The organism is Mesorhizobium sp. ESP6-5, assembly GCF_020164695.1.
Classification (GTDB): Bacteria; Pseudomonadota; Alphaproteobacteria; order Rhizobiales; family Rhizobiaceae; genus Mesorhizobium; species Mesorhizobium australicum.
Genome location: NZ_JAIUGR010000003.1, coordinates 56526 through 492629, shown reverse-complemented (window position 1 = coordinate 492629; position 436104 = coordinate 56526). Strand labels below are relative to the sequence as shown.

The window sequence follows — 436104 nt, the reverse complement described above, 5'->3', positions numbered from 1 at the left end:
GGCGGGGGGGCCCCCCCCCCCCCCCCGCGACTTCAAACGGACCTAGTTTCAGGGCTTGATACGGATATGGACACGACGGCCCGACATAGCGAGACCGACGAGCGGCTTCCGGCCTCCGCTCCCCGCCTGGCGCTGTCCGGCATCTCCAAGAGCTTCCCCGGTGTCCGTGCCCTGCACAATGTCAGCCTGTCGCTCTATCCCGGCCAGGTGACCGCGCTGATCGGCGAGAACGGCGCCGGCAAGTCGACGCTGGTCAAGATCATGACCGGCATCTACCAGCCCGATGCCGGCACGATCAGCATCGACGGCCAGGCCGTCGCGCTGCCCAGCGCGCACGCCGCCTTCGCCCATGGCGTCACCGCCATCCATCAGGAAACCGTGCTGTTCGATGACCTCAGCGTCGCCGAAAACATCTTCCTCGGCCATGCGCCGCGCACGCGCTTCGGCACCATCGACTGGCGCACGATGCGCAAGAATGCGCGCGAAGTGCTCGACACCATGCATGCCGGTCATATCGATGCCGATGCGCGGCTCAGGGATCTCGGCATCGCCAACAAGCATCTCGTCGCCGTCGCGCGCGCCATGTCGATCGACTCCCAGATCGTCATCATGGACGAGCCGACCGCAGCCCTTTCGATGAAGGAGATCGAGGAACTTTTCCTTTTGATCGAATTCCTCAAGGAGCAGGGCAAGGCGATCCTGTTCATCAGCCACAAGTTCGACGAGATCTATCGCATTGCCGATCGCTACACGGTGTTCCGCGACGGCGAGATGGTCGGCGAAGGCCTGATCAGGGATGCCGGCCAGAGCCAGATCGTGCGCATGATGGTCGGCCGTTCGGTCGACCACATCTTTCCGCAGCGCAAGGCCGAGATCGGCGCGCCGGTGCTTTCCGTTTCCGGCCTGTCGCATCCGACCGAGTTCAGGGATATCGGGTTCGAACTGCACAAGGGCGAGATTCTCGGCTTCTATGGCCTGGTCGGCGCCGGGCGCAGCGAGGTAATGCAGGCGATTTCAGGCATTACCCGCATAAGCGCCGGCACGATCACGCTGGATGGCAAGGCGATCGCGCCGAAATCGGCCGCGGATTCGATCGAGGCCGGCATCGTCTACGTGCCGGAAGAACGCGGCAAGCAGGGCGTGGTTATCGGCCTGCCGATCTTCCAGAATGTTTCGCTGCCATCGCTCGACCGCACCTCCAAATCAGGCATGCTGCGGCTGGCGGAGGAGTTTTCGCTGGCCCGTTCCTACACGGAACGGCTCGACCTCAGGGCCTCCTCGCTCAGCCAGGATGTCGGCACGCTATCGGGCGGCAACCAGCAGAAGGTGGTCATCGCCAAATGGCTGGCGACCGCGCCCAAGGTGATCATCCTGGACGAGCCGACCAAGGGCATCGACATCGGCTCCAAGGCCGCCGTGCACAGCTTCATGGCCGAACTGGTGGCGCAGGGCCTGTCGGTGATCATGGTGTCGTCCGAACTGCCTGAAATTCTCGGCATGTCCGATCGCGTCGTCGTCATGCGCGAGGGCCTTGTCGCGGCGGTCTACGACAACAAGGGACTGGATGCCGAGACGCTGGTCAGGACAGCAGCAGGGATCGCGGCATGAAAGCTTTCCTCAAATACCGCGAAATCTGGCTGCTCGCGGCCATCGTCGCCTTGATCGGGCTGATCTCGACGCGCTTCCCCGCCTTTGCCGACCCCGGCAATCTGCGCCAGGTGTTCAACGACACCTCGATCCTGATGATCCTGGCGCTCGGCCAGATGGTCGTCATCCTGACGCGCTCGATCGACCTGTCGATGGCGTCGAACCTCTGTTTCACCGGAATGGTGGTGGCGATGCTGAACGCCGCGCACCCGGCGATCCCGATCCCGCTGCTGATCGTCATCGCGCTCGCAGTCGGGCTGGTGCTCGGCGCCATCAACGGCCTTTTGGTGTGGCGTCTGAACATCCCCTCGATCGTGGTGACGCTGGGCACGCTCACCATCTATCGCGGCGCCACTTTCGTCCTGTCCGGCGGCGCCTGGGTCAATGCCGACAGGATGAGTCCGGATTTCATCGGCTTCCAGCGCGCTGCTTTCCTCGGCATTCCGGTTCTGTCCTGGATCGCCATCCTGGTGATCGCGCTGTTCTTCGTGCTGATGACGCGCACCGCGCTCGGCCGCTCGATCTATGCCATCGGCGTCAATCCGACGGCGTCCGTCTATACCGGCATCGATGTCGGGCGGACCAAATTCATCGTCTTCTGCATCTCCGGCATGATCGGTGGCCTCTGCGGTTATCTCTGGATCTCGCGCTATGTGATCGCCTCGGTCGAGGTCGCCAACGGCTATGAGTTGAACATCATCGCCGCCTGCGTCATCGGGGGCATATCGATCGCCGGCGGCATCGGCTCGGTCGGCGGCGCCGTGCTCGGCGCGCTGTTCCTCGGCATCATCTCCAACGCTTTGCCGGTCATCAACATCTCGCCCTTCTGGCAGATGGCGATTTCGGGGAGCGCCATCATCCTGGCGGTCGTGCTCAACGCGCGCGGCGAACGCCAGCAAGGCCGCATCATCCTCAAGAAAGTGGAAGCGGTGACATGACCGACGTCCCCGCCCCGCGCCACATTCCCGACCGGCTCGACAAGCCGCTCTCTTCGGCGATCTTTTCCTGGGAAGCGCTGCTGGTCGTGGTGGCCATCGCCATCTTTGCCATCAACAGTTTCGCCTCACCCTATTTCCTCGATCCGTATTCGCTGTCCGATCTCACCTTCAATTTCACCGAGAAGGGCCTGATCGCGTTCGCCATGGCGCTGCTGATCATTTCGGGCGAGATCGACCTGTCGGTGGCCGCCATCATCGCGCTCGCCTCGACCATGATGGGCATGGCGGTGCAGGCCGGCGCCGGCACGCCAGTGCTTGTCCTGATCGGCATCGTCGTCGGGCTCGGCTGCGGCGCCTTCAACGGACTGCTGGTCACGCGCCTCGGCTTGCCTTCCATCGTCGTCACCATCGGCACGATGAGCCTGTTTCGCGGTATCGCCTTCATCACTCTCGGCGACCAGGCCTACAAGGGCTATCCCGAAAGCTTCGCCTTCTTCGGCCAGGGTTATGTCTGGTGGGTGGTGTCGTTCGAACTGGTGCTCTTCCTCATCGCCGCGGTGGTCTACTGGGTCCTGCTGCACCGCACGAGTTTCGGCCGCCGGGTCTTCGCGATCGGCAACAATCCGGTCGCGGCGCAGTTTTCCGGCGTGCGCGTCGGCCGCATAAAATTCATCCTGTTTTGCCTGACCGGCCTGATGTCGGGCATCGCCTCGGTGCTGATCACGTCGCGGCTCGGCTCGACGCGTCCGTCGATCGCACAGGGCTATGAGCTGGAGGTCATCACCATGGTGGTGCTCGGCGGCGTCAGCATCCTCGGCGGCGCCGGCAGCATCGTCGGCGTGGTGCTTGCCGCCCTGATCATGGGGCTGGTGACCTTCGGCCTCGGCCTGCTCAACGTGCCCGGCATCGTCATGTCGATCTTCATCGGCCTGCTGCTGATCACCGTCATCGCGCTGCCGATCGTCTGGCGGCGGCTGCGCGGGGGACGCCTGGCCTGATGCCCGAGAAATACGCATTCAAGATGATGCTCAAACCCGGCATGAAGGCCGAGTACAAAAAGCGCCACGATGAAATCTGGCCGTCGCTGGTCGCGTTGCTGAAGCAGGCCGGCATCTCCGACTACTCCATCCATCTCGACGAAGAGACGAACATCCTGTTCGGCGTGCTGTGGCGGCGCGATGGCCACGGCATGGACGATCTGCCTAAGCATCCGGTGATGCAGCGCTGGTGGGCTGAAATGGCCGACATCATGGAGACGAAACCGGATAACGAGCCGGTGGCGGTGCCGCTGGAAATGATGTTCCATATGGAATGAGCGCGGCCCGCCACATCGCCGTCATTGACATCGGCAAGACCAACGCCAAGGTGGCGCTGGTCGATCTCGCCACATTGAGCGAGGTGACGCTGCGCCGGGTGGCGAACGCGCCGGTGCGACAAGCGCCCTACCCGCGTCACGATGTCGACGCGCTATGGGCGTTCATCCTCGACAGCCTTGCCGACCTCAATCGCGAACAGCGCATCGACGCCGTTTCGATCACCACGCATGGCGCGACCGGCGTGCTGGTCGATGCCACGGGCGAGCTGGTGCTGCCTGTCCTCGATTATGAATACGATGGGCCCGATGAGCTCGCGGCCGACTATGACGCGATCCGCCCGCCCTTCTCCGAGACCGGCACGCCGCGCCTGCCGCTCGGCCTCAATCTCGGCGCGCAATTCTTCTGGCAGCAGCAAAGTTTCCCGACGGAGTTCGCCAGGGCCGCCGCGATGCTGATGTACCCGCAATACTGGTCGCTGCGCCTGACCGGTGTCGCCGTCAACGAGGTCACCTCGCTCGGCTGCCACACCGATTTGTGGAACCCCTGGACAGGGGATTTTTCGGCGCTGGTCGGCCGCCTGGGCTGGCGCGAGCTGATGGCTCCCGTACGGCCGGCCAAGGACCGACTTGGCTCGATCCTGCCCGCGCTTGCGGAGCGGACCGGGCTCGATCCACAAACCCCAGTCTTTTGCGGCCTGCACGATTCCAACGCCTCGCTGCTGCCGCATCTCCTGTCAGATGCGCCGCCCTTCTGCGTGGTCTCGACCGGCACCTGGGTGGTGTCGATGGCGGTCGGGGGCAAGACGGTGGCGCTCGATCCGGCAAGGGATACGCTGGTCAATGTCAATGCGCTCGGCGACCCCGTGCCCTCGGCGCGGTTCATGGGCGGCCGCGAATTCTCGCTGCTGACCGAAGGCTCGGCGCAGAGCTGGAGCGACAGCGATGTCACCGCGGTGCTGGCGCGCAAGACATTGCTTTTGCCTTCGATCCAGCAAGGCTCGGGGCCGTTTCCGCATCACACCGCCGCATGGCGCAAGGGCGAGGCGATCCCTCCCGGCCAACGCTTTGCCGCCATTTCCTTCTATCTGGCGCTGATGACGGCGACCTGCCTCGACCTCGTCGGCGGCGATGGCCCGACGACCGTCGAGGGGCCTTTCGCGCGCAATCAATTGTTCACGCGGATGCTTGCCGCGACCACTGGCCGCGCCGTCATCGCATCGGAAGCCGCGACCGGCACCAGCATCGGGGCCGCCCTGCTGGCATCCGACCAGCGCGCGGCGCATGGCAAAGGTCAAACACAGGAGCCGCCGGCCGATCCGGCCTGGGCGGAATATATCAGCGCATGGCGGGCGGCCGTCGAGGCTATTGGCTGATCAGAGAATCCGCTTGCCAAAGGCCGACATGACGAAGTTGACCGCGTCGCTACCGATCCTGGGCTCCAGATCGGTACTCAGGCCGGAGACATCCATCGACAGCAGCCCGCCGGAAAGCGCGATCGCCTCCATCGCCTGATGCGTCTCGCGCACGGTGAGGCCGCCGGAGCCAGCCGCCCAGCCGGCGAATTCGGTCGCCGTGGGCGAATAGCTGACATGAAACCCCTGCGTGCCCGAGGTGGCGATGCGGATTGCCTCGTGCATCAGGTCGCGCATGCCCATGGCGTCGATATCGGTCATCGTGAAGGCCGAGACGCGCGAATCCTTCAACACCCGCACTTCCGCCGGGTCGGCATGGCGCAGTCCGATGACGACGACGTTTTCCGGCGACAGCTGCGGCTGCAGCGCGCCCGGCTTGTGGTCGAGGCCAAGCGAGCGCGCGAGTACCGAGACTTCCGGCAAGTCGATGCCATCTTCGTCCTCCGGCATCAGCGCGGCGATGGAATCGATCCAGATCAGGCCGAAGGAGTGGGTCGCGCGGGCCGTTGCGGTCAGCGCCTTTTGCGCGATGCGACGATCGGCGCCGGCGGCGAACCGGATCAGGCCTGAGGGCGGCCGATCGATATCGGCCAGTTCGACGACGTCGAAATTCATCGCCTCCAGCCGGGCGCCGGTTGCTTCGCGCGCGAGGATGCGAGCCGCTTCCGCTTCGGCCGAGATCGACACCATCTTGCGGCCGGAGAAATCCGCGACATCGTGCATCGGTGCTTTTTCGACATATTCCGAGGTCATGGCCAGAAGCATGGCGCCGTAGCTCATGCGGAAGGCGACGCGGTCACCAACGGCGAGCGGCGGGTCGGCATCCTGCACATCGAGCAGCAGATGGTCACTGGAGGCGCCGAGCACCCTTATCCCCTTGGCGATCGGCGTCAGTCCCTCGACCAGCACATCCTCGCGGCCGATATTGGCGATGGCGCGCAGCCTGTCGCCTTCGTCGGGGAAGACCGGCTGGTTGCCGAAGGCGTCGTAGCCGGAGGTGCCGATCGGCCGCGACGGCTTGAGCTTGACCTCGATGACGTCGCTGGTCAGCCGGCAGGCATCGGGTTCGAGTTCCGCCCATGGCACATCGCGGAAGGTCTCGACACCGCCCTGCAGCATCGCCTCGCCGATGCGCAAATTGTTGATGCCGGCCGGCAATTTGCCTTCAAGCAGCAGCGGCAGGGATGACGACGCGCCGCCGGAGATGAACTCCAGTCTTTTCCCGGACAGGCGTTCGGTCTTGTAGGCATGAGCGACGAGCTGGCCGAGATTTTCCTCCGTCGGCATGATGGCGCCGAAGCAACCGAGATTGGTGCCGATGCCGGCGATGCGCACGCCCTTCATGTCGAGAATCCGCTCGACGGTGGGGATGAGGTCGTTCGGCCAGATGCCTTCGCGGAGGTCGCCGAGATCGATCATCAGCATGATGTTGTGGACCCGGCCCATACGCTCGGCGATGCGCGAGATCTCGCGGATGATCGTCAGCTCCGACTGCAGGCTGACGTCGACGGTGCGCACCACCTCCTCGACGCGCGCCATCGGCGGGCTGCGCAACAGCATAATTGGCGCGCTGATACCGCTGTCGCGCAGCCGGCGGATGTTTTCGAAACGCGACTCGGCGATCCCGGAGACGCCGCCGCGCAGCATGGCGCGCGCCACTTGCGGCATGCCGCAAGTGCCCTTGGTGACGCCGAAAACCTTGATGCCCGAAAGCGCGCAGCGGTCCACAACGGTGCGGGCGTTGCGCTCGATGCGGCCAAGGTCGATGGCGACTTGCGGTCCCGACATCCTATCCCCTGTAGACCAGGCCTTGCGGGTCGATCTCCGGCTTGCGGCCGGCGATGAGGTCGGCGAGAAATTTTCCCGAGCCGCACGCCATGGTCCAGCCGACATGGCCGTGGCCGGTGTCGAGGTAAAGGTTGCGGTATTTCGCCTGGCCGATGACCGGCACCGAGTTTGGCATCATCGGCCGCAAACCTGCCCATAGCTCGGCCTTCCTCTCGTCGAAAGCACCGGGGAACAGGTCCTTGCCGGTTCTGAACATGGTGGCGAAGTCGCTGGGCTTGTGGGTGCGGTCGAAGCCGGTGAATTCGGCGGTCGAAGCCAACCGCAATCGATTGCCGAGGCGCGAATAGGCCATCAGCTGATCCTCGTCGGCGCCGCCCATGGTCGGGCCTTTGCTCTCATCCTCCAGCGGAATCGTCGCGGTATAGCCCTTCACCGGATAGACCGGCAGGTCGATGCCGTAGCGCCGGCCGAGCAGGCCGCTCTCCGGCCCCATCGATATGACCACCGCATCGCCGGCGATCGGTCCGGACGAGGTCATCACGGCGCGCACCCGGTCGCCTTCGATGTCGAGGCCCTCGACCGTCGTCCCATAAAGGAATCTCACGCCGAGCTTTTCGGCGGCATAGGCAGCGAGGTTTTCCACGAACTGCCGGGAATCACCGGTCTGGTCGATCGGCGAGTAGACACCGCCGGCGATCTTTTCCTTCACCCCGGCAAGACCTGGTTCAAGCTCGACCAGCCGGTCGCGGCCGACGATCTCGATGGGCAGGCCATGCTCGGCCAGATAGCGGTAATTGTCGGTGCCGGTGTCGAGACTGTGCTGCGAGCGGAAGAAGTAGAGGATGCCCTTCTTGCGCTCGTCATAGTGGATGCCGGTATCGGCGGATATGGCGTTGATGCAGTCGCGCGAATAGAGCGCCAGCCGCAGCTTGACCTGGCTGTTTGCCCGCAGGCGGGCCACCGTGCACTGGCGCAGGAAGCGCAGGCTCCAGGCGAGGAAATAGGGATCGAAGCGCAGCCGCACCTTGATGCCGAGATCATGATTGTAGAGCCCGCGCAGGAACGTCTTGAGTGCCGCCGGCGAGGCCCAGGCGGTGGCGTCACCTGGAGACACCAGCCCGGCATTCGACTGGCTGGTGCCTCGCGCCGGCGCCGCATGACGCTCGATCACGGTGACCTCGTGACCGTCGGCGGCCAGATAGTAGGCTGCCGCCGTACCGACGACGCCGGCTCCAAGCACCGTTATCTTCATGCCATCCCCCAAAGCTCTTCGCGGCACCGCCTCCACACGTGTCGCGGATACTTGCATAGCGCGTCGCCGCGCGCCTTGCGAGCCCTGGGCTTGTGAGCCCCCGGGGAAAGCGCGCTCAGCCCCGCGCGGAGTTCTTGCTGGTCAGGATGCGTTCCCAGGCCAGCGCGTCGTTGACGATCTGGTCGAGATCGTCGCGCCGCGGGGTCCAGCCCAGTTCGGACCGGGCGAGATCGGAATTCGCAACCACCGCCGCGGCATCCCCGGGACGCCGGTCGCCCATCCTGACCTCGAAATCATGGCCGAAGGCGCGCCGCACGCTTTCGATCACCTCGAGCACCGAATAGCCATGGCTGTAGCCGCAATTGGCGACGAGGCTGGCGCCTCCGGCGCGCAGCCGCTGCAAAGCCAGGCGATGCGCGGCGGCCAGATCGCTGACGTGGATATAGTCGCGCATGCAGGTGCCGTCCGGCGTCGGATAGTCGGTACCGAAGACCTGCATGAAAGGTCGCTTGCCAAGCGCGGTCTCGCAGGCGACTTTGATCAGATGGGTGGCGCCCGGAGTGGACTGGCCCGTGCGGCCCTTCGGGTCGGCGCCGGCGACGTTGAAATAGCGCAGCGCCGTGTAGCGGATGTCGTGCGCAAGGCCGGCGTCGCGCAGCATCCACTCGCTCATCAGCTTGGACAGGCCATAGGGCGATTCCGGCGCCAGGCGGGCATCCTCGCGCACCGGCTCCAGCCCGGCGCCGCCATAGACGGCGGCTGTCGAGGAGAAGATGAAATTCGGCACGCCTTCGCGGACCGCGGTTTCGATCAGCGTGCGGGTCTTCGAGGTGTTGTTCTCGTAGTAGGCGAGCGGATCGGCTACCGATTCCGGCACCACGATCGAGCCGGCGAAATGGATGATGGCGTCGACATGATTGTCCTGGATGATCCCGCCGACCAATTCCTTATCGGCTACATCGCCGACAATCAGCTTTGCCTCCGGCGCCACTGCCCATTCGAAGCCTGTGGAAAGGCGGTCGAGAACGACCACGCTTTCGCCTGCATCCAGCAATTCCCAGACCATATGGCTGCCGATATAGCCGGCGCCGCCTGTCACCAAAACCGTCATCCCAAGTCCTCGCTTACCCAAGATTTATCGGAAACTGTCTCAACAACCGCCTTACTGGAAAGCCCGGCGCATGGCCATTAGAACGAGAGGTAACCGGCGTTCACTTGATGTGGCATCGTGCGGAAACAAAAGTGATCCACTGAGCGTGTCGTGAAGTGGAATAGGCCACGATCCGCCAACGTTAGGAACAGGTGCGGGGCGTGGCATTTTGACCAAAATGGCCCGGTGGACGGCCAAAAGGCCAATGATTATGATGCCGCGCAAAATTGGGAAGTCGACATGAACTATCAGCGGTTTTTCGAGGAAGCGATCGATCAGCTCCATGCCGAGCGTCGCTACCGCGTCTTCGCCGACCTGGAGCGCATCGCGGGCAAGTTTCCGCGCGCCATCTGGCGTTCCAATGGCCGCGCCGAGGAAATCACCGTCTGGTGCTCCAACGACTATCTCGGCATGGGCCAGCATCCTGACGTGATCGCCGCGTTCCAGAATGCGGCCGGCAAGATGGGTTCGGGCGCCGGTGGCACCCGCAACATTTCCGGCACGTCCAACCCGCTGGTCGAGCTCGAGCATGAGCTTGCCGACCTGCATGGCAAGGAGGCGGCACTCGTCTTCACCTCCGGTTTCGTCTCCAACGAGGCCTCGATCTCGACCATAGCGCGGCTTTTGCCCAATTGCCTGATCATCTCGGACGAGCTGAACCATGCCTCGATGATCGAAGGCGTGCGGCGCTCGGGCGCCGAGAAAAAGATCTTCCGCCACAATGACGTCGCGCATCTGGAAAGCCTGCTGCAGACCGCGGGGCGCGAACGCGCCAAGCTGATCGTCTTCGAAAGCGTCTATTCGATGGATGGCGACATCGCGCCGATCAAGGAGATCGTCGAACTTGCCGAACGCTACAACGCCATGACCTATATCGACGAGGTCCACGCCGTCGGCATGTACGGACCGCGCGGCGGCGGCATCACCGAGCGCGAAGGCCTGGCCGACCGCATCGACATCATCGAAGGCACGCTGGCCAAGGCGTTCGGCACGCTGGGCGGCTACATTGCCGGCACCAGCGCCGTCATCGACGCGGTGCGCTCCTACGCGCCGGGCTTCATCTTCACCACCGCGCTGCCGCCGGCGATCGCCGCGGCGGCCACCACCTCGATCCGTCACCTGAAGCGCTCGCAGGCCGAGCGCGACGCCCAGCAGCAGCAGGCGAGCCGAACCAAGCAGATCCTGTCGGCGGCCGGTCTGCCGGTGATGGAATCGCCGACACATATCGTGCCGGTGCTGGTTGGCGATCCTGAACTCTGCAAGATGGCGAGCGACCGCCTGCTCGGCGTCCACGGCATCTACATCCAGCCGATCAACTACCCGACGGTGCCACGCGGTACCGAACGGTTGCGTATCACGCCGACGCCGTTCCATTCCGATGCGCTGATCGCCGAACTGCAGGACGCGCTGGTCGAAACCTGGGACGCGCTCGGCATCCCCTACGGTTCGGCGGGACGGCCCTCAGTGACCAAGAGCGACCGCATCATTCCACTGCTGGTGCCCAAGTCGGGCGGCTGAAGTCAGGTGGCGGAAGCCGCCGCCGCTCAGACAGTCTTCATCCACCTTGCCAGCCGGTTTGCCGCATCCTCGAGCTGGTCGAGGCGGCGGTGGAAGCACAGCCGCAGGGACGCTTCGCCACCGGGCCCGAAGGCGGTGCCGGGCGCCAGGCCGACATTGGCCTTGTCGACGATTTCGAAAGCGGCTGCCCGCGAGTCCGTGATGCCGTCGACGGTGAAGAACAGGTAGAAGGCGCCCTGCGGGACGGTGAAGCGCGCCTTGCCGGTTTCGCCCAGAATGCCGCAGACCAGGTCGCGCGCTTGCCTCGCCCGCTCCACCTGTTCGGCGACGAAGGCATCGCCCTCGTCGAGCGCCGCGACCGCGCCGCGCTGCATGAACTGGGCGACGCCCGAGTTCGAATACTGGATCAGGTTCTCGAACACCTGCTGCAGGCTTGGATGCGTCTTGATCCAGCCGACGCGCCAGCCGGTCATCGCCCAGTTCTTGGAGAAACTGTTGACGAACAGGATGCGGTCTTCCGCCTCCGCGATGTCGAGGAAGGACGGCGCGCGGCCGTGACCATAGTGGAACAGCGAATAGATCTCGTCGGCGATGATCCACAGGCCCTTGGCGCGGGCAAGATCGAGGATCGCCCGCAAGGTCTCGTGGTCGGCGGTCCAGCCGGTCGGATTGGACGGCGTGTTGATGAACAACGCCTTCGTGCGCGGTGTGACCGCCGCTGCGATCTTCTCGACGTCGCATGACCAGCCATTTCCGGAATGGTCGAGCGTGACCGGCACCGGCACGGCACCCGCGATGGCGGCGGCGGCGTCGAAATTCGGCCAGGCTGGCGACAGGTAGATCACCTCGTCGCCGGCTCCCGCAAGCGCATCGAGCGCCAGCTGGATGGCATGCATGCCGGAGCCGGTAACGATGAATTGCTCCTCGGCGAAGGTCTTGGCGAAGTGCCTTGCGTAGTAGCGCGCCAGCGCCTGCCTGAGATCGGGAATGCCCCTCTGCCAGGTGTAGAACGTCTCACCGCCGGCCAATGCCTTCGACGCCGCATCGGTGATGAAGGACGGCGTCGGCAGGTCGCCCTCGCCGGCCCAAAGCGGGATCAGGCCTTCGCGCAACCTGCCATAGTTGACGACGGCGACGATACCGCTTTCGGGCGCGGCCAGGGCCTCGGGGCGCAGGGTCTGGATCAAGGTCATGGTCAGGTCCATTGTCTCGGGGGCGTTCGCAGGTGCTGTTTACCAGATGCGACAACAGAAAACCCCGGCCGCGAACGACCGGGGTTTTGGTCCAGAAGAACCTTATGCGTCTATCGCCTGGCCAGCAGATCGCGGATTTCGGTCAAAAGCTGCACATCGGCCGGCGGTGGCGCGGCGGCGGGGGCCGGCTTCTCGCGCTCCAACCTCTTACGCATATTGTTCACCGCCTTGACCATAAGGAAAATGATGAAGGCAAGGATAAGGAAGTTGAGGGCCACGGTGATGAAATTGCCATAGGCAAAGACAGCACCTTGCTTGCGCGCATCCACCAAGTTGGTAGCGGTCACATTGTGCGACAGGCCAATGAAATAGTTGGAAAAATCGACCCCTCCGAGCGCACCGATGAAGGGCATGATAATGTCGTTCACTAGGGAATCGACGATCTTGCCGAAGGCAGCGCCGATGATGACGCCGACGGCCAAGTCCATCACATTGCCCTTGGAAATGAATTCCTGGAATTCTTTCAGCATTCGACCCTCCTTATCATGGCGGGCCGCGCAGCCGTCCCATGCCGGAAGCACCGCCCCGGCGACACCATAACAAAAACCTCAAGTTGCAACATGGGCAAAAAGGAGAAAACAACCGGTTTCGCCTTACCCTGCGTTACCTCTTTGAAATCAGGTGCCCAAAGCCGTGATGGACTTGACGCCCAAGCTGTGATTGCGTCTGACCCGGCCAGGTGAAAATCGGCACAGGGAGGATCTTGCCGGCGTGCAGGGCTTGTTCATCGTCATCATCGCGATCGCCTATGTGACGCTGCTGTTCGCCATCGCCAGCCTGGGCGACCGCCGCTCGGCCTTGTCAGGGCCCAGCAGGGCGCGACCTTTCATCTATGCGCTCAGCCTTGCCATTTACTGCACGTCCTGGACCTTCTTCGGCTCGGTCGGCCTTTCCTCCGAACGAGGCCTCGAGTTCCTCGGCATCTATACCGGCCCGGTCCTGGTGTTCGTGTTCGGCTTCCCCTTGCTCAACCGCATCGTGCGGCTGGCCAAGACCGAGAAGATCACTTCGGTCGCCGACTTCCTCGGCGCCCGCTACGGCAAGAGCTTCACCGTGGCAGCCATCGCCACGCTGATCGCCACGATCGGCGCCGTGCCCTATATCGCGCTGCAATTGAAGGCGATCTCCGGCTCGGTCAGCCTGATGGTCGAGCATTATACGGGCTCGCCGCCGTCCTTCGATCCGTTCGTCAGCGACATCTCGCTGGTCGTCGCCATGCTGCTTGCGCTGTTCGCGGTCCTGTTCGGCACGCGCCACGCCGATGCCACCGAACACCAGGATGGGCTGGTGCTGGCGGTGGCGGTGGAGACCGTGGTCAAGCTCGCCGCCTTCCTGGCCATCGGCCTGATGGTCACCTTCCTGATCTTCGGCGGCCCCGGCGACATGTTCGACCGGCTGGCCGAGAATGGCCAGGTGCGGCAGGCAATGGGCTATTCGACATCGCTGGCCACCTGGCTGGTGCTGACGTGCCTGAGCGGCTTTGCCATCATCCTTCTGCCGCGGCAGTTCTACGTCACCATCGTCGAGAACCGCAGCGAGGCCGAACTGCGCACCGCGACCTGGGTGTTCCCGCTGTATCTCGTGGCGATCAACCTGTTCGTGCTGCCGATCGCCTTTGCCGGCCTGACGCTGGTCGGCGCGAGGACGAGCAGCGACCTTTACGTGCTGTCGCTGCCGCTGTTCAGCGGCCACGATTTCCTGGCCATGGCCGCCTTCATCGGCGGCTTGTCGGCGGCAACCGCCATGGTCATCGTGGAGAGCGTGGCGCTGTCGATCATGATCTCCAACGACCTGATCATCCCGCTGTTCGTGCGCCGGCTGTTGCGGACGACCACCTCCGAGAACGAGGATTGGTCGACGCTCATCCTCAATGTGCGGCGGGCGTCGATCTTCATCCTTTTGTTCATCGCCTTTCTCTATTATCGCGAGAGCACCAACAGCGCCCGGCTGTCCTCGATCGGCCTGATGTCCTTCGCGGCGATCGCGCAGTTCGCCCCTGCCCTGATCGGTGGGCTGATCTGGCGCGGCGCCAATGGCCGGGGTGCGGCACTCGGCATGGTCGCCGGCATCCTGGTCTGGGGCTATACGCTGCTGGTCCCGTCGCTCGTCGTGCCCGATACAGGCATCATCGTCCACGGACTGTTCGGCTTCGAGGCACTGCGGCCGCAGGCACTGTTCGGCACCGTCGCCGAGCCGCTGAACCACGGCGTGCTGTGGAGCCTTTCGGTCAACGCGCTGTTTTTCGTCTTCGGGTCACTGTCGCGCGCGTCGGTACCGCTGGAGCGCATCCAGGCATCGATCTTCGTGCCGCGCGAAGCCGGACCGATGCCGAGCCTGCGCCGCTTCCGCACCGCCATCACCGTCAATGACCTCAAGGATACGATCGCACGCTATCTCGGCGTCGAACGCACCGAGCGGTCGTTTCAATCCTTCGAGAAGAGCAACGGTACCTCGCTGCATGGCAACGAGCAGGCCAGCATGGACGTCATCCGCTTTTCCGAGCAGCTATTGGCCAGCGCCGTCGGCTCTTCCTCGGCACGGTTGATCCTGTCGCTGCTGTTCCGGCGCCACGACCGCGAATCCCGCGACGCCTTCCGCCTGCTCGACGACGCCACGGAAGCGCTGCAGCACAACCGCGACCTGCTGCAGATCGCGCTCGACCAGATGGAGCAAGGCATTACCGTCTTCGACCGCGATTTCCGGCTGATCTGCTGGAACCGCCAGTACCGGGCGCTGTTCGACCTGCCCGACGAGATGGGCCAGGTCGGCGTTTCGCTCGACCAGATCCTTCGCCATCTGGCCGAGCGCGGCGACATTCCCGCCGACCAGCGCGTGACGATGCTCAACCGGCTGACCAGCTTCGTCAGCCCCTGGCAGATGGAGCTGAAGACCAGCGGCCGCATCCTCGAACTGCGCTCCAACCCGATGCCTGACGGTGGCATCGTCGCCACCTATGCCGACATTTCCGGCCGCGTCGAACAGGATCTCGCGCTGAAAAGCGCCAATGAATCACTGGAGCAGCGCGTCAAGACCCGCACCATCGAACTGACTGGGGTCAACGAGGAATTGACCCGGGTCAACGAGGAACTGGCGCAGGCCCAGATGCTCGCCGAGGAGGCCAATCTCGGCAAGACGCGCTTCCTTGCCGCCGCCGGTCACGACATCCTGCAGCCCTTGAACGCCGCCCGGCTCTATTGCTCCTCGCTGATCGAGAAGGCCGGCAAGGGTCCGGCCGGCAAGGCGGCCATCAACATCGAATCCTCGCTGGAATCGGTCGAGACCATTCTCGGCGCCGTGCTCGACATTTCGCGCCTCGATGCCGGCGCCATGAAGCCGGACGATACCGCCTTCAACCTCGACGGCCTGCTCAGCCAGATCGGCAATGATTTTCGACCGATGGCCGCAGCAAAGAAGCTCGAGCTGACCATCATTGCGTCCTCATTGACCGTGATGACGGACCGCAACCTTTTGCGCCGCCTGATCCAGAACCTGGTTTCCAATGCCATCAAGTACACCCGCCAGGGCCGCATCCTGGTCGGCGTGCGGCGGCGCGGCGAACTGGCGGAAATCCAGATCATCGACACCGGCATTGGCATCGCCGGTGACAAGCTGAACACCGTCTTCCATGAGTTTACCCGACTGGACGAAGGCGCACGCGAAGCAGAAGGTCTTGGTCTTGGCCTGTCCATCGTCGACCGCATCGCCAGGGTGTTGCGGCTTGAGATCCGTATCTTCTCCAACCCGGGCAAGGGCACGCGCTTTTCCGTCATCCTGCCCGTGGCGGTCGCGCAGGTGCCGCGACGCGAGGTCGAGACCAGGGCGCCGGCCCGCGCGGCGGCTTCGCTCTCCGGCCTGCATGTGCTGTGCATCGACAATGACATCCGTATCCTCGAGGGCATGCGGCTGCTGCTCGAGGGCTGGGGCTGCAATGTCGCCACGGTGACCGGCTCGGAGGATCTGGAGAGGGCCGCGATCGACCGTCCGGACATCGTGCTTGCCGACTACCATCTCGACCGCGAAACCGGTCTCGATATCATTATCAGGCTGCGAGCCACTCACGGCGACGACCTGCCGGCCGTGCTGGTCACGGCCGACCGTTCCAACGAGGTACGAGCAGCCGCGGCAGGCCTGGACATCCCGATGATCAACAAGCCGTTGAAGCCGGCGGTGCTGCGTTCGATGATGGCCAGGTTCAGGCCGATGGTGCGGGCGGCGGAGTGACGTCCAAGCGCCTGAATCAGGCCTGGTGCTCCAGGGCTTCGAGATAGGCGCAGAACATGTCGGCGAGCGCATCGGAACAGGTCGATGCGGCGAGCCGAAGTTAAAAGTTCCGACCGAGCCAAGCAGCCGGCACTCAGCCCGCCGGCTGCAGCGGGTCGCTGCCTATCTTGGACAGCAGGATCACCGCCTGGGTGCGACTGTCGACGCCGAGCTTTTGCAATATGGCCGAGACATGCGCCTTGATCGTCGCCTCGGAGACGCCGAGTTCATACGCGATCTGCTTGTTGAGCAGGCCCTCGGCCAGCATGCCGAGCACCCGGGTCTGCTGCGGGGTCAACGTCTGCAATCGTTTGATCAGGTCCGATATTTCGGGATCGCGTTCGACGCCGAGATCGACGCCGACAGGTGCCGCGATATCGCCGGCAAGCACCGACTGCACGGCGCCGCGGATTTCCTCCATGCTGGCCGACTTGGAGATGAAACCGGAGGCGCCGAGATCGAGCGCACGCCGTATGGTCGCCGGGTCGTCATGCGCCGACACCACGACCAGCGGCACCGCAGGATGGATACCGCGCAACGAGATCAGGCCGGAGAGGCCGCTGGCGCCGGGCATCGACAGGTCGAGCAGCACCAGATCGACATCTTCATTGGCCACGACCAGCGCCTTGGCGCTTTCGAAATCACCGGCCTCATGGATGGCGGCGACATTGCCGATGCCGGCAAGCGCCTCGCGCAGCGCGCCGCGAAACAGCGGATGATCGTCGGCGATCACGAAAGAATAGCCTGACGGCAAATGTCCCTCCCCGAATCCCCGATTTACTGCTTTTTGCGGGATCAGTTGGACGATTATGAGGGGCTGCGCACTGTTTTCAAGCGGCAAAGCCAGCGCGCCGCGTTTTCCCTCGTCTATGGCGCTCAGGTCTTCTGCGAGTTGGGCCGGGCGCCGTCGCCGCTGTCCTTGTCCATATCCTTGACGATGCCCATGAAGCTCTTCAGGAAGCGCTCCATGTAGCTCATCGTCGTGTTGAAATCCTCCTCGCTCGGCAGTTTCGATTCGAGACGGGCGGAGAGCGAATTCTCCAGCTTGGTGACGCGCTCGTCCATCGCCTTCATCGAGGCCTGCAAGCGATCGACCTCGTCCTGGTAGGCGGCGCGTTCGTCGGCCGCCATCTTGCAGACGAGCTGGCCCGAACGCTCCTCGCAGATCGACATCGCGCCGGTCTGCGTATCCATGCGGATATAGCCGGTGGCCGACTTTTCCAGCCGGTAGCGGTCCGTTTCTTCCGAATAAGCTGAAGCCGCGACCAGCGAAACGAGCGCGGCGGGGATCAAAATGTGCTGCAGACGCATGTTGTCCTCCATGGCCAAGGCCTCAAATATCGCATGTTTGCGCCGGAAATGGGGAAGACCCTTGGCGTGGCCTTCCCCGCGCGACTGGTTCGGATTATAGCGCAACCATGTCACAGATTATCTACAAGATAACTCCGCAAGCGCCTTGGCGCGAGGCCGAAGCCAAAGGCCGCTTCGCCGGAGCGCCGATCGACACCGCCGACGGCTTCATCCATTTTTCGACGGCGGCGCAGGCCAGGGAAACCGCGGCAAAGCATTTCCAGGGCCAGACCGACCTTCTGCTGGTCGCCGTCGACGGAGCCCGCCTGGGTGATGCGCTGAAATACGAAATCTCGCGCGGCGGCGCGCTGTTTCCGCACCTCTACGGCGTGCTCGACCTGAAAGCGGTGCTCTGGGTCAAGCCGCTGCCGCTTGGGGCCGACGGTACCCACCAGTTCCCGGCCCTGGAGGGGCAATGAGCGTGCTCGACCGGATCGGCCAGAAACTGCTGTTCACCTTCGATCCGGAAACCGCGCATGGCCTGTCGATCGCGGCACTGCGCTGCGGCCTGCCGGGCGGCGCGCGGACGGTACGCGATACGAGGCTGAAGGTCAGCCTTTGCGGTCTCGATTTCCCGAACCCACTTGGCATGGCGGCTGGCTACGACAAGAACGCCGAAGTACCCGACGCGCTGCTTGGCCTCGGCTTTGGCTTTGCCGAAGTCGGCACGGTGACGCCGCTGCCGCAGGCCGGCAACCCGAAGCCACGCATCTTCCGGCTGACATCGGATGAAGCTGTCATCAACCGGCTGGGCTTCAACAATGAGGGCCATGCGGCCGCCGAAAAAAGGCTTGTGGCGCGCTTGGGGCGCGACGGCATCGTCGGCGTCAACATTGGTGCCAACAAGGACAGCGCCGACCGCGTCGGCGACTATGAGAGCGGCGTTTCCCGCTTTGCTCCTTATGCCAGCTATCTCACCGTCAACATTTCCTCGCCCAACACACCAGGCCTGCGCACCATGCAGGCGCGCGAGCAGCTCGGCGAATTATTGTCCCGCGTCATGGCCGCGCGCACTGCAGCGTCCGCGCAGCCGCCGATTTTCCTCAAGATCGCGCCGGATCTGGTGGAGGCCGAACTGGAGGGTATCGCCGCCGAGGTCATCGAAAAGCAGATCGACGGCATCATCGTTTCCAACACAACCATTTCCCGCCCGGCGCTGCGCAGCGACGATGCCGCGCGGGAGACAGGCGGGCTTTCGGGAAAGCCGCTATTCGAGCGCTCGACCATCGTGCTGGCCAGGATGCGCAAGCTGCTCGGGCCCGAAATGGCCGTCATCGGTGTCGGCGGTGTCAACGCAACGGAGACGGCGCTGGAGAAGATCCGCGCCGGCGCCGATCTCGTCCAGCTCTACACCGGCATGATCTATGGCGGACCGGCGCTGCCGGGCCGGATCGTCGCCGGGATGGTACGTTTTGCCGAGACGGAAAAACTCAGGTCGATGCGCGAGTTGCGCGACAGCCATCTCGACCGATGGGCGTCGAAGCCGCTCAGCTGAACGCGGTTTGCATCCGCAGCCGCAGAATTGCCAGCAGGCTCAATCCGCGCACCAGCAGAAAGACGTGCAGCGCCGCCCACAGGCCGTGATTGCCGAAGGCGGGCGCCAGCGTGATCAGCGCGGCGGCAAAGGCGAGGAATGACAAGAGCATCATGTTGCGCATGTCGCGCGACCAGGTGGCGCCGATGAAGACACCATCCATCTGGAAGGCAAGCACACCGCTCAGCGCGGTGAACGCGGCCCAAGGCAGGTAGGTGTCGGCCACGGCGCGGACCTCCTGCGACGTCGTTACGACGGCGATCAGGTTGGTGCCGGCGATGAGCAGCACCAGCGTCGCGGCACCGGCCAGACCAAGGCCCCAGAACAGGGTCAGCCGCACCGCCTGCCGGAAGGGCTGTTCGGCGCGCGCGCCGACGGCGCGGCCGGCGAGTTGTTCGGCGGCAGTGGCGAAACCGTCGAGGAAATAGCCGGCGACGAGAAAGAAGTTCATCAGCACCGCATTGGCGGCCAGCGTCACCGTGCCGAACTGCGCGCCCTGGCGGGTGAACAGCGCGAAGGCGGCGAGCAGCGAGAACGAGCGGATCATGATGTCGCGGTTGAGCGACAGCATGCGCAGGAAGGCGCCCATATCGAGCAGGCGCTGCCGAGGCAAGGGCGGGGTGGATCGGAACCGGCGAACCACGATCGCGAGACCAAGCAGCATGGCGAGGAATTCGCCGGTGACGGTTGCCCAGGCGACGCCGGAAACACCCCAGCCGAGCTCAAGGCCGAGCAGGAAGCACAGCGCGATGTTGGTGCCGTTCAGCACCAGTTGGAGGATCAAGCCGAGCCCGCCCTCGCCGCGCCCCAGCACGTAGCCGAGGATGGCGTAGTTGATCAGCGAGAACGGGGCGGCAAGCAGCCTGATCCTGATGTAGACACCCATCGCGTCGCTGACGCGTGGCCCGGCGTCCATGAACCACCGGCCGCCAACGGCGATGAGCGGTGAAAGCGCTGCCAGCACGACACCGGCAACGACCGCGATCAGCACGGCACGCCAGAACACCGCCTGTTCCTCCAGCGCGTCGCCACGCCCGAAGGCCTGGGCGACGAGACCGGTGGTGCCCGAACGCAGAAAATTGAAGGTGGTGAAGACGACGTCGAAAGCCAGCGCGCCGGCGGCCAGGCCGCCAAGCAAGGCGGCGTCACCGAACTGGCCGACAACAGCCGTGTCGACGAGGCCGAGCAGCGGCGTCGTGAGATAGGCGAGCGTCATCGGCACGGCGATGGCAAGCACCGACCGGTTGGTGACGGAAAATACTTTGGTGTCGGCTGGGATGGCGCCCTTGTCCAAAGGATTGCTGCCTTGCTGATTTGCGGCTTGATCGGGGAACCGATGTGCCCCATTTTCCGGCCACCGCGCAATCGCCCTTCCGCGGCGGCCAACCGAAATCCCGCTCTGGCGCGAAACCGTCCGACCAGTTCATGCCCCTGCAGATCGTCCACCATCCCGACTACGACGCCGGCTTCGCGACCAGCCATCGCTTTCCGATGAGCAAATATCCGCTGCTGATGGAGGCCCTGCGAGCACGCGGCCTAGCCGGAGCCGGGGCGCTCAATACAGCCGAACCCGCGCCTGCGTCGTGGCTTAAGCTCGCCCATGCGGCAGATTATGTCGAGCAGGTCATCGCTTGTTCAGTCCCTGAAAAAATCGAGCGAGAGATCGGCTTTCCGGTCGGCCCGCGCGTCTCGTTGCGCGCGCAGCTTGCCGCCGGTGGCACGGTGGCGGCGGCGCGGCTTGCCTTGCGTCAAGGCATTGCCTGCAACACCGCCGGCGGCAGCCATCATGCGCGGCGCGCGCAAGGCGCCGGCTTCTGCACCTTCAACGACGTCGCCGTCGCCTCGCTGGTGCTGCTTGAAGAGGGCGCGGCACACAGTATCCTGGTGGTCGATCTCGACGTGCACCAGGGCGACGGCACGGCGGATATTCTGGGCGACGAGCCACGCGCCTTTACCTTCTCCATGCATGGCGAGCGCAACTACCCCGTGCGCAAGATCGCCTCCGACCTCGACGTCGCCCTGCCCGACGGCACGGGCGACGCCGCCTATGTCGAAAGGCTCGATACCATCCTGCCGGAGCTGTCGGCCAAGGCGCGTTGGGACATCGTCTTCTACAATGCCGGCGTCGACGTCCATGCCGAGGACCGGCTCGGCAGGCTGTCGCTTTCCGACAAAGGCCTGCGCGCCCGCGACAAGATGGTCATCGGCCATTTCCGGGCGCTCGGCATTCCCGTCTGCGGTGTCATCGGCGGCGGCTATTCCACCGATGTGCCGGCACTTGCCGCGCGCCACGCCATCCTGTTCGAGGTCGCTTCGGACTATGCCTGAAGGTCACTTCCGGTAGTTGGCGATCCTGAGCAGGATGAAGGCTGGCACGACGATCGCGGCACCGAGCAGGATGTAGCCGAGGAAACGGTCGATGGCGTGGAAGCCGAGATTCCATAGATCAATGAAGAACTTCTGGATGCCGTAGAACACGTCCATCGGCGACCAACCGAAAGCGTTCATGACCAGGCCGACGAGAAAGGATACCACCAGCAGCTTCAGAATAATCCTGAGCGGCGAGTCGCCGAGAAAGCGCGTCAGTGCGGACAAGGCCGTCTCCCGATTGAGATGCCCCGACTCATGGGCACGGCGCAGAGATACGTGCTTGGCGGCCATCCATCAAGCCGCCAGGGGCCGGTGCGGGGGAATTGATAAGCCGCGGCAGATGTTGGGCGCCATCGGGAGGGCGCTCTGCCCTACTACAGCTGGTGAAAGCCGGATCCTGGCGGGCTCATGGCGCGGTGCCCGCATCCGCATGGAACTGCCGGTTCGTTCGTGACACGTGCCATCGGCGCCGCCAAAAGCGTGGCGGCCGCGCGACCCCGGCTTACCTGTTTTCTGTTTTCTAACCAATTGCCGCTATTGCCATTCCAAAGCGGGAGCCAGGCTTTGGTGGGAACGGGAAAAATCGGCGCGCACCGCGCACCCATGTTGTCGGTCGTCGTGCCTTGCTACAATGAGCGCGACGGCGTGGCGGAGCTTCATCGACGCGTCAGCGCGGCATGCCTTGAGCAAGGCCTCTCCTACGAGGTCGTGCTCGTCATCGATGGAGCGACCGACGGAACCCGTGAGGCCGCTTTCGAACTGGCCGAAAAAGACAACCATGTGGTCGCCATCGACCTTGCCCGCAACTACGGCCATCAGATCGCCTTGAGCGCCGGGCTGGAATTCTGCCGCGGCCAACGCATCCTCATTCTCGACGCCGACCTTCAGGATCCGCCCGAACTGCTTGGCGCGATGATGGCGAAGATGGATGAAGGCTTCGACGTGGTCTACGGCCAAAGGGTAAAACGGGAGGGCGAAAGCTGGTTCAAGCTGGCCTCCGCCTCGATGTTCTACCGCCTGCTCGGCCGGATGGTCGATGTCGAGATCGCGCCGGACTCCGGAGATTTCCGGCTGATGAGCCGGCGCGCGCTGGACCATCTGATCGCGATGCCCGAACGCTACAGGTTCATTCGCGGCATGGTGAGCTGGATCGGGCTGAGGCAGGCCGCCTTTCCCTATGAACGGCAGCGGCGCTTTGCCGGCGCAACGCACTACCCGCTGAAGAAGATGGTTCTTCTGGCGGTCGACGCTATGACCAGCTTTTCGATCGTGCCTTTGCGCTTCGCTTCGCTGCTGGGCATGATGTTCGGCCTGCTCGGCCTGGTCGTGCTTGGCTATACGCTGTTCGAATGGTCTATCGGCAATGTTCTGCCGGGCTGGACGAGCCTTGCCGCGATCATGCTTATCCTGGGCAGCGTCCAGCTTCTGGTGCTGGGCATTTTCGGCGAGTATCTCGGCCGCATGTACATGGAGACGAAGCGGCGACCGCTTTACTTCGTCAACGAAATCGTTTCACGAAGCCAGGCGGCGGCCGAGGACCAGGACCTGCCGGTCCACCGCCTCCAGGAAATAGTGAAACGGGCGGCGCGTCGTTGAGGTAGGGTCGACCGTGGGTAACGGGAACGCCATGGGCGGGATATGGTCGGCTGTTCCGGCCGGCTTTTCGCGGATGCTGCGGTTTGGCGCGGTCGGGCTGCTCAACACGGCGCTGGGCTATTGTCTTATCCTGGCCGGGCTGAAGCTGGGCCTTGGCGACATCGCCGCCAACATGACCGGCTATGCCGGCGGCCTTGTCCTTGGCTTCTTCCTCAACCGCCGCTGGACCTTCGGCCGCGCGGGCGGTTTTCGCTCCGGCACGGCCATGCGGTATGCGCTTGCCTTCGTTGTGGCTTATACCGCAAACCTGACGATAGTGGTCGCCGCCATGTCCGCCGGCATCGTCGAAAATCCGTTTGTCCACCTGGCGGGAAACTGCCTCTACTCGGTCCTCTTCTATCTCCGCTCGGCCCGTTTCGTCTTCGTCGGCGCGGCAAAGGACACTGTCTTGGTCGCGATCGACATGAAATCCCCTGGAGCGGCGACATGAACAAGGTCGAGGCAATCGTTCCGGTGTTCTCGCCGCTCGAGGACGCACAGCGCGCCAGGCTGATATTCTGCCTGATCGGCGCCGGTGTCATGGCGACGGTTCTGGCAACCTTTGCCAGCGCAACCCTGCAGGACCCCGACAGCTGGTGGCATGTCAAGGTGGGGCTGGATTTCCTGGCAAACGGAACGCTTCCGACCGTCGACACCTATTCCTACACCTTTGCCGGCCAACCGTGGATCGCCAAGGAATGGCTAGGGCAGGTTCTGCTGGCCCTTGCCTACAGCGCGGGTGGCTGGAACGGCGTGGTCACGCTGATCATCGGCACGATCTGTCTCGCGGTCTTCCTGTCGGGATGGTTCCTCAGCGCGCACCTGAAACCGGTCCTGGCCGTAGCGCTGGCATTCGTCGCGGCGTTCCTGATCAGCCCGATCTATACGGCGCGCCCGCACGTCTTCACCTTGCCGATCATCGTCGTCTGGACGACGATGCTGTTTCGTGCCGCGCAGGACGAGAAGGCGCCGCCGCTCTGGCTGCTCGGCCTGGTCGTATTGTGGGCGAACCTGCATGCCACGTTCACCCTGAGCTTCATCATCGCCGCCTTCGCCGGCCTCGATCTCCTGGCGCGCACCGGCCTGTCGAAACCCGCACTATTGGCGAAGTGGGTGGCGTTTGGCCTGCTCTGTCCGTTGGTCAGCCTGATACACCCTTATGGCGTGCAGGCCATCCTGGCCACGCTCACCGTCGCCTATGGCAATGAGGCGGTGCCGCTGATCCTGGAGTGGCGGCCGTTCAATGCCCAGGAACAGGTCCTCCAGGAAGCCGCGATACTGCTGGCCTTTTTCGGGCTTCTGACATCGAGGCTACGGATCGGCTGGGCCAAGGCGTTGTTCATCGTCTTCACCTTGCACGTCTACCTTTCGCATCTGCGGTTCGTCTATCTGTTCTTCCTGCTTGTTCCCCTGGTGGTCGCGGTCGAGGTCGCGCGCCAATATCCCGCCCTGTCCGCAGGCGCCTGGCTGAAAGAAGAGCGCGACGGACTGGAAAAATTCTTCGCCAGCCGGTTCCATCTGCTCTGCGGCGCGACGGCGGTGTCGCTGGTCGTTGCGATGCTTGCGCTCAACAATGCCTACCAGGTCGCGCCGAGCCCGAAGACATCAGCCGGCGGCGCCCTTGCGTTCGCCAGGGATCACCACCTCGCAGGCAATGTGCTGAATTCCTACAATTTCGGCGGCACACTGATTTTCCACGACATCAAGACCTATGTCGACGGCAGGACGGACCAACTGTTCCTGGGCGGGTTCACGAAAGCGGATGAGGCGACGGGGCAGACGGGCGGAAAACCACTGCTCGAGGCGCAGTTGAAGAAATACGCCATCGGCTGGGCACTGCTTACAGCCGCGGATACCCGCATCCCCTTCTTCGCCGAGTTGGGCTGGAAGCGGGCCTATGCCGATGACTATGCCGTGATCTACCTGCCGGCAACCTGATCGGGTGCTTCCAAACCGGCTTCGCCGGCGTTCAAGGCATGGCGTTCCGGCTTGACACTCATGTTGCAGTGCAGCAAAATCGTTTCGCAGAGGAGAGCCTGTGAACCCCACGCGTCACGATTTTTCGCACAACCAAGGCATCGTCGCATGAGCGGCGTGGCATGCTTCGCACGAGATCGGCGGGCCGCGAGCCACGGACTGTCCGAATGAACTACAGGCGCGACATTGACGGCCTGCGGGCCGTTGCCGTGCTGCCCGTGGTGCTCTTTCATTTTGGCGTGTCCGCCATCCCAGGGGGATTCACCGGCGTCGATATTTTCTTTGTCATATCGGGCTATCTGATCAGCGGCAGCTTGCTGGATGATCTCGAGCGCGGCCAGTTTTCGATCGGCCGCTTCTACTGGCGCCGCGCACGGCGCATCCTGCCGGCGCTGACCTTCGTCATCCTGCTTGCAAGCATCGCGGCATGGTTCATCCTCCTGCCGTCGGACCTGCACGAATTCAGCCTCAGCGTGATCGCTGCCTCGACCTTCTGGTCGAACATCTATTTCTGGAAGACGACGAACTATTTTTCGATCGACGCCGAACTGCGGCCGCTGCTGCACACATGGTCGCTTTCCGTCGAGGAACAGTACTACATCTTCGCGCCGATCCTGGTTTATCTGATCTACCGCTATGCCTCGAAGCGCTGGCTGACGATACTTCTGCCCATCACCATCGGCAGTTTTGCCCTGGCGGTGATGGCGACCACGCTGGCGCCGACCGCCGGCTTCTACCTGCTGCCGACACGCATCTGGGAACTGGCGCTGGGCGCCATGCTGATGCTGAAAAGGCCGCCGCCACTTGCCAGCCGGCCGGCGACGGAACTGATCGGCCTGGCCGGCTTTGCACTGCTCGGCTTCGGCTTCCTGACGATCTCGGAGAGCGACCCGTTTCCGGGCTATAACGCCCTGTTTCCCTGCGTCGGAACGGCCCTGCTGATCTATGCGGGCCAGAACCACGCGAACCGACCCGTGCCCCTCGCCACGCGTATGCTTCAGTTCGCCCCGATGGTCTGGATCGGCCTCATCTCCTATTCGCTCTACCTTGTTCACTGGCCGATCAACTCCTTCGTCCACTACCTCTCGCTGAAAGCCATCTCGGTGCCGATGATCGTCGCGATGACGGTAGCCAGCGTCGCCCTGGCCACCTTCTCGTGGAAATATGTCGAGCAGCCTTTCCGGCGGAAGCGGGCCTTCACCGCCCCGCCGCCGATCTTCGCCTTTTCGGCGACGGCCATCGCCCTGCTGTGCGTCGGCGGTCTGGCCGGTGTGCTGGGCAAGGGCTTTCCGCAGCGGTTCCCGGATTTCTCGACGCAACGGATCCTGGTGGGCGACTGGCGCAACGGTGTCTGCTTCAATGAGGGTGCGAGCCGGATCGAGGATTGGAACCTTGCCGACTGCACGCGCACGCACGGCTTTGCCACCAATGTGCTGCTGTGGGGCGATTCCTTCGCGGCTCACTACGTATCGGGCCTGGAAGCCAACGCGCAGAAAATCCAGGCCAACGTCGTCCAATATACCTATGCCGGCTGCCCACCCAACCTGAGCTATTTTTCCTATGCCCGGCCGGCCTGCACCCGCTTCAACGAACGGGCGCTGTCGATCATCCGCGATGCCAACATCCAGGCGGTGATCCTGAGCGGTCGATGGACCGACTACCAGGCCAGGGGCTTCGACGGCCTGCAGACGACGATCGACCGGCTGCGCGACATGGGTGTCAAGGTCTATGTCATCGGCCAGTCTCCGGAGTTCATCGCCGACGTCCAGAAGATCGCTTTCTTTGCAAAACACGAGGGCGCCGCGAATACATCCTGGCCGATGGCCATGGATCCCGACATCAACAAGCAGGTGCAACTCTTCGCCAACGGCGCGACCTTCATCGACCCGCTCACCTATCTGTGCGACGCCACCGGTTGCTCCTATGCGGATGCCGGCAGCAAGCAATTTCTCTATTTCGACTATGGCCATTTCTCTTCCGCCGGCGCGACGCTGGCCATCTCGAAATACTGGCCGAGCTTCGCCGCCGGCGGCGAAGTCGCAAAGGCCAGGGAACCAACGCCGACCGTCACCGGTGAGCTGGCGAAGCCCGCCTTGTGAGACCGGTTTGCGATTGCCCGAGGCCATGCCGTCATGATAACGAGGCTGCAGCGCGGGTATGATGTAATGGTAGCCTGTCAGCTTCCCAAGCTGAACGCGCGGGTTCGATTCCCGCTACCCGCTCCAGCTTGATGCGAAAAGCCGATTGCCTAGCCCGGCCCCTGTCCGATTGGCAGCACTATCGGGATTCGCCTAGGCCTGTCCGGTTAGCATCTGCTTCTTGAGGAGGAACCGGGCGAGATTGTTGATGTTCCGCGGCGCCACCTTCCTGGGCAGATGCGCCAGCAAGTCTTCCGATTTGACGTCGTTGCGGAACCGCTCCGCCCAATCTTCGGTGAGATCGTCCCGCTGCAGGCGTAAATTCGTTTCGAACTCTCCGTCCGGCATTTCAACCGACAACTGCCGGGCCACCGACGCAACGTACGGCCGAGGATCGTCCAACAAATCCTCATAAAAAAAGTGATCGTATGCCAGGTCGGCCAGCCGCAGGTAAGCTTCCCAGAAGGCATAGCTCTGCTCGATCAGGAAATAGGCCTGGCAGATGCCGGCGAAGTCGTATCGCGGAACCAGATCGGCGCCGTCCATCGTACTTTTCCAGTGCCCCGACGCCTTTGCCCGGCAATAGGAAATCGCCTGGCGAAGGCGGTCCCGCCGCTCCAACAGGACCAAGCCCATGGCATGGCGCCGGCTGCATTCAGCGAGGAAGTCAACTCCATATCTGGCCTGCGACCAGTGAAGATGCCGCGGAAACAGTTTCACGGCGAACGTGCCGTTTGCGGTTCCGCCGCGATCGATCACGGCGGACATCAGGTCATCGAAGGATTTCGGCTTGCACCCCAGATTGGCCGTATCGAGCCACTCGGCCGACTTGCCCAACAATCCCGTGCTGTTCGTGAGACTGCCAAGCCATTCGGAGCCGCTGCGGGCTTCGGTCAGTATGGCGACGCCCTTCATGCGTGCCGCTTCTCCGCGGCACGCATGATCTTGATTGCAGAATGCCGTTCTTCTTGGTGGTCCCTCGGCATGGTCAAAGCTCCGCTTTAAACAGGCTTCAACGGACAAAGGCTCATATGGTTCCGCCGATTCGGCGGCAGCTAGGCAAAAGTGCGAGTCCCAAACACGTTACAGTTGGGTAATCAACGCCGGACTTGAAGAGCCTGAACACAGGTGCCGGCCACCTGCGGTGGCCGGCTTATGCGTCAGCAAGAAGAGATTACAGCCATACGCGGAGCCAGACGCGCTCGCGCCAGCAGCGGGTACGGCGGCGGCCATGGCGCCAGTAGCTGCGGCAAACTCGTCTCCAGCCGCGGCGACGCCCGTGGCGACGACGCCAGTAGCCATCGTGGCCATGATGGCGGCGAAAATGCCAGTCGCGATGCGAGACCTGCTCTACCTCGACCGCTTCATCCCCTTCGAAGACAGCCGGATCCGGCTTGTCCAGTTCATCGAGAATTCCGTTTCCCTGGGGAACACCGGCTACCGCGCGGCCTGGTCCGGCCACGCTCGCAAACGCCGCTGCCCCCGCGAGGCCAAGCATTCCAGTAAGAAACAACCGACGTTCCATAAAAACCTCCCGAGTTGTTAATCGTCGACACCTCGTTTCCTCGCCCGCAACGGGCTCCAGCGCGCATGCCGAACGGTTTGAACGCGCGGCAGCGGTTCTCGTTCCATTACCCCACTTCGCGCAGGATGAAATCATGCAGCATTTTGGCAGCCGGCGACAGTACGCGATTCCTGACGGTGATCAGGCTGTAAGGCCTGACCTCGATGTCGAATTCGGTTTGGACGACATCGATGGCGCCGGCAAGCCCGTCCGGGTTCTGGATGAACTTCGCCACCTGCACCGAGACCGGCGCGATGGCATCGGATTGCGCGACCATGACCAGCGTGAGCAGCAGCGAACTGGTGTTCAAGATCCGGTCCGGCAGCGCGATGTTGCGGTTCAGGAAGTTGCTCTCCATCGCCTGACGCAAGGGCGAACCGCCCGACTGGAACACCCAGTCATAGGCAGCGGTGTCTTCCAGCCGCACCACATTGCCTCCGGCGAGCGGGTGGCCGCGGCGCACGATCAGGCAGGCCTTCTCGACGCCGATCACACGGGATTCGAACAGTCGTGGATTGAGGTCGTCGGGAATGCGGGCGATGATGAAGTCGTGGCGCGAGCCGATCAGCTCGCGGGCGAGCACGTTCGACGTCTCGACCTGCATGGTGATCTCGATGCGCGGATAGATGCGGCGGATTTCACGGATCGCCGGCACTGCCAATTCGATCGCCGGCGCGGTCACGGCGCCGAGGAACACCGAACCGCCCTTGCCGGCCTTGAGTTCGGCAATCTCGCGGTCGGCTTCGCGCATCTCGAGCAGGATCGAGCGGGCCCGCCTGGCAAGCGCCTGGCCATAGGGAGTGAGGGTCACTCCGCGCGGCAGCCGTTCGCACAGCTTCACGTCGAGCACCGCCTCCATCTCGGCAATCATGCGCGAAGCGGCCGGCTGGGAGATGTTCATGACCTGGGCCGCGGCGCTCACCCGTCCGTGATCGTCGAGGGCGGCGATCATGCGCATGTGGCGCAAGCTCAAACCACTGCGCAGGAGTGTCTCACCGTCTCCCGGGAGCTTCTCGTAACTTACTGGAATCGCATCGGGATCGCGCAATGCCGCCATGATCTCCAGCTTTCTCGCCGATTGCTTTCCGGATGCTAGATCATACCGGTTTCGATATAGCAACCACCAAAGATCGCATTTGACAGTTATGGCAAAGGGACCCACCCTTCGCGCGTTCCGGGACGCAAGGGTCGGTGGCGATCAAAATCGTATCGATTGAAACTGTGTCGCGGAGCCGATTGGGAGGATACCGGAGATCGATAATGCCGACAGCGGCGCGTTTGCGCTCCTGTCTGGCTGCGCGGCCCGCGAAGCCCCGAGGTGTCGCGTCCATCAACCAGGGAGAGTAATGTGAAGATTATCAAGACGCTGGCCGCCGTGGCGGCCCTTGGCATCGCTGCCATGACCTATCAGGCGCACGCGGCCGACAAGGGTCTTGTCGGCGTGCTGATGCCGACCAAGACCTCGCAACGCTGGATCAATGACGGCGACGCCGTCAAATCCCAGCTCGAGGCGCTCGGCTACACTGTCGACCTGCAATACGCGCAGGACGACATCCCCAACCAGCTCAGCCAGCTGGAAAACGAAATCACCAAGGGTCCGAAGGCGCTGATCATCGCCTCGATCGACGGCACCACGCTGTCGGATGCGCTGCAGAAGGCCAACGACGCGGGCGTCGTCGTCGTCGCTTATGACCGCCTGATCAAGAAGACCAAGAATGTCGACTATTACACCACCTTCGACAATTTCGGCGTCGGCGTGATCCAGGCAAATTCCCTGGTCAAGGGCCTCAAGGAGCGTTTCCCGAACACCAAGCCGTGGAACGTCGAACTGTTCGGCGGCTCGCCCGACGACAACAACGCCTTCTTCTTCTACAATGGCGCGATCTCCGTCCTGCAGCCGCTGATCGACGACGGCTCGATCAAGATCAAGTCCGGCCAGACCGGCATGGACAAGGTCGGCACGCTGCGCTGGCTCGCCGCTACCGCCCAGGCGCGCATGGACAACCTTCTGTCGGCCAACTACTCGGACGGCAGCCGCGTCGATGGCGTTCTGTCGCCTTATGACGGCCTGTCGCGCGGCATCACCGCCTCGCTGCGCGCTGTCGGTTACGGCACCGACGCACAGCCCTGGCCGATCGTGACCGGTCAGGACGCCGAGACCGCCTCGGTCAAGCTGATCATCTCGGGCGAGCAGTACTCGACCGTGTTCAAGGACACCCGCGAACTGGCCAAGGCCACGGTGCAGCTGGTCGACAAGGTGCTCTCCGGCGGCAAGCCGGAAGGCCTCGACGAAAAGACCTACAACAACGACGTCAAGGTGGTTCCCTCGATCCTGCTGACGCCGCATGAGGTCGACAAGTCGAACTACCAGGCCCTGGTCGTCGACTCCGGCTACATCAAGGCCGAAGACTTGAAGTAATCCCGGTTACAAAGACAGGGGTCCTGCGCGACGCAGGGCCCCTTTTCGTTCACAAGCGGCCCCGGTATTGTCTCTGCCGGCCTAGAGCCATTCCCGGAAAATTGCGCAGCGGTTTTCCGTCAGGAATCGCCTAAAAAAGAAAGTCTAGGAGGAGCTTGCCCTGATGACCTCGACGATTTTGGAGATGCGCGACATCACCAAGACGTTCCCCGGCGTGAAGGCGCTGTCGAACGTCAACCTCCACGTCGAGGAAGGCGAAATCCATGCCGTGGTCGGCGAGAACGGCGCCGGAAAATCGACACTGATGAAGGTGCTTTCGGGCGTCTATCCCTCCGGCACCTATGATGGCCAGATCATCTTTCAGGGCCAGGAATGCCAGTTCAAGGGCATCCATGACAGCGAACACAAGGGCATCGTCATCATCCACCAGGAGCTCGCGCTGGTGCCGATGCTGTCGATCGCCGAGAACATTTTCCTCGGCAACGAGCACGCCAGATACGGCGTCATCGACTGGGACGCCAACGAGGCGCGCACGGCCGAGCTTTTGAAAAAAGTCGGGCTCAAGGAAGACCCCAAGACGCTGATCACCCATATCGGCGTCGGCAAGCAGCAGCTGGTCGAGATCGCCAAGGCGCTGAGCAAGGAAGTGAAGCTGCTGATCCTCGACGAGCCGACAGCGTCGCTCAGCGAAAAGGACAGCCAGGCGCTGCTCGATCTATTGCTCGAGTTCAAGCGGCAGGGCATGACCTCGATCCTGATCTCCCATAAGCTCAACGAGGTGAACCGCGTCGCCGACAAGGTGACGGTGATCCGCGACGGGCGCACGATCGAGACATTGCCGAGGAAGGACATCAGCGAGGACCGCATCATCACCTCGATGGTCGGCCGATCCCTCGACGATCGTTACCCGCCGCGCGAACCTAGCATCGGCGACGTCATTTTCGAGGTCAAGGACTGGTCCGTCTACCACCCGATCCATGCCGAACGGCAAGTGATCAAGAGCATCGACCTCAAGGTGCGCAAGGGCGAAGTTGTCGGCATTGCGGGACTGATGGGCGCCGGTCGCACCGAATTCGCCATGAGCCTGTTCGGCCGCTCCTATGGCCGGCGCATCAGCGGCGAGGTGCTGCTCGACGGCAAGCCCGTGGACCTTTCCACAGTGGGCAAGGCCGTGCAGAACGGCATCGCCTATGTCACCGAGGACCGCAAGACCTATGGGCTGAACCTCATCGACCATATCAAGCACAATGTGACGCTGGCCAACCTTGGCGGCGTTTCCAGTGGCGGCGTCATCGACGATATGCGCGAAATGAGCGTCGCCAACGACTATCGCAAGAAGACCAATATCCGCGCATCCAGCGTCTATCAGCTGACCGGCAACCTCTCTGGCGGCAACCAGCAGAAGGTGGTGCTGTCGAAATGGCTGTTCGCCGACCCGGAAGTCCTGATCCTCGACGAGCCGACGCGCGGCATCGACGTCGGCGCCAAGTACGAAATCTATACAATCATCGCCCGCCTCGCCGCCGAGGGCAAAGCGATCATCGTCATCTCGTCTGAAATGCCGGAATTGCTCGGCATCACCGACAGAATCTATGTCATGAACGAAGGGCGCATCGTCGGCGAAATGGCGGCAAGCGACGCCAGCCAGGAAAAAATCATGCGCGCCATTGTTCGCGGAGAAGGAAAAGCATCATGAGCACAGACAGCGCTCCCGCACCCCAAAGCGGCACCGCCGAGGACGTCAAGCAGGGTCCTCGCGTCGCCGTCTCGGCGCTGACGACGAACCTGCGCGAATACGGCCTGATCATCGCGCTGATCGTCATCATGCTGTTCTTCCAGTACACGACGTCGGGAACGCTGTTCAAACCGGTCAACCTCAGCAACCTGGTGCAGCAGAACTCGTTCATCATCGTGATGGCGCTCGGCATGCTGCTGGTCATCGTCGCCGGCTATATCGATCTCAGCGTAGGATCGGTCGCCGGCTTCATCGGCGCGCTTGCCGCCATGATGATGGTCATCTGGCCGCTCGGCATATTCAGCAATCCGCTCGTTGTCTCGATCGTCTGCCTCATCGTCGGCGGGTTGATCGGTGGCGCGCAAGGGTACTGGATCGCCTATCACCGCATACCAAGCTTCATCGTGACGCTCGCCGGCATGCTGATCTTCCGCGGCATCTGCCAGGCGCTGCTTGGCGGCGGCTCCTCGGTCGGCCCGCTTCCCGACAGTTTCAAGGCGCTGAGTTCCGGTTTCATCCCCGATGTGATCGGCCCGCTGACCCTGATCCCGCCGACGGTGAACGCGGCCGGCAAGACCGTTTTGGGCAGTGGCCTGACGCTTCACATGACGACAGTCGTGCTGGGCCTAATCGCGGTGCTCGCCTACGCCTATTTCGGCTTCAGGACGCGACGCAAGCGCGAACTCCACGGTTATGAGGCCGAGCCTTTCACCCTGTTCGTCATCAAGACCCTGGTCGGCAGCGCGCTGGCGCTCTTCCTGGTCTTCCAGTTCGCGACCTATCGGGGCCTGCCGATCGTGCTCCTGGTGATGGGCGTGCTGATCTCGCTGTTCGTCTTCGTCACCAAGCGCATGACCATCGGCCGCCGCATCTACGCCATGGGAGGCAACGCCAAGGCGGCGCAACTGTCGGGCATCAACACCGAAAGGCTGACGCTCTGGGTGTTCGTCAATATGGGCGTTCTGTCGGCGCTCGGCGGGCTGATCATCGCCGCACGTCTCGGCCAGGCCGTGCCGGCCGCGGGCCTCGGCAGCGAGCTCGACGTGATCGCGGCCGTCTTCATCGGCGGCGCCTCGGCGATGGGCGGCGTCGGCCAGGTCATCGGCGCGGTGGTCGGCGGCTTCATCATGGGCGTGATGAACAACGGCATGTCCATCATGGGCGTCAATGTCGACTGGCAGCAGGTGGTCAAGGGCCTGGTGCTGCTCGGGGCCGTCATCTTCGACGTCTACAACAAGAACAAGGCTTGAGGGCTGGGGCGAGGACTAGGAGGCATACGGGTTCTAGATCGCGAAGCTGCCGGCAGCCCGTCGGCACCAAGAAGTCCGGGGAAGGACCAGGCTCGCGAACGCAATCCGGACGAAGCGTTTCAACCGTGGCGCGTTTCCGCGCCGCGCCGGTCAGGATTTGCCCATTGGCAGCCGGATACAGATAAATGAGAGAGGACTGATCATGCTGATCTCGCAGATTCTCGACGACGCCGAGACGATCCGTGTCGTTGCCCGCAGCGGCGGGAAGACCCGGATCATCAACGGGGCGCGCAGCGTCTATTCGCTGGCGATGGAGGCTGCCCGCACCGGCGTCGGCCTGGCCGCCCTGATCGAACGCAAGGGGCTTGGCGAGACGATCGATCTCGACGCCGCCTACAAGCGGGGGCGCCTGCTGTCGCCGATCAACCACCCCGACCCGGCGCATCTGCACTTGACCGGCACCGGGCTGACGCATCTGGGGTCGGCCGCGACGCGCGATTCCATGCACAAGAAGCTCAGCACCGACGGCGAGGAGCAACTCACCGATTCCATGAAGATGTTCCGCATGGGACTGGAAGGCGGCAAGCCCGCGAAAGGCCAGGTCGGCGTGCAGCCGGAATGGTTCTACAAGGGGAACGGCACCATGGCAGTCGCGCCTGGCGCGGCGCTCATGTCACCGGCCTTTGCCAAGGATGCCGGCGAGGAACCAGAGGTCGCCGGGATCTATGTCATCGGCGATGACGGGGCGCCATTCCGCGTCGGCTTCACCTTGTCGAACGAATTCTCGGACCATGTGACCGAGCGCGTCAACTATCTCTTCCTCGCCCATTCCAAGCTGCGCAATGCCTCCTTCGGCCCGGAGATCCTGATCGGAGACCTGCCTTCGGACATCCGCGGCACGTCGCGTATCCTGCGCGACGGCAAGGCATTGTGGGAAAAGCCCTTCCTGTCGGGTGAAACGAACATGTCCCACACCATCGCCAATCTCGAACACCACCACTTCAAATATTCGGCCTTCCGCCAGCCTGGCGACGTGCATGTGCATATGTTCGGCACCGCGACGCTATCCTTCGCCGACGGCATCAAGACGGAAGCCGGCGACGTGTTCGAGATCGAGGCCGGGGATTTCGGACTGCCGCTGCGCAACCCGCTCGAGATCGAGAAGCCGGTGAAGGTGTCGGTGAAGGCGCTTTGAAGCCATGAGCGCGTGATTCCCCTCTCGTGGGGAATGGCTGGCAAGCCAGAGCGGGGCACTGTCCCGCCGATCTAGCAATAGGTTTCAGTCACGTCCCTGCCGGGCATCTCTCCCACAAGAGCGAGGTCGGCAGCTTCGACCTTAGCGCACGGCGCGGAAATGCTTCGACAACTTCAGGCCCTGCGCCTGGTAGTTCGAGCCGAGATCGGTGCCGTAGAGCGCCTGCGGTCGCTTCAGCATATGCTCGTAGACCAGCCGGCCGACGATCTGGCCGTGGTCGAGGATGAACGGCACTTCGTGGCTGCGCACTTCGAGCACCGCCCGGCTGCCGGTGCCGCCGGCCGCCGAATGGCCGAAACCCGGATCGAAAAAGCCGGCATAGTGGACGCGAAACTCGCCGACCAGCGGATCGAACGGCGTCATCTCGGCGGCGTAGAGCGGCGGCACATGCACCGCCTCCTGGCTGACGAGGATGTAGAACTCGTCGGGATCGAGCACCAGTTCGCCGGCGCGGCTCTTGTGGATCGGCTCCCAGAAGTCGAGGACATCCTGCGCGGCGCGCTTGTCGACATCTACGAGGCCGGTGTGGTGCTTGCCGCGATAGCCGACCAACCCATCCTTGTCGCCATTGAGGTCGATCGACAGCGCGATGCCGCCGCCGGAAATGTTCGGCGGCTCCGTGGCGACCAGCATCTCGGCACGATGCAGCTCATGCAACTCGGCTTCCGAAAGCAGCGCGTTGCCGGTGCGAAAGCGGATTTGAGACAGGCGCGAACCCGTGCGCGCGATGATCGGAAAGGTGCGCGGGCTGACCTCGAGATAGAGCGGACCGTTGTAGCCGGCGGCGATCTTATCGAACTCATGGCCTCGATCGGTCATGACGCGGGTGAAGATGTCGAGCCGCCCGGTCGAGCTCTTCGGATTGGCCGAGGCCGAAATGTCAGCCGGCAGGGCCACACTTTCGAGCAGCGGCACAATATAGACGCAGCCGGTTTCGAGGACCGCGCCTTCGGTCAGACTGATCTCGTGCAGTTGCAGCCGATCGAGCTTTTCCGACACCTTGTGGTTGGGACCGGGCAGGAACGAGGCGCGAACCCGCCAGGCCTTTTCGCCCAATCTGAGATCAAGGCTCGCCGGCTGGATCTGGTCGGCATCAAGCGCGCGCGGCGACTTCAGCGCGCCGGACCGGAACAGCGCCGATATGTCCTGATCGGGAAGAATGCCTGTCTGCCGCAAAGTCTGGCTCCGCCCCAAGACTGGTCTCTTTCGTTTGCAGGTTCTTGTTTGTTGCAGGTTCTTGCCGCAAAACCGCGGGGCACTTCTGCGGAACCTGCCTTGGTACAAACGTCTTAATGAAGCCGGCAATTGACGCAAGCGTGGCGCGGGTCTAAAGGGTCGTTATCCCGTGGTGATTTGGCCGGTCGGCTTGCAGCCACGTTAAACAAGTCGCTAAAGGACCGTCGGGCCGCAAGGCCGTATGGACCGGTTGCGACTTTCGCGGCCGGTTTTTTTGTGTCTGGAACAAAGCGATGAGCACCAAGAAGCGCAACTGGAAACCTCAGACGGCACTCGTGCATGGCGGAACCCTGCGTTCCGGCTTCGGCGAAACCTCCGAGGCGATGTACCTGACCCAGGGCTATGTCTATCAGACGGCGCAGGCCGCCGAGGCCCGCTTCAAGGGCGAAGAGCCTGGTTTCATCTATTCGCGCTACGCCAACCCGACCGTCGACATGTTCGAAAAGCGCATGTGCGCGCTTGAAGGCGCCGAAGACGCGCGCGCCACGGCGTCGGGCATGGCGGCGGTGACGGCTGCCCTTCTGTGCAGCGTCAAGGCCGGCGACCACATCGTGGCCGCGCGCGCGCTGTTCGGCTCCTGCCGCTGGGTGGTCGAGACGCTGGCGCCGCGCTATGGCATCGAGGCGACCTTGGTCGACGGCACCGAGATCGCCAATTGGGAAAAGGCGGTCAGGCCGAACACCAAGCTGTTTTTCCTGGAAAGCCCGACCAACCCGACGCTCGAGGTCGTCGACATCGCCGCCGTCGCCTCGCTTGCCAATTCGATCGGCGCGCGGCTGGTCGTCGACAATGTCTTTGCCACGCCGCTGCAACAGAAGCCGTTGCAGCTTGGTGCGCACATCGTCGTCTACTCGGCCACGAAGCACATTGACGGCCAGGGCCGCTGCCTGGGCGGCGTCATCCTGTCGGACAAGAAGTGGATTGACGAGAACCTGCACGACTATTTCCGCCACACCGGTCCCAGCCTGTCGCCGTTCAACGCCTGGACGCTGCTGAAGGGCCTGGAAACCTTGCCGCTGCGCGTGCGCCAGCAGACCGAGAGCGCCGGCAGGATCGCCGACTTCCTGGCCGGGCAGCCGCAGATCGCCCGCGTCATCTATCCCGGCCGCGCCGACCACCCGCAGGCCGATATCGTCAAGAAGCAGATGTCGGGTGGCTCGACGCTGATCTGCCTCGACGTCAAGGGCGGCAAGCCGGCGGCCTTCGCCCTGCAGAACGCCCTCGACATCGTGCTGATCTCGAACAATCTGGGCGATGCCAAGAGCCTGATCACCCATCCGGCGACGACCACCCACAAGAACCTCAGCGACGAGGCCCGCGCCGAACTCGGCATCGGGCCCGGTACGCTCAGGCTGTCGGTCGGCCTGGAGGATACGGACGACCTGCTGGAAGATATCGCGCAAGCCTTGAAGGCCGCCAAATAGGTTTCGTCCAGGCAGCGTCGTCAGCAGCGATCAAGCGCTCGACGGCGTCTCCTCCAGTTCCGCCGTCTTGGTGCGGATGGTCATGGCGTTGCCGCGCCAGTCGACGGCGCCGCCGAGCCAGCCGCGCGCCCAGATGGCCGGGAGCATGACGTCCCGCGCGACCGTCGCCGCGATCATGCGCGTCGAGACGTGCCAACCCTTGGCCAGGGCCAGAGCGCATTCCGGAAGATAGAACGCCGCCAGCACGGCAATCGCGGTCGCCCAGAGACTAATGCCGGCGCTCGCCGCGGCAATCAGCGCAAGAACCAGCGGGACCGCCGCACCAGTCAGGATCTCGGGCGCGAAGAATAGCGGGAAAGTGACGCGGCGCAGGCGCGCCCAGCGGGCCTGGCGCGACCAGATCTCGCCAAACGTGCGCTGGCCGAGCGGCTGCTCGAAGGGGGCGGCAACGAGGTTGACACGCAGGCCGAGGCCGTTCACCAGCTTGGTTGCGGCGGCGTCCTCGGCGATCTCGGCGGCCAGCGCGCGTATGCCGCCATTGGCGTCCAGCATCGGCTTGTTCCACAGCATGCTCTTGCCCTGCGCGAAGCCGAGGCCGAGCGCCGCGCCGGCATACTGCCAGCGGGCCTGCAATGTGTTGAGGAAGGCGCATTCGACGTCGGCCCAGAAACCATCTGGCCTGGAGCCGATCGGCGTCGAGCAGATAAGGCCGGTACCGTGCTGCCACGCCGCCATCATGTGCTCGACATAGTCCCTCGGCATCAGAACGTTGGAATCGGCAAGAATGACCCAGTCGTGGCGCGCCGCTTCCCAGCCTTTGACGCAGTTGTTGAGCTTTGGATTGGCACTGACACGGTCGTCGCCGATCAACAGCCGGGCCGGCACCTGCGGAAACCGGGCAATCGCCCTGTTTATCAGTTTGACCACCGGGTCGTCGGCATGGGCGACGCAGAAGATCAGTTCGTAGCGTGGCCAGTCGAGCGCGAAGGCGCGTTCCAGCGTCTCATGTGTGAATGGCTCGACGCCGCGCGACGGGACGACAATCGACACCGCCGGCGATCTGCCCGCCGGCGGGGCAATCGTGGTGCGCCGTTTCAGCTGTGAAGCGGCAAGCAGGATGCTGGCAGCGTTCGAGAGGATGAGTGCGGCCGAAAGCGAGGCGGATATGAGAGTGAGTTCCATCGAGATCTGGTCACTCCGGAAGTCGGCCCGCGTCGCGGCCGTTTTCAACAGTTCGACAGAGGGCCGAGTCGCCCGGTTCGCGCACACCACCATTGTCGTGTGTCACTTAAATGACATTCTTTGCCGGCACCTGCGTTTCAATCCCAGGCGCGACAAGACGCGCACGTTGACCTGCTCACCGCGAGCGTCGAAAGTCGTCGGATTGTTTTGGAGCCGCTCATGTACCGCGCCGTGACGCGCAACATCGAAGTGCAGGTCAGGCCGTTCTATCTGGAGGATCGTTCAGATCCCCAGGAGAACCGCTACGTCTGGGGCTATCAGATAACGATCGACAACCAGTCTGACGAGTTCGTGCAGCTTCTGTCGCGCTATTGGCACATCACCGATGGTGCCGGCCGGGTCGAGGAGGTCCGCGGGCCGGGCGTTGTCGGCGACCAGCCGGAACTCAATCCCGGCGACAGCTATCAGTACACGTCCGGCTGCCCGCTCTCGACACCCTCCGGGATCATGGTCGGACGCTACACGATGCGCAACAAGCGCGGCGAGACGTTCGACATCGCCATCCCGGCCTTCTCGCTCGATCTGCCGGGGACAAGGCGCACGGTGAACTGAGGGCCGACGGTCGCGTCGCCCCTCATCCGCCCTTCGGGCACCTTCTCCCCGCAGAACGGAGAGAAGGAAAGGCTTTACTGAGCCGCAAACTCGGCTGGATCGAAGTCGTACTGCGTCGAGCAGAATTCGCAGGCGACATGGATGCCGCCATCCTCGGTGCTGTCCTTGATCTCCTGCGCGGAGAAGCCTTCGAGGATGCCACGGATCTTGTCGCGGGAGCATGAGCACTGATCGGCCACGGGAACGCCGCCGAAGACGCGCACGCCATGCTCATGGAACAGACGATACAGCAGCCGCTCGGCGCCGATGGTCGGGTCGATCAATTCGGTCGGCTCGATGGTGCCGAGCAAGGCCAGGAGTTCCTGCCAGGAATTATCGGCCGGATCGTGGACTTCCTCGCGCGGATCGCCGTCCCCACCCGGCAGGTCCGGAATGCGCATGCGCTCGGGCGATTGCGGCAGGAACTGCGCCAGGATGCCGCCGGCGCGCCATTGCTCGCGCGCGCCGCCGATCCCGGGCGTCAGCAGCTTGGCGACCGAGAGCCTGATGTCGGTCGGGATCTGTTCCGACTGACGGAAATAGGTGCGCGCCGCGTCTTCCAGCGTTTCGCCGTCGAGCTGGACGATGCCTTGGTAGCGCTGAGTATGGGCGCCCTGGTCGATGGTCAGCGCCAGCACGCCGCTGCCAAGCAGCGTCTGCTGGGACGTCTCGCCTGCCGCGACCAGTGCTTCGAGCCGATCCGCATCGAAGCGTGCATAGGCACGCAGTGCCGAGGGCGTGGAGAAGTCCGCGACCAGCATGTCGACAGGCCCGTCGGTACGGGTTTGCAGGATGAACTTGCCTTCGAATTTGAGCGAGGTGCCGAGCAGAACGGTCAGCACACAGGCTTCCGCTAGCAGGCGGGCGACCGGCTCGGGATAATCGTGGCGGCCAAGGATGGCGTCGAGCATCGGCCCAAGCTGGACCGTGCGGCCGCGCACGTCGAGCGGACCGACCTCGAAGGGAACGACGTGATCGTCGCCGGCGTAGCCGAACTCGCCGAGTTTGGGGTGATGTTCAGTCACTTGATGGCTTTCCAACATGACAAAGCTCCAGGGCGCGGCCATGCGGCCCTGGTGGGCACATGCGTCCAAACGCGCTTGATTTGCGTGATGCGGCGCAGATAGGCATCGCGCCGCCGCAGATCAAGCGCCTGGGCATTTCAGGCGCCTGGGCATTTCGGGCGCCCAAGACACTTCAAGCCCCAAGACACTTCAAGCACCAAGACACTTCAAGCACCGAGGCACCAGGCAAGCACTGCCTTCTGGGCATGGAGCCGGTTCTCGGCCTCGTCGAAGACCACCGAATGCGGCCCGTCGATGACCTCGTCGGTCACTTCCTCGCCGCGATGGGCCGGCAGGCAGTGCATGAACAATGCATCCGGCTTGGCCTTGGCCATCAGCGCCGCGTTGACCTGATAGGGCGAGAAGACATTGTGCCCGCGAGCACGGTGTTCCTGCCCCATCGACACCCAGCAATCGGTGACGATGCAGTCGGCCTGGTCGACGGCTTCCTCGGGCGAGCGGGTGAAATGCAGCTTGCCGCCATGCGCCTTGGACCAGTCGACATGCTTCTGCGCCGGTTCGCTGCCTTCGGGCACAGCGACGTTGAGATTGAAGCGGAACCGTGCCGAGGCCTCGAGCAGCGAGTGCAGCACATTGTTGCCGTCGCCGGTCCAGGCAATCGTCTTGCCGGCCACCGGACCGCGATGCTCCTCGAAGGTCATGATGTCGGCCATCAGCTGGCAGGGATGGGTGTCGTCGGTCAGCCCGTTGATCACCGGAACGGTGGCATTCTCGGTCAGCTCCAGCAGCCGCTCATGCGAAGTGGTGCGGATCATGATCGCATCGACGTAGCGCGACAGCACCTTGGCGGTGTCGGCGATTGTCTCGGAGCGGCCGAGCTGCATCTCGGTGCCGGTCAGCATGATGGTCTCGCCGCCGAGCTGGCGCATGCCGACGTCGAAAGAAACGCGCGTGCGCGTCGACGGCTTGTCGAAGATCATGGCCAGCACCTTGCCTTCGAGCGGCTTGCTCCGCTCGCCGGCCTTGAGACGCGCCTTTCGCGTCACCGCATCATCCAGCATGAAGCGCAAATCGCCTTCGGAAACGGTGGAAAGATCGGTGAAATGGCGAACTGACATCAGGAATGGTTCCGGATTACTTCGCGGCGGCGGAGGCGATCGCCTCCGACAGGCCCTTGGCGCCGGCGCGGATGCGGTTGAGCGCTTCGTGAATCTCGGCGTCGGTGACGGTGAGCGGTGGCAGCAGGCGAATGACGTTGTCGCCGGCCGGAACCGCCAGCAAATGCTGGTCGCGCAGCGCCATGTTCACCTTGCCGTTGGGCATCGCGCATTTGAGGCCGAGCATCAGCCCGGTGCCCCTGATATCCTCTACAATTTCGGGGAATTCGTCGGCTATCGAGGCTAGCCCCTGCTTCATCAGCAGCGCCTTGCGCTGGACATCCTCCAGGAAGCCGTCTTCCAGAACGACGTCAAGCACGGCGTTGCCGACCGCCATTGCCAGCGGATTGCCGCCGAATGTGGTGCCGTGCACGCCGGCGGTCATGCCGACGGCCGCCCCGTCGGTGGCAAGGCAGGCGCCCATCGGGAAGCCGCCGCCAATGCCCTTGGCGATTGCCATGATGTCGGGCGTCACCGCGGACCACTCATGCGCGAACAGCTTGCCGGTACGGCCAATGCCGCACTGGACCTCGTCGTATATCAACAACAGGCCGTGCTGTTCGCAGAGCTGCCGCAGCCGCTTGAGCGACTGTGTCGGTACTGGGCGGATACCGCCCTCGCCTTGCACCGGCTCGATCAGGATCGCGGCGGTCTCGGGCGTGATCGCCTTCTCGGCGGCGTCGATGTCGTCGAAGCCAACCTGGTCGAAGCCTTCGACCTTGGGTCCGAAGCCTTCGAGATATTTGTACTGGCCGCCTGCCGCGATGGTCGCCAGCGTGCGGCCATGGAAGGCGCCCTCGAAGGTGATGATGCGGAAGCGCTCGGGATGTCCCTTGACGAAGTGGTAGCGCCGCGCCGTCTTGATCGCGCATTCCAGCGCCTCGGCGCCGGAATTGGTGAAGAATACCTTGTCGGCGAAGGTGGCATCAGCCAGCCGCTCGCCAAGCCTGCTCTGCCCCGGAATCTCATAGAGATTGGAGACGTGCCAGAGTTTCGCCGCCTGTTCGGTGAGGGCCGCGACAAGATGCGGATGGCCGTGGCCAAGCGAGTTGACCGCGATGCCGCCGGCGAAATCGAGATATCGCTCGCCCTTGTCGGTAACCAGCCAAGTGCCTTCCCCATGGTCGAAGGCCAGGGGTGCGCGAGCAAAGGTCTCGTAAAGCGCCGAACCGCTCATTATATGCGTCTCCGGTACCGGAAAATCAAAAAAGCCGCCAAAGCGGCGGCCTTCTGCGGCTTATCGTGTTTTTCGGCCATGAAGTCAACGAAAACGTCGCGTAGTGGCGCGCGGCAAGCTCCCCGACGCAACGCCGGCTCATGAGCGACCGGGCAAGTTGGGGAAAACCGAAAAAACCGATTCGTGTTGCACTTGGGACTCTTGTCACCGAGTCAGCGCATAGAGTAGTTGTAGTCGAGAAATAACTAGATTTCGTGCGGCGGACCTAATCACCAGATATATGTGGTGTCTGCCCCAGCAGTGGTGCTGGGTCGGGAATGGATTCTGATTGCCGCACGCTTATGAGGAGCGCGGTCATGAACTGGACTGACGAGCGGGTAGAACTCTTGAGAAAACTGTGGTCGGAGGGTCTGAGCGCAAGCCAGATTGCTGCGCAGCTTGGAGGGGTCAGCCGCAATGCCGTCATCGGCAAGGTGCACCGGCTGAAGCTGTCGGGTCGCGGTCGCGCAACGGCGACGCCGGCACGCCAGAAGAAGGCGACGCAGGGATCGACCGTCCAGAAATCGGTGGCGCGCGCCGCAAGCACGGCACGCCACGTCACGACTTCGATCGGCGCGACGGCCCTTCAGACGCAATTCGACGCCGAACCGGTGGCGCGGCACTACATCCGTCCGGTCGAGAACGTCGTGGTGCCGATCTCACGGCATCTGCAGCTCGTCGAGCTGACCGAGCGCACCTGCAAATGGCCGAACGGCGATCCACTTTCGGAGGACTTCAATTTCTGCGGCAACGAAGCCGCTGAAACTGGTCCCTACTGTAAATACCATGCCCGCGTGGCGTTCCAGCCGGCGGCGGAGCGGCGGCGCAATCGCTGAGAGTGAGTAGTGAGTAGTGAGTAAATAAGCGCTCCCACAACCGACTACTCACTAATCACTACTCACTACTCACTACCGACTTCCTCACAGCCAGCCGTTCTTCCTGAAGCGCCAATACAGGAAGCAGCAGATCAGCGCGATGGTGGCCAGCACCATCGGATAGCCATATGCCATCTTCAGCTCCGGCATGTCGGTAAAGTTCATGCCGTAGATGCCGGCGAATGCGGTTGGCACCGCCAGGATGGCCGCCCATGAGGCGAGTTTCTTGGAGATCGCCGTTTCCTGGCTTTGACCGACCAGAAGACTGGCTTCGAAGGCAAAGGCCAGCACCTCGCGCAGACTGTCAATCTTCTCCTGGACAGTACGGATGTGGTCCGTCACGTCGCGGAACAGCGGGTGCATGGCCGAATGGATCTGCGGCAGGTCGGCGCTGGTCAGCCGGCGACAGACTTCCACCAAGGGCAATGCCGCGTTGCGCAGGCGTAGGAGGTCGCGGCGCAGCATGTAGAGGCGTTCGATATCGGGACCGGTCATCGGCTTCAACAGGACCTTGTCCTCGATCGCCTCGACCTCGTCCTCGATCTGCTCGAGCACGGGCATGTAATTGTCGACGATGAAGTCGAGAATGGCATAGAGGACGAAGTCCTCCCCCTTGGCCAGCGAGTGCGGGCAGCTTTCCCAGTGCTGCCGCACGGCGGCATAGGATGTCGAAGGACCGTGCCTGACGCTGACGATATAGCCTGAGCCGACAAACAGATGTGTCTCGCCGAAGGTGACGCGCCCGTCGATCAGCTGCGCCGTGCGGGCGACGATGAACAGCGCATCGCCATATTGCTCGATCTTTGGCCGCTGGTGCGGATGCTCGGCATCCTCGATCGCCAGTTCATGCAGATGAAACTGCGCCTTGACGCGCAGCAGGAGGTCGCGGTCGGGTTCAAGCAGCCCGATCCAGACGACATGTCCCGATTTCTTGGCCCATTCGCCGGCTTCCTCGATCGGAATATCGGCGATACGGCGCCCGGCGGTATAGACGCCGCAGGCGATGATGCCCGATGTCGGCGGCGAGGCCTTGAACTCCCGGACATATTCCATCGCAGCCTCCCGAAAGCGTTGCCTTCCCTGGGGAACCAGCAAGCTTATCTCGGGATAGTCTACCGCAATATGATCAAGCGTTCGAGAGGATGTGCGTTCACTTCACCGGCAGCGCCTCGGGGAGGCCGATCTTGTCGGTCTTGTCGCCTTTCGGCCGGTCGGCGGGCATCTGGTCGCCGGTGACGATGTAGTAGATGGTCTCGGCGATGTTGGTGGCGTGATCGCCGATCCGCTCGATATTCTTGGCGCAGAACAGCAGATGCGTACAGGGCGTGATGTTGCGCGGATCTTCCATCATGTAGGTCAGCAATTCGCGAAACAGCGACGTGTACATGGCATCGATCTGGTCGTCACGGTCGCGCACGAAGCCGATCTTGTCGACCGAGCGCGACGCATAGACGTCGAGGACTTCCTTCAGCTGGGTCAGCGCCAAATTGGCCAGAGCCTCCAGGCCGCGAAACAGGCTGGTCGGCTGCCGGCCGTCGGTAACGGCAACCACCCGCTTGGCGACGTTCTTGCCGAGGTCGCCGACGCGCTCGAGGTCGGCCGAAATGCGGATGGCGCCGACGATCTCGCGCAGGTCAGTCGCCATCGGCTGACGCCTGGCGATGATGATGATCGCCTTGTCGTCGATCTCACGCTGTCCCTCGTCCAGGACGGCGTCGTCGCGAATGACCTTCTGGGCCAGCCCCGGATCGGCATTGACCAGGGCGGCGACCGCCTGCTCGACCATACGCTCGGCATGGCCACCCATCGCGGCGATGCGCTTCGAAAGATATTTCAGTTCCTCGTCATAGGCACTGACAATGTGAACGGACTGCATGGATGAAATGCCTTCCCACGGGATCTTGTCTTTGAGTCGTTTCCTCGAATCCCCGCTGATACGCTAACGGGATGACAGAAAAAAGAAACGGCCCCGTGGAAAACTAGGGCAGTATCAGTGCGCCGGCAAATGGACCGAGAAGGCGGCGCCCTTGCCGACCTCGGACCTGATCGTCAGCCTGGCGTTGTGACGCGTCAGGATGTGCTTGACGATCGACAGGCCTAGCCCCGTGCCTTTCTGGGTCCGGCTGTTCTCGACATCGATACGATAGAAGCGCTCGGTGATACGCGGTATGTGCTCCTCGGGGATGCCGGGACCAAAATCCCTGATCGTGACGTCGATGCCAGGTTCGGAACCATCATCGCCGCGCGCGATCGACACCAAGACACGGCCGCCCGACTGGCCGTATTTGCAGGCATTTTCCAAAAGGTTCTCGAACACCTGGAACAGTTCATCGCGATCGCCCGGCACATTGAGAGGACCGGCTGCGAATTCGCGCTCGATGGCGACATTGTTTTCGCGGGCGAGCGGGCCGAGCGAATCGATGACGCTGTCGACGGTCTGGCGCAGATCGACTTCGGTTCCCTGCTTGAGATAGGGCTTCATCTCCAATCGCGACAGAGACAGGAGGTCGTCGATCAGGCGGGCCATGCGGCCGGTCTGGTTCTGCATGATCTGGAGGAACTGCTCGCGCGCCGCCGGATCGTTGCGGGCCGGTCCGCGCAGCGTTTCGATGAAGCCCGCGATCGAGGCCAGCGGGGTGCGCAATTCGTGGCTGGCATTGGCAATGAAATCGGCGCGCATGCGGTCGATACGCCGCGCCTCGCTCTGGTCCTTGAAAACCAGCACATAAAGATCGGTGCCATGCCCGACCGAGGATGCGCTGACCCGGTAGGCCCGTTCGACAGGCAGTTTCTCGGTGTAGTCGACGACATCCGAGGCGACAGTGCCCGACAGCACACTGTCCAGCAGCGCCTGCATTTCCGGCGCCCGGAATTTCAGCGGCAGCGATATGCCGGGCGCGATGCCGCCAAAGGCGGCAAAGGCGGCGGCGTTGGCGTGGACGATGGTGGCGGCGTGGTCGAAGATGATGAGCGGGTCGGCCACGGCGGCCGCCAGATATTCACCGGACAGGCGCTGCAAGCCAATCGCCTCGATCGCCGCGGCGTTCGCCGCGGAATGGCGGGCACCGGTGACCGGCAATATTGCCGCCGCTGGCAGCAGGAGCAGCGCCGGCACCAGCACGTAGGCGGAAAAGCCCGCGAAGCCAAAGGCGATCAGAACCGCCACGACACCGGCCGCAAGCAGCCAGCGGCTGTGCCACAGCCGAGCGGCCACAGCTTGCCCCGTGCTCTTCTGCTCTGCGCCCAGCTCGGTCATTCGCGCGCCCAGCCTCCACCGGTCAGACGGCGGCGAAAACTTCCGCTGGACCGCAAATCAAAAGTGCTACAGCCTCCTTTGCGCGTCCAAACGGAGGCGCGGCGCTGTAGTGGCTCCCAATAGCATGAGTCCAGACACTTAAAAGGGTTCGTCTGCATGAAAAAAGCCAACGACAATTCGGTCACTCCAACCTCAGGCCCGCTGAAAATCAGGATCGGCGGCAAGGAACGGGAGTTCGATATCGAGAATCCCGAGCTTCCGGACTGGGTCGAGGAGAACAAGCTGACCGCGGGCGGATATCCTTACGACAAGAAGATGAAGAGCGAGGAGTATGACGAGACGCTCGAGAAATTGCAGATAGAGCTCGTCAAGGCGCAGGCATGGCTGCAGGCGACCGGCAAGCGGATGATGGCGCTGTTCGAGGGTCGTGACGCGGCCGGCAAGGGCGGCACGATCTTCGTGCTGCGCCAGTATCTTAACCCACGCACGGCGCGCAACGTCGCGCTGACCAAGCCAACCCCGACGGAACTGGGGCAATGGTACTACCAGCGCTACGCCGACCATTTCCCGACAGCGGGCGAATTCGTCACCTTCGACCGCTCCTGGTACAATCGTGCCGGCGTCGAGCCGGTGATGGGTTTTTGCACCCCCGAACAGCACGAGAAGTTTCTCGACGAGACGCCGCATTTCGAGCGCATGATCGTCAATGACGGCATCTATTTCTTCAAATTCTGGCTGAACATCGGCCGGGAGACGCAGCTCGAGCGCTTTCACGATCGCCGCTACAGTCCGCTGAAGAGCTGGAAATTCTCGCCGATCGACATTGCGGGCATCACCAAGTGGGACGATTACACCAAGGCGCGCGACACCATGTTCGAGCGCACCCACAAGGAGTTCGCGCCATGGATCATCGTGCGGGCCAACGACAAGCGCCGCGCGCGGCTGGCGGTGATGCGCCGCATCCTGCTGTCGCTGCCCTATGAGGGGCGCGATCTCGACGCTATCGGCAAGGAAGACAAGAAGATCATCGGCGAAGGGCCGTCATTCCTGGGCAAGGAAAGTTGATATCTGCTATGCCGCATGACGGTCCACGCGGCATAGCATTCCGGGCGGTGGCTCAGGCAGCCAGCCTGGCGATCCGCTGCAACCGTCGCAACGTGGCGTCGTCCTGCAGCGCCTGCTGGAACAGCGATATCTCCTCATCGATGCGCTCGCAAAGCGCGGCGGTGTTCCCCTTGAGCAGGCCGCGTGTCTGCAGCAAAGCGGCAACCGGCTTTTTGGCGAGCTGCCTGGCTCGGCCAAGCGCCGCTTCCTCGACGCTGCCTTCCGCGACGATCTCGGCAACGAGGCCGAGCGCTCTGGCGTCTTCGGCAACAAGCGTGTCGCCGAGACAGAAGAAGCGGAAAGCACCGGCATAGCCGAGTTTCTGCGGCGCCAGGATGCTGGTTGCCGCGTCCGGCACCAGGCCGAAATCGACGAACGGCACCCGGAAGGTGCTTTTTTCAGATGCGATCACCATGTCGCAATGGAACAGGATGGTGCAGCCGACGCCGACGGCATCGCCGTCGACACAGGCCAGGATCGGCTTTGGAAACGTCGCCAGCATGCGGAACATGTCGGTGACGGCGGCGATCAGCTTCTGGTGCTTGGCGGCATCCAGGAATTCGGAAAAGTCACCACCAAGGCAGAAGCAGCCGGCCAGGCCGCGCAGCACGACAACCCGCACCTCGTCATTCTCGGCGGCTTCATGGAACGTCCTGGCAAGGCTCTCATAGGCCCTCCGGTCGAGCACCGGCCGGCCGTCGTTCGACGACACGGTGACGATCAGTGTGTGGTTGCGCAGTTCGGGTTGCGGGTGCGCGTTCATGAAGCCCTCCTTTGACCGAACATGTCGGGATATCCCCTGGCCAGGACGGGTGCATGATGATTGCGGCGCGAACGCACCACGTCCAGCGTGTGCTCGTTGAAGGTGAGCAGCGTCGCCACGACCTGCTGGTTGCCATAGGTGCGCTGATAACCGAGCGGCGTCGCCAGGAAGTGCAGTTGCAATGCGCGCAGCACCCACATCGGCTCGAACTCGATGATCACCTTGTCGACGCCGCGCTTCAGACCCCACTCGACGAAGCCGGCTATCAATTCCGTGCCGACGGTCGAGACGCCGCGCCGGCCATCGCGAAAACCCGGAGCCACCGCGTAGCGGGTCAACTCCCAGATGTTGGGACCCGCCGGCGGCGTTCCTTCGGAGAGATCGGTCAACACCTCGGTCAGCAAATGCGGCCGTGTGGTCGGCAACATCCTCTGATAGCCCGCGACTTCATTGCCCCTGATGACGATCTGATGCACCGCCTCGTCATGATCGAATTGGTCGACCTCAAATCCGTCGGGGCGCCGAAGGTCCTCCCATCCCATCTCCTCGACGAATATCCGGTAGCGCAGCCGATGGACGGCCTCCCAAAGGTCGGGACGTTCCATCAATTCCTTGGTCGTAAGACAAAAAAGCATTCCGTAGTCTCCTGTGGTTCAGGGGAAGATACGGCCGTGCTTCGATGCGAAAATTGCGTGATCACGTAGGCAAGAAGTTCTAGGCCTGCACGGCCGACCTAGCTAATGTAGCCGCGCCTTATCGCCTCGGCGACTGCCTGGACCCGGTTGACGGCACCGAGTTTGCTTTTGGCGTTAAGAAGATGTTTCTCCGAGGTGTGCTCGGAGATGCCGAGGATTTGGGAAATCTCCCATTCGGACTTGCCGACGGCAGCCCATTGCAGGCATTCGCGTTCGCGCGGCGTCAGCTCAATGTGATCGATCGTCGTGGTCGCCATGGTGTGGAGTTGCATGGCGCGGCCGACGGCATAGGTCGAGACCAGGGAGACCAGGCCGAACTCGGCCGCCGACAGTTCCACGGCCTCGCCCCCCAGCGACACCATGACGATTTCGCCGTCGAGCGTGATCAACGGAAAGGCCAGCCCGTCGCGCAACTTGAAGGCGCCGGCGTCGCCCATCACTTCGCCGCTGCTCTTGTCGATGCGGATGCCCTGGGCGGCTTCCCGCCACTGGAACGGCGCTTGCAGCTGTTTCATGTGACTGACGACGGGATCGTGATCGACATAGTTGCGCGTCACGTAGCGCTCGAGCCATTCGACCGGCCAGTCGCAGAGCAGCACATGCTGCTTCTGCTGGCCCGTCGGTGTGCCCGGCTGCGGAACGGTTCCGGCCATCAGCGCGGTCAGGCCGAACTCCGACGTTACGCCCAACAGTTTCTCGCAGACCGCGGCCGCCGTTGCGGCGTGCTGCAGTTGATCTATGTATTCCAGCGTTCGATCGAACTGACTCATCGCAACATCAACCCCATGTTGCCTCATGCATTAAGTCCATGGTCCGCGCCTTCCCGGCACTTCGCCACCGACCACGGATTGCAAAGCGCCCGCTTCCGGTTGTGGTTCTCGACCCTGGTATTCCCACCAGGGCAGCCACCGCTGTTTGCAAACCGACCGAACCATATCCTGAAATCGAAGCGTTGAAATCAAAAAGCATTGTGCCTGTATCGTTTTCGTACCAAAACCGGCACGAGCACGGGTGCGGCGGAGTTTTATCGTGGCGTTCCAATGGAGGTCCCATGTCCTGGCAGCGGCGCTCATCGCCGCATTGTCATGGGTTTCCGGCGCGGGCGCGGCGGAGCCGCAGGTGCCGGTGTTGTGGGATGCCAAGGAGCGGCTTCCCAAGCCCGACCTTTCGGCGCTGCCGCGGCTGCGGTTCCTGACGACCACGGATTTTCCCCCCTTCAATTTCCTCGACGGCGCGGGGAAGCTGTCCGGTTTCCACATCGACCTGGCGCGCGCCATCTGCGCGGAACTCGGCATCGTCGACAAATGCCAGATCCAGGCCTTGCCTTGGGCGGAGCTTCAAGGCGCGCTTGAGAGGGGCGAAGGTGAAGCTGTTATCGCCGGCATTGCCCCGACGTCACAGTCGCGCCAGACATACGCCTTCTCGCGCGCCTACCTGCAGTTCCCGGCGCGCTTCATCACCGCGAGGAACAAGGCGCTGGCGGAACCGCTCTTCGACAAATTGCACGGCAAGCGAGTCGGCGTGATATCGGGCTCGGCCCATGAACGCATGCTGCGCGATTATTTCGGCACGGTCCAGGTCGTCCCCTTCGACAAGCCGGAAGCCCTCTATGGCGACCTCAAGGCCGGCAAGATCGACGCGGCTTTCGGCGATGGCATGCGCTTCGCCTTCTGGCTCGGCGGCTCCGATGCCGCCGGCTGCTGCCGCTTTGCCGGCGGCCCCTACCTGGCGCCCGAATATCTGGGCACCGGCATGGCCATCGCCACGCGAGCGGACAATCCGGCGCTGGCCGCGGCCCTCGACTACGCTTTGCAAGAGATTTCGATGAAAGGCACCTTTGCCGAATTCTACCTGCGCTATTTCCCGGTCAGTTTCTTCTGATCATGTCCGGTCAGCTTTTCTGATCCGGCCGTAACCTCGTCAGGTCAGAGTTCGCAGCCGCGCCTTGGCCGCACGACCGATGGCCGCCACGGTCAGCGTGTCGAGATCGAGCTGACGACGGATCAACTGCAGCACCCGCACTTCCTCCAGCCGCATCTCCAGATCGACGGCGGCCACTTCGAAGGCCGCGGCATAGGCGGTGTCGCGCAACCGCTCCGGCAGCGCCTCCGAGACCTGGGTCAGGACACCTTCGAGCCCACCCTTCTCATGCAGCATCTTCTGGCAGGCTTGGGCCACGGCAACCAACCGGTCCTGCTTGAAATCCTCGAACACCGGCCACGAGCGAACAACCTCGCCGATCCTGGCCAGTTCGACATCGGTCATGTCCCGGTCGGAGGCCGAAGTGATGACCATCAGATAGATCAGGGCTTCGTGCGGGGTGGGCGACAGCATTCTTTACTCCTTGAACGGGCTTCGAAGGTAGGAAGGGGAGCCTGAGGCCGCAAGGAAAAAGCGCCCGACGCGTTGACGCTCCGGCCACGCACGCCTAGAGACCGGTTGAAAATGCACTTGCGGCTATTGCCGGGATACAATCTGGAAAACTGTGACATGGCGGGATCAAACATCATCGATCTCAATCCCGAACTGCTGACGGCCGCGGCCGAGAGCAAGGCATGGCCGTTCGAGGAAGCCAAAAAGATCATCGAACGCTACAAGGGCGCCGATTTCCCCGAAACGATCCTGTTCGAGACCGGCTATGGACCGTCGGGCCTGCCGCATATCGGCACGTTCGGCGAAGTGGCGCGCACCTCGATGGTGCGCCATGCGTTTCGCGTGCTGACGCAGGACAAGGTCGCGACCAAGCTGCTGTGCTTTTCCGACGACATGGACGGCATGCGCAAGATACCCGACAGCGTGCCGGACCGCGCTGCGCTCGAGCCATATCTGCACAAGCCGCTGTCATCGGTGCCCAACCCCTTCGGCGGCGACTATGCGAGCTTCGCCGACCATAACAATGCGATGCTCTGCCGCTTCCTCGACACGTTCGGCTTCGATTACGAATTCGCCAGTGCGACGCAGTACTACAAGTCAGGCCGTTTCGACGCGATGCTGTTGCGCGCCGCCGAACGCTACGACCAGATCATGGCGGTCATGCTGCCGACGCTCGGACCCGAGCGGCAGGCGACCTACAGCCCCTTCCTGCCGATCTCGCCAAAGAGTGGGCGCGTGCTTTACGTTCCCATGAAGCATGTCGACGCCAAGGCCGGCACCATCACCTTCGACGATGATGGCACCGAAACCACGCTGCCGGTCACCGGCGGCCGCGTGAAGCTGCAGTGGAAGCCGGATTTCGGCATGCGCTGGGCGGCACTCGGCGTCGATTTCGAGATGTTCGGCAAGGACCATCAGACCAATGCAGTGGTCTATGACCGCATCTGCAACATACTGGGCGGGCGGGCGCCGGAGCATTTCGTCTACGAACTGTTCCTCGATGAGAATGGCCAGAAGATCTCCAAGTCGAAAGGCAACGGCCTGACCATCGACGAATGGCTGACCTATGCGCCGACCGAGAGCCTGGGGCTCTACATGTACCAGCGGCCGCGGCAGGCCAAGAAACTCTATTTCGACGTCATCCCGCGGGCCGTGGACGAATATTACACCTTCCTCGCCGCCTATCCCCGCCAAGAGTGGAAGGAGCGGCTGGGCAACCCGGTCTGGCATATGCATGACGGCAATCCGCCCGCCATCGACATGCCAGTGCCGTTCTCGTTGCTGCTCAACCTTGTCAGCGCCTCCAATGCGCAGAACAAGGAGGTGCTGTGGGGCTTCATCTCGCGTCACGTCGCGGGTGTGACTCCGGCGACCCATCCCGAGCTGGACCGGCTGACGGGCTACGCGATCCGCTACTTCGACGATTTCGTGAAGCCGACGAAAACCTTTCGCCCGGCCGACGAGGTCGAGCGGGAAGCGCTGGTGGCTCTCGAAAAGGCACTTGGCGACTTGCCGGCGGGCGCCAGCGGCGAAGCGATCCAGAACGCTTCGCTCAACGTGGCGCGCAAGATCGAACGCTATCAGGATCATTCCAAGCAAAGTCCTGAAGGTGGCCCGGGTGTCTCAGGCGCCTTCTTCCAGATGATCTACCAGGTGCTGATCGGCCAGGAGCGTGGTCCACGCTTTGGATCATTCGCCGCCCTCTACGGCGTCGCCGAGACCCGCTCGCTCATTCAGAAGGCGCTGGCTGGTCAGCTGGCTTGAGGACGCCGCCCTCCTCTTGCAGGATCGAGTCCTCCTCCAGGATCGAGCCCGGCGCCTGAGGCGCTGGGGTGGGTGCGGCCGCCATCGCCGAGATGCCGGCAAGGTTCGGCGCCGACCCGAAAATGCCTTTCTTCGCGCCTTGTGCCTTGTCACCGGCCTCGACATAGGGTCCGCCCTTGGCGGCACGCGCCCAGCCGTTTTCGACCAGCCATTGACCGACATCCTGCTTGCCGATCCGGCATTCCGCCGCAATCCGGTCGCGTCCGCCTTCCGGCGGCACCGTGCAAACCACGGCGCGGCCGCGCAGAAAGGCGCGGAATGCCGTGCGCGCGCGGATGCCGCACGGCCAGGATTTCCCGTCGGTGGTGCAGGTCTCGTCCTGCCTGACGACATCGATGCCGGAAATCGCGACCGAATACCCCTTCGCCTCGATCAGGCCGGCGGCCGGAGCTACCGGCTGGAACAGCTTCGTGCCGTTCCAGTCGTCGGGCATTTTAGGTTTGGGCGGCACGGCGAGCGCCAGCTTGCTCAACGGCGCACGCGGCTCGACCCGCTCGAGTTCGCCGGTGGGCAGTTCCGGCGGCGCGACCACGTCCGGGTCGATCGCCCGCGAATGCACCGCCGGATTTGGTGGCTGCGCCGGTGCACGAACCGCTGAGGTGGACGGTTCCTCGGGCGTCGCATCCCTATCTGCCTCAGCGGTAGTGTCGGCGCCGGGATCGATCTGATCCACCGCAACAGTGCTTTCGCTGCCTTTCAGCGTGCGTCCGCCGGCAACGACCAGCGCCGCCATCGCCGGGATCATCAGAACCGCCAGGACAAGATGAGGAAGTCGCACCCGTTGCACCTATTGGCTTGCCCAGACGATCCGCGCCACCCACTCGACCTCGAGCATGGGGATGTCGCGGTCCGGATGCTCTGGATTGAGCGAGACCAGCGCGATCGACTTGACTGTCTGGCGCTCGAGCACCTTGGCCATCACCTCGCCCGATGTGGTCTTGACGACGACGCGGTCGCCCTTGCGGGTGGCCGCACCCGGCTCGACGATGAGGACGTCGCCATTGCGGTAGAGCGGCAGCATGGAATCGCCCTGCACCTGCAGCGCATAGGAACTTTCGGTCGATTGCGCCGGCAATTCGACGAGATCCCAGCCCTGCCCCGCCGGAAAGCCGGCATCGTCGAAGAAGCCGCCGGCGCCGGCCTGGGCGAAGCCGAGCAACGGCACCGCGCGCCGGCTGGCGGGCGATGCGCCACGGCCTTCGATCAGCCCGGTGAATTCGTCCAGCGAAGCGCCCGTCGCCTCGATGATCTTGGCCAGCGATTCGGTCGAAGGCCAGCGCGGCCGACCGTCCGAGGACAAGCGTTTGGATTTGTTGAAGGCGGTTGAATCAAGTCCCGCGCGCCTTGCCAGACCCGAAGCCGAAAGCGAATAGCGCTCGGCAAGAGCATCGATGGCAGCCCAGACTCGGTCGTGCGAGAGCATGACGTGCTCTCCTTCGAAACAGGAAAAAATGCCTCTTCCTGTCTAACGCGCAACGGCTGAGTTGTCCACCAGCGGGCTGGCGGATCACGAACAAAGCTGTGTGCCGCAACGACGGCACAGTGTCATGGCCGAAGCCGGCTATCCGGCCAATGCCGCCATCGCCCTCGGCAGGCCCTTCTGGAGCTCGTCGACGTTCATCACCGGGATGAGCTCGACGGTGGCATTGAAGGCAAAGAAGAACCGCTCGGCGACATAGGGCATGTCCGAACTGTCCTTTACCTCCAGGAAAAGGTAGGCCGTCCGCCAACCACCGTCAGCGGTAAAATAGGCAGCCTCCGGCTTGAGATCGGACAGGGTTTGCTCGATGACCTTGCCCATGCTGCCGTCCTTGATCGCCTTATTGCCTTCCTCAGCCGGGATGGAAACTCTCAGCATCATACGCATGATGATTACTCCTCCGCCAACATCATGTTAGCGATATCTAATGTATCATCCGCGCTTGGTTTGGCAAAGTCGATCGAACCCTGCTTGCCAACGGGTTGATCAGCCGGACGATTTGGCCAGGCCGCGCGGCCCCTGGTGCGATGTCATGAAGATGCGTTCGGCCTAGGTCTGTGGCCGCGGTTCACCGCACGGCCAAGTGCGGCGACAACCGCGTCAATGTCGAGGAAGCGGCGCGCCTTGCGGTCATAGTCAGTCGGCAGGCAGCGAAAGGCCAGCCGGCCTTCACCGCCCATCATGTAGGGGCCACGGCTTCGCGCCGTGGCCAGCATGCGCGCCCAGACATAACATGACGCTCTGTCAGGCTGCCTGCTTCACATCGCCCTTGGCATAGGGGTCGAAGCGTTCGTAGAAGGTCTCACCTTTCTCGGCCATGTCGAGGAGCAGCTTGGGCGCCTTGAACTCGGCCCCATACTTCTTCTGCAGCGCCTTGGCGATCTTGACGAATTGTTTGGCGCCGATGCCGTCGATGTAGGACAGCGCGCCGCCGGTGTAGGGCGCAAAGCCGAAGGCCAGGATCGAGCCGACATCGGCCTCGCGTGCATCGGTGACGATGCCCTCTTCCATCACGCGCGCCGCTTCGAGCGCGATGGTGACCAGCAGGCGCTGCTGCAGCTCCTCATAGTCGACCTTCTCGGCCGCGAGCTGCGGATAAAGGTCCTTGAGGCCGGGCCACAGCTTCTTCTTGGCCGGCTTGGCCGGATAGTCGTAAAAACCCTTGCCGTTCTTGCGGCCGAAACGGCCGTGATCGTCGACCATGGTGTTGATCAGCGCCATCTGCCTGGGGTCGACGGCCTTTTCGCCGAGATCCCTGATGGTCTGCTTCATGATCTTCTGGGCAAGGTCGATGGCCGTCTCATCGGTCAGCGCCAAGGGACCGACCGGCATGCCGGCGGCCTTGGCCGCATTCTCGATCATCGGCGCGGGCACGCCTTCGATCAGCATCTTGTAGGCTTCCGACATGTAACGCAGCACGCAGCGATTGACGTAGAAGCCGCGCGTGTCGTTGACGACGATCGGCGTCTTCTTGATGGCCCGCACGAAGTCGATCGCGGTGGCCAAGGCCTTGTCGCCGGTTTTCTTGCCAAGGATGATCTCGACCAGCATCATCTTGTCGACCGGCGAGAAGAAGTGGATGCCGATGAAATTCTTCGGCCGCGCCGAATTCCTGGCGAGGCCGGTGATCGGAATGGTCGAGGTGTTCGAGGCGAAGATCGCCGACGACTTCAACACGGCTTCCGCCTGTTCGGTGGCGGCCTTCTTCACGGCGGAATCCTCGAACACGGCTTCCACAACGAGATCGCAGCCGGCGAGGTCGGCATAGTCTGCCGTCGGCGTGATCAGAGACAAGAGCTTGTCCTTGTCCTCGGGCTTGGCGCGGCCCTTCTTGACCTGATCCGAGATCAGGCCGTCGGAATGCGCCTTGCCCTTTGCGGCCGCCTCCATGTCCCGGTCGAGCAGCACCACCGGAATGCCGGCCTTGGCGGTGACATAGGCGATGCCCGCGCCCATGAAGCCGGCGCCGAGGATGCCGATCTTCTTGAACTTGGTGTCCGGCACGCCGGCCGGGCGCCGTGCGCCCTTGTTCAATTCCTGCAGCGACACGAACAGCGAGCGGATCATCGCCGCCGCTTCCTTGGTCTGCATGATCTCGGTGAAATAGCGCTGCTCGATCCTGAGCGCCGTGTCGAAGGGCACCAGGAGGCCCTCATAGACGCATTTCAGGATCGCCGCGGCGGCCGGGTAATTGCCATGGGTCTCGCGGCGCAGGATGGCGATGGCCGGCGGCCACAGATTGGCACCGGCCGCCGAATAGACCGGCCCGCCGGGCAGCTTGAAACCCTTCTCGTCCCACGGCGCCACCGGCTTGAGGCCGTTCCTGATCATTGCCTTGCCGGTCTCGACCAGCTTGGCCGGTTCGGCGATCTCATGGATCAGGCCCATCGCCTTCGCCTTCTGGGGCGACAGGGTCTGGCCCGATGTCAGCATTTGCAGCGCCTGCTGCTGGTCGGTCAGCCGCGGCACACGCTGGGTGCCGCCGGCACCGGGGAAGATGCCGATCTTCACCTCGGGGAGTGCCATCCTGACCTTGTCGGAATCGGCCGCGACGCGGCCATGGCAAGCGAGCGACATTTCGAAGGCGCCGCCCATGCAGGTGCCGTTGATCGCCGAGACCCATGGCTTGCCGCAAGTTTCCAGCTTGCGGAACAGGCCGGTCATGATGCCGGCATTGTCGAACAGCGCCTTGGTCGCCTTTTCGACATCCTTGACCTTGTCGGTGGCGAAGGTGGTCAGCATCCTCTGCAACAGCGTGATGTCGGCACCGCCGGAGAAGGTGTCCTTGCCGGAGGTGATCACCGCGCCCTTGATGGCGGCGTCGCCGGCCACCTTGTCCACGATATCGTTCAGCTCGCGCATCACCTCTTCGGTGAAGACGTTCATCGAGCGGTCCGGGCTGTTCCAGGTGACCAAGGCGATGCCATCGGCGTCGATGTCGAGGGTGAAATTGGTGTAGCTCATCGTTCTCTCCCCGTCAGACGCGTTCGATGATGGTTGCAGTGCCCATGCCGGCGCCGATACAGAGCGTCACCAGCGCGGTGTTGAGGTCGCGCCGCTCGAGTTCGTCCAGCACGGTGCCGAGGATCATCGCGCCGGTGGCGCCGAGCGGGTGACCCATGGCGATAGCGCCGCCATTGACGTTGATCTTGTCGTGCGGAATTTCGAAAGCCTGCATGTAGCGCAGCACCACCGAGGCGAAGGCCTCGTTGAGCTCGAACAGGTCGATGTCGGACAGCTTCATCTTGGCGCGCTTCAACAGTTTCTCGGTGACGTCGACCGGGCCGGTCAGCATCAACACCGGCTCGGAGCCGATGTTGGCGAAGGTGCGGATGCGCGCGCGCGGCTTCAGGCCCATCGCCTTGCCGGCCTTCTTCGAGCCGAGCAGCACGGCGGCCGCGCCATCGACGATGCCGGACGAGTTGCCGGCGTGGTGGACGTGGTTGACCTCCTCGACCTCCGGATGCTTCTGCACCGCCACCGCGTCGAAGCCGCCCATTTCGCCAGGCATGACGAAGGACGGGTTGAGCGAGGCGAGCGACTGCATGTCGGTCGACGGCCGCATATGCTCGTCATGGTCGAGAATGGTGAGACCATTCTGGTCCTTGATCGGGATGACCGAGTTCTTGAAGCGGCCATCAGCCCAGGATCTTGCGGCGCGCTTCTGGCTCTCGACCGCGTAAGCGTCGACGTCGTCGCGCGAGAAGCCGTATTTGGTGGCGATCAGGTCGGCCGAAATGCCTTGCGGCACGAACCAGCCGGGCAGGCCGACCGAAGGATCCATGAACCAGGCGCCACCGGACATGCCCATGCCGACGCGCGACATGGATTCGACGCCGCCGGCGATGACGATTTCATCGGCGCCTTGCGCGATCTTGGCGGCGCCGAAATTGATGGCGTCCAAGCCGGAGGCGCAGAAGCGCGAGATCTGCATGCCGGGTGCCTTGGTGTCGTAGCCGGCCTCGAAGGCGGCGGCGCGTGGAATGACGGAACCCGCCTCGCCGACCGGGTCGACGCAGCCGAAGATGATGTCGTCGACGTTTGCAGTGTCCAGCCCGTTGCGATCGCGCAGGGCCTCGAGCGTCCTGGCGGCGAGCCGTACCGCCGGCACTTCGTGCAGCGATCCGTCCTTCTTGCCCTTGCCGCGCGGCGTGCGCACGGCGTCATAGACATAAGCTTCGGTCATTTTTCATGCTCCCTGGGGTTCGCTGAAAAGCTGCTCAGAGCGAGCGTCCGATCAGCAATTTCATGATCTCGTTGGTGCCGCCATAGATGCGCTGGACGCGAGCGTCGCGGAACATGCGGGCGATCGGATATTCATTCATGTAGCCATAGCCGCCATGCAATTGAAGGCATTCGTCGACGACTTTGCCCTGGAGGTCGGAGAGCCAGTACTTGGCCATCGAAGCGGTCACCGGATCGAGGCCGCCATTGATGTGGCGGGTGACGCAGTCATTGTAGAAGACGCGGCCGATGGTGGCCTCGGTCTTCAGCTCCGCCAGTTTGAACTGTGTGTTCTGGAAATCGATGATCGCCTTGCCGAAGGCCTTGCGCTCCTTGACGTAGTCGATGGTCAGCGCCAGCGCCCGTTCGATCATGGCGATCGCCCCGGTGCCGATCTGCAGCCGCTCCTGAGGCAATTGCTGCATCAGCTGGACGAAGCCCTGTCCCTCTTCATGGCCGAGCAGATTGGAGGTCGGTACACGCACGTCGTTGAAGAACAGCTCCGACGTGTCGTTGGCCTTCAGTCCGATCTTGTCGAGGTTGCGGCCGCGTTCGAACCCCTCGACCTCGTCGGTCTCGATGACCATCAGCGATGTGCCCTTGGCGCCCTTCTCCGGATCGGTCTTGGTGACGACGATGATGAAGTTCGCCAGCTGGCCGTTGGTGATGAAGGTTTTGGAGCCGTTGATCTTGTACTGGTTGCCGTCCTTCTCGGCACGGGTCTTGACACCCTGCAGGTCGGAACCGGCGCCGGGCTCGGTCATGGCAATGGCGCCGATCAGTTCGCCGGTGGCGAGCCTGGGCAACCATTTCTTCTTCTGCTCTTCCGAACCGTAATGGAGGATGTAGGGGGCGACGATCGAATTGTGCAGGCCGATGCCGAAACCGTCGACGCCGACATGGCCGATCGCCTCGATGATGGCGCTCTCATGCGCGAAGGTGCCGCCGGAGCCGCCATATTCCTCCGGCATGGACGCGCAGAGCAGGCCGGCGGAACCAGCCTTGAGCCAGCTTTCGCGGTCGACCATCTCGTTCTTCTCGAACTCGTCGTAGCGCGGCGCGATCTCCTCCGACATGAAGCGGGTAGCCATGTCGTAGAGCATGCCGACCTCGTCGGCCGCCCAGGCTGGTTTCGGCAAAGAGAGCACTTCGGCGGGATTTGTCGCCACGATTTCCTCCGCGTATCGACAGACAGAAAGGCTAGCGAGACGGAGTTTAGAACGCTTCCGCCGGCAGGGCCATCAGCGTATCGGCACCACTCGAAATACGGGCGAGGTGCGCCGAGGTCTCCGGCATGATCCGCTCCATGAAGAAGCGCGCCGTCACCACCTTGTTATCGTAGAAAGACTGGGAGCCGTTGGCATCAGTCTTGCCCTGTGCCGCCTTGGCCATCTGCGCCCACATGTAGCCCAGCGCGACGAGGCCGAAGAGATGCATGTAGTCGGTCGAGGCCGCACCGGCATTATCGGGCTTGGCCATGCCATTCTGCAGCAGCCACATGGTCGCCGCCTGCAAATCGTTGAGGCCCTTCTTCAGACCCTTGGTGAAGGGCGCCATCTTTTCGTGCGCGCGGTTTTCCTCGCAGAACTCGCCGACCTCCTTGAAGAAGGCCTGGATGGCTCGGCCGCCGTTCAAGCCGAGCTTGCGGCCGACGAGGTCGAGCGCCTGAATGCCGTTGGCGCCTTCATAGATCATGGCGATGCGGGCATCGCGCACGAACTGGCTCATGCCATGTTCTTCGATGTAGCCGTGACCGCCGAACACCTGCTGCGCCATGACGGCGTGATCAAAACCCTTGTCGGTCAGCACGCCCTTGACCACCGGCGTCATCAGGCCGGTGTAATCGTCGGCCGCCTGGCGATCCTTGTCGTCGGCGGAGCGGTGCGCGATATCGGACTTGATCGCGGTCCACAGCGCCAGTGCACGGCCGGCCTCGTTGAACGCCTTCATGGTCATCAGCGAGCGGCGGATGTCGGGATGAACGATGATCGGGTCGGCCTTGTCCGGCGCCTTCGGGCCCGACAGCGAGCGACCCTGCAACCGGTCCTTGGCATAGGCGGCGGCATTCTGGTAGGCGATCTCCGACAGCGACAGGCCCTGCAGGCCGACGCCGAGGCGGGCCTCGTTCATCATCGTGAACATCGCCTTGAGGCCGCCATTGGCCTCGCCCAGCAGCGTGCCTTCGGCCTCGTCATAATTCATGACGCAGGTCGAGTTGCCGTGGATGCCCATCTTCTCCTCGATCGAGCCGCAGGAGACAGTGTTTCTCGTCCCCGGATTGCCCGAGGCGTCGAGCTTCAGCTTGGGCACGATGAACAGCGAAATGCCCTTGACGCCCTCCGGCGCGCCTTCGATGCGGGCCAGCACCAGATGGACGATGTTGTCCGACATGTCGTGCTCGCCGGCCGAGATGAAGATTTTCTGGCCTGAAATCTTGTAGGTACCATCGCCGTTCGGCACCGCCTTGGTGCGCAGCAGGCCAAGATCGGTGCCGCAATGCGGCTCCGTCAGGTTCATGGTGCCGGTCCAGCTGCCCTCGACCATCCTGGGCAGCCAGGTCGCCTTCTGCTCGTCGGTGCCGTGGGTGATGATGGCGGCGATCGCGCCCTGGGTCAGACCCGGATACATCATCAGCGACATGTTGGCCGACACCATGTATTCAGCCACCGCCGTGTGCACGGCATAGGGCAGGCCCTGGCCGCCGAACTCGACGGGCGCCGCCAGGCCCATCCAGCCGCCTTCGCGATACTGGTCGAAGGCTTCCTTGAAGCCCCTGGGCGTGGTCACCGAGCCGTCGTCATGGCGCACGCAGCCCTCCATGTCGCCGACACGGTTGAGCGGATGCATGACGTTCTCGGCGAGCTTGGCCCCTTCGGCGAGAATTGCCTCCAGCACGTCAGGCGTTGCGTCGGCGAATCCCGGAAGGTTCGAATAGCGCTGATAGCCGAGCACCTCGTTGAGCACGAACAGCGTGTCCTGGACCGGGGCCCTGTAGATCGGCATGCTTTTCCTCCACCATGCGGATTGACCCCGAAATCGAGCCGTGCGCGGCAAGCGGGCCAATGTCGAAGCCGCAATAGCAAATATTGACGTTTGCGTAAACGTCAATATCTGCGCTGGGGCAAGATTTCCGCCACCACGGGCGCAATCGGCCAAGCGTCACGGCAATGCGCAAGCCAGCGCGAAGCAGGCAGGCCAGACAGCGAAAAGCCGCGCGGCATGGCCACGCGGCTTTATGGTGAAGGGTCCGACAGTATCGGAGGGCGGCTTAGCTCGCGACGCTCGCTTGCGGCGCCGAACGCTCGGCCAGCATCTGACGCACCGCCGACATCGAGCCGCCGAGTTCATTGATGGCGTCGTCGATCAGCGCCCGCTGCTTCTGCAGGCGAGCGAGCTGCTTTTCCGACTTATCCAGCGCCAGCCGCAACTGCTTGGTGTTGGAACCGGTCGGATCGTAGAGGTCCATCATCTGCTTGACGTCGCGCAGCGAGAACCCAACCTTGCGGCCGAGCAGGATCAGCTTCAGCCTCGCCTTGTCGCGGCGCGTATAGAGACGGGTCGAACCGTCGCGCTGGGGGTTGAGCAGGCCCTTGTCTTCATAGAAACGCAGCGTGCGCAGCGTCACGCCGTACTTCTTGGCCATCTCGCCGATGCGGGAGAGATCCTCGCCGGCTTCAACGGTTGCATTATTGGTATTGGCCGCGGTCTCGCCGGCCGAGATAAGCTTCATGGTCACTGGCTTCCCCGTCTGGTGGCGTCGCGGTCCCGGACCATGCGTCGCCTGACTGGAAGCGGGGGCGTGCTTCCGGCCGTGGTTTCGACAAACAAATCGCAAACAGCGCAGTTGATACGCCATTTACGTTTACGTCAATTCTATACCGGTAGCCGCCTCATGACGCAAGGGCGTTCTGAGAACGGTGCTTTATGCCGCACCGGAAGTCACGTCAGCCAACTTCCTTGGAACTTCTTAAGCTTGGTTAACGCGTTGTTTACCACGTTGGGCGAAATGTGCGCGTGTCGGCTACCCGTGGTTATCCTGTATCGAATTTTCACGGTTTTTCGGAGCGCGGGGAAACCCGGGAAGCTTGTCTTCCACCGTGGCATCGAAGCGCGGTCGCCTCGTTCCGGCAGGGACTTGGGGAGCTGGCCGCAAGCCGGCCAATCTGAAAGACGGACGCACCGATGAACAGCAAGCGGTCCTACCTCGATACACTCAATGCTGGCAGGCAGCGCAAGCCGCAGACCACGCTCGAGCAGCTGAACCGCTCCCTGGAGACGCTGGAACAGCGCCTGGGGCAGACGCGCGAGGACGCGACGGCACGACCCGCTCCTCGCCAATATGGCGCCGAACCGCGTTACCCCGCCTCCGACCCGCGCTATCCCGCTGCGCAGCCGACGGCCCAGCAGCGCTGGTATGAGGATCCGCAGCCGGCACCGCGTGCGCACAACCCGGCGCCCTCCCCTGCACCCTTCGACCAGAATTATCAGGCGATCGCGCGAGACATCGACCGCGTGCGCGGCCAGGAAGACAGCGTCGCCATGGTCGGCAAGATCGCCGGCGAACTGCGCGGCATGCGCGAGGAACTGCGCCACCAGGTGACTTCAGGGCTGCAGCGCGAATTCGACGCGCTGCGCAAGGACATCGACCGCGCCTTCCAGTCGAACGCCAAGTCCGGGACCTCGGGCAAGGGCAGCGCTGAACTCGGCGTGGAATTCGAGCGGCTCTCCGGCGCCATTAAATCGCTGTCGGAGAAGAGCGACGACAGGAGCGTCAACCTGCTGCGACTAGAACTCGAACAGGTCAAGGCCGCGCTCGACACGCTGGCGCGCGAGGAGAGCGTGCAGAAGGTCGACCGCCGCTGGGACGAGTTCGACCGCCGCTGGACGGCCTTCGAGGACCGCGTCGACGCCGACCAGCGCAAACGCTCCGACGACCCCGCCCTTGCCGCCTTGACCGACCGGCTGGAGCAGATCAGCGACGCCGTCAACAACCTGCCGGAATCGCTGTCCCTGCGCTCGCTGGAGGAGAAGGTCCGCACGCTGGCCGGGGCGGTCGACCATTTCGCCAGCCAGCAGGACAATCGCGGCGGCGGCACGCTGGCCATGATCGACGAGCGGCTGGACGAGATTTCCCGCGCCATCGTCGCCTCGACAGTCGCCGCACAGGCGAATTCAATCGACCACGAAGCCTTCGAGCGCATCGAGAAGCGGATCGACTCGCTCGCCCAGCAGATCGAGGAAGTGGCGCAGGACCGTCCCGCAAATGTCGTGATCGACCGGCTGAACACGCTGTCGAGCCGGGTCGACGACCTCGCCGGCCGCGCCAACCTGCCCGAGCAGGCGATGGAACGGCTCGCCAAGCAGATCGCGCTGATCGCCGACAAGATCGATCAGGCGCCGGCCATGCCCGACGCCGACTACATCTTCCACGGGCTGGAGCAGCGCTTCGACGTGCTGTCGGGCATGATGGAGCGGCGCCAGGGCGACGCCATCGAGCAGGGCAACATGCTGTTTCGCGATCTCGAGCGCCGGCTGGACGAGGTTGCCGACCGGCTGGACCAGCGCAGCATGCCGCAGGTCGACAGTGCCGGCATCATGGACGCCATCGACGCTCGCTTCACCGCACTGGCAAAGCGCATGGAGACACGCGCTCCCGATCCCGCCGGCGAGGCGGCGATCCGGGGCCTGGAAAGCCGGCTCGAAGATATTTCAAGCCGGCTGGACGCTTCGGCGGCCCAGGTGGCCGGCATCGATCCGGCGCTGATCCGCAGCCTGGAGGCGCAGGTCGCCGGCCTGTCGGCGCATCTTTCCAAACCCAGCACGCCGCTGCCGGACTTCGAGGACATCAGCCCTCGCCTCGACGAAATCGAAAAAGCGCTGGCCGGGACCCGCGATTCCATCCTCGGCGCGGCACGCGAGGCGGCCGAGAACGCGGTGCGCTCGCTGGCCGGAACGAGCACCAATACGGCCGCGGTATCCGGCCTCGCCCAGGATCTGAAGACCCTGGAGACGCTGACGCGGCGTTCCGACGAGCGCAATTCGCGGACCTTCGAGGCCATTCACGACACACTGCTCAAGATCGTCGACAGGCTGGGCTCGCTGGAAACCAGCGACCCGTCCGAGGCGGTAAGCGAGCTCCTGGACGCGGCCTCGATCGAACCCAGTGGCTGGCGTGGCTTGCAGCGGCCCAAGATGGCCGTGAACGCACCATCCATGACCATGGACGAGCTGCCGCTGACTGGCGACATGGCCGATCTAGACGCGCGTGCCGCGGCCATAGTGCGCACCGAGCCCGGCGAGCCCGCACTGCACGTTGGAACGGGCTTGTCTCCCCGGCCGGGCACGCGCTCGCCGGCGGAAGCCGCCGCCGCCGCCGCGATGGCCGCACTCGGTTCCGACACCACCGCCGGAAAGGACCAGCCGGCAGGCCGCAAATCGATGTTCGGCGGACTGGCGCGGGCCTTCAAGGGCAAGAAGGCGGCGGATGTTCCGCCGCTGGCCGGCTCGGCGCCGAGCGCCGACATCCCGAGTGTCGATCTCGACGAGCCGCTCGACCCGAAAGTGGCCAACCGCCCGCTGGAGCCGGGCTCCGGCGCGCCTGACCTCAATGCCATCATGAAGCGCGTGCGCGACGAGCGCGGACAACCGGCCAAGCTCGGCGACAGCGACGCGGCGAAATCGGATTTCATCGCCGCCGCCCGGCGCGCGGCGCAGGCGGCCGCGGCCGAGGCCGACGCCCTGAAGCGCCAGTCGACGATGAAAGGCCCGGTCAAGGCGCTCAGGATAGGCGACCTGCTCAAGGCGCGGCGCAAGCCGATCCTGATGGCGGCGGCAGCGATCATGCTGGCGCTTGCCGGCCTGCAGCTCGGCAAGGCGTTCCTTTCGGATCCCGCCCAGGTGGCAAGCAACGACGCATCCCCGATCGTCGCCCCGCAGCCGGTTCAGACGGCATCTCTCGATACCGCCAGCCAGCCGAAGACCGAAGTTCAGCCGACGGCGATGAACAGCGCGCCGGCCCGTCCGGCCAGGCAGGCCGAACAATCCGCGCCGGCCAGCAAGGACGATATGGCGGCGCGGACCGTCGTGGCCATGCCGTCTGATACGGACGCGATGCCGGACACAGCGCCCACGGCCGAGCCCGCTTCGCCGGTCACGTCGGCCATGGCTTCCGGCCCGAGCGCCCCCGACGCGATGGCTTCGGCCGCGCCGGTTGCTCCGATGACCGCTGCCCCAGCCATGACGGATCCGGCACCAGCCGCCGGCGCTACGCAGGCGACGGATGCCGATCTCCAAGCGGCCCCTGCCGCGCCAGTGGCGACCGAGGCGACGACCAACGACACGACTGGCGCCGTTGCGCCCATGGACAAGCCGGCGGCGACAGCCGCGATTAAGTTCGACATTCCGGCCGATGCCGGCCCGGTCGCCTTGCGTGACGCCGCCGCCGGTGGCGACGCCAAGGCGCTGTTCGAGGTCGGCTCGCGCTACGCCGAGTCGCGCGGCGTCAAGGAAGACATGCCGGCTGCCGCCAAATGGTACGAGAAATCGGCGGAACTCGGCTTCGCGCCGGCTGAATACCGCATCGGCAATTTCTACGAGAAGGGCATCGGCGTCGCGCGCGACATCAAGAAGTCGAAGACCTGGTACCAGCTCGCCGCCGCGCAGGGCAACGCCAGCGCCATGCACAATCTGGCGGTGCTGTTCGCCATGGCCGCCGACGGCGCAACCGACAATGAATCGGCCGCGCATTGGTTCCAGGCGGCCGCCGACCTCGGCGTCAAGGACAGCCAGTTCAATCTTGGCATCCTCGCCGCCAAGGGCGTCGGCATGAAGCAGAACCTGGAGGAATCCTACAAATGGTTCGCGCTCGTCGCCAAGACCGGCGACAAGGATGCCGCGGCCAAGCGCGACGAGATCGCCAACGCGCTGCGGCCCGAGCAGCTCGAGCGCGCGCGCGCGGCGACCGAATTGTGGAAGGCCAAGCCGCTCAACGCGGCGGCCAATTCGGTGGACATTCCCGAATCCTGGCAGGAAGGCACGCCGCAGACGACGGCCGGCATCGACATGAAGAAGGCGGTCAAGAACATCCAGCTCATCCTCAACAAGAACGGCTATGACGCCGGCGGCGCCGACGGCGTGATGGGCGGGAAGACCAAGAACGCGATCATCGCTTTCCAGACCGACAACAAGCTGCCAGCGACGGGCGCGGTCGACGAGAAGCTGGTCAAGGCATTGCTGGCGCGCAAATAACGGCAGAAGCGTCGTTTCCACGACGCCCTTGCCTTACATTTGCCTGTTAACTGATTGAGTTGTTTTTTGTTTCGGCGCGGTGACGGGGTTTGGTCCCGCTGCCGCGTCGGCGCAAGAGAAAATTGGCTTTTCGATGCGATAGTGCCCGCAGCGGCTTTATTCGCCGACAGGCAAACTGATCGAGACAGACGGGTGGGCATCTATCTCCCGATCGCGGAAATTTCCGTCAACGTCTTCGTGCTGCTGGCCATGGGCGCCGCGGTGGGCTTCCTGTCGGGCATGTTCGGGGTGGGCGGCGGCTTCCTGATCACGCCGCTCTTGATCTTCTACAACATCCCGCCGGCGATCGCGGTCGCCACCGGCGCCAACCAGGTTATTGCTTCTTCCGTCTCCGGCGTGTTGTCGCACATGAAGCGAGGGACGCTCGACTTCAAGCTCGGCAGCGTGCTTCTGGCCGGCGGCGTCGTCGGCTCAACCGGCGGCATCTATGTGTTCGGCTTCCTGCGCAGGCTCGGCCAGCTCGACCTGTTCATCTCGCTGCTCTACGTCGTGCTGCTCGGCACCGTCGGCGGGCTGATGCTGGTCGAGAGCATCAACGCCCTGCGCGCCACGCGCAGCGGCGCGGCACCGGTGCTGAAGAAATCCGGCCAGCACAACTGGATCCACCGCCTGCCGCTGAAGATGCGCTTCCGCGCGTCGAAACTGTTCGTCAGCGTCATTCCGGTGCTCGGGCTTGGCGCCGGCATCGGCTTCCTGTCGTCGATCATGGGTGTCGGCGGCGGCTTCATCATGGTGCCGGCGCTGATCTATCTCTTGAAAGTGCCGACCAATGTCGTCATCGGCACCTCGCTGTTCCAGATCATCTTCACCTCCGCCTATACGACGCTGGTTCACGCCACCACAAACCAGACCGTCGATGTGATGCTGGCATTCCTGTTAATGGCCGGCGGCGTGGCTGGGGCGCAATATGGCGCCAAGGCCGGCCAGCGGCTGCGCGGCGAGCAATTGAGGGCGCTCCTGGCGCTGCTGGTGCTGGCGGTGGCGATCCGGCTTGCCACCGATCTGTTCGTCACGCCGCCCAACCTTTATTCGCTGTCCGGCCTGGGCCTCAACTGATGAATGGCCTGAAAGCGCTCGCAGCCGTCGCTCTCCTGTCCCTGATCGCCGCCGCGCCGGCGAAGGCGCAGACGCCGCTGACGGAAGGCATCCAGATCGGCCTTTCCACCGACGCGGTGTCGATCACCGCCGGTTTTTCCGGCGCCGACCTGACCATCTTCGGTTCGCTGGAAAATCCCGACCCGCTGGTCGCACGCCAGGGCCGTTACGACGTCATCGTCGTGCTCGAAGGGCCGCCGAAACCGGTGGTCGTGCGCCGCAAGGACCGGGTGCTGGGCGTCTGGGTCAATTTGGATTCCGAGACCTTTGAGAACGTGCCGGTGTCCTATTCGGTCGCGACGACGCGGCCGCTGCAGGACATCACCGAACCCAACAGCTACAAGCAGCTGTCGCTCGGCGCCTCCAACCTCTACATGCAGCCCGCCGAAGCCGGAGACAGCCCGGCGACGATCGAGGAATTCACGGCCGCACTGCGCGAACGCAAGGCCGCCGCCGGCCTCTACAGCGAGAATGTCGGCGGCGTGCAATTCCTGTCGCAGAACCTGTTTCGCGCTACCGTCAGGCTGGCGCCTGATGTCTCGGTCGGCACGCACAAGGCGCGCGCATTCCTGTTCAAGAGCGGCCTATTCGTCAAGGAGAGTTCGGCGCAGCTCGAAATCCGCAAATCGGGCTTCGAACAATCGATCTTCCGCGTCGCCCACGACTATTCGTTCCTCTACGGCGTGTTCGCCGTATCGCTGGCCATGGTGACGGGCTGGCTCGGCCGGCTGGTGTTCCGCAAGGATTGATGCCGCGGGAAAAGAGGGTTCCCCTTTTCGCCGCCATGCGATAAACCGCCGCCTCCCAACCCAGGGGCAAACAAGCACATACCGTTCGCCAGGAGCGGTCCGGCATCCCGATGACAGCGGCGACGCGTCGCCGCTGTTTTGCCGCCATGAAACAATGACAGGAGGCTGCGATGCATCAGGCATTCGGCGGCATCGACTTCGGCACGTCCAATTCCACGGTGGGCGTCATCCGCAACGGCAAGGCGCGGCTGGTCCCGCTGGAGGGCGGGCAGCCCACTTTGCCAAGTGCCGTGTTCTTCAATTTCGAGGACGGCCATACTTATTTCGGCCGCCGCGCGATCGGCGACTATACCGACAGCATCGAAGGCCGCCTGATGCGCTCGTTGAAGAGCGTGCTCGGCAGTTCGCTCGCCCACGAGAAGACGCGGATCAAGGCACGCCAGATCGGCTTCATCGACATTATCGGCCTGTTCATCGGTCATCTGAGGACGCGGCTGGAAGAGGACGCCGGCGGCGTGGTGGAGAGCGTGGTGCTCGGCCGCCCGGTGCAGTTCGTCGATGACGACGCGCAAGCCGACGCGGAGGCGCAAGGCGAACTCGAGAAGGCTGCCCGTGCCCAAGGCTTCAAGCATATCGCTTTCCAGTTCGAGCCGATCGCGGCGGCGCTCGATTACGAGCAGAAGGTGACACGCGAGGAACTGGCGCTGATCATCGACATGGGCGGCGGCACGTCCGACTTCTCCATCGTGCGGGTCTCGCCGGAGCGCGCGCGATCGACCGATCGCAAGGACGACATCCTGGCCAGCCGCGGCATCCATATCGGCGGCACTGATTTCGACCGGCTGCTGAGCATCGCCCATGTCATGCCACAGCTCGGCTACCTCTCCGCGACCAAGGACGGCAAGCGCAATCTGCCGGCCAGCTACTTCATCGATCTCGCCACATGGCAGCGCATCAATCTGGTCTACACCGCCAAGGCGATGACGCATCTGCGCCAGATCCGCTACGAGGCCGCGCGCGCCGACCTGGTCGACCGCTTCATCCATATCGTCGAGCACCGCTACGGGCACGCGCTGGCGGCGCTGGTCGAGAAAGCCAAGATAGAGCTGACCGACATGTCATCGGCGGACGTGGCGGTGAAGCTGCCGGGCGCGGCGTTCGCCGCCGGGATCACACGCGACGGGCTGGAGGCCACGATCGCTCGGGACATCGAGCGGGTTACCGAAACGGTGGCGCAGACCATCCGCGACGCCGGGGTCAAGCCCTCCGACATCACCGCGGTGTTCCTGACCGGCGGATCGACGGCGATCCCGCTGGCAAGGCGGGAAATCCTGTCGCTGGTGCCGCGGGCTTCCGTCATAGAAGGCGATATGTTCGGATCGGTCGGACTCGGCCTGGCGCTCGATGCGCAGCGGAAGTTCGGCTGAACCTACCCCTACGTAGTCCCGTTCGCCTCCGCGGCCAGATGCGCCTTCAGCGCCATCTGGGCCAGGCTTGCCTGACGGTCGCGGTGGGTGATCATGGCGAAGTCGCGCTTCGGCAATTCAATCGGCACGGCTCTCAGGCTCCCCTCGGCGACCGCGCGCCCGACCACCAGCTCCGAAATGATGGTCGCGCCGGCACCCGCCTCGACAGCTTGGCGAACCGCCTCGTTGCTGGGCAGCACCAGGAATATCCTGAGGTCGGCAAGCGAAATCCCCTCGCGGCGCGCCAGATCCTCCAGCACCTCACGCGTGCCGGAGCCGCCCTCGCGGATTATCCAGCGCAGGCCGGTGATGTCAGGGCGGCCCGGCGCGGTTTCGGCGATCTCTGGATGGGAGCTGGCAACGACCAGCATCAACCGGTCGGTATCGACCTTGACGCGGCGCAATAAGTCGGACTCGGTGCGCCCTTCGACCAGGCCGAGATCGGCGGTTCCATCCAGCACGCTGGCCTCGACCTGCCTTGTGTTGCCGATGGTGACGCTCAGCCTGACGGCCGGATAGGCCTCGTGGAAAGAGGCCAGCCGGCGCGGCAGCCAGTAACTGGCGATGGTCAGGCTGGCGGCGATGGAGAGGCTGCCGGCGACCGTCTGCGAAACATGTTCCAGGACATTGCGCGCGGCGGCGGCCCGCTCCAGCACGGCCTTGGCCTCCGGCAGAAACCGATGGCCGGTCTGAGCCAGCTCGATGTTGCGGCCGACGCGGTTGAACAGATGGACACCATGCTGCTCTTCCAGAGCGCGAATGGCCGCCGACGCGGCCGATTGGGAAATGCCCAGAAGCTCCGCCGCCTTGGTCATGTGGCCGCGCTCTGCGACGGCGACGAAAATGCGCAACTGGTCGAGGGTCATGCCTGCATTAAGAACCAATATCGATCGAATTTACAAGAACAACTGATTAGACGGATCGATAGCTTTATTCTACTTTTCCTGCGGAATTTAGAAAAAATTAGCCTGCAGGTCGCAAAGAGCAAAATGATCGGGCGGTTCAGATCCCTGCTTGCGCATTGGAGCCGCGGTATAAGGCGACGGCTGGCCGGCGACCGCTACCATCCCGAAGAACATTATATGCGCGGCCCCGGGCCGAAGACGCGAGCCAAATCCGCTGACCGCGCGAGCACCACGGGATCATGATGCAAGGACCGCCGCGCGGCGCCAATTCAGCCCCCTCGCAACGCCCGCTTGCCGACACGCGGGCGCCCGATGAAGGCGACGGTGTCGACACCTCGCCTGATGTTTCCGACAGCATCGCCAAGACGACCTGCTACATGTGCGCCTGCCGCTGCGGCATCGACGTGCACATCAAAGACGGCAAGGTCCGCTACATCAACGGCAACAAGGATCATCCGGTCAATCGCGGCGTGATCTGCGGCAAGGGCAGCTCCGGCATCATGCAGCACTACAGCCCGGCCAGGCTGAAGAAGCCATTGCTGCGCACCGGGCCGCGCGGCTCGGGTGAGTTCCGCGAGATCGAGTGGGAGGAGGCCTTCTCGATCGCCACCGAGCGGCTGTCGAATATCCGCCGGACCGATCCTAAGAAACTCGCTTTCTTCACGGGCCGTGACCAATCACAATCTCTTACAGGGTGGTGGGCGAGCCAGTTCGGCACGCCGAACTTCGCCGCTCATGGCGGCTTCTGTTCGGTGAACATGGCGGCGGGCGGGCTCTACACGATCGGCGGCTCGTTCTGGGAGTTCGGCGAGCCCGATTGGGACAACACGAAATACTTCATGCTGTTCGGCGTTGCCGAGGACCATGATTCCAATCCGATCAAGATCGGACTGGGCAAGCTCAAGGCGCGCGGCGCCAAGGTGGTGTCGATCAATCCATGCCGGACCGGCTACAATGCGATCGCCGACGACTGGATCGGCATCCGGCCCGGCACGGACGGCCTGTTCGTGTTCGCGCTGATCCACGAGCTCTTGAAAGCCGGCCGCGTCGATCTCGATTATCTGCTCCGCTACACCAACGCGCGTGTCCTGGTTATCCAGGAGCCGGGCGCGGCCGATGACGGGCTGTTCATGCGCGACAGCGACGGCAATCCGCTGGCATGGGACAGAGTGGCGACGACCTCCGTCAACGCAGTCGATTCAAATGCCAAACCGGCACTGACCGGCAGCTTCACAGTCGACGGGCGCAGGTGCCTTCCCGTGTTCCAGCTGATCGCGGACCGCTACATGGACGTCAGCTATTCTCCCGATGCGGTCGCGGAGCGTTGCGGCATCCCGGCCGGAACGATCCGCCGGATCGCCGCCGAACTGGCCCATGTCGCCTTCGAGCAGGCGATCGAACTGCCGGTGGCATGGACCGATTGGGCCGGGCGCCGGCATCAGACGATAAAGGGACGGCCGGTTTCGATGCATGCCATGCGCGGCATCTCGGCCCATTCCAACGGCTTTCACACCTGTCGCGCCATCCACCTGCTGCAGGTTCTGCTGGGCACGGTGGATGTGCCGGGCGGCTTCCGCTTCAAGCCGCCCTATCCCAGGTCGGCGCCGCCAGGCCCGAAGCCCTGCGGCAAGGATGTCAGGCCGATGACGCCGCTCGACGGCATGCCGCTCGGTTTCGTCTGTGGACCCGACGATCTGCTGGTCGACGAAGCGGGCACGCCGCTACGCATCGACAAGGCCTATTCCTGGGATTCGCCGCTTGCGGCGCATGGGCTGATGCACACAGTCATCCGCAACGCCTGGGCCGGCGATCCCTACCCGATCGACACGCTGATGATGTACATGTCGAACATGGCCTGGAATTCCTCGATGAATACCGTCGAGACCATGGCCATGCTCACCGACCATGACGAAGCGGGCAACTACAAGATCCCCTTCATCATCTATTCCGATGCCTACTACTCCGAGACCGTGCCGTTCGCGGACCTGGTCCTGCCCGACACCACCTATCTCGAGCGTCATGACTGCATCAGCCTGCTCGACCGGCCGATCAGCCATGCCGATGGGCCGGGCGACGCCATTCGCCATCCGGTCGTCGAGCCCGACCGCGACGTCAGGCCCTTCCAGTCGGTGCTGATCGACCTCGGCGCGCGGCTTGGCCTGCCCGGCTTCGCCGATGACGAAAGCTCGCCGAAGTACCGCGACTATGCCGACTACATCGTCAATCATGAACGCACGCCCGGCATCGGCCCGCTCGCAGGCTGGCGCGGCAAGGACGAAAACTCGATCGGCAAGGGCGACGTCAACCCCAACCAGTTGCAACGCTACATCGACAATGGCGGGTTCTGGCACCACGATTTCACCGAGGACCAACGCTATTACAAGATGGCCAACCGCTCCTATCTCGACTTCGCGGTGCAACTGGGCTTTATCCCCAAGGCCGAGCCGATCGTCTTCCAGCTCTATTCCGAACCGATGCAGCGTTTTCGGCTGGCCGCGCGTGGTCATGGCCGGGTGGTGCCGCCCGAAAGCGAACGCAAGCGCGTCGAGACCTACATGGACCCGCTGCCGTTCTGGTACATGCCGTTCGAGGAAGCGTCCGTCGACCAGGAAGAATACCCGCTGCACGCGCTGACGCAGCGGCCCATGCACATGTACCATTCCTGGGGTTCGCAAAATGCGTGGTTGCGGCAGATCACCAGCCAGAACCGGCTGTTCGTGCATCAGCAAACCGCCGCCGGGCTCGGCCTTGGCGACGACGACTGGGTGTGGATCGAGAGCATCAACGGCAGGGTCAAGGGGCAGATCAAGCTGGTCGAAGGGGTCAACGAAAGCACGGTGTGGACCTGGAACGCGATCGGCAAGCGACGCGGCAGTTGGGGGCTGAAAGACGATGCCGCCGAAAGCAATCGCGGCTTCCTGCTCAACCACATCATTGGGGACCAGACCTTGGCCGACGCGCAGGGCAAGCGTTATTCGAATTCCGATCCGGTCACGGGACAGGCGGCGTGGTTCGATCTGCGCGTGCGCATCGTCAAATGCGCGGCGGAGGAGGCCGGCTTCACCGAGCCGCAATTCGAGCGTTTTCAACAGCCGCCGCATTTCGAACCCTCGCCCGACAAGCTCACTTTCGGCGCCGGGTTTCGGCAGGCAAGAGAGGCAACCGAATGACCTGTCTTCCAAATCCAGGCGGCAAGAAGCTCGGCCTCGTCATCGACCTCGACACCTGTGTCGGCTGCCAGGCCTGCGTCACCGCTTGCAAGGAATGGAACACCGGCGGCCACATGGCGCCGCTGACCGACATCGACCCCTATGGCGGCCATGTCGACGGGGTCTGGTTCAACCGCGTGCACAGTTACGAGCACATCACCGAGATGGGTGGGCGCACGGTCAACTTCCCGCGTTCCTGCCTGCATTGCGAGACGCCGGCCTGCGTCACCGTCTGCCCGACCGGCGCCTCCTACAAGCGCGCGTCGGACGGCATCGTGCTGATCGACGAGGACAAGTGCATCGGCTGCAAATTGTGCAGCTGGGCCTGCCCTTACGGCGCGCGCGAATTCGATGGCGATGTCGGGGTGATGAAGAAATGCACGCTCTGCGTCGACCGCATCTACAACGACAACCTGGCCGAGGGGGACCGCGTGCCGGCCTGCGTCGCCGCCTGCCCGACCAGCGCCCGGCATTTCGGCGACCTCGGCGATCCCCAATCCCCCGTTTCGCAACTGGCGGCGGAGCGCGGCGGTGTCGACCTGATGTCCGAACTCGGCTATCGCCCGACCAACAAATACCTGCCCCCGCGCGCTCACACGCAACGCGCCGCATCGGTGATCGCTCCCGCGCTGGAGCCGCTACGGGCCGAGGGCGGTTTCCTTGGCTGGGTCGACCGCATGCTTTCGAGCTGACCATCCATGCATCCGGCTTTTTCCGTCGTCTTCTTCACCACCGCCACGGGTGCCGGCTATGGGCTGCTCGCGCTGCTGGGCGTGCTCGGCCCGGCCGGCTTCGTCGCGCCCGATTTCTGGCCGGGCTTCGTCGGCATGGGGCTGGCGCTCGGCCTGATCGCCGCCGGCCTGTTGTCATCGACCGGCCATCTCGGCAGGCCCGAACGGGCCTGGCGGGCGTTCTCGCAATGGCGCAGCTCATGGCTGTCGCGCGAAGGCGTTGCCTCGGTCGCCACCTTCGTCCCGGCGGGACTGTTCGGCATCGGCTGGGTCCTTCTTGGCCGGGTCGATGGATGGGTCGCTGCTGCCGGACTTCTTGCCGCGATTGGCGCCATCGTCACCGTCTGCATGACCGGCATGATCTATGCCTCGCTGAAACCGATCGCCCAGTGGCACAGCCCCTATACCTTGCCCGGCTATCTCATCTACTCGGCGATGAGCGGCTGCGTGCTTGTGAATGCCCTGCTGCAAGGTCTTGCGCTCGGCTCGACTATTCTCCTTGCAGCTTCCGTGCTGCTCACCTTGCTTGGCTGGGGCTGGAAGCTCGCGACCTGGCGCCACAACGACCGGCTTGAAATCCCGACCAGTGCCAACACCGCGACGGGGCTGACCGGTGGGACGGTGCAGTCGCTGGAGTGGCCGCATACGGAAGAAAACTACCTGCTCAAGGAAATGGGCTTTCGCATCGCGCGCAAGCACAGCGCCAAGCTGCGCCGGATCACGCAGGCGCTGGCCTTCGGTTTGCCGATCCTGTTGCTGCTTGCCGCCTTCGCCTTGCCGTGGCCGCTCGCGGCGGCGCTATCGGCGCTGGCCGCGATCGCCCAGTTTGCCGGCATGCTGGTCGAACGCTGGCTGTTCTTCGCCGAAGCGAAGCACACGGTCATGCTCTATTATGGGCGATAGATATCAGCCTGGCCGCAGCATCGAGTGCGAGATGGCGAAGATGCGCTCGGTGCCGAGCATGTAGGCCATCAGCGACTCCAGGCGAAACAGCCCGGCATAGGCGCGGTCGAGCACGTTGAGCGAACCGGTATAGGCGCCGAAGGCCGGCATGATCATGCGGCCGCCATCGCCGGCAAAGCAGCGCCTGCGCACCGAGCGGCCTTGTTGCACGATACGGGCGCAGGGATGGAGGTGGCCCGATATTTCCCCCTCTACCCTCACCTTCGATGGCTCATGCCGGAACAGCAGCGAGCCTATGGCCAGTTCCCGCACGGTCTCGCCAGGCAGATCCGCCGGCGCTTCGGGGTCGTGATTGCCGGCGACCCAGAACCAGTCACGGCCTGCCATCTGCGCTTCCAGCCGTTCGCGAAAGCTCGAATGCATGCGCGCTGCGCCGCCACCGTCGTGGAAGGAGTCACCCAGGCTGATGACGATCGACGGCTGGTAGTCCGATATGACCGCCTGCAGCCTGAGCAGGGTCGCGCCAGTATCGTAGGGCGGGATGAGCGTGCCGCGCCTTGCCAGGGACGACCCCTTCTCCAGATGCAGGTCCGATACCGTCAGCAGCTTGAGCTCGGGGAAATACAGCACACCGCGCGGATCGCAGACCGCGCGCTCGCCCGCGATGCCGACGAGATCGGCCTCGGCGATCAGCGATGCGCGCGCCAGCGAGAAATTCATTCATCAACCATCCCGGGCCCCATGGCCTCTTCGACCAGTGTCGCCGCATCCATAAGCAGCGTTTCATCGGCCTCGCCGTTCACCGGCATCTTGCCGATCTCGAGCATGATCGGCACGGCAAGCGGCGATATCTGTTCGAGCGCCTTATGCATGATTCGACCCTGGATGCGCGAGAGCATGTCCGCAAGTCTGCTGACATCGAGCAGGCCGGTCGCCGCATCGGCACGCGTCGCCTGAAGCAGGATGTGGTCCGGCTCATGGCTGCGCAGCACGTCGTAGATCAGGTCGGTCGACACGGTGACCTGCCGGCCGCTCTTCTCTTGGCCGGGGTGGCGTTTTTCGATCAGGCCCGAGATCAGCGCGCAATTGCGGAAAGTGCGCTTGAGAAGCCAGCTGTCGGCCAGCCAGGCTTCGAGATCGTCGCCCAGCATGTCCTGATCGAACAGCGCGCTCAGTGAAGGTTTCCTGGCTTTGAACATCGCGCCCATGTCGCCCAGCGACCATATGGCCAAGGCATAATCAGTGGCGACAAAGCCGAGCGGCCTGACGCCCGCCCTGTCGAGGCGACGGGTGAGCAACATGCCAAGCGTCTGGTGCGCCAGCCTGCCCTCAAAGGGATAGGCGACCAGATAATGGCGATTGCCACGCGGAAAGGTCTCGATCAGCAAATCGTCGCGCTTGGGCAGCATGGATTTGTCCGACTGGAACCGCAGCCAGTCGGCCACCTGCTCCGGCAGCTTCTTCCAGCGCTGCGGATCGTCCAGCATGATGCGGACCTGCTCTGCGAGGTAGGTCGAGAGCGGGAACTTGCCGCCGCCATAATATGGCACCTTGGCGTCGCTGCCGGGCGCGTTCGACACGAAGCACTCATTCTCGCGGATGCCCTCGAAACGCAGCACCTTGCCGGCGAACATGAAAGTATCGCCATGCGTCAACGTTTCGAGGAAGGCCTCCTCGATCTTGCCGAGCACGCGGCCACCGTGCGACGCCGCGCCTTTGCTGCCGGCCTTGACGTAACGCACGTTGAGGGCGGGCACCTCGATGATGGTGCCGACATTGAGCCTGTATTGCTGGGCGACGCGCAGATTGGAGACGCGCCACAGTCCATCCTTGTTGAGGCGGATGCGGGCGTAACGCTCATAATTCTTTAGTGCATAGCCACCGGTGGCGACGAAATCGATGACACGGTCGAAGGTCGGCCGATCGAGGCCGGCATAGGGTGCCGCCGTTCGTACCTCCTCGTATAGGTCATCAGCGCGGAACGGTGCGCCGCAGGCGCAGCCGAGCACATGCTGGGCCAGCACGTCGAGCCCGCCATTGACCAGTGGCGGCGTATCCTGCGCGCCGAGATAATTGGCGTCGAGTGCGGCCCGGCACTCCAGCACCTCGAAACGGTTGGCGGGGATCAAAATCGCCTTGGACGGCTCATCCATGCGGTGGTTGGCACGGCCGATGCGCTGTGCCAACCGGCTGGCGCCCTTCGGAGCACCGACATGCACGACCAGATCGACATCGCCCCAGTCGATGCCGAGATCGAGCGTCGATGTGGCGACGATGGCGCGTAGCGCGTTCTCGCCCATTGCCTTCTCGACGCGCCGGCGCTGGGCGACGTCGAGCGAACCATGATGCAAGGCGATCGGCAACGTGTCCTCGTTGACGCGCCACAACTCCTGGAACAGCAGCTCCGCCTGGCTGCGTGTGTTGACGAACAGCAAGGTCGTCTTGTGGCGCTTGATCTCGCGGTAGATTTCCGGCGTGGCGTAGCGCGCCGAGTGCCCTGCCCACGGCACGCGCTCCTCGGAATCGAGGATCGAGATTTCGGGCTTGGCACCACCCGTCACAGTGATCAATTCCGCCATGTCACCCGGTGGGTTCTGGCTGACAAGCCAGCGCCGCAACTCGTCCGGCTCGGCCACCGTCGCCGACAGGCCGATCGTCTGCAGGCCAGGGACAAAGCTGCGCAACCGCGCGAGGCCGAGCGCCAAAAGATGGCCGCGTTTCGACGTCACCAGCGAATGCAATTCGTCGAGCACGACATAGCGCAGATCCTCGAAGAAGCGTCTCGCGTCGCCTGCCGCGATCAACAGCGCCAGTTGCTCCGGCGTGGTGAGCAGAATGTCGGGCGGCGCAAGCTTCTGGCGCTGGCGCTTGTGGGCGGGGGTGTCGCCGGTACGCGTTTCGATGGTGACGGGCAGACCGATCTCCGCGACCGGCTTGCCGAGATTGCGCTCGATGTCGACGGCCAGTGCCTTCAACGGCGAGATGTACAGCGTGTGGATGCCGCGCCGCGCCTGGCCTGGTTTTCGCTTCGGCCTGACGGCCAGTTCGGTCAGCGACGGCAGGAAGCCGGCCAGCGTCTTGCCGGCGCCGGTCGGCGCGATCAGCAGCACCGATTGCCCGGCCTGGGCCTTCGCCAGGAGCTCTATCTGATGCGCGCGTGGCGACCAGCCTTTCTCGCCGAACCATTTCAGGAATGGCTCGGGCAGGACGACTGCGGCATTCTGGCCGGCGAGGCGGGGCTCAACTGTCACGCGCCAGAGGTAGCGCGGCGACAGGCAATCGCCAAGCAGATTCGGAACAAAAGGGGATCGAAAAAGCCTTACGGGCGCCGGAACCCTGTAGGCCCGCCATAGAGATAGCCGATGCGGGCGATGGCTTCCTTCAGCCCTTCGCGCGACACAAGCATGGTGTGGCCGTTGGCGTGGATCATGGTTTCGGCGTCGGTCATGATGGCGACATGCCCTTTCCAGAACACCAGGTCACCACGTCGCAGCCCCGAAAAATCAGGGCCCGGCCCGAGCGGCTCGCCGATCGAGGCGGCCTGCATGTCGGAATCGCGCAGCACATTCTTGCCGGCCATGCGCATGGCCAGTTGCACCAGGCCGGAGCAATCGATGCCGAAGCCGGAAACACCGCCCCATAGATAGGGCGTGCCGAGAAATGTCTCGGCCACGGACACATAGTCGCCGGCCACTTCGCCGATCGGCTGCAAATGGCCAGCGATCACGGCTTTACCGGAGGGCAGCAACGCATAGTGCGTACCCCGTGTTTCAGCGGCACCCGTAACGGTTACGGTCGATCCCATGGACAATTGCCCGGCAATCGGAAAGCGCAGGTCCGGACCGGGATAAAGAAACGTGCGTGGCACCGAAACGATATGAGTGGACGCATGGTCGCGCCCGCCCAGCATGGCAGCGGCGACATAGCCGACATAGCCATCGCGTTCGCCCTGGACCCAGGCCCAGCCTTCGGTTTGCTCGAAGACGAGGACATCGTCGCCGAAGAGGAACTGCGTGTTGATGCCGGCGTCGGGCCGCGGCCCCTTGCGCAGATCGGCCACCGAGGCGGCAATCCGCGCAGGCCGGCCGGCGACGAAACGGTCGGCCGTCACCTCGCCCTTCAGCCGCGCATCGGCAAGATCGGAGCGAAAGGCGTGGAGGCGGGCGTCCCTGGCAGTCAAATCGTCAAATCCGGTCAAATGGAAATCGGTTACATCGGCAGTTCGTGGGCCTTGGCGATGATACCATCTCCGAAGCGCTCGACAAAGAGCGCGCCTTCGACGGTGCGCTTGATCAGGACGTTGCGCTTGTCGAGCTCGTCGCGATGGCGCGACACTAGTTTCAGCGCGCCCATCGTGTCGAGCGCGCGCGTGATGACCGGCTTGGTGACGTTGAGGCGGGCGGCGAGCCCGCGCACGGTGTGCGGCGGCGGATCGAGGTAGATGGTGAACAGGATCGCCGTCTGACGCATGGTGAGATCAGGCGCGTCCTCGCGCACCTGCGACAGCATCACTTGCTGCCACAGTCGCAGGGCCTGGCTCGGGCGCATCGCAATCGACATCGCGCCAGCATGACGGCAAATTGTTTCGGTTCCGTTTCAGTTCTCGAAATCGCCGACTCTGCTTGCGGCAATCAGCCATAGCGCGTCGAGATGATCCGCTCCAGCGCCCGGATGCCCTGCGCCTCACCGCCGGCCGGGCCATGCGGGCGATCGGCGGGGTTCCAGGCGAAGATGTCGAAATGCGCCCAGCTTGCCGTCTTCTCGACGAAGCGCTTGAGGAACAGCGCCGCGGTGATCGAACCGGCGAAACCATCTGATGTGACATTGTTGATGTCGGCTATCTTCGACGACAGTTTCGCGTCGTAAGGCCGCCATAGCGGCATGCGCCACAGCGGATCCTCGACCGCCAGCGACGCCGCCGCCAGCTCCGAGGCAAGCGCCTCGTCATCGGTGTAGAAGGGCGGCAGGTCGGGGCCAAGCGCAACGCGGGCGGCGCCGGTCAGCGTCGCCATGTCGATGAGAAGCTGCGGCTCCTCGTCGTCGGCCAGCGCCAGCGCGTCCCCCAGCACCAGCCTACCCTCGGCGTCCGTGTTGCCGATCTCGACCGTGATGCCCTTGCGGCTCGCCAGCACGTCTCCCGGGCGGAAAGCGTTGCTGGCGATCGAATTCTCGACCGCGGGGATCAGCACGCGCAGCCGCACATTGAGCCCGGCGGCCATGATCATCGAGGCCAGGCCCAGCACATTGGCGGCGCCACCCATGTCCTTCTTCATCAACAGCATGCCCGATGACGGCTTGATGTCGAGCCCGCCCGTGTCGAAGCAGACGCCCTTGCCGACCAGCGTCACCTTCGGCGCGCCCTGCCGCCCCCAGGTCATGTCGATCAGACGCGGGGCATCGGACGAAGCGCGGCCGACGGCATGGATCATCGGGAAGTTCTGTGCGAGCAGGTCGTCGCCCTTGATGACCGAGACTTCGGCCTTGTGAGCCCCAGCCAGGATCCGCACCGCCTTCTCCAGATCGTCCGGTCCCATATCGTTGGTCGGTGTGTTGACCAGGTCGCGCGTCAGGAAAACACCATCGACGACGCGGCGAACGCGCTGCGCATCGACACCGGCCGGCAGCTCGAAGCGCAGCGCCTTGCCCGGTTTCTTGCCGTAGCGGGCAAAGACATAACCGCCGAGCACGATTGCAAGAGCCGCCAATTCTGGCTCCGCGGGCATGGAGGCAAAATGCCAATCGCCCTCCGGCAAGGTTTTCGCCAGCGCACCGACGGCAAGCGCGCCCTCGCCCTCACCGAGGCCGAACATGGCGCCGCCAAGCGCTCCGTTCTCGCCTGGCAGGACCAGCGTCCTGCCAGCCTCGCCGGAAAAGCCGTTTGCCTTGGCCCATGCGACAATAGACGGCGACAGACCGGCTGCCTCCAGCCCATCCCTGGCGACCAGATGGATTGGCAGCGGGTTCTTCGGCTTGCTCTCGACCAGTTCAACGGACATCAGATGTTTCTCCTGCCGAGTTTGCGAGTCGGCGCGTCTTAACCCTCCGTTAGGGTTAACAGAATATTTCTGCTGGAGGGAAGATGGCCACGCAATGGCCACGCATGAATGGAGGCCCAGGTGCCGATGCCGACCAACCGCACGATAGACATCCGGGGAAAACGGCTCATTACCACGGCATTCATGCTAGCGCTCGCGGCGGGCGTTGCCGGTTGCGCGACCGACAAACTCACCACAGGCTCGATCGGACGCACCAGCGGCAAGCCGCTGGAAACGATGTCGGCGGGAGAATTGCACAACGCCACGGCCGCACTTGGCCAATCCTACGCGAGGAACCCCAACGACAAGCGGATAGCGACCAATTTCGCGGCGGCGCTGCAGATGGACGGCGATGCCGACCAGTCGCTTGCCGTGATGCGCAAGCTGGCGATCGCCTACCCCAAGGACCGCGAAGTTCTCGCCGCCTATGGCAAGGCATTGGCCGCCAATGGCCAGCTCGAGGCAGCGCTCGACGCCGTGCGCCGCGCACAAACGCCGGAATACCCCGACTGGAGGCTGGTGTCGGCGGAGGCGGCCATCCTCGATCAGGTCGGCCAGAAGGACGAAGCGCGCCAACTCTACCGCAAGGCGCTTGAACTCAAGCCGAACGAGCCATCGATCCTTTCCAATCTCGGCATGTCCTATGTGCTGGAAGGGGATCTGCGCACCGCCGAGACCTATATGCGCTCTGCCGCCCAGCAGCCGAATGCCGACAGCCGGGTGCGTCAGAACCTGGCGCTTGTTGTCGGGCTGCAAGGTCGCTTCGATGAAGCCGAGAAGATCGCCTCGCAAGAACTTTCCCCCGAACAGGCGCAGGCCAACGTCGCCTATCTCCGGCAGATGCTGGCCCAGCAGAACGCCTGGAGCCAGCTCAAGGATCAGGACAAGGCGAAAACGGCGAAAACCGCCACCAACTGATCGTCGCGCGCGGCGCCCGATCGCGCCAAACGAAAGAGCCGCGTGGCATTTTCCGCGCGGCTCTTTCGCTTTGGATTGTGCGGATTCGCCTACTGGGTGCCGTTGCTTTGCGACTGGCCGAAGATGCCGCGCTGGCTGACCTGGATGCCGGCAGGACCCAGGATGATGGCGAACAGCACCGGCAGGAAGAACAGGATCATCGGCACGGTGAGCTTGGGCGGCAGCGCGGCGGCCTTCTTCTCGGCCGCGTTCATGCGCATGTCGCGGCTTTCCGCGGCAAGCACACGCAGTGCGAGCGCCACTGGCGTGCCGTAGCGCTCGGCCTGGACGAGCGCCTGTGACACGGACCTGACCGATTCCAAGCCGGTACGGCTCGCAAGATTCTCGTAAGCCTGCTTACGTTCCTGCAGGTATGAGAGCTCGGCGTTGGTCAGGATGAATTCTTCCGCCAGGGCCACCGATTGCGCGCCGATCTCGTCGGCGACTTTGCGCAGGCCGGCTTCCACCGACATGCCGGATTCCACGCAGATCAGCATCAGGTCGAGCGCATCCGGCCACGCCAGCTGGATCGACTGCTTGCGCTTGGTCGCGCGGTTGTTGACGTAGAGGACCGGCGCATAGAAGCCGCCATAGGCAACGAGGATGCAGACGAAAAGCCGGATCACCAATGGCTTGTCGGGCAACCCTCCGAGCACGAAAATATAGAACAGACCCAGCGCGAAACCGACAAAAGGAAGCACCAGACGGAAGAACAGAAATCGCGTTAGCGGATTTTGCCCGCGAAAGCCGGCGACCTTCAGCTTTTGCAAGGTGGACTCGTCGGCCAACGCACGGCGCAGATCGAGCCGGTCGACAATGTTGCGCATACCGACCGACTGCTGCTCGCGCAGGCCCTTGCGGCGGCGATCGGCCTCGTTCGCAAGCCGCGCGCGCTGCTTGGCGCGAAGCTCGTCACGCTCCAGCGCGACCGACTTCATGCGCGCCTTGAGCTGGTTTCCGCCAAGGGCCGGCAGCAGCGTAAAAACGGTTGCGAACACGGCGACAGCGACCAGCATCGCAATCAGGAGGCTGGGATCCGTCAGTGATTTGATGACTTGTTCGGTCATGCCACGGCCCTAGACTTCAAAATTCATCATCTTGCGCATCACGAAGATGCCGATCGACATCCAGATGCCGGAAACACCGAGGATCAGATGGCCGACGCTGGTCGTGAACAGCGGCATCAGGTAGTTGGGACTGGAGAGATAGACGAGAAAGGCAACGATGAAAGGCAAGGCGCCGATGATGGCGGCGGATGCTTTCGCCTCCATCGACAGGGCCGCGACCTTGGCCTTCATCTTCTTGCGGTCGCGCAAGACGCGCGAAAGATTGCCTAGCGCTTCGGAGAGATTGCCACCGGCTTGCGACTGGATCTGGATGACGATGCCGAAGAAGCTCGCCTCGGTGCATGGCATGGTTTCGGGCATGCGCAAGGTGGCGTCGGGGATCGACAGGCCCATCTGCTGCGAATCGACGATGCGGCGAAACTCGGTCTTGACCGGTTCAGGGGATTCGTTGGCGATCAGGCGTATGGCATCGTTCAGCGGCAGGCCGGACTTGACCGCCCGCACGATGACGTCGAGCGCGTTTGGAAATTCGTTGAGGAATGACTTGACGCGCCGGCTACGACGAAAAGAAACGAACCAACGCGGCAGGCCAAGCGCTCCGGCGAGCAGCACACCGGGCAAGACAATCATCGGCGCACCGGCCACGAACGCGACCACCGTCAGCGCGAGACCGCAGATGGCCGAATAGATATAGAAACGTTCGATCGACACCTTCATCCCAGCCTGGCGAAGCTGCGCTTTCAGCGGCGGCTTCTTGACGGCGATGTCCTTGGATTTCTGCTTTTCGTCGAGATCCTTCAGTGAATCCTGCACCGATTTGCGGCGCTTGGCGGCGTCGGCCGCCCGGTCGCGGGTGGCCTTGACGACGGAACGGTCCGTCTCGGCGGCCTTGATCGTTTCCAGCCGCCTGCCGGCCTGTTTCTCGTTGCTGATCTGGTTGAACAGAAATACATAGGCGACCGCGCCGGCGCTGAAGCCGGCGAGTACGACAAACGCCAGTACGGTGCCGTCAATTCCAAACATCGACCAGAACCTTCACGCCTGTGAGTGCGTCAGTCAGCACGTTTCTCCATGGCCTCGAGCGCTATTGCGAGGCGCTGCTCTTCGCCGTAGTAGCGCGCGCGTTCCCAGAAATGCGGGCGGCCGATGCCGGTCGAGACGTGTTCTCCCAGCAGCCTGCCGTTGGCGTCCTCGCCCTTGATGTTGTAGAGGACGATATCCTGGGTGATGACGACGTCGCCCTCCATCCCGATCACTTCGGTGATATGGGTGATGCGGCGCGATCCATCGCGCAGGCGTGCCGCCTGGATGATGACGTCGATGGAGCCGACGACGATTTCGCGCACGGTTTTCTGCGGCAGCGAATAGCCGCCCATGGCGATCATGGATTCGATACGGTTCAGGCATTCGCGCGGGCTGTTGGAGTGGATCGTGCCCATCGAGCCGTCATGGCCCGTGTTCATCGCCTGAAGAAGGTCGAAGACCTCGGGTCCGCGCACTTCGCCGACGATGATGCGTTCAGGCCGCATGCGCAGGCAATTCTTGACCAGGTCGCGCATCGTCACCTCGCCCTCGCCCTCGAGATTGGGTGGACGCGTTTCCAGGCGCACGACATGCGGCTGCTGCAGCTGCAGTTCGGCCGAGTCCTCACAGGTGATGACGCGCTCGTCGCGGTCGATGTAGTTGGTCAGGCAGTTGAGCAATGTCGTCTTGCCGGAGCCGGTGCCGCCCGAGATGACGATGTTGCAACGGACACGGCCAATGATCTTGAGAACTTCTGCCCCTTGCGGAGAGATGGCGCCGAACTTGACCAGCTGATCGAGCGTCAGCTTGTCCTTCTTGAATTTGCGGATGGTGAGCGCGGTGCCATCGATAGCGAGCGGCGGCGCAATGACGTTGACGCGCGACCCGTCGGGAAGACGAGCGTCGCAGATCGGGCTGGATTCGTCGACGCGGCGGCCGACCTGGCTGACGATGCGCTGGCAGATGTTGAGAAGCTGCTGGTTATCGCGAAACCGAATGCCGGTCTGCTCGACCTTGCCGTTCACTTCGATGTAGACGTTCTTGGACCCGTTGACCATGATGTCGGCGATGTCGTCGCGCGCCAGCAACGGCTCGAGCGGCCCATAGCCAAGCACGTCATTGCAGATGTCCTCGAGCAGTTCTTCCTGCTCGGCGATCGACATCGCGAAGTTCTTGATCGCGATGATGTCGTTGACGATGTCGCGGATTTCCTCGCGCGCGCTTTCGGGGTCGAGCTTGGCGAGCTGCGACAGGTCGATCGTATCGATGAGAGCCGAGAACACCTGGCTCTTGGTGTCATAGTAGGTTTCGCTCTTTTCGCGGCCCCTCCTCGGTTCCGGCGCCATGGGTGGCGCTTCGACCGCGCGCCTGGCCGGCGGCGCGACAGGTGCGCTCGGCTGAGGCGTGGCCGCGGGCCGGGCAAGCACCGCGGTGTCGGCCGGACCCGCGGCGGCCGGCGCAATCGTAGCCGGTGCCGATGCCGGCTGGCGGAATTCCGGCGTGAACCGGTTGCCGTCGTCGTTGCCTCTTTTACCGAACATGACCGACTACCGACCCCATTGCGTCACTTCTTGTTGCGCGAGAGCTTGCCGAGCAGACTGCCCAGGCCAGCTTTCTTCTTCGCCCGGATTTCGCTGCGGCCCGTCAGCACATGGGCAATCTCGTTGATCGTGGCCACAACCGGATTCTTGGCATCCATCTCGCCCAGCATGCGCCCGTTGTTTGCGGCATTGCCGAACAGCAGGGGATCAAAGCCGATGACCGACATTGGTGTCAGGCCGAGCGGTTCGGCGAAATCGGATGCCGAGATCTCGGGCCGCTTGGGCACGCCGGCCTGGTTGATGATCAATTTCGGCGGCGGGTCGTTCGGACGAAGCCGCTTCAACATGTCGACCAGGTTCTTGGTGTTGCGCAGATTGGCCAGTTCCGGAGTCGCCGTGATGACGATCTCGTCAGCCTTGACCAGCGTGTTCTTGGCCCATCCCGTCCAGACATGAGGAACATCGAGCACAAGCAGCGGCACGCTGCGCTGCGCGGTATCGACAAGTTGCGCGAAGGCATCGGGATCGAAGTCGTAGACGCGTTCCAGCGTCGAGGGCGCCGCAAGCAGCGACAGGTGCTCGGCGCATTGGGTCAACAGCCGGTCGAGATAGACTTCGTCTATGCGCTCGGGCGAGAACACCGCCTCGGCAATGCCCTGGGCCGGATCCTGGTCGAAATTGATGTTGGCGGTGCCGAAGGCGAGATCGAGGTCGGCGACAACGACCTCGGATTTGAACAGCGAGGACATTGCCCAGGCGACGTTGTGGGCGATCGTGGAAGAGCCGACGCCACCCTTGGCGCCGACGAAGGCGACGGTGCGGCCGAGCGGTTCGGCATCCGGATCGACGAAGATCGACGACACGACGCTGACAACGTCGGCCATCGACACCGGCGCGATGACATATTCGGAGATGCCGGAACGGATGAGTTCGCGATAAAGGCCGACATCATTGTAGTGACCGATCACCACCACTTTCGAGGATGGATCGCAGTATTCCGAAAGCTGGGCGAGCTGCTCCAGCAATTGCTTGGGTTCGCTGCGCGATTCCAGCAGGATCAGGTTCGGTGTCGGCGCCGACTGGTAGAATTCGATTGCGGTGGCGACGCCGCCCATATGGACCTTGAGATGCGCCTTGGTCATGCGACGGTCCTCCCCGGCGCGCTGGACCGGATTGGCTACGCCCTCGGTCTCGCAGAATGCTTGGATCGAAATGCGCGGAACCGGCCGCAACGCCTGCATCGCGGCGACGTCCTGCGGCGAGGTATCGCCGCCCTCGACGGTGGCGTCATAGGCAAGGCTGCTCATGGTCATGCTCTTTCCGTGGCCTGTTCCTGGCGTCGCTTCTTTCCGAAGGCGGCTTAGTAAGTCACTTCCGAGTTGCCGAGGAATTCATCCGAAATGCCCCTGTCTTGGTAGACACCGATGGCTTTGCTGCGATTTGCCGCATCAATGGTGGTAGACTTGCGCGGCCCGAGAAGGTCGGCCGGATTGGCCATCTGGGCGGCCAGATTGTTCTGATAGGAGCAGCCGAAATCGGCGTAGTGCTTGTTTTCCGACGTTTCCACTAGGTCATCGGGCCAACGTCCGCATTTGTCGGTCTGTGCCCTCACCGCGATATAGGAGACGCGGACCGGGGCTGATGCCTCGCTCGATCCAGCCTGATAGGAGACCACGACGATCCGGTTGCGCTCGATACCGGCGGCGGCCGCGAGCCGGGCGAAATCACGGCCGGCCGCCGTGGCGGCAAGCTCGTTGGCGGATCCGCTTGGAACCTGGATCGTCAATGTCGGAGCGGCAGACTTGTCGTAGCCGTCGAGGAACCCCAGAAGCGTGTCGCGTTGCGCGCCGGTCATGCCACGGTCACCGGCGCCAACGGGAAGATCGATCTTCTGGTTCTTCTCCGCGATGACGATCGGATGATTGGTGCGATAGTCGTCGGGGATGGCGCCGACGGTAACGCTGTCGCGGTGGGCGCAACCGGCCAGGAGAGCCGTCAACGCTGCCGCGAGGATCGGAAGGACCCGCAGGCCTTTTCGAGAACGGCCGGAGCGCATTGCCATGGTCTTTGCCTTCAATACTGACTGAGACATGTCCGCTTTCCCGTTCACTTGTAGATGAAGCCGACAACGCCATGATAGCGGCCGTTGGGCCTGTCGGTCTGCATGGTGCCGTAGACGCGATTGACACGCCCAAGGAACATGCCGGCCCCGTCGCTTGGAGGGTTGAAATTGTCGTCCGGCTTGGCGAGTTCATTGCGCGCCACCGGCTTCACCAGATAGGGCGTAATGATGATGACGAGCTCGGTCTCGTTGCGCACGAAATCCCTGCTGCGGAAGAGCGCGCCGAGCACCGGGATCTTTGTCAGTCCAGGCAAGCCGTTGACGGCTTGCCTGACATCGTCGCGAACAAGGCCGGCGATCATCATGGAGCCGCCGGAGGGCAGTTCCACCGTCGTATCGGCAAGACGCTTGCGCAGAGACAGGACATTCGTGCCGGGACCTGTCACACCCGAGGACAGCGAAACGGACCCTTCGGTGGTCGGCTCGGAAACCGACGTTCTGACTTTCAGGCTGATGCGACCGGGAGACAGCACCACCGGCTGGAACTCCAGGCCGATGCCATATTCGATCTTGTCGATGGTATAGTTCTTCAGGCCAGTCTGGTTGTCGGTCGACACGTTCGCCGTGACGCCGCTCACCATGTTGTATTCACCGCCGACCTTGAAGGTTGCCTTCTCGCCGGATACGGCAGTCAAGGTGGGCTCGGCCAAGGTCTTCATGACCCCGGACTGCTCCATGGCATTGACATAGGCTTGCAGCCCCGAGGCGCCTATATTGAACCCCGAATTCGACAGCTGCTTACCGAGTCCGGTGAAATTGTCGCTAATCGCTCCATAGCTGATGCCGTTGCTGCCGCCACTGCCGACCATATTGACGCCGAGCTGCTTCATCACGGAACGGCTGACTTCGGCCACCGTCACCTTCAGCGTGACCTGATCATCTCCGATGATCTGCAGCAGATTGACGATCTGGCTGACGCGGCGCTCCTGGTCCGGATTGTTGATGTCGACACCGCTCTGGGCCGAGCCGCCAGCGGCGGTCTGCGAATATTGTCCCGTCGTCGCTTCACCGCCGGACACAAACATATTTGCCAGCTGTTCGGCACGCTTGGCATCCAAGGGGGTATCCACGGTGCCGGTCAGAACCACGTTGTCGTTGAGCAGTTCCACTTTGACGGCGGAGGTCGGAAGGAAGCGCTTGATATAGTCTTCCAGGCCGGCGACGTCGCGCTCGATGGCCAGGTCCAGGCTGGCGATCTGTTCGCCGTTCGGTCCAAAGACGAAGATGTTGGTTTCGCCGACCGACTTGCCAAAGAGATAGATACGCCTTGCGGTACGGGTCACGGCGTCGGCAACGGAGGGATTGGCGACAAGAATGTCATAGGCATCGCTCGGCAGGTCGATGACCACCGACTTGTTGAGGCCAAGCTTGACGCGCTGGGTGGCTGTCGTGGCCGACACCTGCGTGCTCTTCGCCTCGACGCCCTGCACATTCGCTCCGACGAGCAGCAGGCCGAATGCCATGGCTACGATTGCCGGCAGTTTAGCGCTTAGCCTCATTTCCTTGCCCCTACCTCGGAGACTTCGCCCGACTTGATCAGCCTCACCGTTCCCCTGCGACCATTGCCGGAAACGAGATAGTCGGCCTCGTCCACATTCTTTTCCTGGGTGTCCGTGATCGCCCGCAGCGCCAGCGTCAGGCGATCCGCCATCTGCTGGGCAACGGTGATGATCTCCGCCTGTTTGGGTGTCAGCTCCAGCGTGGCGGTCTGGCCTACCCTGGTCTTCTTGCCTTCCTCGTCTTCCTGGATGGTCTGATCGATTGCCAGGACGCGGATATTCTTCAGGATGGTCTCGGTGCTGAAGCCGGCCCCGGTGTTGGCATCGGCCCTGCGGGTCATGATGACGTCGACGAAATCGTTTGGAAGAATGAAGCCGCCGGCCGAGGTGTCGGCCGATATGGTCGTGGCGACCGCCCGCATGCCGGAAGGCAGGATGGACGACATGAAGCTTTGCCCCTCGCCGATCAGCTTGGAGCGCCGCACGGGCTCGCCCGCATACATCGGCACACGGGCAATCGACCCTTTCAGCTTCTCCAGGGCATCGGGAGCGGTGGCCTTGGTGATGAAATTCGCGTTGATGCCGTCAGCGGGCCAGGATTGCCAGGCGATGCTGTTCTGGAGCGCGTTGCCCATCGCGACATCACCCGAAAGCACGAGCACATCCTGCAGGGATACCGCCGGGGCCTGGGGGCCAGAATCGACGACGATCTGAGGCGGCGGAGCGACCATGTTTTTTGCGACATAGCCAGCACCGCCCGCCGCGGCCACCGCCACGCTCAGAATAATCAATCGGGATGCTGGCATCTGTCCGAACCCTCGCCCTTGGCAAACCACCTAGCCAAGCCGGACTTTGCAGCGGCAATCGTCAAAACAAGGTTAATGCAATGCTTACGATCGTGATTAATTTAAGGTTTACATAAATTGGATGGATCGCGCCGAGATGCGTGGAAATGCTGGGCCGCCGCTCCGCAAGACGGCTTGCAAGGCATGCCAGCCGACGAAAAATTGATGAATTCAGTTCGCCAGCCTTGCCAGCGCCCATACCATCATGGGGGAATCGGGGAAGGTCAGCAGTCCGCCCAGGCCGAGCGCGATCCCATAGGGAACACCGGCCGACTCTTCGGCGAAATGACGCAGGAATGGATTGCGGCCGGTGAAAACCGCCAGCGTCGACTTCCGGTAAAGCAGGATGGCGATTGTCAGAAGGCCGCCGATGAATGTCGAGACGACAAGATATTCGACGAGATGCACGTTGAGCCCCATCCACACGGCCGTGGCGGCCAGCAGTTTGGCGTCGCCGCCGCCCATGCCACCCAAGGCGAACAGGCCGAACGTCACGGCAAGGACGATGGCGCCGGCGGCGAAATGTCCGCCATAGGCTGCCCAGTCCATGCCCGTCAGCGGCGCCACCAGCGCGAAGACGACGACAAGCAGAACCGGCACGCGATTGGCGATCGTCATCGACAGCATGTCGGAGATCGCGGCAAACAGCATGCAGAACGGGAAGACGACGAAGATCAGGGCTTCAAGCATCGGGTTCATTCCGAATTCCATGCCTCAACATAGCCTGGTTCGACTAATTGATGAGGCAGGATTGAAAGGTCGAGGGACCGCCAGCGAAAAGGGCCACCAAGTGGCGGCCCCTTCCATAATGATCCAGGTGCTCTGCTAAAAGCCGATCAGCTGCCGCTGGGCGCGTTGGTCACCGCGGTGCTAATTGCGGTGAATTTAGTGTTCAGTGCATTGCCGAGCGCGCCTGCGCCGGTGATGATGGCGAGCGCGATGAGAGCGGCGATCAGACCATATTCGATGGCGGTCGCGCCGGATTCGTCTTTCACGAAACGTGCGATGAGATTAGACATTCGAGAGCTCCTACTCCACGTGTTACAGCACTTCCGTCAACTTCTGTGATGGTTGATCGGATGCTGCAAATCTAGGGAGAAGCTCTTTCGATCGGCTTAATAAACAGCCTTACCGATTCCTTTCCCGGCTAGAACATGTTGCGTGGTTAACTCCACACTAAGCGCTGGCTAATGTTCTGTTTTGCAGGTCGACGCCGCAAACGGCAAGGGCTTGGGCAGGCTTGCGACGCCTGCACGAGTCCGATGGTGCGCTCGGCCATGCCGACCGCCATATCCGGGCGCAACAAGTCAACTTAACCGTTGGTTCACCAATCTCGTTCATGTTCTGTTGAACAGTCCGCTTGCGTGGAGCGCCGTGATGGCCGTGCCGAGATCCTCAATTCTGATTGCCGTGCTTCTTGCCGCCAGCTTGACCGCGCCCGCCAGGGCCGGCGCCGGGATCGAGGTCACCATGAACCAGGCCAAGATCGTGAAATTGTCGCGCCCCGCCGATACGATCGTCGTGGGCAACCCGGCAATCGCCGACGCCTCCGTCCAGGATGCCTCGACGATCGTGCTCACCGGCAAGGGTTTCGGTGTCACCAATCTCGTCGTTCTCGACCCAGAGGGCAGCCCGATCGTCGACGCACAGGTTACCGTGGTCCGCCAGGCGGCCTCGTCGGTTCGCATTTACCGGCGCGCGGAGGTCCAGACCATGTCGTGCACGCCCTATTGCGAAAGCTCCTACAAGAGCGACGCGGAGAAATCGTCCGAAGCCGAGATGAGCGTCAGCAAATAAGCCATGCGGGCCGTGCCAGCGCCCAGGTTACTGCCTGGTTAAAGCGCCTGCGCCGAGTTTAACGATCATTCAAACCGGACCTCAATTGGTTTGCACTAATACACCTGTCAGCACCGTCCAGGATGGCAGGAACATCGCATGAGCAAGGAAATCGGCTCGACAGATCAACGCAAGATCGAGCGCGCCAGGCCTTTCCAGCGCTTCGTGCGCGACCGGCGCGGCGCCACGGCGCTGGAGTTCGCGCTGCTTGCGATGCCGTTCGCGCTTCTCGTCTTCGCCATCCTCGAAAGCTGCATCTCGTTTGCCAGCCAGGAGGTGATGGCCAACATTACAGACGATGTCGCGCGCCGGCTGCGCACCGGCCAGTTGAGGGCCGCTGACGTCGCCGGAGACAATTTGAAGAACATGATCTGCGGCAAGCTGGAAATCATCGTTTCGCAGGATTGCCCCAATCAGTTGAGCGTCGATCTTCGCCAGTACACGGCTTTCGCCGACGCGGCCCAGGCCGGCTTCAGGATTCAGGGCGGTAACATCCAGCTGACGAATAGCGGCGCCGATGTGCCCTTTACCGTCACGGCGGGTGCGGCGGAGTCAAGGAACATGCTGCGGGTTTTCTACAAATGGCCCATCATGACCAACCTGATGGCGCAGTCGATGGGCGGCAACAAAACGCTGCATTTCGCTTCGGTGACCTGGCAGAACGAGCCGTTCGACAATTGAGACAATCACCGAAGCAACAACAAGAAAAAAGGCAGTGAATATGATGCGTGCGGGGGCACATCAGGGAATTGCTGGGCTCTGGGGCAAATCAATGCTCTGGGGCAAATCAATCCGGTTCTGGTCCAATCGTCGTGGCGTCGCGGCGGTCGAGTTCGCGCTTATCGCGCCTATCCTGCTGGTCATGTATTTCATGACCATGGAGGCTTCGCAGGCCATCGAGACGAGCAAGAAGGTCAGCCGTGTCGGCAGCATGGTCGCCGATCTCGTCACACAACAGCCGACCATCGCCAAAGTGGACCTCGATGCCATCATGAAGATCGGCACCTTGACCCTTCAACCCTATAACCGCTCCGTGCCGGACATCACCATCACGGCCATACAGGTCACCACCGATGCCACGCCGCAGGTCCTGGTGGTGTGGTCGCGCAAGGTGGTCAACGGTGTGAACGGCGTCGGAGCTACCGCCGGCACCGCCACCACGGTTCCGGCAAGCCTCAGGGTCCCCGGAACCTTCCTCGTCCGCGTCGACAGCACCCTGGCCTATAAGCCGATCATCAGCTGGACGACCGACAGCCAACAGAAGCTCGGGTTTGTCGAGACGCTCGCCAAAGGCATGACGATGGGCGAAACCTATTATCTGCGTCCCCGCAGAAGCGTCACGATCCCTTGCAGCGATTGCTGAAAGACTTATTGCCGCCCATCGACCGATACCATCCGCACGATGGCCTCCGCCGCCGCATAGTCCTTGGGAGCCACGGGCATGAAGCCGCCAGCATGCTTCGGCTCCAGAAGGTCGTAGACATCCGGCGTCGTCGATTTGAGGTTGGTGAGGAACACGGTCAGCCGACGCTTGGCTTCCGGATCGAGGTCGCCGCGCACCGCATGGGGACCGTATCTCAGCAGACCCGACGTCCACACGACCTGAAGGGCCGACGCCGAAAGGCCTGATGCCTCGAGCCTTGCCTGGGTGCCCCCGGGCGGTCGCGGCTGACCGTCGGCCGCTGCCTTCACCCAGCCGAACATGGCGTCGGCCTCGCCGCCGACGAGCATGGTTTCGGCCGCCGACGCCGACGGGGCATGGACAAGGAACGGTGCGTCTTCGGCTATCCTGACGTGTTCGGCGGCCAAGCCCGCCAGCGGCAAAAGCGAACCGCCGACGCTGTCCGGCGGCGGCATGGCGATCCGGCGGGTCTCCATGTCAGCCAGGCCGGGCAATTTGCCGTCCCTGGTCAGCAGTACCGAGCGGATGCCGGCCGCACCGTCTGAATCGATCGGAGCTACGAGCGGCTCGACGCATTCGCAGCGTTGCAGCGCCGTGGCGTAGGCGGTCGCCGAATAGATGGCGTATTCGATCCGCGCATTGGCCTGTGCCTCGATCAGTGCCGCGTAATCGCGGGCAACGACGAATTCCACCTTCATGCCGAGCGCATCGGTAAAGGCTTGCGTCAGCACGGCCAGCCCCGGAACGGTATTGCCGGCGCCGGGTTCGGCGACGATACCGATGCGAAATGTGCCGATATCGTCGCGCCAGTCTGCCCACGCCGGTCCACAACAGAACGCACCGTTCACAGCCATGAGGGCAGTCCATGTCTTGAGCGCAGCCTTCATGACAGGACCGCCTTGCCTCTTGTTTCGTCCATGGGCGCCCAACTGGTCGCGACACCTGATCTTTGCGCCTTCCGAATTGCCAAGGCCGCCATGGAACCCTATGTCTTGAGGTCCACACTGGCAACAAATGACCCGATGGCGCGTGCATTCCTCTTTGTCCTGGATTCCTTCGGCATCGGCGGCGCGGCCGACGCAGAACGCTATGGCGACGCCGGTGCAAACACGCTGGCGCACATCGCCGAAGCTTGCGCGGAAGGGCGCGCCGATCGCGACGGGCTTCGTCAGGGACCACTGTTCGTCCCCCACATGGCATCGCTGGGACTTGGCAAGGCGGCCGAGACGGCGACAGGACTGGGTTTTGCTCATTTCGGGACGGACCTGCTCGCCAATGCCTTCCATGGCGCGGCGCAGGAGATTTCGAGCGGCAAGGACACGCCTTCCGGCCACTGGGAGATCGCAGGCCTGCCAGTACGCTTCGACTGGGGTTATTTCCCGGATACGGTTCCCGCCTTTCCGGCCGACCTGACCGAGGCGATCATCCGCGAGGGCAAGGTTTCAGGCATCCTCGGCAATTGCCATGCGCCAGGCACCGAGATCATCGAGCGGTTCGGCGAGGACCACATCCGCACGGGCAAGCCGATCTGCTACACGTCGGTCGATTCCGTCCTGCAGATCGCCGCGCATGAGATCCATTTCGGCCTGGAGCGGCTCTATGAATTGTGCCAGGTGGTGCGCCGGCTGGTTGACCCGCTGAGGATCGGACGGGTGATCGCGCGCCCCTTCGTCGGCGAGACGTCAGCCACCTTCGAACGAACCTACAACCGCCACGACTACGCCGTGCCGCCACCCGAAGCGACATTGCTCGACCGGCTGACGGCGCGCGGCAGCCGCGTCATCGCCGTCGGCAAGATCGGCGACATCTTCGCCCATCGCGGGATTTCGCAGGTGCGCAAGGCGGCGGGCAACATGGCCATGTTCGACCAGGCGCTGGGCGCCATGGACGAGGCCGGCGACGGTGACCTCGTGTTCGCCAATTTCGTCGATTTCGACACCGAATTCGGCCATCGCCGCGACGTCGCCGGTTATGCCGCCGCACTCGAGGCCTTCGACCGGCGTCTGCCGGAGGCGTTTGCGAAGCTGAAGCAGGGCGACCTTCTCATCCTGACCGCCGACCACGGCAACGATCCGACCTGGCGCGGCACCGATCATACGCGCGAACGCATTCCGGTCATCGGCACTGGACCCGGCCTCAAAGGCGGCGACATAGGGCTGAGGGCGACATTCGCCGATATCGGCGAGACGGTTGCCGAACATCTGCGGCTGGCGCGCGGCCGTAACGGCACGTCCTTCCACGCCACGATTCGCGGTCATGCCTGAATTGCCCGAAGTCGAGACAGTCCGGCGCGGCCTGCAGCCGGTCATGGAAGGTGCTCATCTGGCCAAGGTCGAGATGAGACGACCCGATCTGCGCTTCCCCTTTCCCGAACGGTTCTCGGAGCGGCTGACAGGCAGGACGGTCACGGCGCTTGGCCGGCGCGCCAAATATCTGACCATGCATATGCAAGGTGGTCCGGTTCTGATCTGCCACCTCGGCATGTCGGGCTCCTTTCGCATCGAGACCGGCGACGACGACGAGACACCGGGCGTGTTCCATCATGAGCGTTCGAAGAGCGCGGCACACGATCATGTCGTGTTCCATGTCGTTTCCGCGGCCGGCGCGCGCTCCCGGGTGATCTTCAACGACCCGCGCCGCTTCGGTTTCATGCTGTTTGCGGAAGAGCCGCCGGAGACGCATCCGATGCTGGGCGGGCTGGGTGTCGAGCCCACCGGCAATGCGCTGGACGGCGGTCTGCTTGCCTCGCTGCTGAAAGGCCGCAGAGCGCCGCTCAAGGCAGCGCTTCTCGACCAGAGGCTGATCGCCGGCTTGGGCAATATATACGTCTCGGAGGCGCTCTGGCGCGCAGGGCTGTCACCCCTGCGCGAGGCAGGCACCATCGCCAAGCCAGGCAAGAAGGCCAGGGAACAAAGCGAAGGCCTCGCCGAGGCAATCCGTTCGGTCGTCGCGGACGCCATCGCGGCCGGCGGGTCTTCACTGCGCGACTATGTGCACACCGATGGGTCGCTGGGCTATTTCCAGCATTCCTTCGCCGTGTACGACCGCGAGGGTGAGCCTTGCCCCAAGCCCGGCTGCCGCGGCCATGTCGAACGTATCGTGCAGAGCGGACGCTCGACCTTCTATTGCCGGACCTGTCAGAGGTAGGCTAGACCGCCGTCGAGCGAGGAGAAGCAGCCCATGGACTATGAGACGATCATCACCGAGACGCGTGGCAAGGTCGGGCTGATCACGCTGAACCGGCCAAAGGCGCTCAATGCGTTGAATTCCCGGATCCTTGCTGAACTCGTCTCGGCCGTGAACGGTTTCTGCGCCGATCCTGGCATCGGCGCCGTGGTTGTTACCGGTTCCGACAAGGCCTTCGCCGCCGGTGCCGACATCAAGGAAATGCAGGCGATCTCCTACGCCGATGCCTACATCCAGGACTTCTTCGTTGGCTGGGAAGAGTTCACGCGGGCACGAAAGCCGATCATCGCGGCGGTGGCCGGCTATGCCCTGGGAGGCGGCTGCGAACTCGCCATGATGTGCGACTTCATTATTGCCGCCGATACGGCCAAATTCGGCCAGCCCGAGATCACGCTCGGTGTCATTCCCGGCATGGGCGGGTCGCAACGCCTGACCCGGTTCGTCGGCAAATCGAAAGCAATGGACATGTGCCTGACGGGACGGATGATGGATGCCGCCGAGGCCGAACGTTCGGGCCTGGTGTCGCGGGTCGTTCCGGCCGCCGAGCTGGTCGAAGAGGCCGTCAAGGCGGCGGCCAAAATCGCGGATTTCTCGCTGCCATCGGTGATGATGGCCAAGGAAGCGGTGAACCGGGCCTATGAGACGACGCTTGCCGAGGGATTGCGCTTCGAACGCCGCCTGTTCCACTCGCTTTTCGCGCTCGAAGACCAGAAGGAAGGGATGGCGGCGTTCGCCGAAAAGCGGAAGCCGAATTTCACCAACCGGTAGGGCGTGGCGGGCCAGCGTCTGAAACCCGTGGCATCGGCAAAAAGAACGCCCGTCGGCGTTGACGCGCCGGAAAAGCTGAACTATAAGCCGCACCAACCGAGGCGGCCCCGTGGCTGCCCGTTTGTTTTTTGCGCCCTGCGGCACGCCGCGTGCGCCGACCAGATCAGAAGAGAGGCATCATGGCCAACACATCCTCGGCCAAAAAGGCAACGCGCAAGATCGCCCGCCGCGCAGCGATCAACAAGAACCGCCGCTCGCGCGTCCGCACCTACGTCCGCCAGGTCGAGGAGGCACTCGCCTCCGGCGACAAGGCCGCCGCACAGGCCGCCTTCAAGGCAGCCGAGCCGGAATTGATGCGCGCCGCAACCAAGGGCGTGATGCACAAGAACACAGCGTCCCGCAAGGTGTCGCGCCTCGCCCAGCGCCTCAAGGTGCTGTCGGCCTGACATCGCCTTTTCAGGACGATCTTCTTCGAACCCGGCCGATCGCGCCGGGTTTTTTCGTTTGCCGGCAAGTACTTAAAAAGAATAGCCGCAGACAGCCCCAAGTGCAGATTCCCCAGTGCGAAATGATTTGCCGGCACATACATGCCCGCTGATGACCGGCACGCTTGAAAAGCGCCGACTGAAAAAACTACGCTCCGCACAAATAGCTATTTTTTTTCAAGCGGTTAGCGACAGTCATCCACAGCTTGTCCACAACGCGCCGAAGAGACGGGAGGACAACTGGCTGTCAAGTGAATTATTTCAGAAAATTTCGCGCCGGCCCGGCTTTTTCATATTCGTCGGAAAAGGGTTTGAATCCCAATGGCTTTGTCAAAATATGCCGCTGCGGCATGGCGCTCCAACCTGCCCGAGGTAACCAGATTCCTTAAAAATCCGTTAGACGTGGCCTTGCCCTATCCACAGCGATTTCGGTAATGTCGATCTATCGAACGGGACGGGCCTCTGGCCCTAACCCAGCCTTACGCGGCCAGCTTAAATTGGCGGGATTTGCGACGTGGATCAAGTCCGCGAACGGGTATGGTTTGCTCTTTTTCGATACGGTAGGGGACTGGCGTAACTAGACATGGCAGGTAGGACGGCGCGCCGGCGCTCTTTCGCCGGACGGCGTTGTATTGCCCTGACATACCCAACGCGGACTGGCTTCCATGGGCCGGCACCGGTTCCCGTCGGATAGTGGGCGACGTTCATTGCCGGCGGCGGCAATGGGGATCGTAGCGAAGACACGGTCGCCGGAAAAGGATGCAGGAGGCGCATCCCCAGCGAAAAACAGGTACAGAAAGGCAAGGAACTCGATCATGCAGAGCGGCATCGAAAGGGAGCTTACGGGCGACCTCCCATTTCCTGGAACTTTGATCGGAGCAAACGAGATGGCGGTCTCCAGCGACGCGGAACAGAAGTTCGACCGGGTCAAGGCCCAGTTGAAGGCGCGCCTGGGAACCGAAGTCTATTCCAGCTGGTTTGGGCGCATGAAGGTCGCGGAAGCGTCCAAGGGCATTGTCCGCATCTCCGTGCCCACCGCATTCCTGCGCTCGTGGATCAACGGCCACTATCATGATCTCATTTCAGAGCTGTGGAAGCACGAGGATCCCGAGCTTCTCAAGATCGAAATCATCGTGCGCACCGCAACCCGTCAGGGGCGCGGCCAGCCCGAACCGGAATTGGCGCCGGCCCGCAAGATGACGCGGCAGACGCAGACGGCGCTGGCCGCCGGCACCGTCAGTCCAAGTAGGGTGGAGCGGTCTCCGATGCCGCGTCCGGGCGTGCCGGTCGAGAGCGAGTTCCGCCACAATGTCCTGGGATCACCGCTTGATCCGCGTTACACGTTCGGCTCCTTCATCGAGGGACCGTCGAACCGCGTTGCCTTCGCCGCCGCCAAGGCCGTGGCGGAATCGCAGTCGAGCGCGGTACGCTTCAACCCGCTTTTCCTGCATGCCACCGTCGGGCTCGGCAAGACGCACCTGCTGCAGGCCATCGCGGCGGAATCGCTGAAGCAGAACCCGAAGTCACGCGTCGTCTACCTCACCGCGGAGTATTTCATGTGGCGCTTCGCCACGGCGATCCGCGACAACAACGCACTGACGCTCAAGGAGCAGTTGCGCGACATCGATCTCTTGATCATCGATGACATGCAATTCCTGCAGGGCAAATCGATCCAGCATGAATTCTGTCATCTGATCAACATGCTGCTCGACAGCGCCAAGCAGGTCGTCGTTGCCGCCGACCGGCCACCGTCGGAGCTGGAATCGCTCGAACCGCGGGTCCGTTCGCGTCTCAATGGCGGCGTCGCGCTCGAAATGTCGGCGCCCGATTTCGCCATGCGGCTCGGCATGCTCAAACTGCGTCTGGCCACGGCAAGGATCGACGATGCATCGCTGGGTATTTCCGAAGAGATCCTCAACCACGTCGCCCGCACCGTGACCGGCAGCGGACGTGAACTGGAGGGCGCCTTCAACCAGCTCCTGTTTCGCCAGTCGTTCGAGCCGCAGATCACCATCGACCGCATCGACGAGATTCTCGGCCACATCTATCGCACGGGCGAGCCGAAGCGGGTCCGCATCGAGGACATCCAGCGCATCGTGGCGCGCCACTACAACGTTTCGAAGACGGAATTGCTGTCCAATCGGCGCACGCGCACCATCGTCAAGCCGCGACAGGTCGCCATGTATCTGTCGAAGGTGATGACGCCGCGCTCGCTGCCGGAAATCGGACGGCGCTTCGGTGGCCGCGATCACACGACGGTGCTGCACGCCGTGCGCAAGATCGAGGACCTTTCCGGCAATGACAACACGCTGGCGCAGGAACTGGAATTGCTGAGAAGGCTGATCAACGACCAGGCCTGACCGGCCAGAAAGCGCCCGCTTGCGGGGTTGGCCAGCTTTATCCCCAGAAAGCCCGCGCAACCGGCCCGAACCGGTGGCGCGGGCTTGCGTTCACTGGTTTTTTCCTGTCAGTTTGCGTAGATTCTGAAGCCTGTTCAGAGCTTTCGCGGGCCGCCGGCAGCCGGAGACCCGTTCATTCATTCAAGCGAGCCTGTTTCGTCATGCGTGTTATCCTGGAACGGTCTAATCTCCTGAAGTCGCTCAACCACGTGCACCGCGTGGTCGAACGGCGCAACACCATACCGATCCTGTCGAACGTGCTTCTCAGCGCGGACGGCGCCAGCCTCGAAATGAAGGCCACCGACCTCGACCTGGAGGTGACGGAAGCGACGCCCGCCAAGGTCGAGCGCGGCGGCGCGACGACGGTCCCCGCGCACCTGCTCTATGACATCGTGCGCAAGCTCTCCGACGGCGCCGAGGTAATGCTGAAGACGGATGAGGACGGCAACGCCATGACGGTGACGTCGGGCCGCTCGAGCTTCCGCCTGCAGTGCCTGCCGCAATCCGATTTTCCCGAGCTTTCGGCCGGATCCTTCTCGCACATCTTCCGCCTCGATGCGGTAGCGCTGAAGGGCCTGATCGAGAAGACGCAGTTCGCCATCTCCACCGAGGAGACACGCTACTATCTCAACGGCATCTACCTGCACACGCATGAAGTCGGCGGCAAGCTGAAGCTGCGCTCGGTGGCAACCGACGGCCATCGGCTGGCGCGCGCCGAGATTGACGCGCCGGCCGGCTCCGAGGGCATGCCGGGCATCATCATTCCGCGCAAAACAGTGAGCGAGTTGCAGAAACTGGTCGACGATCCGGATGTCGCCGTGACCACCGAACTGTCCGACACCAAAATCCGCTTCACCATCGGCAGCGTCGTCCTCACCTCGAAGCTGATCGACGGCACCTTCCCGGACTATCAGCGGGTCATTCCGACCGGCAACGACAAGAAGCTGATCCTCGACCGCCAAAGCTTCGCCGCCGCGGTCGACCGGGTCTCGACCATCTCTTCCGAACGCGGCCGCGCGGTGAAGCTCTCGATCAGCGAAGGCCAGGTGACGCTTGCGGTCAACAATCCGGATTCAGGCAGCGCCACGGAAGAACTGGCGGCCGACTATTCGGCCGACCCGATCGAGATCGGCTTCAACGCCAAATACCTGCTCGATGTCGCCGCGCAATTGACCGGCACGGAGGCCAAATTCATGTTGGCCGATGCCGGTTCGCCGACGCTGATCCACGACATGGCCGATGAGACCGCGCTTTACGTGCTGATGCCGATGCGGGTATAGCCGGCGCGGCGTCGCTGGCGATACGACTAGGCCTTGGTTGCGGCGACTTCTACAGGCGGATAGCGGTTGCCGGCACAAACCCACATAAGTAAGCTCACGCTTACCAATTTTCGCAACTATGCGACCCTTGCGATAGATGTCGCGCCGGGCGCCGTGGTCTTTTCCGGCGACAATGGTGCCGGTAAGACCAATCTCCTCGAAGCGATCTCCTTTTTGACACCGGGACGCGGCTTGCGCCGCGCAGCCTACGGGGATGTGGCCCGTGAGGGTGGCGATGGCGGTTTTGCCCTGCATGCACGGCTCGACGGACCTGAAGGCGAGGTCGAGATCGGTACAGGCATTTCCGGGGGCGACACCGCGGAGAGCGGCAGGCGGGTGCGTATAAATGGAGCCGCGGCGCGGGCCGAGGACATGCTGGAATGGCTGCGGGTCGTGTGGCTGACGCCGGCGATGGATTCGCTGTTCACCGGGCCAGCCGCGGATCGCCGGCGCTTTCTCGACCGGCTGGTGCTAGCGATCGATCCCGGCCATGGCCAGCGCGCACTCGATTACGAGAAGGCGATGCGAGGCCGTAACCGCTTGCTGACGGAAGGCTCGCGGGATGCCAGCTGGTTCGAGGCGATAGAGACGCAGATGGCCGAGACCGGCGTGGCGATAGCGGCCGCGCGCGCCGAGTTGGTGCGCCTGCTGGTGGCCATGATCGACAGGCTGCCCGACACCGGACCGTTTCCGCGGGCCGATATCGGCCTTTCGGGTGAATTGGAGGCCGAGATTGCCGGTGCGCCGGCGGTCGATGTCGAGGAGCGGTTCCGACGGGCGCTTGCCGATGGCCGCGACCGCGACCGCGCCGCCGGACGTACCCTCGAGGGCCCGCACCGCTCGGACCTCATGGTCCGGCACCGGCCCAAGGCAATGCCGGCCGAACTCTGCTCGACCGGCGAACAGAAGGCGTTGCTGGTCGGCATCGTGCTGTCGCATGCCCGGCTGACCGGCGAAATGTCCGGCCTGACGCCGATCCTGCTGCTCGACGAGATCGCGGCGCACCTCGATGGCGGCCGGCGCGCGGCACTGTTCTCGATCCTGGAAGACCTGAACTGCCAGGCTTTCATGACGGGTACCGATGCGGCGCTGTTTTCCAGCCTGCATGGCCGCGCTCAGTTCCTGACGGTCGACCATGGCACGGTTGGGCCAACCGAAGACCCCTGACAAGATTTTTCGGCCGCTATATGGTCCTGACATGACTACCGCCCTCACCGCCGACGAGATCGAACGCTATGCCCGCCACATCGTGCTGCCCGAGGTCGGCGGCGCTGGCCAGCAGAAGCTCAAGCAGGCGCGGGTGCTGGTGATCGGCGCTGGCGGGCTCGGGGCGCCGGTGCTTGAATATCTCGCCGCGGCCGGTGTCGGCACGCTCGGCATTGTCGACGACGACACTGTTTCGCTCTCCAACCTACAACGGCAGGTCATTCACGGCACCGATACGGTCGGCATGCTGAAAACCCAGAGCGCCGGCGCTGCGATCGCCCGCATCAATCCCAACATATCGGTCGAAACGCACACATTCCGGCTCACCGCGGAAAACGCCCCTGCCCTCGTCGCCAAGTACGATATCGTCGTCGACGGGTCCGACAATTTCGAGACGCGTTATGTGGTTGCCGATGCCTGCGCCAGCGAAGGGAAGCCGCTGGTGCATGCGGCCGTCGGACGTTTCGATGGCTCGGTCACCGTGTTGAAGCCTTTCGAGGACGGCAGGGACGGCAAGCCGAACCCGAGCTATCGGGATCTGTTTCCCGAAGCCCCGCCGCCGGGCCTGGTGCCGTCCTGTGCGGAGGCCGGAGTGCTCGGCGCGCTGACCGGCGTCGTCGGCACCCTGCAGGCAATGGAGGCGATCAAACTGGTCACCGGCATAGGCGAGCCGCTGATCGGCCGGCTGCTGCTTTACGATGCGCTCGCCGCCCGCTTCGAGACCATCCGCTACAAAAGACGCTGATCTTGGAACAACCCCCTGTTTCGATCACGCAAATCCCCGCCGATTTCGGCCGCTGGGGTGATGTGCTTGCCCTGATCATGCATGCCTTCGCCTTCATGGACGGCATCATCGACCCGCCGTCGTCGGCTCACCTGCTCACAGTCGAAGCACTGCGCGCCAAAGCCTTGCGGGAGACAGGCTTTCTGGCGCTCGACGGCGACAGGATCGTGGGCTGCGTTTTTGCTCTCGAAAAGGCCGAGGGTCTTTATGTCGGCAAGCTCGCCGTCGCCCCGGACCGGCAGGGGCAAGGCATTGGCCGGCGGCTGATGCAAGCGGCCGAAGATCTGGCCCGCAGCCGCGGCAAGGCCGACATCGAACTGGAGACGAGGATCGAACTGGCCGCAAATCATGCCGCCTTTGCCCGGCTCGGCTTTCGCGAAACCGAACGGACGGTGCATGAGGGCTATGACAGGCCGACGTCCATCACCATGCGCAAGACCATTTCGTAAGCTTCGGTTTATGAGAGCCGGCGCCTGGAAGGTTTTCAGGTCCTGAGCGGCAGCACGCGGTCCGGCGGGCGATGGCCATCGACGAAGGCGCGGATATTGATGATGACCTTCTCGCCCATGTCGATGCGGCCCTCGAGCGTGGCCGAGCCCATATGCGGCAGAAGCACGACCTTGTTCCTGGCGGCCAGCTTCAAGAGCTTGCTGTTCAGGGCCGGTTCGTGCTCGTAAACGTCCAGGCCGGCGCCGGCGATCTTGCCGTCCTGGATCAGCTTGACCAGCGCTTCTTCGTCGATGATGTCGCCGCGGGCAGTGTTGACGATATAGGCGGTGGGCTGCAGCAACGCGAGCCGCCGCGCCGACAGAAGATGAAAGGTAGCGGGTGTCGAGGGACAATTCACCGAGATGATGTCCATGCGGGCCAGCATCTGGTCGAGACTTTCCCAATAGGTCGCCTCCAGCCCATCCTCGACCGCCGGCAGCACACGATGCCGGTTGTGATAGTGAATGGACAGGCCGAAAGCCTTGGCTCGCCTGGCAACGGCGGTGCCGATGCGGCCCATGCCGACAATGCCGAGCCGCTTGCCCCAGATGCGCCGGCCAAGCATCCAGGTCGGCGACCAGCCGGCCCATTTCTTGTCGCCCGTGAGCACACTGGCGCCTTCCGCCAGCCGGCGCGGCACCGCCAGCATCAACGCCATGGTCATATCGGCGGTATCTTCGGTGAGCACGTTGGGCGTGTTGGTGACGGTGATGCCCCTCTTGGCCGCCGCCGCCACGTCGATCTTGTCGACGCCGTTGCCGAAATTGGCGATCAGCTTGAGATTGTCGCCGGCCTGGGCAATCAGTGCGGCGTCGATCTGGTCGGTCACGGTCGGCACCAGCACGTCGGCTTCCTTGACCGCGGCGACCAGTTCCGGCTGCGTCATCGGCCTGTCCTCGACGTTCAGCCTTGCGTCGAACAGCTCGCGCATGCGGGTCTCGACCGGGTCGGGCAGCTTTCGCGTGATGACCACGAGAGGCTTCTTTTTGCCTACCATTGTTTCCCTCGTTGAGACCTCTTTAACCAAGACAGGCGAAACTGAAAGCCGGTCGCGGTAGCCGATTTACCCATGTAACAAGCGGTGCCGCCGAAGACAAAGAAAAAGGGGTGCCGCAGCCATCGGGCCGGTGCCGAAAGGAACGAAAGTGTCTGGTTTCGCGTCGCTTCGCCTGGCCCTCAGCGCAGCATTTCTCGGCGCTCTTCTCTATTCTCCGCTTGCCGGCGCGCAAAGCGCGGCCGCTCCCGCCCAGAGCGCCATCACGCTCGGACCGAGCGGCCTGCCGCTGCCGCGATTCGTCAGCCTGAAATCCGGCCGCGTCAACTCGCGTGTCGGCCCCGGCGCCAACTATTCGGTCGACTGGATGTATATGAAGGCTGGCCTGCCCATGGAAATCATCCAGGAATTCGATACGTGGCGGCGCGTGCGCGACGCCGACGGCTCGGAAGGATGGATCAACCAGTCGCTGCTTTCGGGCCGACGTACCGCAATCGTCGCTCCCTGGCAGCGCGGCAAGGGCGGCCAGATCAACCTTCTCAAGAGCCCCGAAAAGGATGCCAGAGTGGTGGCGATCATAGAACCCGGCGTCATGGGCACGATCAAAGCCTGCGACGGCCAGTGGTGCGAGATGACCTTCGACGGCCACACCGGCTGGCTTGCCCAGTCGGTCGTCTGGGGCGCTTATCCGGGCGAGCGGGTCAAGGACTGAACGTTTCGCTTTTGCGCCCGATACGGCCGAGATGGGTATCCTGAAATCCTGTTGACAGCTTCAGGCCGTAGCCCAGCGCGCGGTCGATCGCGATATGCGCGATCCAGATCAGTGCGACGGCGTTGCCGACCGCACTGCCGGCGAGGTGCCCGGCAAGCAACACAAGCACCGGTACGATCAGAATGTGCAAGGCGTTGTAGGCAATGGCGCCGACGCGTGGGCCGCCGAGATAACCCAGCATCGACAGGTCCGGCGCCAGGATGAGCAACGCGAAGAGCCACCAGGAAACGCCTGTCGCGCCATAGAAGACGATCGCGGCAGCCGCCGCGACGGCCCATTCGAGCCGGACTATCCAATCGAGGAATTTCATCCCAGACCGCTTATTCCGGCCTTGCCGATCATTCCGGACGCTTGGGACGCAGCCTCACCACGATATCGACATTGGCGATCTCCATGCCTTCGGGTGGCTCCGGCAGATTGGTGACGGTTACCGGGCCGTTGGCGATGTCGAAAATCCTGTTTTCGCCTTCGATGTAGAAATGGTGGTGGTCGGAGGTGTTGGTGTCGAAGTAGGTCTTGGAACCTTCGACGGCGAGAATGCGCAGCAGCCCCGCCTGGGTAAACTGGTGAAGCGCGTTGTAGACGGTGGCCAGCGATACCGGCACGCCGGCGGCCTGCGCCTCCTCATGCAGTTCCTCAGCCGACAAATGGCGGTCGCCCTTGGCGAAAAGCAGGTCGGCCAGCGCAATGCGCTGACGGGTCGGCCTCAGGCCGGCTTCACGTACCCGCTTGTCCACAGCGACATTTTCCTTCCGGCAGCCCCGGTCCATCTGGTCTTCCAAGCTCGCAGTCCCGCTTCAAGACACGCCCAGAATGGCAAAAAAATGAATGTCTGCCGGAACCGGACCCCTGTTGACATATATTCTGTCGCCCGAATGCGATCAATAGCGCGCATTGACCCGGGCAGACTGGCGGGTTAAGCGCAAACGCCGGTTTCCGGCCTGAAACAGATTGTGTTAGGACACCAACGACAAGGGCGCGCTACCGCCCGGACGATATGGGGACGAAATTGATGGCGGGTTCGAAATCCAGCTACGACTACGAAGAATTGCTGGCCTGCGCTCGTGGCGAGCTGTTCGGAGAGGGCAATGCCCAGTTGCCCTACCCGCCGATGCTGATGTTCGACCGTATCACCGAGGTCAGCGAGACCGGCGGCGCCTTCGACAAGGGTTTCATTCGCGCGGAATTCGATATCAATCCCGACCTGTGGTTCTTTGCCTGCCATTTCATCGGCAATCCGATCATGCCGGGCTGTCTGGGCCTTGACGCCCTGTGGCAATTGACCGGCTTCTATCTCGGCTGGCTTGGTGAACCCGGCAAGGGAATGGCGCTGTCGACCGGAGAGGTCAAGTTCAAGGGCATGGTCACGCCATCGGTCAAGAAGGTCGAGTACGGCGTTGATTTCAAGCGTGTGATGCGCGGCCGGCTGGTGCTCGGCATCGCCGATGGCTGGATGAAGGCGGATGGCGAGCCCATATATGCGGCGACGGACCTGAAGGTCGGTCTGTCCAAGCAGTCGGCGGTCGCTTGACCGCAGCCCTGGCCCGCGCATTGGCCAGCATCCCTGGAAGGAGTTGCGAATGAGACGTGTCGTAGTCACAGGCCTCGGCATCGTGTCGTCGATCGGCAACAATGCCAACGAGGTGCAGACCTCGCTGCATGACGCCAGATCCGGCATCAGCTTTTCCGACTCCTTTGCCGAACATGGCTTCCGGTGCCAGGTCTGGGGCGCGCCGACGCTCGATCCTTCGGCGATGATCGACCGCCGCGCGATGCGATTCCTGAGCCAGGGCGCGGCGTGGAATCACGTCGCCATGGACCAGGCGATCGCGGATGCCGGCCTCGACGAGAGCGACATCACCAACGAGCGCACCGGCATCGTCATGGGTTCGGGCGGCCCCTCCACGCGCACCATCGTCGAGGCGGCCGAAACCACGCTCAAGAACGGCAGCCCCAAGCGCATCGGTCCCTTCGCGGTGCCGAAGGCGATGTCGTCGACGGCCTCGGCAACCTTGGCCACATGGTTCAAGATCCATGGCGTCAACTATTCGATCTCCTCGGCCTGCTCGACCTCGGCGCATTGCATCGGCAATGGCTACGAGCTGATCCAGTGGGGCAAGCAGGACATGGTCTTTGCCGGCGGCCACGAGGATCTTGACTGGACGATGTCGGACTTGTTCGACGCCATGGGCGCCATGTCGTCGAAGTTCAACGACAGGGCCTCGACCGCATCGCGCGCCTATGACGCCAATCGCGACGGCTTCGTCATAGCCGGCGGCGCCGGCGTGCTGGTGCTGGAAGAGCTGGAGCACGCCAAGGCGCGCGGCGCCAAGATCTATGCCGAGATCGTCGGCTACGGAGCCACTTCGGACGGTTTCGACATGGTTGCGCCCTCGGGCGAAGGCGCGGTCCGCTGCATGCGCCAGGCGCTGGCGACGGTTTCCACGCCGGTCGACTACATCAACACGCACGGCACCTCGACGCCGGTCGGCGATTCCAAGGAAATGGGCGCAATCCGTGAAGTGTTCGGCGAGAAGATGCCGTTCATCACGTCGACGAAGTCGCTGACCGGCCATTCTCTGGGCGCGGCGGGCGTGCAGGAATCCATCTATTCGATCCTGATGATGCAAGGCGGCTTCATCGGCGAAAGCGCCCATATCGAGACGCTCGATCCGGAATTCGAGGGCATGCCGATCGTACGCAAGCGCATCGACAACGCAGGGATCGACACCGTTCTGTCGAACTCCTTCGGTTTCGGCGGCACCAACGCGACGCTCGTTTTCCAGCGCTACTCCGCATAAGGCCAAGTTTTTCATATAAGGATTGGCGGCCATGGACGGACTGATGAAGGGCAAGCGCGGGCTTGTCATGGGTGTTGCCAACGATCATTCGATCGCCTGGGGCATTGCCAGGAAATTGTCCGAACAGGGGGCGGAACTGGCCTTCACCTACCAGGGCGAGGCTTTTGGCCGCCGGGTCAAGCCGCTCGCCGACAAGCTCGGCGCTTCGCTGGTCGTTCCCTGCGACGTCGAGGACAGCGCTTCGGTCGCCGCCACGTTCGAGACGCTTGGCAAGGCGTGGGGCGGACTGGACTTCGTCGTCCATGCCATCGGCTTTTCCGACAAGAACGAGTTGAAAGGCCTCTATGCCGATACCAGCCGGGACAATTTCGTCCGCACCATGGTGATCTCCTGCTATTCCTTCACCGAGGTGGCGCGCAATGCCGCGCCCCTGATGACCGCCGGCGGCTCGATGATCACGCTGACCTATGCCGGCTCGGTCCGCGTCATGCCGAACTATAATGTCATGGGCGTCGCCAAGGCCGGCCTGGAGGCCAGCGTGCGCTATCTCGCCAACGACTACGGTCCGCGCGGCATCCGGGTCAACGGCATCTCGGCCGGTCCGGTGCGTACACTGGCCGGCGCCGGCATTTCGGACGCCCGCCACATGTTCTCCTACCAGCAACGAAACTCGCCGCTGCGCCGGACGGTGACGATCGACGAGGTCGGCGGCTCCGCGCTGTATCTCCTGTCCGACCTTGCTTCCGGCGTCACAGGCGAAATCCACTATGTCGATTCCGGCTACCATATCGTGTCGATGCCGACCCTCGACGAGTTGAAGCAGACGGATGGCGGCCGCGACTGACGGCGGCCCCGGTCACGCGGGTCTTTTGCCAGTAAAGAAAATAATCCTCTCCAGTAAAATTGGATTCATTCGCGGAAACTCATTTTAAGAAGTTTTCCGCTATAAAGCTTCCCATCTGGGGACCTTTTCATGCCTGCCGCCATCAACCCGAAGCGAACACCCGTGTTCCGACTGCTCACGATAGCAAGTTCGGGCATTGGCAGTTTCGTCATCGGAATCTGGGGGCTGAAGCACGGTCTCGGCGACGGATTTGCCGGCATTTCGGCTGATATGATGGTGTCGATCATGGCCGCGCTTTGTGCGCTGGCCGCATCGGTGGCGGCAATGTCCTTCTTTGCTGGTGTCGATGAATCAGCGGATTTCGTCTTCAACGAAACCCATTTCGACAAGCTGACCGGACTGCTGGCCCGCCCGGCGATGGTCGGCAAGATCGCCGAGGCGGCATGCGCGACAAGCCGCACCGGGGAACCGATGTTCCTGATCGACATCGACATCGACCGGTTCAAGCAGATCAACGATGCAATCGGCTACACTCACGGTGACGAACTGATCCGCGCCTTCACCAAGCGGCTGCGCGACTGCGTGCCGGCGCGCGCACTGATCGGGCGGATCGGGGCCGGCGAGTTCGCGGTGCTGCTTCCCGATCACCAGATCCAGGGGACCCTGGAAAGCATGGTCGAGAGGCTCATCGACGAGATGATGGAGCCGTATGAACTCAGCACCCACCAGCAATCGGTGAGCCTGTCGGTGGGCATCGTGGCGATGCCCAAGGATGGGATCGATCCGGTCCTCATCCTGCGCCGTTCCAACCTGGCGCTGCAGAATGCGCGCGCCAGCGGGGTTGGCAACTGGTCGGTCTTCAACAGCGATATGGGGCGGGTGGCCGACCATCGCCAATGGGTCGAGTCCGAACTGCACAATGCGTTCGAGCGCGGCGATTTCGACCTGCATTATCAGCCGCAGCTCGACCTTCCGACCGGCCGCATCGTCGGCTACGAGGCGTTGATCCGGTGGCAGCATCCCGAACGCGGCATGATCCCTCCGATGGAGTTTATCCAGATCGCCGAAGAGACCGGCATGATCAATCCGATCGGCGAATGGGTGCTGCGCAAGGCCTGCAGCGATGCCCGCCATCTGCCGGACGACTGTTTCGTCGCCGTCAACATCTCGCCGGTCCAGTTCATGACCAAGGATTTCGTCGGGCTTGTGCGCGACACGATGCGGAGCACCGGCATCAAGCCGTCACGGCTGGAACTGGAAGTCACCGAGACGGCGATGATGCAGGACCGCGACCGCGCGGCCGCCATCCTGAAAGAACTCGCCGAGATGGGGATCTCGGTCGCTGTCGATGATTTCGGCACCGGCTATTCCAACCTCAGCTATCTGATCGACTTCTCGTTCGGCAAGCTGAAGATCGACCGCTCCTTCGTCAGCCGTATCGATACCGATGCGAGCTCCGGCGCGGTCGTGTCGACCATTGTCGGGCTTTCCCGGGCGCTTGGCGTCAGCATCATTGCCGAGGGTGTCGAGACCGAGAACCAGGCGACACTGCTGCGGGCAGCTGGTTGCGAAGTGGTGCAGGGCTATCTGTTCGGCCGGCCGGCGCCGCTCAAATTCAGCGCTGGTGACAGGCACGCCACCGACGAAGTCCGGCGCGTCGCCAATCTACACTGACCTACAACATGTCGCGGCAATAGGATTCGCCCGACCTGCTGTAAGCTTCCGATTTATGGATGGCGTTGTCCCCAAACCGATGACACTTCCGGGCGACACGCATTAAATGCATCGCATCAGCGCCGTGCGAAAAACACCTTGAACATGCCGTCGCGGGCAAGCTCGGCGTGGCTGGCAAAGGCGGCCGACAGCACCGGCTCGTAGGGAAGCTGGCGGTTGGCGACCATGAACAGGCGCCCACCGGGCTTCAAGGCCTTGGCCGCGGCGCGGATCATGCCGACGCCGATCTCGGGCTCGGCCGCACGGCTGCGGTGGAAGGGTGGGTTCATTGCGATGACGTCGTAGCGGCGCTCGACAGGCTCGGCCAGCAGATCCGTCCAGAAGAAGCCCTGCGCCACGGTGTTGGCAAGGTTGCCCCTGGCGGCCTCCAGCGCATCGAAATCGGCTTCGTAAAGATCGAGGGCCGACAAGCCCGGACAGCGGGCAGCCATCTCGGCCGCCACATAGCCCCAGCCGGCGCAGAAATCGGCCGCGGTGCCACGCAAATCACCGGGCAGATTGTCGACCAGCAGTTTCGAACCGGCATCGACGCGGTCGAAGGAGAACATGCCGGGTGCGGTGCGGAACCGGTCCTCAACAAGCAAGGCGGGATTGGCGGCGCGAAGCGCGGCGGCGGCTTGCACATCAACCGGACGACGCAGCCAGAAGGCAATACCGTGATATTTTGGCATGTGGCTATCAAGCAGAACAAGATCGCCGACGCGCTTGCGCAGGCTTGCGATGCCATCCTCCTTGCCACCTGCAATGACGATCAATCCGCCCTCCGCCACCCGCTCGAGAGCCTCGGCGATGCGCAATTCGTTCTCGCCGCGATGGCGGCCGGCGAGCACAAGCACTGCATCGAAATCCTCACCAGCCGATCGCGGCGTGACCGTGACGCCAGCTGCCTGCAACGCGCGAAAATACGGCCGAAAGCCCTGTACGAGATGCAGCGTAGCCTCGAAACCCGGTGGCAAGCGCAGGCCGGGTTCGGCGCCAAGGAAGAGGATGCGCTCGCCCCTGCCCGGCGGGGAAAGAGCCCCGGCCTCGAACGGGTGAAAAAGCGTCTTCAACGCTTCAGCGGACATAGCCGTGCTCCATAAACAAAAACGGGCGCGACATAAGCCGCGCCCGCTTCGATTTTCCGTCAGATGCCTCAGGCGGCGTTTTCTTCGCCTTCGGTCTTCTTGTCGCGAGCGATTTCCTTGCCGGTGGCCTGGTCGACGACCTTCATCGACAGGCGGACCTTGCCGCGCTCGTCGAAGCCCATCAGCTTGACCCAGACCTTGTCGCCTTCCTTGACGACGTCCGAGGTCTTGGCGACCCGGTCGTTGGCAAGCTGCGAGATGTGGACGAGGCCGTCACGCGGACCGAAGAAGTTGACGAAGGCGCCGAAGTCGGCGGTCTTGACGACCGTGCCTTCGTAGATCTCGCCGACTTCCGGCTCGGCGACGATGGTGTGGATCCACTTCTTCGCCGCCTCGATCTCCTTGGCGTTCGACGAAGCGATCTTGACCGTGCCGTCGTCCTCGATGTTGATCTTGGCGCCGGTCTTCTCGACGATCTCGCGGATGACCTTGCCGCCCGAACCGATGACGTCGCGGATCTTGTCGGTCGGGATGTGCATGACCTCGATGCGCGGCGCGAACTCGCCGAGTTCAGGGCGGGCGCCGGTCAGGGCATGGGACATCTCGCCGAGGATATGCAGGCGACCGTCCTTGGCCTGGCCAAGGGCGATCTTCATGATCTCCTCGGTGATGCCGTCGATCTTGATGTCCATCTGCAGCGAGGTGATGCCGCCTTCGGTGCCGGCAACCTTGAAGTCCATGTCGCCGAGGTGATCCTCGTCGCCCAAGATGTCGGAGAGCACGGCGAAGCGCTCGCCTTCCTTGATCAGGCCCATGGCGATACCGGCCACCGGCTTGGCCAGCGGCACGCCGGCATCCATCAGCGCCAGCGAGGTGCCGCAGACGGTAGCCATCGAGGACGAGCCGTTGGACTCGGTGATCTCCGAGACGACGCGCAGCGTGTAGGGGAACTGGTCGGCGGAGGGCAGCATCGGACGGATGGCGCGCCAGGCGAGCTTGCCATGGCCGATTTCGCGGCGGCCCGGCGAACCCATGCGGCCGGTCTCACCGACGGAGTAGGGAGGGAAGTTGTAGTGAAGGAGGAATTTCTCCTTGTACATGCCGGTCAGGGAATCGACGTACTGCTCATCCTCGCCGGTGCCGAGCGTGGCAACCACGAGCGCCTGGGTCTCGCCGCGGGTGAACAGCGCCGAACCATGGGTGCGCGGCAGGACGCCGACTTCGGAGACGATCTTGCGAACCGTGCTCAAGTCGCGGCCATCGATGCGCGCGCCGGTGTCGAGGATGTTCCAGCGAACGACCTTCGCCTGCAATTCCTTGAATACCGAGCCGATCTGTTCGGAGGTGTACTTTGCGTCCTCGCCTTCAGCCGGGGCAAACGCGGCCTTGACCTTCGCCTTGACAGCGTCGACGGCGGCGTAGCGCTTCTGCTTGTCGACGTTCTTGTAGGCATTGCTGAGCTCGTCGCCGACGATCTTCAGCATCTCGGCCTCAAGCGCGGAATAATCCGGCGCGGTGAAGTCGCGCGGCTCCTTGGCGGCAACTTCCGCCAGCTTGATGATGGCGTCGATGACCGGCTGGAAACCCTTGTGGCCGAACATGACAGCGCCGAGCATCAGCTCTTCGCCGAGTTCCTTGGCTTCCGACTCGACCATCAGCACGGCATCGGTGGTGCCGGCGACGATGAGGTCGAGCTTGGACTCCTGCATCTCGTCGACATGCGGGTTCAGCACATATTCGCCATTGATGTAGCCGACGCGCGCGCCGCCGATCGGGCCCATGAAGGGAACGCCCGACAGGGTCAGGGCCGCCGAGGTGGCGACGATCGACAGGATGTCCGGGTCATTTTCGAGATCGTGCTGGACGACGGTGACGACGATCTGCGTGTCGTTCTTGTAGCCGGCGGCGAAGAGCGGGCGGATCGGGCGGTCGATGAGACGGGAAACCAGCGTTTCCTTCTCGCTCGGACGGCCTTCGCGCTTGAAATAGCCGCCCGGGATCTTGCCGGCGGCATAGGTCTTTTCCTGGTAATTGACGGTCAGCGGAAAGAAGTCGAGACCGGGCTTGGGCTCCTTCATCGAAACGACGGTGGCGAGAACCTTGGTCTCGCCGTAGGTGGCGAGCACCGCGCCGTCGGCCTGGCGCGCGATCTTGCCGGTCTCCAGGATGAGCGGACGACCGCCCCATTCGATTTCCACTTTGTGGTGATTGAACATGTCTTGTCCTTAATAAGCGGAAAGGGCCGCGCCGTTTCACGGTGCGCGGATGCCCTTTGCCTGGCTTCCTTTCTCGGGCAGCCACGGGCAAGACAACGGGAAGCTCGGGTGATTTAGGCGCGACAAGCGCGCGCGAGCGTCCTGCAATCCTGCCCCATGACCGTCCATGGGCGGTTTCGAACGGCCCTTTGCACGCTCGAAACCGGGTCTGGCCAGCCTGTGCGACTGGCAGAATGCGCGACCGGCGGGCTCTCCGAAGAAAGCCCGCCGGTCAATTCGTCAACGGCGCAGACCGAGCTTCTCGATCAGTGTCTGATAGCGCGAGTCGTCCTTGCGCTTGAGATAATCAAGCAGGCTGCGGCGCTGGGACACGAGAGCGAGCAGACCACGGCGGGAATGGTTATCCTTCTTGTGGTCCTTGAAATGGTCGGTCAGGTTCTTGATGCGCTCGGAAAGGATGGCCACCTGGACTTCCGGAGACCCGGTATCGCCCTTGGCGGTTGCGAATTCACCCATCAATTCCTGTTTGCGCTCGGCAGTAATCGACATCGTGTTTTTCCTTATCTGTTTGAGGAAACGGGTCGCCCACAGCCGGGATGTCGTCCAGCAGGGGCCGTGCATGCAAAGCGTCAAGGCGCTATGCTGCGGCGCATATAGTGCAATTCCCAGAAAAACACCAGCCCAATTCACAAGCCGGCTTTTGAGGCTCAAATGACAGGTTTAAACCCGGTCAAAGCCATTTCTTCCATTTGAAGAATGCAATCAGCCCGACAGCGACGGCAGCCATGAACAGCAGAGACAAGGGATAGCCGTAGTACGCCTTCAGCTCCGGCATATTCCATGGCGAGCTGGCGGGGTCGAAGTTCATGCCCCAGATGCCGACCAGGAAGGTGAGCGGCATGAAGATGACCGAAACGATGGTGAGATAGGAGATGACGTCGTTGGTGCGGGCCTGGCTCAGCGACAGATGCATTTCGATCAGGCCGGTCAGCATGTCGCGCTGGGTCTCGACCAGCTCGATCAGCCTGAGCGAATGGTCGAGCGTATCGTTGAGGAAGACCTTGGTCTCGGCTGTGACATAGGCCACGTCGTTGCGGATCAGCGTTGCCAGCGCATCGCGCATGGGCCACAGCACGCCTTTCAAAACATTGGCATCGCGCCGCAATTCGTGCAGCTGCCGCATCTGGTGCTTGTGCGTCGAATGCAGCATCTGGTCCTCAATGCTGTCGACCAGGTCGCCGGCAGCCTCGATCGGCGGAAAATAGCTGTCGACGATGGCGTCGATCAGCGCATAGGCGAGATAGTCGGCGCCGCGCGTGCGCAACCGGTTCGGGGCCGAACTCTCAATGCGCTTGCGCACCGGATCGAACGGATCGCCCTCGCGCTCCTGGAAGGTGACGACGAAGTTCTGGCCGAGGAAGAGAGCGATCTGCTCGTAGCGATGCGACGTGACATCGTCGATCATGCGCATGACGACGAAGGCGTGGTCCTCGAAGAAGTCGACTTTCGGCCGCTGGCCGGTGTTGACGACGTCCTCCAGCGCCAGCGGATGCAGGCTGAAGATGCGGCCGATCTCCTCGATCAATTGGATGTTGGCAAGGCCGGTGCAGTCGAGCCAGATGACGGACCATTTCCGGCAACTGACCTCGACATCGTCGATGCTGGCGTTCTCGATGGTCTTGAACTTCTGCGGCGAGATCAAGGTCAGCCGCAGTTCGGAGCGCCGCGCCGCCGGATCGGCGATCAGCGTGCCGGGCGAGGCGCCAACCGGAGGCCGTCTCGTCTTCACCGGCGCCCGTTTTTTCACCACCTCGGCCTTTGCCATGCCACCACCCGTCGAACCTGCTTGTCCTATACCGCCATGGCGATCAGACCGATCACCCGGCAAAGACCCGCTTGGGCTTGAACATGCCTTGCTCGATAGCGCCGATGGCGACGAGCTTGCCGCGCGCCGTCGCACAGGCTTCTTCCGCCTCCACCGGCGCGTCACGGCCACGAATGATGACCGGATTGCCGAGGCGGATCTTGGTCGCGGCATCGTCGCTGATCGCGATCTGCGGCAGGCAGTCGAGCGCCGCCGAGGTGTCGACGAGAAGCCCGTCGATGGCGCCGAAATCGATAGGCATCTCCACTGCGTCCGCGGCATCTGCCTCCGGATCCGGTTTATCGTCACCTTGCGCGCCGAAGCGCGCGGCCTCGAGTTCGGCGATGGTGACGAAGTCCTCTGGCGTAAACGGCTCGACCTCGACCCGGCGCAGTTCGCTGATATGGCCGAAGCAGCCGAGGTCGCGGCCCATGTCGCGGGCCAGCGAACGCACATAAGTGCCCTTGCCGCATTCGACCTCGAAAATCGTCTGGTCCGGCTTGTGCTCGACAATGTCGAGCCGGCCGATCTCGATCTCGCGCGGCGGTATGTCGACCGTCTCGCCTTCGCGGGCGAGGTCGTAGGCGCGTTCACCCGCAATCTTGATCGCGGAAAATTGCGGTGGCGTCTGCATAATGACGCCGGTGTATTTCGGCAGCAACACCCGGATATCGGCTTCCGATGGACGCTGATCGGCCTCTTTCGTCACCGGACCTTCGAGGTCATCGGTCGACCGCTCCTGTCCCCAGGCAACGGTGAAACGGTAAATCTTGGCGCCGTCCTGCACGTAGGGCACGGTCTTGGTGGCCTCGCCGAGCGCGATCGGCAGCATGCCGGAGGCAAGAGGGTCGAGCGTGCCGGCATGGCCGGCCTTTTCGGCCTGGAACAGCCATTTGATCTTGGAGACGGCCTCGGTCGAGCCCATACCGACCGGCTTGTCCAGCACCACCCAGCCGGAGACCGGCCGGCCCTTCTTCTTGCCGCGACGCCCCATTATTCTTCTTCCTTGTTGTCGTCGCTATCCAGGTCGCGTGCCACTTCGGGTGACTTCAGCAGGTCGTTGATCCTGGCGAAATTGTCGAAGGACGTATCCAGCCGGAAACGGAACTCCGGCATGTACTTCATCTGCCGGAGCGCGCCGGAGACGCGGCCGCGCACGAACTTGGCATGCTTGTTCAGCGCTTCGATCACCGCGTCGGTATCCTTTGCGCCGAGCGGAGAAACGAAGGCTGTGGCGATCTTGAGATCCGGCGACATCCGCACTTCCGACACCGAAACGACGGTATTTTCAATCAACGGGTCGATGATGTCCCCGCGCTGCAGGGTTTCCGAGAGCGCATGGCGCACCTGTTCACCGACGCGCAACATGCGCTGGGATGGGCTTGATGTGGTGGAACGGGGCATTTTTCTCGATCCTGAAAGCGTGAGGCGCGGGATGGGACCGTGCCGCATGTCTCAAATGATTATTCTCAACAGGCTTGCGGTCAACAGGCTTGGGGCGGCGGTCTTTCGACCACCGCCCGATATCGACAAGTCACTCGACCTCAGAGTGTGCGGGTCACCATCTCGACGCGGAAGCACTCGATGACGTCGCCGACGCGCATGTCCTCGTAGTTCTGGAAGGCCATGCCGCACTCCTGGCCGCCCGGGACTTCCGAAACTTCGTCCTTGAAGCGCTTCAGGGTCTTCAGCGTGCCTTCGTGGATGACGACGTTGTCGCGGATCAAGCGTACGCCCGCACCACGCTCGACCTTGCCTTCGGTGACACGGCAGCCGGCGATCTTGCCGACCTTGGTGATGTCGAAGATCTCGAGGATCTCGGCATTGCCGATGAAGGTCTCGCGACGCTCCGGCGAGAGCAGGCCCGACAGAGCCGCCTTCACGTCATCCACGAGGTTGTAGATGATCGAATAATAGCGGATCTCGATGCCCGCGGCCGCGGCCGCGGCACGTGCCTGCACATTGGCGCGAACGTTGAAGCCGATGATCGCCGCGCCAGACGTTTCCGCCAGCGAGACGTCGCTTTCGGTGATGGCGCCGGCGCCGGAATGAACGATGCGCGCACGAACCTCGTCGGTCCCAAGCTTGTCGAGCGCGGCATTGATCGCCTCGATCGAACCCTGCACGTCGCCCTTGATGACCAGCGGGAATTCCTTCAGCCCGCTCGTCTGCAACTGCGACATCATCTGTTCGAGCGAGCCGCGCTGGCCGGCATGCCTGGCCACCGCCTTCTCGCGCGCCAGACGCTGGCGATATTCGGTGATCTCGCGGGCACGGGCCTCGTTGTTGACCACGGCGAAGCGGTCGCCGGCCTGCGGCGTTCCCTGAAGGCCGAGCACCTCGACCGGCATCGCCGGCGGTGCTTCCTTGATCTGCTCGCCGCGATCGTTGACCAGAGCGCGCACGCGGCCCCATTCATTGCCGGCGACGAGGATGTCGCCCGGCATCAGGGTGCCGGTCTGCACCAGAACGGTGGCGACGGGACCACGGCCCTTGTCGAGCTGCGCCTCGATGACGACGCCCTCGGCGGTACGGTCGGGGTTGGCCTTGAGGTCGAGGATTTCGGCCTGCAGCAGGATCGCCTCGAGCAACTTGTCGAGATTGGTGCCCTTGGTCGCCGAAACTTCGACGTCCAGCACTTCACCGCCCATGGATTCGACGAAGACCTCATGGCGCAACAGCTCGGAACGCACCTTCTGCGGATCGGCGTCGTGCTTGTCGATCTTGTTGATCGCCACGATGATCGGGACGCCGGCCGCCTTGGCATGGCTGATCGATTCGATCGTCTGCGGCATGACACTGTCGTCGGCCGCGACCACCAGGATGGCAATGTCGGTGGCCTGGGCGCCACGGGCGCGCATCGCCGTAAAGGCGGCGTGGCCGGGCGTGTCGATGAAGGTGATCTTCTGACCGTTCTTCTCGACCTGATAGGCGCCGATATGCTGGGTGATGCCGCCGGCCTCGCCGGAAACGACATTGGCGTTGCGGATCGCATCGAGCAGCGAGGTCTTGCCGTGGTCGACGTGGCCCATGATGGTCACGACCGGCGGACGCGACACCAGGTCCTCGGCATTGTCGGCGATGTTGAACAGGCCTTCCTCGATGTCGGACTCGGCGACGCGGCGGACCGTATGACCGAATTCGGTGGCGACCAGTTCGGCCGTGTCGGCGTCGATGACGTCGCCTGGCTTCAGGATCTGGCCCTGCTTCATGAAATACTTGACCAGGTCGACAGCACGCTCCGACATGCGCTGCGCCAGTTCCTGGATGGTGATGGTCTCGGGCAGGATCACTTCGCGCATGACCTTCTCGCGCGGCTCGTTGTGCATCGCGCGCTTGAATTTTTCCTGGCGGCGACGCATCGACGACAGCGAACGAGCCCGGGCATCCTCGTCGGACAGCGCGGAGTTCAGTGTCAGCTTGCCACGGCGGCGGTCTTCCTCGCTCTTGGTGGGCTTTGCCGGGCGCGCCACTTCGGGCGTGACCAGGCGGCGCACCGGCGCGCCGGCGGTCGCCCGCTTAGGCTTGACCTCTTCCTCCTCGTCGGCGGTCGCCAACTCGGCGGCTTGCGGTGCGCGGCGGCGCGCCTCTTCCTCGGCGCGGCGGCGCGATTCGGCCTCGGTCTGCAACCGTGCCTCTTCCTCGGCCTGGCGGCGCGCCGAATCCTCACGTTCGCGCTTGCGGCGCTCTTCGTCCTCGGCGCGGCGCTTGGCATCCTCGGCGGCCCGCTGACGGTCTTCGACCTCGCGGACCTTCGAGCCCTCGAGCGCCCTGCGGCGCGCTTCCATCTCGCTGCGCGACAATTCGTTCAGCACCATGCCGCTGCGCTCGACCGGAGCCGGCGGCGGAGGTGGCGCCTTGGGCGCTTCCTGGACGACAGGCGCCGCCACGACCGCCGGCTTCGGCGTGAAGACGGGCGCAGCCGGAGCCGCGGCCGGCTCCGGCTTGTCGCCGGGCAGCGAGAACTTGCGCTTCTTAGTCTCGACCACGACCGACTTGGTACGGCCGTGCGAGAAGTTCTGGCGCACGGTGCCCTGTTCCATGCCGGGGCGCTTCAGCGTCAAGGTCTTCTTCGGTGTAACACTCAACGTCTTGTCGTCGCCCGATTTCGTATCGCTCATTCCATATCCTCTGCGGCATCATCTTCGTCAGCAACGGCCGCAAGCATTGCAAGATCGTCCGGGGTACCGCCCCGATATCGGTCGAGCGCAACCATGCGCTTCTGGACCGCCTTACCCGCGTCTCCCGCGAGGACGGCAGCATGTATCACATTTGTACCCCCCAATGCCAAGCTCAACTCGGCCTGGGAGAAAAGTTTGTAGGCAAGGATGGAGGGGCCGCCGATATGGACGGTCGCCCGCCGCGCCTGGCTGATCTTGCGCACGCCATCCTCGGACGCTTCGGTCGCGTGGAGCACGAAAAGCGCCAGTCCGCCGCGCACCGCGCTCTCGACCTTGGTAGCGCCCAGCGAAATCGAGCCTGCCTTGCGGGCAAGACCCAGCATACCGAGGGCGGATCTGGAAAGCAGCCCGTCGACCATACCGCCGAGATCGGGCGGCACGACCACCTGTGCCTTGAAGGCGCGGGCAAAAAGGTTCTTGGCCGCCGCCTTCTCGATATGTAGGCGGTCCGCACTCACCCAGCAACCACGGCCGGGCAGATTTCTCTTGAGATCGGGAACGACGGCCGAATCCGGGCCGACGACGAACCGGATCAGTTCATCCGGTTCGGCCTGTTTGCGGGTGACGATGCAGGTGCGATCGTTCATCTCGTCCAAGGGCGGGTTGTGTGCGATGCGGTTTCACCTCACGCACCAACGGCTTCGTCGGCCGTTTCTTCTTCGGCCGCAAGCTCGTCTTCGGTGATCCAGCCGGCCTTGAGGCGAGCGGCCAGAACCATCTGCTCGGCATCGGCGCGCGAAACGCCGTGATTGGCCAGCACGCCGGGATAGACCTTGGTCTCGCCGTCCTTGCGTTCCTTCCAGCCGGTGAGGTCGTCGGCGGCATAGCCGGCGAAATCCTCGATCGTCTTCACGCCATCCTCGCCGAGCGTCACCATCATGGCGGTGGTGACGCCGGGGAGTTCGCGCAGATCATCCGAAACGCCCAGCGCCTTGCGCTTCTCGTCGTGCTCGGCCTCGATCTTCTCCAGATATTCGCGGGCGCGGGTCTGGATTTCCGAGGCTGTATCCTCATCGAAGCCGTCGATCGAGGCGATCTCGCCGGCATCGACATAGGCGACTTCCTCGACGCTGGTGAAGCCTTCCGAGGCCAGCACCTGGCCGACCATCTCGTCGACATCGAGGGCTTCCATGAACAGCGCCGAGCGCTCGACGAATTCCTTCTGGCGGCGCTCGGATTCCTCGGCCTCGGTCAGGATGTCGATGTCCCAGCCGGTGAGCTGCGAGGCAAGGCGCACATTCTGGCCGCGGCGGCCGATGGCCAGCGACAGCTGATCGTCGGGAACCACCACTTCGATACGCTCCGCATCCTCGTCGAGCACGACCTTGGCGACTTCCGCCGGCTGCAGCGCGTTGACGATGAAGGAGGCCGCCGATGGCGACCACGGAATGATGTCGATCTTCTCGCCCTGCAATTCGCCGACGACGGCCTGGACGCGGCTGCCGCGCATACCGACGCAGGCGCCGACCGGATCGATCGAGCTGTCACGCGAAATGACGGCGATCTTGGCGCGCGAGCCCGGGTCGCGGGCGACCGACTTGATCTCGATGATGCCGTCATAGATCTCCGGCACTTCCATGGTGAAGAGCTTGGCCATGAACTGCGGATGGGTGCGCGACAGGAATATCTGCGGGCCGCGCTGCTCGCGCCGCACGTCGTAGACATAGGCACGCACGCGATCGCCATATTTGTAGTTTTCGCGCGGGATCAGCTCGTCGCGGCGGATGATCGCCTCGCCACGGCCGAGATCGACGATGACGTTGCCATACTCGACGCGCTTGACGGTGCCGTTGACGATCTCGCCGATACGGTCCTTGTATTCGTCGTATTGACGGTCACGCTCGGCCTCGCGCACCTTCTGCACGATGACCTGCTTGGCAGACTGGGCGGCGATGCGGCCGAAGTCCATCGGCGGCAGCAGTTCGGCGATGAAATCGCCAAGCTGGGCGTCGGGATTGCGCTCACGCGCCGAGGAAATGGCGATCTGGGTGGCGTAATCGTCGACCTTCTCGACCACTTCCATCAGCCGCTGCAGCTTCATCTCGCCGGTGTTCGGGTTGATGTCGGCGCGAATGTTGGTCTCCTGGCCATAACGCGAACGTGCCGCCTTCTGGATCGCATCGGCCATGGCGGCGATGACGATCGACTTGTCGATCGACTTCTCACGCGCGACCGCATCGGCGATCTGCAGCAGTTCAAGTCTGTTGGCGCTTACAACCATGTTCTTTCTCCCGAGCCTGTTCGCCGGACCTTTGCGCCCGGCAGCTCAATCAAATTTCCTGTTCGTGTTCTTCCGTGGCGTCCGGTTCCGTACCCTCGGACACATCGTCGTCCGGTTCACCGCGGCGTCTCTTGGCTTCCTTGCGCTCCCTGTTGTCCTTGGACAACGCTTCGCGAATAAGGTCGTCGGTCAGGATCAGCCTGACATCGGCAATGGCATCGTAGGGCACGCGCACCGTCGGCTCCTCGCCATAAGCCGCCTTGTCGCGCTCGATCAGCACGTCGTTCTCACCGGCTTCGGCGATCTTGCCCTTGAAGCGCTTGCGGTCGGCGACGACGACCGATGTTTCCATCTTCACCAGATGACCGGTCCAGGTCACGAAATCCGATTTACGCACCAGAGGCCGATCGATGCCGGGCGAAGAGACTTCGAGGTGATAGGCCTTTTCGATCGGATCATCGACGTCGAGCGCCGGCGACACCGCGCGGCTGACCTCTTCGCAATCCTCGACGGTCATGGTGCCGTCCTCACGCTCGGCCATGATCTGCAGCGTCAGCCCGTTCTGGCCGGACAGATGCACGCGCACGAGGCGAAAGCCGATGCCGCGCAGCACCGGCTGGACGATCAGCGCAATGCGCGCATCGATGCCGCTTTCGCGGATGATGCGATCGTCACCTTCGTTTGCAGTTGCAGCCATCGTTGCCTATCGTTCGTCTCGAACCTATCGGCAGGTAATAAAAAAGAGCGGGACCGGGTGGACCCACTCTTCGTCATACCGACCAAGAATTTGAGGCTGATATAAACGAACACGGTTCGTGTTTCAAGTCCGCAGTCCCGGCCGGACGAAAGCCTGTGGGTTCAGGGTTGTTCCAGGCGCATGGCCGGCATGCGGCAATCCCCCTGTGAGAGCCCGCGGCGCGCTCTTATTTGTTAGCCATCAAACGAATTGAATTGGCGCGCTGGCGCGCGAAAGGACAAGACCATGAGCAACCGCAGGATATTCTCCGCCTTGGGCGATCTGTTCACCTCATTCGGCAGCGCCGTTGCCGCGTCTCGCGCCGTGGAAGCAGGGCGCAAGCCCAGAGCCGACGACCTGCGAAACCTCGGTATGGATCCGGCCGTATTCAACAGGATCGGTCGTTTCTGACTCCAACAGGCATTCGACCCCGTCCTCCCGGCAGGTTGTCGGTTGGGCGGACCTAGGTCCTGACGAAAGTCAGATAGGCCGGCCGGCGCCCCTCGCGAATGGCCTTTGCCTCATAGCGCGTGCCGGGCCAGCCCTCATAGGAACGATGCCAGTCCGCCGCTTCCGCAGCCTGCCATGCGAGAGCGCCGTGCGCCCGGCAATGCAGCAAGGTCCAGTTCACATAAGTGTCGATGTCGGACGCAAAGCGGAACTTCGAGCCGGGTTTCAGGACGCGTGCGAAACGGTCGAGATTGACCGGGCTGACGAAACGCCGTTTCCAGTGTTTTTTCTTTGGCCAGGGATCGGGATAGAGAAGATCGATGCCGTCGAGCGAGGCCGGCGGCAACCAGTCAAGCAACTGGGTGGCGTCGTCGTCGTAGACCCTGAGATTGGCCAGCGGCGCTGCCCGCACCGCCATCATCATCTTGGCCATGCCGTTGACGAAGGGCTCGACGCCTATGAAGCCTGTCGCGGGCGCCTCGATGGCGCGATGCAGGAGATGTTCACCGCCGCCAAAGCCGATCTCGAGCCGAACCGCCGAAACCTCTGCTGCAAACAGGACGCGCAGGTCTGGCGGTGCCTCGGCCGTCAGATCGAGCCGGTATTTGCCAAGCCCGCTTTCCAGCGCCGCGGCCTGCTGCGGGCGCACGGGCTTGCCGCGCCGGCGACCGAAGAAGGCTTCGGTCATGCGGCTTGGCCTGTCCGCGTCACTCATCGACTGGCGCCAGTCCTGCCGCCGCCCTCAGGCCGCGACAGCATCCTTGAGCGCCTTGGCCAGATCGGTCCTTTCCCAGGAGAAAGACCCGTCACGGCCAGCCTTGCGGCCGAAATGGCCGTAAGACGACGTCTTGGCGTAGATCGGCTTGTTGAGGTCGAGATGACGGCGGATGCCTGACGGCGACAGGTCCATCACGCTGCGCAGCGCGTCCTCGAGCTTTGCCTCGTCGACCTTGCCGGTGCCGTGCAGGTCGACATAGACCGATAGCGGCTGGGCGACACCGATGGCGTAGGAAAGCTGGATGGTGCAGCGCTCGGCGAGCTTCGCCGCCACGACATTCTTGGCTAGGTAGCGCGCCGCATAGGCAGCCGACCGGTCGACCTTGGTGGTATCTTTGCCGGAAAAGGCGCCGCCGCCATGGGGGGCTGCGCCGCCATAGGTGTCGACGATGATCTTGCGGCCGGTCAGGCCTGCATCGCCATCCGGACCGCCGATGACGAACTTGCCGGTCGGGTTGATGTACCACATGCAATCGTCAGCGATCTTGAGGTCGCCCAATGCCTCGCGGATATAAGGTTCCACGACCTTGCGGACCTTCTTGGAATCCCAGCTTGAATCCAGATGCTGGGTCGACAGCACGATCTGCGTCGCCTCGGCGGCCTTGCCGTCGACATAGCGCACGGTGACCTGGCTTTTCGCGTCCGGCCCGAGCTTGCCGGCCTCACCGTTGTTTTCGTGGCGGGCCGCTGCCAGCAGTTCGAGAATCTTGTGGCTGTAGTAGATCGGCGCCGGCATCAGGTCCGGCGTCTCGCGGCAGGCATAGCCGAACATGATGCCCTGGTCGCCGGCACCTTCCTCGCCCTGACGGTCGGCGGCATTGTCGACGCCCTGGCCGATATCAGGCGACTGGCCATGCAGCAGGACCTCGATCTTGGCCGTCTTCCAGTGAAAGCCGGCCTGCTCGTAGCCGATCTCACGGATCGCCTTGCGGGCGACGGATTTGAACTTCGCCGGGTTGACGACGGGGTGGCCCGCGGCATCCTTGAGGATGTTGCCGGCCTTGTCCTTCTTCAACAACGTCTCGGGAACGCGCACTTCACCGGCGATGACGACCCGGTTGGTGGTCGCGAGCGTCTCGCAGGCGACACGGACTTTCCATGGGTCCATGCCGGTCTTCTTGGCTTCACGATAGACCAGATCGACGATTTCGTCGGAGATGCGGTCACAGACTTTGTCGGGATGGCCCTCGGCTACGGATTCCGAGGTAAAGAAGTAGTTCTGCCGCGTCACGGGTGTCCCCTCTTGAAAAACGATCGGCAGGCTGCCGATTTTGGCGCGCCACGTGTTAGCGGGGCAAAGCGCTGCTCGTCAAGCGCTGCCGCCGCTCTGGCCTGAATGTCGGAGGCGATATCTTGTGCCACCGGCGGCGCATGCCGCCGGCGCAAAGCGCATTGCGGATCAGTCGAGATCGTCCTCGGCGAGCGATTTCACCAGGTCAATGATCCTGCGGCGTACCTTGACGTCGGCGATCTTGACAAAGGCCCGGTTGAGCTGAAGTCCTTCGGGACTGCCGCAGAACTCGACAGCGAAAGCCATCGAACTATCCTCGGCAAAGCCGCGGTTGGCGGTCAATTCCTGGCCTGGCGCATCCTCGAAAAAGAAGGCGACGGGGACGCCGAGTATGGAGGCAATCGCCTGCAGGCGGCTGGCACCGACGCGATTGGTGCCCTTTTCATATTTCTGGATTTGTTGGAACGTGATGCCGAGATTCTCGCCCAGCTTTTCCTGGCTCATTCCGAGCATATTGCGGCGAAGCCGGACCCGGCTTCCCACGTGAATATCGATGGGATTGGGCTTCTTCTTGTTTTCTTCTGTCATTTTTTCCTCGCCGAATTTTTTCGGCTTTGTGATTTTTTCCTGCCCAAAGAAAGCCGGAGGCGACTGCCCCAACAGAACGATCCACCAGCTTCGAGAAATTTTCAGGCGGTACAGTATGAGTTTCTAATGTGCCAGCTGTCAATTCACCCGTAGCTTTTGCCTTACGTTCAACAGCCCCCCTACAAGCGCAAACAGCAACATGATCAGCATTCCGTTAATGCGCCGCTGGCTGGACGAAATGACCGTCTGTGCGGAAACAGGCACCTTCACATCGATGGCTCCGCGCGCGTCGATCGCAAGGGCGTCGACGACGCGGCCACGGGCGTCGACCACGGCCGAGATGCCGTTGTTGGCAGCACGCAACAAGGGCAATCCATTCTCCACCGCGCGAATCTGGGCCTGCCTGAAATGCTGATACGGTCCCGGCGTGTCGCCGAACCATGCATCGTTGGTAACGTTCACAATAAGCTGCGCTGACGTAGCGTCAACTGCCACCAGATCGGGAAAGATCACCTCATAACAGATAAATGGCAGGGCACGAATGCCGCCCGGAAGCGTGATGGCATGACGCTCGTTGCCGGCCGTGAACGTCAGCGGCCCGGCGACGAGCTGTTCGATGCCGAAACGAGCGAGCAGGTCGGCGAAAGGCAGATACTCGCCGAACGGGACCAGATGAACCTTGTCCACGGCGTCGGCGATCTCGCCCTTGTCGTTGATCGCCACCACGGAGTTGTAGTAGCGGCTGTCGGCGCTGGCCGCCGAGCCGCCCTCCTCACGCACGACGCCGGCGATCAGCATCTGGCCGTCGCCCAGCATGTCGCCCAGCGCCGTCAAGGCGTCAGGGCGCTCCGTGAAAAGGAACGGTACCGAGGTTTCCGGCCAGAGAATCAATTGCGGTTTTTCGTGACCTGGGTCCGGTGCCTTTGCGGAGAGGCCCAGCAAGGTGGCGAAGATGCGGTCGCGCACCGAGGCATCCCATTTTTCCGACAGATCCACGGCCGGCTGGACGATGCGGACATCGAGACTGCGCGTCGCCGGCTTTTCGGGGGCGTTGAGCCTGACATAGCCAAAGCCGACATGGGCGGCGGCGAGCACGACAAACAGCGCGGCGCCCAGCCGAAGATGCCGACGCGCCGCCAGCAGCGCCGGCAGCGCGAAAAGGAAAACCGCGAGCGCGTTCATGCCGATCATGCCGGTCACCGAGACGCTCTGCATCAAAAGCGGCACCGGCATCGCCGCGTAGCCGATGGCGTTCCAGGGGAAACCGGTGAACAGGAACCCTCGCAGCCACTCCGCCAGCGCAAAACCGAAGGCAAGGGCAGCGATACGGCCGATATCGCTGCTCCACAGGAGCCGCGCGACCACCGTTGCGAAGCCATAGAAAAATGCGAGCGCGAAGGGAATGCCGACCACCGCGAACGGCAGCGCCCAGGCAAAGTCGTCGGCCTCGACCAGCAGCGCCGAGCCGATCCACCAGAGGCCGGCGAGGAAATAACCGAAGCCGAACCACCAACCGACGGCGAAAGCCGGCCGCAGGCGCCGCAACAGGCTGCCCGAGGCTTCGCCGGTCGCGCCATCGAGCAGCCAGACCAGCAGCGGAAACGAAATGAAACAGGCGGCAAAGAAATCGTAAGGCGCCTGGCCCAGAACCGTGAGCGCCCCAGCGAAAAACGCCACGAGCGAACGCCGCCAACCCCAAAGCAGAATTATCCGGCCGGCAAGGCGCTCCATGCGTATTTCCGTCGCGCGAATCAGGAGCTAAGATTTATCAGGCCGCGCCGCGCGCTCCAAACGCCGGCGTGATTACCCGGCCGCTCTCTACCGGTGCCAGCCTTCGATGCGCAGGCCACCCAACCGCTCGGCCTCTTCACGAGAAACAGAACGCACCGGTTGCGTGAACGTCCAGACATGGCCCTCGGGATCGCGCGCCCGATACTGGCGTTCGCCGTAGAACTGGTCCGCCGGCTCCTGGATTATTGCAGCACCGGCCGCGCGGGCCTGCTCGCAATGCGCATCCAGGCCGTCTTTCAACCTGACATAGACCGATTGCGTGTTCTTGCCCTGGACCGACGCGGGGCTCGCGACATGATCGGCCCATTCACAATCGACAATGAGGTAGCAATCGCGGAACCGCATTTCGGCGTGGACCAGCTTTCCCTCGGCATTGCTGACCACCATGCTGCGCTCGAAGCCAAAGGCTGCTTCAAGCCAATCCAGGGCAGAGCGTGGATCTTTGTAAAACACGCCGGAGCCGAGGACCGAGTGCTTGAACGGATCTTCGATCGTCATGCGACAGCAGGCTTTCAGGCCTGTTCGGTGCGCGCCGTGACCCGCCGGCGGCGTTCGCCCTTCTGGCTCTGCACGATGCGCACGCGCTTGACGCGGCGCGGATCGGCGTCCAGCACATGGAATTCGAAGCCGGGAATGGCCTGCACCACCTCGCCGCGCGCCGGCACGCGGCCGAGCGTGTTGAAGATCATGCCGCCAATGGTGTCGACATACTCGCCATGTTCACCGGCGGCGAAATCCTCGCCGATCATCTTGGCGACCTCGTCGATCTCGGCCTTGCCATCGACGATAAACACGCCGTCGCCGGTCTGGGTGATCATCGGCTCGTCGTCGTCGTGCTCGTCCTCGATGTCGCCAACCACCATCTCGACGATGTCCTCGAGCGAGACGAGGCCGTCCGTGCCGCCATATTCATCGATGACCAGGGCCATCTGCGTGCGCGTCGTCTGCATGCGGCCCATCAGGTCGGACGCAAGCATCGACGGCGGCACGAACAGGACCTGCCGGATCAGGTTGAGCTCTCCGATGGTGCGCGCGAGGTCGACCTGGGCGAGATCGAGAACCGTGGCGACAGGCGTTTTGCGGGTTGCACGGCCCTTCCTGACGCGCGCCAGCTTGGTGATATGGGCCAGCACGTCGCGGATATGGACCATGCCGCGCGGGTCGTCGAGCGTCTCGGAATAGACCGGCATGCGGGAATGGCCGGATTGTTCGAACATGCCAAGCAAGTCACCGAGCGACGTGGCGATCTCGACCGCCTCGATATCGGCGCGCGGCACCATGACGTCCTCGACGCGCACCTCGCGCAGGCGCAGGATGTTGTTGAGCATGGCGCGCTCGCCAGGCGAGAAGGATTCGACATCGCTCGTCGTCTCGGCGAGCGCGCCGGCGATCTCTTCGCGCAGGCTGGTGCCGTTGCGTTGCCGGAACAGGCCCAGTACGCGGTTGAACAGGGAGGGGCCGGCAGGCGACGGCTCGATGGCCGCGCTGCCAGTGTTGGCAACACCAGGGGTGACGGTACTCGGACCTGATCCCTCTTCCGACGTATCGGAAGCCTTGATCGCACTGCCGACATCGGGGCGGGCGGCAGTCTCTGGTTTGTCGTTCATCGTCGTCCGGTCAATTGGTCGTTTTTAGTTACGCGTAGGGATCGGGAATGGCAAGCCTTGCCAGCGCGGCGCGCTCGATGGCTTCCATCTCCTCGGCCTCCGCGTCGGTCTCGTGATCATGGCCCATGAGATGCAGCAGGCCATGGATGACGAGATGGCAGATATGGTTCTCCAGCGGCTTGTCTTCCAGTGCCGCCTCGCGCGCCACCGTCTCGGCGGCAAGCACGATGTCGCCGAGCATCGGCGGCAGCGGGCCGCCTTTTGCCGGCGGAAAAGCCGGGAAAGACAAGACGTTGGTGGGCTTGTCCTTGCCGCGCCAGCCGGCATTCAACGTACGGATATGGGCGTCGTCGGAAAAAACAATGCTGAGTTCGGAATGACCCGCCGCACCGGTCTCGGCAAAGGCGGCGTCAACCGCGCGATCGACCAGCCGCGTCAGGCTTGCTTCATCGGGCCAGTCGCCCGCTTCAACCGATATATCGATCTCGACGGGAACCGGGAGGCTCCCGCCGCCGGATGTGTTGTCATCAGGCATGAGGCCGCATCGTCAAGATCAATTCTCGGCACCGAGGCCACGAGCCAGCTTGGCGTCCCGGTCATAGGCCCTGACGATTTCCGCCACCAGCGGATGGCGAACGACGTCGACATCGTTGAAGCGTACGGTTACCGCGCCTGCCACACCGTCGAGGACACGCAAGGCTTCGACCAGGCCCGACTTGGTGCTCGGAGGAAGGTCGATCTGTGTCGGATCGCCAGTGACGATCATGCGCGAGTTCTCGCCGAGACGGGTGAGAAACATCTTCATCTGCATCGGCGTGGTGTTCTGAGCCTCGTCGAGAATGACGGCGGCGTGCGCCAGCGTGCGGCCGCGCATGAAGGCGAGCGGCGCGATTTCGATTACTTCGGCTGCAATGGCGCGCTCGACCTTGTCGGCCGGCATCATGTCGTAGAGCGCGTCATAGAGCGGCCGCAGATAGGGATCGACCTTCTCCTTCATGTCGCCCGGCAGGAAGCCCAGCCGTTCGCCCGCCTCGACAGCCGGTCGCGATAAAATGATGCGCTCGACCATGCCGCGTTCCAGCAGCATCGCCGCATGCGCCACTGCCAGATAGGTCTTGCCGGTGCCGGCTGGACCGATGCCGAACACCAGTTCCGACCGCTCCAGCGCCCGCATGTAGGCGTCCTGATTCAGGGAGCGGGCATAGATGGTCTTCTTGCGGGTGGCGATCTGGGCGGCGGAGACCTTGCCCTTGCGCTCCAATGTCGGCAGCGTGAGCTGGTCGTCGGCGGCGATAGCCATGCGCACGGCCCCGTCGACATCGGACTGGCTGATATCGACGCCCTTCTGCAGGATGCCGTAGAGATTGTCCAAGGCGCGGCGCGCCTGTTCGGCGGCCGAAGCGGATCCCTTGATGGTCAGCTGGTTGCCGCGCGAGCGTATGTCGACGCCGAGCTTCTGCTCAAGCCGGGCCAGGTTTTCGTCGAACTGGCCGTAAAGGGCGCTGGCAAGCTTGTTGTTGTCGAAAGTCAAAACGATGTGCGCCATGTCAGAAGCCCCGGATGCCGGTACCGGGGGCAGATTCTTCAGCTCCGCTGCGCTCAACCGTCTCTCCTCATCTGCCGAGACCATCAGGCCAATTCGGCGAACAGGCTGTTGTAGCCCGTCTTCGTGATTCGCACCTTGATAATGTCACCGATTTCGCCGGCGTTTTCATCAACAATAACTGGCTGCAGCCAAGGCGAGCGGCCGACCTTCTGGCCGGCCTGACGACCGGGCTTCTCGATCAGCGTATCTATGGTGCTGCCGATCAAACTCAAGCCGAAATCCTGCTGTTGCTTCAAGAGCAATGCCTGCAGGCGCTGCAAGCGGTCGTCCTTGACCGCTTCCGGTACGTGGTCGGACATCTCGGCGCCGGGCGTACCGGGACGCGGCGAATATTTGAACGAGAAGGCCGAGGCATAATTCACCTGGCGCACCAGATCCATGGTCGCCTCGAAATCGGCCTCCGTCTCGCCGGGGAAACCAACGATGAAATCGCCCGACAGCGCGATATCGGGGCGGGCGGCGCGGATGCGGTCGAGCAGCGCCAGATAGTCATTGGCCGTATGCCTGCGGTTCATCGCCTTCAAAATGCGATCCGACCCGGATTGCACCGGCAGGTGCAGATAGGGCATCAGTGCGGCCAAGTCGCGGTGCGCGGCGATCAATTCGTCGTCCATGTCGCGCGGATGGCTGGTGGTGTAGCGCAGCCGCGCCAGGCCGGGGATTTCGGCCAGCCGGAACAGCAGCCGCCCGAGACCCCATTCCGCGGTCTTGCCCCCTTTGAACTCGCCCTGGCCATGCCAGGCGTTGACGTTCTGGCCGAGCAGCGTCACCTCGCGCACCCCGGCCTCGGCCAGCCGCTCGGCCTCGGCGACGATCTGCGCCACCGGCCGCGACACTTCCGAGCCTCTCGTATAGGGCACGACGCAGAAGGTGCAGAACTTGTCGCAGCCTTCCTGGACGGTGAGGAAGGCGGTGACGCCACGCTTGATCACCTCGGCACGCTTGGGCTGCGGCAGATGTTCGAACTTGTCCTCGATGGCGTATTCGGTTTCGACGATCTTTTCGCCGCCGCGAACACGCGCCAGCACGTCGGGCAGACGGTGATAGGTCTGCGGACCGATGACCAGGTCGACGGCCGGCGAACGCCGGATGATCTCGGCGCCCTCGGCCTGCGCCACGCAGCCGGCGACGCCGATCAGCATCTCGCGGCCGGCACTTGCGCGTTCCGCCTTCATGTCGCGGATGCGGCCAAGTTCGGAATAGACCTTTTCGGCGGCTTTTTCCCTGATATGGCAGGTGTTGAGCAGCACCAGATCGGCCTCGCCGATGGCATCGGTCGCCGTATAACCGTCAGCGACCAGCGCATCGGTCATGCGCTGTGAATCATAGACGTTCATCTGGCAGCCATAGGTCTTGACGAAGACCTTCTTGGCTGCCGTGGCGTTCGCCGCCGGCTGTCCGGCCGCAGTGCCGATGTCGTCGCTTTCAATCGTGTTCAAGTCCATCCGGCGGCTTCTAACGCCTTTCCGTGACAAAAAACAGACGATTCTGCCTTGGGGCCGCTGGGTTCAGCGGCTCGGGAGCGGATCGGTAAGGGCCGCCTGCATCATCTCGCGCACCCGGCCTTCCATCAGCTTGGCCGTTTCCTTGCGGTTGGAACCCTTGGCAAAAGCGATCGGTTCGCCGAAATGCACCTCGACGTCGAGCGCGCCCTCGGCCATCAGCACCTTGAGATGCGGCATCAGGTCCTCATCGCCGATCCAGGCTGCGATCGGGCGGTGGCGGCGGCCGAGCGGTACGCCGTGCAGGCGCGTATAGGCGATCGCAACGGGCTGGATGAAGACCTGCTCGGCCGCGCCTTCGGAAATGGCCATCGAGGCGGCGCCGAACAGGGTGCTTTTGAAGGGCAGGACGACATTGCCGTCACCGGTCGAGCCCTCGGCGAACAGCACCATGGCATCGCCCTTGGCCATGCGTCTGGCGATCTCGCTGGCCTGGTCGCCAGACGAACGCTTGCGTTCGCGCTCGATGAAAACAGTGCGCTGCAGTTTCGACAGCATGCCGATCAGCGGCCAGCCTTCCATATCGGCTCGGGCGATGAATTTCACATCGGCAAAGGAGCCCAGCGCCATGATGTCGGTCCAGGAGATGTGGTTCGAGGCAACCAGCAAGGGGCGTTTGTCGGACAGTGCCCCCCTGACATGGATACGCATGCCGAGCGCCCGGATGATCAGCCGGTGCCAGATCTTGAGGATGAAGGTTTCCGGCCACCAACCGGTCTTCATCGACAGGATCTGCAGCGGCACGAAAACCAGCGACCCAGCGACGACGAGGCCCAGCGCCAGGAAAATCCTGATTTTCTTGATCATCGCCCTACCATTACAGCGCCGCGCGTCCTCTTGGACGCGCAAAGGACGCTGTAACACCTTAATTCTGGCGCATGATCCTCTCCGAAATCGGATTCGATTTTCGGGATCATGCGGTCCCTGGCTAGCGAAGATCGCGGCGCATGACAAGCGCCCCAGTCGGCCCCCGATCGGGCGACTTGTAGTAATCCGGACGCTTGCCGACTTCCCGAAAACCCAACCGACGATAGAGAGCGATCGCCGCGGCATTGGTCTCATCGACCTCGAGGAACAAGGCTTCGGCGCGCTGCGAATGCAATTCGCGCAGCACTGCGTCCATCAGCTGCCAGCCCAGCCCCTGGCGGCGATGCGACCGTGCCACCGCGACGGTCAGGATTTCACCCTCGCCCGCGGCCAGCCGGGCGAGGACGAAGCCGACAGGCGGCTTGGCGCCCTGCCCGGTTTCGCGCGCGGCATAGCCGAACACGGTGTCCTGTTCGAGCAAGGCGGCGAACTCGCCATCGGTCCAGGGGCGGACAAAATCCTCGCGGTGCAGCAGCGAGACCGCGGCGCTGTCGGTGATCCTGAGCGGCTCGAGCGCGTAGTCCCGGCGACGTGGCTGAAGAAAAGGTATGCGCATCAATTCTCGTTTTCTCGTCTGACCATGAGCTCTGGACAAACGGAACCGTTTGTCCGCGAAAACCGGCTCCCACTTTTCGGGATCATGGTCTTTGCCTCGAAAGTATGAACCCGGCCTGCGGCTTGGCATCGGCATCGCGCAGATAAAGCGGCTTCGGCCGTTCGCCCTGCCCCTTTGCGGCAGCCAGCCGGGCGTAGGTGAGAATGTCGGCGGTGGCCGCCCGAGGCCCGATGTCGAAGGTACGGGCGGCCGCGTCAGCGATCAGCGTCGCTGCCGTGCCGGCGAGCACCGCGAAACGTTCCGTCGCCATCGTCACCGCCTCCGCAAGCGTGGCCACGGCCGGACCGTAAGTCAACACTGACATTTCATCGTACAGTGCGGCATGGATTTCCTCGCGGCCGGCATCAAGCGCCACCAGCACGGCGCGGCCAGGAAAGGCACCGGCCGCCTCGGCGGCCAGTGCCTCAAGGGTCGTCACCCCGATTGCCGGCAGCTTGAGCGCCAGCGCCAGGCCACGCGCGGTCGACACGCCGACGCGCAGGCCGGTGAAGGAACCCGGACCGACAGAGACGGCAATGGCGCCAAGCCCGGCGTAGTCGGTCGCGCCGGTCTTCAACGCGTCAGCGATGACGGCCATCAGGTGCTCGGCATGACCCTTGCCCAGATCAAGCACCGAGCGGCCAAGCTCCAGCCCAGCCGCCGCGTCGTAGACGCAGGCGGCGCAGAGGCTGGCGGCACAGTCGATGGCGAGAACTTTCATGAAACGACCGGTTCGAGAAACAATTCCCTGTGCCCGCCATAGCGCGCAACCGCAAGTGTATAGTGCATAATTTGTTAAGCGGCTTCGGTTTGGCCTGGCAGAAGAGCTTATGCCGCCGGCCCTATGCGCAGCATGTGGTTGTCCCAGACATAGTCCGGCTCCGTCCGCGTGGCACCACCGCCCTCGATGATCTCGCCGGCGCCCGTGGTGGCCATGAACCCTGCCCCGTCGGGCGCCACGCCGCAGACCTCGACCAGCGCGCTGGAGGAGACGATCCGGCCGCTGCCCGCATCGATCACGACAAGCGAATTGCCTTCCGGCGAGGAGACGGCGACGGTGCCGGCACCAGGATTGGCGGCGACCGAGCCGATATAGTTGCGGAAACCGGACAGCACATCCCGCGGCATGTCGAGCAATGCCAACTCCTTACCCCGCGCGGCGCGACCGACCAGAAGCGGACGATCGGTGCCGGAGCCCCTGTATTGGCAGCCGAACCAGACGGTGCCGGTCTGGTCGATATCCATGTGGCGGATCGACAATTGGTGGAGAGCGGCCGGCAGTTCATGCTTTTCGATCAGGTCGCCGGTGACGCGGTCGACCAGCACATAGGAAGGCTTCATGGTGGCAATGTTGAGCTCGGCGCGTCCATAGTCTGGGTGGGTCTCGATGCCGCCATTGGCGACCGCGATCGTCTTGCCATCGCGCAGCAGAAGAAGTTCGTGCGGGCCCATGCCGTAGGTCGGGAATTCGCCGACGCGATTGAATTTCGCCCGCGCGTCATAGACGCCGACCACGCCAGCGGCGTTGTCGAAGTCGTTTTCGGTGGCGTAGAGCAGAGAGCCGTCGGGCGAAAAGACACCATGACCGAAGAAGTGCCGGCCTGCGATGCTGGCGATGGTCCGCGGGGCGTCGCGCCCGGCGTGATCGAATACGACGGCGAAGGTGCCGGGCTGGCGGGCGAAAACCACCGAACGCTTCGAGATCGGATCGAAGGTGACGTCATGACCGCGATCGGGCAGGTCGACCGTATGCAGCACCTTGCCGGCCTCGGACAGGACGGCGGCACCAAAACTGCCGTCGCGCTTGACGAAGGCGGTGGCGAACACGGCATCCGCCGCGAGCGTATTTGCCCAGGCCGAGGGCGTCACGGCGGCGGCAAAGCCAATGCCGGCGGCCCTCAAGAAATCGCGGCGGTCGATGAGCAATCCCTTCATGCTCAGTCTCCATCCAGCGACGAGAAGCCGGCGGTCAGGCCGAATTCGGCGGTCAGCCTGGTGCCGATCAGGGTCGACAGGCTGGAGGTGATCAGGGCGAGATGCTCGAGTTTTTCGCGCAGCGCCGGATCGGCGAGCGCCTTGTCGATCGGGCCCTGGACGGCCTTGGCGGTCGCAACGCCGTTGAGCAGCTGGATGTGGATCGACTCTGCCATCCAGCGCGCATCCGGCGGCAGCGCGTTGCCGAGCTTCGACACCTGGAACAGCGCATCGATGCCGGCCAGATTTCCGGCCAGCGCGTTGGCGGTGTTCTGCGAACGCCAGTAGATCGCCTGTTTTGGCTTGTCGGCCTCGGGCTTGGCGCCCAGAAAACCCTTCAGGCGCACATCGCGGACCATTTCCAGTTCGTTGATCAAGACGCCGACCAGTTCGGTCACCGCCTCGTTACCATCGCGATAGAGCGTGTTTTGCGGCCCCGGATTGGCCCACAGTGCCGCGAATCCATCTGGTTTGTCCCAGGCCGCGCTGACGTCCGCGGCGATGGTTTCGATGTTGCCGGCGACAGCCGCCCCGTAAGCGCAGCGATAGGATTCAGCCTTGCCCGTCAAGGCGTCGGCGCCGTCGCCGTAAAGCACGAATTCCAGCGCCCCGAGCCCCTGCATGGCAACGCTCTTGCCCGCAAGCTGGACAGGATCGGTGGCGGCGGGATCCTTGTCAGACAACGCCGCCTGCACCTGTTTCAGGCCGATGCTCTTGCGATCCGGCCAGAACAGCATGCGCTCCAGCCTGTTGTTCTCCTTGATCGGCCCGAAACCGATGATCTCGGCCGATGACCAGGCGTAGACGGTAGCCGAGAACGCGGCTCGCGCCGCTTCAAGGTCCGCTTGCGAGGGTGCCTCGCAAAGCTTGTGCATGGCTTTGGCGAGGGCTTTCGCATGCTGGTGCAGGTCCTCATATGCCGGGCGGACAAAGCCGTCGATCGCGCGCTGGATGACATCAGAGGCTTTCACCGCGGCCGATGCGGGCAACGCGCCCAGCAGAACCAGCGGAAGAACGAGAACCAGCGCGAAACGCTTCGCCATTAAAGTGACCCCAGGAATTTGACCAATGCATCGCGCTCGGTGGCGCTGGTGGCGGCAAAGCGGTCGCGCGCCTTCTGCGCCTCGCCGCCATGCCACAGGATGGCCTCGACCAAAGTGCGCGCACGACCATCGTGCAGATAGAAGGAATTGCCGTTGACCATTTCGGTGAGGCCGATGCCCCATAGCGGCGGCGTGCGCCACTCATTGCCGGTCGCATCGCCCACAGCCTGGCCGTCGGCAAGATCCGGCCCCATGTCGTGCAGCAGGAAATCGGAATAAGGCCAGATCAACTGGAACGCCTGCGGCTTGTCAGGTGCATCGCGACGGGTAACGAATTTCGACGTGTGACAGGCAACGCAGCCGATTTCATAAAAGACCTTCTTGCCGGCGAGCACCTCAGGCGAGGCGAGGTCGCGTCGCGCCGGCACCGCCAGGTTGCGCGAATAGAAGGTGACGAGATCCATCACCGGCGCCGGCGCCTCGACCGGGCCGAGGCGCGCCTGCACGCCGTTGGGCATGGCGAGGCACTTTTCCTGCGCGGCGGTGCAATCGCCCCAGTGTTTCGGCGCCTCCGGCGTCGAGATGCCGATATCGCCGGCAAAGGCATCGGCGGCCTGCTGGCGGATCGACGCGGTCTGCGCCTTCCAGCCGAAACGGCCAAGCGTCAGCTCGCCGCTCAGGCCATCACGCACGATGTTGGGCTTGCCGGAAATACCATCGCCATCCCTGTCGTCAGGGTCGGCACGGGCCAGAATGTCGGCCGGCGCGATCTGTTCGATGAGGCCGAGGCCGATCATCGGCGGCGTCAGGCGCGGCGACAGCGTGGTGCGCGGATCGAGCGGCCCGTAGCCGAGATCATCGATCGTATAGGCGGGTTTGCGCAGTAAAACCGCGGTGCCGTCCGGCAGTTCCACCTTCCGTTCCCGATAGTCGACACGCATCCTGCCCTCACCCCTGAGACCAGGCACGGCCAGTTGCTGCAATTGCGTGCCATAGACCGGGTCTGGAAGGTTGAGCAGCCGGTGGTCGGCGAGCGCCGCCTTTTCTTCCGCGCTGCTGGCATCGCGCGCCAGCCGCAGGAACATCGAGGTGGTGCCAACATCGGCTTGCGGCGGCCGTCCGCGTCCATCCTTCAGATGGCAGTTCTGGCAAGCGCGTTCGTTGAACAAGGGTCCGAGCCCATCCGATGCCTGCGTCGAGGACGGCGACGAGACCCAGTTCTTGCGGAAAAGCGCATTGCCGAGCTTGAAGGTGCCTTCTTCCTCGAAGCTGATGTTGGCCGAAGATTGCGAGAAGGAATCACGGCTGATGTCTTTCCGCGAGGTGCCGGCGCCACCTTGCATCAGTTCGAAAGGCTCGGGCTTGGAAAAATCCGTGGTCGGCCTGGTAATGGCTGTGACGCGCACCTGATCCTTGGCATTAAGGTCGGTGCGCGTGGTGGCGAGACCGGCGGGTAGAAGGTCGCCGGCGATGGCAGAAGTGGTCAGCGCCAGCATCAGAATAATGCCGTGCCGACCAGCCGATATGGCTGGCATTTTCCGGAGGCGCGGCGGGCCCTTGGCCCGCCGCAAGCGGCGCAGGACGTCTAAGAGGCGCCGCATTCCCGCATATCCTTAGTCTGCCTCGTCCGCCGGTGCGGCGTTGAGCTGGCCGTACTTTTCCTCACCGATCGAGGCCAGCAGGTCGAGCTGCGTCTCGAGGAAGTCGATATGGCTTTCCTCGTCGGCGAGCAGTTCCTCGAACAGTTTCATCGTCACGTAGTCGCCCGCTTCCTCGCAGATTTCGCGCGAGCGCTTATACGCAGTGCGCGCGTCATATTCACCGGCCAGGTCGGATTCGAGCACTTCCTTGACGTTCTGGCCGATGCGCAGCGGCGCCACGGACTGCAGGTTGGGATGGCCTTCAAGGAAGATGATGCGGGCGACGAGCTTGTCGGCGTGGTGCATCTCCTCGATCGATTCCGCCCGCTCCTTCTTGGCCAGCTTGGCGTATCCCCAATCCTCGAACAGGCGGAAATGCACCCAATACTGGTTGACGGCGCCGAGCTCCAGAAAGAGAGCCTCGTTAAGCCGCTCGATGATCTGTGGTTCGCCTTTCATGGGTCCTGCTCCCGTATTGGACGCGCAGGCCTCTGACGCGATCCAGATGTGAAACGATGTCCACGCCGCTTGCCTGCGAGCGGGCGTGGTAGTTCTCGGTGACCCGAATGATCGTTTCGACCACATTTGGGAAGCAGCCGCAACAGCGACCCCGTTTGTGCATGGCGTGATAGACCTTTGCCGGCACGATGAGCTGCCAGGGATCCTGATCCAGCAGGCCGATGATCGTCTGCTCGATCTCCTTCTCGGTGATGATGTTGCAATGGCAGATCAGCATTTCGTCGCTCTGGCTGACGGCGCTCCGATGCGCCGTTTGGCTGGGGGCTTACTTGAACACCTTGTCGGGCGCGTCGAGACTGTCGGAGCCTTCGAAGGCGATGTTGTTCAGCTTCAAGGCGCCGACGGCGCGTTCGATCGACTTGGTCTGGTCGATCAATGCGTCGATTGCCGCCTGCACGGTGGCATTGCCCGCCGTATTGCCCTCGGCGATCTGCTGGTCGTAGGCCTCGCCGGCCAATGCCCGTGCCTTGATGGCTTCCATCTTGGCGACCGAAACATCGAGCTTGTCGGACAGTTCCTTGTCGATTGCCGGATCCGCTGCCTTGACCATGTCGTGCACCGAGGGACCCGAAACGACGGTACCATCCAGCCGTGTGTAGCTGGCGTGATAGGCGGCGCGAATGCCGACTGCATCATAGAGATGAGAATTGTAGGTGTTGTCGGAGAAGCAGTCATGCTCCTCTTCGGGATCGTGCAGCAGCAGGCCGAGCTTCATGCGCTCGCCGGCCAGTTCGCCGTAGGAGAGCGAGCCCATGCCGGTGAAGATGATCGAGATCGCGGTGTTCGGCTCGCCATCGACGAGGTTCTTGCGCGCGGCGCCGTCTTCCTTCCAGTCATTGACCATCTTCTGCAGGTCGGAGACCAGAAGGTCAGTTGCCGATTTCAGGTACTGTGCGCGGCGGTCGCAATTGCCGCCGGTGCAGTTCTTGAGGTCGTAATCCGTATAGGGACGCTCGCCGGCGCCTGGACCGGTGCCATGCAGATCCTGGCCCCAGAGCAGGAACTCGATGGCGTGATAGCCGGTAGCGACGTTGGCCTCGATACCGCCGGCTTGCTGCAAGGTCCCGGAGAGGAATTCCGGCGAAAGCGTCGAGGCGTCGATCTTCTTGCCGTTGATTTCGATCTCCTTGTTGGCGATCACATTGGCGGTGTAGAGAGAATTCGCGTCCGATTCCGTGCCGTAGCTCTTGGCGACATAGTCGATCAGGCCTTCGTCCAGCGGCCAGGAATTCACCTCGCCCTCCCAGTCGTCGACGACCTTGTTGCCGAAGCGATAGACCTCGGTCTGCTGGTAGGGCACGCGCGCCGCCTTCCAGGCGTCGCGGGCGGCATTGAGCGTTTCCGCCGACGGGTTGGCCAGCAGCACGTCGACCGCCTTGTCCAGCGTCCGCGCCGTGGTTAGCGAATCCTCGTACTTGGCAAGCGCGATGTCGGAATAGGTCTTGATCACCGCCTTCGCATCGGTTTGCGCCTTTGCAGGCAGCACGAACACCGCCGCCGTCAGCAGCGCCGTGGCGCCGATCGCCACAAGCCTGCCGCCATATCGTGCCGTCATTATCGCTCTCCAGTTTCTCGGGAATTCCGCAAACGGCGCGCGCGGCAACCAGCACCAGGCCGTGTGCATGCCACCGGCCGCAAGATATGCCGCGCTGCCGCGCGGCTCAGGGAAGAAAGACACCAAAATGCCTCCAATCGAACGGGTTCAAGGCCCAGACATCAAAGGGATGCGCCAATGCGCAAGCTTCCTTAAAACTTCGCGCTCGATGGAGTCAACGGAAATTACTGAAAAACCCAATCGAAACAACAGTTTAGAATTATTCTAAACTACAACTGTCAACTTTACGCGTTCCCTTGCACCGACTTTGCGGCCGAACTGTACGATTGACAGTCGCCATCCCGGGTGCGACCCGCAGACATTCTCTTGCGGCGGTGCCAGGCAATTGCCGCTTGGCGAGACGTCCTAGGATCGAATCGGGATCGGAATGCGATGAAGAACGGCGTGGTCATTGTCGGTGCGGGTCATGCGGGCGTGCAGGCAGCCGCCAGTCTGCGCGAGGATGGTTATGACGGGCCGGTGATCCTGGTCGGCGACGAGAACGAACTGCCCTATCACAAGCCGCCGCTGTCGAAGACCTTCATCAAGGATGCCACGGCCAAGCCGCAGCCCTTGCGCGGCGAAGCCTTCTACACCGGCAGCGCCATCGACTACCGGCCGGGCATCCGGATCGAGCGCATCGATACCGGCCGCGGCAGTCTCGACATTGCCGGCGGTGGCGCACTTGCCTTCGACCATCTGATCCTGGCGACCGGATCGCGCCCGCGTGCCTTGCCATTACCCGGCGCGGAGCTGTTCGGCGTGGTGTCGCTGCGCTCGCTGGCCGATGCCCGGCTGATCCGGGACTTGAGCGCGCACAGCGAAGATGTCGTTATTCTCGGCGGCGGCTTCATCGGACTGGAAATCGCCGCGACGCTTCGGGCGGCGGGCCGCACCGTCACCGTTGTCGAGGCGGTCGACCGGCTGCTTGGCCGCGCCGTGGCGCCGGTGGTGGCTAGCCATGTCCGGCAAAGGCTGGAAGCGACAGGCGTGCGCATCCTCACCGGCACCTCGATTGCAAGGCTCGAAGGCGAAGACGGCCATGTCACCGCCGCGATCACCACCTCAGGCGAAAGGCTGCCGGCGCGCATGGTCGTGGTGGGCATCGGTGCCGTGCCGAATGTCGAACTGGCGCAGGAAGCCGGCCTCACCATCGCCAACGGCATCCGCGTCGATCACCAGATGCGCAGCTCGGTACCGGATATCCTCGCCATCGGCGACGCCGCCTCGTACCGGCACTGGTTCACCGGCGGCGACGTGCGGCTGGAATCGGTGCAAAACGCCACCGACCAGGCGCGGCTCGCCGCGCGCACCATATCAGGCCACGCCGACGCTTATTCGGCGGTGCCATGGTTCTGGTCCGACATTGGCGACATGAAATTGCAGATGGTCGGGCTGACATCAGGCGGCGACAGCCATGTCGTGCTCGGTGACCTGCCCGACAACAAGTTCTCGATCTACCACTACGCGGGAGACCGGCTGCTCGGCATCGAGTCCGTCAATCGCCCCGGCGACCACATGCTTGGCCGCAAGATGCTCGGTGCCGGCTTCTCGCCGACACCGCAAACGGTAGCCACGGGTCCCGAAGGGCTGAAGGCGGCATTGGCACAATTTCACCAGGACGAGCCTGCCCGGGTTACGGGCTAAAGCAGGCCGGGATCTTGCCAAAAAAATCAATGAGCTTATCATAAATTGATAATCGCGGATAAAATGGAAGGCCGTCCCCATGCCTGCGAGCTACAGCATCGGACCTCGCTACGAAACGTTCGTGCGCGAACTGGTTGAAAGCGGCCGCTATGCCAGCGCCAGCGAAGTTGTGCGTGATAGCCTGCGCCTCTTGGAGGAACGCGAGGAGCAGCGGCAAACGAAACTTGCGGCACTGCGTGAGGACATCCGCAAGGGTGTAGAAAGCGGACCGGGCATTCAGGCCAACAGCGTTTTTGACCGGCTGGAGAAAAAATACAGCGGTGGAACCCACAAGTAATGGCCCTCAGTTTTGCGCCTGCCGCGGTGCAGGACATCGAGGAGATCGGCGATTACATCCATGCTGAAAATCCGCCCGCCGCTCACCGTTTTATAGCGGCGCTTCGCGGACGATGTGGCCGCATAGAGAATGCGCCACGCGGAGGCGCACCTCGTTCCGAGCTTTGGCCTGGTCTGCGGTCCGTCGCGTTCCAAAAATGTATAATTTTCTACACCGCCCAGGGCAACGACGTGCGCGTCGAGCGCATTTTGCACGGCGCGCGCGATATTGAGGGCATCTTCGAGGAAGAAAAGATGCCCAAAGACATGTGAATCGGAACGCTCGTCCTTGTCGATCAGGCTGCGCAGACTTCGCGGATCGAGCTTTCCAGAATGTCGAGCGCTTCGTTCATGACTTCGTCCTGGATGGTGATCGGCGCTAGGAAGCGGATGACGTTGCCATAGACGCCGCAGGTCAACAGGATCAGACCCTTGTCGAGCGCCTTCAGGCGGATCGCGTTGGCGATCTCGGCCGACGGCAGGCCCTTCTTGACGTCATTGAACTCAACCGCGTTCATGAAGCCCAGACCCCTGATGTCGACGATCTCGGGCACGTCGTCACGGATCGACTGCAGACGCTGCTTCAGCCGGGCACCCAGCGTGTTGGCGCGGTCGCAGAGCTTTTCGTCCTCGATGACATCCAGGACGGCGTGTGCCGCGGCGACGCCGATCGGGCTGCCGCCATAGGTGCCGCCGAGCCCGCCGGGGCTGGGCGCATCCATGATCTCGGCGCGGCCGGTGACCGCCGACAGCGGAAAGCCGCCGGCCAGGCTCTTGGCCATGGTGGTGATGTCGGCCGCCACCTCGTGATGGTCCATGGCGAACATCCTGCCGGTGCGGGCAAAGCCGGTCTGCACTTCGTCCGCGATGAGCAGCATACCGTGCTGGTCGCAGAGCTTGCGCAGCGCCGTCAGGAGTTCACGCGGCGCGTCGTAGAAGCCGCCCTCGCCCTGAACGGGCTCGATGATGATCGCGGCGACGCGGGCCGGATCGACATCCGCCTTGAACAGCTTGTCGAGTGCCGCCAGCGAATCGGCGACCGAGGCGCCATGCAGTTGCACGGGGAACGGCACGTGGTAGACGTCGCCCGGCATGGCGCCGAAGCCAACCTTGTAGGGCACGACCTTGCCGGTCAGCGCCATGCCCATGAAGGTGCGGCCGTGGAAGCCGCCGCCGAAGGCGATGACGGCCTGGCGGCCGGTGGCGTTGCGAGCGATCTTGATGGCATTCTCCACCGCCTCGGCGCCGGTGGTGACGAAGATCGTCTTCTTCTCGAACTTGCCGGGCAGCATGGCGTTCAGCCGTTCGGCCAGCCGCACATAGCTCTCGTAAGGCACGACCTGGTGGCAGGTGTGGGTGAAGCGGTCGAGTTGCGCCTTGACCGCCTCGATCACCCTGGGATGGCGATGGCCGGTGTTGACGACGGCGATGCCCGAGGAGAAGTCGATATAGCGGCGGCCCTCGACATCCCAGATCTCCGAATTCTCGGCCCGGTCGGCGTAGATTTGCGTGGTCATGCCGACGCCGCGCGAGATCGACTGGTTCTTGCGTTCGGAAATGGCGGAGTTCTTCATCATATCCCTCACCGGGCCGGCGCCCGTTCTGTTTGATGCCGTTGAGTTCCCTTCTGGCCTTATTTCAGGTTTTCCTCAAGCCGGCACCATCGCAGGGTCGATTGGGCCTGACTTAACCAGTCCGGCGATACGTCTACGAGACCGGTTTCCTTTTTTTCGGGATCGACTATCCTCCTGTTATCCGCGAGGGACCGCGATCAGCGACCGGCGCGCGGCCGAGGGGAGCCATGAGCAGGAACGTGACATCGTCCGTCTCGCCGCCATCCGCCAAAACTCCCAGCCTTTTGTCTTTTCCAGCCGCTTCAATTCTCGCCTGCACGGCCCTGGCGCTGCTCGCCGGTTGCCAAAAGCAGGCGGCGGCGGACAAGAAGCTGCCGGTCATGGTGCGCACCGAAACGGTGGGGATGGCCGACTATGCGCCGAGAACCTCGCTGACCGGGGTGATCGCGGCGCGCACGCTGAACAATCTTTCGTTCCGGGTTGGCGGACGCGTCGCCGAGCGGCTTGTCGATGTCGGCCAGCATGTCGATCAGGGGACAGTGCTTGCCCGCATCGATCCGCAGGAGCAGGAATCCGATCTGCGATCGGCGCAGGCCGACCTCGATGCCGCGCAGGCGCAACTGACCCAGGCCGCGGCCACTTTCGAGCGGCAAAAGACGCTGCTTGCCCAGGGCTTCACCACCAGGCGCGATTATGACGCGGCCGACCAGGCACTGAAGGTGGCGCAAGGCAGCGTCGATGCCGCGCAGAGCGCGCTCGCCAACGCCCGGCAGAACCTGTCTTTCACCGAACTCAAGGCCGGTGCCGCCGGCGTGATCACCGCCCGCCAGGTCGAAGCCGGCCAGGTGGTGCAGGCGGCGCAGACCGTCTTCACCGTTGCCGAGGACGGCGACCGCGACGCCGTGTTCAACGTGCAGGAAACGCTGGTCGCCAGGACACCGGCCTCGCCGGCGGTGACGATCACGCTGTTATCCGATCCGCAGGTCAGAGCAACGGGCAAGGTGCGCGAGATCTCGCCGGCGGTCGACCCGGCTTCGGGCTCGATAAGGGTCAAGGTAGCCATTCCCGAGACGCCCGCCGGCATGCCGCTTGGGGCGGCCGTCATCGGCTCGGTCGGCGCCAAGCCGGCGAAGGCGATCCTGTTGCCCTGGCAGGCCCTGACATCCAGCGCCGGCAAGCCGGCGGTCTGGATCGTCGATCCTGCGACCAAGGCAGTCGCGACGACGCCGGTCGAGGTGCTGGCGTTCGATTCGGGTACCGTCGTCATTGCCAAGGGACTTAACGAAGGCCAGAGCGTCGTTACATCAGGCGGGCAATTGCTCAGCCCCGGCCAGACAGTCGAAATATCGGGAGCGGCGCAATGAAGCGGCTCCTGCTTGGCCTTGCCGCGCTTGGCACGCTCGCAGCCTGTTCGAAATCGGAGGAAAAGCCGCCGGAGATCGTCCGGCCGGTGCTGTCGGTCGTGGTCGAGCCGCGCACCACCCAGATCTTCGGTTTCGCCGGCTCGGTCGAACCGCAGGTCAGTGCCGATCTTGCCTTCCGACTGCTCGGTCGCGTCGTCTCGCGTGACGTCAAGGTCGGCGACATCGTCAGCAAGGGCACGACGATCGCGGCACTCGATCCAACCGCGCTGGAGCTGGCCGTCCAGGCGGCCAGGGCCGAACTCTCCAATGCGCAGGCGCAGTTCGCCAATGCCGCCGCCAGCGAGGAGCGCCAGCGCCAGTTGCTCACCTCGGCCAACACGTCGCAGTCTGTCTTCGATGCCGCGCAGCAGGCACGCAAAGCCGCGGAAGCCAGCGTCGAGCGGGCCAAGGCTTCGCTGGCCAAGTCCCAGGAGCAGCTCGGCTACGCCAGGCTGTTCTCGGATTTCGACGGCGTCGTCACCGCCGTCGGCGCGGAGGTCGGCCAAACCGTCTCGCCGGGCCAGACGGTCGTCACCGTGGCACGCTCGGACCCGCGTGAAGCGGTTGTCGATATTCCCGACCAGTTGACCGGCGATCTCTCGGCCGACACGCCCTTCCAGGTCATCTTGCAGTCGCTGCCGACAATCCAGACAGAGGCCAAGCTGCGCGAGATCGCGCCCCAGTCCGAGGGCTCGACCCGCACCCGGCGCGTCAAGCTGACGCTCACCAATCCGCCGCAAGCCTTCAGGCTCGGTTCGACGGTAACCGCGACCCGGATGACCAAGGTCGTACCAACGATCGAACTGCCCATCTCGGCGCTGCTCGAAAAAAACGGTTCTGAAAAAGTGTGGATCGTCGATCCAAAGACGTCGAGCGTGAGCGCACGCGATATCAAGGTCGCGTGGAAGGCTGGCGCCACCTTCACCGTGGCGGAAGGGCTCGAAGCCGGCATGCGCGTCGTCACCGCCGGCGTTCACAGCCTCGTCGACGGCCAGAAGGTCAAAGTCCCCGCGGGAGGGGCCTCATGAAGGGCTTCAACCTCTCCGACTGGGCGCTCAACCACCGCTCGCTGGTCTGGTATTTCATGCTGGTCTTCGTGGTGGCCGGCGTATTTTCCTATCTCAATCTCGGCCGCGAGGAAGATCCCAACTTCACCATCAAGACCATGATCATCCAGGCCAACTGGCCGGGTGCCTCGGTCAAGGAGACGGTGCAGCAGGTGACCGATCGCATCGAGAAAAAGCTCGAGGAACTCGACAGCCTCGACTTCACCAGATCCGTCACCACCGCCGGCCAGACCGTCATCTTCGTGAACCTGAAGGACACCACCAAGGCACGCGACGTCGTGCCGAACTGGCTTCAGGTGCGCAACATGGTCAACGACATCAAGGCGCAGTTTCCGCAAGGCGTGCAGGGACCGTTCTTCAACGACCGCTTCGGCGATGTCTACGGCAACATCTATGCCTTCACATCAGACGGGCTGACGCCACGCCAGTTGCGCGACTATGTGGAGGATGTCAGGACCAAGATCCTGACCGTGCCCAATGCCGGCAAGGTCGATCTGGTCGGCGCGCAGGACGAGGCCATCTATCTCGAATTCTCGACGCGCCAGATAGCGGCGCTTGGCCTCAACCAGCAGCAAATCGTCGCCAGCCTGCAGGCCCAGAATGCGATCACCCCGTCCGGCGTCATTCAGTCCGGGCCGGAGCGCATCAGCGTGCGCGTCGGCGGCCAGTTCACCTCCGAGGAGAGCCTGCGCGCGATCAACCTGCGCGTCAACGATCGGTTCTTCCGGCTGAGCGACGTGGCGACTATCACGCGCGGTTATGCCGACCCGCCGACGGCCTTGTTCCGCTTCAACGGCCAGAACGCGATCGGGCTTGCCATCGGCATGAAGCCCAACGCCAATCTGCTCAAATTCGGCGAGGCGCTGCATGAGGAGATGAACAAGGTGCTGGCCGACCTGCCGGTCGGCGTCGGCGTGCATCTGGTAGCCGACCAGCCCGTCATCGTCGAGGAGGCGGTCTCAGGGTTCACGCGTGCGCTGTTCGAGGCGGTGGCGATCGTGCTTGCCGTCTCGTTCATCAGCCTTGGCATGCGCGCCGGCTTCGTGGTGGCGCTGTCGATCCCGCTGGTGCTGACCATCACCTTCACGGTCATGGAGTATCTGGGGATATCGCTGCAGCGCATTTCGCTCGGCGCTCTGATCATCGCGCTCGGGCTGCTGGTCGACGACGCGATGATCGCGGTCGAAATGATGGTGGCGCGGCTGGAGGTCGGCGACAGCCTGCGCAAGGCGGCGACCTATGTCTACACCTCGACCGCCTTCCCGATGCTGACCGGCACGCTGGTGACGGTCGCGGGCTTCATCCCGATCGGGCTCAACTCGAGTGCTGCCGGCGAATACACCTTCACCTTATTCGTCGTCATCGCGGTGTCGCTGCTGGTGTCATGGATCGTGGCGGTGCTGTTCGCGCCGCTGCTCGGCGTGACCATCCTGCCGGCGACGATGAAGACCAAGCATCATGACCAGCCAGGACGCTTCACGTCGCTGTTCCGGCGCGTCCTTGTCGGCTCGGTGCGCCATCACTGGCTGACGATCATCGTGACCGTGCTTCTGTTCGCCGCCTCGATCGCCGGCTTCGGCCTGGTGCAGCAGCAGTTCTTCCCACCTTCCGACCGGCCGGAGCTGATCGTCGATTGGAACCTGCCACAGAACTCCTCGATTACCGAGACGCGCGACCAGATGGAGCGCTTCGAACAGCGGGCGCTGGTTGGCAATCCCGACATCGATCATTTTTCGTCCTATATCGGTCAGGGCGCCGTGCGCTTCGTGCTGGCCTATGACGTGCAGCCGGCCAATCCCTATTTCGGCCAGACGGTGATCGTCACCAAGAGCATCGAGGCGCGCAACCGGGTGAAGCCGGCGCTGGAGAAGTTGCTGCGCGCGGAGTTTGTCGGCACCGACGCTTTCGTCAAGCCGCTTGAACTCGGACCGCCGGTCGGGCGGCCTGTGCAGTACCGCGTCGGCGGCCCCGACATCCAGACGGTGCGAGAACTGGCGCAGCAATTCGCCGGCGTGATCTCGGTCAATCCGAAACTCGCGGCGCCGACTTTCGACTGGAACGAACCGCAGCGTGTGCTGAGGGTCGACGTGCTGCAGGACAAGGCGCGCCAACTCGGCATCACCTCGTCCGACATCGCCAGCACACTGAACAGCACGGTGGGCGGCGCGACGATCACGCAGGTGCGTGACGCGACGTACCTGATCAACGTCGTGGCTCGCTCGCGCGAGGCCGAACGCGGCTCGATCGAGACGCTGCAAAACATCCAATTGCCGACCGGAAATGGCGAGGCGATCCCACTCGCCGCGGTGGCCAATTTTCGCTACGATCTGGAGCAGCCCACCGTGTGGCGACGCGACCGCATCCCGACCATCACCGTGCGCGCCGGCTTGGTCGGCGACGTGCTGCCGGCGACCGTCGTCAACGAGTTGAAACCGTCGGTCGACGCCTTTATCGCCAAGCTGCCGGCCGGCTATTCGGTCGAGACCGCCGGCTCCGTCGAGGAAAGCGCCAAGAGCCAGGGGCCGATCGCGGCCGTGGTGCCGCTGATGCTGTTCGTCATGGCGACCATCCTGATGGTGCAGTTGCAGAGCTTCCAGCGCCTGTTCCTGGTGGTGGCGGTGGCGCCACTCGGGCTGATCGGCGTGGTCGCGGCCCTGGTGCCGAGCGGAGCGCCGCTCGGCTTCGTCGCCATTCTCGGCGTCTTGGCGCTGATCGGCATCCTGATCCGCAACTCGGTCATCCTGATCGTGCAGATCGAGGACCTTGTCGCCGAGGGCAGGGATCGCTGGGCCGCGGTCATCGAGGCAACGGAGCACCGCATGCGGCCGATCGCGCTGACGGCGGCCGCGGCCAGCCTGGCGCTGATCCCGATCGCGCGCGAAGTGTTCTGGGGGCCGATGGCGTATGCGATGATGGGCGGCATCATAGCGGGTACCGCGATCACGCTCTTGTTCCTGCCGGCGCTTTATGTGACGTGGTTCAGGATCAAGGAGCCGAAGCGGGAACAGGGCGGCGAAGTAGACCTCGCCGCCGTTGCGGAAACTTAAGGCGAGGTCGAGCTCCCTGGCGTGACGCGGAGAACTATCGTCAGATCTGCTTGGGAGCCGTCCTCACAAACCCGTCACTGGCCCGCAACAGGTTGCGCGTATAATCCTTCGTCACACGGCGCTCGACGAGATCGTTGGCCACCAGATTCTCCACCGCCTCGCCGCCCTGCATCACCATCAGCCGCTCGCACATATGGGTGATGATGGCGAGGTCGTGGCTGACCATCAGGAAGGTCAGCTTGCGCCGCCGGCGGACTTCCTCCAGCAGGTTGAGGACTTCCGCCTGCACCGAGGCGTCGAGGGCCGAGGTCGGCTCGTCGAGCAGCAGGATCGAGGGCTCGAGGATAAGCGCGCGCGCGATCGCCACGCGCTGGCGCTGACCGCCGGAAAGCTGGTGCGCGTAACGGAAACGAAAGCCGTTGCCGAGGCCGACCTCGTCGAGCGCGCGTTCGATCCGCTTTTCGCCATCGGCAAAACCATGGATGGCGAGCGGCTCCTGCAGCAGGCGGTCGACGGTCTGGCGCGGGTGCAGCGAGCCGTAAGGATCCTGAAAGACCATCTGCACTTCGCGGTAAAAGGCCTTGTCGCGGCGCGCGCCGAGCGTCTTGCCATTGACTGTGATGCTGCCCGAGGCGACCGGCGCGAGGCCGGCTATGGCCCGCAGCAATGTCGATTTGCCCGAGCCGGATTCGCCGACCAGGCCGAAGGATTCGCCCTGCTGCACGTCGAGGCTGACGCCCTTCAGCGCGCGGAAGCGGTCGAAGATCACCTCCAGCCTGTCGACGGCAATCGCAGAAGTCATGCCGCCCACTCCGGCTTGCGGTCGAGCATCGGCAGCGGGTGACGGTCGGCGCCGATTTTTGGCATGCAGTTGAGCAGCCCCCGCGTGTAGGGATGCTGGGCCTGACTCAATTCCGACGCCTTGAGCTGCTCGACGACCTTGCCGGCATACATGACGATGACGCGGTCGCAGAAGGACGAGACCAGGCGCAGATCGTGCGAAATGAAGATCAGGCCCATGCCGCGCTCCGCGACCAGCCTGTCGAGGATGCCGAGCACGTCGAGCTGCACCGTGACGTCGAGCGCCGAGGTCGGCTCGTCGGCGATCATCATTTCCGGTCCGGCGATCAGCATCATGGCGATCATGGCGCGCTGGCCCATGCCGCCCGACACTTCGTGCGGATGCAGGTCGAAGACGCGTTTGGGATCGCGGATCTGCACCGCCTCGAGCATGGCCAGCGCGCGCTCGCGCGCCTCTGCCTTGCCGACCTTTTCGTGGGTGCGCAGCGTCTCGACGATCTGGCGGCCGATGCTCATCACCGGATCGAGCGAATATTTCGGGTCCTGCAGGATCATGGCGATGCGGTTGCCCCGCAGCGCCCGGCGTTGGCGTGGCGAGATGCCGAGCAGGTCGATGCCGTCGAAAGTCAATTTATTGGCCGATATCCGGGCCTGCGGCGGTGTCAGGCCCATGATGGCGCGGCCCGTCTGCGACTTGCCGGAACCGGACTCGCCGACGATGCCCAGCCGCTCGCGGCCGAGCGAAAAGGAAACGCCGCGCACCGCCTCGATCATGCCGGTGCGGGTCGGAAAGGTGACGCGCAGACCCTCGACGTCGAGGAGCGTGCTCTTGGATCGCTGCTGGTCAGGGGGGCCACTCATTGGTCACCGCTGCGGGGATCGAGTGCGTCGCGCAGGCCGTCGCCAAGCAGGTTGAAGCCGAGGCTGACGATGAGGATGGCGAAGCCCGGCGCACCAGCCACCCACCATTGGTCGAGGATGAAGCGGCGACCCGAAGCGATCATGGTGCCCCATTCCGGCAGCGGCGGCTGCGCGCCAAGGCCGAGGAAGCCGAGGCCCGCGGCCGTCAGGATGATGCCAGCCATGTCGAGCGTCACACGGACGATCAGCGAGGAGATGCACAATGGCATGATGTGGCGCAGCACGATGCGGAAAGGCGAGGCGCCCATCAATTGCACGGCCTTGATGTAGTCCGAGTTGCGCACGGTAAGCGTCTCGGCGCGGGCGATGCGCGCATAGGGCGGCCAGGAGGTGATGGCGATCGCCAGCACGGCGTTCTCGATGCCTGGGCCAAGGGCGGCGACGAAGGCCAGCGCCAGCACCAGCTTGGGGAAGGCAAGGAAGATGTCGGTGATGCGCATCAGTATGGCATCGGTCCAGCCGCCGGCATAGCCGGCGACGGTGCCGACCAGGAGACCGATGGGAGCGGCGATGATGGCGACCAGGACGACGACATAAAGCGTCCAGCGGGAGCCGTAGAGGATGCGCGAATAGATGTCGCGGCCGAGGTCGTCGGTGCCGAACCAGTGCTGCGCACTCGGCGCCAGCAGCCGCGCGTTCTTCAGGTCACCGAACGTCGGCGAATACGGCGCCAGCATACCGGCAAGGACGGCGACGAGCAGCAGCGCGATGATGATCAGCAGGCCGACAAAGGCCAGCCGGTTGGCGGAAAAGCGCCGCCACGCGACATAGGCGCGGCCGAGCCTTGCCTGCAAGCGCGATGCCGGCCGCTCCGACAGCAACCATTCGCGACGGGAGAAGGTGCGGGCGTCGGAGGCGGTCATGACGATGCCTCTTTAAGCTGTCGACCCCCACTCCGGTCTGCTTCGCAGACCACCTCTCCCCCGTTCGACGGGGGAGAGGAAAGGCGCCAAGCGTGCGACCGCGTTTTCCTCTCCCCCGGGCAGGGGGAGAGGTGGCCCGAAGGGCCGGAGTGGGGGTGATTAGCGGCAGCCAAGCCCGAAAGTGCAGTACCTCTACTCATCCTGTCTTCGTCCTCGGGTCGAGCACACGGTAGAGCAGGTCGGACAGAAGATTGATGGCGATGAACACCGAGCCGATGACGATGGTACCGCCGAGAACGGCGTTCATGTCGGCGTTCTGCAGCGAGTTGGTGATGTAGAGGCCGATGCCCGGCCAGGAGAAGACGGTCTCGGTCAGCACCGAGCCCTCGAGCAGCCCGGCATAGGACAACGCGATCACGGTCACCATCGGCACGGCGGCATTGCGCAGCGCGTGGCCCCAGATGATGCGGGTTTCCGACAGGCCCTTGGCGCGCGCGGCGACGACATATTCCTGGGCGAGTTCGTTGAGCATGAACGAGCGCGTCATGCGGCTGATGTAGGCCAGCGAGAAATAGCCGAGCAGCGAGGCCGGCAGGATGATGTGACGGAAGGCGTCGTAAAAGACGTCCCACTGTCCCTGCATCGCGGAGTCGAGCAGGTAGAAACCGGTGATCGGCGTGAACGTATATTCGTAGACGACATCGAGCCGTGCAGGGAAGGCCACCCATTGCAGCTTGGCGTAGAACAGCACCAGCGCCAGCAGACCCAGCCAGAAGATGGGTACAGAATAGCCGATCAGGCCGATGATGCGCACGACCTGATCGACGAAGCTGCCGCGTTTGACCGCGGCCAGCACCCCGAGCGGCACACCGAACAGCGCGCCGATCAGTGTCCCCAATGTCGCCAGTTCCGTGGTTGCCGGAAGAGCGCGGCGGATATCGGTCATGACAGGGTTGGTGGTCAGCACCGAGGTGCCGAAATCGCCGCTCAGCGCATGTTTCACATAGATGTAGAACTGCTCGATCAACGGCAGGTCGAGGCCCATCTCGCGGCGCGTGCGCTCCACGACATTGGCGGGTGCCCGGTCGCCGAGAACGGCCAGCACCGGGTCGATCGGGATGACACGGCCAATGAAGAAGGTGACCGCGAGAAGACCAAGATAGGTCGTCACCGCAATGACCAGGAATCGGCCAAGGGAAGATGCAAGGGCTACGGCGCGGGCGCTGCCGCGCCCGCCCTCGTTTTCAATCGCGCTCATGCGGGCGTGTCCGCGAACGCTATTCCTTAGAGACCGGCCCGACGAAGTTGGTGTCGAAGCTCGGACCAAGCGCGAAGCCCTTGAGGTTCTTGCGCAGACCAGCGACTTCCAGCTGCTGGTGGATGACGACGAAGGGGCTGGTGTCGAGGATCTTCTTTTCGAGATCCTTGTACATGTCGGCGCGCTTGCCAGAATCCTTCTCGAGCAGGGCTGCTTCCGTCTGCTTGGTCAGGTCCGGAATGTCCCAGGCATTGCGCCATGCCAGCGTCTTCGACTTGCCAGCATCCGAATTGTCCGGGTTCGAGGCAAAGGTCTGGGCATTGGAGTTCGGATCGAAATAGTCCTGGCCCCACTGGCCGATATAGATGTCGTGGTTGCGGGCACGGTATTTGGTCAGCGTCTGCTTGCCGTCGCCGGGGATGATCTCCAGCTTGATGCCGGCCTGGCCGAGCGTCTGCTGGATGGATTCCGCCATGCCGGTGGTCGGCTGGCCGGTGCGCACGTCCATGGTGACGCTGAAGCCGTCGGGCAGGCCGGCCTTGGCCAGCAGTTCCTTGGCCTTGGCGACATCGAGCTTGAACGGGTTCTCGTCCAGTTCGCCCAGAACGCCCTTGGGCAGGAAGGTCTGGTGGATCTCGCCGATGCCCTTGAGGATGGTCGTGCTCAACGCATCATAGTCGACCAGGTATTTGAAGGCCTGGCGGACCTCGGGCTTGGCGAGGTTCGGGTTCTTCTGGTTGAGGCTGATGTAGTAGACGGTGCCTTTCGGCGCGCTGGTGGTGGTGAGGTCGGCATTCTTGGCGATGGCGTCGAGGTCGTTCGGCTCGAGGTTGCGGGCAACGTCGATGTCGCCGGCTTCGAGCGCCAGGCGCTGCGCCGAGCTTTCCTTCATGTTGCGGTAGATGACGCGGGCGAGCTTGGCCTTTTCGCCGTAATAATTGTCGTTGCGCTCCATGACGACCGCCTCGTTGGCACGCCATTCACGCAGCTTGTAGACGCCCGAGCCGGCGTAGCCCGTCTTCAGCCAGGCGTTGCCGAAGTCGTTGTCCCATTTGTAGTCGGCGCTCGGCGTCACCGCCGCGACATGTTCCTTGACCAGCTTGGCGTCGACGATGGAAGCGACGGTGGCCGACAGGCAGTTCAGCACGAAACTTGGCGCATAGGCCTTGTCGACGGTGAACTGGAAGGTTGTGTCGTCGACCGCCTTGGCCTTCTCGGTGACGTTGTCGCCGCTGATGCCGAACTGATCGATGATGAAGGCCGGGCTCTTGTCCAGCTTGACGGCGCGCTCGAACGACCAGGCGACATCGGCGGCGGTGATCGGGTTGCCGGAGGCAAATTTCAGGCCCGGCTTGAGCTTGAACGTATAGGTCAGGCCATCGTCGGAGACGGTCCAGCTTTCGGCGAGATCGGGCTTGACCTTGGAAGTGTCGCTGAGGTCGAGGCGGACAAGAAGATCATAGGTGTTGCCGGTGACTTCGGCGGTCGACAGCTCGAACGCCTCGCCCGGATCCATCGAGATGATGTCGTCGATGGCAAAACCTTCGACAAGCGTATCGGCGGGGGTGACCGCGCCAGCCGGCGCTCCGGCCAGAAGCAGCGCCGACATGGCTGCGCCCGCAAGCAGGATACGGGATCGTAGAGCAAGCTTTTCCATCATCATGATGATTGTTCCCTGTTTTGTTGTTTGTTGACCTGAGTTCCCGGCTCAGGGTTACGGTGTTCTTTCAAGGCTCGACGAGAGCCTCTGCCCCACTAACGTCGTGGTTTTTGTCCAGTTGGTCAACAGCATATCCGGCGGCCCAGCGGTGGGCAACGAGCATTTATGCGACGGTTCATTGGACCAGAATGGCGGGCGGGCGTGTCGACGCATACATCAGCCAATCGAGGCACCGATCGAGAAAAAATCTGCTAGATTCGAAGCTATTTCAGCGCCGCGACGAGGCCGGCATCGGGAAAACAGGTGGCGGCCTGGCCATTCTTTTCCTGCCATCTGCCGATCGAGCGGCGGGTCTTGAAGCCAGGCAGGCCGTCGGCGCTGCCGACATCATAGCCCTTGGCTTCCAAGGCACGCTGCAGGGCGGCGATATCGGAGCGGTGGAGATCGCCGACCGGACCCCAGTCACCGGTAAAATTCTGGTCGCCATGGGCGATGCGGTCGGCGCCATGGCCGATGAACAGCGCATAGAGGTCGCTGGTGTTGTATTCCTTCAGCACGTAGAAATTGGGGGTCGCGATGAAGGTCGGACCGCTGCGCCCGGCCGGCATCAGCAGGAAACCTTCCGCCTTCAGCTCGCTTGCCGGGAACGCTTTGCCGCCGACGCGCTCGATGCCCATGGCGGCCCATTGCGCAATCTTTTTGCCCTGGTCCGGACCCTCCAGCGAACAGGAGACGCTCTGGGGCACCATCACCTCGAAACCCCAGCTGCGTCCCCTCACCCAGCCGTAGTGGACAAGATAATTGGCGATCGAAGCCAGCACATCGGGCGTCGAATTCCAGATGTCGACGCGGCCGTCGCCGTCGAAATCGACGGCATGCTTGAGGAAAGAGGTCGGCATGAATTGCGGCTGCCCGAGCGCGCCGGCCCAGGACGATTTCATCGCGCCGACCGGCGCCAGCCCACGCTCGACGATTTCCAGCGCCGCCAGCAGTTCTGTGCGGAAGAAATCCTTTTTCGTCGACATGAATGCCTTGGTGCCCAGCACCTCGAAGGCGTCGTAGGGCATCTTCGCCGCGCCGAAGCCGGTTTCGCGGCCCCAGATCGCCAGAAGGATTTCGCCCGGCACGCCATAGCGCTTCTCGATCGAGGCAAGCGTGCGGGCGTTGGCGGCTTCGCGGGCGCGTCCACCTGATGTCACCGCACGAACCGTCTTCTCGGCGAAATAGGCGCCGGGCGATCCGAACTCGGCCTGATGCTGCTTCTGCGGCGTCTTCGGCTTCTCGCCCGGCATGACAAGGTCGGGGAGTTTGAGGTTCGGCTTCACGCCGCTGAAGGCGGCGTCGAAAGTCTGCTTGGAGACGCCTTTCGCCTTGGCGTCCGGCCAGAGGTCGGTTTGAAGCCAGGCACGGAACTGGTCGTCGATCTTGGCGGCGGAAGCGGGGATGGTGAGGAAGACGGCGAGGAGTGCGGCTAGAAAGAATGCAAGACTAAATTTGCGAAGGTCGCGTTCCGTCGCACCCCCCTCTGTCCTGCCGGACATCTCCCCCGCAAGGGGGGAGATCGGCTGTCGGCTCGGCTTTCGCCAATCACCAACGTTGAAAGGAGTTCGCCGACGCCGAAGCTGCCAATCTCCCCCCTTGCGGGGGAGATGTCCGGCAGGACAGAGGGGGGTGCCTGGCACAGACAGGTGAATGACGGCCATAGAATGCACCTTCCCCACCAATAACGTTAAAACGCCGTCCTGGACCGCAGCGCCGCGGCAAGCGTTCCCTCGTCGAGATAGTCGAGCTCACCGCCGACCGGCACGCCGTGCGCCAGCCGCGTTATCTTGACCTCGAAACCGGAGAGCTGATCGGTGAGGTAGTGCGCGGTGGTCTGGCCCTCGACCGTCGCGTTGACGGCGAGGATGATTTCCTTGATTTCGCCGCCGGCGACGCGATCGATCAGCGAGCGGATGTTGAGCTGGTCCGGGCCGATGCCGTCGAGCGGCGACAGCGTGCCGCCGAGCACATGGTAGCGCACGTTCATCGCCGCCGCCCGCTCCAGCGCCCAGAGATCAGAGACGTCCTCGACGATGATCAGGGTGGCGGCATCGCGGCGTGGGTCCGTGCAGATCATGCAGGGGTCCGAGGTGTCGACATTGCCGCAGGTCGAGCAGATGCGCACCTTGTCGGCGGCCTCGCCCATGGCGGCGGCCAGCGGCGAAAGCAGCTGTTCCTTCTTCTTGATCAGGTGCAGCGCGGCGCGCCTGGCCGAACGGGGGCCAAGCCCCGGCACCTTGGCCAGGAGCTGGATCAGGCGTTCGATCTCGGGACCGGCGATTCGCTTGGACATCGCTCTGATCTAGGATTTTTCAGAGCGCTTTGAAACATCCCCCGTCGACGCACGGTTCGCCATGCTGCCATGCGAGAATTAGTTTGTTTCAAGCGGGCGGCCCTGGCTGACAATCATCGCGCCTATGGCATCGGTGTTTTCAGGCGTCGACTGGAATCCCATCGAGGCTTCCTGTGGAGCGTCCTGGATCGAGGAGATGACCCGTTTGTTCGAGGTTCCGCTGTTCAGGGTTCCGCCAAAACGGGCGGCATCCGGCTCTTCCATCGGCTCCTGCATGGCAACTTCCACCGGCTTCGCCGAGACCCGCGCGGATTTTGCCGTCGGCGCCGCGGCCGCGGTCAGATAGGTCTGCTGCGCGGGGGCGGTACGGACGGGCTCCGGCTTGGCCGCCGGTTCCGCCGCGGCGGTCATGTAGACTTGCTGGGCTGGAGCGTTGCGAACTGATGCCTTGGCCGGGCGCACTGTCTCGATGGATGCGACCCGTGTCGCGGGTACCCCCGGCAACGCCGCCGGCTGCTCGGCCGAGGCAATCATCGGCTCATCCGGCAGCGGCTGCCAGTTGCGGCCGCGCTTCTCGTAGAAGGCGTTGCCGCCGGCTACCATGGTGTAGTGCATGTTCTTGTAGGGGAAGCGCAGGCCGGCGGTGTGGAAATACATCGTGTTCTTGAGCTTGGTCTTGCGCTCGCCCTTGAGCACGGCGTCGGCGGCCTTTTCGACATCGGGCATTGCGCGCGAATTCATCGATCTGGTCATGACGCCCGGCGCGAATTGCCCGGGCTCACCGACCACTTGGCAGATGGTGCTGCCATGGTTGCCCGAGCGCAGCCGGTTCATCACCACCGTGCCGACCGCGATCATGCCGTCGCGGCTCGACCGGTTGGATTCGAAGAACATCGCCCGTTCCAGGCATTCCCTGTCCTTCGGCGTGTGACTGTAGGCGCGCGAACTCAGAAAGCTCGGCGTGATGGCGTCGGTCAGGTTGGCGACGGACATGCCGTGCGAGGTTGTCTGGCTGCAAGCGGCCAAGAAAAGGGGAGACGTAATGACGCCGAGCAACAGCGGCGTCTTCCATCGCATCGCGATCAACAGGTAACCCTCTCACTTCAACGCCCGCCCCCAGGCTGCGGCAAGAATGAGACACTTTCGGGCAAAATGATGGCCAAAACGTTATTAACGGCATACTGTTGCCGAATTGACACAAAATCGAGGCTTTCCAGATAGATCGAGCCATCGTTTCACATGGATGATGACCGTTCTCTCTTCGTTTTGCCGCAATTCCCTTGGGGAAACGCCAAGTGCTTTTCCCGGCAAGACCGCGCCATGCGTTCCAAAACGGCCTATTGCCCGGCGGCGATTGCTGCCGGCCGGCCGGGCTCGATCTCTTCGATCTTCTCTGAAAACAGGCCGCGCCTGAGAAACAGCGCCCGCGCCTCCCTGGCCGTCGGCGCGATCTTGCCCGGCCAGTCGCTGTCGATGAACTCGGCCTTGGTGAAATCAGGATTTGTTTCGGAGGCCGCCTCCAGGAATTCGGCGATTTCCAGCACGATCGCGCGTTCATCTCTTGAAAGCGCCGACGTGCCGGCCTCGATCGACGGCCGATGCACGAAATCCTCGAACAGGTTGAAGTAGCCCTTGATGCCGACGAGATCGACACCGGCATCGCAATCGGCGAGGATTTCCAGAATCTCGTAGATCCTGTTGCGGATACGCTGCTCGATCAGTCTTTCGGACGGCTCGTCGATCATGGGCGCCGGTCTCAGCTTTCATGCATATCGTTGCCTGCGCACCTCAGGGCCGAGCCCGTGGGCATGCTTTTGGGCGACATGCATCAGAAAGGCAGTTTCATTCCCGGGGGAATGGGCAGGCCGGCGGTCAGCGCCTTGGTCTTTTCCTGCATGATCTGCTCGACCTTGGCCTTGGCGTCATTGTGCGCGGCAAGAATCAAATCCTCGAGGATTTCGACGTCGTCCTCCTTGAACAAGGACGGGTCGATCTTCAGCGACTTGATATCGAATTTTCCGCTCAGCGTGACGCTGACCAGGCCGCCGCCGGCCTGACCGAGGGCTTCGACCGTCGCAATCTCATCCTGCATGGCCTGGAACTTGGCCTGCATTTCCTTCGCCTTGCCCATCAGGCCGAGAAGATCTTTCATGGTCCGATCCTTTGCGGATTAGTGCTGGATATCAGGGTTCGTCGTCATCGGCCGGCGGCTCGACCGGCATTTCGGCCTCGCTCGCGTCGGCGTCGGGCGTGTCGGGAATGCGCACATCGATGATCTTGGCGCCGGGAAAGCGGGCCAGGATGGAGGCCACGGTCGGGTCGTTCCTGGCATCGAGGAAAGCGTTTTCACGCTTCGTTGATTCCATCTCGGCCAGCGTCTGGCCGCCCTCCTCCTTCGACAGCGACACCAGCCAGTGGCGGCCGGTCCAGGCGCGCAGCTTGGTCGTCAGGTCGTTGAGCAGCATCTTGGGCGCATCGTCGGTCAGGCTTACGTCGATGCGGCCCGGTTCGATGCGCACAAGACGAATGCAGCTCTTGATCAGCACCTTGAAGGCGATGTCGCGTTTCGCGTCGGCAAGGGCAACGATGTCGGCCAGCGATTTCAGCGGTACGGTTTGCACCTCCGGCGCCGGTTGCGGAGGCGCGACGAAGGCAGTCGGAGTAGGCGTGGCCTCGACCAGCCGCATGGTCTGCGCGCCGCCCGAGCCGCCAGGCATGCGCGCCTGCGCCACGGCGCTGGCGCCATTGCCGGGATTCACGGGGCCGGGGCTCATCGGCGCGCCGTTCGGGCGCGGCGCGGCGCCAGTTGCCGAGGCGCCGCTCTCCAGCGATCTCAGCGCCTCGTCCAATGTCGGCAGGTCGGCGGCATGCGCCAGCCGGATCAACACCATTTCGGCGGCACTGACCGGCCGGTTGGAGGACTGCACCTCGGGAATACCCTTGAGCAGCATCTGCCAGGTCCGCGACAGCACCCTGACCGACAACGCCCGGGCGAAATCGGCACCGCGCTGACGCTCGTCCTGCGACAGCGAGGCATCGTCCATCGCGGTCGGCACGAAGCGCAGTCTGGTGACGAGATGGTTGAACTCGGCAAGATCGGTGAGCACGGCGGCCGGATCGGCGCCGGTATCGTATTGCGCGCGAAACTCCCCAAGGGCTGCCGCCACATCGCCCTTCATCACATGTTCGAACAGATCGACGATGCGGGCGCGGTCGGCCAGCCCCAGCATGGCGCGCACGGCCTCGGCGCTGACCGAGCCGGCGCCATGGGCGATCGCCTGGTCGAGAATGGAGAGCGAATCGCGGGCGGAACCTTCCGCAGCGCGCGCGATCATCGCCAGCGCGTCGTCGTCGACCGAAATGCCTTCCTTGCCGGCGATCGAGGAGAGATGCGAGACGAGCGCGCCGGCGTCGATGCGCCTCAGGTCGAATCGCTGGCAGCGAGACAGGACGGTGATCGGAACCTTGCGGATCTCGGTGGTGGCGAAGATGAACTTGACGTGCGGCGGCGGCTCTTCCAGCGTCTTCAGCAGGCCATTGAAGGCCTGCGTCGACAGCATGTGCACTTCGTCGATGATGTAGACCTTGTAGCGGGCCGAGACCGGCGCGTAGCGCACGCGCTCGATGATGTCCCTGATGTCGTCGATGCCGGTGTGCGAAGCGGCGTCCATCTCGATGACGTCGACATGGCGGCCTTCCATGATCGCCTGGCAGTGCTCGCCAAGCACGGCGAGGTCGACCGAGGGCTGATCCGTGGTGGCGGTTTTATAATTCAGGGCACGCGCCAAAATGCGCGCGGTGGTGGTCTTGCCGACGCCGCGCACACCGGTCAGCATCCAGGCCTGGGCAATGCGGCCGGTGGCAAAGGCATTGGTGAGGGTGCGCACCATCGGCTCCTGGCCGACGAGTTCGGAAAAATTCGACGGACGGTATTTGCGCGCCAGCACGCGGTAGGCAGCGGCCTTGCCCGTCGCCAGACTATCGGGGCCCGAATTTCCGGCTTCGCTCATTCGCCCGTTAAGCTCCAAAAGGCCGCGCCCACAGGCGCCGATTCCTGCGCATAGTCTCGCCCGCGCTGCAATGCGTCGTCAATGTCGCGAGGAGGGCCGATGAGGTGGGAGGCTGGAACAATGACCCGTTCCGGGCTCGTTAGGGCTGCTTCCTTCCGGACCTGACCCGGTTGGCGAGTGGATCGTCCACCACCAACCTCCCGCTGTCCATATCGGCAATTGCGCGACGAAATGCAAGTGCGCAGGCAAATCGGCACCGCGAACCACCAGATTCGCTTGCAGCACCGGTGCAGCCGCTTTAGCGTTCATGGTTTGAGGAAACCAAGAAAAGCAAGGGAAACGCCGATGCTGCCGGGCCTGAAGGCCGGATTCACGCTGGATGCCCGGCTGGAGGCCGACAGCGAGCAATTGATGTGGCTGGGGCTGTGCGAATTGCGGGTGATGAACGACCGCCGTTGGCCATGGCTGCTCCTGGTGCCGCAGCGGCCGGGCGCGGAGGAGATCCACGACATGACGCCGCTCGACCAGGCGATGCTGACCTTCGAGACCAATATGGTGGCGCAGGCGCTGAAGAAGGTGAGCGGCTGCACCAAGATCAACACCGGTGCGCTCGGCAACATCGTGCGCCAACTGCATGTCCACATCATCGCACGGTCCGAGGGCGATCCCGGCTGGCCCGGCCCGGTCTGGGGGCACGGGCTGCGCGAGCCCTATCAGCGTTCCGACCTGCGCCGGTTTGCCGAAACGATAAGGGCAGCGCTATAAGCCTTGCCGTGTCCATCCCAAGCATGTCCATCCCAAAACACCAGAGTCCATATGACCTTCCGCCTGTTTGACGCGCCCGTGCGCGAGCCGAGCCAGTTCGTCGGCTTTGCCGGCAACACGATCGACCGGCAATCCGAGAACCGCGCCGACGATTCGGTCGACAAGGCGCTGGCCGACCCGACGACGCGGCTGCTGTTGATGAATGGCGGCAGGCTCCTGCTGAAGCCCGGCGAGGGCGGCCGCCTCGACCCATGGTTCGGCATCGCCGAAAGCGAGCCCTTCAGCCCTTCGGTCGACCAGGGCGTGCTGCTCGGCTTTTCCGAACAGGGGCCGGTGCTGGCGGTGCTGGCGGGCGTCGATGCCGAACAGCTGCCTGAAACCATTAAGGCGATCGATTACCGCTCGGTCTATATGCAAGGGCTGATCGACGAGGCCGCCGCCGGCGCGATGGCGCAGGGCGCCGCCCTGCTTGCCTGGCACGCCAGTCACCGCTTCTGCAGCAAATGCGGCACGCAATCGCAGATGCGGGCCGGCGGCTACAAACGGCATTGCCCCAATTGTGGCACCGAGCATTTTCCGCGCACCGACCCGGTAGCGATCATGCTGACCACGACGCGGGAGAAATGCCTGCTCGGGCGCGGCCGGCATTTCGCGCCGGGCATGTATTCGGCGCTTGCCGGCTTCATCGAGCCGGGCGAGACGATCGAGGCGGCGGTGCGCCGCGAAACGCTGGAGGAGGCGGGCATCCGGCTCGGCCGCGTCGTCTACCACGCCAGCCAGCCCTGGCCGTTCCCCTATTCGCTGATGATCGGATGCTTCGGCGAGCCGCTCAACGAGGACATCCAGGCCGATCTCAACGAACTGGAGGACTGCCGCTGGTTTTTGCGCGACGAGGTGCGCCTGATGCTGGACCGAACGCATCCCGACAATCTGGTCACGCCGCCGAAAGGCGCCATTGCGCACCACCTCATCCGCGCCTGGGTCGACAGCGAATAACGAATATCGAAGTCATTGCAGGAGAGACAAATGATCCGTCACACCGTCGTCTTCACGCTGAAGCACCCACCGCATTCGCTGGAGGAAAAGCGGTTCCTCGTCGACGCCAGGAAAATCCTGTCGGCGATCCGGGGCGTCACGCATTTCGAGCAATTGCGGCAGATCAGCCCGAAGAACGACTATCAGTTCGGCTTCTCGATGGAGTTCGCCGACCAGGCCGCCTACACCAGGTACAACGACCATCCCGACCATGTCGCCTTCGTGCGCGACCGCTGGGTGCCGGAGGTCGAGGCCTTCATGGAGATCGATTACGTGCCGTTGGGCTGGTAGCTCAATCCGCGACCTTCCACTGCTCGCGTGACTCGCTGGCTGGATAGACGCCGAGGATCCGCACTTCGCGCGAGAAGAACCGCAGCTCGTCGAGCGCCAGCTTGACCAGCGGATCGTCGGGGTGGCCCTCGATGTCGGCGTAGAACAGCGTCGCCGTGAAGGCACCGAGCTGGTAGCTTTCGAGCTTGGTCATGTTGATGCCGTTGGTGGCGAAGCCGCCCATGGCCTTGTAGAGCGCGGCCGGCACGTTACGGACGCGAAAGATGAAGGTCGTCATCATCTTGACGTCGGGTGACGGGCGCTCGGCCCATTGCTTGCTTTTGGTCAGGACGACGAAGCGGGTGACGTTGCTGTCGGTGTCCTCGACATTCTCCTCGATGATGTCGAGCCCGTAGAGCGTCGCTGCCAGCGCCGGCGACAACGCGGCCATGGTGCGGTCCTTGACCTCGGAGACCATCTTGGCGGCGCCCGCCGTGTCGCCGGCGACCACTCCCTTCCACCCGTTCTTGCGGATGTATTTGCGGCATTGGCCGAGGGCGTGGATGTGGGTGTGCACGGTCTTGATCTCGTCGCGCCTGACGCCCGGCAGCACCATCAGCTGGAAATGGATCGGCAGGAAATATTCGCCGACGATGTGCAGCTTCGATTCCGGCAGAAGGTGGTGGATGTCGGCGACGCGCCCGGCGATGGTGTTCTCGATCGGGATCATGGCAAGATCGGCCTTGCCGGTCTCCACGGCATTGAACGCGTCCTCGAAGGTCGGGCACGGCAATGGCTCCATAGAGGGATAGACGTTGCGGCTGGCGGTGTCGGAATTGGCGCCGGGCTCGCCCTGGAAGGATATTCTATTGGTCTTTTCAGGCATGCTGATATCTCAGTTGGAAAGGATTTGCCTGGCACGGTCCAGGTCTTCAGGGGTGTCGACACCAAGCGGCAGCGACTGCACGATCTCGGCGTCGATGCGCATGCCGGCTTCCAGGGCCCGCAGCTGCTCCAGCCGCTCGCGGCGCTCAAGCGGCGACGGCTTCAGCGCGACGAAACGCTCGAGTGCCGCGCGTCGATAGGCGTATAGGCCGACGTGGTGATAGAGCGGCCCCTCACCCCAGGGTGCCGTGGCGCGGGTGAAGTAAAGCGCCCGCAACCGCGTGCCGGTGAGCGGCGACCCGACGATCTTGACGACGTTAGGATTGGTCTTTTCCCCCTCGCGGACGATCTCGACGCCGAGCGTGGCGATATCCACCAAGGGGTCGTCGAACGGCCTGAGCGAAGCGGCGATGATGCCGGGATCGATGGTCGGCAGGTCGCCCTGCACATTGACGATCGTTTCGACCTTGCCCAAGGGATCAAGAGCGATCAACGCCTCGTGGATGCGATCCGAACCCGACTCATGATCCAAGCGCGTCATCACGGCCTCGAAACCATGCGCCCGCACCGCTTCGGCCACGCTTTGCGTGTCGGTCGCCACCACCACCCGGCCAAGCCCGGCCTCGGCCGCGCGGCGCGCCACATGAACGATCATCGGCGCGCCCGATATGTCGGCCAGCGGCTTGCCCGGCAGGCGTGTCGAGGCCATGCGGGCCGGGATCAGGATCAAGGTGGACATCGGTCTGGCAAGGCGTTCGAAAAGAGGAGGGGAAAAGTGGCAAAAGGTCTCACTGGAAGCGCCCTTATAGGTGTTGCAACGCCCGAGCAAAAGACCTAGTTTCCGCCCGATTTGACCGGCTCTGGAGGGCTGGTCTCGATACCGACGGACGGAGTGGACGGATCAGTCCGCCGGAAAAGGGAGCAAGGGGCGTATGGATTCCAACGAAGTCAACAAGCTGCTCGCCGGATTGCTCGGAACCGTTTTCGTCGTTTTCTCCGTCGGCCTGGTGTCTGACGCGCTGTTTGCCTCGCCCGCTCCGGAAAAACCAGGCTTCGCCATCGAGGCCGCCGAGCCGGCAGAGGGCGGCCCTGCAACGCCGGCCGCCGCGGCCAAGCCGATCGCCGATCTGCTGGCCACCGCCAATGTCGAGGCGGGTGCCGCCGTGTTCAAGAAGTGCCAGGCCTGCCATTCCGGCGAAAAGGGCGGCCCAAACAAGGTCGGCCCCGATCTGTGGGACCTCGTCGACCGCCCGGTCGCCGAACATGAAGGCTTCGCCTATTCGGCCGGCATGAAGGAATTCTCCAAGGGCGGCACGGAGAAGTGGACCTATGACAACATCAACCACTTCATCACCTCGCCAAAGAAATTCGTGAAAGGCACGGCGATGGGCTTCGCCGGCCTGCCCAAGGAAGAGGACCGCGCCAACGTCATCGCCTATCTGCGCACGCTGTCGGACAATCCCAAGCCGCTGCCCGCGCCGGGCGCTGCCGCCGACGCGACGGCGCCGGCCAAGCCGGCTGAAGGTGCCGCACCGGCCAAGCCGGCCGAAGGGGCTGCTCCCGCCAAGCCGGCGGCACCTGCGGCTCCCGCCGCACCAGCTCCGGCCGCCCCAGCACCGGCGCCTGCTCAATAACCCAAATATCGTCTCGACGACCTTGAAAAAGCCGGGTTCAGCCCGGCTTTTTCGTTAGGAAAATCGCATATGCGGCGACAAAGCCGCGCATGGCGGTTTTCACGCGCGACAAATCATCTAGATTGCCTTTCTGGATGATGGCACGCATCGCGAAGAGGACAGTGGATGACGCTTGGCCGGGTGCTTCTCAAATCATTGCTGGCGGCGGCCCTGCTGGCCGCGGGGTTGCAGGCGGCCCTGGCCGACGAGTGGCGCACGACATCATCGCTGATCGGCGAATCCAAATATGGCGACAACTTCCAGCACTATGATTACGTCAATCCGAACGCGCCCAAAGGCGGCACGCTGAATTCGGTGGTGCTGGGCACTTTCGACAGCTTCAATCCCTATATCGTGCAGGGTTCGCCGGCCGCCGGCCTGGTCGGCTTCGGCGGCGGCCTGCTCTATGACACGCTGATGGAGCAGGCGACCGATGAGGGCAGCGTCAGCCATCCTCTGATCGCCGACGCCTACAAATTCCCGGCCGACTATTCCTCGGCGACTTACCGGCTCGACCCCCGCGCCAAATGGCATGACGATCAGCCGATCACCGTCGACGACGTGATCTGGTCGTTCCAGATGCTGAAGGCGAACAGCCCGCAATACAGCCGTTATTTCGAGAACGTCACCGATGCGGTGGCGATCTCCGACCGCGAGGTCGAGTTCCATTTCAACCAGAAGGGCAACCGCGAACTGCCGAAGATCCTTGGGGATCTCGCCGTGCTGCCGAAGCATTGGTGGGAAGGCACGGACGCCAATGGCAAGAAGCGCGACGTCACCAGGCCGACGCTGGAAATTCCGCTCGGTTCGGCTGCCTACAAGATCGCCAGCTTCAAGCCGGGCTCGGAGATCGTCTGGCAGCGCGTGCCCGACTACTGGGCGGCCAAGCTGCCGGTGAAGATCGGCCGCGAGAATTTCAACACGCGCCGATACACCTACATTCTCGACGACAATGCCGCCTGGCTTGCCTTCACCAAGGGTGGGCTGGAAGACATCAACCGCGAATACAGCTCCCGCAAATGGGCTACAGCCTATAATTTCCCGGCCATTCAGGCTGGCGACGTCATCAAGAAGGACTTCCAGACCCGGTCGCCGCAGCCGATGCAGGGCTTTGTGCTAAATCAGAGGCGGCCGCTGTTCCAGGACCGACTGGTCCGCGAGGCATTGACCATACCCTTCGATTTCGAGAGCATGAATCGCACCTTGTTCTTCGGCTTCAACACACGCACATCGAGCTATTTCCAAGGTACCGAACTGGCGTCCAGCGGATTGCCGCAGGGCAAGGAACTGGAAATCCTGGAAAAGTATCGCGACAAGCTGCCGCCAGAACTCTTCTCTCAGGAGTTCAAGCTGCCCGTCTACGACTCGCCGCAAGCGGAACGAAAGTATCTGAAGCAGGCCGTCGATCTCTTCGCCAAGGCCGGATGGATCATCAAGGGCGGCAAGATGCTCAACGCCAAGACAGGCGCACCGTTCAAGTTCGAGATCCTCGGCTGGAACGACACAGACCAGGTGATCGCCAGCCCCTACATCGCCAACCTGCGCAAGATCGGCGTCGACGCTACCCTGCGTATCATCGACCAGACGCAGTATATCAACCGCGTCAACAATTTCGATTTCGATGTCGTGACGGGTCTGTTCGGCCAGTCGGAGTCGCCCGGCAACGAGCAGCGCGATTTCTGGAGTTCCAAGGCCGCCGATGCGCCTGGTTCGCGCAACCTGATGGGTATCAAGGATCCAGTCGTCGACGCGCTTGTCGATCGCATCATCTTCGCCACCGATCGCGATGATCTCGTCGCCGCCACCCACGCACTCGACCGCATCCTGCTGTGGAACTTCTACGTCGTGCCGCAATATTACCGTTCAGCGGTATGGCTGGCCTATTGGAACAAGTTCAAGTTCCCCGACAAACAGCCTGCCTATGTCGGCGCCGACATCGATTCATGGTGGATCGACCCGGACAAGGAAAAAACGCTGGCGGCCAAATACAAGGGCGGCAATTGATGGGGCGGCAATTGATGGCGGCCCTGCCCCGCCGCGATTTCCTGGCTTTGGGTGGCGCTGCCGCTGCAGCAGCGCTGATGCCGGGCAAAGCCTTTGCAAACGTTGCGACCGGCACCAAGCTGCACGGCCTTTCCGCCTTCGGCGACCTCAAATACAAGCCTGATTTCCCGCATTTCGACTATGTCAAAGTCGATGCGCCCAAGGGCGGCATCTTCAATTTCTCGCCGCCGAATTGGGGTTACAACCAGGATACGCAGACTTTCAACACGCTGAACTCCTTCGCCAACAAGGGCGATGCGCCGCCACGCATGGAGATGTGTTTCGACGCGCTGATGGTGCGGGCGCTCGATGAACCCGACGCGGTATATGGCCAGATCGCGGATGGCGTGACGCTCTCCGACGACCGCAATGGCTTCACCTTCTCGCTTCGACCCGAGGCGCGTTTCCATGACGGCACGCCGCTGACGGCGCAGGATGCTGCCTTCACCTTCAAGCTCTACAAGGAGAAGGGCCATCCCGACCTATCGCTGTCGCTGACGCACATGATCGATGCCGTTGCCGTCGATGACCGCACACTGCGGCTTACTTTTTCCGGCAAGCAATCCGCCCGGACCGTGCTCAACGTGGTGGAATTCCCGATCCTGTCCAAGGCCTTCTACACGGCAAATCCCTTCGATTCCTCGCAATTGAACCCGCCGCTCGGGTCCGGCGCCTACAAGGTCGGGCGTTTCTCGGCCGGCGCATGGATCGAGTACGATCGGGTGGCGGACTATTGGGGTCGTGACCTCGCGTTCAATCGCGGACAGAACAATTTCGATCGTATCCGCATCGAGTTCTACCAGAACCGCAACGCCGGATTCGAAGCCTTCAAGAAAGGTGAGATCACTTATCGCGAGGAATTCGTGTCACGCGTTTGGGCCACCGCCTATGACTTCCCTGCAATGACCGCGGGCAAAGTGGCCAAGCATGAATTCCCGGCCGAAAAGCGACCCTCGATGCAGGCCACCGCGGTCAATCAGCGGCGAGAGCAGTTTCGCGACCCTAGGGTGAGGCGGGCGCTCGCGCTATGTTTCGATTTCGAGTGGACGCGCCGCAACTTCTTCTACGGCTCGTACGAGCGTTCGCAATCCTGCTTCGAGAAATCGGACTTTCGCGCCGAAGGGACACCGTCGCAGCAAGAACTGGCTCTGCTGGAGCCGCTGCGAAGCCAGTTGCCGGCAGAGGTCTTCGGCGAGGCAGTGACCCAGCCCGCATCCGACGGCTCCGGTCGCGACCGCAAGCTGCTTGGCCAAGCGGCAAAGCTTCTGTCCGCCGCTGGGTGGAAGCGATCAGGCGACTTTGTCGTTAACGACAAGGGGGGCCGGCTTTCAGCCGAGTTCATGGTCGATGACGACACCTTCGTCCAGGTCTATTCGCCTTGGGTCGCCAACATGAAGGCGATCGGCATCGACGCCACGATACGGTTGGTGGATTCGGCGCAATACCAGTCCAGGCAGGCGAGTTTCGACTTCGACCTCTTGTCTGCTGCCTTTTCGTTCAGCGCGACGCCGACTCGGGATGATCTCGAAGTCTTCTTCCATTCGAGCACCGCCGGCGTCTCCGGCTCCCGCAACTTGCCGGGTATCTCCGATCCCGCTGTCGACACGCTGATCAATGCCGTGGGCGCGGCAAAGGACCGTGAAAACCTGACCGTGGCGATGCGGGCGCTCGACCGGGTCTTGCGTGCGCGATGCGATTGGATTCCTAGTTGGTTCCTGGCGAATCATCGCGTTGCCTATTGGGACATGTTCGGCTTTCCCGAACAAAAGCCCGATTTCGGCTTTCCGGTCGAGACGCTGTGGTGGTTCGATAAAGGCAAGGCGGCAAAAATTGGCAAAGGCTGAATTCCTTGGGGGTGTTGGCGCTGCCCCTCACCTGCCTGCCGGCATCCTCTCCCCGTATAGCGACGGGGCGAGGGGCGCTCTCACCAACGGTTTCGCCAACTACGAGAGTCGCATTAAGAACGCCGAGACTGCGGCCAGCCCCTTTCTCCCCGTCACTATACGGGGAGAAATGTCCGGCAGGACAATGAGGGGCGGCGCCCGCGTCGACATTTGGCCCGGAGCGATTGCCTTGCGGGTGCCGCAAGGCGCGGTGGCTCTCCTCGAGGAGGATGACACCTGATGGGCGCCTATATACTGCGCCGCATCCTTTTGATGATCCCGACCCTGTTCGGCATCATGGCGATATCGTTCGCCGTTATCCAGTTCGCGCCTGGCGGGCCGGTCGAGCAGGTCATCGCCAAACTGACCAACCAGGGCGGCAGCGACCGCCTCGGCGGTGGTGGCGGCGATGCAGGCGGCTCCAATTTCGATGTCGCCGGCGATGTCAGCTCGAAATATCGCGGCGCCCAGGGCCTCGATCCGGAATTCATCAAGAAGCTGGAGAAGCAGTTCGGTTTCGACAAGCCGCCGCTCGAGCGCTTCGGCATGATGCTGTGGAATTATGCCAGGTTCGATTTCGGCAACAGCTATTTCCGCGATATCTCGGTGCTCGACCTGATCCTGGAAAAGATGCCCGTATCGATTTCGATCGGGCTCTGGATCACCTTGTTGTCCTATCTGATCTCGATCCCGCTCGGCATTCGCAAGGCGGTGAAGGACGGCACGCCCTTCGACGTCTGGACCAGTGGGGTCGTCATCGTCGGCTATGCCATTCCAGGCTTCCTGTTCGGCATCCTTTTGATGGTGCTGTTCGCCGGCGGCTCGTTCTGGGACTGGTTCCCCTTGCGCGGCATCGTCTCGGACAATTGGGACCAATTGTCGTGGCCGGCCAAGATCGTCGATTATTTCTGGCACATGACGCTGCCGCTGACGGCGCTGGTGTTGTCGGCCTTCGCAACGACCACGCTTTTGACCAAGAACTCCTTCCTGGAGGAAATCCGCAAGCAGTATGTGGTGACGGCGCGCGCCAAGGGCCTGTCGGAACGGCAGGTGCTTTATGGCCACGTTTTCCGCAACGCCATGCTGATCGTCATCGCCGGCTTCCCGGGTGCCTTCATCTCGGCCTTCTTCACGGGATCGCTGCTGATCGAGAACATCTTTTCGCTCGACGGGCTCGGCCTGCTCGGCTTCCGGTCCGTGGTCGAGCGCGACTATCCCGTGGTGTTCGCCAACCTTTATATCTTCTCGCTGCTTGGCCTGTTCGTCGGGCTCCTGTCCGACCTGATGTACACCTGGGTCGATCCGCGCATCGATTTCGAGCGGAGAGACATCTGATGTCGGAGGCAAGCGTAACCGCCGGTGTCTTGCCGGAGCGGCTCCCACGGCCGTTCCTGTCGCCGCTCAACAAGCGCCGCTTGCAGAATTTCAAAGCCAACCGGCGCGGCTACTGGTCGCTGTGGATTTTCCTCGTCCTGTTCGTGCTGTCGCTGTTTGCCGAATTCATCGCCAACGACAAACCGATCATCGCTTCCTACAAGGGCGAGATCCTTTTCCCGGTGATGGTTGCGTATCCCGAGGAAAAATTCGGCGGTTTCTATGCCGTCACGGATTATCGCGACCCGGTCATCCAGGACGAGATCAACGCCCATGGCTGGATGATCTGGCCGCCGATCCGCTATTCCTACCAGACCGTCAATAACGCCATTCCGGAAGCAGCGCCGGCCAAGCCATCATGGGAATATGACGCCAAGACGCGCTGCAACCAATATCCACGAGGAGCCGATGACCCGGCCTGCAATGTCGGCAACTGGAACTGGTTCGGCACCGACGACCAGGCGCGCGACGTGCTGGCGCGCGTCATTTACGGCTTCCGCATTTCGGTGCTGTTCGGCCTGATCCTGACCGCGGGTTCGGCGCTGATCGGCGTCGGCGCCGGTGCCTTGCAGGGCTATTTCGGCGGCTGGACGGATCTGCTGTTCCAGCGCTTCATCGAGATCTGGTCGGCCATTCCCGTGCTCTATCTGCTGCTCATCGTCGCCGCCATCCTGCCGCCGGGCTTCTTCATCCTGCTCGGCCTGATGCTGCTGTTTTCCTGGGTGGCGCTGGTCGGGGTGGTGCGGGCGGAGTTCCTGCGCGCCCGCAACTTCGAATATGTCAACGCGGCGCGCGCGCTCGGCGTGCCCAACCGCACCATCATGTTCCGGCATCTGCTGCCCAACGCCATGGTGGCGACATTGACCTTCCTGCCCTTTTTGCTGAGCGGCTCGATCTCGACGCTGACCTCGCTAGACTATCTCGGCTTCGGCCTGCCGCCCGGCTCCGCCTCGCTCGGTGAACTGCTCAAGCAGGCGCAGCGCAATCTCAACGCGCCTTGGCTCGGCATTTCCGGCTTCGTCGTCATCTCGCTGATGCTGTCGCTGCTGGTATTTGTCGGCGAGGCGACGCGCGACGCCTTCGATCCGCGCAAGACGTTCAAATGAGCGATGCTCCCTTGCTCAGCGTGCAGGACCTCAGCGTCGCCTTCAGCCAGGGCGGCGGCCAGTCAGTCGCCGTCGACCACATTTCGTTCGACATCGCCAGGGGCGAGACGGTGGCGCTGGTCGGCGAATCCGGCTCCGGCAAATCGGTCTCGGCGCTGTCGGTGCTGAAGCTCTTGCCCTATCCCAGCGCCAGCCACCCCTCGGGCAAGATCCTGTTTCAGGGTGCCGACCTGCTCGCCATGAGCGAGAAGCAATTGCGCCAGGTGCGCGGCAACAAGATCACCATGATCTTCCAGGAGCCGATGACCTCGCTCAATCCGTTGCACACGATCGAGCACCAGGTCGTCGAAATCCTGAAGCTGCATCAAGGCATGGGCGACCGTCCGGCCAAGGCGCGCACGCTGGCCCTGCTCAACGAGGTCGGCATCCGCGATCCGCAGAAGCGTCTGGACGCCTATCCGCATCAGCTGTCCGGCGGCCAGCGCCAGCGCGTCATGATCGCCATGGCGCTCGCCAACGAGCCGGAACTGTTAATCGCGGACGAGCCGACGACCGCGCTCGACGTCACGGTGCAGGCACAGATCCTCGAACTGCTCGCGGGCCTCAAAAGCCGCAAGGGCATGTCGATGCTGTTCATCACCCATGACCTCGGCATCGTGCGCAAGATCGCCGACCGGGTCTGCGTGATGACCAAGGGCAAGATCGTCGAGACCGGACCGACCAAGGACATCTTCGCCAACCCGCAGCACCCCTATACGCGCCATCTTCTGGCCGCCGAGCCGAAAGGCAAGCCGCCGGCCGCCAATGCCGACGCCAAGCCTGTCATGACCGGCAAGGACATCAAGGTGTGGTTTCCGATCAAGCAGGGGTTCTTCCGGCGCACGATCGATCATGTGAAGGCGGTCGACGGCATCGACGTCACCGTGCGCGCCGGCCAGACGCTGGGCGTGGTCGGCGAATCCGGTTCGGGCAAGACGACGCTCGGCCTGGCGCTGGCGCGCATGATCTCGTCGACCGGGACGATCCAGTTCAACGGCCGCGACATCAACCAGCTCACCTTCAACGCCATGCGACCGCTCAGGCGCGAATTGCAGATCGTCTTCCAGGATCCGTTCGGCTCGCTCAGCCCGCGCATGTCGATCGCCGAGATCATCGAGGAAGGCCTGAAGATCCACGAGCCGAAGCTGTCGCCCGACGAGCGCGACGACAAGGTGGCCGCCGTGCTGAAGGAAGTCGGGCTCGATCCGGCGACCCGCAACCGCTATCCGCACGAGTTTTCCGGCGGCCAGCGCCAACGTGTCGCCATCGCCCGCGCCATGGTGCTCAACCCGCGCTTCGTCATGCTGGACGAGCCGACATCGGCGCTCGACATGAGCGTGCAGGCACAGGTCGTCGATCTCCTGCGCAATTTGCAGGCCAAGCACGACCTCGCCTATCTTTTCATCAGCCACGACCTCAAGGTCATCCGGGCGCTGGCCAACGACGTCATCGTCATGCGCAACGGCCAGATCGTCGAAGCCGGCCCTTCCGAACAGATTTTTGGAAATCCGCAAACCGACTATACTCGGGCTCTGATCTCGGCCGCTTTCAAGATCGAGACAGCGCCGACAGGCGTGGTCAGCGAGTGATCCGCACAAGGAAGGACTGAACGAACCGCGATGGAAAAAGGCCGCATCCTGCTTGCCGTCACCGGCTTTCATCCGCAGCGCTGGCGCGACCTGCTGTCGGCCGAGCGCGAGGTGGTGCTGGAACCGGACGGCCCCAAGGATCCCTCGATCACCTATGCGGTGGTGTGGAAGCAGAAGCCCAATTTGATGTCGTCGCTGCCCAATCTGCGCGCCATCTTCTCGATCGGCGCCGGCGTCGACCATATCTTCGCCGATCCCGGCCTGCCCGACGTGCCGATCGTCAAGGTCGTCGCCGACAACCTCACCCAGTACATGACCGAGTACGTCGTCTGGCGGGTGCTCGATCACCATCGCCAGGGCCTGCTCTACCGGTCGCAGCAGCCAAAGAAGATCTGGCACGAGCCACAGCAGAGGCCGGCCGGTGACATTTCCGTCGGCATCATGGGACTTGGCAGTCTCGGCCGCGCGGCAGCCTCGGCGCTGCTGTCGCTGGGCTTTGCGGTCAATGGCTGGTCGCGCACGGACCGGCCAATGGAAGGGGTGGCGACGTATGGCGGCGAAGCCGGGCTGATCCCATTCCTCAACGCCACCGACATTCTGGTCGTGCTTCTGCCGCTGACGCCGGACACGCAAGGCATCATCAACTACGGCGTGCTGAAGGAATTGAGGAAACGCAACGGCCTCGGCGGCTCGGTGCTGATCAATGCCGGACGCGGCCGCCTGCAGAAGGACGCCGACATCGTGCGCGCGCTGGATGACGGCACGCTGAAGGAGGCGAGCCTCGACGTGTTCGAGGTGGAACCACTGCCGAAGACCAGCCCGTTGTGGAACCACCCGAAGGTGTTCGTGACGCCGCATGCCGCGGCGACTTCCGATCCAGCCCATCTGGCGCCGCTCATGCTGCGCCAGATGGACGCTTTCGAACGCGGCGAAAGGCTCGACAATCTGGTGGACCGCAAAGCAGGATACTAGCCAGACGTCCTCGTCACCTGGCCAAATCCCAGTCCTGAAAACATTTCTTGATCGCCCGGACGGACGACAGTTGCAGCTTCGGCAGGTTGACTTGGTCGAACGTCACCCGGTATCTTGAGCGGTTTTTCGGCGTGGTTACGGCAATGTGGTGGATCATGTCCCATTTGATGCTGTCGCGCCCACCCTCCAAGGCTCCGCGTCTCTCCTTCTCGAACAAGGTACGCCTGAAATAGCGCAGCAGACTTGCCGGGGTGGAAATGTCCAGCAGGATCAATCCGGTCGCGCGCTGGAAGCGTTGCGGCATGCAAACCGAGTAATTTCCGTCCATCACCCACCGTTCGCCGGCGATCGCTGCGTCATGCAAGGCAATGAATTCGTCCCTCGGACGCTGCACCCAATCTGTGTTAGGCAGGTGAAAGAGCAGATCAAGATGAATGGGTGTAAGGCCACGCTTGCGCGCGATCGCGTCGGCAAGCGTCGACTTGCCGCTGTTCGACGGGCCCAGGATACAGATGCGGTCGCCGAGGTCCGAGAGCTTCATTTGGGCAACACGCATCAGCCAGGCAGCGCGAACTTCTTCTGCTTGTCCGGTTTGCCGCAGTCGCGGCGATCGATCGACCGGTTCATGGCATCGATTTCGCCTGACGCCTTGTCGCTGTCGCGCTGAGCCTTGGAACGCATGTCGGGCGTGAACGGGCCAAAACCCATGGCGGGATTGGAAAAGGTCGGCTTGGCGGTCGTGGGGAGATTATATTGCTGCGCCAATGCGTTGCGCTGCGTCAGCAACTGATCGCATGGCACGCTGTCATATTGCAGCGAGGACTCGACGTTGGCGTCCTGCCGCTCGGACGCTGAATTGCCCACGCAGCCGGTGGTTACGAGGCAAGACGCCAAAATCATCACGTTCCAGCGCATCGAAATGCTCCTCCTGATATACCGCCCTGATGCGACCAGATCGCAAATATCAGTCGCGCACGCAAATCGGACTTTTTCGCAGCAGCGCAAAGAGTTGCCCTCACAGGGGACCGGCTTTCCATGCCACGACGGCCAGGCCTTTGACAGGCTCGCGGCGATCCCAGCGGATGGTTGTCGGCTCCAGCGCGAGGACCGAGAGGCCGTTGGCCTCGAGGGTCCGTACGACATAGTCATCCGAATGGGCGTAGCGCCGGGAGGGCTGCAGCGCGAACTCGCCGCCGCCTTCCGCCAGGCTCTCGACTGAAAAGACAAACAGGCCACCCTCGGCGAGCAGGCCGGCAACCGTTCCCACGAGACCTTCGAGGCCGCCGATGTAGATCAGCACGTCGGCTGACGTCACTAGATCGGCCTTGTCGCCTGAATAGGAAAAATCCTGCAAATCCGCTTTCGTCAGCGCGTCGTAGATGCCTTTTGCCCGCGCCTTCTTCAGCATCCTTGCCGAGATGTCGAACCCCTCCAGCCGGTCGACGATCGGCCTCAGCTTCTCGCCCATCAGCCCAGTGCCGCAACCCAGGTCGAGCGCCAGGCGGAAGCGGCCCGGCGTTGCCTTGCGGATGGCCGCGTCGAGCACCTCGGGCAGCCGGTAGTCGAGTTTGCCGACCAGCATCGCCTCGAAGGTCTCGGCATAGTGGTCGAACAGCGTTTCGACAAAGGCGCTGGGCGGCGCCATAAAGACCGGACCTTTGCCGATCAGCTGCAATTTGAGAGCCGCGCCCTGACGATCGGCCGGATCCAATTTCAACGCCGTCCTCCAGGCCTGCGCCGCTAGGTCGAGCCTGCCTGATGCCTCCTGCATCTCGCCCAGGCGAAACCAGCCCATTGCCCATTGCGGCGCCAGTTCCAGCCCGCCGAGCAGCAACTCGGCGGCAGCGGCATGATCGCCGGAGGCAACGAGCATTTCGGCATAGTCCGCACGGCGATCGGCGTTCGGGTCGCCCGACGAGGTCTGAAGCGGTTTCATGATGATGGTTTCCACCTGCAGGGAGCCGGCCGCCCATCTCTGTAGAGCATGGAATGCCGAAGCTGAACCGAATTGGACAGGCTTTGTCCGGGAGTCAGCAGTCTCGGGCAACAGGCTTTCCGCAGCGGAATTATATCCTATCTTGGCATCATGCGCGCCAGCGACCTGCTTCATCCCCGGCCCGAAGGCCTCTACTGCCCGCCGGGCGATTTCTTCATCGACCCGGTGCGGCCGGTGAACCGGGCGCTGATCACGCACGGCCATTCCGACCATGCGCGTTCCGGCCACGGCTCGGTGCTTGCGACACAGCAGACGCTCGACATCATGGGACTTCGCTACGGCGAGGATTTCGCGGGGACGACGCAGACAGCCAAGCTCGGCGAGACGATTGCCGTTAACGGCGTCGATGTCAGCTTTCATCCGGCCGGCCATGTGCTGGGTTCGGCGCAGATATCGGTCGAGCACCAGGGCAGGCGCATCGTCGCCTCCGGCGACTACAAGCGGCAGAAGGATGCGACCTGCGCGCCCTTCGAGCCGATCCGCTGCGACATCTTCATCACTGAGGCGACTTTCGGCCTGCCGGTGTTTCGCCATCCGCCAGACACACAAGAGATCGCCCGGCTGCTGAAATCGGCGGCGCAATTCCCGGAGCGCTCGCATCTGGTCGGGGCTTACGCGCTGGGCAAGGCGCAACGCGTGATGCGGCTGTTGCGCGACGCCGGTTACGACAAGCCGCTCTACATCCATGGCGCGCTGGCCAGGCTCAGCGCGTATTACCAGAGCCAGGGCATCGATCTCGGCGATCTCGAGCCGGCGACGGTGGAGAGCGGGGCCAAGCAAGATTTCGCCGGCGCCATCGTGGTCGGCCCGCCATCGGCCTTCGCCGACCGCTGGGCGCGGCGCTTTCCCGATCCGATCTCGTGCTTCGCGTCGGGCTGGATGCGCATCCGCCAGCGCGCCAAGCAAGGCGGCGTCGAACTGCCGCTGATCATCTCGGACCATGCCGACTGGGACGAACTCACCGCCACCATCAAGGAGACCGGCGCCGCCGAAATCTGGGTCACGCACGGCCGCGAGGAAGCCCTGGTGCGCTGGTGCGAACTGGAAGGCATCGCCGCCCGCCCGCTGCATCTGGTAGGCTATGAGGATGAGGGCGATTGACGGCATGAACCGCTTCGCCGAGCTTCTCGACCGCCTGGTGCTGACGCCGTCGCGCAACGGCAAGCTGACCCTTTTGATCGACTATTTCCGCAGCGTCGAGGATCCTGATCGCGGCCTGGCGCTGGCGGCCATCACCGGCGATCTCAAGATTGCCGCGGTCAAGCCGGCCATGCTGCGCACGCTGGTCACCGAACGCATGGACCCGGTGCTGTTCGGCTATTCCTACGATTATGTCGGCGACCTCGCCGAGACGGTGTCGCTGGTCTGGCCGCAAACGCCTGGCAGGATCGCCAACCGCGAGCCGACGCTTGGCGAGGTGGTGGCCAAGCTGCAGGCGGCAAGCCGCTCCGATGGACCGAAGGTGCTGACGGGGCTGCTCGACAGCGCCGGCATCTCGGCACGCTTTGCCATCATCAAGCTGGTCACCGGCGGCCTGCGTATCGGCGTCTCGGCGCGGCTGGCCAAACAGGCGCTGGCCGATTTCGGCAAGGTCGACGTCGCCGAGATCGAGGAACTCTGGCATGGGCTATCGCCGCCCTACACGGCGCTTTTCGCCTGGCTGGAAGGCAAGGCCGAAAAACCGCGCAACACGGCGATGGCGCTGTTTCGCCCAGTCATGCTGTCGAACCCGGTCGGTGACGGCGACCTCGAAAAGCTCGATCCCGCCGACTACGCGGCGGAATGGAAATGGGACGGGATCCGGGTCCAGGCGGTAGCCGAAGGCGGCATCCGCCGGCTCTATTCGCGCACCGGCGACGATGTCTCAGGGGCGTTTCCAGACCTCGCCAACGCCATGCATTTTTCCGCCGCGCTCGATGGCGAATTGCTTGTCGGCGATCCGCGAGAAGCGACGGGAACCTTCTCGGACCTGCAGCAGCGGCTGAACCGCAAGATGGTGACGCCGAAGATGCAGCAGCAATATCCAGCCTTCATGCGCTGTTACGACGTGCTGCAGATCGGCACGGAGGATCTGCGCGGACTGTCCTTCCGCGAGCGACGCGGCCGGCTCGAAGCCTTCATCGGGACGCTCGACCCGAGCCGCTTCGATCTCTCCCCCTTCGTCGCGTTCACGGATTGGCAGTCGCTCGAGGACCTGCGCCGCGCGCCGCCGCATCCGATCATCGAAGGCGTGATGCTGAAGCGCTGGGATTCGCCCTATGTCGCCGGCCGGCCGAAGGGTCCATGGTTCAAATGGAAGCGCGATCCGCACACGGTGGACGCGGTGCTGATGTATGCCCAGCGGGGCCACGGCAAGCGCTCGAGCTTCTATTCCGACTACACGTTCGGCGTCTGGTCCGGAGCCGAGGGCGAGGAGGAACTCGTGCCGGTCGGCAAGGCCTATTTCGGATTCACCGATGAAGAGCTGAAGCAGATCGACAAATATGTCCGTGACAACACCGTCGAGCGTTTTGGACCGGTGCGCTCGGTGCGCGCCGACCGCGACAATGGCCTGGTGCTGGAAGTCGCCTTCGAGGGACTCAACCGTTCGACCCGGCACAAATCGGGTGTGGCCATGCGTTTCCCCAGGATTTCACGATTGCGCTGGGACAAGCCGGCCAACGAGGCCGATCGCATAGAAACCCTGCAGGCGCTGCTCGACCGCTAGGGACCGTCGATGTGTCAGTCGCAACGAATTCAGTTCAGGGTTCGACCGAGACACGGATCTCGTAGACGTCGACCGCCTTGCCCTGCTTGTCGAAATCGGAATTGATGGCGATGGTTCCGGCCGAGCCCGGATGCTTGTCGGGAAACTTCACGTCGAACAGATATTCGTTCTTCTGCTGGCCGACCGCGTAACGCTTGCGGCCGCAATCGCCGAGTTCGCCAAAATTGCAGTCGACGGATATCTGCGTGTCCTTGCCGTCCTCGGCCCGGGCGATGATGTCGAACACGGCGTGCTTGCCGGCGAGTTTTTCCAGCACGCCCTGTCCGACATCGAAGGCGATCGCCGAGCCGGAGGCGCCGGACTGGATGCGCAGGAACGGCCCACTGTCGTCCTTCATCACCTCGGCCTTGGCGTCGGACGGAGCGGCGACATGCGTCGGGTCGGTCGGTGAAAACACATTGATCCAGTCGCGCGACTGGTCCGCGGCACCGGGCTTTGCCGGCGCGTTGGCGCCATCGGCCGGGGTGAAATCGTCGTCCTCTACGGTCGGCGGCGCTTCCGGCGGCGCGGTATTGAGCTGCGCGGCGGTCTTGAACACACCGGTCTGCATGGCGAAGTACAGTCCGATGCCAATCGCCGCAAGCAGCGTCACCGTGAAGAAAATGGCGGTCAGCGGCAGCCGCCGGCCTCGAATGCGCCGCTCATCGCGATTGGGCGCGACTTCCGTGGCGGCACCGGAAGAGGCTGGAACCGACATGTCGATGGCTGGCGCACCGGGCAGGGTCGCATCCGGCATGATGTCGGGAACCACCGGCAGCACGCGCGAGCGCGGTGCGTCGGAAGCGGGCTGCCCGGGACCGTCGACGGCGACAGCGGGCGATGACGCCCTTGGGCCCGCCTCGACCGCGGGCGCCGCGCCGGCCGCGGCCTCGACCGCCGGCGCGTCGATCTGCGGGGCAACACCGGGCACCGCCGGCAGGTACTCGGATTCGATTTCGGTGATCTTTGCCTGGATTGCCTTGCGGCGCTTGATGGCGACTTCCACGGTCACGCCGGGATTGGCCTGGAGCGCGCGGTCGAGCGCGGCGAAGGCCGAACGATAGACCCTCTCGCGGAACGCACGGTCTTCGGCATTGCCCTTTTCCAGGGCGTTCCGGATCGCTTTTTCGATCGCGTCCAAGCGAGATCCCTCTGCAAATTGTCCCAAGCTTTCATGATGGTTAGCCGCAGGCGACCAATCAATCAACGGGCGGGCAGCCGCATTCTGCCTCGACAGACCGTCCAAAGTCTATTTTCACGATGTTCCGGCAAACAAAATCGGAACATGTCGGCGATTCCGGGCATGCAGGGACGCCAGAACGCCGGTTTCGATCGGGGCGCGGCTCTTGCATGATTTGCCAAGTCGCATCTTGAATTCGCGGCCGGTTGAGTCTATCACCCTGCCCATCTTGGAGGCCTTGGCCTCCCGGGCCGCTTTAGCTCAGTTGGTAGAGCACATCATTCGTAATGATGGGGTCAGGTGTTCGAGTCACCTAAGCGGCACCAGTTTTTCAAACCGATGGTCGAAGCTGCCTGGACGCGCGGAAGAGGCCCGAATCCCCGGCCGTTTGCGTTTGCCATGGATGCAAGGATCTGCCCGTCGATCGACAACAACTCGGGAGCGGTGCAGATCTGGCCGAAGACCCGCGAGGCAAGTCGCGACTTGCTCCGGGCTTGGAAAACTCGCGAAAGCGAGCAATCCGGGATTTTCAAATCTCAATAACAAATGATGGACCGCGCATTTCTATTTTTTTGGAACAGACACTTGGGTTGCACATTTCCTGCCGACAGTTCCATGACAGGAGGTTTTGAATTGCCAAGGCGTGTCGACAAGGAAAAGCTGGCAAGAGCGGACCGCGAGGCGAGGCTGGTGCTGGATGCCGAGCGTCACGCAAGGGACGCCAAGACAACCCGCCTGAGGGAGCAGAGACTGCAGCAGGAGGCATTGGCGGACAAGGCCCCGCCTGCGCGCCGACGGGAGCCGACCGGGAAGCCGGCCAGGCGTGTGATCGAGGTGGACTGACCTGTCGGGGGGTTGCCCGGTTCGCCCCGATGGCGCGTCAGCGATGTCTCCGCGTTGCCGCATAAGACAGTAGCCCAGAAGACCCATATGCCATTGTCGGGACCCCGGTTTTGGTATGAAATGTCGGGTGTCAGCATGGGAGGTCCAAATGCCCAACACTTTCAAGACCGGAGACGTCGTCAAGCTGAGGTCGGGAGGCCCGAAAATGACGGTCAGCGACGGCGCCGCTTCCGGCATGTATCTGTGCCACTGGTTCAACAAAGACGGCGATGTGTGGACCCCCCAGCATGCCGGCTTCAAATCGGATCAGTTGATAGCCGCCGACCAATCGACGTAATTCCCGCCTTCGCCAACGAGCGGGCCGGCCCGGCGCAATTCAGATGCGCCGGACGAGGTGTTCTGCCGTACCCTGGGCCGCCAAAGTCCATCATCGCCGGCAAGCGGCGTGATAGGCATGGCGACCGACGGATTTCTGCGATCACGACGTTTAACGGTTGAAGCATGACCATGGCATCGGGCCATGGCAATGCGCCAACCGGAGACGTGAAGCATGATACGCCGTTCGATCCTTGCCGCTGCCCTGAGCCTGCTGACCACCGCGGCTCTGGCCCAGACAGGGACACAGCCACCGGCCGCCACACCGCCCCCCGCGACATCGTCGGCCGCCAAGTCCGACATCACGCTGGCCAAGTTCCAGAAACGGCGAGAGAAGGCGATCATGGCCGCCGACACGGACGGCGACGGCAAGATCAGCCTGCTGGAATGGGAGGCCTTTCAGGCCAAGCGCAACGTCAAGGGCGATCCCGCCAAATCCTTCGCGCGCATTGATTCCAACCATGACGGCTTCATCGACCGGGCCGAGCTCGATGCGTTATTCGCCAAGCGCTTTGCCAGGCTGGACAAGAATGGCGACGGCATTCTGACGGGCGACGAGATGCTGGGCCACAAATCCGCTCCCAAGCCGGAGCAATGACCAAGAGGCCATGACGCATGATGGACATTGGGTGTGCGCCAACCCATGAGCCCCGACCCGGACGAGGAGCTGGTTCGCCGGGTCGGCACCGGCGACCCCGCGGCGGTGCGGACGCTCGTCGCGCGCAAGCTGCCGCGCATCCTTTCGTTGGCCGCGCGCATGCTCGGCGATGCGGCGGAGGCCGAGGACGTCGCGCAGGAAACCTTTATGCGCATCTGGCGTCACGCATCGGGCTGGCGGCGCGGCAATGCACGCTTCGACAGCTGGATCCACCGGGTGACGCTCAACCTTTGTTACGACCGGTTGCGCCGGCGCCGCGAACAGGTGACCGACCAGGTGCCGGACATTGTCGATCCCGCCCCGCTTCCCGATGCCCATCCCGGCAAGGAGGCGCATCGGGTCGAGCAGGCCTTGCAGGCAATCGCGCCGCGTCAGCGCGAGGCGATCCTCCTGGTCTACTATCAGGAGATGTCCAACATAGAGGCGGCCGCGACCCTGGAGATCAGCGTCGATGCCCTGGAAAGCCTGCTTTCGCGCGGCCGGCGGGCGCTGCAGGTGATCCTGGCCAAGGATAGTGTCGATGAATGAGAAAGCCGCGATCAAAGGACAGACCGATGTCTGATGGGTCCAGGAACGAACCGGCAATGGATGCCGAGCGCTTTGCGGCTCTGGCGGCGGCCTATGGCGGCGACTTGCGGCGGTGGCCGCAGGCCAACCGCACGACCGGCGCGACGTTCGCAAGGACCGAGATGGGCGCGGCCATATTGGGGCAGGCAGGCAAACTCGACGCCTTGCTCGACAGCTATGGCGTCATGGCGCCTGGCGCGGCACTGCACGGCGGCATCCTGCGAATGGCCGACCGGCTGCTCGTCCAGCGCCGGCGCCGACGGGCCTGGTGGCTGGGTCTTGGACTCGCCGGCATCGGCCTGGCCGGCGCCATCGCCGGATTGGCCCTGGTGAGCGTCGTCACGCCAGAGTTTCAGCCCGACCGCTATGTGCTCGATGCCAATGCGACGGCATTCGGCGATGCCGGGTCCGATGGCGAGACGATCGAGGAGGACCTATGAGCACGCGCCGCAACCTCGTGATCGCATCCGTGGCGCTGAATGTCTTCCTGGCCGGCGCGCTTGCGGGCGGAGCCGTCTGGATAAGAAGCGGCAAGCCCGGCCAGGGTTATTCGCTGGAAGCCGCCGGGAGCCGGCTTCCCCACCAGGAACGCGTGCTGTTTCGAAAGGCGCTGCGCGACGTGCGGCGCGAATCCCGCCAGGTCATCCTCGATGGCCAGCAGGCCAGGCGCGAGGCAGCCGACCTGCTGCGCCAGCCCGTCCTCGACACGACGGCCCTGTCGGCCGCGCTGGAAAGGGCGCGCAATGCCGATATCGCCGTGCGCACACGGCTTGAGCAGCGCATCGTCGAGTTCGCGACGGCGGGTTCGGCCGCGGATCGCGCCGTGCTCGCGGACGGGCTGGCCAGGCGGGCCGGGCCGCCACCGACGGCAGAGCCAAAAAAATCGCCGTGACCGCCGACGGAAAACGACCGCAAGGCCGTTTAACCAGAGGAAGGGCAGCCTTCCGGACCAATCGGTACGCACAGGTTTTCATTCTCGGAGAACATTCGGAGTAACATCATGAACCGTCTGACACAGTATGCGGCGGCAGCCGTCCTCGCCTTCACCGGAACCGTCGCGACCGTCGCGACCTCCGCCGCCATCCCGCTGGTGGCGCAGCCGGCCGCCCCGGCGCTGATCGAGCACGTGGCCTGGGGTTGCGGGCCTGGATGGCATCCCAATCACTGGGGGCGCTGCGTTCCCAACCGTGTCGTGGTGTATCCGCGCTACCGCTATTGGCACGGCCCGGCCTACTACGGCTGGCATCCGCACCGCCACTGGCACCGCTGGCACCGCTGGTAAGCGCGGGGGGGCCGAGCGGCATCCGCCTGCCCGGCCGCCTGTCCTCGTTTGAGCTGGGGAAACAGCCGATCGGGCGTCGCGCGCCTCGCGTGAGATCCAACGATGGAGCGTTGACATGGCTGTCGTGACCAAAGTGCCCATGGCGCCAGATCCCGCCCTGCCAGATCCCGCCTTGATAGTCTTCAATCGCTTCGGCCTTGGAGCCCGGCCGGGTGATCGCGAAAGACTGGCCGGCGACCCTCGCGGTTATCTCAAGGCGGAGCTGCGGCGGCCCGACGTCGCCATGATATCGCTCGACGATCCCGCCTATGCCGACCTCAAGGGGAGCACGCCGGCCATCCAGGCCAGCATGGCGGCAAATCTCCAGCGCAAGCGGGACCGGCAGCGGATGGCGACGGAGCAGCCGCCAGCGGGCAGGCCAGCCGCGGCCTCGGTTATGCCGCCACCCGCCGCACCGGCCATGTCGCCGTCCGTCGCCCCGGCCGCGGCCAAGGCCAAACCGGCCGTGCCGCCTGTCGAAGTTGTGTTGTTCCGGGCGGAGGCACAGGCGCGCTTCGACAAGGCGATGCAGGCAGAGGCCGGCTTCGTCGAGCGCCTGGTCTATTTCTGGTCGAACCATTTCTGCGTCTCCGTCGCCAAGGACAACATCGTGCGCGCCAGCGCCGGGGCGTTCGAACGGGAGGCGATCCGGCCTTTCGTGCTCGGGCGCTTCGCCGACATGCTCATGGCGGTGGAGCGGCATCCGGCCATGCTGTTCTATCTCGACAACCAGCAGTCGATCGGCCCGGACTCCCGCGCCGGCAAGAACCGCCAACGTGGCCTCAACGAGAACCTTGCCCGCGAGATTCTGGAACTGCACACGCTGGGTGTCGACGCCGGCTACAGCCAAGCCGACGTCACCAGCTTCGCGCGCATCCTGACCGGCTGGATGATGGCCGGACGGGAAGGACGGCTGGGCGAACCCGGCAGTTCCGTCTTCAACGCCAATGCGCATGAACCTGGCGATGAGGTGCTGCTGGGCAAGACCTATCCGGCTGGCGGCATGGGCCAAGCCGAGGCCGCGCTCAATGACATCGCCCGTCATCCCGCCACCGCGCAACACATCGCGACGCGACTTGCCCGCCATTTCATAGCCGACGACCCGCCGGCGGCGGCGATCGCCCGCCTCGCCAAGGTGTTCGCCAAGAGCGACGGCAATCTCAGGGCATTGGCGGCGGCGCTCGTCGACATGCCGGAAGCGTGGTCGACGCCATTGGCCAAGATGCGCTCCCCCTTCGACTATGTCGCGGCCATCCGCCGATCAGCCGGTCCCGGCCCGACGAACGACCCTGGCCAGTCGCTCAACTGGCTCAACGCCCTGGGCGAGCCGCTCTGGCGGCCGCCGGGACCGAACGGCTTTTCCGACCAGGCGGACAGCTGGGCATCGGCGGAAGGCATGAAGATCCGCCTCGACATCGCATGGCAGGTCGCCCGGCAAGTGGAGGACATCGGCAATCCCAACGACATGCTCGACGCGGTCATCGGTCCCTCCGCCTCGCCCGAAACACGCCAGGCGATCGCCCGCGCGGAGTCCAAGCAGCAAGGCCTGGCGCTGCTGCTGATGGCGCCCGAGTTCCAGCGACGATAGATCGAACGATAGGTCCGGCGCCGACAACTCCCATGGAGATGAAGTCATGAGCCTGCTGTGCGAAACCCCTCACCCGTCCCGTCGCGCCGTGCTGATGACCGGCGGCGCGCTGTTTGCCTGGGCCTATCTGCCGCGCTTCGCCCGTGCCGCCGACAACCGCGACCCGCGCCTGATCGTCATCGTGCTGCGCGGTGCGCTGGACGGCCTGTCGACCGTCGGTCCGGTCGGCGATCCCGACTATGCCGGCCTGCATGGCGACATCGCCCTGTCGCTCACCGGCCCCCACGCGGCGCTGCCGCTCGATGCTTTCTTCGCGGTCAATCCGGCGATGCCGGTGTTTGCGCGGCTGTTCAAGAACAAGCAGGCGGCTGTCGTGCACGCCGCCGCGACCGGCTATCGCGAGCGCTCGCATTTCGATGGCCAGGATGTGCTGGAAAGCGGCTTTGCCGGTCCCGGCCATGTCGCCACCGGCTGGCTCAATCGGGCGCTGGAGAACCTGCCGGCGGGCGACCGCGTGGCGACGCTCGGCGGCCTGGCCGTCGGACCGTCGACGCCGCTGGTGATCCGTGGCGCGGCTCCCGTGCTCGGCTGGGCGCCGCAATCGCTGCCGGCGCCGGCCGGCGACCTCGCGGCGCGCGTTCTCGATCTCTACCAGCATCGCGATCCGGTTCTGGCCGTCGCGCTGCAAAAAGGTCTCGACGCCGATCGCATGGCGCTTGACGACCAGATGGGCGCCAAGACGATGAAGCCGAAAGGCGGCCTCGACAGCGCCGCCGGCATGCGGCAGGCCGCGCAAGGCGCCGCCAGGCTGATCGCGGCCGATGACGGGCCGCGTGTCGCGGCACTCGCCTTCGACGGCTGGGACACGCATGTCAACGAAGGCGGCGCGACCGGCCGTCTCGCCAGCCTGCTCGGCGGCCTCGACGGCGCCTTCGAGGAATTCGAAAAAGGCCTCGGCGAGCGCTGGAAGGATACGGCGATCGTCGCCATCACCGAATTCGGCCGCACCGCGCGGATCAACGGCACCGTCGGCACCGACCACGGCACCGGAACCGTGGTGCTGCTCGCCGGCGGCGCCATCAAGGGCGGCCGCGTCATCGCCGACTGGCCGGGGCTGAAGCCCGCGCAACTTTACCAGCAGCGCGACCTAGCGCCGACCAGCGACGTCAGGGCGGTGCTGAAATGCCTGCTCGCCGACCAGTTCGGACTTTCGGCCTCGGTGCTCGGCGAGAAAGTGTTTCCGGACTCAGGTGCGGTGAAGCCGATGACGAACCTGATCGCCTGAAGGTCTGGCGGCGCCGCGTCTCCTACCGTGGCGCCGTCTCGCTGTCGCCGGCGATCAGGCGGCCTCGACCTTGGCTGCCTGCAAGGCTTCGCCGCGTACCAGCCTGGTCACGCCGACGAAGTCGATCTTGCCCGAGCCAAGCACCGGCACATGCGCCACGACGCGCACTTCAGCCGGCACCATCAGGTCCATGGCGCCGTTTGCCTTGGCGAACGCCAGAAACTCGGCGCGTGTCGCTTTCTCGGCCTCGGTGACGAGCACCAGTTTTTCGCCCTTGCGCGGGTCTGGTACGGTCGCGACCGCCGAGAGCGAACCTTTCCACAGCTCGCCCGCCAGCGCTTCCACCGCAGCCAGCGAAATCATCTCGCCGCCGATCTTGGCGAAGCGTTTGGCGCGGCCGCGAATGCTGACGAAACCGGCATCGTCGATGCTGACGATGTCGCCAGTGTCGTGCCAGCCATCTTGCAGCGGTTCGAGCACACCCGGCTTTTCGGCCCTGAGATAGCCCGCCATGACGTTGGGACCGCGCACGAACAGCCGTCCACCGCCCTCGACGCCGATCACCGGTTCCAGACGATATTCCATGCCGGGCATGATTTTTCCGACCGTGCCCGATTTGTTGTACATCGGCGTGTTGATGGAGATCACCGGTGCCGTCTCGGTAACGCCGTAGCCTTCGAGAATGCGGAGGCCGAACTTCTCCATGTAGGTTTCGCGGGTCGAGGCCTTGACCGGCTCCGCACCGGAAAAGCAATAGCGCACCGAGCGGAAATCATAAGGATGCGCCGTACGCGCATAGCCGCTGAGGAAGGTGTCGGTGCCGAAGATGATCGTCGCGTTCGAGGCATAGACCAGTTCCGGCACGATGCGGTAGTGCAGCGGTGACGGATAGAAATAGACCGGAACGCCGGACACCAGCGGCAGCACCGTGCCCGCCGTCAGGCCGAAGGAATGGAAGATCGGCAGAACGTTGAACACCTTGTCGCCCGAATGGAAATCGATGCGCGAGGCGGCTTGCGCGGCGTTGGCCAGGATGTTGCGGTGGGTGAGCACGACGCCCTTCGGCGTCCCTTCGGAGCCCGAGGTGAACAGGATCACGGCCGGGTCGGTGGCCTTGCGGGCAACCCTGGGCGTACTCTTGCGCAGCAGGCCGAGCAGCTTGTCCTTGAGGCCGATGGTCGCGCGCAGATCATCGAGCCAGACGGTATCGACCGAGTGGCCGATCTCCTCGACGATCGCGCCAAGCTTGGCCTGCTCGACAAAGGCCCGCGAGGTCAGAATGGTGGTTACCTGCGCCGCCTTGCAAGCGGACAGGATGTTGGCGGCACCGGCGGTGAAGTTGATCATCGCGGGGACCTTGCCGGCGGAGATGACGCCGAGCAGCGCTGCACAGGCGCCATTGGCGTTGGGCAGCATGATGCCGAGCGTGTCCTGTCCGGCATAGAGTGTCTCGAACTTCTCGCCGAGCACGGCGACAGCCGTGAGCAGCTTGCCGTAGCTCAGCGAACCGGCGACCGGATCCTGCACGGCAAGTTGCTTCATGCCGCGCTCGGTCGCCGTCTCGATGATCCTTTCGAGCACGGTCTTGTCGATATGCTGGGTGCGGAAGACGAGGGCGGACATCACCTGGTAGAGCGCGGCGCCGGCGGCGGCGCGCCGCTTGCGTCCCTTCAGCTCGTCGTCGACCTTGAGCCTGACCGGCGGCAGTATGGTCACCTTGACCTTCGCGAACAGGCGGCGGCGCACGTGCTGCGCCGTCAGCCGCGAGAAGGGGCTTTTCTCCAGCCCTTCGATGCGGATCGGCACCACCATCGAGCCGGTCTTGTCGGCCACCATGGCGGCACCGTCATAGACCTTCATCAGCCCGCCCGTGACGGTAATGCGGCCCTCGGGGAAGATAACCAGTGGGTCGCCGTTCTGCACGATCTTGATCAGCGTGCGTGTCGACATCGGCTTGGATGGATTGAGCGGCAGCGCGCGGGTCAGTTTCAGGAACGGCTTCATCCACCAGGCCTGCGCAATGGTGTAGTCGATGGCGAAGACCGGCTCCTCATTGGTCAGCGTCAGAGCCAGCGGTCCATCGAGGAAGCTGACATGGTTCAGTGCCAGGATGGGCGCCGGGCCCGCGGCCTTGAGATTGTCCAGGCCTTCGACTTCCAGCCGATGGAAGGCGCGGAAAAGAATGGAGACAAAATCGCGGAAGGCATTGGTCGGCAGGTATTTCAGCATCAGCCAGGCGGCGATGGCATTGGCCAGGGCGAGGCCGAACAGGATGCCTCCCGTCGAGACGCCGGCTGCCTGGATGATGGCGACGAGCAAGCCACCGACGGTCATGAAGCCGGCGTTGACGATACTGACCGCGGCGACGACCCGGGCGCGGCGCGCCTCGGGCGACCAGGCCTGCACGGCGGCAAAGGTCGGCACCACGAGGAAGGCGCTGGAAATGGCCATGCCGGCGAGGTCGATCGCAACACGGATCGTGTTTGGCCCGGCGAAGAAGAGGCCAAGGGTTTCGGATCTGGGCGAAGGCTGCATGCTCCAGATGGTCCATGCGAGGTCGAGGCCGAACAGCGCCAGCAGCGCCGTGCCGACCGGTGCGGGCAAGAGCACGATGCGTCCCTGCGACATCCACGCGGCGATTGCCGAGCCAATGGCGATCGAGATAGCGAACACCGCGAGATAGGCGGTGACCGCGATCTCGCCACCGCCGAGCTGATTCTTGACCAGCGTCGGCAGGATCGAAAGCACAATGGCGCCGATCAGCCAGAACCAGGACGTCATCAGGCCGGCGCGCCAGATCCGTGAGTCCGTGCGCAGTTCGCTGACCTGGCGCCAGGTCGAGCGAAAGACATTCCTGTCGATGACGAGGTCGGGCGCCGCGGAACCGGTTGAAGGGATGTGGCGGCTGACGGCCCAGCAGCCGACGGCGAGGATCATCATGATCGGCCCGAAGACCGAGACGCCGATGCCATCGGCCGAGACGACGCCCCCGGCGATGGTGCCGCCGAGGATGGCGGCGAAAGTCGCCGACTCGATCCAGGCGTTGGCGCCCGGCAATTCCTTGCGTTCGAGGTGATCGGGCAGGATGCCGTATTTGATCGGCCCGAACAGCGCCGAGATGATGCCGAACATCAACAGCGCGGTCATCAGCACGGGGATGGAGGACAGCGCGATGCCGACGACCGCGACGGCAGCGGCGCCGATCTCGGCAAATTTCAGCCGGCGGGCGATGAGCGCCTTGTCGAAGCGATCGGCGATCTCGCCGCCCAGCGCCGACAGGAGCAGGAATGGAGCCATGAACACCGCGCCGGCCAAAGTGACCAGCGAGGCCGCCTGATCGGCGGCCAGTGTGAAGAGGATCAGGAACACCAGCGTGTTCTTGAGGAAATTGTCGTTGAAGGCGGACAGGAACTGCGTCCAGAAAAGTGGCGCGAAGCGCCGCGAAAGCATGAGATGCGTGTTCATGGCGATTTCCATTTGGCGGAACCCTTCGACAGTGTGCCGATAGGCCCTGCGGGTTGCAGGCGCTGTTCAGTTTGAGTGATAGTCCTGAGCTGTTAAACTTCCTTGCTGCGCTGTTGCCCATCCGCGGCTTTCGGCCGCTGCGAAATGAACGTCGTTCACAATCGCACTCTATCACGCTTTGAACATCGTTCAAGAGGAAAAATGAACAGCGTTCACCAAACCGGTTGATGGTCCGAATGTCGAAACCAGCCCTCGCAGGACCGAGGGCGCCACGGGGTGACCCTCCGAGGCTTCGAGCATACCAACGGGGCCGGTGCCCCGGTGAAGTCTGTCGGGACGTGCGGCTCAGTTGCCCGTTGCCGGACCCAAGGTCGCCACGGTCTTCAGCGCGCCGTCGAGCATGTCGCCCTTCTCGTCCTTCAGCGCCGCCTCGCGCAGGCGGCGGATCCAGTCGGCGGCGTCGTCCCTGCCCTCGAGCAGATCAAGCGCCGACAGCACGCGGTCGAATTTCGACTGGGCGCGCACATGCGTGTCGCTGTAGCCCTTGATCAGCCGGCGGCAATTGAGGATTTCGACGGCAAGCGCGTAATCCGCCGGCACGTAACCAAGCGCGAGCGTGTACCATTGGTCAAGATGCGCGGTCTCGACCTTGTGGCGCAGCAGGCGGCGGCGCCAGCGGCGCAGGCCGCCGATGAACCACAAAGCGGCGAAGCCGGCAAAGCTGTCGGTGCGGATGCGGCGGCCCCGGTTGATGCGGCGGTCGAGGAAGGCTGCCAATTTCGGCCGGTCCTCGATGTAGCTGCCCAGCCTCGCCGGCAGCGTGCCGCAGAACTCCTCGATGCGCGGATGGAAGTACTCGGTCACTTGCAGGACCGAACCATCCTTGACGCCAACCTCCTTGCGCACCCGCCTGGCGCGGGTCGAGCGCGTCTTCAGATCGGCGACGCGGATCATGTCATCATAGCACATGGCGTTGGCCAGATGCTTGGCGGCCGCGATTGACAGCGCATGGGTTGGATCCAAGCTGTCAATCGCGACGGCCTTGTCCAGCCGGTCGAGATATTCGCGCCCATAGGCGATGTCCTGGTAGTCGACGACCTTTCTCAGGCCCCTGAGCGCCATGTCGCGCACGGCAACCGGCAGCAGGTCGATGCGAGCGGCAAGCGCCTGCCATCCCTGCAACAAGTTTCGCGGGCCACTCACATGTCCCGAACCCAAGGCAGATCCGACAATCGCCGGTTTCGCCGTCGGCGCCGCCGTGCCGCGCGCACGATCATACGCGGCCGCGAAAGCGGCGAGGCTGGCCTTGACGCCACGGCCGCCGGTGCCAATCGCCTGCTCGTAGCTTTCACGGGTAAACGGCAGCGCGTCGGAGCCGGCCAGCGCGCCAAGCAGGCTGGCCGAGATCATCGAGCCGTTGTCGGCGGCGATCTTTTCCATGTCGAAAGCGATGAAGCGCTTCGACGCGGCCTCCGCCGTGGCGTGGACTTTGGACGACGAAGCGCGGCCATCACCCGGTTCGATCTTTTCCGACACGGCGGCGATGCGGTGCGAGGAAGCGATCAGCGTCGTGCGGTTGGGGGTGACGAAGCCCCTGATGATGGCTCGGCCGGCTTCCATCAATTCGGCGGCGATCAGGATATCGACATCGCCCTGCGAGGGCGACAGCGCGAAGACCGGCAGGCGGCCGGTGTCGCGGGCCATTTCGATATAGTAGATGGTGGCGCCGGTGCGCTGCGCGACGCCGGCGACCGAGGTCGATTGCGCGACAAAGCCATTGCGCTCGGCGACGTCGGTGATCCAGTCGGCGAGCACGCCGCCGCCCTGGCCGCCGACGGCCAGAACGGCGAGCTTGATCACCGGCTCATCGGCAGCACCGGACCGGGGGCGCGAGGAAGGAACGGGATCAAGCATCGGCGAATATCAGGCGCCGGCCTTCGCGCCGCCTCTGCAGGAAACCGATCGTCGCGCGGCGCGCCGTCTCCAGGAAACGGTCCCAGCGGCTTGGATTGTGCACGACGTCGGCGCGGTAGAAGGACGGGCACAGCACCGCCGCATCGGCGACCTCGCCGCAATTGCCGCAGCCGACGCAGTTCTGGTCGATCGACGCGACCGGATCGTCGCGCAGCGGATCGTCGAGCGACTTGACCGACAGCGATGGGCAGCCGGAGAGCCGCATGCAAGCATGGTCGCCGGTGCAGATGTCCTCGTCGACGCCAAATTTCGGCTTGACGACACGCTCGCCGCCTTTGATCGCCTTGTCGACCAGCGGCTTTTCACGGCGCTGGCGATTGAGCATGCATTCCGACGAAGCGACGATGACTTTTGGCCCCTTCTCGTCCGTCGTCAGCGCCTCGCGCAGCGTGTCCTGCATCTTGCCGACATCGTAGGTGCGGTCGACATGGCGCAGCCATTTTACGCCCATGCCTTTCACCGCCTCGGTGATCGGATGCTTGGTCGACTTGGTCTTGTTGCCCGCGCGCGACGACAGGATGTCTTGCCCGCCAGTGGCGGCCGAGTAAAAATTATCGACGATGACGATGACGCCATCATTCTTGTTGAACACCGCATTGCCGATCGATGAGGTCAGGCCGTTGTGCCAGAAGCCGCCGTCGCCGACGAAGGAGATCGAGCGGCGCTTGGCATCGGGCGCGTTGAACGCCGAGGCCGAGGCTGGTCCGAGCCCGTAGCCCATGGTGGTGGCGCCGAGTTCGAAGGGCGGCATGATCGAGAACAGATGGCAGCCGATGTCGGAAGCGATGTGGTGCTTGCCGAGCGCCTGCTCGACCAGCTTGGTCGCGGCGAAGATCGGCCGCTCCGGGCAGCCGATGCAGAAACCGGGCGGTCGTCCTGGAACGACATTGATCAGGTCCGCCGTGTCGACGCCGTCGCCGACCTTGTTGGGTGCGCGCACTTCGCCCGGCAGCAGATGCGGGGCCTCGGCGCGCAGGAAGGCGCCGATACCGTCGAGCATGATCTGGCCGGTATATTCCCCAGCCATCGGCAGGTGCTCCTTGCCGACCAGCCTGGTGCCGCGCCCGGCCTTGTGCAGCATCGCGGCAAAGGCCTGTTCGATGTAGTTGGGCTGGCCCTCCTCGACGACGAGCACCGCCTGCTTGCCCTCGCAGAAGACGAGGAATTCGTCGTCGATCAAGGGATAGACGGCGTTGAGCACATAGAGCGGCACATCCGTCTCGCCATAGGTGTCGGCAAGGCCGAGCCGCTGCAGCGCACGGATGACTGAATTGTACATGCCGCCCTGCATGACGATGCCGACGGAGCCATGGTCCGAGCCGAAGAACTCGTTGATCTTGTTCCTGGCGATGAAATCCACCGCCGCCGGCCAGCGCTTTTGCACTTTCTCCTTTTCGTGCAGGAAGGAGGCGGGCGGCAGAACGATACGGCCGGTGTCGCGGCGCGGTGCTTCGAGCGCATCGGCGACCGTCATCGGCGGACGCTTGTTGTCCTTGGCGATGAAATGGCCATGCACGTGGCAGCAGCGGATCCGCACCTGCAGCATGACCGGCGTGTTGGAGATTTCCGACAGTTCGAAGCCATCCTCCACCGCCTTGACGATGGACGGCAGGTTGGGACGGGGATCGAGCAGCCAGACCTGGCTCTTCATGGCGAAGGCATGGCTGCGCTCCTGCATGATCGAGGAGCCCTCGCCATAATCCTCGCCGACGATGATCAGCGCTCCGCCGGTGACGCCGCCGGAAGCGAGGTTGGCCAGCGCGTCTGAAGCCACATTGGTGCCGACGGTCGACTTGAACGTCGCCGCGCCCCGGATCGGGTAATGCACCGAAGCGGCGAGCATGGCGGTGGCGGTGGCTTCCGAGGCGCTCGCCTCGAAATGCACGCCGAGTTCGCCCAGAATGTCCTGCGCGTCGGCCAGCACGTCCATCAGATGGCTGATCGGCGCGCCCTGATAGCCGCCGACATAGCCGACCCCGCACTGCAGCAGCGCCTTGGTGATGGCGAGGATGCCCTCGCCGGCGAATTCCTCGCCGGCGCCGAGCCTGAGTTTTTCGACTTCCTTGGCAAAAGACCGTTCGGCCATGTCTGCCTCCTTCCGTTGCCGCCGACAGCTGGCGGCGCCTATATCTAGATGTCGTGCTTGCGAATGTTTTTGAGCATCTTCAAAAGCGTTGCGATGAGTGCTGCATATTCGGCGTCGTCGATATCGTCGAACATCGCCTCGAAGGCGTCATGCATGGCCGGCCAGGCGCGGGTGAACTCGGCGCGGCCGTCGTCGGTCAGGAACACGTGGCGGATGCGGCTGTCGGTGACGCCTTGCTCGCGCCGCACGAAGCCTTGCCCCTCTAGCGTGTCCAGCGTGCGGCTCAGGGTCGATTGCTCGATGACAGTATAGACCGAGAGGTCGTTGACGGTGACGCCGTCGGTGACCGACAGCACCGCCAGCGTGCGCACCTGCGAAATGGTCAGGCCCTGCTTGCGGAGATCGTCGCGCAAGGTAGCGTTGTAGCGGCCCATGATGCGGTTCATCAGATAGGGAGCGAATTGCTGCAGGCCGATCTGGCCGAGGGTGGAAATGCGCTGGCGTTTTTCGGCGACCTTCTGTTCCATCAGAGCTTCCCTGCCAGCAGGAAGCCGGAGCCACCGCCGAGGCCCGCACCGGGATGGGTCGAGGCGCCGATATGGTAGAGGCCCTTGACGCCGGTCTGATGGTTGCGGCTGGTCTTGAACGGCCGCCACAGGAACGACTGGTCGACAACAGAGGAGCCGCCGTAAGGGTCGCCGCCGACGAGGTTGATGTTCATCGCCTCGAGATCGGCCGGCGAATAGGCGCGGCGCGCGATCACGCTGTCCTTGAAGCCGTCGATATGGCCGGCGAGTATCGCTTCAGCGCGATCGGCATAGGCCTTGCGCAGCGCCTCGGTCCATAGTCCGTCGGCAGGCGCATCGAGCTTGCCGGCGGCGTCGCCCTTGATGTAGCGGGGCGCCTCGGGGAGTTGCAGCCACAGGATCGCCTGGCCTTCCGGACAGCGTGATGGGTCGAGCGCGTGCGGCTGGCCGACGCAGATGGTCGGCACCTCCGGCAGCATGCCGCGCGCCGCCTCGTTGCAGGCTTTCGAAACGCCATCCAGTCCGGGCGTCAGATGCAGCAGCGCCACCTTGTCGAGGCCCTCGCCGCGCCAGGACGGCGGCTTGGTCAGCGCGTAATGGATCTGAAAATTGCCCTTGCCATAGCGGTATTTCCGCGTCGCTTCGACGTCGTCCTTCGAAGCGTCCTTGCCGAGCAGACGGCCGTAAAGCTGCGTCGGCGTGACCGAGCAGATGACGCTCTTGTTCGCCGTGATCGTTTCGCCCGACGCCAGCCGCACACCGGCTGCGCGGCCACCCGCCTGGACGACCGAAGCGACGTCGGCGCCGGTGCGGATGTCGCCGCCGCGTTCCCTGATCAGCGCTTCGAAGGCGGCAAGCAGGTTCTTCGCCCCGCCCTTGACGATCGGCGCACCGGCAGCCTCCAGCGCGAAGGCGATCACCTTGGCGATCTGGCCGGAAAACGCATCTTCCGGGCCAAGCCCGGCATGCAGCACCCAGGGCGCCCAGAGCGCCCTGACGGTCTCGGACCGATAGCTGCTCTCCAGCCAGCCGCGCGCCGGCACCAGCGCTTCGCCAAGAAAGGCGGCTAGGCCACGCGGACCACGCCGCCAGGTATCGCCGGCCAGCAGCTTCGCCGTCGGGTATGACCAAAGCGCGCCGCCGAGCAGACCGAACAGCAAGCCGGCATTGCGCTCAATGCCGCCGACATCTTCCGCATGCCGGTCACCGTCGCCGGCCGCGATCGCGTTCAGCGCAGCGACATTGGCGGCGCGGCCGGTGCTGAGCACGGCATGGCTGCCGTCGGGCATGAGCACGCCGGTCGGCGTGCCGGTGTGGCAGAACTCCAGCCCGTGCCGGGCGAGGTCGCCGCCCAATGCTGCAAAGGCCGGCGAGGTGATGAACAGCACGAAGGTGGTCGCCATCACGTCATGGACGAAGCCCGGCGCGGTGATCTCCTCGGTGCGCATGCAACCGCCGATACGGTCGTTGCGCTCCAGCACGAGCACCTTGGCGCCCTTGCCGCCGAGCATCGCCGCGCAGACCAGCGCGTTGATGCCGCTGCCGACGATGATGTGATCGGGGGCGGTCATCGAGGGGTGCTCCCCCGCTTTGGTGGATGATGTTCAATTGCGCGCGGTAGCGTTCCTTGGCGTAGAGCGGCAACCTCACGAGGTCGCCGCGCCCACTTCGTCATCGCGGTACCATTTGCAGCCATGATCTTCTCCCGAAGACCGCCTCGCTCTATTTCCCCGGCACCAGCGCCAGCGCGCGGATCGGGCTGCCGGTGCCGTGCTCGATCTTGAGCGGCGCCGCGATCAGGATGGCGCCTTTCGGCGGCAGCTGGTCGAGATTGCAGAGGCTGGCGAGGCCATAGCGGTTGGCCTTGTGCATCAGCGTGTGCGCCGGGAATGGCGGCTCCATGCCGCCGGCCTTGCCGGCATCGGTGCCGATCGTCTCCGAGCCCCAGCCCTTGATGTCCTTGCCGATCAGGAACTGGATGGCTTCCGCCGTCGGGCCGGGTGTGTGCGGGCCGGTCTCGTTGGCGTTGAGGAACTCGGCTTCCGAGCCGTTGCGCTTGTACCAGTCGGTGCGCATCACCACCCACTCGCCGGCATTGATCGCTCCATGCTTGGCCTCCCAGGCCTTGATGTGGTCGACGGTGAGCAGGAAATCGTGATCGGCGGCGGCCTCTTTCGAACAGTCGATGACATTCACCGGCCCGATGAAATTCTGCGCCGGAATGGTATCGGTGGCGCCGTCCGGATAATCCTTGCCGCTGATCCAATGCTGTGGCGCGTCGAAATGCGTGCCAGAATGCTCGCCGAGCTTCAGCCAGTTCCACGCCCACCATGGACCGTTCTTGTCATAGCGAGAGATCGAGTGGATCTCGACCTTCGGCGTGTCGACGGCAAGCTCCGGCGGCAGCTTGATCAGCGGTGTGTCGGGCCCGAGCGGCGCCGTCAGGTCGACCACCTTGATGGCGCCGGAAAGGAGCTGGCCGGCAACTTCGCCGAGGAGTTTCTGGGTATCCATGGTCTCTGTTCCCTCTTGTCTGACATGATCAAGGCTCGTCTCGGCCCTTAATATCCTACTAGACGAAAACATATGCATCTGCAATTATCTTTAAGCATAAAGGAAATGGGAACGGGGCGTGAGCGAGTTCGACGCCATCTTTGTCGGGGCGGGCCACAACACTCTGGCATGCGCCGCGCATCTGGCGCTCAAGGGCTGGAAAACCGGGGTTTTCGAGCGCAATACGACAATCGGTGGAGCCGTCCAGACCCGCGAATTCACGCTTCCGGGCTTCCGCCACGATTTCGGCGCGATGAATCTGAGCCTGTTCGCCGGCTCCGCCTTCCATCGGAAATATGCAAATGAATTGAAAGCGCAGGGGCTGGAATTCGCACCTGTCGCCGACTGTTTCGCCAGCGCCTTTCCGGATGGTCGCTGGTTCGGGGTCAGCAACGACCTGGAAAAGACCGCCGGCCGCATCGCGGCCTTTTCAGCCGCCGATGCCGCGACGTGGCGCAGGCTGGTCGCCGCCTTCCCGGCCGAGGCGGAGCATTTGTTCAAGCTGCTGGGCTCGCCGATGAGCGCCCGGGCGCTTGCAAGCACCGCCTGGAACCTGTGGCGCAAAAAAGGTGTTTCCGGCGCGCTCGACACCGGCCGGCTGCTGCTGTCGTCGCCGCGTGCCTGGCTGGAGGAAAATTTCGAGTCTCCGCACATCAGGGCGACGCTCGCCACCTGGGGCATGCATCTCGACTTCGCGCCCGACATCGCCGGCGGCGCGGTGTTCCCCTATCTGGAATCGATGGCCAACCAGAGTTTTGGCATGGTGCTGGGCAAGGGTGGCGCCGACACGATCATCCGGGCGCTGGCCGGCATTATCACATCGGCCGGCGGCAGGATCGTCACCGGCGCCGATGTCGCCGAGATAACCGTCTCCGGTGGCAAGGCGACCGGTGTGCGGCTTGCTTCCGGCGAGACGCATACGGCCACCAAGGCGGTGATTGCCGGCGTCACGCCCAAGGCGCTGGCCGGCAAGTTGCTGCCGGTCGGTTCGGGCGACGCCGGCTTCGACATGGCGATGCAAAAATTCCGCCATGCGCCGGGCACGATGATGATCCACCTGGCGCTGGACGACCTGCCGGACTGGCGCGCCGGGGCAGAGCTTCGACAGTTCGCCTATGTGCATCTGGCGCCATCGCTCGAGCAGATGTCGCGCACCTATCAGCAGGCGATGGCGGGCGTGCTGCCGGACGAGCCGGTGCTGGTCGTCGGCCAACCGACGGCGGTCGATCCGTCGCGCGCGCCTCAAGGCAAACATGTTCTGTGGGTGCAGGTGCGCATGCTGCCCGCCGAAATCGCGGGCGACGCCTCGGCCAGGATCGCACCAGCGCATTGGGACCAGGTCAAGGAGGCCTATGCCGACCGCGTGCTCGACATCATCGAGACCTACGCACCTAGGCTGCGTGCGAAGATCCTCGGCCGCGCCGTGTTTTCGCCGATCGACCTCGAGCGCGAGAACCCGAACCTCGTCGGCGGCGACCAGGTCTGCGGCAGCCATCATCTGGCGCAGAACTTCTTGTTCCGTCCGGCGCGCGGCTATGCCGGCTGGGACACGCCGATCAGCAATCTGCATCTCACCGGCGCCGCGACATGGCCCGGTGCCGGCACGGGTGCCGCCTCGGGCTTCATGCTCGCGCAACAGCTTGGCGGGAGGTAGGCCAGACGATTTCATGAAGGCGACGAGAGGCAAGCGCTGCTGCCGACGAAGCCCGAACCAATGACCGGACGAAGCCGCGCAAAAGACAAATAAACCAACAAGGGGAACGACCATGACAATCAACAGACGCGAATTACTGGGATACAGTGCCGCGGCACTTGGTGTGGCCGCTGTCGGCCTGCCCAAGATGGCCAATGCCGCCGCCGGCGAGTTGACCATCGCCTATAATGTCAACCTGCCGTCCTGGGACCCGACCACCGGACCGTCGGCCGTCAACCCGACCATCCAGGGCCTCTACCAGTCGGTGTTCGACCAGTTCATCCCGCAGAAGCCGGACCTGTCCTTCGCGCCGGGCCTGCTCACCGAATGGGGCTGGAACGAGGACCGCACCAAGATCATGATGACGGTGCGCGAGGGTGTAACCTGGCATGACGGCTCGCCGTTCACGCCCGAGGACGTGGTCTGGTCGTTGCAGCGGGCGGGCGATGAAAAGACCGGCAACCCGATCCAGTTCGTGTGGAAGAACGTCAACAATTTCAAGATCGACGGCAACAAGATCACGGGCGATGTCGTGCAGTTCGACCCGGTCTATTTCAAATGGATGTCGTTCCTCACCGGCTACATCATGCCGAAGGCCTATTACGAGAAGGTCGGTGCCGAAGGTTTCGAGAAGGCTCCGATCGGAACCGGCCCCTACATGGTCGAGAAGTTCGAACGCAACGCCTTCCTGCGGCTCAAGGCCAATCCGAAATACTGGGGCGGCAAGCCGGCATTCGAGAACGTGACGATCAAATTCGTCACCGACGCGGCGAGCCGTGTCGCCGAGATCGAATCCGGTTCCTCGCAGGTGACGCTCGAAATCCCCTATGAAGAGTACGACCGGCTGATCGCCAAGGACGGGCTTGCCGGGTCGATCAAGAATGTTTCCGATATCGGCATGATCTTCTTCAACGACATCGAAGCGATGCTGGACAAGAACGTGCGCCAGGCAGCCGTCATGGCGGTCGACAAGGAGCTTCTGGTCAAGCGGCTGCTGCGCGGCTACGGCCAGCCGCTCGCCACGCTGGAAACGCCGGAATACGCGGCCTACGATGCCTCGATCAAGGTCGAGCACAATCCGGAAAAGGCCAAGGAGCTGCTGGCGGCTTCAGGCTATTCGCCGGAAAAGCCGGTCAAGTTCACCATCCAGACGACCAAGGGCTTCAAGCCCAAGGACTATGAGATGATCCAGGCGATCGTCGGCATGTGGCGCAAGGTCGGCATCGAGGCGACGATCGAGGTCTACGAGATCGCCAAGCACTACGAACTGCGCGCCGCCGACAAGCTCGCGCCGGCGGCCTTCTACAATTGGGGCAACGCCATTGGCGACCCGACCACGTCGACCGGCTTTGCCATGTATGGGCCGAGCCCGCATTCGGTCTGGGACAGCCAGGACCTGATCGACATGATCAACCCGCTGTGGGGCGAGAAGGACGAGGCTAAGCGCATCGCCGGCTGGAAGGCGGTGGACAAATACATCGCCGAGCAGGCCTATGTGCTGCCGCTGATGCAGTATGCGCAGCCGATCGTGCACGCGAAGGGCGTCAACGTCGTCCAGCACGTGTCCGGCGCGCTGCTGCCGGCCCTGATGACCCCGGCCTGATACCCGCCTGGGCTTGCCGCGCGCCGTCCGTAGCGACGGCGCGCATCTTCTATCGGCATATGAGCCTGCGGGCTCCTGCAAAGATTTACATGCTCCTGCAACGATTCCTGATCCGTCTGCTGACGATGCTGATCACGCTGTTCGGCGTGGCCGTCGTCGTATTCGTGGTCATCCGCGTCGCGCCCGGCGATCCGATCGCCATGATGCTGCCGCCTGGCGCCACCAATGACGACATCGCCCGTCTGCGTGCACTCTATGGGCTCGACAAGACGATCGTACAGCAGTTCTTCATCTGGCTGTCCGGCGTCGTCAAAGGCGATTTCGGCACCTCGATCTCGCTGCGGCAAGACGTGCTTGGCCTCGTCTTCAACCGGCTGCCGGCAACGCTGGAGCTTGCCATCGTCGCGCTCATCATGGCGGTGGCGATCGGCGGCACGACGGCGATCCTGGGCGCGCGCGAGCGCGGCACGGCGGTCGAGGCCGGCATCGACATCGCCAGCGGTGCCGCGCTTTCCATCCCCGATTTTCTCTGGGGCCTGGTGCTGATCCTGCTGTTCGGCGTGCTGGTGCCGATCTTCGACATTTCCGGCCGCGTGTCGCCGCAGCTAGACCTGCCCTTCGTCACCCAGTTCTACTTCTTCGAGAGCCTGCTTCGGCTGCGCTTCGACCTCACCTGGGACCTGCTGAAACACATGCTGATGCCAGCCGTGGCGCTGGCGCTGCCGCTCGCGGCCATCATCGCGCAGCTCCTGAAGCAGTCGCTGAAGGAGGTGCTCGACCTCGACTATGTCGTGCTGGCGCGGGTCAAGGGGTTTTCGGAAACGCAGGTCATCTTGCGCGAGGCGCTGAAGAACGCCGCGCTGCCGACGCTGACGCTCATCGGCGTGCAATTCACCTTCCTTATCGGCGGCACCGTCATCGTCGAGCGGCTGTTCTCCTATGAGGGCCTCGGCAACATGGCGATCGACGCCGTCATCAACCGCGACCTGCCGCTGATCCAGGGCATCGTGCTGGTCTTCGCGCTGCTGTTCGTGCTGATCAACCTCGCCGTCGACATGATGTATGCGCTGCTCAATCCGAGGCTGCGCCATGGATGAGGCACGCATCATCAGGCGCGGATCGAGCCCGAGGCTGTGGCTCGCCGGCGGCTGGCTGCTGCTGGCGCTGCTGGCCGCGATCTTCGCGCCGCTGGTCGCGCCGCAGGATCCGCTGGCGCAGGATTTGATGCTGGAACGTCTGCCGCCGTTCTGGCTCGATGGCGCCGAGCCGGGCTATTGGCTCGGCACCGACAGCCTCGGCCGCGACCTGCTCTCGCGCCTGATCTTCGGCGGCCGCATCGCCTTCATCGTTGCTTTCGCGGCGGCCATCGCCGCCTGCGTGGTGGGCTCCACATTAGGGCTGGTCGCGGGCTATTTCGGCGGCTGGGCGGACCGCATCATCTCGCGCATCGTCGACATCTGGATGGCCTTCCCGCCGGTGCTGTTCGCCATCCTCCTGGTCGCCGTGCTCGGCACCGGCTTGAGCTCCGTCATCCTCGCCATCGCCATCATCGACTGGACGCGTTTCTGCCGGGTCATCCGCGCCGAGGCGATGGGCCAGTCGCGCATGGACTACGTCGAGAATGCCCGTATCGCCGGCTATGGCCGCGTCGGCATCATGCTGCGCGAAGTGCTGCCCAATGTGGTGCCGTCGGTCATGGCGCTGCTGTCGCTGGAGATGGGCATCGCCGTCATCGTCGAGGCGATCCTGTCCTTCGTCAATCTGTCGATCTCGACCGACGACCCGACCTGGGGCGGCATCATCGCCGAGGGCCGGCTGTCGATCCATCAGGCCTGGTGGGTGCTGGTGTTTCCGCTAATCACGCTGATCCTCACCGTGCTGTCATTCAGCCAGTTCGGCGAAGCGCTGAAGACGCGTTTCGATCCGGTGCTGCGATGAGCGCCTGTCTCGAGATAAACAATCTAAGCGCGGTGCTGGCCAACGGCCAGCGCGTGCTACGCTCTGTTTCGCTCTCGGTACAACCCGGTGAAGTGCGCGCGCTTGTCGGCGAAAGCGGCGCCGGCAAGACGATGATCGGCAAGGCGGTGCTTGGTGTGTTGCCGTCGAGCGTGGGCATCGTCGAAGGCTACATGAGACTCGAGGGCGAAGACCTCGGCAAACTCCCGCCAAAAGCGCGGCGCACGCTGATCGGCGCGCGCACGGCGCTGATCCCGCAGGATCCGCTGACCGCACTCAACCCCTCGCGCCGCATCGGCCCCCAGATGACCGACCGTCTGGTGCGCATTCTCGGCTGGAGCGGAGACAAGGCCGATCGGCGTATCCGGCAGTTGCTTGATGAGGTGCAGATCCGCGACCCCGACCGCGTGCTGAAGAGCTATCCGCACGAATTGTCCGGCGGCATGCGCCAACGCGTGCTGATTGCCGCCGCCTTCGCAGCCGAGCCACGGCTGATCGTCGCCGACGAGCCGACCACGGCCCTCGACGTCACCGTGCAGAAGCAGATCCTGCGGCTCATCGCTGCGTTGCAGCGCGAACATGGCACCGCGATCCTGTTCGTCACCCACGATCTCGGCGTCGTCGCCAAGATCAGCCAGAAAGTGTCGGTGCTCTATGCCGGCAAGGTGGTGGAAGAGGCAGAGACCGCGGCGCTTTTCGCGGCACCTCGGCATCCGTACACCCGAGCGCTGATGGCGGCGACGCCGCGCTATACCGATCCATATGCTTCGCTGAAGCCGGTGGACGAGGCGGTACTGGCCGGGCTCGCCGCAGAGATCGCTGCCGCCGACCAGGCCTGGAGGCGTCAGCATGGCTGAGCCGCTGTTCTCCGTGCGCGGGCTGAAGGTCGCCCTGCCCGACATGACGCGCAAGCCGCTGATCGGCCGCGCACCTTTGGCCGAGATTCTGAAAGGTCTGGATTTCGACCTGTCCGGCGGCTCTGTGACGGGCATCGTCGGCGAATCCGGTTCGGGAAAGTCGACGCTTGGCCGTGCGCTGGTGCGGCTGCTGGAGCCGAGCGCCGGCAGCATCCGTTTCGAAGGCCGCGACATCACCCATCTGCCGCAAGCGGAACTGCGGCCACTACGCCGCGACCTGCAGATGATCTTCCAGGATCCGATGTCGTCGCTCAACCCGCGCCGTACCATTGCCAGCATCATCGCCGCGCCGCTCAAGCAAAATGGACTTGGCGACAATCTCAGGGATCGCGTCGCCGAGGCGCTGCAGCGGGTTGGGTTGCCGCAAAGCTTCGCCAGCCGCTATCGCCACGAACTGTCGGGCGGCCAACGCCAGCGCGTCGGCATAGCGCGCGCGCTGGCGCTGTCGCCGAAATTCGTGCTGGCCGACGAGATCGTCTCCGGGCTCGACGTCTCGACGCAGGCCCAGATCCTCATCCTTCTGGAGAGACTGGCGGCGGAGATGGGGCTGACGGTCGCCTTCATCAGTCACGATCTGTCGGTCATCCGGCGGCTGTGCCGGCAGGTCATCGTCATGCGCGAAGGTAGGATCGTCGAAGCGAGCGCGACGGACGCTCTATTCCAGAATCCCCGACAGAACTACACGCGCGACCTGATTTCGGCGATCCCGCTGCCCGAAATCGACGAGGGCTGGCTGGACATTCCTTCCGCTGCCAAGGCTCAGACATGAATGCATACGCACGCCGAAAGCGGGCTCGGACGTGCGGCTGGCTAATGACAAAGCCCCGCCAATGGAGGAGAAACTGACATGAAGATGATAATCCGAAATGCAACGCTCGCGGCCGCTATTCTCGGCAGCGCAGGCATGGCCTCGGCGAGCTCGATCCCCGGCATGCGCGGGCACGACCACACCGGCATCACGGTTCCCGACATGAAGCAGGCGGTCGACTTCTTCACCGAGGTCGTCGGCTGCAAGAAGGCGATGTCGTTCGGCCCGTTCGCCGACGACAAGGGCACCTTCATGCAGGACCTGCTCGGCGTCGATCCGAAGGCTGTCATCGAGCAGGTCACCATGGTGCGTTGCGGCTATGGATCGAACGTCGAGCTGTTCAAATATACCGCGCCCGACCAGAAGGATCTGACACCGAAGAACAGCGACATTGGCGGCTTCCACATCGCCTTCTATGTCGACGATGTCGCCGCGGCCAAGGCCTATCTCGATGGCAAGGGCGTCAAGACCAGGATGGGGCCGCTGCCGGTCAAGGAAGGACCCGCCGCCGGCCAGACCATCCTTTATTTCCAGGCGCCGTGGGGACTGCAACTCGAGGCGATCAGCTATCCCTCGGGCATGGCCTATGAGAAGGATGCCGAGACCGTGCTGTGGAGCCCGAAGAATCCGGAGAAATGATCTCTCGCGGCGCGCTTGCAGGATGTCCCGGCAAGCGCGCCACCCACGCTCGCATAATCATTTCGATATAAAACTTTAAGCTTGAAATATCCTACCTCCGGCGCGATACTGAGGCATAGCAAGCGAAGAGGAGATCGCACGGATGAAGGTTGCGGTTCTCGGCGGCGGACCAGCCGGCCTCTACTTTGCCATTTCGATGAAGCTGAGGGACGCCGCGCACGACGTGACGGTTTTCGAGCGCAATCGCGCCGACGACACGTTCGGCTGGGGCGTGGTCCTGTCGGCCGAGACGCTCGACAATCTTGCTGAGAATGATCCGGTCAGCGCCGTCTGGATCAAGAAGCATTTTGCCTATTGGGACGACATCGCCGTCATCCATGACGGCGTGCGCACGGTCTCGTCGGGGCACGGCTTCTGCGGCATCGGCCGCAAGCGGCTGCTGGTCCTCTTGCAGCGCCGTGCGCGCGAACTCGGCGTCAAGCTGATGTTCGAAACCGACATCGCCGATCCCCGCCCTTATATGGAGACGCATGACCTGGTCGTCGCCGCCGACGGACTGAATTCCAGGGCGCGCAACACGTTCGTCGATATCTTCAAACCCGACATCGACACACGCAAATGCAAATTCGTCTGGCTCGGTACCAACCAGAAATTCGACGACGCCTTCACCTTCATCTTCGAGAAGACCGAGCATGGCTGGGTGTGGGCGCACGCCTATCAGTTCGACAGCGAGACCGCGACCTTCATCGTCGAATGCAGCGAACAGACCTGGGCCGCCTTCGGCTTCGGCGCGATGTCGCAGCAGGAGTCCATCGCGGTGTGCGAGCGCATCTTTGCCAAGCATCTTGGCGGCCACGCGCTGATGACCAACGCCAACCATATCCGTGGCTCGGCCTGGATCAACTTCCCGCGCGTGCTGTGCGAGCGCTGGTCCTACAAGAATCTGGCGCTGATGGGCGACGCGGCGGCCTCGGCGCATTTCTCGATCGGCTCCGGCACCAAACTGGCGCTGGAAAGCGCGGTGGCGCTGGCCGATTATGTCGAGACCGAACAGGACCTCGAGGCCGCCTTCCGTAAATATGAGGACGCCCGCCGCACCGAGGTGCTGAAGCTGCAGTCGGCGGCGCGCAATTCGCTGGAATGGTTCGAGGAGGTCGAGCGCTATCTCGGCCTCGATCCGGTGCAGTTCAACTATTCGCTTTTGACCCGCTCGCAACGCATCAGCCACGAGAATCTGCGGCTGCGCGATGCCGAATGGCTGGGCGGCGCCGAAGAATGGTTCCAGCGCCAGGCGGGTGCCGGTGGCAACAGGCTGCGCCGGGCGCCGATGTTCGCGCCGTTCAAGCTGCGCGACATGCGGCTGCAAAACCGCGTCGTCGTCTCGCCGATGGCGCAGTACAAGGCTGTCGACGGCTGCCCGACTGACTGGCATTTCACGCATTATGCCGAGCGCGCCAAGGGCGGCGCCGGGCTCGTCTATATCGAGATGACCTGCGTCAGCCCGGAAGGGCGCATCACGCCCGGCTGCCCCGGTTTCTACGCGCCCGAGCATGAGGTGGCGTGGAGGCGACTGGTCGACTTCGTCCATACCGAGACCGAAGCGAAGATCTGCGCGCAGATCGGCCATTCCGGCGCCAAGGGTTCGACCCGGCTCGGCTGGGAAGGAACAGACGTGCCGCTGGCATCAGGCAACTGGCCAGTCATGGCGGCATCCGCCGTGGCGTGGTCGCCGCAGAATCAAGTGCCGAAGGCGATGGACCGCCCCGACATGGACAGAGTGCGCGACGAGTTCGTGGCTTCGGCGCAGATGGCCGATCGCTGCGGCTTCGACATGTTGGAGATCCACGCCGCCCATGGCTATCTCCTGTCGTCCTTCATCACGCCGGTCACCAACCGCCGCACGGACGCCTATGGCGGTTCGCTGGAAAACCGCATGCGCTATCCCCTCGAGGTTTTCCACGCGGTGCGCGCCGCCTGGCCGGCGCACAAGCCGATCTCGATGCGTATTTCTGCCAATGACTGGGTCGGCATCGAAGGCGTGACACCCGCCGACGCGGTCGAGATCGCGCGGCTGTTGCATGAGGCCGGCGTCGACATTTGCGACGTCTCGGCAGGACAAACTTCGGTGCTGGCAAAGCCGGTCTATGGCCGCATGTTCCAGACGCCGTTTTCCGACCGCATCCGCAACGAGGTCGGCATGGCGACGATGGCGGTCGGCAACATCTACGAGCCGGACCATGTCAATTCGATCCTGATGGCCGGCCGCGCCGATCTGGTGGCGCTGGCACGGCCGCATCTCGCCGATCCCTACTGGACGCTGCATGCGGCGGTGACGCTCGGCGACCGTGGCGTCAAATGGCCGGATCCCTATCTGCCCGGCCGCGACCAGATCTACCGGCTGGCCGAGCGCGATGCGGCGGCGGGGCTGAAAGTATGAGTGTTTTTCGTTCGCCACGCTGCCCCTCATCCGCCTGCCGGCACCTTTCCGCAGCATGCAGGGGGGCGTCGCGCATGCATGGTCTTGCACTGCGCTGGTCGACCCCCACTCCGTCTCGGCTTCGCCGATCCACCTCTCCCTCGATCGACGGGGGAGAGGAACGGCGCGCCCCCTCTGCCGCCAATGCTCGTCTCATGAGGCTCCCTTCCTTTCCCTCCGGAGGGGGGAAAGGTGGCGTTGCGAAGCAACGACGGATTGGGGGAACCACCTGGCAACCAAGCATCGAGCCAATCGCCAGTCCCAGAATGTCTGTGCATGCCATGGCTTCGATCTGGCGCAAGAGGCAGCGCCGACCTTCCAGGATTGCCACATGATCGCGGGCAAGCACGCACTGGTCACCGGCGGCGGCTCCGGCGTCGGCCGGGCCATCGCGCTCACCTTGGCTAGGGCTGGTGTCGATGTGACCATATGTGGGCGCCGCGAAGCTGAGCTCGCCAAGGTTGCCCGCGAAAACGGTCGCATCCATGGCATTGCCGCAGACGTCACCAATGAGGCGGCGATGGCGGCGCTCTACGCGCAAGCGGAGGCCGCGCGCGGACCGTTCGACATCGTCGTCGCCAATGCCGGCATGGCCGGCAGCACGCCGGCGCACAAGATCCCGCTGGCCGACTGGCAGCGGACGCTCGACGTCAATCTGACCGGCGCCTTCCTGACGGTGAAACCGGCGCTGGCCGGCATGGCCGCGCGCAAGGCAGGCCGCATCGTGTTCATCGCCTCCACGGCAGGTCTGAGGGGCTACGCCTATGTCGCGCCCTACGTCGCGGCCAAGCATGGCGTCGTCGGCCTGATGCGGGCGCTGGCCGCCGAGACGGCGAAATCCGGTGTCACCGTCAACGCCGTGTGCCCAGGCTTCGTCGAGACCGACATGCTGGAGGAGTCCATCCAGCGCATCGTCGAAAAGACCGGCCGCTCGGCAGAACAGGCGCGGGCCAGTCTTGCCTCGACCAATCCGCAAGGCCGTTTCATCCAGCCCCGGGAAATTGCCGAAGCCGTGCTTTGGCTGTGTGGCAACGCGGCGCAATCGATCACCGGACAGGCGATTTCGATCTCGGGAGGTGAAACATGGTAGCCGGCCCCCTGCCCCTGCCATCGGGACCCGGCAAGGACCGGCTGCGCCTGTGGATCAGGCTGCTGCGCGCGTCGCGCACGATCGAGGCCGAACTGCGCGAGCGCCTGAAGAAGGAATTCGACACGACGTTGCCGCGTTTCGACGTCATGGCAGCACTTTACCGCGCGCCGGAAGGCATGCTGATGAGCGACCTGTCGCGCTTCCTGCTGGTGTCCAACGGCAATGTCACCGGTATTGTCGACCGGCTGGTTTCGGAAGGGCTGGTGGCGCGCGCGCGCCGCAATGGCGACCGCCGCACCTCGATGGTCCGGCTGACCGAGGAAGGTACGAAGTCCTTTGCCACCATCGCCGCCGCGCATGAGGGCTGGATCGGCGAATTGCTGGGCAAGGTCAGCGAGGAGGATGCGCGCCGGCTGACCGGCATGCTGACCTCGTTCCGCAGCAACTGGGAGGGACGCGAATGACCGCAATGGCCGGCCTCAAGCCGAAGCATTTCCTGTGGGAGGTCGAGGGCAGGATCGCCAAGGTCCGGCTCGACCGGCCGGAGCGCAAGAACCCGCTGACCTTCGACAGCTATGCCGAGCTGCGCGACACGTTCCGCGATCTCGTCTATGCCGACGACGTCGACGCCGTGGTGTTCCTCTCCAATGGCGGCAATTTCTGCTCCGGCGGCGATGTCCACGACATCATCGGCCCGCTGGTCAAGATGGACATTAAGCAGCTCTTGGCCTTCACCCGCATGACTGGCGATTTCGTCAAGGCGATGCTGAATTGCGGCAAGCCGATCATCGCCGCGGTCGACGGCGTGGCGGTCGGCGCCGGCGCCATCATCGCGATGAGTTCGGATATCCGCATCGCCACGCCGGAAGCCAAGACGGCGTTCCTGTTTACCCGCGTCGGCCTAGCCGGCTGCGACATGGGCGCCTGCGCGATCCTGCCGCGCATCATCGGCCAAGGCCGCGCCGCCGAACTGCTCTACACCGGCCGAACCATGACAGCGACGGAAGGCGAGCGCTGGGGGTTCTATAACAGGCTGGTAGCGGCAGACGTACTTGAGGCCGACGCGCTCGACATGGCCGCCCGCATCGTCTCCGGCCCGACCTTCGCCCACGGCATCACCAAGACGCAGCTCAACCAGGAATGGTCGATGGGTCTCGACCAGGCGATCGAGGCGGAAGCACAGGCGCAGGCGATCTGCATGCAGACGCGCGATTTCGAACGGGCGTATCGGGCTTTCGTGGCCAAGGAAAAGCCGGTGTTCGAGGGGAATTGAGGATGGCTTGTTGCGTAGGCACCCCCCTCTGGCCTGCCGGCCATCTCCCCCGCAAGGGGGGAGATCAGATGTCACTCTGGCTTTCGCCAATTACCAGCTCTGAGGAAGGGGCGGCATCGGTGAAACCGCTAATCTCCCCCCTTGCGGGGGAGATTAGCGGCAGGCCAGAGGGGGGTGTGACGGAACGAGGCGTAACGGGAGATATCCATGCCTGACCGCTCCTTCCTCAGCTGGCCCTTCTTCGAAAGCCGCCATCGCGAACTCGCCGGGGACCTGGACGCCTGGTGCGCGAAAAACCTACCGGTCGACCACCATGACGTCGACGCCGCCTGCCGCGAGCTGGTCGCGAAACTGGGCAGGGACGGCTGGCTGAAGCCGACGGCGCTCGATACGGACAACCCCGCACCACTCGACGTGCGCGCCCTGTGCATCACGCGCGAGACGCTGGCCCGCCACGATGGCCTCGCCGATTTCGCTTTCGCCATGCAAGGTCTCGGCACCGGCGCGCTCAGCCTGTTCGGCACGTCGGAGCAGCAGCAATGGCTTGCGAGGACACGCGCTGGCAAGGCGATATCAGCCTTCGCCCTATCGGAACCGCGTTCGGGATCTGATGTCGCCAACATGGAGATGGCGGCGACCCGTGACGGCGACAGCTATGTTCTCACGGGCGAAAAAACCTGGATATCGAATGGCGGCATTGCGGACATCTATGTCGTCTTCGCCTGCACCGGCGAGGCGCCCGGAGCCAAGGGGCTCTCTGCCTTCCTGGTGCCGGGCGATGCAAAGGGGCTCGGTATCGCCGAACGCCTGGAAGTGATCGCGCCGCATCCACTGGCGCGCTTGTCTTTCGACGGGGTGCGGTTGCCGACCTCGGCGCTGATCGGCAAGCCGGGCGACGGTTTTCGCATCGCCATGTCGGTGCTCGACGTGTTCCGCTCGACCGTCGGCGCGGCGGCGCTCGGCTTTGCCCGACGCGCGCTCGATGAAAGCATCAAGCGGGTGGCCGAACGCAAATTGTTCGGCGCGCCGATGGCCGAGTTGCAGATGGTGCAGGGCCATGTCGCCGACATGGCGCTCGACGTCGATGCCGCGGCGCTTCTGGTCTATCGCGCCGCCTGGACCAAGGACATGGGCGCTGCGCGGGTGACGCGCGAGGCGGCGATGGCCAAACTGTTCGCCACCGACAAGGCGCAGGAGGTGATCGACAAAGCGGTGCAGCTGCATGGCGGCGATGGTGTCCGCAAGGGCCATATCGTCGAGAGCCTGTATCGCGAGATCCGCGCGCTGCGAATCTACGAGGGCGCATCGGACGTGCAGAAGGTTGTGATCGCACGGCAAGTAATGGGCGCGGCCTGAACAGGTCGTGACCACGGACTGAAATGTTTTCGAGACGGATATTGCGGACCCGATATTGGACAGGCGGAGAGACGACATGCACGAGATCCTGCAGCCGGAAGGCTGGGCAAAACCGGTCGGCTACGCCAACGGCGTGGCCGCGCGCGGCAGGCTCGTCTTCGTGGGCGGACAGGTCGGCTGGAACGGGCAATGCCAGTTCGAGACCGACGATTTCGCCGGCCAGGTGCGGCAGACGCTTCAGAACATCGTCGCGGTGCTGGCCGAGGCCGGCGCGGAGCCACGGCACATCACCTCGATGACCTGGTATTTTACCGACAAGGCCGAATATCTCGGCAACCTCAAGGGGATCGGCGAGGCCTATCGCGAGGTGATCGGCCGGCATTTTCCAGCGATGGCCGCCATGCAGGTGGTGGCGCTGGTCGAGGACCGCGCCAAGGTGGAGATCCAGGCGACCGCCGTTATTCCGGAATAAACGCCCATCGCTTCGTCATCCTGGGGCGAAGCAAGGAGCGCAGCGACGCGGCGCAGACCCCAGGATCCATGCCGTGAAATCAAAGCGTTGCAGCGGTCCGGAATTCTGCTCCGCCGCACTCCGTGGCTAAGATCGCGGCATGGATCCCAGGGTCTCCGCGACGGAGCTTCGCTCCTGCTCCGCCCAGGGATGACGACGTTGAAATCCTGGCTAGGCCACCGATCATCCCCTTGGCATCGCTGCTACCCGCGAAGCCCGGCCTGCCTGAGCAACGGCAGTGCGTGGTCGCAGAAATAGGGCAATTCCCTGGTGTAGTTGACGAAGGACAGGGCGATGCCTTGATAGCCGTGCTCCGCAATGGCGGCCATTTCGGCGACGATCGTCTGCGGCGTTCCAACCAGCGGATAGGTGCCGGCGCCGCCGGCGAAACGCTGCCGGTAGCGGTCATAGGCATGCGGGTCGTGCGACTGCGAGAATTCCTTCTTGCCGGCCATATGCGCATCGACCGCCTCGTGATCGGCCAGATCGACGGCATATCTGTTGTAATAGGCCTGCGCCTCTTCCATGGTCGGACGGCAGACGACATGGGCCACGGTGTAGACGCCGACCTGCCGGCCAACCTTGTCGGCTCGCTCGCTGATGTCGGCGACATGCTTGCCGGCATCGGCCATCTCGGAAAAGGTCGTGAACAGGTAGTCGCAATGGGCCGCGGCGAAATCGCGGCCGGGGCCGCCGAAAGCGGCGTTCATGGTCACGGGGCGCGGAACCTGCAGGCTGGCCGGCCGGCTGACCGCCTCCTTGAGGTGATAATAGGTGCCTTCGTAGTCCAGCGGCTCCGCCGATGCATAGAGCTTCTCGAGGATCTCGATCCATTCGGCCGCCTGGTCGTAGCCCTTCTCGACCAGCGGCGTGCCGAACATGCCGAATTCCTTCGGGTTCCAGCCGCAGACGATGTTCAGGCCGGCCCGGCCTTGGCTGATGTGATCGACCGTCGCCAGCGCCTTGGCGGCATAGAGCGGATGCACCAGCGGCACGTGCACGGTCATGAACAGGCCGATCCGGTCGGTGGCCATGCTGAGTGCCGCCGCCCAGGTGAAGGTCTCGAAGGACCGCTCGCGCACCTTGTTGCGGCCGCCAAAGCCACGCCAGCGCGCGATCGGCAACATGAACTCCAGCCCGGCGCGATCGGCGATCCGGGCGGCCGTTAGATTGTCCTGCCAGCTCGCCGTCCAGCGTTCCGGCACATCCGATATGGCAAGGCCGCCATCGGCGTTGGTCGAGAAAACGCCAAGCTTCAGTTTGTTGGAGCCGTGCAGCGGATGTGCTTTGTTCATGTCGCGACCTCCCGGCGAAGATCGCACGCTACGGCTCCGCGAAAATATTTCAAGCATGAAATAGCTTCGCCCTGCGCCTGTTTGCCGATATGAATTTGGCGGGATGAGAAAAGGACTAGGCATGAGCGAGTTCCGCCAGAATTGCATCGGCAAGGCCAACCTCGTCGGCTCCTTCGCTGCCATTCCTCACCCCGTCGCGGTTGAAGTGATGGCGCTGTCCGGCCTCGACTTCCTCTGCATCGACTGGGAGCATGCCCAGATTCCGCGCGACATCATCGAGACCATGGTGCGCGCCGCCGATGTCCACCGCGTGCCGGCGATGGTGCGCGTTCCCGGCCACGCGCCCGAAGCCATCCAGGCGGCGCTGGACAGCGGCGCGCAAGGCGTGCTGGTGCCACGCGTCTCGACATCCGCACAGGCGGCAATGGCCGTGAAAGCATCCCGCTATCCGCCACGGGGCGAGCGCGGCGTCGGACCAGGCCGCGCGGCCGGTTATGGCTATCGCATTCCCGAATATCTGGCCGGCGCCAATGACCGGATCGTCGTGGCGGTCCAGGTCGAGACTTCAGAGGGATTGGCCAACATCGAGGCGATCGCTGATGTCGACGGCGTCGACGTGATCTTCGTCGGGCCCGGCGATCTCTCCGTGTCGATCGATGCGATCGGACCGAAGGGCGCCGACAAGCTCACGGACGCGATCCGCAGGATCATCGGCGTGGCGATCGCGCACGACAAGACCTCCGGCATATTCTGCGGCAGCCCGCAGGCCATCGGCCAATGGGCGGCAATCGGCGTCAGCTTCTTCGTCCTGGCCAGCGACACGATGTACCTGGGTGCGGGCGCCGCGGCCAATTATGCCGCCGCCCGGGCCGAACTGGCGCGGGAGGACCCGCGCTAGCGCCCGGTTGCGCAAGCGATCAAGCCAGGAAACTTTTTAAGCTTAAAACTTTTGCCTTGAAAAGCGCCGCGCTTTGGATAAGCATTCAGGATGGATGGCGACTGTCGGCCTGGAGGGCTTTACGGGCAGTCATCATGGTGCTCCGGGTGGGAGGGGTTTCAGTCCTTGTCGTTTGTGCAGCCCCAATCATCGACCAGGGCGCGCTACGCTTTCGATGGTGCGCGCGCTCAGCTCCACGACCTGCGTACCGAGACCATCGCCAACCTTTCGCGCGTGAATGCGTATGCGACCGCGACAAAATCGCGGCTGCGCTCGAGCGCATGGCCGCCATCATGAATTGACGCCCCGCTGGGAGGCGGGACGGCAAGAACCGTGCGGGCCAGCCCGCCCGATCAACAACCAGAGGGAACACCCCAGAGGACCACCAATGAAGCTCAACCGTCGCAATCTCATCCTTGTCGCCGCGGCAATCGGCATCGCGGCCGGACCGGCAACCGCCTATGCCGCCGATGTGCTCAATGTCGGCGCCTACCCGACCAATCCGCCCTTTGAATACAAGAACGAGAGCGGCACGTTCGAGGGTTTCGAAGTCGACATCGTCAACGAGGCGGCCAAGCGCGCCGGCATGACCACCGACATCGCCGATCTCGGCTTTCAGGCACTGTTCGCCGCGACCACTTCGAAGCGCATCGACGTCGCCATCTCCTCGATCACGATCACACCGGAGCGGCTGAAGTCGCAGTCGTTCACCCAGCCCTATTATGATTCCGACATGGGTATCGCGACCAAGACCGACAGCGCGGTCAACGCCGAGGCGGACCTCAAGGGCAAGATCGTCGGCGTGCTCTCGGGCTCGACCGGCGAGACCTGGGTCAAGGCGCATCAGGAAGCCGACGGCTTCAGCGATGTGAAGGGCTATGACACGCAGCAGAACCTTTTGCTCGACCTCAGCGCCGGCCGTGTCGACGCCGCCGTCAGCGACATTCCCGGCATGGAATATTCCTTCACCAAGATGAAGGACCTGAAGGTCAAGCAGCGCATCAAGACCGGCGAGCAGTACGGCCTGATGATGACCAAGGATCATCCGCTGCTCGGCAAACTCAACGACGCGCTGACGGCGATGAAGAAGGACGGCACGTTGGCCGCGATCCACAAGAAGTGGTTCGGCAGCGACGCCCCTGCCGATTCCTCGACCGTCAAGGAAATGCCTATGCCCAAGGCCTGAGCGGCGGCCAGACGGAATGCGTGCCGGCCCCAAAGGGGTCGGCACGTCCCGTTTTTCACGCATGACTTTCCCGGGACCAGCATCCGTTCGGCATAGCCGATCTCGATGTTCCGGGTCGGGCTCTGGCGTCAGATGACGCAACACCGTTCGGGAATGCCCTGATGTCGCTGATCGACACTTTCTTCAACGCCGACGTCATCGCGTCGAGCCTGCCGGCGTTGCTGCGCGGCTTCCTGAACACGCTGCTGCTCGGTCTGCTCAGCATCGGCATCGGCATTCCCATTGGCCTGGTGATCAGCCTGTTGCGGCTCTATGCGCCGAAGCCGCTGCGCTGGCTGGCGGTCGGTTACACCGACATCTTCCGCGCCTTGCCGGTCCTGGTCGTGCTGATCCTGATCTATTATGCGCTGCCTTTCCTCGGCATACGTCTATCGTCCTGGGCGTCGGCGGTGACCGCGTTCGCCATTATCATGTCGGCCTATTCGGCGGAGGTGTTCCGTTCCGGCATAGAGAGCATTCCGCGCGGCCAGTTCGAGGCGGCGCAGGCGCTTGGCCTGCCGTTCCTTTTGACCTTGCGCAAGGTGGTGCTGCCGCAGGCGGTGCGCGTCGTCATCCCGCCGATGACCAGCAACTGCGTCTCGATGTTCAAGGACACGTCGCTGGCCTCCACCGTGGCGCTGCCGGAATTGCTCAAGGAAGCGACCAATGCACAGTCGCTCTACGCCAATCCCTCGCCGCTGATCGGCGCGGCGCTGGTCTATCTCATCTTCCTTTGGCCGATGGTTCGTCTCGTCAGCCTGCTTGAAGCCCGCTTCAAGACCGAGAAGACCCGCTGACCACTCACCACCCCGCAAGCACTTCGCAGGAGATATCCTTGAGCAATCCCCAGGCCACCGGCGGCTTTCCCGTCGACACCATCCGCGCCATGTTTCCCGCCCTGCAGCGGGCTGGCGATTTCATCTTCATGGACAACGCCGCCGGGGCGCAGATTCCGCAGAGCGTGCTCGACGCGGTGACCAACCATCTGGTCTCGCACAATGTGCAGCGCGGCGGCCGCTATGGCCGCAGCGTCGCCGTCGACCAGTCGGTCGCCGATGCGCGGACAAGCGTCGCACTGTTGATCAATGCTTACAGCCCGGCGGAAATCTGCTTCGGCATGAACGCCACCTCCTTCATCCGCCTGGTCAGCCTCGGCATCGGCCAGATGCTTGGAGAACGCGACGAGATCGTCATCACCGACATGGACCACGACGCCAACATCGCCACCTGGCTGGCGCTGGAATCGGCCGGCGCCAAATTCAAGTGGTGGCGCATGCGTGAGGATGGCAATCTGCATGTCGACGATCTCAAGCCGCTGGTTTCGGACCGCACTCGGCTGGTCGCCTGCACGGTGACGGCGCACTCGATCGGTTCGATCGTCGATGTCGCGTCGGTGGCGCAAATCGCCCACGCCGCCGGCGCCGAAGTGTTCCTCGACTGCGTGCATTACGGGCCGCATGGGCTGATCGACGTGCAGGCCTGGGGCTGCGATTATCTCGTCTGCTCCGGCTACAAGAATTTCTCGCCGCATATGGGCTTCCTGTGGGGCCGCTTCGAGACGCTGAAGCGGCTGCCGACCTTCCGCGAGGATTTCATTCCGGACGAGCCGCCATACAAGGTCGAGGCGGGCACCTTCATCTACGAGAACGTGTCGGGCATGGATGCCGCCGTGCAGTATCTGGAACTGATCGGCCGCAATCTGGCGCCCTCCAACAACCGCTCGCGACGCGAAAACATCGTCGCCGGCATGGGCGCTATCCGCGATTATGAGCTGGTGCTGGCGCGCGAGATGATGGGCGTACTGAAGGATTGCGGCGCGACCATCTACGGGGTCGCCGACGAGGCGCGCATCAACGAGCGCGTGCCGACCTTCTGCTTCAATATCGGCAAGCTGTCGCCGCAGCGGATCGTCGAGGAAATGGCCGAGATGCAGATCGGCATCCGCGACGGCCACATGTACGCGCCGCGGCTGATGAAGCGCCTCGACCTGTCGATGGACAGCGGCGCCATCCGCGCCTCGCTGGTCCACTACAATACGGTCGAGGAGGTGCAAAAGTTCGGCGAGGCTTTGCGGGCTATTATCGCCAAGCTGTCGTAAGCCGTCCGGGCTCTTCGCAAGGGGGCCACTTCTGGGTAGTCATCCTCGGGCGAAGCAAGGAGCGAAGCGACGCGGCGCAGACCCGAGGATCGATGCCGCGACATGCGAGCGCCGCTTACGGTGCAGAATTCTGCCCCGCTGCATTCTTCGGCTGAGGTAACGGCATGGATCCTAGGGTCTGCGCGACGCTTCGCATCGCTCCGCCCTAGGATGACGACCTCCGGAAGCGACTTTAGGCCGCCTTCTTCTTCGCCAGCCTCGCCTTGATGCTGGCAACGTCGGCGCGCGGTGTCGCGGCGAACAGCGTCCTGGTGTAGCTGTGCTTGGGGTCGGAGAAGACCTCGTCGCGCGAGCCATATTCGACCGCCTCGCCGAAATACATCACCATCACATCGTCGGCGATGTAGCGCACCACCGACAAATCGTGGCTGATGAAGACATAGGTCAGCTGGAATTCGTCCTGCAGGTCGGCGAGCAGGTTGAGCACCTGCGCCTGCACCGAGAGATCGAGCGCCGAAACCGGCTCGTCGAGCACCAGCAGGCTGGGGTTGAGCATCAGCGCACGGGCAATGGCGATGCGCTGGCGCTGGCCGCCCGAGAACATGTGCGGGTAGCGGTTATAGTGCTCGTGACCGAGGCCGACCTTCTTCAGCATCTTCATGGCGAGGTCACGCCGTTCGGCGGCTGGCTTGTCGGTGTTGATGAGCAGCGGCTCGCCCAGCACATCGCCGATCTTCTGGCGGGGATTGAGCGATCCGTAAGGGTTCTGGAAGACGATCTGCACCTTGCGGCGCATCTCCTTCGTCAATCCGCCTTTGGCGATATCGACCTTGTTGCCGTCGATGAACAACTCGCCCGACGTCGCGGGATCGATCAAGGTGATGATGCGGGCGAGCGTGGACTTGCCGCAGCCGCTTTCGCCGACGATGGCCAGCGTCTTGCCCTTGTCCACCGTGAAGGAGACGCCCTTGACGGCATGCACGGTGCGCGGCCCAGTGAACAGGCCGCCGCCGATATGGTAGTCGCGAACGATGTTCTTGCCTTCGAGGACCGTGGTGCTCATGCCGAAGCTCCCGCTGCCGAAGGGGCAGGCTCGAACAGCATGTCGGACACAGTCGGCAGCCGGTCGCCGACGGCGTTTTCCGGCAGCGCCGACAGCAGCGCGCGCGTGTAATTGCTTTTCGGCGATTCAAACAGCGACAGCACGTCGGCCTCCTCCATCTTGCGGCCCTTGTACTGGACGATGACGCGGTCGGCGGTCTCGGCCACCACGCCCATATTGTGGGTGATCATGATCAGGCCCATGCCGTATTTGGCCTGCAGCGAGACTAGGAGATCGAGGATCTGCTTCTGGATGGTGACGTCGAGCGCGGTGGTCGGCTCGTCGGCGATCAAGAGCTTCGGATTGCAGGCGATGGCAATCGCGATCATGACGCGCTGGCACTGGCCGCCCGACATCTGGTGCGGAAACGAGCTCAGCCGTTCTTCCGGATCGGCGATGCCGACCAGCTTCATCAACTCGATGGCGCGCGCGCGGCGCTGGGCGCGATCCATGCCCATGTGAAAGCGCAACACTTCCTCGATCTGGAAGCCGACGGTGAAGCATGGATTGAGGCTGGCGATCGGCTCCTGGAAGATCATCGAGATGTCCTTGCCGACGATCTTGCGGCGTTCGGACGGGCTGAGCTTCAACAGGTCGACGCCATCGAAAGCCATGCGGTCGGCCTTGACCGTCGCGGTGTTGGGCAACAGCCCCATCACCGCCAGCATCGAGACCGACTTGCCGGAGCCGGACTCGCCGACGATCGCCAGCACCTCGCGCGGTTCGACCGAAAGGTCGATGCCTTGCACGGCCATGAACGGTCCGGCGGCGGTGTCAAAGGAAACGGTGAGATTCTTGATCTCGAGCAGGGACATGCTCACGACCTCTTCAGCTTGGGGTCGAGCGCGTCGCGCAGGCCGTCGCCGATCAGGTTGATGGCAAAGACGGTGATCAGGATGGCGAGGCCGGGAAAGGTCACCACCCACCAGGCGCGCAGGATGAACTCGCGTGCTTCGGCAAGCATGGTGCCCCATTCCGGCGTCGGCGGCTGCGCGCCCATGCCGAGGAAGCCGAGGGCGGCCGCCTCGAGGATGGCGTTGGAGAAGGACAGCGTCGCCTGCACGATCAGCGGAGCGATGCAGTTGGGCAGGATGGTGACCAGCATCAGCCTGAGATGGCTGGCCCCGGCGACCTTGGCCGAGACTACATATTCGCGGGTCTTCTCCGCCATCACGGCGGCGCGGGTGAGCCGGGCGAAGTGCGGCTGCAGCACGAAGGCGATGGCGATCATGGCATTGACGAGGCCAGGGCCGAGCACCGCGACCAGCACCAAGGCCAGCAGCAACGACGGGAAAGCCAGGATGATGTCCATGATGCGCATGATCAGCGTGTCGACCCAGCCACGGCAGTAGCCGGCGAGCAGGCCGAGGACGACGCCGGAGATCAGTGCCGTGGTGACGACGACGAAGCCGATGGCGAGCGAGAATCGCGAGCCGTAGATCAGGCGCGAAAGCATATCGCGGCCGACGGCGTCGGTGCCGAGCAGGAATTGCGCGTTGCCGCCCGCCTGCCAGGCCGGCGGCGTCAGGAAGAAGTCACGGAACTGGTCATCAGGCGAATGCGGGGCGAGCAACGGCGCGAAGATGGCGATCAGGATCAGCAGGGCGAAGACGAAGAGGCCGATCACCGCGCCCTTGTTGATCGAGAAATAGTGCCAGAATTCGGCGAACATCTGCAGCCGCGCATCCTGCGGCTTGACGACGGTTGCGGCTTCGATGGTGGCTGGGCCTTCATTGGTCATGTCAATTCGCCCGGATGCGCGGGTTGATGACGGCATAGAGCACGTCGACGATAAGGTTCACCGACATGACGATCAGCGCGATCAAAAGCAACCCGCCCTGCACGGTGAAATAGTCGCGCTTGGAAATGGCATCGATCATCCACTTGCCGATGCCCGGCCACGAAAAGATGCTCTCGGTCAGGATGGCGCCGGTCAACAGCGTGCCGACCTGCAGGCCGATCGTGGTGACGACCGGGATCAGCGCGTTGCGGAAGGCATGCAGGCCGATGACGCGCCGCGGCGCCAGGCCCTTGGCGCGCGCGGTGCGCACATAATCCTCGCCCAGCACTTCGAGCATGGCCGAGCGGGTCTGCCTGGCGATGACCGCCAGCGGAATGGTGCCGAGCACGATGGTGGGCAAGATGAGGTGCGACACCGCCGAGCGGAAGGCGCCCTTCTGGCCCGAGATGAGGGAATCGATGGTCATGAAGCCGGTCACCGGCTTGAAGAAATAGAGAAGGTCGATGCGGCCCGAGACCGGCGTCCAGTGCAGCGTGCCGGAAAACACGATGATCAGCAGCAGCCCCCACCAGAAAATTGGCATGGAATAGCCGGCGAGCGCGGTGCCCATGGTCAGCTGGTCGAACCAGGAGCCGCGGCGGATGGCAGCAAAAATGCCGAAGGCAACACCGAAGATGACGGCGAAGATCATGGCGAAGATGGCGAGTTCGACCGTGGCCGGGAACCGCACCAGGAAATCCTTGAGCACCGGCGTCTTGGTTGAAAACGAGGTGCCGAAATCGCCGCCGAGGATATTGGTCAGATAGGTCAGATACTGTTGCCAGATCGGCAGGTCGAACCCGAACTGGTGCATCAGCGCCGTATGACGTTCGGGCGACAGGCCACGTTCGCCCGCAAGCACCAGCACCGGATCGCCGGGCAGGATGCGCACGAAGCCGAAAGCGAGGATGGTTATCCCGATGAAGGTCGGGATGATGAGGGCGAGCTTGCCGAGGATATAACGCAGCATGGCGGGCGAGGTGGGGCGGCGCCTTGTGGCGCCGCCCCGTTTCGCGAACCTTATTCGGCGATATCGACGCCGTCAAAGCGATGGATACCGAGCGGATCCATCGCAAAGCCGGAGACGGTTTTCTGCATCGGCATGAACACCTTGGAGTGGGCGAGCGTCGCCCACGGTGCCTGCTCCTTGAAGATGACCTGTGCCTGTTCGTAGAGCTTGGTGCGCTCGGCCTGGTCGGAAACCGTCTTGGCCTTGTTGATGAGCGCATCGAAGTCCTTGTTGCACCATTCCGCGCGGTTGTTCGAACCGACGGAAGCGCAGCTCAGGAGCACGCCGAGGAAGTTGTCCGGATCGCCATTGTCGCCGGTCCAGCCGACGATGACGGCGCCGTCGTGATCGACCGCGGAAGCGCGCTTGAGGTATTCACCCCAATCGTAGCTGACGATGTTGACCGTGACGCCGACCTTTGCGAAGTCCGCCTGAATCAGCTCGGCGGTGCGGCGCGCGTTCGGCATGTACGGGCGCGAGACGGGCATCGCCCAGACGTTCATCTTGAGGTCCTTGACGCCGGCCTCTTCAAGCATCTTCTTGGCCGCGTCCGGATCGTACGGATCGTCCTTCACGTCCTTGTTGTAGGACCACATGGTCGGCGGGATCGGGTTGATCGCCACCTGGCCGGCGCCCTGGAACACGGCGTCGATGATGGCCTTCTTGTTGATGGCCATGTTGAGCGCCTTGCGGACACGCACGTCGTCGAACGGCTTCTGCTGGGTGTTGTACATCAGCGCGCCGACGTTGAGGCCTTCCTGCTCCGCGACCGTCAGGTTCGCATCAGCCTGCAGGCCGGCAATGTCGGCCGGTGCCGGATAGGACATGATGTTGCATTCGCCGGCCTTCAGCTTCTGCGCGCGCACCGCCGGATCGGTGGTGATGGCGAAGACCAGATCGTCGATCTTCTGCTTGCCGCCCCAATAGTCCGGGTTGGCCTTGTAGCGGATGGCGGCATCGGTCTGGTAGTCGACGAAGATGAACGGCCCAGTGCCGACCGGCTTTTGGTTGAACAGTTCAGGCGTCTTGTCGGCCTGCAGCTTGTCGGCATATTCCTTCGAGACGATCGAGGCGAAATCCATGCCCAGCGTCGGAATGAAGGTGATCGCCGGTTCCTTGAGGGTGAACTTCACCGTCAGGTCGTCGACCTTCTCGACCTTGGTGATGTTGTCGCCGAACTGGTCATTGTAATACTGGTAGGCAATGCCCGGTATGTACTGGAACCAGGGGCCGTTCTTGTCGACCTGGCGCTCGAAAGAGAACACCACGTCGTCGGCGTTCAGGTCGCGGGTCGGGGTGAAGTAGTCGGTGGGCGCGAACTTGACGCCCTTGCGCAGCTTGAAGGTATATTCCTTGCCGTCGTCGGAAATGGTCCAGCTGTCCGCCAGGCCGGGCGAAACCGAGGTCTTGCCGTGATCGAATTCGACAAGGCGATTGAAGACGGTACGCGAGGACGCGTCGAATGTCTGGCCCGCGGTATACGGCGCCGGGTCGAAACCCTCCGGCGACGCTTCAGCGCAATAGACCAGAGTTTTCGCGTTGGCCACGCCGCCCAGGACGCTTGCAGCCAGCAACGCGGCTGCAAAAGTCAATTTCTTCTTCATTGAGCACTCCCTGATGTTCTTCCAAGCCCCTCTATCAGGCTCGCGAAGCGCGCATATAAGCACCGTTTTTCCGGGTTTGGAACACCCCGTTTGCTTACCCCGCGGGAAGCAGGAAAAAAATCCGCAATTTTGTTAAATGGCAGAAAAAATTAGCACTTTTTTCTATTCACGATATTATTAACGACCGCATTTTTTTATTGATCAGACGTCCGGCGACAAGGGTGCCGCGCCCTGTATTCATCCGCCGCCGGTGCGGAAAGATGCCGTTCCAGCCGTGGCCGGCGGGAAAGGTTTTCGGCGGCAAATCTTTCGGCATCCTGCCGCTAGGGCAAGACTTGCACCGCCGCCGATAGAGGCAATACATAGATAGACAGCTGGCGGCAGCGGAGGGACGTCTCCATCAATCTGGAGGCGGCGCGGTAGGGCCCAGCGAGAACAGGCGACCAGGGTTGTCGAGGAGGAACGGGTGGCAAAAGCATCGAAGGCCCCGGTGAAAGCGTCCGTTAAGGCGAGGCCTAGACCAGCCGCAGGCGACGACGGGCAAGGCAAGGCCGCGGGCAAGGCCGCGACCGCGAAGGCGGCGGCCGGCAAGAAAGCACCCGCGGCAAAAACCGTGGCCACCGCCAGGACCGCCGCGAAGCCGGCGTCGAAGGCCGCGCCGACAAAGGCACCCGCGACCAAGCCCGGATCGGGCAAGGCCGGAACGGGCAAAACCGCGACGACGAAGAGTTCGCCACCGGCGAAGACTGCACCGGTCTCCAAGCCAGCGACAGCGGCCAGCCAACGGCTGCCGAAGGCGCTCACCGAACTCGCCGCCGGCCTGCCGCAAAAGCCATGGCTCAACAGCTATCCCAAGAACATGCCGGCCGAGATCGGCGCCCTTCCCTACGGTTCCATCGGCGACTTCCTCGTTGGCGCCTGCAAGCAGTTCGCCGGCCAGCCGGCTTTCACGTGCATGGGCAAGTCCATCACCTACGCGCAGCTCGAACAGTCTTCGGCGGCCTTCGGTGCCTACCTACAGTCCACAGGATTGCAGAAGGGCGCGCGTGTCGCCCTGATGATGCCGAACGTGCTGCAGTATCCCATAGCGATGATGGCGGTCGCCCGCGCCGGCTTTACGGTGGTGAACGTCAATCCGCTCTACACGCCGCGCGAACTGGAGCATCAGCTCAAGGATTCCGGGGCGCAGGCCATCGTCATCCTCGAAAACTTCGCCAACACCCTGCAGGCGGTCGTCGCCAGGACCTCGGTCAAGCACGTCGTCGTCGCGGCCATGGGCGACCTGCTCGGCGGCCTGAAGGGCTCGATCGTCAATCTGGTCGTGCGCCGCGTCAAGAAGATGGTGCCGGTCTGGTCATTGCCTGGCCATGTCAAGTTCAACGCGGCCCTCAAGGCTGGCCGCGGCATGGCTTTCAAGCCGGCCACGGTGGCCGCCAGCGATGTCGCCTTCCTGCAATATACCGGCGGCACCACCGGAATCTCGAAAGGCGCGACCCTCTCGCACAGCAATGTGCTGGCCAATGTCGCGCAGAATGCGCTGTGGCTGCAGGACGCCTACACCGTCAAGCCAAAGCCGGCGCATCTCAACCTAGTCTGCGCACTGCCGCTCTACCATATCTTCGCGCTGACGGTGAATGCACTGATGGGCATGCAGATGGGCGGCCAGAACATACTGATCCCCAATCCGCGCGACATTCCCGGCTTCGTCAAGGAAATGGGCAAGTATCCGATCCATATCTTTCCGGGCCTCAACACGCTGTTCAACGCGCTGCTCAACAATGAGGACTTTCGCAAGCTCGACTTCAAGCCGCTGCTCTTGACGCTTGGCGGCGGCATGGCGGTACAGAAGGGTGTCGCCGAGCGCTGGAAGGCGCTGACCGGTTGCCCCATCAGCGAAGGCTACGGTCTTTCGGAGACCTCGCCGGTGGCGACGGCCAACAAGTTCAGCTCCGGCGAGTTCACCGGCACTATCGGCCTGCCGCTGCCCTCGACCGAAATCGCCATTCGCGACGACGACGGCAACAACGTACCGCTCGGCGAAGTCGGTGAGATCTGCATCAGGGGACCGCAGGTGATGGCCGGTTACTGGAACCGGCCGGACGAGACCGCCAGGGTGATGACCAAGGACGGCTTCTTCAAGTCCGGCGACATGGGCTTCATGGACGATCGCGGCTTCACCAAGATCGTCGACCGCAAGAAGGACATGATCCTCGTCTCCGGCTTCAACGTCTATCCGACCGAACTCGAGGAAGTCGTGGCGGCGCATCCCGGCGTGCTCGAAGTGGCGGCGATCGGCGTGCCGGACGAGCATTCGGGCGAAGTGCCGAAACTGTTCATCGTCAAGAAAGACCCGGCCCTGACCGCCGAGGCCATCACCGCCTTTTGCCGCGAGAACCTGACCGGCTACAAGCGGCCCAGATACATCGAGTTCAGGACCGAATTGCCGAAGACGCCGGTCGGCAAGATCCTGCGGCGGGCGCTGCGCGAATAGTGGATCTCGCCAACGACGATACGCCGGTCCGGCGCCCGCGCCTCGACCCGGCGGAATTCATCAAGGCGAACATGCGCCTGACATCGGTGCCGGCGCTTCCCGAAATCCGGCTTTATACCGCCCACCCGAGCAGCGGGCTGAGGCGCCTTGTCGAAGGCGATGACGCCGATTCGCAGGAGCCGCAGCCGCCCTATTGGGCCTATGCTTGGGCAGGCGGCGCCGTGCTGGCGCGCTATGTGCTGGACCATCCGGAGATCGTGGCGGGCCGCCGCGTGCTCGACCTTGGAGCAGGCTCCGGCATTGTCGGCATTGCCGCGGGAAAGGCCGGCGCGTGTGAGGTGATGGCCACCGAGGTCGATCGGAACGGCGTTGCCGCGCTGGCGCTGAATGCAGCGGCCAATGGCGTCACGATCACGATAATGGGGAACGACATCACCACCGGGCCACCGCCCGCCGTGGACCTAGTGCTCGCCGGCGACGTGTTCTACGGACAAGGTGTCGCCTTGGGGATGATGCCTTTCCTCGACCGCTGCCTCGCCGCCGGCATCGAGGTGCTGGTCGGCGATCCGGGCCGGGCCTATCTGCCGCGCTCGCGGCTGCGGCTGCTTGCCGAATACAAGGTGCCGGATTTCGGCGAGGCGAAAGACGCCGCGCTGAAGCCGAGCGCTGTCTTTCGCCTCCAGCCCGAACAGTACGCCGCCCTGCCGATCAGACCGTCTCCTTGACCCGCGTCGAAAGGAAATCCGGCAGATCGGCAACCGAATCCAGGATGACATCGGCGATCTCGGCCAGCGATTCGCGCGTGCCGGTGCCGGAGAGCACGCCCACCGCCAGGCCGCAGCCGCCGGCACGCGCCATTTCGAGATCGTGCCTGTTGTCGCCGACCATGGCGATCTCAGACGGCTTGAGCCCCGTAAGATCGCAAAAGGCCTGGATGGTGTCGGGAGCGGGCTTGGGGTTGGCCACCGCGTCATAGCCATAGGCGGCTTCGAACAGTTGCGCGACACCCAGCGTGACAAGCGTCTTTTCCGCGCCGCTGGTCGAATCGTTGGTGGCGACGCCAAGCCGGTAGGATCGCCTGTGCAGCAGAGCCAGCGTGTCGGCGATGCCCGGCAGCGCCACCGCCATCGTCGAGCCCTGCACCGAGGTGATCTCGTTGAAACGGGCAACGGCCAGCATCTGGTCTTCATTGGACAGGCGCGGGAACCACAGTTCGACAACGTCGAGATTGGTGCCGGAGGCAAAGATGGAATCGGGCTTGAAGCGCCGGTTGGCGAAATCGAAGCCCGCGGCCGCGAGCAGCCTGTCGGCTTTCCAGCGGTCGCCGTCGGCCGCGTCCATGGCCATGAAGTCGGCGACGCCGAGCCAGGTCGCGTTGAAGTCGACAAGCGTTCCGTCCTTGTCGAACAATATCCCCTTGATGTCAGCCAAGCGCTTCACTCCGAACCACGCAATTGGTGGATGCGTTCCACAAGGCCCCTGGTCGAGGCGTCCCGGTTTGCGGCGCTTTCCTTGCCTTCCACGACAGGCAGGAGGCCGGTGGCCAATTCCTTGCCGAGTTCGACGCCCCACTGGTCGAAGGAGTTGATGTTGAACAGCGTGCCCTCGACGAAGACGCGGTGCTCGTAAAGCGCGATCAGCCGGCCGAAGGTGCGCGGGTCGAGCTTGCGGTAGAGAATGGTCACCGAGGGCCGGTTGCCGGAGAAGACACGATGCGGCGCGATACGGTCGACATCGGCCGGCTTCATGCCCTTGGCCAGCATCTGCGCGCGCGCCTCTTCCAGCGTACGGCCCTTCATCAGCGCTTCCGACTGCGCCAGGCAGTTGGCGAGCAGCAGGTCATGCTGATGCTTGAGATCAGGCTCGTGGCCGACGGCGGCGGCCAGGAACTCGACGGGGATCAAATCGGTGCCCTGGTGCAGCAGTTGGAAGAAGGCGTGCTGGCCGTTGGTGCCTGGCTCGCCCCAGACCAGCGGCCCGGTCGGCGTCGTCACCGGCGTCCCGTCAAGGGTAACGCTCTTGCCGTTCGATTCCATGTCGAGCTGCTGCAGATAGGCCGGCAGCCTGGACAGGCGCTGATCGTAGGGGATGACCGCGCGGGCCGGATAGCCGCAGACCACGCGGTGCCACCAGCCGACCAGCCCGAGGAGCGCCGGCAGGTTTTTCTGGAGCGGCGCAGTGCGGAAGTGTTCGTCCATTTCGTGCGCGCCGTCGAGGAAAGCGCGAAAATTCCTTGGGCCGACGGCGATCATGACCGGCAGGCCGATCGCGCCCCACAGCGAATAGCGGCCGCCGACCCAGTCCCAGAAGCCGAAGACGCGATCCGGCTCGATGCCGAACTTGGCCACCAGGTCGAGCGCGGTCGAGACGGCGGCGAAATGCTTGCCCACGGCCTCCTTGCCGAGCGCCTTCTGCACCCAGTCGCGCGCCGTCTGCGCATTGGTCATCGTCTCGACCGTGGTGAAAGTCTTGGAGGCAATGATGAACAGCGTGGTTTCGGCGGACAGCCCCTTCAGCGTGTCGTGGATGTGAGCGCCGTCGATGTTGGAGACATAGTGGGCGCGCGGGCCGTCATGATAGGGGGCGAGCGCCAGCGTCGCCATGGCCGGACCAAGGTCGGAGCCGCCAATGCCGATGTTGACGATATCGGTGATCTTCTTGCCGGTGGCGCCTGTTGCCTTGCCGGAGCGAATGGCATCGGCGAAGGCGCCCATGGCGTCGAGCACGGATATGACATCCGCCTTGACGTCCTGGCCGTCAACCGTGACGCCCTTGCCGCTCAGGTTGCGCAGCGCCGTGTGCAGGACGGCGCGGTCTTCGGTGATGTTGATCTTCTTGCCGGCGAACATGGCGGCGCGACGGCCTTCGAGATCGGCTGCGGCGGCGAGCTTCTCAAGGAAATCCATGGTCGTCGCGTCGACGGCGCATTTCGACCAGTCGAGCAGGAGGTCGCCGTCAGCGGCGGAGAATGTCTTGAAGCGCTGTGGATCGGCGGCAAAGGCCTGGCGCATGTCGCCCGGGGCCGCGGCGCGATGGTCGCGCAGGGCGGCAAGCTGTTTCTGGAAGGCTGACTGATCCACTGGCGGGGACTCCTGGCTTTTTCGACGCACCATATCAGACCGGATGTTTCCGGCGCGTGTCGTCGCGCCCCAACTATTGAGCCGAAATCCATCCGGTCAATACGCGGCGATGACGCAGCACATCACGATGCGATGACACAATGTATCGAGCAAGGAGGTGGGTATCGAGGAGCGAGGTGGTGTCGAGAGCGAGGGGCCGCACCTTATTTCGAGCTTGAAGGATCACTGGCATAAATCCCAAAGATCAGAAAAATTGATTGGCGCAACCCCTTGTGCCACGGTTACGTTCGGCTGGTCCAGCCAAGCGAAAAAAGCTGGCCATCGAGGAACATCTTCCATGCCACAGAGAAACGACACGGCGATATGGTCCGGCCTGTTCCGGATTTCGGCTGAATCCGGCCAGACCCTGCAGGCGCAGATCCGCCAAGCCATCGTGGCCGCGATTCTCGACCGCCAGATCGCCGCTTCGATGCCGCTGCCTTCCTGCCGTATCCTGGCCGAGAAACTCGGCGTCGCACGCGGAACGGTGGTGCTGGCATTCCAGCAGCTCGTCGACCAGGGTTTCCTGGTGGCGCGCGAGCGGCGCGGCCATTTCGTCAATCCGGACGTGCTGGCGACACCCGCCAAGCCGCACCAGAAAGCACCCGACCAGGCCAACGAGATCGACTGGAAGGCGCGCCGGCAGATCGCGGCAAGCGACATGCCGCCGCCCGCCAAGCACGAGAACTGGATCAAGTCCTCCTACCCCTTCGTGTACGGCCAGTTCGACCCGGCGCTGTTCCCGACCGCCGAGTGGCGCGAGTGCAACCGCATGGCGCTGGCCGTGCTGGAGATCCGCAACTGGGCGTCCGACATGGTCGACCGCGACGATCCGCTGCTGATCGAGCAAATCCAGGCACGGCTGCTGCCCCGGCGCGGCATCTTCGCCAATCCCGACGAGATCATCGTCACGCTGGGCGCCCAGAACGCGCTCTATATGCTGGCCTCGCTGCTGATGACCAAGGGCTCGAAAGTGGCGATGGAGGATCCAGGCTATCCCGACGCACGCTCGATCTTCCGGCTCGCGGGCGCCGACATCGAGCCGGTGCCAGTGGACCAGTCCGGTATCGTAACCTCTTCTATTCCCAATGATTCCGGCTTCGTCTTCGTCACCCCCAGTCATCATTGCCCGACCATGGTGCCGTTGTCGGCGGAGCGGCGGCAGGATCTTCTGGCGCGCGCCAACCGGCACAACCAGATCATCATCGAAGACGGCTATGACAGCCAGCTTCTCGACGAGGCGCCGCAGCAGGCATTGAAGAGCCTCGACCGTTCCGGCCGCGTCGTCTATGTCGGCTCGATGTCGAAGACGCTGGCCCCGGGGCTGCGGCTTGGCTACATCGTGGCTTCCGCTGGACTGATCGCCGAACTCAGGGCGCTGCGCCGCTTCATGCTGCGCCATCCGCCGGCCAACAATCAGCGCGCCGTGGCGCTCTTCCTGTCGCTCGGCCATCACGAAGCGCTGGTGCGGCGGCTGTCGAGCGCCTTCGACGAGCGGCGCAAGCGGCTGGTCCATGCGATTTCGGCCTTCCTGCCGGAATGGCGCTCGACCGACTCGGCCGGCGGCACGTCGCTGTGGCTGGAAGGGCCCCGCGGCACCGATTCCCGCGGTTTGGCCGAAGCCGCGGCCTCGCGCAGCGTCATCATCGAGCCCGGCGACCGCTTCTTCGACCGCACCGAGAAGCCTTCGCGTTTCATGCGGTTGGGCATTTCCTCTATCGCTCTGCAGCACATCGAGCCCGGCATCCGGGAACTCGCCACCGCAGCCGGACGCAGGCCGGCCGCCGCCTGATCCATCAAGCCGATTTCTCGACCGGAGCCGCTTCTCAGCGGCTCCGGTTTGTTTTAGGTCTGGCACATGTAGCTGGGCCAGCTGGCTCATAGGATGGGCCAGTGCCGGCGGCATAGTCGGCGTCAGAGAAGAAGCAGGTTGATGGTGGACCAACCGCCACGAACTCCTGCCGGTAGAGGTGGAGTGCTTCCATGCCAGTGGCTGTCGAAAAGCAGGACATGCCGGCGAACCGTCGTCCACAACGCTCCGGCGACCGCGAAACGGGACGTGCGGTGAAATCAGCCATTCCACCAAACGGGCCACTACACCAAGCCATGGAAGGCGGCAGTTACGGGCCATTGCGCGGAAACGACTGCGAGCGCATTCATGAGGGCGTGCTGACGCTTCTGGAAACGGTCGGCTTCGCCAACGCCATCCCGTCCTGCATAAAAGTCCTGACCAAGGCTGGCGCCATCCATGGCGACGATGGCCGCATCCGTTTCCCCCGTGCGCTCATACTCGACACCATCAAGCGAGCCGCGCGGCATTTCACATTGCATGGCCAGGACCCCAAGCACGACATGGTGATCCAAGGCAAGCGTGTCCACTACGGCACGGCGGGTATCGCCGTGCATCTGGTGGATCTCGAAAAGCGCGAGTATCGCGAATCGAAGCTGCAGGACATCTATGACGCCGCCCGCATCGTCGATGGACTGAGCAACATCCATTTTTTCCAGCGGCCGATGGTGGCGCGCGACATCGCCGACCCGCTCGATATGGATTTCAACACGCTCTACGCCTGCGTGATGGGGACATCGAAGCATGTCGGCACGTCCTTCACCGTGCGCGAGAATGTGAAGCCGGCGCTCGAAATGCTCTATGCCATCGCCGGTGGCGAGGAGAATTTCCGCGCCCGGCCATTCGTTTCCAACTCCAACTCCTTCGTCGTGCCACCGATGAAGTTCGCCGAGGATGCCTGCGGCGTGCTCGAGGCCTGCGTCGAAGGCGGCATCCCCATCCTTCTCCTCTCCACCGGCCAGTCCGGAACAACCGCTCCGGCGGCGATGGCCGGCGCGGTCGCGCAGGCAGTGGCCGAAGTGCTGGCCGGCCTGGTGTATGTTAACGCGCTCAAGCCGGGACATCCGGCGATCTTCGGCGCCTGGCCGTTCATGTCGGACCTGCGCACCAACACCATGGCCGGTGGCTCGGCCGAACAGGCGGTGGTAACGGCGGCCTGCGCGCAGATGGCGCAATTCTACGACCTGCCCGGCGGCTCGGCCGCCGGCATGACAGACTCGAAACTGCCCGATATCCAGTCCGGCTACGAGAAAGGCATCACCAATGTGATGGCCGGTCTCTCGGGCCTCAACCTCGTCTACGAATCGGCCGGCATGCATGCCTCGCTGCTCGGCTTCTGCCTGGAAAGCCTGATCATCGACAATGACATGCTTGGCCATTGCCTGCGCTGCGCACGCGGCATCGAAGTGACGGACGAAGCGCTATCGATCGACACCATCGCCGATGTCTGCCTCAAGGGTCCGGGCCATTATCTTGACAACGAGCAAACGCTCAAGTCGGCGCAGGCAGAGCGTTTTTATCCCGCCTTCGGCGATCGTTCCTCACCGAAGGAATGGAACGAAAAAGGCCGGCCTGATATATTGACCCGGGCGATCGACGAGAAGAAGCGCATCCTTGCGGAACGATTTCCGCGGCACGTGCCCAAGCTGGTCGACGACAGATTGCGCGCCCGCTTCGGCAACCTGATCCACTTGCCGCGCGCGAGCATGGGCGGCTAGCCAGAAGACCGACATACAGATAGCCACCGACAGAACCAACCATTGGGCAGAACGACAAATGAGCGTCTATCCTATCCAGCAAGCCGCAAATACCGAAGATGCCATCGATCGGCTGGTGGCCTCGCACCGGCCAGGCTACGGCCTGACGCGCCCATTCTACCACGACCAGGATATTTTCGAGCGGGACATGGAACGTCTGTTCCGCCGCCATTGGCACTGCCTGGCGCATGCCAGCGTCATTCCCAACCCCGGCGACTTCGAACTGTTCAAGCTCGGTGACGAGGCGGTCATCCTGTCGCGTGGCATGGATGGCACCGTGCATGCCATGCTCAATGTCTGCCGCCATCGCGGCGCCGAGGTCTGCACCAAAGAGAAGGGCAACGCGAAAGTGTTCGTCTGCCCGTACCATGCATGGACCTATTCCAATGACGGCTCGCTGCGCGCCGCCAGGCTGATGCCGAAGGATTTCGACCGCACCGCGCACGGGCTGAAGAAGCTCCATGTCCGCGTCGCGACCGGCCTTGTCTTCATCTCCTTCGCCGAGACGCCACTCGATTTTGATCCGATCGAGCAATCTTTGCGCACGAGTTGCGGACAATATGGTTGGGGCGATGCCAAGGTGGCCTATCGCCAAAGCTATCCGCTCGACGCGAACTGGAAGCTCGCCGTCGAAAATTACGTCGAATGCTACCATTGCGGACCTGCGCATCCCGAATATTCGCAGACGCACGCGCTGGAAAAGCCCGCGGAAATGATCGAGCAGCTCAATGCCGCGATGGAACAGCGGACCTGCGCTCTCGGCATCGAGATCGGCAGCGGCGATCGCTGGCAGAATTCGGCCGCCGGCCAGGAGGCGATCCACACATTCCGCTATGCGCTCTATGACGGCGTTTCGAGCGGCAGCCGGGACGGCTCCCCCGTCGCGCCACTGATGGGCCGCTTCACCGACTATGACGGCGGCGTCACCTCCATCCATCTTGGCGGCACGACTTTCCTCGTCTGCTACCCCGACCACGGGATGATCTACCGATTCATCCCGAAAACGGCTCAGACCTGCGAGATGGAACTGATCTGGCTGGTGCGCGGCGACGCTGTCGAAGGCCAGGACTACGATCTGGAGAAACTGACCTGGCTGTGGAAGGTCACCACGGACGAGGACAAGAAGATCATCGAGCATACGGCGCGCGGCGTACGCTCGCACTATTTCGTGCCCGGACCGATCGCGCCGATGGAGTACAACGAGCTGCGTTATATCGGCTGGTATCTCCAGGAGATAAGCCGGGCTTAGAGCGGTTTCAGCGTTTCACGAAAGCACTCAGCCAGCGCTCAGTCGGCGCCCAGCCCGAAGCGCTCAACCACCTCGGCGTTGATCAGCTTGGCGTGCAGTGCCATCAGCACGATCTGGGCATCGAGATCGTCGCCGGTTTCGAGAGCGGCCTCGATCCGGCGCTCCGCGTCGAGCCGCTGCTGTGGGCCTTGCACACGCTCGAAGGTTTCCGGTCCGGCGATGCAGTAGCTGAACAGGTTCGCTACCCGCGGATAGGCCTGCGGCGGCGGCTCCTCGGGCCAGTGGTCCTTCATCAGATTGACGATGGTTAGTTTCACCCCTTCGGGCACGAGGGCGGGATGCAGGTCGGCGCCACGCAAGGCGGCATCGAGCTGCCGCAAATCACCCGAGCGGCCGAACATGCCGAGAAAGCCGAGGGAAGAGCGTCGTCCCGCCATTGCTGGTCCAATCCGTTTTTCACCAGTTAGGTGGTTCGGAAGCGGAATACAAAGGAGCCGGAAAATCTAAACCGCGTCGCGTCGAAACGGATCCATGCGACGCGCCTTAGATCTTGTTTCGATGCATGTCGTTTTCCCGAACCGAAGACACTTCCGGGCGACATCCACTAGCCGCCCGCGGCGAGCAGCAACACGCCGGCAAGAGCGCATCCCGCAAGCGTCGGCAGCACACCGGTTTTCAACTTCAGGATGGCGACCATGGCGGCCACTGAAAGCAGCGCGGCTCGCCAGTCGATCGACGAAAGCACCGGCACATTCATGCCAAGGCCCGTCATGCGCACTTCGCGGAAGACGACGTGCAAGGCGAACCACAGAGCAAGGTTCATGACGACGCCGACCACAGCGGCGGTGATCGCGCCCAGCGCGGCCGACAGGGCCTTGTTGCCGCGCAGGGCCTCGATGTAGGGCGCGCCGAGGAATATCCAGAAGAAGCAGGGTGTGAACGTAACCCACAGCGTCAGCAGCGCTCCAAGCGATCCGCCAAGCAGTGCGTCCAGCGAGCCGGAGTGGCGAAACGCGGCGATGAAGCCGACGAATTGCAACACCAGGATGAGTGGACCCGGCGTGGTCTCGGCAAGGCCAAGGCCATCGACCATTTCACCAGGGGCGAGCCAGCCGAAGGACTGCACGGCTGCCTGCGCGACATAGGCAAGAACCGCGTAGGCGCCGCCAAAGGTGACCACCGCCATGAGGCTGAAGAAGCCGCCAATCTGCGTCCACACGCTGTTCGTCCCGGTGAGTGCCCAGAGCAACAGAACCGGCCCGAGCCAAATCGGCAGCCAGATCGCGATGGTGCACGGCGCATGCCATCGTGTCGGCCTGGTATGGGCCAGTTCGCCGCGTTCGAACATCAGGTCGACCGCGCCCCTGATATCGGGAGCGTCGTTCTTGCCGTGCGCCGCGCCGGAAAACAGGGCTGGCGCGACACGGTTTCCCACCCATCCCACCGATCCTGCAATCAGGACGATGAGCGGGAACGGGATGGCGAGCACATAGATGCCGAGAAAAGCGCAGAGCGCGATCGCCACCATCAACCGGTTCTTCAAGGCGCGGCGGCCGATGCGGATCACCGCCTCGACCACGACCGCGAGCACGGCGGCCTTGACCCCGAAGAACAGCGCCGCGACCAGCGGGACATCACCATAGAGCGCATAGAGAATGCTCAGGGTGAGCATGACGAGTGCGCCGGGCACCACGAACAGGACACCCGCGACAAGGCCGCCGATCGTCCTGTGCAGCAGCCAGCCGATATAGATGGCGAGTTGCTGGGCCTCGGGACCGGGCAGCAGCATGCAGTAGTTCAGCGCATGCAGGAAACGCTGTTCGCCGATCCAGCGCCGGCCCTCGACCAATTCCTTGTGCATGAGCGCGATCTGCCCCGCCGGCCCGCCGAAGCTCAGCAATCCGATCTTCGCCCAGAGTTTCGTGGCTTCGCGGAAGCTCGGGACCGCCGGCGCCTCGACGAGGTCGGCATCATTGCCCGAAATGAGGCTGCTCATGACGGCTTTGCCCCGCCCGGCCAGTTGTGCGTCTCGTCAGTGGCGTCGCGACACCAGCGGAAGAACGCGTCATAGAGCATCGTGCCGGCCTCCAGCTGCTCCAGATCGTCGCGGAACATGCGTGACAGGCCAAGAGAGGCGGCCAGAAATCCGGCTGCCTGGGGAACGAGATCCAGGCGTGCGGTGTCGGCCGCGCGCACGATCGTGGCAAGCCGATCGAGTGCCTGGGATTCCAGCCCGAACTCCTCGATCATCGTGTCGAAGGTGCAGCGCTCGCCGCGATGACTCCAGAACACATTATCGATGTCGAAAGGCACGGCCTGAAAGCGGTCTGCGACAGCCGGAACTTCAGCGGGTTCGACGAAGAGAAACACCGCGTCGGGATCGATGAAGCGCCGGATCAGCCATGGGCAAGCGATGCGATCGACCTTGGGGCGAGCCCGCGTTACCCAGACGGTGCGGCCCTTTTCATCGCGGGACGGTATCTTGTCGGCGCGGACCAGAAGCCCGCCGGCATCGCGCCAGGCTTCGAAGCCGCCTTCGAGGGATTCGGCGGCAATGCCTTCATGCCGCAGCCACGCGGCAACCCCTTGCGAAAGCTTTTGCCCCTTCTGGCAAAGGACGGCCACTTGGCTGCCGGCAAGGTCGTGTGCCCAGGCCGAGACCGTTTTGAAATTGCGCCGGTGAGAGGCCGGCAGCAGGCGCGGGTCGGCGTCGTAGTCTTCATCGATACGGACATCGACGATCAAAGGTGCGCCCGGCAGACCAATCAGACGGGATAGTTGCTGTACGGTGATAGCGGTTGTTGACGGCATGGCGTCCACCTCCTGAAGAAGCCTGGACGCGAACATTGGGCTGACGCCTCACGGGGTCGTCGCGATACACCCCTTGCGATGATGGTGGAATTGTTGGGCTGGCTTGTCAAGGACAGAGCGTTTCCCGGCCCGTGGCTGTGACACGGCGGCCTGATCGAAGGCCGCCGGTCGTCGTGATCCATCATCAGTGACCAGCCAGGAATAATCGATGACTATTCCCGGGAATAATCAATGATTGTCGCGAGGCACCCCCATCGTGTGGGCGACATCCTGATATTTCACCGCCGGCTTCAGCACCATGCCGGTCGAGAACTGGTCGACCATGCCGCGCTGGATCTCCTGCCAGGGCGTCTGGTGCTGGGGATAATGATAGCCGCCATCCTTCTGCAGCTCGGCGCGTCGCCGTGTGATCTCGTCATCGCTGACGAGGATGTTCGCCGTGCCCTTCCGCAGGTCGATGCGGACGCGGTCGCCGGTCTTGAGCAGCGCCAGGCCGCCGCCGACCGCGGCTTCCGGCGAGGCGTTCAGGATCGACGGTGAGCCCGACGTACCGGACTGGCGGCCGTCGCCGATGCAGGCCAGCGCGTGGATACCCTTCTTGATCAGATAGGCCGGCGGCTGCATGTTGACGACCTCGGCGCCGCCGGGATAGCCGACGGGACCGGCGCCGCGCATAAACAGGATGGTATGCTCGTCTATGCCTTGCGCCGGATCGTCAATGCGGGCGTGGTAATCCTCGGGCCCGTCGAAGACCATGGCGTTGCCTTCGAAGGCTTCCGGGTCGTTCGGGTTCGACAGATAGCGCTCGCGGAATTCCGGCGAAATGCCGCTCATCTTCATGATCGCCGAATCGAATAGGTTGCCCTTGAAGTTGATAAAGCCGGCATTGGCCTTCAGCGGCTCGGCCACTGTGCGGATGACGTCGGTATTCTCGTTGGCGACGCCCTCGCAATTGGCGCCGATCGACTTGCCATTGACGGTCAAGGCATCGGGATGCGGCAGCATTCCGGCCTTCATCAGTTCGGCGACCACGGCAGGCACGCCACCGGCGTGGTGATAGTCTTCGCCCAGATATTCACCTGACGGCTGCAGATTGACGATGAGCGGCACTTTGAGGCCGATGGTCTGCCAGTCGTCATTGTCGAGCGGCACGCCGAGATGGCGGGCGATGGCGTTGAGATGGATCGGCGCGTTGGTCGAGCCGCCGATCGCCGAATTGACGACGATGGCGTTTTCGAAAGCCGCGCGGGTCATGATATCGGACGGTTTCAGGTCCTCGTGCACCATGTCGACGATGCGCTTGCCGGTTTCGTAGGCGATCTGGCCGCGCTCGCGGTAGGGCGCCGGAATGGCGGCCGAACCGGGCAGTTGCATGCCGAGCGCCTCGGCCAGCGAATTCATCGTGGTGGCCGTGCCCATCGTGTTGCAGTAGCCGGTGGACGGCGCCGAGGACGCGACGATGTCCATGAACTCGTCATAGCCGATCTCGCCGGCCGACAGGCGCTGGCGCGATTCCCAGACGATGGTGCCCGAGCCGGTACGCTTGCCCTTATGCCAGCCATTGAGCATCGGGCCGACCGACAGCGCGATGGCCGGGATGTTGACGGTCGCCGCCGCCATCAGCAAGGCAGGCGTGGTCTTGTCGCAGCCGATGGTGAGCACGACGCCGTCGAGCGGATAGCCGTAGAGCACCTCGACAAGGCTGAGATAGGCGAGGTTGCGGTCAAGGGCGGCGGTCGGCCGCTTGCCGGTCTCCTGGATCGGGTGACAGGGGAATTCGAAAGGAATGCCGCCCATCGAGACGATGCCTTCGCGCACGCGCTTGGCAAGTTCGATATGGTGCCGGTTGCAAGGCGAAAGGTCAGAGCCCGTCTGCGCGATGCCGATCAGCGGTTTGCCCGACATCAGTTCGGCGCGTGTCAGCCCATAATTCAGGTAGCGCTCGAGATAAAGCGCCGTCATTCCCGGATTGTCGGGATTGTCGAACCACTCCTGCGAGCGGAACTTTTTCTTTTTCGTGGGGGCGCCGGCCATCATGGTCTCCGTATTTGTATGACAAATCGATATGACAACGCGCGGATGCAGGCAAGGGGCACGCGTGATCTGAATCCGGACTTTGGTGCGATAGACAGCTATCGAGCCGCACGCTACGACCAATCCGACATAGGCGATGCGGGAGGTTTAGATGGCTTTGGTGATCGAGGGCGAGGAACGTATCGCCGCACCCGTGCAGAAAGTGTGGGAAGCGCTGAACGACCCAACCGTCCTGAGGGGCGCCATTCCGGGCTGCCAGAGCCTGGAAATGAAATCGGCGACCGAGATGACGGCAACGGTGGTGCTGAAGATCGGGCCGATCAAGGCCACCTTCAACGGCGAAGTGACGCTCAGGAATCTCAAGCCGCCGCATGCCTACACCATCCAGGGCGAAGGCAAGGGCGGCATCGCCGGCTTCGCCAAGGGCGGTGCCGACGTCACGCTCACCGCCGACGGGCCAGACGCGACGGTCCTCAAATATGCGGCCAAGGCAGAAGTCGGCGGCAAGATCGCGCAGCTTGGCAGCCGGCTGATCGAATCGACGTCGAAGAAACTGGCCGGACAGTTCTTTTCGGCTTTCGGCGAGAAAGTGGGCGGCTGACGCACTCCCCGTGAGGGTTCACTCAAAGACGATACTCGGCACGGCCGCTTCGGCCGCGCCGCGTTCCTCGTTGACCCTGTCCCAGACCTTGGAAGCGATATCGCGGTAGATTTTCGCCTCGGCGCCATCCGGCTTCGAGACGACCACCGGCGTGCCGGCGTCGGAGCTCTCGCGGATCCCCATTTCAAGCGGCACCTCGCCGAGGAAGGTGACGCCCAGCCTCTCCGCCTCGCGGCGCGCGCCGCCATGGCCGAAGATGTCGTAACGCTTGCCGGTATCCGGGGCGATGAAGTAGCTCATGTTCTCGACGATACCGAGCAGCGGCACATCGACTTTCCTAAACATATTGAGGCCCTTGCGGGCGTCGATCAGTGCCAGGTCCTGCGGCGTCGAGACGATGACGGCACCCGCCAACGGCACCTGCTGGGCCATGGTCAGTTGCGCATCGCCCGTGCCGGGCGGCATGTCGACGACGAGCACGTCGAGCCGCCCCCATTCAACCTCGCGCAGCATCTGCGTCAGCGCCGACATCACCATCGGCCCGCGCCAGATCATCGGCGTCTCCTCATCGACGAGGAAACCCATCGACATCACCTTGAGGCCGTAGTTCTCCATCGGTTTCAGGATCTTGCCGTCGATCGTCTGCGGCCGGCCATGGATGTTAAGCAGTCTGGGCATCGACGGGCCATAGATGTCGGCATCCAGCACACCGACCCGCAAGCCATTGGCCGCCAGGCCAAGCGCCAGGTTGACGGCCGTGGTCGACTTGCCGACGCCACCCTTGCCGGAAGCAACCGCTATGATCGCCTCGATGCCGGGCACGCCGCGCTTGCCCTGGCTCTGCGAAGCAGGGGCATGCGGAGCCGCCCGTGGTGCCGCAGCGACCGGAGCCGTCGGCGCCGGCCTGGGTGCGGGACGCGATGGAACCGACGCCTCCATGCCGCCGCCTTTCTTTTCAGCCGTCAGCGCGACGACCGCACCGGCGACGCCGGGAATGGCCTTCACCACCCGCTCGGCGGCGGCGCGCAACGGCTCCATCTCCTGAGCGCGCGCGGCGGGAACGGTGATCGAGAAGAACACTTTCGAATCGGCGATGAAAATCTCCGAAACCATGCCGAGGTCGACGATGTTGCCGGTAAAGTCCGGCCCGTTCACCGTCTTCAGGCGCTCGGTGACGATTTCCTTGGTGATGGACATGGCTGTTGTTCCCTGGCGTTCGGCTGCAGCTCACATAGTGCAGATCGCGGACCGCTCCAAGCGCCAGGCATGATGGCGGTCGTCAAGCGGCCTGGGCGACCTATTTCCATGACCAGAGGGAATGACAACCAGGGAAGGAGACGATCATGCTTGCAAACAGCAACGCATCGGCAAACCTCGCCGTGAAGGATCTGGCAAGGGCCAAGGCCTTCTATGAGAGAACACTCGGCCTGGAACAGGTGCACGATGAGGGCGGCGAATTGATCGTCTACAAAAGCGGCGATACCACGATCAATGTCTATCGCTCCGAATTCGCAGGGACCAACAAGGCGACGGCGGTAACCTGGATGGTCGGCGACACCATCGCCGATGTCGTCAACGCCCTCAAGTCGAAGGGTGTCGCCTTCGAGCATTACGAGATGCCCGGCCTAACGATGGAGGGTGACCTGTATGTCGGCGGCGGCATGAAAGTCGCATGGTTCAAGGATCCGGACGGCAACATCCTCAATCTCGTGGATCGGTAGATCCCGGCGATCGAAGCAGCGCTGCGCGATCGCTTTTTTATGCATGTCGTTGTCCCAAAACCGAAGTCACTTTCGGGCGACATGCATTGGAGGATTGAGCGCGACACCATCTGGCGCGACGCCACCGCGCCGGATAGCTTCCCCCAATGATCGACAAGCTGGAATTCTTCATCGCGCTGGCCAAGGAAGAGCACTTCGGCCGGGCGGCCGAGGCGTGTGGGGTCACGCAGCCGACCTTGTCGGCCGGCATCAAGCAGCTCGAGGGCCAGCTCGGCGTCATGTTGGTCAATCGCGGGTCGCGGTTCCAGGGGCTGACCCCGGAGGGCAAGCAAGTGTTGGTCTGGGCGCGCCGCATCGTCGGCGACTCCAGGACCATGCGCGAGGAGATGCGCGCCGCCCGGTATGGCCTTTCCGGCCGCATCCGGATTGCAGCAATCCCGACGGCATTGGCGATGGTCGCGAGATTAACGACGCCCTTTCGAGACAAGCACCCAGGCGTCACCTTTTCGGTGCTGTCGCGGACCTCGATCGAAGTGCTGTCGCTGCTTGGCAATTTCGATGTCGACGCGGGCATCACCTATCTCGACAACGAACCGCTGGGACGGGTGACCAGCGTGCCCCTCTATGACGAGCGCTACCAATTGATCACCGCAATCGGCAATCCCTATTCCGACCGCGACAAAGTGACATGGTCCGAGATCAGCCAGTTGCCGCTGTGCCTTCTGACGCCGGACATGCAGAACCGCCGCATCATCGACCAGCACCTGGCGGAAGCCGGCGTGCAGGTGCGGCCGACGCTGGAATCGAATTCGATGATCGTGCTGTTCTCGCACATCCGGACCGGCAAATGGTCATCGATCATGCCACTCAACCTTGCGGAAACATTCGGTTTTTCCGAACCGATCCGGGCCATTCCGATCGTCGAGCCCGATGCCAGCCACACAGTCGGGCTGGTCGCCGCGCCGCGCGAGCCGCACACGCCGCTGGTGCAGGCGCTGCTGGACGAGGCGATGGCGCTGGCAGACGATTTCCGCGCCCACCGCTAGGCTAGACAATGCTGAGCGAAGCTCGTCGATAGAAGATTTCTATCGAGCAACGAAACAGCTTTATTGATTTCGCGGGTTTCCTCTGATTTTGTAAAGACTTAGCGATAAAAGCTATCGACCAGGGAGGGCGCTGCATGACGATGCAGCCTGCAAGTACCGAGATCGCATCGCGCACGGCGGCGATTATCCAGGAGTTGAAGGACCTCGAGGGTCCGCTGCTGCCGATCCTCCACGGCATCCAGGAAGAATTCGGCCACGTCCCGCAGGATGCCGTCCCCATCATTGCCGACGGCCTGAACCTGTCCAGGGCCGAGGTGCATGGTGTCGTGACTTTCTATCATGATTTCCGCGCGCGCCCGGCCGGGCGGCACGTGCTCAAGCTCTGCCAGGCGGAAGCCTGCCAGTCGATGGGTTCGGACGCGGTCGCCGCCAAGGTCAAGCAGTTGCTCGGCATCGACTTCCATGAGACCACGCGTGACGGATCGGTTACGCTGGAACCGGTCTATTGCCTCGGGCTGTGCGCCTGCTCGCCGTCTGCGATGCTGGATGGCGAGGTGATCGGTCGGTTGGATGACGACAGGATCGACGAGATCGTCGCCGAGGTGCGCTCATGACCCCCCGCATCTATATTCCCGGCGATTCCGGCGCACTGGCGCTGGGCGCGGAAAAGGTCGCGAAGGCCGTCGCCAAGGAACTCGCGGAGCGCGGCATCGAGGCCAAGATTGTGCGCAACGGCTCGCGCGGCGCCTATTTCCTCGAACCGATGGTCGAAGTGGCGACGGCCAATGGCCGTGTCGCCTACGGGCCGGTGAAACCGTCGGACGTGAAGAGCCTGTTCGACAGCGGTTTTCTCACCGGCGGCCATCACAAGCGCTGGCTCGGCGCACCGGACAAGATTCCGTTCCTGGCCAAACAAACTCGCTTGACGTTTGCACGTTGTGGCATCAACGACCCGCTGTCGCTCGATGCCTACAAATCGCTCGGCGGACTGAGCGGCCTGCGGAACGCGGTGGCCATGGCGCCCGCCGACGTCGTCAAGCAGGTCACCGACTCCGGCCTGCGCGGCCGCGGCGGCGCAGGCTTCCCGACCGGCATCAAATGGAAGACGGTGCTCGATACGACATCGGAGCGCAAATACATCGTCTGCAATGCCGACGAGGGCGACAGCGCCACCTTCGCCGACCGCATGATCATGGAGGGCGATCCCTTCGTGCTCATCGAAGGCATGGCCATCGCTGGCATCGCCACCGGTGCGACCAAGGGTTTCGTCTATATCCGCTCGGAATATCCGCATGCGGTGGCTGTCATGAACAAGGCCGTCGAGATCGCCCGCAAGGCCGGTGTGCTCGGCGTCAATGTGCTGGGTTCGCCTAACGCCTTCGACATGGAAATCCGCGTCGGTGCCGGCGCCTATGTCTGCGGCGAGGAAACCTCGCTCTTGAACAGCCTGGAAGGCAAGCGCGGCGTGGTGCGCGCCAAGCCGCCGCTGCCCGCGATACAGGGTTTGTTCGGCAAGCCGACGGTGATCAACAACGTCATTTCGCTCGCTTCCGTACCCATCATCATGGACAAGGGCGCCACCTTTTACAAGGATTTCGGCATGGGCCGCTCGCGCGGCACGATCCCGATCCAGATCGCCGGCAACGTCAAGCAAGGCGGCCTGTTCGAAACCGCTTTCGGCCTGACGCTGGGCGAGATCGTCGACGAGATCGGTGGCGGCACGTCCACCGGGCGTCCGGTGAAGGCAGTGCAGGTCGGCGGCCCGCTCGGCGCCTACTTCCCGCGCGCACTGTTCGACACGCCGTTCGACTACGAGGAATTCGCCAAGCGCGATGGACTGATCGGCCACGCCGGCATCACGGTTTTCGACGATACCGCCGACATGCTGAAGCAGGCACGCTTCGCCATGGAATTCTGCGCCATCGAAAGCTGCGGCAAGTGCACGCCTTGCCGCATCGGCTCGACGCGGGGCGTGGAAACCATCGACAGGCTCGCCGCCGGAATCGAGCCGGAAAAGAACCTCGCTTTGGTCACCGACCTCTGCAACACGATGAAGTTCGGTTCGCTCTGCGCGCTGGGCGGCTTCACGCCCTACCCGGTGATGAGCTCGATCACGCATTTCCCCGAGGATTTCAAGCCCGCGCCAGCGCGCGTGGCTGCTGAATAGGAGCTGGCAGATGAACATCAAGGCCGACTTCCCAACGCTGATCGAAGAGATTGACTACGGAACTCCGGAGTCGAAGGCGCAAAAACAGGTCACGCTGACCGTCGATGGCCGCAGCATCAGCGTGCCTGAAGGCACGTCGATCATGCGTGCGGCGATGGAAGGCGGGGTGGAGATCCCCAAGCTCTGCGCCACAGACATGCTGGACTCCTTCGGTTCCTGCCGCGTCTGCCTCGTCGAAATCGACGGGCGCGGCGGTACGCCGGCTTCCTGCACGACGCCTGTCGGCGAAGGCATGGTGGTGCGCACGCAGTCGGACAGGCTCGACGCCATCCGCCGGGGCGTCATGGAACTCTACGTCTCCGACCATCCGACCGGCTGGCACGAGAAGGCCGGAACTGGCGCCAGCGAGTTCGATGTGGTGGCGAAGTCCGTCGGCCTGACCGAAAATCGCTACGGCGTTGAGGGCCGCAACCACGTCAAGGAAGAAAATGGCGTCGCGCCGGGCCATGGCTCGCTCGCGGTCGACTACATCGCCCGTGATGAGTCCAACCCCTATTTCACCTATGATCCGGCGCAGTGCATCGTCTGCTCGCGCTGCGTGCGCGCCTGCGAGGAGGTGCAAGGCACTTTCGCGCTGACCATCGAGGGCCGCGGCTTCGAATCGCGCATGGTCGCCGGCATGCACGAGGACTTCATTGCCTCCGAATGCGTGTCCTGCGGTGCCTGCGTGCAGGCCTGCCCGACCGATGCGCTGCGCGAGAAGACCGTGCTTGAAAAGGGCCTGCCGGAGCGCTCGGCCGTCACCACCTGCGCCTATTGCGGCGTCGGCTGCTCGTTCAAGGCCGAAGTGAAGGGCGACGAGGTCATCCGCATGATGCCCTACAAGGAGGGCATGGCCAACCACGGCCATTCCTGCGTGAAGGGCCGCTTCGCTTACGGTTATGCCACCCACAAGGACCGCATCCTGTCGCCGATGATCCGCGAAAAGGTCAGCGATCCCTGGCGCGAAGTGAGCTGGGAAGAGGCGATCGCCCATACGGCCAAGGAATTCCGCCGCATCCAGTACCAGTACGGACGCACCGCGATCGGCGGCATCACCTCCTCGCGCTGCACGAATGAGGAGACCTACCTCGTCCAGAAGCTGGTTCGCCAAGGCTTCCGCAACAACAATGTCGACACCTGCGCGCGTGTCTGCCATTCGCCGACCGGCTATGGGCTCGGCCAGACCTACGGCACCTCGGCCGGCACGCAGGACTTCGATTCCGTCGAATTCACCGACGTCGCCGTCATCATCGGCGCCAATCCGGCTTCCGCGCACCCGGTGTTCGCCTCGCGGCTGAAGAAGCGGCTGCGTCAGGGCGCCAAGCTGATCGTGCTCGACCCGCGCCGCACCGAGATGGTCAAGTCGGCCCATGTCGAAGCCGACTACCATTTGCCGCTGAAGCCCGGCACCAATGTCGCCGTGCTGACCTCGCTGGCGCATGTCATCGTCACCGAGGGCCTTTTCGACGAAGCCTTCATCCGCGAGCGCTGCGACTGGGCTGAGTTCCAGGACTGGGCGTCCTTCGTCGCCCTGCCGGAAAACAGCCCCGAAATCGTCGGCAAGCTGTCCGGCGTCGATCCGGAGTTGATCCGCGGTGCCGCCCGTCTCTACGCCAAGGGCGGCAATGGCGCGATCTATTACGGCCTCGGCGTCACCGAGCACAGCCAGGGCTCGACCACGGTGATGGCGATCGCCAACCTCGCAATGGCCACCGGCAATATCGGCCGGCCTGGCGTCGGCGTGAACCCGCTGCGCGGCCAGAACAATGTGCAGGGCTCCTGCGACATGGGCTCGTTCCCGCATGAGCTGCCGGGCTACCGGCACATTTCGGGTGACGCGGTGCGCGACATCTACGAAAGCCTGTGGGGCGTGAAGCTCGACGACGAACCCGGCCTGCGCATTCCCAATATGCTCGATGCCGCCGTCGACGGCTCCTTCAAGGGCATCTACATCCAGGGCGAGGACATCCTGCAGTCCGATCCCGACACCAAGCATGTCGCCGCCGGGTTGGCCGCGATGGAATGCGTGGTCGTGCACGACCTCTTCCTCAACGAGACGGCGAACTACGCGCATGTCTTCCTGCCGGGCTCGACCTTCCTCGAGAAGGACGGCACCTTCACCAATGCCGAACGCCGCATCAATATGGTGCGCAAGGTGCTGGAACCGAAGGCGCGCTACGCCGATTGGGAGGCGACGCAGGAACTCGCCCGTGCGATCGGCCTCGACTGGAACTATACCCATCCGTCCGAAATCATGGACGAGATCGCCAAGACGACGCCAAGCTTCGCCAACGTCTCCTTCGACCTGCTCGACCGGGTCGGCTCTGTGCAATGGCCCTGCAACGACAAGGCGCCGCTTGGCACGCCGATCATGCATGTCGACGGCTTCGTGCGCGGCAAGGGCAAGTTCATCCGCACCGAATATGTGGCGACGGACGAAAGAACCGGACCGCGCTTCCCGCTGCTGCTGACCACCGGCCGTATCCTGTCGCAGTACAATGTCGGCGCGCAGACGCGACGCACCGAAAATGTCATGTGGCACTCCGAGGACCGGCTGGAAATCCATCCGCACGACGCAGAAAATCGCGGCCTGCGCGATGGCGACTGGGTGCGGCTGACCAGCCGTTCGGGCGAGACGACGCTGCGCGCGCTGATCACCGACCGGGTGTCGCCGGGCGTGGTCTACACCACCTTCCACCATCCCGACACGCAGGCCAACGTCATCACCACCGATTTCTCCGACTGGGCGACCAATTGTCCGGAATACAAGGTGACTGCGGTGCAGGTCGGCGCTTCCAACGGCCCGTCGGAATGGCAGCGCGACTATGACGAGCAGGCCAAGCAGAGCCGTCGCATCGCTCCGCTGCAGGCGGCGGAGTAGTCTTGGCCGCGCGCCGCAAAGCGACGACGCAGATATCGCGACTGGCGCACCGCGCCAGCGGCACGGCTGCGGCCAACCGCATGGTGCCGGAAGAGACGCCGGTGGCGTTCTCCTTCGCCGGCACCACGCATGCGGTGATGATGGCGAGCCCCGCCGATTTCGAGGACTTCGCGCTCGGCTTCTCGCTCACCGAAGGCATCATCGCTGCGCCTGATGAGATCGAAGCCATCGAGGTCGAGGATCATGGCGCCGGCATCGACATCCAGATCCGGCTGAAGGACCAGGCCAATACGCGCTTCGAGGCGCGGCGGCGGCGGCTTGCCGGACCGGTGGGCTGCGGGCTGTGCGGCATCGAATCGATCGAGGAAGCGATGCGCTCGGTCGATCCGGTGGGTGCGTCGAAACTTACGCTTGAGGCCGACGATATCACCCGCTCGGTCAAGCTGCTGTCGAAGGTGCAGCCGCTGCATACCGAGACAGGCGCCGTGCATGCAGCCGGCTTCTACGTCCATGGCAAGGGCGTCGTCATGGCGCGCGAGGATGTCGGCCGCCACAATGCGCTGGACAAGCTGGCCGGCGCGCTGGCCAAGGCCAATATCGATGGCGCATCGGGCGCCGTCGTGGTGACCAGCCGTGTTTCGGTCGAGATGGTGCAGAAGACGGCGGCGATCGGTTCAGCCTTCATCATCGCCGTCTCGGCGCCGACGGCCCTTGCCATCCGCACCGCGGAAGAGGCCGGCATGACGCTGGTGGCGCTGGTGCGTGGCGACGATTTCGATGTTTTTACCCACCCCGACCGGGTGATTTCGGGAGTTGCCCAGCATGTCGCATGACGAAGAGCACATCATGAGCACGGGGGAAAAGCTGGTGCGCATGGCCAACCAGATCGCCGCCTTTTTCCACTCCAGGCCACGCGAGGAAGGCGTTGCCGGCGTCGCCGAGCATATCAACAAGTTCTGGGAGCCGAGAATGCGGCGCCAGTTCTTCGAGATGCTGGACAGCGGCGGTGAAGGCTTCGACGAACTGGTCGTGGTCGCTTCGGCCAGGATCAAACGGCCGATCACGCCGGCGGAGGCCGATCTCAAGCTCGGCCTCGCGGCCTCGCCTGGCGACGTCGCCGCGTCGCAAAAGTAACCGCGTCGGCCGCCGGCTACATTCATTTCCGCTAAAATATAAGCTGCCGCAACCGGCGCGACTCTGCTATGGTTGGCGATCAGAAATCGTCAGGCCGGGCGGACACCCTCGTGAGGCCGATCGAGACCCGATACGCCCTTAGCGGCGAGGTGCGGATCGCCTATCAGGTGGTCGGCCAGGGGTCGTTCGACCTCGTCTTCGTCCCCGGCTTCATCTCCAACCTCGACCTGCACTGGGAAGACGAGGGCTATACCAGGCTCCTGAGGCGGCTTTCGGCCTTCTCACGGCTGATCCTGTTCGACAAGCGCGGCACGGGTCTTTCCGACCGCGTCGATGTCCATCACCTGCCCAGTCTCGAGACCCGCATGGATGATGTGCGCGCGGTGATGGATGCGGTCGGCAGCGGCCGCGCGTCGATCCTTGGGGCTTCGGAAGGCGCGCCGCTGGCGATGCTGTTCGCCGCCACCTATCCAGAGCGGACGCGGGCACTGGCGCTCTATGGCGGCTACGCGCATTTCCACAAATGGGTGATGCCGCCGGAGCGTCTGGAGGCCTTCATCGCGACGGCCGAGACGGCCTGGGGCACAGGCGCCACCTTGCCCAATTTCGCACCGGGCAGGGTCGACGATACCCGCTTTTCAACCTGGTGGGCGCGCTTCGAGCGGCTGTCGGCAAGCCCTACCGCGGCGGCGACGCTGGCGCGGATGAACGCGGGGATCGATGTGCGCGGCATCCTGGCGGCAATCGGCGCGCCGACGCTGCTGATCCATCGCCGCAACGATGTGCGGGTCGACCCCGACGCCAGCCGCTTTCTGGCCAGGAAAATCCCCAACGCGCGGCTGGTCGAAATCCCTGGACGCGACCACCCGATCTGGACCGGTGATGTCGACCGGGTCGCCGACCTGATCGAGGAGTTCCTGACCGGCGAGCGCGCCGTGGTGGAAGCCGAACGCGTTCTGGCTGCGCTTCTCGTGACTCGGATCTACGACACGGCCCGCCTCGGAGACCGGATGTGGAGCGAACGCAGCCAGCATTTCCATGAGACATGGCGGACCCTTGTGACGCGCCATGGCGGGCGCTGCGCGGACATGCACTCCGAGATGATGATTTCGCGCTTCGACGGCCCTGGGCGTGCCTTGCGTTGCGCGGCGGCGTTGCGGGACGCGGCGCAGCAAATCGGGGTGGCAAGCGCGCAAGGGGCGCATGTCGGCGAGATCGAGTCGCGCGGCCCTCCTGCAGGATTGACGGGCCGCGTGACGATACAACTCGCCGCTCACGCCGGGCGCGGCGAGATATTGGCGTCGAGGCTGGTCGCCGATCTGGCCGTCGGCTCGGGTCTTCATTTCGTCGATCGCGGGCGTGTGGGCATCGACGAGCTGGACGAGCCGCTGGCGTTTGTGCTTGCGATGTCCGAACAGCACCTGGAGCCGGCCTGCCGGCCCAAGACCAAAGCGGCCGAACCGGCTTGCCTGACCGCGCGCGAGAGCGAAGTCGTGAATTTGATCGCCGACGGCAAGAGCAATGCGGCAATCGCCGCCGAACTCAGGCTGAGCGAGCACACGGTCAAGCGCCACGTCGCCAACATACTGCTGAAGCTCGACCTGCCGTCGCGAGCGGCCGCGGCGGCATTTTCCGCCAGGCAGACTGGCCCGGACGGGCCATGAGAGCCATGGCGCTTTCGGGCGAAGCAGGCACACTGCCATAGGCGCTATCAATTCCCCCATGCAGGCCAAGGCGGATATCGCCGGAAAGGCGCTGCGGACGGAGGATGAAATGCCCAAGTCAAAACTGAATGTCAGGTCACTCGTGATCGCGGCGGGCATTGGCGCGCTGTTCACGATCACTCCGGCGAAAGCCGAGGATGCGTCGGCGGCGGCAGCCTACAAGGACATCGAGGCGACGCTCGGCTCGGTGCCGGATATGTTCAAGACACTGCCTGACGTCGCCATCGCCGGCGCCTGGGCCGAGATCAAGGGGGTCCAGCTCAATCCCAAGACCGCGCTCGACGGCAAGACCAAGGAGCTGATGGGGCTGGCGGTCGCGTCGCAGATCCCGTGCCAGTATTGCATCTATTTCCACACCGAGGCCGCCAAGCTCAACGGCGCATCGGACGAAGAGATCAAGGAGACGATCGCGATGGCCGCGATCGTGCGCCACTGGTCGACGATCCTCAACGGCAGCCAGGTCGATCTGGCCACCTTCAAGAAGCAGACCGACGGCGTGTTTGCGGCAGTTAAGGCCAAGTCACAGTGAAAGACACCGCCCGTCGGCGAGCGCCGGGCGACACCTCAAACGTCAAACGCCCGATCGTGAAGACGGGCATAGGGAGGATAAAATGCTGACCAAGACCCAAGCCGTGGATGGCGCGGCGATCAAGAAAGCGATCGAAGGCCGTGACGGCAAGATGCTGTCGAGCTTCTATGCCGATGATGCGCTGGTGCGGGTGATCGACCGCAACAACCCGCCGAGCAAGCCGCGCGAAATCCGCGGGCGCGCGGCGATCACGACGTTCTGGGACGACATCTGCAGCCGGGCGATGACCCACAAGGTCGACACCACCATCGCCCACGGCGACAGCCTGGCATTCACCCAGGCATGCGCCTACCCGGACGGCACCAAGGTGTTTTGCGCGGCGATGCTGGAGCTGAAGAACGGCCTGATCGCGCGCCAAACCGTCGTGCAGGCCTGGGACGAGTAGATCAACCCGCGGCCTGAGCCGCAAGTGATGGAGGAGAACCAACATGTTCAGCGCCAGATGGCAGATCGACGCCAAGTTCGGGCACAAGCAGACGGTGCTCGAGCTGATGCGGAAATGGGAACGCGAGATCGGCTCGCAGGTCGGCCTCACCGAGCTCAAATTCCAGATCATGACCGGATCGATCGGCGCCCGTGAAGCGACGGTCGAGTCGCATCACCAGGTCGAAAGCCTGGCCCAGTTGGAGGCGATGTTCGCCAAGATCGGCAAGATCGACGCGCACGCCAAATGGGGCAAGGAGATGGAGCCCTATGTCGTGTCGGGCACCAGCCTGTGGAACATCTATCGCATCGTGGAGTAGCGGATGGAGTTCTTCTCCCGTTCACGGGAGGAGATGCCGCAGGCAACTGAGGGGCAGCGCCGGCATCGCAGAAGCTTGCGCTGCCCCTGGTCCGGCGCCCGGCCCTTCGCTATGGCTCCGGGCGTTCGTCGCTTCGATCGACAAATCGTTGTCGATTGATCGCCAGCGGCGACCGCTCCTCACCCATGCGCAACCATCACATGGCGCACGGCGGTATAATCCTCCAGCGCATAGAGGGACATGTCCTTGCCGTAGCCGGATTGTTTCAGGCCGCCATGCGGCATCTCGTTGGTCAGCATGAAATGGGTGTTGATCCAGGTGCAGCCATATTGCAGCCGCGCGGCGGTCGCCATGGCGCGCGAAACATCCTTGGTCCACACGGATGACGCCAGGCCGTAATCGCTGTCGTTGGCCCAGGTCACCGCCTCGTCCACTTCCGTGAAGCGGGTTATTGAAACGACGGGGCCGAACACTTCGCGGCGCACGATCTCATCCTCCTGCAGCGCGCCGGCGACGACGGTCGGCTGGTAGTAGAAGCCGGTGCCCTCGCCCGGCTTGCCGCCGGTGGTGATCTCGATGTGCTTCAGCTCCGAAGCACGTTCCACGAAGCTCGAGACGCGGTCGCGCTGGCGCCGCGAGATCAGCGGCCCGATTTCGTTCTCGGCGTCGTCTGATAGATTGTATTTGATGGTCGAGACGGCGGTGGAGAGATCGGCGACAACCTTGTCGTAGATCTTCTTGCCGGCATAGATGCGGCAGGCGGCGGTGCAGTCCTGGCCGGCATTGTAGTAGCCGAAGGCGCGCAGGCCTTTGACGACGGCGCCAAGGTCGGCGTCGTCGAAAACGATGACCGGCGCTTTGCCGCCGAGTTCCAGATGCGTGCGCTTGACCGATTTGGCGGCGGCCTGCAGCACCTTCTTGCCGGTGGCGACGTCGCCGGTGATCGAGATCATGTTGACCTTGGGGTGATTGATCAGTGTGTTGCCGACGCTGTCGCCCCGGCCAAGCACGACATTGACGACGCCCTCGGGCAGGACATCGGCCAGGATCGTCGCCAGCTTCAGCGCCGTCAACGGCGTCTGCTCCGACGGCTTGAAAACCACCGTGTTGCCGCCAGCGATAGCCGGCGCCAGTTTCCAGGCCATCATCATCAGCGGATAGTTCCATGGCGCGATCGAGGCGACGATGCCGATCGGGTCGCGCCGGACCATCGAAGTGTGGCCGGGCAGGTATTCGCCCGCGACCACACCTGGCATAGAGCGCACCGCCCCGGCGAAGAAGCGGTAGCAGTCGACGATGGCCGGGATTTCGTCATTGAGCACCGCATTGATCGGCTTGCCGCAATTCAACGCCTCCAGCGTCGCGAACTCCTGCGCCTCGGTCTCGATGCGGTCGGCGATCTTCAGGAGGTAGCCGGAGCGCTGTGCCGGCGTGGTGCGCGACCACAAGGCGAACGCCTTTTCGGCGGCGCTCACCGCCGCCTCGATCTGTGCCTGGCTGGCCTCGGGCAGATTGAGGATGGTCGCCCCGGTCTTCGGGTTGAGGATCGGCTCCTCGGTCTCGGTGCCCTTCTCGAATTTCGAGCCGATCAGCATCTGGGTGTCCATGGTGTCTCCTTGGGGCAGAAACGAATGGGGTAATTAGTGACTAGTGAGTAGTGAGTAGTCACTACTCACTACTTTCATTTGCCCGAACCGGCGATCTGGTCGCCGTCGCGGGTCAAGTAATAGGCAACCAGGATCGGCAGCAGCGTCACCAGCACAACCACCATGGCCACGACATTGGTGACCGGGCGCTGGCGCGGGCGGATCAGTTCCTCCAGCATCCAGATCGGCACGGTCTGCTGCTGGCCGGCGGTGAAGGTGGTGACGATGACCTCATCGAACGAGAGGGCGAAGGCCAGCATGCCGCCTGCGAGCAGTGCGGTGGCGATGTTGGGCAGCAGGACATGGCGAAAGGTCTGGAAGCCATCGGCGCCGAGATCCATCGAGGCCTCGATCATCGAACCGGAGGTGCGGCGGAAACGAGCGACCGCGTTGTTGTAGACGACGACCACGCAGAAAGTGGCGTGGCCGAGCACGATCGTCCAGAACGAGAACGGGATTTCGGCCAGCGAAAAGGCCGAGCGCAGCGCGATGCCGGTGATGATCCCGGGCAGCGCGATGGGCAGGATGACCAGCAGCGAGATGGTCTCGCGGCCGAAGAATTTCGTCCGTGACACAGCTGCGGCGCAGAGCGTGCCGAGCAGCAGCGCGATCGCGGTCGAAATGGCGGCGACGCGCACCGACAGCGACAGCGCTTCCCAGACATCGGGCCGGTTCCAGGTGACGGCGAACCATTGCGTGGTCAGCCCCGGCGGTGGCCAGACGAAGCTCTTCTCTTCCGTCGTGAAAGCATAGACGAAGATCAGCAGGATCGGCAGATGCAGGAACAGCAACCCGCAGGCGGCGGCGATCTTCAGGCCGAGGGGAGGGGATTGACCACGGTCAGAGCGCATCGAAAGCCCCCATTCGCTTGGCGCCCCAGAGATAGAAGCCCATGATGACGATGGGCACCACGGTGAAGGCGGCGGCGAGCGGTATGTTGCCGGCGGTGCCTTGCTGCGAGTAGACGGCCTGGCCGATGAAGAGGCGCGAGGTGCCGATGATCTGCGGGATGATGTAGTCGCCCAATGTCAGCGAGAAGGTGAAGATCGAACCGGCGACGATGCCGGGCAGCGCCAGCGGGAACAAGACGTTGCGGAATGTCTGCCCCGGCGAAGCACCGAGATCGGACGAGGCCTCGACCAGATTGCCAGGCACCCGCTCGAGGGCTGCCTGAACGGGGAGGATCATGAACGGCAGCCAGACATAGACGAACACGATGAAAGTGCCGGTGAACGACACCGACAGCGAATTGCCGCCGACGACCGGCAGTGACAGCCAGGCGTCGAGCAGCCACAACAAATGCAGCTTGGCGAGCAGCCAGGTTAAAATACCTTCCTTGGCCAGGATCAGCTTCCAGGCATAGATCTTGACCAGGTAGCTCGACCACAGCGGCAGCATGACGCCGAGATAGAACAGCGCCTTCCAGCGGCCGCGCGCATAGCGCGCCGCATAGTAGGCGATCGGGAAAGCGACGATGGCGGAGGCAAGCGTGACCAATGCGGCCATCGTCACCGTGCGCAAGATGATGTCGAGATTGGCCGCCTGGAGCAGGTCGCCATAGGTCTTCAGCGTGAACTGGCGGTTGATGAGGCCGGAGAACTCGTCGATGGAGAAAAAGCTCTGCGCCAAAAGCGCGAACAGCGAGCCAATATAGACGATGCCGAGCCACAGCACCGGCGGCGCGAGCATGAGCAGCAGCAGGATTTTTGGCTTACGCCAGAAGAGGTCGGAGAGCGCACCGCGCATGCCGCCGCTGCCGGGCAGGATGGCGGGCGCCGTGGCACGCGGCATGGTAGCGTCGAGGCTCATACCGGCTCGTCCATCAGGTGCAGATGCTCGCGGTTGAAGGTGAGCATGACCGCCTCACCTTCCGCCGGCAGGGGCGTTCCCGCAGGCACCACGGCGTGCAGTTTCAACCCGTCGGCATCGAGCGCCAGCCTTGTCGTGGCGCCGAGATAGTTGGTCGAGACGAGGCGCGCGGCGACGCCTTCGCCGCTCGCCGCGCGGCCGACACGAATGGATTCAGGGCGCAGGCTGCCCCAGCGGTGCTGGCCGGAATAACGCTGGACGAAATCCGGCGGCAGCACGTTGGAGGAGCCGACGAAATCGGCGACGAAACGCGTGCTCGGCCGCTGATAAATATCCTCGGGCGTGCCGATCTGCATGATCCTGCCATCGTTGAAGACGGCGACGCGATCGGCCATCGACAGCGCCTCGCCCTGGTCGTGAGTGACGAAGACGAAGGTGATGCCGAGCGCCTTCTGCAGCGATTTCAGCTCTTCCTGCATGTTTTCGCGCAGCTTGAGGTCGAGCGCGCCGAGCGGCTCGTCGAGCAGCAGCACCTTGGGCTGGTTGACCAGGGCACGGGCGAGCGCGACACGCTGGCGCTGACCCCCGGAAAGCTGGCCGGGCCGGCGCGCGCCATAGCCGGGCAGCCGCACCAGCGACAGCGCTTCTTCCGCCGCCTTGTGCCGCTCGGCCTTGCCGACACGCTTGACCATCAGCCCGTAGGCGACGTTGTCGAGCACGTTGAGATGCGGGAACAGCGCGTAGTCCTGGAACACGGTGTTGACGTTGCGGCGGTAGGGCGGCACGCCCTCGGCCCGCTCGCCGAAGATCGAGATGGAACCCGCCGTCGGCTGCTCGAAGCCGGCGATGAGACGCAGGCACGTGGTCTTGCCCGAACCGGACGGCCCGAGCATGGCGAAGAATTCGCCCGGCGCGATGTCGAGATCGACAGCGTCGACAGCGCGAACGCTGCCGAAATGGCGCGAGGCTTTTTGAAAGGAAACGGCTGATATCATGGGGTGTCCTGATCTTTCAGGCTCATCAAATTTTCAGGCGATCGCGCCGCCCCTCATCCGCCTGCCGGCACCTTCTCCCCGTATAGTGACGAGGAGAAGGGACAAGCACCAACGCTGGCAACTGCCTCTCCCTGATCTTCACGGGGAGAGGCAGGGGTGAGGGGCAGCGCCTACCTCTCTAGCGAAGCGAACTCACCGGCCGCCTATGACGCCGATGTAATCCGAGACCCAGCGGTAATAGGGCACGCATTGGTTGTTCTGGGTGGCGCATTTGGAAACCGGCGTCTTCCAGAACTTGATCTTGTCGAAATTGTCGTAGCCGTTGGTCTTGCAGCCTTCCTCGCCGAGCAGCTCGTTGCCCTTGCAGGCGGCCGGCACGACCGGCAGCGAGCCGAACCAGGCGGAGACATCGCCCTGCACCTTCGGCGCCAGCGAATGCTCGAGCCACATATAAGCGCAGTTCGGGTGCGCGGCGTCGGCTTCCATCATGGTGGTGTCGGCCCAGCCGGTGACGCCTTCTTCGGGCACGGTCGAGGCGACCGGCTTCTTGGCGGCGACCAGCGTGTTGACCTGGTACGGCCACGAGCCTGATGCAACGACGCCTTCGTTCTGGAAATCGTCGACCTGGATGGCGGCGTCGTGCCAGTAGCGGCCAACCAGCGTGCGCTGGACGCGCAGCAATTCGAGCGCCGCCTTGTACTGGTCCTCGTTCAATTCGTAGGGATCCTTGATGCCCAGTTCCGGCTTGTGGAACATCAAATAATTGGCGGCGTCCGCTATATGGATCGGTCCGTCATAGGCCTGGACGCGGCCTTTGTTGGACTTGCCATCCGGCAGCTTCATCTCCTCGAAGACGACGTTCCAGCTCTTCGGTGCTTCCTTGAAGACCTCGGTGTTGTACATCAGGATGTTGGGACCCCACTGATAGGGGACGCCGTAGTGCACCTTGTCGACGGTGAACCAGGGCGCGTCCTTCAGCCGGTCGTCCACCGTCTTCCAACTCGGGATGAGATCGGTGTTGATCGGCTGCACGCGCTTGCCGGCGACGAGCCGCAGCGAGGCATCGCCCGAAGCCGTGACGAGGTCGAAGCCGCCCTCGTTCATCAGCGAGACCATTTCATCCGAGGTGTTGGCGGTCTTGACGTTGACCTTGCAACCGCTCTCCTTCTCGAAGGCGCTCACCCAGTCATAGCCCTTGTCGGTCTCGCCGCGCTCGATGTAGCCCGGCCAGGCGACGATGTTGACCTGACCTTCGCCCTTGCCGAGTTCCTTCACCTGGGCGATGGCCTGACCGGAGAAGGTCAGCGCGACCGTCAAGGCAGTGCACGACTTCAGGAATGAATGCATATCGATCTCCCATTTTGGCACGTGATCCTGAAACCGCTCCGGTTGTCGCCAGATCACGCGCGGACTGAAAAACTTGTCAGCTCGTCCGTTGGACTTGACGCCACTCTGATGGCAGCTTTGGTCCTTCCAACGGAAGGTGCTTTGAAAATCCCGGTTTCGCAAATTCATTTATCAGAAGGCCGATATCGGTTTTTCCGATATACTCCCTCAGGCCAGCGCCGTCACCAGCCAGCAGGCGGCGTTGAAACGAGCCTGACCATCCTTTACGAAAGGGGCGAAGGCAGCAGGCAACACCGTGATAATTTTTTCGGCCGTCGCCTGGTCGACCTCGCGCAGCGCGGCGGCGAGCGGCCCTAGCCGGGTGGCATACATCATCAGATCCCCTTCGGCGATCTTACATGGTAAGTTCGCCTGTCTGACGTCGATTGACGACCAGCCGCTCGCCTCAAGTATCCGCTTCACCTTGGCGCCGTCGGCAAAGGCAAACTGCCCCGGCGCATCGGGGTCTGGCGCGGGTGCGGTCGGCAGGAAAGGCGCAGCCGCTCGCCCGGCGGTCGTCATGAAATCGTTCTCCGCCGGACTGCGCCAGGCAACAAAGGCGAGTTTGCCACCGCGCCTCGCTGCCTGTCTTATGTTGGAGAACGCGGCCACGGGATCATCGAAGAACATGATACCAAAGCGCGAGACAACAGCGTCGAAGCGACCTGATTCGAACGCATACGTCTGGGCATCGCCCACTTCAAAACTTGCGTTTGCCACCTCTTCCGCCTGCGTGCGTTCTGTCGCCAGAGCGACAAGCGGCTGCGAAATGTCCAGCCCAACACAACGTCCGTTGTTGCCGACGCGGCGCGCCACCGCCAGAGTTGTCGCGCCGGCGCCGCAGCCGATGTCCAGGACGTTGCCCCCTTCCCCGGGATAGCCGGCATCGACTACCAGCCGCTCGAACGGCGCCAGAATCTCGTCAAGGATCGGCTGCATTTCGACCCAGGCCTTTCCGCTGGCGTCGTTCCAGAGCGCGGCTTGCCGTGTGTTTGGCTGTGCGGATCGCGACATAACGGACCTCACTTTTCTGTTGCTCTCACCAATCGTCGCCATCACTTTACGAGTTCAAGCCGACTTGAGGTCAAGCATGAAAGATATGGACATTGCCGAAGTGTCGCGCCGCACCGGCGTACCCGCATCGACACTTCGTTACTACGAGGAGAAGGGCCTAATTGCTTCGACCGGCCGTCGCGGCCTGCGTCGCTTGTTCGATCCGGCTGTCCTGGAACGGCTCGCCTTGATTGGGCTTGGACGCGCCGGCGGATTCGCACTGGACGAGATTTCCGCGATGCTGACGCCCGACGGCCTGCCGAAAATGGATCGGGCGCGCCTGGATGCGAAGGCTAACGAACTGGACCACACCATCCAGCGCCTGACCGCGATCCGGGAGGCTTTGCGTCACGCCGCCCGATGCCCCGCCGCTCGGCCGATGGAGTGTCCGACGTTTCGCCGCGCCGTCAGGCTTGCCGGCGCCGGCCGCTTCGAGGTTGCTCCGCTCGGGCCTTTCAAAGCGGAGCCGGTTCCCGCCACAAAGCGCAAGCGCAAGACTGACGGCGTCGCCGGGAGCAGACCACACTAGCGGCGCACCGTCCGCTGCGACTGGGCAAGACCCACAAAATCGCGCGCCGCGGCGGCCAAGCCAGATCCCCGCCGCCAGACCATGCCAACCTGCACCACCGGCAAGGAACCGGAAATGTCGCGCGATTCGATGCGGTCGCCCTCCAGCGACCAGGGTCGATAGACGAGGTCAGGCAGCAGCGCCACGCCGGCCCCGGTGGCGACGAGGCTGCGAACGGCCTCCACGGAACGGGTGCGGAAGGCGACATGCGGCCTGGCGCCGATCGCCGTCAGCAGCTTGCCGGTGTTTTCCTCGATCTCGTCAACGGTCAGCATGATCAGCGGTTCGGAGGCGATATCGCCGATGCCGATAATGTCGGCGCCAGCCAGAGGATGGCCGAGCGGCAGCCACAGCCGGTAAGCCGAGACTTCGAGGATTTCCGATTGCAGTGCAGTGCGGTCGCGCAAATTGGAGGTGACCATGACGGCAATGTCCAGCTTGCCGCCGATCAGGAGATGTTCGAGGTAGTCGCCATTGTCCTCGATGGCCGAGACCTCGACGCCGGGATAGGCGCGGCGGTAGCGTGAGAGCAGATCCGACAGCACATAGCCGGCGACCAGCGAGGTGACGCCGAGTTGCAGCCGCCCGCCCGCCACGGCCTGCTCGCCGGAAAAAGAGCGGCGGGCGTCGGACACGTCGGCGAGAATCTTTGTCGCGTGACGCAGGAACTGGTGACCCTTGTGGGTGATGTTGAGGCCGCGCGGATGGCGCTCGAACAGTTCGACGCCAAGATCGCTTTCAAGTTCCTTGATCGCCTCGGTGACCGACGATTGCGAGATGGAGAGGTTTTGCGCCGCGCGCGATACCGTGCCTTGCTCGGCGACGGCGATGAAGAACTGCAACTGCCGGATGGTGAAGGCCATGGCCGGACTAAACACCGCCGCAACCGCGAAGAAAAGCCGATGGCGACGCTTATCCCATGGCTGGATGCGTGGCCCTGGCTCAGCCCGGCATCGGTCGGATGCGCCGCCAGCATGCCGGGCCGTAGCGCAAGGCAAGCATGAACGCCGTTTCCAGCGCCACGACAATAGCGATGATGCGAAAGCCGACGGCGAGCGGGCTCTGGCCGCTGCCATGCAGCGCATAGCCTGTAAGCAGAAAGCCGGCATTCCAGAGCGTGGCTCCGGCTACCGTCGCGACCACGAAAGGTAAGGCTGGCAGGCAGAGCGCGCCGGCCGCGATCGGCAAATAGTTGCGCACCGTCGGAATGAACTGCGCCAGCAGGGAAACCCTGACATGGTTGCGGCGATAGGCCTGGCCAAGCTTGCGGTAGGTCTCGGGGCGCAAGAAGACATATCTGCCGAACCGCTCGACCAGCCTGTCGGCGCGATCGATTCCGATCCGGCGGCCGACAGTGTACCAGACGAGACAGCCTGTCGTTGAGGCCAGCGAGGTCACGCCAAGCAGAATTGCCAGCGTCCCATCGTCAGGCGCCGCCGTCATGCCGAGGAACAGCAGCAGCACATGCGAGGGCGGGATCGGCAGAATCTTCTCGGTAAAGGCGAGGCAGAAGACGCCGAACAGGCCGAAGCCGAGAATGGCCGACAATGGTCCCGTCATGCGAAACGCCAGTCGTAGGTTCCTGACGTCTTGAGCCTGGCGATGCGATAGACCGTCGCCGGCGGGAAGTTGCGAAAGGTGTGGCCAACCCGCGTAACCCCGAGATCGAGCCTGTCGAGCAGCGACTGGTCGAATGGGCAGCGCCGTCCGAGCGTGAACTGGTAGAGCGCTCCGCCGGGGCGAAGGTTGGCGAAAACACCTTCGAGAATGGCAAATGTCCTGCGCGGCGAAATCAGCCGGAAAGGCAAGCCGCTGACGGCGGCGCCAATCGCAGGCCGGTGGAAGAGCGAGAGATGGCGCAGACCGACGGCGTCCATTTCGAAAATCCGGGCAGCAGGAAAACGACGCATGAGCAGTGCGGCGAAATCCGGATCGGATTCGATCAGCGTCAAATCTTCCTCCTTCACCCCGCGCGACAGCAGCGCCCTCGTGAACGGCCCGGTTCCTGGGCCGAGTTCCAGCACGGGTCCGGTCTCGGGTCCAATGTCACGGGTCATCAATGCCGCCAGGCTGGAACAGGACGGCGTGACGGAGCCGACCCTGAACGGCGCGACGGTCCACGCCATGAGAAAAGACAGAGCATCATTTGCGGGCATGGTAACCTCAATCCCGGACAACATCACGCCAACCAGTTTGGTGTGGCCACGTGGTTTCGTTTCAGCGTCATTGGTTTCGAGCGTCAGGCCCGACCTGTTGCATATTCGGGCCTGACGCCTTCACGTCGGCGCGAGCGATTCGTGCCGACCCGGCGTTGTTTGCCGCGACTGGGTTGCATAGACATTGCGCAATCTCGCTGAGGCCAAGAAAGTGCCTGTCGACCGCAGTCCTTCGGCTTTGCCATGTTTACGCAATGTTGGCGCGGTAGCGCCCGACGCGGTGTTCTGAGGGATTGTCGATGCGTATCTTGCTGGTCGAAGACGAACCCGAGATGGTCTCGGCCCTGCGTGCCGCGCTGAAGCGCCACGACATGGTGGTCGATCACGCCGGCACATTGCTGGAGGCGGAGGGGTTCGTTGCCGTCGACAGCTATGACGCCATCCTGCTCGACCGCCAGTTGCCGGATGGCGACGGGCTGTCGCTGGTGCCGAGACTGCGTTCGGCCAGGAACACCACTCCCGTGCTGGTGCTGACGGCGAGAGGCGACACGTCGGACAAGGTCGATGGGCTGGACATGGGCGCGGACGATTATCTGGCAAAGCCATTCGCGTTCGAGGAACTGCTTGCCCGGTTGCGCGCGCTGCTCAGGCGCCCGGCGCCGCTGCAGTCGCAGTTCATCCGGGCCGGCGATCTGGTGCTCGACGTCGGACATCGCGAAGCGTCGATCCGTGCCGAACCGCTCAGCCTGCCGCGCCGCGAACTCCTTGTGCTGGAGGCTCTGATGCGCCGCACCGGCCGCATGGTGCAGCGCGAGGCGCTGATGGAGGCGGTGTTCGGTCTCGACGACGAGATCCAGTCCAACGCGCTCGACACGCACGTCTCGCGCCTGCGCCGCAAGCTCGCCGATGCCGATGCCGGGGTGACGATCAACGGCATTCGCGGCGTCGGCTATCTCCTGCGCGAGACGACATGAGCGCCAAGCGATGAGCCTCAAGCGCCCGCATTCGCTGAAATGGAGCTTGGTGCTGCGCATCGCCTTGCTGCAATGCGCCATGCTGACCCTGATCATCGTCGGCATTCTCGGCGCCATGCTGGCCACCGGCCTTATCCCGCACGATTACGAGGACGGCACGATGGACGTGCTGGCGGATGCGGTGACACGCGATGCCGGCGGCAAGTTGGTTCTGCGCGAGACCTCGGACCTGACGAAGCTGCGGTCGGGTGTTCCCGACCTCTGGTTCATCATTCGAGACAAGCAGGGGCAAAAGCTGCAGGAGGGGACCGTGCCGCCCATCTTCCAGCCTTTCAGCGGACTGCTGGACACGATCAGCGACGCCCGTATCGGCCATGCAATCGGACAAGCCGCGCCGCCGGAGGGAAAGATCCGCTGGACCGACACGATGGCCGGCAACGTCCAGATTTTCAGCGGCACCAAGGGCGGGCTTTCGCTGCTGCGTCTGCTCGGCCAGGCGCCGCAATTCTTCCTGCAGGGCATATTGCCGCTCGCCGGGCTGATGGCGCTGGCCACGCTGTTCGCGACGCCATGGGTGGTGCGTGGCGCTCTGTCGGGCCTTGGCCATGCGGCGGCCGAGGCTGAGCGCATCGACATCGACCAGCGCGGCGTGCAGTTGCCGCTCAAGGACGTGCCGGCGGAAGTGACGCCGCTGGTCAAGGCCGTGAATGCCGCCCTTGCGCGCCTGGACAAGGGCTATGAGCGCCACAAGCGCTTCCTCACCGACGCCGCCCATGAACTCAGGACACCGGTCGCCATCCTCAATACGCGCCTCGCCTCGCTGCCGGCGACACCGGAGCGGGCACGGCTGCTGCAGGACGCGGCCAGGCTTTCGACGCTGACCGACCAGTTGCTCGACCTGCAGCGCCTCGACCGGCAGACGTCGCCGTTCGAAGCGGTCGATCTCGTGGCGACCGCGCGCGGCGTTATCGTCGACCTCGCGCCGATGGCGTTTTCTGCCGGTTACGAAATGTCGTTCGAGCCGGAACGGGACACGATTTTCGCCACCGGAGACCGCACCGCCATCGAGCGCGCGGTGACCAACATCGTCCAGAACGCCATCGAGCATGGCGGCCGCGCTGGCAAGATCACCGTCGGCGTCGCAACGCCCGCCATCATCGAGGTCCGGGACGAAGGCGACGGCGTCCCGCCGGGCGAGCGGGAGCGCATCTTCGAGCCCTTCTATCGGCTGCGCCCGCAGGATCATGGCGCCGGCCTCGGCCTCAATCTCGTGCAGGAAATCATGTATCTCCATGGCGGCCGCATCGATATCCTCGATGGCAAGCCCAGCGGCGCCTGCTTCAGGATGAGTTTTCGCGCTTTACCCGTTTAGCCTTGCCGCCAACCTCGCAAGGCCGCTGGTGCGTTTGACATTGCGATAAATCGTAACTAACTAAGTTACATGAAGCGCAATAGCCGACTGTCCTCCACTCTGCACATCCTCGTTCACATGGCCGAGAAGCCCGAGCAGGCTCTGACCTCCGAGCAGCTTGCCACCTTCATCCATACCAATCCGGTGGTGGTGCGCCGGACCATCGCAGGCTTGCGCGACGCCGGCATCGTCACCTCGTCACGCGGACATGGCGGCGGCTGGCTGCTCGGGCGCGCGCCCGAGAACATTTCACTGGCCGAGATCAGCCTTGCCCTGGGCGAGACGCTGCTGCCGTTCAGCACCGAGCCGGAAAGCCCGGGCTGTCTCGTCGAGCAAGCGGTGATCGCCGTGCTCGACGATTTTCGCATCGCGGCCGAGAAGCTGCTGGCGGAGAAGCTCAGCCGCATCACGCTGGCCGACCTGACAGCCGATTTTCACCGTCGTTTCGACCTCGTTGGAGTTTCCAGCCATGCAGTATGATCTTGCCGTTATCGGCGGCAGCTTCGCCGGCCTGTCCGCCGCCATGCAGGCGGCGCGGGCGCGGCGCACCGTGCTGGTGATCGACGCCGGCCAGCCGCGCAACCGCTTTGCCGCGCATTCGCACGGCTTTCTCGGCCAGGACGGGCGCACGCCTGGAGCGATCCTGGACGATGCAAGGCGGCAATTGCTTGCCTACCCGACGGCCAGGCTTGTGACCGCACGTGCGGACAAAGCCTTTGCCAACAGCAGCAGCGATTTCGAAATCACCACCGATGGCGGCGAGACATTCGGCGCCGCACGACTGGTGCTGGCAACCGGCGTGCGCGACATCCTGCCGGAGGTTCCCGGGCTTGCCGAGCAATGGGGCAGAACCGTGCTGCATTGCCCCTATTGCCACGGCTACGAGGTTTCCACCGGGCCGCTCGGCGTGCTCGCGACCGGCCCGATGTCCATGCATCAGGCGCAACTGATTTCCGATTGGGGCGACGTCACGCTGTTCGGCAACGGACTGATCAAGCCCGATGCCGACGAGATGCATGCGCTTGAGAGCAGGAATGTAAGGTTCGAGCCCGCGACGGTCAACGAACTGAGCGATGATGGCTCCGGCGGCTTGGTTGTCCATCTCGTCGATGGCCGGCAGGCTGGCGTCAAGGCGATATTCACCGCGCCATGCAACACGATGGCGAGCCCGCTGGCCGAACAACTCGGCTGCGGCCTCAAGGACGGCCTGCTCGGCCCGATGATATCAGTCGATGACCGGCAGCAAACGACGGTTCCCGGCGTCTATGCCGCCGGTGACGCGGCACGTGCGATGCACAACATCGCCTTCGCCGTGTCGGGCGGCACCTTCGCGGGCGTGTGCGCCCACCAGTCGCTGGTCTTCGGCTAAATTCCGCCGGCCACGCTGAGGCGCGCCCCGGCTTGCGCCAGTGCCGCGGCAATGTCGTGCGGCGGCGCGCGGTCGGTGGCGAGTTCGGAAAAGCCGTCGAAGCCGCAGACTTGGACCAGGCCCTGGCGGCCGAACTTCGTGTGGTCAGTGACGACCAGCGAGCGCTGGCCCCGCGACAGCACCATGCGGGCGAATTCCGCCTCGTCCAGATCAAAGTCCATGACACCGGTCAGCGCATCCACGGCGCCGGTGGAGATGATGGCGTGGCTGACCGAGAAGCGGCTGACGAACTCGATGGCCGACGTCCCGAACGCCGCGCCTGAATCGCTGCGCAGCTCGCCGCCGGCCATATAGACCTTGTTGCCGTTGATGGTGGCCAGGGTGCGGGCGATGTCGGACGAGTTGGTGACGACCGTCAGGCGCCGGTGGCCGAGCAGTTCGCGCGCCAGGAACGAGGTCGTGGTGCCGGTGTCGAGCATGATCGATTCGCCGTCGCGGATGGTGGCCGCGACCGCGCGGGCAATGCTTCGCTTGGCATCGGCATGCTCACGCATGCGCCGTTCGAACGGCGCTTCGCCGACCATCGACGGCAGGCCGATGGCGCCATGCATCTTCAGAACCGAGCCGTCGCCGGTCAGCGGCTTGACGTCCCGGCGCACGGTCTCGAGCGAAACGCCCAGCCGGTCGGCCAGGCTGGCGATTGTGACGGTTCCCTCTTCCTGGAGCAGCCGCAGGATCTCGCCATGCCGTTTCGAGTGGTTCATATGGGCGTCCCAAAATGACCGCTTCTAAGGCATTCTTAGCGCTTTTAAAGAAGCTGCCCATGCTTTCGGGCAAAACACCCAAAAAAAGTCACATCTTTTTATTGACAGAAGAGCAACCCCGGCGTGAAATCCATCTTCAACAGGGTTCGGAACTGCAGCGGGATGTAATTGGCAGAGCTGCAATTCACTGACCCCAGGCAGCCTGTAACGTGTCTGGCGCAAGGAATTTTCAGATCCGCGGGGGCGGATGCCGGGCTCATAAACCTGGCCAAGGGGCTCGTCGGTGCGGTGCGGGATACCGATCCTGGCATCCCGCACCGACGAGATTGTTTGCGTTTCACCCCGCCGTCGTTGCGCCGCCCATGGCGCCATATCGAAGCCCAGCAAACCAGGCCTGCGAACCAGGGATGAACCCGTGATTGCCGAAGACCGCATCCATGCCCTGCCGTGCTGGACGGGCGCCATCGAGATCGCGCCGCTGCCCGGCGGCCTAAGCAACGCCAATTATGTGGTCACCGATGCGGCCGGCAAACATGTGGTGCGTTTCGGCCAGGATTATCCGTTTCACCACGTCTTCCGCGAACGCGAGGTGATGACCGCGCGGGCGGCTCACGCGGCCGGCTTCGCACCGGCGGTCCGCTACGCCGAACCGGGGATCATGGTGACGGCGTTTCTTGGCGCCAGAACCTATCTGGCCGAGGACGTGCGCGCCAATCTCCGCCGCGTCGCTACGCTGATGCGCGGCTTTCACCGCGAGATGCCCAACCATATCTCCGGCGCCGGCTTCATGTTCTGGGTGTTCCACGTCATCCGCGACTATGCGCGCACGCTCGACGAGGGCAACAGCCGCAAGCGCGGTGACCTGCCGCGCTTTCTGGCGTTGGCCGACGAACTGGAGCGCGCCCAGAAATTGCTGCCGATCGTCTTTGGCCACAATGATCTTTTGCCGGCCAACATTCTGGACGACGGCGGCAGGCTTTGGCTGATCGATTTCGAATATGCCGGCTTCAATACGGCGATGTTCGACCTTGCCGGCGTCGCCTCGAACGCGGGCATGAGCGACGAGGAATCCTTCGCCTTCCTGACCGCCTATTTCATGAAGGAACCGGACGAGGCGATCCGCCGCTCGCACGCCGCCATGCAATGTGCCTCGCTGCTGCGCGAGGCGATGTGGAGCATGGTGTCGGAGCTCTATCTCGACGCCCCCGGGATCGATTACGTCGCCTACACCGAGGAAAACCTGGCGCGGCTCGACGCGGCGCTGGAAAACTACCGGATAAAATACGGGATCCTGAAATCATGACCTTGCCTAGCCAGGCCGAGATCGTCGTCATCGGCGGCGGCATCATCGGCTGTTCGACGGCCTATCATCTGGCGCGTGACCACAAGGCCGACGTGGTGCTGCTCGAACAGGGCAAGCTGACCTCGGGCTCGACCTGGCATGCAGCCGGCCTGGTCGGCCAATTGCGCTCGTCGGCCTCGATCACGCGAGTACTGAAATACTCGGTCGACCTCTACAAGGGGCTGGAAGCCGAAACCGGTCTTGCCACCGGCTGGAAGATGACGGGGTGCCTCAGGCTCGCCACCAATGCCGACCGCTGGACCGAATACAAACGGCTGGCGACCACGGCGAAAAGCTTCGGCATGGACATGCAGCTGCTGTCTCCGGCGGAGGTCAAGGCGATGTGGCCCTTGATGGAGACCGGCGATCTCGTCGGCGCCTCCTGGCTGCCGACCGACGGCCAGGCGAGCCCTTCCGACATCACGCAGTCGCTGGCCAAGGGCGCGCGCATGCACGGCGCCAATCTCTACGAGGACGTGCGCGTCACGGGTTTCGAGATGAAGGGCGACCGCATCACGGTGGTGAAGACCAATCAAGGCGACATCGCTTGCGACAAGGTGGTGAACTGCGCCGGGCAATGGGCGCGGCAGGTCGGCTCGATAGCCGGCATCAACGTGCCGCTGCAGCCGGTCAAGCACCAGTATATCATCACCGAGAAAATCGCGGGGCTGGCGACCGACGCGCCGACGCTGCGCGACCCCGATCGGCGAACCTATTTCAAGGAGGAGGTCGGCGGGCTGGTGATGGGCGGCTATGAGCCGAACCCGCAAGCCTGGACGACCAATCTTCCAGGGGGCGACGTGCCCAATGATTGGGAGTTCCGGCTGTTCGACGACGACTACGATCATTTCGAGCAGCACATGGCGCAGGCGATCGCCCGGGTGCCGGTGCTGGAGACCGTCGGTGTCAAGCAGATGATCAACGGATCGGAAAGTTTCACGCCGGACGGCAATTTCATCCTCGGTGTGGCGCCCGAATGCGCCAACATGTTCGTCGGCGCCGGCTTCAACGCCTTCGGCATCGCCTCGGGCGGCGGGGCCGGCTGGGTGCTGGCGCAATGGGTGGTCGACGGCGAGGCGCCGCTCGACCTTTGGGTGGTCGACATCAGGCGTTTTTCCAACCTGCACCGCGACCGGCAATGGGTGAGCGAACGTACGCTGGAAGCCTACGGCAAACATTACGCGATCGGCTTCCCGCATGAGGAATACACCAGCGGCCGGCCGCGCATCGTCTCCCCGCTCTACGACAGACTGAAAGACCATCGCGCCGTGTTCGGCTCCAAGCTCGGCTGGGAACGGCCGAACTGGTTCGCGCCGGAGGGCGTCGAGCCGAAGGACATCTATTCGATGGGCCGGCAAAACTGGTTCGCCGCCGTCGGCGACGAACATCGGCACGTGCGCGAGCATGTCGGTATCTTCGACCAGTCGTCCTTCGCCAAGTACGAGCTGAGCGGGCCCGACGCGGCGAGGGCCCTGGACTGGATCTGCGCCAACGATGTCGGCAAGCCGGCCGGCCGGCTGACCTATACGCAACTCCTCAACACGCGCGGCGGCATCGAGGCCGACCTAACCGTGTCGCGGCTGGCCGAGGAAAAATTCTACATCGTCACTGGCACGGGTTTCCGCACCCATGATGCCTCGTGGATCAGCGACCATACCGACCACGGCCTCGATGCCCAGCTCGCCGATGTCACTGAGGATTTCGGCACGCTGTCGCTCATGGGACCGCGCGCCCGCGACGTGCTTTCAGCGGTGACCGATGCGGATGTGTCGAATGCCGGCTTCCCGTTCGGCCATGTGCGCGAGATCACGATAGCCGGTCACACAGTCCGGGCGCTGCGCGTCACCTATGTCGGCGAACTGGGCTGGGAACTGCATGTGCCGATCGCCGCTACCGGCGAAGTCTTCGACGCGCTGATGGCGGCCGGCGGGAAGCACGAGATCCGGCCGGTCGGCTACCGCGCGCTGGAATCGCTGCGGCTGGAAAAGGGCTATCGCGCCTGGGGCTCAGACATCACGCCCAACGACACACCGCTGGAAGCCGGGCTGGGCTGGGCGGTCAAGCTGCGCAAGAACACCGACTTCGTCGGACGGCGCGCACTCGAGAAGATTGGCGGCGCCTCGCTGAAGAAGCGCTTTGCCGGCTTCACGGTCGATGATCCGGAGATCGTGCTCGTCGGACGCGAGACCATCCTGCGCGATAGCCAGCCGGTCGGCTATCTCACCAGCGGCGGCTATGGCTACACGGTGGAAAAGAACATCGGCTACGGTTATGTGCGCAACGCTGACGGAGCAAGCGATGATTTTCTCGCCTCGGGCAGCTATGAACTTGTGGTGGCGATGGAGCGGACGCCGGCTCAAATCCATCTTGAGCCGCTATACGACCCGGCAATGGAGCGCGTGAAGGCTTAACTCACGCGCAAGGCGAGGCCACGGCTGGGGACGGTATCGGCCTCGCCTGGCATTGAGACATATGGTCGTGTTTCCTCGACCCGCGTGACCAGGCCTTGTGCCTCAAGTTCGGCGATGCGCGCGGCAAAACCGTGATCCCACAACGTGTTCTTGATCGTCAGCACGATCACCCCACCCGGCCGGCAGATGCGGATCAGTTCGTCCAGTCCCTCGGCGCCGACATGGCCGGAGGTAAAGACGCCGGCCGAGATGATGCCGGCATAGGTGCTGTCGGCAAATGGCAAGGCGCCGCCGAGCGCCAGGCAATGCAGCGCCGAATAGACGCCCTTGCGCGCGGCCTGATCCAGCATGCCTTGCGAGATATCCAGCGCCTCGACCTGGGGATAGCCGGCAATATCAAGCCACTCGCCGATCAGCCCGGTACCGGCCCCGGCGTCGAGCAGCGGGGCTGACCCGCGCGGCAGATGGCGGGCGAGCAAAGCAAGGCAGATGGTCGGGTGGCGGTAGCCGGCTGCCGACATGTCGGCGTCGTAGGTTTGCGACCAGCGGTCGTACAGTGCGGCCACCTCTTCCGGGCGCTTGGCCGCGTAGACCTCGCCGAGCGCGCCTTGATGTTTGCTGTCCGCCACTGTCCACCATCCCTCGTCTCGCCGCGATGATAGCCAAACGGCGAAAATTGTGGAACCGTGCAGCCGAGAAATAACGCGTGGGGACGCAGGCATGGGGACAGACGAGGCGCGGGCAAAACTTGCCGTCATTCCGGTACTGGCCGGCTATACTGGGCCGCTGGAACGGCTCGGCGGCTTGACCAACCTCGTCTTCAAGGCCGGCGATTACTGCCTGCGTATTCCAGGCAAAGGCACCGAGGAATACATCAACCGCGCCAACGAGGCGATTGCCGCGCGTGAGGCGGCAATCGCGGGGGTCAGCCCCGAAGTGCTGCATACCGATGCTGCCGGCGGCCTCATGGTGACGCGCTACATTGCCGGTGCGGAGACGATGTCGCCGGAGAAGTTCAAGGAGCGGCAGGGCAGCCCGGCCCGAGCGGCAGAGGCCTTCCGCAAGCTGCACGCGTCCGGCGCGGTGTTCCCCTTCCGCTTCGAACTGTTTTCGATGATCGACGACTATCTCAAGGTGCTGTCGACCAGGGATGTCGCCCTGCCCGCCGGCTATCATGACGTGGTGCGCGAGGCCGAGAGCGTACGTTCGGCCTTGGCCGTCCGCCCCTTGCCCCTCGTCGCCTGCCATTGCGATCCGCTGTGCGAGAACTTCCTCGATACGGGCGAGCGGATGTGGATCGTCGACTGGGAATATTCGGGGATGAACGACCCGCTCTGGGACCTCGGCGACCTCAGCGTGGAAGGCAAGTTCGACGCCGCCCAGGACGAGGAGCTGATGCGCGCCTATTTCGGCGGCGAGGCGAGGCCGGCGGAGCGCGGCCGCATCGTCATCTACAAGGCGATGTGCGATCTGCTCTGGACGCTGTGGGGGCTGATCCAGCTTGCCAACGAAAATCCCGTCGACGATTTCCGCGCCTATGCCGACGGCCGCTTCGCCCGCTGCAAGGCGCTGATGGAGACAGAGGAGTTTTCGCGGCACCTGGCGGCGGTACGCAAGGGCTAGGCACCAGAAATCCAGCCTTAGTTCACGCCTTTCGGCACGTTCTCCGGCGGCACCGTGGTGTCTACCACCTTCTGGCGGTGGAAGATGAACATGCCGGCCACGACGATGATGCTCGAGCCGATCAGGATGCGCGGACCGGGAACGTCGCCGAAGAACACCAGCCCGAACACCACCGCCCACAAGAGCAGCGTGTAGTGCAGCGGCGCCAGCGTCGAGGCCGGCGCCAGTTTCAGCGCCCTGGTGATCATCAGATGCGCCCCGCAGGAAACGATGCCGAGCAGCAGCATGGCGCCGAAATCAAGCGCAGACGGCGTCTTCCAGGCCCCGATGGTGAGGGCGCCGCCAACCGCCAGCGTGCCGATCGTCTGCCATGTCACCAGATTGGTGTCGCTGGTGCCGCGCAGGCGTCGGTTGAGGATGATGGCGAAGGCGAAGGCAAGGCTGCCGACAAGTGCGAAACTCGATGACAGCGAAAACGCGGCAGAGGACGGTTTCAGCATGATGACCACACCGCAGAAGCCGAGCAGGATCGCCACCCAGCGGCGCCAGCCGACCTTTTCGCCAAGCAGGAAATGTGACAGCGCCGCCACATAGATCGGCCCGGCCATGTAGAAGCTCATCACATCGGCAAGCGGCAGGTAGACGACGGCGGCGTAGAACAAGGCGGTGTCCAGTGTCGTCGCCACCACGCGCAGGATCTGCAACCCTGGCCGCTCCAGCTGGAACAGTCTGCCGGCGCCCTGGTTGGCGATCATCGGACCCAGCACGAAGAAAGCGCCGATCGAGCGGATGAGCACCACCTGGCCGACGGAGAAACTGGCGACCAGCCACTTGCCCATCGCATCATTGAGCGCAAACAGGAAGTCGCCGGCCAGCATCAGCAGGATGCCGGCCAGGAGGACATTCTTGATCGTGGAATTCCGCGCCACGGGTTGCGTCATGCCTGCCCCGATTCCTCCCTCGCCCGAGCCGCGTCGTAGACGGAAGCGCCGGCTTTGACGAGGAGAAATCGGGAAATAGGTAAGACCAGCGTCGGGAATCGGCTGTATCTAGGTGGATATATGTCTGCGGTTCACCTGCGACGGCCTGCCGGAGATCGAAAGCCTGGTATCCTGCCTCGTCCGCTCCGCCACCACCTTGCCCCTGGCAATGACGCAGATGCGCTCGGCGCGCAGGCGCAGAGCCTCGATCGGATTGCCGGCATCGAGGATCACCAGGCTGGCGCGCTTGCCGACGCCGAGGCCGAGATGGTCGAGGCCCATGATCGCGGCATTGACGTTGGTGACCATATCGAAGCAGCGCGCCATTTCGGCGGGGCTCGACATCTGGGCGACATGCAGGCCCATGAAGGCGACGTCGAGCATGTCGGCGGTGCCCAGCGAATACCAGGGATCGAGCACGCAATCCTGACCCCAGCCGACACGGATGCCCAGCGCCAGCATCTCCTTGACCCGCGTCATGCCACGCCGCTTCGGGAATGTGTCGTGGCGGCCCTGCAGCATGATGTTGATCAGCGGATTGGGGATCGCGGAAACGCCGGCTTCGGCGATCAGCGGCAGAAGCTTCGAGACGTAGTAATTGTCCATCGAATGCATCGAGGTGAGGTGCGAACCGGCCACCCTGCCCTGCAGGCCGAGGCGCTGCGCTTCATAGGCGAGCTGTTCGATGTGGCGCGACAGCGGGTCGTCGGTCTCGTCGCAATGCAGGTCGACCATGAGCCCGCGTTTTGCCGCGATCTCGCACAGTTCGGTAACCGAGCGTGTGCCGTCGGCCATGGTGCGCTCGAAATGCGGAATGCCGCCGACGATGTCGACGCCAATGTCCAGCGCGCGAATGGTGTTTTTTCGCGCGGTCGGCGAGCGATAGAAGCCGTCCTGAGGGAAGGCAACCAATTGCAGATCGATATAGGGGGCGACGATTTTCTTGACCTCCAGCAGCGCCTCGACGGCCAGCAGCCGGTCGTCGCAGACGTCGACATGGGTGCGGATGGCGAGCAGCCCCATCGACACCGCCCAGTCGCAATAGGCGAGCGCCCGGTCACGCACGGCCTCGTGCGTCAGGAGCGGCTTCAGTTCGCCCCATAGCGCTATGCCTTCGAGCAGCGTGCCCGACGCGTTGATGCGCGGAAGGCCGTAGGAGAGCGTCGCGTCCATGTGGAAATGCGGATCGACGAAGGGCGGTGACACCAGATTGCCATGGGCGTCGACCTCGGTCCGCGCGGAACCGTCGAGCTTCGGCTCGATCGCGGCGATCGTCTCGCCGCTGATGCCGATGTCGGCGATGCCGCCATCCGGAAGCGTGCCGCCGCGCACAATAAGATCGAAATCCATCTGTCATCATCCTGCTTGAAGAATCACTGCCGCATCGTGTCTCAAAAGACACCCCGCCGCAGCGGTTTCTTTCCATGGCGGCGAAAGGTTCCCTCCGGCGGCATCTCCCTCTATAAGCCGCCTTCGTCATCCCGGCATCAAGGATCAGCCGTTGTTTCGCTTCTTCCGCTCGACGGAGAACCAGCGCCTCGTCGCAAGGCTGCTCCGGGAATCGTTCCGGCAACACAGGGCCGGCTACGCCGCCGCCATCCTGTCGATGCTCGTGGTGGCCGGCATGACGGCCGCCAGTGCCTGGATCCTGCGTGAAATCACCAATGAATTCGTCATCGATAAACGGGTCGACCGCGTCAATATGATCGCCGTGGCGGTCGCCGGGATCTTCATCGTCAAGGGCATCGCCAATTTCGTCCAGGCCTACTTCATGAGCCGCGTCGGCAACGCCATCATCGCCGAACGGCAGCGCAAGATCTATGACCGCATCCTGGCGCAAGGCATCGAATTCTACCATTCGACCTCGTCGTCCGACCTGATCACCCGCATGACCAACAATGCCCAGGCGGCGCGCAACGTGCTCGACCTCATCGTCACTTCCTACGTGCGCGATCTGGTGACGCTGGCTGCCCTGATTGGGGTCATGGTCTGGCAGCAGCCGGCGCTGTCGCTGATCTGCTTCGTCGTCGGTCCGTTGGCCATCTATGGCGTCAACCGCATCCTGAAGCGCGTGCGCAAGTTCGCCGCCATGGAGTTCCGGTCGGTCGGCCAGATCGTGCAGGTGATGCAGGAAACCGCGATCGGCGTGCGCGTGGTCAAATCCTTCAACCTCGAAGGCCTGATGCGCAAACGCATGTACAGGGCGGTGGCGGACGTCGAGGATCGGGCCAACAACATCGCCGCGCTGGAAGCGGTGACCAATCCGGTGATGGAAACGCTGGCCGGCCTGGCGATCGCCGGCGCGGTCATGGTCAGCGGCTTGCTGGTCCTGCAGGGCGGCCAGATGCCTGGCAACATCATGGCCTTCATCGCCGCGCTGCTGCTTGCCTATGAGCCGGCAAAGCGCCTCGCGCGGGTGCGCATATCGCTGGAAAGCGGCATTGTCGGCGTGCGCATGATGTTCGAGCTCGCCGACCAGCCGCTGACATTAGCCGAGAAGCCGGATGCGAAGCCGCTTCGGGCCGGACCGGGCGAGATCCGGTTCGATGCCGTCAGCTTCGCCTACCAGAATGGTCCGCCGGTGCTGGACCGGTTCGACCTGACCCTGGCGCCCGGCAAGATGACGGCGCTGGTCGGCCCCTCCGGCGGCGGCAAGTCGACGATCCTGAACCTCATCATGCGCATGTATGACCCGAAGAGCGGCAGGGTGCTGCTTGACGGCCAGGATATTTCCCATGCCACGCTCGCCTCGCTCAGGGAAAAGATCGCCTATGTCAGCCAGGATACGTTCCTGTTTGCCGGCACGATCATGCACAACATCCGGCTTGGGCGCGAGGATGCGACCGACGACGAGGTGATCGCCGCGGCCAGGGCCGCCAACGCGCATGACTTCATCGTCGCGCAGGCGAAAGGCTACGAGACGGATGTCGGTGAGAATGGCGGCCTCTTGTCGGGCGGCCAGCGCCAGCGCATCTCGATCGCGCGCGCCATGCTGCGCAATGCCGAAATCCTGCTGCTGGACGAGGCAACCAGTGCGCTCGACGCCGAGTCGGAAGCGCTGTTCCGCGACGCGCTGCAACAGCTGACGGAAGGGCGCACCACAATCGTCATCGCACACCGCCTCTCGACCGTGCACCAGGCCGACACGATCGTGGTGCTGGAGGCCGGCAAGGTGGTGGAAAGCGGGCCGCACAAGATGCTGCTCGGGCAAGGCGGGCTTTACCAGAAGCTGTATGAATATCAGCTGATGCCTTAATGTGGAGCGGCGCAAGTCGAGGACAGGTAGTCCTGCGGAGTTTGTGCCGCAGCGCCTGCCTGACGAGATTCGAACTTTACTCCGGCACGTGCCTCACCGCCCCCTTGTCGGCGCTGGTGGCGAAGGCGGCGTAGGCGCGCAGCGCCGTCGTCACCTTGCGCTTGCGCTTTTCCCGCGGCTTCCAGGCGTCCGCGCCCCTGGCCTCCATCGCCGCCCGGCGCGCATCGAGTTCCGCGTCATCGACGGCAAGGCGAATGGTGCGGTTCGGGATATCGATCTCGATCGTATCGCCCTCCTGCACCAGTCCGATCAGCCCGCCTTCCGCCGCTTCCGGCGAAGCATGGCCGATGGACAGGCCCGAGGTGCCGCCGGAGAAGCGCCCGTCGGTGACCAGCGCGCAGGCCTTGCCGAGGCCTTTCGACTTCAGATAACTGGTGGGATAGAGCATCTCCTGCATCCCGGGGCCGCCGCGCGGACCCTCATAGCGGATGACGACGACGTCACCAGCCTTGATCTCATTGGCAAGGATCGCCTTGACCGAAGCGTCCTGGCTTTCGAAGACGCGAGCCGGTCCGGTGAATTTCAGGATCGACTCGTCGACGCCGGCTGTCTTCACGATACAGCCATCGAGCGCCAGATTGCCTTTCAGGACGGCAAGCCCGCCGTCTTTCGAGAATGGCGTCTCGGCCGAGCGGATAACGCCCGTCTCACGGTTCGTGTCGAGCTCGTCCCAGCGGCGGTCCTGGCTGAAGGCGACCTGCGTCGGCACGCCGCCGGGCGCGGCGAGGAAGAAGTCGCGCACATTCTGGCTCGAGGTGCGCGAAATATCCCAATGGTCGAGCGCTTCGCCGAGACTCGCCGTATGCACGGTCGGCAGGTCGCGGTTGAGCAACCCGGCATTGTCGAGCTGGCCAAGGATGGCCATGATGCCGCCGGCGCGGTGGACGTCTTCCATGTGGACGTCGGACTTGGCCGGCGCCACCTTGCACAGGACCGGCACCCGCCGTGACAGCCGGTCGATGTCTTCCATGGTGAAATCGACATCGCCCTCATGCGCGGCGGCCAGAATGTGCAGCACGGTGTTGGTGGAGCCGCCCATGGCGATATCGAGCGTCATGGCATTCTCGAAGGCGCCCTTCGAGGCAATGCTGCGCGGCAATGCACTCTCGTCATCCTGCTCGTAGTAGCGCTGGGCGAGATCGACGATGAGATGGCCGGCCTCGACGAACAGGCGCTTGCGGTCTGCATGCGTAGCCAGCGTCGAGCCGTTGCCGGGCAGCGACAGGCCCAGCGCCTCGGTCAGGCAGTTCATGGAATTGGCGGTGAACATGCCCGAACAGGAACCGCAGGTCGGGCAGGCCGAGCGCTCGATGACCTTGACGTCCTCGTCGGAGATCTTGTCGTCGGCGGCCGCAACCATGGCATCGACGAGGTCGAGCGCCTGCGTCTTGCCGGCCAGCACAACCTTGCCGGCTTCCATCGGGCCGCCGGAGACGAAGACGGTCGGGATGTTGAGGCGCAATGAGGCCATCAGCATGCCGGGCGTGATCTTGTCGCAATTGGAAATGCAGACCATGGCGTCGGCACAGTGCGCATTGACCATGTATTCGACGGAATCGGCGATCAGCTCGCGCGACGGCAGCGAATAGAGCATGCCGTCATGGCCCATGGCGATGCCGTCGTCGACGGCGATGGTGTTGAATTCCTTGGCGACACCGCCGGCCTTCTCGATCTCGCGCGCGACGAGCTGGCCTAGGTCCTTCAGATGGACATGGCCCGGCACAAACTGGGTGAAGGAGTTGACCACCGCAATGATCGGCTTGCCGAAATCGCTGTCCTTCATGCCAGTGGCGCGCCACAGGCCGCGGGCGCCGGCCATGTTGCGGCCATGGGTGGTGGTGCGGGAGCGATAGGCGGGCATGAATTTTCCTTGGCTGTCTGGCTGCGCTCGATGCGGAGCGTGGCGGCGCTGAATTTGATCGCAGGGTTTATAGACCGCCAAGTATGGTCTGGCCACATTTTTGCAATGCGCCAGGTTCTCCTGAAAAAACGAGCGTCTCAGAAAAATTCGATGTCTATGTCGGGTCGGGCGTATTAGGGCCGTCCTTGGGCAGACGGCAAGAAATGGCACCATTCTCGGAGTCAGCCGTTTCATTGTAACAGCAGGAAGCAACCTAGGAGCACGACATGCAAAAGATCACCACCTGCCTGTGGTTCGACGGCCGGGCAGAAGAGGCGATGAATTTCTACGTCTCCATCTTCAAGAATTCGAAGGTTACGAGCGTTCTGCGTTGGCCCGAGGGTCACGCCGATGCGGGCAAAGTGCTGATGACCACGTTCGAGCTCGACGGCGTGCCGTTCCAGGCGCTCAATGGCGGACCGCAATTCAAGTTTAACGAGGCGATGTCACAGTCGATCGACTGCAAGACGCAGGAAGAGGTCGATTACTTCTGGGAGAAGCTTATCGAAGGTGGCGGCGAACCTTCGCAATGCAGCTGGCTGAAGGACAAATTCGGTGTGTCTTGGCAGGTCGTGCCGGAGCAGCTGCCGCGCCTGCTTCTGGATCCGGACAGGGCCAAGGCCGGCCGGGTGATGTCGGCAATGATGCAGATGAGCAAGATCGATATCGCTGAGATCGAAGCGGCGGCCAAGGGGTGATCATAAGAGTAGAGTAGTGAGTAGTTGCTAGTGAGTAGTGCGATGGGAGAACGAGGCGCACCTACTCACTACTCACTACTCACTAGAATCACGCCGCCTTGTCTCGCACCTGATAATCCTTGATCGTGGCGAAGCGGATCGCCTTCCAGCGTTCGGCTTCGTAGTTCAGCGAGAAGGCATGCTGGGCGAGGAAGACCGGGTCGTTGTCGAGGTCGCGGGCGATGTCGCCGCGATGCGCCTCGATGAAGCGAAGCACCTCGCCCTTGTCGTCGGCCGATATCCAGCGGCAGATGGAAAAGCGCGACATCTCGAATTCGACCGGCAGCGTATATTCGAAGTTCAGCCGCTCTTTGAGCACATCGAGCTGGAGGGCGCCGACGACACCGACGATGGCCGGCGAGCCGTCTTCCGGCGAGAACAGCTGGACGACGCCCTCCTCTGCCATCTGGTGCAGCGCTTCCTTGAGCTTTTTCGCCTTCATCGCGTCGCCGAGACGGACGCGACGCAGGATTTCCGGGGCGAAGTTGGGCACGCCGCGAAACAGGATTTCCTCGCCTTCGGTCAACGTGTCGCCGATGCGCAGCGTGCCGTGGTTCGGAATGCCGACGACATCGCCGGCAAACGCCTCGTCGGCGGTGACGCGGGTGCGGGCAAAGAAGAATTGCGGCGCCGAGAGTGACATCGGCTTGCCGGTGCGCACCAGCTTGGCCTTCATGCCGCGCTCGAGCTTGCCCGAGCAGACGCGCACGAAGGCGATGCGGTCGCGGTGATTGGGATCCATGTTGGCCTGGATCTTGAAGACGAAGGAAGTCATTTTCTCCTCCGTCGCCTCGATAGTGCGGGTATCGGCCTCCTGCGCGCGGGGCGGCGGGCCAAAGGCGCCAAGCGCCTCGATCAGATCGCGCACGCCATAATTGCGCAGCGCCGAGCCGAAATAGACCGGCGTCAGATGGCCCTCGCGAAAGGCCTCGATGTCGAGCGGACGGCAGGCTTCTCGCGCGAGCTCGAGTTCCTCGATGAAGGCCTCGCGCTCGTTTTCCGGCAGAAGGCCGGCAACGCGGTTGGAATCGGGACCGTTGACGGGGGTGCGTTCCTTCTCGTCATCGCCCTTGCGCACGGCGTTCAGCGCCAGGTGATAGGTACCGGAGAAGGTCTTGCCACGGCCGATCGGCCAGGTGATGGGCGCGGTGTCCAGCGCCAGCTTCTGCTCGATTTCGTCCAAAATCTCGAACGGATCGCGACTTTCACGGTCCATCTTGTTGACGAAGGTGATGATGGGGATGTCGCGCAGCCGGCAGACCTCGAACAATTTCAGCGTGCGCGGCTCGATGCCCTTGGCGGCGTCGATGACCATGACGGCCGAGTCGACCGCCGACAGCGTGCGATAGGTATCGTCGGCGAAATCCTCGTGGCCCGGCGTGTCGAGCAGGTTGAAGACGTTGTCCTCATATTCGAAGGTCATCACCGAGGTGACGACCGAAATGCCGCGCTCGCGCTCGATCTTCATCCAGTCGGACCGGGTCTGGATACGGTCCTTCTTGGCCTTCACCTCGCCGGCAAGCTGGATGGCGCCGCCGAACAAAAGCAGCTTTTCGGTCAGCGTCGTCTTGCCGGCGTCGGGGTGGGCGATGATCGCGAAAGTGCGGCGGCGCGCCACTTCCTCTGGGATAGTTTCGGGCATTCTCTTGGGATTTCCGTGTGACAGGCCGGGCTTCTAGCAGCGCAGCGCCGGGCTGTCGACCGGTCCGGCGGCGTGAACACCGCCGGTTGCGGGGCTTGCTTCAGGCTGGCTCGTTCAAGCGGCCTGCCTGAACGACCCCCGGAAGCCATCCGGCATGGCACTGCCGCGCCGCGAGATGAAAGGCAAGGGCCGTGCCCCAATCCTGGGCGACCAGCACCATGTCCTGGATGCCGAGCGCGTCGAGGAAGGCATCGAGATAGCGCACATGGTCGAAGAAGCGATGATGTCAAGATGCATAATTTTGCGCTGCCAATGTTGGCAACGGGCCGCCGGAATGGCACTGGGATGAACCGTCCCCCAATCACGAGGCAAAGGAGCGACCATGACCGAGGCGAAACAAGTGATCGTCATCGGCGCCGGCATCATCGGCGCTTCCATCGCCTGGCATCTGACCATTGCGGGCGCGCAGGTGACAGTCATTGCCGAAAGCGAACGCGGCGGCGTGGCGACCCCTAACTCGTTTGCCTGGATCAACGCAAGCTGGGGTAACCCGGAGCCGTATTTCCGGCTGCGCACCCGCGCCATGGCTGAGTGGGCTCGCCTAGCGCGGGACCTGCCCGGCCTGCCGCTCAATTGGTGCGGCGGCCTGTGCTGGGATCTGCCGGCGGCCGACATGGAGACCTATGCAGCGGAGCATTCTGAGTGGGGCTACGGAATCGAGCGCGTCGACCGCGGCGAGGTGGCGCTCATCGAACCCAATCTCACCGAGCTTCCCGATTTCGCCCTGCATGTCGCAGAAGAGGGTGTCGCCGAGCCTGTCGCGGCCACCAAGGCACTGCTGGCCGATGCCGAACGGCGCGGCGCGCGAATCCTCTTCAGCACGGTGACGGCGCTTGTCCAAAGCGTCGGCAAGGTCACCGGCGTGGACACATCGCATGGACTGTTTGCCGCCGACGAGGTGGTGATCGCGGCCGGCGTGGGTTCGCCAGACATTGCCGCGACCGCTGGCATCAACCTGCCGATCGAGACACCGCCCGGGTTGATCGTCCACTCGCGGCCTTACAAGAAACTGCTCAACGGGCTGGTGCTGGCCGAGCGCCTGCACATGCGTCAGACCGCCGAGGGTCGAATCATCGCCGGCTCGGATTTCGGCGGCGCCGATCCCGGCATGGACGCCGAAGCCACGGCGCGTGAATTGTTCGCGGCCATGAAGGCCATGCTGCGCGACAGCGACGGGCTGGAGCTGGATTTCCACACCGTTGGCTATCGGCCGACACCGATCGACGGCTTTCCGATCATCGGCCGCGCCAAAGGCAAGGAGGGTGTCTATATCGCGGTCATGCATTCCGGCATCACTCTGGCGCCAGCCATCGGCCTGTTCGCCACGCGCGAAATTCTTGATGGCAAGCGCGACACGCTGCTGGCGCCCTACGGATTGGATCGCTTCGCTCAATAGCCGGGCGGACGGCGAAAGCCGCTGGTCAAGGGCATCATCGCCCTGGCGATGCCGAGCAGCCGCGCCTCCGACCAGCGTTTGCCGACCAATTGCAGCCGATCATCACGCTGCACGCCATGATTGAGGTCGTCACTCTACGGCGCCCCCTTTGTCCTGCCGGACATCTCCCCACCGGTGGGGAGATTGGCAGTTTTCGGCGCTTCGCTCTGTCCTGCAACGCTGGGGATTGGCGAAAGCCATTGAGGCATCCGATCTCCCCCCTTGTGGGGGAGATGTCCGGCAGGACAGAGGGGGGCGCTGTCCCGCGACGTTACTCAATGCGGCGAAAGCCTATCCAACCAGCGCCAGTTTTGCCGCGACCGGAGCGAATGGATGTATGTCGATGCCATCCCTGGTCATGGTGACGAAGCTCGATGGCGGAATCGCCTGCCAGTCGCCGCCCTCGCGATCGAAGGGTTCGGAGACGATGCAGCGGCCGGCCCCTTTGCGGAAAATGGACGTGTAAAGCGTCGGAGCCTGGCCATCGGTGGCATAGCGCACCGCATACAATGCCTGTCCGTCGCAGAAGGCGGCGGTCAGTTTCAGCGCCGGCTCGAGACCGGCACAACGCGAGGCTTCCAGCACCCGGCTGGTGGCGCGCGAGACGGCGCCTTGCGGGTCGGCCGAAAGACCCTCGTCGATCATGAGCAGAAAAAAGAGTTCGGAATCGGTGGTGCCTTCGCGCTGGTCGAAAACGGCGTCGGACAGCGAGTTCTCCAGCGCGCGGCGGATTTTTTCGAAACCGCCGATCTGGCCGTTGTGCATGAACGACCAGCGTTCTGAGATGAACGGATGGCAGTTCATGCGGCTGGTGGCGCTGCCGGTCGAGGCCCTGACATGGGCGAGGAACAGGCTGGACTTGATCTGCCGGCACAGGCTTTTCAGATTGGGATCGGACCAGGCCGGCAGGATATCGCGGTAGAGGCCGGGTTCTGGCCTCTCGCCATACCAGGCAAGGCCGAAGCCGTCGCCATTGGTGGGCGACTTCGCTTCCTGGGCGCAATGGCTCTGGGCGATCAGCGAGTGACAGGGCGCCGTGAGGATGTCTTCGAGAAAGACCGCTTCACCGAGATAGGCCGCCCACCGGCACATCGCTTCTGTCTTCCTCTAGGCGCGATCGGGAAGAGCAGCGGGCTCGTTGATCGCGTGCGTGCCTCTGTTGTGCGTCCGCTCGTAGAGCTCGCGAATGATTCGGCTGGCGGTAGTCTCGAAGAGAAATGGCAAGAAAGCGTGAACAAAAGCTGCTCCCGCCGCCATCAGCAGGCGCGAGGAAAACCAGGCGGCGAAGGCCATATGGCTGAAATAGGTTTCGCCGACCTTGGCCGGATGAGAGGTGAAAATCCTTGCGACCGACATGCTGTTTCCCCTTCAGCGCTTTTCGTTTCGATATGAGTATCCTGACACGCCTCACCGGTTCATTGGTCCCAAAATATCCTTGTATTTTGCTATTCCATGGGACAAACATCCCATATGAGCTTTGGCGTTGACGAAATTGATCGAAAACTGCTCGCCGAATTGCAACGTGACGGCACGCTGTCCGTCGACCAGCTGTCGGAGCGCGTAGCCTTGTCGCGCAATGCCTGCTGGCGTCGCGTCAAGCGGCTGGAGGAAGATGGCGTCATCACCGGCCGCGTGGCGCTGGTCGATGCCGAGAAGCTCGGGCTGGGCCTTTCGGTGTTCATCCTGATCCGCACATCCAATCACGACCCCGACTGGCTGCAGAAATTCCGGGCGGCGGTGACCGGTCTTTCCGAGATCATCGGGGTCTACCGGATGTCCGGTGATCTCGACTATGTGCTGCGCGCCCGCGTCGCCGACGTGAAAGCCTATGACCGGCTCTACCAGCGGCTCATCGCCAAGGTGGCTTTATCCGATGTCTCCGCCTCCTTCGTCATGGAGGAGATCAAGGAGACGACGGTGGTTCCTATGGAACTCCGCTAGGCCACAGTGATGCCTGAAAGAAAGCCGTTGATAGCGCCGCGGTCGAGTTGACCGAATCGACATTCGCGCCGATAGGATCGATTTTATGCGCGCAGCCCTTCAAACACCTTCCGTCATCGGTCCCACCGTCGGCTTCGTCAGGTTGCCGCATGGCGAGGGACTTCCGCTTCCCGCCTATGAAAGCGCCGGCGCCGCCGGCATGGATTTGCGCGCGGCGGTGCCTGAAGACCGGCCGCTTCTGATCCTGCCGGGCAAGCGCGCCTTGGTAGCGACGGGGCTGATCCTGGAAATTCCCGAAGGCATGGAAGGCCAGGTGCGGCCCCGCTCGGGCCTTGCCTTCAAACACGGCCTTACCGTCCTCAATTCACCGGGCACGGTCGACAGCGATTATCGCGGCGAGGTGAAGGTGCTGCTGGTCAATCTCGGCGACGAGGATTTCGCGGTGACGCGCGGGATGCGCATTGCCCAGATCGTTTTCGCCGCGGTGACGCAGGTGGCGGTTGAAGAGCGTTCGCTGGCCGGCGGCACGGCGCGTGGCTCGGGCGGATTCGGATCGACCGGGACCGCCTGATGCCTGGCTGTGTTTCGGCACAGTGAACCGTTTTGCCGGGCAGACTGATCCAACATGATTGAAACACGCCCCCTGCCAAAGCTCGTCATCTTCGACTGCGACGGGATCCTGGTCGATACCGAGAACCTCGCCAACCGGCGCCTGGCCGAATGGCTGAGCGACGCCGGTTTTCCAACGACCTTCGAATATTGCCGCAAGAACTTCTCCGGCCGCAGCATGGTCTCGGTGCAGAAGGAGATCGAAGAGACGACCAGCGTCAGGCTCGGCGCCGATTTCGTCGAGCGCTGGAATGCCGGCCTGCCGGATCTGTTCGCTCACGGTGTCGAGGCGATCCCTCATGTCCGGGAGTTCATCGAGGCGGTCCGCGCGGCCGGCATCGCTTATTGCGTCGCCACCTCGGCCAGGATCTCCAAGATGCACATAACGCTTGGCCAGACCGGTCTGTTGCCGCTGTTCGAACATGCCATGTTCAGCGCCACCATGGTGTCGCGCGGCAAGCCGTTCCCCGACCTGTTCCTGCATGCGGCCAAAACGATGGGCTTCCCGCCCGCCGACTGCATCGTCATCGAGGACAGCGTCGCCGGCACGCAGGCCGGCATCGCCGCCGGCATGCGCGTGTTCTCCTATCATGGCGACCCCTATTCGGACCGCGATGGCTTGATCCAGGCCGGCGGCATCCTGTTCGACGACATGCGCGAGCTCGCCGGGCTGGTGCCGATCCACTGATCCGCTGCACTGGACGCCACGAAGCGCTGTGCTACCTTCCGCGCGCCCGACAATGGGGCGCCGCCATGCCAACGTACCTGCTTCGCTTCATCCTCACCTGGGGTGCTGCTGCGGCTTTGGGGATGGCGGCCTCTGCACAAGCCGTCAGCTTCCCTGACCTCGGCAGCGCGCTGCCCGTCACAAGGATGCCACCTCCGTGCCTGTCGAGATGCGCCACATCGACGCTTTCGAGAAATTGGCAGCAGAGAACGAGAAACGCTTCTGAACCAACCGCATTCGTTTGCCCGGCAGCAAACAGCGCGGTAGCATCCGCCCCAACACTCGTTATGGGGGAGCATTCATGGACAAGGGCAAGATTTTTCGCGACCTGCATGCCTCGACCTTCGTCATGCCCAATCCCTGGGATCCGGGCACGACGAAGCTGCTCGGATCCTTCGGCTTCAAGGCACTGGCCACCACCAGCGCCGGCTTTGCCTTTTCGCGCGGCCTGCCGGATGGGGCCGTGACCTTCGACCAGATGATCCATCATTGCCGCGAGGTGACGGGCGCGACCGACCTGCCGGTCTCGGCCGATCTCGAGAAGGGCAAGGGGGACAGCGCCGAGCAGGCCGCCGAAACCATTTTCGCGGCGGAAGCGGCCGGGCTTGCCGGCTGCTCGATCGAGGATCACACCGGCGATCCTGAAAAGCCCATCTACGAGTTTTCGCACGCGGTGGAGCGCGTCGCCGCAGCGGTGGAGGCGGCGCGGGCGCTGAAGCGCGACTTTGTCTTCACGGCGCGGGCCGAGAATTTCCTCTGGGGCAAGTCCGATCTCGACGACACGATCAAGCGGCTGCAGGCGTTCGAAAAAGCCGGCGCCGACGTGCTCTATGCACCTGGTATCGGCGATGTCGAGATGGTGCGGACCTTGTGTTCGTCGGTCGGCAAGCCGGTCAATGTCATGGCGAGGCCCGGCTTCACCATCGCCGACCTCGCCATGGCCGGTGCCAAGCGGATTTCGCTTGGGCCATGGCTGACCAATTTCGCCTACGGCATGCTGGAGACGGCGGCGCGCGAGATCCAGCAGGACGGCACGTTCGGCTTCACCCGCGCCGCCATGCCGTTCGGCAAGCTGCAGGCGCTGTTCGGCAAATCCCAGGGCTAGGATGGGTTCGGCCGCATGAACCTTACCGTTGTCGACATGCATACGGGTGGCGAGCCGCTACGGATCGTCACGGGCGGTTATCCCGCTATCCCCAAGGCCACCATTCTTGAGAAGCGCGCCTATGTGCGGGACAATCTCGACCATTTGCGCAAGTTGCTGATCTTCGAGCCGCGCGGCCACTATGACATGTATGGCGCTTTGCTGGTCGAGCCCGATTTGCCCGGCGCCGACCTCGCGGTGCTGTTCATGCACAATGAGGGCTATTCGACCATGTGCGGCCACGCCATCGTCGCGCTCGGCCGCTACGCCGTCGATCAAGGGCTGGTGGCGAAGCAGGAGCCGTTCACCACCGTGAACATCGAGGCGCCGTGCGGCCTGGTCGTCGCCTCGGTCGCGGTCAACGATGGCAAGGCCGGCGCGGTGTCGTTCGAGAGCGTGCCGGCGTTCCTGTTCGCCGGCGATCGACAGATCGAGCTGACAGGCTATGGCAAGGTCGGTTTCGATATCGCCTATGGCGGCGCCTTTTACGCGCTGGCCGACTGTCATCAATTCGGCTTGGAGTTCGGCCGCGACCGCGTGCGCGATTTCGTCGACGCGGCAACCACGCTGACGAACCGGCTGAAGGCCGAGTTTCCGCTGTCGCATCCCGATCATGATGACCTCGCCTTCCTCTATGGCACCATCCTGACCGATGGAAAGGACGCCTTTTCCGGAGAGGCCACCAGGAATGTCTGCGTCTTCGCCGAGGCGGAGGTCGACCGCTCGCCGACCGGTTCCGGCGTCACCGCCCGGCTGGCGGCCATGCATGCCAAGGGCGAGATCGCCGTGGGGCAGACGCGAGCGTTCGAGAGCATCGCCGGCTCGCGCTTTTCCGGGGCGGTGGCGCGAGCAGCGCAGGCCGGCCCGCATGAAGCGATCGTCGCCCGCGTCGGCGGCCGTGCCTATTATTCCGGACGAGCCGAATTCATTGTCGAGCCGGACGACGAGTTGGGGCGGGGATTTCTGCTACGCTGAAGAGATTTAGCGCCGCGACGCGCGTGCGACTTCCCGCGCCGAGATCGCCTTGTGCAGATGCACCATCATGGCGGCGGCGAAGAGCGGCGTCAGCAGGTTGAGCAGCGGCACGGCGAGGAAGGCCGCGACAACCAGCCCGGAGAGAAACACCGTACCGGCATACTGCCTGCGCAGGGCCCGGGCCTCTTCTTCCCCGCGAAAGCGCATGGCGGCGAATTCGAAGAATTCGCGTCCGAGCAGGTAGCCGTTGACGATGAAGAAGGCGGCGATGTTGATGCCCGGCACCAGCAGGAGCATCAGCGCCACGACGTTGCCCAGGATGACGACGCCGAAGAATTTTATCGCCAGCACCAGCGAGCGCAATACCGGCATGGCGCGTCCGGCCGGGTCGCCGGGATAATCGGTGCGCTCGACCACTTCGGCGACATCGTCGAGGAACAGGCCGGCGATCACCGCCGTGACCGGTGCGATCAGAAGCGCCATGCCGAAGGCCAGCGCGATGGCCGCGACGATGCCGCCCAACCAGCCGGCCCAGGACGGCATGCCGGGCAACAATGTTTGCAGCCACGGCAGGGCAAGCCATTCGACAAGGCTGGTCAAGCCGAACCACAGGGCGACCAACGCCAGCAGGGTCAGGCCGAGCGTCTTGATGAACACGGCGCGAAACGGAGGCGAGAGCAGCTCAAGGGCCGCGATGCGGGCAGCGTCGAAAATCACCGTGCTTCACCCCCAGGTCAGCGGACACAGCCACAAGGCAGGACGCCTCCGAGATAGGCGGTGCGGCCCGCGAGCACAAGCGCGGGCCGTTGCTTGCCTTCGTATGTTCCCCAGATCTGCCTATCGGGCTAAGCCCGGCTTACGAACCGGTATGGTCATGGCCGCCACGCCGGCGACGACAAACCCCATGCCGAGCCAGGCCGTGGGCCCCAGGCTTTCGCCGAGGAAGACGGCGCCGATGCCGACGCCGATCGGCACCCGCAGATAGGCCTGAGACGTGGTGCCGACCGAACCCAGCGTGTGGATCAGGCGGAAATAGATGACGAAAGCCAGTGCCGTCGAAAACACGGACAGGCCGAGCAGGGCAAGGATGGAAGCCGTCGAAGGCGCCAGCGTCCATGGCTGGTCGACCGCCAGGCTGAGCGGTACCAGCATGACAGCGCCGCACAGCATCGAACCGGCGGCGGGAAGCATCGGATCGAGGCCCTTGAAGCCTCGGCCGAAAATGGCGGCCCCGGCATAGCAGATCGTCGCCGCGACGATGGCGATCTGTGCCCAGAGCTGGTGGCCGATGCCGCCAAGCGCCTGCGTGCCGACGATGAGGCAGATGCCGGCGATGCCGGCGCCAACGCCGACCAGCTTGCGCGCGGTCACCGGCTCATGACGGGTGATGAGCGCCGTCAGCAGGAAGGTGAAGATCGGCGAGGTGGCGTTGAGGATAGTGGCAAGGCCGGCGTCGACCGAACGCTCGGCCGCGGCGATCAGCGTGAACGGGACGACGCTGTTGAGGCAGGCCTGGAAGGCGAAGCGGCGCCAGCTTGCCGCATCGCCCGGCATGGCAAGCCCGCGCCAGCGGATGACGGCGAACAGGATGGCGCCGGCGATCAGGGTGCGGGCCGCGATGAAGGTGATGGGCGGGATGGTCTCTACGCCGATCTTGATGAAGGTATAGGAGGCTCCCCAAAGCACCGCCAGCACGCCGAGCAATGCCAGGTCGATGGTCGTGTCGTTTTTGGCAGGCATGGGCTCGCGCCTTCGGACCGTGATCGAACAGGCGCAGATGTAGGCGACATCGCGACGAAATGTTTCGGCCACGGTCGAATTGTCGTAGCGCCTGGCTGGCGCGGCAAGGACAGAAAATCGGTTGCCAGTTTTCAGGGTCATGCTGTAGACCCGCGCGGGCATGGCAAGAAGCCGGCCCGGGTTTTTGGCGGAGACATTGATGCCGGATTATGACGTGCTTTGCATCGGCAATGCGATTGTCGACATCATCGCCCAGTGCGAGGAGGAATTCCTCGAGACCAACGGCATCATCAAGGGCGCGATGAATCTCATCGACACGCAGCGCGCCGAATTGCTCTACAGCCGCATGGGCCCGGCGATCGAGGCCTCCGGCGGCAGCGCCGGCAACACGGCGGCCGGTGTCGCCTCCTTCGGCGGACGCGCCGCCTTCTTCGGCAAGGTCTCCAGCGATGCGCTGGGCGAAATCTACGCGCACGACATCCACGCGCAGGGTGTCGCCTTCGACACCAAGCCGCTCCAGGGCGAGCCGCCGACGGCGCGTTCGATGATCTTCGTCACGCCCGATGGCGAGCGCTCGATGAACACCTATCTCGGCGCCTGCGTCGAACTCGGCCCGGAAGATGTCGAAGCCGACAAGGCGTCCGGCGCCAAGGTGACCTATTTCGAGGGTTATCTGTGGGACCCGCCGCGCGCCAAGGAAGCGATCCGGCAGACGGCGAAACTGGCGCACGCTGCCGGTCGCGAAGTATCTATGACCTTATCGGATTCGTTCTGCGTCGACCGTTACCGCGACGAGTTCCTAGACCTGATGCGTTCGGGCACGGTCGATATCGTTTTTGCCAACAGCCACGAGATCAAGTCGCTTTACCAGACGTCATCGTTCGAGGAAGCGCTGGCGCGGATCCGCAAGGATTGCAAGATCGCGGCGGTTACCCGCTCCGAAAAGGGCTCGGTTATCGTGCGTGGCGACGAGACCGTGGTCATCCAGGCGACCGCCATCAAGGAACTGGTCGACACGACGGGCGCCGGCGACCTCTACGCCGCCGGTTTCCTGCATGGCTACACACAGGGACGCGACCTCCAGACCTGCGGCGATCTTGGCTCACTGGCGGCCGGATTGGTGATCCAGCAGATCGGCCCTAGGCCAAGGCAGAACCTGCGCAAAGAGGCCGAGCGGGCGGGGTTGCTGTAACAACGCCCTTTCTCTTCGCCCGCTGTTGGGGAAAGGAGGCAAGCGCGGACAGCTTCTCATCGTCGCGCAGTTGTCACATACCGCTCCTACACGCAAATGCGAGCGTGCCGTGACTGACATTTCGACATGCTAATCGGGGTGTGAAGCAATGCAGGACAGCAACCTGTCGGGTCGCTGCATCCGTTGCCGTCGCACTTTCCACTTTCCGCCGTAACCGTTCAACAACCGGCCGCGGCCAAGGGAGGAGAGCGCGCGGCCCAGAAAACAGATGCATGACAAGATTTCAGACCAAGACGACATTTCAGACCAAGACAACCGGCATCACGCAGGACGATTTCGCCGACATGGTGGCGGAAAGGGTCGAGCGTGCGCTTGCCCACTATGACGAAGCCATCAACGGCCCCACAATGGTCTCGGTCGGCAAGATCGCCGGCTCTATAGCGTCCGCCGTCACCTTGCTGTCGCCCAAGCACCAGCGCGCCATCGACGCCATCCATGCCGACCTTCCGGGCCTGGCCCAGAAATTCGTGCGGGCGCTGGCGGCGGAAGCCGCACGCCGCGGCGAAGCCGGCGCCATGACCGCCACGACGCTGTCGGCAGAGGCTGAAACAGTTGCCGCGCTCCCCCAGTCCGACGACCTCGAATCGATGCTGATCGAGGACTGGGCCGGACGCGTCGCCGGCTCGACCTATCTGGAAGAGAACCTGCGCATCGCCCGCTCCACCCTGCACCGCTGGCAGAGGCGCGGCGACGTCATCGCTCTGCGCAAGGGTGGCCGCAAGCACGTCTTCCCGCTGGCGCAGTTCGTCGATGGCAGGCCGGTCGCGGGCATAAGCGACGTGCTGGAGCTGATCGGCAATCCGAGACTCGCATGGCTGTGGCTGACCCGTCCAGCGGCGCACCTTGATGGGCGTATTCCCATCGACCTGCTGCGGCAGGACCAGGCGGAGGAAGTCGTGGAGGCGGCGCGGGCGTTCGCGCCGGGGTGAAGTCGGCGCGCTGTCAGCCCTTTCGTTCCGCGAGCAGGCCGAGATAGTGCTGCAGCACCGCCGCCCCGGCAAGCGCCGTGACATCGGCGTGGTCATAGGCGGGCGCCACCTCCACAACGTCGGCGCCGACAATGAGTGCCCGTGCCGGGAGATAGGCCGGGTCGAGGCAATCAATGTCGAAGGTCAGACGCGAGCCCGGTCTTCCACGACCCGGCGCTTGCCGTCCGTGAATGGCGGCGGCGTGGCGCTGGCCGACAACATCATGGTCGAGGACCTGCTGGCCAGCGGCCAGCTGGTCGCGCCCTTCACGATCCGCCACGCAATTCCACAGAGCTACTGCCTGTGGCAGAAGCCGGGCAACCGCATTTCAATCAGCGTCAGGCTGTTCCGGGATTGGCTGCTGTCGGAGATCGCCAGCCACAAGCAGGTGATGCGGCTGGCGTGAGGCGTCCAACACGGGGGAAGCCCCTCAAGCCCCCGCCGTATAGGCGGCGATCGCCGCCATGTTGACGATATCGCTGTCCTTGGCGTTCAGCGACACGATCTGCACCGGCTTGTTCAGGCCGACCAGCAGCGGGCCGATCACCGTCGAGCCGCCGAGTTCCTGCAGCATCTTGGTCGAGATGGAGGCCGAGTGGAAAGCCGGCATGATCAGGACGTTGGCCGGACCGGTCAGCCTTATGAACGGGTATTGCGCCATGGCGCGGGCGTTGAGCGCGACGTCGGCGGCCATTTCGCCATCGTATTCGAAATCGACGCGGCGCTTGTCGAGGATGCGCACGGCTTCCTGGACGCGCTCGGAACGTTCGCCCTGTGGATGGCCGAAAGTGGAATAGGCAAGCATGGCGAGCCTTGGCTCGTAGCCCATGCGGCGCGCGAAGCCCGCCGCTTCCTCGGCGATGTCGGCGATCTGCTCGGCGTTGGGCATGTCGTGCACGGCGGTGTCGGCGACGAGCACCGTCTTGCCGCGCGCGAGCACGATCGAGACGCCGATGACGCGGTGACCGGGCTTGGCGTCGATGACGCGCCTGATGTCGTCGAGCGCGGTCGAATAGTTGCGGGTCACGCCGGTGACGATGCCGTCGGCGTCACCCAGCGCCACCATGCAGGCGGCGAAATGGTTGCGGTCATTGTTGATCAGCCGCTGGCAGTCGCGGAACAGGAAGCCTTTGCGCTGCATGCGTTCGTAGAGATAGTCGGCGTAGATCGAATTGCGGCGCGACAGGCGCGCATTGATGATCTCGATGCCTTGCTTGTTCAGGTCGATGCCAGCGTGCCTGGCGTTCTCCTTGATGACGTCGTCGCGACCGAGCAGGATGGCGGTGCCGAGCCGCTGGTTCACGTAGGAGACGGCGGCGCGCATCACCTGCTCCTCCTCGCCCTCGGCGAAGACGATGCGCTTGGGCTGGCGGCGCACGCGGTCGTAGATGCGCTGCAGCGTCGAGGCGATCGGGTCGCGGCGGGCGGAAAGCTCCTGCGCGTAACGGTCGAGATCGAGGATCGGCTTGCGGGCGACGCCCGAATCCATTGCCGCCTTGGCCACGGCGATCGGGATGGCCGAGATCAGGCGCGGGTCGAACGGCACCGGAATGATGTAGTTGGGGCCGAATTTCGGCCGGTTGCCCTGATAGGCCGCGGCGACGTCGTCGGGCACGTCCTGGCGCGCCAGTTCGGCCAGCGCGCGGGCGGCGGCGATCTTCATGTCGTCATTGATGGTGGTGGCCCTGACATCCAGCGCGCCGCGGAAGATGTAGGGAAAGCCGAGCACGTTGTTGACCTGGTTGGCGTAATCCGACCGCCCGGTGGCCATGATGGCGTCGGTGCGGATCTCGGCCACTTCCTCCGGGGTGATCTCGGGATCGGGGTTAGCCATGGCGAAGATGATCGGGTTCTTGGCCATCGACTGCACCATGGCGGTGGTCAGCGCCCCCTTGGCCGAAAGGCCGAGGAAGACGTCGGCGCCGTCCAGCGCTTCGGCCAGGGAACGCGCCTCCGTCTTGACCGCATGCGCCGATTTCCACTGGTTCATGCCCTCGGTGCGGCCCTGGAAGACAACCCCCTTGGTGTCGCATAGGATGATGTTTTCTGGCGAAAAACCCATCGCCTTCATCAGCTCGATACAGGCGATGCCGGCCGCGCCCGCACCGTTGCAGACCAGCTTCGTGGTCTTCATGTCGCGGCCGGTTATTTCCAGCGCGTTGATCAGACCGGCGGCCGAGATGATGGCGGTGCCGTGCTGGTCGTCATGGAAGACCGGAATGTCCATCAGTTCGCGCAGGCGCTGTTCGATGATGAAGCACTCCGGCGCCTTGATGTCCTCCAGGTTGATGCCGCCGAAGGACGGACCGAGGAAGCGCACGCAGTTGATGAACTCGTCGGCATCCTCGGTGTCGACCTCGAGGTCGATGGAATCGACATCGGCGAAGCGCTTGAACAGCACCGCCTTGCCTTCCATCACCGGCTTGGAGGCCAGCGCGCCGAGATTGCCGAGGCCAAGAATGGCGGTGCCGTTTGAGATGACGGCGACCATGTTGCCGCGCGTCGTGTAATCGAAGGCCCTGGATGGGTCCTCGGCGATGGCGCGCACGGGCACTGCCACGCCTGGCGAATAGGCGAGGCTGAGATCGCGCTGCGTCGTCATCGGCTTGGTGGCGACGATCTCCAGCTTGCCGGGCCGGCCCATGGCGTGGAATTCGAGCGCTTCCTGCGCGCTGACGGACGGACCGTTGTTCTCGGTTTTCCTGGCCATGGTGCTTTTGATTTCCTCGCCGGTGCGGCACCTCCTTGAAGCGGGTACCTGTGTGCTTGCGAATTAAGACCACGGGCCGCCGCGTGTAAACCACGAAGCTGGGCAAGGCTGCTTCAAAGCGGATACGGCCGGTCAGAAGCCTTTCCGCGCCGTTCCCAATGTCGTGATTTCATCCGCATGCTGGCGGGCCGTTGCCCAGCGCCGCAGCGTCCTGGTTCCGGGAAACGGCCATTGCGTCAGCGGCGGTTGGCTGCTTCCCATCCTCTTCAACAGGTCGGACAGGAACACTGTGAGTTCCTCCCGTTGAGCCCGCACCTTGGCCAGCGTGCGGTTGCGAATCTCATCGCGGGGAATGGCGCGGTCGCGCAACGTCTCGACCGCGCGCCGGATCGCCGCCGGATCGGGCTCGGCGATGATGCAATAGTCCGGATCGAAAAAGACGTCCCGGCCGCCAAGACTGGGCGTGCTCACCACCGGCAACCCCGCCATCAGATATTCCATGCTGGAGCACATCGCCCCTTCCGCCGCCGACAGACAGAGCCCAACCGCGGCCTGGTTGTAGACGCGGTTGACCTCCTGCGGCGCCAGCCAGCCAGTCAGGCCATTGACGATCGGGTTGGCGATACGATGCAGCGGCGATTGCGCCTGCAAGCGACGGATGAAGGCACGGTCGCCGGCCCGCGGCAGCTCGCCGATCGAAAAGGTAATGTGGGCGAGCCTTTCGATATCGAAGGCGAGGTGGTGGCGCTTGGTGTGCGAAATGCGGCCGTTATAGACCGCATCAAACTCGACAGAAATGTCCGGCAGTGGTCGAAATATGTCCTCGCTGACCATCAGATTGTGGTTGGAGAAGATCGCGGTTCCTCCGGCAGCAGTGACCAGACGACGCTCCTCTTGCGTGTTGCAAAGAAAGATCAGTTGGTGAAGCGAGAAGCTCTCACGGTACCAGGCGAGATCCCTGCCAAGCTTCGCGACGACATGGGGCCGCTCAAGCGTCCAACTCGGCATCAGCAGGAACACGGCGCGGCGCGAGGCCAGGCGACGGCCGATTGCCACCACTGAGTTGAGGGGGCGCTCGCCGCCGATCGGCGTGTAGATCAGCAGCGGATCGTGGCTGAGCACGTAAGCTGCAAGCCGAATGCCGCTATCCAGGTGGGACAACGGACCGCTGAGCGGCAGCGCGAAAGGAAGGCGCTTGGCTGCTACAAACTTAAGCCTGCCCAACCGTTGGCTGGCGTGCCGAGCTGTCATGAGCCAGAAGCGCTCGAGCGCCGAGTCGATCGGTCCCACCATCTCCTCGAACGTTTCGTGCCCGTCTTTGTCCATGACGTCCCCGCCATTATTGCCCAAGATGACAGATATTCGCGATCGCCGCGTCGGGCAATGCAGCTGAACAGCCGTTCCATGAAGACGGCTCGCGGTCTTCCCCTGCTTTTCGATGGCCTGGCATTAAACCCCGCCATCACATCTGCTAGCGTGCCGCGCCATGAACATGCACAGCCCGAACGAGCCCGACGCCGCCCCCGAGGCGATGACGCCGCCGCAGCCCGGCGTTGCCGCCGTCACGCCGATGATGGAGCAGTTCATCGAGATCAAGGCGGCTAACCCGGATTCGTTGCTGTTCTACCGCATGGGCGATTTCTACGAGCTGTTCTTCGACGATGCCGAGAAGGCGAGCCGGGCGCTGGGCATCGTGCTCACCAAACGCGGCAAGCATCAGGGCCACGACATTCCAATGTGCGGCGTGCCGGTGCACGCGGCCGACGACTATTTGCAGAAGCTGATCGGCCAGGGCTTCCGCGTTGCCGTCTGCGAGCAGATCGAGGATCCGGCCGAGGCCAAGAAGCGCGGCTCCAAATCGGTCGTGCGCCGCGACGTGGTGCGGCTGGTGACGCCGGGCACCATCACCGAGGACAAACTGCTGGCGCCGTCGGAATCGAGTTATCTGATGGCGTTGGGTCGGGTGAAGGGCGGCAGCGAGCACAGTTTTGCAATTGCCTGGATCGACATCTCGACCGGTGCTTTCCGCGTCGCCGAGACCACCGCCGACCGGCTGCTGGCCGACATCTTCCGTGTCGATCCGCGCGAACTCATCCTCGCCGAGCCGGTGTTTCATGATCCCGACCTGAAGCCGGTGTTCGACGTGCTCGGCCGTGTCGCCAGCCCACAGCCGCCGAGCCTGTTCGATTCGGCCTCGGCCACGGGGCGGATCGCGCGTTTCTTCGAGGTGGCGATCCCGGACAGTTTCGGCACGTTTTCGCGCGCCGAATTGTCGGCCATCTCGGGCGCCATCGCCTATGTCGAGAAAACGCAAAAGGCCGAGCGACCGCCGCTGTCGCGGCCTGAGCGCGAGGAGCAGGGCTCGACCCTGTTCATCGATCCGGCGACGCGCGGCAATCTCGAACTGTTGCGTACGCTGTCCGGCAGCCGCGACGGTTCGCTGTTCAAGGCGATCGACCGCACGGTGACCGGTGGCGGCGCAAGGTTGCTCGCCGACCGGCTGATGGCGCCGCTGACCGACCCGGCGGCCATCGGCGCGCGGCTGGACTCCGTCTCGTTCTTCCGCTCCGAGGTCAGGCTTTGCCAGGCCGTGCGGATGAGCCTGAAGAGCGTCGCCGACATGCCGCGCGCTCTGTCCAGGCTCGCGCTCAACCGGGGCGGGCCACGCGATCTCGGCGCGCTCCGCGCTGGGTTCGAGGCGGCCGGTACCATCGCCGGAACCTTTGCCGCGACCGCCTTGCCCCAGGAGTTGGCCGACGCAATGGCCGCGATCAAGGCGCTGCCCAAGGCGCTTGCCCAACATCTCACCCAGGCGCTCGGCGAGGAACTGCCGCTGCTCAAACGCGACGGCGGTTTCGTTCGCGGCGGCTACCATCCGGACCTCGACGAGATGCGGGCGTTGCGCGACGAGTCGCGAAAAGTGATCGCCGGACTGGAGCGCTCGCTGATCGAGGAGACCGGCATCCGCTCGCTGAAGATCCGGCACAACAATGTGCTGGGTTACTACATCGAGGTGACGGCCAATCATCACGCCGTCATGACAGGCAGCGATGGCGCCAAGGCGCGCTTTATTCACCGCCAGACCATGGCCAACGCCATGCGTTTCACCACGAGCGAGCTCGCCGAACTCGAGACCAAGATCGCCAATGCCGCCGACCGGGCACTGAGTATCGAACTGGCCGCCTTCGATGCGTTGACGGCGGAGGCGGTCGGCGCGGCCGAGGCGATCCGCGCCGGCGCCGACGCGCTCGCCGTGCTCGACGTGTCGGCGGCGCTTGCGCTTTTGTCGGAAAGCGAGGCCTGGTGCCGGCCGGTGGTGGATTCCAGCCTTGCCTTCGAGATTTCTGGCGGGCGGCATCCAGTGGTCGAACAGGCGCTGCGCCGTTCGGGCGAAGGCCCGTTCGTCGCCAATGATTGCGACCTCTCGCCTGAGGGCAATGCCAAGAACGGCGCGATCTGGCTGCTGACCGGCCCCAACATGGGTGGCAAGTCGACGTTCCTGCGGCAGAACGCGCTGATCGCCATCCTGGCCCAAACCGGCTCCTTCGTGCCGGCGACATCGGCCCATATCGGCGTCGTCGACCGGCTGTTCTCACGCGTCGGCGCGTCGGACGACCTGGCGCGCGGCCGCTCGACCTTCATGGTCGAGATGGTGGAGACGGCGGCGATCCTCAACCAGGCCGGCGAACGGGCGCTGGTGATCCTCGACGAGATCGGCCGCGGCACCGCCACCTTCGACGGGCTGTCGATTGCCTGGGCGGCGGTGGAGTATCTGCACGAGAAGAACCGCTGCCGGGCGATCTTCGCCACCCACTTCCACGAAATGACGTCGCTCGCCGGCAAGCTGGCGCGGCTTTCCAATGTCACCATGCGGGTCAAGGAGTGGGAGGGCGACGTCGTTTTCCTGCACGAGGTCGGCAAGGGTGCCGCCGACCGCTCCTACGGCGTGCAGGTAGCCCGCCTTGCCGGCCTGCCGGAAGCGGTGGTGGGCCGCGCGAAGGAAGTTCTGCATCAGCTTGAGGAAGGCGAGGTCTCCGGCAAGACCAACCGGCTGGTCGATGACCTGCCGCTGTTTTCGGTGGCGGTGAAGCGAGAGGCGCCAAAGCCGGTGAAGAGCGACGCTGTGGGCGCGGCACTCGGTGAGATCAATCCCGACGAGATGACCCCCAAGGAAGCGCTGGAGGCGCTTTACCGGCTGAAGGGGCTGGCGGGGAAATAGTCAGATCATTTCCAGTCCGCGCTTGCGCGTCGGTGGGGGGAATGCACGGTCGAGATCGGCGAGGTCATCGGCGGTAAGCTTTATGTCGAGCGCCGCCACATTCTGGCGGACGTGCTCCTGGCTGCTCGCCTTCGGGATGGCGATGACGCCCGGCTGCGCCACCACCCAGGCAAGCGCGATCTGGGCTGCCGTGGCGTTATGGCGGGCGGCGATGGCCTCCAGCCTGGCATTGCGCGCCAACGCGCCCTGCTCGACCGGCGAATAGGCCATCAGCGGAATGCCGCGCTGGCGGCTCCATGGTGCAAGGTCGAATTCGGGGCCGCGCCGCGACAGATTGTAGAGCACCTGATTGGTCTGGACATTGCCGCCCGAGCGCAAACCGGTGAGCTCTTCCATTTCATCGGTATCGAAATTGCTGACGCCCCAGTGGCGGATCTTGCCGGCCTTCTTCAGAGCCTCGAAAGCGTCGACGGTCTCGGCCAAAGGCACGCTGCCCGGCCAGTGCAGGAGATAAAGATCGATGCGGTCGGTGCGCAAGCGCTTCAGGCTTTTCTCGCAAGCCGCCGGCACGCCGGTGCGCGAAGCATTGGACGGCAGCACCTTGGAGACGAGAAAGAGTTCTTCGCGCCGGCCGGCGATGGCTTCGGCCACCACCTCCTCGGCGCCGCCGCTGGCATACATTTCGGCGGTGTCGATCAGCGTCATGCCGAGGTCCAGCCCAAGCTTCAAGGCATTGACCTCCCCGGCTCGACGGCGGGCATCCTCGCCCATTTTCCAGGTGCCCTGTCCCAGCACCTGTACGGCTTCGCCCGAAGGCAGCTTGGTGGTTCTTGTCGTCGTGGGCATGGGGGCTCCTGGGTAAGCGATCGAGGCGCATGGCATCACAAGCATACGAAGAAATCCAGGATGGAGCTCGGGTTCTCCGGTCGCCGCCGTTGATGCCTTACTTCAGCGGATGGGCGGCGAGCCAGTCCTGCATCTGCTTGATTTCGGCTTCCTGCGCGGCGATGACGCCTTCGGCGAGTTTGCGGATTTCCGGATCCTTGCCGTTGGCCAGCTCGACCTTGGCCATGTCGATCGCCCCCTGATGATGCGGGATCATGCCGCGGACGAAATCGACATCGGCGTTGCCGGTATATTGCGAGGCCATCATGTCGGTATGCATCTTGTCCATCGCCGCCTTGTAGCCCGCCGTGGAAGGGCTTTCCGCCCCCATGGCCATGGCACCCATGTCGTGCTTCATCTCCTCGCTCTGCGCCGGCACGCTTTCGAGGAAAACGGCAAGCAGCATTCCGGCGGCCATCAGCAGCAGCACGAGTTTTTTAGCCAAGGTCATTCATGGTCTCCTGTCGGTTGGGTTTCGTATCTGGGGGTTAATCTCAGAGTTTCAACGTTCTCAGGCGCAATGCGTTTGCGATCACCGAGACCGAGGACAGGCTCATCGCCGCCGCCGCCAGCATCGGCGACAGTAGCGTGCCGGTGAGCGGATAAAGCACGCCGGCCGCGACCGGCACACCAAGCACATTGTAGAGGAAGGCGAAGAACAGGTTCTGCCGGATATTACCGATGGTCGCCTGGGCCAGGGTTCGGGCGCGGACGATGCCGTTGAGGTCGCCCTTGACCAAGGTGATGCCGGCGCTTTCGACCGCGACATCGGCGCCCGTTCCCATGGCGATGCCGACATCGGCGGCGGCAAGCGCGGGCGCATCGTTGACGCCGTCGCCGGCCATGGCGACGGCGGCACCCTTGCCGCGCAGTTCCTCGACCAGCGCTGCCTTCTGTTCCGGCAACAGACCTGCCCGAACCTCGTCTATGCCGAGATGTCCAGCGATCGCCCTGGCCGTGCGCTCATTGTCGCCGGTCGCCATGATGATCCGCAGCCCGCTGCCATGCAGCGCCTTGATCGCCTCGGCCGTGGTCGCCTTGACCGGATCGGCGACGGCGACGATGCCGGCCAGCTTGCCGTCGACAGCGACGAACATCACCGTCTTGCCATCGCCCTGCAAGGCTTCCACGCTGGCCAGGACCCCGGAAACGTCGATGGCGAGATCGGCCATCATCGCGGTATTGCCGAGCGCGACCTTCTTGTCCGACACCGTGCCGGAAACGCCTTTGCCGGTAACCGCCTCGAAGCTGCCGGCCTCGGCGATCTTCACGCCGCGCTGGCCGGCTCCGTCGACGATGGCCTCGGCCAGCGGATGCTCCGACCCTTTTTCCAGGCTCGCGGCGCATCTCAGCAATTCGTCCTCGGAAAAGCCGCTGGCAGCCACGACATCAGTCAATTTCGGCCGGCCCTCGGTCAGCGTGCCGGTCTTGTCGACGATCAGCGTGTCGACGGAGGCGAAGCGCTCGAGCGCGGCGGCTTCCTTGATCAGCACGCCGGCATGCGCGCCGCGCCCGGTCGCGGTCATGATGGACATCGGTGTGGCGAGACCCAGCGCACAGGGACAGGCGATGATCAGCACCGAAACCGCCGAGACGATGGCGAAGATCAGGCTGGGCTCGGGGCCGAAGATCGCCCAGGCGACGAATGCGGCGATCGCGACCAGGACGACGGTCGGGACAAAATAGAAGGAAACGCGGTCGGCCAGGCCTTGGATCGGGGCGCGCGAGCGCTGTGCCTTGGCGACGAGTTCGACGATGCGCGACAGCGTCGTCTCGGCGCCGATCCGTTCGGCGCGCATGATCAGCGAGCCGTTCTTGTTGAGCGTGCCGCCGGTCAAGGCGTCGCCTTCGGCCTTCTCGACCGGCAAGGGCTCGCCCGTGATCATCGATTCGTCGATGGAGGAGCGGCCTTCGAGCACCGTGCCGTCGACCGGGATGGCATCGCCGGGACGGATGCGCAGGCGGTCGCCGGTCTTGACCTCGTCCAGCCCGACATCGATCTCGGCGCCGTCCTCGGCGACCCGCCGCGCGGTCTTCGGCGCGAGGTCGAGCAAAGCTCGGATCGCCGATCCGGTCTTCTCGCGGGCGCGCAGTTCCAGCACCTGGCCGAGAAAGACCAGCGCGATGATGACGGCGGCCGCCTCGAAATAGACCGGCACCGCACCGCCATGGCCGCGAAACTGATACGGAAAGATATCCGGGAAGAGCGTGGCGACGACGCTGTAGAGATAGGCGGCGCCGACACCCAGCGAAATCAGCGTCCACATGTTGGGGCTGCGATTGAGGATCGAGTCCCAGCCGCGATGGAAAAACGGGAATGCGGCCCACAGCACCACGGGACTCGCCAGGACCAGTTCGATCCAGACCTTCGCGCGATCCTCGACCAGGCCCTCAAGCGACAGGCCTATCATCGGCGCCATGGCGACGATCAGCAGCGGGACCGACAGCACCGCGCTCACCCAGAGGCGTCTGGTGAAGTCGACCAGTTCGGGATTCGGCCCTTCATCGCCCGTCGGCACGCCCATGGGCTCGAGCGCCATGCCGCAGATCGGGCAGGAGCCGGGCTTGTCGCGGATGATCTGCGGATGCATGGGGCAAGTGTATTGCGTGCCCTTGGGCATCGGCGCCGGCGCCGGCCTGTCGCCGAGATAGGTTTGCGGCGCTGCCTCGAACTTCGCCTTGCAGCCGGCGGAACAGAAATAGAAGCCCTGGCCTTCATGGCGGACGAAATACCTGGCGTCGGCGCGGTCGACGATCATGCCGCAGACAGGGTCGACGGCGGTCAGGTAGCGGTCCGGCTCGGCCTGGAACTTCGAATGGCAGCGCTCGCTGCAAAAATGATAGAGGCGGCCGCCATGCTCGAATGTCGGCTTGCCGGCGGGCGGCTCCACCGTCATGCCGCAGACCGGATCGCGCAGAACCGCATCCGAATCTCCGCCCGTGCCCTTTGCCGCGCAGCAGCCGCCATGAGCGCCATGCGTGTGATGATCGTGATCTGAATGCGTCATTTCTAATGCCTCGATGCACTGCTTCGAAGCAGAGGTAGTGCTTCCAGTAACTGGAAGGTCAAGGGCTGTTTTTTGACCTTTCACATTCAGAATTGCGGAGCCGCCGGATCAGAAGAATTCCCTATACAATCGCCCTATCGATGCTAAACGTTGCTCGCTAGAATTGCCGTGTCAAAATTATTCTCACTAAAATTGTTGCGCTCTGGCAGCTTGGTGCCGCCCTGGATTCGTTCAACAAATGAAATGTCTGGTCATCAACCTCGATCGGTCCGTGGACAGGCTTGCCCATATGACGGCGGAGTTCGCTCGTATTGGCATAGAATTCGAACGAGTCGCGGCCGTGGACGCGCGTTACCGTCCCGATCTGGATCTGCAGCCGCATTATGCTTCGTATGCGCCGCAGCATGTGACGAGCAGCGAGGTCGCTTGCCTGCACAGCCATCGCGCCTGCTGGATGATCATTGCGCAAGGCGAAGCATGCTATGGCGCCGTCTTCGAGGACGACATTATTTTTTCCGCAAACGCCGGTATACTGCTTGCCTGTGCCGGATGGATCCCGGCCGATGCTGACATTGTCAAGATCGAGACGTTCTTCAAGAGGACTTCGATCCATCGCAAAAGGATTTCCGTCGGCCACGGCTTTTCCATGTTCCGACTCTGCAACATACACCTGGGAACCGGGGGCTACATCATATCGAGACAAGCCGCGCGCGATCTCCTTGCCGCGACCGAGATGATTAAGGTGGCTGTCGACCACGTCATGTTCAATCCGGCATTTCCGACCTCGTCCAGCAAGGCAATCTACCAACTTTTCCCTGCGTTATGCGCGCAGGACCAGTTCCTGGGCGACATAGCGGTGGGACTACCAAGCCTACTCAGTCGGGAGCGCAATGCCAAAACCCGTCGGCGCCCGGCGGGAGAGAAGATCAGAATCGAGATCGGGCGAATCGTCGATTGGATCATCGATTTCTGCAAGCTGCGGCGACAGATGACCATTCCCATGGCTTCGCCCAGGCCGCAGAGCCTAGGCGACCTCACCCAGAGAGCCCATACCCAGCGCCGCGAAAACACGCTATAGACGCCGCCCAAAAGGCAAGGCCAACCGATATCTATGGCGAAAATCTCCCTGAAGCTCGATGAACTGATCGACGGCGAAGCCTTGCGCCGCGAGATGACCGCGCTGACCGCGGCCAGCGCCGGCGACGGTTCCAGCAAGGGCATCCGCACGGCCGTCCTTCAGCTTCTCAAGGGGCGTCTCGCGGAGGGCCGCAAGACAGCCGAGGCCATGCTGAGACAAGATGGCGGCGGCAATGCCTGCGCCGAACGGCTGTCGCACCTGATGGACGAGCTGATCCGCTCGCTCTACGATTTTGCCGCAACCCATGTCTACCGGGTGAAGAACCGATCCTCGGCCGAACGCATGGCGGTCGTTGCCGTCGGCGGCTATGGCCGCGGCACGCTGGCGCCGGGATCCGACATCGACCTTCTGTTCCTGCTGCCTTACAAGCAGACGCCATGGGGCGAACAGACGGTCGAATATATGCTCTACATGCTGTGGGACATGGGGCTGAAGGTCGGCCATGCCACCCGCAACATCGATGAGTGCCTCAGGCTGTCGCGCACCGACATCACCATCCGCACCTCGATCCTGGAAGCCCGTTTCCTGTGGGGCGAACGCAAGCTCTATGACGAGTTGATGCTGCGCTTCGATCATGAGGTGGTACGCACGACCGGCCCGGAATATGTGCAGGCCAAGCTTGCCGAACGCGACGAGCGCCATGCCAAGGCCGGCGAAAGCCGCTATCTGGTCGAGCCCAACGTCAAGGACGGCAAGGGCGGCCTGCGCGACCTGCAGACGCTGTTCTGGATCGGCAAGTATTTTTACCGGGTGCGCACCGGCGAGGAACTGGTCGAAAAAGGCGTCTTCACCGAAGCCGAGTACCGCGAGTTCCAGAAGGCCGAGGATTTCCTGTGGGCGGTGCGCTGCCACATGCACTTCCTCACCGGCAAGGCCGAGGAGCGGCTGCATTTCGACATTCAGCGCGAGATCGCCGAACGGCTCGGCTATACGACCCATCCCGGCCTGTCGGCGGTCGAACGCTTCATGAAGCACTATTTCCTCGTCGCCAAGGATGTCGGCGACCTGACCCGCATCTTCTGCGCCGCGCTGGAGGAGGAGCAGGCCAAGCATGTTCCCGGCTTCAACCGCATCTTCCTCACCTTCCAGCGCCGCAAGCGCAAGCTTGCCGGCACGTCGGACTTCATCGTCGACAACCATCGCATCAACATCGCCGACGACGGCGTCTTCGAGCGCGACCCGGTCAATCTTCTCAGGCTGTTCTGGTTTGCAGACAAGCACGGGCTGGAATTCCATCCCGATGCGCTGAAACTGCTCACCCGTTCGCTCGGCCTAGTCAACAAGTCGCTCAGGCGCGACGAGGAAGCCAACCGGCTGTTCCTCGACATATTGACCTCGGACCGCAACGCCGAGCTCAACCTGCGGCGGATGAACGAGGCGGGATTGCTGGGCCGGCTGATCCCGGATTTCGGCAAGATCGTCGCCATGATGCAGTTCTCGATGTACCACCACTACACGGTCGACGAGCACCTGATCCGCTGCATCGGCGTGCTGGCCGAGATCGAGCGCGGCGACGGCGAGAAGGTGCATCCGCTGTCGCATGCGCTGATGCCCGGGCTGAAGAAAAGCCGCGAGGCGCTCTATGTCGCCGTCCTGCTGCACGACATCGCCAAGGGCAGACCAGAGGACCATTCCGAGGCCGGCGCCAGGATCGCAAGGCGGATCTGCCCGCATATGGGACTTTCGCCGGCCGATACGGAAACTGTCGCCTGGCTGGTCGAGAACCACCTCGTCATGTCTATGACGGCGCAGACCCGCGACCTCAACGACCGCAAGACGATCGAGGACTTCGCCTCTATCGTGCAATCGGTAGAGCGGCTGAAGATGCTGTTGATCCTCACCGTCTGCGACATCAGGGGCGTCGGACCGGGCGTGTGGAACGGCTGGAAGGGCCAGTTGCTGCGTACGCTCTACTACGAGACCGAACTGCTGCTGACCGGCGGCTTTTCGGAGGTCTCGCGCGCCCAACGCACGGCGGCGGCGCGCGAACGCCTGGCCGAGGCGCTCGCCGACTGGCCCGACAAGGCGCGCAAGCGCTATGTCGGGCTGCATTATGAAAACTACCTCCTGACGGTGGACCTGCCGGACCAGCTTCGCCACGCCGAATTCATCCGCGAGGCGGACGCGGCGGGCAACAAGCTCGCCACCATGGTCAAGACCCACCAGTTCGAGGCGGTTACCGAAATCACCGTGTTGGCGCAGGACCATCCCCGTCTTCTCTCGGTGATTGCCGGGGCATGCGCCGGCGCCGGCGGCAACATCGTCGACGCGCAGATCTTCACCACGTCGGACGGCCGCGCGCTGGACACGATCCTGATCTCGAGGGAATTCGACCGCGACGAGGACGAACGCCGGCGCGCCGAGCGTGTCGGCCGGCTGATCGAGGACGTGCTGTCGGGCAAGAGCTGGCTGCCGGAGATGATCGAGAAGCGCACCAAGCCAAGGCGCGGATCCAAGGTCTTCAAGATCCCGCCACGCGCCGAAATCCGCAACGCGCTATCGAACCGGTTTTCGGTGATCGAGGTCGAGGGGCTCGACCGCCCCGGCCTGCTGTCGGAAATCACCGGAACACTGTCCGACCTGTCGCTCGACATCGCATCGGCGCATATCACCACCTTCGGCGAGAAGGTCATCGACACTTTCTATGTCACCGACCTGACCGGCCAGAAGATCGACAACCCGGCCCGCATCGCCACCATCCGCAACCGGCTGATTGCGACGCTCGAGGGTGTAGCGCTCGAACGCGGCGGCAAGGCCAAGGCAGCCGCCGAGTGACGGCAATCATCCCCTTCTTCCGATCCCACAAGCAGTTTGCGAACGCATGAGTCTCGTCAAGAAATTCGCTACCGTCGCGTCCGGCACTCTGATGAGCCGTGCGCTCGGTTTCGGCCGCGAGATGCTGATGGCGGCCGCACTCGGCACCGGACCGGTCGCGGACGCCTTCAATGCCGCCTTCCAGTTCCCCAACACCTTTCGCCGGCTGTTCGCCGAGGGCGCGTTCAATGCCGCCTTCGTGCCGCTGTTCGCCAAGGAGATCGAGACGCACGGCACCGATGGCGCCAAGCGTTTTTCCGAAGAGGTGTTCGGGGTGCTGTTCACCGCGCTCCTGGCGCTGACCATCGCCATGGAACTGGCGATGCCGCTGATCGTGCGCTACCTGGTGGCGCCGGGCTTTGCCGACACGCCGGGCAAGTTCGAGACGACCGTCACGCTTGCGACGATCATGTTCCCTTATCTGATCTGCATGTCGCTCGCCGCCATGATGGCGGGCATGCTGAACTCCTTGCGGCGCTATTTCGCCGCGGCAATCGCGCCGGCGTTCCTCAACATCATCCTCATCAGCGTGCTTGGCTATGCCTGGTACCACGGACTGGATGCACACGCTGTCGGCTTCGGCCTGTCCTGGGGCGTGCTGGCGGCCGGCGTCGTGCAGCTCGCCATCGTCTGGGTGGCGGTGCGCAATGCGGGCATCTCGATCGGCTTCCGCCGGCCTCGGATGACGCCGAACGTGAAGCGGCTCCTGATCCTGGCGCTGCCGGCGGCGATCACCGGTGGCATCACCCAGATCAACCAGCTGATCGGAACGGCCATCGCCTCGGCGCAGGACAGTGCCGTGTCCTCGCTGGCTTATGCCGACCGCGTCTACCAGTTGCCGCTCGGTGTCGTCGGTGTCGCGGTGGCGATCGTGCTGTTGCCCGAACTGTCGCGGGCGCTGAAGTCAGGCAATCTGATCGAGGCAGCCAATCTGCAGAACCGCTCCGTCGAATTCACCCTGTTCATGACCTTGCCGGCGGCGGCGGCGCTCTGGGTGATGGCGGAACCGATCGTGCGGCTGGTCTATGAGCGCGGCGCGTTCGCCGCCAACCATTCGACGCCTGTCGTGGCGGCGATCCTGGCGATCTTCGGTCTCGGCCTGCCGGCCTTCGTGCTGATCAAGGCCTTCACCCCAGGCTATTTCGCCCGCGAGGATACGCGCACGCCGATGATCTTCGCCGCAATCTCCGTGGCGGTGAACGTCGCCACCGCGCTGACGCTGTTCCCGAGGATGGGTGCACCCGGCATCGCCGTGGCCTCCGCCGTCGCCGGCTGGGTCAACGCGCTGATGCTGCTTGCCGTGCTGATCCGGCGCGGCCATTGGGGCCGCGACGTGCCGCTGTTGAGGCGCATCCCACGGCTGGTGCTGTCGGCGGTGGTCATGGGTGTCGCCCTCTATTTCGCCGAACATTGGCTGGCGACAAGGATCGGCCCCGGCTCGCCGCTGGTCGTCAAGGCGACGACGGTGCTGGCACTGGTGGCCGGAGGGGCGCTGCTCTATTTCATCACCGCTTTCGCCACCGGCGGCGCCGATTTCGGCATGATCCGGCGAAATGTCGGGCGCCGGGGAACAGAAGCCGGCCCGTCCGTGGCAAAATCAGAACTCGACGAATAGATCGGCCGGCCATCCCGCCTGGCCGGTCTTGATCCCGCCGACGCTCTCGTCCATAAGCGCGCCGTCGCAAGACTTTCGCCGCGCGCGGTTTCCAGCCGCATGATTGGCTCCGAAAAGTCTGCAACTTTTCGGAATCACGCCTATACGGCCCTCCACAAGCCATGAGGAAAACCATGTCCGCCTTCAAGCCACTCGTCTTCTCCGGTGTCCAGCCGACCGGCAATCTGCATCTCGGCAACTATCTCGGCGCCATCAAGAAATTCGTCGCCCTGCAGGATACGTCCGACTGCATCTATTGCGTCGTCGACCTGCATTCGCTGACCGCCCAGCTTGTCCATGACGACCTTGCCGACCAGACGCGGTCGATCACCGCGGCCTTCCTCGCCTCCGGCATCGACCCGAAGAAGCACATCGTCTTCAACCAGTCGCGGGTGATGCAGCACGCGGAGCTCGCCTGGATCTTCAATTGCGTGGCGCGCATCGGCTGGATGAACAAGATGACGCAGTTCAAGGACAAGGCCGGCAAGGACCGCGAGAACGCCTCGCTGGGCTTGCTTGCCTATCCCTCGCTGATGGCGGCCGACATCCTGCTTTATCGCGCCACCCACGTGCCGGTGGGCGAGGACCAGAAGCAGCACCTGGAACTGACACGCGACATCGCGCAGAAATTCAACAACGATTTCTCCGACCGCATCGCCGGTCTTGGGGTCGGCGTCGAGATGAGGATAGGCGAGGAGACGGTGAACGGCTATTTCCCGCTGACCGAGCCGGTCATCGGTGGGCCGGCAGCGCGCATCATGTCGCTGCGTGACGGCTCCAAGAAGATGTCGAAGTCGGACCCGTCGGACCTGTCGCGCATCAACCTGACCGACGATGCCGACGCCATCTCGAAGAAGATCCGCAAGGCCAAGACCGACCCGGAGGCCTTGCCGAGCGAGGTCGACGGGCTGGAAAGCCGGCCCGAGGCGGAGAACCTGGTCGGCATCTATGCCGGTCTCGCCGAGATGTCGAAGGCCGATGTGCTTAAGGAATTCGGCGGCCAGCAGTTCTCTGTGTTCAAGCCGGCGCTGGCCGATCTCGCGGTGGAGAGGCTGGCGCCGATCGCCACCGAGATGCGCCGCATCCAGGGCGACCGCGCCTATGTCGACGCCGTGCTGCGGGATGGCGGCGAACGCGCCGGCGTGCTCGCCGAAACGACGATGAAGACGGTGCGCGACATTATCGGGCTGCTGCAGGGCTGATCGCGGCGCACAACATTGGCACAAGGCCGGCGGCTTGCCGCCGGTCAGCGGCGGTGGCAGATTGCGGCCGAAAAGACACCGAGTAGATAGACATGGTCTCCAAACGCCTCAGCCGCGAAGCCGGTCACCGCAGGAAATTCCTGACGATCATCGACGACACGCCGGAATGCGAGCGCGCCGTCGCCTACGCCTCCAAGCGGGCGCAGAGCACCAGCGGCACGCTGGTGCTGCTCTATGTCATCGTACCGGACGACTTCCAGCACTGGCTGGGCGTCGAGAAAATCATGCGCGAGGAGGCGAACGCCACGGCGCGGGCGGCGCTGGACGGCTACGCCAACAAGGTGCGGCAGAAGCTCGGCATCGAACCAGAGATGGTGGTGCGCGAAGGCAAGCCGACGGAAGAGATCCACAAGCTGATCGAGGAAGACCAGGACATCGCCATCCTCGTGCTGGCGGCCGGCGCCGGCAAGGAAGGTCCAGGACCGCTGGTCGGTGCCGTGGCAGGCAAAGGTGCTGCCTTTCCGATCCCGGTGACCGTGGTGCCGCAGAATTTGTCGGATGAGGAGATCGACAGCCTCGCCTGAAGTGTATCGACATTCGGGTGATGCCGGCCTGCAAATGGCGGCTTCCGGTGCTTCCGGTGCTCACGTGCTTAAGTACGCTCCGCTCCGGTTCTCGGAAACCATCATTTTCGATTCGGCCTGACCCGAATCTCGACACACTTCACAGTGCTTGGCATGGGTCGCAAAAACATTCCGCCAGCCAGCCATTCCGGCGATGCGTTTCGCTTGAATGTCCCGCCGATAGAGCCTATTTAGAACTATTCCAAACTAGTTGCCCAAAACCGGGCATGGAGACGGCCATGTTCATCCAGACCGAGTCGACGCCCAATCCGGCGACGCTGAAATTCCTGCCCGGCAAGGAAGTGCTCCTAGAAGGCACCGCCGATTTCCGCGATGCCGACAGTGCGGCCATTGCCTCGCCGCTGGCTGGGCGGCTGTTCGAAATTCCCGGCGTCACCGGCGTGTTCTTCGGCTACGATTTCATCACCGTGTCCAAGGACGGCCCGGACTGGCAGCACCTGAAGCCGGCGATCCTCGGTGCGATCATGGAGCATTTCATGTCCGGTGCGCCTGTCATGGCCAAGGCCGGCCCCGCCGCCGAGACCAGCCAGACCGGCGAATTCTACGACAAGGCCGACGAGGAACTCGTCATCACCATCAAGGAGTTGCTCGACACGCGCGTGCGCCCAGCGGTGGCGCAGGACGGCGGCGACATCACCTTCCGCGGCTTCGAGAACGGCACCGTGTTCCTGCACATGAAAGGCGCCTGCGCCGGTTGCCCGTCTTCGACGGCGACGCTGAAGCACGGCATCCAGAACCTGCTTCGCCATTTCGTGCCGGAAGTGCAGCAGGTCGAGCAGGTCTCTTAGACGGCAATTTCCTACCCACGGACAACAAAAAACCGGGCCGAATTGCCCGGTTTTCTGTTTGGGACGTCCGTTGTTGCCTAGACGGTCCGCGTATGAAAGGCGACTTCCAGTTTAACCACGATCTGCCGGAAAAGCGGACAGGCTTTCCGGGATCATGGTCTAAAGAACGATGACCTTGGCGCCGACCTCGGCGCGATTGTAGAGGTCGATGACGTCCTGGTTCATCAGCCGGATGCAACCCGACGACATGGCCTTGCCGATCGAGTTCCATTCCGGGCTGCCGTGAAGGCGGTAGCCCATGTCACCGCCCTTGTTGAACAGGTACATAGCGCGCGCGCCGAGCGGGTTCTTCAGGCCCGGATCCATGCCGCCGGCGAACTTGGCGAGTTCGGGCTGGCGCTTGATCATCTGCGAAGGCGGCGTCCAGGTCGGCCATTCGCGCTTGATGGCGATATGGGCGGTGCCGTGCCATTCGAAGCCCTCGCGGCCGACGCCGATACCGTAGCGGATTGCCCGGCCATCGCCCTCGATGAAGTACAGGAACTTGTTCTGCGTATCGACGATGATGGTGCCGGGCTTTTCCTTGGAGTCGTAACTCACTTCCTGGCGATGGTACTTCGAGGGCACCTTCTCGATCGGGATACGTGGCAGCTGGTAACCGGCATCGGTCACCGCGCCATAGTCGTTGGAGAACATCTGCCCGCCGATGGTGCTGCAACCGGCAATAGCAGTGGACAGCGCCAATGCGGCGATTATTGCAAGCGACTTCATGCGCATGTGGTGATCCGGTGCCCCGCCCAAACTAGAGCGGCACGAGTCGGCCGCTTTCTCGCCATCATTCATGCTGGCATTTGCTTTGCTTGCCAAGCACACGATGCCTATATGCGGGGACTTACGTGCTGGTATGCGTATCACTATGGCATTTCGGCAACATACTTCACCGGATTGTGAAGGAAATTCAATGGGCCTGAATCGCAGGCCCGCGAAACTCGAGGATCCGTCATGAATGTCGGCGACGCCGCTCACCGCTCAGGCCTGCCGGCCAAGACCATCCGCTACTATGAGGAGATCGGCCTGATCGCGCCCGCGCGCGCCGCCAATGGCTATCGCGATTATACGAGTGACGATATCCACCGGCTGGCCTTCCTGCGCCGCGCGCGCAATCTCGGCTTTTCGATAGACGATTGTCGCCAGCTGATGGCGCTCTACAAGGATCGCGGTCGCGCCAGCCACGACGTGCGCGCAATCGCCGCCGCCCACGTCACCGCCATCGAGGAGAAGGTGCGCGAGCTGCAATCGATGCGCTCGACGCTGCAGAAGCTCGTTCACGCCTGCCATGGCGACGAGCGGCCGGACTGCCCGATTTTGGATGACATGGCGGGGGCGGCGTTGGCCGGCGGCAAACCCAACCGCGCGAGCGATAGACTACCTGTTGAAGAGGGTGGCCTGGGCGAAGGCGGCGTTAGCCGCCTTGCCACGCGCTCGTGAAGCCGCCAGCTTTGGTTCGTGTGGTATATTGCGCGCTCTGATATGAGCGTAGGGTAAAAGCACTGCCGCTGGTCGCCGGCCGGTGACCCCAATGACCGGAGAGAGCGCATGACCCGCGACCAGATGGTCACCCACCTTCGCGCCGCCGATGCGGTCGCCCGCGAGGCCGCCGCGCACGGCCACCATCCGTTCGGCGCGGTGCTGGTCGGCCCCGACGACGCAATCCTCATGCGCCAAGGCAATATCGACACCGTGCATCACGCCGAGACCGAACTTGCGCGGCGCGCGGCGGCAGCCTATCCGTCGAAGTTTCTCTGGACATGCACGCTGGTCTCGACCGGCGAGCCCTGCGCGATGTGCACCGGAACGCTCTACTGGGCGAATATCGGCCAGCTGGTCTATGGCTTCGAGGAGACCGAGCTTCTCGCGCTGACAGGCGACCATCCCGAAAATCCGACGATGAGTCTGTCCGCGCGAATTGTGCTCGGCTCTGGGCAGAAGAAGATCGAGGTCCACGGCCCCTTCCCCGAAATTGAGGATGAACTTGTATCGGTGCACCGGGGGTTCTGGCAGCGGTAATGGTTCCCCACGTCCCGCGAAAGGTCAGAAAGAGCGAACCGAACACAGGCGCAATGTGGCCACTGCTACGTGGACTCGAGCGGAAACGCCGCCCTTCGTTCGAATGACGCCAACCGGTCAACCCTGCGATATCCTGGTCAAAGCTGACGGCGAACTCCCAAATCCCCAAATTTGCCGCCACCAGTCAGGCTCGGCGGTTTTGCCCGTATTGATGTCCCCCCAAACCGCCGAGCCGCCCCGGTCAGCCGGCAAACTCCCTCCAGGTCTGTCAAATACATAATCGCCGTTAAAAACCGGGTTCAAACCGTGAACAAACTCTGGCATGGTGCCTGCCATGCCAATCATCTCGCCGATTCTCCTGAACCCTCTGATCGACGGTCGCCAGTCCGAGCGCGCCATGCTGGTGCGGCGGGGTGTGCAGCGGTTGCTGATGCAGATGGGCGCGCATGTGCTGCCCGAGTTGTCGTTGGCCACCGGCCGGCGCGCCGATCTCGTGGCGCTGACGCGGCAGGGCGATATCTGGATCATCGAGATCAAATCCTCGATCGAGGATTTTCGCGTCGACCGCAAATGGCCTGATTACCGGCTGCATTCCGATCGCTTTTTTTTCGCCACACATCCCGGCGTGCCGGCCGAAATCTTTCCCGAGGAATGCGGCTTCATTCTCTCCGACGGCTATGGCGCCGAGATTTTACGAGATGCGCCCGAGCACCGCATGGCGGCGGCGACGCGCAAGGCGCTGATGCTGCGCATCGCGCGCGCCGGCGCGGCGCGGCTGCTGGCGGCGGAACTGGCGGGTGTCGCGGTGCCGGTGCTGGAGGGGGAGAGCGAGTAATCGCGGCCCTGAAATTGACGCCCGCCAGATGCTCCAGCCCGGAACGGCTACTCCGTCTCTTCCTCGCCACCCACGGCCGGGGCCATCAGCAGCACCGCGGCACCAAGAAGCGCGGCGATGAAGGAACCGGCAAGGATGCCGACCTTGACCGCGTCCTGCAGCGCCACGTCGTTGGCGAAGGCGAGCAGGCCGATGAACAGGCTCATGGTGAAGCCGATGCCGCACAGGAGCGAAATGCCGATCATGTGCGACCAGCCGGCGTTGGCCGGCAGGTCGGCGAGGCCGAAGCGGATGGCGAGCGCGGAGGAGCCGAAGACGCCGACCAGCTTGCCGACGACGAGACCGGCTGCGACGCCCAGCGTGAGCGGCTCGATCAGGGCGCTAAAACTCAGGCCGGTGAGCGAAACGCCGGCATTGGCAAAGCCGAAGATGGGGATGACGATAAACGCCACCAGCTTGTGCAGGCCGTGCTCGAGCCGGTGCAGCGGCGAATGGTCAAGGTCGTGGCCGATGCCGGCCGAGCGTTCGAGCGGAATGGTCAGCGCAAGTGCCACGCCGGCCAGCGTGGCATGGACGCCGGACTTCAGCACCAGTACCCACAGGATGGCGCCAAGCACGAGATAGGGCACAAGGTTCATCACCCGCATACGGTTGAGCAGGACGAGCACGGCAATCACGGCGAAGGCCGCGCCGAGATAGGCCAGCGACAGGCTGCTGGTGTAGAATATGGCGATGATGATGACGGCGCCGAGGTCGTCGATGATGGCAAGCGCGGTCAGGAAGACCTTCAGCGAGGCCGGCACGCGGCTGCCGAGCAGCGACAGGACGCCGAGCGCGAAGGCGATGTCGGTGGCGGTCGGGATCGCCCAGCCGGACAGTGCGGCCGAATTGTTGCTGTTGATGGCGACATAGACCAGCGCCGGCACCACCATGCCGCCGGTCGCCGCGATGCCGGGCAGCACCCGGCGCGGCCAGGTCGAGAGCTGGCCGTCCAGCATCTCGCGCTTGATCTCCAGCCCGACGAGCAGGAAGAACACCGCCATCAGCCCGTCATTGACCCAGTGCGAGACGCTGAGCGGGCCGAGATAGGCGTGGAGAACCGAGAAGTAGGTCCCGGCGAGCGGCGAATTGGCGACGATCAGGGCAAGGGCGGCGGCCACCATCAGGATGATGCCGCCGGCCGCCTCGCTGTCGAGGAACTCGCGGAAGACGGAAACCGGCCGTCGCTTCAAATCCTGCATGTCGCCTCCGTCATGCCGCCTGCCGGCGTGCGTCATTTGCAATGATGCGCAAAGTCCGGCCGCCGGGCAAGCATGGGACCCTTTTCAGCGCCTCGGAGACTGTTTCGAATTCGCTCTGACTGGTCATATGGTGGTTGAGAACCGCAGCGCAGCGGACATTCGTCCGTGAGCAAGGGAAGCGCAGAAAACGCCGCCAGATGGCCGCCAGAGCAGAATTTCCAAACAGTCTCTCAGCGCGGCGCGCGCTTGGCCAGGATCCGCTGCAGCGTGCGGCGATGCATGTTGAGCCGGCGTGCGGTCTCTGAAACGTTGCGCTCGCACATTTCGTAGACGCGCTGGATATGCTCCCAGCGCACGCGGTCGGCCGACATCGGGTTTTCCGGCGGCGCGGCGCGCTCGCCGGTGGTGCGGGTCAATGCCGCAAAGATATCGTCGGCGTCGGCGGGTTTCGACAGATAGTCGACGGCGCCGAGCTTCACCGCCGTCACCGCGGTGGCTATGTTGCCGTAACCGGTCAGGATGATGGTGCGGGAGTCCTCACGCTTCTCGCGGATGGCGGCGACGACATCGAGGCCGTTGCCGTCGCCCAGCCGCATGTCGACCACCGCATAGGCGGGCGGATTGGCGCGCGCCTTGCCCACGGCCTCCTCGACGCTCTCCGCCGTCTCGACCACGAAACCTCTGGTTTCCATGGCACGGGCCAGACGGGTCAGGAACGGCTTGTCGTCATCGACGATCAGAAGCGAGGTGTCCTCGCCTTCAACCATAGGCCCACTGTTCTCATCGCCTGTCATCGTCTCGAAAATTCCTGCTGCCTTATTTTTACGCAGATATAGTTTTGCGGGGCCATTGTCCAATTTACGCAGTGTCAAACATGGTGGCTGGGGCCGATTCCGGGTTCAGGAAGACGCTTCTCGGCCACGAAATCCGCACCACGGCCCCTTCGCCGAGGCCGCTCGAATTGCGAAAGTCGAGCGTGGCGCCCGAACGTTCGAGCAATGTCTTGGCGATAAACAGGCCGAGCCCGAGGCCGCCTCCGGCTTCCGTGCCCTGGCGTGTCGACATGTAGGGTTCACCGATGCGGTCGATGATCTCGGGCGGGAAACCCGGGCCGTCATCGGTGATCGAGAAGGAGACCGTCGCCTCGTCCCAGCTCCAGCGCACGGTGACGCTCTTGCGGGCGAAATCGACCGCGTTCTCGACCAGATTGCCGAGACCATAGATGACGCCGGGATTGCGGCGCCCGACCGGCTCCGGCCCGGTCCGCTCGCCAGGGCGAAGCTTGATCGAGATGCCGAAGTCGCGATGCGGCGCCGTCACCTCCTCGACCAGCGAGGTCAGTGGCAGGCGGGACAGATGTGCCTCGCCCTCCGACGACAGGCTGGTCAGGCGCTTGAGGATTTCACGGCAACGCTCGCTCTGAGAGCGCAGCAGCTTCACGTCTTCCCCGTATTTCGGATCGCTGCCGAGCGCCTTTTCCATCTCCTTGGCGACGAGCGTGATCGTGGCGAGCGGGGTGCCGAGTTCGTGCGCCGCCGCCGCCGCCAGCCCGTCGAGCGCGGAAAGGTGCTGCTCGCGCTGCAGCACCAGTTCCGTGGCGGCGAGCGCGTTGGCCAATAGCCGCGCTTCGGCGGCCACCCGGAAGGCGTACATGGCGGTGAAGGCAATGGAGGACAGCACCGCCATCCACATGCCGGCGACATAGATGAAGGGCATCACCAGGGGCGCGCCTTCGTACCAGGGCAGCGGGAGATGGCGAAAGACCAGCAAGGTCGCCGCGATCATCACCAGCCCGCCGAGGATGGCGGTGAGGCGAAGGGGCAGCGACGTCGCCGAAATGACGACGGGTACGGTCATCAGCAGCGAGAACGGATTGGTCAGGCCGCCGGTCATGTAGAGCAGGCCGGCAAGCTGCAGGCTGTCGAAGACCAGGATGCCGAAGGCGGCGAACGGGGTGAGCCGGTGCGCGGCCGGAAAGCGAAAGGCCAGAAACAGGTTCATCCAGGCCGAACAGGCGATGAGGGCAAAACACAGACTGACCGGCAGCGGAAACTTCAGGCCGTAGGCGACGACGAGCACGGTCACGCTCTGGCCGACAATGGCCAGCCAGCGCAGCCGGATCAGCGTGTTGAGGCGCAGTCGCTGGCTTTGCTGGAAGTCGGGCGTGTTCAGGATGTTGATCATGGCCATGGATTACAGCCGCAAACCAGCAAAGGCTAGGTCCCGCGCGGCTTGGCGCGGGCGGTGGCGGCGGCGAGCAATGGGTTTTCCGGCCAGACATGCTTGGGATAGCGGCCGCGCATGTCGGCGCGCACATCGGTCCAGGAGCCGCGCCAGAAGCCAGGCAGGTCTCGCGTCGTCTGGATCGGCCGGTGCGCCGGCGACAACAGTTCAAGCGTCAAGGGGACGGTGCCGTTGGCGATCGACGGATGGCGGTCGAGGCCGAACAATTCTTGCACGCGCACCGCCAGAACCGGCCATTCGCCGTCATAGCGGATCGGCACATGGCTGCCCGACGGGGCATCGAAATGAGTCGGCGCCAGTGCTTCGATCTTGCGTTGCAGGTCATGTGGCACGAGCGACGCCAGCCCGGCCGCGACAGTTCCGGGATCGATGGCGGCCAGGGAGGCCGCACCGGACAGAAAAGGCAGCAGCCAGTCGTCGAGGCGCGCGATGAGCGCTTCATCCGACATGTCGGGCCAGGGCTCGCCCAAGCCCTTGTGCAGCCAGGACAGCCGGTGGCGCAGCGTCTGCGCCTCCTTGCTCCAGGTCAGAAGGGAAAGCCCATGCTCGCGCAGGGCCTCGATGATGGCGCGGTCGGCGTCGGCGCCGGCCGGCGGCGGCAACATGCGTTCGGCGAGCGTGATGGCGTCAAGCCGCACGGTTTCGCGCACCCGCACGGCGCGCCTGTCGCGATCGAAACTCGTCTGCCGGCGCGTTTCGATCCTGCCGCCAAGTGCTGCCCGGATGTCCTCCTCACTGCTTGCCGCAGCCGCCGTAATGCGGGCATTCTGCGCCTTGCCTTGCACGTCCGCGACGACCAGAAACGGCTCGCCCGCCAGCGGGTCGCCGGCGTCGAGCATGGCGCCGGAACCATTGGCCAGCACGAAACGGCCGCGCTCGCCGCGCGCCTTGGCGACGCGGTCCGGCCAGGCGTGGATGAGCAGGGTTCCGGCTGGAACAGCTCCGTTGGTCTTCGCACCGCCTACCTGCCTGGCCAGGCGCTCGGCAAGCTGGCGCGCCGACGTGGCACGCGGCGATCTTTCCGCGCGAAAGCGCATCAATCGCCGTTCGAGGTCGGCACCGTCACCGCCAAGGCCACGCTCGGTCAGCAGCACGGCAAGCATGGCCGCCTCACCACCATGACCGCTGCTGGCCGCCTCGGCGACCATATGCGCCAGCCGCACCGGCAGAGCGAGCTTGCGCATCGCAGCGCCCGCGTCCGTCAACCGCCCTGCCTCATCAATCGCATCGAGCGCGCGCAACAGCGCCCGTGCTTCATTGAGCGCGGGAGCCGGCGGCGGATCGAGGAAAGCAAGACTGGCTGGATCAGCGACACCGAAGGCGGCGCAGTCGAGCAGCAGGCCCGACAGGTCCGCCTCAAGGATTTCCGGGGGGGTGAAGGCGGGAAGTGCGGCCGTCTGCTCTGCACGCCACAGCCGGATGGCGACGCCGGCCTGCGTGCGGCCGGCGCGGCCGGCGCGCTGGTCGGCTGAGGCCTTGCTGACACGCACGGTTTCCAATCTGGTCAGTCCGCTGGCCGGCTCATAGCGCGGCAGCCGCGACAGGCCGGAATCGATGACGACGCGCACGCCGTCGATGGTGATGGAGGTCTCGGCGATGGAGGTCGCCAGCACCACCTTGCGGCGGCCCGTCGGTGCCGGCTTGATCGCCGCGTCCTGCGCCTTGCCGTCGAGCAGGCCATAGAGCGGGACGATATCGGTGGCGGCGCCGACCTTGCCGGCCAGCCGCTCGGCGGTGCGCTCGATCTCGCGCTGGCCGGGCAAGAAGGCAAGCACGCTGCCGCTCTCCTCGGCAAGGGCGGCGCGGATCGCCTTGGCCATGGCGTCCTCGATCGGCACACCGGCCGGCCGCTCGTCGTATCTGACATCGACGGGAAAGGCGCGGCCCTCGCTTTCGATCACCGGCGCGCCCGACAGGAGTTTCGCGACCCGTGCGCCGTCGAGCGTTGCCGACATCACCAGCAGACGCAGATCCGGCCGCAGCGCGCCTTGCACATCGAGGGCGAGAGCGAGACCGAAATCGCCGTCGAGCGAGCGCTCGTGGAATTCGTCGAAAATGACGGCCGAAACGCCGGGCAGTTCAGGGTCGTCGAGGATCATGCGCGCCAGCACGCCCTCGGTGACGACCAGGATTTTCGTCCGCGCCGAGGTGCGGTTTTCCATGCGCATGGCGTAGCCGATGGTGGCGCCGGGCTCTTCCCCCAGCAACTCGGCCATGCGGCGCGCGGCGGCGCGGGCGGCGAGCCGTCGCGGTTCGAGCAAGACGATCTTGCTCGTGCCCAGCCAGGGCGCATCGAGCAGCGCCAACGGCACCAGCGTGGTCTTGCCAGCGCCGGGCGGCGCGACCAGCACGGCGCTGTTGCCAGAGCCGAGCGCCTCTCTCAGCGCCGGCAGCACGGCGGATACCGGAAGTTCCGGCAAGGGTTTGGTCGTCATTACGCCCGCATATCAGCGGTCGCGGGCGCCGTGCAACTTTATCGCACCAGGCCTGGTTAGAGCCGTGCGCGGGAAAACGGATTCCAGCGCACCGTGCCCAGCCGCACTTCCTCGCGCACCATGGTCAGCAGGCCCGATCCGCCGACGACGGCGAGGCCGACAAGCGACAGCCAGTCCGGATATTCCCGGAAGAACAGCGCGCCGAGGATGACCGCCCAGACGATCTGCGAATAATGCGTCGGCGCAATCCGGTTGGCCGGAGCGTATTTGGCGGCCAGCAACTGCAGCAATTGTCCACAGGCGGTGAAGGCGCCCGCCATCACCAGCCATGCCAGCTGTTTTCCATCCGGGACGGTGAAGGAGGTCGCGGCGGCACCGATGCCGTTGAACAGCAGCCCATAGCCGATCAGCACGCCGAGCATGGTCGTGCGTTTTTCCTGCTGCGCCAGCGACCGCATCAGGATGACGTTGGTGGCGGCGAGGAAAGCGATGGTGAAAGCAGCAAGGTGACCAAGGTGCAGCTCGCGAAAGCCCGGCCTGACAACCAGCATGACGCCGGCAAAGCCGGCGACCACCGCCAGCCAGCGCCAGGGCCCGACCTTTTCCTTGAGGATCACGGTGGACAGAATGGTGACGCAGAGCGGCGCCAGAAAGATGAGCGCATAGGTCTCGGCCAGCGGAATGGTGGTGAAAGCATAGACGCTGAGCACGCCCGACGCGATGCCGGCCCAGGCCCGCGCCTGCACCGCCCAGGGACGTTTGGCGCGCCAGAAATCACGCCAGCGCTCGTTGGCCGGCCGGCTGAAGAAGAGGAAGCAGCCGGCAAACAATGTCGAGAAGAAGCCGATCTCGAACACCGTGAATTGGCCGCCCAGGCTCTTGATAACGGCATCGCTGCCCGAATAGCTTGCATAGGCGATCAGGGCGAGCAGGATTCCGTTCGGCACGTTTTTCATTTCCGGGGAGAGAGAGTTGAAAATACTGGCACTCGGTGCTCATCCAGACGACATCGAGATCTTCATGTTCGGTACGATGGCCGCCTATGCCGCGCAAGGCGCAGAACTCACTTTTGCCGTGGCTACCGATGGTGCCAGGGGCGGCAAGAGCGATCCCGCTTTTCTGGCTCGTTTCCGGCGCGAGGAGGCAATGGCCGCGGCCGCGCTGCTCGGGGCGGCAGCCCGCTTCCTCGACTTTCCCGATGGCGGGCTGGTGGCCGACGCCGCGCTGATCGATGCACTGAAAACACTGATCAGCGAGATCGGGCCGGACCTGGCGATCACGCACGCGCCCAACGACTATCATGCCGACCACCGCGCGCTGTCGGACGGCGTGCGCATCGCTGCTTCGTTCGGGGTTCCGGTGCTGCATGCCGATACGATGGGCGGCACCGGATTCTCGCCGACGCACTATGTCGATATTTCCGCCCATGCCGACATCAAGGCCAAGGCGATCCGCATGCACCAGTCGCAGGACCCGGACCGCTTCGTTGACATTGCACTGACGCAAAACCTTTTTCGCTCGGGCCAATGCAACGGCGCGCAAGGTTCGCTGGCCGAAGCCTTCCGCTTCGAGCCGACGTTTCCCTTCGGCGACATCCGCGCGCTGCTGCCGCCGGCGCCACCGATCCGGACGGTGATGGTGAGCACCAAGCGGGTCGACTGAACCCGCGGACGATCGGCCAGGGGTATCCCGTTCCGCGCTCGTCCGCCTGATGCGGCGCTTTTCTCAACTTTTCAGAGACCGGCTTCAGCATGTTGCGGCGCAGCAACGAATTCGCTTGCCTTGTTTAGTAAAAATTGCATCACTAAACAAATTACTAAACATCCGCGGCGCGACGACGCCGCCATGTTTGGGCCTCTGAGGAGAGAGGTTGAGGGATCTTGAGACCGTCATCCGGACGTGTTTCGCAAATGGGAGGAAGGCATGAAATCGAGCTTGAAACTGGCGTTGGGACTGACCTCGGCGATCGCAGCGTCGACAGCTATCTCGAGCGCCGCGCACGCTGAAGACCTGACGCTGTGCTGGGCCGCCTGGGACCCGGCCAACGCGCTGGTCGAACTGTCCAAGGATTTCACCAAGGAAACCGGCATCGGCATGAAATTCGAGTTCGTGCCGTGGACCAACTACGCCGACCGTTTCCTCAATGAGCTGAACTCGCACGGCAAGCTCTGCGACCTGATCATCGGCGACAGCCAGTGGATCGGCGGTGCCGCCGAGAACGGCCATTACGTCAAGCTGAACGACTTCTTCGACAAGGAGAAGATCAGCATGGACGACTTCGTGCCGGCGACCGTCGTCGGCTATTCGGAATGGCCGAAGAACACGCCCAACTACTGGGCGCTGCCGGCCATGGGCGACGTCGTCGGCTGGACCTACCGCAAGGACTGGTTCTCCAAGCCCGAACTGCAGAAGGAATTCAAGGAGAAGTATGGCTGGGACCTCGGCCCGCCGGCCACTTTCGACCAGTTGAAGCAGATCGCCGAATTCTTCCAGAAGCGGCAGGTCGACGGCAAGACGGTCTATGGCGCCTCGATCTACACCGAGCGCGGCTCGGAAGGCATCACCATGGGCGCCATGGACGTGCTCTACAGCTATGGCTTCCAATACGAGAACCCGAAGAAGCCCTACGAGATGGAAGGTTTCGTCAATTCGCCAGACGCCGTCAAGGGCCTGGAATTCTACAAGGCGCTCTACGATTGCTGCACCCCTCCGGGCGCCTCGAACAGCTACATGGGCGAAGGCGTCGATGCCTTCAAATCCGGCCAGGTGGCGATGCACATGAACTTCGCCTTCACATGGCCGGGCCTGCAGAAGGACGAGAATGTCGGCGGCGACAAGATCGGCTATTTCGTCAATCCCAAGGGTCCCGGCGGCGCCCAGTTCGCCCAGCTCGGCGGCCAGGGTATTTCGGTGGTCTCCTATTCCGACAAGCAGGAATCGGCGCTGAAATACATCAAGTGGTTCGCCAACAAGGACGTCCAGGCCAAATGGTGGTCGCTCGGCGGTTATTCCTGCCTCAACGCGGTGGTCAAGGACCCGAAATTCCCGGCCAGCCAGCCCTATGCGCAAACCTTCCTCGACTCGATGGCGATCGTGAAGGACTTCTGGGCCGAGCCGAGCTACGCACCACTGCTGCAAGCCTCGCAGAAGCGCTTCCATGACTATGTCGTCGCCGGCCAGGGTTCGGCCAAGGATGCTCTCGACGGCCTGGTCAAGGACTGGACGCAGGTCTTCCAGGACGACGGCAAGATGTAGCCGCGACAACCGCAAGGCTCCTCCCGAGCCATGACGCCGCGTCCCGTGCCGCCCTTGGCACGGGACGCGGTTCAGATAAATTCCATGACAGAGACGAACGAAGTGACCGAAGCAGGACTGACCATGCTCAATCGGACCGCGGAGACCGTTGCCCGGGCGACCCCGGAACCGTTGGCCCGCAAGGTCCGGGGCATCAGCGACAAGGGCCTCGCCTGGCTGTTCATCTCGCCGACGATCCTGTTGCTGCTCGCCATCAACATCTTCCCGCTGTTCTGGGCGATCTACCTGTCGTTCACCAATTTTCGTGCCAACCGCCCGAACGAGGTGGTGAAGAACCTCGGCTTCGCCAATTACCAGCGCATCCTTGGCGACCAGGACATCTGGATCGCCATGCAGACGACGGCGCATTTCGTGTTCTGGACCATCCTGTTGCAGACGCTGATCGGCTTCACGCTGGCCTGGCTGATCGACCGCAAGTTTCGCGGCCACGCTTTCTGGACGACGCTGATCCTGGTGCCGATGATGCTGTCGCCGGCGGTGGTCGGTAATTTCTGGCGCTTCCTCTACGAGCCGCAGATCGGCCTGTTTTCCTATGTCATCTCGTTCGTGTCGGGCATTCCGCCGACAAGCATCCAGATGCTTTCCAACGTCTCGCTGGCGCCGTGGTCGATCATCATCGTCGATACCTGGATGTGGACGCCCTACGTGATGCTGATCTGCCTCGCGGGCCTGCGCTCGATCCCCGAATATATTTATGAAGCGGCCGAGGTCGACCGCGCCTCCAACTGGCGGCAGTTCTGGTCGATCACGCTGCCGATGGCGCTGCCCTTCATCATGCTGGCGGTGCTGTTTCGCGGCATCGAGAACTTCAAGATGTTCGACATGGTCAACCTGCTCACCGGCGGCGGGCCGGGCTCGACCACCGAAGTCGCCTCGATCACGCTGAAACGGCAGGCATTCGAGAGCTGGCGTACCGGCTATTCCTCTGCCTTCGCCATCATCCTGTTCGTCGCGGTGTTCGGTCTCGCCAACATCTACGTCAAGGCGCTCAACAAGGTGAAGCAGAGATGAGCCTGACCACAGCCCATTCGGTCGTCGCGCCCTCGTCGAATTCGAAGCGCATCGCCGGCGCCATCATCATCGCCTACGCGCTGATCTCGATCGTGCCGCTCCTGTGGATCTTCGCCACCAGCTTCAAGACGCCGCCGGATTCGATCGCCTATCCGCCCAAGATCGTGTTCCAGCCGAGCATCGAGGGCTACTGCAACCTGTTCACGACGCGCACCAGGCAGACGCCTGAATATATCAACTCGCTCGGACCGGCGACGGGCTTCTGCGACGAGACCGTGCGCAAGCGCAACATGGTGATCGCCGGACCATCCAACTTCCTGCCGCGCTTCATCAATTCGCTGATCATCGCCTTCGGCTCGACCTTCTGCGCCGTCTTTCTCGGCACATTGTCGGCCTACGGCTTCTCGCGCTTCAAGGTGCCGCTCGCCGACGACCTTCTGTTCTTCATCCTGTCGACACGCTTCATGCCGCCGATCGCGGTCGCCATTCCCATCTACCTGATGTACCGCGAGCTTGGCCTGTCGGACACCGCCCTCGGCATGATCCTGCTCTACACGGCGGTCAACGTGTCGCTGGCGGTGTGGCTGCTCAAAGGCTTCATCGACGAGATCCCGCGCGAATATGAGGAGGCGGCGATGATCGACGGCTACACGCGACTGCAGGCCTTCTGGCGCACCGTGCTGCCGCAGGCGACCACCGGCATTGCCGCGACGGCCATTTTCTGCCTGATCTTCGCCTGGAACGAATACGCCTTCGCCGCCCTGCTGACTTCCGGCACGGCACAAACAGCGCCGCCCTTCATCCCGACCATCATAGGCGAAGGCGGCCAGGACTGGCCGGCCGTGGCGGCCGGCACGACGATCTTCCTGGTACCGATCCTGGTCTTCACCATCCTGCTCCGCAAGCAATTGCTGCGCGGCATCACCTTCGGTGCGGTGCGCAAATGATTAGTGTGGGAGTAAGTCGACCCCCACTCCGTCGAGCTTCGCTCGACACCTCTCTCCCGATCGGCGGGGTAGAGGAAGGGCGCGAACTTGATTCAGCCAGGCTCCCTTCCTCTCCCTCCGGAGGGGAGAGAGGTGGCGCTGCGGAGCAGCGACGGAGTGGGGGAACCACCGGGCAACCATCTCTCCCTTTGAACGGGGAAAAGGGAGGAAGCTACGCATGACGCGCCCCGCCATCTCCAGGAAATCGCGCTGGCCCCGCTGGGCCAGGCGCGGGCTGATGGAAAACATTGCCACGGCGCTGATCGCCATCGGCTTCCTGATGCTGTTCCAGCCCTTCGCGCTGTCGCTCTATACCTACTCCTTCATCACCATGCTCGCCGGCACCGTGATGTTCATCATCGTCTCGAAGTTCCCGGAATAATCATGGCCGAAATTCGCGTCCAACATCTGAGAAAGGCCTTCGGCGATTTCGTCGCCGTCCAGGATTCCAACTTCCTCGTCGAGGACGGCGAGTTCTTCGTCATGCTCGGGCCATCGGGCTGCGGCAAGACGACGACACTGAGAATGATCGCCGGGCTCGAACTGCCGACCGGCGGCCAGATCCTCCTCGGCGGCGACGACGTCACCATGCTCAGGGCCCGCGAGCGCGACATCGCCTTCGTCTTCCAGCTGTTCGCGCTCTATCCGCACATGAATGTGCGCAAGAACATCGGCTTCCCACTCTTGGCGCAAGGCATGCCCTCGGCCGAGCTCCGCACCCGCGTCGAGGAAACGGCGAAGCTTCTGCGCATCGACCATCTGCTCAACAAATCCGTATCCGGCCTTGCCGGCGGCGACCGCCAGCGCGTCGCGCTCGGCCGCGCCATCGTGAGGCGGCCGAAATGCTTCCTGATGGACGAGCCGCTCGGAACGCTCGACACCGAATTCCGCGATCTGATGGTGCATGAGCTGCGCGAACTGCACAACCGCATCCACGCGACGACCGTGTACGTCACGCATGACCAGATGGAAGCGATGTCGATGGCCGACAAGATCGCGGTGATGAACCACGGCGTCATCGAGCAGTTCGGCACGCCCCGCGAGATCTACGACCGCCCCGCTACCATGTTCGTGGCCGACTTCATCGGCTCGCCGCCGATGAATTTTTTGAAATTTGGCGGTGGACTCACAAAAGGCGCGAAGGAGGTGGTCGTCCAGGGGGCGACAGTGGCAGTGCCAGAGGTGCGCGAGGACGTAGCACCTGCCGACATGGCGCTCGGCATTCGCCCCGAACACATCCGCTTCGACGATACATCCAAGCTGCGCGGCGCCATCTACGGCACCGAATATCTCGGCACCACCCAGATCGTCGCGGTGGAAACGGCGGACGGCATCATCAAGGCGCGGGTGCCGGCCGAAATCCGGCTCAATGCTGGCGACCATGTCGGCCTGACACTGAACGGCGCGCGGCTGTCGCTGTTCGAAAAAGGCTCCGGGCGCGCGGTGAGAACGGCGATCCACGACACCGCCTCTCAGGGGAGAGCGCAGCATGGCTGACGTGCACATCAAAGGCGTGACCAAAAGCTTCGGCGACCATGTCGCCGTCAGCGGGCTCGACCTGCATATAGCGGACGGCGAATTCGTCGTGCTCTTGGGGCCGACCGGCGCCGGCAAGACGACCACACTGCGGCTGATTGCAGGGCTGGAACGGCCGGATGCAGGCACGATCGAGATCGGTGGCCACAATGCCACGACCCTGTCACCGGCCGAGCGCGACACAGCCTTCGTCTTCCAGCAATATTCGCTCTATCCGCATCTGTCGGTGTTCGACAACCTCGCCTTCCCACTGCGCTCGCCGGCGCGGAAAATACCGGAAGACCAAATCCGCCGCCGGGTCGAGGAGGTCGCGAAGATGGTGCGCATCCATCACAAGCTTGCCAACCGTTCGACCAAATTGTCGGGCGGCGAAATGCAGCGTGTCGCCATCGGCCGCGCGCTGGTGCGCAAGCCTTCCATCTACCTGATGGACGAGCCGCTGTCGTCGCTCGACGCCAAGCTGCGCGCGGATCTCAGGCTCGAATTGAAGCGCATCCAGTCCGAGCTCGGTGCCACCATGCTCTACGTCACGCACGACCAGATCGAGGCGATGACCATGGCCGATCGCATCGGCATCCTCGCCGACGGCGTGCTGGTGCAGATCGGTTCACCACGAACCATTTATTCGGAACCGGCAAATCTGCATGTCGCTGCAAGGCTCGGCCAGCCGGCGATCAATCTTTTACCGACGGGGCTACTTCCCGATGGCGGCGCGCCGGCCGGCACCAGGACAATCGGCGCGCGCACCGAGCACCTGGCGATCGAGAAGGCCGTGAATGGCCATGCTGATGGCGTCGTCGACTGGGTCGAGCATCTCGGCGACCAGAACCATCTGCACGTGACGGTGGGGCCGAAGAAACTGGTGACGCTGACCGATCCCGACACCGATCTGGCGCAAGGCGACGAGGTGGTGATCCGCTACCGCTCGCCGCTCTGTTTCGGCGCCGACGGACAACGATTGATGTGAGCGGCTTCGGCGCCCCCGCCAAGGGGACGCCGGCTTCCGATTGAGATTGCGAATACGGGACGAATTCGATGAAGCACTTTTTCAACCGCAGGGAAACGATCGTCACCGAGGCCCTGGACGGCCTGTTGCGCACCATTGGCTCAGGCGACCTCGCGCGCCTCGACGGGTATCCCGAGATCAAGGTCGTGCTGCGCGCCGATTGGGACAAGTCCAAGGTTGCCGTCGTCTCCGGCGGCGGCGCCGGGCACGAGCCGTCGCATGCCGGCTTCGTCGGCAAAGGCATGCTGACGGCGGCGGTTTCGGGCGAGATCTTCGCCTCGCCGAGCGTCGAAGCGGTGCTGGCGGCCATTCGCGCGGTCACCGGACCGGCCGGTTGCCTGCTGATCGTCAAGAACTACACCGGCGACCGGCTCAATTTCGGCCTCGCTGCCGAGAAGGCGCGCGCCGAAGGTTTTGCCGTCGAGATGGTGATCGTCGCCGACGACATCGCGCTGCCCGACATCACCCAGCCGCGCGGCGTTGCCGGCACATTATTCGTGCACAAGATATCAGGCCATCTGTCGGAAGCCGGCAAGGACCTGGTATCCGTCGCGGCGGCCGCGCGTGCGGCGGCAAAGGATATCATCTCGCTCGGAATGTCGTTGTCGTCCTGCTCCATTCCCGGCCAGCCGCACGAGGACAGGTTTGGCGAAAACGATGGCGAGCTCGGCCTCGGCATCCACGGTGAGCCGGGCGTCGAGCGCATCGCGGTGCAGAGTGCCGACAAGCTGGTGGCTGTCATGGCGGAGCGCCTCGCGGGGCGGCTCGACGCGAAGGCCGGCCATGCCTTGCTGATCAACAATCTCGGCTCCGTGCCGCCGCTCGAAATGTCGCTGGTTGCCAATGCGGTGCTTGCCTCACCGCTGGCAAAGACAGTGAAGTTCACAACCGGTCCCGGACCGTTGATGACGGCACTCAACATGAACGGGTTCTCGCTGTCGCTGATCCGGCTCGATGCGGCACGCGAGGCCGCCTTGCTGGCGCCAGTCGGCCCGCACGCCTGGATGCCGGCCAAGCCGCTCGTTGCGCCCGCTGTCGTACCGATAGCGAAAGCAGCCGGACAATGCGCGGCACACAGGGCCAGCCAGGATGCCGGCACCAGGCGCTTGATCGTCACGGTCTGCGAGAAGCTGATTTCGCTCGAAGCGGCATTGAACGGACTGGACGCCAAGGCGGGCGACGGCGACACCGGCTCGACGGTGGCGACCGGCGCACGAAGCATTCTTGATCGGCTCGACACGCTGCCGCTTGCCGACCCCGCGGCGACCCTAGGTGCAGTGGGCGACATATTGAGCGCATCGATGGGCGGCTCCAGCGGAGTGCTGCTGTCGATCTTTTTCACGGCGGCGGGACGGGCCTTGGACGGTGGCGCCGGTGTGCCCAAGGCCCTGCTCGCCGGGCTTGAACGCATGACCTTCTACGGTGGCGCCAAACCCGGCGATCGCACCATGATCGATGCGCTGGAACCGGCCTTGAAGGCCCTCGACGGCAAGGGCCTTGGCGACGCGGCGGCGGCAGCCCGGCGCGGTGCGGAAGCCACCGCGGCCATGGAGAAGGCAAAAGCCGGGCGATCTGCCTATGTCGGTGCCGGATTGCAGGGCGTGGTCGATCCCGGTGCTCATGCCGTGTCAGAGGTGTTCGCGGCCGCCGCCACACTGCTTGTCACGGCCTGAAGCATGCACCAGTTGTCGAACGACCGTTCTTTCGCTACTGCCGGCAAGGTGCAAACCGGGAATTCGGGCGACATGACGGCGCTGGACCTTTCGAGGCTAATCGCGGCCGCCGCGGATGCGATTGCCGCGCACGCCGAGGAATTGACGGCGCTCGACCAGGCGATCGGCGACGGCGACCACGGGCTGAACATGAAGCGCGGCTTCGACGCCGTACGGGCCGAGGCGGACGTGTTCGCCGCGAAGCCGCTGCCGGACGCCCTGAAGGCAATTGGCACCAAGCTGGTGATGACGGTGGGCGGCGCTTCCGGCCCGCTGTTCGGCACGCTGTTCATGGCGCTCGGCAAGGAGATTTCGGCGGAACCCGACCGCGCCAATCTGACGGCTGCCTTCCGCAAGGCGATCGAAGCGGTGGCCGCGCGCGGCAAGTCGCAGGTAGGGCAAAAAACCATGCTCGATGTGCTGCGGCCGGTGCATGACGCCTTGGCCGGGGAAAGGACGGCGGCTGAAATAGCCGACGTCGCCGACGCTGCCGCCGACGCGACGGTGCCTATGAAGGCACTGCGCGGCCGCGCCTCGTTCCTCGGAGACCGCTCGATCGGCCATATGGATGCCGGCGCGCGCTCGACCGCGCTGCTGGTGCGCACGCTGGCGCAAATCATTGGGGGCAAGGCATGAGCAATGTCGGGATCGTGATCGTCTCGCATTCGCCGCTGGTCGCGGAGGGCACGGCCGACATGGTACGCCAAATGGTCGGCGACGAGGTGCCGCTTGCGTGGTGCGGCGGAAACGGCCATGGCGGGCTCGGCACCAATGTCGAGGCGATCATGGGCGCCATCGACAAGGCCTGGTCGGACGCCGGCGTCGCCATTCTTGTCGATCTCGGCGGCGCCGAGACCAATTCGGAAATGGCGGTGGAATTGATCGGCGAACCGCGTGCGCACAAAATCATCGTCTGCAACGCGCCGATCGTCGAGGGCGCGGTGATGGCGGCGACCGAGGCATCCGGCGGCGCCTCGCTCCGGGAAGTGGTGGCGACGGCGCACGAATTGTCGCCGTCGTGAGCGAACGGGATTTTTGAACACATGTCCGCAACCGCCGAAGCGACCATCCTGATCACGCACGATGTGGGCCTGCATGCGCGTCCTTCGGTGAAGTTCACCAAGCTGGCCAAGAGCTTTGCCGCCGAGGTGGAGATTGCACTCGCCGCCAACGGCCCATGGTTCGATGCAAAAAGCATCGTCAAGGTGATGGCGGCCAAGGCGCCGAAGGGCACGGTGCTGCACATCAGGGCCAACGGCGATGGTGCCGATGATGCTATCCGCGCGCTGGTCGAACTGGTGCAGCGCGATTTCGACGAGGACGCCGGCCATGTCCGCTCGGCTTGAGGCCGATCCGCGCCTGCGCTCACCCGCTGGGAACGCGTGCCATGCGCATTGAGGGTGTTCCTGCCTCGGTCGGCTATGCCGAGGGACCTCTGTTCGACCTCGGCCGGCCCGCAGGCGTTTACGTTAGCAAGGCAAGCTCCGTCGAGGAGAGGACGTCGCTGCAAGCCGCGATCGGCAAGGCGGTGAACCGGCTCGTGGCCATGGTCGGGACCGCCGAGAAAGATGCCGCCGACATACTCGAATTCCACATCGCCATGCTGGAAGACGACGCGCTGAGCGGGCCGGCCTTCTCATCGATCGCTTCCGGAACACCCGCCGACACGGCCTGGCGGCAGGCGCTCGATGCCGAGATCGCCGGCTACGAGGCTTCGGACCAGGATTATTTCCGCGCCCGCGCCACGGACCTTCGGGATATCAGGGACCAGGTGCTGCGTGCCCTGACCGAGGACAGTGACCAAGCCGCGCCGTCCGGCGCCATCCTCTATGGCGAGGACATCGCGCCGACGCGCTTTCTCGAAACCGACTGGAGCCATGGCGGCGGCATCGCGCTGAAGGCAGGCAGCACCGCCAGCCATGTCGCCATGCTGGCACGCTCGCGTGGCGTGCCGATGGTCGTGGGCCTGCGCGAGCCGCTTGCCGCTGTTGCCGACATGGCACTGCTCGACGCGGAGCACGGCAATATCGTCCTGGCGCCCTCGCCCGCCGAGATCGGCTCGTTCCGGCAGTCATCCTCCTCCTTCACCGCCGGCCAGGGTAAGGCACGGACTTTTCTGGCGCGGCCGGCCGTGACAAAAACCGGCACGACGGTGCGCGTACAGGTCAACATCGCCGACCCTAGGGATGTCGATGCCATCGACATCGCGACCTGCGACGGTGTCGGCCTGATGCGCACCGAATTCCTGTTCGGCAAGACGCTGCCGGATGAGGAGACGCAGTATCGTGCCTATCGCAAGGTGCTGGAATGGGCCGGCGAAAAGCCGGTGACGATCCGTACCGTCGATGCCGGTGGCGACAAGCCGGTGCCGGGCTTCACCGTCGAGGAAGGCAATCCATTCCTTGGCCTGCGCGGCATCAGGCTGTCGCTGGCCAGGCCCGATATATTCCGGATTCAAATCAGGGCATTGCTGCGCGCCGCGCCACACGGCAATCTCAAAATCATGTTTCCGATGATCGCCACATCCACAGAATATGAGAGCGCCGCCGCCCTGTTCGCCGAGGAGCGGGTAGCCCTTGCCGCGCGCGGCATCGCGCACAAGATGCCGCCGCTCGGCATCATGGTCGAAGTGCCCTCGGTGGCCATCGCGCCGGAGGCGTTTACCGGCGTCGCCTTCCTGTCGATCGGTTCCAACGATCTGACGCAATATGTGATGGCGGCCGCGCGCGACAATGCCGCTGTGGCACACCTGAATTCAGTCCGCCATCCTGCGGTGTTGAGGCTGATCGCTTCGGTCGCTGCCTTCGGACGGGAGACCGGGATCGCCGTCAGCCTGTGCGGCGATGCCGGCGGCGATCCCGCCTCTATTCCCTCGCTGCTGGAAGCCGGTCTGCGCGATCTTTCGGTGGCGCCGGCGCAACTCGCCATGGCCAAGGCGGCCATAGCCGACGTTCCGGTCTAGGCACGGCAGGCATGGCCGACATCAAACCCGAACCCGGTTCCGAAGAAGCGATCCGCGCCTACAAGACGATCCTGTCGCAAGTCATCGACCAGCGGCCGTCCGGCATGCGCCAGCGGCTCGCCGATGCGCTTGGCAAGCACCGCAGCTTCGTCACGCAGATTTCGAGCCCGAGCTACTCGATTCCCATTCCGTCGAAACATCTGCCGGCCATCTTTTCCGTCTGCCATTTCAGCCAGGCCGAGCGGGACCAGTTTCTTGCCGCCTATCACCAGGCACATCCCGGGAAGATCTCGGTCGCCGCGGGCGCGCGCAAGACAAGGCACGTTTCGCTCATCGTGCCGGATTTCGGCGACGACAAGCAGAATGCGGCGCTCGACCGAGCGATCAACGAATTCATCCAGAAGGTCACCAGCATCACCGGCAAGAGCGGCTGAACGACCCTTGATGCAGGCTATTTCGGGAGGAGACGGCCGTGAAGAAATTCATGAACTGGGTGGACACGGTACTGACCGAGAGCCTCGACGGGTTCGCGGCCGCCCATGCCGACATCCTGGTGCTTGGCGAGGAGCACAAATTCATCCGCCGCAAGATGCTCAAGCCGGGCAAGGTGGCGCTGATCTCCGGCGGCGGCTCCGGCCACGAGCCGTTGCATGGCGGCTTTGTCGGCCATGGCATGTTGGACGCCGCCTGTCCCGGCCAGGTGTTCACCTCGCCGACACCGGATCAGATGCTGGCGGCCGCGCAAGCCGTCGACACCGGCGCCGGCTGCCTGTTCATCGTCAAGAACTACGAAGGCGACGTGATGAACTTCGAGATGGCGGCGGAGATGTCCGATGGCGTGCTGCAGGTCGTCACCAATGACGACGTCGCCGTCGAGAATTCGTCCTACACAACCGGGCGGCGCGGCGTGGCGGGTACGCTGGTGGTGGAAAAGATCGTTGGCGCCGCCGCCGAGCACGGGGTGGCGTTGCCGGCGTTGAAGGCGCTGGGTGACCGCGTCAACGACGCCACCCGCTCGATGGGCGTGGCATTGACCAGCGGCACCGTGCCGGCTGCCGGCAAACCGACCTTCGACATCGGCGAAGGCGAGATGGAATTCGGCGTCGGCATCCATGGCGAGCCCGGCCGCCGGCGCGACAGGCTGAAAAGCGCCGATGCAATTGTCAAAGAAATCTGCGCTGCGATCCTGGGCGATCTCGACGACAGGGCGAAAGGACCCGCGCTGCTGTTCGTCAACGGCTTCGGCGGCACGCCGCTGATGGAGCTCTATCTGATGTACAACAGCGCCCGCCGGATTTTCGAGCAACATGGCGTGACGGTTACCCGGTCGCTGGTCGGCACCTATGTCACCTCGCTCGACATGGCCGGCTGCTCGATCACGCTGAGCCTGCTCGACGACGAACTGACGGAATGGTGGGACGCACCTGTCCACACCGCCGCGCTGCGCTGGGGCGTGTAAGGCTGGCTTCAGCCGCCCTTTTCTGCAACCATTCCGGACAATCCACTTAACGATGGATTTGTCCGGATCGATGCTGCCGTCTCTTACTCCAGCTGAAGAAAAACTGCTGCTGCGCTTCGCCGATCCGGAAGCTGCGGCGGTCGGGGACAATTTATCAGCGAAGGCGCTGTTTGCCCTGCTCGACAATGCCGAATTCCATGGCGTCCTCCCGATCATGCTGCGCAAGCTCGGGGAGCGTGGCGATGCGCACCTGCCGTCGGATACTGGTTTGCGAGACAAACTCGACGACCTGCGCCAGAGGGCGACGATCGCCACCGGCCAGTCGATGCTGCTTCAGTACCATGGCGACCGCATCATGAAGGGAATGGCGGCGGAGGGTATTCCGGCGCGGATCGTCAAGGGGCCGGTCTTCGCGCGAAAACTCTATCGCAATGTATCCGACCGGCCTTTCACCGACATCGACATCCTGGTCGAGCCCGCCAACCTTGCGCGGGCAAACCGGGCGATTGCGGCATGCGGCTTCGAGCTTGCCAGCAACGAGGCCGAATCCTACCGGCTGCAGGAATTCAAATGGCTGGAAAAGGAGAATTCCAGCCTGCTGGTCGAGTTGCATGGCGACCTTGTGCACGACACCGGCATGCGGCGGCGCCTGTCGCTGGGTTTTCGCGAGCTTGGCATCATCGATGGCGACGCGACGGATACGCCGGCCGCCCTTCTGACGATCGCCATCGTGCATGCCGCCGGCGGCCACAAATTCCACCGTCTGCAGCTTTGCGTCGACGTGCTGCAAGGTGTGAGGGCGCTGCAATCCCCGGTTTCGGAAACCCGCCTGCTCGACGCCGCGCGCATGACCGGCATCGAACTCGAACTTGCGATCGTGCTCAACGTAACCGGGCGGCTGTTCGACGAACCGCATGCGCTGGCACTCGCCGGGCGAATAAAGCCCGACCTGTCGATCCGACTGGCCAAGAAGCTGATCACGACCAACACGCTGCTCAGGGTCAATTCCCGGGAGAAGATCGGCTCGCGGCTACGCCGCGATGCCTTTCGCTGGATCCAGCGGCTGGCCAAGGCCAGGCCATACGCCGCTTGAGCGGACCGTCAGTCCAGTGATGCCAACCTAGCGCTTATCAGCGCCGCCGCATCGGCCGGACGCACGCCTACTTCCAGGGTAAAGGTCGGCACCGACGACACCAGTCCGCGGATCGCCGCCAACCTGCGCTTCTGCAGCGGCAGCAGACCGGTCGCGCCGGTGCGGACATTGTCCATCGCCAGCGCCACCATCGCGTCGGTCCGGGCCATGGGCGCGAGCCGGGTCTCTTCGTCGCCGGATCGCGCAAGATGCAGGAGCGCTGCGACCGGACGGGCGGTCGGACTTTCGATTTTTACGATCCCACTCAGCTTTTCCAGCGAAACAGCCTGTTCGCCATTGCGGTCCCATGACAGACCGAGGCATGGCGCCACAAGCGGGATCATCCGCGCGGTCTTCTCATGGATCTTGACATGGCGCGGCAAACCCCAGGCGGCAGGCGTGGGGGAAGCGAGATTCAGGATCATGGCGTCGTCGGAGCACAGGCCGAATCCTTGCGTTGCCAAGGCCAGCGATGTGGTGGTCTTGCCGGTGCCGCTCGGGGCATGGACCAGCACGACGGCGTCGCGGCCCGGCAGCGTCAGCCCGGCCGTGTGCAGCATATGCTGGCCGCCTGCGTCGAGTGCTGCGTCCAACACCAGCATCGATGGCGTCCAGGCGGCCTTCGCACCGGGGCGAACCCGGAGTTCGGCCCAACCCTCCTCGTCATTGACGACAACGGCTTGGCGTTCGGGAAAGACGAGATGGACCGTGCCGCCATCCGCGATCATCCGGCAGTAGCCGTCCTCCGGTATCTCGCCCTCGAAGACGAGCGATCCGCCGGGCGCTTCGTCCAGAACGTCCGCCTCTGTGATCTCGAGACGAAAATCCGGCTCGACGGGACCTGTGACACGCAAGGTGCCCAGCATCCCGTCGAAATCCTGCCACAGGCCGGGGCGCTCGGCCGATATGCCGAGGATCTGGCCATTGAGGTCATAGAATACTGAAGGTCTGGTCAAGCGGAGCGCACCTTCGTGGCGGCGGTGGCGGGATGACGGTAGATCTCGACCATGCCGGGAAGGCTGTCACTGACCACCGGCTTGCCGTCCAGGCACACCCAGCAATGCGCCGCCAGCCGCGACGCTTGCAGCGACTTCGGATCGACGCCGAAACGCAGCTGCGGATCGAAACCGCCAAGGCGCAGGAAGCGATGGCCGAGCAAGCCCTCCCGCAAGCATCTGCGGTCGCGCATCAACCAGGGATGACGCACGGCACGGTTGACGCGGGCGACAATGTAGGGGGCGGGCAGGCCGCGATAGGGCGCCGGCGAGGCGAGCGGCGCCCATTTCAGCACCTCCTCGAAGCTGCGATTGGCAATGAGAATTGGCATCAGCCGCGCGCTTGCCCAGAGATGGCAGCGGAACAGGGCGCGCAGGAGAGGACCGTCCACCATCAAGCGGTGCCTTCAGCCATCAAGCCTGGAGCAGCGAGAATGCCTTCCGAGACCAGATCGCTGGCCAGCGCCGCCATGTCCTCGTCAAGCGTGCCCTTGTCGATTTCGAACTCCTCGCAAAGCAGGCCGACGATCTGGCCGAGGCTGCGCGCGCCATCCACCTTGTCGAGAAAGGCTTCGGTCGTCCCGTTGCAGGTATAAAGCTGGCCGCTGCGCGCCAAAAGCACCACCGCGCCGTCGCCGACATGCTGAACCGAGGCATCGTCCGCCAGTCGCAGAACCGTTCCAGAGGCAATTTCCATAACGAACCCCAAAAGCCAGGCAAAACCCGGAAATGAGATAGCGCGGTGGTGGGGCGCTGTCTATTGGCCGGCCGGGATGGCTCGCGTGGCTTTATTTTGCGGACAGACTCTCGTGAGGCCGCAACATCCATCCAGAGTCGAAAATCGTCCCAGAAATAGTCGCCGGAATGGCGCGCCAGGCAAGCATGCTGACCGGCGGCACCGTTGCTTTTCTTCCCTGAGGTAAGGTAAGAACTCCCCGGGTCTTGGGGAGATAGCGTATGCGTTACAATTGGGAGCGGGCTCCGACGACTTTCGAACGTCATCGAAAAGCTCTGGCGACAGCCATTTTGATCTTCGGCGGCGTCGGTCTCATGCTGGTGGCCTTGCCGATCTAGCGCCGTCGACATTCGCCCAACGAATCCGGCTTGTTAGACGGCAATCGGCGGATTGTTCGGCGGGTTGTCCGGTCACCGCTATGAAGCGGCGATCGCACCCTTAAAAAAGCCCTGGCTGAAGCGCTGCACCAGCACGACGATCACCGCCGGCTTGCCGGCCGGTGTTCACGGGATCCGACAGGCTGTAGGAGGTCGGACGGTTCCTCGAGCCTGGCCTCGATCGACCATTGATGGCGCATGCGCTCACATCCTCCCGCTCGATATCGTTTCGACAGCGGGCATCTCGGTCAGGACAAGACCGGTTCAAACGAAAATCAGGGAAGACAGCGCCGGAAAAAACAGCATAGGCTGTTTGCAAAGACGGCAAATGGTTTCCGGGAGGGTACGGATGGCTTCACGCTATCACGAGATCTATGACGGCTGGAAACGCGACCCGGAAAAATTCTGGGCCGACGCGGCCGGCGCCATCGACTGGTATTCGCCCTGGAACAGGGTGTTCGATGCCACCGCCGGCGTCTACGGCCGCTGGTTCACTGGTGCGACCTGCAACACCTGCTACAATGCCCTTGACCGGCATGTCGCCGGCGGGCGGGCCGACCAGATCGCGCTGATTTACGACAGCGCCATCACCGGCACGGTGAAAAAGTTCACCTATGCCGAACTGAAGCGCGAGGTGGTGGCGCTGACCTCGGTGTTAAAGAACCGCGGCGTCGGCAAGGGTGACCGCGTCATCATCTACATGCCGATGGTGGCGGAAGCGGCCATCGCCATGCTCGCCTGCGCCCGCATCGGCGCAGTGCATTCGGTCGTGTTCGGCGGCTTTGCCTCGCATGAGCTTGCCACCCGCATTGACGACGCAAAACCGAAACTGATCATCTCGGCCTCGTGCGGCCTGGAGCCGGGGCGGGTCGTCGCCTACAAGCCGCTGCTCGACAAGGCGATCGAGATATCCCGCCACAAGCCGGACGCCTGCCTGATCCTGCAGCGCGATCAGCTGCGCTGCGATTTGAAGGACCATTTCGACATCGACTATGCCGACGCCGTCGCTCGTGAGCGCGCAGCCGGCGCCAATGTCGACTGCGTGCCGGTGCTGGCCACCGACCCACTCTACATCATCTACACGTCAGGCACGACGGGCCAGCCCAAGGGCATCGTGCGGGACAATGGCGGCCACATGGTCGCGCTGAAATGGACGATGGAAAACGAGTTCGGCGTGAAGCCCGGGGAAGTGTTCTGGGCGGCGTCCGATGTCGGTTGGGTGGTCGGCCATTCCTACATCGTCTACGGCCCGCTGCTGCATGGCTGCACCAGCATCCTGTTCGAAGGCAAGCCGATCGGCACGCCCGACGCCGGCACCTACTGGCGCGTTATCGCGGAACATGGCGTGGTTGCGTTGTTCACCGCGCCGACTGCCTTCCGCGCCATCAAGGGGCAGGATCCCAAAGGCGAGTTCGTACCGAAATACGATCTGTCGAAATTCCGCACCCTGTTCCTGGCCGGCGAACGCGCCGACCCCGAAACCATCAAATGGGCGGAGCAGAAGCTGAACGTGCCGGTGGTCGATCATTGGTGGCAGACCGAGACCGGATCGCCGATGACGATCAACCCCGCTGGGCTCGGCCTGTTGCCGGTGAAGTACGGCTCGCCCGGGGTACCGATGCCCGGCTACGATATCCGCGTGCTCGACGATGCCGGCCATGAGGTGCCGCGCGGCACGCTCGGCAATGTCGTGGTCAAGCTGCCGCTGCCCGCGGGCTGCCTGCCGACCCTGTGGAACGCCGATGCCCGCTTCCGCCAGGCCTATCTCGATGAGTTCCCCGGCTTCTACAAGACGGCCGATGCCGGCATGATCGACGAGGACGGGTATCTCTACGTGATGGCCCGCACCGACGATATCATCAACGTTGCCGGCCACCGATTGTCGACGGGCGCCATGGAAGAGGTGCTGGCCGCCCATCCCGATGTCGCCGAATGCGCCGTCGTCGGCATCGCCGATGCGATGAAGGGCCAGATTCCGCTCGGCTTCGTGGTGCTGAACGCCGGTGTCGCGCGCGACGGCGCCGCCATCGAGAAGGAGGTCGTCGCGCTGGTGCGCGAGCGCATCGGCCCGGTGGCCGCCTTCAAGACCGTGGTGACGATTAAGCGCCTGCCCAAGACGCGCTCGGGCAAGATCCTGCGCGGCACCATGCAGAAGATCGCCGACAAGGAAGCGTGGATGATGCCTGCAACCATCGACGACCCCGCCATCCTCGATGAGATCACCGCTGCCCTGACGGAGCGCGGAATCGGCGTCTAAGGAGCACTGCCGGGACCTGACTGGAGCTACCGTTGCGCGATGTTGCGACGCGGCGAACTTTGTGATGACCGCTGGGCGCAATCGTAGATTGTGCGATGCAACATTCCGCCCTACAGTTCCCGCGGGGGGCCATTCGATTGGATCGCATGGCTCAGAAAAAAATAACCTTTGGCGGTATCGACATCCTGCGGTTTCTCGCCGCCGTGCTGGTCATGGTCTATCACTACGGCTTCTGGGTCTGGGCCTATCCCGACGGCATCTCGGCGCAAGCGACTGGTGGCGTTCCGGCGCAGCCTGGGATCGGCGCCTGGGTCGGGTCCGGCTGGGTCGGCGTCGAGATCTTCTTCGTCATCAGCGGTTTCGTCATTGCCTTCAGCGCCGAGAATTCGACGCCGCTGCGGTTTTTCGAGGCAAGGGTCAAAAGGCTGGCGCCGGCGGTCTGGATTTGTGCCCCGATCACCGCGGCGCTGTTGCTGCTGATCGGCTTGAGCTGGCCGACCGATGCGGTGGTTCGGCTCGTGCGCACCGGCCTGTTCGCGCCTTATGGTCCCTGGGTGGACAGCGTCTACTGGACGCTCGGCATCGAAATCGCCTTCTACGCCATCGTCTGGATCCTGCTGCGGCTCGGCCGTTTCCATCTGATGGAAAGGGTTGCGATCGTCATCGGCATGATCAGCACGCTGTTCTGGTGCCTTTATTATCCGCTCGGCTGGTCCGCCTTCGCCGAGACGCGGTGGCTGCAGCTCGTGCTGGTGCATCATGGCTCATTCTTCGCGGTCGGCGTGCTCATCTGGCTGATGCGGTTCAAGGCGGTGACGGCGTCTCGCCTTGGCTTCTGCCTGCTGTTCCTCGGCGGTGGGGTGCTGCAGATCGCCAGCTCCGTCGACGTCCATAGCATCAAAGTCGGAGCCGTGATGCCGTACGGGCCGCCAATCTTGATCTTCCTCGCGGCCATCGCGCTGATGGCGTGGTCGCTCACGCTTGATCTCAGATGGAGCGGCTGGCGCCGGATCGGCCTGATGACCTATCCGCTCTATCTGATCCACGACGTCATCGGCGCGGCGATGCTCGGCGCCATGGTGCGCTCCGGGCTGCCTTATCTCCTGTCGATGGCAATGGTCGGCGCGACCATGATCGCGGCAAGCTGGCTGGTGGCAACCGAGGCCGAACCGCGCATCCGGCTGCTGCTCGACCACACGCTTTTCCGTTACCGGCTGAAGGCGGCATAGCCTCGAGCTATACGCCGCTCCGCCTCATGTCCGGCCGCATGAACGGCGGCCGGACGGTGCCGAAACTTTGTGCGATTTCGGAATGAGAACCGCTGCGCGGGTTCAAGACGTGATGGCAACGGCCTTATCTCAGACCGCCGCCTTCGAACGCACTTCCGACTTGTCGAGATAATAGCTCGAGTACTTGTCGAAGAATTTCTCCGACGCGCCGAACGACCCGTATTTGGCGAGCTTCTTCAGGTCGACCTTGTTCAGCACCGCGCCGACGATCTTGTTGGCGACATAGGGCTCGGATTCCAGCATCGAGCGCACCATGGCGCGCGGCGTGCGGCCCCATTCGGTGACGAGCACGAAGCCGTCGACCAGCGGCGCGAAGGCCTTGGCGTCTACCACCGGGCCAAGCGGCGGCAGATCGACGACGATGTATTCGAAGGTCTCCTTGGCGTTTTCGATGAAACGACGCATGCCGGCCGAGGAGAGAAGCTCGCTGGTGTGCGAGAAATGTCCGCGCAGCACAGCCGGAATGATCGCCAGCTTGGTCTGCCTGTCGATCTTGCCGACGGACTGCCAGGTCTGGCCGCTCACCACCGCTTCCATCAAGCCTTGCTCGGCTTCCATGCCGAGGCTGCGGCTAAGGCCCGGATTGCGCAGATCGCCGTCGATGAGCAGCGTCCTGGAGCCATTGGCGGCGAGCAGCCCGGCGAGATTGGCCGCGACCGTCGACTTGCCTTCGCCGGGCAGGACCGAGATCACGCCGATGACGCGGCTGCCTTGCCCTTCCATCACCACATCGAAGGCGATCTTGGCGCTGCGCAGCGTTTCGGAGAACATTGATGCCGGAGCGTCGATGCTCACCCGCATCCGTGCGCGCCTTTCGATGGCGGCCGGCGATCTGGCGACCTTGAGATCGGGTTCGGCTGGCTTGTCTTCCTTGCTCGGTTTGCTGCCGATGGTCGGCAGGTAACCGAGGAATTTGAGGCCGACGCGGTCGCGGACCTCCTCGCCGGTCCTGAAGAACCGCTCGTTGAACTCGTTGAGGCCGCCGAAGCCGGCGCCCATCAGAACCCCGAGCACCAGCGAAAGGCCGAGCACGATGACGGTGCGCGGGCTCGAGGCGGCAAGCGGCGTCGACGCATCCGAGATGATGCGGATCTTGCCGACCGGGAAGGATTGCTGCTGCGCGGCTTCCTCGTAGCGTCCGAGGAACGTCTGGTAGAGCGTGGAGAGTGCCGTCGCCTTCTGATCGAGATCACGCAATTGGACCTGCGACTGGTTGTCGATCGAACTCTTGCCCTGCGCGGCGGCGACATTGGCCCTGAGCGCGGTCTCGCGCGCCAACGCCACCTCATACTCGTTGCGGTAGCTTTCGGTGAGCTGCTTCAGTTCGCCGAAGATCTGCGTCGAGATATCGGCCTTCTCCTTGGCGAGCGCCACCGCCTGCGGATGCTGCGGGCCGAAATTCGCCTCGACATCCTGCTGCCGTTTGGCGACCGTGAGATAGCGGGTCTTCAGCGCCGCAATGACCGAGCTGGCTGGCTGGTCGCTGGATATGGCGGCATCCTTGAAAGCGTTGTCCGAGCCGCTGTCGACGATCGACTTGTATTGCTGGTAACGGGCGCTGGCACGCGCGGTGTCGGCCTGCGCGACGATGAGCTGGGCGTTCAGGTCGGCGAGCTGCTTGTCGCTCATCAGCTGGCCGTCGCTGTTGGCGGACAGGCCGTGTTCGGCCCTGAATTTCTCGACCGCCAGCGATGCCTGCTGCGAGCTCTCGCGCAGTTCGGTTAGCCGGCCCTGCAGCCAGACCGCCGCGCGCTCGGTGGCGTCGAAGCTGGCATCGAGCTGGTCGGCGAGATAAGCGTCTGCATAGGCCTTGGTGATGGCCTTCGCCAATGCCGGATCCGTCGCCTGGTAGCCAAGCGCGATAACGTAGCTTCGCCCGACGCGATCCGCCCTGATCTCGTTCTGCAGCTTGAGGATGGCGTAGTCGCGGCGCGACGTGGCGATCAGCGCATCGCGCGCGGCGGGGTCGAGCTTGGTGATGTCGCCGACACCCGGCATGACCGGGCTGCTCGGACGAACATACTGGATCAGACCGCGGACCAGGCCAACGCCCTGGGCAAGGGCCGACTGGGGCGGGTTCATGAACGTGTCGTTCTGGTCGAGCTTGAGCTTGTCGACGACCACGGCGGCAAGCCGCGTCGAGGTCAGGATCTCGATCTGGCTCAGAATCGCGGAATCGGTCTGCATCGTCGTCGATGCCGCCGAGATGTCGTCGACGATCTTGTTCAGACCTTCATCGATCAACACGCTGGAAACCGACACGAATTTTGGCGGCGTGGTCTGCAGATAGAGCATGCCCAGGAAAAGGCCGATGATGGCGCACACGCCAACCACCTTGGCCTGCCGTGCGGCCATGCCAAGCAGCCGCTCGATGTCGATGAAGTCGTCGCCGTCTCCTGCTTCCGAATTCGGCAATGGCATCCTCTTGTCGAGAGGAAAATTGGCATAATTCATCTTCGGTCCAATTCTGGCTTGTCTCGCTCGCAGGCCCCGGAGAGATCGGGAGCATTGGCAGGCGCGACACACGCTTGGTGCCGGACAGCGCGGAGCCGGCCGGCGCCTGCGCCGTCAGCCACCCGACAATACTCCCGAAAGATGGGCATTATGCGGCTTCTTCCTGGCGTTCATGCGTCCGGACGAACTCCCGGAGCATCTCGAAAACCGGACCCCTCATGTCGTCGCGCGCCAGCGCGAAGGCGATATTGGCCTGGATGAACCCTTCCTTGGACCCGCAGTCGAACATGCGCCCCTTGAAAGGCTGGGCAAAGAATGGCTGCTCCTGCGACAGGCGAACCATGGCGTCGGTCAGCTGGATCTCGTTGCCGGCGCCGCGCTGCTGGTTGCCCAGAAGCTGGAATATCTCGGGCTGCAGGATATAACGGCCATTGATGTAGAAATTCGACGGTGCGTTGGCCGGCGCCGGCTTTTCGATCATGGCCGTCACCTCGAAACCGCCGCCAATGTCGGCGCCACGGCCGACAATGCCATATTTGTTGGTCTCGGTGGGATCGCAACGCTCGACGGCGATGACGTTGCCGCCGGTCTGTGCATAGAGGTCGGTGATCTCGGCCAGGCATCCGCGCCCGCCGAAGGAGACCATGTCAGGCAAAAGCAGGGCAAAGGGCTCGTTGCCGATGACCTCGCGGGCGCACCAGACGGCATGGCCGAGGCCTTGCGGCGACTGCTGGCGGATGAAGGAGGTGGCGCCGGCCACCGGCAGCATGCTTTCGAGCGTCTCCAGCTGAGTCTTCTTGCCAGTTTGCTCCAGGGTTCCGATCAATTCCGGATGCAGGTCGAAATAGTCCTCTATGACCGCCTTGTTGCGGCCGGTGACGAAGACGATGTGCTCGATGCCGGCCTCGAAGGCCTCGTCCACCGCATATTGCACGACGGGCCTGTCGACGACGGGAAGCATTTCCTTCGGCATCGACTTGGTCGCCGGCAGGAACCGCGTTCCAAGCCCCGCCACCGGTATCACGGCCTTCCTGATTTTCTTCATCGCAAATTCCTTCTGAGGAGATCGACTACAGTCCATTCACAGGCCACGAAAAATCCCTCCATGTGCCTGCATCTTCACCTCCCCGCCCCCACGGCAAACTGTGCCGCTACTCTTCGCAACCGCGCGGCGATCGGCATGCCCATATGCCTGACCGCCGCCGGGTCGCTGAGCGCCGTCCGGATCGCCTTGAGCGGGGACCGCGCCTTGATGTGCTGGACCATCGCCAGGAACGAGGCCGCCTTGCGCAGGCTGCGGCCGCGCCGGGCGAATGCCGCCTGCGCGGCCGCGTCCATCGAATGGGTTTGAGCGAAAATCTCGTCGGCCTTGCGCATCGCCTCGACGTGATGAGGCTCGAGCACGCGCGAGATGGAGCCGCTGCGGATATGATAGGCATAGCCGATTTCAGGCTCCACCACGCATCTGCCGCCCATGGCCAGGGCTTCGGCAAACAGGATGTAGTCCTCGCCGATCCTCAGCTTCTCGTCATAGCGAAGCCGGTTTTCGTCAAGGAACCGGCGCAGGAAGATCGGCTTGAGATAGCCGAGATTGAACTTCGATTCGAAGACGACGTTGCCGGCGATGTAGGTCGCCAGCGAAATCTCGCGCAGGCCTTCCAGATACTGGCGCGGGAACATCGCGTCCTCGACCACGCCGTCCTCACGGACGACCTGGAGATTGTCGACGGCAATCTCGGCGCCCGCCTTTTCGGCGCGGCCGATCATGGCGGCGACGCGTCCGGGAAAGACGGCGTCGTCGGCATCGAGAACCGCTATCCACCTGCCGCGGGCGGCGTCGAGCCCGGCATTCCTGGCCCCTCCGGGGCCCCTGTTCTTTTCCAGCGCCACGACACGCACGACATGCTCGGGATAGGCCCTCGCCACATCAAGCGTGGCATCACGCGACTTGTCGTCGACGACGATGATCTCGAGGCTGACGCCCTTCTGGGCGATGGCGCTGGCGACCGCCCTATCAAGGGTTGCCTCGGCATTGTAGGCGGCGATCACAAAGGAAACATCGGGCACGGACGAAATGTCAGGCTGCACGCTTGCCTCCTTCCCCTGGTGAAGGCTGGCCATAGAGGCGCAGTTCGCGGATACCGACAAGACCGCTGACAACGCCGACATGCATGATGCCGCGCAAGACACTGCGGTTCCTGCGGACCGGACTGGCTGCAACCGGAAGTGCCGCGGCGAAGCAAAAAGCGGCCTTTGCCGCGGCAAGGCCGGCCTGCTTTACTCGCGCGATGCCGCTGGCGCCGCGGCCCAGGAGATGGCCGTGCGTCTGGCCAACCCGGAAGCGGCGGCGGCTGAGCCAGTCGAATGCGGCCCTGGCCCTCGGCACCGCCTCGTCGACCCATGCCTCCGGCGCAAAGGCGATCCGGCCGCCTGCCTTGTGCATCTGGTCGAAGAATTCGGTGTCCTCGCCGCCGGTCTGGCCGCGCGCCAGGCTGAAGCGGCGGCCGCGCAAGCTGTCGGATGCCATGCGCAGCAGGACGTTGCAGGTGTAGCCGGTGCGGATTTCGCCGTGCACGCGGACCGGCAAGGTGGAATGGAAATCGCCGCGGCGCATCCATTCCGGCGCATCCGGACGATAGAGCGCGCGCACCGGGCCGAGAACCGCGGCGGCGCCGCTTTTATCGGCCGTTGCCACCAGTTCGGCGAGCCAGTGGGCCGTAGCGGTCTCATCGTCGTCGATGAAGGCCAGGAAATCAGCCTCGCTGGCCTCGAGACAAGCGTTGCGAGCGATCGAGATGTTGCGGGCCGGGCAATGCCGGTAGCGGACCGGCAACTTCAATTCCTGCGACAGCACCGTCACCAGGTCCCTGGCGCTCGGCGTGTCGTCATTGTCGGCGACGATGACGCCGACCTCGAAGCCGTCAGGCATGGCCAGGGCGGCGAGCGAGCGCAGCGTGTCGGCCAGTTCCGGCCGCCGGAATGTGCACACGCCGATGTCGATGCTGCGATGCTTGACCTCAACCGCCATCACGCCGCCCTCCGCCGCGTGCCGAGGCCGAGGAGCTGCAGCCAGAAGCCGACGGACCAGCCGAAATGCATGACCATCGCCGAGACGCCGGCAAGCGCGATATCGGCATTGCGCCGGCTGATCGCCGCCACCAGGCCGTAGCCTAGGCACACCGCCACCCACAGCAATAGCGGCAGCGCCGCGATCCAGTGCAGGAAGGAGAAGGCCGCCAGCAGAACCACCGGGAAGACCGCCAGCGGCACCATCTGCCTGACCTTCGGGATCACACGATGTTTCAGCACGTTCTTGGCGCGGCCGCGGCCATAGCCGAGATACTGGACATAAAGGCCGCGCAGCGAGGTCCGCGGATAATAGACCATCTGCGTCCTGCCGCTCATCCAGATCCTGTAGCCTGCCTGCCTCAGCCGATAGTCGAGTTCCGCATCCTCATTGTGGCTGAACGTCTCGTCATAGCCGCCGACGGCCTGGTAGGCCGATATCCGCATCAGTGCGTGATGGCCGTGGTCGACCCACTCCCCGGCGGAGAGATGGCGATGCTTGGAGCCGCCGGTGCCGAGCTTGGAGTTCTGCGCCGCCGCCGCCGCTTTCTGCACCGTGCCGCTGCCGCTGGTCAGCATCGACACCACGACCGAATCCGCGCCGGTCGCCAACGCCTCCTCGACCAGTCGGTCGCAATAGTCGTCGGGATAGCCGCCATGGGCGTCGATGCGGATAAGATAGTGCGCACCCTCGCCAAATTTGGCCACCGCCAGGTTGATCGCGGCGCTCTGGATGCGCTTTTCGTTGTGAAGCAGGATGATGCGAGGATCGTTCCTCTGGCGCTCGCCGACAATGGCCAGCGTGCCGTCGGTGCTGCCGCCATCGGCAACCACGATCCGCGCGTCAAGCCGTTCCGCCGCCGGGCAAAGCTGGTCGAGCAGCGCGCCGATATGAGTCGCCTCGTCGAGACACGGGATCACGATCAGAGTGGAGGCAAGCGCTTGCGTCATCGGGCGATGTCCATCCTATGCCAGGGCCTCGGTCGCGAGCGGCCCGCGCACGGTCGTCAGGCGGCGCAGTTTTTCGACCAGGGCGCCGCAGTCGCTGCGATCGTAGCTCCACATCCTCGGGTTGTGGGCCAGCACGCGCGCCTTCAGCCTGCCGAAGCGGTGCTGTTCCATCCCGCCAAGCGCGGTTTCGAGCGCCTCGGGCGTGGCCTGCGGCAGCAAAACGCCGATATCGCGCTGCCGCAGGAACCGCCCGGTCTCGGTGTTGTCCATCGAGATCGGCACCGCGCCGAAGCGGCAGCCTTCATAAAGGCGGTTGGGCAGCAGCCATTCGGAGTTCTGTCCCTCCTCGAAGAAGTCGATCGCCCAGGAGAAATGGACGTCGTGATAGATCGCCGCCATGTCCTCCGGGTTGCGGTACGGCCCGCGAAACGACATGTAAGGTTCAGCATCGACGAAGGCATGGAAATCCGGGAACTCGGAAAGTGCCGGACGGCCGCGCAGCACGACTTCGAACCGGCCCTCCATGTAACGCGTGAAACCGGCCAGCAGTTCGAGCGAACGGCGGCACCGAAGCGCCCCGAACCAGCCGATCCGCCACGGCGGGGCGAGAGGTGCTTCCACCGCCTCGCGCTCGGCGGGCAGAATCGCCGCCGCCTCGAAATATTTGTTCTCGACCAGTTCCACCGGCGCCGCGACCTGGCGGAAAGGCTTGAAATAATTGGCGATGAAGGCGGGCGAACTGGTCACCAGCAGCCGCACATCCCGCGCCAGATGACGCTCGGTGGCGCGCAGCGCCTTGCCCAGGACATCGTCGCGAAGCACCAGACGGTGAATGTCGAGGCATTCATAGACGATTGGGACAGCGGCGCCGAAAGCCGACCGGGCGCGGCGGGCCAGCGCCAGCATTTCCAGGTTACGCGCGATGATGATGTCGGGCTTCGGCACGTCCCTGAGCTTCGAACCTATCGAAACCGCTGTTTTCGCCACCGCCGCCAGGCGCTGGGCGAATCGCCCGTCGCGCGTCGCGCCAAGGTCAATCGGCCGCAAACCTTCGATATCGGCAATCGGAGTGGCGGCGCGGCGGAAGCCCGCCAGGGTAACCCGGGCGCCACCTGTCCTGAGCATCGTGATCCGCCGGCGAACCGCCGGGTCGGAAACATCATGTACCAGGTACAAGACATGCAGCATGAAAACTCGACCGCTGTTTGACCCACCCAGGGGAAGCCTAGTACAGCTCTTGCTGCATCGCAACATTTTTGGCGCGCCGTTCCACGTTTTCTGTTGCACTGCAAAATTATTGCCGTAGTTTGTGGTCGGCGGCGGTTGTGGATTTCGGAGCTCCGAAATCCGCGCAAAGATCAGGAATCCTGAATTTGGAAGCCAATCCATTCGATCCGCCGGAAGGCTCCCTGCGCAAATCGGTCGGCCGCGGTGCCGTCGTGACCGCAATAGCGCAATCGGTGCGGGTCGCCACGCAGATCATTTCCGTCATCGTGCTGTCGCGACTCCTGTCGCCGCAGGATTTCGGCGTCGTGGCCATGTGCGCGCCTGTGCTCGCCTTCATTGCCCTGTTCCAGGATTTCGGCCTGACCCAGGCGACCATCCAGAAATCGGGCATCCGGCATGAGGAGGTGAACTACCTCTTCTGGATCAATGTCGCCGTCAGCGCGGTCCTCGCCTGCGTGCTCGCGGGAGCGGCACCCCTGGTCGCAGCCTTCTATGGCGAGCCGCGCGTCGCCGGTCTGGTGGCGGCACTGGGATTGCAGATCCTGGCTTATGGCCTGGGAGCCCAGCATCTGGCGCTGCTGACCCGTCGCATGCAGTTCGGCCGCCTGGCAATCATCGACGTCGCCGGGGCCGTCGCGGGGCTGGCCGTCTCGATCGCCTGGACTTTCATCGACCGTTCCTACTGGGCGCTGTTTGCCGGCACGCTGACCGGCGCGGTGCTGCCGACGCTGTGCTACTGGGCCAGCTCGCGCTGGCGCCCAGGCATGCCGCGCAAGGTCGCCGGGATCAGCGAGTTGATCAATTTCGGTGCCGGGATCACCGGTTTCAATTTCGCCAATTTCTTCGCCCGCAATCTCGACAACGTGTTGATCGGCAAATACTGGGGCGAGGCCCAGCTCGGACTCTACGACCGCGCCTACAAGCTGCTCCTGTTCCCGCTCAGCCAGATCACCAACCCGCTGTCGAAGGTGATGGTACCGGCGCTGTCGCGGCTGAAGGACGAGCCGGACCGCTATCGCAGCGCCTATTTGCGCGTCATGCCGCTGATCCTTCTCGTGGCGCTGCCCGGCGTCGCCTTCGCCACCGCGATGTCGGATGTGCTGATCCCCTTCGTGCTCGGCGAGCAGTGGCGCGCCAGCGCCTCGATCTTCCTGGCGCTCGGCTTTGCCGGCCTGCTGCAGCCGCTCAACAATCCGGCTGGTTGGCTTTTCGTCAGCCAGGGCCGCTCCGGCGACTTCATGCGCTGGGGCATCATCACGGCGGCGACCTCGGTGCTTGCCTTCGCGCTCGGCCTCCCCTACGGCGCGCTCGGCGTGGCGGTCGCCTATGCGGTCAGCGAGTATCTGCGCACGCCCTTCCTATGGCTCTATGTCGGCAAGAGCGGACCGCTGCGAGCCAGCCATGTGCTGCGCACGGCAACGCCGTTCGTGCTTGGCGCGCATCTGGCGCTTGGGGCGGTCTGGCTGGTCAAGCCGATGCTGCCGCAGCAGCATGTCGTCGCCCTGGCAAGCGGCGCCATCCTGGCCTACACGATCACCATCGTCGTCGCGCTGGCCTTCGCCGCCGGCCGCGAAGCCTTGCGGGAGGCCTTGAAAATGCTGCCGGCAAGGGCGCCGGCGGCGACGCCGCGCGAGGCGCAATAATTTCGGCGCCTTTGTCGTCTATTCCATATCCCACCCAAGCATCAGGCCTGATCCATGCACTACCGATCGATCTCCGACATGAACGACGCCATCGTGAGCAACCTTCACCGGCTGCCACGCGACATCGACCTGGTGGTCGGCGTTCCCAGAAGCGGTGTGCTGGCGGCGACGCTGGTCAGTCTTGCCGCCAACATTCCGATGACCGACCTGGACTCCTTCCTCGAAGGCAGGGTCTATACGTCAGGCATCACCAAGTGCCGCGCGGCCCTTGACCGCAAGGTCTCGGACATGCGCAAGGTGCTGGTGATCGACGACAGCGTCGCCGGCGGCAATGCCATGCGCGACGCCCGTGCCCGCATCAAGGGCGCCGGTATCGAGGCTGACTACACCTTTGCCGCCGTCTTCGGCCTGGAGCCGGAGCACCAGGAGACCGATCTGGTGTTCGAGGTCGTGCCGCATCCGCGCATGTTCCAGTGGAACTTCATGCATCACAAATTCCTGGCGCAATGCTGTGTCGACATTGACGGGGTGCTGTGTCTCGATCCGACCGAGGCCGAGAACGACGACGGGCCGGCCTATGAAAAATTCCTCAGCGAGGCGCGGCCGCTTCATGCCGTGACCCACAAGATCGGCTGGCTGGTCACCAGCCGGCTCGAGAAATACCGTGCGTTGACGGAGGCGTGGCTGGCCAAGCACGAGATCAAGTACGACAAGCTGATCATGCTCGATCTGCCGAGCAAGGCGGAGCGCCAGCGGCTTGGCGCGCATGGCAGTTTCAAGGCCGATTTCTATCGCAAATCCGACGCCATCCTGTTCATCGAAAGCGAACATGCCCAGGCGCTGAGGATTGCCAAACTGTCGGGGAAACCGGTCCTGTGCGTCGAAACGCACATGGTCAGTTTTCCCGATGCGCTGTCGCTGCCAGCACTTGGCCAGGCCGCGCGAAACCTGCCGGCGAGGCTGCGCCAGGTCAACTCGCAGGAGGGCCGCAAGAGCGCCGCCAAGACCATTGCCCGCGCCCTGCTCGGTGCACGCGGCTATGAAACGCTGAAGAACAGGGTCAAGCGCCCAGCCTGATACAAAACCGATCGGGTCGCTGCTTGGCTACGCGGCCTGGCGTGCGCGCTGCTGCACCGCCCTGTCCAGTATCGAGAAGAAGGTGACGAACTGACGGTCGGGGTCGAGTTCCGGCCGGCCGGCGAAGCCGCGCGCGAGGGCCGAGACCCGCTGATATTCCTTGTTGTCGTTCCACAAGAGCCTGACGGCCGCGACCCAGTCGGCGAGCGGGGCATCATAGTCGAGCACCGTGCCGCCAGGGCCGACCGCTTCCGGCAAGCCACCGCGGCGAGAACCGACGACCGGAATGCCGCTGCAATGAGCTTCCGAGGCAACCCGCCCCCAGGCCTCCTCCCATTTGCTGGGCGCCAGCAGGATCCGGGTGCGGCCATAGACCGTCTTCATGTCACTGGTGCGGTTCTCCAGCGTGACATTGCCGAGCGGCGTGATCGTCTGTTCGATGCGTGCCCGGTGATCGTCCGCCAGCTTCCAGCTTTCGACGAACAGGAACGGGATTTCGGGGCACGCGGCGGCGATCCGCACCGCAAGCTCGAAGCCCTTTTCCTCATAAGGGTTGATCAGGGTGACGAACTGGCCTGAAGTCGGCGTGCTGTAGTGGGCCGGATTGATGGTCGGAGGGATCACCGCCGCCTCGATGCCGAACTCCCTGGCGTAGGTACGCGCAGTGAATTCGGAATTGGCGATGTAGAGCGCCGAGCGCAGGTCGCGCAGGTCGCCCCCAAGCTCGTGAAACTCGACGTTGCGGAGGTAGACGACCAGCGGCACGCCTTTGGCCTGCAACGCCTTGCCGAGTGGAACCGACTTGTGACACTGAACCACCGCCACATCCGGCTTGACCCTGTTGACGGCGAAGGCCGCCGCCTCCCACGGAAACCACGCCCGAATCACTGGGTAGCCGGGAAAACTGTCGACGACCGCCGGCTGGCGCAAAAGCTTCATCTTGGCACGCGCCTTGAAGCCGAAGACACCATCGCCAAACAGCGCGGCGAGCACCGCAGCCTCATGCCCATGCTCGATCAACTGCTCGGCCAGATGATGAGTGCTCGACTGGACGCCGCCGCTGAACTCCGGTGGGTAGCCATTGCCGCCTGCAAAGAGAACTTTCATGGTCCTGGCTCCTCGTCTATCGCGTTTCAATGCCCACGGCCGATGAACGGCAGCGTCAAGTGCAGCCTCACGCAGTCTTTGGCGGATCAAGCGTCGCGAACGGATTTGTGCATGGCTGCCATCCGGTGAACCGGATGGGATCACTAGGCGAACTGCGCGAGGCGTAGTCCGTCAACATGTGAAATTCGGCCACGACCCAGCGGTCGAAATGCCGGAGGTCGCGCTGCTTCCGCTTGGGCAACAACTTGCGTGCCTGGCCGAGCTTCGCCGTCTCGAGCAAAGTGACGGCGTCGCCCAGTTTTTCGCTGGGAAACAGCCACGGATTGCGGTTGCGGAACTCCAGCACGAACTGCTGCAGGTGCTCGATGCGCATGTTCAACCCGCCGAGGTATTTTTCGAGCGTGACGCGAACCAGGTCCTCGTCCGAAAACGAAGACACCGCCGCGAAGGCCACACCAGTCGATGCAACTCCACCAGCCATGATGGCCAAGACCGAGCGCCGTGAGATTTCCATCATCGGTTACCTCCTTCCCCCTCACGCCATCCGGCTCGCCGCGCGCAGGGACAAAGCTGCCGCGGTCAGGCTCGGGTTGGCGCAGGAGCAGCTTGGATAGGTGCTGGTGCCGACGACGACTAGGTTTCTCAGCCGGTGATGGATCATGTTGCTGTCGATCACCGAATCGGCCGGGCCGGCGCCCATCCGCAACGTGCCCTGGACATGCGATTCCGTTGGGCGGATGCCGCGGTCGAAGAGCCGTTCGACAGGCAACGGGGCAAGCAGTCCGGGCAATTTGTCCAGCGCCCGGGCCATGCCTTTGACGGCATAGTCCGACGGCGCCTTGAAGGAGACGAAGGCGTTGTCATCCTCGTCGAGGGTGACGAAATTCTCGTGATCGAGCAGGTTCTCGGTGACCACGACCAGCGGCAGCGCCTGGCGCAGCCGGCCCTTCTCTGCGCGCATCCCGTGCTGCCAGCGGTTCTCGAAATAAACGAGGGCCGCCGCGTGCTCGGACCGGTGCGGACCGTCATAGAGGCCGAAATTCAGGCCGGTGGTGATGGTGCTGCCGTCGAAATTGTCGACGCCGTCGAGATAGACCTCGAAATTCCAGCCATAGGATTCATGCAGGCCGCGCCCGACGAATTCATCGCCCAGGCCCGAGCGCAGCATGATCGCCGCGCTCTGGATGGCATTGGCGCCGAGAACGAAGAGGTCGCCGCTGACCTGATATTCCCTGCCCTCATGCACGAAGGCGACCGAACGGACCGTGCCGCCGACATGGTCGAGCCGCCGCACTTCGGAGCCGAGGCAGACCGAAACGTCGGGATGCTCGAAGACATGCATCAGGCCGTTATTGGCGGTGAACTTGGCATCGACCGGGCACAGCCAGCAGCGCAGATTGGCGCAGCAGGAGCTGCGTTGCGCGGTCGGCACGCGCGCCCGTGCGGTCGGCATGACGAAATGCTGGTCGGGCTGGGCCGCCTTCATCATCCTGTCCGGCGTCGACATGCGATGCGGTGGCTGCGGAAAGGGCTTCGAGCGCGGCAGCATCGCCGCCATGTCGGGATCGCCGGAGATCGACATGATGTCTTCGGCGTCGCAATAGAACGGCTCGACATCGTCGTAGCTGATCGGCCAGTCGTTGCCGACGCCGTAGGTGCTTTTCAGCCTGAAATCATTGGGGTGGAATCTTGGCGTCTGCGCGAACCAGCAATTGGTCCCGCCACCCAGCCCGATCGTGTAATTCCACGGCTTGTCGGAATTGGTGCTGTAGGTCGTCTCGTCGTCTATGTCGGTGTTGACGTTCTGGTCAAGCTGCCATTCATGCGTGTTGTGGCGACCCCACTCCAGAACCAGGATGCGCGCCTTACGCCGCCTGGCGAATTCATGCAGGAAGAAAGCCGAACCGAAGCCGGAACCGATCGCGACAACATCGAAATGATCTTTGGTGACTTGCTCGGGCTTTACGTCCAGCACCATCAGCTACAATTCCTTCTACGCCGGGCGTTTGGCCCGATCCTGCTTTCGGCTCTCCGCGCCCGATCTCATGCCGCCATTCTGCCGATCGAGTGATATTCGATGCCGTGGCGCGCCACGACCTTGGGATCGTAAAGGTTGCGGCCATCGAAGATGACCGGCGTGGTCAGCGCATCCTTCAGCGCATCGAAGGACGGTGCGCGAAAACTCTTCCATTCGGTGGCGATCAGCAGCGCATCGGCGCCGCGCAGGGCCGCCTCCTTGGTGCCGCACAACAGCAGGTCGTCGCGCAGCCCGTAGATGGCCTGGCATTCCTGCATGGCCTCGGGATCATAGGCCTGCACGGCCGCGCCGGCGTTCCAGAGCGCCTCCATCAGCACGCGCGCGGGCGCCTCGCGCATGTCGTCGGTGTTGGGCTTGAAGGCCAGGCCCCACAGCGCGAAGGTCTTGCCCTTGAGGTTGCCCTTGAAATAGCGGTGCACCTTGTCGAACAGAACGGATTTCTGGTCATTGTTGCGCTCCTCGACGGCGCGCAGCAGCTTGGCGTCATACTTGACGCCCTCGGCGGTCTTGATCAGGGCACGGACATCCTTGGGAAAGCACGAACCGCCATAGCCGAGACCCGGATAGATGAAGTGATAGCCGATGCGCGGGTCGCTGCCGATGCCCTGGCGCACTTCCTCGATGTCGGCGCCGAGTTGCTCGGCGAGATTGGCCATCTCGTTCATGAAGCTGATCTTGGTCGCCAGCATGCAATTGGCGGCGTATTTCGTGAATTCGGCGCTGCGCACGTCCATCACGATCATCTTCTCGTGGTTGCGGTTGAAGGGCGCGTAGAGTTCGCGCATCACCGCCTCGGTTTCCTCGCTCGACGTGCCGACGATGATGCGGTCGGGCTTCATGCAGTCGGCGACCGCGGAGCCCTCCTTGAGGAATTCGGGATTGGAGGCGACGTCGAAGCTCAGATCCTCGCGGCCCCGCTTCTTCAGCGTCTCGGCGATCCTGGCCTTCACCTTTTCGCAGGTGCCGACCGGCACGGTCGACTTGCCGACGACGATCTTGGCGGTATCCATCTCGCGGCCGATGGTCTCGGCGACCGCCAGCACATATTTGAGGTCGGCCGAACCATCTTCGCCGGGCGGCGTGCCTACCGCGATCATCTGGATTTCGCCGTGCCTGACGGCGGCCGCCGCATCGGTGGTGAACTTGATGCGGCCGGCGGCGTGATTCTCCCTGACGATGGTTTCAAGACCCGGCTCGAAGATCGGAACGAGGCCCTGATTGAGCCGCTCCACCTTGTTTGCGTCGATATCGACGCAAACAACCTGGTGGCCAACCTCGGCAAGCACCGCCGCCTGCACCAAGCCGACATAGCCAATTCCAAACACCGTCAAGTTCATTCGGTTTCATTCCCATCCAGGGCAGCGGACCGCTTCTCGGCCCTGCCGGTTCAATTCGTCTTTCCCAGCTCTTTTACACTACACACCAGCGATTCCGGAAACTGGCAGGGCTGACCCAGCGCGGTGAACGCGACCCGTTCGACCTGCAGCGAAAGCGTGCGGCCCGGATCCGCGAACGCTCCCATCCAGCCCTTCATGGTGTCGCTGCCCCAAAGGCTGAAGAATATCTTCTGCGCATGGCTGGGCAGCTTCGCGGGATCGGTGATGGTGTTCACCAGCTGGCCGTTGAGATACCAGCGCAGGCTATCCTTCTCCCAGACGAAGGCATAGTCGTTGAAGGCACTGTCGGTGCCGCCCGGCACGTCGACCAGCTTCTCGTTCTTGCCCTTGCCGGCGATATAGGCATTGACCTGCACCTTGGAGGTGTCCTTGGTCAGGATCTCGAAGTCGATCTCGTCCCAGGGCTGCTTGTCGGATGGGCCGATATAGGAGAAGAAAGCCGCGTTGAGGCCGGGGCCGGTGTCGGTCTTCATCCGCGCCTCATAGGTACCATAGCCGAAACGCTGCTTGGTCTGGATCTCGCCGCAGGCGAACTCGCGATCCTTGGTCTTCTGCTTCGCGAATCCGAGCGAAAGAACGCCATCGGAAAGCTTGACCAAGCCTTTCGACCAGGTGCAATTCTGATGGCTGCCGTTCGTCCAGCCGTCTGAAACGTACCAGCGCTCGCGGTCGAAATTCTTGAAATCGTCGACGAAAGAGGGCGCGGACTGGATATCCTGCGCATGAGACGGGGTTGCCGGCAGGCTGCCAAGAGCGACCAGCAGCAAAGCGACCGCCAGACCAGACCGCCGCCAGAAATGCAGGGCTGAAGGGGCGTCTATTGCTGTCGTGGACATGGTCTTTGGATCCGAATTCATGAGTGACTCACCTTTGCGCTGTGTCCCCAACCCAAAGTCGACGTTCGAACCGCTTCCAAACGGGCCAACCTTGACCTTTTCAATCACCCTCCCGACGTCCAGCCTTGCATCACCTTCGCCGTAACGGTCCCGCGCCGCCGCCTTCAATTTCGGCCGGCTCCCGCCTGCCTGGCGGGGTCGACCGCCGCCGGATCGGTGCTCGTATTCTCGTCGAAGACCACGTCCAGCGAATGACGGAGCTCGCGCATCCTACCGCCCTGGCGCGACAGCGCAGCGATGCGGCGCTCGCTGTTCAGGATCGACTGCGTCAACGCGCTGACTTCGGACGAGCGGCGATCGGAGGCGGAGCCGTTTTCCATGGCTTCGACCAGAAAGGCCGCGTTGGTCGCCTCCTTGCGGTAGCGGCTCTCCAAGCCGGTTTTCTCCGCCTCGATCTCGGCGGCGATCTGCTCGAACAGCTTCGCCAGCCGGTCCAGGCGCGCAACGTCGGTCTGCCTGTCGCGGGCCGGATCCCTTGATCTGAAGCCGAATATCGAGGCCATGAACTTAAATTCCCGTCATCGCCGGCTTCCTGGACCGGCTTTCAGGCCAGGCCACTGGCCGATCCCCGCAACCGGGGCTGAAAACTCGTAACCGCGTCGCCCAACTCCTCTGACGAAGAGAGACTTCGCACCAGTCCGATCGGGGGCCAGTTCGGATGGTCGTTTAATTTGTTGCACCGCAACATAGACTGCCATCCCCAGAGCCGCGAGGCAACCACCCAATTCGTAAACTCATAAATCCGATGGAAATGGTTGCGTGGCGGCCTCGCGGTCGGCAGGTAACACCGCGCTTTACCGTCCTTTGCCGGTACTGGTTCCAGCCATCAGGAAACGGAGCGGCGGCACGTGCTTGTTCCTGGAGACCAGGCCAACACTGCGAAACAGCGCCTCGATCTTGTCGGACGCCACGCCCTGGACGATGGGGACGAGGTTGGATTGGCTTGCGAAGGCGTAGGCCGCGGCAGAAGCCAGGCCCCGCTCGGCCTTCACGTCGAGGAAATTGCGCAGCCGGTATTTGTCGCGCACATGCCGCTCGTGCCGCCGTAGCACTGCTTTCGACCCTTCCGGCAGGCTGTCGATCGCCAGCAGCGCCAGATCGGCATCGGCCAGCCGCTTCAGATCCTGCGTCTTGTGGCGGCCGCTGAGTGAATCGGCGCGGACGATGGCGCCGTAGCCGCAGGAACGGATGACCTTGAACCGTGCCCCGTGGGCGACCGCTCGCGCGTAAAGCTCGTAGTCCTCGCCTAGCCGCAGGCTCTCGTCGTAGCGCAACCCGTGGCGGTCGAGAAAGGCACGGCTGATCACCGGCTTCAAGAAGCCGAGTTCGCCTCTTTGGACGCGGCGCCTGGAGATGTTGCCTTCCACGAATCCTTCGAAATCGAGGAATTCCGGATCGGCGGCAAAATCCGGGGCGACGATTTTGGTTGCATCGCCAGCCGCGTCATCCCTGATGAGCATGATGTTGTCGGCGGCGAAATCCCAATCGGCGCCGACAAACAGGTTGCGAAACCGGCCCTCGAGGAAGAAATCGTCGGCGTCCAGAATGCTGATGAACGGGGCTCGTGAACCGGCGATCGCCGCATTGCGGGCAAAAGAAGGGCCGCGATTGACGTCGAGGCGCATCACCGCAAGCCGGCCGCTGCCATCGTCGGCAGAGCGTGCGACCTCGGCCGTATTGTCCGTGGAACCATCGTCGACGACGACGACCTCCCCGACTTCCGGTTCGCGCAACGCGGACGCTATGGCGACGGCGATCGTTCGCGCCGCGTTTTTGGCCGCGATGATCACGCAGACTTGGGATTTCGTCATCGACATGGAATTGCCTCTTGCACAGGTTCCGATCTGCCCTCGCCCTGTACGCGTTCGATATTCGCCGCCTTCACGGGCCGGCTGGCCGTTCGAAGATGCGGCGGCTGATGTCCGCCGACGCCGCCCAACCGGCCTCGGAAAGGTAACGGACCGGAGCCCGGCCGCACAATTCCCACAACACCGTGCGTCGCTGCGGCCAGCGCAGCGACGACAGCCATGGCGCGATGACCATGTTGAGCAGGTCTTCATTGCCGATGCGCGACAGGATCGGCTTGGCCCGCTCCGACAGAAGCGTGCCGGTGCCGCCGAGCAGCACATCGGCGGAACGCAGGCCGAGCAGCAGCGTGTCCTCCAGCCCCTGGCTCACCGCCGCATCGAGCACACGCTGCTGATCGGCGTGGCCGAGACGGCTGGCGCTGGCCCTGATATCGCAGACGTAGCCGGCGCAAGGCTCCCGGTTGAACAGTGCCTTGGCGACGCTGATGCAGGCCAGCATCAGCGTGTCGGCAGCCGACGTGAACGGGACTTCGGCGCCGGTGATCTCGACCAGCCGCTTTCGCCGCAGGAACCCGTCGGCATCGCGCGGACTGGGCGAGCCGGGCTGCTGAAGCCGGTAATGAAGGTCGACAGTGGATGATTTCGACCCATTGCCACGGATCATGTGCTGTTCGCCGAGGAAGCGGACCCACCAGACCGAACGCGACTTGCCCGATACTTCGTAGCCGATCGAGCGTAACGCTTCGCGTGCCTTCAAGAACCCGGCAGGCGAAACCAGAATATCGATATCGCCCGAGGGTTTCATGAAATGATCGTCGTAAAGCAGATGCTGCTGGAACGGCCCTTTCAGGAACACAAAATCAATCCGCCTGTCGAGCAGCGCCTCGTGAATGGCGATCGAATCCATCAGGCAGGCGGCGTTCATCGACACCGTCCTCCTGCGATAAGTTTCGAGCCACTGGAACAGTTCGGCCGGCCTCTCATGCGTCGGCGTACGCGACAGCGCCTTCAAGACGAAGGTACCGACCTTGTTCAACCTGGCGATATCAGTGACGACAGCGTCGGAAAGGCCCGGCGTCCACGTTTCACCGGCCGAGGCGGCCGGCCCCGCGAAATATAACCGTAAGCAGGCCCGCACATAAGCGATCTCGTCGGCGCAGTCGGTGGCGCGCAGTCTTTCATAGGAGCTTTCCGGCAAGGCCATTGAGCGCACAGTCTCCAAAAAGCGGTTTGCGCGAAGCGTATGCTGCAGCTGCTAAGCAAAGCATCGTCAAAAACGACGGCGCCGTAAAGCCTTTCCTTTCGCAGTGCGAAATTTTGCAACCATAGCGTTTGCCAGCTTCGCGGAAGGGGATGAGATGTATGGAGAAATTCCCACCCTAGCGCAGCGCTTCAGCCGGGCCATCGATGGGATCAGCTGAAAGTTGAGTATCTTTCGGCGTTGTCCAATGGCAATGGCCAAGCATGGCTTCCTCTTGTTCATGCAAAATCAATGGTTTACGGAATCTCGTATGACGAGGGGCAATCACACCCGGCTTCATCTCGAAATAGGTGGATTTCTTACACGCGGGGTGACGTCCGCAACCCATAATTGATTAACGACCGGTAAATCAGGCTTGACTCATAAATGTTGCTGTGCAGCTATTGCGATGCAGCATGAAAGTGCTGACGGCAATCGACAGGCCGTTTCCAGTCCTTATGGAGAGTAAAATGGAACAGAATGTTGAAAAGCATGAGTACGAAACGCCAAACCTGACAGTACATGGTTCAATCGAAACCATTACCCAAGGCGGTGGTGGCAGCACGGCAATCGACGCGTCGTTTCCCGCGCACACCCCGATTGGCGACCTGACGTTCTCCTGAGACCAGCCTGATTCTGGAGGAATGACGTTGGGCCTCCGGGATCGAAGACAATGAAATGGAGCCGGGGATGAAAATCCCCGACTTTCCATTGAACCTGATGACGCGTAGACCGTGTGTTGCAAACGAGGTTTTAGGATGAACTGGAACCCATCCGAGCACGATTGCGTAAAGGCCACCAAGGACGCCGTTGCTTGCGAATTCGGCGATGGCCTCGCGCTTCTCAACCTGAAGTCCAATATCTATTACAGCCTCAACGGTGTCGGCGCCTTCATCTGGGAATTGATCCAGGAACCCAAGCCGATCGCGGACATCCGCAGCGCCGTCCTCGCTCGCTACAATGTCGACGCCGAACGCTGCAAGGCCGACGTCGACGCATTGCTGAAAGGCCTGGCGGAAAACGGGCTTGCGAGGCTTGAGCATGAGGCACTCGTCTAGGCAGGCGTCGCAGAAGGCCATGGCTGTGCGGCAAAGACCTGTGACGCAGAGAAATCCCCGGCCGATGAAGCAGCGGCCTGGCAGGCGCAGCCTGGCCAGGATCTTGTCCTTGAGCGGCTCGGAAGCGCTTTTCCTGTGCCGCTGCCTGCTGGTGGTCACGACCGTCCGGCTCGGGCTGACATTGTTCTCCTACAACCGGGTGCGTGGGATGGTGACGCGGCTCAACGCGCACCAGTGTGCCAGCATGGGCGAGTTGCGGCTCGTCGCCTGGGGGGTTGCCGCCGCAGCACGGTTCGTTCCGGGCGCCACCTGCCTGACCCAGGCGCTGTCGGGCCAATACCTCCTCGCGCGCCAGGGCAATGCGTCGAATGTCCGCATCGGCATCGAGCGCGGCACTGGCGAGCAATTGAAGGCGCATGCCTGGCTGGTCAGCGATAACCACATCGTGCTTGGCGGATCCGTCGATGGTTTCGCCCACCTGATCGACCACGGCAGCCGATGAGCGGCGTAGCCGGAATCCTGCTGCGACAAGGCCCCGCGCCGGCTGAAGCGGCGAGCGACATCCAGCAGATGCTGGCGCGCATACGCCATCGTGGTCCCGACGGAACCTCGTGGTGGCAGGACAGCGGCGTCGCGCTTGGCCATGCCTGGCTCAACACCACTGACGAAGCCGGCCCCGGCCCGCTGACCATGGCCGGCGGCAAGCTGGCCATCACCGCCGATTGCCGGCTCGATAACCGCGACGAGCTGCTCGCAAGGCTCGGCATCAGCGACAACTCAGTCGCCGATGCGGCGTTGCTGATGCGGGCCTATCTGCGCTGGGGTGAAACGTGCCCCGTGCATCTGCAAGGCGACTTCGCCTTTGCCATCTGGGATGCCGAGCGGCAGCTTTTGTTTTGCGCGCGAGACCATTTCGGGGTCAAGCCTTTCTATTACCACGCAGCGGAACGCCGCTTTGCCTTTGCCTCCGAGATCGGGCCAATGCTCGGCCTCGACGGGGTAGGTGCGCGCCTCAGCGAGCACCGGATTTCGGGCTTCCTGGCCGGGCTGCCCGATGACCCGCAGTCCACGCCCTACAGCGACATCTTCGCCCTGCCGGCGCGTCACAGCCTCACCGTCACCGCGCAACGTCTGGTGCTGCGCCGGTACTGGCAGATCGAACCATCGCAGCGAGCACCGCGGCCTGATGCCGCGGAGGAATTCGCCCATCTGTTCGCGCAATCGGTCCGCAACCGCATGCGAGGAAGCCCGTCGATCGGCGCGATGCTGAGCGGCGGCCTCGATTCATCCTCGATCACCTGCGTGGCGGGAGTGCAAAATGCGGCCGAGCGCAAGCCGAGGCTACCGACCTTCTCGCTCGTGTTCGAAAAGGGTTCCTCGATGGACGAGCGCCCATTCATCGATGCCGTGCTCGATCAGCGGAAAGCCGATCCGACGTTCATCCCGGTCGGCAATTATGCACCCTTCGCTGAATTCGAACGGGTGCTGGAGGAACAGGAAGGCACGTTCCTGGCGCCGGGCCTGACGCTGACCCGCGGGATCTATCGAACGGCCGGCGCCAAGGGCATCAAGGTGCTGCTCGACGGCCATGGCGGCGACGAGGTCGTTTCACAGGGACATGGCCATCTGCACGAGCTTGCCAATGGCGGCAGGTGGCTGGACCTTTGGCGCGAGGTCCGCAGCGCCTCCAACACCTATGGCGACAGCACGCTCGGCCTCTATTTCCAGTTCCTGACCATTTACGGGCCGGCCTGGCGCATCGCCAGGCTGAGACAGCTGGGGAACCGAGCCCTGAACAGGATGCGCAGGCCTGCCCGATCGAAGCGTGGCCGCAGCTGGCGCGACCTGATCAATCCGGACCTTGCCAGGCGAACCGAGCTCATCGACCGGTTCCATCGGGCTGGCTACATGCCGCCCGGCGTCCAAGCCAGCGACGCGCTCAGCCACCGCTGGATCCTGTCCAACGGCTATGTTCCGCACTCTTTCGAAGTTTTGGACAAGGCCGCCGCCAATTTCGGCGTCGAGCCGCGGTATCCCTTCTGGGACAAGCCGCTGGTGGAATTCTGCCTGGGGCTGCCGGGCGAGGAGAAGCTCCGTCATGGGTTTGGCCGCTACGTGCTGCGCCGGGCCATGGAAGGCATCCTGCCGGCGGCGGTACAGTGGCGGCGCGACAAGATCGATTTCACCGCCAATCTGGTCAACGGCATGGTGCGCAACCATCGCGACCTGCTGGAGCAGTTGCTGGTCGGCGATGCGGGTCGCATCGCACCCTATGTCAACCTGCCGGAAGTAAACGCCGCCTATGCGCGGCTGCTGCGCCAGCCGGACCAGGCGGCACCGCTCGATGTCCAGTATGTCTGGCGCTCGGCGTCGCTGTCGCTGTGGCTGCGGCAGGTCCAGCATGGCGGGAGCCCCGCATGATGTCTCGCCATGAGCCGTTCGCCGGCGATCTCGACCGTCTTCCCAACCGCGACAGGACAGCGGGAGAACGAAGTTACTACCGCGCCTACGGCCTGCTCATCGCGTCCGACGTGTGGCTGCCCGAACTGGAGCCGGCGGACCCGGCAACGGCCGACATCGAGATCGTCATCGGCCCGATCGATATGCCCAAGCCTTCGGCGAAGGCAGCGACCGTCTTCCGTTTCGAGCCTGGCCGGCAGTATCTGGCCTGGGAGGCCGTCGGCGCATTCCTGATCAGCGACGCCCGCCGCATCGATGTCCAGCCGGCGCCCGGCGTCGACGACGCCTTGCTTGCCTTCCCGTTGCTGGGGCCAGTGCTGGCGCTGCTGCTGCATCAGCGCGGCCTGCTGGTGCTGCATGCCAGCTCCATCGCGGTGGCCGGCAGGGGCGCCATCTTCATGGGCGACAAGGGCGCCGGCAAGTCGACGACGGCAAGCGCCCTGATCCGGGCCGGACACGACCTGCTCACCGACGACGTCGTGGCGCTCGATCTCACCAACCCGGACGAACCGATGATCGTTCCGGGATTTCCGCAGATCAAGCTTGCCGCCGACGCCGCGGCGGCGATCTCGCTTGGGCAAGCGCAAGTGCGACCGCAAGTGCATCCGGCAATCGAGAAGATGCAGCATCGCCTGCACGGCGCCTTCTCCGGCAACAGGGTGCCGGCGGCCAGGATTTACATCCTCGAGCGCGGCGAAAGGGCCAGGATCACCCTCCTGCCTCAAATCGCCGCCTTGCCAGCCATCATCAAATTCTCCTACGTGACGCGGTTTGGCCGCGCGGCGCTCTCCGGCGATTTCGCGGCGATGCATCTTCGCCATTGTTCAGCGATCGCTAACCATGTCGGCGTGTGCCGGCTGGACGTTCCGACGGGCATCGACAGGATCGGCGAGGCTGTGGCGCTGATCGAAAAGGAATTGGCTGGCGATGCCTAGGTCATCGGTCTTCAGCCTGTCGCTGTTTCGCGATGTCGCGGCATTCGGCGCCGTCATTGCCCGGATCGGCGGACGACGAACCTGGACGGCGCTGCTGTTCCTGATCCTCGGCAGCCTGACGGAAGGCGTTTCCATCCTGCTGCTGGTGCCGCTGCTGCACCTGGTCGGCCGTGCCGACCAGGATTTCGCGGTGAGGCTGCCCAATATCGAGTTTGTGCGCTGGCTGGTGCCCGGCGGAACGCTGCAGCTGACGACGGTGCTTTGCGCGCTGGTCGGGCTTGTTGCCGTGCAGGCAGCCTTCAACCGCTTCAAGTCGGTGTACATGGCAAGGCTGCTCTTCGATTTCATCAACCGCTTGCGCATGAACCTGTTCGAGAGCATCGGCAAGGCGCGCTGGGGCGTGTTCACGCGCATGCGCGGCTCCGATCTCGACCATGCCCTGACCGGCGACATAGACCGCGTCCAGGGGGCGGCTTTTGCCCTGCTGATGCTGGTGCAGATCGCCGTGCTGCTGGCGGGCTATCTGGTGATTTCCATGTTCATTTCGCCGGTCATGACGGCGTTTGCCGTCGTCATCGGCATCGTCATGTTCATAGCGCTGCAGCCATTTCGCTCGCGAGCCACCGCCTTCGGCCGGATCCTGACGACCAATCGCCAGGACCAGTACCGCACGGTCTCGGAATTTCTCGGCGGCATCAAGGTGGCCAAGAGCCTGAACGTCGAGGCCAGCTATTTCGCGCAGCTGCAGGTCACGCTCGAAAAGATGAAGGCCGACAATATCGCCTATGTCCGCAACTCTTCGATCGGCACCGCCGTGTTCCAGGTGGCGAGCGTCGTGGGCTTGAGCGTCTTCATCTATGTGGCGTTGGTCCGCTTCCACCTGTCGCTGGCCGAGATCGTCGTGCTGCTCCTGGTCTTCATGCGCATCGCGCCGCGCTTCATGGACATGCAGACGCAGGCCCAGCAGGTGCTGATCAACCTGCCCGCCTATACGGCAATGCGCAACCTGCAGGCGCGTTTCGACGCCGAACGGGAGCCTGGCCACGTCGAATCCACGGATGCCCGCAAGCTGACCCTCGATACGGGGCTGAACATTCGCGACGTCTCCTTTGTCTATGACGACGGCGCCGGCAAGGCAGTGGTGAGCGACATCACCTTCGGCCTTCCGGCCGGCAAGGTCACGGCGCTCATCGGCCCGTCCGGGTCAGGCAAGAGCACGATCGCCGACATGCTGCTCGGGCTGCTCGAGCCGACCACCGGCAAGATCCTCGTCGACGGCGTCGAGCTCGATGCCGGCAATCGCCGCCGCTGGCGCGATCAGGTGGCCTATGTGCCGCAGGACGTGTTCCTGCTGCATGACACGATCGCGGCGAACCTGCGCCTTGCCGCGCCCCAGGCCAGCGAGGACGACTTGTGGAAGGCACTGCGCGCCGCTCACGCCGGCGATTTCGTGGACCGACTGGACCTGAGGCTGAATACCGTGGTCGGCGACCGCGGCGTGCGCCTCTCGGGTGGCGAGCGCCAGCGCATCGCGCTGGCACGCGCGTTGCTGCGCAAGCCGTCACTGCTCATCCTGGACGAGGCGACAAGCGCCCTCGACTGGCAGAACCAGTCGCTTATCGCCCGGTCGATCGACGGCCTGCGCGGCGCAATGACGATCCTGACCATCGCGCACCGGCCGTCGATGATCGCCTTCGCCGACTGGGTGGTGGCGATGGAGGATGGTCGTGTGGTGGAGGTCGGGCAATATCAGCGGTTGAAGGCGAAGCCGGGGAGCCGGTTGTCCCGGATGCTGTCGGGAGAACAGTCGGAAACCGAACCCGCCGATGTGGCCTGAGGACGATGATGTCCCCGTGGGTCTAATGCAGCCCCCGCCGGACGCTGCCCAGCTTCTCGCCCTCGGGCACTTCTGTGGAGTTCTGCTTTCTCTCGGCTTCGCGCAGCCTGTCGGCCGGCGTTGGCGCGCTCCTGGCGATCATGGCATAGACGACCGCGAAATAACCGGCCTGGATGACCACCGCGCAGATGATGACACGCAGCAGTGTCGTGCCAAGCGAAGCTCCACCCAGCCAGGACCAGGCCACGACGATCGCGAGCGCGAACAGCATCCCAACGATGAATTTTGGAAGCGACATACCCAACAGCCCATAAACCGGCTCGGGTATATCCAACGATAGCCCCACCCGAGCGCCGTCCCTTGTGATGCGGGCTTGTTAAACCACCCGCTCTCGACCGGTTGCTTCCGGCCTTTCAACCTGTCGCCACCGTGACAGGTATAATTTGCAATTCTATTAAGGCGAGCAGAAGGCGGCAAGGGCAACCGCACATATTTTTGATTGCGCTTACGCGTTCGATTCTGCCATGCTGCAACGCACCCGGCCGCATTTCACTCAACCTGCAGCCATTGCAGATCTGGAGTACAACCCATAATATTAGATGGTATTTTAGGTGAATAGTCCAGAATATAGCATCGTCAGTAAGGACTCGTATGCTCTGGATCCCGGCACTGGGAACGCGCCGCCCACAAAACGCCCTAAAAACGCCCGGATTTTTTTATGCTTGCCCATTTATTGTCACAAATGTGCTAAACATTTCGAAATTTGTGCAGCGCGAGCTTATTATTTAGTCAATTCATGACGCGACTATTTCAGCGGCGTGGGAAATTGTGTGTTGCGCTGCAGCATTTTTTTGGTATCGTGCGGTAAACCATTCGTTCAACGCATGGAGTTTCCGTATGAGGGATATTGCCAAGTCGGCCACGGCGGGGTTTTCGCAGGCCGACACCGACTTTCCGCCGCCGATCGGCGGCCTCATCAAGCGGAGTTTCGACATCGTCGGTTCGCTGGCTGGACTGATTGCGCTCAGCCCGCTGTTCATCATGATAGCGCTGCTCGTCAAATTCTCCGATGGCGGATCGGTTTTCTATGGTCACCGCCGAATCGGGCGCGGCGGACGGCTCTTCTCCTGCCTCAAGTTCCGCACCATGGTTCCGGACGGCGACAAGGTGCTGGCAGCCTATCTCGCCACCAATCCAGAGGCCAATGCGGAATGGATAGCGACCCGCAAGCTGAAGAACGATCCACGCGTCACCCGCGTCGGAACGGTGCTGCGCAAGCTGAGCCTCGATGAATTGCCGCAGATCATCAACATCCTCCAGGGCGACATGAGCCTTGTCGGGCCTCGCCCGGTGGTCCGGGACGAACTGGAAATCTATGGCAGCGCGGCTGTCTATTATCTGAAGTCCCGGCCCGGCCTGACCGGCCTGTGGCAGGTCAGCGGCCGCAACGACGTTTCCTATGACAGCCGCGTCGCGTTCGACCGCCACTATGTCGAGAACTGGTCGCTGTTCGAGGACGTTCGCATCATCATCAGAACAGTGCCGGCCGTCTGGATGTCGCGCGGCTCTTACTGATCGGCCGGCAGGATCAAGGCATCCGGCGGCAAGCTCATCGGGCGATGGGGCTAAAACGGATCGGAACGCTCAGTTGAAGATAGACATTTTCGAAGCCTTTGGCAGCGGCCCGTTTTCCGGCCGCTCGCGGCTCGTGGCGACCTGCCTTGCGATGTCGCTTGCTTTTCCCCAGATGGCCGCCGCCGACGATTACCGTCTGGGCTCCCAGGACAAGCTCACCATCCGCATCGCCGAATGGCAGACCGTCGAAAGCACGTTCCGCGACTGGTCGTCGGTCAATGGCCAATATACGATCGGCCCGGCAGGCACGCTGTCGGTGCCTTTCGTCGGCGAGTTGCCGGCGGCCGGCAAGACCACGGCGGAGGTCGCCGCAGCGATCTCCGAGGCGCTGCAGCACAAGCTCGCTTTGTCGGACAAGCCCGAAGCCTCGGTCGAAATGGCACAGTTCCGGCCCTTCTACATTTCGGGCGAGGTGCAGAATCCCGGGCAATTTCCCTTTGTGCCCGATCTTACGGTGCTGAAAGCGATCAGCGTCGCCGGAGGCATCAGGCGCAACGCCGACTACGGTCCCCAGCTCGGCAAGGACCTGGTCACCGCCAAAGGCAATTTCGATATCTCCGACGACCAGCGCGTTCGGCTGATCGTCAAGCGCGCCCGCATCGACGCCGACATGGCCGGCAAGACGAGTTTTGAGGCACCCAAGGAGGTCGAAGGCGATCCGCGGCTGCCGACCATCGTCGCCGACGAGATGACAATCCTTACCGCCGACCAGAAGGCGCTGAAGCTCAAGCTCGAGGCGCTCGACGATCTCAAGGGTGTGCTGCAGGCCGAAATCGAATCGCTGCAGAAGAAGATCGTCAACCAGCAGAAGCAGGTCGACCTGGCCCAGCAACAGCTGGCCAGCATCGGTCCGCTGGCCCAGAAGGGACTGGTGGCCAATGCCAGGCTTCTGGATTCGCAGCAGTCCGTTACCGACCTGCAGGGCAAGATCCTGGACTACGAGACAGCCATCCTGACCGCCAAGCAGGCGATCAGCAAGGCGACGCAGGACGCCATCGACGCCCAGAACACCTTGAGTTCGAGCCTCGCCGCCGATCGCCAGCAGACCGAAGCCGACCTGAACGAGGCCGCGCTGAAGGTGAATATGCAAAAAGGCCTGATAGCCCAGGCCACGGATCCGGCGACGACGGCCGCCATCACCAACGACCAGCAACCTACCTTGCTCTATTCGCTGGTGCGCAATGTCGACGGCAAGACCAGCGAAATCGCCGCCAAGGAAGACACACCGGTACTGCCTGGCGATGTGATCAAGATCAAGCTGGCGCCGCTGGCCAGCCAGTAGAAACGCGGAAGATCGCGGGCTCGCCGCGTTCTATCCATAGCGCAAAACTTTGAGCCTCAGCCAAGCCTGCTTGGCGGAGGTTTTTGCTGATAGATTTTCAGCACCGGAAAATCAGAATGGCTGTTGACGCAATCCCGAACGGAACCGCTACGCGGTTTTCCTGCGATGGCTTTAGCGGACTCTCATCATTACTCGGCTGCCGCGGGACGGTGAGGCCAGGCTGCCTGTCCGGCCTTGGCATCCGCCGGCTCGAAAGCCGGTGACCATCGCGTGCGGGTGACCGGCAGCTTCGCCAGCTTGAAGAAGCTGAAATACATCAGGAATGAACCCATGATGTAGGGATTGAGTATCTCGACCTCGACGAAGGAGCGGATGAGCAGCAGCACCATCACGCCGATCAGAACCACCGATTCGGCCTGCCATGTCTTGAAGACCACCGCGGCGATGTGGCCGAGGAGCGTGCGCAGCATGATCAGCGATATCAGCACCGCCCCGGTGAAGCCGAGTTCGACAAGGGCTTCGACATAGGTGTTGTGGAAATGGAAGCCGGTGCGGGTGCTGATGTAGAATTCGTTCCACAGCCGCTCCGCCTCGGCAAAGCCCTGCACCCAATAGGCGGCATAGCCGACGCCAAGGATCGGCGATCGCATCGCGGCGTTCCAGCCCTGCTCCCACAGATAAGTCCGCCCGGTGAGCGTCGAATCCTTGCCGAAGATGCCAAGCACGAAGTCCATGAGCCCGAGATTGAGGGCGACGATGGCCACCACGACGATCATGCCGGCGCCGACCAGGAAGATCACCCGGCGGTAGCGTCGCGACAAAAGCTTGCTCATCGCAAGAAGCGCCACCAGCGCCAGAACCGCCGGTATCGAGGCCATCGAGGTGGCGGAATGCGAGACGACCAGCACATAGGCCGACAACAGCACGACCGGCACGGTCAGCATGAAACTCAGCCGGCCACGCCGAAGGAAAGCAAGGAACACGACCGAGAAATAGATGCCGAGCGAGCCGACGAAGCCGATCTGGTTCTTGGAGGCGAAGGCGCCGACGAAATTATAGGTGCCGTCGAGGACGTCCTCGGAATAGGCGCCGACTTTCAGCGAATAGAGCAGGACGAAGAATATGCCGACCAGGGCGCCTATTGTCAGGGTGCGCACGCTGACGGTGCGTGCGGCGACATAGGCGCAGGCGATATGGGACAAGTACTGGACCGCCGTTCTGGCGGTGACGCCGGGCGCCTGCGACCAGAATATGGAAAAGCAGACATAGGCCGCAAAGAGCAGCGGCAGCCAGGCGCTGGACAGTTGCCGCAGGAAACGCCGGTAGTCGACCAGGATAAGCGGAAGCCAGACGGCATAATAGGCCAGGATCAGCACCTGGCCGAAAATGACGGAATAGGAGAACGCCCAGATCGAAACGGCAACGGCAAAGCTGCCATAGACCGAATTCTTCTCGGGATCGACGAGCAGGGATTTGGGAATTTTCATCTCACGGTCCCGTCGACACGACCCAGGACCGGCAGGCCGCAAACCAGCCGGCATATCCGCAAACAGGGTCGTACAAGAAACGGCGCCTCCATTGTGCAGTGCAATATAACCTATCGCACCCCGTGCTCAATGGCAAATCCGGTCACCTTGTCTTACAGCGCGGCGATCGCCGAGAGATCTCGGCCGTGGACGGGCCAATCGGTCATGTGCTCCGACTGCCCATCAGGAACGAGGCGCGTCCCTTGAGGTTTCCTTAGTCCATGCGCATGCCTAGATCGGCCTCGCCGTGGTGGGTATGGTGGAAGCGCTGCGCGACCAACTCGAATGAACGGCGCCATAATCCGGCCGATTGGCCCAGACGATCCGGCCGCATGCCGGCTTGAACTCGGTCGGCGGTCACCTCACAGTCCCAGGACCGGCCAGCACGCGGGGCGCCTTCAGCCAACATGAACAGGGGGAACACATGCCAATGAATTTCGCGGGGCGCTTCTCAGGCCGGTCGGCGGTCATCACCGGGGGCGCCTCGGGCATCGGACTGGCGGTCGCGCAGAGGATCGTCGACGAAGGCGGGCGCGTCTGCGTCTGGGATCGCGATCCCGCACAGATCGAACAGGCGAAAGCCATTGTTCCCGGCCTGCGTGGAGTGACGTTGGACGTTGCGGATGCGGCAAGTGTGGAGGTCGCCGCACAATCGACGATCGACGCCTTCGGCGCGGTCGACATACTGGTCACCAGTGCGGCCATCACCGGCCCCAACATGACCACCTGGTCCTATTCGGTCGAGGACTGGCGTGGAGTCATCGACATCAACATCAACGGCGTCTTCTACTGCAACAAGGCGCTGGTGCCACACATGCTCGAGCGCAACTATGGCCGCATCGTCAACATTGCCTCGATCGCCGGCAAGGAAGGCAATCCCAACGCTTCCGCCTACAGCACCTCGAAGGCGGCGGTGATCGGCCTGACCAAGTCGCTCGGCAAGGAACTCGCCAAAACCAAGGTGACGGTCAATTGCGTGACGCCAGCCGCCGTGCGCACCGCGATCTTCAAGCAGATGAAGCAGGAGCACATCGATTTCATGCTCTCCAAGATACCGATGGCGCGGTTCGGCGAGGTCGAGGAAGTGGCGGCGCTGATCTCATGGATCGCCTCGGAGGAATGCTCGTTCACCACGGCCGCTGTGTTCGACGTCTCGGGCGGCCGCGCCACCTACTGATGCACTACAAATCCGCGTGAGCAGGCAACGATATGCCATCGCCGACGTATAGTCGGTGATGGAAGGTGTAGAAACGGCAAATATTTCAGACAGTTCCACGGGTGTGACCTTTCGCTGCGATCTCGGCGTTCAGGGAGAGGAATTCCCCCACTTCTGGGAACATACGGTCGGCAGCGGCCACGCGACGCTCGCCCTGCGCGCGGACTGGCAGGCACAGATGCGCCGGGCGCATGACGAACTCGGCTTTCGCCATGTCCGTTTTCACGGGCTGCTCGATGACGACATGGGCACGCTCATCGACCAGGACGACAAGCCGCTCTATTCGTTCTTCAATGCCGATCAGATCTTCGATTTCCTGCTGTCGATCGGCATGCGCCCCTTCGTCGAGCTGAGTTTCACGCCGACGATGCTGTCGTCGTCCGGAAAGATCGTCTTCCGTTATCGCGCCAATGTCAGCGCGCCGAAGGACTACGACCAGTGGTCGACGCTGATTTCGAATCTCGTCGCTCACTGGGTTGATCGCTACGGCCTCGACGAGGTGCGGCAATGGTTCTTCGAGGTCTGGAATGAACCCAATCTCGAGGCGTTCGGCAGCGGCAAACAGGAGGATTATTTCAAGCTGTATGCCTACACGGCAAGAGCAATCAAATCCGTTGACACGCATTTGAAGGTCGGCGGACCAGCCACAGCCGACAATGCCTGGATCGATGAGTTCATCGCTTACTGTGGCCAGAACGGCCTTCCCGCGGACTTCGTCAGCACGCACCATTATCCGACCGATGCCTTCGGCCAGCCTGGCGACGACACCGAAGCCCAGCTCTCGAAAAGCACGCGAAGCGTCCTGCGCGAGGAAGCGCGCACCGCGCGACGGCAGGCAGGCGACCGTCCGCTCTACTACACCGAATGGTGCACATCGTCGAACCCGCGCGATCCCATGCACGACGAGCCCTATGCCGCCGCCTTCATCGTCAAGACGATCATGGAGGCGAGAGGGCTGGTTCAGGGCTACAGCTACTGGACCTTTTCGGATATTTTCGAAGAGAATTATTTTCCATCCCTACCCTTTCATGGTGGTTTCGGCCTGATGAACCTTCACGGCGTAGCCAAACCGGCTTACCGTGCCTTCGAAATGCTGCATGGCCTTGGAACCGAAATCCTGTCGACTCAAGGCAATCATCCCACCGTCGACAGTTGGTGTGTGCGCGACGGAAATTCGTTGACCGTGCTGATTTCCAACTTCGCCTTGCCGCGGCATCCGGTCGCGAACGAGACCGTGCAGATTCAACTTGAGAATGCACGGCGGCCCGACATGGTAACCATCCGACGCGTCGATGCGGCAAATGCCAACCCCAAGGCGCTATGGGCGACGATGGGAAGTCCCGATTACCTGAGCCGAGCAATGGTAGAGCATTTGCATGCGGCCTCGGCGATGCCGAAACAGCCGCAAGCGATCGCCTTCAACGGTCATACCCTTCTGTTCGATGTCACCGTACCTGCGCAGGGCGTTGCTGCCATCAGGCTGGAGTTTTTATCGATTGCTTAGAGCAGATCCCGCCGCGCTGGCCGATGACGAACTGCTGGACCGCTGTCAACGCGCCGCGTTCGGCTATTTCCTGGAGAACGTGAACCCCGACAACGGGCTGGTCGCCGACACGTCGCGGCCCAATTCGCCGTGCAGCATCGCCGTCGTCGGTTTTGCCCTGTCCTGCTATCCGATCGGCGTCGAACGTGGCTGGATAACGCGTGATGCGGCTGCCTGCCTGACCCTTGCGGCGCTACGCTTTTTCCAGACCAGCACGCAAGGCAGCGGTCACGACGTCACCGGCCACAAGGGTTTTTACTACCACTTTCTCGACATGAGGAGCGGCTTGCGCGTTTGGCGCTGCGAACTGTCGATGGTGGATACCGCCCTGCTGATCGCCGGCATGCTGGTGGCGAGCGCGTATTTTTCCGACGACAACGACGACGAAGCCGAAATCCGCCTCCTGGCCGAGGCGCTCTACAGGCGCGTCGACTGGCGATGGGCGCAAGGCAGCAGCCCGACGCTCCGCCAGGGCTGGAAGCCGAGGAGCGGCTTTCTGCATTATGGCTGGGAAGGCTATAACGAGGCGACGATCCTCTATGTGCTGTCGATGGCTTCTCCGGACCGCCCGACCTCGGACGACAGCTACGAGGCCTGGACGGCGACCTATCAATGGGAAAACATCTACGGCCACGACGTGCTCTATGGCGGGCCGCTGTTCATGCACCAGTTCTCGCATGCCTGGATCGATTTCGCCGGCATCCGCGACGCTTTCATGCGGGAGAAGAATTCGGACTATTTCGAAAACAGCCGCCGCTCGACATACCTTCACCGCGACTACGCCCGGCACAACCCTTACGGCTTTGACGGCTATGGCGAGAATTTGTGGGGTCTTTCGGCCGGAGACGGACCGGGCGGCTTCCGCGCCAGCGTGGAGCGGCGGACCCACCGGTTTTCCGGCTATGCCGCGCGCGGCGCGCCTTTCGGACCGGATGACGGGACAATCGCACCATGGTCCTATCCGGCGTCGCTGCCTTTCGCGCCGGACATTTGCCTGGCGGCGCTGCGTCACCTCGTCGATCGTTACCCGGAGGTGCTCGAGAATTTCCGGCTGCCGAGCGGTTTCAATCCGACATTGGCCAACCGGCGCAAATTCGGCCGCAACGGCTGGGTGTCGGAAGGCCATTACGGGCTCGACCAGGGCATCGCGGTGATGATGATCGAAAACCACCGTTCCGGACTGATCTGGAAGCTGATGCGTTCCAATCCCCATATCCGTCGCGGCCTGGGCAAGGCGGGTTTCACCGGCGGATGGCTGTCGCGGCCGGTATCCGGAGGGCTTGATGTCGCGTGAACCGACGAGAGCCGCCGTCTTCCCCGTCGACAGCAATGATGTCGAACTGATCAGGGGCGCGCATCCCGCGCACTGGAAGAACCCGACCCCGAACGGCCCCTACAATCTCGTCGTCATCGGCGCCGGGCCGGCCGGGCTGACCGCCGCGCGTGACGCCGCGAGCCTTGGCGCGAAGGTCGCGCTGATCGAACGCGGGCTGATCGGTGGTGCCTGCGTCAATGTCGGCGGCATCCCGTCGAAGTCGATTATCCGCACGGCCAGGCTCTATGCCGATATGCGCGATGCCGAGAGCTTTGGCGGCGACCCGCCAGACCACCTTCGCGTCGACTTTCAACGGGCGATGACACGGATGCGGCAGATACGGCAGCGGATCAGCCGCGCCAATTCGGCCGTTTCCGTCACAGCCGAGGGCATCGACCTCTATTTCGGCGAAGCGCGCTTCGCCGGAGCGGACACCGTCGCGGTCGCGGACAGGACCCTGCATTTCAAGAAGGCATTGGTCGCGACGGGGGCGCATGCGAGCGGGCCCGCGATTCCGGGGCTTGCCGAGGCCGGCTATCTCGACAACGAGACCATGTACGACCTTACGCAATGCCCGCCGCGGCTCCTCGTCATCGGCGGCGGGCCGCTCGGCTGCGAGACGGCGCAGGCTTTCTGCCTGCTCGGCGCCAAGGTCATCCTGGCGCAGAGCGATCCGATGTTCCTGCCCGGCGAGGAGCGCGACGCCGCGCAGATCCTTTCGGATGCGCTGGCGCGCGAGGGGATCGAGGTGCGGCTGAACACCGAAGTGGTGGCGGTGCGGATGGAGGGCGAGAAGAAGGCCGCCGACCTGATGCGGGATGGCGACACGACGACGATTACGGTCGATGAGATCATCACTGGCGTCGGCCGTTCACCTAACGTCGATGGCCTGGGCCTCGATGAAGCCGGCGTGGCCTATGACGCCAGCGGCATCAAGGTCGACGATTATCTGCGATCCACCAACCCAAATGTCTACGCGGCGGGCGACGTCTGCCTCGAATACAAGTTCACCCACACCGCCGAGGCAACAGCGCGCATCGTCGTGCGCAATGCCCTGTTTCGCGGCCGCGAAAGGCTCAGCGAACTCGTTATCCCCTGGTGCACCTATACCGATCCGGAGATCGCCCATGTCGGTCTCTATCCCCTGGAGGCGCGGCGCAACGGCATTCCGGTCAAGACCTATACGGTCCTGATGCACGATGTCGCCCGCGCCGTGATGGACGGCGAAGAGGAAGGGTTCGTCAAGATCCACGTCAGGGAGGGATCCGACCGCATCCTGGGAGCGACGGTCGTCGCCAGCCATGCCGGCGAGATGATCAATGCCGTGACCCTCGCTATCCGTTCGGGCATGGGATTGCATGCGTTGGCCGATGTCATCCATCCCTTCCCGACACAGGCGCAAGGCATCAAGATGGCGGGCGACGCTTACCGACGGACACGGTTCACTTCATTGCGCAGGCGCCTGGCGGCCCGCTGGCTGGCCTGGTCCAGGCGATAAGCCTTTGCGCTCGGTCCCAGCCGGATCCGCATTGCGACCAATCCGCAAGGCAAGCGCGCCGGGCATCAGACTGTGATCCAGCGCTTGACGAAAGCACGGTTCGGCTAAACAAGTCGAAGCTGATTTCTGTGGCTGCGGGGGCCTCGTTAATGTCGTCCGAGAAAGAGCTTGCGCAACTCCTGGCGCGAAGCGTCGGGCGTCCGCCTTGAGCGCGCGGCCCGATGTCGACATGCCGGCGCGCGGCAGCGGGCGACGCGTGCTGATCGTGTGCCATGAGCCGGCGTTTCCGCCGACTTCCGGCGCGGATCTGCGCAACTATCGCAATGCCGTGGCGGCGGCCGCGTTCGGACCAGTCTGCCTGGCCTCGGTGCGGCCCAGGGCCATCGCCATGACCGCGCCCAATCCGCTGATCCGCACCGAGGCGCTGTCGATCGAGGGAGAGCCCCGGACGGCTTCCATCGGATGGTGGCGTATAAGGGAGGAGCATCGCATTTCGCGCGCGGCCCTGGCGCGGCTGGAAGCACTGATCCTCGAATTCCGCCCTGACACCGTGGTGGTCGAGAGCATCGGCCTGTTCAAGCTGCTGCGGCCTTTGCGATCGCTGGCAAAGCAGCTCATCCTCGACATGCACAATGTCGAGTCCGACTTGTCCGCGCAGATGAAACGCGCCGAAGCAACCGCATCGCGCCTTTCCGTTGCCGCATCGGTGCCTGGCATCAGGCATCTCGAAAGAAAGGCGCTCGCCCTTGTCGACAGGGTCTGGGTCTGCTCGAACGAGGATCGCGAGAAGCTGATGCGCTTTGGCGGGCGCGCGATGCCCATCGATGTCGTTCCCAATGGGATTCCCAACGTCGAGGCGATTCCCAATGTGCTGCCCCCGGAACCGTCGGCCAATAGCGGCTTTCCGGTGATCCTTTTCATCGGTCATCTCGGCTATCCTCCAAACGTCGACGCCGCCGTGCGATTGGCCCGGACCATATTGCCCCGCATCCGCCAGGCCTTGCCCGACGCGAAGCTGGTTCTCGCCGGACGCGGCCCGGAACCGGCCGTGCTGGCCCTGCGCGGGTTGCCCGATGTCGAGCTCGTTGAATATCCCGAAAGCGTGGGGCCGCTCCTGTCCAGCGCGCATCTCAGCATCATCCCGCTCAGGGCGGGCGGGGGCACGCGCATCAAGATTCTGGAGGCGATGGCCTGGGGGGTGCCGGTGATCGCGACACCGCTCGCGGCCGAGGGCCTGGGCCTGGTCGAGAACGACGAGGTGCTGCTGTCGGCCAGCGACGAAGGCTTGGCCGCCATGGCCGTCCAACTTTCACGCGACGCCGGGCGCCGGGCAAGGCAGCGCGTGCGCGCCCACCAAGCCGTATGGGCAAGGTTTGGCCCGCAGGCGATCCGCGATGCCGTCCGTGCCGGGCTTGTCCTGGACAATGACGGCGATGACGACCAGCCATCTCCGATCACCCCATGAGCCGCCGATTATCCCACCGATCCACCAGACGTGGAAGACGGACAGCGTTCCCGAACGCTTCCAGCCTATGCCGAGAGATGGAAGGGCCTTGGGGCCGCAATGTCCTACCGGTCCGTTCGCATACGCCACGCGGAGCCCGGTTGCCAGGGTCAGTCGTGCAGATCCCGCGCAATCGGCGGACCGACCGAAAATCCGGAGAACGTGACTTCGAAACCTTCACGCTGCGGCGAACAGCACATCAACCCGACATCGACCATCTTCGAGGTCGGGAAATAGGCGAGCCGCACCGGCTTCCAATGACCGTCGGAAGCGTCGAGATACTGGACGCGGACCGCCTCGCCGTGGCGGGTCAGGCGGATCCTGACGCCGTCAGGGCCGGCGGCAATGGCCACCAGCGACCAGTCCGAGGTGTCGTTGGTGACGACGACGGAGAAATAGGCAAGGCCATCGGTGTATTCGATGCCGGCCTTGATCCAGTGCGTTTCGCTCAGCCGGACCATCAGCCCGGCCTGGTCGTAAAGCACCTCGTAGTCGCCCTTGACGGTCACTTCGGCAGTGAAATCGCCCTCGACCCGCCGATACAGGAAGTGGCCGTTGTCGCGCCAGAAACCATAGAAGGTCTCACGCCAGAAATCGGTCTCCTTGCCGGTGCGCACGCGCACGCCATCACCTTCGATGGCATGATGCGGCGGCGGGTTGAGCCAGGTCAGGTCCTTCAATGTCATCCCTTTGCACCGGTCCGTTTCCAGAGGAGGCGACGGTCCGCCGGCGGTCGGCCGGCGCGCCAGGTTATCCCGCGAACGTATAGGCGGTCTTTACCGTGGTGTAGAACTCCATGGCATAGCGGCCCTGTTCGCGCGGACCGAAGCTCGAACCCTTGCGACCACCGAAAGGAACGTGGAAATCGACGCCCGCCGTCGGCAGGTTGACCATCACCATGCCGGCTTCGGAGTTGCGCTTGAAATGCGTGGCGTGCTTGAGGCTCGTGGTGCAGATGCCCGAGGTCAGGCCGAACGGCGTGTCGTTGGCAACGGCAAGCGCCTCGTCATAATCCTGGACGCGGATGACACTGGCGACGGGGCCGAAAATCTCCTCGCGCGAACTGCGCATGGCGTTGGTGGCCTCGGTCAGCAGCGCAGGCTTGAGATAGAAACCCGGCGTCCTGCGGTCGAGCCGTTCGCCACCGAAAGCGAGCGTGGCGCCTTCGCGGACGCCGATGGCGATATAGTCCTCGTCCTGCTTGAGCTGGGTGGCGTCGACGACCGGGCCGATCTGGGTCTGCGCGTCGAGCGCGTCGCCGATCACCAGCTTTTCCATGCGCTCCTTGAGCGCGTCGACGAAACGGTCGTGGATGCCTTCGGTGACGATCAAACGCGACGAGGCCGTGCAGCGCTGGCCGGTCGAGAAGAAGGCGCCGTTCAGCGCGCAATCGACAGCCACCGCGAGATCGGCATCGTCGAGCACGACCAGCGGATTCTTGCCGCCCATTTCAAGCTGGAACTTGCGCATGTGCTCGACGCTTGCCGCCGCGACGCGCTTGCCGGTTCCCACCGAGCCGGTGAAGGAGATGGCGTTGACGTCGGGGCTGTCGAGCATCGCCTGGCCGACCACCGAGCCCTTGCCCATGACGAGGTTGAGCACGCCCTTGGGCAGGCCGGCGCGATGCAGGATGTCGACGATGGACCAGGCGCTTTCGGGAACGAGCTCGGCCGGTTTGAAGACGATGGTATTGCCGTGGGCCAGCGCCGGAGCGATCTTCCAGGCGGGAATGGCAATAGGGAAATTCCACGGTGTGATGATGCCGACCACGCCGACCGCTTCGCGCGTGATCTCGACGCCGACGCCCGGCCGCACGCTTGGCACCACCTCTCCCGACAGGCGCAATGTTTCGCCGGCAAAGAAATCGAATATCTGGGCGGCGCGGATGGTCTCGCCAATGCCCTCGGCCAGCGTCTTGCCTTCCTCACGCGCCAGATTGCGGCCGAGTTCGTCCTTGCGCGCCATGATCTCGTCGGCCGCCTTTTTCAGCACCGCATGGCGCGCCAGCGGACCGGAACGGGACCACGCTGGAAATGCCGCCTTGGCCGCCGCTATCGCCTGGCCCGCCTGTTCGACCCCCGCCGAAGCATATTCGCCGACGACGTCGCCGGTATCAGAGGGGTTGATGTTGCGGGAGCCGGCATCGCCGATCCATTCACCATCGATGAGGTTTTTTCGAAACGCTGTCATGTCCTTGCCTTCCTGGCTGTTGGCCGCGCGGCGGCATCTGTCTGAAGTGGTATTTGCCAGACAATTGCCTTGCGGGAAAGCACGCACTGGGCCTGGAGACCGCGACAAAAGTCCCCGGGCTGCACCAACGCCTTCGCGGCGGCGACGGAGCCGCGTCGCCAAGCAATCCGGCTAACATGGGCGGGCAGCGCTCCGGGTCAAGGCCGGATCGCCTGTACAGGCATGTCCACAATCTTGATTTGCCTGGTGTGGCGTGTCATGCGTCGTCAAGATGGCAGCAATCGAAACGACGATCCAGCGCGCCGGCGCCACCGGCAACGTCAAGGCTACCCGCGAAGACTGGCTGAAGCTGGCGCTTGAAACCCTGATCTCGGACGGCGTCGAACGCGTCCGTGTGCTGACGCTTGGCCAGCAACTCGATGTCTCGCGCTCGAGCTTCTACTGGTATTTCAAGAGCCGGCAGGATCTGCTCGACCAATTGTTGGACCACTGGCGGCAGACCAATACCCGATTCATCGTCGAGCGTGCCGCACGCCCTTCCACGACTGTCATTCGCGGGGTGATGAGCATTTTCGAATGCTGGGTGGACGAAAAGCTGTTCGATCCCCGGCTGGATTTCGCCATCCGGGCATGGGCTCGCCGCTCCCCCACCATCCGGCGTGCGCTCGACGAGGCCGACGAAGAACGCGTCACTGCCATCCGCAGCATGTTCTTGCGTCATGGCTATGAGGAGGAAGACGCGTTCGTTCGCGCTCGCGTGCTCTATTTCATGCAGATCGGCTACTATTCGCTCGAACTCAACGAACCGATGAGCAGTCGCCTGCCGCATGTTGCCGCGTATCTGCGCAGCTTCACCGGCCAGGAGCCTTCGGCTGCGGATGTCGAGGATTTTTCGCGCTACGTCGCGAAAGCGGTCTCCGGCGGCCGGTAGCCCGAAGACTCCGAACTCGTGATCCCGATAGCGCTTCGCCATGGAACGAAGAACAGGCGGCGATAGGATGGTAGGTTCCGGCTAAAGCGTAAACGACCAGAACAGGCAGGCCAGCGTGGCGGCGGCAAAGATCACGAAAAACAAGCTGCGCAGCAGTACGTTGCGGCGCAACTCGTTCATGACGAAGTGGCAACCGACGACCGCCACGGCAAACAGGAACCGCCAGTTCAACAACGCCAGAAGAGCGCTGCCCTGACCGAAGGCCCATCGGGCGAGCAGGCCGCCGACGATGGTGGCGAACAGCACAATGACAGTCCAGAAGATCGCATCGGCGGCATGGAGGAGGACGATACTGGCCGCGCGGATCGGCAGGATCATCATCAACAGCGCGCTGAAGAAGAAAATTGCCGCAAGCGGAATGAACGTTCCGGCGTCGGCGATGCCGTCGAGACGCTTGACGCCGATCGCCCCATAGGGATAGCCGTGACGGGCCACCGCAAGGCTCAGCGCCATGAGCAAGGCGGTCAAGACGGAGACGAGTGCGAAGGTCGTGAGGGCTTTGCTCATGGGGTTCCTGTCCCGAACGAATCAGACAGGAACCGGTGTAACCGATGGTCGTAAATTGCGCGTAAGCTTTCACCCGCCGCCGGCATCCCGAAGGGGATAACCGTCAGGGCAAAGCCACTCGGCGACGACCAGGTCGACCGCAGCGCGCGCCGTCCGCCTCCGGCAGATCAGCTCCAGGCGTGCAGCGGCGGATTCTCGCCGTTGAGGAAATATTTGCCAAGGATCGAATATTTCCAGCGCACCGGATCGTGCAGCGTGTGCGTGCGGGCGTTGCGCCAATGGCGATCGAGATTGTGCTCGGCCAGCGTCGAGCGCGTGCCGGCCAGTTCGAACAGCTTGTTCGTTGCGGCGATGGCGATTTCGGTCGACAGGATTTTTGCTTCCGCGGTGACGATCTGGGCATGCGCGACCGTTTCGGCTGTCGGCTCGGCCACCGCCTTGTCGATGGCATGGCCGGCCTTTTCGAGCAGCGCCTGCGCCGCGTGCAGGCGCAGCGTGAGGTCGCCGACAGCCTGGATGGTGTAGGGATCGTCCCAGGCATTGTCGAAGCCGCTGTCGATCCAGGCGCGGCTCCTGGTCCTGACAAAGTGAACCGTCTCGTCGATCGCCGCCTGGGCGATCCCGGTGTCCACCGCCACCTGGATTATCTGGAAGATGGCGCCGTCGGCGGTCGGCTTGTCGTAGCCCTTGTAGCCCGGCACCAGATACGTCTTCGGCACCTTGACGTTGTCGATGATGACGGTGCCGGAGAGCGTCGTGCGCTGGCCGAAGCTCGACCAGTCGTCGATAACGGTCAGGCCGGGCGCACCACGGTCGGCGATGGCATACCAGGCGCGACCTTCGTCATCGAGCGCCACGATCGGCACCAGATGGGCAAGCAGCGCGCCGGACGAATAGAATTTGCGGCCGTTGACGACGACATGGTCGCCGGCGTCGGTGAAGCGGGTCTCGAAATCGGCGGCGCGCTTCGAACCGAACTCGGAAAAGGCGTTGCCGAACCGGGTGCCCTTCAGCGCCTCGGTGAACAGCAGCTTCTGCTGTTCCACATCCGACACGGTGCGGATGGCCGCGATGACGCCGAGATGGTTCTGCGCGACCTGGCCGATTGAGGAATCGGCCGCCGAGATGATCTCGATCACCTTGACCAGCGTCGCATAGGACAGTTCCGGCCCGCCGAATTCCTTCGGCACATTGATCGACCACAGGCCGCTTTGGGAGAAGGCGTCGAGCTCGGCAACCGGCCAGATACGCTCGCGGTCGCGCGTGGACGCCCCCTTGACGAATTCGGCGGCGAGCGCATGGGCGATGGCGATCGCCTCCGCATCGTCCCTGATGATGTGTGCTGGTGCCGAGGGCCTTGCGACCGGCGGTACGGCGGCGGAAGCATGGTCTGTCTTGACGGTCGAGACGGTCATTTCATTGCTCCTTCAAATTTCGGTTCAGGCAACGGCGTGGAGACGGGATGGCTTGGCGGCGGGCGACGGCTGCTGGCCGAGATAGAGCGCCCTGATATCCTCGCGCTGGCGAAGATCGGCGGCCGCGCCGGACAGGACCGAGACGCCGTTTTCGAGCACAGTGGCGTGGTCGGCATAGCCAAGCGCGACCGCCGAGTTCTGCTCGGCGACCAGGATCGACAGACCGGTCTCGCGGTTGAGTTTTTTCAGCGTCTGAAAGATGTCTTGCACGATGAGCGGGGCAAGCCCCATCGAGGGCTCGTCGAGAACCAGCAGGCGCGGCCGCGACATCAGCGCGCGGCCGATGGCAGTCATCTGCTGTTCGCCACCGGAGGTGAGGCCGGACAATGTCCGGCGCTTTTCCCTGAGACGCGGAAAATAGGAATAAACCCGTTCGAGATCCGCGTTGATTTCGGCTCGGCGGCCGCTGCGGCCGATGCCGCCGGCGACCAGGTTTTCCTCGACGGTGAGGCTCTTGAAACAGTGACGGCCTTCCAGCACCTGGACCAGCCCGGCGCGTACGAGATCGCCCGGCTTGCGGCGCGAGACATCCGAGCCATCATAGCGGATGGAGCCGGCGTTGACCTGGCCGCGCTCTGCCGGCAGCAGGTTGGAGACGGCCTTCAACGTCGTGGTCTTGCCGGCGCCGTTGGCACCGAGCAGCGCCAGAATCCCACCCCGCCTGATCTCGAAGCTGACGCCATGCAGCGCCGTGATGGCGTTGATATAGGTGGCGTGGACCGCGTCCACGGCCAGGATCATGTCGTCGTTCGGCATGGCTGTTTCCGTGCTTTGCGGATGGGCCGGGCGCCGCGGATGGTGTCCACGGCACCCGGCCCGGAGATCAGTTGGTGGTCACGGCGTTGGCATCGTCGGCGGTGCGCAGCTTGATGCCCTTCTCGGCGGCATAGGCCTCGGCCGACTTCTCGATGATCGGCCGCAGCAGCGCCCAATCCGGCGCGATCCAGTCGGAAACGACGTTCCACTTCTTGCCGTCCCACTGCTGGAAGGTCACGTAGCCCTCGCCCTCGTGGTTGTCCCAGCTGACATTGATCGAGTGGAACAGGTCCTTGGCGCCGAGCGTCTCGACCTTGGCCGGGTCGAGCTTGAGGTGTTCGAAGCCCCAGCGGACTTCGTCGCCGGTCAGCGTGCGATGGCCGAACTTCTCCTGCGCGACGCGGATCGCCTCGACATTCAGGATGCCGTTGACGATGCCGAGATTGTGGTAGACAGAGCCGATGCGCGACTTGTCTTCGAGATTGCCCTTGCCGGCGCCGTAGACGGTCTTCACGATCTCCTGCACCACCGGATAGGTGTTGCCCGAGGCCTGGGTGGTGATGGCGGTGTAGCCCTTGGCGGCATCGCCGGCGGGGATGACGTCCTCTTCCGAATTCGACCAGACATTGCCGACGATGTGGTCGACGGGATAGCCGACCTTGACCGCCGTCTTCAGCGCCACCGGGTTCATTACGCCCCAGCCGCGCAGGACGACGAAAGCAGGCTTGGCGCGGCGGATGGTCAGCCATTGCGACTGCTGTTCGTTGCCGGGATGCGGCACCTCGATCTGCTGCACGGTGAAGCCATATTTCTGCGCCAGCAAATCATATATCGGGATGGTCTCCTTGCCGTAGGGCGAGCCGTGATAGAGCACGACGATCTTCTTGCCCTTGAGCTTGTCGATGCCGCCTTCCTTGGCGGCGATATAGTTCACGATGCCTGACGTCTCGCTGTAGGGGTTGAGCAGCAGCGGGAAGACGTAAGGGAAGACGCGCCCGTCGGTGGAGTCGGTGCGGCCATGGTTGACCGTGATCAGCGGCACCTTGTCGGCGGTGATACGGTCGATCATCGCATAGGCGATGCCCACTGAGAGCGGGTTCCAGGCAGCGGCACCCGCATGGCTCTTCTGCCGCTCGTAGCATTCGACGCCGCGCTCGACCTCATACTGGGTCTCGCACTCGTCCCAGGTCAGCTTGACGCCGTTGACGCCGCCGTCGCGGATGTTGATGAGGTTGAGATAATCGATGAAGCCGCCGAAGAAGCCGGTGCCGCCGGCCGCGTAGGGTCCGACGCGATAGCTCTGCAGCGGGAAATATTGTTCGTCGGCATGAGCTGATGGCAAGGCCACCGACACGATCATCGCCGCGGACAAAGCCGCCGCCTTGATGGTGCTGAGGAAGGTCATGGCTAGGTACTCCCGGTATGGGCCGTCTTTGGTCCGGCCTCTGGTTCATCTTCGAATAGGATTCTGGACTGCGAGGGCTCAGGTCGATTGCCAAGCGAACAGGAGCCGTCTTCGGATCCTGTCCCACAGGGCCACCAGCCCGTCGGGTTCGAGGATCAGAAACAGGATGATGAGGACGCCGAGCACGATGCGCTGGCTCATGTCGAGCACGCCCGAATCGAAGACATCGCCAAGCAGGAAGCCGCCGAGGCGCGACAGTGCGAGCGGAAAGACCACGATCAGGGCGGCGCCGAAGAATGCGCCGCGGATCGAGGCGAGGCCGCCGATGATGATGATGAACATTATCTGGAACGAGCGGTCGAGATCGAAGCCATCCGGCTCTACGGTCCTGAGATAAGCGAACGCCCAGATGACACCGGCGACGCCTATGACGAAGGACGAGATGGCAAAGGCCAGAAGCTTGGTCTTCAAGACCGGGATGCCGATGATGCGGGCGGCGGTCTCGTTGTCGCGGATGGCGATGAAGTTTCGTCCCGTCTGCGACGACACTAGCCGATAGGCGAAGAAGGTCAGGATGACGACGATGGTCAGCGCAAAGAAATAGCGGCCGACGGGGCCATCCAGTGTGAAGCCCGAAATCGAAAGCCTCGGCGCGTCGATGACGCCGGATGCAGAGTTGTTGGAAAACCAGCTGAACTTGGTCAGCGCCCATTGCACGAAGAACTGCGCGGCAAGCGTCGAAACCGCGAGGTAAAACCCTTTCAGCCGCAGGCTCGGCAAGCCGAAGACGATGCCGATCGCGGCGGCCACGATGCCGGCGAGGAAAATCCTGCCGATCAGTGGCAGGCCTTCGACGCGCAGGTTGAAATTATAGGCGGCAAAGACGCCTGCCGCCATGAAAGCGGCGCTGCCCAGCGAAACCTGGCCGGCATAGCCGGTCAGGATGTTGAGGCCGACACCGGCGAGGCTGAGTGCCAGGAACGGCAGCAGGATGGCCTCGAACAGGTAGCTCGAGCCGATCAGCGGCACGACGCCATAGGCGAAGGCGAGCAGGAGTACGGGGGCCACCCATTTCGGCAGCACCGTCACGGCGGAAAAGTCGCTTGCAATCGCGGCCATGGCTCAGACCCTTTCGACGAGCTTTTGGCCGAACAGGCCGGAAGGACGGATCAGGAGGAAGACAAGCGCGACGACATAGGCGAACCAGCTCTCGATGCCGCCGCCGAAATAATTGCCGATATAGACCTCGGCGAGCTTCTCGCTGGCGCCGATCAGGAGCCCGCCGACAATGGCGCCAAGAATGGAATCGAAGCCGCCAAGCACCAGCACCGGCAGCGCCTTGAGCACCACCAGCGACAGCGAGAACTGCACCCCTAGGCGGGCGCCCCAGAGCAGCCCGGCGACCAGCGCGACCAGGCCGGCCGCCGCCCAGACGGTGGCCCAGATCAGTGGCAGACGCAGGCCAACCGCGAGTGCGGCGAACTGGTCGTCGGCGACGGCGCGGAAGGCGAGGCCGATGCGGGTGTAGCGGAAGAACAGCGACAGCAGGAGAACCATGCCGGCCGCGACCACCGCCGCAAAAATATCGAACTGGCTGATCAGCACGCCGCCGACTTCCAGCGGCACATCCTCGATGCCGAGGTCAAGACCATGGACCTGCGTGCCCCAGATCAGTTGGGCGGCGCCCTCGATGATGTAGGACAGTCCAAGCGTCGCCATGAACAGGGTGATCGGCGGCTTGTTGGTTAGCGGCCTCAGCACCGTGCGCTCGATGGCGATGCCGATCGCCACCATGATGGCGAACGTTGCCACCAACGCCAGTGCAAACGGAACACCGCGTTCGACAAGGCTGACGAAGGTAAGGGCGGCGAACAGCAGCATCGCGCCTTGGGCGAAGTTGAGCACGCCCGAGGTCTTGTAGATCAGCACGAAGCCGATCGCGACCAGCGAATACATGACGCCGGAGAGCAGCCCGCCGACGAGCACCTCGATGAAGAACTGATAGTCGAAGTCGGCGATCATATGCCCGCCCCGTCCTCATTGTCTGAGGCGACGCCCAGATAGGCATCGATGACGCGCTGGTCGTTGCGGACCTCGTCGGGTGTGCCGTCGGCAATCTTGCGGCCATGGTCGAGAACGGCGACACGGTCGGACAGGCCCATGACGACGCCGACATCGTGTTCGATCAGGACGACGGTGGTGGCAAAGCGGTCACGCGCGGCGCGCACGAAAGCAGCCATTTCGCTTTTCTCACCTGATGTCATGCCGGCCATCGGTTCGTCGAGCAGCAGCAGGCGCGGCTCCGCGACCAGCGCCCGGGCGAGTTCGACCCGCTTCCGCAGCCCGTAGGGCAGCGTGCCGGCAAGACGATCGCGCACGGCGGTGAGGTCGAGAAATTCGAGAATCTGATCGGCGCGGCTGCGTGTCTCACGTCGCTCGCCGCGCGATCGTCCGATGCCGAGCACCTGGCCGGCGAAGTTGGAACGGACCTTGTAGGCAAGGCCGGTGGCGACATTGTCGAGGACGCTCAGTCCCTTGAACAAAGCAAGGTTCTGGAAAGTCCGGGCGACGCCGAGATGCGCCAGCCGCTGCGTCGGCATCTGCGCATAGTCGATTCCGGCAAGCTGGACCTGGCCGCGATCCGGCCGGTAGACACCGCTGATGACATTGATCAGCGAGCTCTTGCCGGCGCCGTTCGGGCCGATAATGGCGCGGATTTCACCTGATCGAACAGACAGATCGATGTCGGCCAGCGCGACGACGCCGCCGAACGACAGGCCGATGGCCTGGAGTGAAAGCATCGGAGATGTGGCCACCGCAGTGCCTGTTACCGGTGCGGTATGACCTTCGGACGGCTGCAGCGCCGAGGGCAGGCCGCGCGCGAAAACTTCCGGCGCATAGACCGAGGCTTCCATCACGCCTATGGCATAGCTGGGCAACGGCATTCCAATCGTCCTCGATTTCGCCCGCAGGCGCACGAATTCTCGATGCCGCCCGAAAAGATCGAGCGCGCTTGAAAACCTTCATTCGGGTGCTGGCCGGATTACCCGGCCAGCCTTGGAGAGATGACTATTCCGCTGCCAGCGAAGCCGCCTGCCCGGCATCCTCCAGCTCGCGAACGAGCGGGATGACATGCTTGCCGAAATACTCGACCTCTTCCTGGAAATGCAGGAAGCCGAGCAGGATGAGATCGGCGCCGGCGCTCTTCAAATCGACGATGCGCTCGGCAACCTGTCTCGGTGTGCCGATCAGGTTGGAGCGAAAACCGTCATTGTACTGGACGAGGTCGTCGAAGGAGGACTTCGCCCAATTGCCCTCGCCTTCCGGCGAGGCCTTGCCGGCGTTCTTGACCTCGTGGCCGAAGGCGTTGACCGCTTCCGGATTGGCCCTGGCGATGATCTCGGCAAGCACCGCCTTGGCCTCGTGCTCGGTCTCGCGCACAATGGCGAAGGCGTTGACGCCGACCTTGACGGAATGATTGCTGGCCTTTGCCTTGGTCTTGAGATCATCGACCTGTTTGGCGATTTCGGCCGGCGTGTTGCCGTTGGTGAAATACCAGTCGGAGACGCGTGATGCCATGTCGCGTGCCGCGCGCGACGAGCCGCCCTGGAATATCTCGGGCAGCGGCCGCGGCGGCTTCGGTTTCAGCGAGTATTCGTTGAAGCGGTAGAAGTCGCCTCGGAAGGTGAAGCTGTCTTCAGTCCATATACCGCGCAGCGCACGGATGAATTCCTCGGAGCGACGGTAGCGCTCATCATGGTCGAGCCAATGCTCACCGATGGCGTGGAATTCGCCACGGAACCAGCCGGAGACGAGATTGATGGCGACACGGCCGTTGGTCAGGTAGCTGATGGTGGCAATCTGCTTGGCCGCCAGCGCGGGATTCCAAGGGCCGGGCAGGATCGCGGCGATCACCTTCAGCGTCGTGGTGGCGGCCAGCAGGTCATGGCTGAATGCCACCGATTCATGCTGCTCGTCGGCGCCGTAGCCGGCGGTGAAACGGATCTGGCTCAGCGCGTAGTCGAAACCGGCCTTTTCGGCGATCTGTGCCAGCTTGCGGTTGTACTCGGCTGAATGGCTGGTGCGCTGCTCGATGTCGGAGATCACCAGGCCGCCCGAAACATTGGGCACCCAGTAGGCGAATTTGACCGCTTCGGTTCCTGCATGTGCCATGAATTGTCTCCCAGTCAGGCTGTTGATCGGTCCAGCCGCAGCCAGATGTCGGTATATTTATTATGTTTATGGAATTTATATACAAAGGAGGATTTTCCGTTTTTGGCGCACTTGCGGGACGGAAATACCAATTTTGCCCAGCCATGCCGGCTTGCGGTTGTCAGCCCGCGACCGCAACGCCCCCGGCATTGGGGCCAACCGCTTCGCCTGAAGAAGATGTGTCGAGCAGCCCCGCGATCTCGACTGCGACCCTTTGGGCATGGCGAGCAACCTCCGGCAGGCCCATGAGTTCGCCAAAGGTGCCTCGCGCCAGCGGACCGGCGACGAAAAGCCCGACAACCGCCTTGTCATCGCCACCGACGGCGCGACTATCGAAGCTCGTCTCGATACCGAGCCCGTATGCGTCCGCCCTGATCAGACTGGCCTCAGTCAGGGAACGCAGCGCCGGATTTGACTGGAGCGCCTGCCCATGGGCCGGCCCTGTCGTGTTGATGACGGCATCGAAGCTTGCCGTCTCGATTCGCGTCTGTCCGCGCCGTTGGAAACTGACAGCGAGGCTGTCGCCCTCGTCGTTCGACGCGACAAGCCGGGCGGCAATGGTGTCGAATGTGCCGGCGGTCTGGCGGCGGTCGAGCACGGAAGCCACCTGCGGTGCGATCCTGAAGCGATGCACGTCCCAAAACACGCGCAGCTGGCGGACCAGCCTTGCCCGCTCTGGCGGAGCGAGGGCGGACCACAGCACCGGCCCTTGCATGCGCAATTGGTCAAAGACCGACTGCCAGTTGACGTTGGCGGCTCGCGCCGCGGCCAGCGTGGCGCGAATGTTCTTCAGCAGGCCAAGTGCGGATGTGGCCGGCACCGACGCAAAGTCGCCGAAGGGCTCATGTCTGATATCCGGGTGGCCGCGCGAACGCAGTCCGCGGCGCGACAGCGCCAGGATGCGGCCGCGATGACCCCGGCGGTCAAGCTCGGCCACCATGTCGGCCGAGGTCAGTCCGGAGCCGACGATCAGGACCGACGCCTCCGGCCCGATCCCGGCGAGTGCCGACGGCGCGTAGGGATCGGCGATGAAGCCAGGTGCTTCAGCCAACAGGGCAAGTGCTGCCGGGATGGCCGGCAGACGATGAGTCGCGGCGAGCACGACGATGTCGGCCGCGACAGGTCCGGCTAAGGTCTGTACGGTCCAGCCCGCGCTGTTGGCTCGAACTACCCGGGTGGCCTGAGCTTCGACATGACGGATAGCGCCCGAGTCGAGCCAAGGTGCGAGCTGCTCGGCGACATAGCGACCGAACACCCGCCGGCGCGGAAATACGTCGCCGTTCTTCCACAGCGCATCCGGGTCCCGCTCGATTTCGCCGCTGCCGGCCAGCCAGCGCGCAAAATGCTGCTGGTCTTCGGGAACCATGCTCATCCGGACGGCCGGGACGTTGACGCGGTGCGACGGCTCATCGCTGGAATAGGCAAGACCGCCGCCGAGCGCGGAACGCGGTTCGATCACCGAGATCGACAGGCGCTCCGGCCCATGCGCCCGCGCAAGATGCCAAGCGACCGCCGCGCCGGAAAAACCACCGCCGATTATGGCGACGCGCGATCGGCGGACCGGAGGCAGCGCGTTCACGAGGCGCTGGCGAGCGACTTCGGCCGATGGTCACCGGCAATGGTCTCGCCGAACGGCCCGGTATTGACCGACGACCCGGTCGACTTGACCGGATGATCGGTCGGCAGTTTCGGCAGCACCAGTTCGCCGAAGCGATAGGCTTCCTCCAGATGCGGGTAGCCGGACAGGATGAAGGTGTCGATGCCGAGGCGACGGTATTCATCGATGCGCTCGGCGATCGTATCCGGGTCGCCGACCAGTGCCGTTCCCGCACCGCCGCGCACCAGGCCGACGCCGGCCCATAGATTGGGCGCGATCTCGAGCTTGTCACGGTTGCCGCCATGCAGCGCGCTCATGCGCGCTTGGCCGACCGAATCCATGCGGCCGAACACTTTCTGCGCCGAAGCGATCGTCGCGTCGTCGAGCCGACTGATCAGGCTGTCGGCGGCGGCCCAGGCCCGTTCAGTGGTTTCACGGGTGATGACATGCAGACGAATGCCGAAGGAGAGTTTGCGGCCGGCCTTGTCGGCCAGTCCGCGCACGGCATCGAGCTTGCGTCCGACGTCGGCCGGGGGTTCGCCCCAGGTCAGATATTTGTCGACTTCCTGCGCCGCGACTGCCGATCCGGCATCCGATGAGCCACCGAAATAGAGCGGCGGATAGGGCGCCTGCACCGGCGGGAACAGCAACCTTCCGTCCTCGATGCGGAAATGCTTGCCCTGGTGCTCGACCGTCTCACCGCTCAGCACCCGTTTGTAGATCCGGAGGAATTCCTGCGTCACCTCATAGCGCTCGGCATGCGAGAGAAAGATCCCATCGCCCTTGTTTTCCAGCGGATCGCCGCCGGTGACGACATTGATCAGCAGGCGGCCGTTGGAGATGCGGTCGAGCGTGGCTGTCATGCGCGCGGCAAGCGTCGGCGACTGCAAGCCGGGCCGCACGGCGACGAGGAAACGCAGCCGCTCTGTCAGGGGCGCCAGCGCCGACGCAATCACCCAGGAATCCTCGCAGGCCCGGCCGGTCGGCAACAGCACGCCGTAATAGCCAAGCGTGTCGGCCGCTTTCGCCACTTGCGACAGATAGGGCAGATCGACGGCCCTGCCGCCCTCGGTCGTGCCGAGATAACGGCTGTCGCCATGCGTCGGCAGGAACCAGAGAACCTTGATGCGGTCAGGGACATCTTGGGTCATGCCTTGCCTCCTGTGGTTCGGTGGTAGCGGCCCGGCTCCGGCACGGTTGAGAGTAAACGCGGAAATGCTGGCATGGCGTGGTCCTGTGCAGGAAACAGATCGCCCATGCAGATTGCTTATTCTATAAATTCTGTAGAGTTTGTTTATTCTAAATCCGTGCACGCAATTGGAAATTCTTCCTCATGCCCGCCGCCTGCGAGCGGAGAGGGCCGGCTCGACCGCGTTGACGTTGTCCTTGCGCCGCCTTGGAAGGGTTGGCGGCCTCCTTCCAGGCGTCGAGTGACTTGGCCACCCCCTCCATTGTCGACAGGGACGCCTCCGCATTGGGTGCATTCCAATTTACGTTCCAATATACTCCGATCATTTCTGGTGAACGAACGCTGCGGATTTGCCATGGACCTTGACCCTTCGACCCTCAATCGGGCTTTGCCGCTGCGCGATCAGATCTATCAGAAGATCCGCAACCTGATCGTCGTCGGACAGATGAAGCCGGGGGAAGTGATCAACGAGGTGGCCATCGCCGAAGCGCTCGGCGTTTCGCGCACCCCGGTGCGGGAAGCGGTGAAGCGCATCAGCGACGAAGGCCTGGTCAATATCCTGGCGCAGACCGGCACCTATGTCGCGCCGATCAGCCGCGCCGACCTCGAGGAGGCCTACGTCATCCGGCGGGCGCTGGAAATGGAGAGCGCCAGGCGCGCGGCCATCAAGCTCACGCCGGCATCCGCCGAATTGCTGGAGGACAATATGGCGGCGCACAAGCTCGCCATCGCGCGCGGCCGATATGCCACCGCGATCCAACTCGACGATGTCTTTCATCGCACCATCGCCGAAATCTGCGGCCTGCCGATGATCTGGCGAGCGGTCGACATCTCCAAGGCGCAGATGGACCGCGGCCGCTATCTCGCCATTCCAAAGCCCGGCTATGGCGAACAGACGATCGAGCAGCACGAAACCATTCTCGATGCCCTGAAGCGGCACGATGCCGAGGGCGCCGCACAAGCGATGGAACACCACCTCGAAACCTCTTTCCGCAACACGCTCGAAGTCGCCGCGGACCTTCTCGGCTGAAGCCTTCTCGGCGTCTGGCAGCGCTGCGGCCCCCGGGACGCTTGACGTCAACGCTTAGTTAGCTTTCCAAGCGGGCGAGTCGTTTGCCAAGCCCGCGCATGAAGCGTAAGATCAGCCATCGGCCGCCGTTTGTCCGGATGCAGCCGACAGTAAGAGGGTACATGCTCTTGCCCGATAGGGAGAAGAGCCATGCCTCAATCCACCTTTCGCAACCATGTTCTGAAAACCCTCACGCCTGAGGATTTCGGGCTTTTACGGCCGTCGATGCATCACGTCGAACTGGCCATCAAAGCCCGGCTGGAGATCGCGCATCAGCCGATCGAGCATGTCTATTTTCCCGAAACCGGTATCGCGTCGGTGGTCGCCGCCATGACCGGAGGGCGGCAAAGCGAAGTCGGCATCATCGGCCGCGACGGCATGACCGGGGTAGCGGTCGTTCTCGGCCAGGACCGATCTCCCAATGAAACCTATATTCAAGTCGCCAGCAACGGCTGGTGTCTGCCGGTTGAACGTCTGCGCATTGCGATTGCCGAGAGCCAGACCCTTCGCCCGTCGCTGCTTCGCTACGCCCACGCATTCCTGGTCCAGTCGTCGCGAACGGCGCTGGTCAATGGCCATTCGAAAATCGAGGAACGGCTCGCCCGCTGGTTGCTGATGGTCAACGATCGCGCTGAAGGAGATATCATCTACCTGACGCATGAATTTCTGGCGACCATGCTTGGCTCCAGGCGCCCGGGCGTTACCACCGCCCTCCAAATGCTCGAATATCGGGGGCTGGTTCATGCCAAGCGCGGCGAGATCACGATCGTCGACCGTACCGGAATGATAAAACTCACGGATGGTGCCTATGGCGAGGAGGAGCAACAGCACTTCAGCGCAGGGGCTGGCTGATTGTCTGGAACCGGACATAGGCTTGAAGACCACCGAAGTCCTGCCGTAAACCATGTTGGTCAGGGTTCAGGGAGGAATTCTCGATGACCAACTCTTTTCACTCCATCACGGTTGAAAGAGCCGCCGAAGCCTATGTTCTTTCCAGGGGCAAGGCACGCTTTCTCTCCATTGCGCAGGCAATACGCGCCATCCGAACACTCATACCCGCATGCAGGGCTACCGACGGCGAGTTGGAGGAGTTGCTGGCGACCGCATCCCTCGTTCACGGCGTACCCGTGGCGTTCGACACAAACTCGGCCGATGGCGTAGCGCCGCAACTCCATTCGTAGGGGGCGGAGATGCCTGCGCTCGCGCAGACGCCTACCCTGTCGGACGTTCGCCAAGCGATTGTCCGCTGCCTGATCGACACCGTCGACAGGCCGTGCATTTCGATATCCGAGGTGAGCCACGAGGTGAGGAGAATGTTCCCGCTTTGCGAACTCACGGATTGGGAACTTGGCGATCTCATTGCGCGAAGCGCGATCGACGCGGGATTTGCCGTCGAGTTCGGCGCTGACGTTCCGTGATCGCGCAAATCAGGGATCGCCAATGGTTGAACAGGGCGGAGATGTCCCGCCGAAACAAAGCGTTTCCTTGCCCTGGAAGGTAACTGGTGGAGCCAATCGGGATCGAACCGACGACCTCTTGAATGCCATTCAAGCGCTCTCCCAACTGAGCTATGGCCCCACTCCCGGCAGTCAGCCGGCGCCGTTTCCGGCGAGAGATCGGCGCGGGTTGGAAGACCGCGCCGTTAGTGCAGGCGGCTTCTAACCCCGCCATTCCCAGATATCAAGCCTTCATCGGCGGCTTTTTCTTCACAGGGCGTGAAAGCCGGCAAACGCTTACGTTCGAAGCCTTTGTCAGACTTCGTCGTCGTCGTCGCCGACGCCGATCATGTCGGAAACGTCGTCGTCTTCTTCCTCTTCGTCGGCAAGGAAGGTGTCATCCTCGTCATCGCCGAGGTCGACGTCATCCTCGTCGTCGCCGAGATCGGGAAGATCGTCGCTCTTGGTATCGTCTTCCGCCTCTTCGAGCGAGACGACCTCGACGCCCTCTTCCTCCTCGGCGTCCACTTCCTTCTCGGCCACTTCCTCTTCCTCCTCGATGGCGGCGATCTTGCCTTCCTCGAAATAGGAGCGCGGATAGGTCTTGCCCGTATAGGGCGAGACGATCGGGTCTTTGTTCAGGTCGTAGAATTTCCGGCCCGTTTCCGGGTCGATGCGTTTTGTGCCAAGTTCGGTTTTTGCCACGGCAAGCCTCGTCGATAAAAGAGTGGTCCCCTTAACCACAGTTTGCAGCGCTGTCAAAGCGAAAAGCCGGCGTCGCAAAACCAAGCACTGAAAGGCCTCGCGCCGAGTGGCGAGCATGGGGATGACCATTTCGCCTCGCCGTGATACGAGACCGCCGCAACAAATGAAAAGCGCCGGCACGCCGGCAATCCGTCCAGGGAAATTCCATGTCTCACGCCGCCGCTGCCAAGCCGGCCACCGCCCGCAAGTCACCAGCCCTTTCCGGCACGGCCCGTGTGCCGGGCGACAAGTCGATCTCGCACCGCTCGTTCATGTTCGGCGGGCTCGCCTCCGGCGAAACCCGCATCACCGGCCTGCTCGAGGGCGAGGACGTGATGCGCACGGGCGCGGCCATGAAGGCGATGGGCGCGCATATCGAGAAACGCGGCGCCGAGTGGGTGATCCGCGGCACCGGCAACGGCGCGCTGCTGCAGCCGGAAGGTCCGCTCGATTTCGGCAATGCCGGCACTGGCTCGCGGCTGACCATGGGGCTCGTCGGCACCTACGACATGGAGACGACCTTCATCGGTGATGCTTCGCTGTCGGGCCGGCCGATGGGTCGCGTGCTCGAACCGCTGCGCCAGATGGGCGTGCAGGTGCTCAAAGCCACGCCCGGCGACCGCATGCCGATCACGCTGCATGGGCCGAAGCACGCCGCCCCGATCACCTACCGCGTGCCGATGGCCTCGGCGCAGGTGAAGTCGGCGGTGCTGCTGGCCGGGTTGAACACGCCAGGCATCACCACCGTCATCGAACCTGTTATGACGCGCGACCACACGGAAAAGATGCTCAAGGGATTTGGCGCCAACCTGTCGGTCGAGACCGACGAGCGCGGCGTGCGCCACATCTTCATCGAAGGCCAGGGCAAGCTGACCGGCCAGACCATCGCCGTGCCGGGCGACCCGTCCTCGGCCGGCTTCCCGCTGGTGGCGGCGCTGATCGTGCCGGGTTCCGACATTGTCATCGAAAACGTGCTGATGAACCCGACCCGCACCGGGTTGCTGCTGACGCTGCAGGAAATGGGCGGCCAGATCGACATCTTGAACCCGCGCAATGCCGGCGGCGAGGATGTCGCGGACCTGCGCGTTCGTTACTCCGAGCTGAAAGGCGTCGCCGTGCCGCCCGAGCGGGCGCCGTCGATGATCGACGAATACCCGGTGCTGGCCGTTGCCGCCAGCTTCGCCGAGGGCGAGACGCTGATGCAGGGGCTGGAGGAACTGCGGGTGAAGGAATCCGACCGGCTGTCGGCGGTCGCCAACGGGCTGAAGCTCAACGGCGTCGACTGCACCGAGGGCGAAGCTTCGCTTGCCGTGCGCGGCAAACCAGGCGGCAGGGGATTGGGCGGCCACCCCAACGGCCGGGATACGACGGTGCAGACCCATCTCGACCACCGCATCGCCATGAGCTTTCTGGTGATGGGCCTGGCGACGGAAAAGCCTGTCACCATCGACGACCAGGCGATGATCGCGACGAGCTTTCCGGAGTTCATGGAACTGATGACGGGGCTGGGCGCGGAAATCGAGTGATAGTGGCAATCGCAAACCTTGGGGATTGGCTGGCGACATCCCGTGCTTCGTCATCCTGGGGCGAAGCAAGGAGCGCAGCGACGCGGCGCAGACCCCAGGATGACGAAGTCGCGGGGGCCTGCTTCCATGCATAAGGCGTCTGCATGCCAATGACCCACCCCTTCACCATCGCGATCGACGGACCGGCCGGCGCGGGCAAAGGCACGCTCGCCCGCCGTCTCGCCGATCACTACCGCCTCAACCTGCTCGACACCGGCCTGACCTATCGCGCTGTCGCCCATGCGCTGCTGCGGCTGGGCCTACCGCTCGACAATGTCTCGGCGGCAGAAACCGCCGCCCGCCAGGTCGATCTGGCAAAGCTCGACCGCGCGGTGCTGTCGGCGCATGCGGTTGGCGAGGCCGCCTCGAAGGTCGCGGTTTTCCCTACCGTGCGGCGCATCCTGGTCGAAAAGCAGCGCGACTTCGCAAGGACGCCGCCGGGCGCGGTGCTGGACGGGCGCGACATCGGCACGGTCGTGTGCCCCGACGCCGACATAAAACTCTATGTGACGGCAAGTGCCGAGGTGCGCGCCAAGCGCCGGCTGGCTGAGATCGAAAGCATCGGCGGCACCGCCGATTTCGCCGAAATCCTTGCCGATATCCAGCGTCGCGACGAGCGCGACATGGGCCGGGCGGACTCGCCGCTGAAGCCGGCGGCCGACGCGCACTTGCTTGATACCAGCGAAATGGCTATAGAAGCCGCGTTTCTCGCGGCCATGTCCGTCATCGACGACGTGCTGGCCAAGAGAAACAAGGCCTGATCCGGGTTTCATGCTGCTTCCGGTTGCCGGAGGCGAAGAAAATACCCATATCGGGCACGAACTAGCCTGCCTGCATTCTTCATGCGCCGGAATTGCCGCTTGAAAAGCGGCCCAGGGCTTTTGCAGCCCGGAACGCCGGCAGGCCAACGCAACGCTAACCCACGGCGCCCGCCCCGCGAAAAATGCGGGGTACTCCAGGAGAAACAATGTCTGCTGCAAATCCCACTCGCGATGATTTCGCGAGCCTGCTCGAAGAATCATTTACCACCGGTCATTCCGGCGAAGGCCAAGTCGTCAAGGGCACGATTCTGGCGATCGAAAAAGACATGGCCATCATCGATGTCGGCCTCAAGGTCGAAGGCCGTGTGCCGCTGAAGGAATTCGGCGTCAAGGGCAAGGATTCGACGCTCAAGGTCGGCGATACGGTCGAAGTCATGGTCGAGCGCATCGAAAATGCGCTGGGCGAGGCCGTGCTGTCGCGCGACAAGGCGCGCCGCGAGGAGAGCTGGGTCAAGCTCGAAGAGAAGTTCACCAAGGGCGAGCGCGTCGAAGGCGTCATCTTCAACCAGGTCAAGGGCGGCTTCACCGTCGACCTCGACGGCGCCGTGGCCTTCCTGCCGCGCAGCCAGGTCGATATTCGCCCGATCCGCGACGTCTCCCCGCTGATGCACAACCCGCAGCCCTTCGAGATCCTCAAGATGGATCGCCGCCGCGGCAACATCGTCGTGTCGCGCCGTACCGTGCTTGAGGAGAGCCGCGCCGAACAGCGTTCGGAAATCGTGCAGAACCTCGAGGAAGGCCAGGTTGTCGAAGGCGTCGTCAAGAACATCACCGATTACGGTGCGTTCGTCGACCTCGGCGGCATCGACGGCCTGCTGCATGTCACCGACATGGCATGGCGCCGTGTCAACCATCCGACCGAAATCCTCAACATCGGTCAGACGGTCAAGGTGCAGATCATCCGCATCAACCAGGAAACCCACCGCATCTCGCTCGGCATGAAGCAGCTCGAGAGCGATCCGTGGTCCGAGATCGGCACCAAGTTCCCGATCGGCAAGAAGATCAAGGGCACCGTCACCAACATCACCGACTACGGCGCGTTCGTCGAGCTGGAGCCGGGCATCGAGGGCCTTATCCACGTTTCGGAAATGTCGTGGACCAAGAAGAACGTGCATCCCGGCAAGATCCTGTCGACAACGCAGGAAGTCGACGTGGTGGTGCTCGAAGTCGATCCGGCCAAGCGCCGCATCTCGCTCGGCCTCAAGCAGACGCTCGAGAACCCGTGGCAGGCTTTCGCCTCGAGCCATCCGGTCGGCAGCCAGGTCGAGGGCGAGGTCAAGAACAAGACCGAGTTCGGCCTGTTCATCGGCCTCGAAGGCGACGTGGACGGCATGGTGCACCTGTCCGACCTCGACTGGACCCGTCCGGGCGAGCAGGTCATCGAAGAGTACAATCGCGGCGACATGGTCAAGGCGCAGGTGCTCGACGTCGACATCGACAAGGAGCGCATCTCACTCGGCATCAAGCAGCTGGCCAAGGACACGGTCGGCGAAGCCGCGACGTCAGGCGAACTGCGCAAGAACGCCGTCGTTACCTGCGAAGTCATCGGCGTCAAGGATGGCGGTCTGGAAGTGCGGCTGGTCGACAGCGGCATCGAGACCTTCATCAAGCGCTCCGACCTCAGCCGCGATCGCGACGAGCAGCGCCCCGAGCGCTTCACCGTCGGCCAGAAGGTCGACGCCCGCGTCATCGCCTTCGACAAGAAGACCCGCAAGCTGCAGGTCTCGATCAAGGCGCTGGAAATCGCCGAAGAGAAGGAAGCCGTCGCACAGTACGGCTCGACCGACTCCGGCGCTTCGCTGGGCGACATCCTGGGTGCCGCGCTGAAGAAGCAGGGCAACTAAGGATTAACCGCTTGCCGCACGATTTTCGTGCGGCTTGAACAAAGACCCCGCCGGAGCGATCCGGCGGGGTCTTTCTTTACGGCAAGATAAACTTCCTCGCGTATTTGGCAGTCATCCCGGGGAAGCTTTCCATGAGCAATGACGACGACAGGGCCGCAGCGCAATCTTCGTGGCTGCCGCGTCTTTATATGAGCGCACCGGCCCTTTTCTGCTTCAGCGGCATGGTGACGGTGATGATCGTCCTCTGGTCCCTGGGCTTCCGGCTCAATGCCGATGCGGACGACCTTCTCAAAATACACGAGATCCGCACCTTGCTTGAGACCGGGAATACCTTCGACCGGACAATGCCCGGCATTGCCCAGCCCGAGCCCTACATCTCGCACTGGCCATGGATCGTGGACCTGCCCTATGCCGCTTTTGCGTGGCTGCTCGCGCCGTTCGCCGGCTTCGAGCCGGCGCTGATGGCAGCAAGCTTTGTCGTGCCGCTGCTCCTGTTTGTACCCGCGCTCTACTTCTACAACCGGCTGATTGTCGCGATGGGCTTTGCCTATCCGGCCATTGCATTGCCGTTGGCCTTGATCTTCGCCGCGCGCACCTTCTTCGAATACGCGCCGGGGCGGATCGACTATCACAATCTGCAGATATTGCTTCTGCTTGCCGCCCTGGTCCTGTTGCTGTCGCGGAATCGCCTTTCGCCCTTCGTCAACGGCTTGCTGACAGCCCTGGCAATCGCGATCAGCGCCGAGTTCGCACCGTTCTTCGCCCTGGTGCTGGCCGTCTACGCCTTCGACTGGATCGCCGGCCGCGACGAGAGTGCGACAGGGATCACCGGCTTTGGAGTGGCCCTGGCGATCGGCGCGATCGGCCTGTTCGCCGCTACCGTCGCGCCCTCGGCTTATGCCGCGGTCAAATGCGATACCTATTCCGCGCCGCATTTGCTGGCGCTGACCGCCGCCGGGCTCTCATTCGCCGTCGTACCTCGGCTTGTCGGCACGCGTGGCGGCTGGGCAATGCGGGCCGCGCTTCTGCTGGTGTTCGCCGCCATCAGCCTGGTGGCGCTGGTGAAACTGTTTCCGCAATGCCTGGACGGCCCTTACGCGTCGATGGACGCCTATGTCCGCGACAACATGCTCAACAGAATTCTTCAGGAATTGAGCCTGTTTCGGCGCCCCGATTTCGTCCTGTCGTCCGGCTTTCCCAGCATGTTGCTGCTGTTCGTCGGCGCGCTCGCGCCGGTCGGCATCTGCACCGGGTCGCATGGCCGCAGCCGGCCTCTGGTCATACTGGCCCTGTTTTCGCTGCTCGGATTGGTGCTGGCGATCGACTATCTCCGCTACTTCCGCTATCTCCCGATTTTCTCCGGCATCGGCCTGATCTTCGTGCTGGAGAGCCTGCTGCCGCAAGGTTCGGGGTTGCGGCGCTACTTGAAATCTCCCGTGCCGGCGCCATCGCGCAAATACGCATTGATCCTGCCCGGTCTGGTTTTGTCCGGGGCCATGGCGCTGTACCATCTGGGGGTCAGACCCTCCCAAGCGGCGATACCCGCCGCCGAATTCGCCGACAGTTGCGACCTCGATCATTTCGGAGCGCAACGGGGTTGGCCGTCGGGCGCCATCGTCTTTTCGCCACCGCTCATCGGATCGCATTTCGTCGCGCTGGCCGACGGCCCCAAGGTGGTGACGATCCCAAACCACCCTTCGGCCAAAGGCATCGAACGGAGCTACCGCTTTCTCGACCCCATGACCGCCGACCCGCGTGCGATTCTCGACGCGTCGAAGGCGACACATGTCGCGATCTGTGCCTGGCGAGGCGCGCCGTCGCCAGGTCTCGAAGCCGCCTACCCTTTCGCGGCGGCCCTGATGGAAGGCAAGCCGCCGGCTTGGTTGAGGGAGTGTCCCACGGACGCTTCATCGCCGCTGCGTATCTACAGCTACCGCAACGCCGATGGATCCGACGCCGGCTGCCCGGCTTCGACGCTCTCCGCTCAGGCCCTGCCGTAGAGCGGCACCAGCGTTCCGCTCATTGCCTGATTGGCCGGCGAGGCGAGATAGGCGATTGCCTCGGCCGCTGCTTCGAGGCTGACCCATTTGGTGAAATCGGCATCCGGCATGTCGGCGCGGTTGGCCGGCGTGTCGAGCGTCGATGGGGCCACCGCGTTGACCAGGATGCCCTGGGCCTTCAATTCTTCCGCCATCGCCACCGTCATGGCCGCGACCGCCGCCTTGCTGGCCGTATAGGCGACCATGCCGGCGCCGCGGCGCGGGTCGAGCCCGGCGCGTGCCGTGACATTGACGATGCGACCGGCGGTATCCGACGCCAGCATCGAGCGGATGGCGGCGCGGCTGCACAGGAAGGCGGTGCGGGCGTTGGTGTCCATCATCTCGGCAAACGACGCCGATTCGATCTTCTCCACCGGCGCCATGGCAAAGCCGCCGGCCAGATGGATCGATCCCCACAAGGCAGGAACCTGGCTATAGAACGCCTCGACCTTGGCGGGGTCCGAGAGATCGACATTGTGCGCCAGTTTGACATTATCGTGCGTGGTGAAGGGGAAGTGCTGAGGTGCCGCGGCATGCGCGTTCGGCACGTGGCAGATCGCGCCCTGTTCCAGCAGTCTGCCGACCACCGCCCCACCGAGCGCGCCGGTTCCACCGGTCACAACGATGTGCCTGCCTTCAAGTGTTTCCGTCATCCTGGACCGCTCCTGTCATTTTTATGACTTTTGTCGTTGGTTTGCCGCGCCGACGCGAAGCGTCGCCCCTTTCAGTCGATCACTCAACCGATATCTCGACATGGCAGCCGTCACGTCTTTGCATGCGTCAGGGCATCGCCGAATAACGAAGCCGCCCGGAAGCGGATCAGGTCTTGCAAAAACCAAGCCGGCAAATGGTCCACTTCCTGTCGGCAAGGACGGCCCGGATGTTTCAGACGACCGTGACTTCGATGACGCGCGGCAGCCCCGTTGCCCGGGCGTGCCTGAGCGCCTGTGGCAAGGCGTCGATGTCGGCCAGCCTTTCGGCACTAATGCCATAGGCTTCGGCAAGCTTGCAGAAATCCGGCGGCGCCGGCGACACGCCGACAGGTTCCACGCCGACATCGAGCATCGAGGTCTCGATCTCGCGATAGCCTCTGTTGTTCCAGACCACGAAGATGACGGGCGCTCCAGAATCGAGCGCCACCGCTATCTCCGGCAAGGTGAACTGGAAGCCCCCGTCGCCGGTCAGGCAGACAACCGGCGCATCGGGCACGGCAAGTGCCGCACCGATCGCCGCCGGCGGACCGTAGCCAAGCGCGCCAAAGCCGGTCGCGGCATTGAACCAGCCGCCGGGCCGGTCGTGGTCGTAATAGAGGTTGGCGGCGTAAATCGGCTGGGTCGAGTCGCCAACGATGATGGCACCGGGCAAAGCGTCGCGGATCATTTCCACGGCACGCACCTGCGCCGCATAGGCCGGGCTCAACTCGGCAAAAGCGGCCTTTCGCGCCGCCGCGGCGCGGCCATGGCCATCTTCGCCAGCGCTGTGGGCGGGATCGATCGCCGCAAGCAGCGCCTCGATCGCCTCGGCGCAATCGGCCTGGATGGCGACCGTCACCGGACGCCGCGCAAGCTGGTCGGCGCCGATGTCGATACGGATCAGGTTCGAAGGCAGTACGAAGCCACCGTCGCCATAGCCGTCATAGTCGGTCGGGCCGAATTCGGTACCGGCGGCGATCACCAGATCGGCCCCGGCCATGAGCGCGCGAACCGCCTTGAGGCTTGGGCTTGCCGGCACGCAAAGCGGATGGCCATGCATGAGACCGCGCGCGTTGGTGGTCTCGACAACCGGCGCGCCCAGCCTTTCGGCAAGGCGCCGCAGCGCCGCATCGGCTTTCTTGGCGCCGCCGCCTGCAAGGATGAGCGGGCGGTGTGCGGTGGCGATGAGTTCGGCAGCCCTGGCAATGGCGGCACGCTCTGGCGCCGGCGGCCCGGCATTGCTCAAGGCTGCCGAGAATCCGTCCGCCGGCTTGACCATGATATCGGTCGGGATCTCTATATGCACAGGGCCGGGCCGAGACGAGGAAAACAGGGCGAAAGCCCGCGCCAGCGCACCGGGCAATTCGCTGGCCCCGGTCACGCGTAGCGACAACAGCGCTACCTTCTCCATCATGCCGCGCTGATCGGGCAATTCGTGCAGGAAGCCGAGCCCCTTGCCGAGCGTGTCGGTGGCGTTGACGCCGGAGATCACCAGCATCGGCACCGAATCGGCGCGCGCCTGGCCCATGGCGGTGATGGTGTTGGTCAGCCCCGGCCCGGTGATGACGAAGGCGACGCCCGGCCTGCCGCCGGCGCGCGCATAGCCGTCGGCCATGAAGCCGGCGCCCTGTTCGTGGCGCGGCGTGATGTGGCGAATCTTCGAGCGCGCAAGACCGCGATAGATTTCGACCGTGTGGACGCCGGGAATGCCGAACACGGTGTCGACGCCATGCGCCTCGAGCAGCGAAATGAGCGCTTCGCCCACAGTGGTCATTGGTTTTCTCCCCTATCTCTTTGTTTCTACGCAATTCCCAAGGGGGAAGCGCTGCGCGCTTTTCCCGGGAAAACCGCTTCTCATTTTTCCAGGAATTGCTCCAGCGGCGCGAGGCCGAGTTCGGACTCGACAGCCTTGATGCCAATCGCCGCCAATTCGCCGGGCGAGAACATCTCGCCGGCCAGGCAGCCTTCGATCCAGAGCCCGTCGATGATCGCGTTGATCGCGATGGCATGGTGGCGCAACTGGGTTGCGTCCGGCTTGTGCTGTTCGGCGGCGAGCACGTCGGCCACAACTGCTTCCACCTCGTTGCGAAAGCCAAGGTAGCCTTCGCGGTGGGCACGGGCCAGGGCGGGATCCGCACTGGCGCGGCCGATGAAGGTTGCCCAGAGCGAAAACACCCGCGCGTCGATGATCGGCGCATTGAGATTGGCGGTGATGAAAGCCGCAAGACGCTGGCGCGGCGAGGCATCATCCATGACCAATGCCGCCTTCGCCTGCTCGGTCATGCGGTCGACCAGCGCCGTATAGGCTTCCTGCAGCAATTCTTCCTTGCCCGGGAAATAATGCCGGATCAGCCCGGCGGTGACGCCGGCACGCAATGCGATGGTGCGCAGGCTGGCGCCTTGAAGGCCATATTCCGCCACGCTGTCCAGAGTCGCCTCGATCAGATCCTGCCGCCGCCGCTCCTCGCCCTCGCGACGGAACTTACGGCGCCCATTCATTGGCGCAGGATCGGTCGCGTCAGGCATGTCGGCCCGCCTTCGCAGGCGATGCAGAGCGCGTCCGCCTCGAAGATCTCAACCGTGCATCCGGCGGCTTCCATGGCGGCCTTGGTCCTGGGAAAGCCCGCGACGGCAATGACCTTGAGCGGGCTGGTCGGCAGTACGTTGAGGCTGAGGCCGTTGGAAGCCGCGAACTCCTCGGCGTCGCCTTCGACCAGCCGGATGCCGCGTGCCTTCAGCGTCTGATAGAAAGGGGCCGGTAAAAGCGGTGAATAGACCAGCGCCAGGTCGTCGGCCAGCGGGCTGATAACCGACATCAGGTGCAGGCACGCCTCTTCGCCCTGCCACAGCGGCAGATCAAAGCCGTAGACGGAAATCCCCAGCGGCGACAGCAGGTTGGAAACCTGCTGGATGCCTTCCTGGTTGGAACGGACACCGCGCCCGATCGCCAGCGTGCGGGCATCAACCCATACACAGTCGCCACCTTCGACCTGGCCAGGAGCCTCGACGCGACCAAGGATCGGAATGCCCAGCCTTCTGTAGGTTTCTTCATGCAGCGAAGGCTCCCTGGCGCGCAGCGGCTTGCCCATGGACAGGATCAGCGCACCGCGGTCGGTCATCAGCGAAGGGTCGTGCGTGAACACCGAATCCGAAAGTCCGTCGGCCTTGTCCTCGATCCATTCGATCTCGGCGCCGGACGCCGCCACCAGTTCAGCAAGGACTGCGTGCTGCGAGGCCGCTTTCGCCGGGTTGAATCCCGGACCATAGTGCCAGGCAGCCCGGTCGGCGTCGCGCATGGCGTTGGCCGCCGACCGCATCAGCACGCGCCGCAGCGGCGCCGCCATGGACTGAGATCCGAAAGCGCTCATCGATGCCCTTTTTTAAGCTGAAAAAAACCGAGAAAATTTCATGAGAGGTTATTTATACACTTGCACAACAAGGCCGCAAGTGCCGTAATGAGCGGGATTGACGGGCTCGCTCTGTTGGGTCCATGCTTGAGGTCTGTAGCGAGGCAGTACAGCGTATGTTGATTAGCCGGATAGACGTTCGACGAACCGCCGGCGGCGATATGGAGGTCATTTGGTGAGCGCTGTGGCAGCTGCCAAAGTCCCATCCGGCGAGGCGCAGGACGGCGCCGCAGAAGCCATCCATGTCGAGAACCTGCACAAGAAATTCGGTCAACTGCATGTGCTGAAGGGCGTATCGCTGTCGGCGCGCGACGGCGAGGTCATCGCCATCATCGGCGGCTCGGGCTCAGGCAAATCGACGCTGCTGCGCTGCATCAACTGCCTGGAAAACCCGACCAGCGGCATCATCCGGGTCAATGGCGAGGAGATCAAGCTCAAGGCGGACAGCCATGGCCATACGATTCCGGCCGACCGCAGGCAGATCGAACGCATCCGCTCCAAGCTCGGCATGGTGTTCCAGAACTTCAACCTGTGGAGCCATATGACGCTGATCGAAAACGTCATCGAGGTTCCCGTTCATGTGCTGGGCGTCAAGCGCGACCAGGCTGTCGCCCAGGCCGAAAAGCTGCTGGTGCGCGTCGGTCTGGCCGAGAAGCGCGACGTCTATCCGGCCTATCTCTCCGGCGGCCAGCAGCAGCGCGCCGCGATCGCTCGCGCCTTGGCCATCAATCCGCGCGTCATGCTGTTCGACGAACCGACCTCGGCGCTCGATCCCGAACTGGTCGGCGAAGTGCTGAAGGTGATTGGCGATCTGGCCCGTGAAGGCCGCACCATGGTGCTGGTCACCCACGAAATGAAATTCGCCCGCGAGGTCGCGACCCACGTCGTCTACCTCTACAACGGGTTGGTCGAGGAGGAAGGCCCGCCGGAGCAGATCTTCGGCGCGCCCAAGTCCGAAAGGCTAAAGCAGTTCATCCGCAACATCGGCTAGGGACAGGCCGGGACGGAAGAAAACCGGGAACCAACAACAAACTGGGAGTTCTGAAATGAAGACTGTTCTGAAGACATTCGCCGCGGCGCTGCTGCTCGGCGTCGCCGCCATGGGCGTGGCCAAGGCCGATCCGGTCAAGATCGGCGTCGCCGCCGAACCCTACGCGCCCTTCACCTCGCCCGATGCTTCGGGCAAATGGGTCGGCTGGGAGATCGACTTCATCGACGCCGTCTGCGCCGAGGAGAAGCTCGACTGCGTCATCACCCCTGTCGCCTGGGACGGCATCATCCCGGCACTGACCACCAAGAAGATCGACCTCATCGTCTCGTCGATGTCGATCACCGATGAACGCAAGAAGACCATCGACTTCTCCGACAAGTACTATAACACCCCGACCGCCATCATCGGTCCGAAGGACCAGAAATTCGGCGCCACGCCCGACGATCTCAAGGGCAAGGTCCTCGGCGTCCAGGTGTCGACGGTGCATGCCGTATACGCCAAGAAGCATTTCGGCCCCACCGCATCCGAGATCAAGGAATACCAGACGCAGGACGAAGCCAACAACGACCTCGCCGCGGGCCGCCTCGACGCGGTGCAGGCCGATTCCATCGCGCTCAAGGAGTTCCTCAAGACCGACCAGGGCAAGGCCTGCTGCGATCTCAAGGGCATGGTGGCCCCTGACGACGAGGTGCTCGGACCGGGCGTCGGCGCCGGCGTGCGCAAGGAAGACACCGATCTGAAAGAGAAGATCAACGCCGGCATCAAGGCGATCCGCGCCAACGGCAAATATGACGAGATCTCGAAGAAATATTTCGATTTCGACATTTACGGCGGCGCCACGCAGTCGAACTGAGACCCTCGCATCGGCTGGAGGACAGGGCGCTGACGCCCTCGTCCTCCAGCCGGCCTGTCCACGCATGCTTGCCGCCGGCTGCTGGTGCCGGCGGACAGAGCCAGCAATCCGGGGGCGAAGCTGATCGAATCCTTTCTTCCGGCCTCCGCGGCCGGCATCGTCGAACTGCTCTCGCCGGCTCCCGTCGGCTGGGGCGGGACGCTCTTGCTCGGGCTCCTGCATTCGCTAGAGATCGCCGTCGGCGCGACCATCGTCGGCCTGCTGATTGGAACCTGCGGTGCCTATGGCAAGCTTTACGGCGGACCCGTGGTGCGCGACCTGTTCGCGGTCTACACCACCGTGGTGCGCGCCGTGCCGGAACTGGTGCTGATCCTGCTGCTCTACTATGCCGGCACCGACCTGATAAACCAGGTGCTGACGGCGATGGGTTACCAGCGTGTCGACATCAGCGGGCTGGTGGCCGGCATCGCCGTGCTCGGCTTCGTCCAGGGCGCCTATTCGACGGAAGTCATCCGCGGCGCGATCCTCGCTATCCCGCAGGGCCAGATCGAAGCCGCCCGCGCCTTCGGCATGTCTCCCGGCCTTCTGTTGCGGCGCATCACGCTGCCGGCGATGCTGCCTTTCGCCATTCCGGGCCTCGCCAATCTGTGGTTGATCGCCACCAAGGACACCGCGCTGCTGGCTGTCGTCGGCTTCTTCGAACTGACGCTGGCGACACGACAGGCGGCGGGTGTCACCAAGGCCTATCTGGTTTTCTTCCTCGCCGCCGGCGTGCTCTATCTCTGCGTGACGCTGGTTTCGAACCTCCTGCTTGGCCGCGCGGAGAAATGGGCGCGGCGCGGCATGCCTTCGATCAAGGAGGCACGTTGATGACCAGCGAAACGGTCATCATCGACACGGCGGCGCGCGCATCGCTCTGGCTGCAGCCGCATCGCATCGTGCTGATCCTGATCGCGCTGGGGCTGGTGGCGTCGGCCGCCTTCTTCATGCGCTGGGACTGGCTGCCGCAATATTGGGAAATGGGCCTGATGGGCATCTGGCGTGCCCTGTGGATCCTGGCCGTCACCTGTACGCTCGGCTTCATGATCGCCGTGCCCGTCGGGCTGGCGCAGGCGGCCGGCTCGATCTGGGTCGCGGCACCTGCGAAAGTCTTCTGCACCATCATCCGCGGCACGCCGCTGCTTCTGCAGCTATGGCTGCTCTATTACGGGCTGGGCTCGCTTTTCCCGCAATATCCATGGATCCGCGAATCCTGGATGTGGCCCTATCTCAGGCAGGCCTGGCCGTACGGCGTGCTGGCGCTGACCTTGTCCTTCGCCGGCTACGAGGGCGAAGTGATGCGCGGCGCCTTTGCCGGCGTGCCCAAGGGGCAGCTGGAAGCCGCCCGCGCCTTCGGCATGAGCCGATGGAAGATCTTCCGCCGCATCTGGCTGCCGCAAGCCTTCTACCGGGCGCTGCCGACGCTGACCGGCGAGACCGTGCTGCAGCTGAAATCGACACCGCTGGTGGCAACCATCAGCGTGATCGACATCTTCGCCGTCTCGTCCAAGGTGCGGCAGGACACCTATCTCACCTACGAGCCCTTGCTGCTCCTGGCGTTGATCTATATGGCGATCACCGGCATTCTGGTCTTCGCCTTCAGCCGGATCGAGGCACGAATCCCGGTCAAGATCGGTTAGGTTCAAGTGAGTGGTGGTAGGGATTGGTAAGTAGGAAGTGGCTGCCGCGCACTCCACAACTCACCACTCAACAACCCCTACTCACTACTCACTAAGGGCAATCGCCATGCAACTCAGTCTCGACCAGGCAAAAGGGCTGTGCCGGATGGCGGCACTTGGCGCCGGCGCCAACGAGGAAGCAGCGCAATCGCTCACCGCCTCGATCATCGCGGCCGAGGCAGAGGGACTTGCAGCCGTCGGGCTCACACATTTCATCGACTACCTCGAAGCGCTCGAGGCCGGACGCATCGACGGCAATGCCGATCCTGTGATCACCCGGCCGGCGCTGGCCATCTATCTCTCGGACGCACGCGGCGGGCTGGCGCATACCGGCTTCGACCGCACCATCGACGACCTCGCCAAGGCGGCAAGACTGTTCGGCGTCGCCATCTTCTCGCAGAAGAACGCCTACACCTGCGGGGCGCTCGGCTACTTCACCGGCCGGCTGGCCGCGCAGGGGCTGGTGTCCTTCGCCGCAACCAACGGTCCGGCCGTCCTGGCCGGCTCAGGCTCGGTCAAGCCGGTCTTTTGCACCAACCCGATGTCTTTCGCCGCCCCCGCCGCCGACGGCGCGCCGCTGGTCATCGACCAGTCGTCGAGCGCCACCGCCTTCGTCAATATCCGCAAGGCCGCCGAGGACGGCAAGAAGATCCCCGAAGGCTGGGCGCTGGACGCCAGCGGCAACCCGACCACCGATCCGGCGGCGGCCATGAAGGGCGCCATGCTCGCCTTCGGCGGCCAGCGCGGCGCCAACATCGCGCTGATGGTCGAAGTGCTGGCGGCCGGCCTGTCGGGCGCCAACTGGTCACTCGACGCGCCATGGTTCAGCGGCGGCCCGGACAGCCCCGGGACCGGCCTGTTCGTGCTTGCCGTCGAGCCCAAGCTGCTCGACCCGGGTTTCGAGCAGCGCATGAAAGACCAGCTTGACCGGCTGCGGCGGCGCTTCGGCGTTCATGTGCCAGGCCGCGCCCGCGTCGAAGCGGCCGAAAAGGCGCAGGCGCGCGGCATCACCGCGCCCAAGGCAGTGATCCAGCGCATCTCCGAATTCGCCGAACGCTACTCGGCCTGATTTCTTCTCCTTTCTTTGCAGACGATTACTTGGCCGCCCCCGCCTGACGCGCGGTTGTGCGCGTTTTTTTTCGCGCGCGTCCTGAACCTTTGTGAGCGCCCGGGCGACCAACGTTTGTCCAGGGCAAGGTGAGCTTGCCCGATCCAGACCGGGGAACAGCAAAATCAAAATCGAAAGTCTGCTTCGCGTGAAAGGCATCGCCCTTCGCGTCCCGGAAACCCAACCTCAAATCAAAGGAAATCATCATGACCAACACCAAGACCACCATGCTGACCGCCGTCCTCCTGCTCGGTTCCTTCATGGGCGCCACGCAGGCTGCCAATTTGAAGGCCGCACCGGTCAAGCCGGCCAACCCGGGCGTCTTTACCGCGCCGGGTGGCGGCGCCACCGAGGACCACTACTGCAAGAACGGCCATGCGAAATTCGCCAACTGCAGCGCCGATTTCGTCGCCGCCTGCAAGAAGGTTGGTGGCACCATGTCGGATGTTCAGGGCTGGGGTGGGCGTACTTGCTTCACGCCCTCCTGATACCGTCTCAGGTCAGGCCGCTCGTCGGCCCCTGACACCTCATGGATGTCATCCGGGAAACCCCGCTTCGGCGGGGTTTCCTGCTTCTGTCGCTCGCAGGGCCAAGACATGATCGATGCGCTTGTCGCAGGAATACCGGGCCTTGCTTTTTCTTGGAATCGCGCAAAAAACAGGGATGACGCGACGACGCGTCACCCTTTGCCTTTGGCGCAAAACGGACTATGAAACGGCTCAGCCAAGCCATCTGGAACGCGCGCCGGAGCCCGCCATGACCGAAATCCTGCAGACCCCAAAGCTCGTCGTCGTCTTTGGCGGGTCAGGCTTTGTCGGCCGTCATGTCGTGCGGGCGCTGGCCAAGCGCGGCTATCGCATCAGGGTCGCCTGCCGGCGGCCCGACCTTGCCGGCCATTTGCAGCCGCTCGGCAATGTCGGCCAGATCCAGCCGGTGCAGGCCAATGTGCGCGTGCGCTGGTCGGTCGACCGCGCCGTGCAAGGTGCCGACCATGTCGTCAATCTCGTCGCCATCCTGCATGAGAGCGGCCGGCAGAAATTCTCCGCCGTGCACGAATTCGGTGCTCGCGCCATCGCCGAGGCGGCGCGCTCCGTCGGCGCCGGGCTCACCCATATTTCGGCGCTCGGCGCCGATCCGGATTCCGAATCGGATTATGCGCGTACCAAGGCGCTCGGTGAAAAGGCCGTGCTGGAGACGATCGCCGATGCCGTGATCTTGCGGCCGTCGATCAATTTCGGGCCGGAGGACAGCTTCTTCAACCGGTTCGCGAATATGGCGCGTTATTCGCCGGTGCTGCCGCTGATCGGCGGCGGCCAGACCAAGTTCCAGCCGGTCTATGTCGGTGACGTGGCGGAGGCTGTCGCGCGTTCGGTCGACGGCAAGATCGATGGCGGCCGGGTTTACGAGCTCGGCGGCCCCAACGTGCTCACCTTCAAGGAGTGCATGCAGGAACTGCTCACGGTTATCGAGCGCAAGCGCCTGCTGGTGCCGGTGCCGTGGTGGATGGCAAACATCCAGGCCTCGATCCTCGGCCTGTTGCCCAATCCGCTGCTGACCAAGGACCAGGTGATGCAGTTGCGCGAGCACAACATCGTTTCGGACGAAGCCGCCAAGGCCAACCGGACACTGGCGGGACTCGGCATCCAGCCGCAATCGATCGCGACGATCCTGCCGAGCTATCTCTGGCGCTTCCGCGCCGCCGGCCAGTTCCAGCAGCGTAAGCCCGCGGTATAAGAAGCGTCGGCCCTCAGCGAGGGCGAGGCGTGACCCGCATCGGCAGACCGCCTTGCGGCTGCGTGGTCAATTTCTGCACCGGCCAGGGTTTTGTTTCAGCGGTCGCGTCGAAGCGGAAGCGTGACAAGAGGATGGCGAGCGCGATGATCGCCTCCTGCATGGCGAAGCTGGCGCCGATGCAGACGCGCGGGCCGGCGCCGAAGGGCAGATATTGGAAGCGGTCGATCTTTTCACGGTTTCCCGGATGGAAGCGTTCGGGCAGGAAGGCGTCGGGCCGGTCCCACAGCTTCCTGTGGCGGTGAACGACCCATGGCATCACCAGCACGGCGGCGTGCTTGGGGATATAAAGATCCTTCCACATTTCCGGAACGATCGGCTCGCGATTGATCGATGGCGCCGGCGGGTAGAGCCGAAGCGCCTCGTCGAAAGCGGCGCGTGTCAGCGGCATGGCGTCGAGCCACTTCGCCGGATCGGGCTCGCGCGCCAGCACCCGGTCGATCTCCTGTTCGACCCGGTCGCGCTCCCAGGGCGATTCGGCCAGGCAATAGAGCGTCCAGCCGAGCGCGCGCGCCGTGGTCTCGTGGCCGGCGCCGATGAAGGTGATGATGTTGTCCTCGACTTCCGGGCGCGTCAGTCCGTCGGGGCCTTCGGCCTTGAGCAGCAGCGTCAGGAAATCCTGCGGCACGGCATCGGGGTCGCGCCTGAACTTCTCTTCGCGCATCTTGACCGTGTCGGTCACGATCTTGCGGAAATAGGCCATGGTCTTGCGTCCGCGGATACGGGTCAGCCGCGGCAGCCAGTCGGGTGCCCGCAGCAGGTCGAGCGGATCCACGCGGCCCATGGTTTCGAACAGGCGGTCGATCTCGTTGGCGAAACTGCCGGGCTCGCCCGCGATCTCGCCGGAAAACAGCGTCTCGGCGAGGATATCATAGGTGAGCAGCGTCATGTCATGGGCGATATCGGACGTACCGCCGGCCTCGTAACGGGTGACGAACTCCAGCGTCCGTTTCAGCATCGGCTGGGCGAAGCCGAAAATGTGGCGTGGCGTGAACACCGGCGCCATCGCCTTGCGCGACCGCTTCCACACCTCGCCCTCGGCCGTCAGCAGGCCGTCGCGCAGGATCGGCCTCAGGATCTTCTGGCGCACCGTCGCCATCTTGTAGTTCTTGGCGTTGTCGACCAGCACATGGCGGATCAGGCCCGGATCATTGGCGATGACCAGCGGCCCACCAGCACCATTGGCAGAAATCCAGGGTTCGTTATAGGTCGGCTCGCCCCAGAGTTCGAGCGGGTTGCGATAGACGATGCGGATCATTTCCAGCGTCGAAGGCGGCGACGTGCGCGGCTTCGGGGCGGGAGGAACGAATGGGGCGGGCTGCGTGTCCATGAAGTGCTCCGCTGTTCCCATCAATGTAGTGGCTGCCACCTCCGGCGTCCATGTCACCGAACGGCAAACCGGACCGATGACGGCGGGAACGCCAGGGCGGACGGTCCGTTCATCCGATCGTGACCGTTCCTTCAGGGATCCAACCTTGCCTGCTGGAACGCTCTGCCGTAGTGGCAGTCACCAACAGATACTGCCTGACAAAGGAGCCTGCCTTGAAGCACCAGTTGAACATCATCATCGGCAGCACGCGGCCCGGCCGCGCTGGCCCGGTTTTCGCCGAATGGCTGGAGACGTTCGTACGCGAACACGGAAAATTCGAGCCAGTGCTGACCGACATAGCCGCGTTCAACCTGCCGGTCCTGGATGAACCGCATCATCCAAGGCTCGGCAATTATCAGAACGACCACACCAAGGCCTGGTCGAAGGCGATGGATGCCGCTGACGCCTTCGTGTTCGTGGCGCCGGAATACAATTACTTCGCCGCACCCGCGATCATCAACGCGATCGACTATCTCGCCCGCGAATGGAAATACAAGCCCGCTGCGATCTTCAGCTATGGCGGTGTCTCCGGCGGCCTGCGCGCGGCGCAGGCGCTGAAGCCGCTGCTGACCTCGGTCGGGATCATGCCTATCCCGGAAGGTGTCGCGCTGCCGCTGTACCAGAAACTGCTCGACGAGAACGGCGCCTTCGATGCCAGCGAGCAAGTGCGGGGCGGGACCAAGACCATGCTGGACGAACTGTTGCGCTGGAGCGAGGCGTTGAAACCGATGCGCGCTGCCTGAGAGAGCCGCCCTCAGCGCGGCTTTGCTTGCGCCATAAAGAGGTGGAATGGTCGGCAAACGACTGAGCCGGGGGCGGTTCGACTGCGTTTGCTGTTTGCCATGCTGCTGATGCTTGCGACCACCGCTATCGCGGCGGCCGAGCGGCACGTGGCCATTGGTCATGGCCAATGACGACTACCGGCTGGTCCGGCCAATTGCCAACCCCGCCCAAGGCGGCGAAGCGATGGAAGCGGCGCTGAGGAAACTTGGTTTCGCTGGAGCTCGACCAGACGGGCCGGCTGGCGCCCAGGGACAAATCCACGGTCAAATATTTGCGCGGCCTCCTGGCTAAATTCAACGCCCGAAAAAAATAGCCGGCTGCCGGCTCGGCATTCGCGCCGGAAATGCCTGCAAACCTTGGAAAAACCGCCTTTAGCGCCTATATCTACCCCATATCAGAAGCGCGATTCGGGGCCGATTTTTCGCGCTGTAAAAGCGGCATCTAGACAACAGGTTTTCATGAGCGACCAGACCGAGAACACAAACGGCGCTGAAGCCGAATACGGCGCCGATTCCATCAAGGTTTTGAAGGGGTTGGACGCCGTCCGCAAGCGGCCGGGCATGTATATCGGCGATACCGATGACGGCTCGGGCCTGCATCACATGGTCTACGAAGTGGTCGACAACGCCATCGACGAGGCGCTGGCCGGCCATGCCGACCTGGTTTCGGTGACGCTCAATCCCGACGGTTCGGTGACGGTTATCGACAATGGCCGTGGCATTCCAACCGACATTCACCCCAGCGAAGGCATTTCGGCGGCCGAAGTGATCATGACGCAGCTGCATGCCGGCGGAAAGTTCGACCAGAACTCCTACAAGGTGTCTGGCGGTCTGCATGGCGTCGGCGTCTCGGTGGTCAACGCGCTGTCGGCCTGGCTGAAGCTCAAGATCCGCCGCAACGGCCAGGTCTTCGAGATGAGCTTTACCCACGGCAATGCCGATGCGCCGCTGAAGGCGATCGGCAGCTACGAGCAGGACAAGCGCCCAGGCACCAATGAGGGCCGCAGCGGCACCGAGGTCACCTTCTTTCCGTCGTCCGAGACCTTTACCATGGTCGAATTCGATTTCGGCACGCTGGAGCACCGGCTGCGCGAACTCGCCTTCCTGAACTCCGGCGTGCGCATCGTTCTGACAGACGCACGTCATGCCGACGTCGTGAAGCACGAACTGCACTATGATGGCGGCCTGGAAGAGTTCGTCAAATATCTCGACCGGGTCAAGAAACCGCTGATCGGGAAGCCCATCTCCATCAGGGCCGAGCGTGACGGCATCACCGTGGAAGTGGCGATGTGGTGGAACGACAGTTACCACGAGAATGTGCTGGCCTTCACCAATAACATCCCGCAGCGCGATGGCGGCACCCATCTGGCCGGTTTTCGCGGCGCACTGACCCGCCAGATCACCGGCTATGGCGAATCTTCGGGGCTGACCAAGAAGGAAAAGGTCTCGCTGATCGGCGACGATTGCCGCGAGGGCCTGACGGCGGTGCTGTCGGTTAAGGTTCCCGATCCGAAATTCTCGTCGCAGACCAAGGACAAGCTGGTCTCGTCGGAGGTTCGTCCCGTGGTCGAGGGACTGGTCAACGAAGCGCTCGGCACGTGGCTCGAAGAGCATCCGACCGAGGGCAAGGTGGTCGTCGACAAGGTGATCCAGGCCGCGGCAGCGCGTGAAGCGGCGCGCAAGGCTCGTGACATCACCCGCAAGACCTCGCTGGGCGTCACCTCGCTGCCCGGCAAGCTGGCCGATTGCCAGGAACGCGATCCGGCGAAGTCCGAAATCTTCATCGTCGAGGGTGACTCGGCCGGCGGCTCCGCGAAGGGCGGCCGTTCGCGCCAAAACCAGGCAATCCTTCCCCTGCGCGGCAAGATCCTCAATGTCGAGCGGGCCCGCTTCGACCGCATGCTCTCTTCCGACATGATCGGCACGCTGATCACCGCGCTCGGCACCTCGATCGGCAAGGACGAATTCAACGCCGACAAGCTGCGCTACCACAAGATCATCCTGATGACCGACGCGGACGTCGACGGCGCCCATATCAGGACCTTGCTGCTCACTTTCTTCTTCCGGCAGATGCCGGAGCTGATCGAGCGCGGCCACCTCTACATCGCCCAGCCGCCGCTCTACAAGGTGACGCGCGGCAAGAGCTCGCAATACATCAAGAATGAGAGCGCCTTCGAAGAATTCCTGATCGATTCGGGGTTGGAGGAAGCGTCCCTTACGCTCGGCTCAGGGGAAGTGCGGACCGGACAGGATCTGCACGGCGCCGTCGCCGATGCGCTTGCCGTGCGCCAGCTCATCAACGGCTTGCACACGCGCTATAACCGCGACGTCGTCGAGCAGGCGGCGATCGCCGGCGGGCTCAATCCCGAAATCTTCGCCGATCTTGGCCGCGCCAACGCGATGGCGGAGCGGATCGCGCAACGCCTTGACATCATTGCCGAGGACACCGAGCGCGGCTGGACCGGCCGCATGTCGACCTCGAACGAGGGCATCGGCGGCTATGTCTTCGAACGCACCGTGCGCAGCGTCAAGGAATACGCCCATCTCGACATGGCGTTGATCAATTCCGCCGACGCACGCCAGCTCGATCGCTACGCGCAGCGCCTCAGCGAAGTCTACGGGGCGCCGCCGGTGCTGCGCCGCAAGGAGGTGTCCGAAACAGTCTCGGGACCGCTGGCGCTGCTCAACGCGGTCTTTGCGACCGGCCGCAAGGGGCTGACCATGCAGCGCTACAAGGGTCTCGGCGAAATGAATGCCGAGCAGCTCTGGGAAACCACGCTTGACCCGAATGTACGTTCGCTGCTGCAGGTCAAGGTCAACGATGCGACCGATGCCGACAGCCTGTTCTCGCGGCTGATGGGTGACGAGGTGGAGCCTCGGCGCGAGTTCATCCAGGACAACGCACTGTCGGTCGCCAACCTGGATATTTGAGGTTTCGCACAGCCTTTTTGACAGATTGGCATAGCTCGTGCCCGCGCCAATAATGAGGATGCGCCGGAACAGAAGGCCTTCGAAGACATTGTGACAGTGTCCATCACAATTTCTTGCAGGAGACTTTTCATGGGACGCGGCATTCTACTCTGGTTGCTCGGCATTCCGATTCCGATCATCATCCTCATCATGCTGTTCGTACGGTAGGGGGCGTCGATGCAGTCCACCCTATCGGCTGTCGACGTATCCGCTTCCACGGAATCGTCCTCCACCGCCGTCAGCTGGGGACCGATCATCGCCGGCGCTTTCGCGGCCTCGACGTTGACCTTCATCCTCATGTTGCTCGGCTCAGGCCTTGGGCTCAGCATGGTTTCACCATGGTCGGGCTCTGGCGCGTCGATCACCACCTTCGCGGTTTCCACCGCCGTCTGGCTGGTGATCGTGCAGTGGCTGTCCGCCGGTGTAGGCGGCTACCTTGCGGGCCGGTTGCGGACCAAATGGGTCGGCATCCACACCGACGAAGTGTATTTCCGTGACACCGCGCACGGCTTTCTCGCCTGGGCGCTGGCCACCTTGCTGGTCGCCGGCGTGCTTGGCTCGGCACTTTCCGCCGCGATCGGTTCAGGTGTACAGGCCGCGTCCACCGTGGCCTCGGGAGCTGCCATGGGTGCGTCGGCCGGGGCCTCGGCGAATGCCAGCGGTGCATCGACCGACAATGCGACCTCCTATCTGGTGGATTCCCTGTTCCGCCCGGCCGATCCGGCCAAGCTGGCCACCGCCACTCCTGCCGACGAAGCCGCCGCGGCCGGGCAGGCCTCGCGGATCCTGATCGCCGGTGCCGTCGCCGGCGAGGTCTCGGCGGAAGACAAGACCTATCTTGCGCAATTGGTCGCCGCGCGCACCGGCCTTTCCGAGGCTGATGCCAAGACGCGTGTCGATACGGTGCTGGCGAAGGCGCAGGACGCAAAGGTCAAGGCGAAGCAGGCGGCCGACACGGCAAGGAAAGCAAGCGCCACTTTCGCGCTTCTCGGCGCCTTGTCGCTGGTCATCGGCGCCTTCATCGCCAGTGCGGCCGCAGCGCTCGGCGGCAGGCAGCGCGATGAAGAGGAAGCGGTGTTCCTGACCAACGGCTGAAGGCAGCATCACGCCAAAATTACAGAGCCCGGCATCGACCGGGCTCTTTCTATTCGACGATCAAGACCGACCGGTCAGTGATCCATCGCCTTGACGATTTCCTCGGTCATCTTCTTGGCGTCGCCGAGCAGCATCATGGTGCCGTCCTTGTAGAACAGCGTGTTGTCGATGCCGGCATAGCCGGACCCGAGCGAGCGCTTGACGAACAGGCAGGTGCGGGCCTTGTCGACGTCGAGGATCGGCATGCCGTAGATGGGCGACGACTTGTCGTCGCGCGCGGACGGGTTAGTGACGTCGTTGGCGCCGATGACGTAGGCGACGTCGGCCTGGGCAAACTCCGAGTTGATGTCCTCGAGCTCGAATACTTCGTCGTACGGCACGTTGGCTTCAGCGAGCAGCACATTCATGTGGCCGGGCATGCGGCCGGCGACGGGGTGGATGGCATATTTGACGTCGACGCCGTTGGCCTTGAGCTTGTCGGCCATTTCACGCAGCGCATGCTGCGCCTGGGCGACCGCCATGCCGTAACCCGGCACGATGATGACCTTCTGCGCGTTCATCATGAGGTAGGCGGCATCGTCGGCCGAACCCTGCTTGACGGTGCGCTCGATGCCGTCATCGGCCGCAGCGGCGGTCTCGCCGCCGAAGCCGCCGAGGATGACCGAGATGAAGCTTCGGTTCATGCCCTTGCACATGATGTAGGACAGGATCGCGCCCGACGAGCCGACCAGCGCGCCGGTGATGATCAGCGCCAGATTGCCGAGCGTGAAGCCAAGGGCGGCGGCCGCCCAGCCGGAATAGGAATTCAGCATCGATACGACCACCGGCATGTCGGCGCCACCGATCGGGATGATCAGGAGCACGCCGAGCACCAGCGAGGCGGCAACGATCAGCCAGAACACCAGTTTCGATTCCGTGGTGACCAGCAGCACGATCAGCACGATCAGGGCCACGCCAAGGGCAGCGTTGATGACGTGACGGCCGCCGATCATGATCGGCTTGCCCGACATGCGGCCGTCGAGCTTCAGGAAGGCAATGACTGAGCCGGTGAAGGTGATGGCACCGATGGCGACGCCAAGGCTCATCTCGACCAGCGCCTGGGCATGGATGTCGCCATCCGTGCCGATGCCGAAGCTTTCCGGCGCATAGATGGCCGCGGCCGCCACCATGACGGCGGCAAGGCCGACGAGCGAGTGGAAGGCGGCGACCAGTTGCGGCATCGAGGTCATGGCGATGCGGCGCGCGGTGACGGCGCCGACGCCACCGCCAATGGCGAGGCCAAGCACGATCAGGCCGAAGCGACCGGCGGACGGGGTTGCCAGCGCCAGCGTCGTGGCAATGGCGATGCCCATGCCGACCATGCCGTAGAGATTGCCCTGCCGGCTGGTGGTCGGATGCGAGAGGCCGCGCAACGCCATGATGAACAGGACGCCGGATACCAGATAGAGGAAGGAGGCGAGATTGACGGTCACGTCACTTGTCCTTCTTCTTGTACATGGCCAGCATGCGCTGGGTGACGAGGAAGCCGCCGAAGATGTTGACCGAGACCAGCATCAGCGCGACGAAACCGAAGCCGGCGGCGACGCCGGAGGCCGCGATGCCGACGGCGAGCAGCGCACCGACGACAATGACCGACGAGATGGCGTTGGTGACGGCCATCAGCGGCGTGTGCAGTGCCGGGGTCACCGACCAGACGACGTAATAGCCGACGAAGATCGCCAGGATGAAGATGGCGAAACGGAAGACGAAGGGATCGATGGCCCCGCCCGAGAGCGCATGCGCGGCATCACCGGCCGCCTCTGCACCGCCTGGGGCATTGGCCAGGTTCTGCACCGCGAGCCGAACGGCAGCGCTTGCCTGGTCGAGCTGATCCAAGGCTTTCTGCAAGGTCTGGTCCATCACGCGGTCCCTTTCGGCTTCGGCGAGGGTGACTTGGATGCGGCGGTCTTCCCGGGCGCGGCCTTCCTGGGCGCGGCCGTGGCATCGGCGACCATGGTCGTGGCCGGGATCGCGGCCGGCTCGACATAAGGCTGCTGGTCGGCCTTGGCGAAGGCCGGATGAACGACCTTGCCGCCGTCGGTCAGCATGGTTGCCTTGACCAGATCGTCGTCGCGATTAATGGCAAGCGTCTTGGTCGTCTTGTCGACGAGCGTCTCGACGAAGGCGAACAGGTTCCTAGCATAAAGCAGCGAGGCGGATGCCGCGATGCGACCTGGCACGTTGAGATGACCGACGATCTTCACATTGTTGACCGTGGTGACGATCTTGCCGGCCTCGGCGCCCTCGACATTGCCGCCACGCTCGACGGCGAGGTCGATGATCACCGAGCCCGGCTTCATCGAGGCGACCATCGCCGCCGACACCAGCTTCGGCGCCGGCCGGCCGGGGATCAGCGCCGTGGTGATGACGATGTCCTGCTTGGCGATGTGTTCGGCGGTCAGCGCCGCCTGCTTGGCCTGGTACTCCTTCGACATTTCCTTGGCGTAGCCGCCGGCCGTCTCGGCGGCCTTGAACTCCTCGTCCTCGACCGCGAGGAACTTCGCGCCGAGCGAGGCGACTTGTTCCTTGGCGGCGGGCCGAACGTCGGTGGCGGTGACGACGGCGCCGAGACGGCGCGCGGTGGCGATCGCCTGCAGGCCGGCAACGCCGACGCCCATGATGAAGACCTTGGCCGCCGGCACCGTGCCAGCCGCCGTCATCATCATCGGCAGCGCCCGGTCGTATTCGGCGGCTCCGTCGATCACCGCCTGGTAGCCGGCAAGATTGGCCTGGCTGGACAGGACGTCCATCGATTGCGCGCGGGTGATGCGCGGCATGAACTCCATCGAGAAGGCGGTGACGCCGGCTTTGGCCAAGGCCGCGACAGCCGCATCGTTGCCGTAGGGATCCATGATGGCGATCACCGCGGCGCCGGATTTGTAACTCTTCAGCTCGGCATCCGTTGGCCGGCGAACCTTCAGCACGACATCGGCATTGGCGACATCCGAGGCCTTGCCGATGACAGCACCCGTCTTGGCAAACTCTTCGTCGGGGATACGCGAGCCGGTGCCGGCACCGGCTTCGACGACCACGTCGAAACCCAGGGCCGTCAGCCGCTTGACCGTATCGGGCGAAGCCGCGACACGCGGCTCGTTCGCATCGAGCTCACGAGGGATGAAAACCGTCTGTCCCACCGCATGATCCTTTCGGCCGGAACCTGTCTGCGCGAAGTGTCGACCGGGATATCCGGCGACGTCAACCGCAAGAGCGTTTTGGAAGGTCTATCGCAGAATGAAGGCGCCGACTGCCAGAATAAGCACGAACAGGATCAGCGCAGAGAAGAAGCCACCCGCGAAGAAGCCGAAAGCCATCGCCAGGAGAAGCGCGCCGCAGAAGAGCGAGCCATATTTGGCCAGCGCCAGGAAGCCCGCATAGGTGCGGTCATGCTCGGCATAGTCCATCTTCGCGCCCAGTTCTACAGGACCGCTCGGCGTGTGCTCAGCCATAGGAATACCCCTTCGAAGACATCTTTCAGGCACATACCGAAAAGCTGGGCGCAGGGCAATGGCGCTATTGCCGCATCGCAGCCGACAACTCCCTCAAGGGAAAATTGAAACTGGCCGCCGATGCCCGCGGGGATGGCTTTTGCGCGAGCCCTGCCCAGCGTCTCAGCCAGCAAGGTGAGGAAAAAGCCCGAGCAGCCCAACGACAATCAGATAGAGCGCGACGATGTAGTTCAGGAGCCGCGGCATGATCAGGATCAGCACGCCGGCGATCAGCGAGATAAGCGGTGTGAGCGCGAGCGAGTGGATGGTCATGACCGTATTCCTTCCCACGAACAATGCGACAGGAGCCCGGGGCGAAATGCCCGTTGGGCAGGATCGCGGCGACACTCGATGGCGATGCCGCTACCTATAACGGCGAAGCCGCGGGAAGGTTCAGATGCAAGGACGACGCCCGTTCAGGCAGCATCGCGGTAGTATTTCGCCGTCGGCACTATGGACAGCGGCGTCAGCCGGTTGATGGCCGGATTGGCGAACATCATCCGCTGTTCCACGGCTGTCGACTTAAAGAACGGAAACCGTTCGAGTGTCTGGCGCAAGTTTTCGCCGCACGGGATTTCGAACAGAGCGATCGGCGCAAGGACTCCCGGGAACACCTTGCCCTCTGTCCTCTGAACGGCATGAAAGATACGAGCATAGTAAGCGGAGTGCTCGATCTTGACCGGCGTTAGCACTGCGGTAAGCCCAAAGTAAGAAGCGGCCACCATGCCAAGCCTGAGCGTGAGAAAAGGCAGAACTCCGGGCGCGGGCGCACTGTCGGCATCGGTTGCGAAACGAGTCCCGTCGATGAACGTCTCTCCGCGGGCAAGCCGCTCGGCCAATATTTCCGGATAGGCATCGACGGACGGCGAATGAGGGTGCTCTCTGGAAATGTAGTGAAGCCGTAACGTGCTGACCAGCTGTCCATCGAAATAGACGCCGAACCGATAGGAATTCGGCAGATTGTCCCAGCGATCCTCGAACATCCCGCTGGCGATCGGGCCGCACATGCCCGATTGCAGGTAGGATTGATAGCGAAGGCGGTAGATCGCCTCCAGATCCTCGCCTCCAGTGATGAGACGGTAGTCGACATGCTCCAGCAATTGCATTATCGACTGGTTCAGCGCCGACCCAGCATTGGAGCTGGCGCCAGCCCGCGCATCGTTTCTCGCAGCATCCATTCTCAAGTCCTCGTATCCGCCGTGAACAGGCTATTCGAGTTAAAATGAGACACAAGCCGAAAATTGGATCCCGTTGGTTTACCACTTGTTAACCTTAACAGCCGGAGGTCCTTGGCTGCGGAGTGGTTGCTGAAGGGGCAGCTTGGATGTTCTAGTCCAAGGCTTCATTCTCACGAAGGGCGCGCTGCAGACTCGGGCGCGAAAAGCACTGGAGCGTTCCGCTTCGACAGATGCGTCGATCCGGTCAAATCTTTCGCTTCTTCAAATTCGGCCAAAACTACTGCACGCTTTGCTTAGGTTTTTTCGCGATCAACCGAATATTGTGGTTCGTACCTGCCGCACGATCCAAGCAACGCGTAATATCAACTCGGCGAGGACGAAGTTAGCCGACTGTGCGCTTTGCGGCGAGACGCAGATCCGCGGCAAACGGCCAGGTGACGTTCGACATCGTCTCGATGCCCGACGCGCTGAGCGCCGCTCCGAACAGAAAGCCCTGGACAAGATCCGGCTTCACCGAATGCATGAGGACCTTAAGCTGCTCGAATGTTTCCACGCCTTCGATGGTGACGGTGAGCCCCAGGACACGGGTCAGGTCGACGACACCCTTCAACAGCTCGAGCGAGCGCGGATTGTGGGTAACATCCATAACGAACGACCGGTCGATCTTGATCTTGTCGAGCGGAAGCTTGTGCAGATAGCTCAGGCTTGAATAGCCGGTGCCGAAATCGTCGAGGGCGATGCGGACGCCAAGCTGCTTCAGTTCCTCGATATACTGGCGGGTCAGGGATTTGTCGTCGAGCAGCGCGGTTTCCGTGACTTCGATCTCCAGGCGGCTAGCATCGAGGCCGGAGTTAGCCAACGCATCGCGCACCTTTTGGATGACGTCGCGGCTGCGGAAATCTCTCGCCGAGAGATTGACCGAGACGCTGGTCTGGTCAGGCCATTTGGCGCATTCGGTGCAAGCTGCATGCAGCACAAAGGTGCTGATCTCGGAAATGATGCCCATCTCCTCGGCCAGGGGAATGAAGATGCCGGGCGAAATCGGTCCGAGATCGGGATGGTCCCAGCGGCAGAGCGCCTCGCAGCTGGCGATGCGCATGGTGTTCATCGCCACGATGGGCTGGTAGACGACCCGCAGTTCCCTGCCTTCCACGGCGCTGCGCAGATCCGCCTTCATCAGCTGGCGATTGCGGAATGCGGCATCCATCGCCGCCTCGAACAGCCGCCACCCGTTCTTGCCAAGTTCCTTGGCCTTGTAGAGCGCCAGGTCCGCCTTGACGATCATGGCGTCGACATCGGTTCCGCCGACCTTGGACAGCACCGCGCCGGCGCTGGCCTGGATCCGCAACCCGTGGCCCGCCACGTCGACCTCTCCCTGCAGCTCGGCGAAAATCTGGTCGAGCAGGCTCTCCAGGTGGCTTTCGTCATCGATGCGGTCGAAGAACAGCATGAACTCGTCGCCACCGAAGCGACTGACGGTAAGGCCTTGCCCGGCGATGGCCGCCAGCCGGTCCGCCACGGCGTAGATCAGCCCGTCGCCGACGGGATGGCCGAGCGTGTCATTGACGCTCTTGAAATCGTCGAGGTCGATCACGGCGAGGCCGCACAGGCGATCCCGGTCGCCGGAGGCCATCAGCTCGCCGACCAGTTCGTGGAAATAGGCGCGGTTGGGAAGGCCGGTGAGATTGTCGTAGCGCGCCATGAAGCGGATCTTTTCCTCCGCTTCGACGCGCGCCGTGACATCCTCGAAGGTGATCACGCCGAGTTCCTGGCTGCCTTCACGCGCGGAGAATTCGTAATGCTGGCCGTTGGCGAGCGAAACAAGCACCTTGCGGTCCCTGCCCTCGCGCAGCGCGCGCGTCAGCTGCGCCTCGACGTAGCGGCAGTCCTTCGGCGCCAGCATGCCGCCGGCGACGCCGCGCATCAGAAGCCCGTGGATGGAGCGCCCGAGCAGCGCGTCGGCCGATTTCAGCGACATCAGGTGGGCGGCCTCGGCATTGGCGACCGCGACGCGCCCATCAGGGCCGAGCATGACCAGGCCGTGCGACATGGTGTTGAGCGCGCGGTCGAACTTGCGCGTTATGCTTTTCGCCTGCTTGTGGCCGATGACCGCCGAAAACAGCACATTGCGAACATGGTCGGCGCTGTTGATGGTAATGAACGTCATCGGGAAGATCATCAGACCAAGGACGACGGACGGGGCATCCAGACGCAGCAGGAGCGCAAGCGCCGCCGGACCAATGAAGGTTACAGAAAAAATCCGCACCATGCGCGGAGACCCGTAATTACGGGCGACAACCGTGACCAGGGTCGCCAGGGTCAGCGACATTGCCGCCAGTTCGGCGAATGGGTCGGGATACACATAGATCGACACGAAGCACAGCGCACCCAATCCGAGGCCCTGCAAGCAGCCCTTGAGGATGTAACTGCGCTCCAATCGGTGTGCGTGTTCGACGTCGGCAATCACGCCCCCCGTCTTCAGGAAGCTGCGAATACCGAAATAACGCAGAAGGCTGATCGGCAGTAGAATAAAAGAAAAGGCCAGAAACAACGGATTTTGCGTGCGCAGATAAATCATGAATCCGAGGATCCAGTAGCACGCGCCACCGATCACCAACATGTGCGCGTTGTCGAACAACGACCGCACAAATTGGATATAGACATCCGCGGGGATGCTTTCGGTCTTTGTTTTGCCCATATGATCGGCCCAACGCTAAGCCTTGTCATGCCACAACCGCCTTAAGAAAGGCTTAGACAGAGGGGCTTAAGCTACGGCTTCGGTCGGCCCGCCTCGGCAAGAGGACCTTGCAGCAGGCTTCGGGCATGGGTGAGAAATCACTCAGCGGCACTGAGAACCGGTACCGGCATGACTTGGATCAGTCGCTGGAGCAGTCTGGAGCGCTCGCCCGCCGCCTTTTCGGCGCTTGCCTGCCGGACGTGGCCATAGCCGCGGATCAGCGCCGGGACCGAGACCAGGGCTACCGCGGCCTCGATCTTGCCCGGCGCCAGCGAACTGGCCACGAGCTGTAGATCGGCCTCGTACTGCGCCAGCAATTGCCGCTCCATGCGCCGCTCGGCGGTGTAGCCGAACAGGTCGAAGGCCGTGCCGCGCAGGCCCTTCATGGCAGCCAGCAGGCGAAAGCCTTTCATCATCCATGGGCCAAAGCTCGATTTCCTCGGTTTGCCGTCATTGCCGCGACGTCCCATGATCGGCGGGGCGAGATGGAATTCAAGTTTCTCGTAGCTCTGGAACTGCATGCCAAGCGCGGCGGCGAAGGAGCCGTCGGTATAGAGCCGCGCAACCTCGTATTCGTCCTTGATCGCCATCAGCTTGAACAGGCTTTTGGCGGCGGCTTCGGTCACGGCGGTCGAACCCGGCATGGCCTTCGTTTCTGACCCTCGCAGCGCCGAAATCCTGTCGGCGTAGCGCTTGCCGTAAGCAGCGTTCTGATAGGCCGTGAGGAAGGCAACACGGCGGGCGATGATATGGTCCAGTGTCTCAGCACCCGGAGCGGCCTGTCCGGCCTTGTCACCGAGGGTTGGGGACGGCTGGGCGATGAGGCCGCGCACGAAATCCGGCTGATGCGCGGCGCGGCGGCCCCAGCGGAAAGCAGCGATGTTCATCGCCACCGCTTCGCCATTCAATTCGATGGCCTTTTCGACGGCTTCGGCCGAGAGCGGCAGACCGCCGTATTGGAAGGCAAAGCCGAGCATGAACATGTTGGCGCCCAGCGAATTGCCGAACAGGGCTGTGGCGGTGCGGGTGGCGTCGAAGAAATGCGCCTTGTCGTCACCGGCCGCTGAGCGGATCGCCTTCTTCAGGCGCTCGATCGGCAGCGAGAAATCGGCCGATCGAGCAAATTCGCCCGGCATGATCTCGGCGGTGTTGGCGAGGAAGATCGTATGCCCCTCGCGCACCGCCGTCAGCACTTTCTTGGCGCCCGACACGACCAGATCGCAGCCGAGCACGAGGTCGGCCTTTCCCGCCGAAACGCGAATGGCATTGATGTCCTCCGGCGTGCGGGCGATGCGGACATGGGTGAACACCGAGCCACCCTTCTGGGCAAGCCCGGCCATGTCGATCATGCCGCAGCCCTTGCCTTCGAGATGGGCCGCCATGCCGAGCATGGCGCCGACAGTGACGACGCCGGTGCCGCCGACGCCGTCGATGATCGCCGCCCAGCCCTCGACGCCCAGCGGGAATTCGGCTGGTGTCGGCACGCCCTCAAGCGGGTCGGTCCTGCCGGCCAGGCCTTCGGCCTTGCGGATCTTGGCACCGTGCACGGTGACGAAGGACGGGCAGAAGCCGTTGACGCAGGAAAAATCCTTGTTGCAGCTCGACTGGTCGATCCTGCGCTTGCGGCCGAATTCGGTCTCGACCGGCTGGATCGAGACGCAGTTCGACTGCACGCCACAGTCGCCGCAGCCTTCACAGACCAGTTCGTTGATGAAGACGCGCTTGTCGGGGTCGGGAAAAGTGCCGCGCTTGCGGCGGCGGCGCTTTTCGGCCGCGCAGGTCTGGTCGTAGAGCAGGATCGATACGCCCTTGACGTCGCGCAGCTCGCGCTGGACGAGGTCGAGGTCCTCGCGGTGGTGGATAGTGGCGCCGGCCGGGAATTCGGCCTTCCCGGCATATTTGTCGGGTTCGTCGGTGACGATGGCGATGCGGTCAACGCCCTCTGCCCGTACTTGCCTGGCGATCATGTCCACCGTCAGCCCGCCCTCATGCGGCTGGCCCCCAGTCATGGCGACGGCGTCGTTGTAGAGGATCTTGTAGGTGATGTTGGCCTCGCTCGACAGGGCGAAGCGGATCGCCAGCGTGCCGGAATGGTTGTAGGTGCCGTCGCCTAGATTCTGGAAGATGTGGTCGCGCCTGGAGAACGGCGCCTGGCCGACCCATTGCGCCCCCTCGCCGCCCATGGCGGTAAAGCCAACTGTGTTGCGATCCATCCACAGCGCCATGAAGTGACAGCCGATGCCGGCGGCGGCGATCGAGCCGTCCGGCACCTTGGTCGAGGAATTGTGCGGACAGCCCGAACAGAAGAAGGGTGTGCGCGAGCCGATGTCGGTGGCATCGGCCAGCATCGCCTGGAACTGACGTAGCTTCGCGACCCTGGCCGAAATCTCTTCGGATGGGCCGATGGTCCTCAGGATTCTCTCGCCGAGCGCAATGGCGATCTCGTTGGGGTCGAGCGCCCCCTTGGCCGGAAACAGCCAGTCGCCGCGCTCGTCCTTCTTGCCGACGATGGCCGGCTGCGAGGCCGTGCCGTAAAGGCTTTCGCGCAGTTGCACCTCGATGAGGGAGCGTTTCTCCTCGACGACGACGATGGTGTCGAGACCGCGCGCGAAGTCGGCGATGTGCTGCAGGTCGAGCGGCCAGGGGCAGCCGACCTTGAACAGCCGCACGCCGATGCGGTTGGCGGCCGCCTCGTCGATGCCGATATCCTCCAGCGCCTGGCGGACATCGAGATAGCTCTTGCCCAGCGTGATGATGCCGAGTTTCGGATTGCTGCCGCCCGAATAGACGAGCCTGTTCAGCCCATTGGCATGGATGAAGGCGGAGGCCGCGGCACGCTTGTGTTCATGCAGCCGTTCTTCCTGGCCGAGCATGTCGATCTCGTGGCGGATGTTGAGGCCGCCCGGCGGCATGTCGAAATCCGGGACGACGATGTTCAACCGTTCGAGCGAGGCGTCGACCGAAGCCGTCGATTCGATGTTGTCCTTGACGCATTTGATCGCCGCCCAGGTGCCGGCGAAGCGCGACATGGCAAAGCCGTACAGGCCATAGTCGATGATCTCCTGGACACCGGCCGGGTTGAGGATCGGCACCATGGTGTCGACGAAGAGGAATTCCGTGGCGTGCGCATTGGTCGAGGATTCGGCCATGTGGTCGTCGCCCATGAGCGCAAGGACGCCGCCATGTCTGGACGAGCCGGCGAGATTGGCGTGGCGGAACACGTCGCCCGAACGATCGACGCCCGGCCCCTTGCCGTACCAGACCGAAAAGACGCCATCATGGGTGCCCTCGCCCGCCAGTTCCGTCTGCTGCGAGCCCCAGCAGGCGGTGGCGGCCAGCTCTTCGTTGAGGCCGGGCTGGAAAACGATGTCGGCCCCGGCAAGCTGCTTTTTCGCCTTCCACAGCTGCATATCGAGGCCACCGAGCGGCGAGCCCCGATAGCCGGAGACGAAGCCTGCCGTGTTCAGGCCGGCGCGGCGGTCGCGCTCGCGCTGCATCAGGAGCATGCGGATGACCGCCTGCGCGCCGGACAGGAAGATGCGCTCCTTTCCAAGATCGAACTTGTCGTCGAGCGCGACATCGTGCAGCGTCATCAGGCATTTCCTCTGCGATGGCGGCGCGGGGCAGCAGCCAACGTCGGGATCGGATGACGCATCCTTTCTCCCCTTGCAAGGCAGGTCAAACAAAATCGAAAGGACCGGCCAACGCGCGACAAGCAGTTCGGCGGGCGCTGGATCACGTATGAAACGGTGCGCCGACAGCGCGATGGCATACGAAAATTCCAGCCGAAATCGATGCCGTCAGAAGGTGTCAGCCGGCTTTCGAGCAGTCCGGCTTCGGCTCGCCCGGCAGCTTGCCGTCGGGATGGCCGGCGAGGTCGGGGTTGGCCGTGTAGAGTTGGTCGATGACCAGCGGCCGATCGGGCAGGATGGACTGGTCTTCCGTCGACATCAGCGTGGTGTCGATCTCCTGCAGGACCGCGCCATCGGCGCCCTTGATGCTGATGGCGATGGCATAGGGCTTGTTCTTGACAACGCAGGTCAGCGCCGGGCTTTCCAGGCTCACCTTGTCGAGCTTCGGCCAGATCTTCTGCTCGACCACGAAGGGATCACCACCGGCGGGGTTCTGGAAGCTGGCAACCGCCACCTGACCCTCGCCCATCGGCCGCAAGGGCCTCAGCGTCACGACATAGGTCGCCCTGGCGAGGCGGTAGTTGAAGACGAAGATCTTGCCGGAAACTTCGAACAGCTTGCCTCCACCGCCAGTATCCCGGCAAGCGCCAAGCGTCATCGCCGCAATCAGCGCCGCGCCAACAACCGTCGAGCGGGAAAGAATTCTAGGCATTCCTGACCTCATTGGCGGCCATGCGGCGGCGATAGTGACGGCTTGCCTTCTGCCTGTTGCCGCATACCGCCATGTCGCACCAAAGGCGGCTGGAATTGCGGCTTCTGTCGACGAACAGCCAGGTGCAATTGGGACAGATCCTGAGCCTCGCGACGGTGTCGTCACGCAGCAGGGAAAGCGCCGAAACCGCCAGTGCCGCCTCGAAGGCGATCGGCGTCGCCGGATCGCCGAACGGCCGTCCCTGCGCCCCGATCTCGGTCCCGCCGGCGGCTAGGCCGTCGGCGCAGGATCGCAGGAATTCGGGCAGATCGGCGGTGGCGACCGCGCCGTTCAACACAGCGCTTCGAAACAGCCTATCGGTCGTCTCGCGGATCGACAGCACGACGGGCGCAATTGCCGCCGGCGAGGACACCGCCAGCCGCCTGTCGCCAAGCTCGGCGGCGCGAAAGCCGCTGGCCGCGTCGGCGAAGCGGGCGATTTCGGCCGGATCGTCGAAGCGGTCGAATGTGCGCTCCGGATCGCCGCGCAGCACGACGGTGTTCGCCGTGTCGAGCGCTAGCAGGCCGCCGGTGAAGCGGTGAGGAGTCCAGGCAACTGTCATTTCCGGAAATCTAACCGATAAATCGCGTTTGACAAGTTAGATTCGGCGATGCAAACCTCGGATGCGCAGGGTATCGTCGCCTTTGTCCGCTCCGCGTTTGTCCTATTCCCTCTTGGGCGGGATGCTTCTGGTGTTGTCGAGCATGCTTTACTTCTTCCAGCAGGTGCTGAACGGGCTGCATTCGGGTGCGCTCTATGCGTTGCTCGCCTTCGGCTATGTGCTGACCAACGGCATTCTGCACCGCACCAACCTCGCCTATGGGGCGCTGTTTGCCTTTTGCGGCCAGGCAATGATCCTGAGCGTCGCCTTCGGCTACCAGGTGCTGTGGCTGACGCTGCTGGCTTCGGTGCTGTTCGGCGTCCTCGCGGCGTTTCTCTATGCGGCGCTCATCAGCCATGTCCTGTCGCGCAGCGTCTTCGAGCCGTTGGCCGACCGCTCGCCCAACGCCATCGTGGTGACGACGCTCGGCATCCTGCTCGTCCTGTCGGAAGCAAGCCGCATCGCCGCCGACACGCATGATCTGTGGCTGCCGCCGATGCTGGCCGAGCCCATCGTTTTCGCCGAACGCTCAGGATTCAAGGCGACGCTGACGCTGATCCAGGTGCTCGACTGCGCCGTGGTCGTGGCGGCGGTCGCCCTCGCCACCTGGGTATTTGCCCGCTCAAACTTCGGCCGGTGCTGGCGCGCCGTCTCCGACGACCCCAGGGCCGCCGCGCTGTGCGGCGTCGACGTGCGCGGCGTGTTCCGGCGTGCCGTGCTGTTCGGCGGCTTCTGCGCCGCGCTGGCCGGGATCATGGCCAGCCTCTACTATGGCAATGTCAGCTTCGGTTCCGGCCTTGTCTACGGCCTGAAGATCCTGTTCGTGACGGCGGTCGGCGGTTATCTCTCGCCGCCAAAGGCGGCGCTGGGCGCGGCCGCTTTCGGCATGGCCGAATCACTGTGGGCCGGCTATTTCCCGGTCGAATGGCGCGACGCCTGGATGTATCTGTTCTTGGTTGCCATGCTGATCCTGATCGGCGCCGGTCGCGACACCGGCAAGGTCGTCTGATCCCGCCAGACTTTGGTTGCATGACGTTTCGTCAGGGCGCGGTTTTCCACCGTGCCGGGAGCGCCGATGGCCTGCATCCGTCCTCCCCTTGTTGACCAACCGGACCACGCACTGCATACGGTTGGGCCAGGCGGCGCGACGAAAGGGGCGATCGCGCGTCACCGCATCAGGGAGGAATGCATGGCAGGGCTTCTCGCTCTATCCAGAACGATCGATCGTATAAACGAGTTCATCGGCAAATCGGTATCCTGGCTGATCCTGCTGGCGATCCTGGTGAGTGCGGCCAACGCGGTCATTCGCAAGGTGTTCGACACCTCGTCCAACGCCTGGCTGGAGCTGCAATGGTACCTGTTCGGAGCCGCCTTCATGCTGGCCGCCGCCTACACGCTGAAACAGAACGAGCATATCCGCATCGATATCGTCTACGGCCTGTTTTCACGCCGCGTGCAGCACTGGATCGACCTCTTCGGCCACGTCTTTTTCCTGATGCCGTTCGTGACGCTGATGGTGTTCTATTTCGTGCCCTACGTGTCGCTGTCGTTTCACAGCGGCGAGATGTCGACCAACGCCGGCGGCCTGATCGTGTGGCCGGCCAAGGCGATCCTGCTGGTCGGCTTTTTCCTGCTCGCACTGCAGGGCATTTCCGAGATCATCAAGAAGATCGCCATCATGCGCGGCGTCATTGAGGATCCCAACCCATTCATTTCCGTGCACGAACAGGCTGAACTCGAAGCCAAGGCGCTCGCCGAAGAGGTGCGTTCGTGATGGAGTTCATCGCCCAGAACATGGCGCCGATCATGTTCGCCTCGCTGATCCTGTTCATGCTGATCGGCTATCCCGTCGCCTTTTCGCTCGCCGCCAACGGCTTGATGTTCTTCTTCATCGGCGTGCTTCTGACGCCCTATTCGGGCGGCGCGATCAATCTCGCATGGCCGCTGCTCTATGCGCTGCCGGACAATTTCTACGGCAGCCGGGTGATGTCGAACGACACGCTGCTGGCGATCCCGTTCTTCACCTTCATGGGCATCGTGCTCGAACGATCGGGCATGGCCGAAGACCTGCTCGACACGATCGGCCAGTTGTTCGGACCCGTCCGAGGCGGCCTCGCCTACGCGGTGATCTTCGTCGGCGCACTGCTGGCGGCGACCACAGGCGTGGTGGCGGCGTCCGTCATCGCCATGGGACTGATCTCGCTGCCGATCATGCTGCGCTATGGTTATGACCGCCGGGTGGCATCCGGCGTCATCGCGGCGTCGGGCACGCTCGCCCAGATCATTCCGCCGTCGCTGGTGCTGATCGTTCTCGCCGACCAGCTCGGCCGCTCTGTCGGCGACATGTATGCCGGCGCCCTGATCCCCGGCCTGGTGCTGACCGGCCTATACACGCTCTACATCGTGATCATGTCGATCGTCCGGCCAAAGTCGATGCCTGCCCTGCCGCTTGAGGCGCGGACGCTCGGCCATGGCGTGGTGTCGTTGCTGATCGCGTTGATAGCGGCCATTGCGATCGCCTATGCGGCCTACCGTTACCTGGTGCCCGCTCATGGCGACAACGCCGATATTCTCGGCGCGACGGTCGGCGTCATCTTCATCTACATCGTCGCGATCCTCGACCGCAGCCTGAACATCAACATGATGTCGCGGCTGGCGCAGCAGGTCGTGATCGTGCTGATCCCGCCGCTGGCGCTGATCTTCCTGGTGCTGGGCACCATCTTTCTCGGCATCGCCACCCCAACCGAGGGCGGCGCGATGGGCGCGGTCGGTGCGCTGGCGATGGCGGCAATGAAGGGCCGGCTGTCGATGGACGTGATCAAGCAGGCGCTGGCCTCGACGACGCGGCTGTCGTCCTTCGTGCTGTTCATCCTGATAGGCGCGCGGGTGTTCTCCCTGACCTTCTACGGCGTCAACGGCCAGATCTGGGTCGAGCATCTCTTGACCTCGCTACCGGGCGGCGAAGTCGGCTTCCTGATCGGCGTCAACATGCTCGTCTTCTTCCTCGCCTTCTTCCTCGATTTCTTCGAACTGGCCTTCATCATCGTGCCGCTGCTGGCGCCGGCGGCCGACAAGCTCGGCATCGACCTGATCTGGTTCGGCGTGCTCCTGGGCGTCAACATGCAGACCAGCTTCATGCATCCACCATTCGGCTTCGCGCTGTTCTACCTGCGCTCGGTCGCTGCCCGCGTGCCCTATCTCGATCGCCTGACCGGCAAGCAGATCGCGCCGGTGACAACGGGCCAGATCTATTGGGGCGCGGTGCCATTCGTCTGCATCCAGGTGATCATGATCGGCCTGACCATCGCCTTCCCGCAAATGGTGATGCGCTACAAGGGCACGGCCGTCGATTCCGGCACGATCGACTACACGGTGCCCGGGGTGCCCAGCCTGTCGCCGCTCGGCGCGCCGGACGGTGGCGGCGCGCCTGCCAATGGCGGCGCCGCACCGACGGCGCCCGGCACGCCCGATCTGTCGCAGCCCCCGAATTTCGGCGATGCGCCGCCGGCCAAGCCGGCTGCACCCGCGCCGGACCTGTCGCAACCGCCGAGCTTCAATTGATGGAAACGATGCCATGAAAGCCGTGCGGTTGGAGGCAGTGGGCAGCATCTCGTTGCGCGAGATCGCCAAACCGGTCCCGGGCCCGGACGACCTCCTGGTGCGGATCGAAGCCTGCGGTGTCTGCGGCACCGACCGGCATCTTTTCCACGGCGAGTTCCCCTGCAGGCCGCCAGTGACACCCGGGCACGAATTCTCCGGCATCGTCGAGGCAATCGGCACCGCCGTCTCCGGCTTTGCCGTCGGCGACCGCGTCACCGGCGACCCCAACATCGCCTGCGGGCGCTGCGGCCATTGCCATGCCGGCCGCGTCAATTTGTGCGGCAAT

The 436104-nt window shown here is 63.6% G+C and carries 389 protein-coding genes, 3 tRNA genes, 1 other RNA gene, 2 pseudogenes and 1 riboswitch (1 of these 396 cut by a window edge); of the genes and pseudogenes, 199 read left to right on the top strand and 196 right to left on the bottom strand.

The window, feature by feature from the left end:
• The first annotated feature begins 66 nt into the window (after positions 1–66).
• The 5 genes from LB524_RS06930 to LB524_RS06910 are packed head-to-tail and all read left to right on the top strand — an operon-like array spanning position 67 to position 5273.
• Entirely contained in the window at positions 67–1608 is a 1542-nt protein-coding gene (locus LB524_RS06930; RefSeq protein WP_224524610.1) for a sugar ABC transporter ATP-binding protein, read from the top strand.
• Entirely contained in the window at positions 1605–2585 is a 981-nt protein-coding gene (locus tag LB524_RS06925) for an ABC transporter permease (RefSeq protein ID WP_015319236.1), read from the top strand. Before LB524_RS06930 ends, LB524_RS06925 begins: the two co-directional genes overlap by 4 nt.
• Entirely contained in the window at positions 2582–3583 is a 1002-nt protein-coding gene (locus LB524_RS06920) for an ABC transporter permease (RefSeq protein WP_140660705.1), read from the top strand. Before LB524_RS06925 ends, LB524_RS06920 begins: the two co-directional genes overlap by 4 nt.
• The gene (gene rhaM / locus LB524_RS06915) at positions 3583–3900 is read left to right on the top strand and encodes an L-rhamnose mutarotase (RefSeq protein ID WP_224524607.1); all 318 of its coding nucleotides are present in this window, start codon (positions 3583–3585) and stop codon (positions 3898–3900) included. Before LB524_RS06920 ends, rhaM begins: the two co-directional genes overlap by 1 nt.
• Entirely contained in the window at positions 3897–5273 is a 1377-nt protein-coding gene (locus tag LB524_RS06910) for an FGGY-family carbohydrate kinase (protein ID WP_224524605.1), read from the top strand. Before rhaM ends, LB524_RS06910 begins: the two co-directional genes overlap by 4 nt.
• Here the strand turns inward: LB524_RS06910 and LB524_RS06905 are convergent, their stop codons facing one another.
• From LB524_RS06905 to galE, 3 genes are all read right to left on the bottom strand, one after another.
• Positions 5274–7100 carry an alanine racemase gene (locus LB524_RS06905; RefSeq protein ID WP_224524598.1) on the bottom strand — a complete coding sequence of 609 codons (1827 nt, stop codon included), beginning with the start codon at positions 7098–7100 and terminating at the stop codon, positions 5274–5276.
• A 1-nt stretch (position 7101) separates the two neighbouring features.
• Positions 7102–8352: a D-amino acid dehydrogenase gene (locus tag LB524_RS06900; RefSeq protein ID WP_224524594.1), complete on the bottom strand. Its 1251-nt coding sequence runs from the start codon at positions 8350–8352 to the stop codon at positions 7102–7104.
• A gap of 115 nt (positions 8353–8467) precedes the next feature.
• Positions 8468–9463, bottom strand: a complete 996-nt coding sequence (galE, locus tag LB524_RS06895; RefSeq protein ID WP_140722820.1) for a UDP-glucose 4-epimerase GalE — start codon at positions 9461–9463, stop codon at positions 8468–8470.
• A 279-nt stretch (positions 9464–9742) separates the two neighbouring features.
• Here galE and hemA point away from each other — a divergent pair, with 279 nt between their 5' ends.
• Positions 9743–11020, top strand: a complete 1278-nt coding sequence (gene hemA, locus LB524_RS06890; protein WP_224524590.1) for a 5-aminolevulinate synthase — start codon at positions 9743–9745, stop codon at positions 11018–11020.
• A gap of 26 nt (positions 11021–11046) precedes the next feature.
• Here hemA and LB524_RS06885 read toward each other — a convergent pair whose 3' ends face one another.
• Positions 11047–12213, bottom strand: coding sequence for a pyridoxal phosphate-dependent aminotransferase (locus LB524_RS06885; RefSeq protein ID WP_224524588.1), 1167 nt, complete (start codon positions 12211–12213; stop codon positions 11047–11049).
• Positions 12214–12323: 110 nt separating this feature from the next.
• Positions 12324–12743 carry a large conductance mechanosensitive channel protein MscL gene (gene mscL / locus LB524_RS06880; RefSeq protein ID WP_224524585.1) on the bottom strand — a complete coding sequence of 140 codons (420 nt, stop codon included), beginning with the start codon at positions 12741–12743 and terminating at the stop codon, positions 12324–12326.
• Between the two features lie 241 nt (positions 12744–12984).
• Between mscL and LB524_RS06875 the strand changes: the two genes are divergently transcribed.
• Positions 12985–16494: a NahK/ErcS family hybrid sensor histidine kinase/response regulator gene (locus LB524_RS06875; protein ID WP_224524582.1), complete on the top strand. Its 3510-nt coding sequence runs from the start codon at positions 12985–12987 to the stop codon at positions 16492–16494.
• Between the two features lie 133 nt (positions 16495–16627).
• Here LB524_RS06875 and LB524_RS06870 read toward each other — a convergent pair whose 3' ends face one another.
• The gene (locus LB524_RS06870; RefSeq protein ID WP_015319247.1) at positions 16628–17287 is read right to left on the bottom strand and encodes a response regulator transcription factor; all 660 of its coding nucleotides are present in this window, start codon (positions 17285–17287) and stop codon (positions 16628–16630) included.
• A gap of 122 nt (positions 17288–17409) precedes the next feature.
• Complete coding sequence (locus LB524_RS06865; protein WP_015319249.1) at positions 17410–17844, bottom strand: hypothetical protein; 435 nt, start codon at positions 17842–17844, stop codon at positions 17410–17412.
• A gap of 107 nt (positions 17845–17951) precedes the next feature.
• Here LB524_RS06865 and LB524_RS06860 point away from each other — a divergent pair, with 107 nt between their 5' ends.
• Both LB524_RS06860 and LB524_RS06855 read left to right on the top strand, forming a co-directional pair.
• Positions 17952–18302: a DUF952 domain-containing protein gene (locus LB524_RS06860; RefSeq protein WP_224524581.1), complete on the top strand. Its 351-nt coding sequence runs from the start codon at positions 17952–17954 to the stop codon at positions 18300–18302.
• Positions 18299–19378, top strand: coding sequence for a quinone-dependent dihydroorotate dehydrogenase (locus LB524_RS06855; protein WP_224524578.1), 1080 nt, complete (start codon positions 18299–18301; stop codon positions 19376–19378). The genes LB524_RS06860 and LB524_RS06855 overlap by 4 nt, the downstream gene beginning before the upstream one ends.
• On the opposite strand, the gene LB524_RS06850 is transcribed toward LB524_RS06855, so the two are convergent.
• The gene (locus LB524_RS06850; RefSeq protein WP_224524574.1) at positions 19371–20711 is read right to left on the bottom strand and encodes an MATE family efflux transporter; all 1341 of its coding nucleotides are present in this window, start codon (positions 20709–20711) and stop codon (positions 19371–19373) included. The genes LB524_RS06855 and LB524_RS06850 overlap by 8 nt on opposite strands.
• Positions 20712–20842: 131 nt before the next feature.
• Between LB524_RS06850 and LB524_RS06845 the strand changes: the two genes are divergently transcribed.
• On the top strand, positions 20843–21745 hold the full coding sequence (locus tag LB524_RS06845; RefSeq protein ID WP_140660692.1) for a histone deacetylase: 903 nt from the start codon (positions 20843–20845) through the stop codon (positions 21743–21745).
• 3 nt (positions 21746–21748) lie between these two features.
• Here LB524_RS06845 and LB524_RS06840 read toward each other — a convergent pair whose 3' ends face one another.
• A complete protein-coding gene (locus tag LB524_RS06840; protein WP_023770995.1) occupies positions 21749–22012 on the bottom strand; it encodes a DUF6460 domain-containing protein in 264 nt (87 codons plus the stop codon).
• A 342-nt stretch (positions 22013–22354) separates the two neighbouring features.
• Between LB524_RS06840 and LB524_RS06835 the strand changes: the two genes are divergently transcribed.
• The 5 genes from LB524_RS06835 to LB524_RS06815 all read left to right on the top strand — a co-directional run bounded on the left by LB524_RS06835 (position 22355) and on the right by LB524_RS06815 (position 27624).
• On the top strand, positions 22355–23383 hold the full coding sequence (locus tag LB524_RS06835; RefSeq protein ID WP_224524571.1) for a glycosyltransferase family 2 protein: 1029 nt from the start codon (positions 22355–22357) through the stop codon (positions 23381–23383).
• Between the two features lie 13 nt (positions 23384–23396).
• Complete coding sequence (locus LB524_RS06830) at positions 23397–23873, top strand: GtrA family protein (RefSeq protein WP_224524568.1); 477 nt, start codon at positions 23397–23399, stop codon at positions 23871–23873.
• Positions 23870–25360, top strand: a complete 1491-nt coding sequence (locus tag LB524_RS06825) for a hypothetical protein (protein WP_224524566.1) — start codon at positions 23870–23872, stop codon at positions 25358–25360. The genes LB524_RS06830 and LB524_RS06825 overlap by 4 nt, the downstream gene beginning before the upstream one ends.
• Positions 25361–25566: 206 nt before the next feature.
• Positions 25567–27498, top strand: a complete 1932-nt coding sequence (locus tag LB524_RS06820; RefSeq protein WP_224524563.1) for an acyltransferase family protein — start codon at positions 25567–25569, stop codon at positions 27496–27498.
• Positions 27499–27550: 52 nt separating this feature from the next.
• Positions 27551–27624 (top strand) — tRNA-Gly (locus LB524_RS06815).
• A gap of 66 nt (positions 27625–27690) precedes the next feature.
• On the opposite strand, the gene LB524_RS06810 is transcribed toward LB524_RS06815, so the two are convergent.
• A complete protein-coding gene (locus LB524_RS06810) occupies positions 27691–28452 on the bottom strand; it encodes a Stf0 family sulfotransferase (RefSeq protein ID WP_140614736.1) in 762 nt (253 codons plus the stop codon).
• A gap of 364 nt (positions 28453–28816) precedes the next feature.
• On the opposite strand from LB524_RS06810, the gene LB524_RS06805 reads away from it, so the two are divergent.
• The gene (locus LB524_RS06805; RefSeq protein WP_181166261.1) at positions 28817–29083 is read left to right on the top strand and encodes a hypothetical protein; all 267 of its coding nucleotides are present in this window, start codon (positions 28817–28819) and stop codon (positions 29081–29083) included.
• 85 nt (positions 29084–29168) lie between these two features.
• On the opposite strand, the gene LB524_RS06800 is transcribed toward LB524_RS06805, so the two are convergent.
• On the bottom strand, positions 29169–30158 hold the full coding sequence (locus LB524_RS06800; RefSeq protein ID WP_140722844.1) for a LysR family transcriptional regulator: 990 nt from the start codon (positions 30156–30158) through the stop codon (positions 29169–29171).
• Between the two features lie 291 nt (positions 30159–30449).
• Here LB524_RS06800 and chvE point away from each other — a divergent pair, with 291 nt between their 5' ends.
• From chvE to araD1, 4 genes are all read left to right on the top strand, one after another.
• Entirely contained in the window at positions 30450–31520 is a 1071-nt protein-coding gene (gene chvE / locus LB524_RS06795; protein ID WP_015319282.1) for a multiple monosaccharide ABC transporter substrate-binding protein, read from the top strand.
• Positions 31521–31683: 163 nt separating this feature from the next.
• Complete coding sequence (gene mmsA, locus LB524_RS06790) at positions 31684–33216, top strand: multiple monosaccharide ABC transporter ATP-binding protein (protein ID WP_224524558.1); 1533 nt, start codon at positions 31684–31686, stop codon at positions 33214–33216.
• Complete coding sequence (gene mmsB, locus LB524_RS06785) at positions 33213–34505, top strand: multiple monosaccharide ABC transporter permease (RefSeq protein WP_015319284.1); 1293 nt, start codon at positions 33213–33215, stop codon at positions 34503–34505. The genes mmsA and mmsB overlap by 4 nt, the downstream gene beginning before the upstream one ends.
• Before the next feature lie 202 nt (positions 34506–34707).
• On the top strand, positions 34708–35700 hold the full coding sequence (araD1, locus tag LB524_RS06780; RefSeq protein ID WP_015319285.1) for an AraD1 family protein: 993 nt from the start codon (positions 34708–34710) through the stop codon (positions 35698–35700).
• A 141-nt stretch (positions 35701–35841) separates the two neighbouring features.
• On the opposite strand, the gene LB524_RS06775 is transcribed toward araD1, so the two are convergent.
• Positions 35842–36936: a 2'-deoxycytidine 5'-triphosphate deaminase gene (locus LB524_RS06775; RefSeq protein WP_224524556.1), complete on the bottom strand. Its 1095-nt coding sequence runs from the start codon at positions 36934–36936 to the stop codon at positions 35842–35844.
• 159 nt (positions 36937–37095) lie between these two features.
• Positions 37096–37173, top strand: a riboswitch (SAM riboswitch).
• A 56-nt stretch (positions 37174–37229) separates the two neighbouring features.
• Here LB524_RS06775 and LB524_RS06770 point away from each other — a divergent pair.
• A complete protein-coding gene (locus tag LB524_RS06770) occupies positions 37230–38420 on the top strand; it encodes an O-succinylhomoserine sulfhydrylase (RefSeq protein WP_015319287.1) in 1191 nt (396 codons plus the stop codon).
• 30 nt (positions 38421–38450) lie between these two features.
• Here the strand turns inward: LB524_RS06770 and LB524_RS06765 are convergent, their stop codons facing one another.
• Entirely contained in the window at positions 38451–39602 is a 1152-nt protein-coding gene (locus tag LB524_RS06765; RefSeq protein ID WP_224524553.1) for a ceramide glucosyltransferase, read from the bottom strand.
• 219 nt (positions 39603–39821) lie between these two features.
• Between LB524_RS06765 and apaG the strand changes: the two genes are divergently transcribed.
• Entirely contained in the window at positions 39822–40214 is a 393-nt protein-coding gene (gene apaG / locus LB524_RS06760; protein ID WP_023772981.1) for a Co2+/Mg2+ efflux protein ApaG, read from the top strand.
• A gap of 74 nt (positions 40215–40288) precedes the next feature.
• On the opposite strand, the gene LB524_RS06755 is transcribed toward apaG, so the two are convergent.
• The 3 genes from LB524_RS06755 to LB524_RS06745 all read right to left on the bottom strand — a co-directional run bounded on the left by LB524_RS06755 (position 40289) and on the right by LB524_RS06745 (position 43612).
• Complete coding sequence (locus tag LB524_RS06755) at positions 40289–41320, bottom strand: Hsp33 family molecular chaperone (RefSeq protein ID WP_140660684.1); 1032 nt, start codon at positions 41318–41320, stop codon at positions 40289–40291.
• Between the two features lie 164 nt (positions 41321–41484).
• Positions 41485–42396, bottom strand: a complete 912-nt coding sequence (gene argF / locus LB524_RS06750) for an ornithine carbamoyltransferase (protein WP_140660683.1) — start codon at positions 42394–42396, stop codon at positions 41485–41487.
• Positions 42397–42412: 16 nt separating this feature from the next.
• Positions 42413–43612: an aspartate aminotransferase family protein gene (locus tag LB524_RS06745; protein WP_224524551.1), complete on the bottom strand. Its 1200-nt coding sequence runs from the start codon at positions 43610–43612 to the stop codon at positions 42413–42415.
• Positions 43613–43968: 356 nt separating this feature from the next.
• On the opposite strand from LB524_RS06745, the gene LB524_RS06740 reads away from it, so the two are divergent.
• The gene (locus tag LB524_RS06740) at positions 43969–44487 is read left to right on the top strand and encodes a GcrA family cell cycle regulator (RefSeq protein WP_140614743.1); all 519 of its coding nucleotides are present in this window, start codon (positions 43969–43971) and stop codon (positions 44485–44487) included.
• An 84-nt stretch (positions 44488–44571) separates the two neighbouring features.
• Here LB524_RS06740 and LB524_RS06735 read toward each other — a convergent pair whose 3' ends face one another.
• The 3 genes from LB524_RS06735 to LB524_RS06725 all read right to left on the bottom strand — a co-directional run bounded on the left by LB524_RS06735 (position 44572) and on the right by LB524_RS06725 (position 47782).
• Positions 44572–45579, bottom strand: coding sequence for a magnesium and cobalt transport protein CorA (locus tag LB524_RS06735; RefSeq protein WP_224524548.1), 1008 nt, complete (start codon positions 45577–45579; stop codon positions 44572–44574).
• Between the two features lie 97 nt (positions 45580–45676).
• On the bottom strand, positions 45677–46402 hold the full coding sequence (phoU, locus tag LB524_RS06730) for a phosphate signaling complex protein PhoU (RefSeq protein ID WP_015319295.1): 726 nt from the start codon (positions 46400–46402) through the stop codon (positions 45677–45679).
• Positions 46403–46516: 114 nt separating this feature from the next.
• A complete protein-coding gene (locus LB524_RS06725; protein ID WP_224524545.1) occupies positions 46517–47782 on the bottom strand; it encodes a sensor histidine kinase in 1266 nt (421 codons plus the stop codon).
• A 156-nt stretch (positions 47783–47938) separates the two neighbouring features.
• Here LB524_RS06725 and ppk2 point away from each other — a divergent pair, with 156 nt between their 5' ends.
• The gene (ppk2, locus tag LB524_RS06720; RefSeq protein WP_140821333.1) at positions 47939–48847 is read left to right on the top strand and encodes a polyphosphate kinase 2; all 909 of its coding nucleotides are present in this window, start codon (positions 47939–47941) and stop codon (positions 48845–48847) included.
• Between the two features lie 52 nt (positions 48848–48899).
• Here the strand turns inward: ppk2 and LB524_RS06715 are convergent, their stop codons facing one another.
• The 3 genes from LB524_RS06715 to LB524_RS06705 all read right to left on the bottom strand — a co-directional run bounded on the left by LB524_RS06715 (position 48900) and on the right by LB524_RS06705 (position 51114).
• Positions 48900–49649 (bottom strand): enoyl-CoA hydratase-related protein, encoded by a 750-nt coding sequence (locus LB524_RS06715; protein WP_140660678.1) that lies wholly within the window; start codon positions 49647–49649, stop codon positions 48900–48902.
• Entirely contained in the window at positions 49646–50284 is a 639-nt protein-coding gene (locus LB524_RS06710; RefSeq protein WP_015319299.1) for an acyl-homoserine-lactone synthase, read from the bottom strand. Before LB524_RS06710 ends, LB524_RS06715 begins: the two co-directional genes overlap by 4 nt.
• A gap of 98 nt (positions 50285–50382) precedes the next feature.
• Positions 50383–51114, bottom strand: coding sequence for a helix-turn-helix transcriptional regulator (locus tag LB524_RS06705; protein ID WP_041163567.1), 732 nt, complete (start codon positions 51112–51114; stop codon positions 50383–50385).
• A gap of 259 nt (positions 51115–51373) precedes the next feature.
• On the opposite strand from LB524_RS06705, the gene LB524_RS06700 reads away from it, so the two are divergent.
• Positions 51374–52225 carry a transporter substrate-binding domain-containing protein gene (locus LB524_RS06700; protein WP_224524543.1) on the top strand — a complete coding sequence of 284 codons (852 nt, stop codon included), beginning with the start codon at positions 51374–51376 and terminating at the stop codon, positions 52223–52225.
• Between the two features lie 39 nt (positions 52226–52264).
• On the opposite strand, the gene LB524_RS06695 is transcribed toward LB524_RS06700, so the two are convergent.
• The gene (locus LB524_RS06695) at positions 52265–52678 is read right to left on the bottom strand and encodes a tellurite resistance TerB family protein (RefSeq protein WP_015319302.1); all 414 of its coding nucleotides are present in this window, start codon (positions 52676–52678) and stop codon (positions 52265–52267) included.
• Between the two features lie 156 nt (positions 52679–52834).
• Between LB524_RS06695 and LB524_RS06690 the strand changes: the two genes are divergently transcribed.
• On the top strand, positions 52835–54481 hold the full coding sequence (locus LB524_RS06690; protein ID WP_015319303.1) for a lysine--tRNA ligase: 1647 nt from the start codon (positions 52835–52837) through the stop codon (positions 54479–54481).
• On the opposite strand, the gene LB524_RS06685 is transcribed toward LB524_RS06690, so the two are convergent.
• From LB524_RS06685 to LB524_RS06650, 8 genes are all read right to left on the bottom strand, one after another.
• Positions 54447–55319, bottom strand: coding sequence for a thermonuclease family protein (locus tag LB524_RS06685; RefSeq protein ID WP_411909899.1), 873 nt, complete (start codon positions 55317–55319; stop codon positions 54447–54449). The genes LB524_RS06690 and LB524_RS06685 overlap by 35 nt on opposite strands.
• Before the next feature lie 9 nt (positions 55320–55328).
• Positions 55329–55964 (bottom strand): helix-turn-helix transcriptional regulator, encoded by a 636-nt coding sequence (locus LB524_RS06680; RefSeq protein ID WP_015319305.1) that lies wholly within the window; start codon positions 55962–55964, stop codon positions 55329–55331.
• A gap of 138 nt (positions 55965–56102) precedes the next feature.
• Positions 56103–56408, bottom strand: coding sequence for a hypothetical protein (locus tag LB524_RS06675; protein WP_224524539.1), 306 nt, complete (start codon positions 56406–56408; stop codon positions 56103–56105).
• A 357-nt stretch (positions 56409–56765) separates the two neighbouring features.
• Complete coding sequence (locus LB524_RS06670; protein ID WP_224524536.1) at positions 56766–58985, bottom strand: 3-hydroxyacyl-CoA dehydrogenase NAD-binding domain-containing protein; 2220 nt, start codon at positions 58983–58985, stop codon at positions 56766–56768.
• Between the two features lie 13 nt (positions 58986–58998).
• Positions 58999–60207, bottom strand: coding sequence for an acetyl-CoA C-acetyltransferase (locus tag LB524_RS06665; protein WP_015319308.1), 1209 nt, complete (start codon positions 60205–60207; stop codon positions 58999–59001).
• Between the two features lie 34 nt (positions 60208–60241).
• Entirely contained in the window at positions 60242–61414 is a 1173-nt protein-coding gene (locus LB524_RS06660) for an acyl-CoA dehydrogenase family protein (RefSeq protein ID WP_140614747.1), read from the bottom strand.
• A 46-nt stretch (positions 61415–61460) separates the two neighbouring features.
• Positions 61461–63248, bottom strand: coding sequence for an acyl-CoA dehydrogenase (locus tag LB524_RS06655; RefSeq protein ID WP_224524533.1), 1788 nt, complete (start codon positions 63246–63248; stop codon positions 61461–61463).
• A 265-nt stretch (positions 63249–63513) separates the two neighbouring features.
• On the bottom strand, positions 63514–63975 hold the full coding sequence (locus LB524_RS06650) for a MerR family transcriptional regulator (RefSeq protein ID WP_015319311.1): 462 nt from the start codon (positions 63973–63975) through the stop codon (positions 63514–63516).
• 452 nt (positions 63976–64427) lie between these two features.
• Here LB524_RS06650 and LB524_RS06645 point away from each other — a divergent pair, with 452 nt between their 5' ends.
• The 4 genes from LB524_RS06645 (at position 64428) to LB524_RS06630 (ending at position 71823) form a co-directional block, all read left to right on the top strand.
• Positions 64428–68492: a peptidoglycan-binding protein gene (locus tag LB524_RS06645; protein ID WP_224524530.1), complete on the top strand. Its 4065-nt coding sequence runs from the start codon at positions 64428–64430 to the stop codon at positions 68490–68492.
• Positions 68493–68684: 192 nt separating this feature from the next.
• Positions 68685–69608, top strand: a complete 924-nt coding sequence (locus LB524_RS06640) for a sulfite exporter TauE/SafE family protein (RefSeq protein ID WP_015319313.1) — start codon at positions 68685–68687, stop codon at positions 69606–69608.
• Positions 69608–70396, top strand: coding sequence for a TIGR02186 family protein (locus LB524_RS06635; protein ID WP_140614750.1), 789 nt, complete (start codon positions 69608–69610; stop codon positions 70394–70396). The genes LB524_RS06640 and LB524_RS06635 overlap by 1 nt, the downstream gene beginning before the upstream one ends.
• Before the next feature lie 170 nt (positions 70397–70566).
• Positions 70567–71823 carry an Hsp70 family protein gene (locus tag LB524_RS06630; protein ID WP_140660670.1) on the top strand — a complete coding sequence of 419 codons (1257 nt, stop codon included), beginning with the start codon at positions 70567–70569 and terminating at the stop codon, positions 71821–71823.
• Between the two features lie 8 nt (positions 71824–71831).
• Here the strand turns inward: LB524_RS06630 and LB524_RS06625 are convergent, their stop codons facing one another.
• Complete coding sequence (locus LB524_RS06625) at positions 71832–72728, bottom strand: LysR family transcriptional regulator (protein WP_015319316.1); 897 nt, start codon at positions 72726–72728, stop codon at positions 71832–71834.
• A gap of 278 nt (positions 72729–73006) precedes the next feature.
• On the opposite strand from LB524_RS06625, the gene LB524_RS06620 reads away from it, so the two are divergent.
• Genes LB524_RS06620 through LB524_RS06610 form a run of 3 tightly spaced genes read left to right on the top strand, consistent with a single transcriptional unit; the run spans position 73007 to position 77610 of the window.
• On the top strand, positions 73007–75937 hold the full coding sequence (locus LB524_RS06620) for a molybdopterin oxidoreductase family protein (RefSeq protein WP_224524527.1): 2931 nt from the start codon (positions 73007–73009) through the stop codon (positions 75935–75937).
• Positions 75934–76668: a 4Fe-4S dicluster domain-containing protein gene (locus LB524_RS06615; RefSeq protein WP_224524525.1), complete on the top strand. Its 735-nt coding sequence runs from the start codon at positions 75934–75936 to the stop codon at positions 76666–76668. The genes LB524_RS06620 and LB524_RS06615 overlap by 4 nt, the downstream gene beginning before the upstream one ends.
• 6 nt (positions 76669–76674) lie before the next feature.
• Positions 76675–77610 (top strand): dimethyl sulfoxide reductase anchor subunit family protein, encoded by a 936-nt coding sequence (locus tag LB524_RS06610; protein ID WP_224524522.1) that lies wholly within the window; start codon positions 76675–76677, stop codon positions 77608–77610.
• Between the two features lie 3 nt (positions 77611–77613).
• Here LB524_RS06610 and pdeM read toward each other — a convergent pair whose 3' ends face one another.
• The 5 genes from pdeM to LB524_RS06585 form a co-directional block, all read right to left on the bottom strand.
• Positions 77614–78330: a ligase-associated DNA damage response endonuclease PdeM gene (gene pdeM, locus LB524_RS06605; protein ID WP_140722891.1), complete on the bottom strand. Its 717-nt coding sequence runs from the start codon at positions 78328–78330 to the stop codon at positions 77614–77616.
• Entirely contained in the window at positions 78327–80861 is a 2535-nt protein-coding gene (locus LB524_RS06600; RefSeq protein ID WP_224524519.1) for a ligase-associated DNA damage response DEXH box helicase, read from the bottom strand. Before LB524_RS06600 ends, pdeM begins: the two co-directional genes overlap by 4 nt.
• Positions 80862–80929: 68 nt before the next feature.
• Positions 80930–81790, bottom strand: coding sequence for a C40 family peptidase (locus LB524_RS06595; protein ID WP_140614756.1), 861 nt, complete (start codon positions 81788–81790; stop codon positions 80930–80932).
• Positions 81791–81819: 29 nt separating this feature from the next.
• On the bottom strand, positions 81820–82170 hold the full coding sequence (locus LB524_RS06590; RefSeq protein WP_023773016.1) for a MarR family winged helix-turn-helix transcriptional regulator: 351 nt from the start codon (positions 82168–82170) through the stop codon (positions 81820–81822).
• A 71-nt stretch (positions 82171–82241) separates the two neighbouring features.
• Entirely contained in the window at positions 82242–83606 is a 1365-nt protein-coding gene (locus LB524_RS06585) for a leucyl aminopeptidase family protein (protein ID WP_224524515.1), read from the bottom strand.
• Between the two features lie 126 nt (positions 83607–83732).
• Here LB524_RS06585 and LB524_RS06580 point away from each other — a divergent pair, with 126 nt between their 5' ends.
• Positions 83733–84563: a tetratricopeptide repeat protein gene (locus LB524_RS06580; RefSeq protein WP_140821731.1), complete on the top strand. Its 831-nt coding sequence runs from the start codon at positions 83733–83735 to the stop codon at positions 84561–84563.
• An 89-nt stretch (positions 84564–84652) separates the two neighbouring features.
• Here the strand turns inward: LB524_RS06580 and LB524_RS06575 are convergent, their stop codons facing one another.
• The 9 genes from LB524_RS06575 to LB524_RS06535 form a co-directional block, all read right to left on the bottom strand.
• Positions 84653–85669 carry a type II secretion system F family protein gene (locus tag LB524_RS06575; RefSeq protein ID WP_015319327.1) on the bottom strand — a complete coding sequence of 339 codons (1017 nt, stop codon included), beginning with the start codon at positions 85667–85669 and terminating at the stop codon, positions 84653–84655.
• 9 nt (positions 85670–85678) lie between these two features.
• A complete protein-coding gene (locus tag LB524_RS06570; RefSeq protein WP_015319328.1) occupies positions 85679–86692 on the bottom strand; it encodes a type II secretion system F family protein in 1014 nt (337 codons plus the stop codon).
• A 29-nt stretch (positions 86693–86721) separates the two neighbouring features.
• Positions 86722–88233 carry a CpaF family protein gene (locus tag LB524_RS06565; RefSeq protein ID WP_015319329.1) on the bottom strand — a complete coding sequence of 504 codons (1512 nt, stop codon included), beginning with the start codon at positions 88231–88233 and terminating at the stop codon, positions 86722–86724.
• A gap of 23 nt (positions 88234–88256) precedes the next feature.
• Positions 88257–89546, bottom strand: a complete 1290-nt coding sequence (locus LB524_RS06560; protein WP_140787154.1) for a CpaE family protein — start codon at positions 89544–89546, stop codon at positions 88257–88259.
• A 47-nt stretch (positions 89547–89593) separates the two neighbouring features.
• The gene (locus LB524_RS06555; RefSeq protein ID WP_224524512.1) at positions 89594–90325 is read right to left on the bottom strand and encodes a CpaD family pilus assembly protein; all 732 of its coding nucleotides are present in this window, start codon (positions 90323–90325) and stop codon (positions 89594–89596) included.
• Positions 90326–90339: 14 nt separating this feature from the next.
• Positions 90340–91854, bottom strand: coding sequence for a type II and III secretion system protein family protein (locus tag LB524_RS06550; RefSeq protein ID WP_224524509.1), 1515 nt, complete (start codon positions 91852–91854; stop codon positions 90340–90342).
• Positions 91851–92660 carry a Flp pilus assembly protein CpaB gene (gene cpaB / locus LB524_RS06545; protein WP_140614762.1) on the bottom strand — a complete coding sequence of 270 codons (810 nt, stop codon included), beginning with the start codon at positions 92658–92660 and terminating at the stop codon, positions 91851–91853. Before cpaB ends, LB524_RS06550 begins: the two co-directional genes overlap by 4 nt.
• 210 nt (positions 92661–92870) lie before the next feature.
• Positions 92871–93389, bottom strand: coding sequence for a prepilin peptidase (locus tag LB524_RS06540; RefSeq protein WP_015319334.1), 519 nt, complete (start codon positions 93387–93389; stop codon positions 92871–92873).
• A gap of 146 nt (positions 93390–93535) precedes the next feature.
• Complete coding sequence (locus tag LB524_RS06535; protein WP_224524507.1) at positions 93536–93718, bottom strand: Flp family type IVb pilin; 183 nt, start codon at positions 93716–93718, stop codon at positions 93536–93538.
• 358 nt (positions 93719–94076) lie between these two features.
• On the opposite strand from LB524_RS06535, the gene LB524_RS06530 reads away from it, so the two are divergent.
• From LB524_RS06530 to LB524_RS06520, 3 genes are all read left to right on the top strand, one after another.
• A complete protein-coding gene (locus LB524_RS06530; RefSeq protein ID WP_140660658.1) occupies positions 94077–94496 on the top strand; it encodes a pilus assembly protein N-terminal domain-containing protein in 420 nt (139 codons plus the stop codon).
• Positions 94497–94634: 138 nt separating this feature from the next.
• Entirely contained in the window at positions 94635–95216 is a 582-nt protein-coding gene (locus LB524_RS06525; RefSeq protein ID WP_015319337.1) for a TadE/TadG family type IV pilus assembly protein, read from the top strand.
• A gap of 40 nt (positions 95217–95256) precedes the next feature.
• Positions 95257–95898, top strand: a complete 642-nt coding sequence (locus LB524_RS06520; protein ID WP_140660893.1) for a TadE/TadG family type IV pilus assembly protein — start codon at positions 95257–95259, stop codon at positions 95896–95898.
• A gap of 5 nt (positions 95899–95903) precedes the next feature.
• Here LB524_RS06520 and LB524_RS06515 read toward each other — a convergent pair whose 3' ends face one another.
• Positions 95904–96824, bottom strand: coding sequence for a phosphate/phosphite/phosphonate ABC transporter substrate-binding protein (locus LB524_RS06515; RefSeq protein WP_224524504.1), 921 nt, complete (start codon positions 96822–96824; stop codon positions 95904–95906).
• 135 nt (positions 96825–96959) lie between these two features.
• Between LB524_RS06515 and LB524_RS06510 the strand changes: the two genes are divergently transcribed.
• The 9 genes from LB524_RS06510 (at position 96960) to LB524_RS06470 (ending at position 106533) form a co-directional block, all read left to right on the top strand.
• Positions 96960–98201: a phosphopentomutase gene (locus LB524_RS06510; protein WP_224524500.1), complete on the top strand. Its 1242-nt coding sequence runs from the start codon at positions 96960–96962 to the stop codon at positions 98199–98201.
• Positions 98194–99084, top strand: coding sequence for a bifunctional DNA-formamidopyrimidine glycosylase/DNA-(apurinic or apyrimidinic site) lyase (gene mutM, locus LB524_RS06505; RefSeq protein ID WP_224524497.1), 891 nt, complete (start codon positions 98194–98196; stop codon positions 99082–99084). Before LB524_RS06510 ends, mutM begins: the two co-directional genes overlap by 8 nt.
• A 33-nt stretch (positions 99085–99117) precedes the next feature.
• A complete protein-coding gene (locus LB524_RS06500; RefSeq protein ID WP_140714030.1) occupies positions 99118–99891 on the top strand; it encodes an enoyl-CoA hydratase in 774 nt (257 codons plus the stop codon).
• Positions 99892–100070: 179 nt separating this feature from the next.
• Positions 100071–100337, top strand: coding sequence for a 30S ribosomal protein S20 (gene rpsT, locus LB524_RS06495; protein ID WP_015319343.1), 267 nt, complete (start codon positions 100071–100073; stop codon positions 100335–100337).
• A gap of 854 nt (positions 100338–101191) precedes the next feature.
• Positions 101192–102736, top strand: coding sequence for a chromosomal replication initiator protein DnaA (dnaA, locus tag LB524_RS06490; protein ID WP_224524495.1), 1545 nt, complete (start codon positions 101192–101194; stop codon positions 102734–102736).
• A 200-nt stretch (positions 102737–102936) separates the two neighbouring features.
• On the top strand, positions 102937–104055 hold the full coding sequence (gene dnaN / locus LB524_RS06485; protein ID WP_015313988.1) for a DNA polymerase III subunit beta: 1119 nt from the start codon (positions 102937–102939) through the stop codon (positions 104053–104055).
• Between the two features lie 66 nt (positions 104056–104121).
• Positions 104122–105261, top strand: coding sequence for a DNA replication/repair protein RecF (gene recF / locus LB524_RS06480; protein ID WP_015313989.1), 1140 nt, complete (start codon positions 104122–104124; stop codon positions 105259–105261).
• Positions 105262–105292: 31 nt separating this feature from the next.
• The gene (locus LB524_RS06475) at positions 105293–106045 is read left to right on the top strand and encodes a molybdopterin-synthase adenylyltransferase MoeB (protein WP_015313990.1); all 753 of its coding nucleotides are present in this window, start codon (positions 105293–105295) and stop codon (positions 106043–106045) included.
• 2 nt (positions 106046–106047) lie between these two features.
• Positions 106048–106533 (top strand): GNAT family N-acetyltransferase, encoded by a 486-nt coding sequence (locus tag LB524_RS06470; RefSeq protein ID WP_015313991.1) that lies wholly within the window; start codon positions 106048–106050, stop codon positions 106531–106533.
• A gap of 35 nt (positions 106534–106568) precedes the next feature.
• Here the strand turns inward: LB524_RS06470 and LB524_RS06465 are convergent, their stop codons facing one another.
• On the bottom strand, positions 106569–107570 hold the full coding sequence (locus tag LB524_RS06465) for a 2-hydroxyacid dehydrogenase (RefSeq protein WP_015313992.1): 1002 nt from the start codon (positions 107568–107570) through the stop codon (positions 106569–106571).
• Positions 107571–107718: 148 nt separating this feature from the next.
• Here LB524_RS06465 and LB524_RS06460 point away from each other — a divergent pair, with 148 nt between their 5' ends.
• Complete coding sequence (locus LB524_RS06460) at positions 107719–108279, top strand: SH3 domain-containing protein (protein ID WP_224524493.1); 561 nt, start codon at positions 107719–107721, stop codon at positions 108277–108279.
• On the opposite strand, the gene LB524_RS06455 is transcribed toward LB524_RS06460, so the two are convergent.
• Both LB524_RS06455 and irrA read right to left on the bottom strand, forming a co-directional pair.
• Positions 108269–108649, bottom strand: coding sequence for a DUF4260 domain-containing protein (locus LB524_RS06455; RefSeq protein WP_140660651.1), 381 nt, complete (start codon positions 108647–108649; stop codon positions 108269–108271). The genes LB524_RS06460 and LB524_RS06455 overlap by 11 nt on opposite strands.
• A gap of 28 nt (positions 108650–108677) precedes the next feature.
• On the bottom strand, positions 108678–109109 hold the full coding sequence (gene irrA / locus LB524_RS06450; RefSeq protein WP_015313995.1) for an iron response transcriptional regulator IrrA: 432 nt from the start codon (positions 109107–109109) through the stop codon (positions 108678–108680).
• 242 nt (positions 109110–109351) lie between these two features.
• Here irrA and fabA point away from each other — a divergent pair, with 242 nt between their 5' ends.
• From fabA to LB524_RS06430, 4 genes are all read left to right on the top strand, one after another.
• The gene (gene fabA / locus LB524_RS06445) at positions 109352–109870 is read left to right on the top strand and encodes a 3-hydroxyacyl-[acyl-carrier-protein] dehydratase FabA (protein WP_015313996.1); all 519 of its coding nucleotides are present in this window, start codon (positions 109352–109354) and stop codon (positions 109868–109870) included.
• 49 nt (positions 109871–109919) lie between these two features.
• Positions 109920–111140 carry a beta-ketoacyl-ACP synthase I gene (gene fabB, locus LB524_RS06440; RefSeq protein ID WP_015313997.1) on the top strand — a complete coding sequence of 407 codons (1221 nt, stop codon included), beginning with the start codon at positions 109920–109922 and terminating at the stop codon, positions 111138–111140.
• A gap of 31 nt (positions 111141–111171) precedes the next feature.
• Positions 111172–111984 (top strand): enoyl-ACP reductase FabI, encoded by an 813-nt coding sequence (fabI, locus tag LB524_RS06435; protein ID WP_140660650.1) that lies wholly within the window; start codon positions 111172–111174, stop codon positions 111982–111984.
• Positions 111985–112113: 129 nt separating this feature from the next.
• Entirely contained in the window at positions 112114–113658 is a 1545-nt protein-coding gene (locus tag LB524_RS06430) for a putative bifunctional diguanylate cyclase/phosphodiesterase (protein WP_015313999.1), read from the top strand.
• A 116-nt stretch (positions 113659–113774) separates the two neighbouring features.
• Here LB524_RS06430 and LB524_RS06425 read toward each other — a convergent pair whose 3' ends face one another.
• The 10 genes from LB524_RS06425 to rimP all read right to left on the bottom strand — a co-directional run bounded on the left by LB524_RS06425 (position 113775) and on the right by rimP (position 125964).
• Entirely contained in the window at positions 113775–114785 is a 1011-nt protein-coding gene (locus tag LB524_RS06425) for a class I SAM-dependent methyltransferase (RefSeq protein WP_224524491.1), read from the bottom strand.
• Between the two features lie 68 nt (positions 114786–114853).
• Positions 114854–117001 carry a polyribonucleotide nucleotidyltransferase gene (gene pnp, locus LB524_RS06420; protein WP_015314001.1) on the bottom strand — a complete coding sequence of 716 codons (2148 nt, stop codon included), beginning with the start codon at positions 116999–117001 and terminating at the stop codon, positions 114854–114856.
• 279 nt (positions 117002–117280) lie between these two features.
• On the bottom strand, positions 117281–117550 hold the full coding sequence (gene rpsO, locus LB524_RS06415) for a 30S ribosomal protein S15 (RefSeq protein ID WP_015314002.1): 270 nt from the start codon (positions 117548–117550) through the stop codon (positions 117281–117283).
• 181 nt (positions 117551–117731) lie between these two features.
• A complete protein-coding gene (gene corA, locus LB524_RS06410; RefSeq protein WP_224524489.1) occupies positions 117732–118826 on the bottom strand; it encodes a magnesium/cobalt transporter CorA in 1095 nt (364 codons plus the stop codon).
• Between the two features lie 52 nt (positions 118827–118878).
• On the bottom strand, positions 118879–119859 hold the full coding sequence (gene truB / locus LB524_RS06405) for a tRNA pseudouridine(55) synthase TruB (protein ID WP_015314004.1): 981 nt from the start codon (positions 119857–119859) through the stop codon (positions 118879–118881).
• On the bottom strand, positions 119859–120269 hold the full coding sequence (gene rbfA / locus LB524_RS06400) for a 30S ribosome-binding factor RbfA (RefSeq protein WP_015314005.1): 411 nt from the start codon (positions 120267–120269) through the stop codon (positions 119859–119861). The genes truB and rbfA overlap by 1 nt, the downstream gene beginning before the upstream one ends.
• Positions 120270–120409: 140 nt before the next feature.
• Entirely contained in the window at positions 120410–122986 is a 2577-nt protein-coding gene (infB, locus tag LB524_RS06395; RefSeq protein WP_224524487.1) for a translation initiation factor IF-2, read from the bottom strand.
• On the bottom strand, positions 122983–123633 hold the full coding sequence (locus tag LB524_RS06390) for an RNA-binding protein (protein ID WP_224524484.1): 651 nt from the start codon (positions 123631–123633) through the stop codon (positions 122983–122985). The genes infB and LB524_RS06390 overlap by 4 nt, the downstream gene beginning before the upstream one ends.
• 38 nt (positions 123634–123671) lie before the next feature.
• On the bottom strand, positions 123672–125267 hold the full coding sequence (gene nusA / locus LB524_RS06385) for a transcription termination factor NusA (protein ID WP_015314008.1): 1596 nt from the start codon (positions 125265–125267) through the stop codon (positions 123672–123674).
• 49 nt (positions 125268–125316) lie between these two features.
• Complete coding sequence (gene rimP, locus LB524_RS06380; protein ID WP_224524482.1) at positions 125317–125964, bottom strand: ribosome maturation factor RimP; 648 nt, start codon at positions 125962–125964, stop codon at positions 125317–125319.
• A 285-nt stretch (positions 125965–126249) separates the two neighbouring features.
• Here rimP and LB524_RS06375 point away from each other — a divergent pair, with 285 nt between their 5' ends.
• The gene (locus LB524_RS06375) at positions 126250–126414 is read left to right on the top strand and encodes a hypothetical protein (RefSeq protein ID WP_140714042.1); all 165 of its coding nucleotides are present in this window, start codon (positions 126250–126252) and stop codon (positions 126412–126414) included.
• Between the two features lie 52 nt (positions 126415–126466).
• On the opposite strand, the gene trmB is transcribed toward LB524_RS06375, so the two are convergent.
• The 18 genes from trmB to LB524_RS06285 all read right to left on the bottom strand — a co-directional run bounded on the left by trmB (position 126467) and on the right by LB524_RS06285 (position 143748).
• The gene (trmB, locus tag LB524_RS06370; protein ID WP_224524481.1) at positions 126467–127168 is read right to left on the bottom strand and encodes a tRNA (guanine(46)-N(7))-methyltransferase TrmB; all 702 of its coding nucleotides are present in this window, start codon (positions 127166–127168) and stop codon (positions 126467–126469) included.
• Between the two features lie 27 nt (positions 127169–127195).
• On the bottom strand, positions 127196–128461 hold the full coding sequence (metK, locus tag LB524_RS06365; protein ID WP_140660644.1) for a methionine adenosyltransferase: 1266 nt from the start codon (positions 128459–128461) through the stop codon (positions 127196–127198).
• A gap of 168 nt (positions 128462–128629) precedes the next feature.
• A complete protein-coding gene (locus tag LB524_RS06360; protein ID WP_127279029.1) occupies positions 128630–129049 on the bottom strand; it encodes a helix-turn-helix domain-containing protein in 420 nt (139 codons plus the stop codon).
• A 138-nt stretch (positions 129050–129187) separates the two neighbouring features.
• Positions 129188–130780: an apolipoprotein N-acyltransferase gene (gene lnt / locus LB524_RS06355; protein ID WP_015314014.1), complete on the bottom strand. Its 1593-nt coding sequence runs from the start codon at positions 130778–130780 to the stop codon at positions 129188–129190.
• An 87-nt stretch (positions 130781–130867) separates the two neighbouring features.
• The gene (locus tag LB524_RS06350) at positions 130868–131338 is read right to left on the bottom strand and encodes a VOC family protein (protein WP_140660643.1); all 471 of its coding nucleotides are present in this window, start codon (positions 131336–131338) and stop codon (positions 130868–130870) included.
• A gap of 14 nt (positions 131339–131352) precedes the next feature.
• Positions 131353–132447 carry a hemolysin family protein gene (locus LB524_RS06345; RefSeq protein ID WP_015314016.1) on the bottom strand — a complete coding sequence of 365 codons (1095 nt, stop codon included), beginning with the start codon at positions 132445–132447 and terminating at the stop codon, positions 131353–131355.
• 28 nt (positions 132448–132475) lie between these two features.
• A complete protein-coding gene (gene ybeY / locus LB524_RS06340) occupies positions 132476–132982 on the bottom strand; it encodes an rRNA maturation RNase YbeY (RefSeq protein ID WP_224524479.1) in 507 nt (168 codons plus the stop codon).
• Between the two features lie 18 nt (positions 132983–133000).
• Positions 133001–133993 carry a PhoH family protein gene (locus LB524_RS06335; protein WP_031241013.1) on the bottom strand — a complete coding sequence of 331 codons (993 nt, stop codon included), beginning with the start codon at positions 133991–133993 and terminating at the stop codon, positions 133001–133003.
• An 83-nt stretch (positions 133994–134076) separates the two neighbouring features.
• The gene (gene miaB / locus LB524_RS06330; protein ID WP_224524477.1) at positions 134077–135498 is read right to left on the bottom strand and encodes a tRNA (N6-isopentenyl adenosine(37)-C2)-methylthiotransferase MiaB; all 1422 of its coding nucleotides are present in this window, start codon (positions 135496–135498) and stop codon (positions 134077–134079) included.
• A gap of 63 nt (positions 135499–135561) precedes the next feature.
• Entirely contained in the window at positions 135562–136362 is an 801-nt protein-coding gene (locus LB524_RS06325; protein ID WP_224524475.1) for a lysophospholipid acyltransferase family protein, read from the bottom strand.
• A 121-nt stretch (positions 136363–136483) separates the two neighbouring features.
• Entirely contained in the window at positions 136484–136978 is a 495-nt protein-coding gene (rimI, locus tag LB524_RS06320; protein ID WP_015314021.1) for a ribosomal protein S18-alanine N-acetyltransferase, read from the bottom strand.
• Positions 136979–137060: 82 nt separating this feature from the next.
• The gene (gene tsaB / locus LB524_RS06315) at positions 137061–137738 is read right to left on the bottom strand and encodes a tRNA (adenosine(37)-N6)-threonylcarbamoyltransferase complex dimerization subunit type 1 TsaB (RefSeq protein WP_224524473.1); all 678 of its coding nucleotides are present in this window, start codon (positions 137736–137738) and stop codon (positions 137061–137063) included.
• A gap of 107 nt (positions 137739–137845) precedes the next feature.
• Positions 137846–138952 (bottom strand): DUF1513 domain-containing protein, encoded by a 1107-nt coding sequence (locus LB524_RS06310; RefSeq protein WP_224524471.1) that lies wholly within the window; start codon positions 138950–138952, stop codon positions 137846–137848.
• A 2-nt stretch (positions 138953–138954) separates the two neighbouring features.
• Positions 138955–140034, bottom strand: a complete 1080-nt coding sequence (locus LB524_RS06305) for an imelysin family protein (protein ID WP_140878298.1) — start codon at positions 140032–140034, stop codon at positions 138955–138957.
• A complete protein-coding gene (locus LB524_RS06300) occupies positions 140034–141635 on the bottom strand; it encodes a di-heme oxidoredictase family protein (protein ID WP_140787119.1) in 1602 nt (533 codons plus the stop codon). Before LB524_RS06300 ends, LB524_RS06305 begins: the two co-directional genes overlap by 1 nt.
• 12 nt (positions 141636–141647) lie before the next feature.
• Complete coding sequence (bfr, locus tag LB524_RS06295) at positions 141648–142133, bottom strand: bacterioferritin (protein ID WP_224524469.1); 486 nt, start codon at positions 142131–142133, stop codon at positions 141648–141650.
• A complete protein-coding gene (locus LB524_RS06290; protein ID WP_140614790.1) occupies positions 142099–142410 on the bottom strand; it encodes a (2Fe-2S)-binding protein in 312 nt (103 codons plus the stop codon). The genes bfr and LB524_RS06290 overlap by 35 nt, the downstream gene beginning before the upstream one ends.
• Before the next feature lie 48 nt (positions 142411–142458).
• Positions 142459–143748, bottom strand: coding sequence for an imelysin family protein (locus LB524_RS06285; protein ID WP_140821400.1), 1290 nt, complete (start codon positions 143746–143748; stop codon positions 142459–142461).
• Positions 143749–144180: 432 nt separating this feature from the next.
• Here LB524_RS06285 and LB524_RS06280 point away from each other — a divergent pair, with 432 nt between their 5' ends.
• The 3 genes from LB524_RS06280 (at position 144181) to LB524_RS06270 (ending at position 146082) form a co-directional block, all read left to right on the top strand.
• A complete protein-coding gene (locus tag LB524_RS06280) occupies positions 144181–145434 on the top strand; it encodes an NAD(P)/FAD-dependent oxidoreductase (RefSeq protein WP_015314029.1) in 1254 nt (417 codons plus the stop codon).
• Between the two features lie 79 nt (positions 145435–145513).
• A complete protein-coding gene (locus LB524_RS06275) occupies positions 145514–145771 on the top strand; it encodes a type II toxin-antitoxin system ParD family antitoxin (RefSeq protein WP_140787113.1) in 258 nt (85 codons plus the stop codon).
• Positions 145771–146082, top strand: coding sequence for a type II toxin-antitoxin system RelE/ParE family toxin (locus LB524_RS06270; RefSeq protein WP_140722985.1), 312 nt, complete (start codon positions 145771–145773; stop codon positions 146080–146082). The genes LB524_RS06275 and LB524_RS06270 overlap by 1 nt, the downstream gene beginning before the upstream one ends.
• Positions 146083–146105: 23 nt before the next feature.
• On the opposite strand, the gene LB524_RS06265 is transcribed toward LB524_RS06270, so the two are convergent.
• Positions 146106–147383 carry a 4-aminobutyrate--2-oxoglutarate transaminase gene (locus LB524_RS06265; RefSeq protein WP_224524653.1) on the bottom strand — a complete coding sequence of 426 codons (1278 nt, stop codon included), beginning with the start codon at positions 147381–147383 and terminating at the stop codon, positions 146106–146108.
• A gap of 227 nt (positions 147384–147610) precedes the next feature.
• On the opposite strand from LB524_RS06265, the gene LB524_RS06260 reads away from it, so the two are divergent.
• The 3 genes from LB524_RS06260 to LB524_RS06250 are packed head-to-tail and all read left to right on the top strand — an operon-like array spanning position 147611 to position 152900.
• Complete coding sequence (locus LB524_RS06260; RefSeq protein ID WP_224524467.1) at positions 147611–148747, top strand: efflux RND transporter periplasmic adaptor subunit; 1137 nt, start codon at positions 147611–147613, stop codon at positions 148745–148747.
• Complete coding sequence (locus LB524_RS06255; RefSeq protein ID WP_224524465.1) at positions 148744–149814, top strand: efflux RND transporter periplasmic adaptor subunit; 1071 nt, start codon at positions 148744–148746, stop codon at positions 149812–149814. The genes LB524_RS06260 and LB524_RS06255 overlap by 4 nt, the downstream gene beginning before the upstream one ends.
• Positions 149811–152900 (top strand): efflux RND transporter permease subunit, encoded by a 3090-nt coding sequence (locus LB524_RS06250; RefSeq protein ID WP_224524462.1) that lies wholly within the window; start codon positions 149811–149813, stop codon positions 152898–152900. The genes LB524_RS06255 and LB524_RS06250 overlap by 4 nt, the downstream gene beginning before the upstream one ends.
• A 40-nt stretch (positions 152901–152940) precedes the next feature.
• Here the strand turns inward: LB524_RS06250 and LB524_RS06245 are convergent, their stop codons facing one another.
• The 12 genes from LB524_RS06245 to ffs all read right to left on the bottom strand — a co-directional run bounded on the left by LB524_RS06245 (position 152941) and on the right by ffs (position 164949).
• Entirely contained in the window at positions 152941–153702 is a 762-nt protein-coding gene (locus LB524_RS06245) for an ABC transporter ATP-binding protein (protein WP_140787105.1), read from the bottom strand.
• Positions 153699–154562: an ABC transporter ATP-binding protein gene (locus LB524_RS06240; protein WP_224524459.1), complete on the bottom strand. Its 864-nt coding sequence runs from the start codon at positions 154560–154562 to the stop codon at positions 153699–153701. The genes LB524_RS06245 and LB524_RS06240 overlap by 4 nt, the downstream gene beginning before the upstream one ends.
• Positions 154559–155485, bottom strand: a complete 927-nt coding sequence (nikC, locus tag LB524_RS06235) for a nickel transporter permease (RefSeq protein WP_015314038.1) — start codon at positions 155483–155485, stop codon at positions 154559–154561. Before nikC ends, LB524_RS06240 begins: the two co-directional genes overlap by 4 nt.
• A 196-nt stretch (positions 155486–155681) precedes the next feature.
• A complete protein-coding gene (locus LB524_RS06230) occupies positions 155682–156743 on the bottom strand; it encodes an ABC transporter permease (RefSeq protein ID WP_140821414.1) in 1062 nt (353 codons plus the stop codon).
• A 19-nt stretch (positions 156744–156762) separates the two neighbouring features.
• Positions 156763–158406, bottom strand: a complete 1644-nt coding sequence (locus LB524_RS06225) for an ABC transporter substrate-binding protein (protein WP_140614797.1) — start codon at positions 158404–158406, stop codon at positions 156763–156765.
• Positions 158407–158666: 260 nt separating this feature from the next.
• A complete protein-coding gene (locus LB524_RS06220; RefSeq protein WP_224524454.1) occupies positions 158667–159944 on the bottom strand; it encodes a lytic murein transglycosylase in 1278 nt (425 codons plus the stop codon).
• A gap of 188 nt (positions 159945–160132) precedes the next feature.
• The gene (gene recR / locus LB524_RS06215) at positions 160133–160738 is read right to left on the bottom strand and encodes a recombination mediator RecR (protein ID WP_015314042.1); all 606 of its coding nucleotides are present in this window, start codon (positions 160736–160738) and stop codon (positions 160133–160135) included.
• A 78-nt stretch (positions 160739–160816) separates the two neighbouring features.
• Entirely contained in the window at positions 160817–161824 is a 1008-nt protein-coding gene (locus LB524_RS06210; protein WP_224524452.1) for a cell wall hydrolase, read from the bottom strand.
• A gap of 251 nt (positions 161825–162075) precedes the next feature.
• A complete protein-coding gene (locus LB524_RS06205) occupies positions 162076–162483 on the bottom strand; it encodes a hypothetical protein (RefSeq protein ID WP_140614800.1) in 408 nt (135 codons plus the stop codon).
• A gap of 83 nt (positions 162484–162566) precedes the next feature.
• A complete protein-coding gene (locus LB524_RS06200; protein ID WP_015314045.1) occupies positions 162567–162890 on the bottom strand; it encodes a YbaB/EbfC family nucleoid-associated protein in 324 nt (107 codons plus the stop codon).
• 31 nt (positions 162891–162921) lie between these two features.
• Positions 162922–164748, bottom strand: a complete 1827-nt coding sequence (locus LB524_RS06195; protein ID WP_015314046.1) for a DNA polymerase III subunit gamma/tau — start codon at positions 164746–164748, stop codon at positions 162922–162924.
• Between the two features lie 104 nt (positions 164749–164852).
• Positions 164853–164949, bottom strand: an RNA gene (ffs, locus tag LB524_RS06190) — signal recognition particle sRNA small type.
• 144 nt (positions 164950–165093) lie between these two features.
• Between ffs and LB524_RS06185 the strand changes: the two genes are divergently transcribed.
• The 3 genes from LB524_RS06185 to LB524_RS06175 are packed head-to-tail and all read left to right on the top strand — an operon-like array spanning position 165094 to position 166839.
• Positions 165094–165513 (top strand): HIT domain-containing protein, encoded by a 420-nt coding sequence (locus tag LB524_RS06185; protein ID WP_015314047.1) that lies wholly within the window; start codon positions 165094–165096, stop codon positions 165511–165513.
• Positions 165514–165564: 51 nt separating this feature from the next.
• A complete protein-coding gene (nudC, locus tag LB524_RS06180; protein ID WP_140714078.1) occupies positions 165565–166509 on the top strand; it encodes an NAD(+) diphosphatase in 945 nt (314 codons plus the stop codon).
• 30 nt (positions 166510–166539) lie between these two features.
• Positions 166540–166839 carry a Dabb family protein gene (locus LB524_RS06175; RefSeq protein ID WP_224524449.1) on the top strand — a complete coding sequence of 100 codons (300 nt, stop codon included), beginning with the start codon at positions 166540–166542 and terminating at the stop codon, positions 166837–166839.
• Position 166840: 1 nt separating this feature from the next.
• On the opposite strand, the gene LB524_RS06170 is transcribed toward LB524_RS06175, so the two are convergent.
• Together LB524_RS06170 and LB524_RS06165 are read right to left on the bottom strand one after the other, a co-directional pair.
• A complete protein-coding gene (locus LB524_RS06170) occupies positions 166841–167704 on the bottom strand; it encodes a prephenate dehydratase (RefSeq protein ID WP_015314050.1) in 864 nt (287 codons plus the stop codon).
• Positions 167705–167713: 9 nt separating this feature from the next.
• Positions 167714–168442, bottom strand: a complete 729-nt coding sequence (locus LB524_RS06165) for a 3-deoxy-manno-octulosonate cytidylyltransferase (protein ID WP_224524447.1) — start codon at positions 168440–168442, stop codon at positions 167714–167716.
• Positions 168443–168635: 193 nt separating this feature from the next.
• Between LB524_RS06165 and LB524_RS06160 the strand changes: the two genes are divergently transcribed.
• The 7 genes from LB524_RS06160 (at position 168636) to LB524_RS06130 (ending at position 178382) form a co-directional block, all read left to right on the top strand.
• Positions 168636–169337 (top strand): c-type cytochrome, encoded by a 702-nt coding sequence (locus tag LB524_RS06160; RefSeq protein WP_224524445.1) that lies wholly within the window; start codon positions 168636–168638, stop codon positions 169335–169337.
• A 165-nt stretch (positions 169338–169502) separates the two neighbouring features.
• Positions 169503–171380 (top strand): extracellular solute-binding protein, encoded by a 1878-nt coding sequence (locus tag LB524_RS06155; RefSeq protein WP_140614807.1) that lies wholly within the window; start codon positions 169503–169505, stop codon positions 171378–171380.
• A gap of 14 nt (positions 171381–171394) precedes the next feature.
• Complete coding sequence (locus LB524_RS06150) at positions 171395–173263, top strand: extracellular solute-binding protein (RefSeq protein WP_224524443.1); 1869 nt, start codon at positions 171395–171397, stop codon at positions 173261–173263.
• 279 nt (positions 173264–173542) lie between these two features.
• The gene (locus LB524_RS06145) at positions 173543–174637 is read left to right on the top strand and encodes a microcin C ABC transporter permease YejB (protein ID WP_015314055.1); all 1095 of its coding nucleotides are present in this window, start codon (positions 173543–173545) and stop codon (positions 174635–174637) included.
• The gene (locus LB524_RS06140) at positions 174637–175782 is read left to right on the top strand and encodes an ABC transporter permease (RefSeq protein ID WP_015314056.1); all 1146 of its coding nucleotides are present in this window, start codon (positions 174637–174639) and stop codon (positions 175780–175782) included. Before LB524_RS06145 ends, LB524_RS06140 begins: the two co-directional genes overlap by 1 nt.
• The gene (locus tag LB524_RS06135) at positions 175779–177410 is read left to right on the top strand and encodes an ABC transporter ATP-binding protein (protein ID WP_140723023.1); all 1632 of its coding nucleotides are present in this window, start codon (positions 175779–175781) and stop codon (positions 177408–177410) included. The genes LB524_RS06140 and LB524_RS06135 overlap by 4 nt, the downstream gene beginning before the upstream one ends.
• Positions 177411–177440: 30 nt before the next feature.
• A complete protein-coding gene (locus tag LB524_RS06130; RefSeq protein ID WP_140787079.1) occupies positions 177441–178382 on the top strand; it encodes a 2-hydroxyacid dehydrogenase in 942 nt (313 codons plus the stop codon).
• 13 nt (positions 178383–178395) lie between these two features.
• On the opposite strand, the gene LB524_RS06125 is transcribed toward LB524_RS06130, so the two are convergent.
• From LB524_RS06125 to LB524_RS06115, 3 genes are all read right to left on the bottom strand, one after another.
• Positions 178396–178923: an AAA family ATPase gene (locus LB524_RS06125; protein WP_224524438.1), complete on the bottom strand. Its 528-nt coding sequence runs from the start codon at positions 178921–178923 to the stop codon at positions 178396–178398.
• 14 nt (positions 178924–178937) lie between these two features.
• Positions 178938–179297 (bottom strand): hypothetical protein, encoded by a 360-nt coding sequence (locus LB524_RS06120; RefSeq protein ID WP_224524435.1) that lies wholly within the window; start codon positions 179295–179297, stop codon positions 178938–178940.
• Positions 179298–179397: 100 nt separating this feature from the next.
• Positions 179398–180318, bottom strand: coding sequence for a methyltransferase domain-containing protein (locus tag LB524_RS06115; protein WP_224524432.1), 921 nt, complete (start codon positions 180316–180318; stop codon positions 179398–179400).
• 150 nt (positions 180319–180468) lie between these two features.
• On the opposite strand from LB524_RS06115, the gene LB524_RS06110 reads away from it, so the two are divergent.
• Entirely contained in the window at positions 180469–181479 is a 1011-nt protein-coding gene (locus LB524_RS06110) for a ligase-associated DNA damage response exonuclease (protein WP_224524429.1), read from the top strand.
• Positions 181480–181483: 4 nt separating this feature from the next.
• Positions 181484–183085 carry a cisplatin damage response ATP-dependent DNA ligase gene (locus LB524_RS06105; protein ID WP_224524651.1) on the top strand — a complete coding sequence of 534 codons (1602 nt, stop codon included), beginning with the start codon at positions 181484–181486 and terminating at the stop codon, positions 183083–183085.
• A gap of 34 nt (positions 183086–183119) precedes the next feature.
• Here LB524_RS06105 and LB524_RS06100 read toward each other — a convergent pair whose 3' ends face one another.
• Positions 183120–184265: a hypothetical protein gene (locus LB524_RS06100; RefSeq protein WP_224524426.1), complete on the bottom strand. Its 1146-nt coding sequence runs from the start codon at positions 184263–184265 to the stop codon at positions 183120–183122.
• Between the two features lie 289 nt (positions 184266–184554).
• Here LB524_RS06100 and LB524_RS06095 point away from each other — a divergent pair.
• From LB524_RS06095 to LB524_RS06050, 10 genes are all read left to right on the top strand, one after another.
• Positions 184555–184630, top strand: a tRNA-Thr gene (locus tag LB524_RS06095).
• A gap of 307 nt (positions 184631–184937) precedes the next feature.
• Positions 184938–185147, top strand: a complete 210-nt coding sequence (locus LB524_RS06090; RefSeq protein ID WP_015314065.1) for a hypothetical protein — start codon at positions 184938–184940, stop codon at positions 185145–185147.
• 148 nt (positions 185148–185295) lie between these two features.
• On the top strand, positions 185296–185484 hold the full coding sequence (locus tag LB524_RS06085; RefSeq protein ID WP_015314066.1) for a YodC family protein: 189 nt from the start codon (positions 185296–185298) through the stop codon (positions 185482–185484).
• 213 nt (positions 185485–185697) lie between these two features.
• Complete coding sequence (locus LB524_RS06080; RefSeq protein ID WP_224524422.1) at positions 185698–186120, top strand: EF-hand domain-containing protein; 423 nt, start codon at positions 185698–185700, stop codon at positions 186118–186120.
• A 45-nt stretch (positions 186121–186165) separates the two neighbouring features.
• Positions 186166–186708 carry an RNA polymerase sigma factor gene (locus tag LB524_RS06075; protein WP_224524419.1) on the top strand — a complete coding sequence of 181 codons (543 nt, stop codon included), beginning with the start codon at positions 186166–186168 and terminating at the stop codon, positions 186706–186708.
• A gap of 26 nt (positions 186709–186734) precedes the next feature.
• Positions 186735–187187 carry a hypothetical protein gene (locus tag LB524_RS06070; RefSeq protein WP_224524415.1) on the top strand — a complete coding sequence of 151 codons (453 nt, stop codon included), beginning with the start codon at positions 186735–186737 and terminating at the stop codon, positions 187185–187187.
• Positions 187184–187639: a periplasmic heavy metal sensor gene (locus tag LB524_RS06065; RefSeq protein WP_224524411.1), complete on the top strand. Its 456-nt coding sequence runs from the start codon at positions 187184–187186 to the stop codon at positions 187637–187639. The genes LB524_RS06070 and LB524_RS06065 overlap by 4 nt, the downstream gene beginning before the upstream one ends.
• Positions 187640–187747: 108 nt before the next feature.
• Positions 187748–188029: a GCG_CRPN prefix-to-repeats domain-containing protein gene (locus LB524_RS06060; protein WP_224524408.1), complete on the top strand. Its 282-nt coding sequence runs from the start codon at positions 187748–187750 to the stop codon at positions 188027–188029.
• 115 nt (positions 188030–188144) lie between these two features.
• Complete coding sequence (locus LB524_RS06055) at positions 188145–189656, top strand: DUF1800 family protein (protein ID WP_224524406.1); 1512 nt, start codon at positions 188145–188147, stop codon at positions 189654–189656.
• 46 nt (positions 189657–189702) lie between these two features.
• Positions 189703–190941, top strand: a complete 1239-nt coding sequence (locus tag LB524_RS06050) for a DUF1501 domain-containing protein (protein WP_224524404.1) — start codon at positions 189703–189705, stop codon at positions 190939–190941.
• A 54-nt stretch (positions 190942–190995) separates the two neighbouring features.
• Here the strand turns inward: LB524_RS06050 and LB524_RS06045 are convergent, their stop codons facing one another.
• The 6 genes from LB524_RS06045 to LB524_RS06020 form a co-directional block, all read right to left on the bottom strand.
• A complete protein-coding gene (locus tag LB524_RS06045) occupies positions 190996–194406 on the bottom strand; it encodes an acyl-[ACP]--phospholipid O-acyltransferase (protein ID WP_224524401.1) in 3411 nt (1136 codons plus the stop codon).
• 345 nt (positions 194407–194751) lie between these two features.
• Positions 194752–196320: an indolepyruvate oxidoreductase subunit beta family protein gene (locus tag LB524_RS06040; protein ID WP_224524399.1), complete on the bottom strand. Its 1569-nt coding sequence runs from the start codon at positions 196318–196320 to the stop codon at positions 194752–194754.
• Positions 196313–198466, bottom strand: coding sequence for an indolepyruvate ferredoxin oxidoreductase subunit alpha (locus LB524_RS06035; RefSeq protein ID WP_224524398.1), 2154 nt, complete (start codon positions 198464–198466; stop codon positions 196313–196315). Before LB524_RS06035 ends, LB524_RS06040 begins: the two co-directional genes overlap by 8 nt.
• Positions 198467–198510: 44 nt before the next feature.
• Positions 198511–198993 carry a MarR family winged helix-turn-helix transcriptional regulator gene (locus LB524_RS06030; protein WP_224524396.1) on the bottom strand — a complete coding sequence of 161 codons (483 nt, stop codon included), beginning with the start codon at positions 198991–198993 and terminating at the stop codon, positions 198511–198513.
• Entirely contained in the window at positions 198993–200564 is a 1572-nt protein-coding gene (locus tag LB524_RS06025) for a phytoene desaturase family protein (RefSeq protein ID WP_224524395.1), read from the bottom strand. The genes LB524_RS06030 and LB524_RS06025 overlap by 1 nt, the downstream gene beginning before the upstream one ends.
• A gap of 151 nt (positions 200565–200715) precedes the next feature.
• Positions 200716–201507 carry a cyclase family protein gene (locus tag LB524_RS06020; protein ID WP_140660600.1) on the bottom strand — a complete coding sequence of 264 codons (792 nt, stop codon included), beginning with the start codon at positions 201505–201507 and terminating at the stop codon, positions 200716–200718.
• 118 nt (positions 201508–201625) lie between these two features.
• On the opposite strand from LB524_RS06020, the gene LB524_RS06015 reads away from it, so the two are divergent.
• From LB524_RS06015 to LB524_RS05955, 13 genes are all read left to right on the top strand, one after another.
• Entirely contained in the window at positions 201626–203200 is a 1575-nt protein-coding gene (locus tag LB524_RS06015; protein WP_224524394.1) for a phytoene desaturase family protein, read from the top strand.
• Between the two features lie 112 nt (positions 203201–203312).
• Entirely contained in the window at positions 203313–204842 is a 1530-nt protein-coding gene (locus LB524_RS06010) for an ABC transporter substrate-binding protein (protein ID WP_140614829.1), read from the top strand.
• 89 nt (positions 204843–204931) lie between these two features.
• Positions 204932–205939: an ABC transporter permease gene (locus LB524_RS06005; RefSeq protein ID WP_140614830.1), complete on the top strand. Its 1008-nt coding sequence runs from the start codon at positions 204932–204934 to the stop codon at positions 205937–205939.
• Entirely contained in the window at positions 205932–206780 is an 849-nt protein-coding gene (locus LB524_RS06000; RefSeq protein ID WP_224524393.1) for an ABC transporter permease, read from the top strand. Before LB524_RS06005 ends, LB524_RS06000 begins: the two co-directional genes overlap by 8 nt.
• Positions 206777–207655 carry an ABC transporter ATP-binding protein gene (locus LB524_RS05995; RefSeq protein ID WP_224524392.1) on the top strand — a complete coding sequence of 293 codons (879 nt, stop codon included), beginning with the start codon at positions 206777–206779 and terminating at the stop codon, positions 207653–207655. Before LB524_RS06000 ends, LB524_RS05995 begins: the two co-directional genes overlap by 4 nt.
• Positions 207648–208484, top strand: a complete 837-nt coding sequence (locus LB524_RS05990) for an ATP-binding cassette domain-containing protein (RefSeq protein ID WP_224524391.1) — start codon at positions 207648–207650, stop codon at positions 208482–208484. Before LB524_RS05995 ends, LB524_RS05990 begins: the two co-directional genes overlap by 8 nt.
• 78 nt (positions 208485–208562) lie before the next feature.
• Positions 208563–209162 (top strand): VOC family protein, encoded by a 600-nt coding sequence (locus tag LB524_RS05985; protein WP_224524390.1) that lies wholly within the window; start codon positions 208563–208565, stop codon positions 209160–209162.
• Between the two features lie 142 nt (positions 209163–209304).
• On the top strand, positions 209305–211599 hold the full coding sequence (locus tag LB524_RS05980) for a bifunctional salicylyl-CoA 5-hydroxylase/oxidoreductase (RefSeq protein WP_224524388.1): 2295 nt from the start codon (positions 209305–209307) through the stop codon (positions 211597–211599).
• 370 nt (positions 211600–211969) lie between these two features.
• Positions 211970–212728, top strand: coding sequence for an SDR family NAD(P)-dependent oxidoreductase (locus tag LB524_RS05975; protein WP_224524386.1), 759 nt, complete (start codon positions 211970–211972; stop codon positions 212726–212728).
• Complete coding sequence (locus LB524_RS05970) at positions 212722–213192, top strand: MarR family winged helix-turn-helix transcriptional regulator (RefSeq protein ID WP_140660590.1); 471 nt, start codon at positions 212722–212724, stop codon at positions 213190–213192. Before LB524_RS05975 ends, LB524_RS05970 begins: the two co-directional genes overlap by 7 nt.
• Positions 213189–214001 carry an enoyl-CoA hydratase family protein gene (locus LB524_RS05965; protein WP_224524384.1) on the top strand — a complete coding sequence of 271 codons (813 nt, stop codon included), beginning with the start codon at positions 213189–213191 and terminating at the stop codon, positions 213999–214001. Before LB524_RS05970 ends, LB524_RS05965 begins: the two co-directional genes overlap by 4 nt.
• A 207-nt stretch (positions 214002–214208) precedes the next feature.
• Positions 214209–215357 carry an acyl-CoA dehydrogenase family protein gene (locus LB524_RS05960; RefSeq protein WP_224524382.1) on the top strand — a complete coding sequence of 383 codons (1149 nt, stop codon included), beginning with the start codon at positions 214209–214211 and terminating at the stop codon, positions 215355–215357.
• A 76-nt stretch (positions 215358–215433) separates the two neighbouring features.
• Positions 215434–215829, top strand: coding sequence for a RidA family protein (locus LB524_RS05955; RefSeq protein WP_135916832.1), 396 nt, complete (start codon positions 215434–215436; stop codon positions 215827–215829).
• A gap of 242 nt (positions 215830–216071) precedes the next feature.
• Here the strand turns inward: LB524_RS05955 and LB524_RS05950 are convergent, their stop codons facing one another.
• Positions 216072–217163, bottom strand: coding sequence for an LLM class flavin-dependent oxidoreductase (locus LB524_RS05950; protein WP_224524380.1), 1092 nt, complete (start codon positions 217161–217163; stop codon positions 216072–216074).
• Between the two features lie 121 nt (positions 217164–217284).
• On the opposite strand from LB524_RS05950, the gene LB524_RS05945 reads away from it, so the two are divergent.
• From LB524_RS05945 to LB524_RS05930, 4 genes are all read left to right on the top strand, one after another.
• Entirely contained in the window at positions 217285–218061 is a 777-nt protein-coding gene (locus LB524_RS05945; protein ID WP_224524378.1) for an HpcH/HpaI aldolase family protein, read from the top strand.
• A gap of 427 nt (positions 218062–218488) precedes the next feature.
• Entirely contained in the window at positions 218489–219286 is a 798-nt protein-coding gene (locus tag LB524_RS05940; RefSeq protein ID WP_015314095.1) for an ABC transporter substrate-binding protein, read from the top strand.
• 161 nt (positions 219287–219447) lie between these two features.
• The gene (locus LB524_RS05935) at positions 219448–220122 is read left to right on the top strand and encodes an amino acid ABC transporter permease (RefSeq protein ID WP_015314096.1); all 675 of its coding nucleotides are present in this window, start codon (positions 219448–219450) and stop codon (positions 220120–220122) included.
• A gap of 38 nt (positions 220123–220160) precedes the next feature.
• Positions 220161–221423: a cysteine desulfurase-like protein gene (locus tag LB524_RS05930; RefSeq protein WP_224524376.1), complete on the top strand. Its 1263-nt coding sequence runs from the start codon at positions 220161–220163 to the stop codon at positions 221421–221423.
• A 232-nt stretch (positions 221424–221655) separates the two neighbouring features.
• On the opposite strand, the gene LB524_RS05925 is transcribed toward LB524_RS05930, so the two are convergent.
• From LB524_RS05925 to LB524_RS05905, 5 genes are all read right to left on the bottom strand, one after another.
• Positions 221656–222486: a dipeptide ABC transporter ATP-binding protein gene (locus LB524_RS05925; RefSeq protein WP_127278113.1), complete on the bottom strand. Its 831-nt coding sequence runs from the start codon at positions 222484–222486 to the stop codon at positions 221656–221658.
• Positions 222483–223340 carry an ABC transporter ATP-binding protein gene (locus LB524_RS05920; protein WP_015314099.1) on the bottom strand — a complete coding sequence of 286 codons (858 nt, stop codon included), beginning with the start codon at positions 223338–223340 and terminating at the stop codon, positions 222483–222485. The genes LB524_RS05925 and LB524_RS05920 overlap by 4 nt, the downstream gene beginning before the upstream one ends.
• 2 nt (positions 223341–223342) lie before the next feature.
• On the bottom strand, positions 223343–224197 hold the full coding sequence (locus LB524_RS05915) for an ABC transporter permease subunit (protein ID WP_198030214.1): 855 nt from the start codon (positions 224195–224197) through the stop codon (positions 223343–223345).
• A gap of 70 nt (positions 224198–224267) precedes the next feature.
• Entirely contained in the window at positions 224268–225275 is a 1008-nt protein-coding gene (locus LB524_RS05910; RefSeq protein WP_015314101.1) for an ABC transporter permease subunit, read from the bottom strand.
• Positions 225276–225325: 50 nt separating this feature from the next.
• On the bottom strand, positions 225326–226918 hold the full coding sequence (locus tag LB524_RS05905; RefSeq protein WP_015314102.1) for an ABC transporter substrate-binding protein: 1593 nt from the start codon (positions 226916–226918) through the stop codon (positions 225326–225328).
• Positions 226919–227384: 466 nt separating this feature from the next.
• Here LB524_RS05905 and LB524_RS05900 point away from each other — a divergent pair, with 466 nt between their 5' ends.
• Positions 227385–229409 (top strand): long-chain fatty acid--CoA ligase, encoded by a 2025-nt coding sequence (locus tag LB524_RS05900; RefSeq protein ID WP_224524375.1) that lies wholly within the window; start codon positions 227385–227387, stop codon positions 229407–229409.
• Positions 229409–230134, top strand: coding sequence for a class I SAM-dependent methyltransferase (locus tag LB524_RS05895; protein WP_411909898.1), 726 nt, complete (start codon positions 229409–229411; stop codon positions 230132–230134). The genes LB524_RS05900 and LB524_RS05895 overlap by 1 nt, the downstream gene beginning before the upstream one ends.
• Here LB524_RS05895 and LB524_RS05890 read toward each other — a convergent pair.
• Together LB524_RS05890 and pgi are read right to left on the bottom strand one after the other, a co-directional pair.
• Positions 230118–230840 (bottom strand): HAD family hydrolase, encoded by a 723-nt coding sequence (locus tag LB524_RS05890; RefSeq protein ID WP_015314105.1) that lies wholly within the window; start codon positions 230838–230840, stop codon positions 230118–230120. The genes LB524_RS05895 and LB524_RS05890 overlap by 17 nt on opposite strands.
• 5 nt (positions 230841–230845) lie before the next feature.
• Complete coding sequence (gene pgi / locus LB524_RS05885) at positions 230846–232489, bottom strand: glucose-6-phosphate isomerase (protein ID WP_411909897.1); 1644 nt, start codon at positions 232487–232489, stop codon at positions 230846–230848.
• A gap of 337 nt (positions 232490–232826) precedes the next feature.
• On the opposite strand from pgi, the gene LB524_RS05880 reads away from it, so the two are divergent.
• The 3 genes from LB524_RS05880 to LB524_RS05870 all read left to right on the top strand — a co-directional run bounded on the left by LB524_RS05880 (position 232827) and on the right by LB524_RS05870 (position 237383).
• Positions 232827–234320: a PLP-dependent aminotransferase family protein gene (locus LB524_RS05880; RefSeq protein WP_015314107.1), complete on the top strand. Its 1494-nt coding sequence runs from the start codon at positions 232827–232829 to the stop codon at positions 234318–234320.
• Between the two features lie 191 nt (positions 234321–234511).
• Positions 234512–236095: a trimethylamine methyltransferase family protein gene (locus LB524_RS05875; protein ID WP_224524370.1), complete on the top strand. Its 1584-nt coding sequence runs from the start codon at positions 234512–234514 to the stop codon at positions 236093–236095.
• A 58-nt stretch (positions 236096–236153) separates the two neighbouring features.
• Positions 236154–237383: an aromatic ring-hydroxylating oxygenase subunit alpha gene (locus tag LB524_RS05870; protein WP_140614851.1), complete on the top strand. Its 1230-nt coding sequence runs from the start codon at positions 236154–236156 to the stop codon at positions 237381–237383.
• Between the two features lie 38 nt (positions 237384–237421).
• Here the strand turns inward: LB524_RS05870 and LB524_RS05865 are convergent, their stop codons facing one another.
• From LB524_RS05865 to LB524_RS05850, 4 genes are all read right to left on the bottom strand, one after another.
• The gene (locus LB524_RS05865; protein WP_224524369.1) at positions 237422–237820 is read right to left on the bottom strand and encodes a hypothetical protein; all 399 of its coding nucleotides are present in this window, start codon (positions 237818–237820) and stop codon (positions 237422–237424) included.
• Positions 237821–237987: 167 nt separating this feature from the next.
• Complete coding sequence (gene chrA, locus LB524_RS05860) at positions 237988–239379, bottom strand: chromate efflux transporter (protein ID WP_224524365.1); 1392 nt, start codon at positions 239377–239379, stop codon at positions 237988–237990.
• The gene (locus LB524_RS05855; protein WP_224524630.1) at positions 239376–240194 is read right to left on the bottom strand and encodes a chromate resistance protein ChrB domain-containing protein; all 819 of its coding nucleotides are present in this window, start codon (positions 240192–240194) and stop codon (positions 239376–239378) included. Before LB524_RS05855 ends, chrA begins: the two co-directional genes overlap by 4 nt.
• Before the next feature lie 228 nt (positions 240195–240422).
• On the bottom strand, positions 240423–242228 hold the full coding sequence (locus LB524_RS05850; RefSeq protein ID WP_015314113.1) for an IlvD/Edd family dehydratase: 1806 nt from the start codon (positions 242226–242228) through the stop codon (positions 240423–240425).
• Positions 242229–242379: 151 nt separating this feature from the next.
• Between LB524_RS05850 and LB524_RS05845 the strand changes: the two genes are divergently transcribed.
• Entirely contained in the window at positions 242380–242829 is a 450-nt protein-coding gene (locus LB524_RS05845) for an SRPBCC family protein (RefSeq protein ID WP_224524363.1), read from the top strand.
• Between the two features lie 18 nt (positions 242830–242847).
• Here LB524_RS05845 and LB524_RS05840 read toward each other — a convergent pair whose 3' ends face one another.
• Positions 242848–244026, bottom strand: coding sequence for an Mrp/NBP35 family ATP-binding protein (locus tag LB524_RS05840; protein WP_224524360.1), 1179 nt, complete (start codon positions 244024–244026; stop codon positions 242848–242850).
• A 146-nt stretch (positions 244027–244172) separates the two neighbouring features.
• Between LB524_RS05840 and LB524_RS05835 the strand changes: the two genes are divergently transcribed.
• The 11 genes from LB524_RS05835 to LB524_RS05785 all read left to right on the top strand — a co-directional run bounded on the left by LB524_RS05835 (position 244173) and on the right by LB524_RS05785 (position 254876).
• A complete protein-coding gene (locus LB524_RS05835) occupies positions 244173–244550 on the top strand; it encodes a VOC family protein (RefSeq protein WP_224524352.1) in 378 nt (125 codons plus the stop codon).
• A gap of 146 nt (positions 244551–244696) precedes the next feature.
• Complete coding sequence (locus LB524_RS05830) at positions 244697–245596, top strand: LysR family transcriptional regulator (RefSeq protein WP_015314117.1); 900 nt, start codon at positions 244697–244699, stop codon at positions 245594–245596.
• A gap of 134 nt (positions 245597–245730) precedes the next feature.
• A complete protein-coding gene (locus LB524_RS05825; protein ID WP_140614859.1) occupies positions 245731–246210 on the top strand; it encodes a formate dehydrogenase subunit gamma in 480 nt (159 codons plus the stop codon).
• On the top strand, positions 246207–247763 hold the full coding sequence (locus LB524_RS05820; protein ID WP_224524349.1) for a formate dehydrogenase beta subunit: 1557 nt from the start codon (positions 246207–246209) through the stop codon (positions 247761–247763). Before LB524_RS05825 ends, LB524_RS05820 begins: the two co-directional genes overlap by 4 nt.
• 10 nt (positions 247764–247773) lie before the next feature.
• On the top strand, positions 247774–250686 hold the full coding sequence (gene fdhF, locus LB524_RS05815) for a formate dehydrogenase subunit alpha (protein ID WP_140614861.1): 2913 nt from the start codon (positions 247774–247776) through the stop codon (positions 250684–250686).
• A gap of 2 nt (positions 250687–250688) precedes the next feature.
• On the top strand, positions 250689–251519 hold the full coding sequence (fdhD, locus tag LB524_RS05810) for a formate dehydrogenase accessory sulfurtransferase FdhD (protein ID WP_140723128.1): 831 nt from the start codon (positions 250689–250691) through the stop codon (positions 251517–251519).
• Positions 251509–251820 carry a formate dehydrogenase subunit delta gene (locus LB524_RS05805; RefSeq protein WP_015314122.1) on the top strand — a complete coding sequence of 104 codons (312 nt, stop codon included), beginning with the start codon at positions 251509–251511 and terminating at the stop codon, positions 251818–251820. Before fdhD ends, LB524_RS05805 begins: the two co-directional genes overlap by 11 nt.
• 110 nt (positions 251821–251930) lie before the next feature.
• On the top strand, positions 251931–253484 hold the full coding sequence (locus LB524_RS05800; protein WP_140714173.1) for an alpha/beta fold hydrolase: 1554 nt from the start codon (positions 251931–251933) through the stop codon (positions 253482–253484).
• A 109-nt stretch (positions 253485–253593) separates the two neighbouring features.
• Complete coding sequence (locus LB524_RS05795; protein ID WP_015314124.1) at positions 253594–254073, top strand: carboxymuconolactone decarboxylase family protein; 480 nt, start codon at positions 253594–253596, stop codon at positions 254071–254073.
• A gap of 82 nt (positions 254074–254155) precedes the next feature.
• Positions 254156–254518, top strand: coding sequence for a nuclear transport factor 2 family protein (locus LB524_RS05790; protein WP_015314125.1), 363 nt, complete (start codon positions 254156–254158; stop codon positions 254516–254518).
• Between the two features lie 43 nt (positions 254519–254561).
• Positions 254562–254876, top strand: coding sequence for a hypothetical protein (locus LB524_RS05785; protein WP_015314126.1), 315 nt, complete (start codon positions 254562–254564; stop codon positions 254874–254876).
• A 179-nt stretch (positions 254877–255055) separates the two neighbouring features.
• On the opposite strand, the gene LB524_RS05780 is transcribed toward LB524_RS05785, so the two are convergent.
• The 6 genes from LB524_RS05780 to LB524_RS05755 form a co-directional block, all read right to left on the bottom strand.
• Entirely contained in the window at positions 255056–256483 is a 1428-nt protein-coding gene (locus tag LB524_RS05780) for a gamma-aminobutyraldehyde dehydrogenase (RefSeq protein ID WP_140723134.1), read from the bottom strand.
• Positions 256484–256557: 74 nt separating this feature from the next.
• Positions 256558–257373, bottom strand: coding sequence for an ABC transporter permease (locus tag LB524_RS05775; RefSeq protein ID WP_224524347.1), 816 nt, complete (start codon positions 257371–257373; stop codon positions 256558–256560).
• The gene (locus LB524_RS05770) at positions 257363–258313 is read right to left on the bottom strand and encodes an ABC transporter permease (RefSeq protein WP_224524627.1); all 951 of its coding nucleotides are present in this window, start codon (positions 258311–258313) and stop codon (positions 257363–257365) included. The genes LB524_RS05775 and LB524_RS05770 overlap by 11 nt, the downstream gene beginning before the upstream one ends.
• Before the next feature lie 14 nt (positions 258314–258327).
• A complete protein-coding gene (locus LB524_RS05765) occupies positions 258328–259326 on the bottom strand; it encodes an ABC transporter ATP-binding protein (RefSeq protein WP_140821508.1) in 999 nt (332 codons plus the stop codon).
• A gap of 192 nt (positions 259327–259518) precedes the next feature.
• A complete protein-coding gene (locus LB524_RS05760) occupies positions 259519–260673 on the bottom strand; it encodes an ABC transporter substrate-binding protein (protein ID WP_224524345.1) in 1155 nt (384 codons plus the stop codon).
• A gap of 207 nt (positions 260674–260880) precedes the next feature.
• On the bottom strand, positions 260881–261726 hold the full coding sequence (locus tag LB524_RS05755) for a class I SAM-dependent methyltransferase (RefSeq protein WP_224524343.1): 846 nt from the start codon (positions 261724–261726) through the stop codon (positions 260881–260883).
• Between the two features lie 76 nt (positions 261727–261802).
• On the opposite strand from LB524_RS05755, the gene LB524_RS05750 reads away from it, so the two are divergent.
• Positions 261803–262294, top strand: a complete 492-nt coding sequence (locus LB524_RS05750; protein WP_224524626.1) for a helix-turn-helix domain-containing protein — start codon at positions 261803–261805, stop codon at positions 262292–262294.
• Here LB524_RS05750 and LB524_RS05745 read toward each other — a convergent pair.
• From LB524_RS05745 to LB524_RS05735, 3 genes are all read right to left on the bottom strand, one after another.
• Entirely contained in the window at positions 262291–263196 is a 906-nt protein-coding gene (locus tag LB524_RS05745; protein ID WP_015314134.1) for a LysR substrate-binding domain-containing protein, read from the bottom strand. The genes LB524_RS05750 and LB524_RS05745 overlap by 4 nt on opposite strands.
• A 79-nt stretch (positions 263197–263275) precedes the next feature.
• On the bottom strand, positions 263276–263893 hold the full coding sequence (locus LB524_RS05740; protein WP_224524341.1) for a DedA family protein: 618 nt from the start codon (positions 263891–263893) through the stop codon (positions 263276–263278).
• A complete protein-coding gene (locus tag LB524_RS05735; protein WP_224524339.1) occupies positions 263890–264489 on the bottom strand; it encodes a class I SAM-dependent methyltransferase in 600 nt (199 codons plus the stop codon). Before LB524_RS05735 ends, LB524_RS05740 begins: the two co-directional genes overlap by 4 nt.
• Positions 264490–264788: 299 nt before the next feature.
• On the opposite strand from LB524_RS05735, the gene LB524_RS05730 reads away from it, so the two are divergent.
• The 4 genes from LB524_RS05730 to LB524_RS05715 all read left to right on the top strand — a co-directional run bounded on the left by LB524_RS05730 (position 264789) and on the right by LB524_RS05715 (position 268243).
• Entirely contained in the window at positions 264789–265463 is a 675-nt protein-coding gene (locus LB524_RS05730; protein ID WP_224524336.1) for a response regulator transcription factor, read from the top strand.
• Between the two features lie 10 nt (positions 265464–265473).
• Positions 265474–266835 carry a sensor histidine kinase gene (locus LB524_RS05725; RefSeq protein ID WP_224524334.1) on the top strand — a complete coding sequence of 454 codons (1362 nt, stop codon included), beginning with the start codon at positions 265474–265476 and terminating at the stop codon, positions 266833–266835.
• Between the two features lie 69 nt (positions 266836–266904).
• Positions 266905–267354, top strand: a complete 450-nt coding sequence (locus LB524_RS05720; protein WP_140660563.1) for an RrF2 family transcriptional regulator — start codon at positions 266905–266907, stop codon at positions 267352–267354.
• Positions 267344–268243, top strand: coding sequence for an NAD(P)/FAD-dependent oxidoreductase (locus tag LB524_RS05715; RefSeq protein WP_224524322.1), 900 nt, complete (start codon positions 267344–267346; stop codon positions 268241–268243). The genes LB524_RS05720 and LB524_RS05715 overlap by 11 nt, the downstream gene beginning before the upstream one ends.
• On the opposite strand, the gene LB524_RS05710 is transcribed toward LB524_RS05715, so the two are convergent.
• Entirely contained in the window at positions 268240–269007 is a 768-nt protein-coding gene (locus tag LB524_RS05710; protein WP_140614877.1) for a DeoR/GlpR family DNA-binding transcription regulator, read from the bottom strand. The two genes, LB524_RS05715 and LB524_RS05710, sit on opposite strands and share 4 nt — an antisense overlap.
• Positions 269008–269021: 14 nt before the next feature.
• Here LB524_RS05710 and LB524_RS05705 point away from each other — a divergent pair, with 14 nt between their 5' ends.
• The 3 genes from LB524_RS05705 to LB524_RS05695 all read left to right on the top strand — a co-directional run bounded on the left by LB524_RS05705 (position 269022) and on the right by LB524_RS05695 (position 272760).
• Positions 269022–269198 (top strand): hypothetical protein, encoded by a 177-nt coding sequence (locus LB524_RS05705; RefSeq protein WP_224524320.1) that lies wholly within the window; start codon positions 269022–269024, stop codon positions 269196–269198.
• A gap of 224 nt (positions 269199–269422) precedes the next feature.
• Positions 269423–270310 carry a phosphotransferase family protein gene (locus LB524_RS05700; protein ID WP_140614878.1) on the top strand — a complete coding sequence of 296 codons (888 nt, stop codon included), beginning with the start codon at positions 269423–269425 and terminating at the stop codon, positions 270308–270310.
• Positions 270307–272760, top strand: coding sequence for an FAD-dependent oxidoreductase (locus LB524_RS05695; protein WP_224524318.1), 2454 nt, complete (start codon positions 270307–270309; stop codon positions 272758–272760). Before LB524_RS05700 ends, LB524_RS05695 begins: the two co-directional genes overlap by 4 nt.
• On the opposite strand, the gene LB524_RS05690 is transcribed toward LB524_RS05695, so the two are convergent.
• A complete protein-coding gene (locus tag LB524_RS05690) occupies positions 272757–273389 on the bottom strand; it encodes a class I SAM-dependent DNA methyltransferase (protein ID WP_224524316.1) in 633 nt (210 codons plus the stop codon). The two genes, LB524_RS05695 and LB524_RS05690, sit on opposite strands and share 4 nt — an antisense overlap.
• Before the next feature lie 91 nt (positions 273390–273480).
• On the opposite strand from LB524_RS05690, the gene LB524_RS05685 reads away from it, so the two are divergent.
• Positions 273481–274383 (top strand): phosphotransferase family protein, encoded by a 903-nt coding sequence (locus LB524_RS05685; protein WP_224524313.1) that lies wholly within the window; start codon positions 273481–273483, stop codon positions 274381–274383.
• 17 nt (positions 274384–274400) lie between these two features.
• Here the strand turns inward: LB524_RS05685 and LB524_RS05680 are convergent, their stop codons facing one another.
• The gene (locus tag LB524_RS05680) at positions 274401–275324 is read right to left on the bottom strand and encodes a DMT family transporter (RefSeq protein WP_015314146.1); all 924 of its coding nucleotides are present in this window, start codon (positions 275322–275324) and stop codon (positions 274401–274403) included.
• Positions 275325–275432: 108 nt separating this feature from the next.
• A complete protein-coding gene (locus tag LB524_RS05675) occupies positions 275433–276713 on the bottom strand; it encodes an amidohydrolase family protein (RefSeq protein WP_224524311.1) in 1281 nt (426 codons plus the stop codon).
• A 151-nt stretch (positions 276714–276864) separates the two neighbouring features.
• Between LB524_RS05675 and LB524_RS05670 the strand changes: the two genes are divergently transcribed.
• Entirely contained in the window at positions 276865–278619 is a 1755-nt protein-coding gene (locus tag LB524_RS05670) for an ABC transporter ATP-binding protein (protein WP_140714208.1), read from the top strand.
• A gap of 76 nt (positions 278620–278695) precedes the next feature.
• Here LB524_RS05670 and ilvD read toward each other — a convergent pair whose 3' ends face one another.
• Positions 278696–280540 (bottom strand): dihydroxy-acid dehydratase, encoded by a 1845-nt coding sequence (gene ilvD, locus LB524_RS05665; protein WP_224524309.1) that lies wholly within the window; start codon positions 280538–280540, stop codon positions 278696–278698.
• 266 nt (positions 280541–280806) lie between these two features.
• On the opposite strand from ilvD, the gene LB524_RS05660 reads away from it, so the two are divergent.
• Positions 280807–281277, top strand: coding sequence for a VOC family protein (locus tag LB524_RS05660; RefSeq protein ID WP_015314150.1), 471 nt, complete (start codon positions 280807–280809; stop codon positions 281275–281277).
• A gap of 88 nt (positions 281278–281365) precedes the next feature.
• Here LB524_RS05660 and LB524_RS05655 read toward each other — a convergent pair whose 3' ends face one another.
• Together LB524_RS05655 and LB524_RS05650 are read right to left on the bottom strand one after the other, a co-directional pair.
• Complete coding sequence (locus tag LB524_RS05655) at positions 281366–282958, bottom strand: peptide chain release factor 3 (protein ID WP_140614886.1); 1593 nt, start codon at positions 282956–282958, stop codon at positions 281366–281368.
• A 160-nt stretch (positions 282959–283118) separates the two neighbouring features.
• Positions 283119–283241, bottom strand: a pseudogene (locus tag LB524_RS05650) (alpha/beta fold hydrolase); the annotation flags it as partial.
• Positions 283242–283340: 99 nt separating this feature from the next.
• On the opposite strand from LB524_RS05650, the gene LB524_RS05645 reads away from it, so the two are divergent.
• Complete coding sequence (locus LB524_RS05645) at positions 283341–284414, top strand: NAD(P)/FAD-dependent oxidoreductase (protein WP_140614887.1); 1074 nt, start codon at positions 283341–283343, stop codon at positions 284412–284414.
• Positions 284415–284744: 330 nt separating this feature from the next.
• Here the strand turns inward: LB524_RS05645 and LB524_RS05640 are convergent, their stop codons facing one another.
• Both LB524_RS05640 and LB524_RS05635 read right to left on the bottom strand, forming a co-directional pair.
• Positions 284745–285545, bottom strand: a complete 801-nt coding sequence (locus tag LB524_RS05640) for a class II glutamine amidotransferase (protein ID WP_140714214.1) — start codon at positions 285543–285545, stop codon at positions 284745–284747.
• A gap of 15 nt (positions 285546–285560) precedes the next feature.
• On the bottom strand, positions 285561–285809 hold the full coding sequence (locus tag LB524_RS05635; protein ID WP_015314154.1) for a DUF6356 family protein: 249 nt from the start codon (positions 285807–285809) through the stop codon (positions 285561–285563).
• A gap of 114 nt (positions 285810–285923) precedes the next feature.
• On the opposite strand from LB524_RS05635, the gene LB524_RS05630 reads away from it, so the two are divergent.
• From LB524_RS05630 to LB524_RS05610, 5 genes are all read left to right on the top strand, one after another.
• Positions 285924–286394, top strand: coding sequence for an Lrp/AsnC family transcriptional regulator (locus LB524_RS05630; protein ID WP_140714216.1), 471 nt, complete (start codon positions 285924–285926; stop codon positions 286392–286394).
• Between the two features lie 85 nt (positions 286395–286479).
• Positions 286480–286965, top strand: coding sequence for a dUTP diphosphatase (gene dut, locus LB524_RS05625; protein ID WP_140723192.1), 486 nt, complete (start codon positions 286480–286482; stop codon positions 286963–286965).
• A 54-nt stretch (positions 286966–287019) separates the two neighbouring features.
• Positions 287020–287691 (top strand): HAD family hydrolase, encoded by a 672-nt coding sequence (locus tag LB524_RS05620; protein ID WP_015314157.1) that lies wholly within the window; start codon positions 287020–287022, stop codon positions 287689–287691.
• A 340-nt stretch (positions 287692–288031) separates the two neighbouring features.
• Complete coding sequence (locus LB524_RS05615) at positions 288032–288835, top strand: isocitrate lyase/phosphoenolpyruvate mutase family protein (protein WP_140614891.1); 804 nt, start codon at positions 288032–288034, stop codon at positions 288833–288835.
• 15 nt (positions 288836–288850) lie between these two features.
• A complete protein-coding gene (locus LB524_RS05610; RefSeq protein ID WP_140714220.1) occupies positions 288851–289849 on the top strand; it encodes a proline racemase family protein in 999 nt (332 codons plus the stop codon).
• A 6-nt stretch (positions 289850–289855) separates the two neighbouring features.
• Here LB524_RS05610 and LB524_RS05605 read toward each other — a convergent pair whose 3' ends face one another.
• Together LB524_RS05605 and LB524_RS05600 are read right to left on the bottom strand one after the other, a co-directional pair.
• A complete protein-coding gene (locus tag LB524_RS05605) occupies positions 289856–290566 on the bottom strand; it encodes a sulfate transporter family protein (protein ID WP_140714222.1) in 711 nt (236 codons plus the stop codon).
• Between the two features lie 120 nt (positions 290567–290686).
• Positions 290687–291589, bottom strand: a complete 903-nt coding sequence (locus LB524_RS05600; protein WP_224524623.1) for an EamA family transporter — start codon at positions 291587–291589, stop codon at positions 290687–290689.
• 199 nt (positions 291590–291788) lie between these two features.
• On the opposite strand from LB524_RS05600, the gene LB524_RS05595 reads away from it, so the two are divergent.
• Positions 291789–292781, top strand: a complete 993-nt coding sequence (locus LB524_RS05595) for an adenosine kinase (protein WP_224524306.1) — start codon at positions 291789–291791, stop codon at positions 292779–292781.
• Between the two features lie 272 nt (positions 292782–293053).
• Positions 293054–293770, top strand: coding sequence for an antitoxin Xre/MbcA/ParS toxin-binding domain-containing protein (locus tag LB524_RS05590; protein WP_140660543.1), 717 nt, complete (start codon positions 293054–293056; stop codon positions 293768–293770).
• A 13-nt stretch (positions 293771–293783) separates the two neighbouring features.
• Here the strand turns inward: LB524_RS05590 and LB524_RS05585 are convergent.
• Positions 293784–293903 (bottom strand): annotated as a pseudogene (locus tag LB524_RS05585) (arginase family protein); the annotation flags it as partial.
• A gap of 84 nt (positions 293904–293987) precedes the next feature.
• Between LB524_RS05585 and LB524_RS05580 the strand changes: the two are divergent.
• Entirely contained in the window at positions 293988–294215 is a 228-nt protein-coding gene (locus LB524_RS05580) for a hypothetical protein (RefSeq protein ID WP_224524670.1), read from the top strand.
• Positions 294216–294239: 24 nt separating this feature from the next.
• Here the strand turns inward: LB524_RS05580 and LB524_RS05575 are convergent, their stop codons facing one another.
• Together LB524_RS05575 and LB524_RS05570 are read right to left on the bottom strand one after the other, a co-directional pair.
• Complete coding sequence (locus LB524_RS05575; protein ID WP_224524298.1) at positions 294240–296519, bottom strand: NADP-dependent malic enzyme; 2280 nt, start codon at positions 296517–296519, stop codon at positions 294240–294242.
• 132 nt (positions 296520–296651) lie between these two features.
• The gene (locus tag LB524_RS05570) at positions 296652–297869 is read right to left on the bottom strand and encodes a glycosyltransferase (RefSeq protein ID WP_224524297.1); all 1218 of its coding nucleotides are present in this window, start codon (positions 297867–297869) and stop codon (positions 296652–296654) included.
• Positions 297870–298005: 136 nt separating this feature from the next.
• Between LB524_RS05570 and mutS the strand changes: the two genes are divergently transcribed.
• Positions 298006–300738: a DNA mismatch repair protein MutS gene (mutS, locus tag LB524_RS05565; RefSeq protein WP_224524296.1), complete on the top strand. Its 2733-nt coding sequence runs from the start codon at positions 298006–298008 to the stop codon at positions 300736–300738.
• Here the strand turns inward: mutS and LB524_RS05560 are convergent, their stop codons facing one another.
• The 3 genes from LB524_RS05560 to LB524_RS05550 form a co-directional block, all read right to left on the bottom strand.
• Complete coding sequence (locus tag LB524_RS05560; RefSeq protein WP_224524282.1) at positions 300739–301584, bottom strand: aldo/keto reductase; 846 nt, start codon at positions 301582–301584, stop codon at positions 300739–300741.
• 97 nt (positions 301585–301681) lie between these two features.
• The gene (locus LB524_RS05555; RefSeq protein ID WP_224524278.1) at positions 301682–302074 is read right to left on the bottom strand and encodes a DUF305 domain-containing protein; all 393 of its coding nucleotides are present in this window, start codon (positions 302072–302074) and stop codon (positions 301682–301684) included.
• A gap of 43 nt (positions 302075–302117) precedes the next feature.
• Positions 302118–304631 (bottom strand): heavy metal translocating P-type ATPase, encoded by a 2514-nt coding sequence (locus LB524_RS05550; protein ID WP_224524270.1) that lies wholly within the window; start codon positions 304629–304631, stop codon positions 302118–302120.
• A gap of 238 nt (positions 304632–304869) precedes the next feature.
• On the opposite strand from LB524_RS05550, the gene LB524_RS05545 reads away from it, so the two are divergent.
• From LB524_RS05545 to LB524_RS05520, 6 genes are all read left to right on the top strand, one after another.
• Positions 304870–305709: a glycosyltransferase family 25 protein gene (locus LB524_RS05545; RefSeq protein WP_140821554.1), complete on the top strand. Its 840-nt coding sequence runs from the start codon at positions 304870–304872 to the stop codon at positions 305707–305709.
• Positions 305710–305742: 33 nt separating this feature from the next.
• Positions 305743–308544, top strand: a complete 2802-nt coding sequence (locus LB524_RS05540; protein ID WP_224524268.1) for a [protein-PII] uridylyltransferase — start codon at positions 305743–305745, stop codon at positions 308542–308544.
• A 46-nt stretch (positions 308545–308590) separates the two neighbouring features.
• Positions 308591–310198 carry a murein biosynthesis integral membrane protein MurJ gene (gene murJ, locus LB524_RS05535; protein ID WP_224524265.1) on the top strand — a complete coding sequence of 536 codons (1608 nt, stop codon included), beginning with the start codon at positions 308591–308593 and terminating at the stop codon, positions 310196–310198.
• Between the two features lie 173 nt (positions 310199–310371).
• Positions 310372–311439 (top strand): tryptophan--tRNA ligase, encoded by a 1068-nt coding sequence (gene trpS, locus LB524_RS05530; RefSeq protein WP_015314174.1) that lies wholly within the window; start codon positions 310372–310374, stop codon positions 311437–311439.
• Positions 311440–311531: 92 nt separating this feature from the next.
• Positions 311532–312023, top strand: coding sequence for a universal stress protein (locus LB524_RS05525; protein ID WP_010913128.1), 492 nt, complete (start codon positions 311532–311534; stop codon positions 312021–312023).
• A gap of 278 nt (positions 312024–312301) precedes the next feature.
• On the top strand, positions 312302–312871 hold the full coding sequence (locus tag LB524_RS05520; RefSeq protein WP_015314175.1) for a NifU family protein: 570 nt from the start codon (positions 312302–312304) through the stop codon (positions 312869–312871).
• 159 nt (positions 312872–313030) lie between these two features.
• Here the strand turns inward: LB524_RS05520 and LB524_RS05515 are convergent, their stop codons facing one another.
• Positions 313031–313648 carry a L,D-transpeptidase gene (locus tag LB524_RS05515; RefSeq protein ID WP_224524262.1) on the bottom strand — a complete coding sequence of 206 codons (618 nt, stop codon included), beginning with the start codon at positions 313646–313648 and terminating at the stop codon, positions 313031–313033.
• A 225-nt stretch (positions 313649–313873) separates the two neighbouring features.
• Here LB524_RS05515 and cueR point away from each other — a divergent pair, with 225 nt between their 5' ends.
• The 3 genes from cueR to LB524_RS05500 all read left to right on the top strand — a co-directional run bounded on the left by cueR (position 313874) and on the right by LB524_RS05500 (position 315773).
• Positions 313874–314359 (top strand): Cu(I)-responsive transcriptional regulator, encoded by a 486-nt coding sequence (gene cueR / locus LB524_RS05510; protein ID WP_224524258.1) that lies wholly within the window; start codon positions 313874–313876, stop codon positions 314357–314359.
• Positions 314360–314467: 108 nt separating this feature from the next.
• Entirely contained in the window at positions 314468–314938 is a 471-nt protein-coding gene (locus tag LB524_RS05505; RefSeq protein ID WP_224524255.1) for a nucleoside deaminase, read from the top strand.
• A 334-nt stretch (positions 314939–315272) separates the two neighbouring features.
• On the top strand, positions 315273–315773 hold the full coding sequence (locus LB524_RS05500) for an MmcB family DNA repair protein (protein ID WP_015314183.1): 501 nt from the start codon (positions 315273–315275) through the stop codon (positions 315771–315773).
• A gap of 47 nt (positions 315774–315820) precedes the next feature.
• Here LB524_RS05500 and nhaA read toward each other — a convergent pair whose 3' ends face one another.
• The 5 genes from nhaA to LB524_RS05475 all read right to left on the bottom strand — a co-directional run bounded on the left by nhaA (position 315821) and on the right by LB524_RS05475 (position 322640).
• Positions 315821–317014, bottom strand: coding sequence for a Na+/H+ antiporter NhaA (gene nhaA / locus LB524_RS05495; protein ID WP_224524253.1), 1194 nt, complete (start codon positions 317012–317014; stop codon positions 315821–315823).
• Positions 317015–317244: 230 nt separating this feature from the next.
• On the bottom strand, positions 317245–317808 hold the full coding sequence (locus tag LB524_RS05490) for an ActR/PrrA/RegA family redox response regulator transcription factor (protein WP_224524251.1): 564 nt from the start codon (positions 317806–317808) through the stop codon (positions 317245–317247).
• A gap of 64 nt (positions 317809–317872) precedes the next feature.
• A complete protein-coding gene (locus LB524_RS05485) occupies positions 317873–319204 on the bottom strand; it encodes an ActS/PrrB/RegB family redox-sensitive histidine kinase (protein WP_140614913.1) in 1332 nt (443 codons plus the stop codon).
• A gap of 26 nt (positions 319205–319230) precedes the next feature.
• A complete protein-coding gene (hrpB, locus tag LB524_RS05480) occupies positions 319231–321693 on the bottom strand; it encodes an ATP-dependent helicase HrpB (protein ID WP_224524249.1) in 2463 nt (820 codons plus the stop codon).
• 56 nt (positions 321694–321749) lie between these two features.
• Positions 321750–322640 carry a DMT family transporter gene (locus LB524_RS05475; RefSeq protein ID WP_023772505.1) on the bottom strand — a complete coding sequence of 297 codons (891 nt, stop codon included), beginning with the start codon at positions 322638–322640 and terminating at the stop codon, positions 321750–321752.
• A gap of 25 nt (positions 322641–322665) precedes the next feature.
• Between LB524_RS05475 and LB524_RS05470 the strand changes: the two genes are divergently transcribed.
• The 15 genes from LB524_RS05470 to LB524_RS05400 all read left to right on the top strand — a co-directional run bounded on the left by LB524_RS05470 (position 322666) and on the right by LB524_RS05400 (position 336773).
• Positions 322666–323355, top strand: a complete 690-nt coding sequence (locus tag LB524_RS05470) for a PIG-L deacetylase family protein (protein WP_224524243.1) — start codon at positions 322666–322668, stop codon at positions 323353–323355.
• 261 nt (positions 323356–323616) lie between these two features.
• The gene (locus LB524_RS05465; RefSeq protein WP_224524241.1) at positions 323617–324948 is read left to right on the top strand and encodes an ABC transporter substrate-binding protein; all 1332 of its coding nucleotides are present in this window, start codon (positions 323617–323619) and stop codon (positions 324946–324948) included.
• Between the two features lie 123 nt (positions 324949–325071).
• The gene (locus LB524_RS05460) at positions 325072–326019 is read left to right on the top strand and encodes a carbohydrate ABC transporter permease (RefSeq protein WP_041163577.1); all 948 of its coding nucleotides are present in this window, start codon (positions 325072–325074) and stop codon (positions 326017–326019) included.
• Positions 326016–326966: a carbohydrate ABC transporter permease gene (locus LB524_RS05455; RefSeq protein ID WP_015314192.1), complete on the top strand. Its 951-nt coding sequence runs from the start codon at positions 326016–326018 to the stop codon at positions 326964–326966. Before LB524_RS05460 ends, LB524_RS05455 begins: the two co-directional genes overlap by 4 nt.
• A gap of 217 nt (positions 326967–327183) precedes the next feature.
• A complete protein-coding gene (locus LB524_RS05450; RefSeq protein ID WP_224524238.1) occupies positions 327184–327387 on the top strand; it encodes a hypothetical protein in 204 nt (67 codons plus the stop codon).
• Positions 327388–327389: 2 nt separating this feature from the next.
• On the top strand, positions 327390–328502 hold the full coding sequence (locus LB524_RS05445) for an ABC transporter ATP-binding protein (protein WP_224524235.1): 1113 nt from the start codon (positions 327390–327392) through the stop codon (positions 328500–328502).
• Positions 328495–329508 (top strand): ABC transporter ATP-binding protein, encoded by a 1014-nt coding sequence (locus LB524_RS05440; RefSeq protein ID WP_224524232.1) that lies wholly within the window; start codon positions 328495–328497, stop codon positions 329506–329508. Before LB524_RS05445 ends, LB524_RS05440 begins: the two co-directional genes overlap by 8 nt.
• A gap of 68 nt (positions 329509–329576) precedes the next feature.
• Positions 329577–331220: a dihydroxyacetone kinase subunit DhaK gene (locus LB524_RS05435; RefSeq protein ID WP_224524229.1), complete on the top strand. Its 1644-nt coding sequence runs from the start codon at positions 329577–329579 to the stop codon at positions 331218–331220.
• 72 nt (positions 331221–331292) lie between these two features.
• On the top strand, positions 331293–331895 hold the full coding sequence (gene dhaL / locus LB524_RS05430; RefSeq protein WP_140821584.1) for a dihydroxyacetone kinase subunit DhaL: 603 nt from the start codon (positions 331293–331295) through the stop codon (positions 331893–331895).
• Complete coding sequence (gene dhaM / locus LB524_RS05425) at positions 331892–332281, top strand: dihydroxyacetone kinase phosphoryl donor subunit DhaM (RefSeq protein WP_015314198.1); 390 nt, start codon at positions 331892–331894, stop codon at positions 332279–332281. The genes dhaL and dhaM overlap by 4 nt, the downstream gene beginning before the upstream one ends.
• Positions 332282–332302: 21 nt before the next feature.
• Positions 332303–332605: an HPr family phosphocarrier protein gene (locus LB524_RS05420; protein ID WP_140660521.1), complete on the top strand. Its 303-nt coding sequence runs from the start codon at positions 332303–332305 to the stop codon at positions 332603–332605.
• 41 nt (positions 332606–332646) lie between these two features.
• Positions 332647–334221, top strand: coding sequence for a phosphoenolpyruvate--protein phosphotransferase (gene ptsP, locus LB524_RS05415; protein WP_224524226.1), 1575 nt, complete (start codon positions 332647–332649; stop codon positions 334219–334221).
• An 11-nt stretch (positions 334222–334232) separates the two neighbouring features.
• Positions 334233–334655, top strand: coding sequence for a hypothetical protein (locus LB524_RS05410; protein WP_015314201.1), 423 nt, complete (start codon positions 334233–334235; stop codon positions 334653–334655).
• Positions 334656–334693: 38 nt separating this feature from the next.
• On the top strand, positions 334694–335680 hold the full coding sequence (dhaK, locus tag LB524_RS05405) for a dihydroxyacetone kinase subunit DhaK (RefSeq protein ID WP_224524224.1): 987 nt from the start codon (positions 334694–334696) through the stop codon (positions 335678–335680).
• A gap of 70 nt (positions 335681–335750) precedes the next feature.
• Positions 335751–336773 (top strand): nucleotidyltransferase family protein, encoded by a 1023-nt coding sequence (locus LB524_RS05400; protein WP_181171061.1) that lies wholly within the window; start codon positions 335751–335753, stop codon positions 336771–336773.
• Positions 336774–336781: 8 nt separating this feature from the next.
• Here the strand turns inward: LB524_RS05400 and LB524_RS05395 are convergent, their stop codons facing one another.
• From LB524_RS05395 to LB524_RS05385, 3 genes are read right to left on the bottom strand one after another with little or no spacing between them, the layout of a single operon-like run.
• On the bottom strand, positions 336782–337768 hold the full coding sequence (locus LB524_RS05395) for a hypothetical protein (RefSeq protein ID WP_015314204.1): 987 nt from the start codon (positions 337766–337768) through the stop codon (positions 336782–336784).
• The gene (locus LB524_RS05390) at positions 337765–338202 is read right to left on the bottom strand and encodes a lasso peptide biosynthesis B2 protein (protein WP_140793534.1); all 438 of its coding nucleotides are present in this window, start codon (positions 338200–338202) and stop codon (positions 337765–337767) included. Before LB524_RS05390 ends, LB524_RS05395 begins: the two co-directional genes overlap by 4 nt.
• On the bottom strand, positions 338202–338504 hold the full coding sequence (locus tag LB524_RS05385; protein ID WP_015314206.1) for a PqqD family protein: 303 nt from the start codon (positions 338502–338504) through the stop codon (positions 338202–338204). Before LB524_RS05385 ends, LB524_RS05390 begins: the two co-directional genes overlap by 1 nt.
• A gap of 765 nt (positions 338505–339269) precedes the next feature.
• Here LB524_RS05385 and LB524_RS05380 point away from each other — a divergent pair.
• Both LB524_RS05380 and LB524_RS05375 read left to right on the top strand, forming a co-directional pair.
• Positions 339270–341177 (top strand): propionyl-CoA synthetase, encoded by a 1908-nt coding sequence (locus LB524_RS05380; RefSeq protein WP_224524221.1) that lies wholly within the window; start codon positions 339270–339272, stop codon positions 341175–341177.
• Positions 341178–341323: 146 nt separating this feature from the next.
• Positions 341324–342406 carry an acyltransferase family protein gene (locus tag LB524_RS05375; protein ID WP_140793538.1) on the top strand — a complete coding sequence of 361 codons (1083 nt, stop codon included), beginning with the start codon at positions 341324–341326 and terminating at the stop codon, positions 342404–342406.
• 129 nt (positions 342407–342535) lie between these two features.
• Here LB524_RS05375 and LB524_RS05370 read toward each other — a convergent pair whose 3' ends face one another.
• From LB524_RS05370 to LB524_RS05345, 6 genes are all read right to left on the bottom strand, one after another.
• Entirely contained in the window at positions 342536–344920 is a 2385-nt protein-coding gene (locus LB524_RS05370) for a polysaccharide biosynthesis tyrosine autokinase (RefSeq protein ID WP_015314209.1), read from the bottom strand.
• A gap of 148 nt (positions 344921–345068) precedes the next feature.
• Positions 345069–345965, bottom strand: coding sequence for a UTP--glucose-1-phosphate uridylyltransferase (locus LB524_RS05365; protein WP_015314210.1), 897 nt, complete (start codon positions 345963–345965; stop codon positions 345069–345071).
• Positions 345966–346039: 74 nt separating this feature from the next.
• The gene (locus LB524_RS05360; RefSeq protein WP_224524217.1) at positions 346040–347008 is read right to left on the bottom strand and encodes a glycosyltransferase family 2 protein; all 969 of its coding nucleotides are present in this window, start codon (positions 347006–347008) and stop codon (positions 346040–346042) included.
• A complete protein-coding gene (locus LB524_RS05355; protein ID WP_224524215.1) occupies positions 346998–347948 on the bottom strand; it encodes a glycosyltransferase in 951 nt (316 codons plus the stop codon). The genes LB524_RS05360 and LB524_RS05355 overlap by 11 nt, the downstream gene beginning before the upstream one ends.
• Positions 347948–348937, bottom strand: a complete 990-nt coding sequence (locus LB524_RS05350) for a glycosyltransferase family 2 protein (RefSeq protein ID WP_224524214.1) — start codon at positions 348935–348937, stop codon at positions 347948–347950. The genes LB524_RS05355 and LB524_RS05350 overlap by 1 nt, the downstream gene beginning before the upstream one ends.
• Before the next feature lie 15 nt (positions 348938–348952).
• Complete coding sequence (locus tag LB524_RS05345; RefSeq protein ID WP_224524212.1) at positions 348953–350125, bottom strand: glycosyl transferase family 1; 1173 nt, start codon at positions 350123–350125, stop codon at positions 348953–348955.
• Positions 350126–350310: 185 nt separating this feature from the next.
• Between LB524_RS05345 and LB524_RS05340 the strand changes: the two genes are divergently transcribed.
• Positions 350311–351807, top strand: a complete 1497-nt coding sequence (locus tag LB524_RS05340; protein ID WP_263486515.1) for a lipopolysaccharide biosynthesis protein — start codon at positions 350311–350313, stop codon at positions 351805–351807.
• A gap of 54 nt (positions 351808–351861) precedes the next feature.
• Complete coding sequence (locus LB524_RS05335) at positions 351862–352884, top strand: phosphoribosyltransferase family protein (RefSeq protein WP_318012216.1); 1023 nt, start codon at positions 351862–351864, stop codon at positions 352882–352884.
• Positions 352885–352911: 27 nt separating this feature from the next.
• On the opposite strand, the gene LB524_RS05330 is transcribed toward LB524_RS05335, so the two are convergent.
• From LB524_RS05330 to LB524_RS05295, 8 genes are all read right to left on the bottom strand, one after another.
• Positions 352912–353991 carry a glycosyltransferase gene (locus LB524_RS05330; protein ID WP_140791609.1) on the bottom strand — a complete coding sequence of 360 codons (1080 nt, stop codon included), beginning with the start codon at positions 353989–353991 and terminating at the stop codon, positions 352912–352914.
• Positions 353992–354058: 67 nt separating this feature from the next.
• Positions 354059–354508: a hypothetical protein gene (locus tag LB524_RS05325; RefSeq protein WP_015314218.1), complete on the bottom strand. Its 450-nt coding sequence runs from the start codon at positions 354506–354508 to the stop codon at positions 354059–354061.
• An 18-nt stretch (positions 354509–354526) separates the two neighbouring features.
• Positions 354527–355969 (bottom strand): GMC oxidoreductase, encoded by a 1443-nt coding sequence (locus LB524_RS05320; protein WP_224524203.1) that lies wholly within the window; start codon positions 355967–355969, stop codon positions 354527–354529.
• A gap of 65 nt (positions 355970–356034) precedes the next feature.
• On the bottom strand, positions 356035–357366 hold the full coding sequence (locus tag LB524_RS05315; protein ID WP_015314220.1) for a UDP-glucose dehydrogenase family protein: 1332 nt from the start codon (positions 357364–357366) through the stop codon (positions 356035–356037).
• A 50-nt stretch (positions 357367–357416) separates the two neighbouring features.
• Entirely contained in the window at positions 357417–358283 is an 867-nt protein-coding gene (locus LB524_RS05310; protein ID WP_140714430.1) for a family 16 glycosylhydrolase, read from the bottom strand.
• Positions 358284–358426: 143 nt separating this feature from the next.
• A complete protein-coding gene (locus tag LB524_RS05305; protein ID WP_140660027.1) occupies positions 358427–358825 on the bottom strand; it encodes a hypothetical protein in 399 nt (132 codons plus the stop codon).
• 291 nt (positions 358826–359116) lie between these two features.
• Positions 359117–360139, bottom strand: coding sequence for a glycosyltransferase family 2 protein (locus LB524_RS05300; RefSeq protein ID WP_015314223.1), 1023 nt, complete (start codon positions 360137–360139; stop codon positions 359117–359119).
• Positions 360140–360203: 64 nt separating this feature from the next.
• A complete protein-coding gene (locus LB524_RS05295; RefSeq protein WP_015314224.1) occupies positions 360204–361334 on the bottom strand; it encodes a nucleotidyltransferase family protein in 1131 nt (376 codons plus the stop codon).
• Positions 361335–361840: 506 nt separating this feature from the next.
• On the opposite strand from LB524_RS05295, the gene LB524_RS05290 reads away from it, so the two are divergent.
• From LB524_RS05290 to LB524_RS05265, 6 genes are all read left to right on the top strand, one after another.
• A complete protein-coding gene (locus tag LB524_RS05290) occupies positions 361841–361993 on the top strand; it encodes a lasso peptide (protein WP_015314225.1) in 153 nt (50 codons plus the stop codon).
• 135 nt (positions 361994–362128) lie between these two features.
• On the top strand, positions 362129–362428 hold the full coding sequence (locus LB524_RS05285; RefSeq protein ID WP_015314226.1) for a PqqD family protein: 300 nt from the start codon (positions 362129–362131) through the stop codon (positions 362426–362428).
• Positions 362429–362537: 109 nt separating this feature from the next.
• Positions 362538–362930 (top strand): lasso peptide biosynthesis B2 protein, encoded by a 393-nt coding sequence (locus tag LB524_RS05280; protein ID WP_224524201.1) that lies wholly within the window; start codon positions 362538–362540, stop codon positions 362928–362930.
• On the top strand, positions 362927–364849 hold the full coding sequence (locus LB524_RS05275) for a lasso peptide isopeptide bond-forming cyclase (RefSeq protein WP_224524200.1): 1923 nt from the start codon (positions 362927–362929) through the stop codon (positions 364847–364849). Before LB524_RS05280 ends, LB524_RS05275 begins: the two co-directional genes overlap by 4 nt.
• Positions 364846–365823 (top strand): serine kinase, encoded by a 978-nt coding sequence (locus LB524_RS05270; protein ID WP_224524199.1) that lies wholly within the window; start codon positions 364846–364848, stop codon positions 365821–365823. Before LB524_RS05275 ends, LB524_RS05270 begins: the two co-directional genes overlap by 4 nt.
• Positions 365816–367660 (top strand): ABC transporter ATP-binding protein, encoded by a 1845-nt coding sequence (locus LB524_RS05265; protein WP_140614942.1) that lies wholly within the window; start codon positions 365816–365818, stop codon positions 367658–367660. Before LB524_RS05270 ends, LB524_RS05265 begins: the two co-directional genes overlap by 8 nt.
• 22 nt (positions 367661–367682) lie before the next feature.
• On the opposite strand, the gene LB524_RS05260 is transcribed toward LB524_RS05265, so the two are convergent.
• Positions 367683–367958 (bottom strand): hypothetical protein, encoded by a 276-nt coding sequence (locus LB524_RS05260; protein WP_015314231.1) that lies wholly within the window; start codon positions 367956–367958, stop codon positions 367683–367685.
• A 599-nt stretch (positions 367959–368557) separates the two neighbouring features.
• Between LB524_RS05260 and LB524_RS05255 the strand changes: the two genes are divergently transcribed.
• Positions 368558–369235 (top strand): sugar transferase, encoded by a 678-nt coding sequence (locus LB524_RS05255; RefSeq protein WP_015314232.1) that lies wholly within the window; start codon positions 368558–368560, stop codon positions 369233–369235.
• A gap of 85 nt (positions 369236–369320) precedes the next feature.
• Positions 369321–370577: a polysaccharide biosynthesis/export family protein gene (locus tag LB524_RS05250; RefSeq protein ID WP_181173994.1), complete on the top strand. Its 1257-nt coding sequence runs from the start codon at positions 369321–369323 to the stop codon at positions 370575–370577.
• 188 nt (positions 370578–370765) lie between these two features.
• Here the strand turns inward: LB524_RS05250 and LB524_RS05245 are convergent, their stop codons facing one another.
• The gene (locus LB524_RS05245) at positions 370766–372064 is read right to left on the bottom strand and encodes an O-antigen ligase family protein (protein WP_224524198.1); all 1299 of its coding nucleotides are present in this window, start codon (positions 372062–372064) and stop codon (positions 370766–370768) included.
• A gap of 463 nt (positions 372065–372527) precedes the next feature.
• On the opposite strand from LB524_RS05245, the gene LB524_RS05240 reads away from it, so the two are divergent.
• The 5 genes from LB524_RS05240 (at position 372528) to LB524_RS05220 (ending at position 379140) form a co-directional block, all read left to right on the top strand.
• Positions 372528–373280, top strand: a complete 753-nt coding sequence (locus LB524_RS05240; protein ID WP_224524197.1) for an SDR family NAD(P)-dependent oxidoreductase — start codon at positions 372528–372530, stop codon at positions 373278–373280.
• Between the two features lie 103 nt (positions 373281–373383).
• The gene (locus LB524_RS05235; RefSeq protein WP_224524196.1) at positions 373384–374823 is read left to right on the top strand and encodes a GH39 family glycosyl hydrolase; all 1440 of its coding nucleotides are present in this window, start codon (positions 373384–373386) and stop codon (positions 374821–374823) included.
• A complete protein-coding gene (locus tag LB524_RS05230) occupies positions 374816–376156 on the top strand; it encodes a glucoamylase family protein (protein ID WP_224524195.1) in 1341 nt (446 codons plus the stop codon). Before LB524_RS05235 ends, LB524_RS05230 begins: the two co-directional genes overlap by 8 nt.
• Positions 376146–377675, top strand: a complete 1530-nt coding sequence (locus LB524_RS05225; RefSeq protein ID WP_224524184.1) for a mercuric reductase — start codon at positions 376146–376148, stop codon at positions 377673–377675. Before LB524_RS05230 ends, LB524_RS05225 begins: the two co-directional genes overlap by 11 nt.
• Positions 377676–377880: 205 nt before the next feature.
• Positions 377881–379140: a glycosyltransferase family 4 protein gene (locus tag LB524_RS05220; RefSeq protein WP_224524182.1), complete on the top strand. Its 1260-nt coding sequence runs from the start codon at positions 377881–377883 to the stop codon at positions 379138–379140.
• Positions 379141–379289: 149 nt separating this feature from the next.
• Here the strand turns inward: LB524_RS05220 and LB524_RS05215 are convergent, their stop codons facing one another.
• Together LB524_RS05215 and LB524_RS05210 are read right to left on the bottom strand one after the other, a co-directional pair.
• Complete coding sequence (locus LB524_RS05215) at positions 379290–379865, bottom strand: DUF1349 domain-containing protein (protein WP_224524180.1); 576 nt, start codon at positions 379863–379865, stop codon at positions 379290–379292.
• 64 nt (positions 379866–379929) lie between these two features.
• A complete protein-coding gene (locus tag LB524_RS05210; RefSeq protein WP_224524178.1) occupies positions 379930–381369 on the bottom strand; it encodes an aldehyde dehydrogenase family protein in 1440 nt (479 codons plus the stop codon).
• 271 nt (positions 381370–381640) lie between these two features.
• Here LB524_RS05210 and LB524_RS05205 point away from each other — a divergent pair, with 271 nt between their 5' ends.
• Positions 381641–382300 (top strand): TetR/AcrR family transcriptional regulator, encoded by a 660-nt coding sequence (locus LB524_RS05205; RefSeq protein ID WP_224524176.1) that lies wholly within the window; start codon positions 381641–381643, stop codon positions 382298–382300.
• A gap of 81 nt (positions 382301–382381) precedes the next feature.
• On the opposite strand, the gene LB524_RS05200 is transcribed toward LB524_RS05205, so the two are convergent.
• The 10 genes from LB524_RS05200 to ssuD all read right to left on the bottom strand — a co-directional run bounded on the left by LB524_RS05200 (position 382382) and on the right by ssuD (position 393463).
• A complete protein-coding gene (locus LB524_RS05200; RefSeq protein ID WP_015314243.1) occupies positions 382382–382867 on the bottom strand; it encodes a hypothetical protein in 486 nt (161 codons plus the stop codon).
• 167 nt (positions 382868–383034) lie between these two features.
• A complete protein-coding gene (locus LB524_RS05195; protein ID WP_140614959.1) occupies positions 383035–384282 on the bottom strand; it encodes an SfnB family sulfur acquisition oxidoreductase in 1248 nt (415 codons plus the stop codon).
• A gap of 24 nt (positions 384283–384306) precedes the next feature.
• Positions 384307–385098: an ABC transporter ATP-binding protein gene (locus tag LB524_RS05190; protein WP_224524174.1), complete on the bottom strand. Its 792-nt coding sequence runs from the start codon at positions 385096–385098 to the stop codon at positions 384307–384309.
• 67 nt (positions 385099–385165) lie between these two features.
• A complete protein-coding gene (locus LB524_RS05185) occupies positions 385166–386503 on the bottom strand; it encodes an ABC transporter substrate-binding protein (protein ID WP_224524165.1) in 1338 nt (445 codons plus the stop codon).
• A gap of 78 nt (positions 386504–386581) precedes the next feature.
• A complete protein-coding gene (locus LB524_RS05180) occupies positions 386582–387622 on the bottom strand; it encodes a branched-chain amino acid ABC transporter permease (protein WP_224524163.1) in 1041 nt (346 codons plus the stop codon).
• A gap of 3 nt (positions 387623–387625) precedes the next feature.
• Positions 387626–388525: a branched-chain amino acid ABC transporter permease gene (locus LB524_RS05175; RefSeq protein WP_224524162.1), complete on the bottom strand. Its 900-nt coding sequence runs from the start codon at positions 388523–388525 to the stop codon at positions 387626–387628.
• Positions 388522–389448, bottom strand: a complete 927-nt coding sequence (locus LB524_RS05170; RefSeq protein WP_224524160.1) for an ABC transporter ATP-binding protein — start codon at positions 389446–389448, stop codon at positions 388522–388524. The genes LB524_RS05175 and LB524_RS05170 overlap by 4 nt, the downstream gene beginning before the upstream one ends.
• Positions 389449–389572: 124 nt before the next feature.
• Positions 389573–390676, bottom strand: a complete 1104-nt coding sequence (gene sfnG / locus LB524_RS05165; protein ID WP_140614967.1) for a dimethylsulfone monooxygenase SfnG — start codon at positions 390674–390676, stop codon at positions 389573–389575.
• 160 nt (positions 390677–390836) lie between these two features.
• Positions 390837–392294 carry an FAD/NAD(P)-binding protein gene (locus tag LB524_RS05160; protein WP_224524156.1) on the bottom strand — a complete coding sequence of 486 codons (1458 nt, stop codon included), beginning with the start codon at positions 392292–392294 and terminating at the stop codon, positions 390837–390839.
• Complete coding sequence (gene ssuD / locus LB524_RS05155; protein ID WP_224524154.1) at positions 392291–393463, bottom strand: FMNH2-dependent alkanesulfonate monooxygenase; 1173 nt, start codon at positions 393461–393463, stop codon at positions 392291–392293. The genes LB524_RS05160 and ssuD overlap by 4 nt, the downstream gene beginning before the upstream one ends.
• A 393-nt stretch (positions 393464–393856) precedes the next feature.
• On the opposite strand from ssuD, the gene LB524_RS05150 reads away from it, so the two are divergent.
• The 4 genes from LB524_RS05150 to LB524_RS05135 all read left to right on the top strand — a co-directional run bounded on the left by LB524_RS05150 (position 393857) and on the right by LB524_RS05135 (position 395988).
• Entirely contained in the window at positions 393857–394531 is a 675-nt protein-coding gene (locus LB524_RS05150) for a GntR family transcriptional regulator (RefSeq protein WP_140614973.1), read from the top strand.
• Positions 394532–394720: 189 nt separating this feature from the next.
• Positions 394721–395422: a Crp/Fnr family transcriptional regulator gene (locus LB524_RS05145; protein WP_140723333.1), complete on the top strand. Its 702-nt coding sequence runs from the start codon at positions 394721–394723 to the stop codon at positions 395420–395422.
• An 83-nt stretch (positions 395423–395505) separates the two neighbouring features.
• On the top strand, positions 395506–395751 hold the full coding sequence (locus tag LB524_RS05140) for a hypothetical protein (protein ID WP_015314254.1): 246 nt from the start codon (positions 395506–395508) through the stop codon (positions 395749–395751).
• Positions 395752–395760: 9 nt separating this feature from the next.
• Positions 395761–395988: a hypothetical protein gene (locus LB524_RS05135; protein ID WP_015314255.1), complete on the top strand. Its 228-nt coding sequence runs from the start codon at positions 395761–395763 to the stop codon at positions 395986–395988.
• Between the two features lie 84 nt (positions 395989–396072).
• Here the strand turns inward: LB524_RS05135 and LB524_RS05130 are convergent.
• Positions 396073–396148 (bottom strand) — tRNA-Ala (locus LB524_RS05130).
• 173 nt (positions 396149–396321) lie between these two features.
• On the bottom strand, positions 396322–396711 hold the full coding sequence (locus tag LB524_RS05125) for a TIGR02300 family protein (RefSeq protein WP_224524151.1): 390 nt from the start codon (positions 396709–396711) through the stop codon (positions 396322–396324).
• A 206-nt stretch (positions 396712–396917) separates the two neighbouring features.
• Between LB524_RS05125 and aroA the strand changes: the two genes are divergently transcribed.
• The 4 genes from aroA to LB524_RS05105 all read left to right on the top strand — a co-directional run bounded on the left by aroA (position 396918) and on the right by LB524_RS05105 (position 402980).
• Entirely contained in the window at positions 396918–398276 is a 1359-nt protein-coding gene (gene aroA / locus LB524_RS05120) for a 3-phosphoshikimate 1-carboxyvinyltransferase (protein ID WP_224524142.1), read from the top strand.
• A gap of 149 nt (positions 398277–398425) precedes the next feature.
• The gene (gene cmk / locus LB524_RS05115; protein ID WP_140614979.1) at positions 398426–399076 is read left to right on the top strand and encodes a (d)CMP kinase; all 651 of its coding nucleotides are present in this window, start codon (positions 398426–398428) and stop codon (positions 399074–399076) included.
• A gap of 206 nt (positions 399077–399282) precedes the next feature.
• Positions 399283–400980: a 30S ribosomal protein S1 gene (gene rpsA / locus LB524_RS05110; RefSeq protein WP_015314259.1), complete on the top strand. Its 1698-nt coding sequence runs from the start codon at positions 399283–399285 to the stop codon at positions 400978–400980.
• 131 nt (positions 400981–401111) lie between these two features.
• A complete protein-coding gene (locus LB524_RS05105) occupies positions 401112–402980 on the top strand; it encodes a hypothetical protein (protein ID WP_224524140.1) in 1869 nt (622 codons plus the stop codon).
• Here the strand turns inward: LB524_RS05105 and LB524_RS05100 are convergent.
• The 4 genes from LB524_RS05100 to LB524_RS05085 form a co-directional block, all read right to left on the bottom strand.
• On the bottom strand, positions 402965–403672 hold the full coding sequence (locus LB524_RS05100; RefSeq protein ID WP_140614983.1) for an SDR family NAD(P)-dependent oxidoreductase: 708 nt from the start codon (positions 403670–403672) through the stop codon (positions 402965–402967). The two genes, LB524_RS05105 and LB524_RS05100, sit on opposite strands and share 16 nt — an antisense overlap.
• Before the next feature lie 232 nt (positions 403673–403904).
• Positions 403905–405485 (bottom strand): 5-guanidino-2-oxopentanoate decarboxylase, encoded by a 1581-nt coding sequence (locus LB524_RS05095; RefSeq protein ID WP_224524138.1) that lies wholly within the window; start codon positions 405483–405485, stop codon positions 403905–403907.
• 80 nt (positions 405486–405565) lie between these two features.
• The gene (locus LB524_RS05090) at positions 405566–406237 is read right to left on the bottom strand and encodes a TetR family transcriptional regulator C-terminal domain-containing protein (protein ID WP_015314263.1); all 672 of its coding nucleotides are present in this window, start codon (positions 406235–406237) and stop codon (positions 405566–405568) included.
• On the bottom strand, positions 406207–407079 hold the full coding sequence (locus tag LB524_RS05085; RefSeq protein WP_140614989.1) for a dimethylarginine dimethylaminohydrolase family protein: 873 nt from the start codon (positions 407077–407079) through the stop codon (positions 406207–406209). The genes LB524_RS05090 and LB524_RS05085 overlap by 31 nt, the downstream gene beginning before the upstream one ends.
• Positions 407080–407293: 214 nt before the next feature.
• On the opposite strand from LB524_RS05085, the gene LB524_RS05080 reads away from it, so the two are divergent.
• The 7 genes from LB524_RS05080 to LB524_RS05050 all read left to right on the top strand — a co-directional run bounded on the left by LB524_RS05080 (position 407294) and on the right by LB524_RS05050 (position 413522).
• Positions 407294–408109, top strand: a complete 816-nt coding sequence (locus LB524_RS05080) for an ABC transporter ATP-binding protein (RefSeq protein ID WP_015314265.1) — start codon at positions 407294–407296, stop codon at positions 408107–408109.
• A 55-nt stretch (positions 408110–408164) separates the two neighbouring features.
• The gene (locus LB524_RS05075; RefSeq protein ID WP_135883722.1) at positions 408165–408962 is read left to right on the top strand and encodes a transporter substrate-binding domain-containing protein; all 798 of its coding nucleotides are present in this window, start codon (positions 408165–408167) and stop codon (positions 408960–408962) included.
• Between the two features lie 204 nt (positions 408963–409166).
• A complete protein-coding gene (locus tag LB524_RS05070) occupies positions 409167–409832 on the top strand; it encodes an ABC transporter permease (RefSeq protein ID WP_041163582.1) in 666 nt (221 codons plus the stop codon).
• The gene (locus tag LB524_RS05065) at positions 409832–410641 is read left to right on the top strand and encodes an ABC transporter permease (protein ID WP_015314268.1); all 810 of its coding nucleotides are present in this window, start codon (positions 409832–409834) and stop codon (positions 410639–410641) included. The genes LB524_RS05070 and LB524_RS05065 overlap by 1 nt, the downstream gene beginning before the upstream one ends.
• 106 nt (positions 410642–410747) lie before the next feature.
• Complete coding sequence (locus tag LB524_RS05060) at positions 410748–411749, top strand: Ldh family oxidoreductase (protein WP_224524136.1); 1002 nt, start codon at positions 410748–410750, stop codon at positions 411747–411749.
• 245 nt (positions 411750–411994) lie between these two features.
• A complete protein-coding gene (locus tag LB524_RS05055; RefSeq protein ID WP_224524134.1) occupies positions 411995–412276 on the top strand; it encodes a hypothetical protein in 282 nt (93 codons plus the stop codon).
• A gap of 268 nt (positions 412277–412544) precedes the next feature.
• Positions 412545–413522 (top strand): complex I NDUFA9 subunit family protein, encoded by a 978-nt coding sequence (locus tag LB524_RS05050; protein WP_224524132.1) that lies wholly within the window; start codon positions 412545–412547, stop codon positions 413520–413522.
• Between the two features lie 13 nt (positions 413523–413535).
• Here the strand turns inward: LB524_RS05050 and LB524_RS05045 are convergent, their stop codons facing one another.
• On the bottom strand, positions 413536–414909 hold the full coding sequence (locus LB524_RS05045) for a cytochrome P450 (protein ID WP_224524130.1): 1374 nt from the start codon (positions 414907–414909) through the stop codon (positions 413536–413538).
• Positions 414910–415121: 212 nt separating this feature from the next.
• Here LB524_RS05045 and LB524_RS05040 point away from each other — a divergent pair, with 212 nt between their 5' ends.
• From LB524_RS05040 to LB524_RS05030, 3 genes are all read left to right on the top strand, one after another.
• Entirely contained in the window at positions 415122–415691 is a 570-nt protein-coding gene (locus tag LB524_RS05040) for an NADPH-dependent FMN reductase (protein WP_140875731.1), read from the top strand.
• A 498-nt stretch (positions 415692–416189) separates the two neighbouring features.
• Positions 416190–418661, top strand: coding sequence for a DNA topoisomerase (ATP-hydrolyzing) subunit B (gene gyrB, locus LB524_RS05035; RefSeq protein WP_140615003.1), 2472 nt, complete (start codon positions 416190–416192; stop codon positions 418659–418661).
• A gap of 216 nt (positions 418662–418877) precedes the next feature.
• A complete protein-coding gene (locus LB524_RS05030) occupies positions 418878–419795 on the top strand; it encodes a hypothetical protein (protein WP_224524127.1) in 918 nt (305 codons plus the stop codon).
• Between the two features lie 74 nt (positions 419796–419869).
• Here LB524_RS05030 and LB524_RS05025 read toward each other — a convergent pair whose 3' ends face one another.
• The 10 genes from LB524_RS05025 to LB524_RS04980 form a co-directional block, all read right to left on the bottom strand.
• A complete protein-coding gene (locus LB524_RS05025) occupies positions 419870–421267 on the bottom strand; it encodes an NAD(P)(+) transhydrogenase (Re/Si-specific) subunit beta (protein WP_224524125.1) in 1398 nt (465 codons plus the stop codon).
• Between the two features lies 1 nt (position 421268).
• Positions 421269–421694: an NAD(P) transhydrogenase subunit alpha gene (locus LB524_RS05020; RefSeq protein WP_015314277.1), complete on the bottom strand. Its 426-nt coding sequence runs from the start codon at positions 421692–421694 to the stop codon at positions 421269–421271.
• On the bottom strand, positions 421694–422968 hold the full coding sequence (locus tag LB524_RS05015) for a Re/Si-specific NAD(P)(+) transhydrogenase subunit alpha (protein WP_015314278.1): 1275 nt from the start codon (positions 422966–422968) through the stop codon (positions 421694–421696). The genes LB524_RS05020 and LB524_RS05015 overlap by 1 nt, the downstream gene beginning before the upstream one ends.
• An 87-nt stretch (positions 422969–423055) precedes the next feature.
• A complete protein-coding gene (locus LB524_RS05010) occupies positions 423056–423280 on the bottom strand; it encodes an aa3-type cytochrome c oxidase subunit IV (RefSeq protein WP_015314279.1) in 225 nt (74 codons plus the stop codon).
• Between the two features lie 162 nt (positions 423281–423442).
• Positions 423443–423592, bottom strand: coding sequence for a DUF3096 domain-containing protein (locus tag LB524_RS05005; protein WP_015314280.1), 150 nt, complete (start codon positions 423590–423592; stop codon positions 423443–423445).
• Positions 423593–423735: 143 nt separating this feature from the next.
• On the bottom strand, positions 423736–424497 hold the full coding sequence (locus LB524_RS05000; protein ID WP_140615009.1) for an N-acyl amino acid synthase FeeM domain-containing protein: 762 nt from the start codon (positions 424495–424497) through the stop codon (positions 423736–423738).
• 382 nt (positions 424498–424879) lie between these two features.
• Positions 424880–427195 (bottom strand): putative bifunctional diguanylate cyclase/phosphodiesterase, encoded by a 2316-nt coding sequence (locus tag LB524_RS04995; protein ID WP_015314282.1) that lies wholly within the window; start codon positions 427193–427195, stop codon positions 424880–424882.
• A 137-nt stretch (positions 427196–427332) separates the two neighbouring features.
• Positions 427333–430920 (bottom strand): indolepyruvate ferredoxin oxidoreductase family protein, encoded by a 3588-nt coding sequence (locus tag LB524_RS04990; protein WP_263486513.1) that lies wholly within the window; start codon positions 430918–430920, stop codon positions 427333–427335.
• A 124-nt stretch (positions 430921–431044) separates the two neighbouring features.
• The gene (locus tag LB524_RS04985) at positions 431045–431578 is read right to left on the bottom strand and encodes a hypothetical protein (protein WP_224524123.1); all 534 of its coding nucleotides are present in this window, start codon (positions 431576–431578) and stop codon (positions 431045–431047) included.
• A complete protein-coding gene (locus LB524_RS04980) occupies positions 431571–432179 on the bottom strand; it encodes a CGNR zinc finger domain-containing protein (protein WP_224524122.1) in 609 nt (202 codons plus the stop codon). Before LB524_RS04980 ends, LB524_RS04985 begins: the two co-directional genes overlap by 8 nt.
• Before the next feature lie 142 nt (positions 432180–432321).
• Here LB524_RS04980 and LB524_RS04975 point away from each other — a divergent pair, with 142 nt between their 5' ends.
• The 4 genes from LB524_RS04975 to LB524_RS04960 form a co-directional block, all read left to right on the top strand.
• Positions 432322–433227 (top strand): branched-chain amino acid ABC transporter permease, encoded by a 906-nt coding sequence (locus tag LB524_RS04975; RefSeq protein WP_224524617.1) that lies wholly within the window; start codon positions 432322–432324, stop codon positions 433225–433227.
• Between the two features lie 180 nt (positions 433228–433407).
• Complete coding sequence (locus LB524_RS04970) at positions 433408–433992, top strand: TRAP transporter small permease subunit (protein WP_140821650.1); 585 nt, start codon at positions 433408–433410, stop codon at positions 433990–433992.
• Positions 433992–435779, top strand: a complete 1788-nt coding sequence (locus tag LB524_RS04965; RefSeq protein WP_140723494.1) for a TRAP transporter large permease subunit — start codon at positions 433992–433994, stop codon at positions 435777–435779. Before LB524_RS04970 ends, LB524_RS04965 begins: the two co-directional genes overlap by 1 nt.
• A 13-nt stretch (positions 435780–435792) precedes the next feature.
• On the top strand, positions 435793–436104 hold the start of the coding sequence (locus LB524_RS04960) for a zinc-dependent alcohol dehydrogenase family protein (protein WP_140723388.1). The gene runs 717 nt beyond the window's last position; only the first 312 of its 1029 coding nucleotides appear in the window; it begins with the start codon at positions 435793–435795; its stop codon lies beyond the right edge, outside the window.

Excerpts from the sequence above, each read along its gene's own strand:
- LB524_RS06930 (WP_224524610.1), top strand. The coding sequence starts at position 67 with ATGGACACGACGGCCCGACATAGCGAGACCGACGAGCGGCTTCCGGCC.
- LB524_RS06925 (WP_015319236.1), top strand. The coding sequence starts at position 1,605 with ATGAAAGCTTTCCTCAAATACCGCGAAATCTGGCTGCTCGCGGCCATC.
- LB524_RS06920 (WP_140660705.1), top strand. The coding sequence starts at position 2,582 with ATGACCGACGTCCCCGCCCCGCGCCACATTCCCGACCGGCTCGACAAG.
- rhaM (WP_224524607.1), top strand. The coding sequence starts at position 3,583 with ATGCCCGAGAAATACGCATTCAAGATGATGCTCAAACCCGGCATGAAG.
- LB524_RS06910 (WP_224524605.1), top strand. The coding sequence starts at position 3,897 with ATGAGCGCGGCCCGCCACATCGCCGTCATTGACATCGGCAAGACCAAC.
- LB524_RS06905 (WP_224524598.1), bottom strand. The coding sequence starts at position 7,100 with ATGTCGGGACCGCAAGTCGCCATCGACCTTGGCCGCATCGAGCGCAAC.
- LB524_RS06900 (WP_224524594.1), bottom strand. The coding sequence starts at position 8,352 with ATGAAGATAACGGTGCTTGGAGCCGGCGTCGTCGGTACGGCGGCAGCC.
- galE (WP_140722820.1), bottom strand. The coding sequence starts at position 9,463 with ATGACGGTTTTGGTGACAGGCGGCGCCGGCTATATCGGCAGCCATATG.
- hemA (WP_224524590.1), top strand. The coding sequence starts at position 9,743 with ATGAACTATCAGCGGTTTTTCGAGGAAGCGATCGATCAGCTCCATGCC.
- LB524_RS06885 (WP_224524588.1), bottom strand. The coding sequence starts at position 12,213 with ATGACCTTGATCCAGACCCTGCGCCCCGAGGCCCTGGCCGCGCCCGAA.
- mscL (WP_224524585.1), bottom strand. The coding sequence starts at position 12,743 with ATGCTGAAAGAATTCCAGGAATTCATTTCCAAGGGCAATGTGATGGAC.
- LB524_RS06865 (WP_015319249.1), bottom strand. The coding sequence starts at position 17,844 with ATGCGTCTGCAGCACATTTTGATCCCCGCCGCGCTCGTTTCGCTGGTC.
- LB524_RS06860 (WP_224524581.1), top strand. The coding sequence starts at position 17,952 with ATGTCACAGATTATCTACAAGATAACTCCGCAAGCGCCTTGGCGCGAG.
- LB524_RS06855 (WP_224524578.1), top strand. The coding sequence starts at position 18,299 with ATGAGCGTGCTCGACCGGATCGGCCAGAAACTGCTGTTCACCTTCGAT.
- LB524_RS06845 (WP_140660692.1), top strand. The coding sequence starts at position 20,843 with ATGCCCCTGCAGATCGTCCACCATCCCGACTACGACGCCGGCTTCGCG.
- LB524_RS06825 (WP_224524566.1), top strand. The coding sequence starts at position 23,870 with ATGAACAAGGTCGAGGCAATCGTTCCGGTGTTCTCGCCGCTCGAGGAC.
- LB524_RS06820 (WP_224524563.1), top strand. The coding sequence starts at position 25,567 with ATGAACTACAGGCGCGACATTGACGGCCTGCGGGCCGTTGCCGTGCTG.
- LB524_RS06810 (WP_140614736.1), bottom strand. The coding sequence starts at position 28,452 with ATGAAGGGCGTCGCCATACTGACCGAAGCCCGCAGCGGCTCCGAATGG.
- LB524_RS06800 (WP_140722844.1), bottom strand. The coding sequence starts at position 30,158 with ATGGCGGCATTGCGCGATCCCGATGCGATTCCAGTAAGTTACGAGAAG.
- mmsA (WP_224524558.1), top strand. The coding sequence starts at position 31,684 with ATGACCTCGACGATTTTGGAGATGCGCGACATCACCAAGACGTTCCCC.
- mmsB (WP_015319284.1), top strand. The coding sequence starts at position 33,213 with ATGAGCACAGACAGCGCTCCCGCACCCCAAAGCGGCACCGCCGAGGAC.
- araD1 (WP_015319285.1), top strand. The coding sequence starts at position 34,708 with ATGCTGATCTCGCAGATTCTCGACGACGCCGAGACGATCCGTGTCGTT.
- LB524_RS06770 (WP_015319287.1), top strand. The coding sequence starts at position 37,230 with ATGAGCACCAAGAAGCGCAACTGGAAACCTCAGACGGCACTCGTGCAT.
- LB524_RS06765 (WP_224524553.1), bottom strand. The coding sequence starts at position 39,602 with ATGGAACTCACTCTCATATCCGCCTCGCTTTCGGCCGCACTCATCCTC.
- apaG (WP_023772981.1), top strand. The coding sequence starts at position 39,822 with ATGTACCGCGCCGTGACGCGCAACATCGAAGTGCAGGTCAGGCCGTTC.
- LB524_RS06755 (WP_140660684.1), bottom strand. The coding sequence starts at position 41,320 with ATGGCCGCGCCCTGGAGCTTTGTCATGTTGGAAAGCCATCAAGTGACT.
- argF (WP_140660683.1), bottom strand. The coding sequence starts at position 42,396 with ATGTCAGTTCGCCATTTCACCGATCTTTCCACCGTTTCCGAAGGCGAT.
- LB524_RS06745 (WP_224524551.1), bottom strand. The coding sequence starts at position 43,612 with ATGAGCGGTTCGGCGCTTTACGAGACCTTTGCTCGCGCACCCCTGGCC.
- LB524_RS06740 (WP_140614743.1), top strand. The coding sequence starts at position 43,969 with ATGAACTGGACTGACGAGCGGGTAGAACTCTTGAGAAAACTGTGGTCG.
- LB524_RS06735 (WP_224524548.1), bottom strand. The coding sequence starts at position 45,579 with ATGGAATATGTCCGGGAGTTCAAGGCCTCGCCGCCGACATCGGGCATC.
- phoU (WP_015319295.1), bottom strand. The coding sequence starts at position 46,402 with ATGCAGTCCGTTCACATTGTCAGTGCCTATGACGAGGAACTGAAATAT.
- LB524_RS06725 (WP_224524545.1), bottom strand. The coding sequence starts at position 47,782 with ATGACCGAGCTGGGCGCAGAGCAGAAGAGCACGGGGCAAGCTGTGGCC.
- ppk2 (WP_140821333.1), top strand. The coding sequence starts at position 47,939 with ATGAAAAAAGCCAACGACAATTCGGTCACTCCAACCTCAGGCCCGCTG.
- LB524_RS06715 (WP_140660678.1), bottom strand. The coding sequence starts at position 49,649 with ATGAACGCGCACCCGCAACCCGAACTGCGCAACCACACACTGATCGTC.
- LB524_RS06710 (WP_015319299.1), bottom strand. The coding sequence starts at position 50,284 with ATGCTTTTTTGTCTTACGACCAAGGAATTGATGGAACGTCCCGACCTT.
- LB524_RS06705 (WP_041163567.1), bottom strand. The coding sequence starts at position 51,114 with ATGAGTCAGTTCGATCGAACGCTGGAATACATAGATCAACTGCAGCAC.
- LB524_RS06695 (WP_015319302.1), bottom strand. The coding sequence starts at position 52,678 with ATGCTGTCGCCCACCCCGCACGAAGCCCTGATCTATCTGATGGTCATC.
- LB524_RS06690 (WP_015319303.1), top strand. The coding sequence starts at position 52,835 with ATGGCGGGATCAAACATCATCGATCTCAATCCCGAACTGCTGACGGCC.
- LB524_RS06680 (WP_015319305.1), bottom strand. The coding sequence starts at position 55,964 with ATGCTCTCGCACGACCGAGTCTGGGCTGCCATCGATGCTCTTGCCGAG.
- LB524_RS06675 (WP_224524539.1), bottom strand. The coding sequence starts at position 56,408 with ATGCGTATGATGCTGAGAGTTTCCATCCCGGCTGAGGAAGGCAATAAG.
- LB524_RS06670 (WP_224524536.1), bottom strand. The coding sequence starts at position 58,985 with ATGAGCTACACCAATTTCACCCTCGACATCGACGCCGATGGCATCGCC.
- LB524_RS06665 (WP_015319308.1), bottom strand. The coding sequence starts at position 60,207 with ATGACCGAAGCTTATGTCTATGACGCCGTGCGCACGCCGCGCGGCAAG.
- LB524_RS06655 (WP_224524533.1), bottom strand. The coding sequence starts at position 63,248 with ATGCCGATCTACAGGGCCCCGGTCCAGGACACGCTGTTCGTGCTCAAC.
- LB524_RS06650 (WP_015319311.1), bottom strand. The coding sequence starts at position 63,975 with ATGAAGCTTATCTCGGCCGGCGAGACCGCGGCCAATACCAATAATGCA.
- LB524_RS06645 (WP_224524530.1), top strand. The coding sequence starts at position 64,428 with ATGAACAGCAAGCGGTCCTACCTCGATACACTCAATGCTGGCAGGCAG.
- LB524_RS06635 (WP_140614750.1), top strand. The coding sequence starts at position 69,608 with ATGAATGGCCTGAAAGCGCTCGCAGCCGTCGCTCTCCTGTCCCTGATC.
- LB524_RS06630 (WP_140660670.1), top strand. The coding sequence starts at position 70,567 with ATGCATCAGGCATTCGGCGGCATCGACTTCGGCACGTCCAATTCCACG.
- LB524_RS06625 (WP_015319316.1), bottom strand. The coding sequence starts at position 72,728 with ATGACCCTCGACCAGTTGCGCATTTTCGTCGCCGTCGCAGAGCGCGGC.
- LB524_RS06620 (WP_224524527.1), top strand. The coding sequence starts at position 73,007 with ATGATGCAAGGACCGCCGCGCGGCGCCAATTCAGCCCCCTCGCAACGC.
- LB524_RS06615 (WP_224524525.1), top strand. The coding sequence starts at position 75,934 with ATGACCTGTCTTCCAAATCCAGGCGGCAAGAAGCTCGGCCTCGTCATC.
- LB524_RS06610 (WP_224524522.1), top strand. The coding sequence starts at position 76,675 with ATGCATCCGGCTTTTTCCGTCGTCTTCTTCACCACCGCCACGGGTGCC.
- pdeM (WP_140722891.1), bottom strand. The coding sequence starts at position 78,330 with ATGAATTTCTCGCTGGCGCGCGCATCGCTGATCGCCGAGGCCGATCTC.
- LB524_RS06590 (WP_023773016.1), bottom strand. The coding sequence starts at position 82,170 with ATGTCGATTGCGATGCGCCCGAGCCAGGCCCTGCGACTGTGGCAGCAA.
- LB524_RS06585 (WP_224524515.1), bottom strand. The coding sequence starts at position 83,606 with ATGTCCGTTGAACTGGTCGAGAGCAAGCCGAAGAACCCGCTGCCAATC.
- LB524_RS06580 (WP_140821731.1), top strand. The coding sequence starts at position 83,733 with ATGCCGACCAACCGCACGATAGACATCCGGGGAAAACGGCTCATTACC.
- LB524_RS06575 (WP_015319327.1), bottom strand. The coding sequence starts at position 85,669 with ATGACCGAACAAGTCATCAAATCACTGACGGATCCCAGCCTCCTGATT.
- LB524_RS06570 (WP_015319328.1), bottom strand. The coding sequence starts at position 86,692 with ATGTTTGGAATTGACGGCACCGTACTGGCGTTTGTCGTACTCGCCGGC.
- LB524_RS06565 (WP_015319329.1), bottom strand. The coding sequence starts at position 88,233 with ATGTTCGGTAAAAGAGGCAACGACGACGGCAACCGGTTCACGCCGGAA.
- LB524_RS06560 (WP_140787154.1), bottom strand. The coding sequence starts at position 89,546 with ATGACCATGAGCAGCCTTGCCTATGACGCCACCGTCGAGGGCGGCGAT.
- LB524_RS06555 (WP_224524512.1), bottom strand. The coding sequence starts at position 90,325 with ATGTCTCAGTCAGTATTGAAGGCAAAGACCATGGCAATGCGCTCCGGC.
- LB524_RS06550 (WP_224524509.1), bottom strand. The coding sequence starts at position 91,854 with ATGAGGCTAAGCGCTAAACTGCCGGCAATCGTAGCCATGGCATTCGGC.
- cpaB (WP_140614762.1), bottom strand. The coding sequence starts at position 92,660 with ATGCCAGCATCCCGATTGATTATTCTGAGCGTGGCGGTGGCCGCGGCG.
- LB524_RS06540 (WP_015319334.1), bottom strand. The coding sequence starts at position 93,389 with ATGCTTGAAGCCCTGATCTTCGTCGTCTTCCCGTTCTGCATGCTGTTT.
- LB524_RS06535 (WP_224524507.1), bottom strand. The coding sequence starts at position 93,718 with ATGTCTAATCTCATCGCACGTTTCGTGAAAGACGAATCCGGCGCGACC.
- LB524_RS06530 (WP_140660658.1), top strand. The coding sequence starts at position 94,077 with ATGGCCGTGCCGAGATCCTCAATTCTGATTGCCGTGCTTCTTGCCGCC.
- LB524_RS06525 (WP_015319337.1), top strand. The coding sequence starts at position 94,635 with ATGAGCAAGGAAATCGGCTCGACAGATCAACGCAAGATCGAGCGCGCC.
- LB524_RS06520 (WP_140660893.1), top strand. The coding sequence starts at position 95,257 with ATGATGCGTGCGGGGGCACATCAGGGAATTGCTGGGCTCTGGGGCAAA.
- LB524_RS06515 (WP_224524504.1), bottom strand. The coding sequence starts at position 96,824 with ATGAAGGCTGCGCTCAAGACATGGACTGCCCTCATGGCTGTGAACGGT.
- LB524_RS06510 (WP_224524500.1), top strand. The coding sequence starts at position 96,960 with ATGGCGCGTGCATTCCTCTTTGTCCTGGATTCCTTCGGCATCGGCGGC.
- mutM (WP_224524497.1), top strand. The coding sequence starts at position 98,194 with ATGCCTGAATTGCCCGAAGTCGAGACAGTCCGGCGCGGCCTGCAGCCG.
- LB524_RS06500 (WP_140714030.1), top strand. The coding sequence starts at position 99,118 with ATGGACTATGAGACGATCATCACCGAGACGCGTGGCAAGGTCGGGCTG.
- rpsT (WP_015319343.1), top strand. The coding sequence starts at position 100,071 with ATGGCCAACACATCCTCGGCCAAAAAGGCAACGCGCAAGATCGCCCGC.
- dnaA (WP_224524495.1), top strand. The coding sequence starts at position 101,192 with ATGCAGAGCGGCATCGAAAGGGAGCTTACGGGCGACCTCCCATTTCCT.
- dnaN (WP_015313988.1), top strand. The coding sequence starts at position 102,937 with ATGCGTGTTATCCTGGAACGGTCTAATCTCCTGAAGTCGCTCAACCAC.
- LB524_RS06475 (WP_015313990.1), top strand. The coding sequence starts at position 105,293 with ATGACTACCGCCCTCACCGCCGACGAGATCGAACGCTATGCCCGCCAC.
- LB524_RS06465 (WP_015313992.1), bottom strand. The coding sequence starts at position 107,570 with ATGGTAGGCAAAAAGAAGCCTCTCGTGGTCATCACGCGAAAGCTGCCC.
- LB524_RS06455 (WP_140660651.1), bottom strand. The coding sequence starts at position 108,649 with ATGAAATTCCTCGATTGGATAGTCCGGCTCGAATGGGCCGTCGCGGCG.
- irrA (WP_015313995.1), bottom strand. The coding sequence starts at position 109,109 with ATGGACCGGGGCTGCCGGAAGGAAAATGTCGCTGTGGACAAGCGGGTA.
- fabA (WP_015313996.1), top strand. The coding sequence starts at position 109,352 with ATGGCGGGTTCGAAATCCAGCTACGACTACGAAGAATTGCTGGCCTGC.
- fabB (WP_015313997.1), top strand. The coding sequence starts at position 109,920 with ATGAGACGTGTCGTAGTCACAGGCCTCGGCATCGTGTCGTCGATCGGC.
- fabI (WP_140660650.1), top strand. The coding sequence starts at position 111,172 with ATGGACGGACTGATGAAGGGCAAGCGCGGGCTTGTCATGGGTGTTGCC.
- LB524_RS06430 (WP_015313999.1), top strand. The coding sequence starts at position 112,114 with ATGCCTGCCGCCATCAACCCGAAGCGAACACCCGTGTTCCGACTGCTC.
- LB524_RS06425 (WP_224524491.1), bottom strand. The coding sequence starts at position 114,785 with ATGTCCGCTGAAGCGTTGAAGACGCTTTTTCACCCGTTCGAGGCCGGG.
- pnp (WP_015314001.1), bottom strand. The coding sequence starts at position 117,001 with ATGTTCAATCACCACAAAGTGGAAATCGAATGGGGCGGTCGTCCGCTC.
- rpsO (WP_015314002.1), bottom strand. The coding sequence starts at position 117,550 with ATGTCGATTACTGCCGAGCGCAAACAGGAATTGATGGGTGAATTCGCA.
- corA (WP_224524489.1), bottom strand. The coding sequence starts at position 118,826 with ATGGCAAAGGCCGAGGTGGTGAAAAAACGGGCGCCGGTGAAGACGAGA.
- truB (WP_015314004.1), bottom strand. The coding sequence starts at position 119,859 with ATGGGGCGTCGCGGCAAGAAGAAGGGCCGGCCGGTCTCCGGCTGGGTG.
- rbfA (WP_015314005.1), bottom strand. The coding sequence starts at position 120,269 with ATGCCCCGTTCCACCACATCAAGCCCATCCCAGCGCATGTTGCGCGTC.
- infB (WP_224524487.1), bottom strand. The coding sequence starts at position 122,986 with ATGAGCGATACGAAATCGGGCGACGACAAGACGTTGAGTGTTACACCG.
- LB524_RS06390 (WP_224524484.1), bottom strand. The coding sequence starts at position 123,633 with ATGAACGATCGCACCTGCATCGTCACCCGCAAACAGGCCGAACCGGAT.
- nusA (WP_015314008.1), bottom strand. The coding sequence starts at position 125,267 with ATGGTTGTAAGCGCCAACAGACTTGAACTGCTGCAGATCGCCGATGCG.
- rimP (WP_224524482.1), bottom strand. The coding sequence starts at position 125,964 with ATGGCTGCAACTGCAAACGAAGGTGACGATCGCATCATCCGCGAAAGC.
- LB524_RS06375 (WP_140714042.1), top strand. The coding sequence starts at position 126,250 with ATGAGCAACCGCAGGATATTCTCCGCCTTGGGCGATCTGTTCACCTCA.
- trmB (WP_224524481.1), bottom strand. The coding sequence starts at position 127,168 with ATGAGTGACGCGGACAGGCCAAGCCGCATGACCGAAGCCTTCTTCGGT.
- LB524_RS06360 (WP_127279029.1), bottom strand. The coding sequence starts at position 129,049 with ATGACAGAAGAAAACAAGAAGAAGCCCAATCCCATCGATATTCACGTG.
- lnt (WP_015314014.1), bottom strand. The coding sequence starts at position 130,780 with ATGGAGCGCCTTGCCGGCCGGATAATTCTGCTTTGGGGTTGGCGGCGT.
- LB524_RS06350 (WP_140660643.1), bottom strand. The coding sequence starts at position 131,338 with ATGACGATCGAAGATCCGTTCAAGCACTCGGTCCTCGGCTCCGGCGTG.
- LB524_RS06345 (WP_015314016.1), bottom strand. The coding sequence starts at position 132,447 with ATGAACGACAAACCAGAGACTGCCGCCCGCCCCGATGTCGGCAGTGCG.
- ybeY (WP_224524479.1), bottom strand. The coding sequence starts at position 132,982 with ATGCCTGATGACAACACATCCGGCGGCGGGAGCCTCCCGGTTCCCGTC.
- LB524_RS06335 (WP_031241013.1), bottom strand. The coding sequence starts at position 133,993 with ATGGCGCACATCGTTTTGACTTTCGACAACAACAAGCTTGCCAGCGCC.
- miaB (WP_224524477.1), bottom strand. The coding sequence starts at position 135,498 with ATGGACTTGAACACGATTGAAAGCGACGACATCGGCACTGCGGCCGGA.
- LB524_RS06325 (WP_224524475.1), bottom strand. The coding sequence starts at position 136,362 with ATGATCAAGAAAATCAGGATTTTCCTGGCGCTGGGCCTCGTCGTCGCT.
- rimI (WP_015314021.1), bottom strand. The coding sequence starts at position 136,978 with ATGCGCATACCTTTTCTTCAGCCACGTCGCCGGGACTACGCGCTCGAG.
- tsaB (WP_224524473.1), bottom strand. The coding sequence starts at position 137,738 with ATGAAAGTTCTCGCCATCGACTGTGCCGCCAGCCTCTGCGCCGCCTGC.
- LB524_RS06310 (WP_224524471.1), bottom strand. The coding sequence starts at position 138,952 with ATGAAGGGATTGCTCATCGACCGCCGCGATTTCTTGAGGGCCGCCGGC.
- LB524_RS06305 (WP_140878298.1), bottom strand. The coding sequence starts at position 140,034 with ATGGCGAAGCGTTTCGCGCTGGTTCTCGTTCTTCCGCTGGTTCTGCTG.
- LB524_RS06300 (WP_140787119.1), bottom strand. The coding sequence starts at position 141,635 with ATGCGGCGCCTCTTAGACGTCCTGCGCCGCTTGCGGCGGGCCAAGGGC.
- bfr (WP_224524469.1), bottom strand. The coding sequence starts at position 142,133 with ATGAAAGGCGAACCACAGATCATCGAGCGGCTTAACGAGGCTCTCTTT.
- LB524_RS06290 (WP_140614790.1), bottom strand. The coding sequence starts at position 142,410 with ATGCTGATCTGCCATTGCAACATCATCACCGAGAAGGAGATCGAGCAG.
- LB524_RS06285 (WP_140821400.1), bottom strand. The coding sequence starts at position 143,748 with ATGACGGCACGATATGGCGGCAGGCTTGTGGCGATCGGCGCCACGGCG.
- LB524_RS06280 (WP_015314029.1), top strand. The coding sequence starts at position 144,181 with ATGAAGAACGGCGTGGTCATTGTCGGTGCGGGTCATGCGGGCGTGCAG.
- LB524_RS06275 (WP_140787113.1), top strand. The coding sequence starts at position 145,514 with ATGCCTGCGAGCTACAGCATCGGACCTCGCTACGAAACGTTCGTGCGC.
- LB524_RS06270 (WP_140722985.1), top strand. The coding sequence starts at position 145,771 with ATGGCCCTCAGTTTTGCGCCTGCCGCGGTGCAGGACATCGAGGAGATC.
- LB524_RS06265 (WP_224524653.1), bottom strand. The coding sequence starts at position 147,383 with ATGAAGAACTCCGCCATTTCCGAACGCAAGAACCAGTCGATCTCGCGC.
- LB524_RS06260 (WP_224524467.1), top strand. The coding sequence starts at position 147,611 with ATGAGCAGGAACGTGACATCGTCCGTCTCGCCGCCATCCGCCAAAACT.
- LB524_RS06255 (WP_224524465.1), top strand. The coding sequence starts at position 148,744 with ATGAAGCGGCTCCTGCTTGGCCTTGCCGCGCTTGGCACGCTCGCAGCC.
- LB524_RS06250 (WP_224524462.1), top strand. The coding sequence starts at position 149,811 with ATGAAGGGCTTCAACCTCTCCGACTGGGCGCTCAACCACCGCTCGCTG.
- LB524_RS06245 (WP_140787105.1), bottom strand. The coding sequence starts at position 153,702 with ATGACTTCTGCGATTGCCGTCGACAGGCTGGAGGTGATCTTCGACCGC.
- LB524_RS06240 (WP_224524459.1), bottom strand. The coding sequence starts at position 154,562 with ATGAGTGGCCCCCCTGACCAGCAGCGATCCAAGAGCACGCTCCTCGAC.
- nikC (WP_015314038.1), bottom strand. The coding sequence starts at position 155,485 with ATGACCGCCTCCGACGCCCGCACCTTCTCCCGTCGCGAATGGTTGCTG.
- LB524_RS06230 (WP_140821414.1), bottom strand. The coding sequence starts at position 156,743 with ATGAGCGCGATTGAAAACGAGGGCGGGCGCGGCAGCGCCCGCGCCGTA.
- LB524_RS06225 (WP_140614797.1), bottom strand. The coding sequence starts at position 158,406 with ATGATGATGGAAAAGCTTGCTCTACGATCCCGTATCCTGCTTGCGGGC.
- LB524_RS06220 (WP_224524454.1), bottom strand. The coding sequence starts at position 159,944 with ATGTCCGGCAGGACAGAGGGGGGTGCGACGGAACGCGACCTTCGCAAA.
- recR (WP_015314042.1), bottom strand. The coding sequence starts at position 160,738 with ATGTCCAAGCGAATCGCCGGTCCCGAGATCGAACGCCTGATCCAGCTC.
- LB524_RS06205 (WP_140614800.1), bottom strand. The coding sequence starts at position 162,483 with ATGATCGACGAGCCGTCCGAAAGACTGATCGAGCAGCGTATCCGCAAC.
- LB524_RS06200 (WP_015314045.1), bottom strand. The coding sequence starts at position 162,890 with ATGAAAGATCTTCTCGGCCTGATGGGCAAGGCGAAGGAAATGCAGGCC.
- LB524_RS06195 (WP_015314046.1), bottom strand. The coding sequence starts at position 164,748 with ATGAGCGAAGCCGGAAATTCGGGCCCCGATAGTCTGGCGACGGGCAAG.
- LB524_RS06185 (WP_015314047.1), top strand. The coding sequence starts at position 165,094 with ATGCTGCCGGGCCTGAAGGCCGGATTCACGCTGGATGCCCGGCTGGAG.
- nudC (WP_140714078.1), top strand. The coding sequence starts at position 165,565 with ATGACCTTCCGCCTGTTTGACGCGCCCGTGCGCGAGCCGAGCCAGTTC.
- LB524_RS06175 (WP_224524449.1), top strand. The coding sequence starts at position 166,540 with ATGATCCGTCACACCGTCGTCTTCACGCTGAAGCACCCACCGCATTCG.
- LB524_RS06170 (WP_015314050.1), bottom strand. The coding sequence starts at position 167,704 with ATGCCTGAAAAGACCAATAGAATATCCTTCCAGGGCGAGCCCGGCGCC.
- LB524_RS06165 (WP_224524447.1), bottom strand. The coding sequence starts at position 168,442 with ATGTCCACCTTGATCCTGATCCCGGCCCGCATGGCCTCGACACGCCTG.
- LB524_RS06160 (WP_224524445.1), top strand. The coding sequence starts at position 168,636 with ATGGATTCCAACGAAGTCAACAAGCTGCTCGCCGGATTGCTCGGAACC.
- LB524_RS06155 (WP_140614807.1), top strand. The coding sequence starts at position 169,503 with ATGACGCTTGGCCGGGTGCTTCTCAAATCATTGCTGGCGGCGGCCCTG.
- LB524_RS06150 (WP_224524443.1), top strand. The coding sequence starts at position 171,395 with ATGGCGGCCCTGCCCCGCCGCGATTTCCTGGCTTTGGGTGGCGCTGCC.
- LB524_RS06145 (WP_015314055.1), top strand. The coding sequence starts at position 173,543 with ATGGGCGCCTATATACTGCGCCGCATCCTTTTGATGATCCCGACCCTG.
- LB524_RS06140 (WP_015314056.1), top strand. The coding sequence starts at position 174,637 with ATGTCGGAGGCAAGCGTAACCGCCGGTGTCTTGCCGGAGCGGCTCCCA.
- LB524_RS06135 (WP_140723023.1), top strand. The coding sequence starts at position 175,779 with ATGAGCGATGCTCCCTTGCTCAGCGTGCAGGACCTCAGCGTCGCCTTC.
- LB524_RS06130 (WP_140787079.1), top strand. The coding sequence starts at position 177,441 with ATGGAAAAAGGCCGCATCCTGCTTGCCGTCACCGGCTTTCATCCGCAG.
- LB524_RS06125 (WP_224524438.1), bottom strand. The coding sequence starts at position 178,923 with ATGAAGCTCTCGGACCTCGGCGACCGCATCTGTATCCTGGGCCCGTCG.
- LB524_RS06120 (WP_224524435.1), bottom strand. The coding sequence starts at position 179,297 with ATGCGCTGGAACGTGATGATTTTGGCGTCTTGCCTCGTAACCACCGGC.
- LB524_RS06115 (WP_224524432.1), bottom strand. The coding sequence starts at position 180,318 with ATGAAACCGCTTCAGACCTCGTCGGGCGACCCGAACGCCGATCGCCGT.
- LB524_RS06110 (WP_224524429.1), top strand. The coding sequence starts at position 180,469 with ATGCGCGCCAGCGACCTGCTTCATCCCCGGCCCGAAGGCCTCTACTGC.
- LB524_RS06105 (WP_224524651.1), top strand. The coding sequence starts at position 181,484 with ATGAACCGCTTCGCCGAGCTTCTCGACCGCCTGGTGCTGACGCCGTCG.
- LB524_RS06085 (WP_015314066.1), top strand. The coding sequence starts at position 185,296 with ATGCCCAACACTTTCAAGACCGGAGACGTCGTCAAGCTGAGGTCGGGA.
- LB524_RS06080 (WP_224524422.1), top strand. The coding sequence starts at position 185,698 with ATGATACGCCGTTCGATCCTTGCCGCTGCCCTGAGCCTGCTGACCACC.
- LB524_RS06075 (WP_224524419.1), top strand. The coding sequence starts at position 186,166 with ATGAGCCCCGACCCGGACGAGGAGCTGGTTCGCCGGGTCGGCACCGGC.
- LB524_RS06070 (WP_224524415.1), top strand. The coding sequence starts at position 186,735 with ATGTCTGATGGGTCCAGGAACGAACCGGCAATGGATGCCGAGCGCTTT.
- LB524_RS06065 (WP_224524411.1), top strand. The coding sequence starts at position 187,184 with ATGAGCACGCGCCGCAACCTCGTGATCGCATCCGTGGCGCTGAATGTC.
- LB524_RS06060 (WP_224524408.1), top strand. The coding sequence starts at position 187,748 with ATGAACCGTCTGACACAGTATGCGGCGGCAGCCGTCCTCGCCTTCACC.
- LB524_RS06055 (WP_224524406.1), top strand. The coding sequence starts at position 188,145 with ATGGCTGTCGTGACCAAAGTGCCCATGGCGCCAGATCCCGCCCTGCCA.
- LB524_RS06050 (WP_224524404.1), top strand. The coding sequence starts at position 189,703 with ATGAGCCTGCTGTGCGAAACCCCTCACCCGTCCCGTCGCGCCGTGCTG.
- LB524_RS06045 (WP_224524401.1), bottom strand. The coding sequence starts at position 194,406 with ATGAACACGCATCTCATGCTTTCGCGGCGCTTCGCGCCACTTTTCTGG.
- LB524_RS06040 (WP_224524399.1), bottom strand. The coding sequence starts at position 196,320 with ATGCTTGATCCCGTTCCTTCCTCGCGCCCCCGGTCCGGTGCTGCCGAT.
- LB524_RS06035 (WP_224524398.1), bottom strand. The coding sequence starts at position 198,466 with ATGGCCGAACGGTCTTTTGCCAAGGAAGTCGAAAAACTCAGGCTCGGC.
- LB524_RS06030 (WP_224524396.1), bottom strand. The coding sequence starts at position 198,993 with ATGGAACAGAAGGTCGCCGAAAAACGCCAGCGCATTTCCACCCTCGGC.
- LB524_RS06025 (WP_224524395.1), bottom strand. The coding sequence starts at position 200,564 with ATGACCGCCCCCGATCACATCATCGTCGGCAGCGGCATCAACGCGCTG.
- LB524_RS06020 (WP_140660600.1), bottom strand. The coding sequence starts at position 201,507 with ATGGATACCCAGAAACTCCTCGGCGAAGTTGCCGGCCAGCTCCTTTCC.
- LB524_RS06010 (WP_140614829.1), top strand. The coding sequence starts at position 203,313 with ATGACAATCAACAGACGCGAATTACTGGGATACAGTGCCGCGGCACTT.
- LB524_RS06005 (WP_140614830.1), top strand. The coding sequence starts at position 204,932 with ATGCTCCTGCAACGATTCCTGATCCGTCTGCTGACGATGCTGATCACG.
- LB524_RS06000 (WP_224524393.1), top strand. The coding sequence starts at position 205,932 with ATGGATGAGGCACGCATCATCAGGCGCGGATCGAGCCCGAGGCTGTGG.
- LB524_RS05995 (WP_224524392.1), top strand. The coding sequence starts at position 206,777 with ATGAGCGCCTGTCTCGAGATAAACAATCTAAGCGCGGTGCTGGCCAAC.
- LB524_RS05990 (WP_224524391.1), top strand. The coding sequence starts at position 207,648 with ATGGCTGAGCCGCTGTTCTCCGTGCGCGGGCTGAAGGTCGCCCTGCCC.
- LB524_RS05985 (WP_224524390.1), top strand. The coding sequence starts at position 208,563 with ATGAAGATGATAATCCGAAATGCAACGCTCGCGGCCGCTATTCTCGGC.
- LB524_RS05980 (WP_224524388.1), top strand. The coding sequence starts at position 209,305 with ATGAAGGTTGCGGTTCTCGGCGGCGGACCAGCCGGCCTCTACTTTGCC.
- LB524_RS05975 (WP_224524386.1), top strand. The coding sequence starts at position 211,970 with ATGATCGCGGGCAAGCACGCACTGGTCACCGGCGGCGGCTCCGGCGTC.
- LB524_RS05970 (WP_140660590.1), top strand. The coding sequence starts at position 212,722 with ATGGTAGCCGGCCCCCTGCCCCTGCCATCGGGACCCGGCAAGGACCGG.
- LB524_RS05965 (WP_224524384.1), top strand. The coding sequence starts at position 213,189 with ATGACCGCAATGGCCGGCCTCAAGCCGAAGCATTTCCTGTGGGAGGTC.
- LB524_RS05960 (WP_224524382.1), top strand. The coding sequence starts at position 214,209 with ATGCCTGACCGCTCCTTCCTCAGCTGGCCCTTCTTCGAAAGCCGCCAT.
- LB524_RS05955 (WP_135916832.1), top strand. The coding sequence starts at position 215,434 with ATGCACGAGATCCTGCAGCCGGAAGGCTGGGCAAAACCGGTCGGCTAC.
- LB524_RS05950 (WP_224524380.1), bottom strand. The coding sequence starts at position 217,163 with ATGAACAAAGCACATCCGCTGCACGGCTCCAACAAACTGAAGCTTGGC.
- LB524_RS05945 (WP_224524378.1), top strand. The coding sequence starts at position 217,285 with ATGAGCGAGTTCCGCCAGAATTGCATCGGCAAGGCCAACCTCGTCGGC.
- LB524_RS05940 (WP_015314095.1), top strand. The coding sequence starts at position 218,489 with ATGAAGCTCAACCGTCGCAATCTCATCCTTGTCGCCGCGGCAATCGGC.
- LB524_RS05935 (WP_015314096.1), top strand. The coding sequence starts at position 219,448 with ATGTCGCTGATCGACACTTTCTTCAACGCCGACGTCATCGCGTCGAGC.
- LB524_RS05925 (WP_127278113.1), bottom strand. The coding sequence starts at position 222,486 with ATGAGCACCACGGTCCTCGAAGGCAAGAACATCGTTCGCGACTACCAT.
- LB524_RS05920 (WP_015314099.1), bottom strand. The coding sequence starts at position 223,340 with ATGTCCCTGCTCGAGATCAAGAATCTCACCGTTTCCTTTGACACCGCC.
- LB524_RS05915 (WP_198030214.1), bottom strand. The coding sequence starts at position 224,197 with ATGTTCGCCGAATTCTGGCACTATTTCTCGATCAACAAGGGCGCGGTG.
- LB524_RS05910 (WP_015314101.1), bottom strand. The coding sequence starts at position 225,275 with ATGCTGCGTTATATCCTCGGCAAGCTCGCCCTCATCATCCCGACCTTC.
- LB524_RS05905 (WP_015314102.1), bottom strand. The coding sequence starts at position 226,918 with ATGAAGAAGAAATTGACTTTTGCAGCCGCGTTGCTGGCTGCAAGCGTC.
- LB524_RS05880 (WP_015314107.1), top strand. The coding sequence starts at position 232,827 with ATGCCACAGAGAAACGACACGGCGATATGGTCCGGCCTGTTCCGGATT.
- LB524_RS05875 (WP_224524370.1), top strand. The coding sequence starts at position 234,512 with ATGCCAGTGGCTGTCGAAAAGCAGGACATGCCGGCGAACCGTCGTCCA.
- LB524_RS05870 (WP_140614851.1), top strand. The coding sequence starts at position 236,154 with ATGAGCGTCTATCCTATCCAGCAAGCCGCAAATACCGAAGATGCCATC.
- LB524_RS05865 (WP_224524369.1), bottom strand. The coding sequence starts at position 237,820 with ATGGCGGGACGACGCTCTTCCCTCGGCTTTCTCGGCATGTTCGGCCGC.
- chrA (WP_224524365.1), bottom strand. The coding sequence starts at position 239,379 with ATGAGCAGCCTCATTTCGGGCAATGATGCCGACCTCGTCGAGGCGCCG.
- LB524_RS05855 (WP_224524630.1), bottom strand. The coding sequence starts at position 240,194 with ATGCCGTCAACAACCGCTATCACCGTACAGCAACTATCCCGTCTGATT.
- LB524_RS05850 (WP_015314113.1), bottom strand. The coding sequence starts at position 242,228 with ATGGCCGGCGCCCCCACGAAAAAGAAAAAGTTCCGCTCGCAGGAGTGG.
- LB524_RS05845 (WP_224524363.1), top strand. The coding sequence starts at position 242,380 with ATGGCTTTGGTGATCGAGGGCGAGGAACGTATCGCCGCACCCGTGCAG.
- LB524_RS05840 (WP_224524360.1), bottom strand. The coding sequence starts at position 244,026 with ATGTCCATCACCAAGGAAATCGTCACCGAGCGCCTGAAGACGGTGAAC.
- LB524_RS05835 (WP_224524352.1), top strand. The coding sequence starts at position 244,173 with ATGCTTGCAAACAGCAACGCATCGGCAAACCTCGCCGTGAAGGATCTG.
- LB524_RS05830 (WP_015314117.1), top strand. The coding sequence starts at position 244,697 with ATGATCGACAAGCTGGAATTCTTCATCGCGCTGGCCAAGGAAGAGCAC.
- LB524_RS05825 (WP_140614859.1), top strand. The coding sequence starts at position 245,731 with ATGACGATGCAGCCTGCAAGTACCGAGATCGCATCGCGCACGGCGGCG.
- LB524_RS05820 (WP_224524349.1), top strand. The coding sequence starts at position 246,207 with ATGACCCCCCGCATCTATATTCCCGGCGATTCCGGCGCACTGGCGCTG.
- fdhF (WP_140614861.1), top strand. The coding sequence starts at position 247,774 with ATGAACATCAAGGCCGACTTCCCAACGCTGATCGAAGAGATTGACTAC.
- LB524_RS05805 (WP_015314122.1), top strand. The coding sequence starts at position 251,509 with ATGTCGCATGACGAAGAGCACATCATGAGCACGGGGGAAAAGCTGGTG.
- LB524_RS05795 (WP_015314124.1), top strand. The coding sequence starts at position 253,594 with ATGCCCAAGTCAAAACTGAATGTCAGGTCACTCGTGATCGCGGCGGGC.
- LB524_RS05790 (WP_015314125.1), top strand. The coding sequence starts at position 254,156 with ATGCTGACCAAGACCCAAGCCGTGGATGGCGCGGCGATCAAGAAAGCG.
- LB524_RS05785 (WP_015314126.1), top strand. The coding sequence starts at position 254,562 with ATGTTCAGCGCCAGATGGCAGATCGACGCCAAGTTCGGGCACAAGCAG.
- LB524_RS05780 (WP_140723134.1), bottom strand. The coding sequence starts at position 256,483 with ATGGACACCCAGATGCTGATCGGCTCGAAATTCGAGAAGGGCACCGAG.
- LB524_RS05775 (WP_224524347.1), bottom strand. The coding sequence starts at position 257,373 with ATGCGCTCTGACCGTGGTCAATCCCCTCCCCTCGGCCTGAAGATCGCC.
- LB524_RS05770 (WP_224524627.1), bottom strand. The coding sequence starts at position 258,313 with ATGCCGCGTGCCACGGCGCCCGCCATCCTGCCCGGCAGCGGCGGCATG.
- LB524_RS05765 (WP_140821508.1), bottom strand. The coding sequence starts at position 259,326 with ATGATATCAGCCGTTTCCTTTCAAAAAGCCTCGCGCCATTTCGGCAGC.
- LB524_RS05760 (WP_224524345.1), bottom strand. The coding sequence starts at position 260,673 with ATGCATTCATTCCTGAAGTCGTGCACTGCCTTGACGGTCGCGCTGACC.
- LB524_RS05755 (WP_224524343.1), bottom strand. The coding sequence starts at position 261,726 with ATGTCGCGATCCGCACAGCCAAACACACGGCAAGCCGCGCTCTGGAAC.
- LB524_RS05750 (WP_224524626.1), top strand. The coding sequence starts at position 261,803 with ATGAAAGATATGGACATTGCCGAAGTGTCGCGCCGCACCGGCGTACCC.
- LB524_RS05745 (WP_015314134.1), bottom strand. The coding sequence starts at position 263,196 with ATGGCCTTCACCATCCGGCAGTTGCAGTTCTTCATCGCCGTCGCCGAG.
- LB524_RS05740 (WP_224524341.1), bottom strand. The coding sequence starts at position 263,893 with ATGACGGGACCATTGTCGGCCATTCTCGGCTTCGGCCTGTTCGGCGTC.
- LB524_RS05735 (WP_224524339.1), bottom strand. The coding sequence starts at position 264,489 with ATGCCCGCAAATGATGCTCTGTCTTTTCTCATGGCGTGGACCGTCGCG.
- LB524_RS05730 (WP_224524336.1), top strand. The coding sequence starts at position 264,789 with ATGCGTATCTTGCTGGTCGAAGACGAACCCGAGATGGTCTCGGCCCTG.
- LB524_RS05725 (WP_224524334.1), top strand. The coding sequence starts at position 265,474 with ATGAGCCTCAAGCGCCCGCATTCGCTGAAATGGAGCTTGGTGCTGCGC.
- LB524_RS05720 (WP_140660563.1), top strand. The coding sequence starts at position 266,905 with ATGAAGCGCAATAGCCGACTGTCCTCCACTCTGCACATCCTCGTTCAC.
- LB524_RS05715 (WP_224524322.1), top strand. The coding sequence starts at position 267,344 with ATGCAGTATGATCTTGCCGTTATCGGCGGCAGCTTCGCCGGCCTGTCC.
- LB524_RS05710 (WP_140614877.1), bottom strand. The coding sequence starts at position 269,007 with ATGAACCACTCGAAACGGCATGGCGAGATCCTGCGGCTGCTCCAGGAA.
- LB524_RS05705 (WP_224524320.1), top strand. The coding sequence starts at position 269,022 with ATGACCGCTTCTAAGGCATTCTTAGCGCTTTTAAAGAAGCTGCCCATG.
- LB524_RS05695 (WP_224524318.1), top strand. The coding sequence starts at position 270,307 with ATGACCTTGCCTAGCCAGGCCGAGATCGTCGTCATCGGCGGCGGCATC.
- LB524_RS05685 (WP_224524313.1), top strand. The coding sequence starts at position 273,481 with ATGGGGACAGACGAGGCGCGGGCAAAACTTGCCGTCATTCCGGTACTG.
- LB524_RS05680 (WP_015314146.1), bottom strand. The coding sequence starts at position 275,324 with ATGACGCAACCCGTGGCGCGGAATTCCACGATCAAGAATGTCCTCCTG.
- LB524_RS05675 (WP_224524311.1), bottom strand. The coding sequence starts at position 276,713 with ATGGATTTCGATCTTATTGTGCGCGGCGGCACGCTTCCGGATGGCGGC.
- ilvD (WP_224524309.1), bottom strand. The coding sequence starts at position 280,540 with ATGCCCGCCTATCGCTCCCGCACCACCACCCATGGCCGCAACATGGCC.
- LB524_RS05660 (WP_015314150.1), top strand. The coding sequence starts at position 280,807 with ATGCAAAAGATCACCACCTGCCTGTGGTTCGACGGCCGGGCAGAAGAG.
- LB524_RS05655 (WP_140614886.1), bottom strand. The coding sequence starts at position 282,958 with ATGCCCGAAACTATCCCAGAGGAAGTGGCGCGCCGCCGCACTTTCGCG.
- LB524_RS05645 (WP_140614887.1), top strand. The coding sequence starts at position 283,341 with ATGACCGAGGCGAAACAAGTGATCGTCATCGGCGCCGGCATCATCGGC.
- LB524_RS05640 (WP_140714214.1), bottom strand. The coding sequence starts at position 285,545 with ATGTGCCGGTGGGCGGCCTATCTCGGTGAAGCGGTCTTTCTCGAAGAC.
- LB524_RS05635 (WP_015314154.1), bottom strand. The coding sequence starts at position 285,809 with ATGTCGGTCGCAAGGATTTTCACCTCTCATCCGGCCAAGGTCGGCGAA.
- LB524_RS05630 (WP_140714216.1), top strand. The coding sequence starts at position 285,924 with ATGAGCTTTGGCGTTGACGAAATTGATCGAAAACTGCTCGCCGAATTG.
- dut (WP_140723192.1), top strand. The coding sequence starts at position 286,480 with ATGCGCGCAGCCCTTCAAACACCTTCCGTCATCGGTCCCACCGTCGGC.
- LB524_RS05620 (WP_015314157.1), top strand. The coding sequence starts at position 287,020 with ATGATTGAAACACGCCCCCTGCCAAAGCTCGTCATCTTCGACTGCGAC.
- LB524_RS05615 (WP_140614891.1), top strand. The coding sequence starts at position 288,032 with ATGGACAAGGGCAAGATTTTTCGCGACCTGCATGCCTCGACCTTCGTC.
- LB524_RS05610 (WP_140714220.1), top strand. The coding sequence starts at position 288,851 with ATGAACCTTACCGTTGTCGACATGCATACGGGTGGCGAGCCGCTACGG.
- LB524_RS05600 (WP_224524623.1), bottom strand. The coding sequence starts at position 291,589 with ATGCCTGCCAAAAACGACACGACCATCGACCTGGCATTGCTCGGCGTG.
- LB524_RS05595 (WP_224524306.1), top strand. The coding sequence starts at position 291,789 with ATGCCGGATTATGACGTGCTTTGCATCGGCAATGCGATTGTCGACATC.
- LB524_RS05590 (WP_140660543.1), top strand. The coding sequence starts at position 293,054 with ATGACAAGATTTCAGACCAAGACGACATTTCAGACCAAGACAACCGGC.
- LB524_RS05575 (WP_224524298.1), bottom strand. The coding sequence starts at position 296,519 with ATGGCCAGGAAAACCGAGAACAACGGTCCGTCCGTCAGCGCGCAGGAA.
- mutS (WP_224524296.1), top strand. The coding sequence starts at position 298,006 with ATGAACATGCACAGCCCGAACGAGCCCGACGCCGCCCCCGAGGCGATG.
- LB524_RS05560 (WP_224524282.1), bottom strand. The coding sequence starts at position 301,584 with ATGCCCACGACGACAAGAACCACCAAGCTGCCTTCGGGCGAAGCCGTA.
- LB524_RS05555 (WP_224524278.1), bottom strand. The coding sequence starts at position 302,074 with ATGACCTTGGCTAAAAAACTCGTGCTGCTGCTGATGGCCGCCGGAATG.
- LB524_RS05550 (WP_224524270.1), bottom strand. The coding sequence starts at position 304,631 with ATGACGCATTCAGATCACGATCATCACACGCATGGCGCTCATGGCGGC.
- LB524_RS05545 (WP_140821554.1), top strand. The coding sequence starts at position 304,870 with ATGAAATGTCTGGTCATCAACCTCGATCGGTCCGTGGACAGGCTTGCC.
- LB524_RS05540 (WP_224524268.1), top strand. The coding sequence starts at position 305,743 with ATGGCGAAAATCTCCCTGAAGCTCGATGAACTGATCGACGGCGAAGCC.
- murJ (WP_224524265.1), top strand. The coding sequence starts at position 308,591 with ATGAGTCTCGTCAAGAAATTCGCTACCGTCGCGTCCGGCACTCTGATG.
- trpS (WP_015314174.1), top strand. The coding sequence starts at position 310,372 with ATGTCCGCCTTCAAGCCACTCGTCTTCTCCGGTGTCCAGCCGACCGGC.
- LB524_RS05525 (WP_010913128.1), top strand. The coding sequence starts at position 311,532 with ATGGTCTCCAAACGCCTCAGCCGCGAAGCCGGTCACCGCAGGAAATTC.
- LB524_RS05520 (WP_015314175.1), top strand. The coding sequence starts at position 312,302 with ATGTTCATCCAGACCGAGTCGACGCCCAATCCGGCGACGCTGAAATTC.
- LB524_RS05515 (WP_224524262.1), bottom strand. The coding sequence starts at position 313,648 with ATGCGCATGAAGTCGCTTGCAATAATCGCCGCATTGGCGCTGTCCACT.
- cueR (WP_224524258.1), top strand. The coding sequence starts at position 313,874 with ATGAATGTCGGCGACGCCGCTCACCGCTCAGGCCTGCCGGCCAAGACC.
- LB524_RS05505 (WP_224524255.1), top strand. The coding sequence starts at position 314,468 with ATGACCCGCGACCAGATGGTCACCCACCTTCGCGCCGCCGATGCGGTC.
- LB524_RS05500 (WP_015314183.1), top strand. The coding sequence starts at position 315,273 with ATGCCAATCATCTCGCCGATTCTCCTGAACCCTCTGATCGACGGTCGC.
- nhaA (WP_224524253.1), bottom strand. The coding sequence starts at position 317,014 with ATGCAGGATTTGAAGCGACGGCCGGTTTCCGTCTTCCGCGAGTTCCTC.
- LB524_RS05490 (WP_224524251.1), bottom strand. The coding sequence starts at position 317,808 with ATGACAGGCGATGAGAACAGTGGGCCTATGGTTGAAGGCGAGGACACC.
- LB524_RS05485 (WP_140614913.1), bottom strand. The coding sequence starts at position 319,204 with ATGGCCATGATCAACATCCTGAACACGCCCGACTTCCAGCAAAGCCAG.
- hrpB (WP_224524249.1), bottom strand. The coding sequence starts at position 321,693 with ATGACGACCAAACCCTTGCCGGAACTTCCGGTATCCGCCGTGCTGCCG.
- LB524_RS05465 (WP_224524241.1), top strand. The coding sequence starts at position 323,617 with ATGAAATCGAGCTTGAAACTGGCGTTGGGACTGACCTCGGCGATCGCA.
- LB524_RS05460 (WP_041163577.1), top strand. The coding sequence starts at position 325,072 with ATGCTCAATCGGACCGCGGAGACCGTTGCCCGGGCGACCCCGGAACCG.
- LB524_RS05455 (WP_015314192.1), top strand. The coding sequence starts at position 326,016 with ATGAGCCTGACCACAGCCCATTCGGTCGTCGCGCCCTCGTCGAATTCG.
- LB524_RS05450 (WP_224524238.1), top strand. The coding sequence starts at position 327,184 with ATGACGCGCCCCGCCATCTCCAGGAAATCGCGCTGGCCCCGCTGGGCC.
- LB524_RS05445 (WP_224524235.1), top strand. The coding sequence starts at position 327,390 with ATGGCCGAAATTCGCGTCCAACATCTGAGAAAGGCCTTCGGCGATTTC.
- LB524_RS05440 (WP_224524232.1), top strand. The coding sequence starts at position 328,495 with ATGGCTGACGTGCACATCAAAGGCGTGACCAAAAGCTTCGGCGACCAT.
- LB524_RS05435 (WP_224524229.1), top strand. The coding sequence starts at position 329,577 with ATGAAGCACTTTTTCAACCGCAGGGAAACGATCGTCACCGAGGCCCTG.
- dhaL (WP_140821584.1), top strand. The coding sequence starts at position 331,293 with ATGACGGCGCTGGACCTTTCGAGGCTAATCGCGGCCGCCGCGGATGCG.
- dhaM (WP_015314198.1), top strand. The coding sequence starts at position 331,892 with ATGAGCAATGTCGGGATCGTGATCGTCTCGCATTCGCCGCTGGTCGCG.
- LB524_RS05420 (WP_140660521.1), top strand. The coding sequence starts at position 332,303 with ATGTCCGCAACCGCCGAAGCGACCATCCTGATCACGCACGATGTGGGC.
- ptsP (WP_224524226.1), top strand. The coding sequence starts at position 332,647 with ATGCGCATTGAGGGTGTTCCTGCCTCGGTCGGCTATGCCGAGGGACCT.
- LB524_RS05410 (WP_015314201.1), top strand. The coding sequence starts at position 334,233 with ATGGCCGACATCAAACCCGAACCCGGTTCCGAAGAAGCGATCCGCGCC.
- LB524_RS05400 (WP_181171061.1), top strand. The coding sequence starts at position 335,751 with ATGCTGCCGTCTCTTACTCCAGCTGAAGAAAAACTGCTGCTGCGCTTC.
- LB524_RS05390 (WP_140793534.1), bottom strand. The coding sequence starts at position 338,202 with ATGGTGGACGGTCCTCTCCTGCGCGCCCTGTTCCGCTGCCATCTCTGG.
- LB524_RS05385 (WP_015314206.1), bottom strand. The coding sequence starts at position 338,504 with ATGGAAATTGCCTCTGGAACGGTTCTGCGACTGGCGGACGATGCCTCG.
- LB524_RS05380 (WP_224524221.1), top strand. The coding sequence starts at position 339,270 with ATGGCTTCACGCTATCACGAGATCTATGACGGCTGGAAACGCGACCCG.
- LB524_RS05375 (WP_140793538.1), top strand. The coding sequence starts at position 341,324 with ATGGCTCAGAAAAAAATAACCTTTGGCGGTATCGACATCCTGCGGTTT.
- LB524_RS05370 (WP_015314209.1), bottom strand. The coding sequence starts at position 344,920 with ATGAATTATGCCAATTTTCCTCTCGACAAGAGGATGCCATTGCCGAAT.
- LB524_RS05365 (WP_015314210.1), bottom strand. The coding sequence starts at position 345,965 with ATGAAGAAAATCAGGAAGGCCGTGATACCGGTGGCGGGGCTTGGAACG.
- LB524_RS05355 (WP_224524215.1), bottom strand. The coding sequence starts at position 347,948 with ATGGCGGTTGAGGTCAAGCATCGCAGCATCGACATCGGCGTGTGCACA.
- LB524_RS05350 (WP_224524214.1), bottom strand. The coding sequence starts at position 348,937 with ATGACGCAAGCGCTTGCCTCCACTCTGATCGTGATCCCGTGTCTCGAC.
- LB524_RS05345 (WP_224524212.1), bottom strand. The coding sequence starts at position 350,125 with ATGCTGCATGTCTTGTACCTGGTACATGATGTTTCCGACCCGGCGGTT.
- LB524_RS05335 (WP_318012216.1), top strand. The coding sequence starts at position 351,862 with ATGCACTACCGATCGATCTCCGACATGAACGACGCCATCGTGAGCAAC.
- LB524_RS05330 (WP_140791609.1), bottom strand. The coding sequence starts at position 353,991 with ATGAAAGTTCTCTTTGCAGGCGGCAATGGCTACCCACCGGAGTTCAGC.
- LB524_RS05325 (WP_015314218.1), bottom strand. The coding sequence starts at position 354,508 with ATGATGGAAATCTCACGGCGCTCGGTCTTGGCCATCATGGCTGGTGGA.
- LB524_RS05320 (WP_224524203.1), bottom strand. The coding sequence starts at position 355,969 with ATGGTGCTGGACGTAAAGCCCGAGCAAGTCACCAAAGATCATTTCGAT.
- LB524_RS05315 (WP_015314220.1), bottom strand. The coding sequence starts at position 357,366 with ATGAACTTGACGGTGTTTGGAATTGGCTATGTCGGCTTGGTGCAGGCG.
- LB524_RS05310 (WP_140714430.1), bottom strand. The coding sequence starts at position 358,283 with ATGAATTCGGATCCAAAGACCATGTCCACGACAGCAATAGACGCCCCT.
- LB524_RS05305 (WP_140660027.1), bottom strand. The coding sequence starts at position 358,825 with ATGGCCTCGATATTCGGCTTCAGATCAAGGGATCCGGCCCGCGACAGG.
- LB524_RS05300 (WP_015314223.1), bottom strand. The coding sequence starts at position 360,139 with ATGTCGATGACGAAATCCCAAGTCTGCGTGATCATCGCGGCCAAAAAC.
- LB524_RS05295 (WP_015314224.1), bottom strand. The coding sequence starts at position 361,334 with ATGGCCTTGCCGGAAAGCTCCTATGAAAGACTGCGCGCCACCGACTGC.
- LB524_RS05290 (WP_015314225.1), top strand. The coding sequence starts at position 361,841 with ATGGAACAGAATGTTGAAAAGCATGAGTACGAAACGCCAAACCTGACA.
- LB524_RS05285 (WP_015314226.1), top strand. The coding sequence starts at position 362,129 with ATGAACTGGAACCCATCCGAGCACGATTGCGTAAAGGCCACCAAGGAC.
- LB524_RS05275 (WP_224524200.1), top strand. The coding sequence starts at position 362,927 with ATGAGCGGCGTAGCCGGAATCCTGCTGCGACAAGGCCCCGCGCCGGCT.
- LB524_RS05270 (WP_224524199.1), top strand. The coding sequence starts at position 364,846 with ATGATGTCTCGCCATGAGCCGTTCGCCGGCGATCTCGACCGTCTTCCC.
- LB524_RS05265 (WP_140614942.1), top strand. The coding sequence starts at position 365,816 with ATGCCTAGGTCATCGGTCTTCAGCCTGTCGCTGTTTCGCGATGTCGCG.
- LB524_RS05260 (WP_015314231.1), bottom strand. The coding sequence starts at position 367,958 with ATGTCGCTTCCAAAATTCATCGTTGGGATGCTGTTCGCGCTCGCGATC.
- LB524_RS05255 (WP_015314232.1), top strand. The coding sequence starts at position 368,558 with ATGAGGGATATTGCCAAGTCGGCCACGGCGGGGTTTTCGCAGGCCGAC.
- LB524_RS05245 (WP_224524198.1), bottom strand. The coding sequence starts at position 372,064 with ATGAAAATTCCCAAATCCCTGCTCGTCGATCCCGAGAAGAATTCGGTC.
- LB524_RS05240 (WP_224524197.1), top strand. The coding sequence starts at position 372,528 with ATGCCAATGAATTTCGCGGGGCGCTTCTCAGGCCGGTCGGCGGTCATC.
- LB524_RS05225 (WP_224524184.1), top strand. The coding sequence starts at position 376,146 with ATGTCGCGTGAACCGACGAGAGCCGCCGTCTTCCCCGTCGACAGCAAT.
- LB524_RS05215 (WP_224524180.1), bottom strand. The coding sequence starts at position 379,865 with ATGACATTGAAGGACCTGACCTGGCTCAACCCGCCGCCGCATCATGCC.
- LB524_RS05210 (WP_224524178.1), bottom strand. The coding sequence starts at position 381,369 with ATGACAGCGTTTCGAAAAAACCTCATCGATGGTGAATGGATCGGCGAT.
- LB524_RS05205 (WP_224524176.1), top strand. The coding sequence starts at position 381,641 with ATGGCAGCAATCGAAACGACGATCCAGCGCGCCGGCGCCACCGGCAAC.
- LB524_RS05200 (WP_015314243.1), bottom strand. The coding sequence starts at position 382,867 with ATGAGCAAAGCCCTCACGACCTTCGCACTCGTCTCCGTCTTGACCGCC.
- LB524_RS05195 (WP_140614959.1), bottom strand. The coding sequence starts at position 384,282 with ATGACCGTCTCGACCGTCAAGACAGACCATGCTTCCGCCGCCGTACCG.
- LB524_RS05190 (WP_224524174.1), bottom strand. The coding sequence starts at position 385,098 with ATGCCGAACGACGACATGATCCTGGCCGTGGACGCGGTCCACGCCACC.
- LB524_RS05185 (WP_224524165.1), bottom strand. The coding sequence starts at position 386,503 with ATGACCTTCCTCAGCACCATCAAGGCGGCGGCTTTGTCCGCGGCGATG.
- LB524_RS05180 (WP_224524163.1), bottom strand. The coding sequence starts at position 387,622 with ATGGCCGCGATTGCAAGCGACTTTTCCGCCGTGACGGTGCTGCCGAAA.
- LB524_RS05175 (WP_224524162.1), bottom strand. The coding sequence starts at position 388,525 with ATGATCGCCGACTTCGACTATCAGTTCTTCATCGAGGTGCTCGTCGGC.
- LB524_RS05170 (WP_224524160.1), bottom strand. The coding sequence starts at position 389,448 with ATGCCGTTGCCCAGCTATGCCATAGGCGTGATGGAAGCCTCGGTCTAT.
- sfnG (WP_140614967.1), bottom strand. The coding sequence starts at position 390,676 with ATGGCACATGCAGGAACCGAAGCGGTCAAATTCGCCTACTGGGTGCCC.
- ssuD (WP_224524154.1), bottom strand. The coding sequence starts at position 393,463 with ATGACCCAAGATGTCCCTGACCGCATCAAGGTTCTCTGGTTCCTGCCG.
- LB524_RS05150 (WP_140614973.1), top strand. The coding sequence starts at position 393,857 with ATGGACCTTGACCCTTCGACCCTCAATCGGGCTTTGCCGCTGCGCGAT.
- LB524_RS05145 (WP_140723333.1), top strand. The coding sequence starts at position 394,721 with ATGCCTCAATCCACCTTTCGCAACCATGTTCTGAAAACCCTCACGCCT.
- LB524_RS05140 (WP_015314254.1), top strand. The coding sequence starts at position 395,506 with ATGACCAACTCTTTTCACTCCATCACGGTTGAAAGAGCCGCCGAAGCC.
- LB524_RS05135 (WP_015314255.1), top strand. The coding sequence starts at position 395,761 with ATGCCTGCGCTCGCGCAGACGCCTACCCTGTCGGACGTTCGCCAAGCG.
- aroA (WP_224524142.1), top strand. The coding sequence starts at position 396,918 with ATGTCTCACGCCGCCGCTGCCAAGCCGGCCACCGCCCGCAAGTCACCA.
- cmk (WP_140614979.1), top strand. The coding sequence starts at position 398,426 with ATGACCCACCCCTTCACCATCGCGATCGACGGACCGGCCGGCGCGGGC.
- rpsA (WP_015314259.1), top strand. The coding sequence starts at position 399,283 with ATGTCTGCTGCAAATCCCACTCGCGATGATTTCGCGAGCCTGCTCGAA.
- LB524_RS05105 (WP_224524140.1), top strand. The coding sequence starts at position 401,112 with ATGAGCAATGACGACGACAGGGCCGCAGCGCAATCTTCGTGGCTGCCG.
- LB524_RS05100 (WP_140614983.1), bottom strand. The coding sequence starts at position 403,672 with ATGACGGAAACACTTGAAGGCAGGCACATCGTTGTGACCGGTGGAACC.
- LB524_RS05095 (WP_224524138.1), bottom strand. The coding sequence starts at position 405,485 with ATGACCACTGTGGGCGAAGCGCTCATTTCGCTGCTCGAGGCGCATGGC.
- LB524_RS05090 (WP_015314263.1), bottom strand. The coding sequence starts at position 406,237 with ATGCCTGACGCGACCGATCCTGCGCCAATGAATGGGCGCCGTAAGTTC.
- LB524_RS05085 (WP_140614989.1), bottom strand. The coding sequence starts at position 407,079 with ATGAGCGCTTTCGGATCTCAGTCCATGGCGGCGCCGCTGCGGCGCGTG.
- LB524_RS05075 (WP_135883722.1), top strand. The coding sequence starts at position 408,165 with ATGAAGACTGTTCTGAAGACATTCGCCGCGGCGCTGCTGCTCGGCGTC.
- LB524_RS05065 (WP_015314268.1), top strand. The coding sequence starts at position 409,832 with ATGACCAGCGAAACGGTCATCATCGACACGGCGGCGCGCGCATCGCTC.
- LB524_RS05060 (WP_224524136.1), top strand. The coding sequence starts at position 410,748 with ATGCAACTCAGTCTCGACCAGGCAAAAGGGCTGTGCCGGATGGCGGCA.
- LB524_RS05055 (WP_224524134.1), top strand. The coding sequence starts at position 411,995 with ATGACCAACACCAAGACCACCATGCTGACCGCCGTCCTCCTGCTCGGT.
- LB524_RS05050 (WP_224524132.1), top strand. The coding sequence starts at position 412,545 with ATGACCGAAATCCTGCAGACCCCAAAGCTCGTCGTCGTCTTTGGCGGG.
- LB524_RS05045 (WP_224524130.1), bottom strand. The coding sequence starts at position 414,909 with ATGGACACGCAGCCCGCCCCATTCGTTCCTCCCGCCCCGAAGCCGCGC.
- gyrB (WP_140615003.1), top strand. The coding sequence starts at position 416,190 with ATGAGCGACCAGACCGAGAACACAAACGGCGCTGAAGCCGAATACGGC.
- LB524_RS05030 (WP_224524127.1), top strand. The coding sequence starts at position 418,878 with ATGCAGTCCACCCTATCGGCTGTCGACGTATCCGCTTCCACGGAATCG.
- LB524_RS05020 (WP_015314277.1), bottom strand. The coding sequence starts at position 421,694 with ATGGACCAGACCTTGCAGAAAGCCTTGGATCAGCTCGACCAGGCAAGC.
- LB524_RS05010 (WP_015314279.1), bottom strand. The coding sequence starts at position 423,280 with ATGGCTGAGCACACGCCGAGCGGTCCTGTAGAACTGGGCGCGAAGATG.
- LB524_RS05005 (WP_015314280.1), bottom strand. The coding sequence starts at position 423,592 with ATGACCATCCACTCGCTCGCGCTCACACCGCTTATCTCGCTGATCGCC.
- LB524_RS05000 (WP_140615009.1), bottom strand. The coding sequence starts at position 424,497 with ATGGATGCTGCGAGAAACGATGCGCGGGCTGGCGCCAGCTCCAATGCT.
- LB524_RS04995 (WP_015314282.1), bottom strand. The coding sequence starts at position 427,195 with ATGGGCAAAACAAAGACCGAAAGCATCCCCGCGGATGTCTATATCCAA.
- LB524_RS04985 (WP_224524123.1), bottom strand. The coding sequence starts at position 431,578 with ATGCCTAGAATTCTTTCCCGCTCGACGGTTGTTGGCGCGGCGCTGATT.
- LB524_RS04980 (WP_224524122.1), bottom strand. The coding sequence starts at position 432,179 with ATGACAGTTGCCTGGACTCCTCACCGCTTCACCGGCGGCCTGCTAGCG.
- LB524_RS04975 (WP_224524617.1), top strand. The coding sequence starts at position 432,322 with ATGCTTTACTTCTTCCAGCAGGTGCTGAACGGGCTGCATTCGGGTGCG.
- LB524_RS04970 (WP_140821650.1), top strand. The coding sequence starts at position 433,408 with ATGGCAGGGCTTCTCGCTCTATCCAGAACGATCGATCGTATAAACGAG.
- LB524_RS04965 (WP_140723494.1), top strand. The coding sequence starts at position 433,992 with ATGGAGTTCATCGCCCAGAACATGGCGCCGATCATGTTCGCCTCGCTG.